Raw genomic sequence first — 461,373 nt, 5'->3', positions numbered from 1 at the left:
AAATCCCGATTATTGCGCTAACAGCCACCGCCACGCCAAAAGTACAGCAAGACATTATCAAAAACCTGCAAATGACGGATGCAACCTTGTTCAAGTCGTCGTTTAACAGGCCTAACCTTTTTTATGAAATCCGTCCTAAGCGCGACGTAATCAAGGAAATGATCCGCTACATCAAGTACAATACCGGTAAATCGGGCATTATTTACTGCCTGAGCCGCAAAAAGGTAGAGGAAGTAGCGGAAAGCTTGAATCTTAACGGCATCAAAGCCTTGCCTTACCACGCTGGTTTAGAGCCCAAAGTGCGTGCCGAAACCCAGGACAAGTTCCTGATGGAGGATGTAGAAGTGATTGTGGCTACCATTGCCTTTGGTATGGGGATCGATAAGCCTGATGTGCGTTTTGTGATCCACCATGATATTCCGAAAAGCATGGAAGGCTACTACCAGGAAACAGGTAGGGCCGGTCGTGATGGAGGAGAAGGCGTTTGTATTGCCTTTTATGCGCAAAAAGACGTTGATAAGCTGGCCAAGTTTATGAAAGACAAGCCGGTATCTGAACGCGAAATTGGTACCCAGATACTCAAAGAAGTAATCGATTATGCCGAATCGGGCGTTTGCCGCCGTAAGCAGATCCTGCATTACTTTGGCGAAAACTTTAACGAAACCGGTTGTAACTGCATGTGCGACAACTGCAAGAAGCCCAAACAACAATTCGAAGCCGAAACGCATTTGCTTACCTTGTTGAAACTGATCGAGAGCACCGGACAGAAATTTGACGATGCGCATTTGCTCAATATCTTTATGGGCAACGAAACGGCCCAAACCATTGCATACGAGCAAAACAAGCTGCCCGAATTTGGACAGGGCAAAGAAGATGGCGAACTGTTGTGGAAATCGCTGATCAGGCAAGCCGTACTGAACAATTTTGTAGCCAAGGATATTGACAACTACGGATTGTTGCACCTTACTAAAATAGGCAAGGATTTTATAGAAAACCCGTATAGCCTCAAATTTATCCTCAACGAGCAGTTGGATAATGCAAGCGAAGACGATGAAGAGGAGGTAAAACAAGGGACGGGTGCATTGGATACGCAGCTGCTGGGCTTGCTGAAAGACCTGCGCAAGAAAATTGCCAAGCAGAAAAACGTACCGCCTTTTGTGGTGTTCCAAGATCCGTCGCTGGAAGAAATGTGTACGCATTATCCGATTGCCATGGATGAGCTGAAACAGATTTCGGGAGTAGGCAATGGCAAGGCACTCAAATTTGGCGCACCTTTTATCGAGCTCATTAAAAAATATGTGGACGATAATGATATCGAAAGACCGATTGACTTAGTCATTAAAACCCAAGCCAATAAATCGGCACTTAAAGTTTCGATTATCCAAAATATTGACCGTCAGATTGGCTTGGAGGATATTGCCCGCTCGAAAGGCCTCACTTATTTTGATATTTTAAAGGAGGTTGAAGCCATCGTGAATTCGGGAACCAAACTAAATCTTTCCTACTTTGTTGATGAAATCATTGATGAAGACAGGCAAGACGAGGTATTTGATTATTTTCGTGCGGCCGATAACGATTCGATTGACGATGCCCTGAGCGATCTGGGCGAAAATGATTATACCCGTGAAGAGATACAACTGATGCGTATCAAATTCATGTCAGAACTAGGAAACTAAATAGGAGACTTGAGACGCTAGATATGAGATTTGAGACACAGATTTGAGATGGAAATCATGCTCATATCTCACATCTCAATACTCATATCTCACATCTCAATACTCATATCTCACATCTCAATACTCAACTTAATGTTGCAAATAGAAAAACTCAAACACCAAGATTCAAACAACTTCTTTTTAATGGCTGGCCCTTGTGCTATCGAAGGCGAAGAAATTGCCCTGCGCATTGCAGAGAAGATCGTAACCCTAACCGATAAGCTGAATATCCCCTATATTTTTAAAGGTTCGTACCGTAAGGCTAACCGGAGCAAAGGCAGTTCCTTTACCGGTATTGGCGATGAAAAAGCCTTGAAGATTTTGGAAAAAGTAGGCAAGACTTTCGATGTGCCTACCGTAACCGATATCCACGAGAGCGGAGAGGCTGCTATGGCTGCCGCTTATGTTGATGTACTGCAAATTCCCGCTTTTTTGTGCAGGCAAACCGATTTGCTGATTGCAGCAGCGCAAACCGGCAAAGTAGTGAACGTAAAAAAAGGCCAATTCCTTTCGGCGGGTTCGATGAAGTTTGCTGTAGAGAAAATCAACGATTCGGGCAATAACCGAGTGATCTTAACCGATCGTGGCAATACTTTTGGCTATCAAGACCTGATTGTAGATTATCGTGGCTTGCCCGAAATGCAAGGTTTTGGCGTACCGGTGGTCATGGATTGTACGCACTCTTTGCAGCAACCTAACCAAAGCAGTGGCGTAACCGGTGGCAAGCCTGAGCTGATTACCACCATTGCCAAGGCGGCTATTGCTGTAGGTGCTGATGGTTTGTTCATCGAAACGCATCCTGATCCGGCCAATGCCAAATCTGATGGCGCAAATATGCTCAATTTGGCATTGCTAGAAGATTTACTGGTGAAACTGGTTAGAATTAGGCAAGCGGTTATTTAAAGTGCTTGGCAATCCGGTATTCCTAACGATCGAATGCCAATCATTGGTTTGAGCCAATGATGCTTTCGATAGAGGACCGATCCAAAATCGTAAATCTAAACTCATTAAATCCTATGGTAATCGCCACGCCAGTTTTTAATGGCTTTTTTGATTTCGGTGGGCGAAAGCTGTTCGGCTAATGTTTGGTCAACCAAGGTTGCAAATTCTTCGTCGCTGGCAAAACGCAAAGCCAGAATTTGTCCCATTCTCAAGGTCGCTGGAAGCATTTTTCCCGTGAGGATGTAATAGCGCAGCCGTTCGTCGGCCCTGGCCGCGCGGTCTTGTACACGAAGCGAAAAGAAACGGGCAAAAAGTCCAATGATGCCGATGAGCAAAAAGGCCAGTACAATTAATCCATGGGTGAGGTCTGGCGTTTTTACAAAGGCGTACACTGAAAATCCCAATCCGGTAAAGATTAAGGGAACCGTAAAGAAATGGTAAGGCGGACTGAACCTTTTGTGGTTGTTGAAATTTTGTGGCATGGCTAGTTTTTGGTTATTCTAAATTCTGTTCGGCGGTTTTGTTGTCTACCTTCGTCGGTGCTGTTGTCAAAACGAGGCTTTGTTTCGCCGTAGCCTTTAAACGTGAGGCGCTTGGTGGCAATTCCGTTTTTAACCAGAAAATCGTAAACGGCCTTTGCGCGGTTTTCCGATAGTTTCTCGTTCATTTTGGCGTCACCCACATTATCGGTATGGCCTTGTATTTCTATGGCCACGTTTTCGTTGTTTTTGAGCAATTCCACTAGGAGATGCAATTCAACCATCGAAGCGGGCAGGAGTTCGTATTTGTTGGTATCGAAAAAGATATTGTGCAGGGTTACTTCGCCGCCCACCTTGATTTTATCCATTAAAATTTCCACTTCGTAAGGCTTATTGGCATTAGCAGCCTTCAGTTCGAAATGTTGCGAGTAGAACAGATAGCCGTTTGCCTCTACATTAAAAGAATAATCGCTTCCAATAGGCATCACCGCTAAAAAGTCGCCGGTTTCGCTCGATGTAAAATCGTTGAACATCGTATTATTGGTCTTCAAATCGATAACCATTACATTGGCTTCGAGCAATTGTTTGGTTTCCCTGTCTTTGACCACTCCCTTGACGTAGGTAACCGGCAAAGGCTTGTACTTTTCGGGCATTTGAAAATGATAAATATCCAAGTCGCCGAAGCCTCCGTTGGCTATGTTCGAAGAGAAAAGGCCTTCTGTGCCATCGGCAGTAACAATAAGCCCAATCTCTTCGTTGAAGGTATTGATCGGGTAGCCTAAATTGATAGGCTTAGCAAACTCGCCCTGGTTGTTCATCCGGCTGTAAAAAATGTCTTTGTTGCCCAAGCCGGGCCAGCCGTCGGAAGAAAAGTAAAGCGTTTTGCCATCGGCGTGCATAAAAGGTGTATTCTCGTCGTAAGGCGTATTGATATTGGGACCCAGGTTAATCGGCTCGGTCCATTGCCCTTCGTCGGTAAGCGTACTTTTCCAGATATCGTAGCCACCCAAGCCCCCCGGTCTGTTGCTTACAAAATAAAGCGTGCTCCCGTCAGGACTGATGGAAGGCTGCGATTCCCAATATTCCGAATTGATCACTTTGCCCAGGTTAATGGCCTTTCCCCAATCGTTGCCTTCTTTTCTCGACACATAGATGTCGCATCGGCCCATGCCATCGGGGCGGTTGCAACCGGTAAAAAACAGGTATTTGCCATCTGGAGAGATCGATTGCGCCCCTTCGTTATAGTTTGGCGTATTGATGTTGTTGCTCAGGGGCTGTGCCTTTTGCCATTCGTTGTTTTTTTTGGTTGAGACATAAAAATCTTCATTGCCATCCACCACCCGGGTAAAGATAATGGTCTGTCCATCGGCGGTTAATGCCGGAAAATAATCGCGGTTGGCACTGTTGATGTAAAAGCCCATGTTAATGGGTTCGTACTTTTCGGGGGTTTTGAGGGTTGCGACGGCAAAATCACAATCAATAATATATTTAGTGGCCTTTTTAACCAGGTCTTGGTCAGCGCCGGTATATTGCTGCTTATAGCTTTCAAAATGTTTTTTGGCATTGGCATAATCTCCGGTCAGAAGCTCACTTTCGCCCAGCACATAATAAACCCTTGCTTCAACGGTAGGTGCCGATGCTACTGCTTTGGCATAGTTTGCCTTAGCTTTTTCATGGTCTTTCATCCTGCGGTACACATCGCCCAACTGGATGTAGGCCAGCTGAAATTTGGGATCGGCTTTTACGGCTTCTTCCAAATATTTGATGCCCTCGTCGTAGATGTTTTGCCTGAGGTATTGCTGGGCATCGTCAAAACTATTTTGGGCCTTTTTTACGGCAGAATTTTGGGCTTTTGTTGCCAAAGCCATCAAACAGCATAAAAACAAGATCAGGTATTTATTCATTAGCCCATTGCCACTTGGTAATAGACTAATGTAAATAAAATCTCGAATTAATTAAGGAATGTTGAGGAATTTGTGCGTTTGCAGGGAGATTTCCCACTTCGGATTGGCCATTACATAGTCAACAATCAAAGGTGTCATTTCTTTGGCTTTCGACCATTCGGGTTGCAAATACAGCTTGCAATTTGGCGAAACGGTAGCCGCGTATTTTTCGGCCCAATCGAAATCGCTTTTGTTGAATACGATCACCTTAAGCTCGTTGGCAAAAGGAGTGATGTCTGGTCGCGGTGCCTTGAATTTTTTGGGCGAAAGGCAGATCCAGTCCCAAGACCCCGAAAGCGGATAGGCGCCGGAAGTTTCAATGAAAGTCAGTATACCTTGTTCCTGCAGTTTTTTGGTGAGGTAATCCAAGTTATAGATCAAGGGCTCGCCGCCGGTTACTACCACGGCTTTTCCGGGATAGGTTACGGCTTTGGCCACGATATCGTCGGCAGCAGTCAAGGCGTGCAGTTCGGCATCCCAGCTTTCCTTCACGTCGCACCAATGGCAACCCACGTCGCAACCGCCCAAACGGATAAAATAAGCCGCTTTTCCCGTATTAAATCCCTCGCCCTGTATGGTATAGAATTCTTCCATGAGTGGAAGCAATGTGCCGTCTTCTGGTATTTGATGTGCCATAAATTTCGGCAAATTTACTAAATTTATGTGCTTTATGCGAATAGGTGTATCTTGCTAAAGCAATATTTAACCGATGATGAAAATTAAATCCCTCCTTGTTTTAGTTGTTTTCTGCCTGTTTTTAAGCTCTTGCTTTGATGTTGAAGAAACCTATAACCTCAATGCAGATGGCTCTTATGCTGTTAATTATAACCTGGATATGGGGCAGTTGTTTAAAATGGTAGCGGCGATGACACCCGATTCTGTAAAGCAGAGTAAGGCATATAAAGAATCTAAAGATACTTTGGTTAACCTGGGCAGTATGCCTGATAGTTTAAAGAAACGATTTAGCCCAGCAGAGCTTAACCTGATGAAACAAAGCGATGTGCACATGCAACTGAATTTGAGCGAAGGCGTATTCAAGCTTGATTTTATGAACAAGGGAAAGTCTGCCGAAGAGCTCAGCTATTTCATGAGCAATTTTGGAGAATTGTTTCAAAAGGGCAAGATTGGCGACATCATGAAGCCGAAAGGCCTGCCTGCAGAGGCCGGTGAAGAACCTGATATGCCCTTTAAGAACAAAGAGTACGATTATGTGATTACGCCCAATACTTTTGGCCGAATGATCAAACTTGATGTTTTGGCCGCCAAGAAAGATAAAGACAAGCAGGCTTTCGAATTGATGAAAGGGATGAATATGAAAATGACCAGTACTGTTGTGGTTAACCTGCCGCGACCCGCTAAAAGTACGGGAAATCCGAATGCAGTACTGTCGGCCGATAAAAAGCAGTTTACCTTGAAATTGGATATGCTCGAAGCTTTAGATAAGCCAGAATTACTGAATTTTAAAATCGAATACTAGCATGGAATGGTTCAAGGTAGATTTTGAGTTGCCCGACCATGATATTGTGGAGCAGGTTAAGGTAAACGGCAAAAAACTATGCCTGATTAAGTATGAACAAAAAATCTATGTTATACAAAATACCTGTCCGCATGCAGGTGGTATTTTAAGTGGTGGCTGGTGCAAGGAAGGAAATATTGTTTGTCCCATTCACCGCTACGCGTATAGTTTAACCACGGGCAGGGGCGCACCCGGCCAAGGCGATTATATTAACATTTACCCTACCGAACAGCGGGAAGATGGCTTGTACGTTGGCCTGAAAGAGAGCTGGTGGAAGCGGATTTTTTAGTTACCCGGTTAATAGTCGGCAGTTCATGGTTTGGCGTGAAGTTTCATGTTGATGTACAAATCCTGTTGAGATCGGCAATCAAAATGACGGTTTTGTTGGTGAAGAACACCAACAAATGCTTTAAGCAGGTTGATCAATCAATGCTTGCCCAATAAACGGCCAACCATGGTCCATTGACTATAAACCATAAGCTATTAGCTATATATTTCTTTCTTCGCAGAAGCCAAGGTGTTTTTAAGCAAACCTACAATTGTCATTAAGCCAACGCCACCTGGTACCGGAGTAATCCATGAGGCTTTGGGCGCTACGTTTTCGAAATCTACATCGCCGTAAAGTTTGTAGCCCGATTTGGTGCTTGCAGAAGTTTCGCGGTTAATGCCCACGTCGATAACAATGGCACCAGGTTTTACCATATCAGCAGTTACAAAGTTCTTTTTGCCAATGGCAGCCACAATAATATCGCCCTGCAGTACCATTTCTTTAAGGTTCTGGGTTTTGCTGTGGGTGAGGGTTACGGTGCAGTTGCCTGGGTTGGCATTGCGCGCCATCAAAATACTCATCGGACTGCCCACAATATTGCTTCGGCCCACCACCACGCAATGTTTGCCAGTGGTATCGATATGATAAGCCTGTAGCATCAATAAAATGCCATAAGGCGTAGCCGGTATAAAGCATGGCAAATTGCGCATCATCCGTCCCAAATTAATCGGGTGGAAGCCATCTACATCTTTGCGATGGTCGATAGCCTCGGTTACTTTCTCCGGATCGATATGCTTTGGCAGGGGTAGCTGTACAATCAGCCCATCTACACCTGCATCTTGGTTGATTTCCTGTATTTTTTGCAAAAGCTCGGCTTCGGTAACGGTATCTTCATACCTGACCAACGACGATTGAAAACCTACCTTTTCGCAGTTTTTCATTTTGCTGGCTACATAGGTTTCGCTGCCGCCATCATGGCCAACCAAAATGGCTACCAAATGGGGCTTACGTCCGCTTTGTGCTAAAAATGAAGCTGCTTCTTCAGCTATTTCGGCCTTGATTTTTTCTGAGGCAAATTTTCCGTCGAGTAGTTGCATATAGTGAGATATGAGATTGGAGATGTGAGATATGAGATATGAGATTTGCCCTGGGAATGCCTGGGACTCAAATCTAGATTCTCAAATCTCACATCTAGTTTAGTCTAATTTTAACACCGCCATAAACGCCGTTTGCGGGATTTCTACGTTGCCCACCTGGCGCATGCGTTTTTTACCTTTTTTCTGTTTTTCCAAGAGCTTGCGTTTACGCGAGATATCGCCACCATAACATTTGGCCGTTACGTCTTTACGGAGTGCGCTCAATGTTTCGCGGGCAATAACTTTGGCACCAATCGATGCTTGGATCTTGATTTCGAATTGTTGGCGTGGGATCAGCTCCTTTAGTTTCTCGCAGATCTTTTTGCCAAAATCGTAGGCATTGCTGCGGTGTATCAGCGACGACAAGGCATCCACAGGTTCGTCGTTCAACAGCATGTCTAGCCTCACCAGGTCAGATTTTCGGTAGCCCACCTGATGGTAATCGAAAGAGGCATAGCCTTTGGAAATGGTTTTCAGCTTGTCGTAAAAATCGAATACGATTTCGCCCATCGGCATTTCAAAAACCAGTTCTACGCGGTCTGAGGTAAGGTAGGATTGGTTAACGATAACCCCTCTTTTCTGTATACAGAGCGACATCACCGGTCCCACAAATTCGGCCTTGGTAATAATGTTGGCCTTGATAAAAGGTTCTTCTACCGAATCAAGCTTGCTTGGGTCGGGCAAATCCGATGGGTTGTTGACCACAATTTCGGCGCCTTTTGTGGTGTATGCAATGTACGATACGTTGGGAACCGTGGTAATTACCGTCATGTCGAACTCGCGTTCTAAACGTTCTTGGATAATTTCCATGTGCAACATGCCCAAGAAACCGCAACGGAAGCCAAAGCCCAAAGCCGCTGAGCTTTCTGCTTCGAAAACGATAGAAGCATCGTTTAGCTGCAGCTTGTGCATGGCTTCTCTCAGTTCTTCGAAATCTTCGGTGTCGACAGGGTAGATGCCTGCAAATACCATCGGCTTTACCTCTTCAAAACCTTGAATGGCATCTGCCGAACCATTTTCTACGGTAGTAATGGTATCGCCCACTTTTACTTCGCGAGCCTCTTTAATGCCCGAAATGATATAGCCTACATCGCCGGTCTTTACGCTGTTGCGTGGCGACATGTCTAGTTTTAAAATACCCACTTCGTCGGCAATGTATTGTTTGCCAGTGTTGATGAACTTTACCTTATCGCCTTTTTTGATTTCGCCGTTTACCACTTTGTAGTAGGCAATAATGCCCCTAAACGAGTTAAATACGCTATCGAAAATCAAGGCTTGCAAAGGGCCGTTTGCATCGCCTACAGGTGCAGGCACACGGTCAACAATGGCTTGCAGGATATCTGGAATGCCCATTCCGGTTTTACCCGAGGCCGGGATGATTTCTTCGCGTTTGCAACCAATCAAATCAATAATCTGGTCTTTAACTTCTTCCGGCATCGCACCTGGAAGATCCATTTTGTTCAAGATCGGAATAATCTCCAGGTCGTGTTCTAAAGCCAAATAAAGGTTGGAAATGGTTTGGGCCTGGATGCCTTGAGAAGCGTCTACAATAAGCAAAGCACCTTCGCAGGCGGCAATGGAGCGCGAAACCTCATACGAAAAGTCAACGTGGCCAGGTGTGTCAATCAGGTTGAAAATATACTCCTCACCATTCACTTTATAGTTCATTTGAATAGCGTGGCTTTTGATGGTAATGCCACGCTCGCGTTCCAAATCCATGTTGTCTAGCAACTGCGCTTGTGCCTCGCGCTGGCTAATGGTATTCGTATATTCTAATAAACGGTCGGCTAAAGTGCTCTTTCCGTGGTCAATATGTGCAATTATGCAGAAATTACGTATGTGCTTCATTTTGTGCAAAGATAGTTTTTAAATGCGGAAAGACCAAAGGCTGAAAGTGCAAAGGTGGAAGGTAAATAGTCGGCTGGAAAATGGGGCAAGACATTAAAGGTAAAAGGCTGAAGCTAATATTGTTTCAGATGCAACTATTTTTTGAATACTTTCGTCTTTGCTTAAAAGATGTTGATGAGAAATCCCTTGATTCTTGTATTGATGTTGTTGGCTACCCGTTTAGCTGCTCAAGATTGTAATTGTACCGTTAATTTCAATTATACGGTAGCCAAGGTAAGCAAAAACTATGCAGGTTATAACGATAAAGTCAATCCGTTGAATCGAAAAGAATTTAACCGCTTTACGCAGCAATTAGCCGAAAAGGCAAAAGCAACCAATAATATCGATACTTGTTATGTACTATTGCGTACATGGACCAATTATTTTAAGGATCAGCATTTGAGGGTACAGCTGGATTGGCGCTACCGCGAAAAATATCCGGAGAAACTCGGACAGTTAAACAAGCGGTTTGCCAAGTTTAAGGTATTGCCACCGCCGGCCGCAGATACGCTGGCAAATCAAACCAATATCAAGCCATTAAGTAGCCAAACCTTGCTCATCAGTTTGCCCTCTTTCGATTATTCCGAAAAAAAGAACGTTGACAGCTTGATGAAAAAATACGAAGCCGAACTGCTGACAACCCCCAATTGGATCATCGATATGAGAGGGAATATGGGAGGCAGCGATTTTACCTACAGTCCGTTTTTGCCTTATCTCTACACCAATCCCATAGCTACATGGGTCTCTGAGTATTGGGCTACAGCAGATAATATCGCTATTTACGAACAAGAACTTACCAATAAAAACCTCAATAAAGATGCCGCTGGCTACATGGCCAATATCGTTTCTTTAATGAAGAAAAACATCGGTAAATTTGTAAACCCCGCCGGCAGCGATACAGCATTGATTACGTTAGCCAAGGTTTACGATTATCCCAAAAAAGTAGCCTTGCTAATTGACCGTAATTCGGCAAGCTCGGCCGAATCATTCTTGTTGATGGCTAAACAAAGCAAAAAAGCAACTGTTTATGGCGAAAATTCTTATGGAATGCTAGATTATGCCAATTATCAGTATTTCGATATTCCCTGCGATGCCTACAATTTAACTATACCGATATCGCGTTCAAAACGCCTGCCTAAAAATCCGATAGACAATATTGGCATTGCACCCGATGTAAGCATTGATAATGCCGAAAAAAACAAAATCAAGATGATACAAGGTCGATTGGAAAGCGCAAATAAATAAAGAGCCAAGGTTTTAAAGGCAACGGTATGGAGGTGGAAGCTGTGATTTCGATTCTGGCAGGATTGCAAATCCTGGGTGATGAGGGTCGGGAATTCAATTCCCGACCAGCCTAATTATTTATTTCGGTTTCCGAACAACATTGCACCTGCTGGCATTCTTCGCCAACAGGTTAAGCTTTACTTGACGGTTAATGTGGGGCGCAACGACAGCTCATCAGAGCTATTATTTTACCGTAACTTCATCAAAAAACGTGTGGGCCAAGCCACCGGCGCCTTCGTGCCAGCTTGGCAATGTGCCATAATTTTTGGCTATAATTTTAAGGTATCGGCAATCGCTGTTTACCTTGGTGCCAATTTCCTTGATTTGGATATTGTAGTCTTTGGCTTCAGCTGGTGCTTTTACAGAACCAATCGATTTAAAGTTCATGTCGTCGCCAGCAATCAAAAATTCGGTTGTTGGGGGGAAGATGATCCAGGCCTGCGTATCCTGCAGGGCGCCCACACTTACCGAATTGACGTGTTGGCTTTTGCCCAGGTCTAAAATTACCTCAAAATCCTTGCCCCAAACGCCCTGCCAACGGTTGCCGATGCGCCAGTTAATGGCTCCTCTCACGCCATCTATCAGGGCATCATTGCCACCACCGGTAAAGCTCTTGTTGATTTCGCTGTTCACCTTGATGCTGTAGTTGTTGTTGATTCTTTTGTAAACGGACGTACTTACGTAACTGGTTTGATAGCCTTTTTGATAGGCAATGGCCTTGATGGTGATATCATTGCTGATTTCGAAGGGTGCTGTATATTTTTTCGAGGTCGAATTTGGCGTCATTCCATCTGTGGTGTAATAAATACTTGCACCAGCTAAGGCATCGCTTAAGGTAACGGTCGCTTTGTTTTTGAAGGTTTCTTGCGGACCTTCGATAATCGGGTTGGGAACAATCAAAGTACCCCCAATTTTCATAACAGGCTTTTTAAGGCTGTTCAGGTAACTCATGTCTGGCTGTGCGCTCAACTTAAAATTAATGATAGCCCCATTGGCCAGGTTGGCAAAATCAAGGTAAAGCTGCTGGTGGGCCTTGCCATTCACCGTCATGCCCTTGATGTAGTAATTGTTTTCGTCGCGGTTTGGGGCGTTGATTATGATTTTTTTGCCGTTTCCGAGGCTGATGCTCATCTTTTTGAACCAAGGTGTGCCGATGATGTACATGTTGTTGCCTGGCGAAACAGGGTAGAAGCCCATGGCGCTCATCACGAGCCAAGCACTCATTTGGCCACAATCTTCGTTGCCCGAAAGACCATCGGGTTGATCGTGGTACTGTTCGTTCATGATTTTGTTCACGTAATACTGCGTTTTTTCGGGATGCGAAGTAAAGTTGAACAAATAGGCCATGTGGTGGCTCGGTTCGTTGCCATGTGCGTATTGACCAATCAATCCGGTAATATCGCTTTGGTCTCTGCCGGTAAGGCCTTGCTTAGTGGTAAAAAGCTCGTCGAGTTTTGCCTGGTAGGCTTTTTCGCCGCCCATCATTTGCAGGTGTCCATTTACATCCTGCTGGGTGCTAAAGCTGTAATGCCACGAATTGCCTTCAGTATAGTTGTTGTTAACCTCGGTTGGATTAAAAGGCTTCCACCAACCGCCATTATTGCGTGCCCTGATGTGGCCGGTTGAAGGATCATAAACGTTTTTCCAGTTTTGCGCCCTCATCATATAGGTTTGGTAATCGGCAGTTGCACCAATCATTTTGGCAAACTGGGCAATGCACCAGTCATCGTAAGCGTATTCTACGGTTTTCGAAGCGCTTTCGTGTTCCATATCGGCTAAAACAGCACCGTTCTTGGCATAAACGTCAATGCCAAACTGCTTACGGTTTACGGCATGTTTCATCGCTTGTAGCGCCAATTTGGTATCGAAGCCACGAATGCCTTTGGCGTAAGCATCAGTAATAACCGGAATGGCATGGTTGCCAATCATACAATAGGTTTCATCATTTGCTAATGGCCAAATGGGCAGTAAGCCACCCTGCTGATGCATGGCCAAAAAAGTTTTGATGAAATCCAAGGTTCGTTTGCGGTCAATTAAAGTCAGCAACGGATTTTCGGTGCGATAGGTGTCCCACAACGAAAAAACCGTATAATATTCGAAGCCATTGGCCGTGTGTATTTTATTGTCTAACCCCCGGTAACGGTTATCGGCATCCATATATAGATTTGGATTAAGCAGGCTATGGTAAAGTGCCGTATAAAAAGTAGTTAAATTTTTAGTTTGGTTGCTTTCTACCTCAATTTTAGCCAGTTCCTTGTTCCAATCCTGCTGTGCTTTTTGCAGGGTTTTTTCGAAATTGAAGCCGTCGGTAGCGGTGTTGAGGTTTTTTAGCGCGCCTGTTTCATCTACCGCCGAAATGGCGATATTGGCCAATACCGCTTCTTGGGCACTGGTTTCGAACTGGATATATAATTTGATATTGGTGCCTCTTGCTTTCTTCAAATTAGGCTGTAGCTCGTCGTTAACGGCGATGCCATACGCTTTAAAGGGCTTGTTGTAGCGTACGTGGAAATACAATTCCTGCGCCTTGGCCCAGGCGCTCGACTTGCGGTAGCCCCTGATTTCCCTGTCGTTGACGATTTCTACCCAACTATCCAATACCTTATCCCGGTGTTTTAGATCGATAATGATATTCGATTCGCTGGATTTGGGATAGGTGAATTTGTACAGTCCGGTTCTGCGGGTGGCGGTTATTTCGGCCTTAACCTGGTATTTGTCTAAAAAAGTAGTATAATAACCCGGACTGGCTTTCTCGTTTTTCTTTTGATAAGGAGAAGCATATTGGGTATTGAGCAACTGTGGCTTGCCAACAGTTGGCATAAGCAGAAAGTCGCAGTAGTCTTCTACGCCGGTGCCGCTCAAGTGGGTTTGCGAGAAGCCGTAGACCACCGAATCGCTGTAATGATAGCCCGAACAGCCATCCCATCCCTCCAAACGGGTATCTGGACCAGGTTGGATCATGCCAAATGGCAGGGCAGGACCAGGGTAAGTATGTCCATGGCCACCCGTACCAATAAATGGATTTACATATTGGTTGTAGTTCTTTTTGCTTTGGGCAAAGCCGGTAGCGCTAAGCAATACAAAAGCAAAGAATAGCTTCGAGAATTTCATCAATTTATTTTTCAGGTTTAGGTTCGGTTTTTTTCATGCGCGAGAAAGGGTAGCCATTGCAGCCCTTTTTAGGGTTCTGCCTGTCTACATACGCAGTTTGTTCGGCTTGTTCATCGGTTGCCGCGTCATAAACGGTTAGGCAAAATCCCCAGTGCCAAGGTTCCATGCCGTTAAAGATCATGTAGTCGATGCGGGTATACTTATTGCCATCGGTTTTGTTTTTGGCATCGTTTCGGGCTACCAAATATTGTTTTTCTGGGTTCCATTTGATGATGTGATACTTGATATTGGGGTGTTGTATCCATAAAGTATCGTTAATGGTATAGCTGATGCCATAATCGTCGGCAAAAGTGCCCAGGGCAAAAACAGGCGCCTTAGTTTCCTTGTTTTGGCCAAAAGCCAGCAAGGGATATAAGAGGATAAACGTAAGGATATATTTCATCTGATTTTGTATCGGTTTAATTTGCGCTATAAAAAGATAAGGACAACGAGCGAAGATAGAAAAATGCTCATGAACTTGATTGTAAAGCCTCAACAAGCGCTTTTACTTTTTCAGGAGCGCTTTGCTCATACTGGTATTCGTCGTCAATACTGCCCATTTTTGTAGACTCGTTACGATACTGCATTTGGCTGTTCACTTTCGCCCTTGCCGAAGAATGAAAGTTGTGTGCACCGGTTTCTTTACGTAGCTGCTGAATATTTTCGGCATTTACACCTGCGCCAGGCATAATTTCGATCTTGCCCTTGGCTTGTTTAACCAATTGTGCAATTTGTTGGGCGCCCAGTGCTGCGCTTGGGCAGCCGCCAGAGGTAAGCACGCGTACAATGCCCAGTTCGATCAGGTCTTCAAGCGCTTTGGCCAAATCGTTGCTCATGTCGAAAGCACGATGAAAGGCCACCGGCATAGGGGAGGCTAACGCAATCAGTTCGGCACAGCGTTTTTTATCTATGCTACCATTTGCAGTTAAAATACCAATCACTACACCGTCGCAATGTAATTCCTTGCACAGTTGAATGTCGGCTTTCATCAGTTCGAACTCGTCGTCGCTGTAAAGAAAATCTCCGCCACGTGGCCGGATGATGGGCCAGATTTCGATGTTGGGGAGCGATTTGGAAAATTTGATCTGTGCATAGCTTGGCGTTGTGCCACCCTCGGCCATGTTTTCGCACAATTCTACCCGGTGGGCGCCACCAATGGCAGCGGCTTTTGCCGAGGCGAACGAATTGGCGCAGATTTCAAGCTTGGGTAAATTGTTATTCGTCATCGCTTACTGGGTTTAATACACTCCAGCCGTTCGCCGTGTTGGCTACGTTTATTTTTTGGACAGATTTGCCCCCATCGGCATACCAACATACTTCGGTAATGATCCAATGCTGTTCTGTAACTTTTTCTCTAGCCGGAAAAGCACAGGTTATGCCGTTAAAATTCGGAAAACCGTATTCGTTTATGCTGTTGATAAAGGAAGCTTCCAATACATCGGCTAAACCCTTGGTGGTCTCTTCGTTGGGTTCGATGCTCATTTTGGCCATCATCACTTTTGCCTCGGCTGTAAAATCCTTACAGGCCAATACGGCCCCCAGATCTTCCTTTCTATAGGCTTCTTCTATCGCCAAAATGGCGCCCTCTGGGGTGTCGAAGTTTGGTTTAAAGTGATCAACGCCCTCGTCTATATACAGGCCGATACTTTGGTCGAAGTTTGGTTTGTCGCTATCCTGTATATTGTTTCTGATGGCCCTGATGGTGTAGCCGCCAATCAAACGGCCATGTTCAACAATCATCCAATCGGAGATATGCTCACGATCGATACCAATTTTCTGGTTCATTTTTACCGTTTTTACTTCAACAGGTTCGTTGCTCACGGTGCCGAAAAGATGGCCTTCCTCATCAAAATGCGGGTCGGTAAGCCAAATGTGTTCTAAGTTGTCGCCGTCTATGATTTTTACCTTTACCGAAAAATAAGATTGATGAGGCTGTGGATTTTGGAGGCATGTGGCAAAATACCAAAGCGTAAGCTTGGCTTTTTCTATGGCCCAATTCATGCCTTCGTCTTCATGGGCTACCCGTACCATATCTGGTTCACCCTGTCGTTCTACTACGTTCTTTTTTCCGAAAATTTTGGAGAATAAACCCATTTGTAGGTGCTTAATGGTTAGTAATAGCTTTTTCCTTTGATAACCAGGTCTTGTTGCTTCGCGTCGCAGACGGCATACGTAAAGCCTTTTTGAATGGCATAAGCACCATACTCGCCCTTTTTGTTCATGGCCAAAAAGCCCACTTGAATATTTTTGGCAGTTTCTGGTTTCTTTTTAATGATACGCATAACGGCTTCTTTGCAGGCCTCTTCTGGCGAGTAGCCTTGGCGCATCAGCTCAACCACCAAAAACGAGCCTACATTCCTGACCACTTCTTCGCCAACACCGGTTGAAGTAGCGCCGCCAATTTCGTTATCTATGTACAGGCCGGCACCAATAATCGGACTGTCGCCCACACGCCCGTGCAGCTTGTAGGCCATGCCGCTGGTGGTACAGGCACCAGAGAGATTGCCCTTGGCATCGATCGCAATCATGCCAATGGTATCGTGGTTGTATTGGTTTCCCGGTAGTTTTTGTGGCGAAGCCTTATCGTAAAGTTTGTTTTCGATGTTCATTACCGGCTCGTATTTGGCCTGTTTTAGCCATTCTTTCCAGGCTTTTTCACTAGCGGGTGTTAAAAGGTTTTCTTTTTTAAATCCCTGTTCCAAGGCAAATTGCAGGGCGCCGTCGCCGGCCAGCATTACGTGTGGGGTTTTTTCCATTACCTTGCGGGCTACCGAAATAGGGTGCACGATGTGTTCAAGCGCCAGTACCGCACCGCAGTTTCCGGCTTCGTCCATAATGCAGGCATCCAAAGTTACTTTACCATCGCGGTCTGGCAGGCCGCCATAGCCAACCGATTGATTGCTTTCGTCGGCCTCGGGCACCCAAACTCCCTGTTCAACTGCATCCAAAGCCCTTCCATTGGTGCTTAATACCTTCCAGGCGGCCGCATTGGCCGCTACGCCAAAGTCCCAGGTCGAAATGACAATGGGTTTATGGGCTGGGGCAACTGCCGATGGAACAACATTAGCCATGCTTTTTTTGTCGATGGCCAAAAGCGCAGTAGAAAAGGCACTGGCTTTGATAAACTTTCTCCGGTTAAACATATTTGGTTGGTAGGTATTTGGTTAAGGTATAAGGGTAAAATTATCCGAATCTTTTAAGAAAGGGAATTGCCTGCGTATTTTTTCCAGATCGGGATAGTTGATGCTGAAGGTGTATAGATCTTCGTCTTCGGGCTTATAGTAAACGGTATTGCCATAAGGATCGATGCACATCGAGTGGCCGCTGTGGTAAATCTGGTTGCCATCGTGGCCTACGCGGTTTACGCCGATAACATAGCTTTGGTTTTCGATGGCACGGGCATGGATGAGCGTACGCCAGTGCGAAGACCTTTTGTCGGGCCAACTCGCCACCAGCAGCAGAATGTCATATTCGGCATTTTTGTTGCGCAGCCAAACCGGAAAACGGAGGTCGTAGCAAACGGCCAAACGGATTTTCCATCCTTTTAGCTCCACAATGAGCGATTTTTGGCCGGCGGTATAGTTTTCGTCTTCATCGCCCATGCCAAAAAGATGGTGCTTGTCGTAATATTGGAACTCGCCATTGGGCAGCATCCATATCATCCGGTTGTAGTACTTGCCGTCTTCTTTGATAATGAGACTGCCCGTAACCACGCAATCGTAGTTTGCGGCGGTTTTGGCTAGCCATTGCATGGTTTTGCCGTCCATTTCTTCGGCCATTTCTTCGGCCTTCATGGTAAAACCCGTGCTGAACATTTCTGGAAGCACAATGAGGTCGGTTTTTTCACGTACACCGCCCGACAGACGCAACGAAATATTCTGGAGGTTCTTGTCAATATTTTCCCAAAAGAGATAGGCCTGGAAGACCGTAACTTTTAGGTTTGGGATGTTTAAATATTGTGGACTTTCCATTTTTATAATTTTTTGAGGGATGAAAATTATATTTTTATTAGTCTTTCAACGGCTTTTTCCAAGGTATCTTGTTCTTTGGCAAAGCAAAACCGCAATACCTTATTGTCGGTTCCCTTGGTGTAAAATGCAGAAACCGGAACGCTGGCCACACCAAAATCCTTAATTAACCTGATGGCCATGTCAGTGTCTTTTTCTTCGCTGATCTCGGCAAAGCTTACACACTGGAAATAAGCACCCTTACAAGGTAGCAATTTAAATCTAGTCTCATTTAATAGCTTGCGGAAGAAATCTCTTTTTTGCTGAAAAAACTGAGGCAGTTCCGTGTAAACATTTTCGCTTTTGAGGTAGTTGCCAATGGCGACCTGCATTGGGGTGTTTACGCTGAATACGTTGAACTGATGTACTTTTCTAAATTCGTTCATTAATTTAGCTGGAGCTAGACAATAACCTAATTTCCAGCCTGTAGTGTGTAGTAGTTTGCCAAAAGAGGCTACCACAAAACTCCTTTCCCTCAATTCGGGGTAAAGGGCTACGCTTTGGTGCTGCGCTCCGTCAAAAACGAGATGTTCGTACACTTCGTCGCTCAAAATCATCACATCGGTGTTCTTGGTCAGTTTGATCAGCGCTTCGATATCGGCTTTGCTTAAGATGCTTCCGGTTGGGTTTTGCGGACTGTTCAGGATAATCATTTTGGTGTTGGCCGTAAACAGTTTTTTGACCATTTCCCAATCTATTTTGTAATCGGGTGCATGCAGCTCGAAAGGCTTCACTAAACCGCCAAAGAGCTTTACGGTGGGCGAATAGCAATCGTAGGCCGGTTCGAAGATAATTACTTCGTCGCCAGGATTGATAACGGCAGCCAGTGCGGTAAAAATAGCCTGGGTGCCGCCGGCTGTTATAGTAATCTCGGTATCGGGATTGTAGTTTGCCTGGTAAAAGTTTGCAGTTTTTTCGGCAATCAGCTCCCGCAAGCTCATTAAGCCTGGCATAGGAGCATATTGGTTGTGACCGTTTTTCATGGCATCGGCCACTAATTTGATCAATTTTGGATCGGCTGGGTAATCTGGAAAACCTTGCGAGAGGTTTATGGCATTGTGTTCTTGGGCCAGTTTAGACATCACCGAAAAAATAGTGGTGCCTACTGTAGGTAGTTTAGAATTTATAAGCATCATGTACAACGAAAATAGCAATAATCTCTTTCAATATAGCCATTAACGTTAAAAAGATGGGCAAATTATGCATTGCTGGCCGTGTTTGGCCTGATTTGGCTGCTGCCCAGAAAGAGGCAACACAAGGCAATTAGCGCTGCCATGGTCATGACCGCAGGCATGGGCCATACAGCATCGGCGGCAAATACGCTGATCAAGGCAGAGGCCAGTGCGCCCAAACCCATTTGCAGGGCACCCATTAAGGCCGAAGCGCTGCCTGCATTTTTGCTGAAAGGCGCCAAGGCCAATGCCGATGCATTTGGATTGATAAAACCGAGGCAGGCCAGAAATAAGGCAATAAACGAAACAGTCGTGTATAAATTAAGCAAGTTGTGGAGTGCGGCCACCAAAAATAAGATGCTGACGATGGCTTGTGCAAGCAAAGCCCAGTTCACAATCCGTTTGCTGGTAAACCATCGGAGTATGTAACTGTTTACTTGACTAAAACCAATAAAAAATGCTGATAGCAAGGCAAATATCCATCCATATCCTGTTTCGCTAACTTGATAGATATCCATGAATACGATGGGTGAAGAAGATACATAGGCAAACAAGCCGCTAAAGGTGATGGCACTGACCAGGGCATAGGTATAAAATGAAGGCTCCTTGATAACAACAAGGAAATTACTGAGGATTGGCTTGGGTTTTAACGAATAGCTGGGATCTGGTTTGTAGCTTTCTGGAAGTTTCCAAATGGACAATACCAGCATAAGCAAGGCCATGAAACTTAAAAATACAAATACCGAAGGCCAGCCCATGGCGGCAATGAAATAGCCACCGGCGGTAGGCGCCAGCATTGGCGAGGCCGCGATAACCAGCATGAGCGAAGCAAAAACTTTAGGGCTTTCTTCTACGGTAAATAAATCCCGCACCATAGCTACAGCAGCCACTGCTGTGGCGCAACTGCCAATGGCCTGTACAAAACGCAAAACAATCAGCTGGTCTATCGAAGTTACAAACAAACAGCCCAAAGAAGCGGCAATGTATAGCGCAAGTCCAAAATAAAGCGGTTTTTTACGCCCAAATTTATCCAACAACGGACCGTACAGCAACTGTCCGGCCGAAATACCGATAAAAAAGCTGGAAAGCGACAGCGATACATTGGCTACATCGGTATGCAAGTCCTTGGCTATGGCTTTAAAGCCCGGCAAATACATGTCGATAGAAAAGGGACCTAGCGCAGCCAGCAAACCCAAAATGAAAATAAGCAGGAATTTTGATCTAGCCATAGGGTGATTTTAAGCGGAGGCAAAGATGGACATTAGAAAAACAAGAGGCGTCTAAATCTTGTCAAAATTAAAGTTTGGTTTAGCGGAAGATATGGGCTAATTGCTGATAAACCATGAACGTACAAGGGATGACGCTTAGCGCAACACAAATAGATCAAGTTAAATTGTGACAATGCAAGCGGCGCCAAAATTTCGTTTATCTCAAAATAATTGTATTTTAGCATTCATGACTTTTAAAACCAAAGAAAGCCGTTTGCTCCTCGTTCTGGGGGCGTTTTTTGTGGCTAATGCCATTTTATCAGAGTTTATTGGAGTAAAGATTTTTTCGGTAGAAGGCACATTGGGCATCAAGAAATTCGATATCAATTTATTTGGCGTTCCCAATCTCTCCTTCAACATGTCGGCTGGAGTTTTAACCTGGCCCATCATCTTTATCATGACCGATATCATCAACGAATATTTCGGGGTGAAACAGGTACGCTTTCTTTCTATACTTACATGCATACTCATTGCCTTTGCCTTTTTTGTAGCTTGGGCCTCTATGCAGCTCAGCCCGTCTGATTTTTGGATCAACCAGGATGTAAATGGCCACAACCTGAACATGGTTGATGCCTTCGACAATATCTTTGGGCAGGGCATGTGGATTATTGTAGGGTCGCTCATTGCCTTTTTGATTGGACAGATGGCTGATGTGATCATCTTTCACCGCATTAAAAAGGTTACCGGCGAGCGAGCTTTGTGGCTTCGCGCTACCGGCTCTACGGTGGTTTCGCAGCTGATTGATAGTTTTGTGGTTATTTTTATTGCTTTTTACCTGAACCCTAAATACCATTGGAGCTGGCAGATGGTAGCCGCCATTGGTTTGGTAGGGTATATTTACAAATTTATCGTGGCCTTGCTCATGACGCCCATCCTGTACCTGGTACATGGCATTATTGATGGCTATTTAGGCAAGGATTTAGCCCATCGGATGATCAAGATGGCCGGCAGGGGCTGATATGGAAAACAACAATACCCGGTTGGCACTAACGTTTATACGTAACACGGTAATGGCTTTTCCGGGTGTTACCGAACAGCTTTGTTTTGAAACGCCGGCTTTCTATGTAAACAAATATATTTTTGCTAGGCTTAAAGAAGATGGCATTAATTTGGTGATACATACCGTTGAAAGAGAAAAATGGATCGAAAAAGATCCACAAACCTTTTTTGTGACAGCACACTACGTCAGGTATAAATACATGCTAGTAGATTTGGAAAGGGTAGACCCGAACCACCTTAAAGCCTTATTGCTAAGTGCTTGGAAGAACAGGGCGCCCAAGAGATTGTTGAATGAATTATAATAAGATGTACTTCTACCTCCTATACATTGGCGTAGCCAAAAAAGAATTCACCGAAACTGATTTTGAGGAATTATTGGAACAAGCCAGATCCAGAAACGCTTTTTTAGATATTACCGGCAAGCTGCTGCATTGCGAGGGCACCTTTATACAATTGCTCGAAGGAAGCGAAGCCGCAGTTAAAGAAGTTTATGCCTCTATTATTAAAGACGAGCGCTTGATAGCCATTAAAACGATTGCAACCGGACATGCCAAAGAACGGTATTACAGCAATTGGAGCATGGATTTTAAGGAAGTGAACCTTGCCGAAATCAACAAGTTGGAAAACTGTGCCCATGAAGACGTGGCTGCCTATATTAAAACGGCTTCTGCCGTAAAGCTGCTCAAGCTGTTGGCCAAGGCATAAAATGTGCTATTTTTTGTCAACATTTGCTTGTTCGGGCTAAATGAGCTAAATTCTGTTTTAAATTGAGCAACCATGAAAGTTGATTATATCGCTTTGTCTGTACCGGTCTTTTTTCTGCTGATTGGCATTGAGTTGGGCTATTCATTTTATAAAAAACTGGGCTATTACCGGCTTAACGACTCGATTGCCAACCTGAGCCAGGGCATAGGGCAGCAGGTTACGGGGCTTTTCATGAAAACGGCACTGTTTTTTGGCTACAAATATATTTTTGAGCATTGGCGGCTATTCGACCTGCCCAATACCATTTGGGTCTGGATTATACTTTTTATCGGTGTCGATTTCTTTTATTATTGGTTTCATCGCATGAGCCATCAGGTTAATGCACTGTGGGCTGCACATATTGTGCATCACCAGTCTGAAGAATACAATCTTACCGTAGCCTTGCGCCAATCGTGGTTCCAAGGCTGGTTTTCGTGGGTGTTTTATTTGCCCTTGGCCTTCATTGGGTTTGATCCGCTCATGTTCTTAACCCTGAGTGCCTTTAATACGCTCTATCAGTTCTGGATCCACACCAGAGCCATTAAAAACATGGGTTTTCTGGAGCATATCATCAATACGCCTTCGCACCATCGGGTGCACCATGGCTCCAACCCCAAGTATATTGACAAAAACCATGCGGGTTCGCTCATCATTTGGGATAAAATATTCGGCACCTTTCAACAAGAAGAAGAAGAGGTTTATTATGGTATTACCAAGCCATTGGCCAGTTGGAACCCTATTTGGGCCAATGTACATTATTGGGCAGAGCTGATTGATACTGCGCGTAAAACCGATCGGCTTGCAGATAAAATAAGGGTTTTTATCAAGCCTCCGGGCTGGTTTCCGCTTGCTTTGGGCGGTTTTAAGCCAGCTCCCGAAATAGACGTGGCCCACTATAAAAAGTACGATGCCTATTATAGCAAGGCTTTGGTAGGCTATGTCTTGTTTCAGTTTGTGGTAGCTTTGGCCGTTGGCTCGATGTTACTGTTTTTATATCCGAAAATGACCGGAGAAGCTGTTGTAGCCGCTGCTGTTTTTACCATTTTGACGCTCTTAAGTTGTGGCGCGCTGCTGGAAGGCAGGGCCTGGCTCAAGTATTTCGAATTTATTCGTCTCATAGTAAGCCTCCTTGGGCTCTACTTATTTAAGGATATGGCTATATTTAATACTTTAGCTATTGTTTTTACGCTGGTTCAGGCAGGTTCGTTCATCTGGTTCTGCTTTATACAAAACAAAATCATATATGCTCAAGAAACATCTTCAATTTAATTTTGCCTTCATCCTCATCTTCATTGTCCAGCTTTTGGTAGAATCTGACCCGATTACTTCCAAATTGGTTTTGCTTGATTTTCATTATGCTGTAAAGCCGCTCATTACCATTTCGTTGCTGCTGTTTCTGGTTTACCACACCCAGCTTAAGGGCCGTTTTGTCAAGCGTGTATTTGGCGGTTTGTTGTTTGGCTTGTTCGGCGATTGCTTTTTGATGTTCCAAATCGCTCATCCTTCATTTTTTTTGTTGGGCTTGGCTTCTTTCCTCGTTGGGCATCTGTTATACATTACGGCATTTTACCTCGATTATATTTGGAATTCGCGCATTCAAAAGGGCTATACGCGTTGGGCGCTGGTTATTTTTGGCGTATTCTGCATTGTATTTTATATTTATTTGCGCCCTTATTTGGCCGACATGAAAATACCGGTAATGGTTTATGCCTTTGTGATTTCGCTGATGGGCATTATGGCCGCCAATCGCAAAGGGAGGGTAAATACCTTGAGTTTCAAGCTGGTGATGTGGGGTGCCGTACTGTTTATCCTTTCTGACGCGATATTGGCCTATAATCGCTTTGTGCATCCTTTCGAAACTTCTGGCCTCTGGATAATGTCGACCTACATGCTGGCGCAATACCTTATTACGATGGGCACCGTAGAGCGAAAGATGAAGAAGAAATCGGCGATGTAATGTTTAAAATCAGTGTTTTTCCCGGTCCAGAATAGTGAAAATCTGTACCAGGCGTTCTCCCTTTTCATCAACCAACGTAAGCGTATGTTTGCCCGGAGCAGGATTTAAGGCTATTTGGTGGAAAGATTGGGTGGTGCCGATGTAGTTCTCGTCGATATGCCAATAGATTTTTGTTTTTGGATTACGGTGGGCCACATTGAAGATAACCTTGCCCCGTGTGCCATCCAGCTCTACCGGGATATAGACCACTGCATTGTTCTTGGGATAAATCATATCCATCGGCAATTGATTGCTCGGTTCGTCGCAACCTGGTTTAAAGGGGGGCAAAGGCTTGTAATCGCTGTTTTTGATCTTGTAGTAATACTCCATGGCCGGAGGCAATACAAACCATTTTGCATGTTGCATTTGTGCGGGGCTTTCGCATTTGTCGGTTACACGGTAAGTACCGGTTGCATCGAGGTGAACAAGTTGGTGGTAAGGGCATATCCTGGTTTTTTCTCCAGCAAAAGGCACCATGTCGCTTATTTTTTCGGGACAGTTTTCGCCTGCCTTAAAGCCGCTTTGTTTGCATACCGCAATTTTCTTGAGCTTGGTTTTTGGGGTTTGAAACCAGTTAGCGTTGGGCAAGAGCCGAAAAATATCGAAAAGGACGGGGGCTGCTGCTTCAATACCCATTAAGCCAGGCCTGCCTTCGCCATCGGCATTGCCTACCCATACACAAACCACATAATCTGGAGTTAAGCCAATGGCCCAAGCATCCCGAAAGCCAAAGCTGGTCCCGGTTTTCCAGGCTATCCGTTGCGATGACGAGAACTGTTCCCACAAACCTTCGTCGCCAGGACGCATCACTTCTTCCATGGCATTAAAAGTGGCCCAAATGGCTCCATGGTCTAGTACCGAATTTGGTTCCAGTTCCCCTTTATCGATGGTTTGCTCCTTGTTTTTAACATAAGAAGGGGCATCATAATCATGAGGATTATACCGGCCTTGGTATTCGTTAAAGTGGTTGAGCGTACGGGCCATGCCCATATAACTTCTGGCCAAATCCCACAAGGTTACTTCGCTGCCCCCTAAAATAAGCGATAAACCATAATGATCGGCAGGTTTGTTGAGTGTGCTAAAATGCAGTTTTTTGAGTTGGTCGTAAAAGCGCTCGTACTTATACTGCTGCAACATTTTTACCGCCGGAATATTGAGCGATCTGCTTAGGGCCTTGTCGGCCGCAATGGCGCCATCGTAGCCCAAATCGTAATTTTGAGGCGTGTAGCCTGCAATTTGCGTAGGAATGTCGGCTACCAGCGAATGAGGTAGTAGCAAGCCATCGCTCAGCATGCTGGCATAAAGCAGGGGCTTGAGCGTACTCCCCGGACTTCGAGGTGCCTTGATCATATCCACATGGCTTTCGAGCTCCTTGTTTTCGGGCTGGTAGTTGTTGCCCACATAGCTCATTACCTTGGCATTTTTTACATCGAGCACCAAGGCTGCTATGTTATTGATCCCGTTGGCTTTGTATCTGTTGTTGTATCTTTTAAGTAATTCGTTTACTTTAAGTTGTAAATCGTAATTTAAAGTTGAACTTAATTTGGTAGAAGGCAATTTTAAAGTTCTTCTTTCCGCTTTAAAACGGTTAAGCAGGTGTGGCGCATACTGAGGTAAAGACAGTGGTTGCGTTGGGATGGGTTCTGCTTTGGAAAGATTGGCCGTAGCCCGATCTATGTAATTCAAGGTTACCAATTTATCCAGTAAATCGTTTCTTTTTTTGATGAGCTTATGGGCGTTCTTGCCGGGGCGTACCAGCGATGGGCTGTTGGGCAGCACGGCTAAGGTAGCCATTTCGCCCCACGAGAGGTCTCTTGCTTTTCGGCCATAATATCGCCAGCTGGCGGCTTCCAAGCCAACCACATTGCTGCCAAAAGGGGCATTGGCGGCGTAGAGTCCTAAGATCTCTTTTTTAGAATGGCCAAGTTCCAAACGCATGGCCAAATACATCTCGATCAGCTTTTGCCAAATGCTACGGTTTTGTTTGCGCGATAAGCGGATGACTTGCATGCTAATGGTGCTGCCACCACTGACTACGCTGCCCGATTGCAGGTTTTGTTTCATGGCACGACCCATAGCCACCGGATCTACACCAAAATGCATTAAAAAGCGCTGATCTTCGAATGCGGTTAGGCATTTGGCAAATTTATCAGGCACCGAATCGGCCACTGGAAAGCGCCATTGCCCATCGCTTGCAATCGATGCACTGAGCAATTCGCCGTTACTGGCCTCTACTACATAAGAGGTAGGGCTTCTGAACAATTGTTTGGGCCAAGCCAACAGGAAAACCAGTATACCTAAAAGGCAAATGCCATCGCTAATTAGAAATGCTTTGGGTATTCTGATCATTTTTTATTCGCAAAGGGGTAACATTTTGTGGTAATGCTTGATGTATATCAAAATCAAGGTTATGGAAAAAATTGTTACTTTTTTAAGGTTTGCAGCGGGGTTTGTTCGTTTTTTGATGATTAATATTTGGCCGAGGCTCTAGGTGTTAGTTTGCAGTTATAAGTCAATAGTCCATAGTCAATTTAGCTATGACCATGGACCATCGACTAGAAACTATTTGATAACCTGCACCCATTTGCCGGCCACTGTAGCACTGATGTTGTTGTTGTACATTGCTTCGCATTGTACGGCCGACAGGTAGTATTTGCCCAAATATGAAGCATTGAGCAATACTTTATAGGTGAGGGTTTCATTTTCTCGGAGGTTAAAATAAGTGAATACGCGATCATCCCTAATGTCTCGATAGGTATATGGCGACGAAGCCAGCATACTTTCGTTGTCGTTTAAACGGGTATTGATAATTTCCCATCCTGAAGGGAAAATCTGCGTCAGCGCCATTTGTTCGTAATAACCCATTTTTCCAGGGTTTTTGATGGTTACTTCGGCATAAAAATCGGTTCCCTGCTTCAACACACTTGGATCGAGGATTTGGCCTCTCAAGGTTTTGTAGCTTACTGACAAGCCCAGGGCATCGGGATTGTTTGGCAGGAAGCTGTTTTGGCCTGCGGCAGGTTGTCCTTGCAACACCAAACGCACAAACAATACGTTGCTGCCGGTGTTGGTAATGCTCACCTTGTTGTTTTTAAAGCCCAACTGACTACTGTTCAGGTATTGTTCGCTGTTTACATTTCCGTTTTGGCCATCGATTACATAATTGTATTGCAACCTGTTTGCACTGCTATTTTGGCCACAGAATTTGGCAATGGCTAATAAGCTATAGGCCGTGGTTTGCGTGCTGTACCAGGTATCTCTGCCCAAACGAGCCGCAACGCTTTGCAGCAATTGGCCGGCTTTTGCTTTTTGGCCCATCAGGGTCAGTGTTTCCATAATCATGGCCTCATCCCTCAATTCAGAGCCGTAAGTGCCACCCAGTTGGTTATAAGGCTCCACAGTTAAAGCTAAACCTTTAACCATGGCATTGGCAGCCGCACTTTGGCCTGCCAATTGATAAGCCGCTGCCAATCGCCATTTAGCGCTTACCGATAGGTATTCAAAAGCCCTTAACCGGTTCATGGCGGCCATTTCTGGTTTTTTAGCCAAGGCCAGCACGTATAAGCGGTAGGCTTGGCTTAAATCGCCACCATAAAAGTTGTTGCTATTAGGTACCCAGTTATTGGCTTTGCTTTTTTGGTAGCGGATCAGTTCGTCGAGCAGACCAACCGGTAGGGTATAGCCTGCGTTCTGGGCTTCTACCAAGAAATGTCCGGCATAATTGGTTCCCCATTCATCAGCCGATCCTTCGCCCGGCCAATAGCTTAAGCCACCTTCTGTGGTTTGGAAACCTTTTAAACGGTTAATGCCTGATTTGATATTTCGTTCAACCTCGGCTTTTTTCTGATTGCTCAATGGCGTAAGCTTATCGAGCATTAATTGTGGGAAAATACCTGAGGTGGTCTGTTCTACGCAACCATGCGGATATTGGATCAAATAACCCAGGCGTTTGTTCAGGTTGATCGGCGGAATTGAAGATACTTCAACCGTTCCAGAATTGGTGCCTGCCATGCCGATTGGACTATATGCGGTTTTCCAGGTTTGTTTAGGCTGCAGGGTAGCTGCTATGACATTGCTTACATAAGGATTTGGATTGCGTACATCCATTTCTACGTCGTAAACGGTCTTTTCGGCACCGCTTTGTGCTACGATTTTCACTTTAGCCACGCCAACGGCATCAGGAGCAGTTACCTGAAAATAAGCCATTTGCTCGCCGGCCTGTTTAAAGCTTAGCTGCTGTGTTTTAGCGCCATTAACCAACAGTTGCCCGCTCTGCAATGCAACACTTACGTTTTTGAGGTTATTGTTGGTGGCAAAAATGTTTACCGGCAAAGTAAAGCTTTCGCCCGGACCAATTACTCTTGGCAGCGTGGCCAATACCATTAACGGTTTTTTCACCTCAACGCTTTTCTCTGCATAGCCATAAGCACCTTCTTGGGCCGCAACAACCATGGCCCTAACGGCACCAATGTATTGGGGAAGGGTAAATTTATGGGTTTTGCTTTCGCCTTTGCCGAGTTTGTACGGCCCCATAAATTTAACGACAGGTTTAAAACGGTTGGCTTTTGCAGGATTGAGGTTCCTGTTTACGCTGCCGTCGCCACCAATGCTCAAAATGCGTTCAAGATTACCTCCCCAGGCACCCAATACCTGATCAAACAAATCCCATGTTTTAACGCCCAAACCTTCTCTGGCGTAAAAAATGCTATGTGGATCTGGCGTTTTAAAACGGGTAAGGTCTAGCAGGCCTTCATCAACCAAGGCAATGGTATAGGTCATTGCTTTTCCTTTTTCTTCGGCAACGGTAATGCTGCTTTCTACTTCTGGTTTTAGGGTAGCCGGCATTTTGATGACCGGTTTCAATATGGTTTCCGGATCTTCAATGCTTAACGGAATGGCACCGTACATCCTGATCGGCAAATCGTTTAAGGTTTGCGCATGGGGCTGCAAAAGGGTTACGTTGGCAAATACGTTGGGCGCCATGTTCTTTTCGGCCTTGAACTTGAATTGGGTTTGGCCCTTTTGGGTGTCAATCCAATAGGTTTTAAGCACACGGCTGCCATTTTCTATTGAAATCAAGGCTCGTCCATTTTCTCCGGTAGGGATGGTGAGTACCACCTCTTCGCCTACATTAAATTTTTCTTTGTTGGCCGTAAACGAAAGCATAGAGGCTTCGGTAGGGTTGTTGGCCTGCTCGCGTTGTGCCCAGCCCGGCCAATCTATATACACAGATTTGCCGGTGGTATGGCCTCCAAAGCCATCGCGTACCAAAATGAGGTAACGGCCCCATTCGGGCTCATTAATGCGCAGGGTCCAAGAGCCTTTGCCATTATAAAGCATAACCGATTGCTTTTGAACCAGTTTGTTGTATTGGTTTTGCGTAAAATTGGCATAACTTTCCTGATTGTCTTGTTCCCACCACCAGCGCCATTGCACTTTGTACAGTTCTACTTCAACGGTTTTGCTGCCGGTCATTAAACGGCCATTGCGGTCAACATTTACCAGTTCTATTTTATGGTCTTGCCCCGTTACCAGCATGCCACTCAGGCGATCGCCTTTTGGTGTTTTTACGCCTAAATAATTGTCGTAAACATGGTAAGGGATGCTGAAATTGTCGATGCTGAAATTACCGCCCGGCTCAAATACCTTGGTGGTGAAATTAGCCCTTAACATACCTGGAGCAGTATTATTTTCGCTTAAATTGGTATTAACGGTGGCCATGCCATTGGCATTTAGGGTGCCTTCGAAAATGGTTTTTACCTGCGACTGGAAGTTGATGGTGGGATTGTCAAAGCTGTAATCGTCAAAACCCTTAAACTTGGTCTGCATGGTATTCAGGTTTACATCTACCTTGGCTTTGAGGTTTTGTGCCGGGGTACCAAAAAGCCATTTGGCCGAAAGGGTAGTGGCCGATGAGGCGCCATTGCCCAAATAGGTTTTCCCGGCTAAATCGAAGTTGATTTTTAAGCGGTTAGGCATAATGGTTTCGATCTTGATGGTTTTAGAGAACGAAGCGCCACCCACCTTCACCTTGGCCAGCCAATTGCCTGTTGGCGCCGTACTTTCGGTCGCGGTTTTAAAAGTATAAAAACCGTTTAGTGCCTGAGCGCTTACCATTTTTTTGGACAGCTGGCCTTTCGGATTATAAAACTCGAAAGTAACCGGATAATTTTCGGGCAGTTTTTTCAGTTTGTCTTCCAAGATAAAGGATAGGTAAAGACTGTCGCCCGGACGCCAAACACCCCGTTCTCCGTAAATAAAGCCCTTGATGCCTTCCTGCACCACATCGCCACCCACATCGAAGCGGCTCAAAGGCAGCGAGTTGCCGTCATCCAGCTTTAAGTAGCCTCTTTCTTTGCCGTTCTTGGCAATCAAGAGGAAAGGCTTACGTTTAAGGTCGAAGGTAGCCCAACCGTCTCCATCGGTTTTTACCGTGGTCAATACCTGTCTTTGGTAATCCAATAATTCTATATCGACACCACTTAAAGGCTTTGCGGTAAGCAGATCGGTTGCCACCACCAGCATGCTGTTGTCGTTGCCACGCTTGGCAATCAGCCCAATATTCGAGGCCAAGAGGTTTCTGCTGGCCCAGCGTTCGTTGGTATAATAAGAAGGCGTGCAGGGATTGTTGCGATCGTCCCAACGGTAGTGATTGGGATAGTAGCTGTTGTAGCGCTCCCAAAATTCGTCGTCTTCATCTATTTTTTCTCCATAGCTGCCATAGTCTTCGTCGCCTTCGTCACCATCGGCAACCTTGGTTTCGTCAGCTTTGCAGTCGTAAACGTTGTAAGCCTGTCTAAAGCCAATGGTTACGCGGTACATGGCACCCGGCTCGGTTCTGATGAGCTTGTCGAGGTCGAGCGTAAAACGTGTTTTTTTGTGCAGGTTAATGGCCTTGTCTTCGTCTAAGCGAATAGTTTTTTGGACTACCGGTTTGGCCACCCGACGGAGCTCATTGCCTTCTTTGTAATTGTTTACCTGGAAAAACTGCGGAATGTTGTCTTCATAGATCTTGATAATGGTTACATCAACCGCCTTCAGGTTAACAGCTTCGAAAGGCAATACCAGCTTGCCCGAATTAGGCAGTATGGTTCCGGTACCTGCTATGGTAACCGAAGGCTGCTTGTTTTCGAAGATGATATTGGCCGTTTTGGCACTTTGCAATGTTTTGCCTTCAATATTGGTGATACCCGTATTAACTGTAACGTTGTAATTTCCCTGCAGTTCATCGGGTGCATAAACTTTGATCTGACTGCCGTCTATCGTAAAACGAAGGTCTTGCAGGGCTCCCAAAGTAATCAATCCGTTAAGATCCTGACCCACGTTTACCGGTTCGGCACATTGAATCAAGGCATAATCTTCCGAACCCTGAATGGCTTTGATATCGAGTACCTTGAAAACGTTTTTGGCAGGCACCATGATTTTTGCTTCGCCTTTGTTATCTGATGCGCCAATGGCATCGCCATTCCATTTGAGTAGGAGTGCCAGTTCGCTGCTTCCTTTTTTAATGCTGTCGATGGTAAAGGTAGATTGGTGCTTTTCTGGGTTATGTTGCCATTTTACTTTGAGTTTTTGCGCAAAATCAATACTTAGGGCCTGTTCAATGCGCTGTTGTTCTTCTACATCGGCGGTATTTACCTCGCCGCTCAGTTTCATGTAGGCCAAAGAGGTATTGTTTTGCGATACCAAGCCATTTTGGCTCAGGCTAAGTCCCGGTTTGATCACCTTAAAGTCGAAGTCGAAATCTTCGAGGCCCTTTTCTGTGGTGGTAATTTTATCGAGGTGTAAGGTGGCCTCGTATTTTTGATCGGGCTTGAGCGCTTCGCTAGGTCTGAATTCGATGGTTTGGGCATCAATCCAATAGGTTTTTCCCTTAATGCTTGGCGAAAAATCGACCAATTCGCGTTCGTCGGGCTTGCCCAGGTCGGTCAGGTTCTTAACGGCGCTGGCCAAGTGCACGCGGATAAAGCTCTTTTTAGAAATCGTACCCGAAGTATAAGATTCGATGTACTTGGCATAAGCCTGGTTGTCCTGATGCTTTTTCTTTTTAAAGATCAAAAAGGCTGCCGCGGCCGCAATGGCCACCAGCAGGCCGATAAGGATATACTTTTTTGAAGCTGAAGCGATGGGTTTTCCGGTATTTTCCATACATAAATTGTGGGTGATGCATGAAAATTAGCGAAAAAGCTTTGTAGAGAAGAATTTATTTATCAACGATTCTCCAGTTTTCAGTCCTGACTACAAAAGGATAAAAATAGCTGTCCTTTCCAGGAAGAATAACGAAGCAATCTTTGCAGGAGAAAGGGCTCCTTTGCGCGGCACGACAAACCTTCTAATTTATCAATAAATTACTTGATCATTACTCCGGGTTTGTTCAATAGGGGAATACGGATGAGGTTGTTATCGATGATGCTTTCGGGAAGGAAGATGAACTTTTTATCAAAAATGTCTTTTCCGATATAATAGCTGAGCCAGTATTCGTTGGTTAAGCCAAACACGGCCGGATCAATAGCTTCAACCGCGGCATACGACTGCGGGGCCAAATCGCCTATAAAATGCCTTAGCAACGATGTTTTGACTTGCTTGCCGTCTTTCTCGCCATAACCTTTGGAGGTAATGAGCACGTTGGTAATGGGTTCTTTTTTGAAATTGACCAAATACACGTTCCAGTTTTTTACCTCTGGCGTTTCGCTCATCAGCACCACGGCGATGGCTACATCTTCAACAATATTTTCTGGCAGGTCTTTTTTCAATGTGCTAATGTCTTAAGATTGGAAAGGTCTTATGTTTATTTCTAACCTGTAAACCGTAAACTTTTACTTCTTCTTCGCTGCCGCTTTCTTTTTGGCTGGTGCTTTTTTCTTTTTGGGTTCAAAAGCATCGGGTACTTGAGCAACGATCAGTTTTTTAACGTCATCCAAAGAGATAGCAGCCAATTCTTCGGCAGTGTATTTTTGCTTGGTGGCCGGATTGTTCCCCAGTTTCAGCATTTCCTTGCCAAAACGGATAAATGGTCCCCAGCGACCGTTTTCGATGGCTATTTTCTCTTCTATCCATTGCTGGATAAAACGGTTGTTCTCTTTTTCTATCTTTTTGCTAATCAGTTCTTCGATGTCGCGCTGCGAAAGGTTTTCAAAATTATAGGCGCGCGGTACATTGATAAACAGGTCGTTCCATTTAATAAATGGCCCGAAACGGCCTGTGCCCTTGGTTACCGGCATATTTTGGTATTGGGCAACCGGTGCATCGGCAGTCATTTTTTCCTGTATAATTTCAATAGCCCTGTCCATATCAACGCTTAATGGATCTTCGTTTTTAGGGATCGAAATAAAGGCATCGCCCCATTTTACGTAAGGACCAAATCGGCCTACACCCACCGAAACTTCCTTGCCTTGGTAATCGTCAAGCTGGAACGGCAGTTTAAATTGGTCTAAAGCTTCTTCAAGCGTAACGGTTCCTACCGACTGCGACTTTAACAGGCTGGCATAGCGTGGCTTGTCGTTTTCGTCGTCGGTTAAGTCGCCAATTTGTACCAGAGGTCCATAACGGCCCACTTTGGCATATACGTTTTTACCCGAAACCGGATCAACGCCCAATAAACGTTCGCCATTGGCACGGTCGGCCGTTTCTAGGGTGGTTTCTACTTCGGTGTGGAAAGGCTGGTAAAAAGAATGCAACATTTTGGTCCATTCTTGCAAGCCTTGCGCAATCTCGTCAAACTGCTTTTCTACTTTGGCCGTAAAGTTAAAATCGACAATTCCCTTAAAATGTTCTACCAGGAAGTCGTTTACTACTTCGCCGATATCGGTAGGGAAGAGCTTGGCCTTTTCGGCTCCGGTAACTTCGGTTTTGGTTTGCTTGCTGATGTGGCCATCGGCCAATACCATACTTACGAAATTGCGTTTTTTGCCATCGCGGTCTTCTTTTACCACATAGCCACGGTTTTGGATGGTCGAAATGGTTGGGGCATAGGTAGAAGGTCGGCCAATGCCTAATTCTTCCAGTTTTTTAACCAAACTGGCTTCTGTATACCTGGCTGGAGGCCTTGAAAAACGCTCAACGGCAGCCATTTCCTTGAGCAATAGCATTTGGCCTTTTGTTAAGGGTGGCAACAAGTTGTTGTCGTCGTTATCATCTTCCTCTTCGTCGGTTGATTCGAGGTATACTTTTAAGAATCCATCAAATTTCAATACTTCGCCCTCGGCAATCAGTTCTTCTTTTCGGGTATTGATATGGATATTGGCTGTTGTTTTTTCGAATATGGCTTCGCTCATCTGCGAGGCGATGGCACGTTTCCAAATCAGTTCGTACAAACGTTTTTCGGCATTGTCGCTCCCGGCAGTATGCTGGTTAAAGTAAGTAGGACGGATGGCCTCGTGCGCTTCTTGGGCGCCGGCTGTTTTGGTTTTGTAAACCCTTGGCTGGTGGTATTGCTGGCCATAAGCCGATTTGATTTCGGCGGCAGCGGCAGCGATGGCGGTTTCAGAAAGGTTAACCGAATCGGTACGCATATAAGTGATTTTACCGCTTTCGTAAAGTTTCTGTGCAATTTGCATGGTTCTGGCCACCGAATAGCCCAGCTTTCTGGAAGCTTCCTGTTGTAGGGTAGAAGTGGTAAATGGCGCCGCCGGATTTCTTTTGGCAGGTCTTACCTCCAAGTTGCTTACCGAGAAGTTGGCACTTGCGCAATCCTGCAGGAATTTTTCGGCATCTGCTGCCTTTTCAAAACGTTGTGGCAATTCTGCCTTTACAATTTCGCGACCTTTACCGGTGCTCAATTGGGCCGTAATTTTAAAAGCAGCCGTGGCATTGAATTGGTTAACTTCGCGTTCGCGGTCTACAATTAAGCGTACCGCCACCGATTGTACCCGGCCGGCCGACAAAGCTGGTTTTACTTTTTTCCATAATACCGGCGAAAGCTCAAAGCCTACCAAACGATCTAGCACACGGCGTGCCTGCTGGGCATGCACCAGGTTATAATCAATGGTTCGCGGGGTTTCTATGGCCTTTAAAATGGCAGGTTTGGTAATCTCATGGAAAACGATACGTTTGGTATTGGCTTCTTTCAAGCCTAATGTTTCGAATAAATGCCAGGAAATGGCTTCTCCTTCGCGGTCTTCATCGGACGCGAGCCATACCATTTCGGCCTCCTTAGCTAGTTTTTTGAGTTCGGTAACCACCTGCTTTTTATCGGCAGGTACCTCGTAGGTCTGCGAAAAGTCATTGCTGATGTCTATTCCCATATCGCCTTTTACGAGGTCACGGATATGGCCGTAACTAGATTTCACTAAAAAATCTTTTCCTAAATACCCTTCTATGGTTTTAGCTTTTGCAGGTGACTCGACGATCAGTAAATTTTTTGCCATTCAGAACGCTTTTGCTGCAAATAAAACTATAAATTAAGCTAAATTCAAAATTGGCACCGTATTTATTTTAAAATTAACAAGGCCATGCAAATGGCTAACTCCCTCTTTTTGATGAGGTATGGACGGTTTTAGACAGGTTATTTCAGGGCTAAAAAAAATAATTTTATTTACTTCCTGATGGCGTATAGTGTACGGCATATTGCATATGGCGTTTTGGCTGATTAGGCTTTTACCGGTTAAGACCACGTTATTTGTTTATTCTTAGATTTTCTGAGGCGCACAAGCGGTTTTTTAAAACCATGAAGGCCTTAAGGGCATGAAGATGTTGTTATTTGCCCTAAAGATTATCTGGTTTAAGCCGCTGTAAATTTTCTTGACGTTTCGATTATTCAAGCCAACCAATTTGTTCTTATCTTCGTATATACTCAAAAAAATAAAACCATGATCAATACCTTATTACTCCTCATCAGTTTATGGGTTGCACCAAAGCCGCCTCAAACCATCTACGACTTTTCTTTCAAAACATTAGATGGTAAAACCGTTAAGCTTTCAAAATTTAAAGGCAAGAAGATTTTAATTGTAAATACAGCTTCCAAGTGCGGTTATACCCCACAGTACGAAGACCTTGAAAAACTACATCAAGAATATGGCAAGGATGTAGTGCTGATTGGCTTTCCGGCAGGTAATTTTGGTGGACAGGAATTAGACAACAATGCGGCCATTAAAGAATTCTGTACCGGAACTTACAAAACCACTTTCCTGCTGGCCGAAAAGAGCAGCGTAAAAGGCAACGACATTACACCTTTGTTCAAATATTTGACTACACAGGAAAATCCAGATTTTACGGGAGATATCAAATGGAATTTTGAGAAATTCCTGATCAATGAAAAAGGCCAATTAGTGCATCGCTACCGTTCGGCGGTAAAGCCTTTGGATCCTGCAATTACCAAAAACCTGTAAGCAGGTAAAAGAGCAGATGGAAAACGTAAGATGGATTGGTTTCTGCCTTACGTTTTCCATTTTTTATGCTTTAATTTTTCTCGAGGATAAATCTCCAAAAAGCCGCACTCAAAATAGCGCCCAAAATAGGTGCGGCAATAAACAGCCACAATTGGCTAATGGCTTGTCCGCCAACCAAAACACCCGGGCCAATGCTACGGGCAGGATTTACCGATACACCCGTAATCGGAATGCCTACAATGTGGATAAGTACCAAGCTGAGCCCAATGGCCAAACCCGCAAAGCCTCCGTTGATGTTTTTGGTAGATGTAGCACCAAATATCACCAAGAGGAAAATGAAGGTGAATACGGTTTCGGCAATAAAGCCCGATACCAGGTTGTAGTGCTGTGGAGAGAGTTCGGCATATCCATTCTGGCCGAGCCCGGCAGCGAGCGAATACTCTGCTTTGCCCGAGGCGATAAAGAACAGGATACTTGCACCGGCAATGGCACCAAGCACCTGGGCAATAATGTAATAGATGGCTTCTGATGCCTTCATACGGCCTGCTACCACCATGCCGATAGAAATAGCCGGATTGATGTGGCAACCGGAAATGTGTCCAATGGCATAAGCCATCGCCACCACCGAAAGTCCAAAGGCAAAGGAGATACCCAACAGACCTACGCCAGTTGTTCCATTAGCCCCCGCAATAACCGCACTCCCGCAACCCATTAACACTAAAACCAAGGTGCCGACAAATTCGGCGCCAAATTTTGAGAATTTACTTGTTTCCATATAATTGTAGTTTAATTTAAATGCGAAAAAATTATATAGGGACGACTAATATTAAATTAAATATATATAAATAATTTGCTACTTGCATCCAAAAGAAAGTTAATTTAAAAGCCTTAGTTTTGATGATGAATTTGTATCCCGTACTCTTTATAGCGCTGGTACTGTTATTGGCCTTTTATTTTATTCTTCGCCGGAAGAAAACAACACCGGTTCCTTTGTCCGCTTCCGATCTCGGGTTGCTCGATATGCATGTTGTCTATTATCGGCACCTTGACCAGGCAAAGAAAAAACTATTTGTTCAAAAAATAGCCGATTTCTTGGCTTCGGTAAAAATAGAAGGTGTTGGGGTAGAAGTTGAACCTTTAGACCGCCTTTTGGTGGCTAGTAGTGCCGTAATCCCGATTTTTGGTTTCGACAATTGGGCCTATGGCAACTTGGGCAGCGTAGTGCTTTACCCTGATACCTTTAACGAAGACTTTGCTTTTGAAGGTGGGAAACGCAATATTTTGGGCATGGTGGGCACAGGCTATATGAACGGACAGATGATCTTATCCAAAAGCGCCCTACGACTCGGATTTTCGGCCAGCGCGGGCAAATCGAATACCGGTATCCACGAATTTGTGCACCTGCTGGATAAATCTGATGGCGCTACCGATGGCATTCCACAAAATTTGATGGCACATGAATACACCATTCCCTGGCTTAAAATGATGCATGAAGAAATCGGTCGAATCAATAAAGACCAATCGGATATTGATCCTTATGCCATGACCAACGAGGCCGAGTTTTTTGCCGTAGCTTCAGAATATTTTTTCGAACAGCCAGAAATACTTAAAGAGCAGCATCCTGGTCTGTATGAACAATTGAGCCGGATATTTGCACAACATCCGGCTGGTTAAGGTTTAAAGGTCTGCTAAATAGATAGGTCCAAAGATGGCCTGCTGGTTGCCTGAACTATCTGAATACCTGATTTTTAAACCGGTTACTTTGTACGTTCCCGTAGTTGGCGTATTGGGAGTTAAGCTGCTATATAAGAAGGCAGTCACCGTAACGCTCGGATCGCTGGAAGTGATGTCGACGATTTCGTTGGTTACGTTGTCAATGTGAAAAACAAAATCGCCATAGTACCTGATGTCGATCGATCTTTTTTGGACAGGAACCGAAACAGTGGCAAAACTGTAATGGGTGGCGAAGCTGGTAGCTGTGCACAACAGCAAGAATAAGACTAATTTTTTCATGTTTTTAGATTTAGGTTAACCGAAATAGTTCTCCACTAAAATTAACTTAAAAATTAGTTAAATCTTCCGATGTAAAAAAATAGAGCATCATGCCGGTTAAAAAAAGCCACAAATCTTTCCATTTGTGGCTTTTCGTATTTCGAAGGGGTAGGTTAGATCAAAAATCCGCCACCCAATAAATCGTTGCCTTCGTAAAAAACGGCCGATTGGCCAGGCGCTATAGCCGACACCGAATGGTCGAACACCACACGCATTTTATCCTTTTCCTGAACAATGGTGCTCAGCATGCCGGCATCTTTATAGCGGATTTTGGTCACCACGTTTGCTAAAGGCTCTTGAATGCTTTCGTATTTGATCAGGTTTACATTTCTGACCAAAGCCTCTCTGCGTTCCAATTCTTCAGCACGGCCCAGTACTACGGTATTGCTTTCGGGCAGGATCTGCGTTACGAACATCGGCTCGCCAAAAGCAACGCCCAAACCTTTACGCTGACCAATGGTATAGAAAGGATAGCCTTTGTGCTGACCAATGACCATGCCTTGGCTATTGATGAAATTACCGCCGGCCACGCGTTCTTCCAAATCTTCCACCTTGTGTTTTAAGAAGGCTCGGTAATCGTTATCGGGTACAAAACAAATCTCGTAGCTTTCGCTTTTCTTAGCCAGCTCTTCTTGGCCCATATCCATTGCCATCTGGCGGATTTCTGCTTTAGAGAAACTACCCAATGGGAATTTGGTGCGCGCCAGGTTCTCTTGCGAAACGCCCCAAAGCACATAAGATTGGTCCTTGTTTTCGTCTTTCCCCTTTGAAATGACGTATCTTCCACTATCTTGCTGACGGATATTGGCATAGTGGCCGGTTGCGATAAACTCGCAGTCCAATTTGTTGGCGCGTTTTAAAAGGGCCTCCCATTTGATATGGGTATTGCACAATACGCAAGGATTTGGCGTACGGCCGGCCAAATACTCGTCCACAAAGTTGTCGATCACAAAATCGCCAAATTCGTCACGGATATCCAAAATATAATGCGGAAAGCCATAATTTACAGCCAAAGTACGGGCATCGTTAATGCTATCCAGGCTGCAACAACCGGTTTCCTTGCTGGTGCCGCCCGATGTTGCATAATCCCAGGTCTTCATGGTCAGGCCAATTACCTCATAACCCTGTTCGTGCAACATCACTGCTGCTACCGAACTGTCGACACCGCCACTCATGGCCACCAAAATTCTACCGTGTTTGCTCATTGCTGTAAATAAAGTGCAAAAATACAGGTTTTTAGTTAATTATGGGAAATGGGCGGTCTTAACAATGTCAAAAGACTAGAATTTGGCCTGGCTCGACTCCCGTACCTGCAGCTTGGTAGGCAGGAGAATAGTTTCGAAAGGCTGGGCCTTGTTGTCGGCAATAAGCGATAGCAGCTGCTGTGCGGCTAAACGGCCAATTTCAAAAGAAGGCTGGTGGATGGTGCTTAGCGAGGGGTTAAGCACTTCGGCCAAGTCGGTATTGCTAAAACCGATCAGGGCCATATCGTCTGGAATTCGAAGCCCTAACTGATGCAAATGGGCCAGGCATTTGGTGCTTAAAAGGTCGGTAGCTGTAAAAATAGCCTCAGGCACTTGTTTCAAGGCCATTAATTCTTGTAGGGCAGTAGCCAGTTCCTCGTCTAAAGTGGCTGCATTGGTGGTATCGCAAAATTTGACCCAGTCGGGGTTAAAGGCAATGCCGAAATCTTCAAGCGCTTTTTGATAGCCTTTAAATCTTTCGGTTGCTACGCTCAGTTGCGTATTCCAATTGAGATGGGCGATGGCGCGATAACCATTATGAATAAGGTGCACTGTGGCTTCGTAGGCACCTTTAAAATTATCGACAGCTACTTTGTGGGTTTCGATGTGGCTGCTTAAACGGTCGAAAAGCACTACAGGCAAACCGGCTTGCTGCAGGTTGGTCAGGTGGCTAAAATCGGTAGTTTGGTAAGAAGGGGAGATGAGCAATCCGTCGATGCCGCCAGCGTAGAGCAGGCTTACGTTGGCCTTTTCCTGTTCGTACAGCTCCTTGCTTTGCATGATAATAATCTGGTAATCCCTTTCCGAACAATAGTGGTCTATGCCATCCAGCATCTGGGCCATAAAACTATTGTCTATCGAACATACGATAACGCCAATAGAACGACTTTTGCCTTCCCGGAGGCTTCGTGCCATCCGGTTTGGCACATAATGGTGCTCTTTGGCATAGGCCAAAACCTTCTGCTTGGTTTCATCGCCAATCTGGTAGCTGTCTGTTAGCGCCCGCGAAACGGTAGAAACAGATAGATTTAAGGCTTTGGCAATATCGCTTAAGGTAATATTATTGTTCATTTTCAATCGACTCGTTAGCAGATTTCAGGGCTAAAGATACAGAATTTTGCCGTTTTTAAAGCGAATAGGCATTTTGGTCGCTATGTTTTTACTAAAACCATTTAGTTGTAAGCAGAGATAGTTTTTTGAGGTTGATGAAAAATTAATACCTTAGGCTTTCTAATCATTGCTACACGACTTAAACAAATGAAAAAAACACTGCTCTGTTGTCTTGTATTGTCTGCCATGGCAGCGCAGGCGCAACAAAATCTGGTTAAATATGTAAAGCCGCTTATTGGTACCGAAAAAATGGGACATACCTATCCGGGTGCCACCGTTCCTTTTGGCGCGGTGCAGCTGAGTCCCGAAACCGATACCATTCCTTACGAGATGAACGGCAAATACAATGGCGATGTGTACAAGTATTGCGCCGGCTACAAGTACGAAGATAAAACCATTGTTGGGTTTAGCCATACCCATTTTAGTGGTACAGGACATTCAGACCTGGGCGATTTTCTGATCATGCCTACGCAAGGCAAGCTGCAGCTGAACCCCGGTACAGCCAGCAATCCGAAGGGAGGCTATCGCTCGGCATTTTCTCATGCCAACGAAGTTGCCGAAGCCGGTTATTACAAAGTAAAACTAGACGACGATAATATATTGGCCGAAATGACCACCACCAACCGTGTGGGCATGCACCAGTATACTTTCCCCAAATCAGACCAAAGCCATATCATTTTAGACTTGATGGCTGGCATCTATAATTACGACGACAAAACGGTCTGGACCTACGTAAGGGTAGTAAACGATACCTTGGTTACCGGTTACCGTCAAACTTATGGCTGGGCACGTACCCGTACGGTTTATTTTGCCATGAGCTTTTCTAAGCCGTTTAAAAACTACGGCCAAAAGAATTATGACGCACGCCAGGCTTACAGAGGCTTTTGGGGCAAATTCGATCAAAACAAGAATTTCCCTGAAATAGCGAGTAAAAAAGTAAGAATGTTCTTCGATTTTGATACCCAGGAAGGAGAAAAAATCAAAATCAAGTTTGCCTTATCGCCGGTAAGCCAAGAAAATGCCCTGCAAAACATGCGCGCAGAAATTACGGGCTGGGATTTTGACAAGGTAAAGGCCCAGGCTCAGGCTACCTGGAACAAAGAATTGGCTAAGATCAACATTTCGGCTTCCGAAGATGACAAAACCAATTTCTATACAGCTATGTACCACGCTTTCATCAATCCAACTACCTATACCGACATAAACGGACAATATAAAGGTTTGGATCAGGATGTGCATACGGCCAAAGGCTTTACCAACTACACCACATTCTCGCTTTGGGATACCTACCGTGCCTTGCATCCTTTCTTTAATATTGTACAGCCAACGCGTAATAACGACATGGTGAAGTCGATGCTGGCCCATTACGACCAAAGCAGCCTGCATATGTTGCCTATTTGGTCGCACTACGCCAACGATAATTGGTGCATGAGCGGCTACCATAGCGTTTCGGTTATTGCCGATGCCGTAGTGAAAGGCATATTTAATGGCGATGCCAACAAAGCGCTGGATGCCTGCGTAACTACCGCCAAACACCGCAATTATGAAGGAATTGGCTATTACATGGATTTAGGCTATATTCCGGCCGAACGCAGCGGCGTGTCGGTTTCGAATACCTTGGAATATGCTTATGACGACTGGGCGATTGCCCAAATGGCCAAAAAGCTGAACCGTATGGATGTTTATGATGAATTTATCAAGCGCTCGGCCAACTGGAAGAACAATTTTGATAAAACTACCGGCTTTATGCGTCCGAAATTGGCCGATGGCACCTTTAAAAAAGATTTCGATGTGTTGAGCACACATGGCCAGGGCTTTATTGAAGGCAATAGCTGGAACTACAGCTTCTTTGTACCTCAGGATCCTGCCGGTTTAATAGAAATGATGGGAGGCAAGAAGAAATTTGCGGCGAGGTTAGATACGTTGTTTACCATGCACCTGCCCGACGAATTTTTTGCCGATACCGAAGATATTACCCGCGAAGGCATTATTGGCGGCTATGTACATGGCAACGAACCGGCGCACCATGTGGCTTACCTTTACAATTGGGCCGACCAGCCTTATAAAACACAGGCTCAGGTACGCCACATCCTAAAAATGCAATACAAACCAACACCCGACGGTTTGGGTGGCAACGACGACTGTGGCCAGATGAGTGCCTGGTACATGTTTTCTTCGCTGGGCTTTTATCCGGTTTCGCCAGGTGGCGATGAGTATGCCCTGGGTTCGCCTGCGGTCAACAACGCTACACTGACTTTAGAAAACGGCAAAACCTTTACGGTAGAAGCCATTAACCAAAGCGATAAGAACGTGTATGTACAAAAAGTGTTGCTGAACGGAAAAGAACTGGCAAAGCCTTTTATCAAGCATAGCGATATTGCCAATGGTGGCAAATTGACATTTTACATGAGTGCCAAGCCTAAAAAATCATAATCGAAATCAAATGATAGATTTAAAGCCACTGGACATAAACCAGTGGCTTTTTCGTGAAACAGCCAGTCGGGATGTGCCAACTCTATCTAGATAGCACTTGTTTTAAATCCAACTCATCAAAACGGATTGCAATCCAGAGTTAACTTGGTCGCGAAAACATTTCCCGACCAACAAGTAACAGTTGCATTGTTGCCATTTTATGGCCCTTGTCAGCCAAGCAGATAGCGCCGAAAAGCCCAAATGGGGAAAACTTTTCTGAAGTCGGTTCTAATATTTTTTAGATATTTAAACTCCGAAAACTGAATATTTGAAAGATGAAGATCGTAATTGCCGAGAAGCCTTCCGTTGGTCGTGAGTTAGCAAAAGTGTTTGGTGCAACCACCAGAAAAGATGGTTATATCGAAGGCAAGGGCTACTCTTTTACCTGGGCTTTTGGACATTTGCTTCAACTGGCCCCGCCTCAGGATTACGGCTTTATCGGCTGGCGCAAACAACATTTGCCCATGTTGCCGACCAAATTCAAGCTGGCTATCCGCAAAATCAAAACCAAAGATGGCTTTGTGGAAGACCCAGGCGTAAGAAAACAGCTCGACATCATCAAAAAACTGTTCGACGAGGCTTCCGAAATTATTGTGGCAACGGATGCCGGGCGCGAAGGAGAACTCATTTTTCGCTATATCTATTACTTTCTCAAATGTAAAAAGCCCTTTAAAAGGCTATGGATATCATCGCAAACCGACGAAGCCATTAAGGATGGTTTCAGGAACCTAAAACCAGGCACTGATTACGATACCTTGTTCAATTCGGCACATTGTCGTTCCGAATCAGATTGGCTGGTGGGCATGAATGCAACCCAGGCCCTGAGCATTTCGGCCGGAAACAAAAGCGTACTTTCTTTAGGCAGGGTACAAACGCCAACTTTGGCTATGGTTTGTGCCCGATACCTGGAGAACAAGAATTTTGTGCCGCAAACCTATTTTCAAATTGGTATTCAACTGGATAAAGATGGACAGCTGTTCAAGGCTATTTCTGTTGCCAATTACAAAACTCAGGAAGAAGCGCAAGCCATATTCGACAAGGTAGAAGATGTGGCCTCGGGCATTGCACAAGGTGGAAACATTACGGCCGTAGAAGCCAAGCCAAGAAAAGAACCGCCACCGCTTTTGCACGATTTGAGCAGCTTACAGCAGGAAGCCAATAAAAAGCACGGGTTTACGGCCGATCAAACCTTAAACCTGTTGCAGAACCTTTACGAGAGCAAGTTGGTTTCTTATCCGCGTACAGGAAGCCGTTACATAGGCGACGATATTTTTGCCACCGTACCGGCTTTGATCAATAACCTGGCGGTACATCCTGAATTTGGCAGGTCCGCTACGTTTTTGCAGACTGCTACCTTGAACAAACGAAGCGTGAATGCCAAGAAAGTAACCGACCACCATGCCATTTTGCCAACGGGCATACAACCCCAGCACCTGAGCAAAGACCATCAGGCTATTTATGATTTGGTAGTAGGCCGTATGTTGGAAGCCTTCCATCAGGAATGCGTAAAGGAAGTGACCAAAATCACCATCGAATCAGGAACTACTTTTCAGGCCAATGGTACGGTAATCCGCTCTGCCGGTTGGCGTTCGGTGTTTAACGAGGTAGAAGACGATAAAAAGGACGAAGACAATCCGGCATTGCCGAAAGTAAAAAAAGGAGAGTTGCTGCCTATCGTAAACAAGGCATTGCTGGAGAAGCAAACCAAGCCCAAGCCCCTATACAACGAAGCTTCTTTGCTAAAGGCGTTAGAAACTTCGGGCAAGGAAATTGAAGATGAAGAACTGCGTTATGCCATGAAAGACAGCGGCTTGGGTACGCCAGCAACGCGGGCGGCCATTATCGAAACCCTGCTTACCAGAGAATACATCAGTCGCGAAAAACGAAACCTGGTGCCCACTCCCAAAGGATTGGCAGTTTACGAAATCGTTAAAGACAAGAAGATCGCGCAAGCCGAGCTTACCGGTCAGTGGGAAAAACGTTTGGAAGAAATCAGGGCAGGGGCATCGGTAACCGAATTCAAGGCCGAAATAGCCGAGTACACCAAAAACATTACGCAAGAATTATTGGTGGCAGGTGCCAGCCTTTCGGCACAACTGGCCGAAGCACCGGCAACAGTTTAGTTGCCGCAGTCATTTTGGCGAATAGCCGGAGTTTGTTAACTTGCTTTCAAATGAACCGCAAATACTTCCTTTCTTCTATTATTCCGGCTTCGTTGCTCCTGCATTCCTTCAAAAGCAGCGCAACTGTGCTTTCCGAAACAGCAGCAGCCAAAAAGCTAAAAATCCCCCCATACCTGGTTGCAGGCGATACCATTGGCATTACCTGTCCGGCTGGCTACATTACCCAGGCCGAAATAGAACCTGCAGTTACCCAAATGAAAAGCTGGGGCTTTAATATCGCAATAGGCAAAACCATAGGTGCCCGTGATTTTACTTTTGGAGGCACCGATCAGGAACGTTTGGCCGATTTGCAGGAAATGTTGGATAATCCGCAGGTCAAAGCTATCATGTGCGCCCGTGGAGGCTATGGTGCGGTGCGTATTGTAGATCAGCTCAATTTCAGTGCTTATCGTTCCTCACCAAAATGGCTCATCGGTTTTAGCGACATTACGGTGTTGCATTGCCATATCAACAGCAATTACAGAGTGGCCAGTATCCATTCTAAAATGTGCAATAGTTTTCCTGCCGATTGGACCAAAGCCGAACCCATCCAGATTGACACCATCAATTCGATTGAAAAAGCGTTAAAAGGTGAAAAAATGAAATATACAGCTCTCTACAATAACAATAATAGGATGGGGAGTGCACAAGGTGAGCTGATTGGAGGCAATCTGCGTTGCATCGAAAACCTGGCTGGAAGCATTTCTGAAATCGAAACCGACGGAAAAATATTGTTTGTAGAAGATACCGGCGAATACTTGTACAGTATAGACCGTATGTTTTACAACCTGAAACGCAGTGGCAAGCTAGCCAGGTTAAGAGGCCTTATCGTAGGAGGTTTTAAGGTAAAGCCCGACGACGAAGGAGAGGCCTTTGGCAAAACCTTAACCGATATTGTGCTCGAAAAGGTAAAAGAATACGATTATCCCATCAGTTTTGATTTCCCGGTAGGGCACCAGCGGGCCAATTTTGCACTAAAATGTGGCGTACAGCACTGGTTGGATGTAAGAGCCAGTGGCACCAGGCTGGAAGAAATCTAGGCAGGCCTAAAAATACAGCATGCTTGAATTTCTTGCCGTTTGGGTTTCCCAGGTGCCGTACAAAAGCTAAACTGGGGAAAATAGAAACCGCTTAACAGGCCGTAATATAATAAACAGGCGTTTCTTCAAACCTCGAAGCCACTACAATCTCGGTACCGTTGGCATGTTGCTGAAAAAGCTCCTGTACCAATTGCGGACAGTTGTTGTCTTTGCTCAAATGCGAAAGAAGGAGATGGCTCATAAAGGCCGGTCGGTAATTGAGAAACAGGTCAAGCGCTTTTTGGTTAGACAAGTGTCCGTTTCCACCCCTGATACGGTTTTTCAAAAAATAGGGGTACCTGCCCTTATCCAGCAGTTCGTCATCGTAGTTCGCCTCTAAAAACGCGGCGTGGCATTGCTTAAAATGATGAATAACGTGTTCGCAATGGTCGCCAATATCGGTAAAAACCCCAACGGTAACCCCATTGCAACTTACCACAAAACTATGTGGTTCTGCCGCATCGTGTTTCTTGGGGAAAGCCGTAACAGCCAAACTTCCAAAGGTTATGGGTGCATATGTTCCAAAAGACGTAACCAGTTCTGAGGGCAGTTGTTGCCTGCCGCTAATCAGGGTACGTTGGGTAATGTACACCGGTAGCTTGTATTTTTTGGCCAGTACGGGCAGGCCACGGATATGGTCGCTGTGTTCGTGCGAAATAAAGATGGCCTTTACCTTTTCCATGCTCAGGTTAAGGCGTTGCAGGCGGCTTTCTGTTTCCTTGCAGCTCAGGCCAGCATCCACAAGTACAGCTTCCTGATCGTTACCGATATAAAAGCAGTTTCCGTTGCTTCCGGTGTTCAATGAACTAATAAACAAGGCCATGTTTGCAAAAATACAGGAAAAATCGAGTTTAGATTTGCAATTTTATAAACATTCCAACAACCGCAAAACAACTGCTGGCCAATACTGTTTTAGTTAAAACAAATTCAAGATGGAAGAGAAACGCAACAACGCTACGTCGCAACGACCGGCCGGAGCCCGTACCCTCGATGCAGGAATCATTCCCATAAACCTGCCCAAGTACATTGGCTTGATCAAAACAGAAGAAGCCTACACCAAAAACAAGAAAAATGCCATTACGGTATTCAAGTCAGACCAGGTTACCATTACCCTTATTGCCCTGCAACAGGATGAAACCATCAGGCCAGGAAGCGAAGAGGGAGAAGCCGTCATGAGTTTGCAGGTGATAGATGGTCAACTGGCTTTCGAAAGCATGGGTACCGATGTTAAGCTGCAAACCGGCGAACTGCTTACCTTGCACCAGCAATTGTCGTTTAAGGCAAGGGCCACAAACGACTGTATATGCCTTTTAACTATGGTTAAATAGCCTTTTTGATATTTTTTTTAAATTTTTCCAAAATCGGCATAAAGTGCTAAAGGGTTGCCAATCAGTAGTTTTGCTTTAAAAAGTGCCCTGCAGTGGCCGTAAGCGCCATATTATAAAGCCAAAGCATGCTTGTTTCTTTAGTTTAAATGATATATTTGAAACCAAATTAAAATTATTACAATGGAAAAATTCTCAAAAGTTAAAGAAGTAATTGCTGCTATCGAAGCAGACGCAGAAAAATTTTATAACGCAGGAAATGCAGCAGCTGGTACTCGTGTACGTAAAGCAATGCAAGACCTAAAAGTATTGGCTCAAGAGATCCGTACTGAAGTAACTGAGAAAAAAAACGCAGCTAAATAAGCCTCAGTGCACAAATTCTATAAAAGACCCTGCCTTTGCAGGGTCTTTTTTTTGCGTCGCCTATAGAGACGATTTTGCTTGTTTCAACAAATTCGTATTTTAGTTGTTGCCAAAATGCAACGTCATGATTTCCGTAGAAGTAAGCTATACCGTAAAACCAGAATTCGTAGCGCGAAACAAACAAAATATCAGTTTGTTCCTGGCCGATTTTAGAGCATTGACCCATCTCAATTTTCTCTACCAGGTGTATATCAAAGAAGATGGCGTTACGTTTTTCCACCTATCTATGTACGAAAACGAAGAAGTGCAGCAGCAAATTCTTCAAGTACCCTCGTTTTTAAATTTTCAGAAAGAACGCGATGAGAGCGAGCTCGAAAAAGCACCCCGTTTTGATCAGCTGAGCCTGATCGGATCATCTTTGAGGCTGATTTAACCGAACAAATTTGGGAGCTATGACTTAACCAAGGCCGAATATTCAAATCTTTTAGCGTTTTGATGACAAACTTAACCTTTGTTGAACCTTATGTTTGTTGAGTATTGACCATTATTCAAGAACCGCAGCATGAAAGCAATTGTATTAACCCAGCCCGGTGGCGTAGAAAACCTTCAGTTAACCACAGTCGAAAAACCAAAAGTGGCCAGAGATGGCGTGCTGATCAGGGTAAAAGCCATCAGCATTAACCCAGTAGATTGGAAAACACGGAAGGGCACTGGAGTTTATGGCCGCTTAAAAGAGTTGAACCCATTGATTATTGGTTGGGATGTAAGTGGTGTAGTAGAAAGTGTAGGCGAGGATGTGGTGGCATTTAAGCCTGGCGACGAAGTTTTCGGGATGATCAATTTCCCAGGCCATGGCCAAGCCTATGCCGAATATGTAGCCGCACCAGCCCATCATTTGGCGCTAAAGCCGGCAAATATTAGTCATGAAGAGGCCGCCGCCGCTACTTTGGCCGCTTTAACTGCCTGGCAGGTATTGGTTACCTATGGCAATGTACAGGCTGGCCAAAAAGTATTGATCCATGCAGCCGCTGGTGGTGTTGGCCATTATGGCGTACAGATAGCCAAATATCTGGGCGCCAATGTTATTGGTACCTCTTCCGCAGCCAAAAAATCAATGGTAATGGATTTGGGTGCCGATGAGCATATCGATTATACAACCCAAAAATTTGAAGAGCTGGTTCAAGATGCCGATCTGGTTTTCGATACTGTAGGTGGCGAAAACTTTGTGAGGTCTTTAGATGCTGTTAAGCCTCATGGATGGGTTATCTCCATTCCATCGGGCATGTCGGGCGATATCGAAGCACAGGCCAAAGCCAAAGGCGTCAATGCAAGGGCAATGCTGGTAGAAAGCAATGGAAAAGACATGCAGATCCTGGCCGGACTATTGGCCAACGGAAAAATGAAATCGCTGATCAATTCGGTTTATCCTTTCGAGCAGATGGGAGCGGCCCATACCGAACTGGAACAGGGAAAAGCCACCGGAAAGATTATTGTTAAGTTATAATAGCCATTTTCAGTTCAGGAGCTGCCAAACCACTTAACCGCCTTATGCGAGTGAACGCCATGTTTTCATTTTTTAACTTGTGATTGCGTATATTCGGGTTGGCTATTAAACTTGCCTATGAAAATTAGTCAGCCCATTCCCAACCCCAAAATTGCCGACTATGTAGAACGTATTTTGGTGATGGAGGATTTTCAGGTCGTCAATCCGTTTGTGCTGCCACTTTATGCCAATGGCTCGCCAACCCTGCTGTTTCAAACGGCAAAGGGACAGATTAAAAATAGCAGCAACAACCTAACCCTGTTTGGACAAACCGTTTTTCCCGAAAACCTGCTGATTAAAGACGATTTTACGCTGATTGCCTATTTTTTCAAGCCTTTTGCCTTGTATGCCTTGTTTGGAGTCTCGGCGCAGGAACTCACCGACAATCCGATCGACCTAAACCTGTTGTCTCCAGCAAAAGCATACGGGTTTGAAGAACGTTTGCTCAATGCCCAATCTGTAGCAGCTAGGATGGCTTTATTGGACGATTATGTATACAACCTCATCATCAAAACCAAGGTCGATTGCGAGTTGATCAAATATGCAACCTTATCCATTGCCGGCAATTCGGCTAAGGATGCGCTTGTAAAGGTTCAAAAGGAATTGTACGTTACCGAACGTACTTTTCAGCGTCTATTCGAACGTAATATCGGGTTGCCACCTAATCTTTTCAGGCGTATCTGCCAGTTCAATGCCGCTTTTCAGCAACTCAACAACCGCAACTTTAACAAACTAACCGATGTGGCCCTAGGCAATGGTTACGCTGATCAGAGCCATTTTATCAGAAGCTTTAAGGAATTTACGCACATTACGCCAAAAGCATACCTGAACTTCGGGAGTGAGGATTAAAGCAAGATTGTCGGGTTTGTTCTATTTTTGCATGGTTTCGCTGCCTTTCTTTGTGGTAGAAATTTAAAACTCAAAACAATGAAAAATCAAATTTACCCTTGCCTTTGGTTTGATGGTCAGGCCCAGGCAGCTGCCAAATTCTACTGTACTGTTTTTAAGGATTCGAAAATTACCGCCGATAACCAAATGGTGGTTACCTTCGAATTGAACGGCAAGCGCTTTATGGGCCTCAATGGCGGTCCTCAGTTTAAATTCAATGAAGCGGTTTCCTTTGTTATCGATTGTGAAACACAGGATGAAATTGATTATTATTGGCAAAAGCTCACAGCAGATGGCGGAAGCGAAGGCCAATGTGGCTGGCTTAAAGACAAATTTGGTGTGTCTTGGCAAGTAGTGCCTACCATTTTGCCCAAATTGCTGAGCGATCCAGCAAAGGCGCAAAACGTATTGCAGGCCTACATGAAAATGAAAAAGTTTGATATCGAGGCCTTGCAAAATGCCTAATACAAAAAGCCCGGCCTATTTAAGGCCGGGCTTTTTGATAGGTTTGTAAAGAAGCCATTAATTTTTTCTGATTAAGGAATCTTTCAGCCATTAAACCATACTACTTTGTATTAGGCTGAGCGTGTTTCTTGTAAATGGCATCGAAGTCCAGCTCTACAGCTTTCAGCTCGTATATAGCTGGAATAACTATCTTGCCATTGCGGTCTATAAATCCATAAGTATCGCTGATTGACTTGACCATTGCTAGGTTTGCATTGTATTTTCCAAATTTTTGAATCTTGGCATATATTGCAGGAACTACAGCTTTTCCCTTACGGTCAATAAAACCATAAGTGCCACTAACCGTTTTGACCAAGGCCCAATCCTTATTGTATTGATTGTAGGCGTATATTTTCTGGTAGCTGCTTTGCGCGAAAGCCATCAAAGTGATGAGCAAAAATGAAAAAAGAAGGGTTAATCGTTTCATTATTTTTTGATTTGAATCAATTGACATTTGGTCTAGTCAACGTTGATAAAATTAAGCAAATAATACTTTTATATCGGCTATTTTTGATAAAAACGATATAAGATAATTTTTTAACTATTGAATGATGAAAAAGGTAATTTTGGATTTAGCTGTAACTTTGGATGGATTTATTGAAGGGCCGAATGGGGAAATAGACTGGTGTATCATGGACGATGATATGGACTTTGAAGGCTTCCTTTCGGGCATAGATACCATCTTTTATGGAAGGGTGAGCTACGAGGCCTGGGGTAATTTTAATCCGGAGGCCGATGCCAGCAAGGCTGAACAAAAACTGTGGCAAGATGTGCATTCAAAGCAAAAGTTTGTCTTCTCAAAAAAGGCCTCTAACGATGGAAAAGCAACCATTGTCCATACAGATATTGCTGGTAAAGTGGCCGAAATCAAGGCCCAGGGCGGAAAAGATATTTGGCTGTATGGCGGTGCGCAATTAATCAAAACATTCATAGATTTAAAGCTGGTAGATGTTTATCGGATCGCTGTGCATCCCATAGCTTTGGGTGATGGCAAACCTTTGTTCGAAGACCTGAAAGAAAGGGTAAAGCTGAAACTGATCAAAACCAATGTTTTTAGGTCTGGAGTGGTACAGCTTATTTACGAACCTATTTAATTTTAAAGGTTTTATAATCAGTTTGTTATGTAGGTGTTTTGTTTGGCTCGGCAAGTTATGCTTACAGCCAATATTTCGGGCTAATGATAAAATTTTATTTTTTATCCCCCCCCCTGATTTTAAATACGAATGTCAATAATTGTTTATTTATATATCAAGATTAAACATCATGACAGAGTTGCTTACAGTTTTAACCATTGCCACTTTGGCCACCATTAGTCCGGGGCCAGATTTTGTAGTTGTAACCCGCAATAGTTTATTGCATAGCCACAGCGTGGGCATGTACACAGCCACAGGCATTGCTTTGGCCGTATTGATCCATGTGGCCTATACCATTTTAGGAATTGGCTATCTCATTTCGCAGTCTGTTTTGCTTTTTACCATCCTCAAAACCATTGGTGCCTTATACCTGATCTATATCGGCATCAAAATGAGCTGGACAAAGAGAAAAGCAATTGCTCCAGGTGGCGAAAAAGCAGTTGTTCAGTCTTTATCGCCTGCAAAAGCGCTGCGCCAAGGTTTTATCTGTAATGTAACCAACCCTAAAACAACTATTTTTATTGTGAGTATTTTTGTCCAATTGGTTAGCCCTGCAACGCCTTTATGGCAGCAGCTGCTTTATGGGTTGGCCATTGCGTTTATCCACTTGATTTGGTTTGGCATCCTGGCCTTTGGTTTTGCCAGCATGGCTAAATATCCACGGTTCGACAAGCTAAAATCAGGTTTCGAAAAAGTGGCAGGCGTGGTTATGATAGGCTTGGGACTTAAATTGCTGTTATCTGGCAATCGCTAACAAACAATTGGATGCCTGATCGGAACGTTAAAAAAATATCGCTAGAAATGTTCTAAAAGCTTACTTTTACTTCAAGGCTTGGCAGCCAACAGCAATTTTAGATGGCCTGCCTAGCTCTTGTTAAAAGAACAGGCCTTTTTTAGGCTAAAAAGATATGGAAAGAACCAATGCTAGGCTTCAGGAACTGATTGAACTTTATTTGCAGCAAACCATTACTGAAGCAGACAAAATCGAGTTATGGGACTATATCGACGATCCGGTATTTGAAGCAGAAATAAAGCATTCGCTTTCCGAAGCGTTCTACCAAGTAGCACCTGTCGAGCTTACGGCCCTGCAACAACAACAGGCGCTTAACCATATCTTTCAGCCTGAGTCTGTAGCGAGCCGACAGATACAAAGACAACCCCAGCTTAAACGCCTGTGGACAAGAATTGGAATAGTTGCAACCATAGCCATGGTATTAGGGCTCGGCCTTTATTTCTACCAAAAGAAAACCGCACTTTCGTTGGCCGACCAAGTAGCACGCAGCGGCATAAATACTGGTGGATACAAGGCATTTCTAACGCTGGCCAACAACAAACGTATTGCGCTAAGTGAAAGCCAAACCGGAATTATGCTGCAAGAAAACAAACTGTTGTACAGTAACGGAACATCACTTTCAGGTATCAATCCCGCCGATTTGGGGCAGGAATATACATTGAGTACCCCTAAGGGCGGTACTTATCAGCTCGTTTTGCCCGATGGCACAAAGGTTTGGCTCAATGCTTCTTCTTCCATCAGGTTCCCTGCAACGTTTAATGGAGATAGGAGGGTAGAATTTAGCGGAGAGGGCTATTTTGAGGTAGCTAAAGCTGAAAAACATAGCTTCGTGGTCAACAGCCGTTCGCAAAGCGTAGAAGTACTGGGTACGCATTTCAACATCCAAAACTACCAGGACGAAACAATGGCAAAAACTACGCTGCTAGAGGGAAAAGTAAAGGTGGCATTGGCCTATAATGGCCAGTCTTTAACCAGGTTGCTCAAGCCAGGCGAACAGGCGGCCATAGCGGGAAACCAGCTAAAGGTATATAGCGTGGATGTTGAAGATGTAGTGGCCTGGAGAGACGGCTATTTTAACTTTAACAACGAAACTATTGCCCAAATTATGGCCAAGTTGGCCAAATGGTACGATGTAAAAATAGATTTTGTAGATCCGCCGTCGGAGGAAACATTTACCGGTCAGATTTCAAGGACAAAAAAATTGGATGAAGTACTGACTATCCTTGCTAAAGCCAAGCCAATCAAGTTCGAAATCAAAGGCAGAACAATCCAGGTAAGCCGTTAATTTCTAATCAGCCGTATTTTTTCCATTTATGGTTGGCAACCCAAAAAAATCGGTTATCTTGTAACTGGAATATGTGGGTTAATCCAGGCAATTCTTATTAACGGTAAATTAGTTTTTTGTCTTATATGAAGCAACAAAAAATACTGTTAATCATCCTATTTACATTATTATTCAAGGTTTGCTATGCCCAAAAAGTTACGCTTAATGAGCGCAATTTGGCATTGGAAAAAGTACTTCGTAAAATGCGCCAGCAAACTGGCGTAGGCTTTCTTTTTACCGAAAATGCGTTAAAAACGGCCGTTCCGGTTACCATTGAAGTGAAAGACCGCGATTTAAGGGAAACCCTCAACCTGATTTTCGAAAATCAGCCACTTCAATATGAATTTGAGAACAACTCGATTGTGGTTTCGGTAAAGCAAAAAAGTCTGTTAGGCAAAATCGTTGCCTATTTTAAAGGAATAGACGTCAAGGGCCGTGTGCTCGATGAAGAAGGCAAGCCCTTGGAAGGAGCGACAATTAGCCTGTTGCCTGCCGGAACAGAAAAGGAAAGCAAGCTACGCAAGGTACTGACTACGACACTTGCCGATGGCAGTTTTCAAATAAAGGGCCTGGCCGACAGTACATCGCTGTACATTACTTATGTAGGCTACGAGCCATTGACGGTGAGGGTTGCCGAAAACCTGGCCGACTTAAAGCTGGTCCTTTCCGGCAATTTAAAAGAAGTGGAGGTCAATACGGGCTATCAAACGCTTACACGCGAGAGAAGTGCCGGCTCGTTTGCTACCCCAAACTTGGAGCTGATGGCTGCACGTACATCTTCCATGAATGTGTTGCAAAGGCTCGATGGCTTGGTAGCAGGTATGGTCGTCAATAATTCGCCAGCGGCCAACAAAGAGGGCAATACCATTTTGGTTCGTGGCTTATCAACGCTTAACGCCAACCGGTCGCCATTGATTGTGGTTGATGGTCTGGCCATGGATATTGGCAATATTTCGGCTATCAATCCGCAAGACGTAGCGAACATTACGGTGCTTAAGGATGCTACGGCCGCATCGATTTGGGGCTCGCGAGCGGCCAATGGGGTTATTGTAATCACCACCAAGAAAGGAGATGCCGGCAAAACCAAGGTCAGTTATAATTTCTTTGTGAATTTTCAGGGCAGGCCACAATACGATTATTTTCCGGTACTCAGCAGTACGCAGTACATACAGGCTTCGAGAGAAACCTTCGACCCGGTGTATTGGCCCTACAGCAATGCCACGGTGTATCGCCAACCCACCGTAACTATTGGCATTTCGCCCGATAGGCAGATTCTCTATGATATGAACAGGGGAGTGCTCAGTGCAGCGCAGGGCAATGCCAAGTTGGATAGCCTTTCCAGAATCAGCAATGTAGCCCAAATGGGTGATGTTTGGTATCGTCCAGCCATCTTAATGAACCACAGCCTCGCTGTTGCAGGGGGCACCGAAAGGCACACATTTTACAACTCCCTTGCCTACACCAATACCCAAAGCTATACACCCGGCGAAAGCAACCAGGCTTTTAAAATCAATACCCGGCAGGATTTCGGGATTGGCAAGCGTTTAAAGCTTTACCTGATAGCCGACCTTAATTATCAGTTAGCCGCTACCGCCAATTTTAAGGCTGTCGACAATCGTTTTCTGCCCTATCAGCTGTTTCAAGATGCCAACGGCAATGCCCTTGCTATGCCTTATCTCGGCTATTTGAGCGAAGCGCAACGGCCATCGATTGAAAGCCAGAGCAAGCTTGGCCTCAATTATAATCCCTTGCAGGATGCGCAAAGCGGCTTTAGCAAAGGCAACGATTTTAAGGGAAGGTTTAATGCCGGCCTAGACATGGAGCTTATTAAAGGGCTGCATTTCGAAGGTCTTTACGGCTATATTAAAGGTATAGGAAATTACAGGAGATACCTTGATCAAAGCAATTACCAGCAAAGGATAAATACGGTTAATTTTGCAGTAGCAAACAGTGACGGTTCGGTTAGCTATAACTTGCCTAATTTTGGTGGCCAATACACCAGTAGCCGCATTGATTTGCAGAACTGGGTGATTAGGAACCAATTGAATTATAGCCACGGTTGGAATAAGGAACAGCACCAGCTAACTGTTTTGCTGGGCAACGAATTGCAGGAGCAGCTTACCTTGAATACCACAAGTACTGTTTTGGGCTATAACCCGAGCCTGCAGACTTATGCCATGGTCGATTACCAGACCCTAAGTTCTACTGGCGTGAAAAATCCTATATTGAGCAAAGGCTTAAGCGGATCTGTTTTAGATCCTAACATGTATTTCTCAGAATTTGAAAGCGTGCCGCGTACCAGGTACTTTTCCTATTATGCCAATGCAGGTTATGTTTTTAAAGGCAAATATATTGTAAATGCCAGCTGGCGAAACGACCAAAGCAATTTGTTTGGGTCAGACCGTACTGCGCAACAAAGACCTGTATGGAGTGCCGGCCTGAAATGGAACATCGGCGCCGAATCTTGGCTAGCGACCCACAATTGGATCAGTACTTTGTTGCTCAGGGCCACCTATGGCATTACTGGAAATGCGCCTAAGCCAGGCTATTCGTCTTCAAAAGATGTATTTGCAACAAAGGTGTTGAGCAATGCGCCAGGTGGACAGGCGCTGGTTTTATCTACCTTGGGCAACCCCAAACTTACTTGGGAACGTACAGCAAACTACAACTTGGGGATTGATTTTGGCTTGCTGCAACACCGTATTTCAGGAACGTTTGATTACTATGTCAAAAAAACAAGCGGTATGTTAGGCAGGATGCCAATAAACCCAATTGTGGGCGCCGACGCCATCAATGGCAATATAGGCCGAATGAACAACAGGGGCATAGAGCTTACGCTCAATGCAACCCATATCATAGGAAGGGATTTTGCTTGGCATAGCAGCTTGGTTATATCCTACAACAAGAATAAGGTACTGAATGCTGGCGCTTTGCTTATCCCGATTACTACGGGTACGCAACAAGTAAGTTCATTATATACCATTGGCCAATCGGCCTCTGCCATCTATGGCTACAACTATGCCGGATTGGATCAGCTTGGCGATCCGCTGGTTAGGTTGGCCAATGGCGCACTAACCAAGAGAAATATAGATGTATTGCCGGAAGATGTTTTGTATATGGGCAGCATACAGCCGATTTGGAATGGTGGCTTGGCCAACATGTTCAGGTACAGGAATTTTTCGCTCAATCTTAACTTGGCCTACAACTTTGGCGATGTCATGTACAGGGACATGAACCAAGTATTTACTGGAGCGGGTTTTATTTCGCAGCAAAACCTCCAAGCTGGCAACCTCCATGCAGAATTTGCCAATCGCTGGAAACAGCCTGGCGACGAGTCCTTTACCAATATTCCGGCTTTTATTGCCAATAGCAACCTCTCTTCAAGCCGGCGCTTTACCGATTTTTATACCAGAGGCAACCTAAATGTAGTGAGCGCGGCTTATGTAAAGCTAAGAGAGCTTGCCTTATCCTATCAGGTACCCGAAAGAATAGTTAGAAAAATGAAAATAGGCGGATTGAATCTGAAGGCCCAATTGTCCAACGTAATGCTCTGGAAAGCCAATAAATACGGAATAGATCCCGAATTTCAGGATGCAAGGCTCGCGTCCTCGAGTCAAATGCCCTCCAATCAGAATACCATCGCTTTTGGCGTTTCACTAAATCTCTAACCATGGACATGAACTGCTTAAAATACCATAAAATAATTTGCTTGCTGTGTTGTGGCCTGTTGTTTGCCGCCTGTAAGAAAAAGTTCTTGGATATTGATCCGAAGGGCTATCTTATTGCCCAAAAAACGGCAGATTACGACCTTATCCTCAATGATGTAGGTACATTATCAGAAATTACCAGCGTTTCTACTGTATCGATGTCCGACGAAGTTGCAGCCTCAGCTTCATATTTCGAATCGGATACCAGGCTAACCCATCAAAATGCCTTTAAATGGGCAGATGATATTTATCCTGCCGATGCAATCAGGTCAGAGTTTACTATGTTTAGCCAACAGCTCTACCTCTACAACAAAGTAATCAACGAAGTGCTCGATTCTGAAGGGGGGGATTTGACGCAGCAGAAAATGCTGAGAGCCGAAGCGCTTGCTGGCAGGGCTTATGTGTATTGGATGCTGGTTAATTTATATGGCAAGCCCTATCAGTCTGAAACCGCTGCTTCGGATTTGGGTGTGCCTTTGCTCACAATAGCCGATGCTACCCAAACCAAATTTACACGGGCGACCGTACAGCAGGCCTATGACCAGATTTTGGCCGATTTGAACGAAGCCCTTCCAGACCTTCCCGTTAAGATTACAAACAGGGTAAGAATGACCAGGGCAGCAGGTGAGGCCCTATTGGGAAAGGTCTATGTGTTTATGGGCAAATTTGACCTGGCATTACCATTGTTGGATAAAGCAATCACAGGGCTGCAGCAAACAAGTATTGACCTGGGACTCTACGATTTTAACAAGGAACTGCTTGCAGGAGGAATCTGGTACCCCATCAATTCCTTTACAGGACCGCCTAGGACAGACGCGTTTAAAGACAAGGAAATACTTTATTTGAAGCGGGCTACCAATCAGTACTATTACCTGCTATCGGCTTTGGTCTTAAATCCGCAAACAATTTCCTTGTTCAGCCCGAACGACCAACGCCTTAAGTTTTTTAGTCCCTATCCGCTGGCAGCTACTAAGCCTTATCCCCTGGGCATGAGGCGCGCTTATGGCAAGGGCTATAGCAATATGGGCATTGGGGTGGCAGATATATACTTATTACGGGCCGAATGCAGGTCGCGCATGGGCGATACAGGTACGGCAGCAACAGAGCTATTGGCCTTTAGAAAAAACAGAATGCCAGCTTCGGAAGCGCTTATCCCATTTTCGGCAACAAGCAACAAGGTAGCGCTAACCAAATTTATCCTGGAAGAACGCATTCGCGAGTTTGCAGTGGATGGACAGCGTTGGTTCGATATGCGCAGGCTGGTTGCCGATCCCGAATATGCGACTACGGTGGGCAAATCCCATCTGGTTTACGATGACAACGGCAGGGTAGTAGCAAGCTATGTGCTAAAGCCCGAAAGGTTTACGCTGAGGCTGCCCTTATATATTTTGGCAGCCAATCCAGCTATGCCCCAAAACCCTTAGGGATTAACTCATATTTGGAGCGCGGCATTGAAAAGGATGGAATAAAAAATAAGCTTCGTTTCTGGTTAATCTTAGGTATGCCTGATCTTTTTATTAACTTTAGCCGTAAGCTCCCTATATAAGACTTAAACATGCTTTTTATAAAGAAATCCAACAAATGGCGGTCGAACAGCTGTTAAATGAAAGAGAAATATTGCTTCAAATAGCTGATGGGAGCCAAGCGGCTTTTGCGCAGCTGTTTAAGCATTATCACAGATACGTGTTTGCATTTGCCAAGAAAATTACGCATTCTCAAGAACTGGCTGGAGAAATTGTGCAGGACATCTTTTTAAAGCTATGGCTAAAAAGAGAGACCCTTGGGACAATTGAAAATTTTGGCGCTTACCTGAACCGTACCGTACGCAATACTTCCTTTAATGTTTTGAGGCAACTGGCACATCATGCGAAACTCAACCTAAAGCTCAGCCTGGCCCAAACAGAGCTTGAAGAAAGCACCAACAAGGAACTCGACTATAGAGAAACCAAGCGCTTGCTTAGCGATGCCCTCGATACGCTGTCGGCACAGCAAAGAACGGTTTATCGTCTTTGCCACCAGGAAGGCCTAAAATATGCCGAAGCAGCCGAGAAAATGAATATATCTCCTCAAACGGTTCACGAATACATGAAGCTGGCTTTAAAAAAAATACGGTTTCATTTCAAAAAGAACGGCGCCGGCTATCAGATCCTTATAGCCGTGTTGTTTAAATTCTCCTTATTACTGGTATTGGCTGGTTATCTGTTTGGTAGCTAGTTTTTTTATTATTTTTTTATTGTATCCCCCATCGGGATCGTATTGCAGTGTCATACTACTTAAGGCAGCGTAATGTTACGTACAAATGCACAATCCGTTATGGATTGTGGCACCTGTAACCAAGTAAAACTTTGGGTGGGATAAAATGCCGGCTGGCAATGCTTAAGCAGGGCAACGTTCGGACATTTTGCATGGTTATGCCTTAATTATAGCATTGTGAAATGAATGTATTATTGGCAGATCAGCACCAAACCATCCGTGTAGGATTAAGGTCATTATTATATAACATGTGGCCAAGTGCAAGTATAAAGGAGGCCACAGGTATAGACGAAGTAGTAGCACTTATCAGCAGTGGAGGTTTTAACCTGGCCATTATCGACATTTCCTTGCCAGGAGGCGAAAAATTGGAAGAACTGATTGGTTTTTTGGCGCTTGAAACTTCCATCGTGGTTTTTTCTGACAATGAAGCAGACGTTAACCGTATACAGAAGATGCTTTTGGCTGGAGCTGTTCAGTTCCTGCCCCCAAGAACATCACTTCTTGAAATCAGAAACCGTTTGGAAATGCTTTTTATTTAGAATAAACACTTCAATAGCTTGAGTAACGTAAAGTAATTAATGCTTAACACAAGTCCCTGTTCAGAGTTGTGTTCATAAGCCAGGTCGTATTGCCTTAAATCTGATGCTCTCTTTTTGTTAATTTAAGTAGGGTACGGGAAGCTAGCCTCCCGTACCCATTTTTTAGCAGTAACCCGTAGCCTTGCTTTGGTTTCGCCGTAATGGATTTACGGAATGCAGGCGCCTGCTGGCAGATTGCTGGATTCTATAAAGCTGAAAATAAAATAAAGTTAACTATATAGTTGACTTTATTTTTGTATGTTTGCCTTTCAGAAAAACAGCAAATGGAAGCAGATATTATCAAAGACATGGGCTACAAGGCCCTCGACAGCCGGTTGAAAAGAATAAGCGATCGCATGTCGCACGACGTTAGGCGGTTTTACAAAGAGCTCGGTATCGATATTGAACCCAATTGGTACCTGATATTTATGCTTTTGCAGGAAATGGGAGAGGTTCCGATTACGGCTATTGCCGAACCTCTGGGCTATACCCATCCATCGGTGGCCATTATCGTTAAAAAGATGGCCGATAAAGGCTATTTGCAACTGAAAAAAGACAGTATCGACAAACGGAAACAAATGGTTTCCCTTTCAGCTAAAGCCTTGAATATGATGCCCCAATTGTTGAAGATTTGGGACAGCTGCGAAAGAGCCATCCTCAAAATGCTCAATAACGATTTGGCCATCCTCGGTTATCTCGATGGTATAGACCTGGCATTAAAAACCAGCTCTTTTCAGCAAAGGTTTAAGCAGGAATACCTTAATTCGACTATTTAATGAAAACATTTGTTTTAATGAACCTCTTGCTGTTTGCCGGTCTGATGGCCGGTGCAGTAGAAACCAAGGTAATGGTAAGGGCAAAAGGCAGGGATGCCAAATTTATTGGGAGTTCGCTCGGTGGTGCTTATGTGATCATCAGAAACAAGGTTAACCAACAGATTTTGGCCGAAGGAAAAACAAGCGGAAGCACCGGAAATACCGACTTGATTATGAAAGTACCGAAAACAAGGGGCCTTTCTATCGCCGATGCGCAAACTGCTGGTTTCCTGGCCAAAATAGATATTGATGAACCAACTTTTGTAAGCATAGAAGTAATTTCGCCCTTTAACCAAAAACAGGCCCAGGCCAAAGTGAGCACCGAATTATGGCTGCTTCCCGGAAAAGACATATTGGGCGATGGCATTGTGCTCGAAATCCCAGGCTTCATCATTGATATCTTAAAGCCGCGTACCCATCAGTACATCGCCTTAAATTCGGTTAAAGATCGGCCTTTTCAGTTTCAGGCCAACGTGGTGATGATGTGTGGTTGTGTAGTAGAAAAAGGAGGGGTATGGAATTCGGAAGAGATGGAAGTAAGAGGCATTCTTAAAAAAGACGGAAAATACTTAGGGGAGGTTAAGCTGTCACTGGTTTCAACCAACCTTTTCGAAGGCGATGTAAAACTGACGGTAGCCGGAAATTACGAACTGATTCTGTATGCCTACCATGAAAAATCAGGAAATACGGGTATTGATAAGGTAAACTATGTGGTTTATGAATAAGGCAACTGGGTGGCGCTGCAGACTTCAAGGCTTATTTTTCTTGGGTTGTTTGGTTCTTTTGATGTCTTGCATGGTTGCAAAAACACCTGATCCCAATATTGCGCAAAATAACCCGGCAACAGATTCGGTTGAGGTGATTATAGGCCAGGAAGTGGCCAAACTGATGAAGCAACCTGGCTACACTGCGGTTTCCGGGGTAATCTATTTCAAGGGTAAAGCATATCATTTCCATTTTGGCCAGTTGCAAAATGGCAAGAAGCCAAACAATCATACGCTGTATGAAATAGGTTCCATTACAAAAACCTATACGGGCCTGTTGCTTGCACAAGCGGTTAACGACCACAAAATCGGCCTCGACGACGATGTAAGGACTTATCTTGATGGCCAATATCCAAACCTGGTTTTAAGTGGCGGACGGCCAATTACCTTTCGTCATTTGATAACCCATACTTCGGGACTCCCATTGCACAACAATTGTTACGATGGCATGGCCACGGTAGCCGAACAGATAGACTGTTTTAAGAACCTAACGGAAAGCGATTTTTTTGTGGCGCTTAAAAACGTAAAGCTGGTAGACAATTCGGGCATGAACTATCATTATTCAGGCGTAGGTACCCAATTGGTCGGCTATATTTTGGAGCATGTATACCAATTGTCGTTTCAGGAATTGTTCCAAAACTATATTTTCTCGCGTTCTGGAGAAAAAGAGACCTTCTCCGAAGTGGCCTACGCTAAAAATGCCAACCTGTCTATTGGTAAAGACAGCGTGGGTAGGCCAATGCCCCTAATCAATGGCTTTTATAAATATTCGGGTGGCATGAAATCTTCCACAAACGCCATGCTTGCCTATATGAAAATGTATTTGGAAAGCAACGACAAGGCGGTTATGCAGAGCATGGAACGCTTGGCGGGTACGGCACAATACGGAAGGGCCTATGCCTGGAACACCTACCATTACGATAAGGCCATGAAAATGCTCTACCATAATGGGGGCAGCTTCGGACATTCTTCATGGATAGCGCTCTATCCCAATCAGAAAGTTGGGATATTCATCGTAACCAATGTGGTAACGGCCGATTCGCAAGGCAAGCTAAACGAATTGTCGAACAGCATAATTGATCGGATTGGGATTGCAGGTCGTTAGCCCTTAGTTCAAAAAAAGGCAAATCAGTGTCTTCAATGACCTTTTACTCGGTATAACTTTCTGTAGCGCGTGGTTCGCATAAATTTCTCAACGATTGCTCTTGGTCAAATCTGTTCACAGTGCAGCTACATCCATTGGTTCCTGTCTGGTTGTTTAGCTATTGATGGGCGCTGACGACATAAATTCTTATGGCAAGGAATATCTGGTTTCTCCAGAGAATCAATTGCTTATCCTGACCTTGTATTTTTTAGGTGCTATTTTTCAGAAAATCAAGGATGGGAGTGCATCAAATGAAAAAAGCCACTCTTTTGGAGTAGCTTTAAGCGAACCGGATGGTTTTTTTATGTGATCCCGCTGGGACTCGAACCCAGGACCACTACATTAAAAGTGTAATGCTCTACCAACTGAGCTACGGAATCATTCCTTTTGTTTAAGGAGGGGCAAATATAGAAATTAAAACAAAACCCTCCAACTATTTTTCATAAAAATACGAAATCAGTTGATTGTGAGCACAATAATCTACGGATTGCTTAGGGTTTTCTTGGCTAAAATATAGCCCTGTGCATCATAAATCACCAATAAAGCTTCGGCTTTAGGTTCAATGGGCAATTTTACCTTTTCGCTTTTCTCCAGTAATCGGGTAAAATAGGGAATGTGTCCATAAAAATCCGTTGCTGTTTTTTGCTCTTTGGCATAAAATAGGGCTACCTGTATAGGAACTCCGAATGTGTTTTGGTAGGCAATGCCGTGCGGTTCAACAGGTCTTTGCTGGTTGTTAAGTAGGTAGAAATCAACGGCTCCGTATTTCTTGTTGTCGGTTAAATCGCTTTGGCTGAGCAAAGTGTAGGTTGAAGGACTATATTTTCGGTAAAGGTTAAGGTGCGTTTGGCTAATGGTAAGCGGATCGATATGGTATTTTTCCTTGAAAACGGTGGCCATCCACTTTTTGCCCCAGGCAGTGGGTTTTTCTAATAAATGGTCTATTCCCACCAATACCAAGACCTTGGCTTTGGGGTCGATGGCCAAAGTGCGCCTGTACAGCTGGTCGGCTTGGCCAATTTCGCGGTCCATTTTATCGTCGGTATTCTCATAGGCCACCAGCTTGAAACCAAGTTTTATCGCTTCGCGCAACAGATTGCCATAATTTTGCTCGCGCGTATAAAATCCGGTATTTAAGGTCGGGAATGCACCCTGATTATTCAATAGGCTGTCGTTGGGAGCTTCCAAGGCTTCGAGCGCCAAATAGGTATAGCCAAGTGATTTTAACCGGGGAAGCAGTTCGGTAACCAATAAACGGTGCTGTGGGTAGTAATGGTTTTCGTTGATCATGAGTACCTGCGCCTGTTGCGCTTCGGCAAGCATACGGTCGATGGCCTCGTTGTTAGGCACACCGTGTGCTTTTATGTTGTTCACAACCGTGTCGTTGGGCTTAAAATTAGATTCCTGCAGGCCAATTAAATAATCGTATTGCTGATTGGGCAACAAAAAAGAAGCATAGGTGAGCTGCAGCTGCAGTTCGAGGCTATTGCCCTGTTTTTGAGGTATTGGAAACTGCTCTATTTCGCTTAACGTTTTGTAGAACTGGTTCTGGTTCATCGATGACGAAACGATATCCATCGCCGAACCGGTGCCTAATTTGTAGTCTGCTCCCGATTTTAACGATTTGACCATTGCTTTTAGATCAGCTTCCATGGGTTTAACTGCTCTTGTACTGTCGGTTCTAGCCATGAAATGAAGCTGGTAACCGTTAAGCAGGGTATCTATTATTTTGTAGTTGCCTGGCTGTACAGGTTCTTTAGCTGGGCCAACAGATACTGCAAGCTGATAAGGAGGTGTTGAGGTTGTGCCCAGCAGTAGTATTTCGTTAGTGGTTTTGAATCGGCTTTGCTGCCAAGCAACTCTAAACGATTTTTTATCGGTGCTGTACTTGATATCGGCAGGCGAGGTGAGGTGCAGTTGCAGGCTATCGTTTAGGATATGAGTGTTGAAACTGCGTTGATAGCGGTTGTAGGCATAGTTTTTCTGCAGCTTGGGCGAGCAGGAAAAGAGGAGTAGAGATAAAATAAAGCCGATAATTGAGACTTTATGTTTTAGCAAATAAGGCATAGACATGATCCAAGTAATTAAACTACGAATTTAGTTGATTTTGACCGCAAATGGAAATCAACTTAACTGTAAGGCTATGGCCAGTATTTCAAGCGCTATTTTCGACAGATTATTGGCGTCGGTATTGCAAAAAACAATCAGCACCTGCTTGCTTTCGGGTAATTGCAGATAGGTGGCATTATAACCCATAATATTTCCGTTGCGTTCGATGGCTTTAGTTTTTTTGTCGCCGATGCTAAGCGTTTTAAGATAGCCTCCAGGCGTAACTTCTTCGCTGGTTGCACTTCGACCTGTTTTAAGGCCTGGCTGATAAAGCCGGGCAAGCGAGGCGGGGCTCAGTACTTGGCCAGCTGCCAAAGCTTGGTTGAGTTTCAGCAATTCGACGGGCGTAGTGAAAATAGCTCCTGCTCCAGCATAGTTCTCTAAAAAAAGCGGAGCTTTTGCCGAAAATTAAACTGCTATGTTGGGGTGCGGGAGATTTGATGATAATCCTTTGTGGCAAGACCAATCGTTATCTCCATCAGCTCAAGCTATAAGGAAAGGGCAGAAGGTATATTTCAAAAGAAACAACTGTAAGGTTTTTGTTATCATGGCGTTGTAATATCACACCTGAAAATATTTAATATGTGTTGCTTTGCTTAAATTTGATTTTTACAAAGGAGCAAAATGGATTCGTTAGAAGATTTTTATCAGCAGATTGGCCGTGGCACCAATAACGATTTGAGGGGCCTGCTGCCAGAAGGCATTAACAAGGAAATTGGGCATTTTAATGTATTTGATACCAATGAGCTCTTTAAAAAACGGCAGCAAAAAGCCTTTATGCCCTACAACCGGAGAGATTATTATAAAATCAGTTTGATTAATGGTCGCAACAAAGCTGAATATGCCGATAAGGTTATTGATATAGCGCAAAATGCATTGTTGTTTGCCACGCCTAAAATTCCGTACCATTGGTTGCCACAGGATGATAACCAGGCAGGACATTTTTGCATTTTTACAGCCGATTTTTTGGCCCCAGGCAAAAGCGGCGTACAGCTTGACGAGCTTCCCATCTTTAAGGCAGGTGGTTATCCTGTGTTTGAAGTAAGCAATGAAAGTGCTTTGGAAATCAGGAGTATATTTGAAAAAATGCATAAAGAGCTGTCGTCGACGTATGCTTTCAAATACGACCTCTTGCGCAACTATGTCATCGAGCTTATCCATTATGGCCAAAAACTGCAGCCTGCTACGGCACTCTATCCGGCACATAGCGCTTCGGCTAGGGTTTCATCGCTTTTTGTAGAATTGTTGGAGCGTCAGTTTCCCATCGAATCTCCTCAACAAACCCTCAAGTTGCGTACCCCTAAAGATTATGCCGATCGCCTGGCGATCCATGTTAACCACCTTAATAAAGTACTTAAAGAGCACACGGGCCAAACCACTTCAGAACTGATTGGCAAGCGCTTGGTACAAGAGGCCAAAATACTGCTCAAACAAACCGAATGGAACGTATCTGAAATTTCTTACAGCTTAGGATTTGAAGAAGTTGCCCACTTTTCTAATTTCTTTAAAAAACAAACAGCAATGTCGCCCTTGAAGTTCAGGTCTTGATAGAGATTTGAATTTTGCAAATAATAGATTGATGTTTGCAAACACTCCTATATGGTCTGCTGTTAACTTTGGAGTATTAAATCAATAGCGAATAATGGAACAAAACAAAATTGCACTGGTAACCGGCGGCAGCCGTGGACTGGGAAAAGATATGGTGCTTAACCTCGCCAAAAATGGTATCGACATTATATTAACCTACAACAGCAAACGGGAAGAGGCTGAGGCTGTAGTGAAGCAGATTGAAGCATTGGGCCAAAAAGCAGTAGCCATACAGCTGAATGTCGGCAATTCTAAAGCTTTTAACGATTTTTTTGCCCAAGTTGGCGTAAAGCTGAAAGCGCAATTTGGTACCGAAAAATTCGACTTTCTGGTAAACAACGCAGGCATTGGCGCCGACCAGTCGTTTGCCGAAACAACCGAGGAAGTTTTCGACGAGCTGATGAACATCCACTTTAAAGGTGTTTTCTTTTTAAGCCAAAAGGCCCTGCCACTACTTAACGATGGTGGCCGTATCATCAATATTTCTAGCGGATTGGCCCGTTTCAGTTTTCCAGGCAAAGCGGCCTATGGCTCGATGAAAGGTGCAATCGAAACTTTGAGCAGGTACATGGCCAAAGAATTGGGTAGCCGTGGCATTGCCGTCAATGTGGTGGCGCCTGGTGCCATTGCAACCGATTTTGGCGGTGGCGTAGTAAGAGATAATGCCGAAGTTAATAAAGGCGTAGCCAGTGTTACTGCCTTGGGCAGGGTAGGGCAACCCGAAGATATTGGTGGTGTAGTTGCTTTTCTCTGCACCGAAGCAGGCCGATGGATTAATGGCCAACGCATTGAAGTGTCGGGCGGCATGATGCTGTAGATTTTTTTGATCAATACCGAAGCCTCCAACTTACTTGGAGGCTTTTCTTTTTGTGCCAATAGTGTATAAATAGCCTTTCGTTTTTCTTATTTTTGGTTATCACAACCACTTGATCCCAAAATATGTCGTATTGCACAGCCATAGAAACCATGACCGCCGAGAGAAAGGCGCTCCACAAAAACTACCACGATAACCACTATGGTTTTCCCATACACAACGACAACGAGCTGTTTGGCCGTTTGGTGCTCGAAATCAACCAGGCAGGCCTGAGCTGGGAAACCATCCTAAAAAAAGAAGAAGGTTTTAAGAAGGCATACAGCAATTTCGACATCAAAAAAGTAGCAGCTTATACAGCGGCAGATCGCGAAAGGCTGTTGGCCGATCCGGCAATTATACGCAATCGGCTCAAGGTAAATGCGGCCATCGAGAATGCCAAAACCATACTGGGCCTGCAGCAGGAATTTGGTTCTTTCGAAAAATGGATCGAACATCACCACCCTAAAAGCAAAGAGGAGTGGGTAAAACTATTTAAAAAGACCTTTAAGTTTACCGGCGGTGAAATTGTGAACGAATTTTTGATGAGCATCGGCTACCTGCCCGGCGCACACGACGAGCATTGCAAAATACAGCGCGAAATACTGAAGCATAAACCCATGTGGTTGCAATCAGCCTCCATTTGATAACTGGAATTACATACCAATCTAAAAAGCCCGATGCTTCGCTGGCGCATTGGATAGAAAGTTTTTGGCTGTTGGCCAATATTACGGACGAGGAAAAAACAATAAGCATTTTGCCTGACGGCAGAATTGACCTTTTCTTTTCCAAAACCGCTACAGAACCTTTCCATGTGGTACTCTTGGGGTTGGAAAATAGCATGTCAAGTACGATAATCGCGCCTCGAACCCTCACTTTTGCCGTAAGTTTTAAATTACTGGGTGCCGAATACGTGCTCAAGCAATCTGTAGCCCCCTTGCTCAATGGGGGCATGCACTTGCCCAACGATTTTTGGGAGATGGAAGTCGCCGATCTTGACAACTTTGACGCCTGTTGCAATAAGGTTTCCCAAAAAATAAAGACGCTGCTTAGCCAAGAATCCGATCCGAGAAAATTGGCCCTGTTTAACCTGATTTACGACAATAATGGCGATTTGCCCGTTAATGAAATGGCTAGCAAAGTGCATTGGACCAGCAGGCAGATTAATCGTTATTTTAACCAATGGTTCGGACTTTCCCTAAAAGCCTATTGCAATATTTTAAGGTTTAGGGCTTCTTTTGCCCAGATCAAAGCCGGAAAGTTTTTCCCCGAGCTGAACTTTGCCGATCAGGCGCATTTTATACGAACCGTAAAAAAATATGCCGGCGTGGCACCTAAGGCACTCAACAAAAATAAAAACGACCGATTTATTCAATTTTCTACCTTGCCAAAGAAATAGTTTTGCCTAACTAATTTCAATGACAATGTTAGAAACACCAAAAAATATAGCCATTATTGGCGGCGGACCAGGTGGTTTAACCTTAGCCCGATTATTGCAAATACAGGGCGCCAAAGTAAAAGTATACGAAAGAGACGCCAATAAAGAGGTACGTGTACAAGGTGCCACCTTAGATCTGCACGAAGAATCGGGATTAAAAGCATTGGCAGAAGCAGGACTGATGGATGCTTTTAAAGACAATTACAGGCCAGGGGCTGGCAAGATGCGCATTGTAGATCATAAAGGCACGATATTGCACGACGATGCAACAGATGAAAGAGAAGAAACCCGACCAGAAATTGATCGTGGCCCGCTGCGAAAAATCCTGTTGGATTCACTGCAACCCGAAACCGTGGTTTGGGATAGCCATTTTAAATCGCTCGTACCGAATGGAAACGGTTGGGCCATCACATTCATGAATGGCACATCGGCTATTGCCGATCTTGTAATTGCGGCCGACGGTGCCCACTCTAAAATCAGGCCGTTCATTACGCCAATCAAAGCATTTTACTCTGGAGTTACCATGGTAGAAGGAGTAGTGTATCATTCGGCCATCCAAGTGCCCAGTCTGCATCAATTACTCAACGGTGGAAAGGTTTTTGCACTCGAAGGAGGCAAAACTTTAATCGTTAGTTCAAAAGGCGATGGCAGCCTCGTGTTTTATACAGGCTGTAAAACCGACGAGCATTGGTGCAAGAAAATAGATTTTTCGGATAAGACCCAAGTATTGCATTGGTTTAAAAGCACTTTTGAAGGTTGGAGCGAAGCTTGGTTGGCGCTGTTTGACAAGGCCAGCCTACCTTTTATAGCCAGACCACAATACTGTATGCCCTTGGATCAAACCTGGGAAGCTTTGCCCAATTTAACTATGCTTGGCGACGCGGCCCATGTAATGCCTCCATTTGCAGGCGAAGGGGTAAACATGGCCATGCTGGATGCTTTGAAGCTGAGCGAGTGTTTGGCCAAATACCCAAGCGCAGCCGAAGCTATTGCGCATTACGAAAAAGAAATGCGCCAAAGGGCAAGTGCAACAGCCAGAGACACCTTAGATCAAACCGAATTGATGCATACAGCCGATGGCTTGAAAAACATGCTCGAAATGTTTGCAGGACATTAAGGCTTTTTACTGCCCGCATTTTTGTTTTTGGTTAGCTTGGCATGTACTACATCAAACCCTTGGCAGTTTACACCAGCGTCTGGACTTACATCTGTAATAAGCAATATGGCATACCTTGCCGTTGGCTTAAAAACTAACCTATTTGGCTTTAGGCGAGGTTTCTTGTTTTTTTCAGGATGGCCAAAGACCGCTCGTCGAAAGTACTTTCCTGTAAAGGCATCAACACCCTTTCGAACAGTTCCATCAAGTCGGGGGTATGATTGGCTATTTTTTGGGTTTGTATGTTAAAATGAATAAATTTTGTCCAAAGCAGGGCCTTGAGTTCGGTTTCGTCCTCGTTCCACATTTTCAGCTCCACTAATAAAATCTTATCGGTGTATTGGATCAGTTGCGATTCGATGACTACGGTTTCCATCGTAAATGCTGGCTTGATGTAGCTGATTTGATTAGAAAGGACAACCCAGCTTACCCCGCTGCTCTTTAAGAATTTAAACACATCAAGTCCATAGCTTTCGGCTATCTGATCTTCGCGGGCATTGATAAAATAATCGAGGTATTTCGAATTGTTCAAGTGGTTGAAAGGGTCGCAGTCTTGAAACCTGATTTTTCTTTGGGTTTTTAATATCTTTTCCATGTTGGAGGTTTTTAGGCTACATACCAATCGGTATGTGCGGGGTTAAAAAATTTTAGTCCTTTATTCTGTCAATTATTTCGTGGTCAATAAAATCCATAGCCTTGTCGATATAGCTTTCGTCGTTATGGGTAAAGGCGAGGAGCGAGCTGCCTTCAATCATGGACAGGATAACCTTGGCATAGTCCACGGTGTTGACATCCTGTTTCAGTTCCCGGCTTCGTTTTCCTTCTTCCATAATCAACATAAGGCCATCCAGCATCCTTTTCGAGAGATTTTCGGCATGTTTAAATAGGAGCGGATTGATATATTTGGTGTCGACACCAACTCGCAACATCGGGCAGCCGCCCATATCCTTAACCAGTTTATAATAGCCACGCTGATAAGCCGTAATGGCATGCAGTTGATGAATGGCGCCCTGAGTAGCGCCAATTAGCCTAAAAAGTGGATAAATAGCCGTTCTTACATTCAATTCGAAAGCCTTTTGGGCCAGTTCTTCCTTATTGGCAAAATTGCAGTAAATAGCACCTTTGGTCAATCCAGTTGCCTGGGTAATATCGGCCAAACTGGTGCCTATATAGCCCTGCTTGTTAAAAATGGGGGCAACTTTTGCCAATATAAATTCGCTGGTGTTCATGTTTTTGCCATTAAGCATAAGGCTTCGGCAATAAAGATAGCAATTACATACCAATCGGTATGTGAAAATTTAAAATAAAACAACAACGCTTTTGTAGGCGCCTTTTTATTTTAAAATGAGGCAGTTTATTGAAACTAAGCTTCGTGGCTAGGTCCGGGTTCGCTATCGTCCGTCTCTTGGATAAACTCGGTTGGTGTTTTTCCAAACTCCCTTTTAAACTCGTTGCTGAAATATTTCCTGTCGCTAAAACCCACAGCATAGGCAATTTCCTTAATGTTGAGCTCTCCCTGTTTTAAAAGTTGGGCTGCCCGCTTTAAACGCATCGCTTTTATGAATTCGTTTACGGAAACTCCGGTTACCGCGCGTATTTTCTTGTAAAGTACGGCCTGACTGATACCTATGATGGTACTGAGTTTGGGAATAGAAAAATCACTATCTCCAATATTTTCTTCCAAAATATGGATCAGTTTTTTCAAGAAAACCTGGTCTAAACCAATAGGTTCGGGTATTTGTGGACTGAGGGAAAGCAGCTGTGCATACTTTTTCTGAAGCAATGTTCTTGAGGCAATCAGGTTCCTTACATTGAGCCTGAGCAGGTTTACATCAAACGGTTTGGTGATATAGGCATCTGCACCGGTTTCGAGACCGTTTATTTGGTGGATATAAGCGGCCCTGGCCGTAAGCAATATAACAGGGATGTGGCTGGTCCGGTCGTCGGTTTTAAGCTTGTGGCAAAGCTCAAATCCATCCATGCCAGGCATCATTACATCGCTGATGACAAGATCGGGTAGTTTCTGGCTGCAGATTTGCCAGGCTTCCAAACCAGAAGAAGCCTCGAGAATCTGATAGTCTTGCTGAAAGAGGTGAATAATAAACTTCCTGATTTCAATATTGTCGTCGGCAATGAGCAGCTTCTTGCCTTTTTTCGAAGTCACCTCTTCTGTAGCGTGCAAATGGGCTTCTTGTTGCGGATAATAGGTGTGGTTTTCTGAACCTGCCTGATGCTGCAAGAGTTCGGCCGCGTTAAAATGCGCTGTTCCCTTGAGCAGGTCAAAGCCGAAGCAGGTTTTTTTGTCGCCAGCCTGTTCAAGGCTTAACACTTTGATTTGGCCATGGTGAAGCTCAACAATGCTTTTTGAAAAGGCCAATCCAATGCCGGTTCCGATGTTATTTGGTTCGTCGGCCTGGTAAAAATTGGTAAAAATATTCGCCTGGTCTGTTGCCGATATGCCTTTGCCGGTATCGGTTACCGAAATATTGACCTTATTTGGCTCGTTAACGATTTCGAGTACAATTTTACCTCCATCCTTTGTAAATTTAAAGGCATTGGAGAGGAGGTTGAAGAGCACCTTTTCTATCTGTGCCTTATCGAAGTAAATGCTTATTTCGGTCTCTTGGCATTTAAAAATATAGTCAATGTTCCTGCTCTCGGCCATATTCTTGAAAGCCAGATAAATTTCGTTGCAAAAGCTTACCATGTTTTCGGGGCCGACATGAAGCCTCATTTTGCCAGCTTCTGCCTTCCTGAAATCCAATAGTTCGGTTACCAAACGCATCAGCCTATCTGTATTGTTTTTGACCACGAGCAGCTGTTTGTTCAATCCGTAATCGCTTTGGGTTTCGTTGAGCAGCTTGTCTAAGGGGCCGAGAATGAGCGTAAGCGGGGTTCTGATTTCGTGCGAGATATTGGTGAAGAAATTAAGCCTCGACTGGCCGGTTTCTTTTTCCTTTGCCAAGAGGGCTCTAATGAAAAGGTATCTTAATACAATAAAAACAACTGCACAGATGACAATCAGGTAAAACAAATAGGCCCACCAGGTTTTGTAAAATGGCGGGCGCACTTCGATAAGCAGCCTCGACACCTCCGTACTCCAAATTCCGTCGTTATTGCATCCTTTGGCCAACAGCACATAATTGCCCGGCGAGAGGTTGGTATAGGTAGCGGTAGGCGTTTCTACATAGTTCCAGTTTTTTTCAAAGCCTTCGAGCTTATAGGCGTATCGGTTTTTTTCAGGCTTGATGAAATTGAGGATGGCAAAGTCGATGGAGAATACATTTTGCCTCGATTCGAAGGTAATCGATGGTGCTATGCTGATGTTTTGGGGCAACAGTTTGTTTTCGGAATCTATTTCAACCGGCTTATTGAACAATTTGAGTCCCGTGAAAATTACTTTGGGCGCAGCTTTGTTTTCCTTGATCTGGCCGGGGAAAAAGCTGATTAAACCGCTGAGGGTACCAAAATAAAATTCTCCCCTGCTATCTTTTAACGAAGAATGGTAGTTGAATTCGTTTGATGGAAGACCGTCTTTGACATTATAGATCCTAAATGAGTTTTCTTTTGGGTTATACTTGGCCAAGCCATTATCCGTGCTGATCCACAGGTTATCCTGGTCGTCTTCTAACAGGCCAACGATATTGTTGCTCGGCAAGCCTCCAGTCTGACTAAAATGAAGGTAACTATTGCCTTTGGCATCGACTTTATAAATACCGTTGCGGATTGTTCCTATCCAAAAGTTGCCCTTCCTGTCTTCCAAAATACAACTGGCGCCACTACCGGCAAAAACCTCTTGGTTATTTATCTTTTTGGGTATAAAAGCCCGACTGTTGCGGGTTAACTGATACAGATCGTTAGTGGTGGCCAGCCAAATAGAATTGCGCGAATCTTCATAGATGAACGCAATGGGATCTGTGTTTCCATTTACTTGATTACGCCCAAATTTGCCTGTTGCAGGGTCAAAAATGTTTAGCCCGCCGTTGGTGCCTACCCAAAACCTTCCTTTGCTGTCTTCAAATAAAGAGGTAATTTCATCTGAGCTAATCGACGTGCTGTCGCCTTTTTTGCTTTTATACCTCGTAAAGCTTTCGCTGGCAGGATTGAACAGGTTAAGTCCGCCTAAATGTGTGCCCACCCATATACGGCCTTTCTTATCCTTTAAAATGGCTTTTATTAAATTTGAACCAACGCTGTTGGGGTTGTTGGGGCTAAAGAGATAATGGCGATAAGTGTTGGTTTGCCGGTCGAAATAATTGACGCCTTCGCCTTCGGTTCCAATCCATAGGTTATTTTGGCTGTCTTCGGTAATGGCACTGATTACCCTGCCGCTTAGGCCTTTGTTGTTGGGTTTGCTGCTGTAAATCCTGAATGGCGTATGGTTAGGGTAAACCATGTTTACACCTCCAAAATAAGTGCCTATCCAAATAATGCCCTGTTTGTCTTGAAATATGTCGTAAACAGAGTTTTGGCTCAAGCTGGCCATATCGCCAGGCGTATTTTGTAAGATGGCCAATTTTTGCGTTGCAGGATCGTATACGTTGATGCCGTGCAGGGTGCCTATCCAAAGCTTGCCCTGGGCATCGATAATGATTTTTCTGATGTTGTTGCTTACAATGCCCACCTGGTTTTTATCGGAATAGGAGAGCGTAGTGAATTTTTCGGAAAGCAGGTTTAGTTTGCTCAATCCTGTTTGCTTGGTGCCTATCCAAAGGTTGTTCTCGCGGTCTTCGACCAAAGTAGTTACCCTGTTGTCGACCGCCTGGTTCATTTTGCCGTTGAAATCAGGATATTGCTTAAATGTGGCTTTGTTGTTGTTAATGGTGATACACAGGAGGCCAGAATTTGTTCCTACCCAAATCCTTCCCCAATGGTCTTCGGCTATGGCCCAAACCTTAAGGGCTGGGTTGGTTAAGAATCTTTTGAAGGAACGGTCTTTTTCCGAATCCAAAAGATTTAACCCATCTGATGCGCCGATCCAAATGCGTTTTTTGCTGTCCTGAAACAGGCAGTTCACTTTGTCGCTGCTTAAACTAGCCTGGTTTTTCGGATCATGCAAAATCCATTCAAAGTCATCGCCTTGTTCGTTGTAGATGCTCACGCCACGAGAACTGCCTACCCAAATGTTGCCGCTTTTTGTGGTGAGAATAGACGCCAGAAAATAGGATGAACTTAAGCTGCCAGGTTTGTCTTTTTCGTTAATGTAGGTCTTGATGGTTCTTGAATCATATTTATTAAGGCCAAACCTGGTTCCGAACCACAAAAATCCCTTGCCATCTTGGCCAATAGAAAGGACAGAACTTTGCGAAAGTCCGCTTTCCAGATTCAGCTGTTTAAAGGCAATATTGTTCTGGGCAAAGAGTGCCGGCGAATACAGTAGTAGTACAAAAAAAAGTATCGAGCACTTAGTCATCATCTTGGGTAGATACACACCGATTAAGGTAGATAAAAACTAAGTTACAATTTTTGTTAAAGTGATTCACGAGACTATTAAATTATTAGTGAATAGAATTTTTACCCCATTTAGATAGGATTTTCACCCTATCGAATTTCAATGAACCTATAGTTTTGGATAATGTGGCAATCGGATTTACCGGGATGCTTTAAAAACTATTTACTGTTTTCATAGAAAAGAAAGGAGAGCGAGCAAGAAACCAATCCACAACAAGCGCCACCTAAAGGCAGGTGGAACCATGCTATTAAGCTTCTAACCAATAAACTTAACCTAGAGTATGAGAAACATCTATCTATTTTATGCAATCTTACTGTTGCTGTTTAACCTTCCGGCAACAAGTTACGGGCAGTCTGTCCAGTTTGAAGGTATTGTGTCCGACCAAAGCGGACAAGCCTTAGAAGGCGTAACCATTACGGTTGATGGAACCGATTTTACAACCGATCGTTTAGGTCATTTTCAACTGAGCACTACCTTGGGTGCTGCCGTTCGTTTTTCGCTCGACGGCTATCAGGTCAAAACCGTATCGGCATCTAAAGAAAACCTCAAAGAAATTAAGCTTGAACAAATTGCAGGCAAAACCGTTAACCTGTTGTACCAAAAAGTGTCGAAAAGCAGGTTGCTCCAGTCGGTTGCCGAAGTGGGGAACGAAGACCTGGTTAAGGCGCCTGTAAACAATGTGCGCAATGCCATTGCTGGTCGTTTGGCAGGCCTCAAGGTAAACAATGGAAGTGGCAATCCGATATTCGACGGGGCTTCGTTGACACTGAGAGGGCAAACGCCAGGCATTATGGTGGATGGCGTTTTTCGCGATTACCTTTCTATGGCGCCTGAAGAAATCGAATCGATAACCGTATTGAAAGACGGTTTGTCTACGGCTTTGTTAGGCCAGCGCGGTTCGAATGGTGTGGTTTCTATCAAAACCAGAAGTGGCCAGCCCGGAAGGCTCCAAATTTCGTTAAAAGCACAAACCGGAGTACAAAAACCTTTACAGATTCAGCGTCCGTTAGGCGCCGCGCAATGGGCAACGCTTTTTAACGAGGCCATGGTAAACGACGGAGGTTCGCGTGTATACAGCGATGCCGATATACAGGCCTATCAAAATGGCACTGATCCGCTAGGACACCCTAATGTAGATTGGTTCAATACTATACTAGAACCTAAATCGTGGTACTCGAGGTACAACCTGTACGCCTCTGGTGCCTCTAAAACTGCAAAATACTTCACTTCGGTCGACTTGCTCTCTAACGATGGCTTATTCAAAACCGATGACAAGAATCCATATAATACCAATACCAACTTCAATCGTGTTTCTATCCGTTCAAATATCGAAGCAAGTTTAACCAAAACTTTGTCGCTAAACGTAGGCGTTTACGGCAGGATACAGGGTGGCAACGAACCAGGTACATCGTCAGATAACATTTTCAATGCCTTGTACAGCACGCCAAACAATGCCTATCCGGTTTTTGTGAGGGGCGATAGTTTGGGTACTTCATCCGATTATCAAAGCAATATTTGGGGACTTTCTACCAGATCGGGTTATACCCAACGCTACAACAGGGATTTGTCTTTTGATGTGGCACTTAAGAAGACTTTAGATGCCGTATTGCCGGGTTTATGGGTACGTGTGGCCGGAACCTACAATACAAGTTTATCTGAAGTAACCAACAGGAACAAAACCTATGCTTCTTTTCAACGATTGGTGAACAGCAGCACCAGTGCGGTTACTTACCAGCAATACAGCGCCAATGGCCAATTGGGCAACCCTAGTGGCATCAGCCAAAGCATTTCCAGAAACGTTTACCTTGATGTGCGCGCCGGTTACAGCAAGGATTGGGCAACCGACCATTCGTTGGATGTATTGCTGATTGGCAATACGCAAAACGTGGTAAGCGCTTATGCAAACCTTCCCGCTATTTATAACGTAGTGGGTACACAGGCCAGCTACGCCTATAAAAACCGTTATTTGGCTGAGGTTGCCCTAAGCTATAGTGGCTTTAACGGTTATGCGCCAGGCAAGAGATGGGGATTTTTTCCTTCCATAGGCTTGGGTTGGGTTATTTCTGACGAGCCTTTTATGGCGGGAACAAAAAACTGGCTGAGCAACTTGAAATTAAGAACAACTTATGGCCGTAATGGCAATATTAATGTCGGTTATTTTGCTTATGGACAATACTACGGAGGTGGAAACAGCTATGTCATCGGCAGTGGAGCTACCAGTGTTTCGGGAGTAACCATGGGCGCTTTGGCTAATCCCGATATTACTTGGGAAAAAGCCGATAAAATTAATGTAGGCATGGACTTGGGCTTATTCCATGACAAGTTTACATTAGGCGTAGATTACTACAACAACCGCTTTTTTGATCTTGCCCAGGTTAGAGGCAAAAACACGGGCTTGTTAGGTACGGCGTATCCAAACGAAAACATTGGACGCGAGCGCTATACAGGTACAGAGTTTGAGCTTACCTATAACGGAAAAAGCGGAGAATTCAACTATTTTGTTTCAGGAAACTTTACGGCAAGACGAAGCAAGTCGCTTTACTTTGATGAGGTTAATCAGCCTTACAGCTACATGAACAGAACCGGCCAACAGGTAGGACAGGCCTTTGGCTATATTGCCCAGGGATTATTCTCATCTGATGCCGAAGCGGCGGCCTCGCCAAGTACAGAGGGCTATGTGGCCAAAGGCGGCGACATCAAGTATGCCGACCTTAATGGCGATGGCGTGATCAACTATTTAGATGTGGCGCCAATTACGCCAAACAAGCCTATTTTGATCTACGGTGTTTCCTTTGGTTTCTCATGGAAAGGTTTAGACCTGTCTGTTCTGGTTGAAGGCAATGCCAACCGCTATGCAAACATTGGAGGCAACCGCACTTTTGCCTTTACCAACAATGGCAAGGGGCAGGCCTGGCCAATCGACCTGGAAAGATGGACACCGCAAACAGCTGCTACGGCAACCTTCCCTAGGCTGTCTATCGCCAACGCGGCGCATAATCAGGCTACTTCGTCTTTCTGGTACCGCTCGGCCAGCTATGTTCGATTAAAAAATGCGGAAGTCGGCTATACCTTGCCGCTCAAATGGTCAACAAAACTAAAATTGAGCAATGTACGGTTCTTTGTAAACGGACAAAACCTGTTGACCGCAACGCCACTTGACTATTTGGACCCTGAGGGTTTAACCAATCAATATCCGTTGCAACGAGTAATGAACATGGGTGTTAACGTGAAGTTTTAAAATTATGAAAACGAAATATCTAAATATTTTGGTATTGGCAGGATGTGTTTTTACCATAGCCAGTTGCCAAAAGAACCTGATCGAAAAAGAGCCCTTGCAGAATCTGAAGGAAGACATCGTGTTTGATACCACCGATTCTATCGGCTACTATACAGAGCAGTTCTTGAACAATATCTATACTTATGTGCCTAACGGCTACAACAGAATCGACAACAACTACCTTGATGCCGGATCTGACGATGCCATTGCCTCTGGCCTGAATACCAGTATTGAAAGTTTTACCCGCTCAATGCTGACCGCCAACAACAATCCGGACGATGCTTTTAGTAAAAACTATACGGGCATTAGGCTGGCCAATATCATGCTGGCCAATATCGACAAGATTAACCTGATCAGTTCCAATGCAGCCAATAAGGGCTATTGGAAAGCTGAAGCAAGGTTTTTAAGGACGTTGTTTTACTTTGAGCTGGTAAAGCGTTTTGGTGGCGTTCCTTTAATTGGAGATAGGGTATTCAGTTTTACCGACGATTTGAACCTGCCTCGCAACAGTTATGACGAGTGCGTAAACTACATCGTATCCGAATGCGATGCCGTCATGCCACAGTTGCGAAAAGATCCTATTGACAATACCAATTTGGGCAGGGCAACCCAGGGTGCCGCTATGGCCCTGAAAGCAAGAATGTTGCTTTATGCGGCCAGTCCTTTGTATAATACCCAAAACGATCTGACCAAATGGACCAAGGCCGCCGATGCCGCCAAAGCAATTATGGATATCTCAAGTGGCAAGTTCGCCTTGGAGGGAACCTATGCCAATGCCTTCCTGTCGCGTACCAGTCGTGAAGTCATTTTTGCTTTTCAGGCAGCCAACAGCAATACCGTCGAATATTCAAATTCTCCGGTGGGTTATTTGGCCAACAATACAGTTAGCCAAGGCCGAACAAGTCCTACCCAAGAATTGGTTGATGCTTTTGAAATGGCTAATGGTAAAGCCATTACCGACGCTACTTCTGGCTACAACGAAAACAATCCTTATGTAAATCGCGACCCGCGCTTTTACCAAACCATTTTTCATAATGGTATGACCTGGCTGGGCAGAGGTGTTGAAGCCTTTGATGGAGGCCGCGATAGACCAGGAGGCGTATCTACACAAACCCGTACAGGCTATTATGCCCGCAAGTTTATGGGCAGCAACACCAGCGGAACAACTTACGCATCGGTAACCCATAACTTCCCGATTTTCAGGTATGCAGAAGTATTGCTCAACTATGCCGAAGCCAAGAATGAAGCCTCCGGCCCTGATGCAACCGTATATGCAGCTGTACAAGCTATTAGGCAACGTGCCGGACTTAACCCTTTTGCCTTGGCAGCGGGTTTAACCCAGGCGCAGATGCGGGATGTGATCCGCCACGAGCGCCGAGTAGAGATGGCTTTTGAAGAGCAACGCTTTTGGGATATCCGTCGCTGGAAAATAGCCGAACAGGTAATGAACAGGCCACTAACAGGCATACGCATCACCAAAAATACAAGCACAGGTGTATTGAGCTATGCTCGTGTACCTGTAATTACAGCTGTGTTCACGGTACCCAAGATGTATCTATACCCAATCCCTTATTCGGAAATGGTAAAGAACAACAGACTTCAACAAAATCCAGGTTGGTAACATTTAGCTTAGAAAACTATGAAAATATCTATATATAGTCTATTAATAGGCCTCTTCATGTTGCCTGTTATCCTTGCCCAAGCGCAACAAATTTCGGGAAACGTCTCTGACGACAAAGGACCGTTGGTTGGTGTAAGCGTTTATGAAAAAAACCTTTCCACAAATGGTACCTCTACCGATAATAATGGCCATTTCATATTAACCTTAAAACAAGAAAAGGTTTTGGTGTTCAAGCTGGTTGGCTATTTAACCAAAGAGGTGAGCATTACACCAAACCAAAAAACCATCAATATTACCATGGCCGAAGACACCAAAGGCTTGGAAGAAATCGTAGTATTGGGATATGGTACACAAAAAAAACTGACCAATACCGGTTCGGTAAGCAGCATTACCAATAAGGATCTGAAGCAAAACCCTACCACCAACCTGCAAAACTCCCTGCAAGGACGTTTGCCTGGCTTTTTCGCCGTACAGCGTAGTGGCCAGCCAGGGTTAGATGCTTCACAATTCTTTATCAGAGGCGTGTCTTCTTACGTAGGGGTAACGGCGGCCAACGGTACAACAAGTAGCGTAGCCGGAACAACCTCGCTTGGAAGTTCGAATAATGCGCTGATTATTGTCGATGACATCGAATACAACATGAGCGACGTACAGCGCCTCGATCCGAATGAAATTGAAAGCATTTCAATCTTGAAAGATGCCGCCACAACAGCCATTTACGGGTTAAGGGGCGCGAATGGTGTTTTGGTCATTACCACAAAACGTGGTCAAACCGGCAAGCCATCTATCAACTTAAGGCAGGAGTTCGCTTTACAAACCTGGTCTTACAGACCCAAATTCTTAAGGTCGTACGAAAATGCTTCGTTGTTAACAGAGGCCGAAAAGAACTCGGGAATGACTACAACCACATTTACGCCACAGGATTTGGAACTTTTCCGCACCGGAGCCGATCCTTACGGACACCCTGATGTAGATTGGTGGGGTACGCTGACCAGGAAATCGGCGCCACAATACCGTACCAACATCGACATCTCGGGAGGTAGCAATACCGTAAAATATTTCATTTCGGGCGGTTACATTTCTCAGGACGGTATGTTCAAGAACTTTGGACAGGAATCAGGATACAACAGTGCCTTTTGGTACAACCGTTACAATTTCCGCTCAAACCTGGACATTCAGGCCAATAAAAACCTGTCGTTCAGGGTTGATGTGAACGGTCGTTTTGGTACCACCAACAGACCTTTGAACAGGGGAACGATTTACGACGGCCTTTTAATGACAGAGCTGTTTATCTTGGCGCCCTATGCTTATCCCATTTACAACCCTAACGGTACTTATGGCGAAAATAAGGCCACCAATTCATCGCAAAACATCGTCGCCAAATTAGCCACCAACGGTTATAGCCGCGATTATGCCAACGATTTGAATGCCGTATTTGGAGCTACGCAAAAATTAGACTTTTTAACCAAGGGGCTTTCGGCAAAAGCCAATATTTCTTATGCCAGTAGCCAAAGCAACAACCGTACGTTAAGCCGTTCTAGTTTCCCTTCTTACTATTATAATTCGGCCGATGGTTCGTATCGTTTGGCTACGGCAAACTTGTACAGGCTGCCACCTCCTTCGCTTTCTACTTCTACAGGCTTAGCCTTAAAGGTGTTGCAAATCCAGGGAATATTGAACTACGATAACACGTTTAAAGACCATCGTGCCTATGGAACGGTTTTGATCGACCAAAAATCTGATGTTGGCCGTGATGGAACAAATTTGCCTTGGGTGTATAGAAGATATACCGGTCGTTTTGGCTACAACTACAAGCAAAAATATTTGGTGGAGTTTATTGGCGGCTACAATGGTTCTGACAGGTTCCAAACCTCAAAACGTTATGGCTTCTTCCCGGCTGCCTCGGTTGCCTGGAATATTGCCGAAGAAAAATTCTTTCAAAAAGCACTGCCTTTTGTTGATGTCTTCAAGCTTCGCGCATCAAGAGGTTTAACGGGTAATGATGGGGTAGCCGGCAACTTCGGTTATGTTTATCAGCAAACTTATACCACAGGCAATGGTACGCAGTTTGGACAAACTCCGGGAACTAACTTTAACGGTGTTACCGAAGGACGTTTGGCCAACTTGGACGTGACTTGGGAAAAAGACCTGCAAACCAACTTTGGGGTAGACCTGAATATGTTTAAGAACAAGCTGAATATCGTAGCCGACCGTTTTTATGGAAAACGCTATGACATCCTGACCAATAGATCAAGTATCTCAGGAATTTTCGGGGCAAGCCTGCCGCCTGTAAACTTGGGTATAGTTGAACGTAACGGATGGGATGGGGAAATAACCTATAAAAACCAGTTAAAGGATTTTGGCTATAGTGTAAACCTGACCTACAGTTTCTCTAAGAACAAAATCATCGAAAAAGACGAAGCACAGCCTAGATATCCATGGTTGGCCGAAACAGGTCATTCTATTGGTCAGAACTTTGGCTATTTGTTTAATGGCTTTTACAGTGCAGCCGATATCGCCGATCCGAACGTAGCCAAGCCCAGTATTACCCCGAGACCGGGCGACTTGAAATATCTCGATATCAATGGCGACAAGGTAATTGATGCGTACGATAGGAGAGCAATTGGTTCGCCTAGCTTGCCATCAAATGTAATTGGCTTGAATTTGAACTTTAACTACAAGGGCTTTGGTCTGGCTTTAGCCTTCCAGGGATCGTACAATTTCTCGATTGCATTAAACTCTGAAGGTCTTGGCTTTAGCAACTACCAGCCACTGCAACTGTTAAGGTGGACACCAGAAACAGCCGCCACGGCGCAATATCCGGCATTGGGCGGTACCAGCATCAACGACGCCAGAACGTTTTTCTCCGATTTCTGGTTGCTCGAAGCCTGGTATGTTCGTTTGAGAACCGCCGAGTTTTCTTACCAATTGCCTGATTCGTGGATAAAACCAGTTGGATTAAAGGGGGTTCGGGTATACACCAACGGCAATATGCTGTTTACCAAAACCAATGTAAACAAGAAGTACCAGGTAGACCCAGAGTCGATAGGGGGAGCCAATACCGGTTATCCTGCCCAACGTACTTTCAATTTAGGCGTAAATGTTACTTTTTAAGAAATTTGATATGAAAAGCAAAGTAATTTTATTTGTTGTAGCAATCGGTGCTCTGATTGTTGCGCAGGGCTGTAAAAAAGGAAGCGATTTCCTCGACCCTCAGGTTTCGAACGACCTTAATGGAGATGCTGTATTTAAAGACAGCACGTACACTTCCATGTTCCTTAACCGGATCTATTACGATATCGGATTTACTTTCCAGATGAGCGATGGCTACCAGGGCTTGTCGAGATTTGCCGCCGGAGGCCACATGGTGGTTGGCGGCGAGGCTTCGCCCTATCGCTATAACGGACTTCAAAACACTGCGCCACTGATGGCGGTCGGAAATTTGTCGCCTGAAACATCGGTAGCCGGAATTTCTGAAATGTGGACCGTGCCATGGGCCAACATCAGACGATGCAATTTATTGATGCAACGCATTAACGAAACCCCTGTTTCGGCCCAAACCAAATCATACTGGATTGCGCAAGCTCGGTTTTTACGAGCCTGGTACTACTTTTTGCTGGTAAGAAGCTATGCAGGTGTGCCTTTGATCGGCGATAAGGTGTTTGACATTGAAGACAAGATAGAAGTGCCGCGAAGCAGCTATAGCGATTGCGTAAAGTATATTGTTGCAGAGCTGGATGCGGCGGCCGCGGCTTTGCCAAGCTTCGAAACGCAAATTGCGCAAGATTATGGCAGAGCCACCAAAGGCGCAGCCTTAGCCGTAAAAGCCAGAACCCTTTTGTATGCGGCAAGTCCTTTGTTTAACGGTGGTTCCATTGCCACCGACGCTACGCTAAAAGCCATCACTTCGTATCCAACTTACGACAAAGAAAGATGGAATACGGCAATGCAGGCCATGAAAGCAGTGATGGATTTGGGAAGCTATGGCCTTTATGTAGACAATACCACCAGAAATGGTTACGGCTATTACAAAGTTTTCCAGAAACGCTACAACAACGAGTACATCCTGGCCAAGATGGAAGGTAACAACACCACTTTAGAAAGCTGGTTGCGTGTACCTTCGTTGGGCGATGGCTACCGTGCTGTGCCAATTTTGCAGATGGTAAATTCTTATGGCATGAGCAATGGTTTGCCTATCGACGACCCGGCTTCGGGTTATGACGCGAACAATCCTTACCTCAACCGCGATCCGCGCTTTTACAACAGTATCTTGTTTAATGGTGCCGATTGGTTCAATACCAGCAATGCAAAGATCAAAATAGCCAGCTATGCAAACTCTGGAACGGCAGATGCCTACACCAACTCATCGGTTAATTCGAGCTACTTTATCAGAAAAATGCTGAACGAAGATGGAACGGGTGCTACCGAGCGTTGCTGGCCATTGTTGCGTTATGCCGAAATTTTATTGGGCTATGCCGAAGCCAAAAACGAATACAGCGGTGCAACCACAGAAGTTTACGATGCACTTAAACAATTGCGTATCCGTGCGGGTGTAAGTGCAGGTGTTTCGGGCAACTACGGCCTCAAAGCCGGCATGACCCAAGAAGAAATGCGCAAAGTAATCCAAAACGAATACAAGGTAGAACTTGCCTTCGAAGAACATAGGATGTGGGACGTACGTCGCTGGAAAACGGCTATGCAGGAGTTAAATTTTACTCCGATTGGAACTACCGTAACCAAAAACGCCAACAACACCTATACCTATGGCACCAGGAATGTGTATACACCATACCTTTTTACCGAAAAATTCTACTTGTTTCCGATCATGAGTTTAGAAATTGGAAGGAGTACTGCGCTGGTTCAAAATCCGGGTTGGTAATTTTGAACGCTTATTTTTTTGGTTAGTTAGGTTAAGGCCATCTCCCTTTGTTCCATTGGGAGATGCCTTTTCATCACTTTAAAGCCTTTAATCAAGCAGGCGTTGGCTTAAAGGAATACAACAAAACAAAAGGTTATCCCAATATTTAAGAACAAGAGAAATAATTTATTGAACTATAAAGAAACATGAAGAGACTACTGATAGCCTTTGCTTTTTTAGCTGCGTTTTCTAAAAGTAATGCCCAAGAGGCCCAAAAGCCTTGGGCGCAGCTGATCAAAGAAGAATTTGAATTTGCAGGCAAACAATACAAGGTTTTAGCCAAAAACATAGCTGAAGGTAAAACGCCACAATCCTTTAAAGACGGCAAGCCCGTCAATTATGATATCAAATGGTGGTGCAGCGGTTTTTATTCGGGCAGTTTGTGGAATATTTACGAGCAAACCCGCGATGAAAGCATTAAGCAGGAGGCAGAAAACGCACTGAAAGTTATTGAGCCTAACCAAACATTTACCGGAAACCACGATTTGGGCTTTATGATGTATTGCAGCTTCGGCAATGCCTACCGGTTAACCAATAAGCCCGAATACAAGTCGATTATCCTGCGTTCGGCCGAATCATTGTCTACCCGCTACCGGCCAAGTATTAAGTCTATACAATCGTGGAACAAGAGCAAATATTGGAACTGTCCAGTAATCATAGATAACATGATGAACCTGGAGATGCTCACTTGGGCAACCGAAAATGGAGGAGACAAAAAATACAAAGAGATAGCCATTACGCACGCCAATACGACCTTGGCCAATCACTTTCGTCCAGATTTTAGTTCCTATCATGTTGTAGACTATGATTTGGAAACCGGAAAAGTGAAGAAAAAGGCCACTTGGCAAGGTGCTGCCGATTGTTCTTCATGGTCGCGCGGACAAAGCTGGGCCCTGTATGGCTATACTTTGATGTATCGCTTTACCAAAGACCAAAAATACCTGAAGCAGGCTAAGGGAATTGCCCATTTTATTTTAAATCATCCAAACCTGCCTGCCGATAAAATTCCGTTTTGGGATTTCGATGCGCAAGGCATTCCGTTTGCCAAACGCGATGCTTCTGCAGGAGCGATCATCGCCTCGGCCTTGCTCGAATTAGGCCAATATACTGCCAAAGAAGAAAAAAAGGAGTTTATACAAGCTGCCGAAACCATGTTGCATACCCTTGCCAGTCCCGACTATAGGGCCAAGCTTGGCGAAAATGGAGGCTTTTTGCTGATGCACAGCACGGGCGCCTATCCGATGAACAGCGAAATAGATGTGCCGCTTATTTATGCCGACTATTATTATTTGGAAGCATTGGCAAGATATAAAAAATGGTACCTGTAATCAGCAATGCGATGAAAGTTAAATTCCTATCCACATTTGTGCTCGTTTGTGTCGCACTCGCGGTAGCCGCTCAAAAAACAAAAGAAGCCACAGGTGCACAAGACCGGATTTTTTGGGCCAACACGCTCTACAAGATTTCTTATCCGGTAATCCACAACTTGGCCAATGGCACGCTGAAAAAAAACATGCCCATTGAAACACCCGAAAATCATGACGGCAACCGTGAAAAGGTAACTTACTTAGAAGCCCTGGGCCGTACCATGGCCGGTGTAGCGCCCTGGCTTGCCTTGCCAGACGACGATACCGAAGAAGGCAAAATGCGCAAACAGTTGCGCACAGAACTGCTAAAGGCTTTGGCCAATTCGGTCGATCCAGCCAATCCCGACTATATCAATTACCGTGTCGAATATCAGCCTATTGTAGATGCTGCTTATGTAGCCCATGCTTTTTTGCGTGCGCCAAAAGCACTTTGGGAGCCTCTGGACGAAACAACCAAAAAGCGCTTTGTTACAGAGTTTAAATCTTTGCGCGACCGGAGTGGGGCCTACAACAACTGGTTGCTGTTTGCGGGCCTTACAGAGGGCTTTTTAATGAGCATAGGCGAACAGTACGACCCGGCCCGCATCCAGTTTTCGCTCAACAAAATGAAAGAATGGTATGTTGGCGACGGTTGGTACAGCGATGGTTCAAAATTTAGCATGGATTACTATAATTCTTATGTCATCCATCCCATGCTGGTCGATTTGTTGGGCATCATGGTTAAAAAGGGAAGGGCATCGCAAACCGACTATGATTCTGCCTTGAAACGCATGATCCGTTATGCCGAATACTTGGAACGTGTTATTGCACCCGATGGTACCTATCCGGCTTACGGCCGCTCAATTACCTATAGAACGGCCGCTTTTCAGGTACTGGCCCAGGTAGCGCTCATGGAAAAACTGCCTCAATGGATCCAGCCTACACAAGTACGTGCCGCGCTAACCAAGGTCATGCACAACATGTACGATGGCCACCAGAATTTTGATCAAAATGGCTGGCTGCTGTTGGGCTTTAACGGACATCAACCCATGATTGCCGATACCTATACTTCCACCGGAAGCCTCTACATGGCTACTTTGGGTTTTCTTGCCCTTGGTTTGCCGGCCGACAATGCTTTCTGGACAGGCCCGCCTGCGCCATGGACCTCGGTTAAAGCTTGGGGCGGTGCCGCACTAAAAAAAGATTATAAAGTAGAATATTAAACCGATGGACTTCCGTCAAATGTAACGGGTATAATGCAACAAATGCACACACCTATTTTAAGCCAGTATGGAGGTGCCGGTGGTACCAACCAAACCAGGTGGCTTTTGAAATAACCGACCATCAAATTAATAAGCTCTCCAGTTCTTTCGCATGGTCGAAAGGACTTTTTTTATGGCCAAAACTTTTCTCTATTTGCTTAGCGACCCGAGATGCTTGTAAGTGTTGATCAGCAAGCCGGTAGGCGTGGCTTTCGAATCAACAAAGGCAAGTTCGCGGGCATCGATGCCATCGGCGAGTAAACGTTTGCCATGGCCAAGCAGAACCGGGTAGGTGATGAGGATAACCTCGTCGGCCAGTCCTTGGTCAAGCAGCACAGAGGTTAAGGTAGAACTTCCCACCACGATCAGATCTGGGCCATCCATCAGTTTGAGTTCTCGAATCGACTCTATAACATCATCGCCTAAACCCAGTACCGGTCCCCATTTCAAGCTCTCGGGCCTGTGGGTAGCAATGTGTTTGGTGGCCGCATTTATGGCATTGGCCATAGGGAAATCTCCGGCATTGGGCCAAAAACTGCTAAATATATCATAGGTTTTGCGGCCAAGCAACAGGTCGAAGTTTGGGCCGTAGGCTTCAAAAAGCAGGGCTGCCCCGTCAGGACTTCGGTAGGCCGTGGTCCATGCGCCATAGGTATAGTCTCCATCGTGTTCTATCACGCCATCAAGCGAGATGTGCTCGAAAATTCTGATTTTTCTCATGGTGTTTAAATTAGGTTGTTTTATCAATACAAAGCTATGGGCGAATAGTTGTACAGGTGTTGTGCAATCACGACAATAAAGGGTGCTTTTTCTACCATTTGTATAGAAAAGGTACACCAGTTGCAAAATCAGGATTTTTGGGGCAGGTTAAGCGAACACCTCAAAAGAAAGCCCTACAAGGTTTGATAGTTGTTACCCTAACAAATTTAAGAATCTAAAAAGGAAGAGTTTTAAGCCCATTAGGCTATGTTTCTCAAATCGAGTAGCCTATACGGTTTTCTTTATTTAAAAATATCGGGCTCAAAATCAGGCTTCATGGATGTCCTTTTTTCTTAATTGTTTGATTTCTTGCTGCAGTAGCTTTACACGGTCAAGCAGGTGCGTAATTGCCTCAAGACCTTCCATGTTGATTTCCAGCTCATAATGAAGATGTACAAATCTTTCAAAATCGCCAAGGTGCTCAAAATCGATTTCATAGCCTTTTTTCGACTTGGCCAAGGTGATCAAGCCGTGGTCATGTAGGGCATATACAAATTTTGTTTCGACCTCGTAATATACGCATAGCTGATCGACGGATATTTTTTTACTCGTAGCCATAATTAACTGATGTGGCGTTCTGCTGCCAATTGATTAAACAATTCTTTCTCTTTTTCCGATAGGTTTTGGGGTATCTCAAGCTCATAGGTTACATACAGATCGCCATAGCTACCCTCTTTTTTATACACCGGCATGCCTTTTCCCTTTAGGCGAACCTTGGTGCCGTTCTGCGTTTCGGGAGCGATTTTCAGCTTGACCGTGCCATCGATGGTATGAATGGTTTGTTGGCCGCCCAGCATTGCCTTATAGAGCGCCAATGGCTGCTTAACATACAGGTCGTTTCCTTTGCGTACAAAACTGGTGTTGTTGTGGATGTTGAAAGTAATATAGAGATCGCCCTTTGGCCCTCCATTTGTACCCACGCCGCCATAGCCTGCAATTTTGATTTCCTGCCCATCTTCAATTCCGGCAGGTACGGTAATCCGTATGTTTTTGCCGTCTACCGTAAATGTTTGTTGCTGGGTTTTGAAAACATCGCTTAGGTTGAGCTGAACAGCAGCCCTGTAGTCCTGCCCCCTGAACTGTGTTTTGCGCCCTGTTCCACGGTTGCCGAACATGGAGGCGAAAAAATCAGAGTAATCGCCATCATCGCCTTCAAACGAATAATGCTGGCCACCCTGGCCGAAGGGATTTCCCTGGCCATGGCTTTGCGATTGTTGTTGACGGCGCGTTTCTTCATATTGCTCGCCGTGTTTCCAATTGGCGCCGTATTGGTCGTATTTTTTTCGTTTTTCCGGGTCGCTCAGTACCTCGTTGGCCTCATTAAGCTGCTGAAAAAGCTTTTCGGCTTCCGCATTATCCGGATTTAAGTCCGGATGATGCTTCCTGGCCAGCTTGCGGTAGGCCTTTTTGATATCATCGGCAGTTGCATTTTTATCTACGCCCAGGATTTTGTAGTAATCAACGTATTCCATTCTCTGAATATAATTACTTATCTATTTATATACTAATTTATGCACTAATCTAATCAATACTGCAACAGAAAGGAAACAAAAAGAGTATCGTAACCTTGACGACACGGCAAGAAAAGGCAATTACGCTGTGATGGATATGCTGGATTTTAAGGATGGTGGGATAAGCGAACTCCAACGCACACTACTGTTGCCGCTAACATTTTCTGCAAATAGAGACTAGCCTTTGGGTTTCAATATGATTTATAACTATGTTAACAATTGCTTTTGCTTAATTTTGACCTGATGCCAAGATTAAATCGGCTAATCATTATCTTTATACAGAATTCCTTTAGATCCCTATTTCATTCACGGCCAATCTGGAGATCCATATTGATATATTGAAAAATAAATTCAACTGGAGCTGCAGCAGGGAGAATTCAAAGATGAAGATGGGCCTAATGCTGAGCAATAAAACCAACAAATCACTTAACCAAACCGGAAGCACAAGAACATGAAGTATCTCTTTTTTTTATTTTTATTCCTTTCGATAAACGCTAGCGCACAGGATATTGAGGTTTTGCTGATAGGTGTTTCTCATGATTATAGCAAATACCCTAAACAAGATTTTTCCAGCATCCACAATAAAATCAGAAAGTTTAAGCCCGATGCCTTTTTTGGCGAGTTTTTGAGTAAAGAAGACGAGCGCCTGGTGATGGATTATTGGTGTAAGCAGCCAAATATCAATCGGCTAAAAATGCTGAGGAGCAATAGACCGATACAAGAAGAGCTATTGCCGCGTACCATAGACAGTTTAAAGAAACGATCGTTGCAACAGCCCAATGATTATCGCGTAAAAGCCGAGCTGGCCCATGCTTATTACCTTGATCAGGATGTGGCAAATGGACACTATCAATTTTGGCAAGTTCACCATTTCCTGCAGCAGCAGCCCAATGCCGAGCTCGAAAGCTACGTCGACAAGCTGCTTAGCCCTCGGTTAGATACCACTGGACGTAGCATGAGAAGGCTTAAAACTTCCGAATATGCGTATATCGCCTTTCCCATGATGCAGGAGTTGGGCATCAAAGAACTGCTTGCTATGGATAGCCAGGAATACGATCTGAATTGGCAAGCCTCTTGGGAAGCATTCGACGCTAAATTCGCTTTGTTTAGGAAAGACCTTACCGATTCCCTTAAAAATCAGTTAAAATCGGCTTTGACCGCCATTAATAATGGCTTTAAAAAATACGATCAGATAGAAATGACTTCCAATAGGGTAACAGAATGGCTGAATACCGATGAGGCCTCCGAAATTTCGGCCTCGGGAGATTTTTACTTGCCCGTTATGTATCAAATGAAGGGTTTTCCTAAAGAAGAAATGTTGTCAAAAATACATTGGTGGATTAGGAGAAACGAGGGTATGTGCCATAATGTGGTAGCCAGGGCCAAAAAGGCGGGAGCTAAAAGGGTAGTGGTCATTGCGGGAGCCAACCATAGAAAATACATGCAGGACATTTTCAAGACCATGCCCAATGTAAGGGTAAAGAACATTGATCAGTTCAAATAGGCCGTACCCAAGTTTTAAGGGTGGGCTTTTGCAAACACACTTACGTTTCGTAAACCGGTATATAAAAAGGCTCCTGATTTTTAACCAGAAGCCTTTTTGTCTTATAATATAAAGCTCTTGATAATATCGCTGTAAACCCTGTCTGCTGCAGCGCCGATACCGGCCACCCTAAATTCGTATTCAGCACCGCTGCTAAGGCCGTTAAGCGTGAGTTTGCTTTTGGTTCCAACTTTTATGGTCCAAGTCTCTGTGCCAACCATTTTGTATTCGTACAGGTAGCTGTTGGCCCCGTGTATAGAATCCAGGCTTAGGTCTATCGTGCCCTTGTTATGGGGCTCGAGCGTAAAATTCTCTGGCTTGGGCAAAATGCCTATGGGCAAGTTGTTTTTTGCCAAGCTAAAACCAGAGCTCAGCAATGTTACCTCGTCGCCCTTGGCATGCGATTCAACGCGCAGGGCAATATCTCTCAATTGCTCTTCCAATGTTTTGCGCGCCTGATGCATGGCGGCAACATCGGCCATGCTGCGCGATTCGGCCTTGCTTAATGCAAGGGCGTAATTGAGCACATTTTCTTTTAGTTTGGCAAGGTCGCTTGCAAAGGTTTCGAAATTATTGTTGCCTATCATGCTGTCTAAAATAAACTGCGCTTTGGTTAGCAGTTCTTTATTGCGAAATCGGTTAAAACCGATAATGAGTTTTGCTTTTTTCATGGTAGTTCTTTTTTGTTCGATGTAGTTGGCCTCAAAAGCTGTTTACATCAAAAAAATTGTAATTAATGCGGGTTAATTGTTAGTCTACATGGTTCAATTGCTGGTTGGCTATTTTAAATTGCAGGTCTGCAAACTGTAATTGCTGATAAGCAATGCTGTTTATCAAAACTGCCTATCACTTTTTATCATCCACAATTGGCCAACTGTAATTGCCTTTGGCTTTTTGGAGATTAACAAAAGCGTTTTTGTTATTCATTCTTGTTTAAATGCTTATTGCAATTGGCCATTTTGGGCAAACAATAGGGGGCAAGCGGCACCTTTGCTCGGGCAGGGGCTTAAATGGGAGGGTTGCTGATGCGCTAACACAGAAAACTGGCATAACCAATGGTTTTAGATCATAGGCTTATGTTATGCTTTTGGCTACCGGTTCCGAAAATTTTTAGGTTTTGGGGATGCCCGAACAGGTACGTACTTGCTGTACTCAATTTAGGAATAAAACAAAACCTTGTCAAGTAATTTATTGGTTTAATTGGTTGATTATAAGTTAATTAAAAAGTAAAGAAACGATAATAATTTAACAACAACGGTGGGTGAAAAACTTGCAATAACAATGTTTAATGCGTATTTTTATTATGCGAACACCAACTGGGAGCAATCCAAGTTAATTACCTATATTTACGATATCCAGGCGAGCAGTTGAAAGTACTGTATTCTTACCGGTTTACCGGTTGGTGTTCGCAGCGACCTGGTCTTTTAAAAGTTTTTCAAGATGCGAACACCGAAAAACCAATTAGCCAAGGCAGAGCTACAGTTTAGCTACAGGCCATTGCCCAACCCCGTAAAAATTGAAAACAGCAAAGTGGCCGAACGCTTTTTGCGCAGTATATGGAACAAAGACTTGCTTACCGTACAAGAACAGTTTTATGTGCTGTACCTTAATACAGCCAACGAGGCAATCTGTTGGCGCTGCCTGCATACGGGTGCCATTAACGGCTCTTTGGTTGATGTAAGGCTGATATTTGGTTTGGCTTTTGGTTGTTTGGCCAACAGCCTCATTATAGCGCACAACCACCCCAGCGGGCAGGTGATGCCCTCTAAGGCCGATTATAAATTAACAGACGAGATTGTACAGGCGGGCAAGCTGTTAAAGGTTGCCGTGGTAGATCATTTTATATTGGGCAATGATAGCAGCTACTCTTTTATGGAGAATGGGTATGTGTTTTAAATTTTATGGAGGCCATCAATCAGAGCCTAACTAAACCACTAGGTTTTAGGGTCTTTCTATTTTGAAAAAAAACTTAATTTTGAATAATAAAATTAACGCTATGAGATTAAAACTTTTAACATCGATTATTTTTCTATTTTCAATCATTTCATTTGTCCAAGGCCAAACAACTCATCTGACTTTTAAAGGTGTTCAGATTAACGGGACACTTGAACAATATGTTGTTAAAATGAAGGAAAATGGCTTCAAACATTTGGAAACAGATAATGGCACGGCAACTTTAAATGGAGATTTTGCAGGCTATAAAGATTGTACTGTTGGTGTTTCTACGCTTAAACAAAAGGATTTAGTATATAAAATATCTGTCGTATTTCCAGAAAAAGAAACATGGTCAACACTTTCGGGAAATTACTTTGATCTGAAAGAAATGCTCACCGAAAAATACGGTAAACCAGTAACTGAAGAAGAAAAATTTAATACCAGATCTAATTCTGAACCAAGGGACGATCAATCAAAAATGTACGAAGTCAGGTTTGACAGATGTAAATATTATTCCATTTTTGAGCTACAAACAGGAACAATCGAATTATCTATCGATCACGAAAGTATAAGGAAATGTTTTGTTAAGCTTATATATTCAGATAAAACCAACAGTAGCATAATAAAAGCCAAAGCTAAGGATGACTTATAATTTATTGAAAATATTTGTTTTGCAATTTTAATCTTGTTAAACAAAAGCAAATTTAGTTGTAAAGTTATTTAGGAAGCTGGTGGATACCTATTGGTGATTTAGAAATATTTTATACAAGATAGCTTACAGAACTAGCTGGAATATTAGGATTAAAAGCCCCAAGTTTGTGAGGCTTTTTTAATCCATTGGTCGAAATTCCAAACACTTTTATTGAGGATTGTAAGAAAATTTATCTTAAGAGAATAGAAGTTAATCGAACACTCAATCAACCGCAAAGTTACCAATTTAAGCTGCCTTTCTAGTTTAGTTTAAAGAACAATGCAATAAACATAAAGGAAATTATTTTAATTGAATTTTAAGGACTGTTTGACTTAAGATTTCTTTTTGATACTTAATGTCGATATCTGTGCTTTTAATGCTTTTAAATAATTCATATATGTCTTTAAATCTTGGATGATGAAGCAAAAATAATTCCCTAGTATAATTTATTAGCGCCAAATTATAATAATAAGCACTATTTATTTTTTTTGCATTTTCTAATGCCAATTCATATAGTTTCATTCCTTCATCAATATTTTTTAGTCTTAAACTATAAAGACCAAGTGTAGCTTGGATCATTATCTTCTCTTCATCCTCTAAACTATTCAATAAATCTCTATCGAGAACTTTTAGATATTTCTCAACTTCTTCTAAGTCATTCTTTAAGCATAATGAATAAATAATGTTATTTATAAAATTTATATCTTTTCTATCGAACCTTAGTCCTACAGAACTCAATATTATAGAAGCATTATGATCTTCTATGAGAGCAGCTATATATGACCCGAACATCAAAGGTCTTTTAGAATACGGGAAGTCTAGATACCAATTGATGCAACTATGAAACGCTTGAACGAATTCACCTTTTTGGAAATTTTCATATGCAGAAGCTTCAAACGGATTTTTAACTGTTTCAAAAAGTTTTGGTCTAAATATAAATCTAATATCCTTTTTACTAATCCATTCAAATTGCGCTAGGCTATTGTCATTAGGTTGTATTACTGATAAATCCAGAAAAGGCTTAGACTTTTTAAATGATCCGCTTTCAAATTCTAATGTGCCTAAAGAACTAGCTAATTCTGTTAGATCAAAATTTGAAAAATTCTTCCCATTTATAATCGCTATGCCATTCTTAATAAACGGAGAATATCTCCCAATCAACTTAGAAGAAGCAATATGAGCAGATATTAGCCATGGGTCTGTTTTTGTAGTTTGTGATTTTCTTAAGTAATATATCGCTTTTTCCTCTTGACAGCTATGAATGTAGAATCTAGTCGAAGATCTAAGTATAAAACGATTATCAGGAGCTAAATTTAATGCAATAGCAACACACTTTTCTGCTTTATCTAATTGATTCTTTATAGTATAAAGCCTAGCCAATTCCATCCAATAAATAGCATTTTCACTATAACTTTTTGTAAGGTTTTTAGTTTTAGCTATTATTTTATTGAACAAATCTACATTGGTTATTGAATTAAATTCATCAATATTGCTTATGTTCTTTTCTAAAATTGTATTTATATTTTCAGAATTAGGATTAACTTCGATCTTGATTTTTTCAATTAAGGATAGTAGAGACTTGGATGCTTCTTGCTGATTTCCTTCTATAAAGGAAATGGCAGCCGCCAATTCTTTGCTTTGCAATTCGTTTGAAACGAAAGAATTACTAATCAAGTCTGCTGCGATCCCAATCGTCTTATTATTTTTCCAATCAAATTTTATTGCACTATTGTCAGTTTTTGTATCTCTAGGAATATTGTTAAATCCTAACTCACCAATCAAAGCTGTTCTTTTGAAATCCCTCCAGTTTGGGACTAAAAGTCTGTTTTTTATCTCATAAATATTAGACATTTTTATAAATCTTTAATAATACCCTTCTTTTAATAAGATCTAGTTTTGAAACTGCTCTCTTAAAACTAAATTGATTCCCTCTTTCAATAAGATTTTTTCTATGTCCTCTTTCTTCAGGAATTGGATAACAACAATACTCAATCAATTCAATTAAGTCCGTAGAAAACTCATTATTGCCTAAAACCGATTTAATTTCAATTATGGATTTTGTATAAGCATCAATAAGATAATCCTTTACATCTTCAAATTTCCCTTCGAAAACATTCCATCGAAAACGAATATCAAGATGTTTAAAAAGCAATGCCGTCATATTAATGCCTAAAAAGTAGTAAGTTATTAAGCTGCCAAACAAATACATATCTGTTGAGCTTACTCTCATATTCCAATCGTGCTGAATATACCCATATAAAAACTCGGGTGGGGCATAATTCATTTGACCAGTAAAAGAAAAACCATCGTCATGAGGAGCCTTAATACTAGCACATAATGACCGACCTAAATCTCCTATTTTAGAAGTAGTAGATTTTTTGTACATAAGTACGTTCGAAGGTTTAAGATCTTGATGGCTAATTTCAACTTTATGTAGCTGTTCTAAACCAATCGCAATATCATGGAGAGATTTTATTTTCCAAGCTAAATCAGAATTTGATGAAAACTTGATATTAGACCTAATATCACCTTCAGCAATCTCAAAAATCAAAAAAGGAACATTAGGTATTGAAAAATCATTTAGAAAAAGTTCACCTTCATCTATGATCATTGATACTTTTGTAAGTCGCTTCTCCCTACACATAAAAAGAAGATTTTTTTCAAATTCGAATGCGTTGGTTTGCTCCTGAAGAATTTTAACAATACTCTGGTTAGGAAACATCTGAAAAAAAGCATTAAAATTTAGCGCTTTTAAAAAAGCAATTTCTTTTCCATCAGAAACTTTGTAACATACACTGAAAAAACCACCCGTACCTCCATCTTTCGGTTCGATTTTTTCAATAACATTCCATTTTTCCTTTATTTTCACCCCTAATAAATTATGGGCAGCTATATCTGCTTGACTCATTTTATAAAATTATCTTTTAACACCTTAGCACTATTTTTTGGAAATAGTTTTAGAACTCTAATTTATCCTATTTTATAATGTCAAAAGAATTTTTATGATTTATTGTTTAATACTCGTTGTAAAATAGCTAAGTGTTTTTTTCGTTATTGAACAGAAAAATTCACCGAACGAACTAAGAAGACTGTTGGAAGGTTTTGGTGGATAGTTTAGTAGCAGGATACTGAATTCTTGCTAGAACAAAAAAGCCTCACATTTCTGTAAGGCTTTCTGTGATCCCGCTGGAATTTGTGGCTTGAATAAGATGTATGGCAATTCTTCAAACTAGGGTACTATAAGCAAGCTAAAGCCCCAATTTTTCTAACAATAACTGCCTGTAGTTTTCTCCAATCGGAATTTCTTCTAAAGCCAGGCTAAGCACGTTTCCCTTTAAGGCCTTGATTTTCGATAGGTTTACCAAATAAGACCGATGGGTACGTTGAAACTTGTTTGGAGGGAGCATATCCTCAAGCATTTTAAGGTGCATGGACACAAAATATTGTGTTTTTTCTTTACAAAAGATCCAACAAAAATCTTTTTCTGCCTTAATAAATTCTATATCGGCATGTTCTATGCGTACCAGTTTAGCATGCTGCCTAACAAAGATATGGCTGGGTGCCTCTTGTGCCAACCGAGGTGCAACAAGCGTTCTGCGGTCTATTGCCTTTTGTACAGCCTGGTAAAATCGTTCAAAAACGATGGGCTTTAGCAGATAGTCTACCGAGTTGAGTTCAAAGCCTTCCAGCGCAAAATTGGCATGGGCCGTAGTAAAAATAACAAGAGGCGGTTTGCGCAACGACCGCAAGAATTCTGTTCCGGTAATGGTTGGCATTTGTATATCCAAAAAAACAAGATCTATAGGGCTTTCGTGAAGCGCGTTGTACGCCTCTGTGGCATTCTTGCATTTTTTTACAAGCACCACTTCGGGTATGCGCTCTATATAGCTTTCTAGCAGGTTTCTCGCAATTGGCTCGTCGTCAACGATAAGGCTGTTGAGTTTGATCATAGCTGGATGGTTAAGTTAACAGCATACACATCGTTTAAGACCGATGCTTCGTACCAATAATTGTCCTTATAGTAGAGCTCTAGCCGTTTCTTAAGGTTATTGATGCCAATGCCACCTGATGAGGTAGTGCGGCCCTGGTCATCTCTTGTACAGTTCTCTATGGTAAACCTGAGCTTTCCATGCAAGAGGTCAAGAAAGATGTCTATATAAGACTGTGCCGAATCATGGTTGTATTTAAATGCATTTTCAATCAATGGCATCAGCAAAAGAGGGGCAATGTAGTAATCGTCATGGTCTATATTGCATCTAAAATTTACTTTGGTTTCGTTCAGTCTTACCTTTTCAAGTTCTATGTAATCGTTCATCAATTTCAGTTCTCGCGCTATCGGCATCAGGTCTTCGTTGCTATCATATAGCGTATAGCGCAGCAGTTCGGAAAGCCTCGATACCAATCCGGCCGATTTTTCCTTTTCGCCACTGAGGATTAGGCCGTAGATATTGTTCATGGCGTTAAAAAGAAAATGAGGGTTTAACTGTGCCTTTAAAAAACTGAACTCGAGTTGTAGGTTCTCTTTAGCCAGCTCTAGTGCGCGGATGTTGTTTCTAAAGGCCATAATGCCCATCTTAATGCTAAACGGAATGCAAAGTGCAAACAACAAAAAGATAGGAGTGCCCAGGCTCAAAATTCTTGTTAATGCTACATTGATCAGTCCGCGGGCTAGATAAGTCGCATATTCTCGACTGAGCAGGTTATCGCAGGTCTTACAAGCACCTATGATAGATAGCTCTAGAAAGGCATCAAGAACAGTATAGCAGAACACTGCTACTGCCATAAGTACAAAGCACAGTAAATATCGTTTTTTCAGCAAGGTTTTGGGCAGGATCACATAAACGGCCAAATAGTAAAACATGGCCAAAACCATGGTGCTGGCCAATGCCAGCAATAGGTGTGTGGCTGTTGGCAACGAATTGTACACATTAAACGAAATATGAATAAGGTACAACTTGGCCCCAAAAAGAAGCGCCCAAAAGAGCAGATGCAGGCTTATCCTGATTTCGATTTTTGAATAGATCTTTTCGATGAACTTGGCGGTCTGCATGCTATAAATATCAGCTTTTCTGTGCTGTACCGCAAATGATAACGACGGGCAGGCCAAATATGGCGACGAAAGCCTGTAACCAAGCAACTAACACCTCTGGCATGCTGATTATTTTCCTTGTTGCCCCAAAAGACGGTTTTATATGGCTTTTCTGCCGCTGTGCCGATTAAAGTTGCAGGCCCGAAACCAAAAGGCCTATTTGCAGAAAATTAATGTAATGAAAACACTCTGGTTAGCACCTTCGTGGGCGAAGGTTTTATTTTATTTTCTTGTTTTGTGGGTAGCCACGGCAGTTGCAGGTACAATTCCTAGGCTCAACGATTTTCTGTTTTTCTTCCTCATTGCCCTGTTCATGAGCTGGGCATTGCTTAAGCTTGATGAGCGGACACTTTCTTCTATTGGCTTTTGGCCAAAAGACAAGAAATCGGTGCGAGATTTTTTTCAAGGCCTGGGCATAGGTGTAGTGATGTTGCTCATAACTTTTGTCCTAACGCTTTGTCTTACCAAAGATAATTGGAGCATACGCAAGCACATCGATCCCATTTTTATCATGGTTACCTTTTTGGTATGTCTGTGGTCGGCATTTGTGCAAGAATTTGTTTTTAGGGGCTATCCGTTCCAAACACTACTAAGAAACTACAGGCCATGGATTGCACAATTGCTAATTGCAGTGCCCTTTGGGCTGATGCACGTAAGTTCTGGCATGCAAACAAAAGAAGTTGTTATGGTCATGCTTTCTACCGGAATGGGCTCTATTTTGTTTGGCTTGGCATTTCTAAAATCAAGGAACCTGATGTTTCCTATTGGCATTCATCTGGGCTGGAACTATGCACAAGAGCTTATTCCTCGAACGGCTGGAGCCAAGAATAGTGCATTGGTAATTATCCAAGAAAGCAATACTGATTATAACATGTTCAATATATCATTGCCGTATTTTTTTGTTGTAATAAGTGCAATAATTTTAATCTGGAAGTTTAAGCAAGCTAGCATAATAGATCCAGCCAGTTAAGGATATTTTAAATGTTTCAACCCATTGGCCAATGGTAAATGCCTAAAACAAAAAAGGAGACAATCTTTTGATCGTCTCCTTTTTGTGATCCCGCTGGGACTCGAACCCAGGACCACTACATTAAAAGTGTAATGCTCTACCAACTGAGCTACGGAATCTACTTTATCAATCAGCTTGTCGCTTTGTTTTAAAGTGCTGCAAATATAGGGTTATGATTAATTTCCTGCAAGACTTTTTTTTGTTAAGGCCGTACTTTACTGATTTATAAGGAAATTAATTGTAAAGCTGAGGTTAACCAAAGGTAAATTTGCGGTTTAGGCATCGCCCTGCACAAAGTTCTTTTGATATTGCAGCGGACTTTTTCCGGTAATGAGCTTAAAATACTGATGGAAGCTTACAAAATTGTTGAAGCCGCTTTCAAAGCAGATTTCCTTGATGTTCAGCTGTCCGTCCATTAAAAGCTTACAGGCGTGGCTTACCCTGATTTCGTTGATGAACCTCGAATAGGGTTTCTTGCTGCGCGACTTGAAGTACTTGCAAAAAGAGTTGGGACTGATTTTGGCAATGCCGGCAATGGTTTCTAAGCTTATCCTTTCTTTGAAATTAGAAATGGTGTACTCGTAAATGGCATGCATGCGGTCTTTTTCCGATTCCTGAAAGTGATACCGAAAGCCTACCGAAACCAGAGTCTTGATTTGTTTGCAATCGGCAATGGACAGCAAGGCCTCCATTAAACTAATGACCTTCCGGCTACCTTTGGCCGCTACGGTTTGGCAAATGAGCGAGGCAATCTGTTTTTTTTCCTTGCCGGTTACCTGTATGCCCAATTGGGCTTGTTGCAACAATTTTTTAATGTCTTTGAGCTCGGGCAGATCCAGAAAAGAACTTCCCCAGAAATCTTCGTTAAAATGGATTACGCTTACGTCTACGCCATTTTCTTCGCCTGTGGCATCAAACCGCCAATAATGGGGCACGTTGCTGCCTACCAATAGCACGTCGCCCGACGAAAAGGACTGGATGCTGTCGCCGATAAACTGCATGCCCTTGCCCTTGGCAAAATAGATCAGCTCAATTTCCGGATGGTAATGCCAGTGGCTGTTGGTATCGGCCACGGTATCTTTCCGCGCACTAAAAGAGTGGATCAGATCAGTAGTAACTTTTAATAACTGGGGCTTCATTTATTAAGCAAATTGGCAATATTAAACTAAAAATAAGATATAAATGATAAAATTCCTTAATATTTAGACAATATTTTTAAATGAACTCCACTGTGCATTGTCTTTATTTGTAAATACCTTAGGGCTTTGGCTCGATGGCAACAACCTAACCAAATAATACTAAACTATGAACAAAGCAACCGGCAACAAATACCTTTTTGCCCTCATATTGGTTACAAGCCTGTTTTTTTTCTGGGGCTTTGTGCACAACCTCGACCCGGTTTTAATCCCGCACCTCAAGAAAGCATTTACGCTTACCGATTTAGAAACTTCTTTAGTAGACTTCTCCGTGTTTATCGCCTATTTTGTGATGGCTTTGCCTGCAGGTTTTGTGATGAGGAAATGGGGCTATAAAACCGGCATTGTTCTTGGGCTTACCTTTTTTGCATTGGGTTCCTTTTTGTTTTTGCCGGCTGCCGACACCATGCAATATCCTTTTTTTCTTGGCGCCTTATTTATTATTGCCTGTGGATTAACCTTTTTGGAAACGGCAGCCAATCCTTATGTTACCATTTTGGGTGATCCGGAAACCGCCACGCAACGCCTGAATTTTTCGCAATCTTTTAATGGCCTGGCCGCTACATTGGCCCCGATTGTTGGCGGAGCAATCATATTAACAGATGAAATCAGTCCCAAAGCATTGGCCGCTATGACCCCTACGGCTAGGCATGCTTATTTGGTAGAAGATGCGGCTACCGTAAAAGGCCCTTATCTGGTATTGGGGATTGTGATTGTTTTGGTGGCTATTTTATTTCTCTTTACCAAATTGCCGGATATTAAAAACGAAGATGAAAACGAGAACTCAAAAATTGCCCATGCCTGGGTGCATCCTCATCTCAGATGGGCCGTTATAGCCCAATTCTTTTATGTTGGCGCACAGGTTTGTGTATTGAGTTTCTTTATTCGTTTCAGTACCGTGTCGGCTTCAATTACCCAACAAGAGGCGAAATGGTATGCAGGCGCGGCAGGTTTGGCTTTTCTGGTTGGCCGCTTTGCCGGAACTTATTTCATGGGCTTTATCAAACCCAACCGTTTATTGGCTTTTTATGCTGTGATGAGCATGTTGCTTACCTTGCTTGCTATTTTTGGCTCAGGCATGATTACAGTCTATGCCCTGATAGGCGTTGCCTTCTTCATGTCGATCATGTTTCCAACCATTTTCTCTTTAGGAATCGCCGGTTTGGGCAAAGACACTAAAATAGCTTCTTCGTTAATTGTAATGTCAATTGTTGGTGGCGCATTATTGCCATTGGCCTTAGGTTATATATCTGATCAAACCGGTCATATCCAATATGGCTATTTGGTTCCATTGATCTGTTTCTTCGTTGTATTCGTATTCGGATGGAAGAAATGGAGCCCGAAAGAAAATTAAGAATGAAACACAAAGTTTTAAAAATAAACAAGAAAGACAATGTATTGGTGGCATTAAGCGACCTTGCTGCAGGCGAATTGATCGAGTTTGAAGGGGTTACCTACAAGCTTCAGGAAAACATACCGGCTAAGCATAAGTTTTTTATGCATAATATGCAACAAGGCGATGAAGTGCTCATGTATGGCGTTTTAGTTGGTAAAACGCAATATGAAGTGCCTCAGGTAAGCAGAATGACCACAGACAATACCAAACACGCTACTGAACCCTATATCTACAGAAAAACAAACTATCAATGGCATCAGCCTAACATTGATAAATATGCAAATCGCACATTTCAAGGCTATCATCGCAGTAACGGAACAGTAGGTACGGCCAACTATTGGCTCTTTGTGCCTACTGTTTTTTGCGAGAACAGAAACCTCGACATGATCAGGGAAGCATTGCACAATGAGCTAGGCTATGCAGTTGGTGGTAAATACAAGAACTATGCGCACGATTTGATCAGTGCGTATCAAAATGGAGAAGATTTAGATGCGGTATTGTCGGTTCCCAACCCGCAACAACGCCGTTTGTTTAAAAATGTTGATGGCATCAAGTTCCTGAACCACAATGGAGGCTGTGGAGGTACCCGTCAAGACAGTCGCACCTTGAGCCAGCTTTTGGCCGCCTATGCCGATCATCCTAACGTAGCCGGAGTAACCGTATTGAGCCTGGGTTGCCAGCATTTGCAGGTAAACGACTTTAAAAATGATCTTTTGCAAAGAAATCCTTCATTCGATAAGCCCCTGTTGGTTTTTGAGCAGCAAAAAGCGCAGAGCGAAGAAGAACTCATTAAAGATGCCATTAAGCAAACCCTGAAAGGACTAATCCAGATCAATACAATAGAACGTAAACCCGCGCCCTTAAGCCAGCTTTGCGTAGGCGTAAAATGTGGAGGCAGCGACGGTTTTAGCGGTATTTCTGCCAACCCGGCCGTAGGCCATTGCGCCGATTTGCTGGTGGCCTTGGGTGCCAAGGTACTCTTGGCCGAATTTCCGGAACTATGCGGGGCCGAACAAGAAATGATCGATCGCTGCGAAACCGAAGAATCGGCACGTAAATTTATGCGCCTGATGAGCGAATACGACGAATTGGCCCACCAGGTGGGTTCTGGCTTTTACATGAACCCTTCGCCAGGCAACATTAAAGACGGCCTCATTACCGATGCCATTAAATCGGTAGGCGCGGCACGAAAGGCCGGAAGTGCCAGTATTGTTGATGTATTGGACTATACAGAGCCGGCCACCAAACCAGGATTAAGTTTGGTTTGTACGCCTGGTAACGACGTAGAAGCCACTACCGGCAAGGCTGCCGCAGGAGCCACCCTGATTTTGTTTACCACCGGTCTGGGTACGCCAACCGGCAATCCGGTTTGCCCAACCATTAAAGTGGCTACCAATTCAGGATTGGCCAAACGGATGGGCGATATCATCGATATTGATGCAGGGCCAATTATTACCGGCGACAAGTCTATAGCCGAAATGGGCGAAGACATTTTGGAATACTGCATTAAAGTGGCCAGTGGACAGGAAATTCCAAAAGCCGTACAACTGAACCAAGATGATTTTATTCCTTGGAAAAGAGGAGTGAGTTTATAACTTTAACCTAATAACGATGTTTTCATTCGAACATAAAAAAGCAATAGTTACCGGAGGTGGAAGCGGTATTGGCAAAGCCATAGCCATGGCATTGGCTAAAAACGGTGCAACGGTCCATATTTTAGAAATGGATGTGGCCGGTGCCAGCCAAACGGTTGATGAAATTAAGGCGCTAGGCTTTAAAGCCGAGGCACACGCCTGCAATGTGGCCGACCAAGCTGCAGTCAATGCTATTTTCGAACAGATAGGCCATATCCATGTTTTGGTCAACAATGCGGGCATTGCCCATATTGGCAGAGCTGATAACACTGCCGAAGACGATTTCGACCGCGTGATGAACGTCAATGTAAAAGGCGTTTACAATTGCATCAAGGCCGCTATTCCAGCTTTGCGCCAAAGCGGGGGCGGGGTTATCCTCAATATGGCTTCTATAGCCGCTTTGGTAGGACTGGCCGATCGTTTTGTTTACAGCACGGCCAAAGGTGCCGTAAAAGCCATGACCATGAGCGTGGCCAAAGATTACCTGAAAGAGAATATACGCTGTATTTCTATCTCGCCGGCGCGCGTGCATACGCCATTTGTAGATGGTTTCTTGGAAAAAAACTATGCCGATAACAAGGCCGAAATGTTTGACAAGCTCTCCAAATCACAACCGATAGGCCGTATGGCCAAACCTGAAGAGATTGGATATTTAGCCTTATATTTATGTAGCGACGAAGCTTCGTTCATTACCGGGGTAGATTATCCGATAGATGGCGGATTTACCACTTTAAACAACTAGCTATGAAAAGAACCCTTATTTTTTGCCTGTTGACATTGTTTATGCTCGGTTCAAAGGCCCAGTATGTGCCCACCAAAGAAAACCTGGAAGCCCGAAAAGCTTTCGAGGCCATGCGTTTTGGCTTGTTTATCCATTGGGGGCCCTTTAGCATTCCCGGTAGCGGCGAGTGGGTGATGAACAACCGCAACATCAAGGTAAAGGATTACACCCGTTTAAAGGACTTTTTCAACCCAATGGCATTCGATGCCAAGGAATATGTAAGCTTGGCCAAAAGAGCGGGCATGAAATATATTACCCTCATAACCCGTCACCATGATGGCTTTAGCATGTGGGATACCAAGTATTCGGATTTCAATATCATGAATACACCCTACAAAAAAGACATTGTTAAAATGTTGGCCGACGAATGCCATAAACAAGGCATCAAGCTTTTCTTGTACTATTCGCTGTTAGACTGGCGCCGGGAAGATTATCCGCACGAAACAGGCAAAACCGGACAAAAGACCGGCCGGATGGGCAAAAAGGGAGACTATGCTTCTTACCTGCAGTTCATGAAAAACCAGCTGACTGAATTGCTGACCAACTATGGCAAAATCGCCGGGATTTGGTTCGATGGGCATTGGGATCAAACTGCTCCAGAAGGAGAGAAAGACAGGTCGTCGAGAATTGACTGGAAATACGACGAAATTTATGGCCTCATCCACAAGTTGCAGCCATGGGCATTGATTGGCAACAACCACCACTTAAGTCCGTTTCCGGGCGAAGATTTTCAGATGTTCGAAAAAGACCTGCCAGGCGAAAACAAAGCCGGGTTGAGCTTTCAGGAGCCTTCAGACCAATTGCCGGTAGAAACCTGCGAAACCATGAACGATTCGTGGGGCTTTAACCTTACCGATAGCAAATACAAATCAGAACAACAGGTGGTACATCTTTTGGTAGGCGCAGCAGGCAGGAATGCAAACCTGCTCCTTAACGTAGGCCCGATGCCAAACGGCAAAATACAGGAAGAATTTGTAGATACCCTCGAGGCAACAGGTAAATGGATGGCCAAATATGGCGAAACCATTTATGGCACCACGGGCAATGTCATCAAACCTCAGAAATGGGGACTGGCTACCCGAAAAGGCAAAACGATATACATCCATGTGTTAAACGATAGTGGCAGCGACCAAATCGTCATTCCCGATTTTGACAAAAAACTAAAAAGCGCCACTTTTTTTGAGGGTGGTCAAAAAGTAGCCTATAAACTGGAATCCGATGGCCTGCATTTGCAGGTTAAGAAAGATCCGGCAGCAATAGACACGATTATCAAACTAGAACTAGAATAGCATAAGCATGAAACTGATCAGATTTGGAGAAATTGGAGAAGAAAAACCAGGCGTAATCCTAAATGGCGAATATTTCGACGTATCATCTATCGTAACCGATTACGACGAAATCTTTTTTGCAAAAAACGGTATTGAGAAATTGGAAAATGCCTTAAAAGATGCCGAACTTAAAAAAATAGATTCCCAGGTCCGTTTGGGATCGCCGGTGGCCAGACCCTCTAAATTACTTTGCGTGGGACTCAATTATTTAGACCATGCGCACGAAACCAATGCACCAATTCCGAAAGAACCAATTTTGTTCTTCAAATCTACTACAGCCATTGTTGGCCCTTATGATGATTTGGTGATTCCTAAAAACAGTGTAAAAACCGATTGGGAAGTAGAGTTGGCTATTGTAATCGGTAAAAAAGCATCATATGTAAGCGAAGCCGAAGCCGAAGACTACATTGCCGGTTATTGCCTCCACAATGATTATAGTGAAAGAGAGTTTCAGCTAGAGCGCAATGGGCAATGGGCCAAAGGCAAAGGCTGCGATACTTTTGCGCCACTAGGCCCATTTATGGCTACCAAGGATGAAATTGCCGATGTGCACCAGCTTCGCCTATGGCTGACCGTAAATGGCAAGACCCTGCAAGACGGAAATACTTCGAACCTGATTTTCAATGTGCCGTTTTTAATATCTTACATCAGCCAATTTATGACCTTGCTGCCTGGCGATGTCATTACTACCGGAACGCCGGCAGGTGTAGGATTGGGCCAAAAGCCAGAACCTTGGTATCTTAAGCCTGGCGACGTGGTGGAACTGGGAATTGATGGCTTGGGGTCAAGCAAACAAACCGCCAAAGCCTACGGAGCATAAATTAGAGCAGGATTGAAATAGGGTATTCCCTTCAGCATTCCATCCATCATTCAAAATTAAATAAGATGAAAAGATACGCTTTAGCCTTGGATTTGATCAACGACAAGGAACTGATTCAAGCTTACGAACGCTACCATCAAGCCGTTTGGCCCGAAATTATAGCCAGCATTAAAGATTCAGGCATTACGAATATGGATATTTATCGTATTGAAAATAGGCTATTTATGATTATGGAAGTGAATGATAGCTTTAGCTTTGAGGCCAAGGGGAAAGCCGATGCCGAAAATGCCAAGGTTCAAGAATGGGAAACGCTGATGTGGAAATACCAACAGGCTTTGCCTTTTGCCAAACCTGGCGAGAAATGGTTGTTGATGGATAAGATTTTCAGTTTGTAATGATCGATTCGCACGTTCATTTTTGGCAGTTCGATCCCGTTAAAGATGCATGGATCAATGAGGAAATGGCTGTTTTGCAGCGTAATTTTTCTCCTGCAGATTATGATGCCCTGCAAGCCGAAAATGGCATCAATGGCTGCGTTGCCGTACAGGCCGATCAAAGCGAACAGGAAACGGCTTTTTTGGTTGATTTGGCCAGGCATAACCCTGTGATCAAAGGTGTAGTTGGCTGGATTGACCTCCAATCGAAGGTAATTGAAGAAAAGCTTTCATTTTATGCAAAAGAACCGCTGATTAAAGGCTGGCGACATATTGTACAGGCTGAAAACGAGGGCTTCTTGTTGCAAAACGAGTTTATAAGAGGGGTAAAGGCATTAAAAAAGCATGACTATACTTACGATATCTTGGTTAAGCATAGCCAATTGCCTGAGGTTATCCAATTTATAGAGCAGCTTGGCGAACAGGCCTTGATTATCGACCACTGTGCCAAACCCGACCTCAGCAGCGGAGACATCAGCGCCTGGGCCACCCATATGAAAACCATTGCCCAAGCCCCTCACATATACGTCAAGCTCTCTGGCTTGCTAACCGAAGGCGACTGGTTTAATCCGGATAAGCAATTAATTTTTAGATGTTTAGATGTGGTTTTCGAAAGCTTTGGTACAGAAAGGTTAGTCTTTGGTAGCGATTGGCCAGTGGTGTTGCTCAGCAACAACTACAGTTACTGGTTGCAAATGGTTAGCGAATATATGCAACAGTTTAGCAAACAGGAACAGCAATTGGTTTTCGGCGATAATGCCACTAAATTTTACAAATTAAACTGAACAAATGGATTTAAATCTTCGCAATAAAGTAATCGTAGTATCTGGCGGAGCCAAAGGAATTGGAGCAGCCATCTCTTCAATTTTGGCCGAAGAAGGTGCAACAGCAGTAATTATAGGACGAAATGAAGAAGACAACGCCAAACTTGTTCAGGAGATAACAGGCAAGGGACACAAGGCAAGCCATATTACTGCTGAATTAACGCAGCCTGAAGAATGTAAACGTGCCATTACATGGATACTGGAGCAATTTGGAGGGATAGATGGCTTGGTAAACAATGCCGGGGTTAATGATGGCATCGGGCTGGAAAATGGCAATTACGAAGCATTTATGGCTTCCTTGCATAAAAACCTGGTTCATTATTACCTTTTGGCACATCATGCCTTGCCGGCTCTCAAACAAAGCAAGGGCGTTATCGTTAATATTGGCAGCAAAACGGGTGAGACCGGACAGGGAGGTACTTCGGCCTATGCCGCTGCCAACGGAGGCAGAAACGCACTTACCCGAGAATGGGCGGTAGAGCTTTTGCCTTATGGAATTCGCGTAAATGCAGTTATCGTGGCCGAAGCTTGGACACCGTTGTATGAAACCTGGATCAACACCTTCGAAAATAAAGAAGAAAAGCTCAAAAGCATTACCCAAAAAATTCCACTCGAACAACGCATGACCAAAACAGAAGAAATCGCTAATATGGTAGCCTTTCTGTTGTCAGACAAATCAAGCCATACCACTGGTCAGCTGATCCATGTAGATGGCGGTTACGTGCATTTGGATCGAGCTTTATAGTTAACAACCTTATTAACACAAAAGACCTGCGATTTGCAGGCCTTTTGTGTTAATTGTGATCCTAAACCCGTTTCAGGGTTTTTTCCTTAAGTCAAACATGACATTGGAGTTAGCCTTAAATGCTAATCTAGCTTATCCTGCTTCTTGATGCCAATATTATAAAGGACAAAGCCCATAAACAAAAAGAACAGTACGCCTAAGATTTCGTAGCCACCTTGTCCGAACCAGTTTACAAAAGTCGGTTCTACGTTTACCTTGCTCAAATTATCGCGCACGGCTGGAATAACCATCAAAATGGCAACGATTACGCCAGCTATGGCGCCACCTGCCACCAAACCGGTTGCAAACAGGTTGCCAGGAGCAATTTCTTCTTCTTCGGCAGTTTTTGCCTTTTGTTTTTCGCGCCAGTTTACAATGCCCTTAATGGCACCGCCGGCAAAAATAGGCAGGGTAGTAGACAATGGCAGGTAAGCACCTACGGCGAACGAAAGTGCATTGATGCTGCACAACTCGATAGTAATGGCAATGAATACACCCACTAAAACATATTGCCAATCGAGGTTAAACGATAGCATACCTTTAATCAGGGTAGCCATTAGGGTAGCTTGTGGCGCCGCATAGGTTTCGGTACCAATAGCATGATGGATGCCTTGTTTCAGCATTTCGGCAGTAGGCGTGTCGAGTATGCGAACGGTTACACCAATCACAATCGAAGAAACAATAGCACCGATAAACAGGGCAATCTGCTGATATTTTGGTGTAGCACCAATCAAATAACCCGTTTTCAAATCCTGCGAAGTTGCTCCGGCATTGGCTGCTGCAATACAGATCATACCCCCCACAACCAAAGCCATAGGCTCATAAATTTTGCCTGTCCAGCCTACGGCAATGAACACCAAACAAGTACCCATAATCGTAGCAATCGTCATGCCCGAAATTGGATTGTTGCTCGAACCGATCAAACCCACAATCCGGCTCGATACCGTTACAAAGAAGGCCCCAAACACAATAACCAAAACACCAATCAATAATTTGTTAACGATGCTGTCGCCAGGAATTTGAGGCAGAATAGCCATCAGCAAAATCAAGACTAAACTACCGATACCCACCAGTTTGATGGATAAATCGCGATCGGTACGCTTAACTTCATGACCGGATTTCCCTTCTTTAATTGATCCTAAACTTTCCCTGAAAGAAGAAATGATCGTAGGTATAGTCTTTAGCAAAGTGATGAAACCGCCTGCCGCCACAGCTCCGGCACCGATTTGTTTTACAAAGGCCTGGTAAATGGCACGTGGATAATCGGCAAAGTTATGTGTAACCGGATCCCAGCCACCCATGCCGCCAGCTTTATTCAAATCGGCCAGCAAACCCAGCTTGACCAGCTGTTTGGCTGCTGTTAAAGGGTCGATCAAAGTGGATAATAGCGGAATTAAGGCTAACCAAGCCAATACGCCGCCAGCCACCAATACGCCGGCAATTTTTGGTCCGATGATGTAGCCCACACCCATATATTCTGGTGTAATCTCGCCACTTATTTGTGCCGATGGTAAAAATTTATTGGCCTGCTTTGAAGCCCAGGTTGGCGCTTCGGCCACCACGTGAAATACTTTTTGTAATAACGCATAAACTAATGAAAAACCCAGCCCCCAGAATGCGGTACGGGCAAAGCTGCCACCTTTTTCGCCGGCCTGTAAAACCGAGGCACAGGCAGTACCTTCCGGATAAGGCAAATTATCATGTTCTTTGACAATGAGCGATCTCCGCAGGGGAATCATCATCAAGGTTCCTAAAATACCGCCCAATATGGCCAAAATCAGAATGGTCATGTAATTGAAAAAGGCTTCGCCAGAACTTTGGCCACCAACTCCGGTACTTAAAAACAAAAAACCCGGTAGGGTAAAAACAACGCCCGCCGCAATCGACTCGCCGGCAGAGCCCGTAGTTTGGATAATGTTGTTCTCTAAAATGGTGGTCTTGAAGAATCTTTTGCCCAAGGTAATGGCCAAAACGGCAATGGGTATAGAGGCTGAAACGGTTAGTCCGGCTTTTAAAGCCAGGTAAACAGTAGCTGCGCCAAAAATTATTCCGGCAATACAGCCCAGCAAAATCGACTTGATGGTAAACTCTGCCACTTTGCTTTCTGCTGGCACAAAAGGCTTAAATTCTTCTTTGCTCATTTTGATTAAGGTTTAAGGATTAAAGTTAATTTTTTTTGATGAGTTGGCAAGCCTGAAAAGAAGCCAATATTTTTAGATATTTGCGCCATGAAACCACCATGATTTCAATATAACATTGGAATGAACAAGTCATGGTGGCTTCATCACCACTGAAAACAACTTAAGACAGATGAAAAACAAAGCGATTTTTTTGGACCGCGACGGCGTGCTTAACCACGAAATTTATGATTACATCTGCAGGATGGAAGATTTCAAGGTATTGGAATATCAAATTCCGCCACTGAAGCGCTTTTATGATGAGGGCTACTTGCTGATTATCATCACCAACCAGGGTGGAATTGCGCTTAATCGCTATACGGAAGAAACCTTGGCCCAAATGCATGAGGTTTTGTTCGATGCCTTCGAAGCTCAGGGCGCTAAAATTACCAAGGCTTACCATTGTCCGCATCACCCAACCGTATCGGCACCATGCAATTGCAGAAAACCGTTATCGGGTATGTTGCTCGAAGCGATTGCTGCTTTTGATATCGACCCGGCTTTGTCGGTCATGATTGGCGACAAGCCCCGCGACGTGGAAGCGGCCGAAGGAGCAGGAGTGAAGGGCATGCTGATCCAACCCGACCAGCAAATTGACTACGATAAAGTGAAAGCTGTTTTAGCTGGCCAGCTTAATTAGTTTGCGAAAGGATCTGGAGCTTTTTTAGCCGTGTATAGTTTTTTCAGATGTAGAAAGGCTTTTCTCATGCGTTCCTGATTTAGCGGATCAACATTTAGGTAGGGTATTTTCATGTACCAGTCTGTAGTCTCTTTAAAGCTGCCATTGCTACGTTTTTTAACGATAATGGTATTACCCTCCGTTTGTACGGCAATATAATTGACAGGGTCTTCCTTTAAACCAAGGTAATGGGAAAAACCCTTGATGTGGGTTGGATTAAAAATATATTGGATTTCTTCTATCGATCCGCTATCATAGGTTAACGTTAAGTTTGCTGCTATTTTGTTTTTATCTTCTGCAAGATATCCAAATTCTAAATTGCTAAATTTTAACCTCGATGGATTGTAATACGTGAATTTGAGCTGGTCGCATTCTTTCATCTTTTCACTGATGTAATTGAGCGTTTGGTCTATATTGAGACTGCTTTGCGCCAAAGATGCAGTAGATAGTAGTACTAAAAATGCAAGAAGTCGAAATTTCATAGTTTCTATGTTGACAAATTTAATTTACAAAAGGGTCTGGACCTTTTTTAGCTTTATAGAGATCTTTCAATAGTAGAAATGCCTTGATTAACCTTTCGGCATTTAATTTGTCTGTTTTTAAGTAAGGAAATGTAACGCTATTAGTGGTTATTTCGGTGAGTTTGCTCCCTTTTTGCCTGTAAATTACAGTTTGTCCAATAAAATTTAAAATGAGCATGCCTACAGCCTCCGTATTTGCGTCGCTTCCTATAGTAATTTCCGAAATATGGGTAGGGTCAAAAATATATTGAAGTTCGTCTTTGGTATTGTCGCTAAAAGCCCTGCTAAAGCTTAGTGACACCTTATTTTTATTTGTGGCATATGTGCTAAATTTCAATCCGCTTAAAATGTAAGTATACTGTGCATTGTAGGTCCTTTTTAAATCAGAGGTTTCTTTTAACTTATTATCTATATAGTTTATGGTCTCGCTTAGGCTAAGCTGTCCAAAACTTTTGAAAGCAAAAAACGGTAAAATTAAAAAGGTGAGGAATGTTATTTTCATCTTCCAGTATTAATAAGCTAAAGTATAAAATCTAATGCAGTATAAAATACCCAATTCAGGGTATTTTACAATTATGCGTACGGAATAACCGCAAAGTGCACAAAATATTAATGAACAATAAGCTTACATATACTTATTATGTCAAAAAAAACGAGGTGTTTATGTGGTTAAAACAAAAAAGCCCTCCCGGAAATCGGGAAGGCTTATATTTTATGAATGAGATGCCGGATCTTATTTTCCGCTAGCCTTGGCATGATCTGCCAAGAAAGTAGCCAAGCCCGAATCTGTTAATGGGTGTTTCAACAATGCGGTAATTGCAGCTAAAGGAGCTGTAATCACATCGGCACCTAATTTGGCACAATTTACAATGTGCAACGGTCCGCGGATAGAAGCCGCCAAGATTTGGGTAGGGTAGCCATAGTTGTCAAAAATCAACCTGATGTCTTCGATCAATTGCAGGCCATCGGTAGAAATATCATCTAAACGGCCCAAGAATGGAGAAACATACGTTGCACCGGCTTTAGCCGCCAATAAGGCCTGGCCTGGAGAGAAAATCAAGGTACAGTTGGTTCTGATGCCTTTGCCCGAAAAATATTTAATGGCTTTGATACCGTCTTTGATCATCGGTACCTTCACTACGATTTTTGGGTTCAGGGCAGCTAAAGCTTCGCCTTCCTTTACAATGCCTTCAAAATCGGTTGCAATAACTTCGGCGCTTACATTGTCGTCAACAATGTCGCAAATGGTTTTATAGTGCGCAATGACGTTGGCATCGCCAGAAATGCCTTCCTTGGCCATTAAGCTAGGGTTGGTGGTTACACCGTCTAAAATGCCTAAATCCTGTGCTTCTTTAATCTGGTCTAAATTGGCGGTATCGATAAAAAATTTCATAGTACCTGAATCCTGAATAGGAAAAATTTATGATGAGAAGAACCCTGATTTGTGTCGCCCCTTCAGGGGGTTAGGGGTAAAAAAAAGGGCAAGCAACTTTTATCGCACCGCTACAACCTTCTACCCTTGCTTTGTTCCCAACCTGGGGGAGTTCAAAGGGAGCTGATCGTAAAAGACTTGCCCGGCACAAAGGTAGTAAATACAGTCGTTTTTCAAAAAGGAAATGCGTTTATTTTTAAGAAAACAGGTATCTGATTGATTAGTAGTAATTTGAATTTAACGATTTTTTGAAGTCGCTGCCAAAATGTTGTATAGCTACGTATTGCAATTTTATTATGCATAAATATTAAATATGTTATTGCAAATTTGATAAATGAAAACGATTTCGTTAATCAATTTGATAATTAAAACACTATAAATTGAATAATATATATGTAATTCCTAAAAATATTGCTGATAATTTAATTTGATGTTGGTTTTTGCTATCTTAGTGTTTCGTATACACTAACTAAAACCAGATGAAAAACTTGAATGAACCACAAGGATTGTATCGTGAAAGCTTTGAGCACGATGCCTGCGGCATAGGCTTCGTTGCCCACGTGAAAGGGCGTAAATCTCATCAGATTATTTCGGATGCGATTACCATTCTTGAAAACCTAGACCACAGGGGTGCTTGCGGCGCCGAACCCAATACGGGCGACGGTGCCGGAATCATGATTCAAGTTCCGCACGAATTCCTTTTCGACGAATGTTTAAAAACCGGCTTCAGCCTGCCGGCCTATGGCGATTACGGCGTAGGGATGCTCTTTTTGCCCAAAGAAATCAGGGCCCGCGAAGAATGCAGGGAAATCATTTACCGCACCGCCGAAAAACTGGGTCTCGAAGTGCTCGGCTTTAGAAAAGTACAGGTAGACACCACCGATATCGGCAACATGGCCCTTTCGGTCGAACCCGAAATTGAACAGGTGTTTGTAGCGCGGCCATACCAAATTGCAGAGGGTGCCGATTTCGAACGCAAGCTGTTTGTGCTCAAAACCTATTTAACCAAAACCATTTACAGTACCGTAGCGGGCAGCAAGCAGGATTTCTATATCGCCTCTTTCTCATCGCGTACCATTATCTATAAAGGTCAGCTTACCTCCTTACAGGTTCGCACGTATTTTACCGAGTTGAGCGATAAGCGCATGGTATCGGCTTTTGGCCTGGTGCATTCGCGCTTTGCCACCAATACTTTCCCATCGTGGCGCTTGGCCCAGCCGTTCAGGTTCATTGCCCACAACGGCGAAATCAATACCTTGCAAGGCAATCTGAACTGGTTCAGGTCGAGCGTAAAATCGTTTACCTCGCCATACTTTACACCAGAAGAACTGAACATGATTTTGCCGGTTATCGACGAAACCCAGTCGGATTCGGGCTGTTTAGACAATGTGGTAGAGCTTTTGTTGCATGCAGGCCGTTCGTTGCCACACGTGTTGATGATGCTCATTCCGGAAGCTTGGGATGGCAACGAAGACATGGATCCGATTAAAAAGGCTTTCTACCAGTTCCATGCTTCATTGATGGAGCCCTGGGATGGTCCGGCAGCTATTGCCTTTACCGATGGCAACCTGATTGGCGCTACTTTAGACCGTAACGGCCTACGTCCATCGCGCTATGCCTTAACCAACGACGACCGTGTCATTATGGCTTCTGAGTCTGGAGCTTTAGCCATCGATCAAAGCACCATCATCGAAAAGGGACGTTTAACGCCGGGCAAGATGTTCGTGGTGGATATGCAGCAAGGCCGCATCATCAGCGACGAAGAAATCAAGAAACAGGTATGTGGCCGCAGACCTTATGCCGATTGGATTAACCAATACCAAATCAAATTAGAGGAATTGCCTGAGCCAAGACTCATGTTTACCAATCTATCGCAGGATTCGATTTTCAAGTACCAACAGGTTTTTGGCTATACCCGCGAAGACATCGATCTGCTGCTCAAACCTATGGCTATTGAAGGCAAAGAGGCAATTGGCTCGATGGGTACCGATACGCCTTTGGCCATCTTATCAAAACAGCCTCAGCATCTTTCTTCATATTTCAAGCAGTTGTTTGCTCAAGTAACCAATCCGCCAATAGATCCGATCCGCGAAAAAGTAGTGATGAGCTTGGCCGGGTTTATGGGCAACAATGGCAACTTATTGGAAGAAAACCAAATGCAGTGCCATTGTGTAGGCATCAAGCACCCGATTTTGACCAACTTGGAACTCGAAAAACTCAGGAGTATCGATACCGGATTGTTCCAATCCAAAACCCTCCAAACCTATTTCAGGGCTAACGACAAGCCAGGGTCTATGGCCAAAGCCTTAGATCGCTTGTGCCGTTATGCAGTTGATGCCGTAGAAGATGGCTTCCAGGTAATCGTGCTTTCCGATCGTGCCATTGATTCGGAGCATGCGGCTATTCCATCGTTATTGGCAGTTTCGGCAGTGCACCATCATCTCATCAGAAAAGGCTACCGTGGTGCCGTAGGCATTGTGGTAGAGGCTGGCGACGTTTGGGAAGTTCATCATTTTGCTACCCTGATTGGTTTTGGCGCAACGGCGGTAAATCCGTATCTGGCGTTGGAAACCATCAGCCATTTTGATCAAGAAAGCGGCCTGAAGCCAGAAAAACTGATTTCGAATTATATCTATGCCGTAAATAATGGTCTATTGAAGATTTTCTCTAAAATGGGAATATCAACCTTGCAGTCGTATCACGGTGCACAGATTTTTGAAATATTGGGCATCAACGAGCAAGTCGTGAACACGCATTTTACAGGTGCTGTATCGCGTATTGGCGGTTTAGGTCTGGATGAAATTGCTTACGAGACATTAATCAAACACCGCCGCAGCTTTGGGCCGCAAACCCAAGCCGCAAATTTGCTTTCGGCAGGCGGTACCTACAAATGGAGAAGAAGGGGCGAAAAACACTTGTTCAATCCTGAAACGATCCACTTGTTACAGAACTCGACCCGTAGAAAAGACTACGAAACCTTTAAGAAATACTCCAAACTCATTAACGACCAAACGGCACAGGCTTATACCATCCGTGGTTTGCTGGAATTCAATTACAACCGCTCGTCTGTCCCGTTGGATGAAGTAGAACCAGTAGAATCGATTTTAAAGCGTTTTGCCACAGGAGCGATGTCGTTCGGATCGATTTCCCACGAGGCACATTCAACTTTGGCCATTGCCATGAACCGGATTGGCGGCAAGAGCAATACCGGCGAAGGTGGCGAGGACGAAATTCGTTACCAACGGCTAGAAAACGGCGATTCGATGCGATCGGCCATCAAACAGATTGCTTCCGCACGTTTCGGCGTAACCAGTTATTACTTAACCAATGCCGACGAATTGCAGATTAAAATGGCGCAAGGTGCCAAACCTGGCGAAGGCGGTCAGTTGCCTGGGCATAAAGTAGACGACTGGATTGCAAAAGTTCGTCACGCTACACCTGGGGTAGGTTTGATTTCGCCACCGCCACATCACGATATTTATTCGATTGAAGATTTGGCCCAGCTGATTTTCGACCTGAAAAATGCCAACCGCGCAGCGAGGATCAATGTTAAATTGGTTTCAAAAGCGGGTGTAGGCACCATTGCCGCCGGTGTGGCCAAAGCACATGCCGATGTAATTTTGGTGTCTGGCTACGATGGCGGTACCGGCGCGTCGCCTCTAACCTCTATCCAGCACGCGGGTTTGCCTTGGGAGCTTGGCTTGGCCGAAGCCCACCAAACCTTGGTTAAAAACCGCTTGAGAAGCAGGGTCGTATTACAAACCGATGGCCAGTTGAAGACCGGTCGCGATATCGCCATAGCCGCTTTATTGGGCGCTGAAGAATGGGGTGTAGCTACCGCGGCCTTGGTTACCTCGGGCTGTATCATGATGCGCAAATGCCACTTGAATACTTGTCCGGTAGGCGTGGCCACACAAGATCCGGATTTGAGGAAATTATTTACCGGCGATCCAGACCATGTAGTCAATTTATTCTATTTTCTGGCCGAAGAACTGCGCGAAATCATGGCCGAATTGGGTTTTAGAACGGTAAACGAAATGATTGGTCAGTCTGATGCCTTACGCATGAGGCCAATTGACAACGCCGATTGGAAGCTGAAATATGTAAACCTGGCGCCAATCCTGTATCAAGAGCCAAATCACGGCGGACCTTTGTACCAAACCGAGCTTCAAGACCATGGCTTAGACCATGTATTGGATCATCAACTGATCGAAAAGGCACAGCCTGCCATCTTGAACAACGAACCTGTATTTGCCAATTTTGAGGTTAAAAATACCGATAGGGCTATTGGTACCATGCTTTCGAACGAGATTTCGAAAGTGCATCAAAGCGCTGGACTGGCTCCTGATACCATCAACTTTAAATGTGTGGGTTCTGCCGGACAAAGCTTCGGTGCATTCGCCACTAAGGGCTTAACCTTATTTTTAGAAGGCGAGGGTAACGACTACGTAGGCAAGGGTTTATCGGGTGCCAAATTGGTCATCTATCCATTTGGCAACATCAACTATGTGCCGGAGCAGAACATCATTATCGGCAACGTTGCCTTGTATGGCGCAACTTCGGGCGAACTGTATGTGCGTGGGAAAGCGGGCGAGCGTTTTGCGGTTCGCAACTCGGGCGCTACGGCAGTGGTAGAGGGCGTAGGTGATCATGGTTGCGAGTACATGACCGGTGGCGAGGTGTTGGTTATTGGAGATACCGGCAGCAATTTTGCCGCGGGTATGAGCGGGGGCATTGCCTGGATTTACGATACCGCCGGAACTTTCGCCAAGAAATGCAATCCCGAAATGGTCGACTTAGATCCATTGCAAGCGGAGGATGAAGAAAGAATCATCACTTTACTTAAAAATCATATCCGATTAACTAACAGTAGAGTTGCCGAATTTATATTAAGTGATTGGGAAGCGCAGTCGGCACATTTTGTCAAGGTATTTCCTAAAGAGTACAAAGCAGTTTTATTACAACGTCAACAAGTTAAAATCAACTAACCATGGGAAAAGTGACAGGATTTCTTGAATTCGAAAGAGTTTCGCCTTCAAGACAGGAACCGGAGGCACGTATCAAACATTACGATGAGTTTTTGCATGCTTTGCCACCCGAACAGTTGAACAAGCAGGCCGCGCGTTGCATGGATTGTGGAGTGCCTTTTTGCCAATCGGGTTGTCCGTTGGGCAATGTAATACCAGAGTTTAACGATGCCGTTTACCGTGGCGATTGGCTGAATGCGACTGAGATTTTGCTCAGCACCAACAATTTCCCTGAATTTACAGGCAGGATTTGTCCGGCACCTTGCGAAAGCGCTTGCGTATTGGGCATCAATAAACCACCGGTAGCTATCGAGGAAATTGAAAAGCATATTATTGAAATTGCTTTCGAGAAAGGCTACATCAAAGCCAATGCCCCATTAATCAGGACCGGAAAACGCGTAGCTGTTATCGGTTCAGGTCCGGCCGGCTTAGCCGCTGCTGCACAGCTCAATAAGGTTGGACACGAAGTAGTGGTTTTTGAGCGCGATGATGTACCTGGTGGCTTGCTTCGCTATGGTATCCCTGATTTCAAGTTGCAAAAAGATGTAGTAGAAAGAAGGATCAAGTTGATGGAAGAAGAAGGCATTAGCTTTAAATGCAACGCCAATGTAGGCGAAAACGTAGAACTGAGTACGTTATTGAGAGATTACCAGGCCCTTGTATTGGCTGGTGGCTCTACCATTCCGCGCGATTTGAATTTGCCCGGCAGGGAATTAGAGGGCATTCATTTCGCCATGGATTTTCTCAAACAGCAAAACAAGCGCGTTGGTGGTCGTGAAGTGAACGAAAAGCCACTAATGGCAACTGGAAAAAACGTAATTGTAATTGGTGGTGGCGATACAGGTTCAGATTGTATCGGTACTTCTAACCGTCATGGGGCCAAATCGGTAACCCAATTCGAGATCATGCCTATGCCACCGCAAAGCAGAACCGAACACATGCCTTGGCCACAATATCCCATGCTGTTAAAGGTTACTTCTTCGCATGAGGAGGGGGCCAGCAGGAATTGGGCGGTAAACACCAAAAAGTTCATTGCCGACGAGCAAGGCAGGCTCAAAGCATTGAGCGTAGTGGAAGTAGAGTGGGAGATCGATGCGCTGGGCCGAGCAGTAAGCTTTAAGGAAATTGCGGGTACCGAAAAAGAATATCCATGCGAACTGGTTTTATTGGCCATGGGCTTTTTGCATCCCCAAAAACAGGGCCTGCTCGAAAAACTGGGTGTAGAACTCGATGCCAGGGGCAATGTAAAAGCCGTAGAAGGGCAATACCAAACCAATATTCCGAAGGTTTTTGCTGCAGGCGATATGCGTAGAGGCCAATCTTTAGTGGTTTGGGCCATTTCTGAAGGTCGTGAAACCGCCCGCAAGGTCGACGAATACCTGATGGGGTACAGCAAACTGCCCTCGAAAGATGCGATTGCCTACGCCTAATCAAGAATAGTTTTTCCCAAATTATAATTTTGACCACAGCCAACAGTTTTACTGTAGCTGTGGTTTTTGTTTTTGAAATAGCTTTGGATTGGATTTTATGGAATTTGCGGTTTTAAGTCATCATTTTATTAAACTCAAAAATGCATCTGAAAAAACTACTTTTCTTATTGTTGCTATGCTATTCCCATAGCTTGCTGGGCCAAACCAATTGGCACCAAATAGAAATCGCATTAAGCAAGCAGCGAGATGAACAGCAAATATCCAGCGATGAATATTATGCAAGACTTAAAAGCGAAGCTGGAATTCTTAATGAACTGAATCTGTGGATAAAATCCGAAGATACGGTTGCTACGAAATCTGATACGAGAAAACTTAGCCTTTATTTTCCTGAAAAATTCCAAATTGTCATGCCCAATGGTAATAAGTATGCTCAGGTCTACCTGCAAAACAACACTTCCGATCCACTCAATATCGCCAGGATAGACGCTACCATTGATAAGGTTAGGGAATATTTTTTCATCAACAAAAAATGGGTGCCTTTTAGAAAAAACGGAACATCCACTTGCGGAAATAGCTATTTTGAGAGTAAACTGGCACCTAACAGGCAATTAACCATGTATTTGGATAATGAAGCATTAACAAAGGGCAAAAATAAAATCAAGTATAAGATTCGGATCAATTTGGGTGATCAGGTCATTGAGTCAAATGTGATTACCCTGCATTTGTACGATAGCCAACTTAAACGCATTACAGAAAGCACCTTAAAAACGAAGTAAGTCGCGGTTTTAGTCCTGTTAAACCTTTAGATTGCTTCTAAATAAGTGCTGTCCATTTTAAACCAAAGTTCTTATTCCGATATTAGGTAATTATCCTTAAACGCTATTCCCTTATGTCAAAAGCAGCTGAGAGCCAAACCGGCGATAGCCGACGCGATTTCTTGAAGAAAACTTCTTTAGCCGCGGCCCTGTCCTTAACGCCAATCACCATTCTTAAGGCCGCCGACCAGAAAGTTGACGAACATTTTGCCGAGCTTTTTGAAAAAATACCTTTAAACTTAAAAGTGAACAATAAAGCTTATAACCTCAAGGTCGAACCCAGGGTTACTTTATTAGACCTGTTGAGAGAACAATTGCACCTCACTGGCACCAAAAAAGGTTGCGACCATGGCCAATGTGGTGCCTGCACCGTACACGTGGATGGGCAAAGGATAAATTCGTGCCTCAGTTTGGCAGTAATGAACGAAGGCAAAACCGTAACCACTATCGAAGGCTTGGCTAATGGCGATGAGCTGCATCCCATGCAGGCTGCTTTTATTAAGCACGATGGCTTTCAATGCGGCTATTGTACACCCGGACAAATCATGAGCGCAGTAGCCTGTGTACGTGAAGGCCATGCCAATTCTAAAGATGAAATCAGAGAGTACATGAGTGGCAACATCTGCCGCTGTGGCGCTTATCCGAATATTGTAGATGCCATACAAGAAGTAAAAGAGAAAGGAGTTAAGGTATGATCAACTTCCAATACCTTCGAACTTCGGTAGTTAAAACGGCTCTGAGCCTGATCAATAAGGATTCGAAAGCTGTTTTTATTGCTGGTGGCACCAACTTGGTCGATTTGATGAAAAGGGGCGTAACGGCGCCCGAAAAGCTCATCGATATTAATCATTTGCCCCTCAAACAAATCAGTTTCACTAATAATTTATTACAAATAGGCGCCTTAACCAGCAATACAGCCTTGGCCGAAGCGCCCATTGTAAAGGAAAAATTCCCTTTGCTAAGTATGGCTCTACAGGCAGGTGCTTCCGCGCAATTGCGCAATGTAGCTACGGTTGGTGGCAATATGATGCAACGTACCCGTTGTGGTTATTTTTATGATACCACTATGCCCTGCAATAAGCGCGAACCTGGAAGCGGTTGTGGTGCCATAGGAGGCTATAATAGAATGCATGCCATCTTTGGCACTTCAGAGCATTGCATCGCTGTACACCCCAGCGATATGTGCGTTGGCTTGGTAGCCTTAGATGCGCAAGTAGTTTTGGCAAGTACAAAAGGAGAGCGAAAAATAAAGTTTGCCGATTTTCACAAACTCGCAGGTAATACCCCAGAAAAAGACAACAACCTCCAAAAAGGAGAGTTAATTCTACGCGTAGAAATCCCTGCCAATAATTTCAACAAGAATTTCCACTACCTCAAAGTGCGCGATCGCTCTTCCTATGCCTTTGCACTGGTTTCTGTAGCCGCCGCATTAGAGATAAAAAACGGCCTTATTAATGAAGCCCGCTTGGCCATGGGCGGTGTAGCGCACAAACCTTGGCGCTTGGCAACAGCAGAAAACTTTCTCAAAGGCAAAGCTGCCAACAAAGCCAATTTCGAACAGGCATCCAAAATAGCCATGGATGGTGCGAAGAGCTTTGGAGAAAACGATTTTAAGCTCACTTTGGCCCCAAATACAATTGTAGAAGCATTAACCTTAGCCCTAGCCAAAGCCTAACATGGAAGATTTATTTTTTATTGACGAAAACGATCGCGTTGACGGCATCGAAAAGGTAACTGGAAAAGCCAAGTACTTTGCCGAATATCAATTGCCTGGCCTGGTTTATGGCGTTTTGGTTACAAGCACCATCACCAAGGGTAAAATTATAGGCATTGAGGCCAAGGCAGCCAACAATGCGCCCGGCGTTTTAGCGGTTTTATCCCATTTGAATAAACCTTCGGTGCCTGCCTATGAGCAAGAGGGTGGTTCGCCGATGAAGATTTTTTATACCGATCAGATCTTTTTCAATGGTCAGCCTATAGCACTTGTCGTTGCCGATACTTTCGAAAGAGCAACCTATGCCGCTTCATTGGTAAAGGTAAGCTATGAAAAAACGCCTTTCAATACCGATTTTGAAGGAAGTATTAAAGACACCAAAGCCAAGAAGTTGCAAGGCCAGGCACCGTATAAACGGGGCGTAGAAAACGCCTACAAAACTGCTGAAGTACAGGTAGAGGCGGTTTATACTTTGCCTGTAGAAACTCATAACCCCATGGAGCTGCACGGCATTATCGCCGATTGGGGCGTTAACGACAAAGTAACGGTTTATTCCAAAACGCAGGGCGTAAAATCCACGCAGAATACCATTGCCGGCACTTTTAAAATTCCTGTAGAAAACGTACAAGTCAACTCCCAATTTGTAGGTGGAGGTTTTGGCATGGCACTCAGAACCTGGCCTTTGGAAATTGCGGCCGTGATGGCTTCCAAGCAACTGAAAAAGCCTGTAAAACTGGTAATTACCCGCGATCAGATGTTTACTATGGTAGGCAACAGACCCGCTTCTTACCAGAAAATAGGCTTAGGCGCCAACAAAGACGGCAAAATTACCGGCATCACCCATACCGCTTTTGGCCAAGGTGCCACTTATGAGAACTTTACCGAAGGCGTGGTGAACATGACCAAGTTCATGTATGCTTCAGAAAATGTAAATACCAATTATTATGTAGTGCCACTCGATATGGGCGTTCCCATTTGGATGCGGGGTCCGGGCGAAGCTACGGGTGCTTTCGCCTTAGAAAGTGCCATTGATGAAATGGCGTATGCCTTGGACATGGATCCCTTGGATTTCAGGACAAAAAACGATCCCGAAACAGACCCTGCCCAAAATAGGCCATTTTCGAGTAAATATGTAAAGGAGGCTTATAAATTAGGCGCAGCCAAAATTGGCTGGGGCAACCGAAAAAACAAACCGGCAAGCCTAAACGATGGCCCATGGCAAATAGGCTATGGCGTTAGCGTAGGCGTATTTAATGCCTCCAGGGGGCGTGCAAGCGTAAAGGGCATATTGAAAGCCGATGGAACCTTGGTGCTGCAAAGTGCTACCAGCGATATTGGTCCGGGTACCGGAACCGGCATGACTTTAATAGCCAGCAGGCTGATGAGCCTTCCGGTAGATAAAATTACTTTCGAGCTGGGCGATTCGTCGTTGCCACCTGCACCCAGCCAAGGCGGTTCGGCTACGCTTTCTACAGTTGGTGCCGCGGTAAATGACGTATGCGTTTCCTTAAAATCAACGATAGCCGAATTGGCGGCTAATTCAGGCATGGCTGCCACTTCAAACTTTGTAGATGTGCTCAAAAAGAACAATCTGCCAATGATTGAAGTCACCAAGCAATCGCAGGGAAGCCCTGAGGCCAAAAACTACTCGATGTATTCTTTCTCTATCCACTTTGTGCAGGTCAAAGTACATCAGGCTACCGGTGTGGTTAAAGTGAGCAAGATCGTTTCGGTTGGCGATTCGGGTAAAATCGTAAGCCCTAAAACAGCCCGAAGCCAAATGGTGGGCGGTGCCGTTGGAGGTATAGGGATGGCTTTAACCGAAGAAGCCATTTTAGATAATCGTTACGGGCGTTACGTAAACAACAACTTTGCCGATTACCATGTGCCGGTAAATGCCGATGTGCCGGATATTGACGTGATTTTCATCGACAAACCCGACCCAATCATCAACCCGATGGGGGCAAAAGGCATGGGCGAAATTGCCTTGATCGGCTTTTCGGCCGCGGTAGCCAATGCCGTGTTCAATGCCACTGGTAAGAGGATCAGAAGCTTGCCCATAACACCTGACAAAATTCTTGCTAGCTAATTCGTTTCCTTAGGAGGGTAGCCTCATCCAAGTTTATCGGAAGGGTTGGAGTGGAAGAAAAGAAAATCCAAAAAAAAATCCCGCTAGAAATACCTAGCGGGATTTTATTATTTCAGACTATCTGTGCTTAGTACAAAGTGAACTCAACACGACGGTTGGCTTGACGGCCAGCCGCAGTCTTGTTGGTGGCAATAGGTTGGTCAGGACCATAACCGGTAGCTTCGATACGTGAAGCATTGGCACCTTGACCTACCAAGTAAGCTTTAACCGCTTCTGCTCTGTCTTTAGACAAACGCAAGTTTAGTGCTCTTGAACCGGTATTGTCGGTGTGACCAGCTAGTTTCAAGCTGAAATCTTTACTCATTAACAAAGCGGCAACATCGTTTAAGCTTGCATATGATTTTTGACGGATGGTAGATTTACCCAAATCAAATTCCAAGTTTTTAATCGCCTCGGCAACTACTTTACGGTCGGCTTCGGTTACTACAACTTTGGTTTCTTTAATGATTTGAGGTTTTGGAGTGGCCAATGGACAACCAGAACCATCAACAACAGTACCTGCAGGAGTACCTGGGCATTTATCGAATTTGTTGGCTACGCCATCGCCGTCATCATCGCCCATATCTTTCGCATATTGCTCTCTGTCTCTTTGTGCATTTTGCTCGGCAGTAGACAAAGCTCTTCTCAACTCATCGCTTTCTTCTTTGCTTTGAATGCGTACGCTAGCCAAAGAGCTGTAGTTTTGCAATTGTGGTTTCTCTTTTTTACCCAATGCAAATTCTAAACCGGCGTGGGCATAAGTAAATTTATCGTTTCTTAAACCATTGCTTCCATCGAATTTACCTGATTTTACAAAGTTTACATCATAGCCTAAGTCAAGGTTGATACCTTTGGCTACGCCCACTTTGAAACCGATTCCGGTTGGAATAAACCAGTTTTCCATGTAGCTCTGGTTGTTTTGTACGGCGCCATTGTAGTAATCTGCACCCGACGACATGTAACCAGCACCAGCTTTAACATAAGGGATCAACACAGCATTTTCATCATTGATGTTGATGTTGGCAATGTTATAAACCGCTGTTAAGGCTCCAGACCACTGGATATGCGTTTTGAAGCCAGAGTTGGCAATGTAGGTCGGGTCGCCATTGGCATCAACGCCAAGTTGGCTTCTTAAGCCCTGTACCTTACCAGCCAAGAACTCGGCTTGAATACCTAACGAAGGCAAAATTTGTTTTTTGATGTAACCACCATAACCAATATTTTCTTTTGCAGTTTGGAAATCACGGAATTTTCCATCAAATAGTGTTCTTGGTGTCAATACACCACCATGAACTCCAACAGACCAAGTACGGAAACTTTGGGTGGAGAAGCGATCTGCCGTTGGTGTTTGTGCAAATGCCTGGGTAGATAAGCCAAGCGCTGCAACTAGCATTGTCGATTTGATAATTTTTGTGTTCATGTTTTTCTGTTTTTGTATGTGTTCTTAAAAGTAACTCAACAAGTTTGTTACATCCACTACAGAGAAAAAACCCTGCCAAAAAGCTACAGAACGACATCAACTCGCATGGGTTCAACAAGTTAGGTGGCTTGGTTTGAAATGACTTGCAAACCGCGTTTAGCGTAAAAAAAGATAAATATTGTATACTTTACTAGACAAAGTTAGTTTTTAGCACTGGGATTCTTCAAGCCGATTTCTAGTTTTTCCAAGGCTTTTTCTATGCGCTCGAGCCTGGTTTTTTCCTGCTTGGCCGTTAATATCCAAAGCACGTATTCTTTTTGGTTGGAATAGGAGAGCTGCTCATAAAAAGCCAAGGCTTTCGTGCTTTTTTCCAGTGCATTTTGAAGATCGGCAGGAAGCTTCACCTTTTTATTGGCTACGTCAATGTATTCGCCAAAGGCATTGCCTGTAATTTCCTGATTACCAACACCCGATTTCCTTTGGGCATCGGCAGGTTTGATCCTTAAGGCCGTCCAGGTTTCATTAACAGCGGCCGAAGCGCAGGGGGCCAGGTTAAATACCTTTAAATCATCCCACGATTGCATCAGGTTTAAATCGGTAGCCAAGCCTGATTTGGCTTTGGGATACAAAATCCAGCAGATGGTTTTAGCGCCAATCGCAGCTGCATTTGCCTTTAAAGAATCCATCAGGGCGGTTTTGGTTTGTGCAAAGATCAAGATAGCGTCAAAATCGGCTTGCGGGGCAAAAGATATTTCGATAGCGGCAGGTATAGGATCGAAAATGGCACCGGCATTAGCCGGAGCATTGATAATACTGAGCTTAAATCCTGCTTTTACCTGCAGTTTTTTGAAAAGTGCGTCTTCCATGAGCTACAATCTGAGTTTGGCAAAAAAATCCCAAAGCACTATGCCGGCAGAAATCACAATATTAAAAGAGTGCTTTGTGCCAAATTGTGGTATTTCTATGCAAGAATCAATGTTTTTCATAGCTTCGTCACTTACGCCATTGACTTCGTTTCCAAAAATCAGCGCATATTTTTTATTCACATCAGGTTTAAAAACATTGAGCATGGTGCTGTTCTCCGCCTGTTCAATGGCTATAATTTCATAACCATGGGCCTTTAAGCTGCCAATGGCCGTTAAGGTATCTGCAAAATGGATCCAATCGACAGAATCGGTGGCGCCCAAGGCCGTTTTTTCGATTTCGCGATGCGGAGGTTGTGCCGTAATGCCACATAATACTACCTTTTCGATGGCAAAGCCATCTGCCGTTCTGAATACCGAGCCTACGTTGTGCATGCTCCGCACATTATCCAATACTACTACTACAGGCAGTTTTTCCTGTTCCTTGAATTCCTGTACGCCTACACGGTTCAATTCGTCGAGTTTCAGTTTTCGCATGTACAAACTTAGAAAAACCTAGTTGTTTTGAAGAGAATCTACAGGGAATTAATTAACCGGAACAGCCAGGGTTTTTACGCCATCGCCAATGGCATGCACATAAATTGCAGCCGGATAGCCAATTTTAGTGACGTAATCTTCGGTTAAGTGTTTTGCGAAATCCTCTTCATAACCTTTTTTAAGCAAAGCAATGGCACAGCCGCCAAATCCGGCACCGGTCATGCGTGCGCCAATCACATGCTCGTAGGTTTTGCAAAAATCAACCACGGCATCCAATTCTTTTCCGGTAACTTCATACAGCTCTTTTAGCGATTGGTGCGAAGCATACATCAGGCGGCCAAACTCTTCAAGTTCGCCTGCATTGAGCGCCTTGGCCGCCGAGTGCACACGATCATTTTCCCTGACCACGTGGGTTGCTCTTTTCAATACGGTATCATTCGCAATCAGGTGGCTATGCAAGGCAAATTTTTCGGCATTGAGTTCACACAGGTAATTGATGTTGATTTCTTGCTGCAGTGCCTTCAAAGCTTCCTGGCATTCGGCAACGCGCTCGTTGTATTTCGATTCAGAAAGTTCGCGGGTTTTATTGGTGTTGATGATGGCTAAAATATAGTCGCCAAGCTGACAATCTACTACTTTGTATTTTAAGGTATCGCAATTCAGCACCAAAGCCTTGTCGGCTTCGCCAAAGGCAATGGCAAACTGGTCCATAATACCAGAATTAACGCCTATAAATTCGTTTTCTACTTTTTTGGAAAGCTTAACCAGTTCGAGTTTATCATGGCCCAATTGGTAATAATCGTTCAGGGCATAGGCGGTAAGTACCTCGATAGAAGCCGACGACGAAAGGCCAGAGCCGATAGGGATATTGCCATAATAAAGCAGATCGAGGCCTGTAGTCAGCTTCCAATCCTGATCTTGAAGCTCGTTAATAATTCCTAAAGGATAATTGTACCATTCTCCGCCCGTTTTTTCATAGCTGTTTTGCAGGGGAAAGCTGCTTTCGTCTTTAAAGTTTACGCTTTTAAAACGGATCATGCCCTCGTTGTTTGGTGCCAGGAGCAACCAGGTTCCGGCCGTAATGGCACAAGGCATCACCAGGCCTCCGTTATAGTCGATATGTTCGCCAATTAAGTTCACCCGGCCCGGGGCAAAATACGCAGCAGCTGGATCTTGTTGATAATGTTGGTTAAATACTTCGGTTAATTGGTTTTTCATGTTTTAGTTCTTGGTAGAGTTATATTTTAAATTGTATTTTAGCTGAGCACCTAAGATACAACTTATGAAAATAAAGCAAATACACACGGGTAAAATTATTGATGAAAAAGAAGTGATTGCAGTTGAACTGTACAATGACAAAGGCACCCTCGTAAGCATCTATAATTATGGCACCATCATCAGCAAATTTATAGTACAGAACGCCAAAGGCGAAATGCAGGATATTGTGTTGGGCTTTGACCATTTTGACCAGTACGTAAGTGACGAATATTTGGCAAACTACCCTTATTTGGGAGCAATTATCGGGCGTTATGCCAATCGCATCAAAAACGGAAAATTCAATATTGATGGTGTCGATTACCAATTGGCCAAAACCAATGGCGAAGATTGCCTGCATGGTGGCTTCAAGGGCTTCGACAAAAAGGTATGGGATATTGTTTCTACGAGCGAAGAACCGAATGCCAGCGTTACATTCCAGTATTTCAGCTTAGATGGCGAAGAGAATTTTCCCGGCGATTTGGCCGTTCAGCTTACTTTCGAATTGACCAACAACAACGAACTGATCTTGACCTACCAGGCCGATACAGACGAAGCTACACCGATTAACCTGACCCACCATAGCTATTTCAACTTGTCGCCCACTTTAGGGCAAGTTACGGGGCACCTGCACCAAATGAATGCCTCCAACTATTTGGAACAAGACAGCAACTATGTAGTAACCGGCAAATTGATACCGGTTGAGGGCACTTATCACGATTTTAGAAAAGGCAAAATCATAGGGCAGAACTGGAATGCCGAAGAAGGCTATGACCAGACTTATGTGTTGGATAAAACCTATGGCGAACTGACATTAGCCAGCAAAACCAGCGAAGCCAACAGCGGACTTACCTTAAGCATTTATACCACCGAACCTGTAGCACATTTGTATACAGCCAAATACCTTAATGTAAAAAACGGAAAAGGAAATCAGGATTATAAGGAGTTTGATGCTTTTTGCGTGGAAACACAGCACCACCCAAATGGCATTAACCTGCCACAGTTTCCTTCAACCTTGCTGAGGCCGGATGAAGTTTATAGCCAAGTTACCATTTATAAAGTTGGTACTTAAATCAAACCATTCGCGTTTTTTGTTGTTGCCTAACTGTACTGGCCTTCATGCCGTAATGTATTAACCCCAATTTAACCTCAACCTTTATAAAGATGTTTACCTTAGATGCCATTGAGCAGGCAGCCAGCAAAGTGGCTACCGGCGCCGACTTCCCTCAGTTTGCAAAAGCCCTCAAAGCAATGGGCGTACGGAGAAACGATGTTTATGTAATGAATGGCATGGCTATTTATTTTGGCGAAGGAGAGGAGAGCATTGAAAGTGGCCCAGCTTATGAAAACCTGCTGATTGAAGAAGAGTCAGACAAAGAAGCCTTACAGCAAGCTCTGAAAACACATCAGCAAGGCCAAAGCGATTACCAGACCTTCTGCAGGCAAGCTGCTTCAGCCGGTGTAGAAAAGTGGATTATCGACCTGAACGTTGGTACGGTAACGTATTTAGATACGAGTGGCAAGGAACTGGTTACCGAAGAAATCGCACTTTAAGTAAGTGTTTAAAAATATTTATTGTTTTGTAACAGCAATGTTATTTAAGTTATATATTTGTTAAAATAATGAACAATTATTAACACACCAAATATAACCTATTGTGACGAAATCGCTGATGCAAAGCAATTTGCGCTTAAAGGCAAGTTTATGCAATTTATTCAACAACCGGAACTTTATATTTGCCATCTGGGTAGCATTGGCGTTGGCCGTATCAATCAAACAAGCATTTCAGCCTACCAACAACAACTACCTGATTTTTAAATATGTTTACCTGCATGCGGTAGAAAGATTACCATTATACGATTTCTATTTTAATCAGTACCAGGATTCGAACCATTACGGACCTTTTTTCAGCTTGGTTATTGCTCCTTTTGCACAATTGCCCGACTATTTGGGCATGTTGCTTTGGCAATTGGCCAATATTGGCTTTTTGTTTTTCGCCATTTCGCAATTGCCCATAGGCAAAAACAAGGTGAATTTGGTTTTTTGGATCATTACCCACGAGCTCTTGACAGCCATGTTCGGCCTGCAGTTCAATATTTCCATTACGGCCATTATTGTGCTGGCTTATGTATTTATTGTTCAGGGCAAGAATTTTTGGGCGGCTTTTGTGATTATGCTGGGCACTTTCGTAAAGCTTTACGGCATTGTGGGCTTAGCCTTCTTCTTTTTTGCCAAACAAAAACCCAAATTTATATTGTACTGTATCTTTTGGGCCATAGTGATGTTTGTAGCGCCTATGCTGTTTTTTTCGCCGGCTTACATTCTGCAATGCTACCACGACTGGTTCGTTTCGCTGAGCGAAAAACAACACCTCAACGCCTCGCTCAATTCTATGCAGGATATTTCGGTAATGGGTATGGCTCGTCGGATCAGCGGCCATGCCAGCTTGCCCAACTTGCCTTTTATCTTAGGGGGGCTTTTCCTCTTTGGCCTGCCTTATCTGCGCATCAAATATTATAAAAATGAAGTATTTAGGCTCCTGATTTTAGCCTCTACACTCATTTTTGCGGTCATCTTCAGCAATTCTTCAGAATCGCCTACCTATATTGTAGCCTTTACCGGAGTTGCGGTTTGGTTTGTAATACAAGAAAGGCCACTCAAACCGATTGTTATTATTCTATTCATATTTGCCTTTGTATTAACCAGTTTATCACCATCCGATTTGTTTCCAAGGTACCTGAAAGAGACTTACGTAAAGCCGTATTCTCTAAAGGCGTTGCCTTGCATACTCATCTGGCTGGCTATCATCTACCAACTGATAGTAGAGAAATTTAAGTTAAAACCCATACAACACACACATGAATAAACTTGTTTCAATCGTTATCCCGGCCCACAATGAGGAAGAGAACATCATCGTTATTGTAGACAGGATAGAGAAAGTATTCGACACCTTGCCCTACAGATTCGAAATCCTGGTAGTAGACGACGGGGGTACGGATAAGACACTGGAAGTGATCGAAAACCTGGCTAAGGCAAAAGACAATTTCTTTTACGTCGAGTTTTCGAGAAATTTTGGACATCAGCCCGCATTAAAGGCTGGTTTGGACTATGCCAATGGCGACTGCGTAATTTCGTTGGATGCAGATCTGCAACACCCGCCGGAATTGTTCAGGCAAATGCTCCAAAAGTGGGAAGAAGGCTACGACGTTGTATACACCCGCCGAAAGGAAGACAAGACACTGCCGTTTAAGAAGCGTAAAACCTCTTATTATTTCTACAGGCTGCTCAATTCGCTTTCCGACATTGAAATTGAGCCTGGTACGGCCGATTTTAGGCTGTTAGACAAAAAGGCCGTCAAAATTTTCAGGGATTTTAAAGAGAATGATTTGTTTATCAGGGGATTGGTCAAATGGTTAGGATTTAGACAATGTCCGATAGATTATATTCCGGAAGCCCGTTTTGCCGGAGCCAGCAAATACAACGTCAGCAAAATGCGTAAGCTGGCTATACAAGGCGTTACCTCGCTCAGCACCAAGCCTTTGCATACAGCCGCCTATCTGGGATTCTTTTTCTCGCTCATGTCGGTACTTTACGTTCCGTATGTTCTTTATGCATTTTACGTGGGCAAACCAGTTAGTGGCTGGGCATCGCTCATCATGACTGTTGCCTTTTTTGGCGGATTGCAGCTCATCATCCTGGGTATTATCGGCATTTACATTGGCAAAATGTTTATGCAGACCAAAAACAGGCCGAATTACATTATCCGTTCAACTAATATAGAAGGGATACTCTAGTGTTTTTGATCAGTTTTGACATCGAAGAGTTCGATATGGCTTTCGAATATGGAAAATCCATAGCTTTCGAAGCGCAAATCAGTATTTCGGTTGAGGGCTCGCACCAAATCCTCGATCTTTTAAAGAAGCATCAGGTAACGGCTACTTTCTTCTCAACGGCCGTATTTGCTCTACATGCACCCGAAATTATCGAACGTATTAAAAGGGAGGGCCATGAATTGGCCTCCCATAGTTATTACCATTCTAAGTTTGCCACTGAAGACCTGGCCTTGGCCAAACAGCAATTGGAAGAACTCTCGGGCTTGCCTATAGCAGGCTTCCGGATGCCCAGGATGATGCCGGTTGACGAGCAGGAAATTGCCAAAGCGGGCTATTTGTACAACAGTTCCATCAATCCCACTTATTTGCCGGGAAGGTACAATAACTTGGGTGTTTCGAGGACTTATTTTGAGAAAGAAGGTGTATGGCAGCTGCCGGCATCAGTTAGCCCGATGTTTCGTATTCCGCTGTTTTGGTTGTCTTTTCATAATTTCCCGCTTTGGCTATACAAGCATTTGTTGCGCAGGGCCTATCAGAAAGATGGTTATGTAAACATCTACTTTCATCCATGGGAATTTACGTCGTTAAACGATAAGCAGAAATTTGGATTTCCTGGCTATGTAAGTAAAAATTCAGGTGCGCAAATGATTGCAAGAATGGATAAATTATTGGCCTGGGTAAACAAAAAAGGTTATAAAAGTAGTACCATAGCCGATTTCGTCAAGAAAATCAAGCCTCTTTCCTGACCGTTTTGAACGAAAAATAGGTTTGGCAAAAATAGCTGAGCAAAGAAAGCACCACGATGATGATTGCCTGTGATGGCGTTGCCCAAAACCCGAAGTAACCTACCAATAAGTGCAACAGGAAATAATCGAGAAAGATATTGGTTACCGTGAGGCTGGCATAGCGTACAAACTGTACGTGTCCCAATAGGTTGGAGGATTGAAACACTACATATTTATTGAGGCAAAAACCTATTGGAAAGCTAATGGAAAGAGCCAGCAGATAGGCTGCGATGTACCTCGATATGGCAAAGCCCAGTACATAGATCACTTTACCTGTAAAGAGAAAATTGTAGCTGACCGAGAAAACCAGCAGGTTGAGCAGGGCATTGCTGCCACCACAAAAGGCATATCTGAACGTTTGAATCCCAATCAGCCTCCTGAATGGCGGATAAAAGAAGTCGATAAAGCTTAAAATAAAGTCTCTGACCCGTTGCATTTAGGCTAGTCTTTCTAAAACGGTTTTAATGGCTTTCTCTACGATTTTTTCGGGCTGGCTGCTAAACTCAAACTTTACGCGACTAGCCAGAATGGCATTGACCGACAATGCCTGATGTCCGAGTGTTTTGGCCAAGGCATAAATACCTGCTGTTTCCATTTCGAGGTTGGTGATGCGGTGTTTGCCCTGTGCAAAGCTGTTGAGCTGACTGATGAAATCGGGCACTGCATTTTTGGCCCTGACCTGCCTGCCTTGGGGCGCATAAAAGCCTGGAGCGGTAATGGTAATGCCCTGTACCATGTCTTTTCCAATGGTTTGCAGCAGGGTGTCGTTGGCTGCAGTGAGGTAAGGATGAATGCTTCTGATATGCGAAAAATGCGTTTTGATACTTTCCAATAAGCTGTGTTCTTCGCCTGATACCTGATGGATGTAATAATTCATCAAAGCATCGAAACCCAAACCGTATGACGAGGCCAGTATGGTGCCCATTGGGATATCGGGCTGGATAGCTCCAGAAGTACCGATCCGGATAATATCCAGTGATTTTAATTCATCTTTAATGGTTCTGGTTGCAAAATCGATATTAACCAGGGCATCCAATTCGTTAAAAACAATATCGATATTATCGGTTCCGATGCCTGTAGAGATTACCGTTATGCGTTTTTTGCCAATATAACCTGTATGGGTAATAAATTCTCTTTTGCCTTTTTTAAGCTCTATCGAATCAAAATGCTTGCTGATTTCGGGTACACGGTCCAAATCGCCAACGGTAATTACCGTATCGGCAATATCTTCGGGCAATAAATTCAAATGATAAATGCTGCCGTCTGGATTAATGATCAAATCGGCCTCTGATAGTTTTTGCATGTGTTCAATTGTTTATATCGTTCGATTGCAGTATTGCTTGATTTGCGCATGGCTGGTGCTTCGCTTCGCCATCATAAACAATATAGCAATTTAACCATAATTTGAAATATTAAATCGTATAGAGATATTTTACTTTTAATCCGTTTACCTTTTCCAGCTTGCCCAGTACCAAATTAAGGTTGGTTTTTCGCACTTCGAAGCGCAATACGCATTTCAGGTCGAAGTTTTGCGCCAATAGTTGCAGTTCTTCTTCTTTCATGATGCGCATCACCGGATTCATTTCGAGGTAGTCGAATTCGGCTTCGTAAATGTCGTTTACGGTTTGGGTAACGATCTCACTGGCCTGCAAGGCTTCAACCGAGGCCGATTTGTAGGCATTGATCAGGCCAGGAACACCCAATAAAGTGCCCCCAAAATAGCGGACTACTACCATGAGGATATTGGTTACATCGGCCGAAAGCAACGAATTGAGGATCGGACGGCCTGCTGTACCCGAAGGTTCGCCATCATCGTTTAGCTTAAATACATTACGGTCTTGGCCCAAACGAAAAGCCCAACAAAAATGCCTGGCCTTGGCATGCTCGGCCCTTAACTTGCTTAACACGGGCTTCAGCTCGGCTTCGTTTTTAAAAGGGTAGGCATAGGCGATGAATTTGCTGCCTTTGTCGCGAAAAATTCCTTCGGCGGGGCCCTTTATGGTTTGGTAGGTATCATCAAACAGCATGCAGCTTGGATAAAGTAATCAGAATAATAGCGGCCAATGCTAAAACCAGTCCCAGGTAATTGAGCTTGGTTAATCTTTCCTTAAACAATACAATGCCAATAAAGCTTCCGGCTATAATGACACCCATATTCATGGTAGCAAAAACTGTAGATGGGTTTGCCGACATGGCTTGGTGGGCTTTCAGGTAGAAAAGGATATTGCCAAAATTGAAAAAGCCAAGCACACAGCCGCAAACAAAGTTGACCAGTTGCAGCTTGGTCTTTTTAATCGATGCCAAATACAGGATATAAGCCAAAGACAATACAAAGCAGATGCAGAATATCACAAAAAGCGAAGTGGTAAAGGGCATTACCGTAATTTGGCTTACCAGTTTCAGCAACACGTCTATTACGCCAAAACCCACAAAAACGAGCAACAGGTATAGCCATGATTTTTTTGACGAAACACCTTCAGATTTACGGTACATGGTAAAGACAATAGCCACAAAGCCGAAAATAAGGCCCACGTATTTCAAGCGGTCAAAACTATCGTTGAATAGGAAATAAGCTGCGCAGAGCGAAATAAACAGCGACAAACGCTGGGCAATATCGGTACGGGCCAAGCCGGCCTGCCTAACGGCAATACCTTGAAACAAAAAAATGGAAGGCAGCAAAATACCCAAGGCCGGGAATATCCACGAAATGTGGGCCAAGCTCACATCGCCCAAATTCGGCTTGAAAAATACAGCACTGAGCACAATGGCAAATAAGTAGTTCCAGGTTACGGCCTGCATGACATTAATTTCGTAACGTTTAGCCATTTTGAGCAATACGCCCACGGTAACACTGCAAATAATGCTTAGCGCTAAATAAATCATGTTTTATGAAGGTGTATAAATTTTAAGTACGTCGGTTCCCATAGCTGTTTCCGAAACCAGTGTTCCGGCAATAGCAGGTGCTAATATACCATTTGGCCACGTGGTTTGCGAAGTAAATATTCTGGCTTCGTCCCAAAGATTGGCTGCGATGAACTGGTTTAAGATCTGTGCGCCGCCTTCAACAATGACCGATTGGATATCCATCAGGTAAAGCTGGAAAGCTATTTTTTGTGCCAAATAAAACGACATATCTTCCATTTGTACAAAATGGACATTGTTTTGCACATCAGTTTTTACCTCGTTAAAAATAATGGTTTTGGAGGCCTCGTCATAAAGATGGTGCGAATTTGGCACCTCCAGGTTTCTATCGATGAGGATACGCACCGGATTTTTGCCAGATACATTTCTGGCCGTTAAACGTGGGTTATCGTTCAGCGCAGTTTGCTTGCCCACCAAAATGGCATCTTCTTCGGTACGCCATACATGGTTTAGCTGGTTGGCCAATGGCCCCGAGATCCAGGCTTGTCCGCCATTTTCTAGGGCGAAATAGCCATTGGCAGTCTGGGCCCATTTGAGGATGATAAACGGGCGCTGTGCTTTTATCCTGGTCAAAAAACGACGGTTCAGCTGCTTACATTGCGCCTCTAAAACACCGGTTTGTACCTGTACACCACCAGCTTTTAGCTTTTCGATTCCCTTGCCGTTCACCCCTGCAAAAGGATCGGCACTGCCAATCACTACTTTTTTGAGCTGATGCTTAACCAAAAGGTCGGCACAGGGTGGCGTTTTGCCAAAATGCGCACAAGGCTCGAGGCTGACATAGGCCGTAGCATTTTTGAGCAGGAGCGGAGCCGAATCGGCGTGGCGCTTAAATACGTCGTTAATGGCATTAACTTCGGCATGGGCTTCGCCAAATTTCTGGTGATAGCCTTCGCCAATAATTTGGTTTTGATGAACAATCACACAGCCCACCATAGGATTAGGACTAACCTGTCCCATACCCATAACAGCCAATTCCAAGCAACGCTGCATGTAAAATTCGTCGTTCATCACTGCAAAAATAGTCGATTGGCCGACAAATCAGTCATTGTTGCCTAATTTATTCTGATTGTATTTTGTAATAACGTTTAGCTATTTTTGCCCGAATGAAGCTTAAAGAACTGGCAATCAAATTTAATTCGGAACTAAGTGCCTTGTACGATGACGCGGAAAGCCAGGCTCTTTTCCTGATGGCTTTAGCGCAATTACTGCACATCAAACACCATGCTTACCTGCTTAGGAAGGAAGAAACATTAACTACCAGCGATTTGGCAAAGTTTGAAGGCTTGTTAGCCGAATTGGTTACTGGCAAGCCCATTCAATACATTTTTGGCGAGGCCCATTTCTTTGGGCTTTCTTTTAAAGTAAATCCTGAAGTGCTTATTCCGAGGCCGGAAACCGAAGAGTTGGTAGATTGGATTATTCAAACCGTCCATAATTCGCCGTTGGCCATTAGCCATAAACGCCTGCTCGATATTGGAACCGGAAGTGGCTGCATCGCCATAGCTTTGAAAAAGCATTTGCCTCAATTTGATGTTACGGGATTGGACATGGCGGCATCAAGCTTGGCTATAGCACAGGAAAATGCAGAATTGAACAGGGTTGAAGTGGAGTTTAAGTGGCAAGACATTCTCCAAATGCAGCATACCAAACTGCAGGAGCCTTATGCCATTATTGTAAGCAATCCGCCTTACATTACCCAAACCGAAAAAGAAGGCATGCATCAAAACGTGCTGGCCAATGAGCCGCATCGCGCACTGTTTGTGAGCAACGAAAAACCATTGGTTTTTTACGAAGCCATCGCCAATTTTGCCTTATTGAATTTAGGGCAGGGAGGGTTGCTGTTTTTCGAGATCAATGAGCATTTAGGTCAAGAAACAGTTGATTTACTAAATCATAAAGGATTTAAAAACATTGAATTAAGAAAAGATATGCAAGGCAAGGATCGAATGATTTGCAGCAGGCTTTAGCTTTTTAATTTACGATCTCGGATGAAACTGCGTGATGACGGTTTTCAGGTAATCGCGGTCTAAGTGGGTATAGATTTCGGTGGTGGTAATGCTGGCATGGCCCAACATTTCTTGTACAGCTCTTAAATCGGCGCCCCCTTCAATTAAATGCGTAGCAAAAGAATGTCTCAGGGTATGCGGACTGATATTTTTACGGATATTGGCCGCCACTGCCAGCGATTTGAGCAACTTGAATACAGAAATCCGCGATAAGCTGCTACCCGAACGGTTCAGGAATACAAAATCCTCATTTCCCTTTTTGATATCCAAATGAACACGGCATTCGTTAATGTAAATTTCCAATAACTTTAAGGCTGTTGACCCAATAGGAACCAAGCGCTCTTTGTCGCCTTTTCCAAGCACCTTGATAAACTCCGTCTGCGGAAAGATATTCGAAATTCGCAATGAAGTTAACTCACTCACTCTTAACCCACAACCATATAGGAGTTCAATAATCGCTTTGCTTCGTATCCCCTCAGGTTTGGAGGCATCTATGCAATCGATCAACTTATTGATTTCGTGTATATTGAGCGTATCGGGCAGCTTTCTGCTCAGTTTGGGAGCCTCTATCAGTACCGAGGGGTCTTCGACGATGATTTCTTCCTGCATTAGATAGCCAAAAAAAGACTTGATGCCCGATATCACCCTGGCCTGGGTAGTGGCTTGCATGCCTAAATCGTTAAGCCAGGTGATAAAGTTCCTCAAATCATCCAGCTGCACTTCTTTTAACAGCAATTCTCGACCAATGGCATCGTAATATTGGCAAAGCTTCTGGATGTCGCCCTGATAGGCTTCTATAGAATTTGCAGCAAGCGAACGCTCTAACCTTAAATAATCGTTAAAACCTTTGAGATAGGGCTGTATGCTCATTCAGATTATGGAGTTTTTTTTATAACATTGCAATGTTACATAATATTAGGCATGAAGATACAAATTATTAATGGCCCCAACCTTAACCTGCTGGGCCTGCGCGAACCAGGAATTTATGGCAGCCAGTCGTTTGACGAATATTTGGAACAGTTGCGCGAGCAATACAGCATCATCGAGATTGCCTATTACCAAAGCAATGTGGAGGGGGAACTGATCAACAAACTGCACGAAGTTGGCTTTTCTTACGATGGCATTATCATTAACGGTGGGGCCTATACCCACACTTCGGTAGCCATTGCCGACGCCATTGCCGGTATTAAAACACCAGTTGTAGAGGTTCATATTTCCAATATCTATGCCCGCGAAGAGTTTCGACATGTTTCTTTAACCGGCAAAAACTGTAAGGGTGTGTTAACCGGTTTTGGTTTAGATGGCTACCGCTTGGCGTTAGAAAGCTTTTTAAAATAACTGCTGATGAAAAAATATTTAATGCTTTTGCTTTTAGGCCTGTCGCTTAAAGGCTTCACACAAGCTCCAAGTCACACAACGAGCAACCGAATTGACCAAAATACGATAGTTAAAGATGGTTCAGGGACAATTTTGCCTTATAAAATCTGGCAAAAACTTGTGCAGAGCGGAGAATACTCATTAAGGCCTGCTAAAAGTGGCAGCCAGGAATATATAGTGTACCAAATGACTGAAGATGAAAAGGCCAAAGCCTTGGAGCGTCGCAAAGCAATGGCCACCAGTATGGGCAAGCCCAGGGCCAGCGATAGCTTTAAGGAAGGGGAGAAATTCAGAGGCGAAAAAATAACTGATATAAACGGCAACAAATTCGATCTGAGAAAGATAGAAGGCAAAATTTATGTCATTAATTTTTGGTTCATCAACTGTCCGCCCTGCAAACAGGAAATACCCGAACTGAACGAATTGGTGAAGCAATACCAAGACAATAAAGACATTGTTTTTTTGGCGATTGCCCTCGATGATAAATACAGTTTGAAACAATTCCTAAAAACTTCGCCTTTCAATTATAACGTAGTTGACGACGGTAGGTACTATGCCACCAAATACGGTGTAACCGCTTATCCAACCCACGTGATTATAGGCAAAGACGGTCTTGTTAAGTTCAGTACCGTCGGTTTGGCGCCCAATACCATACATTGGATCGAAAAAACCATTAAAGAACAGCTTTAAAGTGATGAGTTCTTTAAGTTGAGTTCGCTAAATTTTCTCACTTTGTGCACAAAATAAGCCCAAACGATACTGCCCTTGTAAACCCCTTGGTGCTGTTTCAGGCCTAATTGCCTAGCACCCCTCTTGCGTGCCGTTTGGCCGAGTTGCCTAAAGAAATGAAAATGCGCCTTGCTAATGGCCAGGGTAAATTTGGGCTTTCCCTTCAAGAGAAACTGTAGCCAAGCAGCTAAATCGTACCATAAACGTATAAAAATACGTCGGTAGGCTTCGGCTTTGGGCAGGTTCTTCTGCATGATCATGAGATTGTTCCTGAAATTGAGATAGGTTTTGAAAGGATTGTTGGCGCTGAGCGTACCGCCTCCCAAATGGTAAACCTCGGCATCGGCACAGCACATTACCTTGTAGCCCAGGTTTTTCAGTCGCCAGCAAAGGTCTATTTCTTCCATGTGGGCAAAGAGGTCTACATCCAGGCCACCCACTTCGTTCCATACCGATTTTTTGATAAAAAAGGCGGCGCCACTGGCCCAAAAAACTTCAAGATTTTCATCATATTGGCCATGATCTGTTTCTACTTGGTCAAAAATACGACCCCGGCAAAACGGAAATACATGGGCGTCTACAAAGCCACCTGCCGCACCGGCATATTCGAACTGATCTTTTTGCGTGGCCCATTTGATTTTTGGCTGTGCAGCGCCAATGGTTTGGTCGCTTTGCATGAGGTCTATTACGGGTTTGATCCAGTTTTGAGGTACTTCAACATCCGAATTGAGCAGCACATAGTAATCGGCATTTACACGCGAAAGGATACGATTGTAGCCACCGGCAAAGCCATGGTTCTGCTCGTTGGTGAGCACGGAAACCTGTGGATAATGCTCGCGCACAAAAGCCACCGAATCATCGGTAGAGGCATTGTCGCCAACAATAAGCTGTAAATTGGGGTATTCGGTCTGAACCACACTGGGCAAAAAACGTTCTAAAAGCGCTCGGCCATTCCAGTTAAGAATCACCACAGCTACACTTGGTTCCATATGCTTCAATCTTCTTATTTTGTCTCCAAAAGAACAGGCCGTATGCAAAAAGCCTTTTATAATTGTAAATTTGGGGATTCTAGAATGCAAACATAAATTATCAGATGCAAAGTTCAGCTATATTTCCGCTATTTTATCTTCCCCCGGTTGGTTATTTTTCTGCCTTAAAAGCGCATGATTTCAATTTTGTGCTCGAAAAACAAGAACATTTCCCAAAGCAGACCTATCGCAACAGAGCCAGTATCGCATCGCCTGATGGTACTTTAGATCTTATTATTCCGGTTGTTAAAGGCGCAAAGGTACATACTGCCTTAAAGGACGTAAAAATAAGTTACGATACGCGCTGGCAACGCCTGCACTGGCTCAGTTTGCAAAACTGTTACCGCAGTTCGGCTTATTTCGAGTTTTATGAAGATGGCTTACGTCCATTTTACGAGCGCAAATTTGATTTTTTGTACGATTATAATCTTGAGCTGCTGCAGTGGCTGTGCAAACAACTGAAAATAGAGGCGGCCATTACCGAAAGCCAAAGCTATGAAAAGAAGTGGCCTGGGTTCATCGACTACAGGAACCGGATGTCTAAAAAAGAGGTGCCTCTGCAGGAAACAAAAAGCTATTTTCAGGTGTTTAGCGACAGGAACGAATTTATGCCTAACTTGAGCATGGTAGACCTGTTGTTTAGTCAGGGGCCACAAAGCAAGACCTATTTTTAGCCAATGGGAAGAAATACAAAACACAAGTCGCGCAAAAAACGCCATTACGCCTTGCCAACTCCAGGTTCGAGTCCGGGTTTGATTTACATAGATGAGAATTCGCTTAAGCCTAAAATCTTGCTTTATACCTATAACCAACAAACCTACAAGGTAGAAGAGCTGTACAGCCTCAACGGCATAAAGGCACGTACCGATAACAAGGATTTCAATTTTTGGATCGAGGTGAAAGGTTTCAATTCGGTTGAGCTTTTCGAAACCTTGGCCAAGGAGCTGAACATTAACAAACTGATTTTAGAGGATATTACGCGTACCTACCAAAGGCCGAAATTTGAAGAGTATGACGATTATATTTTTTCGATCAGTCGGATGCTTTGTTTGGATACCGAAGGCGCATTGGAAAATGAACAGGTTTCTTTTATCTTGACCAAAAATGCACTTTTCACTTTCCAAGACCGCTACGAGGATTGCTTAGACCCGGTGCGCAAACGCCTCGAGCTGGGCAAAGGAAATATCAGGATAGGAGGTAGCAGCTACTTGATGTATGCGCTGATGGACATGATTGTTGACAATTACTTTTCGGTACTCGGCGTATGGAACGAGGAACTGGATGCGATTGAAGACCGTTTGCTCGACAAGCCCGACAAAACCATCATGTACGATACGCAGCTTATCAAGCGTAACCTCATTACCTTGCGGCGCGTGGTCTGGCCAGAACGTGATAAAATGAACGATATTTTGCGTACCGACAGCCAGTATATAGACGAGCAGATCAAAATGTATTTCCGCGATGCCTACGATCATTGCATCCAGATTATAGACATGGTTGAATCGATGAAGGAGATTGCGGCGAGTAACATCGACATGTACCTTTCCATCATCAGCAACCGCATGAATGAAATTATGAAGGTGTTGACGATCATTTCGTCCATCTTTATTCCATTAACCTTCATTGCAGGTATCTATGGCATGAACTTTTCTCGTGAAGATCCGGTTACAGGCAAGGTGATGCCTTTAAACATGCCTGAGCTTTATTCGGCACACGGCTATGTGTGGGCACTGGTGGTTATGATAGTGATTGCCATTTTGCAAATCATCTATTTCTGGCGAAAGGGTTGGTTCAAGTAATAAATAGTGGATTTACCACTCTTAACTACCACCTAAGAATCCACAGGGCACCTAAGTTTAACGTTACTATTCCCGGGCGGACTAAGGTGCCTAAGCGATAAAAAGCATGGCCATATAATAAGCTACCTTTGACTAACCACCTAAGAACGCTAAGAGCGCCTGAGTATTAACCTTACTATTTTTAGGCGAAATAAGGTGTCTTGGGCGGTAAAAAATGGCTATTTAATAAATTATAAAGTAACTTAAGATTAAGTCGTACCATTCTTAAATGGTAAAACAAGCTTGATAAGTAAAATTACAGCAATAGATCAATGCGCTTTAAAAGCATGCTAAATGCCCCTTGTCTGCTTTGCAGAAACAAATTATTGCCTATCTTTAAACCCTAGTATGCAATCATTTGAATTGGACAAAACCGACGTTTCCAAGCTCAAGCAGGCTATAGGTGGTGATAACGAGCTGCTTAAGGCTACGCTTGCAGAATACCACGCGTCTGAAATTGCCATTCTATTTGAAAGCATCAGCAAAGAAGACCGCCAAAGGATCATCAATTTGCTCGATGTAGAAACCGCTTCGGAGGTTATTGCAGAAATGCACGAAGAGTCGCACCCCGAGGAGCTTTTGCTACAGCTGCATCCCGAAAAAAGGATCGAAATTGTAGAGGAGCTTGATTACGACGATGCTACCGACATTATTTCGCAGCTCGAAGAGCACGAACAAAAGGAAATTCTCGAAGACCTAAGCGAGCACGATGCTTCGAGCATCAGGACCTTATTGAGCTACGACGAAGAAACCGCGGGTGGTTTGATGAACACCCAGGTTATTCGCATTAACCTCAACCTGACCAAAAAAGACGCGATTGACGAAATTATCCGCCAAAGCGAAGAAATGGAAGAGTTTTATACCGTAAACGTGGTAGACGATGAAAATACCTTTAAGGGCGTAGTTTCGCTAAAAGACATCATCAAGGCCAAGGGCAATGCCAAGATTACCGAAATGGTCAATGCAGATGCCGTTTATGTAAAAGCAGAAACTGACCAGGAGGAGGTAGCGAGGCTGATTTCACAGTATAACCTAACCAGCATTCCCGTAGTAGACGATCACATGAAGCTTTTGGGTCGAGTAACCTTCGACGATGTAATCGATGTTTTGGAAGATGAGAATACCGAAGACATCTTGAAGATTTCGGGTGTATCTGAAGATGAGGAACTGAGCGGTAACTGGATCGAGGCCGTAAAATCGCGTCTGCCTTGGCTCATCATCAATTTGGGTACCGCCTTTTTGGCATCGGCGGTAATCAGGCATTTTGATCCTACCATCGACCTCATTCCGCTTTTATCGGCCTACATGACCATTATTGCCGGTATGGGCGGCAATGCCGCTACACAGGCGCTTGCAGTAACCGTAAGGCGTATTTCGCTCTACGATCTGACCGACAACCAAGCCTATCGTGCTGTTTTAAAAGAATTTACCGTTGGTTTGATCAATGGAGCAGTCAACGGATTGATTGTATTGGTTTTTGCCTATTTCTTTGATCACAGCTTGATGCTGGGCGTTGTGATTTTCTTGGCCATGACAGGAAATATGATCATTGCCGGAATCACCGGCTCGGGCATTCCCTTAATTTTAAAACGCATTGGAATCGATCCAGCCATTGCCTCTTCAATAATTATTACGACTTTTACCGATGTTTTCGGATTTTTACTTTTATTAGGATTAGCAAGCAAATTATTACTCTAAATATTACCTATATATGCAAGGATTAAGACACGATTGGACGAAAGAAGAAATAGCTGAAATTTATCATAAACCTTTTTTAGACCTGGTTTTCGAAGCGGCCAGCGTCCACCGTCAGAATAAAGACTACTCGGAAGTGCAAATCAGCTCGCTGATCTCTATCAAAACCGGAGGTTGTGCCGAAGACTGCTCTTATTGCCCACAGGCAGCCAGATACAACACAGGTGTGGATGTACATGCCCTGATGAAACTTACGGATGTGGTAACGGCCGCGGTTAAGGCCAAAGAAGGGGGCGCCTCGCGTTTATGTATGGGCGCAGCCTGGCGCGAAGTAAGGGACAACCGCGATTTCGACCGTGTAATAGAAATGGTGAAAGCCGTAAACGACATGGACATGGAGGTTTGCTGTACCTTGGGCATGCTTACCGAAAGTCAGGCTCAACGCTTGGCCGACGCAGGTTTATATGCCTACAACCATAATTTAGACACCTCGGAAGAGGATTATAAACGCATCATCTCTACCAGAACTTACGATGATCGTTTAAACACCATTAAAAACGTACGCAAAGCCAAATTAACGGTATGCAGCGGTGGTATTATTGGTTTAGGCGAAACTACCGAAGACCGTATTGCCATGTTGCAAACTTTGGCCAATATGGAAAAACATCCAGAATCGGTGCCGGTTAACGCTTTGGTACCCGTAAAAGGAACCCCATTAGAAGATCAGCCGCGCGTACCAATCTGGGATATGGTGAGGATGATTGCCACCGCACGCATCGTGATGCCAAAATCGGTTGTTCGCCTTTCGGCTGGAAGGAACGAGATGAGTATTTTAGAACAGGCTTTCTGTTTTATGGCTGGCGCCAATTCAATTTTTGCCGGCGATAAATTGTTAACTACGCCAAATCCTGCTTTTAACGAAGATATGGCCATGTTCGAATTGTTAGGATTAAAAACCAGAGAGGCCTTTAAAAACGGCCGACCAGACAATACCCAGAAAAAAGAAGTGTTTGCTTAGTTCTTAACTTTTCAATCGAGAACAAAAAGCCAGTTTAACTACTGGCTTTTTTGATGAATAGGGGTTGAATATTTGATTACAGTAAAGCTAGTGCTTATTGCCCTTAATTCCCTAATAGTTCAACAGTGCTTTTAACACGAAGGCGTTTAGGTACATTAAGCTATAACGGGTTCTTTTTTTCTTAATTCCTTAATGGTTCAGCCAAAGCTTTCAACATGGAGCACTTAGTCCCATTAAAATAGAACTACCTTACTTAATTCCCTAATAGTTCAACAATGCTTGTAACATGAAGGCATTTAGATTCATTAAGCTATAACGGGTTCTTATCTTTCTTAATTCCTTAATGGTTCAGCCAAAGCTTTTAACATCAAGGCATTCAATTCTATTAATATAAAATGTGGTTCTTAATTTTCTTAATGTTTAAGAAATAAAGCAGTCATTTGACTGGCATAGAAGTATTTAGCCCCAAGCAATTTTTATGTTACTAATCTTGCCGATTTTAGTTAATATTGTGTTAACTAAATCAGCCCGATGGACAATAAATTAGCGCATCACCTGTTATGGGAACGGTTACGTTCTGGCGATAAAGATGCCTTTTTTGACTTGTACAAAGCACTGTATTATCCATTGGTCAATTTCGGCATTCGTGTATGTGCCGATGCGGATATGGCGGGCGAAGCCACGGATATGGTTTTTACCACCATTTGGGAAAAGCACGCTTCCCTAAGTCGCGTAGACAATATAGAGGCCTATTTGCGTACTTTTTTAAAACGCAAATTGCTGCGCATCATGGAACGCAAGCGTAAAATTAACGATGCCTTATTCAATGCTGGCGAAGATGGCGATTGGATGGAAATGAGCTATGAAGAGTTTATCGTAAAGGTGCAGACCGACGAACTTATCAAGCACCAGTTGAAAAATGCATTGGCCAAACTTACTTTCAGGCAAAAACAACTGATCCATCTTAAATTTTTTGATGGCCTGAGCTACGAAGACATTGCCACCCAAAGCAACCAGACCGTTAAAACAGCCTATAATACCATTTATGATGCGCTTAAAATCCTGCGAAAAGAGCTAAAAGCGTAGAGAAAGACCTGCGAATTTTCCTCATGTTAAAAAAAAGTTAAATTTCTCTTAGGAAAAAACACCACTTTTCGGCACTGTTATATAAACGACGATAACAATGATCGATAGAAGTCAATTCAATGCAGAAGATTTTCTTGTAGACAGCACTTTTCAGCAATATTGTGCCGGAACAGACAAGCTTTGCATCGAATATTGGGAAAAATACACCAAAGCCCACCCGGCCCAAGCCCAAACCATTGCCGAAGCCAAGAGGCTTTATGTTATTCTGAGCGGTAACAAACGTGCGATGAATCAACAAGTAGAGGCTTTGGAAACTCAAATTAACCCAGAAATTAAACCAGTTAAGCTCAGGAAATTGCTTTGGCTCAAGGTAGCAGCTGCCATTGTGCTGATTGCTGGCGGCAGCTATTTTTACCTTAGGCCAAGCTCAGGTTCCCTAAACAAGCAAACCGCAACGGCCAGGATTTTCACCACCTGCAGTGGCGAACGTAAAAAAATTACCTTGCCCGATGGTTCTACCGTGTTGCTCAATGCCAAAAGTTCTTTGTCTATTGGTGCCGAGTTTAACCAGAAATACCGTGAAGTGGTCTTGAAAGGCGAAGCGTATTTTGATGTGATACACAACAAAAACAAGCCTTTTAAAGTGTATACCACCGATTTCAACATCAACGTGTTGGGTACAGCCTTCAATGTCAAAGCTTACCCCGACGAAATCAGCTCTGAAGCTACGCTTATCCGTGGCCTCATCACGATGGAAGCCTTAAATGGGCAGGGTGGCATCATTACTTTAAAGCCGAGCCAAAAAGTAACCGTTTACAGAACCCTTCCTGCAAAAGAAAAAGCAAAGGTGCTGAAACCGATGGCGCCACACCCCGAAATTACCATCAATCATTATACGTTGATTAAAGACAGCACCATTGTTGAAACCGCCTGGACCCAAAACCGCATCGAAATTTACGATCAGGATTTTGACCAAATCAAGGCTGTGCTCGAAAAATGGTACAATATCGAAATCAGGTTTAAGAGCCCAGAAGTAGAAAAATACCGCTTTACGGCAACATTTAGTCACGAAACATTGAACCAAGCCCTAGAGGCTTTACAAAAAGTAGAATATTTTAAATATGAAATCAAGGGAAACCAGGTAATCATTTCCAAATAGAATAAAAAAAGGACGGTGTTGGCGCACCGCCCTTATGAATTCTTTTTGATTAAATCGATGGCAGTTTATGCGGAAACAGATCGCTGCCAAAAACTTATGCAACCAAAAAAAACAAAAATATGATTATTTATTACTTACCGCAAGAGCGTTCCCGCTATAAAGCGCTCCTTAAATTCATTATGCTAATGAAATTAACCTGTATAGTGGTTTTCATTACTTGCCTTAATGTTTCTGCATCGGTTTTTTCGCAAGAGAAAATAACGCTCGATGTAAAGAAGACAAAGCTGGCCAAGGTATTACAGATCATCGAACAGCAGAGCAACTACCATTTTGTGTACAGCTCGTCTTACGTGCCTGTGAACAGGATGATCAGCATTACCGTAACCAATACGCCTGTAACCGATGTATTGGCCACGGTTTTAGGCAAAACGAATTTAAAATATTCCATCTCGGCAGGTGGCTTGGTCATCATTAGCCGAAACAAGGACATCCCCATAACCGGAACCGTAAAAGATGCCAATGGCGGCGCGTTGCCAGGGGCATCGGTAAGGGTAAAAGGAACCACTACGGGGGTTTCTACCGATGTGAATGGCAAATTTGCACTGAATGTTCCCGAAAATGCCACCTTGGTTGTTTCGTATGCCGGTTTCCAATCAAAGGAAATCGTGCTGGGCACACAAACCAACATCGACGTGGTATTGGCAGAAGATACCAAGCAATTGGCCGAAGTGGTAGTAACTGCATTGGGCATTAAAAGAGAGCGTAGGGCCTTGGGCTATTCGGTAACCCAAATTGGTGGCGAAACCTTAACCCAAGCCCGAGAAAACAACGTGGCCAATTCGCTGGTAGGCAAAGTGGCTGGTTTAGACATCAGTTCTAGTACCGGTGGCGCGGGTTCGGCCACCAGCGTAACCATTAGGGGCGTTTCCAGCCTAAACCAAACCAGTCAGCCTTTGTACGTAATTAACGGTGTACCGATGGAAAACAAGCCGGTTGGGATCAACAATCTTAATCCTTCGGGCAACAACGGTACGCAATACGACAATTCTCCCGATTTAGGCGATGCGATTGGAAACTTAAACCCCGACGACATCGAAAGTATTTCGGTATTGAAAGGGGCCGCCGCCTCTGCGCTATATGGCTACAGGGCCAAGGCAGGGGTAATCTTGATCACCACCAAAAGTGGCAAGGGCAATAACATCGAGTTTAACAGCAATTACGTTGCCGAACAGGTGATGGATCGCACCAACTGGCAATATGTATATGGACAAGGTGCCAATGGCGTAAAACCTTCCACTCAACTAGATGCCGGTACTACCGGCGGTTCGAGCTGGGGCGCCAGGCTCGATGGCAGCAGTGTGATCCAGTTTGATGGGGTAAGCCGACCTTACGTTGCCCAAAAAGATAACGTGAGCAATTTTTATCGCACGGGAGGCAGTTTTACCAATACCTTGGCTTTCAACAAGTCGTTTACTGGAGGCGTAATGCGTATTTCGGCCAGTAACCTCAACAATAATTCTGTAGTGCCTAATTCAGGCTTGAACAGGCAGAGTTTTAACTTGGCCGGAACAGTTGATGCCATTAAAAACCTGACGATTGACGCACGCTTCAACTATATTCTCGAACAAGCCAAAAACAGGCCCATGGTTTCTGACGGAGCTGGCAATGCCAACTACAATGCTACTTTTTTGCCCACAAGTGTTGATATCAACAACTTAAAGCCCGGCAAAAAGCCCGATGGCAACGAACTTTCTTACAACACCAGCAACAATTATGCAACCAACCCCTGGTTTGCCGCCTACGAGTTCATCCATAACACCAAAAGAGAACGTTTATTGAGCTCTTTTAATGCCAGATACACTTTTGACAACGGATTGTTCCTGCAAGGCCGGGTAGGTCGCGATGCTTATAACGACCAGTATACTGCGGTTACGCCTTCAGGTACGGCTTATAACCCTTTGGGAGGCATGACCGAGCAACAAACCAAATTTGCCGACGTGAATGCCGACGCCTTGATAGGCAAAAGCTTTAAGGTAAACGATTTCTCGATTACGCCAAACGTAGGCGCCAGCTTTAGGCGTACCAAAATTACGCAAACCACCAATCAGGGTGGGGAATTTGCCATATTTGGTGTTTACAAACTCACCAATACCAAAACCAAGGCGCTCAACTATACCCAAAGCGACCAGGAAGTACAATCAGTTTACGGCACCTTGGAGCTGGCTTACAAAGATATCCTGTATCTAACCGGAAGTGGCCGTAGCGACTGGTTCTCTACTTTGGCTACGCCCGGAAAAGACAATAAGCTGAGCGTATTCTATCCATCGGTAAGCGGTTCGTTTGTATTTACCGAGCTTTGGAAACCATCGTTTTTAAGCTTCGGTAAAATAAGGGCTGGCTATGCTATTGTTGGCCAGGCCACAGACCCTTTCCAAACTCAGCTTTACTACAATTTGCGCAGCGAAACCATCAATGGTAAACCAATTGGCAATATTGTAAATCCTTACATTCCGAATTCAAGCTTAAAGGCTTCTAAGGCCAACGAATTGGAAATAGGTACCGAAATGCGTTTCTTGAACGACCGTTTGAACCTCGATGTTACCTGGTACAACAAAAAATCCAAAGATGAAATCATCAATGTAACCACATCAACGGTTACAGGTTATAGCGGTGCGGTTCTAAACTCTGGCGAATTGAGGAACAGGGGTATTGAAGCATTGGTATCGGGTGTAGTTTTAAAGAACAAGGATTTCAGCTGGACTTCCACTTTAAACGGCTCGTATAACGACAACAAAGTACTTACCTTAGCTCCTGGAACTGTATCGCAGCCTATTGCTACTTCGAGAACCGGGGTGGGTTTCTTGCAAAACCTGGCTGGCAAAGCCGCTGCCCAAGTAATGGCCTACGACTTTAAGTACGATGCCAGTGGCAATATTGTTAAAGACGTAAACGGTGCACCAGAAAGGGGCGACCTTAAGGCTTACGGTTCTGCCTTTAACAAATACACCGCAGGCTGGAACAACGAATTCGCGTATAAAAGATTTAACCTTTTGTTTTTAATAGATGGCAAATGGGGTGGCAAAATATTCTCGGCCACCGATTACTATGGCTATGTTTTTGGCTTGCATCAGGCTACACTCGAAAACCGGGATGCCTTGGGCGTAAACGCGGCTACTTATTATAGTACCTATGCCAACAACGTTTCTAAACAGTTTGTACAGGACGCCAGTTTCATCAAGTTTAGGCAACTGATGATCGGCTATAGCTTTCCAGCCAAAATGTTCAACAATAAAATTAAAGGCTTAAACCTAAGTTTTGTAGGGCGTAACCTGTTTATCTTGATGAAGAGAACAGACAATATCGATCCCGAATCGAGTTATAATGCCACTTTCCCAGGCTTGGAATTGGGCGGGGTACCGCCGGTGCGCACCTATGGCCTAAATTTAAGTGTTAAGTTATAATCCTTTAAAAAAATTGAAAATGAAAACGATCAGAAAATCATATCTAGTACTTTCAGTGTTTGGATTAGCCTTAACCGCAAGCTGTACCAAAGACTTTCAAGAAATCAATACCGACCCTGTTTCGGTTGGACAAGATAAATACGACCCTAACTACCTACTGTCTACCGCCCAATTAACTTATACCGGAAGCACCGATTTTGCCTACGAAACCTGGAGGGGCAACCTCATCTATGCCTCAACCATGATGCAGGGCTTTTCATCGGTAATCAGCTATTGGGCAGGCGACAAGTACATGCTCAACGAAGGCTACACCGCGGCCTATTGGGAAAAAGCCTATCCAGACCAGGTTAAATACATTGTGGATCTAGTCGAATCGACCAAAACAAAGCCTCAGTACAATAATGTTTACCAAGTGGGTAGGATTTGGAAAGCGCTTATTTTCGAGAGGCTAACCGATTTGTATGGCGATATCCCTTATTTCGATGCCGGACGCGGCTATTATAACGGTAACCTTTACCCCAAATACGATAGTCAGCAGGCTATTTATGCCGACCTGTTAAAGGAGTTGGACGAGGCCAGCTCGGCACTAACTACCGGTGGAGGTGCCGTCAGTGGCGATTTGATTTATGGTGGCGATATCAACAAATGGAAACGTTTTGGCTACAGCCTGATGCTGCGCATGGCGATGCGATTGAGCAAAGCCGATGCAACAATGGCCCAAAACTACATCAACAAAGCCATTGGCAAAACCATGACCAGCAACGACGATAACGCCTTTGTACACCATGATGCCTCTGGTGGACGTGTAACCAAAAACAGAAATAGCCAAGTCTTGCTGGGGGATGGCGGTCAGGAAAACTTTTACGTAAGGTGGAGCAATACCTTCGTTAATTACCTAAAAAGCAATGCCGATCCTCGATTAGGCAAAGTAGCAGTAACCAAGCTGTATCTTACCGATGGCGACAAAAGCATTAAAGGTCAAAACCCAGCCTACGATGCCACGCCAGCCAATCAAAAGGGAATGCCAAACGGCAAAGACCTGAGTGGCATTGCCGGTAGGGATGTACGTCAAGATCCTTCGTTTACCGCTTTTATCGACTATTCTTCTCCACATCCAGGCATGATTAAGGAAGATGGCAATACCTTTATCTTAACTTATGCCGAAACCGAACTGATGTGGGCCGAAGCGGCGCAACGCTACGGCATCAATGGTCCGGCAGCCACACATTACAATGCAGGCGTAACCGCCGCCATCACTTTCTTGTCGCAGTACGATGCGGCCATGGCCGTAAGCGCTGGCGATGCAGCTGCTTATTTAGCAGCACATCCTTATGTAGCAGCCAACGGGCTCGAAATGATTGCCACGCAATATTGGGCGCATACCATTACCATGCTCGATTTTTACGAAACCTGGTCTAACTGGCGCAGAACCGGTTTCCCAGCCCTTGTACCAATTGTTTACCCAAATACCAATACTGGTGGCTCCATTCCACGCCGTTTTCCTTATCCTTTATCAGAGGGCGTATCTAATGCGGCCAATTACCGTAGCGCCTCTGCGGCTGTTCCAGGTGGCGATAAGCTGGTGGGGAAAGTTTGGTGGGACAAATAACTTTAGCTCATCATCCCTAAATAAAAAGGCCGGTTGCAATTGCTCCGGCCTTTTTTATGGCCTAAAGGCGCATACTTACTTTTAGGTATTTTGCACATTCGATTTCGCAGGTGCTTTTGCATTAGCTAATTTGGTTCATTATTAATCAATTGACGCGCAGTTATGGAAATCCTAAAACGTCTTTCGCCTACCTTTTTAAGGTTAATTGCCTTCGTATTTGTCCTAACGCTCTGTGTGGCCGTGCAGCCTGGTGCTGCACAGCAGGCCACCAAAAAAAAGCCCGCTAAAACTACAGGTACAAAAAGCAAAACCAGCAAGATAAAGACAGTCGCAAAACCTGCACCGGCTAAACCCATGGAGACAGAAGAGGAAGAAGAACCCATGCCCGAACCAGAACCTCCGGTGGTGGCCAGGCCGCCTAGCTATGTAGACTATGAGCAGAAAGAGCGTTTTGTTACGATTGCCAAAGCCTTACCTGTGGCCGAACAAGTAGAATACCTCGACCTAAGCAAGCAACTGCTGAAGGTACTGCCTCCAGAAATCAAAAAATTTCAAAACGTAGTCCTGATTAATCTTAAACACAATCCTTTAAAGAAGTTCCCTGTCGAACTGTTAGAGCTCCCATCGCTTAAATACCTGCTATTAGACAGTACAGGTTTATCCAGTATCAAGCTCAGCGATGAAGAAATGGCCAAAGCCAAACAGTCGAATATCACTTTTATTTCGCTCAACGGCAATAAATTTGGCAGGTTTCCGGTACAATTGCTACAATTGGCCAAGCTGAACGAATTGAGTTTAGCGAATAACCAGATTTCGAGTTGCGCTTTCGAAAAAGGCTACGACCCAAGTACAAATGCACTGGAAATCATTTCGCTTCAAGACAACAGGCTGAGCGAAATGCCACTTAGCCTAGGCCAATTGCCGGCATTAACCAAGTTAAACCTGGCAGGAAACGACATCCGGTCGCTCGAGAAGCTGAGCGGCTATAAAAACCTCAAAAGCCTCAGGTTGAACGATAACCCCATTAAGGAGATGCCAGCTTCTTTTTACAATCTTTCTCAATTGGAAGAGCTCAACCTCGACCAAACCAAAATTACCGCTTTACCCGATTCTATCGGACGTTTAGCCAAGCTTCGCGCCCTGACCATTCCGGCAACTTTCCTCAAATTTCCTAAAGACTTTGGTGAGCTTAAGCTCTTGTACGAACTGTACCTCACTTACCAGAAGCCCATTAGCATGAGCAATGCCGAAGCCAATACCAAAAGGCTAACCGAATTTCCAACGGCAGTATTGCAATGCCAGCGGTTAAAAACACTTGTTATTGCTGGATTAGAACTCAATCAAATCCCTACAGAAATAGCGCAGCTTAAGCGTTTGGAAACCATCGACTTTAGCAACAGCAACCTTACAGCCTTACCTTCGTCGCTCTTTACCTTGCCCAGTCTCAAAACGCTGAACCTCAGTGGCAACAAGATAAAAGACATTCGCATTACCGCTGGTCAGCTTACGTCGGTAACCATGCTCAACCTGCAGAATTCGCCGGTTAACGGGCAATCGCTGATCAACTTGCGCAGGAACCTGCCGCAGGCAAAAATGAATTATTTTGATGTCGATTTTGGCCTCAATTTTACCAGTTTCCCCTTGCCCTATAAATCGAGGGCGCAGTTTAGAAACCTGTATGCGGCCTGCGACAAAAACGATCCGAATGCCTTTTTCGAATTGGGTCGTTTCTTTGAAGTAAACCAAGACTATGGCCTGGCAGAGAAATCCTATAGGGCAGTTGCCGATAATCCAGCGTTTACGGGGACTGGAAAAGCAATGACTTGTTTGCTTAAAATAGCCGAAATATACGACGATATTAAAAACGAAAAAAACTATGTTTCGCCTTATAAACGCAAACTATACGCCAATTATACCGATTACTCAACAACGGCTGCACAAAATAAGGCCCATACCATTTATGTACAGATCAGCGATACAGAGGCTAAAGACGCCATAGCCAAACAGGCACAGAAAAAGGCCAGGGCACGCCTGAACATGATCTGCAACGAAATGGCCGATAACCTCCAAAAGATTTACGAATACAACAATAGCGAAATCGAACGGCTGATAGGAGGGTCTGGCAATATGCAAAACGTATCGGCATTGGGCAGCAAACTCATGAACGATAGTGCCGTGCAAGGCAGTCAAACAGGCACTTTGCTTGGTGCTGCTACCAATATTTTTGGCAAGGTATCCTCAAGCGTAAAAGACGATAAAGCCGATCGGCTCAAAGCTGACAACCAGCGTTTAAAAAATGAAATTGCCAACCTGAGGTCTACTGCCACCAAATACATGTCGCTATGAGAAAATTGCTTTTGATGAGTTTATTATGGCCTATGTTTGCCCTGGCGCAAGAGGTAGATAGGGCAAGTTACCAAAAGCGGTTTGACGATTGCAATGCCGAAAAAGCAAGTTTAACCCAAAAGCTCATGGCCATGAGGCAGGATAAGAAAACCTCTTTAGAAGAGTTTCGCCAAGGCCTTTTTTGTAGCGATTGCAAGCGCAGCAAAACGGAAGTTGAAAAACAAGACCGCATCGATTTTCAAAGCCATATTGCGGCCGGAGCCAAAAGCGGCAGGAGGGTAGTGGCCGCAACGGCAGAGCAGATAGCTAAAAAAGAGCAGGAATATAACAATAAAATCAGTCAGCTCGAAAATAGCGTGGATGGCAAAAGGTTAGATTGCGAGCGCATAAATGCCCAATACCTGAGCGCTACCAAACAAGCCCAACAAAAGCAGCAGGATTTAGCGGAAGCCGACCAGAAAAAGCAGCAGCAAATGGCTACCGTCAATGCCAATGCTGCCGCAAACGAAAAACAAAAGCAACAAGCCTTGGCTCAGCAACAGGCATTAGCCGAATTGGAACGTCAACGCCTGCTGCAACAGCAAAAAGACAACCTGCTGGCCGCCAACCAGACACAGCTCAATAATGAAATGGCTGATAACAATGCCAATACCCAATCAAAGCTAGACCAGCACCGCGCCAACAATACCCTTGATGATGTACCCCAAGACAACTACAAGAGTGATGCAAGAGAAGTAGTGAGAAATACCAACAGCAGAACTTTGGCCGAGGCTGCTTTTGAAAAGGTCCAGCCGTCGCCCTATCTCAAAAATGGCTTGGAAAGTTTTACCAATTACATTAAAGAAAGGGGTAAGCGGCTGAAAGAGAAATGGGTAGATTACGAAGTAGCCAACGTGGCTACCATTTTTGGCATCACACCTTCAAAAGATGAAGAAGAAGCGGCATTGAGCAGGGAGTTTAACGGACTAAAGGATGACCTCAATCCCAAGAACTTTAAAGACAGGATCATTGGCAAAATCGAAGAGAAATCCAGACAGTTCGCCACGAAATACCTGCAGGATTTCGTAGACAAAGACCCTGTACTTAAAAAGTACACCAGCATATTCGAACAATCGAGGGCTGAAGTCAAAAAGTACGACGCCATTACCCTAACCGAATACCATAAGGAGATCAGGGGACACGTTGGAAAGTTATTTGACGCCTTTGACGACAGCGATACCAGCGAGATAGAGGCGATAGATAAAGAGTTTTGGCAAACTTTGCCTAAGAAAACCTTTGGTTTGCTGCGTCACTATGTAATGCAGAAAAAAAGTCCGGTTGAAGACATTAAAATTATCGTAAATGGCAACAATTAAATGGGGCAACATTTGTTTGCTTCTGGTCTTCCTGCTCGGCTTTAAGGTAAAGGCCCAAAATATAGATGTAAAAGAACTGATCAACATCAACAAGCCCTTTGAGCAGAGCCTGTTTCCCAAAGTTAGCCATGCCATCCATAATTTTGCGGTTATCGATCCCGGCCTGTCGGTTGTGCCAATTGCGGGAGGCATTTACATTGCGGGCTGGAAAAAATGGTTTTTGGCCCCATCGGCTAAGAGCATTATTCATGCCATCGATTACCTGCCCAATGATACTTCGGTATACCTGATCGCCGAAAAAGAGGGGAAGAAAATGTTGTTGCAACTAAATGGGGCCGCAACAAACAATACTCCGGTATTATTGGCATATCTACCTGGTGGCAGCTACAATATCAGATGCGTAAATAAGAACCTGATGTATATCATGGGCAGGCAAGACAAGCTTTGGAAGGTTTGGAAGTACAACGGCAAGGAATTGCAGCTCTTCTTCGAAAGCGAAATAGCCATTAACGATATGGCCACCACCACAACAGCTGTAGTCATGGCCATTGGCCACACGGTGGTTTATTATGGGCCTAAAGTATCAAGAGAAGTAATTAAGCTCGATCTCAAAATAGACGGCATAGCCATAGCTGCCGATGGAACCCTGTTTGTTTCTACAGAAAAAGGCATTCTTCATTACCTTTCGCCAGAATACATTAGCGATGCCGATATTGTAACCAGTTACATTCATGGCAAATTGAGGGTCTTTAAAAATACCCTGTACGTATTATGGCGCGAGCAGAACCAGGTCTTGGAATTAGGGCTTTAAACTATACTGCGGTAACCCTTGTTTCGATATTGCCTCTGGTTGCTTTCGAATAAGGGCATGCCCGATGCGCCTTGTCTGCCAGTTGCTGTGCTTCTTCATGGCTGATGCCTGGCACATGAACATCTAAATCGGCAGAGAGCACAAAAGCATTGCCGTCTTTGTTAAAGGAAACATGCACATTGACATGGGCTTCGCTTACATCAATGCCATCATGGGCCGCCACACTCCCTAAAGCCCCTAAATAACAGGCACCCCAGGCCGCCGCAAAAAGTTGTTCTGGATTGCTTGCCCCACCTTGACCACCCATTTCTTTGGGCTTCCTTAAATCAAAATCTAAAATGCCATCACTCGATTTAATGTGGCCATCTCTACCGCCTATAGCCGTAACAGATGCCGTATATAATTTTTCCATATCATTTCGTATTAATCCCTTAATTAACAAAATGGATATGAACTTGTTTGAAAATGAATGTTTGCTGCTAGATTTTGATCTTTTCGCTCAACTTAAAAATATCGTAGGCTACCTTCTGAATCAAATCAAACTGTTCTTCAATAATCATCGTCTGATTTTCGCCGGGCGGGCCTTCTTCGTGCTTACGCCTGATTAGTGGTACGTTGCTGGGCTCTTCCTTATGGATTTTGAGATTGGTTGCCGAATGATTGAGCAGGTAAACCGTATTATCTATCATGGGCCTCAGTTCTTCAAAATTAAGGTGCACAAAAGCATGTTCCTTTTTGTACAGCGATAAGGTAGCCGTATACGATGACAGCAAATGGTTAAGTACGGTAAACTGATGCAGTTCCTGGATGTACAGTTGCTTGCTTTTGGGTTCCGAAAACATCCGCTGAAACAACGACGACAAATTTGAAGAACTTACATAAACCCCTTTTCGGGCCAATTTGTAGTTGGTCAGGTTAGGACTTTCCTCGAAATAAAGAAGCGTAACCTGCTCGAAATATTTGGTGTTGGCCGCTATAATTTCAATCATCGCTTCCTTTAGCTTCTCGTGTTCCCAGTTGGGGAATAAAGAGTAGCTGGCCAAAAGTGCAATTCCAGAACCAATCAGTGTGTCATAAATTCGTTCCCTGGCAATAGATAAGCTACCCATGCCTAAGAAATCGAAAAGCACGAGAATGTAAGGGGTCATGAACAGCACGCTCACCACATAGTTTTTGCGCTGAAAGCTGTAAGACCCGATCATGCAGATCAGCAAAATCACAAAAAGCGTATGCTTATCGTGAATATACACCAAAATGCCCATCCCGATAAAAGCGCCTACCACGGTTCCGATTAAACGCTGGTAGTTTCTTTCCTTGGTTAAGCTAAAGCCAGGTTTCGAAATCACCAGTATGGTCAATAAAATCCAGTAGCTATGGGCAAAATCGAGACTTTTGGCCACCACAAATCCAATCAGCATAACAATGGCCACACGCAGCGAGTGCCTAAAGGTTGATGAGCTGAAGGTGAGGTTGTCCAGCAAAAGCTTGGCATCAAAGCTTTGGCGCGTTACAAATTTTTCTACGTCTATTTCGCGCTTGGTCAGTTTTTTCTTCTCGCTTTTGTTGAAATAACTGTTGATGGTTTTAACGCGGCCCACAATATTTTCGATGTTGACTTCAATATTTTTCAAGGCAATCAAGCCCAAAGTATTGTATTTCTGCTCGCTATTGCTTTCCATTTCGGTAATTGCGGCCTTCAGCTTAGCCACATCTTCTACCAGACGATGGGCGAGGGAAGGCGTACCGCCGCTTTTAAGCGCAAAGGCAATCTCGTCTAACGAAACCGCGATTTTATTGATTACCCTTTCGTACCTGGGCAAAATGTCGGCCGAATCGAACTGCTCGTGCAACTGCTTGTAATTGTAGTAGGTAGACATGACCTGCTCAAACAGGTCGACCATATCTACAAAAACCAAGAGGAGAAACCTGCCTTCCGGTGTCGATTCCCTTACAAATTCGCGGGTTTTAAAAAGTACTTCGCGAACTTCTTCCTGTTTTTCGTGCACATCAACCTGTAGCTGGAGCAATTCGGCATAGTTCTTCTCGTAATTGGTGTTCTGGTGATAGAATTTGGCCTTTGCCCTTAGAAATTCGGCCACTTCCAGAATCGAATCGCTCAAAGTTTGCTGTACAAGTCGATAGGGGCGTATGCGGTACATAAAATAACTGAGCAATGTGTACCAAATACTTCCGGCAAAGACCAACATGGCATAAAAAATTACCTGTTGCCAAGGCCTCACGTCGTCTATGCTCAATACCATGATCAGCAAAACCGAGGTACCCACAGAAGCTGCCCTGGCGCCGTACAAAAAAAACATGGAAAAGATAAAGCTGCAAATAACCAGCAAAGTACCCGTAAAATAAACGCTCTTGTTGGTTAAGCCCACCACAATAGAAATCACAAACAAGAGTAGCGTGGTAACCAGCATGGCATTGCGGCGATGCACAATGGGCCCGGGAGAGTCAACTACGCTAATGCACAAAGCCCCCAGCGATAAGGTCATGCCATATTGCAGCATCCCGAACTGTGCCAAAACAAGCGAGGGACAGAGCACTCCAAAAGTGATACGCAAACCGTCGGCGAAATAAGTACTGAGTAAAAAATCCTGTATGTTTCTAACGGGTTGCTGGAGCATGATACAAATTTACAGATTTGGCCTTAAAGGCTCGGTCTTTTTGGTATATAAAATTCCAAGAGTTGGCGCGCTTCGACTAAAAATAAGCAGAATTCCGATTCAAAAAAATACGTTTTGAGCAAGATTTTGTGAAAAACACAGGAAATCAGATTGTTAATAACAATGTGCTGATTTGCAACAATAAAGCAAATAAGGCATGGAAATGCATTTTTTTAGTTAAATCCAATGTTAACAAACTCATTTATAAAGGTTTATAACTTGTTAAGAAAATAAATCGTTTTTTCTTGACAAACATTGCTGTTCCTGCTAACTTAGACAATATCAATTACGAAGTACTTTGACAGTTTGATAGGATAATCCAAAACAGAAATGAAGTCGAAAGGCTAAAATTTCTGGGAGTATTCAAAAAGCAAAGCAAATCTGACAGAACGTCGAAAGACTAAAGTCGGTTTATAATAAATAAAGTCTCACGACGGCATTTTTATAAAGAATGAAGCCACTCAGAAATCAGATCATTTGAAAGAACAGATGGATTTGGAGAGAGCTCAGGTCGCAAGACCCATATTGATTTGAACAGCTCGTATCAAACATTATTGCAGACTGTGGCATTTTACGGAGTAAAGCAGGCTGACAACAATTTGAAAACGGACGATTGGTTTCGCAAGGAAGCAAACGGTAACGAACAAGGTCAAGTATGGTATTGATGCCTTACTGTTAACTACGGTTAACTTTAAGGTTAAAACGGAGATCTAAATCGAAAGAGGCAGGTCTCCGTTTTGCTTTTTGGGAGATTTCAGAACAGAATACCATAAGGCATGTACGAATAAAAAATCTATTTTTTTTGCTGATAAAGCTTAAATTTACGTTATGTCCACGAAGAGCAAACCAGATTCCAGTCCGTCAAAAAAAATATTTGTACTCGACACTTCGGTTATTTTATACGATCACGATGCAGTCAACAATTTCCAAGAACACGATGTAGCCGTTCCTGTATTGGTTTTAGAAGAGCTCGATAATTTTAAAAGCGGCAACGACACGCGCAATTTCGAAGCCAGGAACTTCATCAGAATCATCGATCAAGCCTCAAAAAAACACCTGATCAATGAATGGTTCTCTTTGCGCAAAAACAGTTTGGGCAAATTCAAGGTGGTACTGAATGAAAGTCCCAAAAGTATGGATGCCGAAAAACTCTTTGGCGAAGGCAAATTCGATCACCGCATTCTAAATACCGCATTAGCCCTGCAAGAAGAGAATCCAGGGCAAAAGGTCATTCTCGTTTCTAAAGACATTTGCCTCAGGCTAAAGGCCAAATCGCTTAACCTGCATGCTGAAGACTACGAAACCGGCAAAATCAAAAATGCCGATGAGCTGTACAGTGGTAAAACCGAATTGAAAGATGTTCCGCTCGAACTCCTCGACGATATTAAAAAAAACACGATTGTGGAAGCATCCGGTTTGGAGCTGCCTTATAAGGATTCCAATCATTTCTACAGTTTAAAAAACAAGAAAAGAACCCTCATTGCAGCTTATAGTGCAGTTACCAAAACCCTCCGTTTGGTAAATCAGGAACCGGTTTTCAATATTTCTCCGCGCAATGCCGAACAAGCCTTTGCCATTGATGCCCTGCTTAATCCCGACATTAAGCTGGTTACCATACAAGGCAATGCAGGTACCGGAAAAACCCTGCTGGCCCTGGCTAGTGCTTTGGAGCAACGGAAGGATTTCAGGCAGATTTACATTACCAGACCCATTGTGCCGCTCAGTAATAAGGACATTGGTTTTTTGCCGGGCGACGTGAAAGCCAAGGTAGATCCGTACATGGCCCCGATATGGGATAACCTCAAATTTATCAAGGAGCAGTTTAATGGCGACGACAAGATGCTGGCCAAGATCGACGAGCTGATCCGTACCGAAAAAATAGAGATTGCGCCCTTGGCCTTTATCCGTGGACGAACCATTACCAAGATATTTTTTATTATTGACGAGGCTCAGAACCTTACCCCGCACGAAATCAAAACCATTATTTCGCGGGCCGGAGAACATACCAAAATCGTTTTTACGGGAGATATCTATCAAATTGACACGCCTTACCTCGATTCGGAAAGCAACGGACTTTCTTACCTCATCGAAAACGCCAAAAAGCACCCGCTCTACGCACACATTACCCTGCAAAAAGGAGAAAGGAGCGAACTGGCCAACCTGGCCAACGAACTGCTCTAATGGTGTTTTCTGAGCGTAGCAACAATGATGCACAAGGCCACCAAGGTCAGTAGCGCACTAAAAATGAAAGGAGCACCGGGAAAATAAATACCATGATTGTTTCCTATGAAATACGCAAAAATATAAGCCATTGAAAATGGGCCAATGATAGCACCTGCGCTTTGCATGCTGGTCAGGATACCTTGGATTTCGCCTTGGGCATTATCAGGTACCTGATTGGAAATGATAGTTTGCATAGCTGGATTTCCAATACCCGCTAAACAATAAGGAAGAATAAAAATCATCATCATTAAGCCGTTGGGCGCAAAAGCAAAGCAGGAAAAACCAATAATATAGAGCGACATCCCTAAAATGATGGCTTTTTTATTGCCAATTTTAGGAATGACAATCCTAATCAGGCCACCTTGCACAATGGCAACGGCAATACCAACCACGGTTAAAGAGTACCCAATCATGGCTTCATTCCACTTGAATTTCTCAATAACATAATAGCCCCAATTAGATTGCACGGAATGACTGGCAATATAAAGCAATAGCAAGGCAAAAACCAGCCCTATAATGGTTGGGTATTTAGAAACGCTAACCAAAGAGCCAACCGGGTTAGCCCTTTTCCAGGAAAATTCGCGCCTTTTTTCCTTCGCCAAAGATTCTGGCAAGATGAAATAGCCATACAGCCAGTTTAAAAGTGCCAAGCCAGCGGCCACCATAAAGGGAACACGAAGCCCAAAATGGCTACATAAACCGCCAATCATGGGGCCAATGATGAATCCAATGCCAAAGGCTACACCAACCATTCCAAAATTCTGTGCTTTCTTTTCTGGCGTACTGATATCGGCAATATAAGCCATGGCCGTCGTAAAACTTGCCCCCGTAATTCCGGCAATAATACGGCCCACAAACAGCCAGGCTATAGTTGGGGCAAACGACAACAAGATATAATCAATGCCTAAGCCCAATAAAGAGATGAGCAAAATTGGTCGCCGGCCAAATTTATCACTCAAGCCTCCTACAATAGGCGAAAAAACAAACTGTGCAACTGCATAAGCCACCAATAACAAGCCCCCATATTCTGAAGCTACGGCTAATGATTTTCCTGAAAGTTGCCTAACCAAATTGGGCATTACAGGAATAATGATGCCAAAGCCGATACAATCGATTAAAATGGTAATGAATATAAAGCCAAGGGTTGATTTTTTAGTTGTCATGCCGTAAAAATAGTTGATTTGGGTTTATCAGGCTCAAAATAGTTCTGGAATTTGTTCAACAAGCTTAAAACCGGCTTTCAGTTTTCCGATCCTAAACTCATTAACCACTTCATGAGCCAATCGCGTAGGTTCTGGAATTCGGTACTTGCCAACACATTGTTTCATGATCAAAAGGCTTTTGGGCAAGCTTAGTCCATAACCTGGGGAAATGTATACGGGCTTGCTGTTTGCTTTGGTGCGTAAGGCATAACCCAGCAAAGTTGACTGTTCGTGCATTTCGCTAAAAGAATATTTAAGGCCGTTGGGTTCTTTGTATTTGCCATATAGCGAATTTTTGGCACAACCAATGGTAGCCTGATGGGTTAAAACACCAAAATGTGAAGCAATTCCCATCCTCCTGGGATGCAATATGCCTTGTCCATCCAGTACCACCACATCGGGCTTAAGGCGCAGTTGCTCCCAAGCTTTTAGCAAAGTAGGTACTTCCCTAAAACCCAAAAAACCGGGTATGTAAGGAAAATCGCTAATTCCGGTGGCTAGCGAATAGGCCTTCAAAGTCATCTGGGGATAGCTCAATACCACAATGGCTGCATAAAACAGGTTACTGTCTTTATTGTACGAAATATCTGCTCCGGCAATGGTATGGATAGGCTGATGGTCTGGGATTTCAAATCGGAGATCCTTTCTCATTTCCTTTTGCAGGGCAATGGCTTCGGGTACGGTTAATTGATTGTAATCGATCATCAGAATAAGGCTAATTGGGTTGATGTTGGTGGTTTGGCCTTCCCAAAAACCGTTCGGCCACCATATTTCCACGAATCGGCTCTTTCTTTCGCAAGCAATTCGTCGAAATTTCCATTGGGCACAAAATCGTCTTCCACGCCTGCAGCTATTTTAGACAGGGCTTTGATGGCCTGCGATTGCTCCGAACGGCCCAGTTTTGATTTGTAGATGGCATTTTGCAAAGTGGCAAGGGTTTCATCATACACCTTGGTAGGAACAGGGAAGGGGTGGCCATCTTTGCCGCCATGTGCAAAAGAGAACCGGGCAGGATCTTTAAACCTAGCCGGACTGCCATGGATCACTTCGCTTACCAAAGCCAGCGATTGCAACGTTCGAGGACCTAAACCCTCTAAAAGCAACAATTCTTCGAAATTGGCAACGTTTTTTTCCTGTGCCAGCCATAAAACTGCTCCCAAGCGTTTCATATCTATGTTTTCGGCACGCACATCGTGATGATTCGGCATCACCAATCTTTTAACCTGTTCAATTTCGGCAAGCATTTTAACCGGCGATTCGGAAGCGATATCCATAATGGATTGTTTTAGCGGCTGGGCCTGCTTGTCGGTCAGGTTGAGGATAGCCCCACGATTTTCGCCATACACAAAGGTGTGTGGCTCTTCTGTAAACGACTGTAGGGAAGGGGCATGCCAATGGTATCGCCGGGCTGTGGCACTGGCATTGCTCATGCCTTGCTGGATAACTGTCCAATTGCCTTCATTGCTGACCACAAAATGATGCTGATAGAGCTGAAAACCATCTTGAACGGCAGTATTATCAACCTTTGCGCTTAACTTGCTCGACCGAACCAACGAATTGCCGTCCAATCCATTCGATTCGGCGTATTTTAGCAACTGGCTAGGAGCTAATTTAGATTGATTGCCCTTGCCGCCACAAATATACAGGCCAAATTCTTTAGCATTGGGATTGATGCTGCGCTTGAGGGCACCCATTACCGAGGTAGTGATACCCGATGAATGCCAATCCATCCCCATAACGGCACCCAAGCTTTGGAACCAAAAAGGATCGCTCAACCGGCTCAATAATTCGTTTTTTCCCTTATGGGCTAAGATTTCTTCTACAATGGCACGACCCAGTTTTGCCATGCGCTCTGCCAGCCATAGGGGAACAAATCCATGGTGCAAAGGTAAATCTGCTGTGCCTGCCTTTTTCATAACACTAACAAATTTAGTATTTCATTTTTGGATTTTAAAATAAAAAACTAAAAATATTAGCTTTTATAATTCTTGTAAAATAGCCAATAGATCACGTACCCTTTCTTCGGCAACGGGTAGTTCTGTTTTGTCGTTGAGCAGCATGGTATAGCCAACGTTTCGTACTATTTTTTTGATAAACAGCACATTGACCATTACACTTCGGTGTACCCTTAAAAAGTTTTTGGTTCCCTCGAGTAGCTGCTCAAAATGCTTTAAATTCTTGCTGACCAAATGATGGGTTCCATCTTTGATGGAGATGTGTGTATAACTTCCTTCGGCCTTAAAGAAACAGATATCTTCAACATCTACGATTTCAAATCCGCTGGCCACGGGCAACACCATCTTTTTTTGCGCGCTGTTTAAAAGATTATGCTTCAATGCAGGCAACAACGCTTTGGTGGTATGATGGGCTACAGAAGACAGCTTTTCAATGGCGGCTCTCAGCTTGTGTTCCTGCAAGGGTTTCATCAAATAATCGATAGCACACATTTCGAAGGCTTTAAGCGCATATTCGTTAAAAGCCGTGGTAAAGATGATTTCGAAGTCGATTTCTTTTGGATCAAAAAACTCCAACAACTGAATACCACTGTACACCGGCAGTTCTATATCAAGAAAAACCACATCTGGTTTATGCATCCTGATACTCCGTACGCCCGACGGCAGGTCTACACATTTGTCTGCCACCTGCACCAAAGGTTCTATATCGTTCAACATACTTTCCAGCAACTTGGCTGCATGGTATTCATCTTCTATAATAATTGCTTTATACATGATTTTGAGCGATTTAATCTAAAGAATTAGGGATGAGCAATACAACTTTGGTTCCCAGCGGCGAACCGTCGCCGGCTTTTTTATCGATGATTTCGAGGGCAATTTTTTGTGCCTCCAGGTGCAGATTAATAATATCGATTCTTTTCTTATTGGCATCGTTGGCAAATGACCGGTGACCATTGCGTTTGCTGTTGAGCCATTTGCTCTGCTCGCGACCAATGCCGTTGTCGTCTATAATGATTTCAAGCGTATCCTCGATTTGGTTGGGTACGTTTATTTCAATCAGCAGTTGCTTTGTGTTGTTGCTGTGCATAAGTCCATGTTTAATGGCATTTTCTACAAAGGGTTGGATCAGCATGGGAGGGATATAGAAATTTTCGGGATCAATGGCAGGCGATACCCTTAAAACAATATTGAGCTCTTCGCCAAACCTTGTTTTTTCGATATCGAGATACAAGTTGAGCAGGGCCAGTTCTTCGGCCAGCGATATGGTAGCTTTGTTGCTGTTGTCTAATATTTTTCTGGTCAGGTCGCTAAACTTGCCTAAGTACTCGCCAGCCAATTTTTTATTGTCCGAATAGATGTAGCTCTGGATGGTATTTAAGGCATTAAAGATAAAATGCGGATTCATTTGCGAAATAAGCGTAGCCACGGTGTTCTGGTTCATGTTTTTTTTGTACTCGGCCTCTTGCAGCTGCTTGTTCATTTTCTCGTTGTGCAAATCGTTATTCAGGCGTACCTGTGCTAACCTGTACCTGTAAAGGAAATAAAAGGCAATGAGGCAGAAGATAATCAGCGTGAGAAAAAAATAGAGCCATTGCTGCTTTACTTTTAAATGGTCTAACACCCTTTGCTGGTCGAGGAACTGAATTTTACTGGCCTGCAATTTATTCAGTGTATTTAAAGAATCCTTTTCTTGATTGTATTCGAAATCCATTTGATGCAGCGCAATGCTTTTGTTCATTTCCGCATTGTAAACACTGTCTTTAAAATCCGAATAATCCTCATAGGTAGCTAAGGCGGCATAAGGCTGGCCCAATAATTTCTGTACCTTAACCAAACCATGCTGCGCAATGGTCAGCGCGTCCCATTGCTTGGCTAGGAGTGAAATGGAAATGGATTTCCGAAAAGCGGCTTCCGAGTGGCGCAACTGGCTTTTCAGTACCGTATCTTGAACATACTTTGTGTCTGGTTTTATTTTTACAGACACCAGGTTGAGGTAAATTTGACCGATGTTGTTCTGGCATTCGGCTGCATAATCCTTGCCCATGTTGCCCGGCAGCTGATCGAACAAGCGGAAAGCCTCCTGGTTATAGAGTAGCGCATTTTTCGAATCGTTTTTCCTGCCATAGATTTTGGCTATGTTGAGCAGCGTGCGGGGAATATCATCTTTGGCCGGATTGGTTGCGGCGATCTGTCTAAAAATCGACAAGGCATCGGTAGCCAATTGCAGCGCCCGGTTGTAATGGCCTGTTTCCATTTCGATAATTCCCATCAGGCTTTCGTAGGCCGCCACATCTCTTTGGCGGTGGAGCTTTTTGGCCAGGTCTACCGATTTTTGCAGGTAATTTAAGGCCTCCGAATAATTTCCCTGAATCTGGTAAGCGCTGGAAATATTGGCTTGATAGCCCAAAATCTTTTCCTGATCATTGATTTCGCGTGCAATAGCTACTGCTTTTTGATAATAGCCCAGGGCTTTATTCGGATCAAAACGCAAATAGATATCGGCTATGTTGTGGATATTACGTGCCATCTGTGCCTTGTCTTTAAGCCTCGTATTGATCTTTAGGGCCTTGAGGTAGTAATCTTGCGCCTTTAAAAAATTGCGCTTGGCCCAATAATTGGCGCCTAATGCATTGTAAGCCAATGCTTCGCCTTTGCCAAAACCGATGCGCCTGGCCAGTTGCAGGCATTTTTCGCCATAAGCAATGCCTTGCCTTGGATTAATAGGAAAATAAGCAAATGAAATGTGGCTCAAGGCAATAACCTTGTCGCTATCGTTGGTCAGTAAAGGAAGCTTTCGCTGCAGCGAATCTATCCGTTGCTGTCCCTGTTTTTGCGCATAGGCAAAAGCCGACATACACAATCCGACAAGCAGCAGGCACCAATATTTGGCAGGAGGGGGCATCACATCTTAAAAATAGGAAAAAAATAAAAGGATGCCTTAAATTTCACAAAGCGAAAAGCAGGTTTGGCAAAGCTATAGGGCAAACAGGCAAATTGGCTTTCAAATCCTGCAGCCAAAACTGCTAAATTCAATGCAAACCCAAACAAAATCGACCCCAAATGGAAACCTTAACCACGCTTGTCCCGAACAACGATTGGCAGCTTGCCTTGGTGAATGGCCAAAAGGCCGTTATCAGTTTGGAGATTGCTATCGAGGATTTGGCAATTTATCGGAAGCTGACCAATGTACTGACCAAACAGCTGGATTTTCTGGGCTCGAACAAAGCAAGTTTCGAGCAGCTAACCCGTCGCGAAAAACAGGTCTTGCACCATATTTTGCAAGGCTACAGCAACGAAGCCATTGCCGATATGCTTTGTGTATCGTGCTATACCATTAAAACGCACCGGAAAAACATCAATGAGAAGCTTAATTGTAAAACGATGGTCGAGTTATTGCCTTATTTATTATTCTTTTAATGGCTGATTAGTTATTTTTAGGGGATGGCTCATCCTATTTCCCCGCTTATTTTAGAACAATGGCTCAAAGCCTGGTGTTTATCGAGAAAACTGCCTTTACCGGTTCCATTCAAATCGGGTTTTAAGGTAAACGTAGGTTACGAAAAGCAGAAGACACGCTATGTATTTTCGCAACTTAACGAAGATTTCCTCAAGCTGGCTAATCATATCGATGAGCCCTGGGTATTTCTTAAAGTGTGCGCGCCGCCAACGGCATTGCATGGTAAAATACCTGAAAAATGGGTTATACAGCCCCAAGGGTATATGATGTCGTGCCTTGAGCCCATGAAAATGCCCAATACGGAATTGCCGGAAGGCTTTCGATTAAAATTTGACTATTCAGGTGCAGTTTCGACCCTAAGAATTATCGCTCTAAATGGGGATTTGGCAGCCTCAGGCCATCTTGTACTCGTTGATGACTTGGCTGTTTACGACCGGATAAAAACTGAAACAGCGTACAGAAGGAGGGGGCTAGCCGGCTTGTTGATGAAAGAACTTGAACAAATTGCCTTATCGAAAGGTATTTTCAAGAATTTCTTGGTAGCCACCGAAGAAGGCAGATCCTTATACCAGTTTTTAGGTTGGGAACTGAATAGCTTTTATACCTCAATCGTTATTGAAATTAGCCGTTTTACATGTAAAAAACGTTAAAGCGGTGGCCATCCGGATCGGCAAAAACAAAGCCGTAATAACCATCACCAAACTCTTCTGGCTTGGTGATCAGTTTTCCGCCCGCATTTTCTACTTCTTTGGCCCAATCGTCTGTTTGTGCTTTGCTTGACGCAGAAATCGTGAATATAATTTCATTTGCCTGTTGTGGATCAGCGAACTTGCTCTTGGTATTTTTTTCGAGGATATCCTTCAGGAAAAAATGAATAATAAAATTGTTCTCGGCAAATATGAAGCTTGTTAATTCGCTATTCGAGCCATTGGGCTTAAAACCCAGTGTGCTATAAAATGCCGTGGTCCGCTCGAGATCGCTTACGGCCAAATTGGCCCAAATCATTTTTGGTTTCATCATTTTTTGGTTAAGGGTAAATCATTAAGATTGCCGGTTAATATAACCTTTTTACAAAGCTATTGTTTAGCAAAATAATAACGACGGTATAAAAAAGACGATTGACAGGTGTATTTGAGACAAAAAGCAGCTCTGTCGCGTGGCGTAAGGAGCTTTTCTTCGTTGATAGCCGATCGGCTTAAGGAAATTAGGCACGTTACCATGCTGATTGGCTAAATATTATAGTGTAATTTATTGTCCTATAATTTATATTATGTTAACTAGCATCTTCTAGTTTAAGGGCTTGGTTAAGCCCTATTTTGTACTACCGCATAATTTCCCAATATGGGTACACTGTGCGAACCAGCGTGCTACTAAGTTAGAAAATAAAATTGCCAATAACAAAATAAAAGTTATCAACTTTTTAACAGCTACCTAAAATCAGATATCGGCTTTAAAGCTCCGTAAAAACTACCAGTAACAACCGGCTCAACACCCTTGTTTATTTTGAACTCCTTTTCAAAAGATAAGCTACTACCTTTCTTAAGATAAAACAGCTTTCCATCAGCCGTAAGCAACTTGCTTTCAGTACCAGTTAAATAAACCTTATCGTCAGTATTCCTAACGGTAACACTAGCAAAAAAAGGATTTACACCATTTTTTGGAGCTTGATAAAAAGCATCATCTACAGACTTATTGGAAGCCTTTACAACAATCAAGTAAATATCCTTTTTACCATCCTCTTTGATCTTACTTAAAGTATAACTCAAAGAAATACCGTCTTGCTCCGTAAGGGGTTTATGTTGGCCAAAAACGGCAAACGGAATAAAAAAAGAAAAAGCCAAAGCAAATAATTTTAATGTTTTCATTTTAATGTGAGGTTAAATTTATTCCCAAATATATACCTATATTCCTGATAATCTATAGGCGGAGCAGGAATTGTGTGATTATTATTATACATATTAATACCAAGCTTATTAAGGTCAGCTTTAAGCCTAAAAAACGAACTTTTAGGCAAATACCTCTTTAAACTCTCAACGTCTACGTATTGGCTCAACATAGCAGGTATAAGCAATCTATTCACCTCTTTTTGCGACTTTTGAGAACGCTTAGCTAAAAACTGGTTCTTTTGCTCGACGTTCTTATTATGCTCTTTAATCTTCGCCAAAACGTCATAAGGCGTCATAGGGATATTAAGCTGGTAATCCTTAACCTTTCTCCAAAACCTTTTATACATAAGGTCAAACAGATGAAAATTAAAGCTAGCCCTAAGATATTGAACATAAACATTCAAGTCCCTTTTTGGAACGTCCCATTCCGTTTTTAAAAAAAACTTAACAGTACGGTCTTTAAAAAAATCAATTACATCGCCACCTACCCTACTATCGTACCTAACCATCTGGTTAAAAACATCGCGATAAATGCTTTTGTCGTCACCATCCTGAGAGAATATGGCTTGTTTAAGAATGTAATTCATGTAGCTACCCCTAAAGGTCATTTCGTACCTTAAAATCCTGTCAGCCTCATATTGAAGCTTTTTAACCGATGCAATTTTGTACTGCTTTTTTGACAGGTCAACTTTCTGCTGTGGGGTAAGATTAAGAACATGCAAATTATCCTGATTTTTTTTCAGTATCTCTTTTCGGTCGTTCTGTTCAAATTCTGTACCCTTATGATAAATCTTAAATGAATACCGACGAGTAATATAAAACAAAGATGTTTCATAAGTACGGTAGTTGTTCTTAGAACTACGAGCATATTTAACCAAAAGCTCTTTTTGACAATTAAGATAAGTCAAAGCCTGTTGCTTATCAACAAAGAATTGATTATAACAAAAGTCAAGCCTTACAATCTCCAAATCATCTAAACAAGGAACAGCAGTTAAATAGCCGAAAAACTTTTTAAAAAAACTCATCAAAAGGTTATATACAGCCACAGAACTTTGGTCGTAATAAGGGATATATTGCAGAATATTAGTACCCCATTCAAACTTAGGGATAGACACATTAAAGTCTATCCTGTCGGCAACTTCGTTGAGTACATAAGATACGCTATAGTGGCTAGAGGGGATATTAAAGCTATCACGCCTAACAAAAGGCAAAATGTTATCGCTATCGTGAAAAAGATTAACCCTAATCGTACTCCCTTGAATACTCTCCAAAGTACTTTGAGATATCTCGGCAGTTGTTTGCCCTGTTTTTCCCGTTGTTGCAAATTGATTTCTAATTGTGGCATTTCTTGAAAGATTATGAATGCGAAAATGAATAGTATCTAACATAAATTAAGAACTTGGACAATTTTTACCTGGAGAACATTGTCCTAACCCAGGACAAGAACATTATTTCTTCAGCTTATCAATACAAGCAGTCTTTTCATCAAATCTACTACGCCAAGACGTACCTGTATTAGTACAAGCATAAACATTCATGCAATTATTAGCTATACCAACAATAGCCAAGTGCTCCCAATACCGTTTTTTACCACAAACAACGCACTTATGACGTGACTTTTTCATTTTTTAAGTTTTAATAAGTTAATAGGAATTTTTCTTAAAGGCATACCCTTTTCAATAACATCTACACAGCGATTATCAAAAAGGTTATACTGAAACACAGGGCGTTCAGTACGTTTTTTTTTTTCGGATTTTTCATTGCTTAGGCTGTTTAATACATCTTTCGCGGTTTTTACACCGCCAAACAAAAAAATCAGGATTAGATATTGAATACTGCTTAACCATGTATTTTTCGTTCAGCAAACCCAAACAGAAAAAACATTGATGTTTAACAGCCATCACCTACGTTCCAGCTTATTAGGAAAAAAATGAACTATCGGCCTCTTAACCGCACGGCAATAAATAAAAAAGCCTATAAGAGAAAAAAGAGCAACCAAAACAGAAAGCACAAGCATTCGACATAAATAGCCGATGCTAGAAATAAATTTGTCCATAACAGAAGTTATTTAAATTGAAAATGCCATATAAGACACTTAAAAGAAAAAGTAATGACATAGTCCAACAAAGAAAATAAGTGCTTTAAAAAGGCTTAAAACAGGCTATTTCGAAAAGAAAAGTTTATAAAGAAAAGCAAAACCCAAAACCAAAGGAATTACGAGGACGGCAGTAGATTTTCCACCGCCCTCATCTACTTTTTTACCACAGCAGGATTAAAATTTTTAGAAATTTGAAAGTGCATCCAATCAAAATTCTTTTCTCTGCCAAGGCTCTCAAAACCGTGCCTATAAAAAATATCAATCATCTGCTTATATTCAGGCCTAGCAAACCTAGCGGTTTTAGAACTTTCATGATACAGGTTTCTTACGGGGTCTAGGTCAATAGCCAAACCCCAAGAATGCAGACTTAAGGTAGAACCATTAGTTTGCTTCCTATAACTAAAACAACCACCATACCTATCTATGCCTAACTCATGTATCTTACTTAAACCATAAGTTTTAAGGATATCACTCAAAACAGCACTCAAAGGCTCAACAATAGACTGATGACAAGTAATATAATCGGTTTTTACACCGTTTTTTTCCCAAACAGGATATAAAGGGAAAGGGCTTTTAAATGTCTTCAAATAGCCCTTTCCAGTTTCATTAGGAGTACCATAAATACTCAACGCTTCAAACGATGTTAGCATATTAAACCTTATCTATATGAAACAATTTCCCAGTAACAGCCAATAATTGGTCTACCCTACGGGCTTTTTTATTGTAAGAATTAGACGGCATAGAAGCAATCAAACGCCCTATAAAATCAGTATCATAACCTAAATTCACGTACCTAAAAATATTCTTAAGTGTAGAGTTATTTGGATTATACTGATAAACCGTAGAAACCAAGGCATCATATAAATTTTGTGATATAGGGATTTTAATAACAGAATTTAAAATCTTGGTTTTCTCCGTTACGTCCCTAACCAATAAAGCATCTGCCTGCGATTGAGTAATCCTAACATTCGGCCTATTTAACTGCGGGTCACGGTCGCAAAGATGCCCCCAACCAATAGTATAATAATCTTCACCAGCAAGTTTATAGCTTACAAGCTTGCATTTCTCCCTATTCTTAATAGCTTGAATAGCATTATTAGACGGCTTCATAATTAAGGTTCAGGAAGATTAACCACCATCAAATCGCCAGTAGTACCAGGCATAAGGGTTGACATTTGTATAACAATAGACTGCCCATGTTCGGCACTCTTGTTTTCAATACCGCCAACCTTTAGTTCATAACCAATAAGCAAAGCGGTATTAGCGGTTAGATTTGTAATAACAAAAAAATCATTATTTGTATATGCAACAGCTTCCGACCCGCTTTCATTAAAATTCATGACTACGTCATGAGAATTACCGTGAATAATGCGCATTTCTGCAAAAGGCTCAAACTGCTCATTTTTATAATTTAAAGTCCAATTGAAAATGGGCAAAGGAGGCGCTTTATAACCGTTAAAATTGATATAGGTCTGACAAACAGATAGAGCAGAACTGCTCCTTACCTCTATCTCATCAAACTTACCAATAAGCTCAAAATCTCTCGATGCGACCGAGTTGCCAACCATAGCAACAACGTTTTTGTATACGGGTAAACCACCCAAAAACAAAATAACTTCAACAATCGCATTTTGGCCGTTACTTTCCTGAAAATGGAAACTAAAATTATGCCTACCGTAGCATTCGTCCAATTCATCCGAAAAAACAGTAGAATAAGACCTAGAATATCTATGAGGAGATGAAAAAGAATATAAATCGAAAGCTTCTAAACCAATAAAAGGTTTACCAACTTTATCAATCAATTCCTGCATCTTCGAGCCATCACCATTGGATTTCTGAAAAGCTATTGACATTTAAACAAACTTTAAAAAAAGTAAAGACGGCAAACAAGTTTGTTTGCTTATAAGTTGATATCTACATCTGCCTAACTCGGCAAACATATAAGTGTAATTTTGAACAAGCATACTAATAACGCCTTGTATTTAATTTTTTAACATAATTAGGCCAACAAACGTGCGTTTTGCCACTGTAAGCCCGAATTTCAATAAGGCCACTATTTCTCATAATCCTTACAATACTACCAGTACCGCAAAAACCGTCATCGCAAAAAGATACCTTACTACCGACGCGAAGCTTTTCTTTATAAGCTTTTTTGGTATTACTACCAAAGCGCTTCCTATATGACCACGGCATTATATCAAATCGATTTTAAAACCAACAAAAGTGAAATAGAAATCATACTTAGCAGACTGCTGTGTGATCTCCAAGTTGTCAAAAAGCTCCAAACTAGATGAACTCTCATTGATAATATTTTCGAGTTCAACAATTCTAGTTATATACTTTTCGTAAGGGGTATGATTGAAATAAGACCTATATCTAATCTCAATCTTTTCAGATGCTAAAGGACTAGAATTAGGATTTATAGAAATCTGTAACCTGCCAAAAAAAAGTGAGTTAGTAAGACCGTAATCCAACTTCAAACCCTCACCATGATTGTTACTGCCAACAGAAAACGCATAAGGCTTAATGCTTTTTATTTTCTTTTGAGCATGATGGGCGCTCAAAAACTCTCTCACAAACTCCAAACTATCTATGTTAACCCTATCGTACGCGTTAACATTCTGTCTTTTTTCAAACCAATCCATACTACTTAATCATTTTAAAAAGTTTATCGAGATACGGGGATAGTTCTTTGTCAAACTCTGACCCCATCTCATCGCGGAGATGCACAAGCAAATCACCCTTTAAAACAGGAAAACCAAACGCATGCAATTCCCTAATACCATAATAAGAGTAAATAGCGCCCAGTTGATTAGGGCCAAAATCCTTAGCATATAAAATAGAACGGATAGCACCTTTGTCAGTGCCAACCTTATCCATAGCCTTATATAGCTGGTCTGCCTTACTAGCGTTAAGAGCAGTCATTTGCGACTTTACCCCAGCAGACCTCTCGATTGCAACAACAGTGTTTTTAAAATTATCACCTTGAGCAGTGTTAACCTCTGGAATAATCGCAGTAATAGATTGTATCAGACGCCATATAGGTTTAAAAAGAAGAACTACAAATGCCAAAAGAATAAACGGAAAGTATTTTTCAATTTCTTTCATAAAGTTATTTTACATAAAAATCGATTATACCGTGCTTTCTAAGTTTAACGCGTACTTTATCCCCGCTGGAATTTAGAGCTCTTAAAAGGGCTGTATTAGCGTTATCAGACCCAACGTAATTCCTAAGCGTTCTAGATGTAACGAAAAAACGACGTCTGCGGTAAAAAAGACTATAATTTGAATAAGGCTGAAAGACAATCCTAAAATGCCTATCAAAAGTATTTAAAAAATATGCCATTGATTTAAACATAAAAACGCCCCTATTACTATAGGGGCGTTTGTTAAAAAGAAAATATAAGATTTATTACCTACGGTCGTCCTCACCGAAATCGTCAGGGTCAACAGGTGGTGGAGGATTTAAGTAGTTTTGAATTTTAGGCTGAACCCAAACAAACAAAGCGCCAATAAGATACCTAACCCACCATTTCTCGGCAAATCTGATAATCTTGTGCTCAAGCTTCTCAACAGGAGGAGTAGCCAACTGCTTCGTAAGGTTTTCTTTTTCAGCATCTGTTTTAGCCAAATCAAACGCCAAATTCAATTCGGCATTTTTCTTATTCACAGCGTCTATTTCTTCGGCTTCATCCAAAACACGCATGTAATTTTCTGATGCCTTACTTTGCAAATCAACTGATGAACGTTCAGACATAGGCGCATACTTATCCGCCAACTGGTGTAGAGCTTCGTATAATCTCACGGTATTAAATTTAAAAGTTAAAATTATTTTTGTTTAAGGAGCACAAGCGCCCCAAGACCAAGCATACCAAACAAAAGCATATTGTTTTGGTCGCTATTGTTACCTACTTTCACCCTCCCCTGCTTCCAATCTAAATCAACGTCGATTGGACTACTAGCACGCCTGCCAACAATCTCAACCTGCTTTAAAGTGGTTGGATCAGAGCCATTAGGAAACACCTGCGATTTTTCAGGAAAACCGCCCTGCGCTAAAACACCCTCTACGGTCGGAGGGTCGGGCGACTTTGGGGGCGGGACAATACCCGCCCCAATAGAACCATTATAGGCACCTGTTGACATACCCGCAATCTGCGCGTTTGTCTTGCCATCAGTACTGCCAGCGGGTATCAAATTTCCTCCATTACCCAAAGAGCCACCAACAACAGGAATAGCCTTAACTGCACCCCTTAGGAGATTTCCGAAAATTGAACCGCCCGGCTGTTTACCAAACAATCTCTTTAAAAAACTCATTTCTAAAATCTTTGGATTATATAAAGAAAAAGTTAAATAAACCGTTCCTTAAAGAACTACAAAGTAACAGGGAGACTATTAAGCTTTTCGGTTGCATGTTTTTGCTCCATTCTCAAGGAACGCTCAATAATCTCTAAAGAAGTTTCGTATTTACGATACAAAACGAAATTTTTGCTTGCATTTACTTTAGAACCATCAAAAGAGATATCCAAGGTAGCACCATCAATTTCTTCGCCATTTAAAACAAAAAACGACTGCGGACTAGCAGGAACATAACTATCGATGGTAACACCGTCGGCACGGTTAAAGCCCTTGTTATATGGCTGTCTGCCAAATAAACGAACGTTGCGAGTAATAAGGTCAGGCAAATTAAACTGCTGATCCCAATAGTTCGAAGAAATACGGATATTTTGAAGAATTTGTAACGTTTCATCGCTATCCTCAAAATTCAAAACAGCAACATCTGTTACGTTGTCACCTAAATTCCAGCTGTCCGTAGTAGTACCCGCTTGAATAGTTTCCGTGTAAAGCTGATAGATACCAGTTTCCTTACCGATAGATGTACATGGCTTGATATCTACATAACAAACCGAAGTATCTAAAACCCCCTCTTTAAAAGAGTTACGGCCTACGGTACACTCAATAAAAACCTCGTCAGTACCTTTTAAGTTAAGATGACCGCCGAGGTCAATAAACAAAGTTCTAATGTTTTGATGTTTAGCGCCAACAGCAGGCCTAACGTAGTCAGTACCCAACTGCCAATTCTTACCACCACCCATGTGAGAATGAAAACCACCTAATAAACCTAAGTTCGTATTGAACAAACTATAGGTTTTACCCTCTCTTTTAAGGGTCGCGAGAACATTAACCTGCGAAGCATCAAAATCAAGACCTGTGCCGTACTGTGTCTTTTTAATAAGAACATTTTCGGCTAAAGCCTTAAGCATAACGGTCAGATAAAAACCGTTAATAGTAGTGTTGATTACACTCTGATTACGAGTTTCATCTATTCTAATTACCATTTCAAAAAATGATTTACTGCAATAAAGATGAATAGAAAAGAAAACAAAGAATTAAACAAGTATTGCGAACGGAAAACTACTTTTTAAGCTTTTCCTCAATCTTGTTATAAAAATCCTGAAGACCAGCAGGCAACTTATCCTTAAAGAAATAACCCGCAACGCCAGCAATAAGGGCGTACATTAACCAATTTGTTTTTCTACCGAACATCTTAATTTTTCTTTAGAAATTTATCGTAAACGAGATAACCACCTACAGCTAACAAAGCGGTTTTTAAAGTGGTGGCAGTTTTTTTGTTTTTGCTAGCATAGCGCCTCGCTCTGCTAAGCTGTTTTTTCACCTTAAAGGAAACACCTCTAAAGCGACTAAAACGACGTCTAAAACGCATGGTTCATAAACTAATTTTAGTAGAGTAAAGAACAATAGAAAAGTAAAGTTTAATTAATAAAAGTAAAGTTTAATTAATAATAGTCCCGTTGGTGAGATACTTTGGTATATGTTATAGACTTATACCATTTCGAACAAGGGTTTAAAGTTAAAGTCTTATTTGATGAATGGTGAGGCGTTAATAACTAACCTGATTAATCAAGCACTCTAGCACGGAAGTCATTCCTAAGCCTAGATACAGGCACACTAACAAACTCAACATAAAACGACAAAAAGTCGTCCAAATCCTGTTCGTTAAGATCATTCATGTAACCTACAAATTCCTCCTTAGTCATAATGAGTTGAACATTCTGACCGAGAATACTAGTAGCGCTAATACTAACGCTTAATTTGCCTTTTAAGCTCCGTTTCTTGCACATAGCCAAGTCTGTTAGATAGTTTGTACCAATTACCGTTCATGCCCTCTAAGGGCTTTTCAATGACATAATTATTGCCATTATAGAGAACATTGTCCCCTACTCTGAATTTAAATTTGTTAGGTAGCATTTGACTTCACTTTGCTGTTACCAAAATCCTTATCAATAAGGTTACGGATGTACTCATCAGGCGTAACCCCATCATAAGTAGCATTAAGATTAAGAGATAAATAAGTGTCGGCATCCATATATACACGGACAATTTTTGGGTCTTTAAAGACCGTACGTTTTAAACGTAACTGACCAATAGAGGTAACTTTTTTACCGCTGGTTTGTTCTGCCATAAGATTTTTTGATGCGCCTAATCCTACGCCTAGTGCGCCATGATTTAAAGCCCTCTACAACAATCAAGGAAAGAATTGAAGTAATACCACTAATGATAAGTTTCTTTTCGTCCCCATCGAGCTGTACAACGCTCAAAACCGTGGTACTACTAAGCACAGACACGGAAAAGTTTCCGAGTAAAGACATAGTGAGAAAATTTATTAATTTATTGAAGAAAGGTGAGGCGTTAATCTACGAACCTATAAAGGATTTCGTAACCCAACAGGAGTACAATAGCTACACAATGATCTAAAACGCTTTTCAGAAGAAAGAACGTCAACAGAGTTAAACTCAACTAAAGTCCAGCTATTAACCGAACAATAGGTAACACCATCAGGCTGATTACACAGCATTTTGAAAATACTACGTCCACCTACAATAGAAAAATATGCGCCTACAGGCACTTGATATAACAACATAAGAAAAAGTAATAAAAGATTAATTGAAAGGAAATTGACAACTAACACAAACTTTATCCTCTCTAGAGTTAAGATAACCGCAAATTGTACAATGAGTAACATAAAACCTAGCCGAAATCAACCTAAAGGCACTAGCTTCGTTGATTATAGTGGGTTTATCACGCTGTATACATTTAAGGCAGGTATATTCACCATTAAGAGAAGTCAAAGGACGTGTTCTAAATAAAGTTGCCTTTGCTTGCGGAATACCGCAAATAAAACAGGCAAGCGCCATAGTCAAAAACGTGTATTTTTTGTAAATGAACCTAACTGTACTTTAGTTTTTGGATCATAATAGTTACAGTACCTGAAATCAGGGAAATTAACTAGCAAGAACCTGCGAAAAGTAATTAGGCTTTTTACATTCCTGTATTTGACGAATTTTGCGGGGCCTACCTTTGCGATGCAATTGAACAATCTCATTTCCAGACTTGTATTGCATTGTATTTTTAAAATTGGGTGTCTCGGCCTTTGGAGTTACTAAATATCTGACAATATTTATAGCCTTCATATAATTGCGATATTTCTGTTCCTGTCTCAACTTCATACGTTGAGAAACAGCCAAAACAGTACTAGGCTTTGGTAAGGTAGCTTCTAGACAGTCCAAATAAGTTAATAGACGTTGGGTACGCGCCTTACATAGGCTCGTGCGAGCGTGTATCTTAATCATAAGAAAAATTTTTAAGTGAATTTTAAAGAGAATTATTTGATAGAAATTCCATAAAAAAAGGCCGATGAGCGACCAGTTTAAATGAAAATACCTGCAGATAAATACCTGCAGGTAAAACAAAAGCACAAGAATGTGCTGAATTTATAATTCATTTTCGGGGGAAATCTGTTTTTATAATTTCGTAATCCCCTATCTATCAAAGAATTAGCACAGTAAAAATAGAAGTATTGCTATTTACATTATGTTAACTAATAATTCCAACAATACTTGCTTCTTCTATTTTGACCATCTCGGCCACTTAAAATTCGTTGAGTTTTCTTTTGAGTTCCTGTACCTTATCTAACCTGTCTTTACGGGTATAGATTTCAATGAGCAATTGTACGGTATTCTTATCGTTCGGGTTGATTTCGTGCGCGCGCAACAAAGTAAATTCGGCGCGGTTCACATAAGAATTGAATTTTTGCTTGTTTTTTTCCTTCAGTCCGGCATTGGCATTGTTAACGTAAACCAGGGCCAACTGATACAAAGCATCAAAATAATTCTGGTCAACTTCCAATGCTTTTTTATAAGTGGCTTCGGCGCCCGTGCTGTTGTTCAGTTGCGATTGTTGCAAATAGCCATATAAAAACAGCAACAGCTTGTTCCTTTTTTCCGTGGCTATAGAACCTTCGATGATTTTGGCTGCCTGCGTATATTTTTCGTTGTCCAACAACAAGTTGATGTAATCGTTGGTCAGAAACGGATGGTAAGGATTAAGCTTTAGGCCGTCTTCCAACATCCTGATAGCCATTTCGCTTTCAAATTTGGAGGCATAAATGCTGGCCATTTGTTGAAAAACAATCGGATTTTTGATGCCATTGTCTTTAGCCCTCTTAAAATACGTCAGCGCCTCATCGTACGATTGGATGTTTTGGGCGCACAATGCCACATTTACCGCAATGGCCGTATCTGTAGGCAGGTAATCGCTTACCTGTTTGAGCAAGCCAAAAGCCGTCATGAAATCGTTCTGCTGGAAAGCCTTGTTGCCTTCAGCCTGCTTTTTGATCATGATGTTATAATGCGCCGCCTTGATCAAGGTAGAATTGGCCTGGTATTTATCAAGTTCTTTGGCTTTTTCCAGAGCCTCTGTGGCCAGTCCGTAATATTTGTCGGCATTGGCTTCGTTGTCGTCAATCAGGGCCACATAAGAGCTCAGGTACGCTTTGATCGACCATGTTTCGGGCCAGTTCTTGGTTTTTTTATCATTCTGGGCTGCTTCTACCGCCTTAATCCCCTCTCCTATAACAGCCAGCTGCTTTTTGGCGTCTTCCTTGTTGGCGATACTGACCTGCAGCTTGCCTACGCTGTTCTGTGCCACCTGGATCTGCGATTTTTGGGCAAAGCTCTGATTAATATGGGCTAAACAAACGAAAACAAGGGCAAATATAAATTTATGATTCATGCTTCACAGAGGGTATTGGTCAACAAAAATAACAAAAAAGAGGGATAAAAAAATTTATCCCTCTTTCCTTTAGGCTTTAAGCTATTCCTAGTTTGCCGGAATGGCATCCAATCTTTTCTTGATGGCTTCCCAATTAGCTGTATCGTTTTTGAAAGCATAGATTTGCTTCAAGGTTTCCAAAGCCGGTACATATTTCGGATTAATATCCAGCGCTTTTTTGTAAAATGGGATCGATTGGTCGATCAAGGCTACAATTTTAGCCGAAAGCGCATCATATTCTTTCGTTTTTTTGGCATCAAGCTTATTTCTTGTTTCCTGAACGGCCAAAGCTTGTTTATAATAGGTATCGCCCATCAGGTAATGGTAAACTTCTTTGCTGGGATCTTTGGCAATCAGCTTGGCCAACGATTCCTGAGATTTTACGATATCGCCTTTGGCAATGTACAAATCCGTTTCTGCACCAATAAAGTTGGCTTCGTTAGGGAATTTGGCCAAAGCTTCTTGAATGGTAGCCAAAGCCGCTGTGGTATCTTTCAGCTTATCGGTTTGCAGGTTAATGATCTGGATGTAGAAATCCTTAGACTCGGGTACATTTAAACTTACAACTTTCTTGAAATTATCTACGGCTTCCTGATATTTGCCAGTTAAATTGGCTGTTACCCCAACATTGATGTACATGGCGGTATCCTTTGGATTAGCGGCCAGCAACTCTTTAAAGATAGTCATGGCACCAGCATAGTCTTTATTGTTGTAGGCTCTAACCCCCCTGTTTCTTTTGGCATTGATAAGGTTGATCTCAGCTGTAGCAATATTGTCTTTTTCGCTGCCTTTGGTATCTAAAGTCTTGGCTTTGCCGATAGCTTCTTCGGCAATTTTTTGTTTGCTCAAGGCATTGTTTACGTCAACAGTATCCAACCTCGAAATCTCCGAAGAAAGCAGGGCCCTGTAAGACCAGGCTTCAGGCATCACCTTAGATTTTTCGTTGGCAATGGCCAGATCGGTATGGGCGAGGCCTTTGTTAAGCGCATCCATAGATTTGGCATAGCCTTGGGAGCTGATCATTGTTACGTACAAGTTCCACGATTTTTGCGACTCGTTTACTTCACTCTTTTGCGCATTTGCAAGCGTAGCAACACCTACAAGCAATGTACTTAAAAGCAATTTTTTCATTATTCTTTAGTTTTTTTCGAAATTATATTAATTATCCGCTGTTTCGCCTTCGGCAGCAGTATTGTTATTATTCTCTGGATTTTCGTCGGCCCCTGTTGCAGAGTCGGTTACATTTCCTTCTGTTTCCTCCTCTTCGTCTTCATGCTGGATCTTGGCTACCGAAGCAATCTCGTCGTTACCTTTTAAAGTAATCAAACGAACCCCTTGCGTAGCCCTTCCCATTACCCTCAGCTCGCTTACCACAATCCTGATTACGATACCTGATTTGTTGATAATCATCAAATCGTCGGCATCGGTTACGTTCTTAATAGCTACCAGCGAGCCGGTTTTATCGGTAATATTAATGGTTTTAACCCCTTTACCGCCCCTGTTGGTTACGCGGTAATCGTCAATATCGGTACGTTTGCCGTAGCCTTTTTCCGACACCACCAAAACAGTAGCTTCTTTATCGTCTACAGCAATCATGCCAACTACTTCATCTTGATCATGCGCTAAGGTTACGCCCCTTACGCCCGTAGCGGTTCTGCCCATTGGCCTCACGGTGCTTTCATTGAAGCGGATGGCCCTTCCCGAACGCAATGCCATTACGATTTCGCTACTTCCGGTAGTCAAGCTGGCCTCTAGCAATTGGTCGCCTTCATTAATGTTGATGGCATTGATACCGTTAACCCGCGGCCTTGAATAAGCCTCTAGCGATGTTTTCTTGATGGTACCTTTTTTGGTACACATGATGATGAAGTTATTCTCTAGGTACTCTTGGTCTTTCAGGTTAACTACCTTGATGTAAGCCTTAACTTTTTCTTCTTTCGGAATATTGATGATGTTTTGTAAGGCCCTGCCTTTACTGGTTCTGCTTCCTTCTGGGATTTCGTAAACCCTGAGCCAGAAACAGCGTCCGGCTTCGGTAAAGAACAGCATATAGTTATGGTTAGAGGCAATCAGCAGGTGTTCGATAAAGTCTTCGTTTCTCGAATCGCTGCCTTTTGAGCCCTTGCCACCCCGGCTTTGCGTACGGTATTCTGTAGCAGGCGTACGTTTGATATAGCCTTCGTGCGAGATGGTAATCACTACTTCTTCGTCTTCGATAAAGTCTTCCATGCTCATGTCTTCGGCAGAATGAACGATGGTGGTACGGCGCTCATCGCCATATTTGTCGGCCATTTCGGCCAATTCATCTTTGATGATCTGCATACGCAAACCTTCGTCAGCCAAAATAGATTTCAAATATTCGATGGTTTTCATCAATTCGGCATATTCTTCTTTGATCTTGTCGCGCTCCAGTCCGGTTAACCTACGCAAGGTCATGTCGAGGATGGCACGTGCCTGAATATCGCTCAGGCCGAATTTTTCCATCAAGCCTACCCTCGCCTCTTCTGGCGTGCTCGATGCACGAATCAGTTTGATAACCTCTTCAATATGATCGAGGGCGATTAACAAGCCTTCTAAAATATGGGCACGTTTTTCGGCCTCAGCCAACTCGAACTTGGTTCTGCGGATCACTACATCGTGGCGGTGGTCTACAAAGTGACGGATGATATCTTTAAGGTTAAGCAACTGCGGACGGCCGTTAACTAGCGCAATGTTGTTTACGCTGAACGAGGTCTGCAAAGCGGTTTGCTTAAACAGGTTATTCAATACGATGCTTGCATTGGCATCGCGCTTGATTTCGTAAACGATACGGATACCGTCTTTATTCGATTCGTCTTTGATGTTCGAAATACCCTCGATTTTCTTCTCGCCAATAAGTTCGGCGGTACGCTCAATCATTTGGGCTTTGTTTACCTGGTAAGGTATTTCGGTTACCACAATGCTTTCGCGGTCACGGTTGCTCTCTATCTCGGCTTTTGCACGCATCACGATACGGCCCCTGCCGGTTTCGAAGGCTTCTTGAACGCCGTTATAGCCGTATATGATTGCTCCCGTTGGGAAATCAGGGCCTTTGATATGCTTCATCAACTCGGCAATGGTAATTTCATTGTTGTCGATGTAAGCCACCGTGGCATTGATACTTTCGGTAAGGTTGTGCGGCGCCATGTTGGTTGCCATACCTACGGCAATACCAGACGAGCCGTTAATCAATAAGTTGGGAACTTTAGAAGGAAGAACGGTTGGTTCTTGTTCGGTATCGTCAAAGTTGAACTGAAAATCGATGGTATCTTTGTTGATATCCGCTACCATTTCTTCGGCAAGCTTGCTGAATCTCGCTTCGGTGTAACGCATCGCTGCCGGCGAATCGCCGTCAACCGAACCGTAGTTTCCTTGTCCGTCTACCATCAGGTAGCGCAGGCTCCACTCTTGTGCCATACGCACCATGGTCATGTAAACCGACGAATCGCCATGCGGGTGGTACTTACCCAGTACCTCACCTACGATACGTGCAGATTTTTTATATGGTTTTCCGGCACCTAAACCCAAACCCAGCATCCCGTACAGCACACGGCGGTGTACCGGCTTTAAACCGTCGCGTACATCGGGCAGGGCCCTGCTTACGATAACGGACATCGAATAGTCGATGTAGGCAGATTTCATCTGCTCGTCTATGTTAATCGGGACTATCTTGTCGTTCTCTTGATTTTCTAAATCTTCTGCCATAAATAATAATGTTCGTTAAAAACGAAATTTAAATTAGGTATTGTTATAACCTTGCGAATTTAACAAAATAAGCGCCAACCTGTGCACTGATGTGGAAAAGTTTTACACATGGGGATAATCGACTTTATCCTGTTATTTTGACAAGGCAATGGCCTAAAAACGACTGTTGCATTCTTCATGTGGCTGCTCCTTTTCTGGAATTCAATACCGAAAATGTGGATATTGCCGCAAGGACCAGCATTGTTGCCCGGCTGACTTTGAAGTAGACTTACAAAGTTTTCGAAACCTAGGAGGCGTGCTTTTTGATCCTAGGCCTTCAATACCGGATTATCGACAATGGGCAGCTTGGCAAACTGCATGACTTCGATGCTGGGCACGCCAAAATCCATCAATACCCTACCCAAAATAAGATAGCAGCCCTTGCCCCTGAACGGGTAAACCGGCGTACGGTTGGCAAAATGCGCAGTATCGAAAAAATCACCTTCGCTATCGATGAAAGTGCCAAACCACATTTTCGAATTTTGCGAGGTATGCACTGTTTTTTCGCATACGTAATTGCCCAGCATTTTTACGACCCGCCCTTCGTGGCGGTCGAGGTCTTTGGCCAGCACATCGCCACGGTAACTGGTTTTGAGCAGGTCGAACATGCTGACGCTGAGCGGAAAACCCAACAATTCCAATTCCTGATAGGCGTCTTCTACCCAATCGGTAGCCAGCGCAGGCAAAACGTAAGGCTTAACGGGCAGGCGAAATAATTCATGGCCTGCCACCGGCTTATTCGAATTGCCCAAATGGTTGTGTACTTCCCAAAGCAGTTCTTTTTTGCTTTTGCCGGTAAAACGCAAGGCTCCTATCCGGACCAAAATCAAGGCCTGCTCTAAAGTAAGGCTGGTGCGTTTAATCAGGTCTTCCAAATCGGCATAGTTGCCGTTGATTTTCCGCTCTCTCGGGATGAGCTCGATGAGCCTGTTTTCCAGTCCCTGAACACCAATAAAACCCAGATAGACCTGGTCTTTTTCAATGTTTACTTCGGCATCGCTATGGTTTACGCAAGGCAGGTTCACCTGCGCTCCTGTTTGCTTTAAGGCATGTACATACACCCAGCGTTGGTAAAAACCTCCATAATTGTTGAGCACGGCCACCATAAACTCCATGGGATAATAGGTTTTGAGAAACAGGCTCTGGTAGCTTTCTACGGCAAAACTGGCCGAATGGGCCTTAGAGAAACTAAATCCGGCGAAACTCGAGATCTGCCGCCATACCTCGGCCGTTACGGCCTCTTCTCTGCCCATGTCCCTGGCTTTGCTAAAAAAACGCTGGGCCAGCCGGTCGAATTCGACCTTTGCACGGTATTTACCACTCATGCCGCGGCGTAAAATATCGGCATCGGCCAAGTCTAAACCTGCATAGCCGCAACAAACCTTGATAACGTCTTCCTGGTACACCATAATGCCAAAAGTGTCGCCCAGCTGCTCTTCCATTACCGGGTGCAGATATTTTACTTTATCGGGTGCATGATAGCTTTGGATGTACATTTTCATCATGCCCGAACTAGCCACGCCAGGCCTGATGATAGAACTGGCCGCTACCAGGGTGAGGTAGTTGTCGCAACCCAGTTTTTTGAGCAGTTGGCGCATGGCTGGCGACTCGACATAAAAACAACCGATCGGCGTGCCCGCCTTAAGCTGTGCATTGAGGTTGGGATCTTCTTTAAAGGCCTTAAAATCGTGTATATCGATCTGTTTTTGTCGGTTTTGGGCAATAAGCTTTACGGCTTCCCTGATGTGGCCAATGCCGCGCTGGCTCAGGATGTCGTACTTGTCGAGCCCGATGGCCTCTGCTTCGTACATATCCCATTGTACAGTGGGCATGCCTTTGGGCGGCAAATCTAAAGCGGTATAATAGGTTAGCGGTTCTTCGCTGATCAGTATACCACCGGCATGGATAGAACGCTGATTGGGCATGTCGTTCATAAACGTGCCAACAGCCATGATTTTTTTGAAAACGGGATTGTTCCTGTTGGCTATTTCTTTGCTGGGGTCGACAAAATCGTCAATTTCGCTTTTGGGCAGGCCCATCACCTTGCCTACTTCCCTGATAACGGCCCTGGTTTTAAAACTGCTCATGGTACCTAGCAAGGCCGTATGGTTGCGCCCGTATTTTTCGAAAAGGTAGTTTTGGATATCTTCGCGTTCGTCCCAGCTGAAATCGATGTCGAAATCGGGTGGCGAGCTTCGCTTGTAGTTCAGAAAGCGCTCAAAATACAGGCCCAGCGCAATGGGGTCAACATCGGTTATCTTGAGGCAATAGGCCACGATGCTGTTGGCACCAGAACCTCGGCCCACATGGTAATAGCCTCTTTCCATGCCATATCGTACCACATCCCAGGTTATCAGAAAATAGGCGCAGAAATCAAGGTCGGCAATTACTTTTAATTCCGACTGTATGCGCCTTAAGGCTTCCTTGCTGTCGGCCCCATACCTATACTTGAGCCCTTTCATGGCCAGTTGGGTCAGCAGTTTCAGGTCTTCTTCGGCACTGCTGGTAAAGTATTTTTTGTTCTTTTTGCCAAAAGTGTATTCGTCGGTACTGCAGCTGTCCAGCAGTTTTTGGGTATTGTCTACGATGAAATCGCAACATGCGAATTTGGCACGCAGTTCGCGCTCGTCTACAAAAAACTCGTCGGGCTTACAGGTGTCTTTTTCGGTGAGCTTGCCCAGCACCGTATTCAGCCCGATTGCCCTCAGGTATTGATGCAGCCGGTATTCTATCTTGTCTTTTACCGTAACCGGATGAAAAACCACCAATTGATGCTGCAAATGGCTCAAAGGCTTTCCGGCCATGCTGTTCAGTTCGCTGGCCCTGATGCCTATAAATTCGTTTTCGGCTAATTTGCTGCGCCTGCCATAGGGAAAGACAAGGTAAACATGCTGGAACTTTGGCGGCTCGAAAGGCAAGGGAGTTTGCCTGAGGTTATGGAGGGTCAAAAAATCGTTCAATTCCTTCATGCCTTCCCTGTTTCGAGCAATACCGATGTAAAGCAGCTGTTCGTCGCGCCTAAATTCGATGCCCACAATGGGCTTAAATTGATAAGGAGGCCAGTATACGCCATGCCGGTCTTCAAAGCCTGCGCCGTGTTTCCTGCAAGTGCGAATAAATTCCATGCAGCCGGTAGAGTTGTTGATATCGGTAAGCACCAGCTGCCGGATGCGCTTAGCCCTTGCTTCCATCAGCAGGCTTTCGATGTGCATGGTGCCATACCTGAGGCTATATTGCGAGTGGACATTGAGAAACATCAGCGCCTATTTATCTGGAAAAACAGTGGCCAAACGAACGGCATCCGTACCATACAGGTTGCGGATTTTATCCATGCGCTGGTATAGGTTGTACATTTTTTCTGAAGGGCCGTACAGCGAAATTTGTTCGTAGCCACCTACCAGATGCGACAGCTTAACCCCTACCAAACGCAGCAACATGCGTTTTTGGTAAACCTTGTCGAAAAGTTCCTTGGCTTTGGCAATCAATAACGAATCGAGCGAGGTATAAGGAATTTTGGCCTGTTGCGTAACCGTTTCGAAGTTGGCATAGCGGATGGTTACCGTAACACAGGCCGTTAGCTTGTGCTGCTGGCGCAGTTCGAAGGCCAGCTTGGTTACCATATCGGTGAGCAGCACTTTGATGCCCGCTACGTCCATGCTGTCGCTATCGAAAGTGGTCTGCTTGCCGATGGATTTTTGTTCGCGGTAAGGCACTACGGGCGAAAGGTCGATGCCGTTGGCCTTTTGCCAGAGGCTGAGCCCGTTTTGGCCCAGGATTTTGAACATCAAATCGGGCGGAATTTGAGTGAGCGTATGGATTTTGCGCACGCCCATTTCGCTCAGCTTGATAAAAGTAGAATCGCCAAGCCCGGGAATTTTTTTGATGGAGAGCGGATTGAGGAAAGGCTGTACTTCTGGTTTGCTGATTTCCATTTCGCCATTGGGCTTGCACTCGTTGGTCACGATTTTCGATACCGTTTTGTTGATGGAAAGTCCGAATGAAATGGGCAAGCCGATTTGATCGTGTATGGATTTGCGCAGCTCCTGGGCAAATTTCATGCAGCCAAAAAAGCGGTCCATGCCTGTCATGTCGATGTAATGCTCGTCGATGCTGGCCTTTTCTAAAACGGGTACCCTTTCTTGGAGCAGCTCTGTAATCTGGTGCGAGTAATTGCTGTAATCGTCCATACTGCCTTTAACGAAAATGGCATGCGGACAAAGCTGGCGGGCCATACGCATGGGCATAGCCGAGTGTACGCCAAATTTACGGGCCTCGTAGCTGCAGGAAGAGACCACTCCCCTGTCGGAAAGCCCGCCAATAATCACGGCCTTTCCCGCCAGCCTGTTGTCTTTTTTAATCTCTACCGAGACAAAAAAGGCATCCTGGTCCATATGAATAATATGTTTATCGGCCAACTGCATAAATCAAGACAAATATAATACTAATATAATTAGTATTATTCATCTTAATTTAATTTTAGCTAAAATATTTAGTTTTAAAATAAGGGTTTGACCTGATTATAAAATTTTTAAATCGCTGGCTGCGCCACTACCCAAGAATTCGGCTAAACTTGCCGACGGCAATGCAGCAAAGCTATACCCAGTCGATGCCTTTTTTAAGCAGGTTTTTGGTCTGTTCTTCTTCGCTACCAGCTAAAATTTGTGGATTGTAATTCCATTTGGCAGTTGGCGGCAGGCTCATCAGGATGCTTTCGATACGGCCATTGGTTTCGAGGCCAAATTTGGTGCCGGCATCATAAACCAAGTTAAATTCGGCATAACGGCTACGGCGCAGGTATTGCCATTCTTTCTGATGGTCGTTATATGCTTTATCGCGGTTGCGATCGATCAGTTCGCTATATACAGGAATGAAGGTATTGCCCACGGCCAAAGAAAAATCAAGCAGCTGCTTAAAATCCAGGGAGGTGTTTTCGGGTTTGAGCCTATCGTAAAAGATACCGCCTACGCCACGGGTTTCTTCACGGTGCTTAATGAAAAAATAATCGTCGGCATGCGCCTTGAATTTAGGATAAAAAGAGGAGTCAAACTCATCGCAGGTCTGTTTAAGGCGATGGTGGAAAAACCGGGCATCGGTTGGAATGATGTAATGCGGCGTAAGATCGATGCCCCCGCCAAACCAGCGGGTCTGCTCGTCCATTTCGAAATACCGGATGTTCATGTGGATGATCGGTACGAAAGGATTTTCGGGATGCATCACAATAGAAACACCGGTAGCAAAAAAATCGTCGTTTGCAACCTTGAATGCTTTTTTGACAGCTTCGGGCAATTTGCCATGTACGGCAGAGAAATTTACGCCGCCTTTTTCGATGACGTTGCCGCCCTGCATGACACGGGTCCTGCCGCCACCTCCACCCTCACGTTGCCAAAGCTCTTCTTCGAACTTTGCCCTGCCATCGGCCTGAACCAAACCCTCGCAAATACTATCCTGAATTTGCTGATATGCTGCTGCTACTTCGTCCCTAAACATGGTTGATTAATTTGTGGTAAAGTTACGGCTAATTCGAGCCAATCGGCCGCAAATATAGAGAAAGTACATTGTTTTGACAGACGCACCTACTCAAAGGATTATGACAAGTTTTTTATTTAAAAAGCCACAGCTTGACAGATTACAAGCTGTGGCTTCAATTCAATATTAAGGGAATCAAACCTCTACATAATCGAGGTCTTTGTGAAAGGTTTCCTTCAGCATACTCAATGCGATAAGGGCTATAACCAAGCAAACGCCTCCAACAATCATGGCGCTTTCGAGGATGCCTAAATGGCTTTTCAGAAACAGGAACGACGAGGTAACCAATACCACCGAGCCTCTTACAAAATTAGGTACTGTAGTGGTAACGGTGGCTCTGAGGTTGGTTCCAAACTGCTCTGAGGCAATGGTTACAAATGTAGCCCAATAACCAGAGGCAAAACCCAAGAAAAGACTGAGCCAAATAAATGTTTTTGGTGTGAGCCCTTCGGCTCTCAAATAAACCGCAACGGCAACGGCCGTTAAGGCAAGAAAGATAAACATTACCTTTTTTCGCGATTTAAGCATCTGACATAAGAAACCTGCCACAATATCGCCTATGGCTATGCCTATATAACAATACATTACGCCTTCGCCAGCATTTAAAACGCCACTGGCATTTAGGGCTTTGCCAAATTCTGGCGAAAAGGTAATCAAGACGCCTACTACATACCACAAAGGCAAACCGATTAATATGCAGCACAAGTATTTTCTAAATCGGCCGGCATGGTTAAACAGCATCCACATATTTCCCCGCTGCACATTGGCCTCCTTGGTTTCCTTAAACATGCCCGATTCTGCCAGGCCAACGCGCAACAGCAACAGGGCCAAACCCATGCCGCCGCCAATATAGTAGCTATGCTGCCAAGAAAAGATATCGCTGATGAGCTTGGCCGCTACAGCGCCAAACAAACCTACCCCAGCCACAATCATGGTTCCATAGCCTCTATTCTTTTTGTCCATGCTTTCGGTAACCAAGGTGATGCCTGCACCGAGCTCGCCGGCAAGGCCTACGCCCGCAATAAAACGGATAATGGTATAGGCAGTAACCGAAGTGACCATGCCATTGGCGATATTAGCTAGAGAATAAAGGATAATAGAGCCAAACAACACGCTTAAACGACCTTTTTTATCGCCTAAAACACCCCATAAAATACCGCCCAGCAACATACCGAACATTTGGGCATTGATAATAGAGGTTCCTACATTCAGCATATCGGCACTGGCCACGCCCAAATCGGTAAGGCTTTTTACCCTGACTACCGAAAAGAGAATAAGGTCATATATATCAACAAAATAGCCCAGTGCGGCTACGATAATAAGCAATACTAAATTTTTGTTTTTGGCAACTTCGTTCATACAGTTTAGTTTGGAGCGATTAAACTACAAAAAAAACTGAAAACAAGACTTGCGAAGTTGCTAAAACTTCGCAAGTCTGCATGCCTAATTTTCGAGCACGAGAAAATCAACGCTTCTGTTTGCCTTTTCCAAGCCAAGTCCCATGTCCTTCAAAATGTCGTTCAGCGTTTCGGGTTTTTCAGGTTGGAACGAGAATTTGAGGTCGAATTTTTCGTTGTTGCCGGTTTCGTTCAGCACCAAGAGCTTATAAACGCCAAAGGTTTCCAAATAATCGGCAAAATCGTCCATATTGATGCCTTGCTGGTCTATTTGGCCATGCATCGCAAAATAGGTTCTGTTGCCCGAGGTATTGCGCCTGATTTGGTTGAATTTGGCAGGGTCGACGATCTTCAGCACATAAACTTCTTTATCCTGCTTTTGTATCGATGCCTTGATGCCAAACTTCTTGGCCAATGCAGCCTTCAGGCTCGGAAACAATTGTTCTTTTTGGGGCACGATGATGTCGAGGCAGTAGCGCTGCTTCTCTTTGTTGTCAACCTTGTTAATGGTTCTTCCATAGCCGAAACTGCCAAACGCTTCTTGGTACATATTGCCTACGCCCACATTGATAAAGGTAAGCCTCCTGCCCGCAAAGGCGGGCTGATCCATAAAATTCATCCGCATACCCGGACCACCTTTGATTTCGGGCTGTATCACCAACCTGCTTTTAACGGTGTCTTCGGCAAAAAAATAGGTCTTGATGTAGTCGGCCGTCAAATTGTCTTTTTTCTCCGGCAGGTGCACCTGTTGGTTGGCCAACAGGCTATCGATTACTTTTTCGGTAATGCTTTCTGGGTTAGTGCCCGCAATCAGCTTCCCATCGGGCGAAATGAGCACACTATGGGGAATGAGGCGATGCGGAAATAGATCGGCCAACTTTCCGGCCGTATCAATGGCATACCATAGTTTTGAGGGCCTTGCCTTCATAAACTGCTTGGTGCGTTCGGCAGTTTCCTGCGTTACATTGATTACCTGCAGCTTGTTTTTGTATTTATCCTGCAGTTGTTGCAAATGAGGCATGGCTTCTATACAGGCCCCGCACCAGGTAGCCCAAAATTCTATCCATACCAACCTGCCTTTCAATTGTTGCAGGTCAGCGGTTTTAACCGGTGCATTTAAAACCGTCGTTAATTTAAAATTGGGCACCAGCTCATTGTTTTTAACTTGGCCATAAGCAACATTGAGCAGTAAAAGGGTCATTAGGATTAACTTTTTCATGTATTTAAAGGTTTGTGTGATTAATTGATCTCCCACAAAAATGGCATCAAAACAAAGGCTGACAGGTTAAGTGTAGTTAAGTAAAGTTAATTAGTGTTAACTGATGCAGAGATTAACTGAAAGGAGTACTATGTTTGCAATATGCAGAAAAAGATAACCTGGGTTTTGGTTCTGATGAGCTTTTGTGTGCTGGGCATTACCGGCCTGCAGCTGTATTGGAACTACCAGAACTATCAGGCTACCGTAACTCGCTTCAAGAAAGACAGCAACGAGGCGCTGACAAAAGCCGTAGACGATGAAATAAACCTCAGGCATCAATTGATCAAATCGGCCGTAAAAAAATGGCTCAGCGATACCGCCTTCATCACTATTACCTGCGACATCAATAACCGAGACAGCAATACGGTTTTCCATATGCGCGATACACATCCCTATGAAAAAGGAAATAGACCGGTAAGTATAGGCATTACCAATTTTAAGGAAAAGGTGCGCAAAATTACTCCCCAGGCCAAAAGCATTTTCATTAATCATTTTACAGACAATACGCTTGGTGGCGATCTGCGCAAAGGCATCATCTATTTTTATACCCAGCGCCTGGGCGACAGCCTCTCGCACATTTATAATGCTACCAAAGCCAATACAAGCAGCCTTGCTGCCCTATTTAAAAAAGAACTGGCTAAAAAGGATATCTATACGCCATTTAGGCTCAATGCCGAAAAGAAAGACCGGAAAATATTCATTACCCAAGAAGTGAATACCGCCCTACGCAGGCCCTATGAAAAAGAAATGGTTTGGGCCAGCTTGGAAAATCCGAATATCTACTACCTCAGAGAGATGAAGTGGCTGATGATCAGCTCCCTGTTGCTGATTGGCATTACCATTTTCTGCTTTTACTACACCGTTAAAACCCTGCTTAGCCAAAGCAAGCTGGTAGCCATGAAAAATCAGTTCATCAGCAACATGACCCACGAAATCCATACGCCCCTGTCGTCGATACAGATTACCGCCGAAGCCATGCAACAGTTTGACCAGGACATGGCAACGCGTAACAAATACCTCGATATTATCCTTTACCAGACCAAGAAGCTCACCCATTTAACCAAAGAGATATTGGGCAGTGCCAAATTGGAGCAAATTGCCTTCCCAACAAATGAAACAATAGAGCTAAGGGAACTGCTGGCGGAGGTTATCAATTCGACAGCTTTACCTACAAACGCCCACATCCAGTTGGAGGCTAGTACGGCATTGACAATTAAAGGTAATCAGTTGCATTTGTTCAGGGCATTGAGCAACGTAGTTGAAAACGCCATCAAGTATAACACTTCCTCAAACCCTTTAATTACAATTCGCTATCTTATTAAGGATAAATACATTAATATTTTAATTGGAGATAACGGCCCTGGTATTGCCGACGAATTTAAAGCCAAAATATTCGAACAGTTTTTTCGCGTCCCAACAGGCAATGTACATGATATTAAAGGCTATGGCCTGGGCCTCAATTATGTGCAAAAGGTTATTGTGCAGCACCATGGCCAAATCAAGGTAATTGATAACCAACCCCATGGCAGTATCTTTGTCATTCAACTCCCTAGCTAATGGCAAACAAAAGACTATTGTTGGTAGAAGACGAACCTTTCCTGGCCAAGGTCATTGCCGATAGCCTCGAACAGAAGGGATATGTGGTGAGCCATGCGCCAGATGGAAAAAAAGGCTATAATATCTTTCAGAACGGTATATTCGACTTGCTGATCTTAGATGTGATGTTGCCTCATACCGATGGTTTTACCCTGGCCAAGCAGGTAAGGCAAAGCAACGAAAACATCCCTATCTTGTTTCTGACTGCCAAAACCACTACTGCCGACGTCATTGAAGGCTACCAAAGCGGCGGCAACGACTACCTTAAGAAACCTTTCAGCTTGGAAGAGCTCTTTCTCCGCATAGATGAGCTGCTGAAAAGAACATTACGGGAAGACAAGGCTATTGCCGAATCGATCGTTATTGGCGATTATTTATTTAACCACCCCAAGCAGGAGCTTTCTTTGAGAGGCAATGCCATACAGCTTTCGCACCGGGAAGCAGAATTGCTATGGCTCCTCTACAAAAACAAAAACCGCTTAACCGAACGGAAAATGGCCCTATTGTCATTGTGGGGCGACGATAGTTTTTTCAATACGCGTACCATGGACGTCTTCATCACGCGTTTGCGCAAGCATCTGCAGGATGATGAAAGCGTGCAGATCATCAACGTGCGTGGCATGGGCTATAAGCTGATTTGTTAGGTCAGGAATTACAATTTAACAAATGCACCTTTAATCGTGATGCACTTTAAGCTTATCCAGCAGTTCGGGCGAGATGTTTTCTGCATAAGCGCCATAAGCATCAATCAATACGCCTTTCAAATTGCCTACAGCTGAAGAAATGGCATATACCACCGAACTGTCGGCCGGATCGGTCATGCCCTCAAAACGGTAGAATTCTTCTATTTCGAACTCTTCGGGCATCAGTTTGAGGTCTAGAGACTTGCATTCGATGCCGTCGTTGGTCAGGTTAAAATCGTATTCGTAGCCGCGTTGCTCGAGGTCTGCCAAGGCAGCGCTCATGGTGTCGTAAATATGCATAGCCTAATTTACTATTTTTTGACTTAAAACGAGCCATCAATTTGCAACTAAATTCCGTTATAAAACTTTCAAAGCTCAATAGTATTTCAGATATTTAACCATCATGATAGTTTCAGAGAGAACCCTTAAATGGGCCTTGTGCTTATATCCACCACTATTGTTTCAGCGAATTTGGGTCAGAAGGTTCCATCCGGGCTTTAGGGGCGTCGACGTAAAGATCAGCAACAGCTTTTTGAACAGAAACTACAATGGTTCTATTTTTGGCGGTTCCATTTATGCGGCAACAGATCCTTTTTATGCCATCCTTTTCGACCAGCTGATGCAACGCAGCGGGTTTAAGGTACGCGTTTGGCTCAAGAGCGCTTCCATCCAATACCTGAAGCCGGGGTTAACCAGCCTTTACTTTACCCTGGTGGTTACCGACGAGATGATAGCAGAGGCCAAAACAGCGCTCAACACTACCGGAAAGTTCGTCAAATCGTACCCGATGGAACTTTACAATAAACAGGGCGAACTTTGTGCCACCGTACAAAACGAAGTATACCTGCGCACCAAATTTCCTGGCGAAAAACAAAAAGTGGCCATTTAACAGTTAAAGCTTAGCGTATGAATATCAAAAGACTGATCCTGGAAGGCGAAAACGTAAGCTTGGATTTTAAAAAGACCATTAGCAGTGTCGAAAAAATTGCCAAGACCCTGGTTGCCTTTGCCAACAACAAAGGCGGCAAGCTGCTGATCGGCGTTACCGACGATGGTGCCATCAAAGGCGTCAAGTCTGAGGAAGAAGAAAAATATATGATCAACAAGGCTGCCCACCAGTTCTGTAAACCTGCCATAGAACCTAAATTCGAAGAGGTTTACCTTGACGACAAGGTGGTTTTGGTGGTCGACATCCCGCAAAGCGACTCGAAACCCCATTATGCCATGGACGAAAACAAAAAATGGTGGGTTTATTTCAGGATAAAAGACAAAAGCATTTTGGCCAGCAAGATTATTGTGGATGTATTGAAGCAGGGCAACCAGGAAACAGGCCAGCTTATTGCCTATTCGGAGCACGAAAAGAAACTGCTCGAATACCTGGAAGAACATGGACGCATTACCCTGAAAGAATACAGCAAACTGACCCGAAGCGCCTACAAAAAGGCACAGAAAATTATTGTAAGCCTCATTTTAACCGGCGTTATCCTGCCACATACTTCAGAAAAAGAAGAATATTTTACCGTAGCCGAGCTCAAATAATTAACACAAAACGAGTCGATTTGTGGTATAAAAACCTCATTTTTGCAACGCTATGCTACAAGCCCTCTACACTAAATATAAGCCTTACTACAAAGAAAACCTCATCTTAGCTGGTCCGATTGTGGTTTCGCAGATTGGCCACATGCTGGTGCACATGGCCGACAGCATTATTGTGGGCCAGTTTGCCGGAACGGTGCAGTTGGCCGCCGTTTCTTTGGTCAATAGTTTGTTTACGCTGATCTTGGTTTTGGGCTTGGGTATTTCTTATGGTTTAACGCCTTTGATTGCGAAGGAAAATGGCGCACAAAACCACAAAGAATGTGGCCGATTGCTTTCTAACAGCCTGCTGATCAACATTTTTACCGGAATAATCTTATATAGCCTGCTCCATTTTGGCACGTTGGCCGCCATCGATCATTTGGGCCAATCGCCTGAAGTAGTCAAATATGCCAAACCTTACTTGGGCCTGCTGTCTATTTCGATCATTCCGCTGATGGTTTTTCAAACTTTTAAGCAATTTGCCGAAGGATTGGGCTTTACCAAACAAGCCATGTTCATCTCCATATTCGGCAACCTGCTGAATATTGTTTTGGGTATTATATTGGTAAAAGGCTTATTTGGCATTGCGCCTATGGGTGTAAAAGGCGTAGGGATCAGCACGCTGGTTGACCGTTGTTTGATGGCCTTGGTGATGTGCTATTATGTACTGACTTCTAAAAACTTCAAGAAATACCTTCAAAAATTCAAGTGGACTTTTATGGACAAGGTAAGAAGCGGGCAGATCATCAAAATTGGTGCGCCGGTTTCTATGCAGTATGTATTCGAAATCAGTGCATTTAGTGGCGCGGCCATCCTGATTGGTACATTTGGCGCCGCACCACAGGCCGCCCACCAGATTGCTATTAATTTGGCCGCCTTTACCTATATGGTTGCCAGTGGCACCGCATCGGCGGCTACTATTAAAACCGGTAATTACCTGGGCAAGAAAGATCTGGTTAACCTGCGCATTTCGGCGGTAGCCAGCTACCATGTGGTCTTGGCTTTTATGAGCTGTACGGCTCTCCTCTTTATTTTGGCCAGCGGCATATTGCCTTACATTTATACCAATGACATAGCCGTGGTCGAAATTGCGGCGCAGCTTTTAATCATTGCCGGATTTTTCCAGTTGTTTGACGGTACACAGGTAGTTGGCTTGGGGGTTTTGCGTGGCATTGGCGATGTCAATATTCCAACCTTGGTCACTTTTCTTTCTTATTGGGTTATTGGCATACCGGTAGGCTACTTCTTGGGCATGCACCTTGGCATGGGTGTAAAAGGCATTTGGTATGGCCTGACCCTTGGCTTGTTAACAGCCTCTATCCTATTGTTTTTCAGGTTTCAGCACCGCACCAAGCTCTTGGCCAATTCGTAAAGAAGCAGTTTAGCTTTGGTGTAACAATCTAAACTACAATTAAGAATTATTCTAAATAACTTGTCGGCTGTTCAGATTTTTCACATCTTTGCGCCAAATTAGAATTAGTCTTAATTGAAACTACTTTATACCTTACTTTTATCGTGTAGCCTGTTTAGTGCATTTGGCCAGCCAAGCACCACTATTTCGGGCAAAGTAACCGCTTCCTCAGGTCAAGCGCTTGAAGCTGTTAATATTAAAATTATTGAGCTCAACCAATATTTAACGAGCAATAAAGATGGCGCATTCAAAGTACAGCTTAGCCACATTGGCAATGCTGTGCTTACTTTTGAGTTTTCTTACATCGGCTACCAAAAACTGACCAGCCAGATTAAGCTCACGGCAAATGGTTTCGACTTTGGCATTTTAGTTATGCAGGAACTCAACCTGAGCCTGGCTACCATCGACATCAATGCCAAAAGAAATTACGAAGGTTCATCCAACTCATCGCTGATCATCAGCAGAGACATTATTGAACGTACGCCAGCATTGAGCCTTTCAGACCTGCTGAACCAAATTCCGAACAGAAAGGTCACGCCTCCATCTTTGCAAAATGTACAGAACCTTACCTTGCGTTCTACCTTTGCGCCGACCACCAACAACAGAGGCGCCTTTGAAATGAACAATGCCTTTGGCGTGGCCATTATTGTTGATGGCAATGCCATTAGCAACAACATGAACATGCAGAGCTTTAATCCTGGTATGCTGGGGGTCAGCAATTCCTACCTGTCAAGCGGCAATTCGTATGGCTTAAGCGGTACGAGCACAACGTCGTACTCCGGCGACTTTGCCTTTGGTGGGACGGATTTGCGGCAGATACCTGCCGACAACATCGAAAGCATAGAAGTGATTTCGGGTGTTGCGCCCGCCAAATATGGCGATTTGAGCGATGGGGCGCTGATTGTTGAACGCCAAGCGGGCAAGGCGCCGGCTTACCTGCGCATGCAGCTGCGCGACAATGCCACTTCTTATGGGTATTCGCAGGGCTTTAAGCTCTCGCCCAAAGCGGGGGCATTGAATGTAGGCCTCAACTACGTAAATTCTTTTGCCGATAACCGCGACAAAATCAAGGCTTACCGCAGAATCAATGCTTCTACCATATATACCAATACTTTTGGCAAGGAAAAACGCCTTAAAAATACCTTGAGCATTGATTATGGCCAAAATCTTGATGGCATTAAGCGCGATCCAGACGATATCAGCAAAACCGTAACCAAATTTAACAGCTGGAACTTCAGTACAGCCAATCGTAGTTTTTACCGCTTGAATACCAATTTCCTGAAGAGTGTTTCACTTAACCTGCGCTATGCCGAGGGCCATCAGGTCAGCTATAAAGAACAGTACAGAAATGAGCCATACGCCATTATTTCTGACGCCACCACCACCGGTATACACGAAGGAAGTTATGTACCGGGCATTTATACGGCTCAATCGCTAATAGATGGCCGGCCAGTCAACGCTTCGGCCAAACTGGATTTCAATGCTGATTTTAAACTCGGAAATACCACGCATTTCCTGGGTTTTGGCATCAGCTATGATTACGGCGCCAACAAGGGCTTGGGCCAGGTTTTAGATCCTAGCAGGCCCCGCGCACAGACGGCCGTTGCTCCTACTTCGCTCACTTCTAACCGTTCTGAGCGTTATTACGATTTTGCTTTGGCCATACCGCAACAAAACGTTGGTCTTTACCTAGAGGACGTCTTTAAACTGAACCTCTTTAAAAGGGAACTTAATGTACGTGGCGGTTTGCGGTACGATATTCAAAATGCCCTGCCGTCCTTCTCGCCTAGGATCAATACCAATTATTCGTTGAGCGATAACCTGAGCATCGGCTTGGCTTACGGCTTGGCATTTAAATCGCCTTCGTTGGCGCAAAGATATCCCGGACCAGTGTATAATGAAATACCACTGGTAAACGCTTACAACGGCAAAGCAGCCGAAAGCACTTACCTGGTTTACGTCAACCGCTATAATCCTACGGCCAGCAACATCAAATCATCGAAAAGCCAGACTTTCGAATTTACGTCTCAGCTCAAGATGAAAGACTACCGTATCTCGTTGGCCGTATTCAGCAAACAATCGAGAGATGGCATCAGCACGGTTGCGCAACGTGAATATGTTACCCTGCCGTCTTACACGGTAACGCCGGTACCCAACCAAAAGCCGATCATTACGCAAACGGGTACCAAAAACTACAGCTTCACCTATTCTACGTTCAACAACGACCTGAGGTCGGACAATGATGGCATTGAACTGATTGCCAACACGCCGCAAATCACTGCATTAGCCACCAGCTTTAACCTTAGCGCGGGTATTTTCAGAACGAAATACCGCACCAACAGTCCAAGGCAGTCGAGCTTTACCGACGAAGGCACTGCTAGGCCCGATTATGCCATTATCGGTGTCTATGAACCTGCCAACCGTACTTCGTATTTGAGCAATGCCTCGTTGAGTTCGTCTACACATATCCCTAAAATCAGTTTGATAGTAAGCTTTATTGCCGATTTTTCTTTGCTTCAAAAAACCGTGCAATCGCCAACAGCTGGCATCCCGCTGGGCTATCTTACCCGCGATGGTAGATACATTACGGTAACCGATCCAGATCCGAACAACTTGGATTATGGCCATTTGATCAAGCCTTCGTCGGAAATCAACGAAAACAATGTGCCTAAAATCATTCCCAATTTCCATTTGAGCCTGGCCAAAGAGATCAGGAAACGTTTCAGGTTTGCCTTCAATGTGTACAACGTATTCAACTATCAGCCCTATTATATTTCGACAACCAATACTTATACCTTCCCCAACAGTGCTCCAACTTTTGGAGCCGAGATTTCGTTAAAACTTTAATTTTTTTAATCGCAGCAACATGAAAAAATACCTTTACCTGTTTTTGGCCAGCTTAGCGCTAACGGCTTGCAAAAAAAATAACACGACAGAGATACAGCCCATCGACGTAAATGTAAATGTATCTTACAACCTTGAAACCAGTACCTATAAGTTGCCTTTAAACGTGGTAAAAGTTAAGGTAACCAACGTAAGCACCAAAACCGTTCGTGAGTTTAATGTTTCTGAAAAAGGAACTTTGCTGATTTCACAGTTATCGCCAGGGGCCTACGATATTGATGCTTCGGCAACGATTTCGGCCGCAGATTATACCGCTATTACGGCTATTCCGGTAGACAGGGCCGTAACTTTTAATGCTTCGCTTAAAAACAAACAGATTGCGGTAGGCTTTAACGAAACGCTTTCGCTTAACCTAAGGGCTGGTTTTACCGGCGATTGGGTCATCAAGCAAGTATACTTTGCAGGTTCAGACCGTGTTAACGGCGCCTTGTACAGGGATCAATTTATAGAGTTTTACAACAACAGCGACAAGGTATTGTATGCTGATAGCCTTTATTTTGCCGAAACCGTTGGCCTGATTACCAAATCGACTGCCAATTCTTATAATCTATTGGCTTCAACCGGCCAATTAGACTGGTCTAAATCGGTGAACATGCCAGCCAATATCGACGCTAATAACGATTACATCTACGCCCGCGCATTTTTGATGATTCCCGGAACCGGCAAGCAATATCCTGTACAGCCCGGCAAAAGCATTGTAGTGGCGCAAACCGCCATTAACCACAAGGCGCCATTTACGGGTACCGATGGCAAGCAGGTTACGGTAATCAATCCGGCATTGACCATTGATTTGAGTGGCGCCGATTTTGAAGCCTATTATGCGCCCTTATTGGCCAAACCCTTGGCATCTGATATCGACAACCCAAATGTACCGAACCTTACCGTGCTTTCGTATTTCGGAACTGATATGATTTTCGATAATCCGGGCAGGTATTCTTATGCCTTGATCAAAGCTGATGGTACCCAAAGCCCTAAAGATTGGCCCATGTACAACTATCCCACCAAGGCCGCCCCTTCTTCAACAGCCACCAAATACTATCAAATTCCGAACAAATACGTGATCGATGCCGTTGAAGTTCAACCGGTAGAGGCCGATGACCGTATTCCTAAAAAATACAACTCGGCTCTTGATGCTGGCTTTACCTACGTACCACTAGGTTCTTATACTTCGCAGTCGATCATCAGAAAAACCGAAAAAACAGTAAACGGACGTATTGTCTTGAAAGACACCAACAACAGTACCGAAGATTTCACTTTCCTCAACGTAGCCACCCCAAGAGGTTTTAAATAACATAACCATAGCCAGCTTTAAGCGACTGGCGATTTAATGTTGCAATGTACCAAAGCAAATATTGTTTTCTATTCCTGCTCCTTTTGCCTTTTGCCACGTTTGCACAAGGCAGAAAGGATTCGATAGGTCTGGCCAATGCCAATCTTTCGCAATTTGTTTATGCCGATTCGATACAGCTGGCTAAAATGCGTTTTGCGCAGGCCAGCAGCTACTACCTGATCGACTTGATGCCCAACAGGGTGAGCCGTGCCGGTGTGGCCTACAGTTTTGAGCGAGGCCATTTTATACCGGCGCAAGGCGCAACTACCATTAACAGTGGTGGTTTTGCTACCGAAGGAACAGCCAAAATAGGCACTGTTAAATTGTTTGGAAGCTTAAACTACCAAAAGATTTTCGAAGACAGCACGCGCTATGCCCATCAAACCCGAAGCAATACCACTACGCCGTATTATTTCGGATCGCCGGGCTATGTGCATTATGAACGGACCATTTATGCTTTTAATGCCATGGCCAGCAAAAGCATTTGGCAAGACAAGTTGACTTTTTCGTTCGAGACCAATTACAAAGTCGGCGACCACTTCTCTACCAACGACCCCAGAGGTTCGGTTGGTGAGTACCAATTCAATTTAAAGGGCATTTTGGGCTATCGCTTTTCGAAGACCTTTAAAGCCGGGCTTGGTTATGGACATGGCTACGGTCGCGAAAGCATCAACATAGGCTATAAAAATCCAAGGTATTATGAAAGTTCGGCTTTCCCCGTGTATTACAATCATTTGGTAAACGGATATCGGGAATGGGACGACGCCTTGAAAAACAGAACCTATGATGATAAAATGGTAAGAAACGGAGCCGATCTGTTTATGGACTTACATACAAATACTTTAGGTGATTTTTACCTGAACGGAAGCTTCCTTAAAGAAAATCAGCACTATTTTTACAGCAACAGCAGCGGTTTTACAGACTACACCAGCTATGGCCTGGAAACTACGAAAGTTAATCTTTTATGGCTCAACAAATCAAATCGCCTTGGCTATGGAGCTACCGTTAACTTTCAAAGCCAAACCGGAAAGGATTTTAACCTCACTTACCAGGCCAATAATTACATCTATAACGGCAACGATGTAACGGCAAAGCTGTTTGTCAACAAATATGCGGAAGCGAATACCCATAGCTTTTATTTGGCTGCCCAGCAGTACAGCGAAGAGAGAACCGATGGCATCAGTGGCAACAATGTATACTACAACAACCTGCTCCTGTCTTTAGGTTACGGATTGAATCATAGCAATACCAACCATACCTATTTTGCCATTAACTTAACGGGTTCTTACAACCTGCCTTTGGCCAGCGCGTTTAAGGTAGTGCAGCAGCCAGGTTACTTTACCCAAAACGTCATCAATCGCGATTATATTTTCAATACCGCTACATCGCTTGGTGGCCAACTTAAAATGGCCTATGGATTTCCAATTTTCAGAACCATGAGATCGGCCATTGCCATTAATACCTTCTACCTCAGAAAACTAGAAGAACAAACAATCGAAAGCGCTTATTCGAGTTTGCCGGGGAAGGATCGTTTTGCCACAAATATGAGCTTAAATCTATATTTTTGATGCCATGAAGAAGATTTTGTTTGGATTAAGTGTTACGTTTGCTTTTTTGTTGTTCCTGTCGTTCAGGTCGACCGAGTTTAGGACGGGCGATGATATTCCTGTCGATTCGCTCAGAAAAATCTATGCTAAACCGCCGAGCCAATGGCCAAAGCCAACCATTGATTCTGGTGTAAAATATACCGAATTGGGCATCTTGCCCCCTTCGCCAATCAATCTCAAAAACGATTCGATTAAAAAGATCGTCGATTTGGGCAGGATGCTGTTCTTTGACCCGCGCCTTTCCGAATCGAATCAGATCTCGTGCTCGAGCTGCCACGTACCCGACCTGAACTGGGCCGATGGACGAGAAGTGTCTATTGGCCACGACCATGCACCTAATACTCGCAATGCGCCATCGCTGGAAAATGTTTGGTTTTACAAGCGCTTGTTTTGGGACGGCCGCGCCAATAGCCTGGAAGAACAGGCCGAAAGCCCGCTTACCTCTAAAATAGAAATGCACCAGGACATGAAGGTACTGCCTAAAAAGCTGAAGCAGATTAAAGGCTACAGAACCCTGTTTACGGCCGCATTTGGTGATGATAAGATCAATACCGAACGTATTTTTAAAAGCCTGGCCGATTTTCAACGAACCATTGTCAGCAGGAAATCTGATTTTGACAGGTTTTTAGAAGGCAACAAAAATAGCCTTACCGATCAGCAATTGGTGGGTTTGCATCTTTTCAGAACCAAGGCACGCTGCGTGAACTGCCACAATGGACCTTTGTTTACCGATAACGATTTCCACAACGTGGGCCTCACCTATTATGGACGCAAATACGAGGACTTGGGCTTGTACAACGTAACCAAAAAGCCCGAAGATGTTGGTAAATTCAAAACGCCAAGCCTGCGCAATGTAATGCGTACAGGACCCTGGTTCCATAATGGCCTCTTTGGCGATATGGATGGCATTTTGAACATGTACAATGTGGGCATGCCGGTGCAGCGAGTAAAGCCGGAGCAAGAAAACGACCCGCTATTGCCTAAAAACGACAAGCTGTTGCGTGGCTTAAGGCTCAGCAAGGGCGAAAGAGATGCCGTGGTTGCTTTTCTGCAGGCAATTACTACAAGCCCTTGGAAAGACAGGCAACCTGAACTGCCCAAATAATTCTGAATTTTAATTTGTTGGCAAATACAAGAATTACACTATATTTAGTCGCAAATTTTAATAAGCTACCTCAATGAAAAAGCGTGTGCTGGTTATAGAAAACGACAGAGATATTCTTGAATTGATCTCTTTGGTATTAGAAGAAGCGGGTTATGAGTCCAGCTTGCATACCACCGAACGAAACATATTCGAACACATTACTGCATTTGGACCCGATGCCATTTTGCTGGATATTGTAAAACCTACCTTAGAAGGCACCGAACTTTGCCGACAGATTAAAGAGGCCGAACAAACCAGTCATATACCGGTTATAGTGCTCTCTACGCACCCACAAATACAAAAAGTGAAAGAAGTTTGTGCAGACGAGGTTGTACCAAAGCCTTTCGATATAGACGGTTTACTAGAAATATTGGAAGAACAGCTAACAAGCAACAACTAGGCTAAACCTGTTGGTCGCGGTGCTTTTCTGGCTTTACTTCTCGTTCGTTAAGCTCCTGTTCTAAATCCTTTTGGTCTTTTCTATTGCGTTTCACAATAAAATAAACAAAAGCCAGTACAGCAACAATAACGATCGCAATAACTACAACGTTGATTTTCATATTAACTTGTACAGGATGAATGAACCCTTATTAATTATTAAGTAAAAATAAGGCGGAATTGTTTACTTAAAGTTAAGCAAAGGTTATGTTAGCTACAGGTCGAATAAGGAAGTTTGGTAGCCGGTTGCATTGTTTTTGGTTCTGGCCTCACCAAAATTTGAAAAGCCGATACCAATTAGCCTCACTTTCTTGCCAGCGAAATCAACTTGTTCCAAAAGGCTTTTGGCAATTTCCAGCACCTGTTCCAATTCTAAAATAGGTGTAGCAAGAGAAGTACTTCGGGTAATTTGCTTAAAATCGCCAAATTTGATTTTCAGGGTCAGCGTACGGCCAAATACCTGATGGTTTTGCAGCCTTTTGTAAGCCGACCTGGCAATCTTGTCCAGCCATTCGCTAAGTTCTTCGCCTTTATCCAGATCGTATGAGAAGGTATCTTCGGCACTGATCGATTTGATGTCCTGATGTGGCTGTACCGGCCTGTTGTCAATGCCCCTCACAATATGATAAAAGAACTTGCCGGTTTTGCCAAACAGCTGTACCATACGCTGCTCACCCAGTTGCTTGAGGTCTAGTCCGGTATGCAAGCCTTGGCGCTTCATTTTCTCGGCAGTGACCTTGCCCACGCCAAAAAACTTCTCGACGGGCAGGCGCTCTACAAACTTTTCGATTTTGGACGGCCCGATAAAAGTTAAGCCATCGGGCTTGTTCATATCCGATGCGATTTTGGCTATAAACTTGTTGATGGATACACCAGCCGATGCGGTGAGTTGCAGTTCATCTTTAATGGCCTGCCTAATTTCCTGGGCAATGGCAATGGCCGAACCGATTCCCAATTTATCTTCCGTAACATCTAAATACGCCTCGTCCAACGAAAGCGGCTCAATCAGATCGGTGTAACGCCTGAATATTTCCCTTATTTTTTGCGAAGCCTCTTTGTAAGCAGCGAAGCGCGGGTAAACGAAAATGGCATGTGGACAGAGCTGCTGGGCTTTACGGCTGGTCATGGCTGATTTAACGCCGAACTTTCGTGCTTCATAACTAGCGGTAGCCACCACGCCCCTACCTTCAGGCGGACCGCCAACCACCAGTGCCTTGCCCCTATATTTCGGAAAATCGCGCTGCTCAACCGATGCATAGAATGCGTCCATATCAATATGGATGATTTTTCTGAGCAATTTGTCATCTTCTGATTTCATGTCAAGGCAAAATAAAAGAAGCATAAGCCCGGTCTTTCCAAAATTTGTAGCCCTTATCTTCAAATTTGGTACCCGCCAAAACCAATTGGATAAACCCGTTCTTCTCTACCAAAACAGTATGAAAAATCTTGGCTGCCGGATTTTTGATCAGTATAAATGCCGTAGTTCCCTGTCTATTCCTAAAACTGATCCGGTCTTCAAATTCCTGTTTTTGCAACTGGCCAGCAACAACAAGGTCTTTGGCCAACAGCTGGCTCCGGTACCAGGTTCCGCCGGTTGGCGATACCAAGGGTTTGCCGTTGTATGTCACCACGCTATCGTTGTAGGTTATTACCTGTAGCGATTTGTTTGGCAACTTTAGCCAGTTGGCCAATTTGGACTGATGTTTGTCGGTTTCGTAGCCATAGGTGGCGTCTAAAAAGCCTATTCGCGCCAGGTTTGCCGGCAACAATTGCTGGGCATTGATATAACCGAAAATGAAGCTTCCGCCCCCACTATGGCTTGTTAAAATTAATTGAGGATGATATTGGGCATAGTGGCTCTCAATCAGTTTTACGAAATTGGCTATGCGTTCGTCGCTGTTGGCAAATTTTCTGCGCCAAGCTGGCCAGGCCTTCAGCGAATTTTCCGCATAAACCACAATGTAATTGGTTTGAGGATCTGCTTTCCGGATAAAAGCTGTCTGCGCCCCTATATGTTGGATATCAAAATGCCAATCGTCGCCAGGGGCTAATTGCTTACCAAAGCTTTGGGCCGTGGTATTACCGTTGGGCAAGGCAAAAATAATGAGCTTGGTGGGTAGCGCAGTTTTTAGCTGGTCAGGCTCATCGAAAGTAAGGGTGATGCCACTGTCTATCTCGAGCTTTTTAAACGAATCAAACTTCGCTTTAAAGGTTTGCTGTGCCTTTAGTTTCGCATTGAAAAGCAACAGGAAAAAGAGAAACAGGTACCGCATAGCTACAAAGCTACAATAATCCTGGGCTATTTTTTCTTGGCCCGGCCTAAATTTACCACGGCTCCTACACTGAACACCGAATTGCCTGCATTTAGGAATTTGCGGTTTTTTAAGCCAAAATTGCTGCCACTGGTGTACTGCAGCTGCACCTCGTCGCTCAAAATCATGCGGGTAAAAAATACAGGCTCTAGAAAAACATTGTCTTCATTGGGTTGCTTTACGCCGTTGCGAAAAAAATCGTTGGTTTTCACAAAGCTCATGCGCAGGGCTGTGCCATAATTGAGCGCAAAATTTACACCGAACAGGCGTAATTTGTCTTTTTTCTTAGAGCTGTAATTAACTTGGATAAATTGTTTATCGTATTTAGAATCGTACAGGTCTGTGCTTAGCAAAATCTTCTGCTCATCGAACTCTCTAAACAGCCTATGACTTTTGCCGCTGCCCACACCGGCATAAATTTCGAGAATGCGGTTATTGTCTGGTCCAAAAGTATCAAAATAGCCCGCCCCAAATTCGATCATTTTGTGCTTGATGTCCTTTTTGGTGGCTTCGTTGTTCAGGTAGGCGCCATTGGCCAATACGGCAAAATGGTTGCTAATGGCATAGGCCGAGTTGAAGTTGGCATTGCCTTTTAGCGAAATATGGGCTCCAGCAGCAATTTCACCTTGCGTAGTCAGCATGGGCGTATTGGGTACGCTTGGCATATAGATGGAAGAACAGCTGCTCAGCGCGAGCATGGCAAAGGCTAAGATAAGGTAGAAGTATTTCGTCATTTGTCTTTTTTAACAGCAAACGGCAAACAAATATTGTGCTAAAAGAGGCAATTTGTAAATAAAAACGTTTTTTAATGGCCTGACCAAAGGCAACGGCTTTCGACTTCTAATTTTCAAAGGCCAGCTTCATCAGTTCCATCATTCGCTTAAACTCGGGGTGTACGCCTGCTTTCAACTCGATTTGCTGACCAGTTACCGGATGTGCAAAAGCCAGTTGACTGGCATGCAGCAACATCGTGGTCATTGCAAACTGCTCCTTAAAAAATCGGTTCTGTTTGTTGCAACCATGTGTTCGATCGCCAATAATGGGATGGAAAATATGGGCAAAATGCTTGCGTAGCTGATGCATGCGGCCTGTTTTTGGTGTAGCCTCTACCAAAGAGTACCTGGAAGTGGCGTGTTTGCCAAAAGCCACGTCAATTTCGGCGCGTTGCAGGGTTACAAAGGAAGTAAAAGCATCTTGCATCGTGCCGTTTTCTTTGGCCAACGGATAGTCGATGTCTAACTGATCGGGTGCATAGCCTCGTAAAATGGCCAGGTATTTTTTGCTCACCTCGCCTTCCATAAACTGCTTGTGCATGGCAATTTCAACTTCTTTTTCGAAGGCAAACAGCAATAGCCCACTGGTTTTCCTATCCAAACGGTGCACCGGGCTTACTTGTTGGCCAATCTGATCCCTTAACAGCTGCAGGGCAAATTCGGTCGCATCGTTCGCTATTTTAGAGCGATGCACCAATAAGCCATGTGGCTTATTAATGGCTATTAAATGTTCATCCTGATACACAATTTCTAACATTCCGCGAAGATAAGGATTAAACAAACAAATCGGCGGCCAGCCGAAAGGTATTGCAATGGGCATCTACAATCACCTTAATATCTTCCAAATAACCTCCGCCCATGCTTACCTGTACCGGCACCTGGTATTTAAGGCAAGCCTCAAAAACCAGCTGGTCGCGTTCTTTGCAGGCTTTTTTGCTTAAAGCCAGTTTTCCCAATTTGTCGCTGGCCAATACATCAACCCCAGCTAGGTAAAAAACAAAATCGGGTTGTTGCCTACTAAATACTTCGGCCAGTGCTGTTTTGAGCTTGTACAGAAACTCTTCGTCGCCAGTGCCGTCGGCTAAGGCAATATCCAAATCGGACTGTTCCTTTCTAAAAGGGAAATTCTTGTCGCCGTGCATAGAAAAAGTAAATACCTGGGGTTCTGTGGCAAAGATCTGTGCGGTGCCATTGCCTTGGTGAACATCTAAATCGATGATTAAGATACGCTTAGCCAAACCTTTATTTAGCAAATAATTAGCTGCAATGGCTTGGTCGTTCAGCAAACAGAAACCTTCGCCCCAGTTGCTCCCTGCATGATGCGTTCCGCCAGCTACATTAAAGGCAATTCCATACTGTTGGGCAAAGCTAGCGCCATCTATGGTTCCTTGTGCAATCCTGATTTCGCGTTCTACCAATTGGGCGGTCAAGGGAAAACCAATGCGACGTTGCTCTTTTAAAGGCAAAGTCAACCCTTTGAGCTGCTGCCAATAAACGCGATCGTGCGTAGCCAGGATTATTTCCTCGGCCAGGGGCTCTGGCGCAAAAAGGTTGTCCTCCCTAATCGTGCCTTCGTGTAGCAACTGTTCGGGGATCAGCTCGTACTTGAGCATCGGAAACCGATGTCCGGCTGGCAGCGGATGCGCATAAAGACGGTGATAAGCTATTTTGAGCATCAATAACGCAATTATTGAACGAATAAATTAGTAGGCATTGAGCTAGAGAATGATTAAACAAGGTCCAAATAAGCAATAGTGGGCATGCCGAAATGCTCCATATTTAGCCTAATATCTCTTCTACGTGCTTTTCAATGTTGCTGCAAATCTGATCTACCGGCAAATCATTGGCATCCACACCAAAAGGGTTTTCTATTTCTTCGGCAATCAACTCTAAACTGGCCAATACATACAAGATGAAAGGCACAATGGGCACCACAAAATAACCCAAGCTAAACACCCAACCAAAGGGCAAGGTAATGACATAGATGAAAATGAATTTTTTGATAAAAGCACTGTAAGAAAAAGGAATCGGCGTATTCCTGATGCGCTCACAACCACCGCAGATATCGGTAAACTGCGTAGCATCGGCATTGAGGGTAATCAGCTGCTCTTGCGAAATCTTGTGGGCAGCCTGCAAGCCATAAAGCCTACCGACGATGCTCGCAGCCACCTGGTTCGGAATGTGCTTACCCCCGTCAATTTCGATTAGGAAACTGTCTTTGCCAAAGTACTGCTTTTCACGCAGGTGCTCTTTCAGGGCAAAGGCATATTTTGGAATGGCATATTTGAAAAAGGAATTTTCTTCCTTGTCGAGGTTAAGCGACTTGATTTTAATGGCAAAATTGCGGCTTACGTTGGTCAGCGCACCCAAAAGCTTCCTTCCATCCCACCATCTATCGTAAGAAGTATTGGTTCGGAATACCAGTAACATCGAAATCACGAAACCTAAGAGGTTATGCATCATGCCCACGTTTTTGATATAGGTGGTTTCGGCCAGTTTCAGGTAATTGAGCTCTACAAAAGCAATGAGGCCAGAAAATACGGCCACGCCAAGCATCAATGGCCAAAGCTTGCGAAAAGTATCGGCTTTATGGATATGGAAGATAAAGTGCGACCACTCTTTGGGATTATAGTTAATCATTTAATTGCTGGCTAACGGTCAATAATAGTTCTCCTGTTCTGTATACATCTTCAAAGCTGTTGTACAAAGGCACCGGACTTAAACGGATTACGTTGGGTTCGCGCCAATCGCCAAGTACGTGATGAGCTACCAACTGATCGAATACCAGCTTACCGTTGGCTTTGGCAATGATGGAAACCTGAGCGCCTCTATCGGCTTCGGTTGCGGGGGTTATGATGTGATACTGCTCCTCTCCTAATTTCTTATTTACCTCATTAATAACATAAAATAAATAAGCAGTTAAAGTTTTACTTTTATTTCTTAAAGGTTCGATAAAGCCTGCCTTTTCAAACAGTTGCAACGAAGCATGGTAGAGCGCCATAGGCATTACCTGGGTACAGCTTACCTGCCAACCATCGGCACCAGCCTCGGGCACAAAGCCTTTTTCCATTTTAAAGCGCTGTGCTTCCTGGTAGCCCCACCAACCAGCAAAACGGTGCAATGAAGTATCGGAAAAGTGTTTTTCATGCACAAAAATACCACTGATGCCTCCAGGACCAGAATTTTGATATTTATAAGAACACCAGCAGGCAAAATCGATGTCCCAATCGTGCAGTTCTAAGGGTACGTTTCCAGCCGCATGGGCCAAATCGAAACCTACGGTAGCCCCAACGGCATGTCCAGCTTTTGTTATGGCAGGCATATCATACCATTGTCCGGTAAAATAATTAACGCCGCCAAACAGCACCAAAGCAATTTCGTCGCCATTGGCTTTTATTTCCTGTAAAATGGCTTCGGTTTCTAAAGTATAAGCTCCTGCTTGGGGCTTAACCTCAATAATGGCTTCCTTAGGATCGTAACCATGGAAACGAACCTGACTTTCGATGGCATACTGGTCTGACGGAAAAGCCCCGGCTTCCATGATGATCTTGAACCTTTTACCTTGAGGGCGATAGAAACTGACCATCAGCAAGTGCAGATTAACTGTTAAGGTATTCATCGGACAAACCTCTGCAACTTTTGCACCCACCATGGGCGCCATTAGCTTTTTCAGTTCCTTATGGTAAAACATCCATGGGGTTTCGCCATCAAACCAACCCTCTACAGCCAGGTTTTTCCAATTGTCTAATTGCACTTGCATTACTTCTTGTGCTACTTTAGGTTGTAATCCTAAAGAATTACCACACAAGTAGATAAATTCTTTTCCGTTGTGTTGAGGAAAAAGAAATTGACTGCGCATTTCCCTTAGTGGGTCGGCTCGGTCTAGCTGTTGGGCGAAAGACAGATTGTTCTCGAAATTCATGTGCCAATATTAATAAAAAAAAGCCTAACCTCTCGGCTAGACTTGATATTTTGCTTCAAATTCAGATTGCTTGACTTGACTTCCGAGCCCTTCAAATTTGATCCTTTTGTAGTTCGTATTGACCTGCTCATGTAACTCATAGCTGTTTTTGTAGCCATAGCCATAAAGGTTGATGTAGGTCGGAACGCCAGTCTTCTTCGTCTATTTGCTCATTTTAACTTTTTCTGGAGATTGGTCGTCACTGCCATGGCCAATCGGCATGCTATAAAAGACTCAACGAGGGTCTTTTTCCTGATCTTGGTGATGATGCATAAAAACACAAAATGAAATCGACTTCGCCCTTACAACTTAAGCATTGGGCTTGCTCACGTATTTGTTGCCCTTGATATAGAAGCGCCAAGGCAACAAGGCATGGTCTTCGGCATAATCAACACCGATACGTGGCGAGGCAACAATTTGTTCAGGGCTAAAAATGAAGCCATTGTCTTCTATCCAGATTTCTTCGCCCAGCAAGTCTTTGGCATTTAGCGCCTTATTGATGGCTAAAGCTTGAGCCAAAGCACCTGGTCCGGCGGTTAGTCGAGGTGCGAGGCTAGTCATTTTTCGGCGTTCGAGCATAGTTTCTAGCCCAACGGTAGGCATTAAGCCACGGATTAGCACCGCATGGGGCGTATTTTTTGGAGCGGTAACCACATTAAACAGATGATGTATGCCATAGCAAAGGTACACATAGGAAATACCTCCTGCTTCGTACATGGTTGAGGTGCGGGGCGTAAAACGGCCACCATAAGCATGCGAAGCCTTATCGGCGATTCCGTTATAAGCCTCGGTTTCTACAATGGTACCTCCAGTTAATTTACCATCAACCAGGGTAAACAGCTGTTTGCCCAACAGTTGCATGGCCAAATCGGTTACATGGTCTTGCTGATAAAAGGAATAAGGCAGTTTAGGCATCTAGCAGTTTCACAATTTGCTCCAGGTACTTCGCATCCACTTCGTCAAAATGAGCCAAGTATTCACTGTCAACATCCAATACGCCTATAATGTTTTGCTGTTGGTAAAGTGGTAGCACGATTTCTGATTTAGAGGCCGAAGCGCAGGCAATATGACCCGGAAACTGATCTACATCAGGAACAACCAGGGTTTTAGCCTGGGCCCAAGAAGCACCGCAAACGCCCTTGTCTTTTTTAATGCGCGTACAAGCTACCGGACCTTGAAAGGGGCCCAATACCAATTCGTCGCCTTTAACCAAGTAAAAGCCTACCCAAAACCAGCCAAACTGCTCTTTTAAAGCTGCGCAAACATTGGCTAAATTGGCAATCAGGTCGGTTTCGCCAAAAAGCAAGGCTTCAATTTGCGGGATAAGCGATTCGTATTGTTCTGCTTTGGTTCCGGTACGGGTAATGGTTAAATCTTCTGCCATGGGTCTTTTACATTGAATAGCAAAACTAACAAATCATCAGGTTCATTTTGTTTTGCGTACCAACAAATAACGTTTGAGTGACAGAACTTGATCAACGCTTAACGGCGAGCAGGTCTTTCTTGCCGACGTAAAAATAAATGAGGCCTCCGGCAATGGGCAGCAACATGACAATATTGGTCCAAATCCATTTTTTTCGGCCACGATCTAATGGAAATTTAGCGATATCGAGGATAGCCCAAATATCAATGGCTACCACCACGAGCGCCAAAACGGCGCAAAAGAAAATGCCAGACAGATTTGCCATCGTGTATATTTTTCCCTAAAATAAGCAATATTAAGCATTTATTCAAGTACTGGCTGACAAGTATCAACATGGCAAGACTATTCAACAATGCCTCGTTAGGTTAAACAAATTGATTAGCTTTGGCCTGTACTACCCTAACACGAAGTGAAATGAATAAAAAATCCTTATTAATTACTTTACTGCTCTGCACTGCCATAGGCCAATTCGCCTATCGTGCACCCGAAGAGGGCATGTTTCCCCTGAGCGAAATCCATAAAGTTGACCTGAAAAAAGCAGGCCTTAAAATAGACCAGAACGAAGTGTACAATCCGAACGGGATCAGTTTGGTAGATGCCTTGGTTAACGTGGGCGGCTGTACCGGTTCCTTTGTATCGAACGAGGGACTGATCATCACCAACCACCATTGCGCCTTTAGCGCCGTGCAGTTGGCCAGCACGCCTGAGCACGACTACCTGAACAATGGTTTTGTGGCCAAATCCCATGAAGAAGAAATTGAGGCAAAAGGGTTAACCTGCCGTATTACTGATAGTTATGAAGATGTTTCGGATAAGGTTTTAGGCGCGGTTGCCAACATCAGCGATCCGGCCACCCGCTTGCAGCTCATCAATAACGCCATGAAGAATTTGGCTTTAGAGGCCGAGAAAAAAGATCCTGGCATCAAAGCCGAAGTGTCCGAAATGTTTATTGGCAAAAGTTATGTGCTGTTTAAATACAAAACCATTCAAGACGTCCGCCTAGTTTATGTGCCCGACCGTCGCATAGGTGAGTTTGGTGGCGAAACCGACAACTGGGTTTGGCCGCGCCATACCGGCGACTACTCTTTTATGCGCGCTTATGTGGCCAAAGATGGTTCGCCGGCCAAATACTCGAAAGATAACGTGCCTTACACCCCTAAAAAGTTTCTGAAGGTAAATGCCAAAGGAACCAACGAAGAAGATTTTGTGTTTATTTTGGGCTATCCGGGTAAAACTTTCCGCCACCGTCCGGCGCAGTTTATCAATTACCAGCAACAGTTTTTATTGCCTTATGTATCGCAATTGTACGATTTCCAAAACAGCACGATGGAAAGCGTAGGCAAAAAAGACAAAGCCACCGAACTTAAACTGGCCACCCGCATCAAAAGAAACGCCAACGTAATGAAAAACTACAGAGGCAAGCTTAAAGGCATCAAAGGCATCGACTTGGTGGCTCAGAAAAAGCAGGAAGACGCGGCTTTGGCTGCTTTCATCAACTCAAATGTTGAAGTGAAGGCCCAATACGGCAATTTGATGAACGATATAGACCAGCTTTACCAGCAGATCAATGGCGATGCCAACAGAGACCTTTGGCTGGGCCAGATCTACACCTCTACCAGCTTGCTCAATGTAGCCAAGCAGCTCAACGCATTTAAAAGTGATTTAGAGGCACAGCCAAACGCCCAGAAGGAAAACTACTTCAACAGCAATATTACCAAGCTTAAACAGTCATTAAATACCGTTTACGAAGCTTATGATATTGATGTAGACCGTAGAATACTAAAGAAAATGATGATGGATGCCTCAGCTTTCTCTGCTAACCAAAGGGTAAGTGCGGTAGATAAAATTACCAACCGTGGCGCCAACAACGAAACCATGGTCAACGATTTCATTAACGATGCCTTTGGACTGAGCAGGTTGAAAGACCAGAACTACGTATTCAACAATATCCTTAAATCGGCCAAGTCTGTTAACGATTACAACGACGGCATTTTATTGTTCGAAAAAGGCATTACCGAACAAATCGCTGCGCTTAAACCAGAAAAAGACCGTAGAGACGGCGTACTGAACAAGCTGATGGGCGATTATGTAAATGTAAAAGAAAAGTTTATGAAGAAAGACTTCATACCTGATGCCAACAGCACGCTAAGGCTTACCTATGGCCATGTGCGTGGCTACTCGCCCGCCGATGCCAGCTATATGGCACCCTACACTACCATTAAAGGTATTTTAGAAAAAGGAGCTACCGGAAATCCTGAATTCAATTACCCGCAACAGATCAGGTCGCTTTGGGAAGCCAAGGATTTTGGACCGTTTGTCAAAAAAGAACTGAACGATGTTCCAGTCGCCTTCCTTTACAACATGGATACTACCGGAGGCAATTCGGGTTCTCCGATCATGAATGCTTATGGCGAGTTGATTGGGGTAAATTTTGACCGGGCCTACGAAGCCACCATCAATGATTATGCCTGGAACGAAAGCTATAGCCGTTCTATCGGCGTAGACATCAGGTATGTACTTTGGGTAGCACAAAAAATTGACCATGCCGATTTCCTGCTCAAGGAAATGGGTGTTAAACTTTAAACAAAAACAGGCAACAATGGCGAGGCAAGTGCTTCGCCGTTTTGCTATAAAAAACACAGTACATGAGAATAGTTGCCGAATTGCCACATCCGAATTTTAAGATTACTTTGTTTAGCATGAACCAGAAATACATTGTCAAATTTGAACAGGGACAGCTGGAACAAAGCTACAAATTAGCCGAGCTCGACCTGATGGGAGGAGGAGCAAACGAAGTTTTCCAAATGCTTGACGAAGAGTTTTTAAATACGGTTACAGCGCGTTTCAAAACCATGAGGAGCGATTTTAACGCCGCTTACCAAAGACAGCAGTAATGATTTAATTGAAAACTGTAATATGCTGTATAATAGTGATTTTAATTTAAAATCAGAATATTATTCTTTATTTTAAATGCTTTAGTTCTACCTTAACAATCCACATTAAAACAATTAATTTATTTAAATAAATACAACTTATTGATAATTAATCATTTAAAAAATAAAACAAAACATTATTCTGAGTGTTATTTTAACCAAATAAATGCAAAGTTTGCCCAAAGACAACCAACTTTGGGCATTTTTGTTTTGAGGCCATAAGGCGCCATCATTACTTGGCCCAGCGAAACAAAATACCATTTTTGCTGTTGTACTTAAACACTAAAAACTGTCTAATGAAAAAATACATCATGGCAGTTGCTTGGGGTTTATCAACCTTGATGGCAACTTCACTAAAAGCGCAAAATTCTCCTACCCGACCGGATAAACTTTACAGCATGAGCGGCATCGGCTTCTCTTTTCCGGTAGGTGAAAGTGCAGACTATTTAAAGCCAAAATTTTCTACGTCGCTTGGCTTGAATTTAGGGCTCGGCAACAAAGGTCTTTTTCTTTATCCCAAGGTAAGCCTGCATGCTTACGGTTACCAAGAACTAAGCCCGGATGAGGGCTACAGCTATTCCTTGAAAAAAGCAAGAACTACTACCTACCTGCTCAACTTGGCGCTGGGGTATCGCCATATCGATGGTAAATTCGCCTGGTATGGTTTTGCCGGTGCAGGTGGCGGGATTATCCTTACGCCACGTATCACCATCGACCAAAGCAATCATTCGGCTACGCTCGACAATAAAAGCAACGGCATGGGGATGGTAGAAGCCGGATTGGGCACAGAGTACAACATTGGCGGGGCCTCTCTATTTATTGAAGCCAGCTATATGCAGGGTTTCAGTAAAATACAGAACCGCAGTTTTAGCGCCGTACCGCTTACCGTAGGCATCAAGCCTAACCTGAGCAAGCTGTTCAACAAGAAAAACAAATAGGCCTTGCTAATCGGCGGGAATGAGATCGATATACCAATACCCCGTAGGCAGATCTTCTTGGTTAAATTTAGGGAAAGCCTTGAAAATCTTTTCGCCGAGGGTAAAATTAATCGGCTTTTCGAAAATGGGGCCATCAAACACAAAAGTGTGAAATTCTCCGTTTTCGCCACATGGATCAACGTAATTGGGCAAATCATCCAAAAACTTGTGGTCTATTATCCGCCCGCAAAAGTCATGCAAGCCATCTTCGGCTCCTACTACAATGGTTTTATACCCTAATTCTATAAAATCGCGCACCAATTCCAAGCTATCGCCCTTCCATAGCGGAAAAACGGCCGACATGCCCAACTGCTCCAACTGGTTTTCCCGGTAAACCTTCAAATCCTCCAAAAATATATCTCCAAATATGGCATGGGTAATGCCTTCTTCTTTAAGCCTGCTCAATTGTCTTCCCATTAGCTGCTCATAAATTTCCATGTTGGGCATTTCGGGTAATCTTACTTGTAGCAGGTTAAGCTTTAGGCTTTCCACCTGCCTGACCAAAAGCTCCTCCCTGACACCGTGCATGGCAATACGATTAAACGAATCGTTTAGGGTGGTGAGCAAATGGCTGATTTCGAATTCTTTTTGTTGCAATACATAGTGAAGGGCCAGCGTACTGTCTTTCCCTCCGCTCCAGTTAAATACGGCTTTTTTGCGATTAGACATGTTGTTTTAATAAATCGGCAGCCACTTTTAAGCCTAGAGTAGCAGATTTTTCAATTTTGATCAAATTGTGATAGCGCTCTACCGATGGGATTTTAGGATCGATAATATATTTAGGTACATGTTTGGGTATATAGTCAATTAATCCGGCAGCCGGATATACGGCCAGCGAACTGCCTACCAGCATAAACAGGTCAGCAGTTGCACAAATGTTGGCCGCGGTTTCGATCATTGGCACAGCTTCGCCAAACCAAACTACGTGTGGCCTTAGCTGCGAACCCAGTTCGCACAGTTGGCCCATCTTAATTTCGTCGCCAATTATGGGATAAACAAGCGCAGGATTTTGATCGGATTGTGCCAGGGTAATGAGTCCGTGCAAATGGACAATCTGGCTGGAGCCTGCCCTTTCGTGCAGGTCGTCAATGTTTTGAGTAATGATATGGACGTCGAAATGGGTTTCGAGTTTGGCCAGTTCCAGGTGTGCCTCATTGGGCATGGCGGCGCGTACCTGCCTGCGGCGTTCGTTGTAAAACTGTTGCACCAACACCGGATTCCAATCCCAAGCTTCTGGAGTAGCCACCTCCCTAACGTTATAGCCTTCCCACAGTCCGTCAGAATCCCTGAAGGTTTTAAGGCCGCTTTCTGCACTGATACCTGCTCCCGTTAAAACTACTAGTCTTTTTTTCATCACTGTTTTTTCATGGCGATGAAATTGCACATTGTTGCAAACGGAAATCATCGGCATTACCTTAATTTACAGGTATTTGCCCATGGCAGTTTCATCGGTTTATACGCTTATCATTCAAAAGCCGGCGAGGGTTGCTAGTCATATTGGCGGCTTTGGATCTGCTAATTTAAACAAAAAGCCCTTTTGCACGATGGTACAAAAGGGCTTTCTTCGAATATTTTATTTGTTAAGAGTGTGCAATGTCTCTTTTTAGGCTCAAAACAGGATATTTTGCTTTTAAGCTTTCGAATACACCGAACATCAAAGCCGTATAGGCCAAAGTGCCATAAAGGAAGTTGAGCTCGAAAGGAATAGCAGCTACCAGACAGGCCCAAAAACCGGCCAAGGTTTGCGGATAAAACGTAGAACCTAACCAAACACCAAAGTCGGAAACGATCCAGTGTATAAAAACCACAGCCAAACTAGCGGCAAAAAGGTTTTGGATGTTGACTTTTTTAATCAAAATCCTGCCTACCATAACCATCAGCGCAAAGGCAATATAGGTATAGTACCAGCCCTGGTAAAAGCCATAGTCTTTGCCCATTACGAGTGCAAGTCCGATATCGCTCAATAACAAAATGAGCATTGGCAAGGCAAAAGCATTAAACGTATTTTTGAAATAAGCTCCACCAAATAAGGCTACCGCGCCAAATGCAGAGAAATTGGCAATGACTTTGAAATCAGGAGAAAGTGGCGCAATTACCCTCAATCCAATGATGACAACCATAAACAATAGCAATACTAGCGTTCTCGAGTTAAACTTGTTTTCCATTATTCTTTATTTTACTCACAAAACTAGTTTATTTCTGGATAATATAAAAGAGTTAAGTTTAAAGCTTACTGATGGAACACCGTTAGCGAAGGAAAATGATACCCTTCATAAGGAATAGTTTGCTTCAGCTTTCCATTGGTGTCATAAAAAAAGAGGTTATTAATGGCAAAATTGGCACCAAAACCCGATTGTACGGTTTGAATAACCAGCTGGTTCTGCCTGCCATCAAAACCGATGCCCTTTCCATAAAATATTTGCTGTGCCGGATTGGTAATGAATGGCGCATCAACCGACGATTTATTACCAGCTACATATCGGTAAACTTCGCTGCCACCACTAAAACTGGCATTTTTCAATACATAAACCGCATTTTCTTTAGTAGATGCCACTATAGAGCCTGAATGCCAGGCACCCCAAGCCGCATAAGTGGTAAATTTGAGGTCGACGCTATCTTTGGCCAGGGTTTGCGGGTCAATCTCGTAAAGGTATTTGCCACCGGTGTACCATACTTTTCCATTTGGCGTTTGGGCAAAGCCCATGGTTACGCCTTTTACCTTTTGGTTTAGGCTATAATCGTTGGCGTTAAAAATCAGCATGCCATTGGTGGCGCTGTGCATAAAAATATATCGACCAGCCTTGAACATATCGCCAATCTGGCCATCGGCTCCAACCAGTTTGCTGTAGGCGCTCATGGTTTTGAGGTTTACCATGTATACGCCCGAAGAACTGCTCAAGAGCCCCGTATTTTGCTCGATGCCTAAAAAAGCCCGCCAATCATTGCCCCCTTTGGCTGCGATGCGTCCCTTTTCCTTAAAAGTAAAGGCATCAACCACCACCATAGGTCCGCCAACTTTGCTAACCAGGTACATATTGTTGTTGAAAATCGTCCCAAACTGCAAGGTAGAACTTGTGGGATTTAAATCTTTGGTAGGGTTTTCGCGTTTAAAAATGCTATCGGTAATCTTTTTCATGGCGTAGTCGTAAAAACTGATTTCGCCGGTACCGTGTCCAAACCAGCCTTCATTTACCATAAAAAAGCCATTTTCGTATTTGCCCTGAGCCGCTGGAGCGGGTTGGTCAACTTGATCTTTTTTACAGGAGAACAGTAAAAGCGTAGCAAAAGCTACCGATAATAATGATTTGGATGGTGCAAGTGTAAATGGTTTCATTGGTGTTGATATTATTGTTAACATATTGCATTTCAAGGCTCCGTTGCCACTAAACAGCACAAGAGCCTAGAGAGCGTATTGCTTATTTGATGTTTAAATCGGTAGCGCCTTTGATTTCTGTAGATATTTCTCCCAAAAGGGCATTGCCTTTTTCGTTCTGACCGGTATATACCTTTACAAAATCGATGGTTTTTAAATCTATTTTTTTGCCGGTTTTATCTACGGCCCACGAAATATCGAAACCATTGTAGCGATTGTTCTGGTAATCGTCGCCGATAGACCAGCTGTCGGTATAGCCCCATGCAAAAGCCGAATTGACAAAGATGCTGCCATATTTGCCCCAGGTAGACCTCAGCAAGGTGCCTTTAAAAGTAAGCGTCTCTTGATTTGGCGCAAATTCAGGGTAGTAATTGTGTTTATGAAAGGTATTGATATCTACCGAACCGCTGTTGCCTTGGTTGTCTGTCCAGGTTACATTGGCATAGGCCTTCGGATTTTTGTAGGTAATTTCGTAGTTCTTGATCGTAGCGGGATCGTTGTATTCGCTTCCGGCCAGTTCATACCATTCGTCGTCTGGCAGGCCATTGCCATTCTTATCTTGGCTCACCATTACAATTCCCGGTTCGGCCCAAGGCGTTGTACCTCCTATCGGGTTGCCATAAATGGCCAAATCGTAACCCGTTTGGTTGTTTACCGAGTGGTCGAAGCCAAAAACGATATAACCACCAAAGGCACCCAGTGTCAACAAGTTATTGGTATTGCCAACCAGTTTTTGGGCCTGTTCCAACGAACCTACGGCCGCTTCGTTAATGAACTGTCCGGGCGCCGGCAAGTATTCGAAAACCTTGCTGATGTATTTGCTGCTGGTTGGCGTTGCAGCAACCACAGGAACCGGTACGGTAATCTTGTAGGTGTAGCTAAAGCTGCCGGCTTCGTTGCTGGCCTTATACACCAAGGTATAGGTGCCCGCCAAGGTTGGCGTAAAATTGTAGGTATAATCGGTGCCTACCACTTTTCCGTCAAGCGTCCACTGGTTACTAAAGGTTTCGCCATTGAGCGTGGTTACTTTAAACGCATATTTTTCTGCCAGTTTAACCGATATCTCTGGATAAACATTGCCTAAAATAGGTACTGGCGGTTTGGCAACATCGTTCTTTTTACAGGACGAAAGCACTGAAACAAATAAGGTAGCGAGCAGTAGATAGTTAAGAATTCTCATTTTTTTAAGGGTTAGCCTTGTTTTATAATTCATGGTTTATTTTTGCTGTTGTTGGAATAGACGGATGTCAATAGCACCGGCAATTTCCGTCGATATTTCGCCGAGGTAGCGCGAACGCGGATTGCTGGTTATCGGATGATAGGGATTGCCGTTGCAGTTTTGTGCGGTATACACCTTTACAAAATCGATCTGCATCAATGCCACTTTTTTGCCGTTGCGGTCAACTGCCCAATCAATGTCGAAAGCATTATAGCCCCTGCCCAAAAGGTTTTGCAAGCTCAAATACTCCGGCGATCCACTGTCGGCATAACCAAAAGAAAACGGCAAATTGGTGATGAGGCCACCTTCGAGCAAGGTGTTTTTGAGCAGGGTACCTTCAAAAGAAAGTTGCGTTTCGTTGGCCCAATTTGGATAATAAGCTTGATTGTGGTACGAATTTCTGAGCACAAAGCCTTCGTTGCCCAGGTTATCCGTCCATCGGATATCATCGGCAAGCGCACTTGGTTTGTAATAGGTGATTTTGTAGTTTCTTCGCGTTTCAGGCGCGTTGTATTCACTGCCTGCCAATTCGTACCATTCGCCATCGTCGGGCAAGCCATTCTTATTTAGGTCTTGCATAACACAAACAATACCCGGTTCAGACCATTCGCCTCCTCCGCCAATCAAAGGATTGCCAAAAATGCCCAAATCGTTGCCGGTTTCGTTTTTTATCGGATGGTCGAAACCAAAGACCACATAACCCCCAAAAGCGCCAAGCGACAGCAAGCCGTTATCGCTGGCACCAATCAACGCATTGGCTTTGGCCAAAGTGCCATAGCTCGGGTCGTTAATAAATTGTCCAGGTGCCGGCTTGTATTCGTATATTTTACTGATGTAGGCACGCTGCTTTATGGGTGCTGGCCTTTCTTCCTCGCTGTTTTTTTTACAGGCAAGCACGAAGAGCAACAGCAGCAATACCGAACTTTTAACAGCGCGTTTTAATGAATAAGCCCTCATCTTATTTGTAGCTATAATTAAACACGGCATGTTGCGGCAATGCGGCCGTAGCGAAACTGTATTGCAGCTTGCCGTCTTTACCAAAAATGTAAGCCCTACCGGCTGAAGAATTGTAGTTCATGGCATCGGCAACGGCTACCGACTGGTCGAAACCATTTACGGTAAGGCCATAAGGCGTGGTTATTTTTGTTCCATCACTAATCAGGCTGTTGCCCAATTTGCCCGTTGCCAAGTTGATGGCTTTAACCGTTGGATTGGTATACACATCCTGGCTTACCCAGGCTTGATCTTTCACAATATTAATAGCACCCAAATCATAAGATTCGGTTTGTACCACGGCATCGGTTGTGCTGTTGATGCGTACCAAGGACGGATTGTTGAAGATGATGTAATCGTTCCAGGTGATCACATACAGGTCGCCATTGCCAGCAGTGGCAATTCTCACCGGGTTATTGCCTACCTCAATATCCTTAACCTTGGTAAAAGAAGCCAGATCGATAACCGTAACCTTGGTTTTTAAGCCGTTTGAATAAAAAGGATGGGATGAATTGGTTACGTATAATTTTCCATTGGCTACCGTTAGTTCTTCGAGGCCTTCGGCTTTGTTGGAGCCGTTCATGAGTTGCAACTCGCCATCAACAGCCAAAGATGTTGTATCAATGCGGCTGATTTTGCCATCATATCTCGATACATAGGCCTTGTTTTTATAAAAGGTCACAAACCTTGGCATGTAACCATCGTTGGCACTGTTAAACGAAATCCTTTTCAGCGATTTGCAGGTGGCAATATCGATAATGTCGACAAACGACTTGGCTTCGCCTTGGTTACCGGCTACTACGCAGTACATTTTGCTGCCGTAAGCTTTCAAATCGTTGGCCGTTTCGCCCAAATCGGTTTTGTTTACCTTTTTGTACATGTCTTTTTCCACGGTATTGGTAGCAATATCGTAGTAAGAAATGGCACTGTTATTCATGCCCCAAAGGCCTTCGCAAAGCATATAAATACCTTTAGTGCCTGCTATTTCGGGAACTTTGGGAATCGGTGCCGGCGTACGGTCCTTTTTACAGGAGCTGATTAATAGTATACCCCATAAAAAGGCTAATACTATGGTTTTAAACGGTTTGTTGTCAATAGTTTTCATATCTAATTTAATTAATAAACAAAAGCAATGTGTGCAGGGATATCGCCGGTGGCAACAGACCATTTTAATTTGCCTAGGGCATTGTAGCAATGCAATTTGCCGGGAGTTACATAGTCTTTGGCATCGGTTACGTATACATCTTTGCTCACCGGATTTACCGCAATGCCATAAGGTATTCTGATGTTTTTTTCGGTGCCGTCGGTTATAAATTTCTGGTCGAGCAGCGTTTCGTTCTTCACATCGATCAGGTGATAGCTAATGGTGTTCTTGCCCTGGATATAGTTCCATTCGGTGCTGTACAGATAGGCCAAATCGCCGTCAATGGCCAAGTTGCTGGCCGCAACATCGAATACTTTTTTGACCTGATCGGTATGGGTATCGACCACGTACAAACGCGATGGGATAGTATAATAATCGCCTCTCGAGGTTACATAGAGGTCGCCATAACGATCGGCTTTTAGGCGATGCAGGTTAATGGCCACTTCAATGCGCTTGATTTCCTTGAAAGTGGTTAAATCAATAACCGAAACCGTGCTTTCGTAGTTTGGCGGACTATAACCTCCCGAGTTGGCAATGTAGAGCTTGTTGCCTACAATGGCCATTTCTTCGGGTTGCCTCCCTACTTCTACCGTCCGGTTGATGGTTAGTTTTGCCGTATCTATTTCGGCTACCATGCCATTGGGCGCCTTGGGGTCGCCAACCTTGCCCAAATAGGCGCTCACATAGGCCCTGCCCTGATTAAAGGTTACATAACGGCAGTTCGCGAGGTTGATTTGGCCTATACGTTTGCCCGTTTTTACCTGCAACACTTCCACTTTGTTAGAAATATTGACCACTACATACAATTTATCGCCGTAAATGCCAATATCGTTGCCCACATCGCCCAAGCCTTTGGTGGCTTCGGGGTTTACCTGGTTGTACAAATTTCGGGTATAGATGCCATTCACCAAATCGAGGTAATCTAACGAAGCCTTGTTCATGTTCATGTTGCCCTCGTTAACCAAATAAAACCCCTTTACGGCCGAGTTAGGCTCGGGCTCTACCCTGCTGATTTCGGCGGGCAATGGCTTAGGATCTTTTCGGCAAGCCACCAAGCACAGTACAAAAAGAACAATTAAAAGTTGATGAATCTTGCTTTTGCTCATAGCTTAAAGTTTAGGGTTAAACGGTAATTCCTTCCGGGCATCGGAAAGTTTGGAATAACATCATAATACTGGTTGAGCAGGTTATTTACTTCTGCATTGAGGTTAAAGCTGGCCCGTTTGAGCTTAAACCCATAGCCCAAAGCCAGGTCGTGTGTATACCAAGGCTCCATATAATTGTAAATGATATTGGCTTTTTGGTTATAGCGATAACCGGTATAAATGAAACTGTAATTGGCTCGCCAGTTGCGGTAGTCGATTTTGGCCAGGAAAGAGCCGCTGTGCTTAGGGATGTAAGGAATCTGTTGCCCATAGTTTTCGTCAGAGGGGTCGGTTATATCCATAGCCTGCTGCAAGGTGTAGTTGATGGCTGTGCCAAGGGCGAGTTCTTTTCCAAACTTCCAACCGGTTTTGAGGTTCAGCTCTGCACCTTTGATATCCACCCTGCCCAAATTGTACATAATCCAGCGGATCAGATTAGCTCCTGGTTGCGCAATAATCTTGTCCTTAACCTGGTTGTAGTAAAAATCGGCCTGGACCTCTACAAAAGCGAGCTGCTGTTTTTTAAAGGAGTTCTGATAGGTAAAGCCCAAATCGTATTGCTGGGCAAACTCGGGTTTGAGCAAGGTGTTGCCAATAAAAGTATAATAGAGATCGTTGAAGGTGGGCATCCTAAAAATATCCTTGTAAAAACCCCTCAGCCTGAAATTAGATTCTTCAAAAATCATCCACGAAAACAACACTGCTGGGCTAAAAACCTGCTTGTTTCCGGCCGAACTGTAGGCGTTTACCTCGTCGTTTACCGTGCTGCTCAACAAGTTGGCTTGTACTTCGAACCTCGACAGTTTGACCGAGGAGCTGAGCACGTTTAAGAAGGTGTTTCGGCGCGGATAGGCAAACCGGTAAAGATTGGCCTTGAGGTCTTGGTACTGATAATCGGAAGCGAAAGACACCTGCCACCTATCGGTTAACCTGTAATTGGCCGATACAGCAACATAAGCCTCCCTTTCGTGAAAACGATTGTCGAGAAAACCGTTAAGGCTGATGTATTCCGGATCGAGAAAACGTGTATAATCGTAAGCGAGCTTGGTGTTGATCAGCACAGCAAGGCGCTCTCCAAATTTTTGTGTCAAGTTGCCTTGCACAAAGATATTCCTGTCCCAAATACGTTGGTCGTAATCGAATTTGTTCGCTACTATAGCACCCGGCAAACCTCTGTCTGACAAGAAGGAATAAACCTGTGCGTGCCATTTGCCTTGTTTGTTCAATTGGCCAAACCAAGCCGTTTCGAGCCTGAACCGGTTAACATCGCCATTGTTTCGTACCGCCGTGGTGTCGTAAACACCATTGGTATACCTGAACTTATATTTTCCGTTGGCTTTGATGTATTCGCTGCTTACACTGGCCGAAAGATGCCTGCTGATTTGATGCTGGTACACAAATGCCGGGTTGAGGAGACCAAAATCGCCGGTTTTAAAATTAGCTGTGAGGTTGTATTTTTTATCATCAAAAGCAGGAATGCGGGTTTTGAGGTAGATGGCACTGGCCGAAGCATAACTTTTGGCCGGTTGCAGCTGCTCGTCGCTCTGGCCGCTAACCAGGGCTATCTCTTCCAGGTTATCGAGCGAGTATTTGCCTAAGTCTACCTGGCCGTTCTGTGCATTGCCCAACTGAATGCCGTCATAAAAAACAGCAGTATGGTTGCTGCCCATGCTCCGTACATTAATGGTTTTAAGTCCGCCAATGCCACCATAGTCTTTGAGCTGCACACCCGAAAAGTACCTGATGGCATCGGCAACCGACAAACTGTTGATTCGTTGGAGGTCTGGGCCGGTTAAAATCTGTAGCGGAGCCGGCGACAGGCTTTGTCGGCTTACACGGTATTCGTTTATTTTTACTTCTTGCAATTGGTTTACCTTGCCCAAGGTATCAGTGTTTTGGGCAAAGGCAACGCCTTCGAATGCGCAGAGCATTCCCACTACGGCGACACCAATAAAAGCAACATAGCCTTCAAAAAAGGCCAATTTCTTTTTTGTCATTTTTGTTGTGAGTTAAACCCACAGCAAACAGAAATGAAGGAGCATGTATCAACAAGCATTTACTCCTAGCTTCAATCCCCGAAAGCTATGAAATCATAATGCTAAAGGCAGGTCTTCTGACTTGCTCCCGGTTTTCGGCCTTCCCCTTTCTGGATTGAAAAAGTGGCCAAGATTTGAAAACCGTTACAGAGCTTACAGCTGCGGGACAGTTACGGATTTACACCGTATTCCCTTTTAATCCCAATCCGAAAATCGGGAACCAAAAGCGATGCAAATATAGCCAAAACAGGCAGGAATGCAAAAAAATGTAGAAAGAAGCGCTACGAAGCCCTTGTTGATCTTCTTCTCCGACCAGGAAGAAATACCCCTCTTTTATCATAAGCTGTAGCCAACTATCGCTTTACAGCTTCGTCAATTTTGCAATTGGTTCTAAAACCCTATCTTTAAACTTAAAAATAAGCCAATGCGTAGCCTATCATCCCTTTTTTTATTATTGATCATCAGCATCCAAGCCATGGCCCAACAAACCGACACCCTGTTCTTGGCAAAGCTCATGCAAAGCAAGCCTGAACTCTTTTCAGGTGTATTAAACCATCCCAACAAAAACGAAGTACAGGTAATCTATACCCAGGTTAACCGCGACCAGCATAACAAGCCAAGTTTTAAGACTTTCAGTTACAACTACAATCCGCAACGGTATTTTTATCCGGCCAGTACCGTTAAGCTGGCAGCCGTGGTTTTTGCGCTCGAAAAGGTAAACACCCTGAAAAGCAAAGGGATGAATGCCGATTTGACCATGTTAACCGACAGTAACTTTAAAGGGCAAACCAAAGTACTGAAAGACGAAAGCGCCCCCAACGGAAAGCCCTCTATAACGCATTACGTCAAAAAAATTCTCCTCACCAGTGATAACGACGCTTTTAATCGTTTGTTCGAATTTATTGGCAGGGCCGAAATCAATGCTAAACTTAGCAAATACGGCATGAACCACAGCCGGATCTTAAACAGGCTGGCTATTGGCGACGGTGGCGAACAGGCCAGACATACCAACCCTATCGATTTTTACAAGGATGGAAAACTGGTTTACCATCAGGATGCCCAATACGATGATAAAGATTATCCCCTCATCTTAACCAACCTGCTGGTGGGCAAAGGTTATATCGACAGCAACGAACAGCTGGTCAATGAACCCTATAGTTTTGCCAACAAAAACGTATTTACAGTTGGCGACCAGCAACTGTTGCTGAAACGCCTGATGATGCCCGAAGCATTTCCGGCCAGGGAAAGGTTTAACCTCACGCCGGCCGACTACCAGCTCATTTATACCTACATGAGCAAGCTGCCCACAGAAAGTGATTACCCCAAATACGACCCGAACTCGTTTTGGCCTACTTATGCCAAGATGCTATATTATGGACGGGAGAAAAACGTCGAACTTGATCCAAACATCAGGATTTTCAATAAGTACGGCGATAGCTACGGCTACATTATCGACAATTCGTACTTCGTAGATTTCAAGAACAAGATTGAGTTTTTCTTGACGGCAGTTGTCCAATCAAACGAAGATGGTATTTACAACGACAGCAAATACGAGTACGAAACCGTGTGCTACCCTTTTATGAAAAACCTGGGCCGAACCATTTATGAGTACGAACTGAACCGTAGCAAAAAGCACCTGCCCAACCTCAGCCGTTATAAAATGGACTATGGCAACAAATAACACTATGATATCTTATTTTGTATAATAACCTGTGATTTAGTATATTAGAGTTAACTAACCAATTAATCAACCAAATTTTAAATCGCAAAAGTTATGATCGGAAAAACTTTATCTAGAAATGAGATGAAACAGGTTACGGGTGGCCTTTTTTCATGCGAAGCTTGTTTTAGCACTTGTCTTTACGACCCTTATGGACCAGGTGCAGGCTGTCCTCCGGGAGGCAATTGTATTTTGAAGGAATGCCCCTCTGTGGAACCGTTCTGCCCTAATTATGAAGAATACAGGTATTATTCGCGATGTGATTGGGAAGCATAGTTAACGCTAAAGATTGAACAGGATAAGGCCCGATGGCCTAAACCCTGCTCTTCATTCGTAATCAATTTAACTAAAAAACGCCACGTAATTAATTTACGTGGCGTTTTTAATTGATCTGCTTTGGCCAGAGCCTAGCCTAACGGTACTGCTATTTTATTTAAAATTAAAACTTACACCGGCATTCATGTTAAAGCCCATGGTGCTATAGCCAATAATTTCGGTGTATTTCTCGTCGGTTAGGTTTTTCAGATCGGCAAAAATCTTGATGCGTTTTTTGGCCAAGGCATATTCTGCATAGAAATCCAATAATCGGTATGAACCCAACATCTTGTTTACCGAAGGATAAGAACTAAAGTCGCTGTCTACACGCTGACCGGTAAACTTATAATTGGCGCTCAAATACAGCTCTTTGGTAGCTTGTACGCCAGCGTTGACACCATAAGTATTTTTAGGTCTGCGCAACAAGAAATCGGTTACCGTATTGCCCGAAGTCTGTTTGCCTTCCACATAGGCATAATAACCTTTTACGGTAAACTTGCTAAAGGTAACGCCAGGCTCAATTTCAAAACCCCTATCCTTTTGCTTGTCTTGATTAATATAGCCAGTAGCACCATAATTAATGGCATCAGTCATATCGCGCTTAAAGGCCACTGCACGCAGGCTTATTTTTTCCTTTAAGAAATTAAAGCTGGCACCCGCTTCATAGTTTGTTGCTTTTTCGGGCTTGAGGTTCAGGTTGGCACCATATTGGCCAAAAAGCATATCCAAGGTTGGTGCCCTGAAGGCCGACGAAACCGTTCCGAATAATTTCACTTCCTTTATGATGTTCAAGCTAGGCGTAACCGCATAGGTATAGTTTTCGCCGTATTTGTTGTGTTTGTTGTAACGGCCGCCTACTTCTAGGTTAAAAATGCTCAAATCATGCAAAAACAAAGAGCCATAAGTGCTGAACAGATTGGTGTTGGGTCTTTTCAATACATTACCATAATAAGTAACATCGGTTGATCTGTTATCTAAACCCACCAATAGGTTTACCTTTTCGCCTAAATTTTGGTTATAGAACAAATCCACCAAGTTCATACGGCCTTGATATTGGCCCGGAAAGCTGCTTTTATACACACGGCCGGTATTCTCGTAGCTGTAGTTCAAGGTAATTTTGCCTTTATCCAACTGATATTGTGCATTTAAACCACCATTAAAGTGCTTAACTGTTGAAGTGTTGTTGGCATCGGCAAAAGGTCCGGCATCGTAATTAAATTTGCCGTAAAAATAACGCAGGAATGGATTAATGCTCAAACGCTTGTCTAACTGTAAAGAGAAGTTGGCGTTCAAGGCATCTTGCTTTACGCCATCTTTGTCAAACACCTGCGTATTGCCTTCCGGATTGGCAGCTTCAGAAATACCATCGGTTTTGAAGTGGCTGTAGCTTACATTATAGGTAAAAGCATCTACCTTGCTGCTCAAGCCAATCGTTCCCTTATAAGAGTTGTAGCTTCCGGCGCTGGCAACGCCATAGACATTATTGCCTTTGGTACCTGTTTTTTTGGTAATGATGTTGATTACCCCTGCCACGGCATCAGAACCATACAAAGTAGACTGTCCACCTCTTAAAATTTCGATATGGTCTATCTGATCAATAGCAAACATGCGCAGGTCAAATGCGCCACCGGTACCCGACGGATCGGTTACCGGAATACCATCTACCAAAATTACGGCATAAGCACTTCCGGCACCCCTAAAAAATACGCTTTTGTCCTTACCATAGTTGCTGCCGGCACCAACCACGTTAATTCCCGCCTGCTGGTTCAGTAATTCGGCCAGGTTTCTGCCCGCGCTTCGCTCCAGTTCTTCTCTGGTAATAACGCTAACCACCTTACCCGTTTGTGCCTGTTTTTGATTGTTTTTGGTAGCAGCTATAACTACTTCGTTTAACGACTGTACCTCTTGGGCTTTTGTTTGGCCGCCCATTAGCACCAATTGCGCAAGTCCCAGACCTGCTGCAATGCATTTGGTTGTTTTGTTCAATGTAGTGAGTTTTTTGTACACACAGCTACAGAATCAACGAAAGAAATGAGGTATAAAATAAATTAGTCCCATTCCTAGCTCCAATCCCCGAAAGCTATGAATTATTTACTCGTAGGCAGGTCTTCTGACTTGCTCCCGGTTTTCGGCCTTCCCATTTCCAATTGAAAAAGTGGCCAAGATTTGAAAACCATTATGGAGCTTACAGCTGCGGGACAGTTACGGATTTACACCGTATTCCCTTTTAATCCCAATCCGAAGACCAGGAACCTAAAAGCGATGCAAAGGTAAGTTATTTCTGATTGATTAAAAAAAGACGGCAGTTTATTTTGAATAGGGCTGCTCATTAAAATTCAGGTTACGCGAAGAATGCTCACCTATTGATTTACCCGAGAAGCGTTTCAGGTTCTTATTCTTCGTCTAACAGTTGCTGCTTTAACACTTGCAACTGATCGGCTTCTTCTTTGGGCAATACAGGATATTTGAGATTCAATTTCTCCAGTGTTTCGGCAATTACCTGACTGATAACCAATCGGGTATACCATTTTTTGTCGGCAGGCACCACAAACCAGGGCGCATTGGCCGTAGAGGTTTCCTGGATAGCTTCTTCGTAAGCCTCCATGTATTGCTTCCACAGCGCCCTTTCTTTTAAATCGCCTGCGGCAAACTTCCAGTTTTTGGCTGGATCTTCAATGCGATCCAGAAAACGCTGTTTTTGTTCTTCCTTTGATACGTTCAAAAAAAACTTCAAAATGACAGTTCCATTATCGGTCAGCTGTTTTTCAAAATTGCGGATGTTTTCGTACCTGTTTTTCCAAAACTTGGCATCCATTTGCTTTATGTTGGTATAACCTGGGATGTTTTCGCTTAACACATATTCGGGATGTACCTTGCATACCAACACGTTTTCGTAGTGCGAACGGTTGTGTATGCCTATTTTTCCTTTTTCTGGCAATGCCTTATAATGTCGCCATAAAAAATCGTGACGGTATTCTTCGCTGCTCGGCGTTTTAAAACTGTATACCTGGCAGCCTTGGGGATTGAGACCAGACATCACATGTTCAATGGCGCTATCCTTACCCGCGGCATCCATGGCCTGAAAAATAATCAAAACCGATTGTTGGCCAGAGGCATACAGTTTTTCTTGGTAGTTGCTCAATTGCAACTTGGCTTTTTCCAGCTCTAGTTTCCCTTTTTCCTTATCCAGATCGCCGTGGTAACTGGTACCAAAATCCTTAAGCTTGAATTTCTTTTGGGTAGAGGCCTGGTATTTTTTGATGTCGATTTTCATAAGTATTGCATTTTAGCTTTAAATATAAAGCAAAATTTATTCTTCTTCGTTTTCATGAAAATCTTTTGAAGAACTGCCCGTTCCACTATCGCTATCGTTTGGATGTTTGGCAGACTTTTTAGAACTGCCGGTAAATGCGTCGTCGCTCAACGAATCATAGCCTTGGGTACCTGTGTTGTCTAAACCATCCCTAGGTGCAACTGTTGCTGGTGATATTTCTTTCTTTTTAGACATGATTATCTTTATCAGAAAAACAAAAGCAACCTGCAAAAGTTTGTTTTTTGAGGCTAGTTCTTCGATTGGGGTCTTTTCCAGCCTAAAAACGCCGCTGTTTTTTCATAGTATTCCTCTATGGGTTCGAGGCCAACGGACTTTCTCCTGGCATTAACATGTTCTGGATCGGCCAAGTCTGGCGGATAGACGATTTTGTTATTGGCATCAAACAAACCAGTTTGTGGAGAAAAAGTAAGCTGTGTACCATATAATTGCTTTCCTCCGCTATTGCGCTGCACGCGGTCGTATAAATAGGCGTAATTCCTTCTTAAAGCTTGACCTTTCTTAGAAATTTTGTCTAAAACGGGAAGTACCTGCTGCTGGAAGGCAAGGTCTTTATCGGCATGCTGGATCAGCACAAAAAAGTTGTTCGAAGTTTCTTTACCAATCATCTTGAAGGTAGGATAACCATATTTGGCATACATATCCTTTACGATTTGTATGTTGCGCACAAAGGTCTCATTTTTTAATGCTTCCTGTTTTTTGATACTGTCTGCAGGAGCACTTTGCTCGAACAGCTCTTTAAGTTTAAGTTGCACCGATTGGTCTACCTTATAAAGGCTATCAATGGTTTTGGCCAGACGTGGATTAGTTTGTGCGGATGCTTTAAAACCTATCAAGGCAACAACAATTACATATAGCTTTCTCATGTTCCAAAATTAGCAACTGGTTTGACTGTAAAATTGTACGGATGTAAACTAGATGTACAGCCAGAGGTTTTCTTGTTTGGTCATTGCTTTTTCAAAAAATGCCTTTGGCGAAAGCGAAGTAAGCTCCTTCACATCCCTTATAAAATGAGACTGATCATAGAAGAAATTGCCCAACGCCAACTCGGTTAAGTTTTTAGCCGCTGCACTGGCTGCTACTGCGTTTCTAAAGCGTTGGATCTTGCGGAAATCGGTTGGTGTTTTGGCCAATTGCCTTAAAAAAAGCCTGTTTATGTACTGTCTTGAGATCTTGAGATCTGTTGCAATAGCCGAAATGCTCTTGCCCTGCTCAAGTTCATCAAGCATTTGCAAAAGCAATTGATCGATTTCGAATGCTTTTTTCGATAGCCAATATTGCTCCAATAATTTGATCTGCCCGCTCCTATCCGAACTATCCAATATCTTGCCCATGACCTCCTCAAAATCGGCAAAAGGCATAAAATTGCCAAAGTTGGTTGTTTGGTGATAATTGGCCGATGAAACAAAAGCATGTAACCCTAACGGCTTAAAATAGATGGTGAGTTCATTAACAGGCCCCTGGTATTTAATCCGCAAGGGTGCAGTATAGTTGCAGGTTAAGTTGGATTGAAAATTTGTCAGGTTTGTTGGTGTGCAATCTGCATAACCATCGGCCACCGTTACTTGCGAACCAACGAGTACAGACAAAATGAAGAAATTATTCGGAAATGTGTAATAGCTCAGTTTTTCGCCTCTTTCGGTTCCATACAAGAAATAATACCCTTCAATAAAATCAAAAAGCGCAGGGTCTGTTGGACGATAGAAATCGAGTTTCATAGGAATTAAGAAGCTATTGCTACAAATAAAAGGATATTTTCGTCAAAGTGTTTCACCCAAATTACCAAATCAATAGAAACTGCATGTTTTTTTGATCAGCTTATTTAAGGAACCTAAAATTCAGTCCGCCTCCTTAATCGAAAAAAACAAGCAATAATATATTTTTCGCTAAAACAGCTGGCATTAAAAATCTGGCACGCCCTTTGTTAAAAGTAATGCGAGAGCGTTAATTTAGAAATGGGGCCAAAGTCATCCTTGACTAAGGCCTCATTCTTTATAAGGACTTTCTTTAGGCATATTCAAACAAGGCCCTCACCCAACCTTCCAGCTCCATCCAGCCATTAATTATTGTAAATCAACGCGGTAATTAAACCTGGCTCGCCCCTGTTAAGTCAAAAAACTTTATTTGAATTTAATTGAGTAACTTTAAGCAGTTAAATGCGTTATTTGTACCAGTACTTTTAACACAATTTAACAGATAATATTTTACGTTTTTTTCATCTTTATCCCATGTTTAAAGAAATAAAAAATAAATACATTCGCTATATCACGATTTTTATCTTCTTTGCCATTTTATTCTTCTGCGCATTACAGCTCAACTTTTTATGGCTGTTTGGCTATTCTCCCACTTATACCGATATCAAAAAGCCTGCCCAGCGCGTAGGTTCTGAGCTTTATACGGCCGATGGCGTGCTGATTGGGCGCTACTTTAAAGAGAACAGAACGCCGGTAAAATTCAACGAAATATCGCCCAGCGTCATCCATGCCTTGGTAGCCACCGAAGATGTACGCTTTTACAAACACAACGGCATCGACATCCAGGCATTAGGACGCGCCGTAGTAGGCATGGGCAAAGATGGCGGCGCCAGTACCATTACCCAACAGCTGGCCAAGAACCTTTACCGCATCCGCTACAACAAATCGCAGGGTTTATTGGGCCGGCTTCCTTTGGCCAGAACCTTAATTCCGAAACTCAAGGAATGGATGACGGCCATTAAGCTAGAATCAAACTATAGCAAAAACGATATCATTACCATGTATCTCAATACGGTGTCGTTTGGCAACAATACTTACGGCATCAAAACCGCTTCGAGAATTTATTTCAACAAGCAGGCCAATGAGCTTGATGTGCCCGAAGCAGCTGTTTTGGTGGGCATGCTAAAGGCTACAACTTCTTACAACCCGATCAAAAACCCTGAAAAATCGTTCGAAAGAAGAAATGTAGTGCTTTCGCAGATGAACAAATACAACTATTTGAGCAAGGCCGATCTCGAAAAATACAAAGCCGTACCCTTAAAAATAGAACAAGGCAACGTTGACGATGGCAGCGATGGCGATTCTTACCTGAGGGCTGCCGTAGACAAATACCTCGAAAAGTGGTGCAACGACAACAATTACGACCTTTATGAAGACGGTCTTAAAATCTATACCACTATCGATTCGAAATTGCAAGGCTATGCCGAAGAAGCCGTAAAAGACGAAATGCGTATCTTGCAAAGAAGGTTTTACAGCGTTTGGGGCAATGAAGATCCTTGGGAAGATTCAGAACGCAAAAAAGTAGACTATCCCGAAAGGGCCAAAAGAAACCTGCCCATCTATGCCCTGCTGCAGAAAAAATACAACAACAATACCGACTCGATAGACGCTTATTTTAACAAAAAGAAAAAGATGAAAATCTTTTCCTACAAAGGCGATCGCGATACTTTGTTTTCTACCATGGATTCGATCCGCTACTACGGAAAAATCATGAACACCGGCATGATGACCATGGAGCCTAAAACCGGCAAAATCAAAGTTTGGATTGGAGGCATAGACCATAAATTTTTCAAATACGACCATGTTAACCAAGCCAAAAGACAGGCTGGCTCTACCTTTAAGCCTTTTGCCTATTTGGCAGCCTTGGAAAGCGGCATGAGCCCTTGCGACAAATTTACCGACAAGCCAGTTAAAATAGCCTATCAAGACAAAGGCAAAACCGAATATTGGGAACCTAAAAATGCCGATTGGAATAATACTTACCAAGAAATGTCGCTGCGTTGGGCCATGGCCAAGTCGGTTAATACCGTGACCGCCCAGGTAACCGAAAAAGTGGGCTGGGACAATGTGGTTAAATGGGCACACGAATGTGGCATCGAAAGTCATTTGCAATCGGTACCCTCGGTAAGTCTGGGGCCAAATGATGTTTCCGTGTTCGAAATGGTAAAGGCCTATGGCACCTTTTTAAACGAAGGCGTAAAAACCGACCCGATTTTGGTAGAACGCATTACCGACCAAGAAAACAATATTATTGAAGAATTTACAGCCAAAACCAAGCGCGTACTGAGCGAAGAAATAGCCTGGCTCATGTTGTACATGTTTAGAGGCGGCATGGATGAACCTGGAGGTACCTCAAGGGCCTTGTGGGAATGGGATCTTTGGAAAAAGAACAACCAGATCGGCGGTAAAACCGGTACTTCTTCAGATTATGTAGATGCCTGGTATATGGGCATTACCAAAGACCTTGTTACTGGTATCTGGGTGGGTTGCGACGAACGTACGGCCCACTTCAAAAACGGCGAGCAAGGCGAAGGCTCGCGTACCGCATTGCCTATTTTTGGCAAATTCATGGAAAAGGTTTACCACGATCCGAACAGCGGCTATACCTACGGGCCATTCCCTAAAGCCAAGGTGCCGATCACCAGAAACATCGACTGCCCTACTCCGGTACAGCAAACCGATACCACAGCTACAGACAGCACGCAAACAGATTCTCTGGCTATAGCTACGCCTATCATAGAAGAACAACAACCTGTACAGCCAAAAGCAGAACCCGAATCGCAAAAAGTAGATGAAAAAAAGACTACCGAACCACAGCCTAAACAACAACAAACACCGCCAGCTACCGCCCCGCTAACGAGGAAGGAAGAGCGCGAATTGAAAAGAAAACAACGCCAAGAAGAAAAAGAGAGAAAGAAAAACGGAGGCGACAACTAAGCCGAGCAAACCGCACTTCCTCAATTTTCGTAACTGAATATAATATAAGCTTATGTCCTAAAAACTATAACATATGAATAGAAATGCTACTTTTCGAAAAAGATCATGGCTCGTCTTATTGCTTATGCTTGTATCTGCCATTTCGGTGCAGGCCCAGTACTTTGGACAAAACCGGGTAAGATACAAAAATGCCGATTTCAAAGTGCTGCAGACCCCCCACTTTGAAATCTATTATTACATTAAGAATGAAAAGCTGCTCAAGAAGTTCGCACAAGATGCAGAAACCTGGTACAAGATGCACCAAGAGGTTTTTCGCGATACCTTCTTGAAGAAAAACCCAATCATTCTTTACAACAACCATCCAGACTTCCAGCAAACAACCGCGTTAAATGGCGACATCAGCGTAGGTACTGGCGGGGTAACCGAGGCCTTAAAAAACCGCGTGATTATGCCCGTTTTGGAACTGAACAGCCAAACCAGACACGTTTTAGGACACGAGTTGGTGCACGCTTTTCAATACCATGTGCTGCTGGAAAAAGATTCGATCAGCTTAGAAAATATTGGCAATACGCCCTTGTGGATGGTAGAAGGTATGGCCGAATACCTTTCGGTAGGCAAAAAAGACGCTTTTACCTCGATGTGGATGCGCGATGCCTTGCTCAACCGTGACATTCCCTCGCTCAAAGACCTCACCAACTCGAACAAATACTTTCCTTACCGTTACGGCCAGGCTTTCTGGACCTTTGTAGGTTCGCTTTACGGCGATACCACCATTGTGCCCTTATTTAAAAATACAGCCAGGTTTGGTTACGAGAATGGCATCAAATACACTTTCGGCTACGACGACAGAACCTTGTCGGGTTTATGGAAAAATGCCATCGAACAACATTATCGCCCTTTGCTAAAGGCGGATAGCTCGCAGATTAAGATTTCAGGGGCCAAAATCATCGACAATAAAAATGCGGGCAACATGAACGTAGCCCCGGCGATTAGTCCGGACGGCAAATATTTGGCTTTCCTTTCAGAAAAAGACCTGTTTGGGATCGACTTGTTTTTAGCCGATGCAAAAACAGGCCGGATCATCAGGAAGCTGAGCAGCCAAATCTCCAATTCGCATATCGACGATTTCAACTTTATCGAATCGGCCGGAGCTTGGTCGCCAGACGGCAAACAGTTCGCCTTCAGTATTTTCAGCAAAGGTAGAAACCAGCTGCTTATTGTAAATGTTGATAATGGAAGTACCGTTTTGCAAACCGGCATGGGCGAGGTAGAACAATTTGGCAACCTCACTTGGTCGCCTGATGGCAAGGAAATTGCCTTTTCGGGTATGGTTGAAGGACAAAGCGATATCTTTTCATACAATTTGGCGACCAAAGCGGTTACCCAAATCACCAACGACGAGTATTCCGACTACGCACCTAACTTTTCGCCAGATGGCAAAAAGATCATCTTCTCTTCAGACCGTGCTGCCATTATGGGTGGCAACATCAATGCGGTTAATCCCATCAACATGACTATTTACGATATTGCCAGCAAAACGCTGACCAATATCCCGGTTTTTCCGGGCGCCAACAACTTGAACGCTCAGTTTTCTGGCGACAGTAAACGTGTTTTCTTCCTCTCAAACCGCGATGGTTTCAGGAACCTCTACGAATACACCTTGGATAACGGCACCGTAAAACAGTTAACCGATTATTTTACCGGCATCAGCGGCATTACGGAGTTCTCCCCTGCCATTACCGTTTCTAGAAACGACGATATCATTTACAGTTATTATCGCTACCAACGCTATACTTTGTACAATTCGCCATTGAGCAACTTCAAGGCTAAAAGCGTAAATCCGCAGGAAGTTAATTTCGATGCGGCCATTTTGCCACCTATGGAAAATTCTGGCGTAAACATCATTAACTCTAACTTGAGCAATTTTGAGCGTTTTGAAAAAACCGTTCCCGATTCACTAAAAACCATTCCTTACAGACCTAAATTCAGGCTAGATTACCTGGCCAACAGCGGTGTTGGCGTGTCGACGAGCAGATTTGGAACAGGTGTACAAGGCGGTATCATCGGGATGTTCAGCGATATTTTAGGCCGAAACCAAATCATTGCCAATATTTCTGTCAATGGCGAAATCTACGACTTTGGTGGCCTGGTTGGCTATATCAACCAAAAAAGCAGGATCAACTGGGGCGTTGCGCTTTCGCACGTGCCATACATTACGGGTTTCAGAACCTATGGCGCCTACAATCCGGCCACGGGTGGCGATCCCATAGACACCATCAGTACCAATATTCTACGTACGTTCGAAGACAAGGCCGAGCTTTTCGCCTCTTATCCGTTTAACAAGGTACATCGTTTCGAAGCAGGCGGTGCTTTCTCGCGCTACAGCTACCGCTTGGATCGCTTTAACGAATACTATCAGGATGTAAACGGTTATGCCGCTTACTATTTGGGTTCAGACCGCAAAAAGGTATCTACCTCAGAAGCATCTAATTCATTGGGCGTGCCATTAAAGCCGTTCTCGGTATTCCAGGTTAACGCATCGTTTATTGGCGATAATTCCATATTCGGGGTAACAGCGCCATTGGATGGCTTCAGGTACAGGATTGGTGCCGAACAGTATTTTGGTGACTACAAGTTCAGCGCAGTTACTGTTGACGTGAGAAAGTATTTCAGGGTGAAACCTATTACCATTGCGGTAAGATCATACAACTACCTGCGTTTGGGCAAGGATGGCGAAAACCTCTATCCGCTTTATGCCGGATACAATTACCTGATTAGGGGTTACGAGGCCAGCTCTTTCTATAACATCAGAAACCAGAGCCTAGGCAGTTTCGATATCGACCAGCTATCGGGAAGCAAGCTGGCGGTATTCAATTTCGAGCTTCGCTTACCATTTACCGGGCCGAAAAAACTGGCTCAGATTCCTTCAAAATTCTTGTTCACCGATTTGAACCTTTTCTTTGATGCAGGCTTGGCTTGGAACGAAGACAGTAAAGTAGCTTTTAAGAGTCAACCGACCTACAAAACCGTTCCCGTAACCGATTCTCAAGGCAATCCCATCTTAGACAGCAACGGCAAACAGGTAACCACCCAAATTGCCAACGAAAGAGTGCCAGCCATGAGCGTGGGCGTATCTGTAAGGGTAAACGTATTTGGCTATTTTGTATTGGAGCCTTACTATGCGTTTCCTTTCCAACGCAAGGAAGTGAAAAACGGCGTGTTTGGTGTAACCTTTGCCCCGGGTTGGTAAACAACAAGCTTTATTGACAGTTTGCCGTTAGCATACGGTGTACATAACATAAAAAGCGTCCTGATATTCGGGACGCTTTTTTTATTGAAACGATTAACTAATTATGGGCTACTGTGATGTAGGAAGGAATTAAATAAACTATCCATCCCCTACATTTATGCTTTTCCGCTCAGCCAGAACACCTGCCATGGGCGATACCAAACATCATTACGACATTAAAGGCAGGGCCACCTGGGTGTTGATCCTTGGTTGGGAAAGGATATGCTCAAAATCCAAACCGATGGTCAGATCAATCCAATCAGGATTGCAAGAGCGTACCATGCGTTCTTTTTGCATACGGGTAAAGCGGCTTACCAGCTTAAAACGGTTTAAGGCCTGGGCTTCGGTTTTAAATTCTTCGAAATAAACCAAACGGGTTAGCTGCTGGCCGCTATCAAAAAATAAATTAGGCATCTGCTTATAGAAATCAAGTGTTTTGATCAGGTCTGCACTCATTCCTACATGTAAACTTGTACGATTTCTGTCGGTTACGATATAAACAAACTTTTGCATGATAACGGCTTTTAAAAGGTTAAAAACTAAATTAATTAGATAATTTATTGTACTTTCAATAAATATTACTAACTTTATTGGCACAATAATACTAACAATTTTAGTAAAAACAAATTTATTTTAAAATTATTTTTTATGTCAAACATTTCATCAAACCTCAAATACCTTAGAAAGAAAAAAGGCCATACACAGCAACAATTTGCTGATTTAATGGAAATTAAGCGATCATTGATTGGCGCTTACGAAGAAGACAGGGCTGAACCGAAATACGACTTACTAAAAAAAATAGCAGAATACTTTGACCTCACCATTGATGAATTTATCAATGAAACCATCAATGACAACTGGAAACCAAAGCCTAAAAGCCAAGGTTCTAATTTGAGGATATTGAGTATTTCTGTCGACCAAAACGACAACGAAAACATAGAATTGGTCCCGGTTAAGGCCAGCGCAGGCTACCTTAACGGCTTCTCCGATCCGCAATACATTCAAGACCTGCCTAAATTCCAATTGCCATTGCCTGCTTTGAGACAGGGTACTTTTAGGGCTTTTGAAATCATGGGCGATTCGATGTTGCCTATCCAGCCGGGAAGCATAATCATTGGCGAGTACATGGATAACTGGAACGATGTAAAAACCGGCGAAACCTATATCGTCATCAGCAAAAACGAAGGCGTGGTTTACAAAAGAGCCGGTAACCGGTTTAAGGAAAACAAGGAACTGAAACTGGTATCAGATAATAAGGTATACGATGCCTATGCTTTACCCGCCGAAGACATTTTGGAAATCTGGAAAGCCAAAGCCTATATTTCTACGGCATTGCCAGAGCCTACGCCAGAACCAACCATCGAAACCTTATCGAGCATGATGGCCCAAATGCAAAAATCGATTTCTCAGCTGAACAAAAATTAACAAATTTTAACAAGTCGTTATTTAAACTCTCTCCCATTTTTTGCATCTATGCTATAAAACACCAATTAATTTAAAAACAGATGAAAAAGATAATTTACACAGTAGCCTTGGTTGTAATGGGAGTTACCGCCAGCTACGCACAGCAAGCTGGAAAACCAAAATTAAGCGCAGAGCAGCGTGCCGAAAAGGCAGCCGTTGCCATGCAACAAAAACTGTCGCTTACCGACGATCAGAAACAAAAAATACAGCAGATCGAATTAGACCGCATTAAAAAGAACGACGAATGGCGCGGCCAGGACAGAAGTGTTATGAAAGACAAAATGGAAGAGCGCAAAGCTTTTGCAAAAGCCAATAAAGATAAAATTGACGCGGTTTTAACTGCCGACCAGAAAAAAATCCTGGAGAATTCTCGCCACGAAATGAGAGACAAGCTAAAAGACAGAAAAGGTAAAAGAGGTGGTCGCCCGGACGACAAAACCCCTCCGCCACCTCCAGCTTCAAATAATTAATTCATTTTTTAAAAAGGTGCTGCATATATTTATTTATGCAGCACCTTTTTTATTTAGATTTCGCCAGCAAATCGGGGTAATCCGAAATAATGCCATCTACCTCCAAAGCCCTGAGCTTTTTCATATCGTCGATGGTGTTTGCCGTCCATGGAATAACCTTAACCCCAGCCTCGTGGGCTTTCTTCACCATATCTTCGGTTACAGTGTGCCATTCCGGACTCAAAATAAAAGGCTTAAAGCCCAAATCGGCTATATTCTCTTCAAACGTTTTTTTATTGGCAATCAGAAACGAGGTTTTAACTTCCGGATATTTCTCGTGAATCAGTTGAATGGTTCGCTTATCGAACGACTGGATTACGACATAAGGCGTAATTTTCTTCTTTTCAATCACATCCATCAGCAATTTCACAAAAACCGATGGCTCGGGATTGGTTAGCCCATCTCCCGCCGGACTGCATTTGGTTTCGATATTGTAGAAGAACTGCTTGCGCTTGTTTTTCTTGATATCGGCCTGAACCGCATCGATCAAATCGCTGAGCAAAGGTATATGGGTTTTGACTTTTTCTTGTTGCGGAAAGCCTGCCAAAGGTTTTGTACCCAGATCAAACGATTTCAGGGTTTGGTAATCCATTTGAAAAACCGGATATTTCTTGGCATCACTTGCCGGGATTTCCTGGCCATCAGGCGTAAGCATAAAGCTTGGGCTCAGGTAATCGTCGTGCGTTACCACAACCTGCTTGTCTTTGGTAATGTGCGTATCCATTTCTAAAGTGGTAATGCCATCGATTTTCATGGCATTGAGCATAGCCAAAATGGTGTTTTCGGGCCATAGGCCTCGCCCACCACGATGCGCTTCGGCACTAAAGGCCGGAAATTTAACGGTTTGGGCACTCACTTGCGAAGAATAGCTTAAAGCAGCGATTAAGCCTAAAGATAGTGTTTTTGCAATTTTCATTTGTTCTGGGTTCAATAAACAATGAGCCATTAAAATTAATGGCTCATTAATGCTTTAAATTTCGGTAAACGCTACTAGCAAAAGATTAACAAATCCTAAACTTTGCAATTAGTTGAAGAGATAGCTGCTTTAACATTGAGGCGAAACAGCTTCTTTATTACCTATTGGTTTCAATGCCATTTTTAACATTGAGGCATTAAGTTCCATGAAGATAAAATGCGACCTTAATTCTCTTCATTTCTTAATGGTTAAACATTAAGGTATTTAAGTTCATTAAGACAAAGCAAGTTCTTATTTCCTATTTTTTTAGCAGTTAAACCCTAATCTTTATGGGATAATCACATAGTCTGGGCTCGACAACAGGCACAGGTTGTAGGTTCTCGAGTAGTTGTTGCCTTCATTATTCCCATAAGATCCAGAGAAAAGCACATCGCTGGCCAACAAATCATAGCCTGGCTGGATTACATATACACCATCTGTGTGAACACCCGGAGGCAAAAACGGAGAGGTTGTTCCAGGTGCCAAACCAACCAATACGGTAATGGCATAAGTAGGCTCCAAGCGCTCGGTCATGTTGGCATCTTTGTAAAAACGGATCATGTAGCTGCCACGTGTTTCGGTGCTCCAATTATCTCCATTGTTCTCTTCTACGGTATAATCATCTTCAATTTCAAGATGGGCATAAACTTGTGCACGGCCCACCAGGCTACACAAAACAATACTGAATAATAAAATAACTTTTTTCATTTTTTTGATGATTTAATTTAACTTTTACTAAAGATAAAATAGAATTATTAGCTATATATTAACTGATTATGAATTAAATTACTTCGGCAACATACTGCTCGCCGAAGCGGTCGGTAGCCACCACTTTTACCTTTTTAACCGATGGGGCAAAATGCGCCAAGAACAGATGATCGGTGTTGCTTGGTTCGGCAAATGTTCTGCCTGCAGGTAATTTGTCTCCTTGATAAAGCTGCATCGCCATGGGATCAACACCTTTTTGCTGCTCCATTTGCCCCATGGCCTTACCATCCAGAAAGTACTCTACCTTCCACTCGGGATCCCAATTCCAAACATTGGCAATCAGGCGTTTTTGGTTAGTCAGTTCATCAACATAAATGCGAACCTGTTCCTTTTTATCTAAACCCGTACCTTGGTAGTGCCATTTGAGCTGGGTTCCCTCTACCTGATAAACCCCATAGCCTCTTGGCGCACCATCGCCACAAATCGGCCCCGTCCACCAAGCACCGCAAACCGTACCGTGGTTATGCTCAAAAATACCATCGGTAATTACGTTGCGGTTATAGTGTGTATGGCCCGACATGATATGTACATTAGTGTATCCTTTAAGCAGGGCATAAAAATCCTGGTTGTTTTTAACTGCATTATGTACCGGAATATGCAACGAAATAATCAACAAGGCATCTTTAGCGACATGTTTTAGGTCTTTCGCCATCCAATCCAACTGGGCTTGGGTAATAAAACCATCATATTCTCTTTCCTTGCCTAAGTAGCGAACATCGTCCAATACAATGTAGTGCGCCTTGCCCCTGTTAAAAGAGTAATAGGTGGGTCCGTAGTATTCGCTGAAGGTTTTGTCTGAGGTTTCGTCGCCACCCTGGCGATAATCCATATCATGGTTGCCCAAGGCCTGAAAAAAGGGAATGCCCATCTGTGCTACAGCCGCATCGTAATCTGGAAACAAGGCAAGGTCATCCCAAACCAGATCGCCAACACCAATGCCATGCACCAATGGTGTGTTCATGGCTTTGATGGTTTTGATGGTATCTGGTACCGATGTGCTCATCATTTGGGCTACGTCTTTTTTATTTTTCACCTGCGAATCGGCCCAGATAATGAAATTATGTTTGTTATCGTCTTGTTTAAGTTTTTCGAGTTCGAAATTGTACTCGGTTTTGTTGCCCAGCACATGATAATGCCTCGAAATATGTTTTTCGATAATAAACTCATAACCTGCTGGTACGCTGAGCCAAACAAACTTGGCTTTTTCGTTAGGTTCTAAGGCATAGTTTCCGCTTTTATCGGTTACTACTACGCTAAAGCCGTCTGATACGATTACACCGGCAATGCTTTTTTGGTTTTTATCGGTAATACGCCCCGTAATTTTGCTCTTTCTTTTGGTGGCGGCGAGTGAATAACCTTTTAAGCTGATTAAAAAAGCCGTGGTAAACAGCCCTGCTTGCTGTAAAAATGATCTTCTATTCATGTTAGGAATGTGCAATAACTTATTGATGAGGCATCCCGGTTATATACCGGGATGCCATTTAGGTTTTTATTTTAACTCCGTTGCATTGGTGGTCTCAATCTCGCTGATGGCAGAACTACTGCTCAGCTTGATATGGACATGCGACCTGGCTTTTACCCATTTGCCCAAAGTAGTATCGAAAACGCCACCCAAGGCAAACCAATAACCCTGACCAGAGCCATCAGCAGCGCCCGCATTAGGTTGATAGGTAAATTTTTGTGTGTTTGATCCAGAAAGGAAAAAAGGCTGCGCCTTGTTGGTATTATGGTCAACCACATCGTAAACATCGGTATTGCCGATGCGGTAGCCCACTTGATTTGCCGAGTCGTACAGGCTGCCACCATTGTGTACAAAAACCACATCAATCGGTACAGTAGTCTTATCAACAGCAATACCACGGAAAACAGCTATACCAAAAGCATTGCCACTATTGGCCAATAAATTGGTGGTCGAGCTTCCCCTGGTGGTATTCGACGAATTGAAAAACGGACTATTGGTGTTGTAAGCTGCCGACCTGATCCATTTTGAAGCAGCAATAGAAGTTGACCCAGCACCATTAATTAATTTGTTAGAAGCACCTACGTAAAAAAACTCGCCTTTTGATACCGTGCCAGCGGTCAGCTCTAGCTTATAGGTTTTGCCACTTCCAGTCGCCCAACCTTCTGCAGGATAGCCAACCGGAAGTGTGGCACCTGCATTGTTGTTGGTGACGATGGTGAATTTAGTATCCGCAAAATTGATATCCTTAGTGGCCCTGCACTGAATATATTCGGCATTGGTATCGCTGCCTTGAGGGTCGTTAATGAAACCTGTGATGATGAATTCTGGAACATCGGGTGTTGAACTTAACACGAAGGCATCAGCAAGCGTACGGATATAAAACCTTGGCTGCAACTTGCCATCTTGTATGCCGTTTAAAACAATACCTCTGTAATCGGCAGAATACGGCGGAGTAGTATTTGCAAAAACCGCATTGTTCTGGGTAAAAAGTATAATATCTCCCGTACCATCATTCAATGTCTTGCTACCCGCAAATACTGCTGATGGGGCCAAGCTCGGATTATAGGTTCCTTTCCAGATATTCAAAAAGGTGCTTTCGTATTTATCTGGCTGACTATTAATAAGGTTAATGAACCCCCTGTTGATAATCAGTTTTCGGCCAGAGGAGATTTTGGTTACATTGGCACCAGAAATGCCGGTAACTTCCAGTATGCCATCTACTCTTTTCAAAACACCACCCTCTATTTTAACATGTACCGAATCGCCGGGAACATATTTGGCAGCATCGGCACCGATGTTGATGGCGATACCACGTAGCGAATCGATGCCATTGCCGGTTGCCCTTAGGTTTTGCACCACCAAAAGTCCGGCCGGCAAGTTATTGCCCGAGTGATCTGAAATGACCTGGCCTTTTAAAGAGGTGGCCGCCCGCATGTTCTCTTTGGTTAAGGTCACATCGGCACCGCGGTATAACTTGCGCAAATCGAAATTAGAGATGAAGTCGCTCGGCGTACTTATAATATAATCGCTATCTCTTTTGCAACCCATCCAAATGGCAACACAAGCCGTGAGGAGGAAGCAATTTATCAATATCTTTTTCATAAAAATCTTGTCTATTATTCAAAAATTAAGGCTTTTGCCACCAAACACGGGTACTGATTTCGTCGGGCCCTTGTGCAGCAACGGCATTTTTATAGCTGGTTGGATTGGCCGATTGGCTGATGAGCGGATAGCTCATCCTGGCAGGCATTACCCCTCCGTTGGCCAGTCCGCTTCCTTTTGGCAAAATGGGATGGCCTGTACGGCGGTATTCGTACCATTGCTGGAAATCGACCAGGAACATGGCATAATATTTTTGGCGGTGGATCATTTCCAGCTTGCTGTTGCCATTGATATCGGTATTATCCAACGGCAAATAATCCAACCATTCAATATCAGCTGTTCTGATGTAATCTAAAAAGACCTGATCTGTTGCTTTTGACATGTAGTTAGGCAGCCAATAATTGATGCCATCAACGATACCTTTGTTGTAATAGGATTCGGCGTTGCCATTGATCCAGCCCCTTACGGCGGATTCGGCCAAAATAAAATCAACCTCTGCACAGTTCATGATGATACCAGTGTAAGGGTCTGTTTGCAAAGTAATGCCTGCATTTTGTGCATCCGAATAAAAATAAGCCTGTTTAGGCATACCCGTTCCGGGCGCATAGCCACTCGGCACGCCCACATAGCCTCCGGTTGCACTTTGGGCTATACCCCAACGATTTGTACCACCCTTGCCCAAGGCTCCATTCAATCGCGGATCATTCCAGGCCGCCAACTTGTCGATAAAAAAGCTCGTTATGGCCGTACCCCTAAAATCGACAGCCCTCACCCCAATCATGTACGGCGACGAATACACCGCTGTACTGCTGTTGGTGCCATTCCACAAAATTTTGGCGGTATGGTCATTGTTTTCCATAATCGGATATTTGGCTGGGTTGGTATCGATCATTTCCTTGATTTTTGCAATCGCCTGTGCCGAAACTTCCGATTTGCCCGAAACGCGCAACAGCAACCTCAGGTACAGGGAATTCCCTAACCTTCTCCATTTATTTACATCACCTTTGTATACCGGATCGCCAGTTGGAATAATAGCATTACCGGCCTCTAGCAGCGTATTGGCTTCTTCCAGTTTTTTGAACAAGTCGAGATAAATATCCTTCTGCTTATCGAATGCCGGTTCATAAACTCCTTCCTTGCCTTTGTTGGCATCAAAATAAGGTACATCGCCATAAGTATCGGTAAGCAGCTGGTAAACCCAAGCCTGGGTAATCAGCGAAATGCCCTGATAAGACTTGTTCAAGGTAGCAGGCTGGCTGGCTATGGTATAAATGTCTTTCAGGTTGGTTAACTCGGGGTACCAAACATTCCAGGTATAATCAGACCACGAACGTCTGTAGTCGTACCTAAAAACCTGAGCTTCTGCATCGCTGAGCGCTACGGTAACCTGCATCAATTCGTTGTTAAACGAACGGTTACGCGACATATTGGCGTACAAAACATTGACCAATGCGGGTGCCAACAACTGGTTTGCCGTTGTAGTGCCCTTGCCGATCGGATCGGTATTGATGGCTTCAAAATTTTTATCGCATGACGAAAGGCTGATGCCAAATGCCAACAACAAGCTATAACTGATTTTATTTTTAATTCTTTTCATTTCTTTTTTCCATTAAAGACCAACTACTAAACGTGCCCCAAAAGTGCGGGTAGAAGGCAACTGACCCGTTTCGAAACCTTGTGTAATATCTGATCCGGCCAGGGTTCCGAACTCCGGATCGAATGCAGGCCATGGCGACCAGATGAACAGGTTACGGCCATATACGCCGATGGTCACTTTATTCAGCCCTAAACTACTTACCAATCTTTTGCTCAATGCGTAGGTGATGTTGGCCTCCCTGAACTTCAGGTAGTCTGTTCTGAAAACACTTCCTTCCGCTTGGTCTGATCCGTAAAGCGAGGTATAGTAATTTTCGAAGTTGGTAGCAATCACATCGTTCTTACGGAAGGTACCATCTGCATTTTGAACCACGCCGGGTCCGATAACACCATTGTAGCGACCGGGCAAGGTGACCTTGAGTTTACCCAAAGCGGCCATCCTCGAAAAGGTAAGCGAGTGGCCCACTGCCCCTAGTTGCGCATCAAACAGGACATTGGTGCTAAACGAACCATAGCTAATGCCTGTACCAAAACTGAACCTGAATTTGGGGATAGTGTTTCCGAGATACATAAGATCAGTCGTATTGATTTTGGCATTGCCGGTAACAGCATCATAAATAATCTGGCCATCGGGCGAACGCATAAAGCCCCTGCCGTACAAATCGCCCATGCTGCCACCTACGTTAGCCACAACCTGGGCACCACCCAAGGCACCCGAACGTAGGATAACCGAACTGTCGGCCAGCTCCTTGATTTTGTTGCGGTTGGCAGAGAACGTACCATTCAATGTCCACTTGAAGTTTCTGCGTTGCAACACGGTGCCGTTTGCCGAAAGCTCGATACCTTTGTTATCAACCCTGCCGGCATTAAAAATGGCAATGCTGTAACCGGTAGCGCGGTCTACCTGGCGACTCAAGATCTGGTTTTTGGTATTGCCCATGTAGGCAGCAAAATCCAGGTTAAGCCTATTGTTAAACAACCTCAACTCGGCGCCAACCTCAATCGTAGTTGTTTTAAGCGGTTTTAGATTTGGGTTTGGCAATATGCTTGGATTGGTCATGGCGCTATCCGGATAAATGCCGTTGGCGGCCAAAGCATAATTGTAGGCCGTTCGATACGGGGTTGTACCCCCACTGCCTACAATAGAAACCGATGCCCTTAGTTTGGCAAAATTGATGGCTTTTGGCATCTTCCATAAATCTGATGGCACAAAAGACAAGCTGGCCGAAGGATAGAAAAACCCAACGTTATCGGTACGGGTTGGTGTGGCCAATACGCTGCTCCAATCTTTACGACCGGTTAAGTCTAGATATAGGTAGTTTTTATAGCTTACCGACATGGTTCCATAAAAACTGTTGATCCTGTATCTTGCCGTATCTGGAACAGAAATCAAAGGATTGGCATTATTATCCAATCTGTAAACGCCAGGCACAACCAATCCGTCGGCCCGAAGTTCGGCTTTTTTGTATTCGTTTCTCAATTGGCTGCCACCTGCACTCACCGAAAAATTAACCGAACGGCTAACCTGTTTCTGGTATTTGAGCATAAAATCGGCGCTGGCCTCGTACGAATTGATATTTTGCTCCCTGTATGAGCCTTGCGCAAATTTGTTGCCGGCCGCATCATACGGACGCTTGGTTTCGCGTACATCCTTAATCATATCCAAGGTAGCCCTTACCATTAAGCTCAATGCTTTGGTAAAGTTATAAGTGGCCTGTACGTTTCCGGTTAAGCCGTTACGTCGTTGAGCATTGATGTATTGCTCCGATATGGCATAAGGGCTTTCCGGATTGGTAGTGGTAATGTTTACAAACTGCAGGAGTTCTTTCCCCGGCACCCAATAATCTCTGTACCAGTCAACATTGACGTTGGGCTGGGCAAACATGAACCAATACATCAACGATTGGTTGCCATAACCCGTAGCCGGCAAATTGTCGCTATGCCTGTTGTTGTAGGCTGCCTTTACCGACAGGTTAAAGTTTTTGGTGATTTTCGAATTGGCCGATAAAGACACTGAAGTACGCTCCAAGCCTGTGTTAGGCACAATCCATTCGTTATTGCCATGGCTTGCCGAAAAACGAAGCCCTACTTTTTTAACGGTACCATCAATGCTTATCGAGTTGGAAGTTTCGTAACCTGTTCTAAAAAAGGCATCAATCGGATTTTGATAGGCAACCCACGGCGTTCTGGTCGTTCCGCGCGTTTTCGTAGCCGGATCGTATTGATAATAATAGGCGCCTGGGGTAAAAGGCGCACCCCAGGTAGCACTGGTTGCATTTGTACTGGCGCCATCTTCGGTAGCACCATAAGAGAAATAAGGCACGCCATATTGACCTTGACCAAATTCGGTCTGCACATCAGGCCCACGGTTTACCTGTTCCCACGAAGTATTGGAAGTAAAGGTAATTCCGATTTTCTTTCTTTTGGCGTTGGCCGATTTGGTTGTGATAATTACTGCACCATTGGCACCACGCTGACCGTACAAAGCCGCTGCTCCCGGTCCTTTCAATATGGTTACGCTTTCGATATCATCGGGATTCAAATCGTTAAGGGCACTTCCAAAATCGGGAGGCATAATGTCTCCAGAAGTACCGTAAACACCACCAGACGAAGCTGCCGTACGCCTAGAGCTGCTGCTGGCCACTACCCCATCAATAACAATGAGCGCTTCATTATCGCCTGTCAAATTGTTTTCGCCCCTTAAAATGATCTTGTTCGATCCGGCAGGACCGCTGTTACGTACCAAATTCAGTCCCGCTACCTTACCCGACAAAGCGTCGGTCCAGTTGCTGGAGATGGCATCGGTTAGCTGGGTGCTGTCTATTTTGGTAACGGCATAACCCAATGAGCGTTCCTCGCGTTTGATACCCAGTGCCGTCACCACTACTTCATCCAAAGCCGTACTTGATGCTTTAAGTACCACATTGAGCGTAACCGTTTGGTTAGCCACAACTTTAACCTGCTGGTGTCTTGCGCTTTCGAACGAGATATACCTTACTTCAACCGTATAAACATTAGGTTCGAGGTTGAGGCTAAAAGTACCATCGTTGGCACTTTGGATAGTCCTGTTGACTTCAACAATATGGATAACCGCTGCCGGGATGGGACTGCCACTATCGTCGGTTACCCTGCCCGCTAATTTACCTGTAGTGGTTGCCCTCTTCACAATCAGGATATTTTTATCGCCCGCTACCTTAAAAGTAACCGGAAGATCTTTCAAAATCAGGTTTAAGGCTTCGGCAACCGTACGTTCCTTTTGGGCAATCTGCACCTTTAGCTGGTCGTTAAACTGGCTGTTGTTATAGCTGATGCTCATGCCGCTCAGTTTTTCGAGTTGCTCAAATGCCTGTTTAATCGTGATGTCGTTTGCACTGAACCTGATTTTCTTATCGGTTTGTGCATACACTTGGGCAGGCAGCAGCTGCACCAAGAGCAATATCATGCAAATTAATGTCTTTATTGCACGTTGATGGGCATTTCTTACCCACCGGAAATTAATTTTCATATATTTATTCAATTTTTTACTTATAAATGCGTTGTCAGCGTGTTTTAGGAAGCCAGAGCCGTTATCAGCGAACTCTGGTTTTTTTGTGTAATCGTCAATTTTTTATGCCATAGTTTTTTCGTGCTTTAATAAATAGTGATGTTGTTTTGTTTAATATCGTAATGGGTGCCTGCAAGTTTCGAAAGCACCTCCATAACCTGCTTGATGCCACATTTGTCGAATTTTGCCGTTAGTTTCAGCTGGGCTGTTTGAGGCTGTTTGAAGCTGATCTTTACATCGTAAGCCCGCTCTATCGAGGCTGCAATATCCTGCATTGACATGTTGTAAAAAACCAGCTTATATTGTTTCCAGCCACTTACCGCTGTGGCATTGATGCTTTGTTTCACTATTTTTTCGGTAGTGGCATCAATCAGCAGCTGTTCGTTAGGCAACAGGAAATTGATTATATCTTTTTTATTTGCCCTTTGCAGCACTACGCCAACCTTTCCGGTTTCTACGGTAACCTCTACGGCTTTGGCCGGAAATGCCTTGATGTTGAACGAGGTACCCAACACGGTAGTCGATACTTTGCCGGTTCTGACAACGAATGGCCTTCTTGCTTCGTGCACCACATCAAAAAAGGCTTCGCCCTCTAATTTTACTTCTCTTTTATCGGCACTAAAATGGGCATTGTAGCTCATGCGGCTACCGGCATTGAGGTAAACTACCGAGCCATCGGGCATGGTAATCGAACGTTGCTCGCCGTTTGGATTGCTGATAACCTTTACAATGGTCTGTTGCCCTGTCTTGGCCCGGTCTGATTTAAACAGCAGCAATCCGGTGCCACAAACCATCACTACCATGGCCGCCATAGCATAGCGATGCCACCCGCCTAGTTTTTTTATTTTAGGCTTTGGCTCCTCGTTTGCCAAGCTTTGCAAGATGTGATTAGCAACAAGCGCCCAGCTCTTGGTTTGGCTGGTAGGTTGCTGTCCATACCTTTCTGCAGCTTCAAAAATCCTCAGTACCTCGCGGAATTTACGCTGATTAGACTCATTGCGCTCAACCCAATACTTGAGCTGTTGCAGTTCTTCACTATTGATCGATTTGTTAAAATAATGTGCTATTAACTGATAGTAGTATTCTTCCATTAAAATCCGTGTTCTATAGCTAAGACAGGAATCTGGAAGTTCAATACGTAGTTAAAAAAGTTAAGTTTATATTAAGAAAAAGTTAACCAGCAAGAAACTGCATTAAAGTTGATTTGGCGAGGTCTTTACCATGTGTTGCAGGGTTTTGATAGCCTGGTACAAAGTGGTTTCGACCGTACGTACCGAAATGCCGAGAATAGCAGCAATGTTATTTTTGTCTAAATCGTCTAGCCGGCTCATCAGCAGCACTTCTCGTTGGCGTTCGGGCAAAAGCCAGATCAGCTGCATCATTTCATGATAAGCTTCTTTGCTCGAAATGATATCGAACGGGTTCGGTCCGGTATGTGGCAACTCGACAGCGGACTCGTAATCTTCGCAATAGTCGATTTTGTTTTTAGGCCTTTGGGCATGATTAATGGCCATATTTTTAGCTGCGATAAACAAATAGGCTTTCACCGATCTGATTTCTTGCGTAGAGCGGTTGTCCCACAACTTGATAAAAAGATCGGCAATAAGCTCTTCGGCCCTGCTGTAATCTTTTAAATGGATGGCAATGAACCTGCAAAGCGACTGGTAATATCGGTTGAACAAGCACTCTAGCGCCAAGCCGTCATTGAGCTTAATTAAACCGATCAGATCTTCATCATTTAGCACCCTGTAATTAAGTTCCATTTCATGGGCTAAGCTATAAAGCTATTGTTATCCATTTGTTAATTTATATTTAACTTAAAAACAAGAACAGCAAAAGCCTTTAATTCAAAGCTTAATTATGGGATGGCCAATGTTAACATTAGCAAAAGCCTTATTGGTTGTTGTATTTATTGATTACATTTATCCTGATGCGCAAACCAGACTATTACCTTTTTGCCACCCAAATTGATTGGGACATCATCATTATTGGTGGTGGGGCAACCGGATTGGGCATTGCCGTTGATGCAGCCAATCGGGGCCTCCGAACCTTATTGGTTGAACAGGCCGATTTTGCCAAAGGCACGTCGAGCAGAAGCACCAAACTAGTACATGGTGGCGTAAGGTATTTGGCGCAAGGCGATATCGGATTGGTAAAACATGCCTTAAGAGAACGTGGCTTATTGGCCAAAAATGCAGCGCACCTGGTCCATAAAGAAGAATTCATCATTCCCTGTTATTCCTGGTGGTCGATACTTAAATATGGCATTGGCCTTACGCTATACGATTGGCTGGCCGGCAAACTGAGCTTTGGCAAATCGCGCTACAGACCCCAAAAAGAAATAAGCGCATTAATGCCCGGCATTAAAAGCAAAGGACTGAAGGGCGGCATCAGTTATTTCGATGGCAAATTCGACGATGCCCGTCTGGCCATTAACCTCATGCAAACTGCACAAGAACAAGGTGCCATGCTCATCAATTACATGCAGGTTACCCGGCTCCTCAAAAATGGCGATACCGTTTGTGGCGTTGAAGTAAAAGATGCGCTGTCTGATGGTCGCTATAATTTCGGCGCAAAATGCGTAATCAATGCTACCGGTATCTTTGTCGATGACATTTTAAAACTCAACAACCCAAATGCGGCTCAAATGGTACGTCCGAGCCAAGGCGTACACCTGGTGCTTAAAAGGGAGTTCTTAAACAGCAGCTATGCTTTAATGATACCCAAAACCAGCGACAAAAGGGTACTTTTTGCCGTACCTTGGCATGAACATCTATTGGTTGGCACCACCGACACCCCCATTGAAGAACATAGCCTCGAACCTAGGGCCTTACAACAGGAAATAGATTTTATTTTGAACAATGCGAGTGCCTATTTTGAGAACGAGCCTACCACCAGCGATATCCTGAGCGTATTTTCTGGCCTTAGACCCCTGGCTGCCCCAGCTAAAGCGGGGAAAAATAGCACCAAAGAAATTAGTCGCGACCATAAATTAGTAGTTTCTGCCAAAGGCTTGCTCACTATTACTGGTGGCAAATGGACTACTTACCGCAAAATGGCCGAAGACACCGTAAACCTGGCCATCGGCGAAATGGGCCTTGCCCCTCGCCCCTGCGCTACCCAGCATTTGCCCATACACGGCAATAGCCAGGCCACAGGCAACGATTATCTCAATACCTACGGCACAGACCGCAAGCATATCGAAGATTTGTGCCTGCAAAGACCAGCGCTGTTGGTACTTTTGCATCCAAGTTTCCCCTATATGGCAGCAGAAGTAATCTGGGCGGTACGGAGCGAAATGGCATTGACGGTAGAAGATGTGCTGAGCAGAAGATTGAGGGTGCTATTTATCGATGCCAAGGCCGCTATTGAAATGAGTACGCTAGTAGCTGGACTGATGGCTGCTGAATTAGGCCTCGATAAAAAATGGGAAGCAGACCAAATCGAAAAATTTAATAAATTAGCTAATGGCTATGTTTATCAAGGTCAATAAATACTTGACGAACTAAAACCTTAACCAAATATATACTTATGGGCAACTATGTGTTAGCGCTCGACCAAGGAACAACGAGTTCGAGAGCCATTGTATTTAACCGCAGTGGCGAAATCGTATCTATTGCGCAAAAAGAATTCAAGCAGATTTATCCCGAAGCTGGATGGGTTGAACACGATCCGCTCGAGATATGGTCTACCCAATTGGCCGTTGCGGCCGAAGCCATCGTCAAAGCCGGATTAACGGCCAAAGACATTGATGCCATCGGCATCACCAACCAGAGGGAAACTACCGTGGTTTGGGACCGGGCAACCGGCCAGCCGATATACAATGCCATTGTTTGGCAAGACAGGCGCACTTCGGCCTATTGCGACGAAATCAAAAGCAAAGGCTTGGCCAAATCCTTACAAGATAAAACCGGACTGATTATCGACTCCTACTTTTCGGCTACCAAAGCCCGATGGATTTTACAAAACGTACCAGGGGCAACAGCAAAAGCAGCCAAGGGAGAATTGGCCTTTGGCACCATAGATACTTGGTTAATATGGAAGCTAACCAACGGAGCAACCCACGTAACCGACGTAAGTAATGCCTCTCGAACGCTGCTTTACAACATCCACACCTTAACATGGGACGAGGAGTTGCTTGAGCTTTTTGGCATTCCAAGCTCCATGCTGCCCGAAGTAAAGTCATCAAGCGAAATATATGGCGAAACCGCCGGACAAATACTGGCAGCCAAAATACCGATTGCGGGCATAGCCGGCGACCAGCAAGCCGCTTTGTTCGGACAGATGTGCATTGAGCCAGGCATGGTCAAGAACACCTACGGTACCGGATGCTTTATGCTGATGAACATCGGAAAAACACCAAAAATATCGACCAATAATTTGTTAACCACTATTGCCTGGAAACTGAATGGCGAAGTTTATTATGCCTTAGAAGGCAGTATTTTTATTGCTGGCGCTGTTGTACAATGGTTAAGGGATGAGCTGGGCTTCATTTCCAAATCGGCGGATGTAGAAAAACTGGCCGCCAAGGTAAAAGATACGCAGGGCGTATACATCGTGCCTGCTTTTGCGGGTTTGGGAGCTCCTCATTGGGATCAACATGCACGCGGCACCATAACCGGACTAACCAGGGGTACCAATAAATCGCATATAGCCAGGGCGGCTTTAGAAAGCATCGCCTATCAAACCATGGATGTACTCAAGGCCATGGAAAGCGATGCGGGTGTCGGCATTGCCGAATTAAGGGTTGACGGCGGCGCTACGGCCAACAATCTCCTAATGCAGTTTCAGGCTGATGTACTGGACTGCAAGGTCATTAGGCCCAAAATTACCGAAGTAACGGCCATTGGGGCTGCCTACCTGGCTGGCTTGGCCACCGGATTTTGGGAAAGTGTAGCACAAATCAAATCGCAGTGGCAGATAGACCAGACCTTTACCGCTACCGAAGGGCTTGACAACACCGCAAAAATCAAAGGCTGGAACCGCGCCATCAAAGCGGCCAAAATTAACGCTATCGAAAACGACTAAAAACATAAACAAATGTCACCATATCTTGCAGAATTTATAGGAACCGCCATCATGATCCTTTTGGGAAACGGCGTAGTGGCCAATGTGGTCCTTAAAGGCACCAAGGGCAACAGCAGTGGCTGGATCGTTATTACCACCGCCTGGGCGTTGGCCGTTTTTGTAGCCGTGGTAGTTGCCGCGCCATACAGCGGCGCACACCTCAACCCCATCGTAACCTTGGGCGCGGCCATTGCTCACAAATTCGCCTGGAATTTGGTTCCGTATTATGTATTGTCGCAAATTGCAGGAGCCATGCTGGGTTCGTTTTTGGTGTGGCTGATGTACAAAGACCATTTTGATGCTACCGACGATCCAGGCTTAAAGGCCGCTCCCTTTGCCACGGCACCAGCCATCAGAAACAACATGTCGAACCTTCTTTCTGAGGTAATCGGAACTTTCGTGTTGATTTTTGTGATTTTTTATTTTACCGATCCAAGCTTTGGCAAGCCTGAACTCACCACCATCGGTATGGGATCTATGGGCGCTATTCCGGTTGCTTTTCTGGTTTGGGTAATCGGTTTATCTTTGGGAGGCACAACTGGTTATGCCATTAACCCGGCCCGCGATTTAGGTCCGCGCCTTATTCATAGCCTCATCCCCATGAAAGGCAAAGGCAGCAGCGATTGGAGCTACGCTTGGGTACCGATTATAGGTCCGGCTATCGGTTCTACCCTGGCAGCCTTACTTTATTTGGCATTAAAAGCATAGAAATACGGCACATTGCTTATTTTTGAAACCAATGAGCAAAGCCCATTCATTTTTGGAACAACGGTTAAAAGAACGAAGCGAAAAGGGGCTATGGCGTTCGCTAAAGCACGAAAATTCGCTGGTAGACTTTTCTTCTAACGATTATTTGGGTTTTGCGCACTCGGCAGCCTTGCATCAATACATCAATGCAGAAACCAAACGCATTGCGCCAGGCCTAAACGGTTCTGGAGGTTCACGCCTGTTAAGTGGCAATTATGCCTACACCGAAGCAACAGAAAGCTGGATCGCCAGTTTCCATCAGGCCGAGGCCGGATTGATTTTCAATTCGGGTTACGATGCCAATATAGGCTTGCTGTCTGCTATTCCACAGCGTGGCGATACCATTATAACCGACGAACTTATTCATGCCAGCTTAATCGATGGATCGAGACTGAGCTTGGCCAACCGTTTTAAGTTTGGGCACAACAACATCAACGAACTCGAACAAAAGCTAAAACAGGCTACAGGAAACATCTATGTCGTGGTAGAAAGCATCTATTCGATGGATGGCGATGCAGCACCACTAAAAGACATGAGCGAGCTCTGCCAAAAATATGGAGCCAACTTGATTGTCGACGAAGCGCATGCTACCGGCATATTCGGGCCAAGCGGAGAAGGATTGGTGGTGCAGCTAGGCCTGCAAAATGCTGTTTTTGCTCGGATTGTTACTTTTGGCAAAGCCATTGGCATGCACGGCGCTATCATTTTAGGATCGGCAGTGTTGCGCAATTACCTTATTAATTTTGCCCGCTCTTTCATTTATACCACCGCTATGCCTTTGCACAATATCATCGCCATATGCTGTGCCTACGAGTGGCTGACGAAGGAAAAATATACTGAACAAATACATCAAAGAATAGATTCATATAACCTATTAATCAACAAGTTAAATATCAAACATATTCAAAGTACAAGTGCCATTCAAACCCTCCTTTTCAATAACAATAGCGAAGCTAAAAATGCAGCTTTGCAACTGCAGGAAAAAGGATTTGATGTGAGGCCTATCTTAAGTCCAACGGTACCCGCAGGCCAAGAAAGGCTCAGGATTTGTTTACATACCTATAATACGGAAGCTGAAATTACCGCTTTGGTTCAGCAGCTTAAAGAACTGATTTAAAATGTCGAATAAATATTTTATAACCGGAATTGGAACCGGAATTGGAAAAACCATTACCAGCGCAGTAATTACCGAGAAACTACAAGCCGATTACTGGAAACCCATCCAGTCGGGCGATTTGGAGCAAAGCGACAGTCTGGCCATTCAAAGCCTGATCAGCAACCACCAAACCGTTATCCATCCCGAAACCTATCGGCTTACCCAGCCCCTTTCGCCACATTTGTCGGCAAAGTTGGATGGTATTGCCCTCGAGCTCGACAAAATCGTACTTCCTGCTACCGAAAATACATTAATTGTAGAAGGCGCCGGTGGCTTAATGGTACCGTTAAACGACAAGCACCTGATTGTAGACCTGATTAAACACCTTGAGTTGGAAGTGATTTTGGTATCGCAAAACTATCTGGGTAGCATTAATCATACCTTGCTCAGCATCAACATCTTAAAGCAGTACCAGATTCCGGTAAAAGGCCTTGTATTTAATGGCGTAACTAACCCAGAAAGCGAAACCTACATTTTAACCTATAGCCAGCTTCCTTGCCTGGGGCATATTCCCTTGCTACAGAATCCCGACAAAACGACCATTGCAAAGGCTGGCGAAGGCTTAACCCTATAACAGGTTTCTTACCTGCCCAGCGCGTAGGCCGAAAAAGGGATATAGCCTTCCTTGTTCTCGAACTTTGCATCAGGAACTACAAGTTGCAAACGGTGTTCGCCTTTCGGCAACTTATCGAGCTTGATTTTGCGCAAAGGAATAACAGCACCAGGGCACCAGTTAGAAAATTTCTGCCACTGCTCATCGGTTTTAGGTGTTTTACCATAAATCCCATTCGATTGTGTATTGTATTGCCTGTAAGGCTCACAGGTGTTTTCGCCAGGGATATACTTCAGTTGCAACACATTATCTACATAAATGTAATGTACTCTCCTGTTGTATTCTTCTCCATTTTTATTCGCGCCGTGATTGGAAGAAATGATAAAAAACTCTACGTCTTTGAGGTTTTTCTCGGTTTTAAAAGTATAGGTCCGGGTGGTTTTGCCTAAGCTATCCGTGGCTTTGTAATTATTAAGCGAATCGCTGTAGGCAATCGGGATCAGCTGATAAGCCGTTTTTGATTTCTCCCTGCCAGCTTTGATGTCAAAATAAAGATTGCCTATAAACACATCATTTCTGCCTTCGCATCCCTTCACCTGCTTCTGCGCTGCATAAGGCACGCCGAAAACATTCATCTGGATATAAAAATCGTATTGGTTTGCAAGAGACTTATTGCCAACTATCTTGCCAATAGCAGAGGCATCCCATAAATAAGGCCTAACATTAGGTTGTTTGTTCATGTCCATAAACGGCGTAATGTAGCGACCAATTTCTATACGTTTGGCTACAGCCGGATAGTTTTTGCCTTTTTCGATCAATAGCAAGGCTACATTGGCAATGCGGTCGTAATTGTCGCAGGCGGCTTTCAGGTCTACCTGCATTTTAACCCCTCCATTTGTCAACAAGGCTATCTCCTTGTCGTTGAGCTTTCTGGTGTAGGAAGTATTGCTGCGATAGATGCCCTCTTCCACTTTTAAAGGAACCAATTGCGCATAGCCGTCGTAATACACGATGTTATCGAATACGGTCAGTCTTAAGCTATCGCGTTCGACTGCCTTTAACGAGTTGGCTGAGATCAGGCAGAGTGCCAGGAAGGTAAAAAAATAATTTTTCATAGTGCACGAATATAAAACAAAAAAAGCCCCGATAAAACCGGGGCTCTCTTTTTTCGATATCGAAATATCTTATTTTACTGCATCAATGATAGCTTTGAAAGCATCTTTGTGGTTCATGGCTAAGTCAGCTAAAACTTTACGGTTCAAACCGATGTTTTTAGCGGCCAATTTACCAATCAATTGAGAGTAAGATACACCGTGCTCACGAGCTCCAGCGTTGATACGTTGGATCCATAGGCTACGGAATTCTCTTTTCTTAACTTTACGGTCGCGGTAAGCATATTGCAAACCTTTTTCTACCGTGTTTTTGGCAATGGTGAATACCTTGCTTCTTGATCCCCAATAGCCTTTGGCCATATTAAGGACTTTTTTTCTTCTGCGTCTAGACGCTACTGCGTTTACCGAACGTGGCATAATGTGTTGTTTTTGATAAGCGGTGTTGCGTTTTGCCTATTGGCGCAGCAATCTTACAACCGACGTACCTGGTTAAAAATTTAATTACTTACCGATACAAAGCATACGTTTAACGTTGCCCATATCAGCGTCATTTACCATACTAGTATGGCCTAAGTTACGCTTACGTTTCGTGCTCATTTTGGTTAAAATGTGGCTTTTGTAGGCGTTCTTTCTTGCGATTTTACCGGTTCCAGTAAGCGAGAAACGCTTTTTGGCACTGGAATTGGTCTTCATTTTTGGCATAACCCTGTTTTAATTTATATAATTTATTACTTCTTTGCTACTTTAGGCGCTAATGTTAAAAACATACGCTTTCCTTCTAATTTAGGCAACAATTCTACCTTACCCACTTCTTCTAAAGCCTGTGCGAACTTCAACAATAAAATCTCGCCTTGTTCTTTGTAAACAATGGCCCTGCCTTTAAAGTGTACGTAAGCCCTTACTTTTTCGCCATTTTCTAAAAAGCCGATGGCGTGCTTTAGCTTAAATTGAAAATCGTGGTCGTTGGTATTCGGTCCGAAACGAATTTCTTTAATAACGGTTTGTTTGGCATTGGCCTTGATTTCCTTCTGTTTTTTCTTTTGCTCGTAAATGAACTTGCTATAGTCGATGATACGACAAACAGGAGGAACTGCATTAGGAGAAATCTCTACCAAATCAAGCTCTAGCTCATCGGCTAATGCTAATGCTTTTGACAGGGGATAAATCCCTGGCTCCACATTATCTCCAGCCAGCCTAACTTCTTGAGCCCTAATGTGCTCATTGATATTGTGTTCTGCTTCTTTTTTCTTAAAAGGAGGACGTGGTCCCCTATTAAATCCTGGTCTACCTAATGCCAAATGTCTGTTCTTTAAACTGTTATTTCTTTAATTATTAATGCGCTAAATTCTGCCAAAGTCATTTCGCCCAAATCTCCCTCGCCGTGCTTGCGTACCGAAACCTTTCCTTCCGCCAGCTCTTTTTCGCCGATTATCAGCATATAAGGCAACTTTTTAACTTCAGCATCTCTGATTTTCCTTCCGATTTTCTCGTCTCGAAAGTCTATCAGCCCGCGAATATCGGAATTATTTAATTCATCTGAAACTTTTTTTGCATATTCTTCATACTTTTCTGAGATCGGAAGAATAATATATTGTTCAGGAGAAAGCCATAACGGGAAGTTTCCGGCGCAGTGCTCGATGAGTACGGCTACGAAACGTTCGAGTGAACCAAATGGCGCACGGTGGATCATAACCGGACGGTGTTTCATGTTGTCGCTGCCAGTATATTCCAGCTCGAAACGCTCTGGCAAATTGTAATCAACCTGGATCGTACCCAATTGCCATTTACGGCCAAGGGCGTCCTTCACCATGAAATCGAGTTTGGGGCCATAGAAAGCGGCTTCGCCCAATTCTACTACGGTTGGCAGGCCTTTTTCTGCAGCGGCTTCTACAATCGCCGCCTCGGCTAATTTCCAATTCTCGTCAGAGCCGATGTATTTGGTTTTGTTCTCTGGATCGCGTAGCGAAATCTGCGCAACATAATCGCTAAAGCCTAATGATTTGAATACGTGCAGCACCAAATCGATTACCTTCATAAACTCTTCCTTTACCTGATCTGGCCTGCAGAACAAGTGTGCATCGTCTTGGGTAAAGCCACGTACACGGGTCAAGCCATGCAACTCGCCGCTTTGCTCGTAACGATATACGGTACCGAACTCGGCAAAACGAACCGGAAGGTCTTTGTACGAGCGAGGCTTGAATTTATAGAGTTCGCAATGGTGCGGACAATTCATAGGTTTTAAGAAGAACTCCTCTCCTTCTTGTGGCGTTTTAATCGGCTGGAAACTGTCTTTGCCATATTTCTCATAGTGGCCAGAAGTTACATAAAGGTTTTTATGGCCAATATGCGGTGTTACCACTTGTTCGTAACCATGTTTAGCCTGGGCTTTGGCCAAGAAATTAACCAATCGCTCGCGCAAGGCAGTGCCTTTAGGCAGCCACATGGGCAAACCCATGCCTACTTTTTCAGAAAAAGTAAACAATTCGAGTTCTTTGCCCAACTTGCGGTGGTCTCTTTTCTTCGCTTCTTCAATCATATGAAGATAGTCGGTCAGCTCGCTGGCCTTTGGAAAAGTTACGCCATAAATACGGGTCAGCTGTTTTTTGTTTTCGTCGCCACGCCAGTAAGCGCCGGCCACATTCATCAGTTTAACCGCTTTGATAAAACCAGTATTCGGGATATGTGGTCCACGGCATAAATCGGTAAAATGGCCTTGGGTATAGAAAGTGATTTTTCCGTCTTCCAGGCCATCGATCAAGTCGAGCTTGTACTCGTCGCCTTTTTCGGTAAAGTATTCAATCGCATTGGCTTTGCTCACGCTCTTTCTTTCAAAAACCTCTTTTTGCTTGGCTAATTCGAGCATTTTAGCTTCAATTTCCTTGAAATCGTCTGAAGAAAAGTCGCGGTCGCCAAAATCTACATCGTAATAAAAACCGGTTTCTATAGCCGGGCCGATACCAAATTTGGTTCCCGGATAAAGCGCTTCCAAGGCTTCGGCCATCAAGTGAGCCGATGAGTGCCAAAAAGTAGATTTGCCGGCAGTATCGTTCCAGGTGAGCAATTTCACGCTAGAATCGATTTCGATGGGTCTCGAGGAGTCCCAAACTTCTCCGTTCACTTCTGCAGCTAAAACGTTTCTGGCGAGGCCTTCTGAAATAGATAAGGCGATTTGATGGGCAGTTGTACCCTGCTCATACTGACGGACAGAGCCGTCAGGTAAAGTAATGTTAATCATCTACAACTATGATTTAAAAGTTAAAAAAATTGTTCTATCAATCACTTACTACGTGATTTTCATCTCAACTGCAAAAATAGGAAAATTACTTGGTTATCTGAAATAAATTCGGTTGTAGCCCTATCGTTCAGCCCGCTGGATGCCGCTATGGCTTTGGGCATTGACCATTCTTTTCTTGAAATAATTGCGCAACGGCTCGTCTATATAAACCATAATCAAGTAGGCAATTACGATTAAAAGAACCACCGAAACCGGAATTACCACCGACAATAGCGACATGCTGGGCTTTACTGTCGCCACGTAGGTTAAAAATATCCATACAAAAGGGTAATGCGTCATGTAAAGCGGGTAGGAAATCTCTCCAGAAAACCTGCAGATTTTTTTGAAGCGATCGGCCAAAGTTGCTCCGGCGCCCAACGACACCAGCAACGGAAAGTACAAAAGCACGATAACAGGCTCTACTACCCAATTGTACTTGTCGGAATAAGGGAACAGGAAACTGAGCACCAGCATCAAGCCGATGCTTACAAAGCCCAATTTGTTTTTGATTATCCAGTTGCACCTGTAAATGAGCATCCCCATTAAAAAGGAAAAGAAAACCCTGGCACCGCCATCGGCAAAATTTGGTCCGCCCCAACCTCCGGCTATATTTCCCGATTTGCTGGCTACGTAACAGATTACCACCGCTGCCAAAACCGTAAGTACCATCAATGATTTGTTCTTTAGCCTATACAGCACAAAAATATAGAGGATATTGGCAATATATTCCCAAAAAAGCGACCAAGCTGGTGCATTGAGGTTAAACAAGTTGAAATAGCGCTCCTTCACAATCGGATAAGGAATGAGAAAAACAGAAGCTAAAAACAATAATAGAGTTTTGCCCAATCCATAAACGCCAAACAAATCGCTAAAAGGATCGAAAAGAAAGGTCAGCAAGCCCAATATCGAACCTATAACAACCAAAGGATGCAAACGGATGAGCCTCAGTTTAAAAAATTGCTTAAAGCCCAGTTGTTCGGCCCGGTTGTCATAGGCATAGGCGATAACGAAGCCGGAAAGGCAGAAGAAGAAATCGACAGCGAGATAGCCGTGGCCGATAAAATTCTGGCTGTAATCGGTAATGGCAATCTCCATAAAGTGAAAAATCACCACTGCTACGGCGGCTATTCCCCTTAGGCCGTCTAAAATCTGAAAATGTTGTTTTGTTTTTAAGAGTTCGGGCGGGTTGTTTAAGCTAGTCATTAGGTTTCATGGGTAAATGTGCACCCAATAATAACCATTTGTCCCCTAGCTTCAAAAAAAAGAGGCATTAGCAAGCTTTTTTGCACGTAAAATAATTGATGGGTTCCCTAAAACAAAAAAGCCTCCAGAAAAATCCGGAGGCTCAAAACTATTTATATAGGAAGTAAAGTCTAGTTAATTACGATGTTTCTAACTTGCCCAGCTGGTGCCGCGCCGCCTTGACGGCCTTGACCACCGCTAAACCTTTTCATCATGGCTTCCATTTTTGCCTTATACTGTTCGGCAGTAATCGGCAATGCTTTTTTAGGAGCCGTAACATCCTTATTGCTTACGCCTCTGTATTCAATGCTTTTGGCCAAGGTGCTGTTGCCTTTATTTTCGATGGCTAGTACCGCACCTTCTGTCCATAAATTAGGGTTTGGCGAGAAATTAAAACCAAGCTCGTTGGTATACCATAGAGCGGTTTCGTCAACAATGTCTCTTTCTACGTCGAGCACTTTAGCTTTACGGATTGTTTTTACGATAACCTTGTTGCAGTTGAAGCCCAAAATCTTTTTGGTTTCGTCGCTTTTAACGATTTCCTGCGTTGGAGGAACCGGCAAAAACTGTACGGCGCTACTGCTAGCTGTACCATTGGCATTATTGTTTTGCCTGTTGCCCATGTTAAAGTTTTGGTTGCCCAAAGCTACAGTTAGTTTGCTAGGCATGGCGTAGGTTGTATCCTGCAAATCGAAAACTTCGGTCAGTTTTTGATCGGCAAAAGTGTAATAGTATTCTCTTGCGCCACCGGCGCCACCAAAACGCATCATCATACGGCCCATGCCACCACCGCCTCCGCCACCGTTGCTGTCTTCGGTATCTTCAACAGGCATATAGCTGGCATTGGTTGCCGTAAACAGCAGTTCGAAATTGGTTTTTACTGCTTTGGGCATACGCGCCTTCATTTCCTCACTTAATTGGATGCCATTGGCCGAAGCCATAGCCGCAGGATCTAAAGTGGTTTCAAACTGTATCGCACCAGATTTTTTTTGTGCCTGAGCTGTTAAAGCAAGGGTAAACAAGCCAACAAAGGCAATCAGAATCTTTTTCATTTAATATATTTTTTGCTCTTATTTATACTACAAATTTATCGTTGTTTTTAGACAAATAGTGTTAAAAAAAGTTAATTTCTTTAAAACATCTCTGTTACAAGTCCGAAGCCTAAAGACCAAAGGATTTGAGAATCTATCGCTGCGAAAGACGCAGCGCAGTATCGGACAGCACAATTAAACTAATAATCCAGCCAGCCATTGGCCAGTACATCGGCAATGTGCATCGTTTTTAGTGAAATGTTGTTTTTCTGGATATAGCCATCCAAGTGCATCAGGCACGACAGGTCGGTAGAAATGATGTAGTCGGCTTCCATTTCGAGCGCATTGTTTACCTTTTGCTCGGCCATAGCCGATGAAATGGCATCGAACTTAACAGCAAAGGTACCGCCAAAGCCACAGCACATGTCGGTATCTTTCATTTCGAGCATTTCGAGGCCATGGACTTTAGCCAAAAGCTGTCTTGGTTCTGCTTTGATCTTGCACTCGCGCAGGCCGCTGCACGAATCGTGGTAAACGGCCCTGCCTTCCAGTTCGGCTCCAAAATAATCGCGTTTAAGCACATTAATCAGAAAATCAGACAGCTCGAAAATATTCGACTGCATGTTGCGGCATTTGTTGTGCACCATGGTATTGGTAAACAAGTCGTTAAAGCCGTTCTTAACCATGCCTACACAGGAGGCCGATGGCGCCACGATGTAATTGGTTTCGGAAAAATCGTTCAAAAACTTATTGCCGATTTCTTTGGCCTGCTCCCAATAGCCGGCATTATAGGCGGGTTGGCCACAGCAGGTCTGTTTGGTATTGTAGGATACTTCACAGCCGGCTTTTTCTAATATTTTAACAGTATTAAAGGCAGTTTCGGGATATAATTGATCAACAAAACACGGTATAAATAGCTCTATCTTCATTTAGGTAGTTGATGTGACAAATTCCCTACTCAACTGCAGCTACAGATTTCGGTTCTACTCTTTTTAAGGAAAGCAAAAATAGCAATCCTAAAATAAAAAATACGGTTAAAGCGATAACAGAATTTCTCATGCTGCCGCTTGCCTCTTCAATATAGCCAAAACTGAACATGCCGAATACCAAGGCCACCTTTTCGGTTACATCGTAAAAACTGAAAAAAGAAGTATGATCAGGGCTCTCTTGGGGCAGGAATTTAGAGTAGGTAGAACGCGAGAGCGATTGTATGCCACCCATGATCAATCCAATAACCGCTGCCAATGCGTAGAACTGGATTTCGGTATGGATAAAATAGGCCGCTATGCACGAGCCGATCCAGATAACTACCACGCCAATCAATACATTGACGTTGCCAAATTTTCTAGTAGAGAGATACGACATGAGCATGGCACCCGGAATGGCAACCAATTGCAGGATCAAGATGGTGGCAATGAGCTTTGAGGTGGGCAGGTGGAGTTCTTTTTCGCCAAAAATGGTGGCTACCAGCATTACGGTCTGCACGCCCATCGAATAAAAAAAGAATGAAAACAAAAAGCGCTTTAAATAGGCCATCTGTTTTACCTGACCCCATACTTTTTTCAATTCTTTAAAGCCACTGGTCATTACATTCTGTTTCTCTGCTTTAAAATTCGGGCTTCCCTTTGGCAATTTGCTAAATGGAATCTGTGCAAAGAGCATCCACCAGATTCCCACCATTAAAAACGACAGCCGTGCCGGAATAGAAGCATCAACGATACCAAACCAGCCCGGCTTGAAAACAAAAACGAAACAAATAACCTGTAAAATGATACTGCCGATATAGCCATAGGTAAAACCTTTGGCACTTACGCTGTCCTGCTGGTCAACCGACGCAATTTCTGGCAAATAGGAATTGTAAAACACCAAACTGCCCCAAAAGCCAATGGCCGCCAGCACAAACATGATTACGCTAAAATTGAGCGTATTGACACCGGTTTCCTTGTTGATTTCGAAGAAGAACAAGCCGCAACAAGCCAAGCCTCCCAAGTAGGTAAACAGCTGCATAAATATTTTCTTGTTGCCCCGGGTATCGGCGATAGAAGAAAGAATTGGCGAAAGGATCGCGATGACCAGAAAGGCAAAAGCCATGGCATAGCTGTACAGGGCAGAGTTTACAAACCGTTTTCCGAAAAATGTGACATAATCTATCGTGTCGTTATTTTTATCGGAAGTGATCACCGTGTAATAGGCCGGGAAAATGGTAGAGGTAATGACCAAGTTATAAGCAGAGTTGGCCCAATCGAAAAAGGCCCAAGAGCGGATAACTTTCTTATCGTTTTTTGCTTGCATAATTAGCGCTAAAAGTAATAAAAAATATTATTTGTTCATCAGGTCAATGCTTCGTTAGCCATAAGTTGACCCAACTGTAAACACCTCACAGGTAATACTTCCTGCCATCGCCCTTAATTTTGCCGGCATCGAGCAGTTCCCTGATGCGATCTATGCGCGCTGTGGGCGTCCCCGTTTTTACTTCCTGCACCAACTCGTCGAGGCTGTACGATTCGACCTGCAACAGCGTAACAATTTCAAAATCAATCTGGTCGTTCAGTTGCGCCGCTTCTTCGCGTTTCCTTTCGGCCAGGCAGATGTCGCAAAACCCACATTTTTCGGCATTGGTCTCGCCAAAGTAATGCAACAGTTGCTGGCTTCGGCAGGTTTGGGTAATAGCATAGGCCAGCACCGCATTAATTTGCTCCATTTGCAGCTGCTGGCGTTGCTTAATATACTTTACATCAACCGTTAGGTGGTACTGATCGGCCCTTGGCAAAATAAATTGCAGCTGTGGCTGGTCTGTTTGCGGCAGATACGATATAATTTCTAATTGTTGCAGGCGCTCCAAGTGCTTCACTACATCGTTGAAAGATATTTTTAAACGGTTAGACAAATCCGATTCCTTAATCTTCACATAGTTATCGAATGCACCGCCGTACGAACGCTGGATGGTTTTGATAAAAGAATCGTAACCCGAATTTTCGATCTGGAAACGATAAACGTCTTCATGGCTTGCCGTAAACATCAAACGCGACTGCAGGTATACGTTTTCGGAAACAGCAATATAGCCGTCGTGCTCCAAAAATTTTAATGCCGCCAAGGTATTGATCACATTGAGGCTGAATTTACGGCAAAAATCGGCCACGTCGAAGCCAAAGCTCAGCCCCTCGCCTGCCCCAAATGCCAACTGGTAATAGCTGCCCAAATAATGGTAAACTTTTTTGATTTCTGCTACCGTTGGGTAAGATTCGGCATATTTGGCCTTTAACATCAGCTGGTCTGATTGATTGGCCAGCAACACGGCATAGGCTCTTTGCTCATCGCGACCAGCCCGGCCAGCTTCCTGATAGTAAGCTTCCAAACTATCGGGCAGATCTAAATGCACCACAAAACGCACATTGGCCTTATCTACCCCCATCCCAAAAGCATTGGTAGCTACCATCACCCTGATTTGGCCCTTTTTCCAATCATCCTGTTTTTTAAAGCGCAGGTCTCTTTCTACACCTGCATGGTAAAAATCGGCTGTTACGCCATTACGTTGCAAAAAAAGGGCAACTTCGGTGGTTTCCCTGCGGTTGCGCACATAAACCAAGCCCGAACCTTTTACATTCTTTATAATCTCCAACAGTTTTTTATGCTTGTCGTCAACATCAAAAACCACATAACTCAGGTTGCTGCGTGCAAAACTCTTCACAAAAACCTGCGGATTTTTTAATTCCAGTTTTTGTACAATGTCTTCCCTTACCAAAGGCGTTGCAGTGGCGGTAAGTGCCAGTATGGGCTTATCAGGATGGATTTCGCGCAACTTAGCCAATTGCATGTAGGAAGGCCTAAAATCGTAGCCCCATTGCGAAATACAATGTGCCTCGTCTATGGCAATCAGGTTTACGTTCATGTAGGCAATACGGTCGCGTACAATTTGCGACAGCAGGCGTTCGGGCGAGAGATAGAGGAATTTAATCGGTCCGAAAATGCAGTTGTCCAGCAGCATATCGATTTCGCGTTTGCCCATGCCTGCATAAATGGCAATGGCCTGGATGCCTTTGGCCTTGAGGTTTTCTACCTGGTCTTTCATCAGGGCCACCAAAGGCGAAACCACAATGCATATTCCCTCCATAGCCATGGCCGGCACCTGAAAGCATATAGATTTGCCCCCACCCGTTGGCAACAGGGCCAAGGTATCTTGCTGGCTTAAAACTGATTGGATGATTTCGTATTGGAGTGGACGAAAGGCATCAAAACCCCAATATTTCTTTAATATCTCCGCTTCTATCATAAAAAGGTGTTTTCAAAACTATAAAAACGGACTGATATTATTAAATTGCGCGTTCAATTATTAGCAATCTGATCCGATGAGAAAATCCTTACTCTTTTTAAGCTGCCTTTTCGCTACAACTTCATTAATAGCACAAGATAAGAAAGAAACGGCCAAATGGGACGTAGAAAAATACAAGGGACAAACCAAAAGCTTCAGTATCAATACCAACGAAGGCACCTGGATGAACCTGGATGTAAGTCCTGATGGCAAAGAAATCGTTTTCGACCTCTTAGGCGATATCTACACCATTCCCATTACCGGTGGTCCCGCTAAGTTGTTGAGCGGTGGCATTGCCTGGGATGTACAGCCAAGGTTCAGTCCTAACGGCAAATACATTTCGTATACCAGCGATAAAAGCGGTGGCGATAACATTTGGATCATGGATCGTGATGGCAGCAACAAAAAGCAGCTAACCAAAGAAACATTCAGGTTGCTGAACAACGCCACTTGGATGCCTAATAGCGAATACCTCATTGCCCGCAAGCATTTTACCGGAACACGCTCCCTAGGAGCTGGCGAAATGTGGATGTACAGCATTTATGGTGGCGACGGCATTCAGCTCACCAAAAGAAAAAACGACCAGCAGGATGCCGGCGAGCCTAATGTTTCGCCCGATGGTCGCTATCTTTATTTTAGCGAAGATGTATCGCCCGGACCAAATTTTGAATACAGCAAAGACCCTAATGGCTTGATTTATGCCATTAGGCAGCTGGACATGAGCACGGGCAAGCTCAGCAACCTCATTGCCGAACAGGGAGGCTCGGCACGTCCGCAGATCTCGCCCGATGGCAAACTGATGGCCTATGTAAAACGGGTTCGACTGAAGTCGGTGCTTTATATCCAAAACATCAAAACTGGCGAAGAATGGCCTTTATATGAAGACTTAACGCACGACCAGCAGGAAACCTGGGCTATTTTTGGCGTTTACCCCAACTTTGCCTGGACCCCAGATGCAAAACGCCTTGTTTTTTATGCCAAAGGAAAAATCAAACAGATAGACCTGAGCAATTTATACGTAAGCGATATTCCGTTTGAGGTAAACAGCAACCAAACCGTACAAGAATCACTGCACTTCGAAAACCAGGTTTTTTCGCCAGAATTTACCTCAAAAATGATCCGGCAGCTCACTACTTCGCCCGATGGCAAAATGGTGGTATTCAATGCGGCTGGCTATCTGTATAAAAAAGAACTGCCAAATGGTGCACCAGAACGACTAACCAACGGCATCGACTTCGAATTTGAACCGGAATTTAGCCCCGACGGCAAGTTTGTGATTTATACCACCTGGAGCGACGAATTTAAGGGCGCCATTAAGCGTACCGACCTCAAAACAGGCAAAACCGTTTCTCTAACCGACGAGAAAGGCTATTATTACTCGCCATCTTACGCCAACAAAGGCGACAAAATTGTTTTTAGAAAAGGCGTGGGCAATGAAACCCTGGGGCTTACTTATGGCAAGAACACCGGGATTTTTATCATGTCGGCCAATGGCGGACCCAAGACCCTGATCAGCGAAAACGGCATCAAACCCATGTTCAGCAGCGACGATAGCCGGATTTATTTTCAAGGTTACGAGGCCGGCAAAAAAGCCTTCAAAAGCATGGATTTGAATGGTGGCAATGAAAGAACACATTACACCTCGCAATATGCAACGCAGTTTGCACCAAGTCCGGATGGCAAATGGATGGCCTTTACAGAGCTTTTCAATGCCTACATTACGCCAATGGTGACTACCGGGTCGGCTTTAGACCTATCGGCTAGCAACAAAACCATTCCTTTAACCCGCGTAACCAAAGATGCAGGCACTTACCTGCATTGGAGTGCCGATAGCAAAAAGCTTTTTTGGACATTAGGCGAACAATATTACAGCCGTGAAATCAAGAATGCTTTCACTTTTGTAGAAGGCGCACCGCAAACACTGCCAGCGCTCGATACCGTCGGAATTTCAATTGGATTAAGGTTGAAAACCGACATACCAACGGGAAGTTTGGCTTTAAAAGGTGCTCGTATCATTACCATGAAAGGCGACGAAGTGATTGAAGAAGGCACCATCCTGCTCGAAAACAACAAAATTGTAGCCATTGGCAAAATGGCCGATGTAAATGTGCCAGCCAATGCCAAAGTGGTTGATGTAACAGGCAAAACCATTATGCCAGGAATGATCGATGTGCATGCCCACCTGCGCACCAGTCCCGATGGTATTAGTCCGCAACAAGACTGGTCTTACTTGGCCAACCTCGCCTTTGGCGTAACCACCTCGCACGACCCATCAAGCAATACTGAAATGGTTTTTAGCCAAAGCGAAATGCTAAAAGCCGGCCGCATGATTGGTCCGCGCCTATACTCTACAGGCTCGATCCTGTATGGTGCCGAAGGCGATTTCAAAGTAGTGATCAACAGTTTGGACGATGCCTTGGCGCACCTGAGAAGGCTGAAGGCCGTTGGCGCTTTTTCGGTAAAATCGTACAACCAGCCCAGAAGAGAGCAACGTCAGCAGATTTTAGAAGCCGCGCGCCAGTTAAAAATGGAAGTGGTACCCGAGGGCGGTTCTACGTTCTTTACCAATATGAACATGATTGGCGATGGCCATACCGGTATAGAACACAGTATTCCGGTAGCTCCGGTTTATAAAGACGTAGTTTCGTTTTGGAACAATACCAACGTAGCCTACACCCCTACGCTCATTGTAGCTTATGGTGGCCAATGGGGCGAAAACTATTGGTACGACAGAACCAATGTTTGGGAAAACGAAAGACTGCTTAATTTTACACCACGTGCCATTATCGATGCCCGCTCGAGAAGAAGGACCACATCAGAATACGGAGATTACGGACATATTGAAGTATCGAAAGCGGTGAAACAAATTGCTGATGGCGGCACCAAGGTTAACCTGGGGGCACATGGCCAAATCCAAGGCTTGGGTGCACATTGGGAACTGTGGATGCTGGTACAGGGAGGCATGAGCCCATTGCAGGCTATTCGCTGCGCTACACTAAACGGCGCTTCCTATTTAGGCATGAACAAGGAAATAGGTTCGTTGGAAGTAGGCAAACTGGCCGATTTGATCGTGATGGATTCCAATCCGTTAGACGACATCAGGAACTCTGAAAAAATAAAATACGTGATGGTTAACGGCCGTTTGTACGACAGCATGACCATGAACGAAACCGGAAGCAGGGAAAAAGTACGCTCCAAACTATGGTTCGAACTGGATAAAGGCGTAGCGTTTTCTATTCCTTACAAAGCGTCTGACACCTGGACTTTTACCGTACCGCACTGCGATTAATGTTCTAATCTAAGATGTGGGCATGCTTTCTCTGGAGCAGTTTAAATACAGCCACAAGATCAACAGATTAGAAACAATCGTTGATCTTGTGGCTGTTTATATCTTGCACTGAATGAAAAAAGTTACTGAAATTATACTTAGCACTTCGATCAATGCTCCTCTACAGGTAGTATTCGATTGCGCGCGAAGCGTTGACATCCATCAATTATCTACGGCAAAAACCAATGAAAAGGCAGTTGCAGGAAGAACAGGTGGCTTATGCGAGCTTGGCGACGAGGTAACTTGGCGCGCAAAACATTTCGGCATCTATCAAACCCTAAGCTCTAAAATAACCCAATTTAATGCCCCTTTCCACTTCCAGGATTGCATGCTAAAAGGCGCTTTTACCTACATGAAGCATGACCATTTTTTTGAAGAGAAAGATGGTGTATGCGTTATGAAAGATGTATTTTGCTATGGTGTGCCTTATGGGGTTTTAGGGAAAATATTTAATAATCTGGTGCTCAAAAAATACATGATTGATTTGTTGGAAACCAGAAATCGAGTGATTAAGGAGTTTGCTGAGTTCAATTAAAAATATAGCCAGAACCTATTAAACCTTAAACAGCAAGACAAAAACTTCCTTAAATATTTTGTGCAATCACAAAGCCACTGGCCCAGGCCCACTGAAAGTTATAGCCTCCCAGCCAACCGGTTACGTCTACGCATTCGCCACCAAAATAAAGGCCTGGTATTTTTTTGCACTCGAGCGTTTTAGAAGAAAGTTCATTGGTATCAATCCCACCACGCATCACCTCGGCCTTGTCATAGCCTTTATCGCCGGCGGGTTTTACCTTAAACTGGTGAATGGTTTGTTTGATGCTTTCCATTTCCCCCTTGCTCAAATCGGCCACCGGCTTGCCCAAAGGCAGGAACTTGCCTAGAGCATCGGTAAATTTCTTGGCATAAAAACGGTTCAGCAAAGTAGAAAGCAAGGTTTTACCATTGCTTTTCCGCTCCTCTTCAATCAAGTCCAATATATCTTCGCGAGGCAACAAATCGATATTGAGGCTTTCGCCTCGTCGCCAGTAGCTCGAAATCTGCAGAATAGCCGGCCCGCTTAATCCCCAATGTGTAAACAAGATGTTTTCTTCGAAGGCCATCCGGTCGTTGCTGACTTCGCAAAACACCGAATTACCCGAAAGTTGCGCATACCAATCCTCGTCCTTGCCGGTAATGGTTAAGGGTACCAATGCCGGTGCGGTTTCGATGATGGCCAGTCCGTTGTTTTTGGCAAAACGCAGGGCAAAATCAGTAGCACCCATTTTCGGGATAGGCAATCCCCCACTGGCCATTACCACTTTAGGAGCTGTACAGCTTTTGAGCTGATCGCCATTGACATAGCTCACTTTAAATCCATCAACGGTTTGTTCAATGGATTTAACCTCGGCATTGCACCTGATTTCCTGTTCCATGGCTGCGCAAAGCGATGTAAAAACCGCTACAACATCCTTGGCTTTTTTGCCATCGGGAAAAAGCTGGCCCAAAGTTTTTTCCTGACCAACAATACCATAGGTTTCGAAAAAACCAATGGTATCTTCTACCGTCCATTGGCTAAATGCCGATTTGAGAAAATGCGGATTGGCTGTAATAAACTGGTTTTCGGTAGTCCACTGGTTGGTAAAATTGCATCTTCCCCCACCCGAAATCAGTATTTTGGCGCCTGGCTGACTATTTTTTTCGAGCAATAACACTTTCTTGCCCAGAAAACCAGCCTGTACCGCACACATCAAGCCGCAGGCACCGGCGCCAATAATTATCGCATCTGCATCCATCAATTGGTTAATATTGTTATTTTTGTGCAAAATAAGCATAAATTTACATTTCGATAATGGCAAAACAGATAAGCGAGCTGAAATTAGGAATATTGGGCGGCGGGCAGTTAGGTAGAATGCTGATACAAGAAGCTATCAATTACAATTTGGCAACCTTGGTTTTAGACCCAGATGCCGATGCTCCCTGCAAAAACATAGCAAACAAGTTTGAATGTGGCTCTATTACCGACTTCGACACCGTTTACAATTTTGGCAAGAAAGCCGATGTCATCACCATTGAAATCGAAAAGGTAAACATCGATGCGCTTGAACAGCTCGAGAAAGAAGGCAAACTGGTTTATCCGCAATCACGGGTTATCCGTTTGATCCAGGACAAAGGCGTACAAAAGCAGTTTTTTAAGGAAAACGACATCCCTACCGCTCCTTTTCAGCTGGTTAATTCGCGGGAGGAAATGAGCAACAGCAACTTTAGCTTTCCTTACATTTTGAAGCAGCGCAGAGACGGTTACGACGGCAAGGGGGTGATGAAAATCAACAGCCAAGCCGACTTGGAAAATGCTTTTGAAGCACCGTCATTGATTGAAGAACTGGTAGATTTTGACAAGGAAATTGCGGTAATCGTGGCCAGAAATGCCAACGGCGATATGAAAACCTTTCCCCTGGTAGAAATGGAATTTAATGCCGAAGCCAATTTGGTCGAATTTCTGATTTCGCCATCCACTTATCCAGAAAATATTCTGGAAAAAGCAGAGAAAATTGCCATCAATATTGCATCGGCTCTCAATATTACAGGGATATTGGCAGTAGAGATGTTTGTAACCAAAGATGGCGAAATTTTGGTCAACGAATTGGCACCAAGGCCGCACAACAGCGGGCACCAAACCATAGAAGGCAATTATGTTTCGCAGTTTGAGCAACACTTAAGGGCTATCTTTAATCTGCCTTTAGGCGATACCCGCTCCATCAGCAATGCGGTTATGATTAACTTATTGGGCGAAAAGGGCCACGAAGGCGTAGCCAAATACGATGGCTTGGAGAAAATTATGGCCATAGATGGCGTATATGTACATCTATATGGCAAAAAATACACCAAGCCATTCCGTAAAATGGGCCATGTTACCGTCATAGACCAAAACCGCGAACATGCCATTGAAAAGGCAAGATACGTACAGCAAACGTTAAAAGTAGTGTCGTAAAGCGTACACACTTTGATCCAAACGCAAAACAATAAGAAAATTAAAGTATAAAGGAAAAACAGAACAAACATGAACACAGTAAAAGTAGGGATTATCATGGGCAGCAAATCGGACCTGCCTGTCATGCAAGACGCCGCCGACATCTGCAAGCACTTTGGGGTTGATTTCGAAATTACCGTGGTTTCTGCACACCGCACGCCTGATCGCATGTTTACCTATGCCAAAGAAGCCGCGCAAAGAGGCCTCAAGGTTATTATCGCCGGTGCCGGCGGCGCAGCCCATCTGCCTGGCATGGTAGCTTCTATTACCACACTTCCAGTAATTGGCGTACCCGTAAAATCATCAAATTCTATTGATGGCTGGGATTCAATCCTTTCTATCCTGCAGATGCCCAACGGCATACCTGTAGCAACGGTTGCCTTAAATGCTGCCAAAAATGCTGGATTGCTTGCTGTTCAAATCCTATCCACTGCCGACGAAACTTTAGCACAACAGATGCAGGCCTACAAGGATGATCTGCGCAAAAAGGTAGAAGAAAGCGCCGAATCTATGGAGAAATATTAATCGATATCAATAATATCTCCTGGCTTACAATCCAACACCCTGCAAATTGCCTCCAAAGTATCGAATCTAACTCCCTTTGCCTTTCCGGTTTTTAAGATGGAGAGGTTTACAATGGTTAGGCCTACTTTTTCCGACAGCTCGGTTAAGGACATTTTTCTTTTGGCCAACATCACGTCAAGATTAATAATTATAGGCATGATCGATAATTAGACAAATGATTCGTTTTCTTTTTTCATGTCGACTCCAATTTTAAAAACCCAGGAAAAAGCCATCAGTGCCAAACCAATAATGGTTTCGCTCGTCAGCAAATTCTCGCCGTTGCTCAATGTATAGTTAGAATCGTTGAGGTGCAACGCGTTAATGCAATTCAAGAAAAACTCCTGACTAATCCATCGCGAAATGGGCAGGCTTATTAAAATCAAACTCGATGCCATGATGGCCCAGGCATTTTGTTGGGTAAATACTTCATCTTTTCTAAATGACCTGAACAGCCTTTGGGCAAAAAAGATGGCCACGCCTATCAGTAACCAATACGCAAAAATCGACACCTGAAATAAAATGGAAGGAAAAGAAAATAACTCGGCATAGCTCACAAATCTCAGGTGTACAAGCCCCCTATTCGTGTTTTGGACAACAACCTGATCGTTGAACCACGATTTCAGGTAATCTTCAGAATCGGTTTCTTTATGTTTGCTTTCGAGCTTGACCTGATAAACCTTGTAGCTCTTGACGGCACGACTGGATTTTGGCGATGAATTAAAAAGCTGCACGATAAAAAATACAATATAGAGAATCAGCGCAAAAGTGGCCAAGCCATCCAAGGCTTGTATGACTTTATTTTCAGAAAGTTTCATATTAACATTTAAATACGAAACAAATATAAAAATAGATTAAAACAAAACAACTATTATTTATCGTTTTATTTTAAATAATTAAAACTATAGAATAAATTTAGTTTAAACTTGGATCACTTGGAAAATTGCTGATGTGGGCATATTTAGGCCCGAGGTTGATGATCACTTCGCGCCAAAGTTCTTCTTCATTATGTGCAAAAACCACATCGCGATGGTATTTTTCAGAAACAATCCAGGTATTTTGTTCAATTTCTTCGTCCAACTGCAAAGGCGACCAGCCCGAATACCCCAAAAAGAATTTCACTTCGTGCGGCTGTATGCTGTTGCTGTTGACCAGTATCTTGAGTGTTTCGAAATTCCCTCCCCAATATATGCCTTTCGCAATTTCTTCCCCGCTGGCCATTTTGTCGTAGCACCGGTGTATAAAATGGATGGTATCTACCTCAACAGGTCCACCGATAAATACCGGATAATCGGCCTCCCACAAATCTGGCACCAGGTCTTTTAAAATCAGGTTGCTTGGCTGGTTCAGGATAAAGCCCAGAGTTCCCTCCTCTCCGTGGTCGGCCAGCAATACCACCGAGCGCTTAAAGTTGGGGTCGTTCAAAAAAGGTTCAGAAATCAACAGTTTTCCTGCCGAAGGTGCTGTTTTGCTTAACATTTGGTCAATTTAAGAAACCATTATCATTTTACCAAAATCCTGTAAAAACCATGATCTTCGTCACATATTATCTTCCGATGCAAAAATTGAACAAACTAAAGGCTATTTTTGTGCTATGGAGCTTACAAAAGAAATGTTGCAAAACCTGAGGCAGGATTACCGCACTGCCCAGCTGAATGAGAGCGACGCCAGCAAAAACCCGATCAAGCAATTCGAAAAATGGTTTAGCGATGCCCTGGAGGCACAGCTTTACGAACCCAATGTCATGACTTTGGCTACAGCCGACAAAAACGGCAAACCTAATGCGAGGATTGTACTTTTAAAGGGGTTTGACCACAATGGCTTTAACTTTTATACCAATTACCTGAGCCAAAAAGGCAAAGAGCTGAAGAAAAACCCTTATGCCTGCCTGGTTTTCTTTTGGCCCGAACTGGAGCGTCAGGTGCGTATTGAGGGCAAGGTAGAGAAATTGGATAAGGAAAATTCTGAGCAATATTTTCACTCGCGCCCGCAAGGCAGCCAAATTGGCGCCATTGCCTCGCCCCAAAGCCAGGTGATTGCCAACCGGGAAATACTCGAATCAAAAGTTGAGGAACTAACGGCCATGTACGAAGATAAAACCATACCCAAACCGGCACATTGGGGCGGCTATGTAGTAAAGCCAACGGCCATTGAATTTTGGCAAGGCCGTTCGAGCCGTCTGCACGACAGGCTGAAATATGAACTGATTGATGGCAAGTGGCAACTCAGCCGATTGGCACCCTAAGCGATAAGCACAACAAAAATCCCCCGGAAATTTTCGGGGGATTTTTGTTGATTAGGATTTTGACTTGCTGATTTCGAAATAGTACTCGAATAGCTTGAGTATATCGCTATCTTCTTTGAGATTAAGCTTATTGGTCTTGATGTAAGCCGTAAGCTCGGCATTCTTGTCGCCAATGGCAGCCAGAATTGACTTTTCGTTCTTGCTTACCTGTACCGGCAAATTATCGGCCTTTACTACATAATAAACGTCTCTATCCACTATTTTCTTGGTCGTGGTGGCCGAGTTAAATTCCTTATTTTCCAAAATGGTTTTGAAGGTCTTCTTAATAAACTTAACATTGCCATCAGACAATATTTCATAAAAAGATTTTTCGGTATTTTTTCCTGTTGGTTTAAATCCTAACCTGAACAATTTGTCGTTCGCATTGTCAATTCCTTTAAAGCCCAATTTAAACTCCAATACAGGTTCAGTCAGCTCCAAGGCCTCGCCCTTTGAATTCAGGAACAGCAATTGATCCTGAACCTGATCGTATTTAAGGTCTGCCCCATTGACGATTCTACCGTCTTTAAACCTGATGATGCCTTTTGTCCAGGCATCCATATAATAAGGCGAGCCGGTTACTTCGGTATAGGCCATTGCCCTCAATACTTCGCCTTTAAGGTCGGTAAGGTTTACCTGTTGGGCTTTCAGCGTAGCTGAACCTAGCAGGCCAGAAGCTAACAAAGCGATCCAAAATTTATTGCCGATCAATTTTTTCATGGTTGATATTAAACTTAAAGATATTAAAAAACCCCTAACATAACGTTAAGGGCTTTCATTAATTAACTAAATACCTTTCAATATGCTATTGGGTAATTGTTAAGGTATAGGTTTTATAGTTCTGGCTTACGCCGATTTGGCTATTGCCGGTTAGCGTTAAAACCACTGTTCTTGTGCCAGTTGCGATATTGGCAGGAATTGCAGTGATCACGATATTGGCCGAACTAGAATTTGCCGGAATGGTAACTTTGCCAGCGGTACCGCTAAGCGTGTAATCGGTTCCTTGTACGCCGGTACCTGAAATCGTATAGTTGATTTCTGTGGCCGCGGCTTGCTGATGACCCACCAATTGTACTACTGCGGTAGCGGTGCCTGGCGTGGCAACCGTTCCCTTTTTAACAGAAGCGGTAAGCGGCACAAATTCTACCACATCAGGTCCTTCATAAATGTTGTCCCTGTTTTTCATACAAGACGTGAAAGACACACTGATTAATGCGATGAGCAATATATATATTTTTGTTTTCATAATCTTATTGTTAGTATCCGAAGTTTTGTGTGATTTTAGGGTTATTTTGCACTTCAGTAAGCGGAATTCTGGCCAACAACCTAAAATCTGTTGCAGCGATTGTAGAGTTTGGAGTTGAATTTGCCGGAAGCGTAGTTGTTGATTTATTTACAGCAGATCCTGTTCTCAACAAATCAAACCATCTTTGGCCTTCGTAAGCTAGCTCTACACGTCTTTCCTTCAAAATCGCATCAAGCGTTACCGGGATACTAGCTAAACCAGCTCTCAGTCTGATTTTATCCAAATCTGCTTGTGGCGTAGCACCAATAGCTGTTCCGTTTCTGAAGTTGGCTTCAGCACGGGTCAAGTAGAGCTCGCTTACACGCAACAACTTGATGTTGTCAATCTGGGGGCCTTTGGCAGCAGGGTATTTTTGGTTCCATAAAATAGTTTCAGAACCCTTAACCAATTGTACCAACAAATCTTTTCTCACATCTCCTGTAGCGTAGTCGGCCACCAAGTTGGCTTGAGGAGCGGCATCGCCGTAACCAGCGCCTGCAGTAGTAATTGGATTAGATCTGGTGTAGATAGAGCTCAATCCGTCAGAACCTAAGCTTTCGGTTACTTCAAAGTTCAATTCAAACAATGATTCTGGAGAGCTGGCCGAAGTCCAGATGGTTTTATAAGCATCGGATTTCTGAGTTGGAGTTGCGGCAGCGCCAGCATCAACAAATGTACCCACACCTGCACCCAAGGCCGATGTAGCAAAAGTAGCAGCATCTTGCCAATCGCCGTTAAACAAAGCTACGCGAGCTCTCAATGCATAAGCGGCGGCCAAGTTAGCTCTTTTCGGAGCAGCTGTATTGTCTAGCAAAGTAATGGCCGCATCCAAGTCTTTCTTCACTTGGGTATACACTTCGTCTACTGTATTTCGGCTAGGATAAATAATATCTGTTGGATAGTTCTCAACGAAGCTCAACACAATAGGAACGCCTAAGTTGCGTCCAGAAACGATTTGCTTAGGATTATAGCCGTATGATTTTACCAAATCGAAATAAACCAACGCACGGATAAATAAAGCTTCACCGGTAAGTTGTTTCTTTCTCAATGCAGTTAATCCGTTAGCAAGATCCGCATATTTGATGGCACCGTTAGCACGGTTGATGATGCTATAGCCCAAAGACCACAGGTCGATGGTCGAACCAATGGTATTGTTTGATTCGTTAACAAAGCGGTTTGAGTTAGAGTTTACAATACGCATATTGTCAGACAATACCTCCGGAACCACAAAGAAGTTTCTTCCATAATAGTTCACGCTCTGCAGCGATTCGTAGCAGCTGTTTACCAATCCCTCTACACCCGCCGCCTCTTTTAAGGCTACTTCGGCAGATATCGAGTTTTTCGGCTCTGTTTGTAAGGTTTTTTCACATGAGGTTATAGCAAGAGATGCTACAAGCGCCATTGATATGATATGTATTTTTTTCATTTTAATAAAATTAGAAGCCAACATTAATTCCAAACGTAAAGTTTTTAAACTGTGGATATTGACCAAAGTCGCCACTCGCATTTACAAACTCAGGGTCAACTCCTTGGTATTTGGTAATGGTCCAAAGGTTAATTCCTTGTGCGTACACTTTAACCGAACGCAATTTTACCGCACTTAGCCAAGATTTCGGCAAGTCATACCCTACGCTCACAGATTTTAGCCTGATGTAAGATCCATCTTCGTAAAAACGATCAGAAATCGCATAAGACGAACTATGGTTAATACCACTGATGTTCAATACGGTACCACCAAAAAATGGTTTTGGAATACCAGTAAATTGACCAGGGGTTGTCCAACGTTGTAAATTTGAAGCGTATTGATTTCTGTCAACTGTAGAACCCGATCTTTCGAAGAAAGTTTTATCCTGGTTCAACACCAAGTTGCCATAACTGAATTGGAAGAAAGTACTTAACGAGATGCCTTTATAAGTAAAGGTATTGGTTAAACCACCGGTATATTTAGGATTTAAATCGCCGATATATGTTCTGTCGGTTGAAGCATTCTGCGTATAGGTAATGTTGCCATTGCCATCATACCACATTGCACGGCCATCGGCAGGGTTAACACCAGCTGACCTATAAGTATATACAGAGTTGATTGGACGGCCAACCGCAATGGCAAAGCTACCGCCTAGCAAAGTTTGTCCATCAATCAGGTTTAAAATCTTGTTTCTGTTTAAAGCGATGTTGGCATCGGTTCTCCAAGTAAAATCCTTGGTTTTGATGTTCATGGTCGAAAGCTCAAACTCGAAACCCCTGTTTCTCATTTTACCCACGTTTTGGTTGATCGATCCGAAACCAGAAGTCAAAGGAAGCGGCTGTGCCAACAATAGATTAGAGTTGATTCTGTTATAGTAACCGATTGTTCCACTTACACGGTCTTTAAACAAGCTGAATTCCATCGCTACGTCTAAAGTTGTGGCTTTTTCCCAAGCCAAGTCAACGTTAGCCAAGTTTGAAGGAGCTAAACCTGCAGCCAAAGCTGTACCAGAAATATAGTCGCCAGATTTTGAGTAAAGCGCTCTTGAGTCGAAGTTACCGATAGCCTGGTTACCAGTAGTACCATAACTGGCCCTCAATTTCAAGTCAGAAACAAAGCTTACGCCTTTCATGAAATCTTCTTGAGAAATCCTATAAGATACTGCACCTGCAGGGAACCAACCAAAACGGTTGTTTGCACCGAACCTAGATGAACCATCATACCTTACCGTACCCGATAAATAGTATTTGCTCTCGTAGTTATAATCAGCTTTCAAGAAGTAACCAGCTGTACGGAAAGTGGTATAGGTACCACCAGTTGTAATTGGCGTACTACCTGAAGAAACCTGTGTAAATTGGTATGAAGGGAAACCTTGCGACTCGGCAGTTGTAGTGGTATACACCTCGCTACGGTAGTTGAAACCCAAGATAGCGTTAAGGTTATGTTTGCCACCAAACGAATTGTTGTAATTCAAGGTTTGGTCGGTTTGGAAGTTCACGTTACGTGTATTGGCTGCCAAGGCATCGCCATTGGTCGATCTTCCATCGCCAAATCTTGGATCCCAGAAACGGTTTTCAGCAATATCAATATAATCAACACCCCAGCTGCTTCTGAATACCAAAGCATCGGTAAAGTGATAGCGGCCGGCACCGTTACCTGTAAACTGGTTACTTGTAGCTTTTTGTTGGTTAAATTTCACAAGCTGAACTACGTTATAACCATCATAGGCACCTGGCAAAATAGTATTGTAGCTTCCATCAGGATTATAAATCGGGTTGTTTGGCGATTGCAACTGCGCAGTTCTGCTAACATTGGCAAAGGCGCCAGCACTTGAAGTCGTGTTTTGGCTAATGGTACTCAAGTTCAGGCTGGTAGAAAAATCTATTTTCTTAGAAGCTTCGTGGTCTAAGTTAACCCTGACGTTTCCACGAGAGAAATCTGTACCAATTACCTGGCCTTTTTGGCTGTTATAGCCACCACCAACATAGAATCTGGTTTTCTCATTACCGCCTCTAGCCGTTACTTCATAATTTTGTGTTAAGCCTTTTTGAGATACGGCACCAACCCAATCATAAGTCGGTACATTGTCAATCGATCCAAACGGCGTAACATAAGTATTATAAAAGTTAGTGTATTGCGTAGAAGTTGCGCCATAACGGTTAGCATAAGCTTCTAACGAAAGTTGGATCCATTGCGGACTGGTCAATAATTTAGGCTTGCTGATCAAATCGTTATATCCCACATAAGTGTTGAAGCCAAATTGCGTTTTTCCAGCCTTACCTCTTTTAGTGGTGATGATTACTACGCCAGAAGCACCAGAAGCCCCATAAATGGCCGCAGAAGAGGCGTCTTTCAATACGGTTAACGATTCAATATCGTCAGGATTTAATGCACTTAAAGCGTTGGCACTGGTGGTAGCTCTTGTTAAATCGCCAGCGTTTACCTGAACACCATCAATTACATACAATGGGCTGTTACCAGCGTTGATAGAACCGATACCCCTGATCCTCACGTTGATGGCTGCTCCAGGAATACCACTTGACGAACTTACCTGAACACCAGCAAGTCTGCCTTGCATAGCTCTGTCCACACTTTGTACAGGCATATTTTCGATGTCTTTGCCCGAAATGGTACTGGTTGAACCAGTGATGTCTTTTTTGGCTTGTCTTAAACCAAAGCCCGTTACCACAACTTCTTCCAAATTAGTATTCGATGCTAATTTAACATTGATTACCGCTCTTGTTCCGATAGTTTCGGTAATGGTACCCATACCCACAAACGAGAATTCGATGGTTTTGGCTGTTGCCGGAGCCACAATCGAATAGGTACCGTCTGAGTTGGTTTGGGTTGCAATGGCTGTACCTGTAATCCTTACAGAAGCCGATGGAATTGGCAGACCGTCGTCTGCTCCAGTAACTTTTCCTGTAATTGTTCTGCTTCCTTGAGCGAGCACGGTGCCTATGGTGAGTAGGCTGAGAACAATTAAACTTAGTAGAGTTCTTTTCATTTAAGTTAATTTAGGTTAAATAATATGTTAATTATAACGAAAATACGAAAATGTAACATTTATGCAACATTTGGTATTTTTTTTATTTTTTTTAGTTATCAACTTAATAGGTGAAAATCACCTATTTTAGCTAAACTTGTCATTAATTTGGGTCTTTTAGCCTCATTTTTAAGCTTTAATCAAATATGTACATGAAAAATATCGCAGTAATCGGTTCAGGAACAATGGGTAATGGAATTGCCCACACATTTGCGCAGTTTGGCTACCAAGTAAACCTCATCGACATCAATATCGATGCCTTGGGAAGAGCAATAGCCACAATTACCAAAAATTTAGAGCGACAAGTTGCAAAAGGGGCTATTACCGAAGAGCTCAAAGCACAAACGCTGTCAAATATCACTACCCATACCAATTTGCAAGGCGGCGTGGAAGATGTTGACCTGATTGTAGAAGCGGCCACCGAGAACATTGAGCTTAAACTTAAAATATTTAAGGATCTGGATCAATTTGCCAAACCAGAGGCTATATTGGCCAGTAACACCTCTTCTATTTCCATTACCCAGATTGCCGCCGTAACCAACCGTGGCGATAAGGTAATTGGTATGCACTTTATGAACCCGGTACCCGTTATGAAGCTGGTTGAAGTGATCAGAGGCTACGCTACGAGCAACGAAACCACCCAATCGGTGATGGAGCTTTCGCAAAAACTAGACAAGATGCCCGTAGAGGTAAATGATTATCCAGGCTTTGTAGCCAACAGGATTTTAATGCCGATGATTAACGAGGCCATCTATACCTTATATGAAGGCGTAGCTGGCGTACAAGAAATAGACACCGTGATGAAACTGGGCATGGCCCATCCCATGGGCCCGTTACAGCTGGCTGATTTTATCGGACTTGATGTATGCCTGGCCATCCTTAATGTATTGCACCAGGGCTTTGGCAATCCGAAATACGCACCCTGTCCGTTGCTTGTAAATATGGTAACCGCCGGAAAAAAGGGCATCAAGTCTGGAGAAGGTTTTTACGACTACAGCAATGGTCCTAAAGAGGCCAAAGTAGCTTCAAAATTTGCTTAAAACGAACAATTAGATTTCATTATCCTTAACCGTTTAACTAATAAATAGATTATTTTCTAAGATTGTTAGTGCTAAATAATAACCGTATTTTTGGGCATCATTCCGATGCCCATTCTTATATTTAAGCAATGAACGAAAATCTTGATCCATCAGCCGATAACTTAAGTCCTACAGAACGCGATATCGAAAAAGTATTGCGCCCGCAGGAATTCCACGATTTTACCGGACAGGAAAAGATATTGGAAAACCTCAGGATTTTTGTGAAGGCCGCCAAGTTGCGGGGCGAAGCTTTAGACCATGTATTGTTGCATGGACCACCGGGATTGGGAAAAACTACCTTATCGTATATCATCGCCAATGAAATGGGGGTCAACATTAAAGTCACCTCCGGGCCGGTTTTAGACAAACCAGGCGATTTGGCTGGCCTGCTCACCAATCTGGAAACCGGCGACATTCTTTTTATCGACGAAATTCACCGCCTAAGCCCTTTGGTAGAAGAATACCTTTATTCGGCCATGGAAGATTTCAAAATTGATATTATGCTTGAAAGCGGACCCAATGCCCGTTCGGTACAGATTGGCCTCAATCCTTTTACCTTGGTAGGCGCCACTACGCGTTCGGGCTTGCTTACCGCACCTCTGCGGGCAAGATTTGGCATCAACTCCCGGCTTACTTATTACGACGCAAAAGTACTGACAACCATTGTATTGCGTTCATCAGAAATACTTAAAACCCCTATTACCGACGAGGGCGCTTATGAAATTGCCCGCCGAAGCAGAGGTACGCCACGTATTGCCAATGCCCTGTTGCGCCGCACCAGGGATTTTGCCCAGATTAAAGGCAATGGCAGCATCGATACCGAAATTGCCCGTTATGCTTTAACCGCTTTAAATGTAGACGAGCATGGCCTAGACGAAATGGACAATAAAATACTATTGGCCATTATCGATAAGTTTAAGGGCGGACCGGTAGGGTTAAAAACCATTGCTACAGCAGTTGGCGAAGACGATGGCACCATTGAAGAAGTTTACGAACCATTCCTCATCCAAGAGGGTTATCTCATGCGCACTACCCGTGGACGTGAAGTAACCGAAGCGGCCTATAAACACCTGAACCGGATAAAGCTGGGACAAACAGGAAAGCTGTTTTAACCCAGAGATAAGCATAGAGCATCGATCGGCTTTAAGACCTGTTCAGCTGCAACTATCCTTTATTTGGTTACATTATTCCTAAAAAAAACAAACCAAATGACCAGCAAGATGAGCACCACAATGGGGATGATCCATTTCATAGCTTGCCCAGCGCCCTTATTATCGGGTTCGTTTACCGTTGGTGCAGGTCCTGGATTTTGTTTATGCGCCTCATAATTGGTTTCTACAGGAGGAGCGGGTTTATTTGGATCTTCGATATGGTTGGGCGTACTATTTTCCATGGCATTGAGAATTTAATGAATTAGCCTTATCTTATTAACCTACTAACAACCGAAAGCTTTAAAAGGTTTTTAGGCCAAAAGCCTATCTTTGCAACTCATGTTCAACAAAGCCGCCAAATACAGCCAATTGATCAAGGCCGAAGCACTTAGGCTGGGCTTTATGGCTTGTGGCATTTCAAAAGCCGATTTTTTGGAAGAAGAGGCACCAAGGCTGGAAGCATGGCTCAGCAACAATCGACAAGGGGAAATGGCCTATATGGAAAACCATTTCGACAAGCGTCTCGACCCCCGTTTATTGGTTGAAGGGGCTAAATCGGTAGTTTCATTGACGCTCAATTACTTTACGCCGGCCAAACAGTTAGACAGCGAGGCTCCGAAAATATCCAAATATGCCTACGGCACCGATTACCATGCCGTCATCAAAGAAAAACTGAAAGAACTTTTGGCCTTTATTAACGATGAAATTGGAGAAGTGGGTGGCCGTTGCTTTGTAGATTCTGCCCCGGTAATGGATAAGGCCTGGGCGCAGAAAGCCGGATTGGGCTGGCGGGGCAAAAATACTAACCTCATCAGCAAAGACGCTGGTTCTTTTTTCTTTCTGGCCGAATTGATTATTGATCTGGAACTGGAATACGACTTGCCTTTTGCAGCCGACCATTGCGGTTCTTGCACCCGTTGCATCGATGCCTGCCCTACCGATGCCATTGTAGCCCCTTATACTGTTGACGGCAGCAAATGTATTTCTTACCTGACCATCGAACTCAAAAACGAAATTCCTGCCGAATTTAAAGGCAAAATGGAAAATTGGATGTTCGGTTGCGATATCTGTCAGGATGTATGTCCGTGGAACCGCTTTGCCACCCCGCACCATGAACCTGCCTTTGAACCGGCCCAAGAACTGCTTCAACTGAAAAAAAGCGAGCTTGTAGACCTAACCGATGAAGTATTTAAACAGGTTTTTAAAGGCTCGGCGGTTAAAAGGACCAAATTTAGCGGCCTGAAACGCAACATTGATTTTTTAAAGCCAATCTAAACCAAATGAAAAATATAACCTGCTTACTGACGAGTATATTGCTCGCTATTGTGGTACAAGCCCAGGAATTAAAATTAAAGCCGAGAAGAACCAACGCAATTGGAGGAACAGCGTTTGCAAACTGCATTTCCGACAGCACCTTAAGCTTAGCAGCTCGCGAAGAAATCATCTTCAGGGAAATCAAAAGCGGTAACGTGCCCAACTTCTTCAGAAAGTTCCAAAAAATCGTATCAAAAGCCAGCATAAATAACAAGGATTATGAACTGGTGTTTTTTGTGCTGTCCGACTACCTGGCTATAGGCAACGACAACGATTATTTTTATATGCCGATGACCCCCATTTTGGCCCAAAAAGTAGCCAATCTGTTGCATTGTAGCTTACCGACACGAAAAATAACAAACCTGATCGATCAAAACGCAACCATCAAGTTAACACCACAGCCTATTCCACCCAGCAAGGCCATGACCACATTGCCTGTATTTATTGCCCATAACGAATTGATAAAACAACAAATGCAACCTTACGCAATCCAGCACACCAATGGCGCACTTACGGTGGGCAACAAGAAGGACATTGTAATCAGCAATAAAATTTACGGCGAAACAACGCCACGGGTCGTTATTTATGGCTGGCATCAGCCTGATGGGAAACCCATTCAACCTTTGTACAACAAGCACACCAATACCTGGGCCGACTACAGCCATGGTGTTCGGCTGGTGCAAAATAAAATGTGGCTTAACGGCAAAAAGACCAAGCTGGCTAAAATCCTAGCCGATCCTTTGTTAAGCCAACTGCTAAGCGACGAAGGTGCTATTGAAAAGCCGTACTATCCGATTTTCAACAAATATTAATCTTTAAGCCATTTCTCAAGCAGCGCTAGGGCATCCGTATTCTTCGGCTCCTCTTTTAATACCAGCTGTACGTAGTAAATGCTTTTATTTTTGTCTTTCAATATGGCATAGGCTTTGGCTAGGAGCAGATTTATCCTACGGTAAGGCACATTAATAATATCAACCATGTTTTTTCGGTCGTTAGCAAAGCTGAGCAGGTAATTCAAGCCTTGTTCAACATTGATATTGTTTTCTACGGCAAACTTCCCCAAATCGTATTTAAAGCTTACATCGCGGATATAGGGATCTTTTAACGCCTTTTCTAGCAATTCCCAACCCTGAGCCGGTTTATCTTTGTTGAAATTTAAAGCCATATCGCGGTAACAGGTTACTAATGCCTGATGTCCGCTTTTGATATGGATTTCAGCAGAGTTGATTTTATCAAGGGCCTTTTGGTAATAGGTATAAGCAAGCTGGGCAAGTCCGTTGATGTTTAGCATATAGCCAAAATTACGATAGTCTATTCCCTTGCATCTTTCGTTTTCAAAATGTTTGATCACGGCAAGTAAACTGCTGGTATCTTTCTGTTGGGTAGCTGCCATCAATAAACCATTATAATTTTTAAAAGCTGGCTCTAAGCTTATCCCGTAATAGTTTTTCAACCGTGCTTCGGCTTGTTGCAGCTGCTGATAAACCGTTAATTTATCGTCTCCATCCCATATTTCCTGATATGGTTTATACAAAAATTCCAAGGCATTAGGCAAAGCATAGGCAAACAAGGTATTGTGGTCTGCATTAGCAAAATGACGGTATTTAAATTTAAAACTTATCGTATCCAGTCTTTTGGCCTTCTGCGCTATTTCTTCGGCATAAGCTATCCGCCGCGCCATGTCATCTTCGCCGCTAGCCACATAATATATACGTTTGTTTTTGCTATAAAAACGTTGGTTGCCCTCGCTGATTTCGAAACCAGGCTGGCCCTCGCCTATTTTTTCGGGCGCTATTAAAATGTAGGCATTAAAGAGCGTAGGGTCATTCAAAAATAAATAATTGGCATAACTCGCTGCATAAGATTGGCCGATATAACTGGTATAAGCCGATGCGCCATACTTTTTTCTGATTGCCGGAAAAATCTCTTCCCTCAAGCCCAAAACCAGATTCTTGCCCGCTTCAGTTAGCGCCCCGGTTTCATAATTATAGCCAATCTGGTCCATATTTACCATGATATTCACGACAATGGTGTTGGGTATCTTTTGCAGGTGATTGGCGTAATAGTTTACGGTTGCCGCCAATACCTGGTCGTTGGCCGCTCCATAATTATACATCACCATCAGCGGGTATTTTTGTTGTGCATTCCAATTATCAGGTAGCCATACTTTATAGGCAATACTATCTTTTAAACGGGCAACATACCGAATTTCCTTGTGCGCTTGCTGTGCATAAACATGACCAAAAAAAACTATAAACAAACCAAGTGTTGCGAATTTCCTCCAATTTTCCATATCATTTAAATGGTTCAAAAGTAGAGAACCGATGCGTTCGGAAATTGTACAATTGGGACATTTTACCTAGCCCATCAACTTCCAGAATATATCTTCGGAACCAATAATTTTTCCATCCTTAAAAAACTGGGAAGGCGTAAGTCCAGTTAATTGCTTGCAAGCTTTAATAAAGTGCGACTGGTCTGTATAATGCGCCTGATGCGATAGCGAGGTATAACTTTGTTGGCCTTCTTTTCGGAGCTTATAGTCCATAAGCTGTCTAAAACGTACAATGGAGCGATATTTTTGTGGGCTTGTTCCCAAATATTGTTTAAACAAACGATTCAACTGTTTTCGGCTGATGCCTAATTTCCTTTCGGCTATTTCATCAATAAGCAGATCATTATCTGGCAGATGAAAATGCTGCAATGCCTCGCTTACATAATCGTTCTCAACGAGGCTAAAATTGGCCAGCAACAAGCGGTCTAACTGGTCGGTGAGTTGTTCGGATGTTTGTTGTTCGAACAGCGACCCTACTTCGTGCAGCTTAAACAGCTGAAAATCTGGCGAGATTAACTTATTTGCCAAATCAATGCCTCTGGTAAACTGATTAATACCCAAAGGCTCGAAAACAATGGCTATTTTGTGAATGGGGCCTTTTTGGCTTACCTTTAAGGGTACTTCTCTTAATGGCGTAAATATCTGTAAAGGTGGCGCCTGTTCGTGATACTCGACAACAGAATGCTGGGGATGGTTGCCATCAAGCGTGGCTAAGTGGCATTTGTAAAGCGAAACCGTAGTATTGTAATGCGGATAGCAGATATATTCGTTAAAATACGATTCTTTGTCAGCGATATCCAGGTAATAATAACTTACATATTTCCTTAATAGTCCACGCTTAGGTTTAAAGGTTTTAAAAATCCTCATCAACTCATAAGACGTTAGAATTCAAATAATGTTGCATCAAAAAGAGGGCACAATGAATTGATCACTCGCCCTCTTTCAGGCCTAAGGCCTAGTTATTTCACTTCAAAAGTATTATCGCTTTTGTTTTTGTCGGGTACGTGGCTGCTGCCCAATACCACTTTGCTTACTTGCTTGCCGGTTTTAAGCGAGCTGATAAAAGTTGGTTGGCCACTTTCCCAAACGCCAATGGTATGGTGTACTTTTTCGGTACTGCCATCGGTGTAGTTAATGGTCAAATCGATTGGCAAAGGCTTCATGCTTTTGTTTTCGATTTCAATGGCATAGCCTCCGTCTGTTTTGTTCACTGCTTTAATGGCCATATCGGTTACGCCTTCCTCAAAAAACCACCGTTTCCAAAACCAATCCATGTTTTTGCCAGCACCTGTGTTCATACTGTAAAAAAAGTCGTAAGGCATAGGATGCTTGCCATTCCATTGTGCAATATAGTGATGCAGGGCCTTGGTAAACAGGTCGTCGCCAAGATAATCCTTGATAAACAAATAGCCCAAACCAGGCTTAGGGTAAGAATTGGTAAAAGAGCCATTGCCTTTCAGCTCGGTAGTTAAAGTCATGATCGGGGTATCGTCTTTGGTACCAGAACTAAAGCCTGTTGGGGCAATGCCATATTCGTCAACAATGCTCGGGTCTATCATGGGCGAAATGAGCCACTCGCCGATGGTGGCCCAACCTTCATCCATCCAACCATATTTGGTTTCGTTAATGCCAATGTAAAAAGGAAACATGGTATGGAAAATTTCATGGTCGGTCAAGGTAATGGCATCTACCCTATTGTCAACCGGATTATCGTTCACCATCATCGGGTATTCCATTTGGTCGAGGCCATCAAAAACAGTTTCGTGACTGTAAGGAAACGGCCATTTCGGAAAAACATAGCTCATGGCATGCACCGTTTTGCGGGCGAAATCAATTACTTCATAGTAATCTTTATGCTTCGAATTAAATACCGCATCAACGCGGGTACGACGTCCGGTTTTTGGATCAACAACCAAGCTAGACGACTTCCATAAATAGTGATTGCTGGTGGCAAAGGCAAAATCGACTACGTTTTTAGCCTCAAACTTAAAAGTGTTGAAGGCATTTGGGGCCGTAACCTTGTTTTGAGCAAGGGTGATGCTGTCAATTACATCAATTACCTCATCGCTTTTGTTGGCCAATTGGTATTTTTTATAAACTTCCTTGCTAAATACCTCGTTGCCGTTCAGCAAATCGCCGGTAGCCCAAACGCCATAATTTTGGGGCACGGTAATGGCTGCCTTAAAATTGCAGAAATCATTATAAAACTCTTCAGCACCGCTGTAAGGGGTTTTGTTCCAGCCGTCTATGTCATCGTAAACGGCAATGCGCGGAAAAGAATAGGCTATAAAATGCGCTCCATCATCAACCTGGCCAGTACGCATGTGCGAGCCTTTGTTCAGGATGTAATGGTAATCGATCTTAAACTTCATGGTTTTTCCCGGAGCCAAAGCAGGCACCGCAGTATGCATATTGGTCCCCTCGACGATAAGGCTGGTTAGCTCCTTAGGTTCGTTGTTCAGCAATACCCGACTAATCTGTACGCCATCGCCCAAATCGCGCTCGTTGATTTTGGCTTTTCGAGGTGCTCCTTTTTGATAAAGATTGGGATATAGCTTAAACCAGATTTCCTGCAGCACATCGGGGCTATTATTGGTATAATTGATTTCAATCGTTCCTTTTACCTCGCGGGTGCTGGGATTAAAATCGATCTTCAAATCATAATCAGCTGTATTTTGCCAGTATTTTTTGCCCGGAGCCCCACTTTTGTCGCGGGTACCCTTTTGATAGGCTTGTTCAAATACTTGGGCAATAGGCAATTGGGCCTGTGTGAACAGAAACCCGAAGACCAGCAAAAAGGTGAGTTTTATCGATTTCATCTTGACTATTTAAAAGCTAAAGCATTAAGAATGGTTTATTTGCCAAACTTCATTTTAAGCTGTTCCAGCATATCGTTGGTAACCGGGGCAGCGGGTTTGTTTTCTTTTGGAGGCCTAGGCGCCTGATTTTGGGGCTTTGGGGCTTGGTTTTGCTGCCTGGCCTGTTTCTGTTCTTCTTTCTTTTTGCTCCACCTGTTCCAGATTTCGTCGAGCTTTTTCTTGGTATACAAAGGAAAGTCGCCCTGTTTCATCCAGGCATAATAGCTAGGCTCTACATCAAAAACCTGTTCAACGGTTTTGCCCTTGTGCTTGCCAAAATTAATGGTCTCTTCGCCATTTTCGTTGTAAATCATTCTTCCGGCAAAATCAACAGGCTTGTTGATATTGGTGAAAAGGTGCAAGGCTTCTACATTGTTCTGTACCGGCTTCGATTTATGGCCTTGCTTATCTTCAAACTCCTGGTCTTTGTATTTATCCAGTTGCGCCAACAGCACTTCGTAGGTAGCTTTGATGTCGGCTTCGGCAGAATGCGCATTGATAATATCCTTATTGCAATAAAATTTGTAGGCGGCCTTTAGCGTACGCTGTTCCATCTGGTGGAAAATGTTTTGTACGTCGACAAACTTCCTGTTGCTCATGTCAAAATCGACCCCAACTCTCAAAAACTCTTCAACCAGCATCGGAATATCGAACTTGTTCGAATTATAGCCCGCCAAATCGGCATCGCCAATAAATTCGGCTATTTCTTTGGCCAACTGGTCAAAAGTCGGTTCGTTCTGAATGTCTTCGTCGTAAATACCGTGTATAAGCGACGAGGCCAAAGGAATAGGCATGCCCGGATGAACACGTTTGGTCAGTATTTGTTCGCTTCCGTCTGGCATGGCCTTTAAAATGGCAATTTCTACAATTCTATCGGCGCCAACATTAACTCCAGTAGCTTCAAGGTCGAAAAAGGCCAATGGACGTTTTAGGTTTAATTTCATTTAATAAATGGTCTTGAGTTTTGAGATATGGAAAGTGGGATTAGTGTTTCTATTTTCAAAAATGCTAAAAAGGTTTGTTAGTTCTGTTAATTCTGCAAAATTTTAGTTGTAATTTATTTCTTAATCTAAACGACTAGATTTAAATTGCCGGATAATTGCAACCTAACGCCTTATGAAGAAAATCCTTATCGGAATTACCCTTTGTTTTTTATCCCTCCACTCCTTTTCACAGAATTTTGAATTTGGTTCAGTTACCCATGCCGATTTCGATTTTGACAGAAACACCATCGACAGCAATGCCAATGCGGTTGTACTGAAAGAATATGGAACTACCTCTTTTTATTTGGATGATGCCACCGGCAGGCTGGTGCTGATTTTCGACTACCACACCCGGATTAAAATCAACAACAAAGAAGGCTTTAAACAGGCCAATATCGTGATCCCCATCCATAAAAACGACAGGGACGAAGAACTGATCCTCGACCTCAACGCCTCTACCTTTAACCGTAGCCAAAACGGTTTTGTACAAAGCCAGATGGATAAAAAAGCCATGTTTACCGAAAACAGAAGCAAGTACATTTCACTGGTTAAGTTTACCCTGCCCAACATCAAGGAAGGTTCGATTATAGAATATAGCTACCGCTTGCAAACGCCTTTCCTGTTCAATTACAGGACATGGGAATTTCAATCGGATATTCCAAAGGTATACAGCGAATACGCCGCTTTTATACCCGGCAACTACAACTACAACGTTTCGCTGAGGGGATTTTACAAACTGAGCGACCAGAAATCGGAAATCAGCAAAGAATGCCTCCGTTTGAGCGGTACACCGGTAGATTGTTCTAAAATGACCTATATCATGAAGAATATACCCGCCTTTGTGGAAGAAGATTACATGACCGCACCCAGCAATTTCAGGTCGGCCATTTATTTTGAACTTGCAGACGTGATTGCCATGAGCGGCGCCAAGCAGAGCTTAACCAAAACCTGGCGCGATGTAGACTACGAACTGACCAACGACAAGAATTTCGGCTCGCAGATGAAGCGCAAGGATGTTTTTAAAGACCTCATCCCAACCCTAACCAAAGATGCTCCAGACGAGCTGAGCAAGGCACAAGCCATTTACAATTACATCAAAAAGCAGATCAAGTGGAACAACTACTATGGCAAATACAGCGAAGGCAATATCAAAGCGGTGCTCGAAAACCGGTCGGGAAATGTGGCCGACATCAACTTCAGCCTGATTGCTGCCCTTAGTGCGGCCAATCTGGATGCCGAAGCGGTCATTCTCTCTACCCGTGAAAACGGAACGGTAAACAAACTGTTTCCGGTAATTTCCGATTTTAACTATGTAGTGGCGAAGGTAAATATAAACGGTACAAGCTACCTTTTGGATGCTTCAGAACCCTTGTTGCCTTTCGGCTTATTGCCTTTGCGGTGCATTAACGATCAAGGCAGGGTAATCAACCTTAAAAAACCATCTTATTGGATAGACCTCAAGGCCTCGCAAAAAAGCGTATCCAATTATGTGCTGATCGGCAAGTTGGAAGCCGATGGCAAAATCAAGGGTACCATTACCACCACCTCCTATGGCTACGATGCCTTTAACAAACGTAAGGAAATCAAGCGCTACAATTCTATTGACGAGTATGTAGAAAAACTCGACGAATCGATGCCTAAGCTCAGCATCGGCAAACATCAGGTTTTAGCGGTAGATAGCGTAGAAAAACCTTTGGTAGAAATTTACGAGGTAGAATTTGCCGCGCACAACGGTACCAGCAACAACCAGCTGTACATCAACCCTTTCTTCATCAACAAGATTTCAAAAAACCCTTTCAACCTTAACGAAAGGACCTATCCGGTAGACCTTGGTTCGGCCTCTGATCAAAAAATAAGTGTAATGATCAGCTTGCCGGGCAAATACGAAATGCTGGAAAAACCCAAAGATATAGCCATTGCGCTGCCGGCAAGTGGCGGACGTTATATTATACAGAGCGATATGGTTGACGACAAGCTGACAGTTAACCAGATCCTTCAATTTAATAAGGCCATTTACAGTCCCGATGAATACCTTTACCTGAAGGAGTTTTACAGCAAGATCATCCAAAACCAAAAAACCGACGTACTTTTAAAAAAGGCCGATTAAAATGAAGCTGCTATCTTTTACCCTGCTGCTGGCACTTGTGGCGCCATGTGTTTTTGCGCAAGACAATTACGACGCCGACCTTATCCCTTCGAACCTCCGGAGCAGGGCAAACGCAATCGTCAGGAATTCGGTAGTTACAGTTGATATGCGTGCTACCGACAATGTGAGCTATACCGTAAGCAAAGCGATTACCGTACTGAACAAAAACGGCGAAAACAGTGCCAGGCTGGTTTTGTTCTACGATAAAAACACCAGTATCAAGAGCATCAAAGGCGAGGTTTACAACGAAGTTGGCAAGCTCAGCTCCAAGTTTTCGCAAAGCGATTTCAGGGACGAAAGCGCCATCAGCGATTTTTCGCTGTTTGAAGACAGCCGTGTAAAGCACTACTTGCCCTTGATGAATAGCTATCCCTATACCATTGTTTACAATTACGAAATCCGCTACAAGCAAAACCTCATCATTCCTGATTGGGTACCACAAACGGCCAATGATGTAGCTGTTGAAAAAAGCAGCTATGTTTTAATCAGCAAGGTTGGCGACGAGTTTAGGGTGAAAAGCCAGAATATTGGCATGCAACCGGAAGAACAGCTTGTTAAAGACCAAAAAACCACCACTTGGAAGGTAAGCAACCTGCTGGCTTCAAAACCAGAGCCCTACAGCCCCTTTCGCGAGACTTACCAAACAGTGGTAAAGATTGCCCCAAAAAACTTCAGCTACTACAACGTTAAAGGAGATTATACGAATTGGCAGGAATTGGGCAAATGGCAATACGACAACCTGTTAAAAGGCAGAAACATATTGCCCGAAGCTACCGTGCAAATGATAAAGGAATTGGTGAAGGGCGAAACCAACGACAAGGATAAAGCCAAAAAAATATACCAGTACCTGCAAAACAAAACACGCTATATTAGTGTACAGATAGGTATTGGTGGTTTTCAACCTACCAAAGCGGCCGATGTTGACCGTCTAGGCTACGGCGATTGCAAGGCCTTGGTCAATTATATGCAGAGCCTGTTGAATGTGGCCGGCATCGAATCTTACTATTGCGTAGTTGAGGCCGGAACGGAGAAAAAAAGCCTCGACCCCGGCTTTGCCAGCATGAATCAAGGCAACCATATCATTTTGTGTATGCCTCTAAAGGGCGATACTACTTGGCTGGAATGTACTTCGCAAAAAATCCCTTTCGGTTACCTGGGCGATTTTACAGACGACAGGTATGTGCTGGCCTGTACGCCCGAGGGAGGCAAACTACTCCGTACGCCAAAACTTAGTGCCAGCCAAAACCTGCAAGTCAGAGTGGCACAATTAACGCTAAGCAAGGATGGAAATGTAACCGGCCATGTCAAAACCGTTTTCTCCGGTGCGCAATACGAGAATCACGAGGCCATGGTAGGCAAACCCTTAAGCGAGCAACAAAAACTTTTAAAAGAAGTATACGATATCGACAACATCGATTTTAACCAGATCAGCTACCTGCAAAACAAACAGCTCAAGCCCGAAGCTACCGAAGACATAGACATCAGCATCAGAAATTATGCTGCGCTGAATAACGACAAGATCTTTCTCAAACCCAATGCCTTCAACGTTAAGAGCAACGTCAGCGAATCGAAGAACCGTACCCTGCCTCTGTACCTCAACCGTGGCTATACCGATATAGACACCATCAGCTATCAACTGCCAGAGCATGTAATTCCGCTCATTGCACCTGACGAAAAAGAATTCAAGTCTGCCTTTGGCTCCTATTCCTCAAAAACCAAAATAGAAGGAAATAAATTAATCTATACCAGAAAATTTGTATTGAACGAAGGTACTTTTGCACCGGCACTTTACGCCGACTTTGCCAAATTTATTGCCGATGTAAATACCAGCGACCACCTTAAGCTTTACTTGAACTTCAAAAAGTAAGCCGGTGCATTTTCCTTAGGCTTTAGCCAGTGTACCGATTTACAATCTCCTATCGTGGCTTGTTGGCGAAGAACACTAGTCAAGTGCCAATAAAGTTTAGCTTAACTTAAAAAAATGATGCCCAACGCTATGCCTACAGCCATAATCAGGTACATGAGCAGCTCTGTGGTGGCAAAGCGTTTGTATTTGGTCCAGAAAGAACCTTCATCTTGAGGTGTAGCCATAAAAAATCCCGAATTTGATTTCGGCCTAAAATTATTGTTTTAAGTGGAAAGATTAAGCATGAAGTCTAAAGTTACTGGTTTATTGTCAATTCGCCATCGGCTACAGACCAGCAACCTGCGCTATTCAGAAGCGCTTTCCCTTTTCCATTTAATGCTGCAACCAATGGCTTTGGTATAAGTTACCGTAGGCTTTTTGCCTTGCAACAGTAGATTAACCGCATTCTGCACATAATTGTCGCGCTGCGCATTTGTTTCTTCCTGATCATTGTCTATGGCACCGATATAAGCTACTTCGTTGCCATTTGCTGTTTTTTGCAACACAAAAACGTGCGGTGTTTTAAGGGCACCATATTTTTTGGTATACACATGGTTCGGATCTTCCAGGTAAGCATAGCTGATTTTTTTCTCTTTGGCGCGTTCCTGCATCTTTTCGTAGCTATCGCCCGGAGAAGCTGCCGGATCATTGGTGTTGATGGCAATTACCGGATAGCCTTTGGCGGCATACAGCTTGTTCAGCGCCTCTACCCTGTCTTGGTAGGCTTTGGCCACCGGACAGGTATTGCAAGTAAACACTACGATATAGCCCTTGGCATCTTTATAGTTGGCCAACGATACGTTTTTGCCATCTACATTTCTCAAATTAAAATCTGAAGCTAAGCTCCCAACCTGGTAACCAGTTTGCGCGTTTGTCGTAATACCCAGCATGACGAAACAAACAAATAGAATTCTTTTCATTTTTGGTTATTTTAAGCTTTCTAAGGTTTTGGTTAGTTCTTGATAGGTAAATTCCTTTTCGTAAAACGTTCTGATCTGTCGTTTGGTGTTGATAAACAAAGTGGCAGGTATCGCGCCCGACCATTTGGGGTCGACCTTTGCTATAAACTGTTGCTGATCGGGTTCGTTGATTACATATACTTCCGATTTGATCTTGTTCTTTTGGACAAACGGAACCACTTCTTTTTGCAGCTTCGATTTAAAATCAAGGCTCACCAGTAATACCTTGAGGGGCTGGTTTTGGTGCTGCTGTTGAAGTTTTTCAAAATTCGGCAGTTCTTCTACACAAGGTCCACACCACGTTGCCCAAAAATTAACCACATAGGTGGTATCTTTTCCCTGAGCCATCCGTTGCTCCAACTCATTTAAAGATAGTAATTTAACCTGACCATGAGCTGCCGCAATTGCAAAAAAGAAAATAATGGCCAATAAGTACCTCATCGGTTCTTGGATAAAAGATTTTAACAACAGGACAAATGTCGCAGACCGAAATTTGACTTATAGCAATTTATTCAGCTCTTGCTCTACATATTTGTTTTTTGGCGTAGCTTTCGGATCCTCGTTATCGTCAATACGGCCAATGTACTTGATCAAGAAGCCATTGGGTTTCTTTTGCAGGACTACCGCCGTTGGTGTTTGCCTGATGCCCAGCATGAAGGTATATTTAAACTTGTCGTCTGACAAATAAGGAAAAGTAAAGCCCTTTTTATCCGACATCTTCTTCATTTCGGGCATCGCATCTAGCGGATATTTAATCGGATCGTCGCCATAAGGCCCAATTGCTACAACCGGATAGCCTTTCGATTTATATTTTTTATCAAGTGCTATTACCCTATCTTCATACATGATGCAATGGTCGCAGGTTGGGGTCATAAATACAAGCACGAAGCCTTTGGGCTGTTTTTGTGCCTTGAGGTCGTACACGGTGCCTTTAGTGCTCAACAGGGCCAAGTTTGGCAGGATATCGCCAGCTTTTAAAGGATTTTGTGCCTTTAGGCTTACACTGGCTACCAGTAATAAACAGAGAGAGAAAATTGTTTTACGCATAGAGTTTTTATTTTAAGGTTCCTGTTTTTACAATCGCATTCTGATAAACAGGCAAATTCAGGTCGTCAACCACTACCCCTCTTGTGGTAGAAGCATGTACAAAAAAGTCATTATTTAAATAAACGCCAACATGGTCTACTTCATTGCCGCCAAAAGAGAAAAATACCAAATCTCCTTCTTCCAAGTTTCCGATGCTCTTTTTCCTTACGGCTTCAGCCTGATCGCGCGAACGCCTGGGCAAAGTTAAGCCATAAATATTTTTTTCGAGCAAAAGAGCGAAACCCGAGCAATCAATTCCGTTTTTATCTAAACCACCCAAGCGGTATTTCACCCCTGTCCAATCGGCAATAAAGCGGTAAAGCTCCCTGCTTTTGAGCTGTGCCATCGCATCTGCTACTTTCGATGCCTTCATATCGGGCCTTGCCGTATACTTTCGGGTGCCACAAGATGCCAATGTTAGCGCCAGCAACAAACCCAAACCAAGTTGTACAGGCAGACGTGGATTCAGAAATCGAATGCGTTGCAGATTGACGTTTATGGCTTTGATCATAAATTACGATTTGGTGAATGCCCACAAGATAACTCAATTCAATCTGATAAAATGTCAACAGTTTTCCACTTTTCAACTATTTGTTGGGTGGTTAGTTATTAGTTGGCTAGCACCATGGTAGTTGTCATATTGGTAATTAGTCGTAAGTCGACAACTTTCAAATTTTCACTTTTCACTTTCAACTTTCAACTTCAAACCCACTAATTCTTAATCAAGCGCTGTATCTCGTCTAATTTAAGCAAAGCTTCTACCGGTGTCAAGGTATTCACGTCGAGGTTGTTTAGCGAATCACGGATTTTGATCAATACCGGATCATCAACCGCAAACATCTGCAATTGATAAGCCTGGTTCTGCACTTTTTTAATACTGTCTTTAATGCTTTGCCCCTCGGTACGGTCAATTTCCAGGCGTTTCAGGATTTCGTTGGCCCGGCTGATCAGCTTAGAAGGCATGCCCGCCAATTTGGCTACATGTATACCAAAACTGTGTTCGCTGCCACCAGGCACTAGCTTGCGTAAGAAAATGATTTTGCTGCCCACTTCCTTAATGGCTACATTAAAGTTCTTGATGCGAGCCATGGTGTTTTCGAGCTCGTTAAGCTCGTGGTAGTGCGTGGCAAAAAGCGTTTTCGGTCTCGCCGTTGGGTGTTCGTGCAAGAATTCGGCAATGGCCCAGGCAATAGAAATTCCGTCGTAAGTACTCGTGCCACGGCCAATTTCATCCAATAAAATCAAACTCCGGTCAGAAATATTGTTCAGGATGCTGGCCGTTTCGTTCATCTCTACCATGAAAGTACTTTCGCCCGAAGAGAGGTTGTCGGAAGCTCCCACACGGGTAAATATTTTGTCGGTAAGCCCCAAATTGGCCGATTTGGCCGGCACAAAGCAACCCATCTGCGCCATGAGCACAATTAATGCGGTTTGGCGTAAAATAGCCGATTTACCCGACATGTTGGGACCAGTAATGATGATAATCTGCTGGCCTTCATTATCCAAAAACACATCATTGGTAATGTATTCGTCGCCAGTTGGCAATTGCTTTTCGATAACCGGATGCCGCCCGCCTTTAATATCGAGTTCTTTTTTTTGATTAAGCTCTGGCTTTACATAATGGTTTTTGATGGCCAATTGTGCAAAGCAAAGCAATACATCCAGTTGCGCTGTTAAAAAAGCATTCAGCTGGATAGGCTTGATGTAATGCGCCACTTGAAACATCAGCTCGTTGTACAGCCTGACTTCGATGGCCTGTATTTTTTCTTCGGCACCTAAAATCTGCTCTTCATACTCCTTCAGTTCTGGGGTAATGTAGCGCTCGGCATTAACCAAGGTCTGTTTACGGATCCAGCTTTCGGGTACTTTGTCTTTGTGGGTATGGGTAACTTCGAGGTAATAACCAAATACGTTGTTAAAAGATATTTTAAGCGACGGAATGCCCGTACTGGCCGCTTCTCTTTTCTGGATTTCGACCAGATACTCTTTGCCTCCGTAGGCAATTTTACGCAAACGGTCCAGCTCTTCGTCAATGCCATCGGCTATGACATTGCCTTTAATCAGCAAGGCCGGAGGATCGGGTTGCAGTTCTCTTTCCAGTCGTTCTTTAATGCTTAAACAAGGATTAAGTTGCGAGGCCAAGGCTGTGAGAAACGGGTTTTCAGTCTTTTCGGCCAGTTGTTTGACCTCTTCAATATGCCCCAATGCCCTTTTCAGTTGCAACAGTTCGCGCGGCCCCGCCTTTTGCAGGCCTACTTTCGAAATCAGGCGTTCTAAATCGCCGATTGGTTTGATGTGGCCCAGAAACTCTTCGAGCAAGGTTTCATGCTTTACCAAATAATCGACCATGCCCAAGCGCTCCTGAATAGGCTTCAGTTCTTTTAAAGGCATGACAATCCATTTGTGCAACAGGCGCGCACCCATGGGCGTACAAGTTTGATCAAGCACATTGAACAAGGTAACGCCATTATCGTTGGCCGTGCTTACCAATTCCAGGTTGCGGATGGTAAAACGGTCGAGCCACATGTAGCGGTCTTCTTCAATCCTCGAAATGGAAGTGATATGCTGCAGGTTACGGTGTTCGGTTTCGCCCAGGTAATACAGCACCACTCCTGCTGCAATTACACCAGCCTGCAACTTGTCGACCCCAAAACCTTTGAGCGAGTTAACCTCAAAATGTTTGGTTAGGGTTTCGTTGGCATAATCGGCTGTAAAAGCCCAATCGTCTAAGCCGAAAGTATAGAATTTATCGCCAAAGAGATTGAAAAAATCCTGGCGCTTATGTTTTTGAAAAACCACTTCCGTAGGCCTAAAGCTCTGCAAAAGCTTGTCGATGTATTCGGAACTGCCTTGGGCGATTAGAAATTCGCCGGTAGAGATATCGCAAAAGGCCACGCCCATGGTTTGCTTGTCGAAGAAAACAGCAGCGAGGTAATTGTTGGCTTTTTGGCTCAGGATGTTGTCGTTGTAAGCTACTCCGGGTGTAACCAATTCGGTAACCCCGCGCTTTACGATAGTTTTGGTCATTTTGGGATCTTCGAGCTGATCGCAAATCGCCACCCTTTGTCCAGCTCTCACCAATTTAGACAGGTAATTTTCGAGCGAATGATGTGGAAATCCGGCAAGTTCCAAGGCCCCGTTTGGCCCGGTTCCCCTTTTGGTGAGCACGATGCCCAAAATCTGGGCAGTTTTAACGGCATCTTCGCCAAATGTTTCGTAAAAATCTCCTACTCTGAATAACAATAGCGCACCAGGATATTTAGCCTTGATGGTATTGTACTGTTGCATTAATGGGGTTTCTTTCGCTGTTGCCTTCGCCAAAATTGTTCTGAATTTATAAACCGTAAATATACTATCTTGTGGCGTAGCGATAAAACGTTTGTGGAGAAAATATGTGAAATGTTAAGAGGTAACCGATTGTCAAAACCCAAAGCCGATGCCTTTGTTTGTAATTCATAACCAATACCTAAAAGGATGGAAACTAAAGTGATTGTACAGGAATTTTTAGTTGTACTTAATGCCGATAATTTTGCCAAAACAAGCACCTATTTAAATAACCCGAGGTTTGTTGAGACCATGGACACCCGATACGCACCGGAAAACAGTCACATCAAAACCTTTAAAACAAGGTTTGATCCTCGCCAACTCTTAGCTCATTCATAATGAATATAGCTATTTTAATCAACCAAATCTTAAATCGCCAATAATTAGGCTATCTTTGCAGAAATTAAAGCTAATGGCAATATTACATAGAAAAGAAGAAAAAATACAGGTCGTGTTGGGCAGATTGCCTAAAAAATATACCCACGAAGAGTTTATAGCCATGTTTATCAAACTCTATTCTAAAGACTGGGGCAAAATAAAATCGGCCTACATTAAACAATCGCAAGACAAAGAACCCGGAACCCTAGTAAGGATGCCAAAGCCGGATCTTTATTTGAAGCAAATATTAGAAATCTACCTGCAGGGACCAGTTGTTAAAGCAGTTCCTGTAAAAGAAGAATTGTCTGTAGCAGCTGCGCCTCAAAAAGCTAAGCCCACCAAAAAGGAAGCAACTGAGGAAGAGCCGGTTGCAAAAGCCAAACCTGTTGCCAAAGCTAAGAAAGAAACAGCAGCCAAGGAACCTAAAATTGCCGTTAAAAAGACAAAAGCTGTTGCAGAACAGGCGGATACCGAAACATTAGCGCCTGCAAAAACCAAAAAAACAACCACTAAAAAGGATGTTGAAATTACGCCGGAAGCCACTCCAAATAAGGCAATCAAGACTAAAAAAGAAGCCACTATCGCAGCTGAGCCTATAAAAACGTCAAAAAAAGTGGTTAAAAAAGAGGATTCCGCTACCGGAACACCTACTGAAAATAAAGTTACATTACCAAAAAAAGCAGTTGCTAAAGCTAAAAAATAGATTTTTTATTTTGAGCTTTTGCTCTTGTTGATGAAGCAAAATCAGCAAGAGCAAAAATCTCTTAATGCTGGATGTTGCGCAACTAGGGAGGCTTTCAGATTTGAGCTATAACACACAGTATTTTAACCTCTTAGATCTGATTTGGAGAGCAAGGCCTTATATTTAGCTTGCTTTGTTCCAGCAAATTCCTAAACAGCTCATCTGTTTCTTTATTCCTTACACTTACGTGAACATTTCCATATTGGCAAATAGACAAAATCAAATGCTGTTCTTTGTCTATAAAATGAACATACTGTAAAATTCCATTGGTTCTGCTCAACCAAGCAAGGTGCTTCCAAAAGCAAAATGCTTCTGCAAGGCTAAGCTCTAAGCCACCATCAAATTTCTTTTTAATCTTTAGTGCTTTTAGATATTTAAAAGCTTTTTTAACAGGTTTTACAAAATCAATATGCTCTCTAAATCTCCATGTAATGGCTTCGTCTCCAAGAAAAATCAAAGAATCAATTTCAAGCTTTTCAAATAGCTTTCTTAATGCTTTGGCTACCAACTTGGCGCGATGTTTAAATGATTTGGCCTTCAGGGTTAATTCAAAAAAAGAGAAGCATTCCGGATAAAAATACTCTTCCTCATCTATTAACTTATTGTATTTTCTTAGCGGAAAAACGGGGTATATCTTGATGCACTCAGCTCTTTCTATCAGTTTGACCATCGTGGCTACAGCTGTTGTATATACCCCAAAAACAGCTCCATGGCTTGTCTTTTCTCTGGAGTTAGGTCGAAATCAAGTTTATGGAAAAGGTAATCGTCGAGGTCGAAATTAGGAATTGGGGCCAATTGTTGCAACAGTTCTTTTCGGTGTGCCAAACCTTGTTTTAAAGCTTCATCAAATTCGGTTATAAATGCTTGCGGAATGGTTTTATTGGCTATCCAAGCCGCATACAAAAAAGGCAAGCCGGTAAATTTCATCCACTCCTCGCCCATATCGTAGGCATAGGCAAAATCGTCTTTGCGGCCAAATGTACGGTCGCCAATCAGCACCATGGCATCGGTTTTCGCCTCCTGATCGGTTACAAAATCTACTTCAACTTTAAAATGGAACTTGAGCAAAACCTTGGCCAAATTGTTGGAGGTACGCGATTGCGGATCGAGCTTCAGGGTTTTGATTTCCTGCACGGGAACGTCGGCAAAAATAAATACCGAATTTACCGCACCAACCGAACCTATGCAATAAGAGCCGATGATATGGGCATGGGGTACCTGCGGAAAAGCCGCTACAGGTATCAAGCCTATATCTACTTGGTTAGTAATCAGTTTTTGTGCACAATCTGAAGGAATATCTAAGCTTAAATCAATCTGGTTCTTCACTTCAGATCTTTCAATTCCGTCAATAAAAGGTTTGGTATTGGTATAGGAAACTGCAGAAATCTTAATCTTGTTCAAAATATATCGTTTATTCTTTCTAGTTCGTCGTTGCAAAATGCCAATGGCTTAAACAGCCGACAAATTCTTTAAATGGTCAATATTATTAAAATCGATGATGGTGAAGTGGCCGTTTTCGTAACCTACCTTATAAAGCACGGTGTTCTGGTGCGGAAAATCTGCCATTTCAGATAAAGGCTTATGGCTTAAATAACATAGCAACAAGCGCATGGCTCTGCCGTGCATGCAAACCAGCACCGTCTTCTCATCGGCTTGGCTTACCATAACCTCAACGGCATCCTTTAAGCGTGCCAGTACTTCGTTCGGACTTTCGCCCCCCTCAAACTTGGCATCGTAGTCGCCGTTTTGCCAAGCTTCTACCAATTGCATAAAAGCACGGCGCGCCTCTTCGGTATTCGGCTGACCTTCCCATAAACCCCAAGCCAGCTCGTCTAAACCTTCCAATTGTTGCCATGGCAGGCCTAAATCTATAAAGCCTTGTACAGTTTGATGGGTACGTTTTAAGCTGGAAGTGTAGATTTTAGCAAAGGGAACCGTTTGATAGTGATCAAAAAATGCCTGTCCCTGCTTTCTTCCAGTATCATTCAGATCGCTGTCTACGCCACGCCCCTGTACAATGCCCAGGCGGTTCAATTCGGTTTCGCCATGTCTGATGATATAGAGTTCTTTCATTGAAGGGGATTAAAAGTTGGAGGGTTTTAAGGTTAAAAGTTAGCGGTTAGTTTATCACCGGTAGTTTGTAGTATTGAGGCTTCGCCTCTTCTTCAAATACAACTTCAGTATAATCGGTTACTACATTGTACAAGGTATCTCTTTCTATGGGCTTACGGCCTACATGCTTAATCAGGTCTACCAGTTCTTTGGTACTCATAGCCGGGTTTTGCTCTTCGGCGCCAGCCATCGAATAAATTTTGGTGGTATCGTCTAAGGTGCCATCAATGTCATCCACGCCAAAATTGAGCGACAGCTGGGCAGTTTCCCTGCTAATCATTGCCCAATAGGCCTTGATATGATCGAAATTGTCCATATAAATACGGGCAATCGCATAGTTTCTCAAATCTTCAACCACCGAAACTTCGGCTACATGGCTCATTTGATTATGTTGATTCCTGAACTTTAATGGAATAAAAGTTTGGAAGCCTCCGGTTTTATCTTGCAACTGGCGCAAACGCTCCATATGGTCAACCCGATGCGCAAACTTTTCGATATGTCCGTAAAGCATGGTGGCATTTGAGCGCATGCCCAATTTGTGCCATTCTTCGTGTATGGCTAGCCATTGGTCGGCCGTGCACTTATCTTTGGCAATCTGCTCGCGGATTTCGGGATGGAAAATCTCTGCACCGCCTCCTGGAATTGATTCCAATCCGGCATCTTTCATCAATTTCATGCCTGTGGCATAATCGATTTTAGCTTTCTTGAAAATATAGTGGTACTCAACAGGTGTTAAGGCTTTTACATGCAAGGCCGGACGGTGCTTTTTTATGGCAGTAAACAAGGCCGAATAAAAAGCGACATCGTACTGTGGCAAAACGCCCCCAACAATATGTACTTCGGTAACGGGCTCATTGTCGTACTTCCTCACTACGTCCATCATTTCTTCCATGGTTAGCGCCCACCCTTCTTCCTTTTGCTTGATCAGTCTCGAGTAAGAACAGAATTTACAATCGTAAACGCACAGATTAGTAGGTTCCAAGTGAAAATTGCGATTGAAATAAGTCAAGTCGCCATGTTTTTTTTCGCGAATATAATTGGCCAAAATACCCAAATAACCAAGCTCTGCATGCTCATACAGGTATACGCCTTCATCAAAAGTAATTCGTTCGCCGGCTTTTACCTTTTTAGCTATGGCGAGTAGAGGTGCCGAAAGAGTTGGATTGTGGAGAAGAATATCTAAAGCTTGCACTGCCATCCTTTATTAATGTTTAGGCAAAAGTACAACAATGACCTAATTGAACATCATTTTCTTGTAAAAATGGCTTATTTAGAAACGATATCCGATAGTGGGTTGACAGTTGGCGGTTTTGAATAGCGATTTTGCTTCAGATTTAGCTCTTTCAGTCCTGACCGAAATCGAGGTTTTGAACAAGTAGCAATCACCGACAAGCATTATTCATTTGGTTACCCGCTCAGACTTGTACTCAAGTCGTGCCTAAAACAGCTTGTACGCCGATGGAATACCCATCAACAAAAAGAGCCATAATCAATCGACTATGGCTCTTTATCTTTTAAGCTTTGCCTATTTGGCCGCTTTCGAAAAGTTCATTACGATATAGGCGGTTTTGTTGCCGTATTCGATTGGCGATTTGATGGTCATGTTCACATCATCGGCAGCGGCCAGCATTAAGCGATAGCCTTCGGTTACGTTTTTAGCTTTATCGCCTTCATAAAGTTTTTTAAACTGAAAAGTTCCATCTGCCGCATTTACTGACCAGAAAATAGTCTGTGTTTTGGCTGCACAAGTGGCACTTGATGGCAAACTGTAGCTTCCATTGCCACTATTGGTCAGGTTCCAAGTACTGCCAATAAAACATTTATAAGAGCTTTCGCCCAAGAACGATTTCACCGCGATATCAGGAATACCGTCAAAAGTAATGTTATTGAGCACCCAATTTCCGGTTACACCGCTTCTCTTTACGGCTGGTGCGCCTGATGTTGTTTTCGGAGAACAGCTTTGTAAAACTATTATTGAACTACAAATTAAAGCCGCTATTAAAAATATTCTTTTCATATACTTGTTTTTTAATATGCTAATTACACAAATCTTGCCAAAATCTACAACTTTTAAGATTAAAATTTAGCTTTGCTTTAAATCCCTAGTAATTAAGCCTGAAAAATGAAACCAGAAACTGCGGCCATACATGCTCTTCATTTAACCCAAAGCTCTACGGGCGACGTCACCATGCCAATAAGCCTCTCTACTACTTTTTTAAGGGGCGAAGATGGCGGCTACCCTGGCGGACATATGTATAGCAGAGTGAGCAATCCAAACCGATCGGCCCTGGAAAGTGTAATAACCGCACTCGAATTTGGCGAAGACAGCTGCGCGTTTTCTTCGGGAAATACTGCCGGAATGGCTGTATTTCAGGCACTGGAACCCGGTAGCCACATTATTGCCCCCGACGATATGTACTGGGGTTTTAAGAAACAGCTGCAAAGCATTTTTGCGGCTACCCTTACTTTCGATTTTATTGACCTGACCGATCATTCGGCCGTAGCCAACCATATTAAACCCAATACAGCGCTAATTTGGGCCGAAACGCCATCCAACCCGCTTTTAAAAATTACGGACATTGAGGCGCTGGCGGCGATTTGCAAAAAACACCAACTCATTTTTGCCTGCGACAGTACCTTTGCTTCGCCCAGCTTGCAAAACCCTATCAAGTTGGGAGCCGCTATTGTGATGCACTCTACCACCAAGTACATTGGGGGCCACAGCGATGTACTGGGCGGTTGCTTAACTACGGCGCGTAAAGACGAATTTTGGGAGAAAATCAAAAATATTCAGCAGATTGGTGGCGCAGTACCCTCTCCTTTCGATTGCTTTTTGCTGTTGCGCAGCCTCAAAACATTGGCCTACCGCATGAAAGGACATTGCGAAAATGCCGAAAAATTGGCGCAACACTTAGCGCAACATCCTAAAATAGCAGGAGTTTATTATCCAGGCTTAGCTTCGCACCCGCAACACGAGATCGCCAAAAAACAGATGAGTGGTTTTGGTGGCATGCTTTCTATTTTGGTTAATGGCGATGCCACGGCAGCCAGAACAGTAGTAAACAAGGTAAGCCTATTTGCACAAGCAACCAGTCTGGGCGGCGTAGAAAGCCTTATTGAGCACCGTGCATCAGTTGAAGGTCCCGATACCAAAACGCCACAAAATTTAATTCGGATTTCGGTTGGCTTAGAGCATATCGATGATTTGATTGCCGACCTAGACCAAGCACTGGCATTTGTATAGCAATAGTTTATGGGACATGGACCACCTACCATCCACTATTAGTCCATAACCATTTACAGCAAATAACTCAAAATCAATAACTTAAAAATAAATCGAAATTTTATTTTGCAGGTTTTCAGATTTTCACATATCTTTGGAACATTATTCGGCGAAAGCTGAATTTCCAAGTCAATATCTTTTAAAGATTTGATTTATAAAGAAGTGGCGAGAGACAGGCTCTTTGACCCACTGGCAACCCTCCCTAACGGAGAAGGTGCCAATTCCTGACCGGGCAACATGGTGTTGTTTGGAAATATAAATTGAAGAAAATGAAAAAGTTCAATTCATCGTCGCTCCTTAGCGAAAATTCAGGTTCAAAACCCAAACAGTCGGTTTCATTTTTAAATGTAAATCAGTTTTGCTGTAACGCACAGTTGATGTGTTGTATGTGCTGTCGCATATACTAAGCACAAAATTCTTCCCCTTTGTATGTTCAATTTGGAAGGCCCTAAAAAATTAGGGTACGCTAACGGCTAATGCTGGATTTAAGCCAAAAATAGCCACTCGCCTACTTCAGGCAAACGTAATCAACTTATCGTTTCAGGCATTTACAATTTAAACTTAGAAATCATGTCAACATCCTATAAATTCGAAACCCTACAGCTGCACGCTGGACAAGAAATAGACCCTACAACTGGCTCAAGAGCCGTACCTATCTATCAAACCACTTCTTATGGCTTTAAAAATTCTGAACATGGCGCCAACCTCTTTGCGCTAAAAGAATTCGGCAACATTTACACCCGTTTAATGAATCCTACCACCGATGTATTCGAAAAAAGGATTGCCGCATTAGAGGGTGGAGTTGCCGCCTTGGCCGTAGGTTCTGGACAAGCTGCCCAATTTATTGCCTTGAACAACATTTTGCAGGCAGGCGATAATTTTGTAGCCTCGAGCCACTTATATGGCGGTACTTACAACCAATTCAAGGTAGCCTTTAAGCGTTTGGGCATCGAAACCCGTTTTGCCAACGGCGATGATCCTGCCGACTTCGCAAGCAAGATTGATGGCAATACCAAAGCTATTTATGTAGAAACCATTGGCAATCCTTCGTTTAGCATTCCCGATTTTGAGAAAATAGCGGCCATTGCCAAACAATACGACCTGCCACTAATTGTAGACAACACATTTGGTGCAGCCGGCTATCTGTTTAAACCATTGGAACATGGGGCACATGTGGTGGTACAATCGGCCACCAAATGGATTGGCGGACATGGCACCAGCATCGGCGGCGTAATTGTTGACGGTGGCAACTACAATTGGGGCAACGGCAAATTCTTTCAATTTATCGAACCAGCCGAAGGGTACCATGGCTTGATTTTCGACGATGTTTTCGGACAAGACGGCCCGTTTGGCAACATCCAGTTCATTATCCGTGCCCGTGTTGAAGGCCTGCGGGATTTTGGTCCGGCATTGGCACCTTTCAATTCTTTCTTGTTGCTCCAAGGATTGGAAACCCTGTCATTGCGTGTACAACGCCATGTAGAAAATGCGCTGGCTTTGGCAACTTGGCTCGAAAACCATCCGGCAGTAGCTAAGGTAAACTATCCTGGCCTGGAAAGCAGTCCTTACCATGCCAATGCCAAAAAATACCTGCGCAACGGATTTGGGGCTGTGCTTTCATTCGAACTGAACGGCGATAAGGAACAGGCCATTGCCTTCGTCGACAGCTTAAAATTGGTAAGCCATTTGGCCAATGTGGGCGACGCCAAAACATTGATCATCCAGCCATCGGCCACTACGCATCAGCAACTCAGCATCGACGAACAAATTGCAGCCGGCGTTACGCCAAACCTGTTGCGCGTTTCTGTAGGCATTGAGCATATCGACGATATCATCGCCGATTTTGAACAAGCTTTTTCAGTTGTCAGTTCTCAATTGCCAGTTAACAGTTTGCTAGTTTAACCCTTCAACTTTCCAACATCCAAACCCTACATATACCACCAACAGAAAATGAGTACTACAGCCACTTATAAATACCCTAAGCTCTTTAAGTTAGAAAGCGGCAAAAAACTACGCAATGTAGAAATCGCCTATCAGACTTATGGAAAACTGAATGCCAACAAAGACAATGTAATTTGGGCTTGCCACGCCTTAACTGCCAATGCTGACGTGTTGGATTGGTGGGACGGCCTGTTCGGCAACAGCGCCTTGTTTAACCCAAATGAGCACTTTATTGTATGTGCCAATATTTTGGGTTCGCACTATGGCACTACCAATCCACTGAGCATTAATCCAGTAACTGGACAGCCTTATTACCTTTCTTTTCCTGAATTTACCATCAGGGATCTGGCAGGCTTGCATCAACTATTGGCCAACCATTTAGGGATCAACAGCATTAAGGTATTGATTGGCGGATCTTTGGGCGGACAACAAGCATTAGAATGGTCGATTGCCAAAACCATAAATGTAGAAAACCTGATTTTGGTGGCTACCAATGCGGTGCATTCGCCCTGGGGCATCGCCTTTAACGAAAGTCAGCGTTTGGCCATCAGTACCGACAGGACTTTTTACGCCAATCAGCCCGATGGTGGACTGAAAGGCCTAAAAGCGGCGCGCAGTATCGCCTTGCTTTCTTATCGTACCTACGAAGCTTATGCCGCTACACAATTGGAAAGCGTAAACGACAAAATCGGCAACTACAGGGCATCGTCTTACCAAAACTACCAGGGCGAGAAACTATGCAAGCGCTTTAATGCCTACAGCTATTGGTATTTGAGCAAAGCGATGGACAGCCATAATGTGGGTCGTGGCAAGAAAAGTATTGTAGCAGCATTGGCCGAAGTTGAAGCAAATACCTTGGTTATTGGTATCGATAACGATATCCTCTTCCCCATCGGCGAGCAAAAATTCTTGGCCGAACATATTACCGATGCGCAATTCAGCAGTATCAACTGTGCCTATGGCCACGATGGCTTTTTGATAGAGACAGACAAACTGACCAACATTATCGGAAATTTTTTAAAGGAAAGCAGCGACAAGAAGATCATCAAGTTGCATCAAACGGCCTAGAGAAAACCATCATGTATATAGTCAATGGCCCAAGCCCAATGCGACTAACGAACAAGTGACTGATAAAATTTACTAAAGAATTAACATAACATAAAAATGAGCAAGAAACTTAAAATAGGATTATTTGGATTTGGTGTGGTTGGACAGGGCCTTCATGATATTATCCGCGGACAGAACCTCAATTTAGAGGTGGTAAAAATAGCCATCAAAAACCCGGAAAAGAAACGAAGCCTGGATGCACATCTTTTCACCACTTCGCACGATGAAATCCTGGACAATCCGGAAATCAATACTATTGTAGAGCTGATTGACGATGCTGATGCCGCTTTCCAGATTGCCAAAAAAGCGTTGAGCAATGGGAAACACGTGGTATCGGCCAACAAAAAAATGATTGCGATCCATTTGGAAGAACTGGTGAAACTACAGGCCGAACATGGCACCTCGCTACTGTACGAAGGAGCGGTATGTGGCAGTATTCCGATTATCCGTAACCTGGAAGAGTACTACGACAATGAATTACTGCATGGAATCAGTGGTATCTTCAATGGCTCATCAAACTACATCCTTTCTAAAATATTCAATGAAGGACTAAGCTACGGTACTGCGCTGCAACAGGCACAGGATTTGGGTTTTGCCGAAACCGACCCCATTTTGGACGTTGGTGGCTACGACCCTAAGTTTAAACTGACCATAGCCACAGCACATGCCTATGGCTTGTTTATCAATCCGGATCATATTTTAAATGTAGGCATCCAAAATATTTCAGATGCCGATATCCAATATGCAAGAGAGAAAAACTTTAAGATCAAATTGGTGCCTACGGCGCGCAAAATCAGCACCAAGCAAATCGTAACCTTTGTATTGCCCAAATTTGTAAAGGCCGACGATTTCTTGTTCAACGTAGAAAACGAATACAATGGCGTAACTGTGCAGGCCGCTTTTGCCGATAAGCAGTTTTTCTTTGGTAAAGGTGCCGGTGGCCACCCAACCGGTGCGGCTGTGCTTTCTGATATTGCTGCTTTGCGCTACGACTACCGCTACGAGTATAAAAAATACCACCAACAAAACGGCCTCGTCCATACCGACAAAGTAAGCATTGAAGTTTACCTGCGTTACGTACATGAGTACACCGTAGAAAAGCTCCAGGTAGAGAATATCTCCGAACGTTTTGCCCGCAACGACTACAAATACGTAATTGGCAGCATCAGCTTGAAAAGCCTGATCGAAAACCGTGAGTTGTTGCTAAACAAAGACGTATTTATTGCCCAAACCGGCAAACTCACCTACAGCCAACAAGACATCAAGGCCATTGCCGAAGAAGGATTACTTGTAAATTAAAAAAAACCGACTTTCGAAGTCTTAAAGAATCGAAAGTCTATTCTCAACATATTTTTTGTTTTGTCTCTATGCAAAAAGGCCCGAAATATTCGGGCCTTTTGCTTTATCGTACAATTATTTTAAGAAATCTCTCGATTGATATCCCAGTTCTCGAGATAATCGGCTACGCGACGGACAAACGAGCCACCCAACGCCCCATCTACCACCCTATGGTCGTAAGAAAGCGAAAGGAACATCATGTGGCGAATGGCAATTACATCGCCAAACTCCGTTTCTAAAACAGCCGGCTTCTTTTTAATGGCGCCAACGGCTAAGATGGCTACCTGTGGCTGGTTGATAATCGGGGTGCCCATTACATTGCCAAAAGAACCCACATTGGTTAAAGTGAACGTGCCGTTTTGGGTTTCGTCAGGTTTCAGTTTAGAGGCACGTGCCCTCGAAGCCAAATCGTTAACGGCTTTGGTCAAGCCAACCAAGTTCAGCTGATCTGCATTCTTGATAACCGGTACAATGAGGTTGCCGCTAGGCAAAGCCGCGGCCATACCAATATTGATATCGCGTTTTTTGATGATTTGGGTTCCGTTTACCGTTACATTGATCATCGGAAAATCCTTAATCGCCTTGGTAACAGCTTCCACAAAAATTGGCGTAAAGGTAATTTTTTCGTTCTCCCTTTGTTCGAAGGTCTTTTTCACCCTATCGCGCCATTTCACCAAATTGGTTACGTCGGCTTCAACAAAAGAAGTCACATGTGGCGAAGTTTGCTTGCTCATCACCATGTGATCGGCAATCAGCTTGCGCATTCTGTCCATTTCAATAATTTCATCGCCACCACTTAAGCTTGGCGCTGGTGCAACCGTTGCTTGTGGCTTGGCTGGCGTGGCAACAGGCTGATTGGTTTGTGCAGGTTGCGCGGCTGCAACTGGCGCACCGCCATTTTTTTGTTGCACATAATTGAGCAGGTCATCCTTGGTTACGCGACCATCGGCCCCGCTTCCTTTGAGCTGATCAAGCTCTGCCACAGAAATATTTTCCTGCGCCGCTATATTTTTGACCAACGGCGAATAAAAACGCCCCGAGTCTTTAAAATCTTGTGAAGTATTCGATGTAGTGGGTGTACTTGGCAATTGGCTGATGCCTGGAATATTGGCTTCGGCAACAGCTGGAGCTTCTTGCGCGACCGGCGTTTCCTGAGCCGATGTGCTTGGCTGGCCACCCTCAGTTTCGATAATGGCAATTACCGCTCCTACTTGAACTACATCATCAGCAGCAAACAACTGCTTTACCAGCTTTCCTGCAACTGGCGACGGCACTTCCGAGTCTACTTTGTCGGTAGCAATTTCCAATATGGTATCGTCCAGCTGAATGGTATCTCCCGGCTGTTTCGTCCATTTGATAATGGTCGCTTCTGCAACACTCTCTCCCATTTTTGGTAACAATAATTCGTATTGTGCCATAGTAATTACTTGTGTTTATAATTGGTATACGGGCGCAAAAGTACGCTTTTTTAGCGATTTAATTCAAATCTTGTTTCAAGAGATTTAGCAGCATGGTTAAAGCGGCCATTGCCGAGCGTTCGATATTCTGAATCCTTTTGTTGCCAAAAGTGAACAGTTTAGCTTCTACTTTATGCTTACTGGCCACAGCAATCCATACCGTTCCGACAGGTTTCCCGGGCAAGCCGCCACCCGGACCGGCAATACCACTTACCGCAATGGCGTAATCGGTTTTAAAATGCGAAATGGCTCCTTGGGCCATCTCCTTTACAGTCTGCTCGCTTACTGCGCCAAAGGTGGTCAATGTTTCATGTTTTACGCCCAGAATAGATTCTTTCAAATCGTACGAATAAGCTACTGCACCGCCTGCAAATACGGCCGAAGAACCTGCGTGCTGCGTAATCAGATGCGAAATATAGCCTCCGGTACAACTTTCGGCGGTAGAGAGCGTAAGCCCTTTGGCTTCCATTTGGTCGAGAATTGCTTTTTCGAGGGCAATATCCTGATCAATCACTACATGTTTGGCAATCCGCGTCATGATTTGCTGCGCAAAATGCCCAATCTCTTTTTCCAAGGCCGCCTCATCGGTACCTTTACCGCTTAGCCTCAACCTTACCTGACCAAGCTTTGGCAGGTAGGCCAATTTGATATAGCCGGGCAATTGTTCTTCAATATCTTCGATTTGCTGCGCCAAAAACGATTCGCCCAAACCAGCGGTTAAAATGGTCTTATGGATGATTGACGAAAGATTAAAAGTTTTTTTGATGCGCGGCAGGATTTCTTCTTCCATCAAATACATCATTTCGAAAGGAACACCAGGCATAGACACAATTATTTTTCCATTCACCTCAAACCACATGCATGGAGCCGTTCCGTTTTTGTTCTGGATCACCGTACAACCATCTGGAACATCGGCCTGTTTGATGTTGGCCTCGATCATTGGCCTATTGAGACGCGCAAAAATATCGGTTACATGGGCCAAAGTAGCTTCGTCCCTGCGCAAAGGCATATTGAAATAATTGGACAAAGTCAATTTGGTTACATCGTCTTTGGTTGGCCCCAAGCCGCCGGTCATCAAAATCAGGTCTGCACGTTGCTGCGCTTCGTCTAAAGCCTGTTTAATATGCTCGGCTTGGTCTGAAACCGAAGTAATCTGCTTAACGCTTACGCCAATCTTGTTCAGTTCTTGGCCCATCCATGCAGAATTGGTGTCTACAACCTGACCAATCAGGATTTCGTCGCCAATGGTAATGATTTCTGCTAGCATCTTTCTATGTATTTAGTATTTGGTATAGTAGCCTTTGCGTTTGCTCAGTTTCAGGTCTTGCAGGATAGAAGCTTTTACTTTGATATCGATCGAATAGCTCTGGTAGCTGCCGAATGGTATCCAGCTGGCACTCAAATCCCAGCAATGCAGGTCGCGGTAAATGGCAAACGAAGTATAAGAGAGGTTTTTGGCCTTAAAGTCGTAACCAGAATTGAACTGTATTTTCCACTTTGGCGTTAAATTAAAATCGCCGTTAAAGTTTAGCGTATTACTGATATTTCGGGTCTCCTTTTGACCGAATGGATTGTTATAGTTGAAGCTATACGAAAAAGCAAAATTCCAAGGAATATTAAAATCGACAAATGCATTCGGATCTCGACTAATAGCAGCCAGCTCTTCAATCTGTTCTGGCGTACGACCCGTTTGTGTGGTCTGGTTTTTCAGGTTGTCCATGTTTTTGTTCCGAGCTTTGAGGGCATCTGGATTCAAGCTATAATCGAAAGAAAATGTGAAATTGGTTAAACGAGGCAATTTTCCCTCACTCCACACAAACTTGTCGATCTCTCTGTAAGAACGACTAGTCACCTGGTTCGCACCCGTTCCAGAAACGGTGGTAACTTCCTGCACCACATAAGGACTAAACACCCCGCTAAAGTTAAAGCCAAGTTTATCGGTAAACTGCGAACGGCCGCTAAAGTTAATCGGTGCCAGCTTCATACTATCCTGCACAAAATTGTATGAACTCGAAAAGGTTAATCCTTGGATAATTGGGATCTTTTTCTCTCCGGTGCCTGTAGTATCTTTGGCCGATGCCACTTTTAACTCTACGTTATTATCTACCGAAAAGCCCAAACTGGCCTGTCTACCAGCAGATGGCCCGCCAAAAATACCCTGTTCAAAAACCGAATATTTTAAAGGCTTGCCCTTACTGTCTAGCTTATATTGCCCGGTTGGCACACTTAGTCCTGGCCTAAGGTCGTTGGTATAAATCTCCTGATACTTATAATAATTGCTATTGGCCGAAAAATCGGGCTTGTAAGAAAAACTGATATTCGGCGTAACCACGTGCCTGATGGCTTTGATCTTGCCGAGGTGCTTGAAATCCTTCCGGCCATAAAATTTGGTCGACATGCCCAAACTCAGGGAATATTCGCCTGCCCGCCTAAAGCCGTTCACCGTATCAACCGCAATGCTGTCTACACCTGGCGATTGGATATAGCGATTCCGTATGGTCTGAAAATACCATCGCTCGTTGTAATTGGCATTTGCACTAAAATTGAGGTATTTGAGCACATTGAAAGGCAAGCTGATCGGAATGCTATGCTGCATACCGTTTTTGAAACGCTTTAATCCGTCTTTGTCAAAAAGCAGGTTTTCTTTCGTATTTACGGTATTGCTGGCCTGCAAACTATAGCCTACGCTCAACTTCTGATACCATTTTGGTGTACCAGAGCTGTTTTTCATATCGAAAGGGTTAATGGTCGACATGTTTAAGCTCACCTGAGGCAAAGTTAAACTAATGGTTTTATTCTGTGTTTCTTGCGAGTGGGTTAAGGCCGCGGTTAAGTTAAACAAGCCATCGCCAAACACTTTGCCATAAGAAATACTCGAACTCATGGTGTTCTGCGCAATCTGGTTGATGTCGTAAGTACCATTGGCCGCCGTGGTCCTAAAAAAGTTGCCCGTACCCGCATTTACCGAGGCGCTAAAAGTGGTTCCCGGCCTGGCATTGGCATTTTGCGCATGCGTCCAACCAATATGGAAGTTCTTTTGCGGCGTATATTCCGGCGTACCTTCCAAACCGTTTCGGGTACTGGAATAAGAAAGGTTAAAATTACCATTGTACTTGTAGCGCTTGATGTAATTGGTCGCCAGGCTAAGATCGTAAGAACCATTGGTAAAGATGTTTCCCATCAATTTAGCATCCCAATAATCGTTCAGTGCCAGGTAATAGCCCCCATTGGTCAACGAAAAACCTTTGGTAGCATCTTCCCCTGGCGTAGGCAAAATAATCCCCGACGATTTTTTGTTGGGCTTCGGAAAAAAGCCAAAAGGAATGGCTATAGGTAAAGGTACGCCTTCAAATTCCATATAAACCGGCCCCGTAATAATTTGGGTTTCGGTAGCAATCCCCTTGGTAATGTGTATGCCGTAATGCGGATGCGGCAAATTACAGGTACTATAGATGGTTCCCTTTACATGGAACTCGTTATCGGGTTGCACCTTGGTTTTGCCCCCTGAGAAAAACCCGCCCTGCTGTTCGGTATATACGCCATGCACAATACCCTGGTGTTCCTTGGTGTTATAGGTCAGCGAATCGGCAATAGACGAACCATCTTTGCCCATTTTAAAAATCGGCCTGCCCACATACTTGCCTTTGTCGGTTTTAACGCCACTGGCAAAAATGGTATTGTCTTTCGAATTGAAGCGGATGTAATCGGCATCCAGCTCAAAATCTTCGTAGATTACCCTTGCTTTTCCATATAGATGGATAATGCCGTTCTTGCGATCTGTGCGAATAGAATCCTGCGAATAATATTCCAGCTTATCGTCTAAACTGCTTTTGGTCATCTTTTTTTTGACCTTTGTCGTATCTTTTTTGGAACTGTCGGTTTGCTTAACTACTTGCTGAAAAGCAAATCTAGACAAAGCCATAGCTTTATTCCCCGCAACTGAAAATAAAAGAGTAGCCGTTATGAAAATGATATTCCGTAAAAGTTTCAAATTTGTGCGTGAATGTTATTTTTGCAATAATGTTTATCCCAAAACGTTCAAAATTAATGAAAAATATACCAATGGTTAGGTCAAATCCGATTTTGATGATATTTATTTCTGCCATCCTACTGTTAGGCATTGATAACCAATCATTTGCACAAGAATACAAAATAAAAACAATCGTCATAGATGCGGGGCATGGTGGCCGAGACGGCAATACACGCGGACTTTACTCTGCAGAAAAAGACGTGGCCTTAAAAACGGCATTGCGCCTTGGAAAGCTGATCGAAGACAATTTAAAGGACGTAAAAGTAGTTTACACCCGTACAACCGATGTTTTTATTCCTTTATATGAACGTATCGGCTTGGCCAATACCGTTAAGGCCGATCTGTTCATCTCGATCCACTGCAACGACATGCCGGTTTACACCACCCGTTACATTAGCGGCTATACCCGCAAAAAAGGCAAAAAGATACCGATATATAAATACAGAAGTGCCAAAAGTACCTCTACCAGAGGTACGGAAACCTTTGTTTCGGGTACAGGCAGGATCAACGAGCAGGACGATGCCATTAAAAGAGAAAATGCCGCTATCTTTTTAGAGGACAACTATAAGGAAAACTACGAAGGCTTTAACCCCGACGATCCCGAAAGTGCCATTATCCTCTCGCTGATGAAAAATACTTTCAGGACACAGAGCCTTAAACTGGCCAAATTTGTACAAGACGAATATGTAAAAGTAGGTAGGATTAACAGGGGCGTTCAAGAAAAAAGCCTGGCTGTGTTGGCCCGTGCAGGTATGCCGGCCATCCTTACCGAGATCGGCTTTATTAGCAATCCTGCGGAAGAAGACTACATGAACTCTGAAGCCGGACAAATAGAAATTACCGAATGTCTTTTAAAAGCCATACAAGCTTATAAAGCAAGTGTAGAAATCTAATTCACATTATTTATTGTAAATTTGCACCAAACAAAATTAAATGAAGCTGAAGAAGTACCTGCCTATTCTGACGATATGTTGCTGTTTGACCCTTCAAAGTATCGCTCAAGGGTACAAAATGAAGACGATAGTAATTGATGCAGGCCACGGTGGCTTCAGGTCGGGCGCCGCGGGCTCCTACTCGCTCGAAAAAAACGTAACCTTGCAGGTAGCCCTCAAACTAGGCAAAAAATTGGAAGAAACCTTTCCGCACATCAAAATTGTACAAACACGCAAAACGGATGTTGATGTAGACTGGTACAGAAGGGCCGAAATTGCCAACGATTTGAAAGCCGATCTTTTCATTTCCATCCACTGCAACTCTATGCCCGACGACAGAGTGCTGGTTGGTAAAGACAAAAAAGGCAAGCCCATTTATAAATATGTTAAAAACAAAACCACCAAAGGTACCGAAACCTTTGTAGGCGCCTACCGACGCATTAACGAAATGGATGCCGGCATTAGGGAAAACGAGGAAATTTTAAAGGACAAAGACTACAAGAAAAAAGGTGCTTACGATCCGACAGACCCCGAAGAATTAATTATGCTATCTTTGTACAAATCGTTGTACAGGACAAAAAGCCTCGACCTGGCCCAGAAGATACAAAAAAACTATACCGAAGTAAACAAAAGGGGCAACAGAGGTGTTAAAGAGCAAGGATTATTGATTTTGCAAAGGGCAGCGATGCCTTCTGTACTAACCGAAATCGGCTTTATTTCTAATCCTGACGAAGAAGATTACATCAACTCCGCCAGCGGGCAGGAAGAGATTGTAAATGCAATAGTTGATGCCATTAAGCAATATAAAAAAGAAGTTGAGAACTAAATAAAACCAAACTACGTGAAAATCAAAAACGAAACTAAAGTAGGCGTTCTGGCCGCATTTGCCATAGCCTTATTGATTATCGGCTACAACTTTTTAAAGGGAAATTCCATCTTTTCGAGCGAAACCGTACTTTATGCCAAATACACACATGTAGATGGCTTAACTGTATCTAAACCAGTATTGATCAATGGTTTTCAAATCGGTCGGGTTGATGCATTGGAGCTAAAGCCAGACGGAGGCATTGTGGCGACGCTTAAGATCAAATCGCAGTACGAAATCCCCAAAAACACAATCGCCCGCTTAGAAAGCACCGATTTACTGGGTGGAAAAGCCATTGTAATGGTTTTGGGCGACAGCAAGGAATATGCTGAAGATGGTTTTGTGTTAAACGGAAACGTTGAAAAAGGTTTGATGGAAGCCGTGCAGCCGGTACAGAAAAAAGCTGAGCTGATCATCACCAAAATGGATTCGATTTTAACCAGTGTAAACTCGATCTTAAACCCGAACTTCCAGAAAAATGTGGACCGCAGTTTCAATAGCATTGCCTCTACCCTAACTTCGTTGGAAGCAACTTCCAAAAAAGTGGATGCCTTGGTAGGTTCTGAAAGCTCGAAGCTTTCTAATATCCTTTCTAACGTAGAAGCCATTACGGTTAACTTTAAAAACAATGGCGCTAAAATAGACGCCATTTTAGCCAACCTGAATACCGTTACAGACAAAGCCGCCGCACTTAACTTTAAACAGACCATTGACAATGCCAATAAAGCCGTAGGCGATTTGCAGGGCATGGTTAGTGAAATCAAAAACGGAAAGGGTACTTTGGGACAATTGATTAACGATACCAAAATGTACGACAACCTGACCAATGCAGCCAAAAACCTTGATGCATTGATGATCGACCTTAAAGCCAACCCTAAACGCTATGTACACTTCTCTGTATTTGGTGGCGGTGGCAAAAAAGACGATAAATAGACAGTTTCGTCAAATAATATGATTGAAAGCTGGGATTATATCCCGGCTTTTTTTGTTGGCTTTCAAAAATTTGATCGGGTAAATTTGAGAAATAAAATACACATATGTAGAAATATATACCCGTATTTCTACATATCAATTCACTGTATTTTAAACAGCAAAACCAGTCGACACCTGTTAATATATGTTCTAACAGCTATTTAGTAAATTACTTGAAATTAGGCGTCAAAGGCATGTTTATTGTCGTAAGAGGAGTATTCTTTTTGAACAAAACAGAAGCATGGCTTCTCTTAGATAAACAAATCCTTAATAAATTATCCCTCTTGTGTGCTCAACAAGGGGGATTGCTCTTTTTAGGGGCGGAGGTAAAAGACTAAAGGCTGAAGCTTTATACTTCATGGCCAAAAGACTATAAGCCCTCTTCAAACTTAAATCTCGTAAGTAGTTCCTTCTACGGCCAGTTGTGTAGCAGGGAAAACACTTTTGGCTTCGTCTAAAAGCTCAACCAATGTTTTATAGCGAGAGGAGAAATGGCCAATCAGCAATTTCTTGGCATTTACGGTCTGGGCCACTTCTGCCGCCTGTAGCGCCGTAGTATGGTGTGTTTCTTTGGCTCTTTCGAGCATATCATGCAAAAAGGTAGCCTCGTGGTATAAGGTATCGCAATTTCTGATGCTATCAAAATAGGCGGCATCGAACAGCGTATCTGAGCAATAGGCATAGGATTTAGGCGCTGCAGAATCGGTCGTATAATCGGCGTTCAGCAGCACTTCTCCTCCTGGCAAGGTTAGATCAGCCCCTCTTTTAAGCAAAGGATAACATTCTAAAGGCACATTTTTGGCCTCGAGCTTATCTACCAGCAATTTCCTGAGCCGTTTTTTCTCCGTAAACTTAAAACCTGTACAGGGAATGCGGTGGTTGAGGATAATGGTTTCTACCACTACATCACGGTTTTCGAAAATCACGGCAGGCTGTTCAGGATCGATGGCAAAATACACCAATTCGTAGCGCAACGTTGTATCCGAATGCTTAAACTGCAACGCCAGGATCTCTTGAATGGCTTTGGGGGCGAAGATGTACAAAGGCTTAATCCGACCGTTGAGATGCATGCTAGACAATAAGCCAATCAGGCCGAAATAGTGGTCGCCATGCAAGTGGCTGATGAAGATATAATCTATTTTAGAGGCTTTGAGGCCAAACTTAATGAGCTGTTGCTGCGTACCTTCGCCACAGTCTATCAGGTAAAACTTTTCGTTGCAGTTTAATAATTGGGCAGTGGGATTTCTATTGTATACCGGAGTAGCAGAGCTGCTGCCCAAAATGGTTACCTCAAATTTCATTCAGCCCCTATCCTTTATCTACGCTGCCACGGAGCTCTTTTTCAATCTCCTCCATAAAAATAAGGTCGGTTGCCTCATCCAGTTTGTTCACAAAAACCACCGATTGGTGGAGGTTAGACATCTTGATGATCTTGGCAATACTTTCGTTTACGCCGCACACCACAAAAACGCCACCAGCACTTTTGCAAAGTCTGTCGCCTACCAGCAAACTGCTCAGGTCTTGCGAGTCGATGCATTCTTTCACTTCAGACAAATCAAGCACAATGTTGCGGTAGCCTTCTGTATTTAACAAAATGAATTCCGACTTTAAGGCCGGGGTATTATCATTGGTGAACTTAGGTTCGTCCAATTTTAAAACCACATATTTTTCGTGCTTATCAGTTGAGAATTTCATATTTCTTAGTTTTTTATCCTAAACGAAATCAGCGATTATTTAGACAACAGGTCGTTAATTGCGTTTTGGGTGTTCTTTTCTATTCTGTTTAAAATGTCGGCCGAAGGATTTTTAACAAATTTTTCGCCGGTAATCTGCTCATATAATTCGATGTAGCGCTCTGAAATCGAGTCTACAATTTCGGGGGTCATGGTTGGCACTACTTGTCCGTCTTTGCCCTGAAAGTTGTTTTCGATCAGCCATTTGCGGACAAACTCTTTCGACAATTGCTTTTGAGGTTCTTTGTTTGCCTGTCTTTCTGCATAACCCGCTGCATAAAAATAGCGTGAAGAATCAGGCGTATGAATCTCGTCGATCAGATAAATGGCATCCCCTACCTTACCAAACTCATATTTGGTATCGACCAATATCAAGCCTCTTTGAGCGGCCATTTCGGTACCGCGTGCATAAAGCGCATGGGTGTAGGCTTCGAGTTTTTCATAATCTGGTAACGAAACAATGCCTTTGGCCAGGATATCTTCTTTGGAAATATCTTCGTCGTGGCCAACAGCCGCCTTGGTAGTTGGGGTAATGATGGGCTGTGGCAATTTGTCGTTTTCGTTCAATCCATCAGGCAATGCCACCCCACAAACCGTTCTCTTGCCAGCACTGTATTCGCGCCAGGCGTGACCAGCCAAATAGCCTCTAATCACCATTTCAACCTTAAACGGCTCGCAAATACGGCCAATGGTTACCATTTCGTCTGGCGTGGCCAACACCCAATTGGGAACAATATCTTGTGTGGCGGCCAAAAACTTGGCGGCGATCTGGTTCAGCACCTGGCCTTTGAAAGGAATGGCTTCGGGCAAAACGACATCGAATGCCGAAATCCTGTCGGTCACGACCATCGCCATTAATTCATCGTTGATGGTATACACATCGCGCACCTTGCCTTTATAAAAATTGCTTTGTTGCGGAAAATTAAAATTGGTTTCTTTAATTGCTCTCATTAGCCTATAAAAATACGATTTTAAACCAAAACCACTAGCGTTTAGCTCGCCTCACAACGTAATTTTATTACAATTTGTCTAGAACCGCTTCAAAATCAACCACTAAAATGTGTCCTACGACCTGTTCCTTTACAAATACCGTCATGTGGTCATTCATCTTATGCAGCTGCAGCCTTCCCTTAAACAAGGTTGCATCGGGTTCGGCAAGGAATTTTTTCAATGTTTTGCCATTCGTTTGGTGGCAAACGGCTTCTTCATTACCTGCTAAAACAACCAGTCTCAGGTTTTTGCCATCCTCAGATTCGATGGCCAATTTGAAGGGTTCGTTTAACTCGAATTGCATTTGAATGATTTTAAGACCAACAAAGTTTGATTTTTAGTCTGCAGTTCGCCATCGGTTTTTTTAGCAAATCCGACACGAGACCATATACTACTGAATATCCCCGTAGGCTTTTAAAATGGCTTTCACTAATTTATGGCGCACCACATCTTCGCCGCTTAGGTAAATAATGTCAATGCCTTTAATCTCATTCAGAATGCGTAAGGCATTATGCAAGCCCGATTGCGATTTTTTAGGCAAATCGACCTGGGTAATATCGCCAGTAACAATAAATTTTGCTGTTGGGCCCATACGGGTCAGGAACATTTTCAGCTGTAGGTCGGTAGCGTTTTGTGCCTCATCGAGTATCACAAAGCAGTTATCGAGGGTACGGCCACGCATAAATGCCAAAGGTGCGACTTCGATGGTTCTGTTCTCCAGGTAAAGTTTTAGTTTCTCTGGCGCAATCATATCGTCCAGCGCATCGTACAGCGGACGCAAATAGGGATCTACCTTCTCCTTCAGGTCGCCTGGCAAAAAACCCAGGCTTTCTCCTGCCTCAACGGCCGGACGTGTTAAAATAATCCGCTTGATTTCCTTGTTTTTCAACGCCCTAACAGCTAAGGCAACAGCGGTATAGGTTTTACCGGTACCTGCAGGACCGATGGCAAACAGCACATCGTTTTTGCCGATACTATCAACCATTTTACGCTGATTGGCTGTGCGAGCCTTAACCAATAATCCATGATTGCCATAAACGATTACTTCGCCGCTACTTACTGGCGCAACGGTTGGTGCTTCATCGGTTTTGGCTACTGTTTTTTTGGCACCCAATATCGATTCGACATCGTTGTGCGAAAGTGTTCTGTATTGATCGAGATGGGCAACGAGTTGTTCGAACTTTTGCTCAAAGGCTTTTAGCTCAGCCTCATCCCCCAACGCTTTGACGTCGTTTCCTCTTGCAACGATCTTCAATTTGGGGAAAGCCGCCTTCATCAGCTCGTAGTGTTCGTTGTTAGCGCCCCAAAATTGTACCTGATCGGTTGTTTCTAATGTTAGCTTCAGTTCGTTCAAAATATTGTATTTTTTATTTAGAAGTGTCTATTTTGATTTTAATTTTTGAATATTTGTAGGCGATTTGCCCCTACGCAAGAATAAGAATAAATATTGAATTTTTAATGGCGATTATCACATTAACAACCGACTTAGGCTCCAAGGATTTTTACCAGGCCGCTCTCAAAGGGGGCATCCTGAGCATCCTGCCTACAGCCAATATTGTTGATATTACCCACGAAGTTCCTTCATTTAACATTTCTTACGCGGCCTTTGTACTCAAAAATTCCTATCCCTACTTCCCCAAGAACACGGTACACCTGATCGGTATCGATTCGGTATACAACGAAAAAACCAAATATGTTGCGCTGCGCTACAGAGACCACTTTTTTGTAGGTGCCGACAACGGCATTTTCTCTTTGCTGTTTGACGAAAAGCCCGACGAAATTGTGGAGCTGAACATTATGCAGGATTTGAAATACCTGCACTTTCCGTTGGTTGATATTTTTGTAAAAGCCGCCATCCATTTGGCCAAGGGGGGCAAACTGAAAGATATTGGCATACCGGCCAACGACATTGAGCAACGCATGTTGCTGCATCCGGTAATTGAGCGCGATATTATCAGGGGAAGCGTGATCTACATCGACACTTTTTGCAATGTAATTACCAATATTACCAAAGACCTGTTTACCAAAATACAGCGCAACCGCGATTTTACGCTCTATTTTAGAAAAAGTGAAACCATTACCCAGTTGAGCTGGCATTACAACGAGGTGCCCGAGGGCGAAAAACTATGCTTGTTTGGGATTAGCAACCATTTGGAAATTGCCATCAATAAAGGCAAGGCCAGCGGTCTTTTGGGTTTACACCTGAGTGATATTGTACGCGTTGAATTCCATCCTTAAAATTGATTACCCTATGTTAGTTCGCGTGGTAAAAATGCATTTTGAGCCCGGTTTTATCGATGATTTCAAAACCTTGTTCTCAGGCGTAAAATCGAAAATCAAGGCCTCCGAGGGTTGCGAAGAGGTAAAGCTGTTGCAGCACGAGAGCGAACCTTCTATATTTTTTACCATCAGCTATTGGCAAAGTGCCTACCATCTGGAAAAATACCGCAACTCCGACCTTTTTAAAGAGACCTGGGCCAAGGTAAAGCCTAATTTTGCGCACAAGGCAGAAGCCTGGAGCTTAAACGAATTCTAAACAATGTAGTGAATTGTGTTGTTGTTATGGATAATTAACCTATTCCTGCTAAATACGATGATCAAAAAAACAATTCTCCTCTCGTGGCTTTCTTTATTGTTCAGCTTTTATTGCTTTGCGCAAGATACGAGCGCCTATCAGATCCAAAGGCTAAAAATTAACGGCTTGTTGGCCGAAAGAAGCGCTAAATTTGGCCAGTACGAGGAAAGCCTTAATGCACGCACAGGCATATTTGGTTTTCAAACCAAAAACGACATCAGGAATTCGAATGAGATTTTAAGACAAATTGCCATTAACGACAATAACATTTTTCAAGAGCTTAAGGTATTACTTGATTACAAGGATGTACAAATGCAACAGGTACAAACTACGGCCAATACTACTTCTGAACGCATACTCAATTATCGGAAAAGTATTAAAACCCTGCAGGATCAAAACGAAGCGCTAGGCAAACAGCTCAAAAAAGCAGAAAGCTCAAAAGGTATAGCCTACTTGATGATGGGCATAGCTTTGCTGGGTTGCGGGGTGTTCGGCTTTTTATGGAAACAAAAAGATGTGAAGCGTTATGAAGAAGCAAATCTTTAAGCTCTTGGTAAAACTCAACAAACTGGTATTGCCTAGCTATTACAAAAAAGACCCCATGAAGCTAAGTATTTTTCAGAAAGCAATATTAGGATTTAGGTATTGGGTTTTGACAAACTCGTTGGAATAGCAGGTAGTATTGGATGGTGCACATTGCGATGTGGATGGCCACAGATGAATAGATTTCTAATGTATTGTGTAATGCGTATTAGGATGGCGCAAGGCGTCTACCCGCGCGAGAACAAAACTCAATTGCCTTAATTTCTTAATGGTTGCAAAAAACAGAAAAGCCACAGATGAACGGATTTCCAATGCTTGGTCCAAGGCGTATTGCAATGAGTTTATCTGTTAATCTGTAGCTATAACATCTTATTACAATGCGCGGCACACGTCGACGAAATCGGTACCGTTGAATTCGGGAATGCAAACGGCATCGCAACAACATGGTATTTCTGAACAGGATATGGTGCCACCGGCCAATATGCAACGCTGTGTTCCATCGTCTGGTACGCAAGGTCCAGTTCCCCCCGTTATTTTTTTCATTTCGGTACGCGATAGTGCCTTAGCTACAAATTGTGTTTTCATACTATTTAGTTTTAGGGTTGATTAGAAAAGAACAGGCTAAATTGCCCTGCAAACATTGACGAAACCATCGCCATCAAATTCTGAACTGCAATAGAAATCGCAACAACAAGGGATTTCCAAACAAGAAGTAGTTGCACCACCTAACAGGCACTCCCTGTCGCGGTCGTTTTGAGGGATACAATCACCATCGATTCCACCACCACCGGCTATTTTTTTCATTTCGGCACGCGTTAGTGCCTTGGTTGCAAATTGTGTTTTCATACAAATCTGTTTTTTTGCTTTCGGTTATCTTTTTTTCAAGATAAGACTAAACAAACTGACTTGCAAGCAATTAACCAGTAAACTTTAGTTCTATTTTTTTACAAAAACTAACCCTTAAAATGATGAGACAGCAATCCGACGAGAAATTTGGGCTCTACCCAGGTTGATTTTGGAGGCATTACCTTATCGGCATCAGCCACATTGATGAGTTGCGCTAGGGCCGTCGGCACCAATACAAAAGCTACGGCATTTGTGCCATTGTTCACCTGTTTTTCGAGTTCGCTTAAAGGGGTTTTTCCGCCCTCGAAAGTAATTCTGGCATCTGTTCTGGGATCGTTGATATGTAAAATAGGCAACAAAATGTGATCTTGCAACACGCTCACATCCAAGCAGCCTACCGGATCGTCACTGTAAAGATGGGACTTTGCCTTTAGCTTGTACCAACCAGATTTCAGGCACATGCCAAACTCGTGCAAAATAGTAGGCTTAAACGGCATCGGCATTTTTTCTACCTCAAAAGCTGCCGCCAAAGCGCACAAGAACGCTTCTTCTGTTAAACCGGCCAGATCTCTAACCAAACGGTTATATTCCAGTACTTTGACCTCTTGGGTGTCCATATACACCGTGGAGAAGTAATTGAACTCGGCTGCTTCGTCATTTGCATGGCGAGCTCTTTTATGAAGTCCCATTTTGGCCATCGAAGCGGCCCTGTGGTGTCCATCGGCAATATAAACCACGGGTATTTGGGCAAAAGCATCAACCAATACGGTCAAATCATTCGGTTCATTAATTGTCCACACCCGATGTTCGGTAGCATCGGCAAAACAAAAATCGATTGCCGGCTTTTGGGCCAAGTATTTTTCCATTATGCTTTTCACCTGCGCATTGGGATGGTAGGTGATCAGCACCGGATTGGCGTCCAAATCTGTCTGCTGCAGGTATTCGGCCAACAGTTTTTCCCTTCTTTCTACCGTATGCTCATGCTTTTTGATATGCCCTTCCAGGTAATCGTTGATATGGGTAAGCGTCCAGATTCCTGTTTGCAACAAGCCATCGTGTTTTACCTGATAGATGTAAATAGCTGGCAGTTCTTCGGTAACCAATACTTGCTGCTCGATAAAATCGTCGAGGTTCTCGTTGATCTTTTTGAATACCAGTTCCTGTCGCGAACCGCGCAGATAGGGATTGTCTAGTTCGGGATTGATCAGATGCAGGAAGCTGATCGGATTTTCTGAGGCAATTAGCCTGGCCTGGCCCGTGCTGTAGTGTTCAAGCGGGCGCGTAACTACTTTAGCCAATAAGGCAGCGGCGGGTTTTAAGGCACAAAAAGGCTTGATCCTAGGCATCAGGATTTATAAATGGTTTAAGACGAAGATAGCTTTGCTTATTGTCTTTTTCAAGATTATTTTCTCAAAATCGGCTAATATAGGGTCAAAAAAAAATCTCCGACCAATAGCCGGAGATTTTCTATATTCAATAATCGAATACTTATTTATTAAAATGTTCAATGATCAAATTGGCTAGTTCTGTGCCGATACGCTCTTGGGCTTCGTTGGTAGAAGCGCCAATGTGCGGGGTTAAAGAAATCTTTGGATGGCTTAAGATAGCTTGCGAAGGATTTGGCTCGTTATCAAACACATCCAGGCCAGCAAAAGCAACTTTTCCTGAATCTAAGGCCTGCATAAGGGCCTGCTCATCAATAGTACCACCACGGGAACAGTTAACCACGCCTACGCCGGGCTTCATGGTCTCAAACTCTGCGGCGCCCAAAATAGGCTGGTCGGCAAATGGTGTATGCAGCGAAATAAAATCGCTGTTGGCAATTACTTCTGCCAAACTTACGGTCTGTACCGGAATATCGACCTTAATACCTCCCTGAAAATTTAACGAGATGCTGCCGCTATAGGGATGAAGATCGTAAGCCAATACATTCATGCCCAAGCCCAGTGCCAAGCTTGCCGTTTCTCTGCCTATGCGGCCAAAACCAATAATCCCTAAGGTTTTACCTCTCAATTCGGTTCCTTTGGCGTATGCTTTTTTCAAATCGTTGAATTTGGCATGACCTTCTATCGGCATTTTACGGTTCGAATCGTACAGGAAACGAATTCCTGTAAATAAATGCGAAAAAACCAATTCGGCTACCGATAGCGACGAGGCCGCTGGCGTATTGACCACGGCTACGCCTTTGCTACGGGCATATTCTACATCAATGTTATCCATACCCACACCGCCCCTACCAATGAGCTTGATATTCGGACAGGCATCAATCAGTTCTTTTCTCACTTTGGTGGCACTGCGTACAGTAATGCCGTCGTAATTTAGCAAAGCTTGCGCCAGCTGGTCCTGTGGAATGGTTTGGGTATCGACCGTGATACCGGCATCTTCTAGTAATTTCTTTCCAATTGGATCTATGCCATCATTGGCGAGTATCTTGATCATAACTTATTTGGCGTGTTTTTCTTCAAAAGTTTGCATTAAATCGATAAGTGCGTGAACGCTGGTAATTGGCAAGGCATTGTACATAGAAGCCCTGAAGCCTCCTACGCTCCTATGGCCTTTTAAGCCTTCGAAGCCGTTTTCATCGGCAAATTTCAGGAATGGTTTTTCCAACTCGGGGTTTTCCATCACAAAACAAACGTTCATTCGCGAGCGGTCTTCTACTGCACAGGTTCCCTTAAACAAGGAGTTCCTGTCAATTTCGGCATACAGTGCCTGTGCTTTGGCTTTGTTCTCTTTTTCGATTTCGGCTACGCCGCCTTTAGATTTTAGCCAATTCAAGTTCAACATGGCCACATAAATGGAGAATACCGGTGGGGTATTGTACATGGAGCCATTGTCTATATGTTGCTTATAGTCTAACATAGAAGGAATAGCCCTGCCGGTTTTGCCCAAAATTTCGTCTTTTACAATGACAATGGTCAAACCTGCCGGACCAATATTTTTCTGCGCACCTGCATAAATGAGGTCGAATTTAGACACGTCCACTACACGGCTCATGATATCTGACGACATGTCGCAAACCATTGGCACCTTGGTATCGGGAAAATCGAACATTTCTGTACCATAAATGGTATTGTTGGAAGTGCAATGAAAATAAGCACTATCGGCCGGAATGGTATAATCTTTAGGGATGAAGGTAAAATTAGCCTCTTTAGATGAAGCTACTACGTTGGCCTGTCCAAAATACTTTACTTCCTTGATGGCTTTGTTGGCCCAAACACCGGTTTCTAAATAAGCCGCTGTTTTGCCTTCGGGCAACAAGTTCATTGGCACCATGGCAAACTGCATGCTAGCCCCTCCCTGTAAAAACAAAACGGAGTAGCCCGAGGGTACATTCAAAAGCTCTTTTACCAATTTGCTGGCTTCCTCAATCACCGATTCGAATTCGGGGCTGCGATGAGAAATTTCCAAAATTGATAGTCCGTCTTTAAAATCTACAACTGCTCTAGAAGCTTGTTTAAATACTTCCTGAGGTAAAATGCAGGGACCTGCTCCAAAATTGTGTCTCATTTTTATTTGATTTTTAGTTAGTGTAAATTTAACACTTTCTATCCTAATTATTGACGGTTTTTGAACTTTAGGATCAATTTAAAATTGAACTGTCGGCCGGTTAAGTAATTAGGTACAGCATAGTGCACATTGTCGACGTCTTTTAGCCACAAATACGATACCGTGTTATTGACATTGAGCAAATTAAAAACTTCAAAATAAGCGATAAACGAACTAAAGTACCTATCCAGTAGTTTAGGCTTCCGTAGTGCGGCATCGTCTAAAAAATCCTTAGAAAATCCAATATCAACCCGCTTATAGGCAGGGATTTGGAAATCGTCTGAGTAGTGGTCGCTTTGAGGCGAACCAATTGGCAAACGCGATCCGTACAACAGGTTCAAATGTACCTTATAGGTTGGACTTTTCAGCAGCCTATCCTGAAAAAATATGGAAAAATTAACCCGCTGATCGGTTGGGCGTTTCAAATAGCCCGGATAGAGGGTCACCAATTGCCCGGAGGCATCTTTCTTGGTATACGAATCGCCAATAATGTCCTGGTCGGCTTTCATCAGCGATAGCCTGAAATACGAAACAAGGTCTTTTACAAACTCCCCGCCTACGCTAAAATCAGCTCCATAAGTGTGCCCCTTGGCCACCTGGTCTGACAGATATTTGATCCTTACATTGTCAATTACGTAGGGAATTAATCGGTCTGCATATTTAAAATAGGCTTCGGCGCTAAATTTGAGGCGCGTGCCGAGGCCATCGAAGGCATAATCAAAGCTGGCCGAGGTGTTGTAAGAACGCTGTGCCTTTTGGTCGAGAAACAAAGTTCCATCATAAGCCCTGATGCTGCGATAGGTTGGCGCCTGCTGGTAAACGCCTGCCGTAAAGCGGATAATTTTATTGTTGCTTGGCGGCCGATAAGCCAAGAGCAAACGCGGGCTTAGCAAAAACTGAGAATTTAAGCTGTTATAATTGCCACGCACACCGATTTGCAGGTCGGTATTTTTGGTCAGGCTATAGCTATCTTGGATAAATGCGGTATAATTAAAGATATCGACCTTGTTTTTGACGCTGATGGCCTGATCTACATAGAATTTTTTCGAATCGTAAGGCAAAATGTAACCGGCCGAATCCGTTAAATGATATTCGTTCAGTTCGTCTCTAAAATTGTTGTATTCGAACCTGGCGCCCCAGGAGAAAAGATGGTTGTTAAAATTCTGTTCCAATTTAACTTCCGAACTATAGGCCTGTGAATTGAGGCTGTTGCGGGCATAGTTAAGGTAGGTACCAATGCCCCTATTGGCCCTTACCGTGGTAAATCCACCCGAATTGAAGCCTGGCTCCAGCTCGTCGAAAATGTAGCGGCCTTCAATATCGAAACGCTCCCTTTCTTTAGTATTGAAATAGCTGTTGATCCATTTGATGACCAAATTGGGCTGTGGGCTGAGCGTTGCCGTAACAGCCCCGCCAGAGGTACGGTAACTGTCTATCTCCTGACCATTATAGGCAATATTTAAGCGCAACTGGGTATCGAGGGTACCAAATTGGGTTTCGCGGTCTTCGGGCACCAATTTGAACTGCCCCACATTAAAATTACCCAAGGCGCTTAAGCTGAAGCGGTCAGAAAAACTGTACTGATACAACACCTGGGCATCGCCAAAATTGGGATTGTAACTGCCCTTGTTGTCTTGCTGATTGAGTACGTTGCTGTTGTTTTTGTAGCGAAGGCCTACCAATAGATAACTTTTAGGCTGTACATATTTTGCGGTGAGTGAAGTGCCCAAAAGGCCTGTGGTGAGCAACAGCTGATTGCTGTCTGGCCTATCGTACCTTACATCGAGCACCGACGACAGCTTATCGCCGTAGCGGGCCTCAAAGCCTCCGGCCGAAAATTTGGCGCGGGTTACCAAATCGCTATTGATGAAACTGAGTCCCTCCTGTTGTCCATTCCTGATCAAAACAGGTCTATTTATTTCTACATCGTTTACGTAAAGTAGGTTTTCGTCGAAACTGCCCCCCCTTACGCTGTATTGCGAGCTGAGTTCGTTATTGGTTGAAACGCCGGGCAATGTTTTTAAAATGGCTTCGAAATTGCCAGAAACCGAGGGCAAAGCAGGCAAATCGGCAATATTGATGGTACTGGTGTTGGTCAGTTGGTTTTGCCTATTGGTTACCGTTACCTGTTCCAGCTCATTGATATTGGGAATGAGGGTAATATTCCTGATTAATCGCCCTGCTACCTTTTCGTTAATCTTAAGCAGCACCGGCTTGTAGCCTAACAGGTTGTATTTAATGGTAAAAGAAGTGGTTTTAGCATAAATGGTGTAAGTACCATCAGCAGCCGTCAGGGTAGATTCCTGCTGCCCAAGTATAGAAACCGTAACTTGTTGCAGCGGATCGCTTTTGGCATCGCCCACCATGCCCGTAACCCTTACCATTGGCTGCGCATTAACCAAAGCACAGCTCAACAATAAGACCAAAATAGACAGGTAGGTTTTGAGCATTGGCGACGGGATTTAGCTATGTTGCGTGCCTACTTCAACCTGTTTCAGATCGGCAATCATCCGAACAGGATCTGGCGCTGCAAAAATGGCATTGCCAGCTACAAAGGCATTGGCACCGGCCTCGATTAGGCTGCCGATGTTCGAGATGCCTACCCCTCCGTCAACTTCTATGATCAGCTCCGGACGGATCTGATTGGCCATTTGCTTCAGTTCTCTCACTTTATTTAGGGTATGGGGAATGAATTGCTGTCCACCAAAGCCAGGATTTACCGACATGACCAAAACCAGGTCGAGATCAACTAAAATATCTTTGAGCAAATTTACCGGCGTATGCGGATTAATGGCTACGCCAGCTTTGCAACCTGTGGCCTTGATCTGTTGCACTACCCGATGCAGGTGCACGCAGGCCTCGTAATGAACCGTAATGATATTGGCACCGGCATTGGCAAACTCCTGTACATACCTTTCGGGATTAACAATCATCAAATGCACATCGAAAGGCTTTTTTGCATATTTTTTGGCCGCGGTAATTACCGGAAAGCCAAAAGAAATATTCGGCACAAAAACGCCGTCCATCACATCTACGTGGAACCAATCAGCCTCGCTGTTGTTGATCATTTCAATATCGCGCTGCAGGTTGGCAAAATCGGCCGAAAGTAAGGATGGGGCGATGAGGTGTTTCATGGGTCAGTATCTATATTTTTTCGTTTTTATGCAATACCTGCAAGTTACAAAATCATTTCAAACAAAGTAAATTCCAACAAAAAACCCTTTCAGCAAAAACTGAAAGGGTTGTATGATTTGTCGCCATCCCGCAATTGCTTCGGCCTAACGAATATGGCAGCTTAAGCTTGTGGCGCTGCAGCTTCTGGCTTTGGAGGCCTTGGCAACAATACTTTGCGGGAAAGTTTCATTTTGCCTTGTTTATCTACATCCAATAGCTTCACTTCCACGATATCGCCTTCTTTGAAAACGCCGTCCATGGTTTCTAAACGGGTCCAGTCGATTTCAGAGATGTGCAACAAGCCGTCTTTTCCTGGCATAATCTCAACGAAAGCACCAAAAGGCATGATCGATTTTACTTTACCCGTATAGATTTCGCCGATTTCCGGCTTGGCTGCGATGGCACGGATACGCGCAACAGCCGCATCGATCGACGCTTTATTATCTGCAAATACCTCAACGATACCTTTGTTGTCAACCTCTTCGATAGAGATGCTTGCACCGGTTTCGCGTTGCATTTCCTGGATAATTTTACCGCCTGGTCCGATAACCGCACCAATAAATTCTTTATCGATGGTTAACGAAACGATACGAGGTGCATGTGGCTTGTAATCGGCAGCAGGCTCGCTAATGGTTTTCTTCATCTCATTCAAGATGTGCAAACGACCCTCTTTAGCCTGGTTCAATGCCTTGGTTAAAACTTCGTATGATAAGCCATGGATTTTCAAGTCCATTTGACAGGCAACGATACCATTTTCGGTACCGGTTACTTTAAAGTCCATATCGCCCAAGTGATCTTCATCGCCTAGGATATCAGAAAGAATAGCATATTTACCCGATTTGCTGTCGGTAATCAAGCCCATAGCGATACCAGAAACTGGCGCCTTGATTTTAATACCTGCATCCATCAAAGCCAAAGTTCCTGCACAAACGGTAGCCATTGACGACGAACCGTTAGATTCCAAAATATCAGAAACGATACGGATGGTATATGGATTAGCTTCGCCAGTTGGCAATACTTTTTTCAATGAACGCATAGCCAAGTTACCGTGGCCAACCTCACGACGGCCAACACCCCTGTTTGGTCTTACCTCTCCGGTTGAGAAACCAGGGAAGTTATAGTGTAACAAGAATTTATTGTAGCCATTGATGAAAGCACCGTCGATCATTTGCTCGTCGTCTTTGCTGCCCAAGGTAACCGAAGTTAATGATTGGGTTTCGCCACGGGTAAATACCGCCGAACCGTGCGCTGCAGGCAAATAGCCAACTTCGCTCCAAATTGGACGGATCTGCGTAGTGGTACGGCCATCCAAACGGATGCCTTCGTCTAATAACAAGTTACGTACGGCATCGTACTGTACATCATGGTAGTATTTTTTGATCAAAGCTTTGGTCAAATCAGGGGTATCTTCCGACTGATTTTCAAGCATATCGTTAATTACAGCCGTGAAAGCCTCTGAACGGGCCTCTTTGGTACTTGCCGATTTAGCGATTTCATATACTTGCGAATAAGCTTCTGCATATACTTTTTCGCGCAATTCGGCATCGTGATCTTCGTGGCTGTACAAACGTTTCATGGTTTTGCCAGCTTCTTCCTGCAGTTCTAATTGAACCTTGCATTGAACACGGATAGCCTCGTGTGCAAATTTGATGGCTTCAACCATTTCTTCTTCCTGGATTTCGTCGGCTTCACCCTCAACCATCACGATATCGTGGTGTGAACCGGCAACAACGAACTCTAAAGTAGCGCGTTCCAGATCGCTTAAGTAAGGGTTGATTACTAATTTTCCATCGATTTTAGCTACACGAACTTCCGAAATCGGTCCGTTAAATGGAATATCGGAAACCGCTAAAGCCGCCGAAGCCGCTAAACCTGCCAAACAGTCTGGCATAATGTTTTTGTCGGCAGAAATCAGAGAGATCATCACCTGCGTATCCGCATGATAATCTTCTGGAAACATCGGACGTAAGGCCCTGTCTACCAAACGAGAGATCAAAACCTCATAATCAGATAATTTAGCCTCGCGACGCAAGAAACCACCTGGAATACGGCCGGTTGCCGCATATTTTTCTTGATAATCAACCGATAATGGCAAAAAGTCGGTACCTGGTTTGGCGCCAACTGTTGATACTACTGTTGCCAGCAACATGGTATCTCCCATTTTTACAACTACAGAACCATCGGCTTGTTTGGCCAGTTTGCCTGTTTCGATTTCTACAATTCTTCCATCGCCCAAATCGAACGATTTTTTTATTACATTCATTTACAAATTGTTGTGATGTGCTTTTTCCTCTTTGAAACACATCTTGTTTATATTTATTTTTCTGGTTGTTAAAAGCAAAAAAAGCCACTCTTAACGAATGGCTTTTAATGATAAAAGCTTATTTAATGATATCCCTAAGCTCAAGAGCTTTGATGATAGCACGATAGCGCTCAATATCTTTTTTGTATAGGTAAGCCAAAATTCCGCGACGTTTACCTACCAATTTTTGAAGCGATAACTGAGTAGAGAAATCTTTACGATTTTTCTTTAAGTGCTCTGTTAAATGCGCAATACGGTAAGTAAACAATGCTACCTGACCTTCTGCAGAACCCGTGTTGGTTTCTGTTTCGCCGTGTTTTTTGAAAATTTCGGCCTTTACCTCTTTACTTAAATACATTCTTGAATGATACTAAAGTGTTTATAAATTAATTAATTGTGGCGCAAAGATAATGTATTTTTATGGATTAGCAAAGCAAAAACATTTTAGTAAAAACTGCAATACTGCACTGAAAGCTAACGGGTTAAGACCGTTGCTGCTTTTGGCCTGCTTTGCCGGCATGTTTTTCTTGTTTAACTCAAACAGACTTACGCATGCTGACTGACGAACGCGTTCAACCTTTAGAGTCCTTCTGCTCGACTCTGAAGGTTGTTTTTGAAAATGCAACCACCTAAGACGTTTAAAAGCGCCTAAGTTCTGTATCCTTCAACAAAAACTAAATGCCCTTATTGCCTTAATGGTGAAAACTTTGCTGACTAATCTTTACTCCATTCCGCTACGTTCGAATGAGTTTTTTGAAAATATAACCACCTAAGACACCCAAGAGCACCTAAGTTCCAATCGCCGGAAAACAAAATTGCAGCCCCATCAAAAGAAATCGAAACATATTCGATAGCTCAACGGTTTATGTTGGCAAAAACCATACTCATGGAAAATCTATTCATTTTAGCACTTCCTGTGGCCTGTATCGCCTGGACCTTCACCAAAGAAGAGGTTTTTAAAGAATTGCGTGAATTTTGCGTTGCCCACTCCAAAGGATGCAAGCACCTGTACCAGCGCAAATTTTTCTATCTTTTTACCTGCGAATATTGCTTTAGCCATTATGTAACGCTATTCATCCTGCTCATTACCCAGTACAAGTTGATTTACCCCGACTGGCGAGGCTATGTTATTTCGGGCTTTTCACTGGTATGGATAGCCAATGTATACATGAGCATTTACAACTTGATTAGAATTGACCTGAAAAAACAAAAAATCATCACAAAGAAAGAGGAAAGCGAATTGCCTCCAGCTGAAGAAAATCAAGGCTGATGAAGGCCAGCCAATGCACGCCCATCTTTATTAAATCCAATAAAATGGTATATTTACGTCCAAGCAAATGCAAAAAATGGCACAAGATTTAAAAGACGGCGACAACTGCAAGGTAACCGCAGGAACGCACAAGGATAAAACCGGAACAGTAAGCGATATCAACACCAGCAAGACCGGACACCTCACCATAACCGTAACCCAACCAAATGGCGTAAGGTTTAAAACTCTTGCCAAAAACGTAGTTGTTTTAACTGGCAAATAACCTAAACTAAAGCAGTTCGAGCAGGTCTTTCTTGCTCATCGACTTCAAAAAAGAGCTTTCAGCCTTGATGAGGTTGTTGGCCAAGTCTTTTTTGGTTTCCTGCATAAGCATGATTTTTTCTTCAATGGTATCGGGACAGATGAGGCGTACCGCCATTACATTCTGATGTTGGCCAATGCGGTAAGCTCTATCGATAGCTTGGGTTTCTACTGCAGGGTTCCACCAGGGATCGATCAAATAAACATAGCCTGCTTGGGTAAGGTTTAGGCCTACGCCTCCGGCTTTCAGACTGATGAGAAATACCCTCACTTCATCGTCCTCCTGAAACGAGTTTACCACAGCCTCTCGGTTCTTGGTTTCGCCGGTAAGATAGGCAAATGTAAGATGACGCTGTTCCAGTTCGGCTTTCACGAGTGCTAACATGCCTACAAACTGCGAAAACACCAAGATCTTATGGTACGGCGATTTGCTAACGATCTGTTCCAACAACACGTCCATTTTGGCCGAGGCATCGCCATAGTACTTTTCCTTGCTCAGCATGGCGGGCGAATTACAGATCTGTCGCAGTTTGGTGATGCCCTGCAACACGTGCATGCTGCTTTTTTGCAACTCATCTTCTGAAGTGCCCATCAAATAATCCCTGATTTCTGTCCGGCAGCTTTCATAGATTTCGCGTTGCTGCTTGCCCATTTCACAGTAAATAACCATTTCAGTCTTATCGGGGAGTTCTTGGGCCACCTGTTCTTTGGTCCGCCTCAGCACAAAGGGCTTGATGCGGCTTTGCAGTTCCAAAGCCCGCTTCTTCTCCTTAAACTGATCAATCGGGATCGAATACAGCCTTTTAAACTGCTCCCTGCTCCCCAATAAACCCGGACAGGCAAAAGAAAGCTGGCCATACAAATCGAAAGTGTTGTTTTCGATGGGCGTGCCTGTCATCACGATCTTGTTGCGCGACCTCAACAAACGGACGGCTTTGTAGCGTTGCGAATCTGGATTTTTAATGGCCTGCGATTCGTCGAGGATGATATAATTAAAGAAATAATCCTTTAGCCAGCTTACATCGGCCAATAGAGTGCCGTAAGAAGTGAGGATAATCTGATGCAATTTGAAATCGGCAACTAATTTAGAGCGGTCGGCGCCATAAATGGTCAGTACTTTTAACGTTGGCGCAAATTTCTTGATTTCCTGTTGCCAATTGAACACCAGGGAAGCAGGTACAACGACCAAGTTGGTATTTTGAGCTGTTCTTTCTTGTTGAGCCAAGATAAAAGCCAGCACCTGAAGTGTTTTGCCCAGACCCATATCGTCGGCTAAGCAAGCTCCAAAATTAAATCCGTCGAGAAAATTAAGCCAGTTCAGTCCTTCACGCTGGTATTCGCGTAAGTTGGCTTGCAATGCTTGGGGCACTTCAACACTTTCAATGGCATCGAAAGCAGCCAATTTAGTGCGATACAGTTTTATCCGCTCCCGGCTTTCCAAGTCTAATTGTTCGGCCTCATACAAGGCTTCGACCAAGCTAAAATTAATATGCGAGGTTCTCAGCACTTCTCCTACCGCTTCACCGGCACCAAAATATCCTTCCAGCTTTTGCAGCCATTCGTCGGGTATAATGCCATGCGTGCCATCGTCCAATACCACGAATTTGCTCTTGTTCCTGATCGATTTATGCAAATGCTTAAGCGATACGGTTTGCTGGTTGAATTTCACTTTGACGGCAGTTTCGAACCAATCGATACCGCTGATGACATTAATCGCAATCTCGGCTTGATACTGACTGAGCTTGTTTTCTTTCAGCTCGTTAAATCCCAAAATAACAATACCCATGCTTCGCCAAGCCTCAAATGCCTCGAGAAACCAGGCAGGTTCCAAGAAATGCTTGCGGTGCATGTAAAAGCAATCGGCATGCCTTTGTTCGGCAAACTCGGCCACCTGCTCCATCAAATAAGGATGCGATTTGGCAATGGTGGTGATGAACTGGAGTTCTTTTTCCTTATCCCGATCAAGGGTAAACAATTTGCCCCTCTTGTCTTTGCATTGAATTTGCTTTTGCGAAATAACGGGTATTTCCAGGTTGCCATATTTCATGACGGGCGTAAGCAGCACAAAATCTTCCGATTCCGACAAATACACCAGCTGCTCGTTGTCTAGATCAAAACCCTGTTCTACGCGTTGCTTTTCGGTAGCTGGCTTGAGATAGGCATAATTAATCTTGACCTTCTCTTCCAGTACCGACAATATTTTTTCCCGAAATTCTTCGTAAGCTTCGCGTTCAAGCACCAAATTGTTTCGATGCTGCTTAAAAAAATCGATAATATTCAGAAAATTGGGATTGCCAACCAAATGCAGCTGTTGGTCCAATTTCACAAAATAACGGTAATGCAATTCGATGGCTTGCATGGAATAAGTCTTACCCGCTACATGCAGCCTGCCCGAAATGGCAAAAGTATCTCCCCTTTCATCAATGTCGAGCTCCAAACCGGGCTTGAGCAAAGAGAACTTTGCCGGCACAATCGAGGTGGCCGTAATGGTAGAGGATTTTTTCTCGTCGTGCAGATAGCAATCGATCTTTAACGGATTGGCTACCACTGCCTTTAGGGCTTCAATATCTGATTCCGTTTTGCCATCGTCGTAATTGTTTTTGAAACGCGACAGACCGGCCAAAAACTTAATTTCCTCTTGTTTTTCGGCCTTCCAGATCCTATCCATCGGGTCGATAAAGTGCAAAGGATTTTTGAGTTTGCCATTCTTCGCCTTTTCGGCAACAATGAGATCAATAACCAAGTGCCTGTAAAAACGATGCCGGCTAAACACCAAGGCCATTTCCCTCTCATCGGGCAAAGGCGGATGCTTAGGCTTGCCCTGCAGCACGGGTATCAGTTTATCGTAGTCGACATGAATTGGATTAAAGCCTTCTTTTTCCATCGGGCGCTAAAGATAAAACAATATGTACGATTAAGCATGACACATTCAAAGAATTGGGTAAAAACTTACTAACATATTTAGCATCACCCTATAAAACACTACTTAATTTAGTTAAATTTGCAACATGAGCCATCATGAGTTGCCCAATGCCCTAGCAGATCAGGTATTTGAGTTTATCGAATACACCAATCAGTCTATTTTCCTGACGGGAAAAGCGGGAACGGGAAAAACAACCCTACTTAAGCGCATCAAGAACAACAGCACCAAAAAAATGGTGGTGGTTGCCCCTACCGGCGTGGCCGCCATGAATGCCAAAGGCACAACCATCAATTCCTTTTTCCAATTGCCTCCGGGTTCTTTTTTTCCGGGCGACATCAATCTGCAAAACCTACAGGCGGGCATCAGTTCCATCCAGTCGACCGTTAGCAGCCTCAGCTACAGCAAAGACAAGCTCAAACTGTTTAACGAACTGGAGCTTCTGGTTATCGACGAGGTTTCGATGGTGCGTTGCGACGTATTGGATGTGGTTGATGCGGTATTGCGCTCGGTTAGGAAAAACAACCTGCCTTTTGGCGGCCTGCAGCTGCTGCTCATTGGCGATTTGTACCAGCTTCCGCCCGTAAGCAAGCAGGAAGAATGGGCCTTTTTAAGCAAAGCCTATCCATCGCCCTACTTTTTCGATTCCTTGGTTATCCGCAGGCATCCTGTGCTGCAGCTGGAGCTGACCACGGTTTTTAGGCAGACAGAAGAGACTTTTATAAAGATTTTAAATGACATCCGAAACAACCAGATTGACGAGGAAGGATTAAACCTGCTCAACGAGCGCTACGACCCTACATTTAAAGATGAGGGCGATTTAAATCCGATCATCATCACCTCGCATAATGCGGAAGCGAATTTAATCAACAAGGAAAAGCTTAACGAATTGCCTGGCGAAATCTACACCGCAAATGCCACCATAGATGGAGAAATCAAAGATTTGGGTATCCAAGCCGAAACGGAGCTGCAGCTCAAAGTTGGCGCACAGGTGATGTTCATTAAAAACGATACCGGCGAAAACCGGCGGTTTTATAATGGCAAAATCGGCAAGATCAAATCGATTGACCAAGGCGAAATCTATGTGGCTTTTCCCGATGAGGAACCACTTTTATTGGAAAAAAGTGCTTGGCAATCGTTCGAGTACAAAATAGGCGACGATGATGTGATTGCACAGCAACAGGTGGGCGAATTTTCGCAATACCCTATTAAACTGGCTTGGGCAGTAACTATCCACAAAAGTCAGGGACTAACCTTCGACCATGCGGTGATCGATGCCGGAAAATCGTTTGTTGCCGGCCAGGTGTATGTGGCCTTAAGCCGGGTTAGGACGCTCAATGGACTGGTTTTGAAGTCAAAGATCAATAAGGATAGCTTAAGGTCGAACAAGGAAGTACTGGCTTATCTGCACCCCGTACAAACCGAGGCCTTAACCGAGCTCATTGGCAAAGCCAAAGAACGGTTCATCCTGCAAATGGTTTTGGATCGTTTCTCTTTCCGGAATATTGCTCATGAGCTCGACTTGTTGCATCAAGATGCAGCCATTGGCCAAGCCAACATTCCCCTACTCAAGGCACAACTACTGGAACTTCAAACAACACTGCATAGTTTAATTCAACTTTTAGACAAGTTTGTGGCTCAGGTAAGGCAAATTCATGAGCAAAACGGGTTTGAAGGTCAACAAGCCATCCAATCAAGGATCGAATCGGCCAAAGATTATTTCACCAAGGAACTGACGATCAAGCTGCTCAATCCGGCACTTAAAATGATCAGGGTGAAACCGAAAAACAAAATCCAGCAACAGGTGCAGCACCAATTCCAAAAGTTGAGGCAACAGATAGAAAACAAAATCACACTGATGCACATTGGCGCAGGCTTGCTCCAAGAACCATTAAAAGCTGCTGCTTATACCGACTGGATTGCAAAGCACAGGAAACAGCAGGCTGTAGCGCAAGATTCGTCAACAGCCAAGCAGGTGGTGAGTTTGGAGTTGTTTTAGGAGACTAGGTTAGCTATGGCCAATTAAGCATTTGTTTAAGCTGCCCTCAACAAATCAAAAGCAAGCGGTATTCGCCTTCGTTTTCCTGAGGGGCGCGATGCACACAGGGCAATACCTGTTGCTCAGGATGATCGACCGCCAATTTCCATAGATGGCCCAGGCCTAGATTTAAAGGTGTAGCATGAGGTTTAGGACGATAATGCAAATCGAAAAAATATTCTTTCAGAAAGCTTTCAAATCCCCCATCCGGACCATCAAATAAATCCTGTAGCTTTTGCCGGATTTCTGGAATTAAAATTTGCTGTTCAACCTGATCATTCGGCAAAATATCACTTGCCGCGCCATAATAAGTACATAAAAAGGTGTCGGTAGCTACAGGCGAACGATCTACGTGGTAAGAATACACGTCGGTGGAGATGAAATCAAAGGCTTCATCCCGCTCGTAACTTTTGAGCAGATTGAGTACTGGCGACAGGCCTAAAGCTCCCAAAAACTTTAGATCTTCTAATATGGTTATCCTGGCCATGGCTCCCTCTGCAGATAAGGTCAAGGACAAAAGCTCTTCTACAGTAATCTCCGTTACGTTTTCTTTCAATTGAAGCTTGGAGGCCACTTCCTTAAAATCTCCAGTCAAATCCCTAGGCCAGCATATGGCGTTTATGGAACCTCGAAACTCCATATCAATCAATGCCTCGAACGAGGAAACTACTCCCACCTGACTGCTATTGGCAAATTTGCTGTTCACGCTTTTAAATCCAGTTGCCAAAGCTATTAAAAAGAATGATCAGGGCGAAACCCAAAAAAAGCGTAGCAAATAACTAGCCGAAATGCTCTCGAATGGAAATAACGGCAATAGGCGTTGCATTTGCCAATACACGAAATAAAAAAATCATGGGGTAACATTTTTCAAAACGGGTTGATATCATGGTGAAAACAATCATTATTCACCTTAAAGAAAACAGTTATGAAAAAGTTTATTCAAATCACTGGTATTTTAACAATTGCAGTAGTTACTTTTTTTTCTTGTAAAAAAGAAAAAACAGAGCAAAAAGAAGAAGAACGATTTTCGGTAGCGATGAAAGTTGTTACTGCTCAAACAACCGAAAATGCTGTAATTATAGGCACCAAAGCAGAGCTTAAAGCTGCACTTGCAGCAAAAGAAGGCCCCGTATACCTTAAAAAAATCGCGAAGACCAATAACTTGTTTATTCCTATCGTTGGCGAAGGATCAGGTCCTTCAAATCCAATGCTGCCATGCAACCAAGAGATAGATGCCTACGTTAACGCACATCAAGCCGAGTGGCAGCAACAAGCAAACCAAACCTGCACAACCGTAATGGTATGTGTAACCTGTCCAAATGCCGGTGGCGGTTTATATGTGATGTATATTATCAAGCCAACCTCGCCACGATGCGCCATTGCATTGCCATTTGAACAACAGTTTAAATTAGCTGCATTTAATTTTGGCAACGACCAATTAGAAAGCGAAGCCGTAGCTTCTTTCATCAAAAACAACTAGAAGATATTCTTAATGGTCTTCTGCATCCAAAAGGCACAAGTATTGCTTGTGCCTTTTGCTTTATGGTACAGCGTTATCAATATCCGTTATGCATTGCGCAAATTTTAAATCAAAAAGTCCAGTGCTTACTGAACCTTTTTACAGTTTCATTCGGCAAGAGCATAAATATTTCATTACAAAGGAATTGAGCAATTAAAGGAAAAGAACAATCAGAAATCAATTCAAATCTTATATCTTGCGTCTATATTGACGCCAAATGAACCCTAAGAACCACAACGCCGAAGTGCGAATCAACTCTCACCCCATTAATGGCAGGCTTTATTCCTCAGACATTTGACAGCTTTGGCTTTTAAGAAAACCAATGCATTATAAATGCAACAATGATTTAGTCTATTTAACAAACTCCTCCTATTACTTAATCCAAAACAATGAAAAAACTCTCTAGCCTATTTTTGCTCTTAGCTTCCAGTTTTGTTATCCAAGCGCAAACCACTATCACCAGCAAGAATTTCTCTACTGTTGCCAAATTCCAGAATGTTACAAGCAACAAAGAAGAAAAGTACAACCTAGCACTTGCCAAAAACTCTTCGACAGGCACATATGCACTTTTGGTAGAACATACCATTTCCGATTTTAGTAAAAACTTAATGGATACCGCAGGGATTTCCATTAAGCTAGAGGTATATAAGGAAATTAAACGTGGCGCAAAAACCTGGGCGGAAACCGACATGGTTTCGTTACTGCCAACAGCAACCCAGCCTACCACAAACAGTAAGGGAAGAGTATATGCATTTAACCTACCAGACATCCTATTAAACGACATTAAAAACCAAAAGATTTGGCAGTTTACTTTGGTCAACGAAAACCCGAAAAGCGAATATCACGCTGTTTCCGAAAAGCAAATTGGTTTTACCGACCAGGGAAAGAATTTCTTCCTCACAAATAGTGCTTTGTTAGTTACGAAAAGCAAGCAGGGTTCATTTGCTGATATGACTGCCTATAAAACAAAACTAATTCCGCTCTATTCTTTGTTCAGAAAAGATATCTCCACCGTAGATAAGGTTTTAGGAAAACCGATCGAAACCATTACCCAAAATAATTTTTTTAAAAACACCTATGTAACCGCAGAAGGAAAATACGTAATCCGATTTAAAGAAAATTTAACAGATGAGATCGAACTATTCCCCACGAAAAAGTTCAAATACATTGGTCCACTTTTCTTAATCGACAAATTTCCATTCGAATTGACCAACTGTAACTGTGGCGAATACACAAGCAAGGAAACCAGTGGCAGCGGCAAATACATTTCGGACGGACTGATCAACACTTTTAGAGATAAGACTCAACATAAGATCGAATTTTCGAAAAAAGACCGTTACCTGGAAAAGGTAATCGTAAGGATTTATTAATGGCTTGGCTGCTTGGCATAAGCTAAAAAATCTTAAAGGTCAAAAAAGCCCATTACGAAAGTGCTGGGCTTTTATATTGTTGAGCAGGAATGCCCTGAGCATTTAAGTCGCTTTTCATTGCGCCCGTCCGAAGCGCAAAACAACTAAATAGCCATGATCAATTTACGTATCCATTTATCAGTTAAGCATGATCCTAATATTTGAAAATTTAATCCAACATCTTTCTTAATGCCCCAAGATCAAAGTTCTTTTCCCAATTACTGAACAGTCTTGATGAATAGCTATAATCTTTCGTGATTTCATACCGAAACTGTACTTCTATCAGCACAGGTTTTGCAAATTGCCCGTTATTGGCTATAAAATAGGCCGGATTTAAAACATACAGTGCCGATGTTTTTTCTCCTTCTGCATCATAAAACTTGCCCAGTGCAGCGAGCCTGTCGTTGGCATCTTTTAGCCAATTGTTGTTATCAACCACAGCCGGTTTTTGTAGCCATTCCGGTTTTTGTTTTGTAAGCAGTTCATTCACTTTTGCCTTTTTGGCTTCATAGATCTTGGGGTAAGCCAGTTTATCCGCTTCCAAAGCGGCCAGTGTTCTTTTTGCAGACTCAGCGGTGTTATTTCCTATACTTTTAATTTTTGCTGCATTGGCATATTCAAAATTGGCTTTTTCTATTTCAAAATATTCCAGCATATCTTGCAAATATTGCTTACGGCTAACGGGGATCAGTAAAGGCACGCCGGACTTCGTGATAAAATAGCGGCGATCTATCCATTGGTAAGAATTAGGCCCGTGATTATCATACCTGCCACCCATTTCCCAGTGTTCTACATAGTCATTGCCATTGTTGAGTTTCAGAAAATCGCCATGAAAATTTTTATAGTCATCAGAACGGCTACCGAGCAACAGGGCTTCTGAAATATATTGCGATACACGGCTGGGATTGTTGTTTTTTTCTTTATCGAAATTGGGTCCTGCTTTTGCTTCTACGGGGATGTCGTAAACCGGATTGCCATATTTCATATAAAACTCTCCTGTACCACCGGCTTTGGCTCCGGTTGGAATATACGGATTGATATTGACCCGAAATACACTTCTGTATTCATCTACTATTTTGGTGACCCGCTCGGTTACGTGACAAACAAACTGATAGAAACCTAACTGGTAGCCGTACCCTGCGTAGGCATATTTACCATACTTTTGATTATCCAAGCCGGAAAAACTTACCCTGGCAACACATCCTGTCAGTTTAAAATTATTGCGGCTGGCTTCCTCTAGTTTTTCAACTGCGATGAGGTTTTTCATCATTGCAGTCTTTTCGGCAGGTGAACCTTTTAATGCAAATCCATATTTTGTATTGTTATGGTCGGTATAAATACCGGGCATATTGTCAACATCCGCACGTGAACCACAGGGTGTTAGTGGGTCGGCTATTTTTTTTATTCCCTGCGAAAAACAGGCCATGCTTTCCAAGAGCATTATTGAAGCAATCAAAATATGTTTCATGATTTATCGGTTTTTTGAAAATTATTTAAAGATACCCGTACCATTAAATGAACTTGCACCGGTATTTAAGCTCATCCTTCCTTCCCTGCTAGCACTCGCGCCAGCAGGCCCACACCTGCTGCTGCTTCTACGCCTCCCGCCATTACCACTTTTCTGTCAATTTCAATATCTGCACTTACGCTTGCCTGTAATGGCCCCAGTTTACCGCCGGCACTTACTTTAGGCCCAATACTAACGGTGCAATTTTTAAAGGAATCACCAAAACCTGCATGGTACAGATCCTGGTTCAGCGTCCCGTTGATCACACCTGCATTAACAGTGGTAGTTAAGCCACTGCAGGTAAGCGTCATGGTAATCAGCAACAAGGTCAGTTGCAATTATTTTCAATCTTCGGCGGCAATGGCTTGAAATATCCATCAAGATATATCCATAGCACACAGGTCTTTTTATTGAACAACACACTGCTGCCCGGTATTTCTATATGCATGTTGCCATACTGGGGATGCCATTGGCCAACGTAATTGATAAAACGCAGGTCGAGCAAAACCTTGTCTAACTTCCACGCATCTGTAAGTGGGAAAGGTCCGCCATAACTACTGTAAAAAATTTCTAGGACGAGGCCATTTTTTTTATAGAGCGCCAATGTATTCCTGGCCTCGGTGTATTTTGGCGCCCTTGGCACATCAACTGTCCACCATTCCCATTTCTTGAGTTCATCGGTATAATTATCCAACCATAAACCTCCAAACTGGTAGGTTTGATCAATTCTTGGAAATATCTTGATGGTTAATGGTGCGCCTTTATCTTTATTATCATTGCCGGTACCTAATGACACCTTAGCTACCTGTAGGTAATATTTACTATCATCGGCAGTAATGTAAGATGTAGCTGTCGGTGCTGCTGTAGGAGGCGGGGCACTTTTTTGAGCAACCGTCCATTTACCCAGCCTCGTAGAGGTATCATATCCATAAGTACAGATCAACTTTTTTGTGGCCGCATCAAATGTACCAGCAAATGTAATCGTACTGCTGGTACTGCCGTTTGTTTCCACATATTTGCCACTGACCGCATTGCCAGAAACGCTATAGGTGCCACGGTATTTAACCGTATTTGTTGCCTTGTTTTTTAACAAAAATTCATTGCTGGCGGTTAGTTCAAACTGTATGTCGTTAGGATAATAACCCTGCATATTGGTTTGTACGCCTTCCCAAACCCCAACGAAAGGATTCTGTGCCTTTACAGCCAGGCAAGCTAGCCAAAAGGATATCGTAATTAATAGTTTTTTCATTTGTTCAGAACTTTGTTTTGTTAAACGCATTAAAGAAAATATGCTATGGTTTGACCTCCAGTTTTATAGCTCCGGTTACCGTTCCAGGGGTATAACCAGCTGGTTGATTCGGAATTGCCGCTACTTGAAGCGTATAAGTGCCCGTAAGCGTTTTGTCACTACGATTAAAGCTGAGGCTACAGGTCATCGTAACGTTTGTATCCTTCTTTAAAAGGATAGTTACCTGGTTTCCGTTTACGGTGTAGGTACCCGTTTGCAATGAAGTTTTCGCTTCGGGCGTAGTGAGGTTACAACTCACCGTACCATTGCTAAGCAATTTAAAGGAAGGATCGGTAACTGAATGGCCTACATTCGACGTAACCCACCACCGTATAAGGCTCCAAGTATGCGTTGTTAAATAAGCAATTACCGGATCGGGTTTGCCCGGTAATTGAATCGGCTTGCCTCCAGGAACTGCTATGGGCTGCTGGGGCAGCTGCGGCAACTTTGTATCGATAACATTTTTTAGAGGTGGCACCTTTGGTGGGGCTTCCTGTGCATGGGCAACAACAATGCTTACTGCCAAGCTTAGTAAAAGAATAATTTTTTTCATGGGAATATCATTTTGTTTTTCATGTTCTTCCACATTTAAGGGTTCGGAACAAATGTTTTGTTTAATCTCCAAAACAGATTATTGTTGATGATGAAGCCAGCATTGTCTGCATTGGTAGGGTTTGCATCCAATACAGGGGTAAATGCCACTTGCAATCTTTTTCCGCTTTGGGTGGTCAAGATCAATGAATAGTTTACGATTTCGTATGTTCCCTTTCCAATGGCATACCCATCACCAAAAGTGATATTACTGAATTCGATGCCTTCATTGATGTAAGTGCCGTCTTTTTTGAAAAAGATGATGGGTCGTTTGTTAGGGTTGATTTGTCGCGATATGACATCTGTCTTGCCATTGTAATACGACAACTCTGGTGAATAGGCTCCTTCAAAACGCAAACCGTCTACGGGTTTTACCTTTTTGTAAATACTGCTTTTTGAATTGGGATACCTGCTCCTGGTAATAGCATCTATTTTGTACAATTCCATTTTGCCATATTTGTCATTTTCAAGACTTAGCCTATTTCCCTGATCCGTAAAATTGCCCCAGCTTCCAGTTTCATTGCTGTTCTGTGGCGTTACTCCATTCAGTCCCTGTGGAGGCATATAAGTAAGATACTTGCCATCAGGCGATAGTACAACTGTGTTTAATTTTGTTGTTATAGACGTGTTTGTTTGAAGGCTAGGGCAATTACATTCCCAAACTTCGTATTTGATGTTGCCTGATGATGATGGGGCTTTATTCGTTTTATTGGAGCCATTGGATGATGACTGACCACCTTTTGCAGCTATTTCCTTAACCACATCTACAGAGGCAATAAAGTTTTCGATATCAGATTTGTATCTATCCGCATTGGAAAGAATGCAAATGCTCTGCATGCTGTTTTCTCCACTAAAAGTAATGAGCATAGCCAATGTAGCTATTCCCTTATCTTCATATTTTGCAGTACCCATTAAAAACTGCCAACCTTTTAAAACAGCTGCCGGTTGCTTGTTTGCAGCACCAGCAACCTTGAAGGGTTTTTGCACCTGGTTGCTCCAGGCATTGTCAAAATCCTGCTGTATACCACCCTGTCCTGGTATCGGACTGTAAATAAAGATATTGCAATATGCTCCTGTACTTTTATCTTCCTTATAATAGGTAAGCACATTGTTGTTCCTTACTAATTCGTAGCCTGCTGGAACAGTATAACCGACCACGCCAAAACTGCTTTTTTGTGCAAAAGATGCACACGCTGCTAAAAACAAAAAGAAGAAAGATAATAATTTGTTCATTGGTTTATTTTTAATTGCCCCCTATTTACCGCACAATAATTGCATTACCCGACGAATTGAGTGTCGCATTGCCTAAATTAACGGGCACCCCATTTTTCCAATATTTGGCTATGTTATAGGTTCCATTGTTCTCCCACCCCGATACGTACACATCATTCCCAAAAACCGCAATGCCCGTAGCACCAGAGGACACCGTAGCTAGTTTTACTGGCACCCCGTTTTTCCAGTATTTAGCAAAGGATGGCCCTCCGCCATAATAATCCTCCTGTTCATACCCTGCCACGTATACGTCGTTTCCCGTTACGAAAACAGCAGTTGCCACGCCTACCGAAGCAGTACCTGCAGTTAGTGTTGCAGCGGTTCCGTTTTTCCAAACGGTTGCCATAGCCAACCCACTTGTCGGGTTGTTTTGGTTGCCTGCTACATACTTGTCGCTTCCGCTTACGAAAACAGCATTGGCAAAGTCATGCTTATCGTTGTTGGGTATGGTATTGGCTGGTATTGCGCCATTTGTGAATTCCCAGGGCGAAAACCTCCCCTGCGAGTTGCGATAGCTCCCAACGGCATACACACTGTTATCATTTGTATAAATCCCTGTGCAGGAGCCATTACCGGTAACGATTTGTCCAACAATGGGATCATTAACGCTTATGGTTGTGCCCGTACCGTTTTTCCAGTACCTGGGCAGGTCAAATCCGTTGATGATTTCCCAGCCACCAACATACACGTCATTGCCGTTTACGGAAATGCCATTGGCCGCAGATTCGTTGGTGCCAAGTGTGTTTTTAGTGCCGTTTTTCCAATAATTGGCCAATTGCAAGTTATTGATTCTCTCTTTTCCTGCAACATACACATCATTGCCACGTATGAAGATGGAATTCAGTGCCGACTCTTCTGTGCTCAGCGTAATAGCGGTGCTGTTTTTCCAATAGGTAGCCAAAGCGCGGCTGCTATTATTCTGCGAACCGGCCACAAACACATCGGGCACATAAACAATATTACCACCACTTGCAGTCTGGGTGCCTGTTTTTATTTTTATTTCTCCGCTAACAGCTCCTACTGCAGGAACAATTACCTTTAGCTGTGTAGCGGTGGCCGATTGCACTGTAGCTGCTACACCATTAATCGTAACGGCATTATTGGCAGCCACAGTAGAAAAGTTGCGGCCAGTAATGGTAAGCGTGTCGCCATAGTGCAACGTAGTGCCAGATGCCCCCTCTATTTTAAGGGTAGTGTCTTTTGGTGTTGGATCAGGAACGGGCGTGCTAATGTTTTTTTTGCACGAAGACGATGCAAACAGGAACAGCGCTAATGCCATACCTGTTGCCATCCTAAAGATGTTGTATCCTATTGCTTTCATATCGGTTCAGATTTTTCACTTTAAAAATATTACGATATAAAATTAGCTTGGCCTAGAGGCTGTGGCAATCATTAAAAAAGATGATTTTTATGAGTTTTCGTCATGCTTAAACCGTAAGCATTGAAAATGGGGTGTTTATATCTATTTTTAACCAAAGAGGACATAAGTATCCTGCCTTATTGAAGATTGATCATCAAATTTTGAAGCTTCAAGACAAGGTGTTTAAAAAAATTCGCCCATAAAATGACCAGAGTAGCTCTAAAGAATTAATACATTCGTATTATAAAAATAAGCATGTCATTTAACTGGTTTGATGTCATCGTTCTTTTTGGTATGATGCAGGGAATAATTTCCTGTATGGTGCTGATTTTTCAAAAAGCAAACGAACTTCATAAAACACTACTCATTGCAATTATTCTGGTGTTATGCATCTTAAGTTTTAAAATAGAGATTCACACCTTACACTTATGGGATAAACCTTTTCTGCGTTATTTTCCGCTTGGAATAGACCTACTCATCCAACCGATCCTATTTTTGTATGTCTATTCGCTGACTAAACCTAATTTTGAATTCAAAGCTAAATTGTTATTCCACTTACTGCCACCTGCATTGTTCTTTATCCATTCGATCATGGTTTATTTAGCGGTGCTCCCTATTGATGATCTTCAGCAAAAGGATATGGTTGCTACACGATGGTACTTCAATCAGGTTAAAGTTGTTGAGGATATACTGTCTGTGGGGAGTGCTTTTATTTATGGCTACCTCTGCTTTATTTACATTAAAAAATATCAACACTGGGTCCATCAATTTACTTCCGACACCCGTTACCCCACATTAAACTGGCTTCGAAACCTATTAGTAGTAACAGCATTTCTAGGCTTTAGTCTTTTTGTCAACGTCCTGGTCGATAACGCCCATCCAACCCGGACAGCATTTTTCAGGTGGCAATTCTTTTATTTATACCTAACTTTTCTAATCTACTATTTGGGGATAAAAGCCCTTACACTTAAAACTGAAATTATTACAATAAAACAATTGATAGTTGAGCAGCCGATAGAAAAACAAGCGAAATATGAAAACACAGACCTTGAAGCTGCCAAAACGATAATTCTAAGTGTGCTGGCTGAAAAAAAGATTTTTCTGGACAGTGAGCTTACTTTGCCAAAAATGTCTCAGCAGCTTGCGGTAAGCCCCGGCTTGGCATCAGCAACCATCAATCAGCTATTGGGCAAAACCTTTAGATCATTGGTCAATGAATACCGTATAAAAGAGGTAAAAATCAGACTACAAGATCCGGCTTATAAACACCTATCTCTTTTGGGTATTGCTTTTGAATGCGGTTTCAACTCTGAAGCCAGTTTCTACCGCATCTTTAAAGCTGAAGTCGGTTGCTCGCCCAAAGAGTATCTCCTCAAAAACCGGATTCAAAAATAATATTTACTCTCAAAACTGATTTTGAGAAGTTATAACGTTCCATTTATCATTCATTTGTTTAAAATCAATAACATGAAAATGGGCATAAAAATTTTATTAGGCATTAGCACATTCACTGCAGCGTCTTACTTGGTCTTTGGAACATCCTTTCAATTAACTATGAACAGGACATCTCCAACAAACGATAGTATCCTTATTAAAACCAAATGGAAACAAATGGGAGGTTTCGAAAAATACACACCCGATCATTTAAGGTTGGGCTGTTGGAGCACAGCTCTTGCACAGATTATGAACTATCACCAGCTCAAGCCTTTTGGAAAAGTATCTTATATTTCTAGAAACGGCTATGTAATCAACGAAAACATTGATAGCGCTAGTGTTGACTTTAAAAAGATGGTCAGGTTAATTGATAGTAGCACAACGAAATCTGCCCTTGATGCTACTGCACGCTATAACTACTATGCTGCACTAGCGGTTCGCAAGGACTTTGGTACCGATCGGTACATGAATAAACTTGCGCCCTCTTCTCTGTTCGAACAGCATTATAAGGTGAAAACTTCTAGATATATCTCGTGGAAGCATACATTCCCATATAGTTTCGGTAAGCTAAAAAAGGTCATTAGCCATGAACTAGACCTTAAAAGGCCGTTAATGCTTCATTTTTCAGACCTTAAAGGCTTCGGACACACGGTTGTAATCGATGCGTACAGAATAAAAAATGACAAACTAATCGTGCACCTTAACCAAGGTCAGGGAGGTCCGCAAGATGGGTGGTATAATTTTGACTCCTCTATTTTACAGCCCAACGATGATAAGCTGAGAGTGCTTTATACATTCAAGCCTGACAAACCTTAAAATCATTACCAGTAGCCAATCACCGTAATATTAATTTCAAATTTGAAAACAGCAGAAATTGTTTTCAAATAATCACGTAATCCCCTATAATTTTAAAAGCCAACAGAAGGACTACTTTGAACAACGCTAAGATAACATTGAAGACCTATTTAATATTAAAAAAACCGGACTTTGAGTTGTTCAAAGTCCGGTTATACACCCAGAAGAGTCTGATTCGAACCAATTATTGGAAGATTTAAGGCTTAGTGCATCATTTGAGCAATTTGATCGTAACCCAGTAGGATAGTTTTCGAACCACAAATTGTAGTTGGCAATTTTTTATCCCTAACTTCAAATCATATAAGCAAACTCATACTGCTTCTTCCAAAGGTTGCACTTCATGGTGGCCTTCAAAGACATTGGTCGATTTAAAAAGTTTGGAAACAATTTGATTATGGTTTTCTCGCAACTGATAAATCATTACTCCATACATCACAGCTAAAGATAAATGGTTTCTTTTGTTTTTATAGGTCCATCGCAATAAATCACGGTAATATCTAGCATCTTTATCAAACACCGCTAATTTGACAATTGCTTTTGCAGCGTAGTATAATTGCGATACTGTGTATTTTTCTTTTACCTTAACGCCGCCATCTTTTGGAAATTCATGGATTTCCAAAAACCTTTTTACCCTTTTATACGAATGTTCAGCAGGGTAAACATTCGAAATCACCTCTAAAAACCCATCTTTTAAACGCTCCGCTCCCATCATCGGGATGATATTGGTTTCGCCTTCAGAGAATGTAAAATGGCGGGAAAGTCTATTTTCACGTTTCATTCTATCAAATAGCGCTGTGCCTGGTGGTGCTTTCAACACATTCACGATGGGAATAGGGATTGCGGCCTCGTAGATAAAATCGATTACGCTTTGAAAACTCGACTCTTTATCCGTATCAAAGCCTACGATAAACCCTCCCAAAACAGTAAATCCCGATTGATGCAGCTTATGAATATTGTCTAGCAGGTCGCGTTTCAGATTTTGATTTTTAAGCGAAGCTTTTAAGCTATCTGCCTCAGGGGTCTCAATCCCAATAAATATGTTTCTGAATTTGGCCTTCAGCAACAACTCCATCATTTCATCATCATCAGCTAAGTTGATGGTAAGTTGCGTCATGAAATATAAATTAGGCTTCGTTTCTTTATGCCACTCGATTAAGGCTGGAAGCAACTCAGATTTTAATATCTTTCTATTGCCAATAAGGTTATCATCGGCAAACAACACCGATTGGGTTTCTCCGGATTTACGTATCAACTCTAATTCGGCGATAATTTGTGCTGCAGATTTAGTACGAGGTTTGCGTCCGTACAAAGCTGTTACGTCACAAAAATCGCATAAGTAAGGGCAACCACGTGAAAATTGAACAATAGAAAACAGGTAGTCCTTCATGTTAATGAGTTCCATTTGTGGCAATGGTGTGGTACTTACATCAGCGAACTCATTTGTTTTATAAATTGGCTTAGCCTGGCCAAATTTCAGATCTGCAATAAATAGCGGAAGTGTAATTTCGGCTTCGTTTAAAACAAAATGAGCAATACCCTCAAAACGCTCATGCTCGTGCGTAAAAAGCGGTCCTCCAGCCACTATCGTTGCATTTTTCCTTTTACATTGCGCTATAATTTTCCTGACTGACTCTTCCTGTACATTCATAGCCGAAAGAAAAACCATATCTGCCCATTCAATGTCTTTATCGCTTAATGGCTTTACATTCAGATCTACAAGTTTTCGTTCCCAGTCTTGTGGTAGCATGGCGGCTACTGTTAATAGGCCAAGGGGTGGATAGGCCGCTTTTTTGCCCGTTAACGAAGCGAAATGCTTGAAGGCATAAAATGAATCATACATTTCAGGGTACACCAGTAAAATTTTCATTATTTGTAGTTTTTAAATCAATCTTATGGGCAGGACGCGAATTCCTAATATCAAAATTTTGTTTCTAAGTTAATATCTAGCAACGATAACTCATAGTTATTTTGAACATAATTCTGATTTGGAATAACCGCCCAACGAACTTAATTACAGAGAATAAACTGATATAAATACTTGGAAACACTTACCATTTGTCAGATAAAAATGGGATTGGACTCATCAAACCGCAATTGCGTGAAAAATGATAGTAAGAAAAAAGGCTTCCTACATTAGTAAGAAACCTTTGTTAGTACCCCGAGAAGGATCCAGTTCGAACCACTTGTTAGAAGATTTAAGGGTTATAGCTGCGTTTGAACGGTTTGAGTGCGACCCAATAGAATAGTTTTCGAACCAATGAAATTTTTTATGGAATCAAGGTGCATAATTCATCCCGTTAACATATTGTTTATATTGCCAATAATATCAAACTCAATTTAATATATGTTAAAAAAACTACAGCTTTCAAAAATCAGAATAGGAACGATTTCAATAATACTTTTGAATTTATTTCAAATCACTTGTAATGGGCAAACCAATAAACAATTTGTAATTAAAAAATTCATAGATTCAAACAGGGTGTTATCCATGATTAAAGATGTTAAAGTTGATAAGGACAACATTTTTGAAGATAGTGTTTATATAGTTTCAAAAAGCTGTAGTGGTGAATGGGGTGGCACAATTAAGTTTAAGAATAAACAAACGGGAATTGAATATTCAGCAGCATCCACTTGTCCAGTTGTTGTAAACAAATTGAATAACAAATACTACATTACAAATACATTGGCACATATGGGTGGATTTTCGGAAATTCTTGAGATTAGCCATCCAGACTCATTGGAAATTTTTAAGTTGCCTAAACCACGCTCTAAAAAAGGAAAGACTGTAATTAGGTATGTTGGAGATGATGAATCAAAAACTACAAAAGGAACAAGAAAATTGCTTGACAGTATTGGTATTTTAACTCTTGCTTCATTTCCTTATCAGGAGAAATTGTTTCACATTGTCACTAATTTTGAAAAAACATTTTTGGCAAAGATTGAGAATAACAAATTTGTAACAATAGATGTAATATCTGACAAAGACATTCGCACTTATGACCCTGAAGTATTTAAAACTAAAGACAATCACTTCATTGTATTATTTAGTAATCAAGACGTGAAAGGATATTTTGATATTTTTGAAAACAAAATTCTGGTACTAACAAGTAAATGATAGATCTAATATTTTAAAAATAAAACAAAAAAAGCCAATATTTCTATTGGCTTTTCCTTTTACTTGACAATCCTGTTGACAAGCACTAACTCTATTTGTACCCCCAACAGGATTCGAACCTGTGACCTACGGTTTAGAAAACCGGTGCTCTATCCAGCTGAGCTATGGAGGCCTCTCAGCTTGTAGGCTGATGCTGCAAAGATAGACTTTCCAAACAAAAAGAACAATATAAATTTTTATTTCGCACCACAAGCCGTTAAACTTCTCGCAATCAAACCTTTAATCCATTCCTGGCCATATACCCACAACCTATTTGATAAGCACGTTTACTTTGGCAAGAACCCAATAATTGTCTAATATCGTCGGCTACAGTTATAGCTTTTGATTTCGGGCACCAACCACTTAACAATTTTTTAATTTAAAATTAAGTATATGTAAACTTTTGTTTAGTATTTATGCATTATTAACCCCAAAACATGACCGAAGGAAACATTATTGTATTTGAAGATGCCAGCTTGCCCCTGCAAAAGCAAAAGCATCCTATACCAGCACTTAAACCAGGCGAAATACTCGTTAAAAACCTCTACACGACCATTTGTGGCAGCGACTTGCATACTTTTTGCGGGTGGCGCAAAGAGCAAACTCCTACCGTTTTAGGCCATGAAATTGTAGGGCGCATTGTCGCTCTTGATAAAAACCATCTCCAAATTGATAATGCCGGAAAGCCCTTGGCTATAGGCGATTTGGTAACCTGGGCCGTGTTCTGTTCATCGCGGCAAACAGCTTGGCTCGTCAAGGGCATGCCCCAAAAAGCCGACAATTTATTCAAGTATGGCCATGCACAAGTCACCACAAATGATGCTTTTCATGGCGGTTTAAGCGATTATTGCATCCTGAAAGCCCATACCTGTCTTTTAAAAATTCCCGAGAGCATTCCATTGCCCATCGCTGCTACCCTTAACTGTGCCATAGCAACCGTTGCTGGTGCCACCAGACTGGCGGGCAATTTGTCCGGAAAAAACGTATTGATTACAGGTTTGGGGTTATTGGGTAACGTAACGGCAGCCCTATGCCAAACCCTTGGTGCCAAAAACATTATTGCGGTCGATATCGATAGCAAGCGTTTGGCCCAAGCCGAGGCATTTGGCACCAATTTCTGTTATTCTTCAACCGAACCCCAGCTATTGGCCAGCTTGCTTAAACATCAGATAGATACTGTATTCGATATGAGCGGCCACCCCGATGCCATTGAATTGGGCATTGCCAGTTTAGCCATTGGCGGAACCGCCGTATGGGCTGGTGCAGTTTTCAAGACCAGACCTATAGCTATCGACGCCGAGCAGGTTATCCGAAAGCTGATTACCATCAAAGGTTTGCACAATTATAATTTCGACGACCTGCAGTATGCCTTAAACTTTATAACAGCAAACCATCAGCGCTTTCCGTTTGATACTGTTGTAGCCAAAGAATTTTCCCTCGATCAAACGCAGGAAGCCTTTCAATATGCATTAGAGCACAAGCCATTAAGGGTAGGTATTCGCATCGGCGAAGCTTGAACCCCCTCAATCGTCTTCTTTTTCGCTTGGATTTGGTAGCTTTAATCCAACAATCCAATTATGAAAAATTTTATAGTCATTTTTAGGGAACCCGACGGCAGAACCCTGCAGCATAGCCAAGAAGAAGTGAACCTGCATCAGCAGCATTGGAAAAAATGGTTTGAAGAATGGGGCAAGGCAGGAAACCTCAAAGGCGGAAGCGGCCTTAGCCTGAATGGAAAACTCATCCATGGCTCAGATCGCGAAATCACCGACCAGATCCATCGTGCAGGAACAGAAATTGTGGGCGGCTTTTTACTATTGCAAGCCAACGACTTGGAACAAGCAACTGAAATAGCCAGCTCCTGCCCCATTTTCGAATTTGGCGGCTATGCCGAAGTGCGCGAAATGCAAAACTAAACAGCTTGCTTGCGGTTAAATAGCATCAAAAAACATTTCGTAACCATGAAGATTAACCTATCCCCATAAATAAAAACAAAAATACAAGGTTTAGTTAAAAATTCGTCTACCTTTGCATCATCTGATGATATGACGAATACTACAGTTTTAATCCATAGAAAATCGTTGGCCGATGAAGTGGCTGATGGCTTGCGCAAGCAATTGTCGCTAGGAATTTTCAAAGTAAACGAAAAACTTCCGATTGAACCAGAATTAATGAAAATGTTTGGTGTTGGCCGCTCTACCATTAGAGAAGCCATCAAACTATTGGTCAATTCGGGCCTGTTACGCGTACAGCAAGGCTTGGGTACTTTTGTAGAGCGTACCGTATCTACCCAAGAACCTATGGACCAAAGGCTTAAGCGTGCCGATAAGGTTGAGCTCGACGAAGTGAGGCAGCTGATCGAGATTAAAATTGCCGAAAAAGCAGCGCTTAACCGTTCTGAAGAAGACATCGAAAAAATACAGTCCTACCTCGAAATGCGCAAACAAACTGCCGATGAAGGCCATTTGGAAGAATGTATAGAGGCCGATATCCAGTTTCACCTGGCCATTGCCAATGCCTCTAAAAACGAGGTGCTGACCGATATTTACAAAACCGCATCAGCGCACCTCAAAAATTGGTTCCACGAAATTTACCAAGACACCCAAACTTTTCAAGACAGTTACCTTTTACACCAGCAATTGCTGAACAATATTATAGCAAAAGATCCGAAAGCAGCATGGAATACGGCTACCAGGATACTTAACCATATTTTTTAATTTAAACAAACACCCCGGCAAGTTTTAAAACTTTGCAAAGGTGTTCATCAAATGCAACAAATGAATACGCAGAATAAGAAGCAAGACGCACTCGACTACCACTCGCAAGGCCGTCCGGGCAAAATAGAAGTTGTTCCAACCAAACCCCACTCCTCTCAAAGAGATTTGACATTGGCCTATTCACCTGGCGTGGCTGAGCCTTGCTTGGAGATTGCCGCAGATGCCGACAAAGCTTATAGTTACACGGCCAAAGGCAATTTGGTGGCTGTAATTAGCAATGGTACGGCAGTTTTGGGCCTGGGCAATATCGGCGCGTTGGCCAGTAAGCCTGTCATGGAGGGCAAGGGATTGCTTTTTAAGATCTTCGCTGATATTGATGTATTCGATTTGGAACTAAACGCCGATTCGGTAGAAGATTTCATTAAAATGGTGAAGGGTGTTGAGCCTACTTTTGGCGGCATCAACCTCGAAGACATCAAGGCGCCAGAATGCTTTGAAATCGAGCGCAGACTCAAAGCCGAGCTGAATATCCCTGTAATGCACGACGACCAGCACGGTACGGCCATTATTTCGGGCGCAGCTTTGCTCAACGCCTGCGAATTGCAGAAGAAAAAGCTAAAAGACATCAAAGTAGTGGTAAGCGGTGCAGGCGCCGCCGCGGTATCTTGCGCCAAAATGTACCTGTCGTTGGGCGTAACACCCAAAAATTTGGTCATGTTCGACATCAACGGCCTAATCACTACCTCGAGGACCGACCTCGACGAGATCAGGATGGAGTTTGCCACCACCCGAAAAGACATCAACAACATTACCGACGCGCTAAAAGGTGCCGATGTATTGATCGGTCTTTCGGCCGGCGATGTGATCAAACCCGAAATGCTCATGGGCATGGCCAAAAACCCGATTGTATTTGCCATGGCCAATCCAAATCCAGAAATCGCCTATGATTTGGCCGTTAAAACCCGTAAAGATATTATCATGGCCACCGGAAGGTCTGATTATCCGAACCAGGTAAACAACGTATTGGGTTTCCCATATATTTTTAGGGGTGCCCTGGATGTGCGTGCCACCAGCATCAACGAAGAAATGAAGATTGCAGCCGTACGTGCCATTGCCAATTTAGCCAAAAAATCGGTTCCAGATGCGGTAAGCCAGGCTTACAACGCCCGCAACTTTAAATTTGGCAAGGAATACATCATCCCCAAACCGGTCGATTCGAGGCTGATTACCGAAGTTTCGATGGCGGTGGCCAAGGCAGCTATCGAAAGCGGGGTGGCCAGAAAGGCAATTGCCGATTGGAGCAAATATGAAGATGAGCTGAAAAAGAGACTGGGCATTGATGATACTATTATGCGCCAGGTAACGACCAATGCCAAGGCCAACCCGAAAAAAGTGGTGTTTGCAGAGGCCGACAACTACAAAATCTTAAAAGCCGCCCAAATTGTGAAGGAAGAAAAGATCGCCATCCCTATCCTATTGGGCAACAAGGAAGCCATACAGCGTATCATTTACGAAAATGTGCTCGATTTGGAAGGCGTTGAAATTATAGAACCGGTTTTGGAACAGGAAAGAATTAAGAAATATGCCGAAGCCTTGTACCAAAAAAGACAGCGCAGGGGCGTGACCTTGTTCGAAGCCAACAAATTGATGCGCGACAGGAATTACTTTGGCGCATCGATGGTTGAATTTGGCGAAGCCGATGCCATGATTTCGGGATTGACCAAAAACTATGCAACCACCGTAAAACCGGCTTTGCAGGTAATTGGGGTTGAGCCTGGCGTGAAGCGCGTGGCGGGCATGTATATGATGATTACCAAAAAAGGCCCGGTATTTTTTGGTGATACCACCGTTAACGTTGATCCAACACCCGAAGAATTGGTTGATATTACCTTATTGGTGAACAAATCGGTAAAACAGTTTAATGTTAAACCGAGAATCGCTTTGCTATCTTATTCAAACTTCGGTTCCAACTCGGGCGAAATTCCGGAGAAGGTAAGACAGGCCGTACGTTTGCTGCATAAAAACCATCCCGATGTAGTGGCCGATGGCGAAATGCAGGCCAACTTTGCCATGAACAACGAAATGCTGAAAGAGAACTTTCCTTTCAGTGCCCTAAGCGATGCACCAGCCAATACACTGATCTTCCCTACGCTAGAATCAGGCAATATGGCTTACAAGCTGCTGCAGGAACTGGGCGAGGCCGAAGCGGTTGGACCAATTTTATTAGGCCTAAACAAGCCGGTGCACATTGTACAGCTAGGCAGTTCGGTACGCGAAATCGTAAACATGGTTACGATTGCCGTAGTTGATGCACAGGCTAAGTCTAAACCCGTAACCACCAAAAAATAAAACCGCATTGGCCTTTCCTTATTGGAGAGGCCAATATTTAGTTCACAAATATTTTTTATTTCAAATCATCAGATGATATGATGTATATTTTTTACACTATTACCTTTCGTCCTTATGGAAACTAAAATCCCCCAAAACCCAAATGCTGCTGATGCCAAGGCGTTGGCACAGCAAACCATTTTTTCTATTCTGTTTACGGTTAGCCTTACCCATCTCATCAACGACATGTTGCAGGCCGTTGTGCCTGCGGTATACCCTATTTTAAAAGACGAGTTTCATTTAACTTTTGCCCAGGTGGGGCTAATTACCCTTACCTATCAGCTCACCGCATCTTTGTTGCAGCCTTTTGTGGGTTTGTATACCGATCGCAATCCGCGCCCTTATTCGCTGGTGATAGGCATGGGCTTTACTTTGATCGGCTTGGTTGCCGTGTCGTTTGCCTCGAGTTTTATACATGTACTGTTGGCCGTCAGCCTGATTGGTATCGGTTCGTCTATTTTCCATCCAGAATCATCGAGGGTAGCACATTTGGCTTCAGGTGGCAAAAAAGGCCTCGCCCAATCCATTTTCCAGTTGGGCGGCAATGCAGGCAGTGCCTTGGGGCCCTTGCTGGCTGCCATTATTGTAGTGCCTTATGGCCAGTTTAACATCATTTGGTTTTCGCTGATAGCCATTGTGGGCATGATGGTGCTTTCGGTGGTTTCTAAATGGTACAAAGTTCATTTGGTTAACCGCGCCGCTAAAAAAGCTAATTTCTCTGACGAAGTGGTGAGCAAATTCTCGAAGAAAAAAGTGATTTTCTCTTTGTTTATTTTATTGGTACTGGTTTTCTCTAAATACTTTTACATGGCCAGCATGACCAGCTACTACACCTTTTATTTGATGGACAAGTTCCATTTGAGCATTCAACAGTCGCAGGTTTATCTGTTTGCCTTTTTAGCGGCCGTAGCGGCCGGAACCTTGTTTGGCGGTCCGCTTGGCGACCGTTTTGGCCGTAAGTATATCATCTGGATTTCCATTCTGGGCGTAGCGCCCTTTACCTTGCTATTGCCTTATGTAGGCTTGTTCTGGACGGGTATTCTTTCTGTTATTATCGGTTTGATCCTTTCTTCCGCATTCTCGGCCATATTGGTTTATGCCACCGAACTTGTTCCGGGAAAAGTTGGCATGATTGCCGGGCTTTTCTTTGGTCTTGCTTTCGGCATGGGTGGTTTAGGCTCGGCCTTGCTGGGCAAATTGGCCGACCAAACCAGCATCGAATATGTATACAAAGTCTGCGCATTTTTGCCATTGATAGGCATCATCACTGGCTTTTTACCCAATATAGAACGTAAGAAATAGTCTTTAGCCAGCGCTTAGGCGCTCGGCTTTGCTGGTTGTTCTGCGGTACGAAAGGAAAAAGAACAACGGAAACACCAGCAGCGTTAATACGGTAGCGGTAATCAGTCCACCAATAACCACAATGGCCAAAGGCTTGGAAGTTTCCGATCCAATACCGGTTGACAGGGCGGCAGGCATCAGCCCAATGGCTGCCATCAGGGCTGTCATCACCACTGGCCTTACCCTCGAGCGTACGCCGTCTTTAATGGCTTGTTCGAGGGAAAGGCTATTTAATTCGCTCAACCGCAGCTTTTGTACGTTGCTTTTAAAAACCGAAATCAGGATCACACCGTTCTGTATGCAGATCCCAAACAGGGCGATAAAGCCTATGCCTGCAGAGATGCTGAAATTGGTACCGGTAAACAGCAAAGCGGCAATACCGCCAATGATGGCGAATGGCACGTTGAGCAATACAATACCGGCATCTTTGGCATTTCCAAATAGCATAAAGAGGATCAAAAAGATAACCAACAAGCTAACTGGAACCACTTCCTGCAGGCGTTTGGTAGCGCGTTGCTGGTTTTCAAAATCGCCAGCCCATTCCATTTCGTAGCCTTTGCCCAGTTTTACGACTTCATTTACTTTGTTTTGTGCCTCGCCGATGGTACTGCCCATATCGCGACCACGAACCGAGAACTTAACGGCACTGTAGCGGCGGTTATCGTCACGAAATATCAAACTCGGTCCCGTTAGACGTTGAATGGAAGCAATATTCTTTATCGGCACCTGCGAGCCTCTTATTGTCGGCACCATCAGGTTGCCAATGGCTTCGGCGCTACTCCGATAGGCTTCTTCATAACGCAGGCGCAACTGGAATTTCTTTTCGCCTTCGTAAATCTGCGAAATAGCCTTGCCTCCTATGGCCATCTCAATAATGGCATTGGCATCGGCAGTAGTTACCCCATACAAAGCCATTTTAGAGGCATCCAGATCGATGCGCAGTTCGGGTTGGCCCATGTTTCTGATCACCCCCAAATCTTCTACACCCGGCACATTTTTCATCACGGCAAATACCTCGTTGGCTTTTTGCTCGGTAATGGCCAGGCTATCGCCATAAATCTTCACCACCAAAGAGCCTTTTACACCCGATACGGCTTCTTCTACGTTATCCATAATAGGTTGCGAAAAATTGAGGTCGATGCCCGGAAATCTTTCCAATTCCTTTTGCATCTGATCGATGAGCTGTTCTTTGCTGATTTTGCTTTTCCACTCTTTTTTCGGATAGATATCTACGTGGAACTCAATGTTGTAAAATCCCGTAGCATCGGTACCGTCATTGGGCCTTCCGGTTTGCGACATCACCTGCCTGACTTCTGGAAATTTGCGAATGATTTTACGCATCTGGTTGGCAATATTTTTCGATTGATCGAGCGAAATGCTCAACGGACAGGTTGCCCTGATGTAAATCGCGCCTTCATCCAATTCGGGCAAAAACTCGGTGCCCAGAAACTTGAACGAAAACAAACCGGTTGCCACCACTGCCATAGCCGAAACCAGGGCAATTCTTTTGTTGCGGTACGACCACGAAAAAAGTTTCATTACACCATTGGTTAAGCCTTCTACAAAGCTGTTGTGCTTTTCCTTTACGTTTTTGCGCAGCAGCAAACTGCTGAGCAAAGGCACCAGGGTCAAGGTTAAAATCAAGGCACCCAACAGGGCGAAACCCAGCGTCCAGGCCAAAGGCGAGAACATTTTGCCTTCTACCTTTTGAAAGGCAAAAATTGGCAATAGCGCGGCGATGATAATGAGTTTGGAAAAGAAAACGGCCTTTCCCAATTCTCCACCAGTGTTTTTTATCGCACCTAACTTCGATAACTGGTTGAAACGAGGCATTCCTACTTTGTGCGCCTTTTGATCGAGCACCACAAAAATACCTTCTACCATTACCACCGCCCCATCTATAATAATACCAAAATCGATGGCACCCATAGATAGCAGGTTCGCGCTCATGCCTTTTAGGGTTAAACAAACAAATGCAAACAACAAGGCCAACGGAATAATTATGGCCACAATAAAAGTGGTTCGCCAATCGGCCATAAACAGAAAAACAATAACCGTTACGAAAATAATGCCCTCCAGCATGTTGTGCAACACGGTATGGGTGGCAAAACTGATCAGGTCGTTGCGGTTATAAAAAGTATTGATCTTTACATCTTCGGGCAGTACCTTTTCATTCAGGTATTCTATTTTTTCCTGAACCTTACGGATTACCTCGCTCGGATTCTCGCCCTTGCGCATAACCACAATGCCTTCTACCACGTCATTGAGCTGGTCGCGACCTACCTGACCCAATCTGGGCAGGCTCGATATTGCCACCGAAGCCACGTCTTTCACCAAAATGGGCGTTCCATCAATGTTGGTTACAATAATGTTGCGGATTTCTTCTTCGTTTTGCAACAAGCCGATACCACGCACTACATAAGCCTGGGCATTATCAACAATGACATCGCCACCCACGTTGATGTTGCTTTTTGAAGCCGCTTCGTAAACATCCAGGGGGCTAATATTGTAAGAAGCCAATTTTTCTGGGTTAACTTTGATTTCGAAGGTTTTCACTTCTCCTCCAAAGCTCACGATATCGCCTACGCCGGGCACGCCCAACAATTGGCGTTCTATAACCCAATCTTGCAAGGTTTTGAGTTCTTTTACGGTTTTAGAATGACTGGTTAAGGTATAGCGAAAAATCTCGCCGGTTGGTCCGGTTGGTGGCTGTACATCGGGATCGGCGCCTTCGGGCAGGGCCACATCGCGCAGGAGGTTGTTTACTTGCTGACGGGCAAAGGCATCGTCAACTCCATCGTCGAAAATTACTTTGACCACCGAGAGCCCAAATACTGTGGTAGACCTTACCGAAGTTTTCTTTTGCACAGGATTAAGCGCTACTTCAATGGGCATGGAAACGAATTTCTCCACCTCTTCGGCGCTTCGGCCCGGCCATTGCGTAATCACGGTGATTTGCGTGTTGGTTACATCGGGAAAGGCTTCTATCGGAATATGCTTAAAGGCCAATGCTCCCCAAATAATCAGCACCAAAGTGGCCAAAAAGATGAAAAACTTATTCTTGAGCGAAAAGGCAATGATACTTTTGATGATTTTAGACATGCGCTTTTGGTATTAATTATTGGTCAATGCCTGATACAAGAATAATTGCGAACTGGTTACCACTTCGTCGCCAAGGGCAAGACCTGTAACATAGGCTTTATCCTCAAAGCGGCTCATCACCTGAATAGCTTGTACGCTGAGTTTGTTGTTCTTTTTCACAACCACATAGTTTTTGCCGTTATCCATCACCATGGCCTGTGCCGGAATGGTCAATGCCTTTTGGGTTACCTTACGGTCTACTCTTACCTTAGCGAACATTTCGGGCTTAAATTCGTTGTTGGCGTTATTCATGCTGATGCGCACTTTCATGGTACGGGTACTAGCATCGAGCACATTGTAGATTTTGTCTATTTTGCCGGTATAGCTTTTTTCGGGATTGGCCAGCGTGCTTACCTTTACCTCGTCGCCCAAATGCACGCTATTCATATCCGCTTCGTATACATTGGCCATAATCCATACATCAGACAAGTCGGCAATGACAAAGAGATCTGCATTGTTGTCGGGGCGAATGGCCGAGTTGTTGGTGATGTTTTTTTCGATGACATAACCGCTAATTGGTGCCTTGATGAGGTACTGCGATTGGTTTCCTCCCGAAATAGAGGCTATTTGTTTGGCTTTTTGCAGATCGGCAATCGATTTATTGTAATTTACCTTGGCACCGAGGTAGTCTTGTTCGGTAGCCAGGTTGCCCTCGTATAACGATTTGGTAGTGGCCAGTGTTTTTTCGGCTAGTATGGCATTGGCTTCGGCATTGGCCAAATCGTTTGCAATGCCCGCCACTTCGGTACTGTTCAGCAGGGCGAGGACTTGCCCCTTGTGCACAAAATCGCCCAATTCTACTTTTAGCGACTGTACCTTGCCACTCACCAAGGCAAATACCTTGGCCTGATGCGCTTCGTTGGCCTGTACTTTGCCATTGAGCTTGATGATACCGTTTTCGTCTTCGAGCTTTACCGGTACGGTTTGTACGTTTTTGATCAAACTATCGGGCGACAGCTCGTCCGATTGAGGTGCTTCGGTAGGCTTGTCGGCACAGGCTGCAAAAAAGCTGCTTGCCAGCAGGGCCATCACATAGAATGGAAATTTCTTCATCTGTATCAATAATTGAAAATGGTTTTGCCCACGGCGAATTGCAAGGTTTCAATAGCCTGCATATGTTCGTTCTGCAACTGGTAAAACTGGACGAGGTTATCTTTATAGCTTTCGTAGAAATCGGTAAACTCCAATAGGCTCAGGTCTTTGCGCTGAAAACCATTGGCAACGGAAACGAGCAGTTTTTGAAGCTCCTGTACAAATCCAGGATCGAATGACTGGAGCATCTGGCTGGTATTGATGGCTTTGAGGTAAGCCGATTGCACCTCTTTGCGCAGGGTTTCGTTTTGCAGCTGCAACACTACTTTTGACTGGTCGATATTAAACTTCGCCGATTTGATATTTCCCTGGTTGCGGTTAAAGAACGGCAGGTCGATACCCACTGTAAAAAAGGTAGCATTGTCTACAAAACTCCCCCTTTTATCGAACTGTGCACCCAAGGTCACATCTGGAACAGCCAAGGCTTTTTGCAGGGCATAGTTTTGCTGACTGTAAACCAGGTTTTGCCGGGCTTCCTTCAAATCGTAGCGATTGGCGGTGGCAGTATCTAATAAACTGGCCAAAGAATAGCGTTTCAGTTCGTCGGCTATATGGAGTTGCTTAACCACAGGTATCAATGGAGCCCTGTTTTGCAAAAGCAACTGGAGTTCTGCATTGATTTCGTTCACCTGGTTTTGCAAAGAGGTTTGTTCGGCCTTCAAGGTGTACAGCAACGATTTGATGCGAACAGCATCTTTTAAGGTCACCATTCCCTTGGCCAACAATTCTTGGTGTGCGGTATTCAGCTTTTCGAGGTACGAAACCTGCAAGGCATAGCCATTGATAGCTTGCTGCAAAAAGTAGAGCTGGTAAAAATTGCTGCGCAAGGTAAATTGTAGCGTACGCAACAGATCGAAAAAACGGCTTTCTTCTAAAACCACATTGGTTTGTGCCATTTTAACCTGCTTGTTTCTCTTACCGGCCAAGTTAATCAGCTGGGTAACCTCTACTGTGTATTGCCCATAGGGACTGCCTATGTTAAAGGCTTTTTTGAGCTGTGGATTATAAATATTGCCTTCGAACTGGATGTTGGGGTTATTATACAGCCTAGCTTGGATCACCTGCGCCTTGGCCATATCGATATGGTAGCGTTGAGCCAAAAGCGAAAGGTTCTGTTGCAAAAAGATCTTTTCGGCTTCGGGCAAGGTTAAGCGCAAACTGTCTTGTGCCCAACAAAGCTGGTGCAATAGGCTTAAGGCTAAAATAATGGCTACTTTGAGGTAGTTTCTTCTCATCTTGTTTATCGCGTAAAATGCGAATGGCCCAAAATTAGATTCCCATCATTAGAGATTGGTTTTGGCTAGATTAGAAAATGATTAGAAGGGTATTGTGTAGAGCGTATTGCGCTAATTGTTCAATTGTATAACTGCTGACGAAAATCTATCGCTATACCCCGTACGCAATACGCTATACTCAGTACGTTATACTAATGGAAAACAAGCGTAACACAAGTGCCCTGTTCTAGTTCGGAAAGCAGTTGTGCTTCGATGCCATGTAATTGCAAAATCTGTTTGGTAATGTACAAACCGATACCCTGCCCTTTGATATGACGGGTTTGGTTGCTGCGATAGAACAGTTCGAAAACCGCTACTCTATCATTTAGGGGAATGCCGGGGCCGTTATCGCTAATAGACACTTGCAATTGTCCATTCATTATCGAAATCAGCACATTTACCTTTGGCGGTTCCGAAAATTTGATCGCATTGTCCAAGAGGTTCGATAAAGCGATGTAAAGCAGTTCCCTATTGGCTCTTATCGTCAAGAGCTGTTCTTGCAAAGGTGGTATTTGTACATCGACCGAAACCTGTGCATGTGGGTATTCGATGGCTTTTTTCTCTAATACGTTCCACAAAACTTCGTCAATGCGCACCTCGGTCATTTTTTGCTCGCCCGACATTTCTAAGCCAGAGAGGATCAGCAGGCTATCTAAAATAGACTTGAGGTGTACCGTATCGTTTTTGAGCGAAGCCAGCAAAGCCTCGTATTCTGCGGGGCTGCGGGGCTGATTAAGGGTTACTTCGATATCGCCCATCATGGCGGTTAATGGCGTTTTAAGTTCGTGTGAAGCATTTTTCAAGAAATTCTTCTGGGTTTGCACGCCGTTTTCTAAACGAGCCAAAAAATAGTTGAAGGTAATGATCAGTTCTTTGATTTCATCTTTGTGACCGCTTGGCACCTCTAAACGCGAATGGAGGTTATCAGTGGTCATTGAATTTACCTTTTTGATCAGCGTGGCGAAAGGCCTGAATGTTCTTTTGGCCAAAAAACCGGCCAACAGAAAATGGATGAGCGCACCAAGCAGGTAAAAGAAAACCAGCATTTTTTTCAAGGCATCTAATTGCGTATTTCCGGCATTATCTGTTCCGGAAACAACAATGATGAAATTGCCTTGGTTGTCTTTATAATACAAGCCTGCCAATTGCTTATCGCCTAGCTTAAAAGTAAGGCTGCCTTCGGCCACTATTTTGTCGAGCATTTCGGCAGAAAGCCTCAAATTAAGTTTATCGTCAATAAACAAGCTTTTATCGTCGGCATGATATACACGGATCGATTCGTTATAGATGCGCCTGTACTGAGCCTCGATGCTTCGGTATTTTTTGTCGTTTACTTCGTCTTTCTCAAAATAGAAATAAGCAGCTGTATTGGCGCGCTCGAGCAATTTTTTAAAGTAAAGTTCGCGTGTATGTTGTTTAAACAATAAAAAAGTGCCTAAAAACACCAATCCTAAGGCAAAGGCAAAAAGCAGGGTCGAAAGAATGATGAGCTTATTTCTTAAGGTCATGGCATTTTCAATTTAAACATATATCCAGTACCCTTGATGGTATGGATCAGCGGCTGTTCAAAATCCTTGTCTATTTTGTTGCGCAGGTAGTTGATGTACACATCTACCGAATTGGAGGTGGTATCGAAATTAATGTCCCATACGGCTTGTGCAATAGAAATGCGTGAAAGGGCCTTTTCACGGTTCTTCATCAGAAAAACCAGGAGTTTAAATTCGCGTGGCGACAAATTGAGCGCCTTGCCGTCGCGCTGGGCACTTTGTTCCTTTACATTGATTTCTACGCCGCCGTAGCGCTGAAAATCGACAATGCCATTGTTGAACTCGGTTCTTCTCAGCTGGGCGTTGATGCGCGCCAACAGCTCATCGAACAGAAAAGGCTTGGCCAAATAGTCATCGGCGCCGCTTTCCAAGCCGCGTACTTTTTCTTCGGGTGTATCCAAAGCGCTGAGGATAATAATCGGCGTGGTATTTTTGCGTTGCCTCAGCAGAGTACAAACCTCAAATCCACTGATATCGGGCAGCATGATGTCTAAAATGATGACATCGTACTTGTTTTCGCTGGCTTCGTCGATCGCTTCTCGCCCCTTGCCTACCGTTTTAACCTGGTATAGATTTTCTCTTAGCCCTTTTTCAATAAAGGAAGCCACACGTTGGTCATCTTCGGTAAGGAGTATTCTGTTCATCAAAAGCAAAGTTGTGATTTTATGTTTACGAAACCACGTTTTTATGGAAAATTTACCTGAAGGGTATTGAGTAGTTTGACTAGCGAAGGTAAACCACAGATTAACCAGATTTATGTTTTCATCAAGCCAAATCGCCAATTGAAAACTGCGAACTGCAAACCAAATCAGGCACTTCTCAGCAATGATTAGATATTAGCAACCTCAATACGCCTTACCAAAACCCGTTAATCTTTGGCTAGCAATGCAACAAAACTGTTGATTTAAAGTCAATCATACTTTAAAATTTCTTTGGATTTGTATTTTTTATACTTTTGCCTTTGTGAACAGGCTCTATTCATATCTCCTGATAATGGTCGTGACTTTTAACATCACGCCAGTGCATCAGTTGCTCAAAATACCTGCACTTTTCCATCATTTTCACTACCACAGCCAACAAAGTCCCGATATTTCTTTTATCGATTTTCTTTCCATGCATTATTGGGGTAGCGACCACAGCGACTCGGACGACGAGGAAGACATGAAGCTACCGTTTAAAAAGATGGCCAATCCTGCTGTACTTCCGTTTTGCATTCCGGCCAAGCCTTTGCTGGTTACAGCGGTTTTTTTATTCAAATACTCGCAAAACTATCCTTTGCCTAACGACAGCTTTATTCCCGACAACATCAATTCATCGCTGTTCAGACCTCCGCGTCCTGCTGCATGCTAAGCTTTCGGCCAAAGGCCGATTAATTATCTGTATGCAAACAACGCTTTCTGCGTCTTAACAACTTAATTTTATGATGAACAAAATCATCAGCTTTTCTGTAAAGAACAAGCTGGTTATAGGGCTATTCGTATTTGCCCTATTGCTATGGGGTATTTTCGAACTGAGAAAACTCCCTATCGACGCTGTACCTGACATCACCGACAACCAGGTACAAGTACTGACCGTATCCCCTTCTTTGGGTGCTCCAGACATTGAACGATTAATTACTTTCCCGATAGAACAATCGTGCAGCAACATCCCGGGCCTTAAACAAATCAGAAGTTTTTCGAGATTTGGCCTCTCGCTGGTTACCATTGTTTTTAATGATGATACCGACCTCTATTGGGCCAGGCAACAAGTAACCGAACGACTGCAACAAGTACAACGCGACTTGCCTTCGGGCATTGGTTCGCCCGAATTGGCGCCCGTGAGTACCGGCCTAGGCGAAATTTACCAGTATGTAGTGAGGCCCAAAGCCGGTTATGAGCATAAATATGATGCCATGCAACTTCGGACCATTCAAGACTGGATTGTACGTCGGCAATTGATGGGTACCAAAGGTGTAGCCGAAGTTTCGAGCTTTGGCGGCAAGCTCAAACAATATGAAATTGCCGTTAATCCTAGCTACCTCAAAGCCAACAACATTACCATTGCCGATATTTTTGCCGCCCTTGAAAAAAACAATCAAAATACAGGTGGTGCCTACATTGAGAAAGGGCCTACGGTACTCTATATCAGAAGCGAAGGCTTAACCGCCAGTTTGGAAGATATTGGCAAAATTGTAGTCAAAACGCTCGACAATGGCCTGCCTGTGTTGGTAAGAGACGTAGCCAAGGTGCAACTCGGCTCGGCCATCCGCTATGGAGCCATGACCTATAACGACAAAGGCGAAGTGGCTGGCGCCGTAGTAATGATGCTCAAAGGCGAAAACAGCTCGGTAGTGGTGGAACGTGTGAAGAAAAAAATTGCCGAAATACAGAAAGACCTGCCCGAAGGCGTAGTGGTAGAGCCCTTTTTAGACCGTACCAAGATGGTAAACAGCGCCATCGAAACAGTAGAAACCAACCTACTGGAAGGTGCATTGATCGTGGTTTTTGTATTGGTGTTCTTTTTGGGCAACCTGCGTGCTGGGCTCATCGTATCATCGGTTATTCCCTTGGCCATGCTGTTTGCCATCATCCTCATGAACATGTTTGGTGTGGGTGGCAACCTGATGAGTTTGGGCGCTATCGATTTCGGGTTGATTGTTGATGGTTCGGTAATCGTGGTAGAGGCCGTGCTGCACCGTTTCTCGCATTCGCACCAATTTAGAAAACTCAGTTCCATCTCGCAGGAGGAAATGGACAAAGAGGTTTCCAAATCGACCGGTAGCATCATCAATTCTGCGGTATTCAGTCAAATTATCATCCTGATAGTTTACTTGCCCATTCTTTCATTAGAAGGCATAGAAGGCAAAATGTTTAGACCCATGGCACTCACTATTGCCTTTGCCATCCTAGGTGCTTTCATCTTGTCCATTACCTATGTACCGATGATGAATGCGCTTTTCCTAAGCAAAAAACTAAACCATAAAGCTACTTTGGCCGACAAGGTAACCATTTGGTTAGAAAGAAGATACATGCCCTTACTCAAGCGATTGATGAAATTTCCAAAAACCATGATCTTAACTACTTTGGCCTTGTTTGCCGTTGCCGTTATGGTACTAGGACGCTTGGGCGGCGAATTTATCCCGCAGATTGAAGAAGGCGATTTTGCCGTCGAAACGCGCTTGTTGACCGGCAGTAACCTGAATAATACCATTAAATATACCCAACAAGCTTCTGGCATTTTGCTGAAGAAGTTTCCAGAAGTAGAAAAAGTGGTGACCAAAATAGGCAGCGCCGAAATACCAACCGACCCGATGCCTTTTGAGGCTGGCGATATGATGGTAATCCTCAAACCCAAAAAAGAATGGACCTCTGCCACTTCTTTCCCCGAACTTTCCGAAAAAATGACCAAAGAACTCTCGGCCGTTCCGGGTATTACGGTGGGCTTTCAGTTTCCGGTACAGATGCGCTTTAACGAGCTGATGACCGGAGCCCGTCAGGATGTTGTGTGCAAGATCTTTGGCGAAGATTTAGACAGTCTTTCTGTTTATGCACATCGCTTAAACGAGATTATCCAAACCGTACCGGGTGCCATCAACATTTATGAAGAAACGGTTACGGGCATGCCTCAAATCGTGATCAAATTTAACCGCGATGCCTTGGCCAAATACGGACTGAATGTAGAAGACATCAACAATACGGTCAATACCGCTTTTGCCGGAAAGAGCGCCGGACAGGTATACGAAGGCGAAAAACGTTTTGATTTGGTGGTGAGGCTTAACGAAGAAGCCAAAAAGAACATCGACGACATCAGAAACCTCATGATATCGACCAGAAACGGCTATCAGATTCCGATTTCGGAAGTGGCCGAAATTACCGAAGTGGAAGGCGTAAACCAAATCCAGCGCGAAAACACCAAAAGACGTATCGTCATCGGCTTCAACGTTACCGGGCGCGATGTGCAGACCATTGTAGCCGAACTGCAGCAAAAAGCCGAGAAACAACACAAATTGCCCGCCGGCTATAGCCTGGTTTATGGCGGCTCTTTCGAAAACATGAATGCCGCCAAAGACCGTTTGGCCATTGTGGTACCCGTAGCCCTGCTCATGATTTTCTTGCTGCTGTATTTTGCCTTTAACTCGGTAAAACAGGGCTTGTTGATTTATACGGCCATCCCGCTCTCGGCCATGGGTGGCATTTTTGCGCTTTGGGTGCGCGATATGCCTTTCAGCATTTCAGCTGGTGTAGGTTTTATTGCGCTTTTTGGGGTAGCAGTATTGAACGGCATTTTGTTGGTTTCAGAATTTAACCGCCTTAAAAAGGAAGGCTGGACCGATTTGCGGCGAATTGTGGTGCACGCTACCAAAACCAAGCTGCGTGCCGTCCTGATGACAGCACTGGTACCTTCGCTGGGCTTTATTCCGATGGCCATCAGCACCGGAGCAGGAGGCGCTGTACAAAAACCTTTGGCCACCGTTGTAATCGGCGGCTTGATCATTTCAACCCTGCTTACGCTCTTTGTATTGCCCGTTTTATATATTCTTTTTGAGAAAGGCTTCAAATATTTTAAACCAAAACCGGTTGTGGCTATTTTATTTGGCGTGTTTCTGCTGAACAACAGCGCCAAAGCCCAAGAACGAGTAGGCCTTAACGATTTGCTGCAAAAGGCTTCGGCCAATTACCCAACCATGAATGCCGCCCGATTGAACGAAAGCTACCTCAACGCTTTAATTCCAACAGCGGTAGATATTCCCAAAACAGATTTGGCTTACGAGGCAGGTCATTTAAATGGCAGCTTTAACGACAACAGGTTTACGGTTTCGCAAAGTTTTCAATTCCCGACCGTTTACAGCAGACAGAAAGATGTCAACCGCTCTATGCTTAACGTTGGGCGAGCACAAACGGCCATCCAGTTGCTCGATTTGCAGACCGAGATCAAAAACCTGTATTTTAATCTTTTGGTAATCGACCAGAAAAAAACGGTACTTCTCAAAGCTGATAGCATTTATGCACGCTTTGCCGAAAAGGCCGAAAACCGTTACCGCTTGGGCGAAACCGATATTATTGAAAAAACCACAGCCGCCAACCAAAGGCTACAGATTGCTGCCCAGCTCAAGGTGTTGCTGGCCGACCAAACCAGCTTGCAAAAAAGAATGCAAATGCTGGTACAAAGCAAAGAAACCGTAGCCTTGGATGCTAAGGTACTCATCTATCCTATTGATTCGCGCTTATTGTTAGCACCATCTATTGCCCAGAACCCATCTATTTTATGGCAGCAGGAAATGGTAAAGCAAAGCCAGCTGAATCAAAAGCTCGAAAAAAGCAAATTATTGCCTTCGCTTAACTTGGGCTATGCCAATGCCTCGTTTATGGGCTTGCAAAACACGCCAGGTGGTCAGGAGGTATTTTACAATCGTTCGTATCGTTTCCAATCGTTTAGTGCGGGTATTGCCATTCCCCTGTTTTTTAGCGCACAAAATGCCAAAGCTAAAGCCATGGGTATTTATGTACAGCAGCAACAGAAAGAACTCGAAGCTTTGCAACTCAACTACAATGCCGAGCTGGAAAAGGCTTTGGCCAAAGCAAAGGCTTATCAGGAAACTTTAGTGAGCTATCATCAGCAACTGTTGCCCAATGCTGCTAAAATCGAAAAATCGGCTAGTGCCAAGCTCGATGCAGGCGACATCAACTACCTGGATTGGACCATTTTGATTAACCAAACCATTGAGATCAAAAGCCAATACTACCAGTTGATCAATCACTTAAACGAAACACTTATAGAAATTGAACGCCTTAACGGCATCATCATCAAATAACAATATGAAAAATACAATCGCCTTGATTTTTGCAGGTTTGTTCTTTGCTTCTTGTGGCAGCAAACCCGCACCAGCCGAAGTTAAAAAGACAGCCGTTACGCCCACAGAAGAAACCATTGTCCTTAGCGATGCCCAACGGAAAAACGCAGAACTAACCCTTGGCCAAATGGAAGCACGCCCGGTTGAATCGACCCTCAACGTGAACGGCAGCATCGAACTGCCACCAGAAAACCTTCATACCATCAGCTTTCCCCTGGGCGGATTTATCAAAAGCAGCCGATTGGTTAACGGCTCGGCCGTACAAAAAGGAACCATTTTGGCCACTATAGAAGATGTATCCTTTATCCAGATGCAACAAGACTACCTCACAGCCAAATCTAAACTGGCATTTGCAACAGCCGACTATAACCGACAAAAAGAGCTGAACGCTACACAATCGAACAGCCAAAAGGTGTTGCAACAGGCCAAATCCGATTTCGAAACCCAACGCATATTGGTCAATTCGTTAGCCGAAAAACTGAAACTGATTGGCATAACGCCCTCCAAGCTTACCGAAGATAACATGTCGAGAACGGTTAATATCTACTCGCCCATTAACGGATTTGTGGCCAAGGTAAATGTTAATCCGGGCAAGTACGTTGGACCTACCGATGTGTTGTTCGAGATCATCAATCCAGCCGAAACCCATCTTTCGCTTAACATTTTTGAAAACGATGCCAAAAACTTGGCCAAGGGACAAAAAGTAACGTTCAATACCGTTGGCGATCCGAACCAAAAGTTAGAGGCAGAAGTGATGCTGATTACCCAAAATCTCGATGAAAACAGAACGGTTGAAGTACATTGTCACCTGCGTGGAAATCATCAAAAGCTAATTCCCGGCACATTTGTCAATGCGCAAATCAAGCTGAAAAGCCATTCGAGCAATACTTTGCCCGATGGCGCCATTGTGGATTGGCAAGGCAAAAAATATGTTTTTGTAGAAACAGGCACCAATAAGTTTACCGCCAAAGAAGTGCAAACCGGCTATATGGCCGATGGCTATACCGAAATCAAAACGCCGGTTGCAGGCAAATTGGTAACGAGCAATGCCTATACCCTACTTACGGCGATGAAAAACAAAGCTGAAGAAGAATAAAACGAAAAACCCCGATCAAATGGTCGGGGTTTTATTTTAAGAGATAAAACAAGTATTGTAGGCTTGTTGCATGGATTCTTTCGCAATTTCGAGATCATTTGCGCTGGTACGCCAGTTTACAAAGGCTGCACGCATGCAACGCTGTCCTGCATATACCGTTGGCGTGAGGTAAACCTTACCGAGCTTGTTGAGCGTATCTAAATACAAATCGACCTGTTCTTTTCTGTGTTTAAGCGTAAAGCAAACGGTATTGAGCTTTACTGGGGCCAAGAGTTCGAAATTTTCACTTTTAGCAATAAAACCACCAAACTGTTGTGCCAATTGGATCGAATTTTCAACGATGTTTTTAAACCCTTCCCTGCCATAGGCGATTAAACTGAACCAAGCCGGCAAGGCACGCAAACGCCTCGAATTTTCGGGCACATTGCTGGCAAAGGAAAAATTGGTGGCCGGATTGCCCAAGTAGGGCGCATTGGAATTTTGAAAGGTCTGGATCTGCAGATTCTGATGTTCATGGCGCACAAAAGCTACGGCACTGTCGTAAGGCACATTCATCCACTTGTGGCCATCGATCGTAATGCTGTCAGCCGTTTCCCAGCCTTGCAACAAAGAGGCATATTTTGGTGTGCAAGCCGCAAAGCCGCCAAAAGCCGCATCAATGTGCAACCAGAATTTATATTGCCTTTTAAGCTCAGCTATAGCTTGTAAATCGTCAAAATCTGAAGTATTTACTGTGCCGGCGCTGGCGCTTAAAATAATTGGCGAATCCTGGTACATGGCCAACAGACTTTCCAAATCGTCCAAATCGATCGATTCGGTATGGGGCTTGCTTTTAACCTGCACCAGTTGGTTCCGGCCAAAACCCAGCATGGCCAACGATTTGAGTACCGAAGAATGCGGATTAGCACTCAACACCTTAATCCCCGGCAACATGCCATCGGACGCGATGTTATGCTGCAGCTGTTCGCCCGCCCATTGCCTAGCCACAGCCAAACCTGTGAAATTAGACAAGGTAGCTCCGCTCACAAAACTGCCGTTAAAACTTTCGGGCAAGCTAAACAAACGACACATCAGCTTTATGGTTTCATGCTCGATGTGGGCAGAAATATCGCCATTCAACGTTACGCTTTGCGGGTTTTGATCGAAAACACTGCACAACCAGTCGCCAATAAGTGCAGCGGGCGTAGTTCCACCCGTTACAAAGCCCCAGTACCTGGGCCCGCTCGAAGCTGTAATAAGGTGCAGGTAATGGGCCTTAAACAATTGCAGGGCATCTAAGGCCCCACCGCCTTCGGGTAAATCCTTGCTAGCTTTCACTTCATCAGCCTGGTGACTAGTGGATAGCGTTTCCAATTGAGCCAAAAAGTCTATGCCTGTTAATTTAGCCTGTTCTAATATTTCTTCTAAGTAATGGAGGTCTTCTTGGAGTCTGTTCATCATTTTTATTTCAATAAGTTTGGGCTGTGTTTGATGAAAAACAAATGTGACCATCCCACAACCTTTTCTGCCCTCCTGCCGGGCAATGGCACTCTATTTTTTCGAGTTCGTTTATTTCTTTTTATCGGTTCTCAAGAATGCTTCGCAATTTGAGTGACTAAAATGGAGGAAAAGTCGCCGACGGCGCCCTTTACTTTAAAGCTTGCGGTATGGCTACTGCAGTTATGCCACAAAGGCCAAGTTCGGTTTAAAGTAGATCTAACGGCTCCTGCTCGGAGCTGAAAATGGCGCATAAATCTCTTGATGTAAGCAAAATTCACTTCATCATAAAATTAATTGCATCATCGTATCAATGCGCACAAATTCCAATTTATCTACTGGAACCTGTACAAAGCCTAGTTTTTTGTAAATATGGATAGCATCCTGCAGCTTGGAATTGGTGTATAAAATTACTTTGGTTGCACCCAATTGTTTGGCTTTGAGCAGAGCCGCATTACAGAGCACGTACCCCAAACCAAAGCCTCTCGCCGTTTTGGCTACCGTCATTTTGGCCAGCTCATAAACGCCAGGCGACGTAAATTTCAGGGCAACCGTACCTACGATCTCTTGGCCTCTTTTGGCAAACAGGATATGGCCTCCGTCATTTAAAATGGCTTCTTCTGGGTTTTCTAACATCCATTGGTCTGCTTCTTCTACTACAAAATATTCTCGGAGCCAATCGATATTCAGCTGTTCATAATAGGGTTGCAAGGCGGTTTCGTATTCGATAATTTCAGTATTCATAGCTCTAGTGGATTTAATAATCCAAAATTCAGGAAAGAAAACAGATAAAAACAGATGCAGATTTTATATTTTTGAGCATAACAGATTTTGATATGCATACGGCATCCCCAACAACCAACGATTTCCTTTACCAGCAATTGGCAGGAAAAATAGCACAGAACATTTTGGATGGCGTACTCAAAACCGGCGATAAACTGCCATCGGTACGCACTTTGAGCAAAGACCACGGCATTAGCCTGAGTACGGCATTTAAAACTTATGTAGAGCTCGAAAACAAAGGATTGATCGAAGCCAGGCCCAAATCGGGTTACTATGTTCGTTTTACCGATCGCAAAGGAAGGTTGGTAAGTACGGCGCCTCATAGCGAAAAAGAACCTTTTGATGTTAATGTAGACGAAATGTTGGCCATGGTTTACGGCAGCATCAATAAAACGGGAGTTTCGCAACTGTCGATGGCCGCACCAGCCCTTTCTTTGTTGCCCGAGAGCAAGCTCAACAAAACCATGGCCGAAGCCATCCGCGAAAACGCTTTCAGTTGCATCAACTATGAGGATATTCAAGGCAATTTGCGTTTACGCCAACAGGTGGCCAAAAATGCGCTCACCTGGGGAGGCACGTTTACGGCCGATGAAATCGTGAGCACGCAGGGCTGTATGGAAGCACTCGTTTTTTGCCTGAAGGCCGTAGCCGAACCCGGCGATACGATTGCCATTGAAAGCCCGACCTATTTTGGAATTTTCAACGTGATGCAAAGCCAGGGGCTAAAAGTACTCGAAATACCAACTGATCCGCAAACCGGGATCAGCATCGAATATTTAGCCCAGGCCATTGAAAAAGTAAACATTAAAGCCTGCCTGTTTACGCCCAACTTTACCAATCCCTTGGGCTGTGTCATGCCCGACCAGCGCAAGCAACAATTGGTAGCGCTATTGGCCAACAAAGAAATCCCTCTGATTGAAGATGATATTTATGGCGACTTGTTTTTTGGCAAGTCGAGGCCCAGAACCTGCAAAAGCTACGACAAAAACGGCTTGGTACTGCTCTGCTCATCGGTTTCCAAATCGCTGGCACCAGGCTATCGCGTGGGCTGGTGCATCCCCGGCAAGTTTAAAGACAAGGTACTCAACATCAAATTGATGCACACCATATCTTCGGCTACGCCTACGCAGGCAGCCATAGGCTTGTTTTTTGAAACCGGAAGGTTCGACTTGCACATGCGCAACCTGCGAAAAGCCCTGCACACGCAATGTCTGCGCTACCTGCAAGCTATATTCGACTACTTTCCGGAAGAAGTAAAAGTAAACCAGCCGGCTGGTGGCTATGTGCTTTGGGTGGAACTGCCCAAGGACGTAAATGCCTTCGAAATTTTCAGGACGGCCTTAAAACAGCAGATTGGCATTTATCCGGGACAGGTATTCAGCACCGACGGACGTTTTACCAATTACATCCGCATTAGTTTTGGCCATCCGTTTAGTGCCAAGATAGCGCATTCCATACAGGTTTTAGGGGAGTTGATCCGTTCCAGTATGGGAGTTCCGAATTGATGGTTCAGGATTAAAAATCCAGCTATTGAATCTAATAACAGCAATTCGTTGCTATAAAAAATCCAAAGTCTAGAGTCGACTTGATTCTAGGCTTGGGAATTTTTCCTGTAAACTGTCTTCTAATAATTACCCGTAATCCCCATTTCGAGGCCACGTAGTTCGGCCAAGCCCCGTAAACGACCGATGGCCGAATAACCCGGATTGGTTACTTTATTCAAATCATCCAGCATTTGATGTCCATGATCTGGCCTAAATGGCATCGGTTCTTCCCTTTTGGCGTTTTCTGCCGTAACGGCTTTCATCACCTCGTACATGTTAACGTCGCCGCCCAAGTGGTCGGCCTCATAAAAATTGCCTTCCTCATCTTTGGTTACGTTACGCAAGTGCAAGAAATACACGCGTTCTTTCACGGCTTCAAAAATATCGACCAATTGGTTGTCCATTCCGGCACCCAACGAACCCGTACAGTAACAGATACCGTTAAAAGGCTGATCAACGCTTCTCAAAATGTTAACCAGGTCTTCTTTGGTGCTCGCAATGCGTGGCAATCCCAAAATCGGGTATGGCGGATCATCGGGATGGATGGTCATTTTAATGCCGGTTTCGGTGCAAGTAGCTGCAATCCCCGCTAAGAACCAGGCCAAATTGGCTTTTAAACCTTCCCTGCCAATATTTTGGTATTCATCGATGCTAGCCCGCAAGGTTTCCAATTCGATTTCTTTTTCGTTCGGAATACCCATTAGTACGTTGATGCGCAGTTCGGCCAATTCGGCTTCGCTTAAGCTATCCAACCTGGCTTTGGCCTTGGTTAAGATGTTAGCCGGATAAGCTGCTTCGGCGTTTGGGCGTTTTAAAATGTAAATGTCGAATACGGCTAAATCGGTCCAGTTGAAATACAAGGCCTTAGAGCCGTCGGTCATCTCCAGGTCCAATTGCGTACGGGTCCAATCCAATACCGGCATAAAATTGTAGCACACGGTTTTGATGCCACAGGCAGCCAGGTTTCTGAGTGAAGTATTGTAGTTTTCGAGGTATTTCTCGGCGCCTGGCCTACGGGTTTTAATGGCTTCGTGCACCGGAACGCTTTCTACCACTGCCCAATGCAAACCAGCGGCTTCAATAATAGCTTTTCTTTCTCTGATGTCTTCCAATGGCCAAACTTCGCCATGTGGAATATGGTGCAAGGCGGTAACAATTCCTGTTGCACCTGCCTGTTTCACATCCTGCAAGCTCACCGGGTCGTTCGGTCCATACCAGCGCCAAGTTTGCAGTAATTTATGTTGGTTTGTACTCATCTATTTAAATGTATAGCCAATAATACTGAATTAAAAAATCGACCAATAACAATTGGCCGAAAATAGTTACGGAAACGTTAGCGTAAATTTGGTTCGTTGGCTCGTTGATTGATTTATTAGCTGGTTGGCTGATTACACTTGCGCATGATTTGTCATTCCGAGTGCAACAAGGAATCTATCTCGAGAATAGATACTTCGCTTGCTCAGCATGACAAATCTCAACGTTAAGGAGAATTAAATACTATTTCAGCTCAAAGTTGTTCTCCAGCTTAATGTTATCAGACGAACCGCCGATCATTACTTTGAAATCGCCGGGTTCGGTTGTCCAGCCTTGTTTTTCCTTGAAGAATGCCAATTTCTCTGGCGTTAAAGTGAAAGTCAGCTGCTTGCTTTCGCCTGGGCTCAATTTCACTTTAACAAAATCCTTCAATTCCTTAACCGGCCGGGCTAAGGAAGCAAACTTGTCTTGGATATACAACTGCGCCACTTCTTCGCCTGCTGTTTTACCGGTATTGGTTAAGGTAAAGGTTAATTGCAAGGTCTCTCCTTTTTGAATGGCTGGTTTCGACAGTTTCAAATTGCTGTACGCAAAAGTGGTATAGCTCAAGCCATAGCCAAAGGCGAAACGTGGATCGTTTGGCGAATCGATATAGGCCGATTTGTATCGGATATCGGTTGGTTTGGTTACCGGGCGACCTGTGTTCAAGTGGTTATAGAAAATCGGGATTTGCCCTACATTTCTTGGAAAGCTGATCGGCAATTTACCCGAAGGGTTGAAATCGCCCACCAATACATCGGCGATGGCGTTACCCCCTTGGTCGCCCAAAAACCAGGCATAAACCACGGCATCGGCTTTATCGGCAATGCTGTTGAAAATCAACGGACGACCAGCCATCAATACCACAATTACCGGTTTGCCAGTGGCTTTTACGGCGTTGAACAACTCTTCCTGGCGACCAGGCAAACCAATATCGGTGCGCGATTTGGATTCGCCACTCATGTCTCCTGATTCGCCCAAAACCATCACCACTACATCGGCGTTCTTAGCCGTGCTAACAGCTGCATCAAACCCTGCAGTACTAGTTTGGTCTATCGAGGTTCCTTCGGCATAAGTAAATTTGGCATGGCCCAATTTGCTTTTCAATCCTTCGTAAACGCTTACAATATTAGCTGTGTCGGCATAAACGGTCCAGCTGCCAGCCTGGTCCTTTTTGGCATGTACCAATGGTCCGATCAGGGCCACGTTTTTCACGTCTTTTTGCAAAGGCAAGGTATTCGCTTCGTTTTTCAACAACACAATCGATTTTTGAGCCGCCATCCTGGCTACTTCCTTGTATTTAGGATCGTTCATTACCTTGGCTTCACGTTTTTCGTCAGAGAATTTGTAAGGGTTATCAAACAAGCCCAATTCGAACTTTTTATACAGTATTCTTCTAACGGCATCGTCAACCCATTTGATGTCTACCTTGCCACTTTTCACCAGTTTCTCCAGTTCTTTTTTGTAGGCTTCGCTTTCCATGTCCATATCGCTGCCTGCGGTGATGGCTTTTTCGGCTGCTTCGCTAAGGTTTTTGGCAAATCCCCAAGGCATCATTTCCCCAATCGAGCCCCAGTCGCTTACCACAAAACCTTTGTAGCCCCATTGGCCTTTCAAAATATCGCGTTGCAAATAAGCATTTCCGGTGGCAGGAACGCCATTTATGGTGTTAAACGAGTTCATAAAAGTGGCTACTTTGGCATCGGCTGCTGCTTTAAACGGAGGCAGGTAGACCTCGTTCAGCAGTTGCTCGCTCATGTCAACGGGGTTGTAATCCCTGCCGGCCATTCCGGCGCCGTAGGCTGCAAAATGTTTGGCACAGGCCATAATGGCATCAACGCCACCGAGTTTTTCGCCCTGAAAGCCTAAAACACGTGCCCTGGCAATGGCAGCACCCAAGTAGGTATCTTCGCCAGCACCTTCCATTACGCGCCCCCAGCGCGGATCTCGCGCAATATCAACCATGGGCGCAAAAGTCCAGTGGATACCCGAAGCGGCGGCTTCCTCGGCAGCTACGTGTGCCGTAGCCCTGATGGCCTCCATATCCCATGATGCCGATTCGGCCAAAGGGATCGGAAACACGGTTTTGTAGCCGTGGATGACATCTAAACTAAACAGCAAAGGAATTTTTAAACGCGACTGCAAGGCAACGGCCTGGATTTCGCGGGTATCTTTTACCCCTTTTACGTTGAGCATAGAGCCCACCATGCCCGTTTTAATATCGTTGAGCAGGTAATTTTTTCTGTCGCTCGATGGGCCGGTTACTTCCCTGCCCGAGTATTGATTTAATTGGCCTACCTTTTCGGTTAAGGTCATGAGTTTCATTAAAGAATCAACCCTTTGGTCGATGGTTTTGCGCTGCTGCGCCTGGGTTAGCGGCATAAGCCCGAAAATACAGAGTACGGAAAGGCTAAAAAATTTATTCATTTGTTTGGTCATTAAGCAAACCTCATCGGTTTGTTGTTTAAAAATTAGGGATTAGGTATTTTAACAATAAAAGCACGAGCATTATGCTCGCGCCAATTTTGCTAAAATAGTGGTAAATCTGTTTTCTTTCAAATGAAGTGCCCCATCATTACCACTACAAGCATAAATTTTTATCAAGGCAAGAGTCCATCCCTCAAATTCCAAAAAGCCTGCTTCTTGGCATACGAAGTATCGAAAATTGTGGCTGCGGCATTCACGCCCCAAGCCGAATCGGCATCGCCGATGTTCCAAAGCGTAATGCCCCAGCGCTGCCCTACCGGAACAATTTCCTGATAAGCCTTGGCGATGTTGTAATACAAAGATTTCTGCAGATTTTGGCGGTTGGTTAAATCGCCTGCAGGTACGCTGGTTTCGCTTGGCCCTAAAAGGGAAATATCCAGCTCGGCAATATGTACATACAAACCGGTTTCTTTCATCTTTTGGATGGCAGCCTTGATATTGCTCAAAGGCGTATTGTACCTCACGTGCATTTGTAACCCCACCCCATTGATGATCGGATCGCCTCCCTCGGTCATTGTTTTCAGCTGCATCACCTTGTTGTAGATGGCGTTGAGCTTGGCGGTACTGTACTCATGGCCATAATCGTTGTAAAACAATTTCAGTTTCCAGTTTTGGTTGGCCCTGGCTGCCAAACGCGCATACCTGAAAGCTTTTTCGATGTAGATTTCGCCCATGTAGCGCTTCCAAATGCTGCCAATGTCATTGCCCGATGCGTCTAAGTTAAGGTTCCCCCTTAAGGTGCCGTCATCGTAAAAGGCTTCGTTTACGACGTCCCAAGAAGTGAGCAAGGGCAAAGCCGGACTACCTGCTTTGTAATTGTTGCTGTAAAAGGCTACCGTTTTATCGATATGTCTTTTCATGATGGCGTTCAGCGTATCGGCCCGTGCCGCAACCGGCGTATTGGTTTCGACGTCTTTTACCCAATTGGGCAAGGCGCGATGCCAAACCAAGGCGTGTCCGTGGATGCGCTTTTCGCCAAAATCCTTGGCCAGGTTAAGAACTTTCTCGTTCTTTTCTTCAATCCCATTGCCTAAAATACCGAAATCCCAAGTATACTTGGCTGGATTCAAGCTGTTCATTTTCATGTCGTTTTCTGCCGTAATGCTGTTGTAATGCAGTTTCGCCAAGTTTGTGTAGGTGGTGTTGCCAAACTTGTTCGAATTGATGGCCGCCCCAACAATGATATCGGGATTAACTTCTTGCAGCACGTCGCTTACGGTTACTGCGTTGCCGGCCATGGTTGTGTTGGGCTTGGCAAGCACGGGTTCGGTTAGCGGTGCTTTTTCTTTGGTACATGCACTGAGCGATACGCCCAATAGCATGGTGTAAACGGTTACTTTGTTCATGTTATATTTGGTTTTGATTAAGTAACGTTTGTTGCTGTGCAAACCGGGATTTGTACGGCAAAATTCATTGGTTCTTCGCAAGCGTCCTACTTCACACCATCCAAAATACCTTGGTAGGCCGCTTTTCTTTGGTAGTTGCGGTCGAAAGGCAGGGGCCAATCGGGTCTGTTGTACTCCACAGGGATCCAGCTGTCGCCATCGGTTACATTCCAAATGGTAATGCCGAACTGCTGCGCCTTTGGAATAGCGTAGTACATTTTTACGATAGACTTATACTTCGCTGCCTGCTGGTCTGCCAAGCTGGCAGTGTAGGTTAGCGACTGGTTATTATCGGGATTTAGCGCGATATCCAGCTCCGAAATATGCACCTTTAAGCCGGTTGCAACAGCTGAAGTAATAGCTGCACTGATATTTGCATCCGTCTGATTATAACGTGTATGCATCTGCAATCCTAAACCATCAATAGGGATGCCTCTGGTCTTGAGGCTCGTCACCAAATTTAATATGGCAGTGCGCTTGGCTGTGCTGTATTCGTGGCCATAATCGTTGTAAAAGAGCAGTGCATCAGGATCGGCTTGACGCGCGTATTGAAAAGCACGGGCAATATAATCCGTCCCTAGTTTTTGCACCCAAATGCTGTTGCGGTAAGTTCCATCGTCTTCAAAGGCTTCGTTCACTACATCCCAAGAAGCTACCTTGCCTTTGAAGTGGCCAACCACGGTTTGGATGTGCGTTTTCAAGAGGTTTTCCCAAGCCTGTGTATCGCCCTGAAAATTGGTTACCCAAGTTGGCAACGACTTGTACCAGTTTAACGTATGGCCATGGATGCGTTTGCCGTTGGCCTGCGCCAAAGCCACGATCTCATCGGCATCTGTCCAGTTGTAGGTGTTCTCTGCCGGGTGAAGCGTGCCGAATTTCATGGCATTCTCGGCGGTGACACTGCTAAATTCCTTCACCACCAATGCTTTGTAGGAAGCATTGCTTCGCAATAACGATGCGTTAACCGCCGCGCCAAAGGGAAACGGCATGTCCTTTAAGGTAACCGAATTGCTTGGTGGCGTCGTTACCGGATCGGGCATCAAGGTGGTGTGGTCCATATTGGCACAGCCCAGCAAACTGGCAAGGACTAATGCGGCGAATAGTTTTTTGGTCATATTTGGTTTTTTGGTTGGCTATTTCTTCCGGTCGAAGAAATCGGCCAATGGGTACATTTGAAAATTCAGTTCTTTCATTTTAGCGACTAAAGGCTTGTACAATTGATAGTTATTGTCGACAATGCCTTTGTTGGCGTTGGTATTGGAAGGTTCTGCGCCTTTTTGTGTAGGATCGTTGTCCATGTACTTAAACCAGTGCCAGCCTACGCAGTTCTTCGATTCAATTAAACCTAAAACGAAGTTCTGGTAAAAGAAGCCCCTATCCTGCTGGGTTTTAACTATCCAACCGGCACCTGCGGTGTTGCCCAGGCCCGAATCGTCGGCTTTAACATACCACTCGGTGATTAAAAAAGGCTTGCCCGACCAATTGGCCCAGTCTCTCATTTGAGGCTGTTCTGGCGTCCAGGCGTTGTAATAGTTCATGGAAATGGCATCTACATATTTGCCGGCGGCTTTCCATAGCTCGGCCAATTTGCCTTGCGCACCATGGAATCTGCAACCCAGGTACATGTGGTTGGGGTCGTATTTTTTGATGGCTTTTGAGACCATGGCGAAATAGCGATCAGCCACCAGCTGCAGAAACTCCAAGCGGTTGGCATCGGTGAGCTGATCGGCTTTGATGCCTTTCTCGTCGATCCATTTTTTGGCTGCCAAATAACCCGGATCTTCCTGGTTCTTTAAGGTCAGGTAGCCGTCCAGGTTTTTGATTCCCAAAGGCATTTCGTTGTCAGAGAAGTAGCCAAACAAGTTGGGATCATTCTTGTTTTCGGCCAGTTTTTTGGCATGCTGGTCGCAAAATGCCTCGAAAGCCGGATCAAACACAAAAATCACATTGTTTGGATAGGCTTTATGGCCCGGCACCTGATAGGTCCCTCCCCTTTTATCGCCGTAGGCACTCATGAAATCGAGGTTGACGGTGTAAGCCAAAGGCTTGGTCTTTTGCAACGGAGACTGCACAATTAATTTGGTGTTTGACCAGGCGCCACTGCCATTAAAACCGTTTTCGTGCAAGAGGTTTTGGGTTTTGTTCATCCACTGGCTTTCGTTGCCGAATTCTTTGGCCAAGGCCGCTTTGTTGCGATCAGAAGTACCCATGCTTACAGCATTTACCGCATTGTGGAAGAACAGGTGTCCGGCAGGATCAACAGCCCACCAGCGACCATCTATCTTTTGTACGTGATAAAAGCCTGTAGCCTTAGCCTTGCGGTCTAAGCGGCCACCGTACACATCGGTTTTTACACTTTGAGCTTTAAATCCGCTCAAGCTGGCTAAAGTTCTTGTAGCAAATGGTTTATATGGCGTAAAAGAAGCATTATCCTTCGAGTTGTTCAGCACCTTTCTGGTTTCTACCTGCAACTTAAAATCGAGACTGTCTTGCGCCATAGCCTTGGCCGAGATAGCCAGCAGGGCGATAACGATCACAAGGTAAGCAGTGAGGCGGTCGGCGTTGAGTACAGCGCGTAGTGCATATAGCGTATAGCGTTTTAAGGTTGAGGGCTGAAGGCTGAAGGTAGCAGGTGTTTGCCATACTGCGTATCGCGTATTGCGTATTGCGATTGGCGTTTTAGCAGCATCCGAACTTGGTATGTTTTGTGTCTTTGTGGTTAAACTCATCTTATTGGTATTTTAACTGCATTTGATCGTAAAATGACTTCAGGATATAGAATGCCTTTTTCTTCTTTCCGGTTTCTGAAATGAGGCCTTTGCGGTTCCAGAAATTTTGGTAAACAGGGTGTTGCCTTCTTGGCGACCTGAAATCAGCCAATATCCATGGGGTCATTCCTCTTAGGCCATCTATTTTGCCCAGCAAAGCGACTTGGTTGCGGTAAAGGGCTTCCTGGTATTCCTCGCTCCAACGGGTATCTTCGTCGGCATGGAAACCCGCCAAGGCATCGCCACCAAACTCGGTAATTACCACGGGCTTGTTGTATTTGATGTTGAAGTTGTAGCGTAGGATTTCTTTTGGCGTGCCACCCCAATACCAGCCCGCATATTCGTTAAAGCTTACCAAATCGATCTTCTCGCCCAGCGGGTCATTCAAAATAATGGTATTGCCTTCGCGGTGCACCTCCAAGGCGGCGGCTACCAAACGGGTATCGTCTAACGAACGGGCGGTAGTAGCCAGGTTGCCCATAAACTGATGTCGAGGTTCACTTAAAGGGGTTTCGTTGCCTATAGACCAGACAATTACACTGGCGCGATTTTTATCCCTCACGATCAAATCGGTGAGTTGCTGCTTGGCATTGGCATAGGTAGCGGGATTGGTCCACGATATGGTCCAATACACCGGTACTTCGGCCCATACCAGCAAACCCATTTCATCGGCCAAACGGATCATTTCTTCGTTATGCGGATAGTGGGCCAAGCGCACGTAGTTGCAGTTGAGTTCTTTGGCCCATTGCAGCATCATGTGCATATCGCCTTCGCCACGCAACCTACCCGCCAATAAAGGATTTTCATCGTGCAGGGAAATGCCACGCAGGAAAATAGACTTGCCGTTGAGCAATACATTGTTGCCATTGGTTTCGATACGCCTGAAACCGATTTTATCGCTGATTTTTTCTACGGCCGTGCTGAGCTCTACCTGATAAAGCTTCGGGTTCTCGGGCGACCATAAGGTTAAATTTTTGTAGGGAATCTTTACTTCGGCCCTGCCCTGTGCATCGGTAACAACTACGGCGCTAATCTTCAACTCGGCGATATTTACCGTTACTTTTTGGCCAGGGGTACTGTCAGATAGCTGCACATAACCTGCCAATACATTTTCTTTCGCCTTTGGCAACTGAATTTTATAGTCGGCTACGTATGTTTTAGGCAATTCGGCCAAAAACACGTCGCGGGTAATGCCTCCGTAGTTCCACCAATCGGTGTTGATGGTCGGAATTTCGTCGGGCTTACGGGTATTATCCACTTTCAGCACAATAGAATTGGTACCATCTTTCAATTTGCCGGTCACTTCGAACTGGAAAGGTGTAAATCCACCCTTATGGATGCCTAGTTTCTTGCCGTTTAAATAAACATGGGCCTCATAGTTTACCGCTGCGAAATACACAAAATAGCGTTTGTCGCTTGCCGGTTTGGCGTCGAATTTTCTCCTTAGCCAAACCGAACCCTCGTACAGCTCTAGTTTTTCGGCCTGCGAATTCCAGTCGCCAGGGATGTTCATGGCCGGAGAATGATCGAAATCGTACTCCAACAGCTCCGATTTGTCTTTCGGCAAGCGGTCGTCGTAAAAGCCTCCAGTACCAGAAGCCGACTGATCAAATGGTTCATGTCGGTAATCATAAAACCCATTTTCATAAGGATCTATGATGTAGTTCCATTTGCCGTTGAGGCTTTGCAGCTTTCTGGCCTGGATATTTTGTATCAAATTTTGAGCGTGGCTTTGGCTTGAACAAAAGAGGATTGCGATAAATAGTGCCCAGTAATTTAGTTTTAACATGTTTTTGGTTTTAGTTTTTATTAATAACCTTGATTTTGGCCCAAGGCAGGCGCTCTGTTTAAGTTGCTTTGCGAAATAGGATACAGGTAGTTTTTAGCTGAGAACACCCGGTTTTCGACCGTAAAGCGCTCGTAGCTGAAAGTGCCGTTCGTGGCGTTTCTGGTGATCCTCATACCGGTAACGGGCTTGTTGAAAAACTCTTCGCCTTTGTTCCATCTGCGCACATCGAAAAAGCGATGGCCTTCGAAACACAGCTCTACCCTACGCTCGTTTTGGATGCGTAGGCGCATGGCTTCCTTGGTGGCTGGCACATAGCCGTTGCCCGCTGCGTTAGTGCTTTGTAGCGCAGGCAAGGCCACTCCAGTGCGTTGTCTCACCATGTTGATGTAGGTGTATACTGCGGGAACCGGGCCTTGTGCTTCGTTTAAGGCTTCGGCGTAGTTGAGCAATACCTCCGCGTAGCGGAAAATAACCCATGGCCTTCTTGACAATGTATTAGACTGTTGGTTCCAGGTAACGGCATCATTAAAGAACTTGCGCATGTAATACCCCGTTTTGGTGGCGTTCACATTGGCGCCAATACCGTCTTTGCCACCAATGTAGGTATCAACGGTTTTCGGGCTTTTATACACCACGCCGTTGCAGAAAATGGTAAAGGCCAAGCGGTTATCGCGGTTGGTATAGGGCGCATTGGCATTGTAACCTGAAGCAGCATCGGTAATTGGCCTACCGGTAGTGCGCATTTCGAAGGCATCGACCAGCTCTTGGGTGGGATTGGTACGACCCAGAGCGCCATCATAGCTGATCGGGGCATTGTTTTGCTCAATATCGTTGCGATTTGGCGTTTGGGTTTCGAAAATCACTTCGTTGTTGTAGGGATTGGCGCCAAACAAGAAAGGATTACGGTAATCGCTTAACAAAGAGTGCACGTTTTTATCGATCAAAGCTTTAGCGGCATCGGCGGCTTTTTGCCATTTGGTTAAATCGTTGGTGGGATTGTACTGCGGACTGGCGGCATACAGGAATAGCCTTGCTTTTAGAGCCATCGCCGCGGTTTGCGTAGCCCGGCCTCTTTGTGCCGACGACCAGGTTTGTGTCCACAAGGGCAAGCGTGCGATAGCCGAATCGCAGTCTAAAGCGATTTGATCTACACATTCCTGAAAGGTATTTCTCGGCAGGTTGAGGTTTTCGTTTCTATCGAACACTTTGGTGGCCAACACAATACGGCCGTAACGCGCTAACAATTCGAAATGGAAATAAGCCCTCAAGAAAAAGGCTTGTCCTTTTAGGCGGTTGATTTGCGCCTGCAAGGTCTGATCGGCCGCGGTTGGCGAGGTCAGTTCGGAAGGTTGCGAAGTGATGCCGCTGGTTTGCACGTTGGCCATAAACAGGTTCACGATGCGCAGGCCTTCGTACAAGCTGCCGTACATGTCATCCACGGTTCTTACCGGGCTCCAGGTGCCGTTGTTAAAGGTATTGATGCTCGAGTTGAGGTTGGAATTGACCGCCTCGTCGCTTCCCGAAGCCTGCATGGCTCCATTGCCGTCTAAATTAAAGCGGTCGGGTACCGCGAAATAAGCGTTGTTCAAGATGCCACGGGCATAGTTGTCGTTGGCCCAGGTTTCTTGCGAAGTGATCGGGCCTTCGGCCAGCGAACCGTCCTGCAAAAAGTCTTTACAGCCCGCAAACAAGGCGGTACCGATCAATAAGGCGGCTGCAATTTTTAATGTCTTCATACTTTATGTTTTAAAGTCGATTTAAAATTTAACGTTTAGGCCCAGTGCATAAGAGCGCAAATAAGGGTAAGAGTTGATGTAGCCCGATTCTGGAATCTCAGGATCGATCGGCAAATCGCCCAGCTTATCGAAAGTGAGCAAGTTGAAGCCGCTGACATAGAACCTGATCGACTGCAGCTTGATCTTCTTCACGAAAGAAGAGTTTAAGGTGTAGCCGATTTCGGCATGCTTGAGCCTTAAGTAATCGCCAGAACGGATCCAGTAGTCGGATACCTGGGTATTGTTGCCCCTATCGGCCAAGGCCAAGCGCGGGTATTTTGCGGTGGCAGCGGTTTCAGGCGTCCAACGGTCAACGCTAAACTGGTTGATGTAGCCCGTGTTAGACGAACCTTGGTTCACCAAAGAACTGATTTGGATGCTTCGTCCATGCGTACCTTGAAACAACACCGACAAATCGAAGCCTTTGTAGCTTACCGAAGCCCCAAAACCGTAATAATCGGTAGGAACGTTGCTGTAGTCCATCTGTACAAAATCGAAATTATCGATCACGCCATCGCCATTGATGTCTTTGTAGCGGATATCGCCGGGCTTAACCGTTCCCGAAAAGCGCTGTACCGGTGCCGCGTCGATTTCTGCCTGGTTTTGGAACAAGCCCTGCGAAATGAGGAACCTGCGGTTAAAATCACTTCCATTTACCACTCCACTGATGGGGAAGCCGATTTCCCTTTGGTAGGCTGGCAAGCCCGGTTCCTGGTTTAAACGGATGATGTTGCTTTTTACATGGGTATAGTTGCCATACACGTTCAAATTGAAGTCACCCAGCTTTTTGTTGAAGTTCAACGAGGTTTCGAAACCTTTGTATTCGGCTTCGCCATCGTTAACCTGACCGCTGCTTTGGCCGATAATGGCTGGCAATAAGGAATTGGTCAGTAATTTGGTCCTGTTTTCGTGGAAGTAATCGGCTGACACAGAAATCATTTGCTTGAAAAGCTTAAAGTCAACACCTACATCGGCTTTTTTGGCTCTTTCCCAAGTCAAATCAGGGTTGGCCAGTTCGGCTTCGGTGGTATTGACACTTGCCGTATAGCCTGTACCAAACAAATAGCCGGTACCGCCACGGTTGTAATAGGTGTTGAACATGAACCTCCTGCTGGTGCTGATGGCATCGTTGCCTACTAAACCATAAGAAGCTCTAACTTTTAGATAATCCAAAAACTTGGCGTTTTTAAGGAACGATTCGTCAGAAGCGATCCATCCGGCCGAAACTGCAGGGAAGAAACCGCTTCTCTTGCCCGGCATGAAGGTTTCTGAAGCCGCCAAGGTTCCAATCAGGTCCACAAAATAGCGTTGCTTAAAGCCGTAGGAAATACGGTTTGACCATTGTTCTCTCCTATCCAAAAGCGATCCCGGGGTAGCTACTACGCCACGCATCACGCGTGATGAAACATTGAAGGCATGGTTGCCAAAAGTACGGTCGTAATCCAATCCGCCCCAAAACTCGTTGCGCCTTACGTTGCCGTTAAAATCAGAAGCGGCGTAATCCAAAATGGCTTTGGTACCAAAACGGGCATAACTGGCCGTGGTTGGATTATATTCGTAAACCTCGTAGTTCTGTGTAAAACCTGAAGTGTACAAACTGGTTACATCGTATGAATAGAAGGCATTTAACGATAGGCCTTTGGTGATGAAATTTAATTGTTGCTTGGCGCTTACATTGGCTAAGAGGGTCCGGGTTAAATCGGTAATGTTGCCTCTCGATTCCAACATGGCCTTTGGATTGCTCCTGAACAAGGAGGTACCGCCATAGCTGCCATCGGCATTTAGAATAGGAAACGCGTTTGATGGCGTGCCGAAAATGGTCGACAAGAAGTTGCCATTGCCATCGCGCGGGTAGCGGATGCTTGCCGAACGTCCGCCTACATCAAGGCTGACGTCTAAAGTCTTGTTCACGTGAATATCCAGATTTGTACGGAAGTTGATGCGCTGAAAATTGGTATTGGCATCGTAGCTGGGGTTGCTGGCGCCTTTGTACAATCCTGATTGATCATAAAAGCTGAACATGGTGAAGTACCTGGCGAAAGCATTGCCGCCACTTACCGTACCTACGTAACGCTGCACAGGCGAAGCATTTTTCATAAATTCTTTCACCAAATTGTTGTTGGGATAGAGCTGTGGGTTTGAATTATCGCGGTAAGCCTGCAATACCGAAGCGCTGTACAAAGGCGCAATGCCACTGTTGGCCTGTGCTTCGTTGTAAAGCGTGGCATAGCTGTACGAATCCAGCGGGCGGGTTATATTTACCGGGGTTTGCAAGCCGCCCTGTGCATCGAAAGTTACTTTGGTACTGGTGGCGCTGCCTCTTTTGGTACGCACATAGATGACGCCATTGCTGCCGCTCATGCCATACCAGGCCAAAGAAGCGGCGTCTTTCAATACGCTGATGCTTTCGATTTCCAACAGATCCATGTCAACGAAATCGCGCTCTACGCCATCCACCAATACCAATGGTGCCTGACCATTGTTGTACGACGAACGGCCGCGAACCAAAAAGCTGGCATCGTCTGTACCCGGTCTGGTGCCCGTTTGCTGAATGTACAATCCCGCCAAACGGCCCGAAAGTGTGTTGTTTAACGTAGACAAAGGCAACTGGGGCAATTCGCTTACGTTTACGGTGCTGATGGTAGCACTCACCTGGCGTTTTTTTCTGACACCAAAAGGAATAAATACGTCGTCGTTGTTATCGGCTTCGATTAAGGCTGGCGTAAGCGTAATGGTTGCTTTGCTTACCTCGCTGGCCGATTTGCTGACGATGAGGTAGCCCGGCATCTGGAAGATGATCTGGTCGTTGGTACTGGCTTCAAACGAGAAGGTACCATCGGCAGCCGTCAAATTGCCGCTCTTTTTTTCTTGAATGAGAATGCTTACCCCTGCTATAGGTGCATTTTTATCATCAACCACCTTGCCCGACACGGTAATGGTCTGGTTAGGGGTTTGCGCCCACAGCTGTCCTATCCCTAAGGTTAAAATCAACAGGAGGCAACTTATATAGCTGAATTTTGTGAAGTTCATATCGGTTAATTTTGATCGTTAATGTTAATTTTTACCATCCCGGATTTTGAATAAGAATGTTGTTGCTCTTATTGATCTCTGTGCGAGGGATAGGATAACGATGCATGTGGTCTAAGAAAACCTTCTGAAACGTATTGGGCAGCAATACTTTGTTATAGGTGAAAGTTCCGTTGGCATTTTTGAGGATGTTCATGCCATAAACAGGCTGTGCCACGATTTCCGGACCAGCTTTCCAGCGCATGATGTCGTACCAGCGGTGGTCTTCGAAAGCCAGCTCAACGGCCCTTTCGTTGCGGATGCGCGCACGCATCTGCTCTTGGGTTAGGCCTGCAGGCAAATCGGGCATATCTACCCTTTCGGCAACAGGTACCGAAGCCACGCCACGACCCCTGCTCCTGATTTGGTTAATGGCCGCATAAACGCTGGCATCAGGACCGACAGCTTCGTTTTGCGCTTCGGCGTAGTTGAGCAATACTTCGGCATAGCGGAAATACACAAAGTTCAACAAAGCCGTTCCGGCCACGTTTCTGATGTAAGGCTCTGGCCAATATTTGCGGCAATAGTATCTGGTAGCCGTATAAATCGGGTTGGTTGCGTTCCAGTCGCGGCTGTAGGTAATGACTTTCTGTCCACTTGAATTGGTGGTTTCGGTGTACCACATTTCGAGCTTGCGACCTTGCCAGGTTTGGTCGTTGTACAATACGTTGAAGCCCAAACGTGGATCGCGGTTGGCATAAGGTGCCTGCGGATTGTAGCCCGAAGTTGGATCGGTAATGGCCTTTCCGTTTTTCATTTCGTACAAATCCACGTGGTTTTGGGTAGGATTCATCGAACCCGAAATGGCGCCCGATCCCGGCGACTGTGCAAAATCGACGATCTTATTCTCAGAGTTGGCTCTTGGCCCCCTGATTTTGATCATGATGTATTCTGGCGATTCGGCTACGTTCAAAATATCGCTGTAGGTATTCTGCAAGGTATATTTGTTCATATCCATCACCGATTTTGCGGCGGCGGCCGCCGCTGCCCATTTGCTCAAATCATTGCTTTCGTTGTTCAGCTTGCTGGCGGCATACAATAAAGCCCTTGCCCTTAAGGCTTTGGCAGCGCCTATGGTGGCACGGCCGTAGTTGGCATTGTCATAATCCTCCGGCAGGTTGGCTTCTGCATTGTCTAAATCGGCCAAAATCAGGTTTAGGCATTGCTGATAGGTATTCCTCGGAATATCTAAGTTCTCGTTAACGCCGTAGGCACGTTCGATTAAAGGCACACCGCCAAAGCGTTTGATCAGTTCGAAGTACAAAAATGCCCTGATAAAGTGCATTTCGCCTTCTATCCTTTTAGGCGATTGTACAGCCGTCCAAGGCACGTTTGGCAATTTGGCGAGCATCACGTTGGTGACCCTGATGCCTGCGTAGGCTCTGGCCCATATATCGCGGATATCGTTAATGGCGGCCACACGATCTGAATGGTCGTGGAACAAGCCTTGGTTCAAATACCTGATCGAGCTGTTCGACGTACCCGAAACGGCTTCGTCTGAGGCTTGTGAGCTGGCACCGCGGTGCGTATCAAAACGCACATAATCGTCAACCAGATAGGTATAGGCCTTGTCGGCAAACTGTGCCGACAAAATAGGATCGGCAAATACCGCCTCTTCCGATAGCGCCACACCCGGCGTACGTTCTAAAAAGTCTTTTTTACAGGCCGAAAGCAACGACACTGCCACCAAGACAAATACGGTTAATGTATATTTTAATATTTTCATGTCTGTAAGCTTATAGTGAAAGGTTAAGGCCGATATTGTAAACCTTTGAGGAAGGATAAAGCGATTGCTTGCTGAAATTGGTCACCGATGTATTGATGTTCTCCGGATCGTAATACATCTTAAACTTGGTCCAGGTATACAGGTTTTGACCATTCAAGAACAACCTCAACCCGTTTAACCGCAAAGCTTTTACCCAACGATCGGGTACCGTCCACGAGAACTCGGCATTACGGATTTTAAGGTAAGCTGCATTTTGCAAGGTAAAGTCGTTGAGGCTGTAGTTTGGAGAAGTTACGCCTCTCGAATGCAGCGCTGGCCATGTAGCCGTAGCTGCCGTAGCTGGTGTCCACCTATCCAACATGAACTCGTACATCTGCGAGCCGTTGTTGTTTTCAGCCAAAATCAAATCGGAACTTACGTTGGCTACGCCTTGGAACAAGATCGACAACGAGAAGCCTTTCCACGATACGCGAGGCGAGAAGCTGTAAATGTATTCGGGGTTTCTTGAGTAGCCGATGGCCGTTCTGTCGTCGTTGTTGATTACGCCATCGCCATTGATGTCAACAAATTTCAAATCGCCGGGCACTACGGCACCCAATTGGTTAACCGGCCAGGCATTGATATCGGCCTGCGAATTATAGAAACCTGCGGTTTTGAAGCCAAAGTACTGGCCTACCCTTTTGCCTTGCTGCTTTTGGTACTCGGGCGCATACAAAGGTTCATCTCTATTGACGATTCTGTTGCGCGAGAAACTCATTTGCGCGTTCAGGCCTACCGATACGTTGCCCATTTTGCGCTCGTAATCAAGTTCCACTTCATAACCCTTGTTATAAACCTCGCCGATATTTAGGCGTGGATAAGTTAAGCCAAACATGGTAAAGCCCGAGCCTCTTTGTGTTAAGATGTCTTTTCGGGTTTCATCAAACAAATCGACGTTGAATTTTAACGCGCTGTTGAACAGCCTGCTCTCAAAGCCGATGTTTCTTTTGATTCCGGTTTCCCAAGTTACCAGCGGATTTCCCGGCAGGCCATTCAATACATCGACCGTGCTGTAGTTTACCAACGAAGTTGGCAAGCCAAACTGGATACCGCCACTGGTTACTGCATAATCGGTTAGGTAAAGAAAACGCGAGTCGAGTTGGTCATTACCCACTTTACCATAACTGCCCCTTATTTTCAGGAAATTGATGACCTTGTTGTCTTTCAGGAAATTTTCGCGGTGCAGGTTCCATCCGGCCGAAACCGCTGGAAAGAAACCGTAGCGAAGTCCAGGCGCAAAGTTTTCCGATCCGTTATAGGCAGAAGTAAATTCGGCATAATATCTTTCGTCGTAGTTATAGCCTAACCTGTTGACCAAGCCTTGCGCAGCCCTTGGTGGCGATGTTCTGGCTGTACCGCCTTCCACATTCACCAGCCTGCGAGTAAACAAGGCCAAAGCCGTAACGTTGTGCTTGTTAAAGCTGCGCTGGTAATTGAAGCCCGATTGCAATTCGAAAACGATATTGCCGCCGCTGAACGAATTTAAGGTGCCCAAAGGCTCGTCGCGGGGCTTATCGGCCTCTAAAGTAATTACACCCGTTCTTCTGTCGTATTTGTAAGCCGCCCAATTGGCGTTACGCTCGGTATTGCTGGTGAAGTAAGAATCGTAGGCAAAAGTGGTTTTAAACGAGAGGCCTTTGGTGAGCCAATCCATTTTGTAATTGACGTTAAAGGTACTTTCAATGGTATTGTTATCGTCGTTACGGGTACCATAGCGCGAAATTACCGCCAGCGGGTTCCAAACGTTGGTGCCTACGGCCGAATTTTGGGCAATACGTCCATCGGGCAAGGTTACCGGAAAGGCAAAATTTGGCGTTTGCAAGGCCCTCGAAATCATCCCTTCGAAGTTGTTGTAAGGGAAGCCATCAGAGCGCAAACCCGCTGGCGTATAAATTCTTTCCAACCGGCCACCCAACCTGATGCCCACGGTCAAATCCTTGCTTAAATTAATGTCTAAGTTAGACCTGAAATTGTAGCGGTTAAAGTTGGGGGTAGTATTGATGCCAAAAGGCGAATAGAACTTTTTGAAAATTCCGTCTTGGTACAAGTAACCCGCCGATACATAATATTTAATGACCTTGGTACCGCCGCTTACGTTCACGTTGTGCTGGGTTTGGCCATAGTAATCCTTGGTCAAGTAATCCAGCCAGTTCACATCTGGATAGCCCAGCGGATCGGAATGGTCCTTGAATTTCTGCAATTCGTCCTGCCCCCAGGTTTCGGTTAAGCCATCGTTTCGGTTGGCTTCGTTAATCAGGAAGGCATTGTCGTACGAATTGAGCGTTTTTGGCAAACCAGTAAAGCTTTGCAGGCTGTAGTTGCCGCTATAGCTCACCCTTGGCCTGCCCTCCTTGCCGCCTTTGGTGGTGACCACAATAACACCGTTGGCACCGCGGATACCATAAACAGCCGTTGAGGCCGCATCTTTTAAGATACTGATGTTTTCGATTTCGTTGGGGTCGATATTGCCAAACTCTGGTCGTTCAACGCCGTCAACAATAATGATAGCGCCAGAGCTGTTGTAGGTAGAAATACCGCGGATATTGATATTGGCCGCATCGCGTCCCGGCTGCCCGCCCTGTTGTACGGCGGTTAAGCCCGTTACCTTGCCCACCAAGCTGTTGGTAACGTTAGAGGTTGGCGATTTTAAAATCTCCTTGCTGTCTAAAGTAACTACCGCACTGGTAATGTCAGATCGCTTTTGCGTGCCATAGGCCACTACCACTACCTCTTCTAAATCGGTTTTGGCTTCGGCCAGACTCACGTTTTGCGTAGCGCCCGTTACGGTAATCTCCTGCTGGGTAAAACCGATGTAGGCAAAAATCAAGGTCACCGGTCCGGCAGGCGCGCTGATGCTGTACTTGCCATCGCCGTTGGTAATTGCCACGGTTTGGCTTCCTTTTATTTTTACCGATACTCCTGGAATAGGCAGCCCTTGGCCCTTATCGGTTACGGTACCTGTAATGGTTCTGTTTTGGGCATAGGTACGCTGTGCAAAAAAGCAACAGGCCATAGCTATTAATAGCACATAGCCTATTTGCCTTGCCTTGTGCGGGGCAATTTGCAAATACCTACTTTTTAATTCGTAGAATAGTTTCATTCAATTTGGATTAATTATTTGGTTAATTTATTGTTGGTGCATCGCAAAAACCCTTGCCATCGCTGTCTTAGGCCTGGGTTAAATCGTTTGGATTTTGGAAGGCTGAAAATATGGTTTCCTGATGATTTATGCGAAATGCTGTACACTTGGCTTGAGATAGCCTACAAAGATTCGTCCCTGGTTCATAACGTTTGATATTTGGTTTGAACAAATATGTAGACAAGCCCCAGCAAACAGGGGGTAAATTCTTCCCTAATTAGGGGTAAAATTGGGCTAGAGGGTGTTGGAAACTGGAAGGCTGCAAGGTTGGAAGGCAGGAAGGTTGTGGCTGATGCAGAGTTGCTGGAAGGTTTAAGGTTGAAATGTTGCAAAGTTTGAAGGTTTTAAAGTTGTAGCTAATGCAACGTTATAAGTTTTTTAAGCACAAGCCTTGTTACTTCGCCATGCGGCCTCCAAAGCTTTGGAAGCAAAGACAAAATGGAGCTTTGCAGCAACTTTCATGCTGAACAGCACAAGCAAGGGCGCAGCAGTGTTGCAGCAACGTTAATGAAGCACTTAGCCTACACACGGCTTGGCCTTGCGCCATCGAGCGGAGGTTTAGGATTTGCCACAAAGGTTTGAAGCCTTGATTCTTTGGCACTTTCTCATCAAGGAGAAAGGACCTGCCCCGCCGGCAAGGAGGCGAAAAACCACCCCACCTTTCAGGCACCCCTCCAAGGGAGGGGAATAAAACTATTGGCAAGCATGCCAGCAAGGAAAGCCTAAGTCTTGGCGTGCATCGCAATGTATTCTGATGGCGAGCAGTTATACTGCTTCTTAAACTCCTTGCTAAAGTACTTCCTATCGCTAAAGCCTACCGAAAAGGCAATCTCGGCAATGCTTAGCTGATTGTTCTCCAATAGCATCGCCGCTTTTTTGAGGCGAATAGACTTGATCAAATCGGCTACCGACAAATTGGTAAGCGCCTGTATTTTTTTGTACAAAACGGTTTTGCTCATGCCTACCTCCTGCACAATTTTGGCAACGTCGAATTCGGGATCGTCGAGGTGCTGTTCGATGATGGCCATCAGTTTGCTGATAAACTTTTCATCGGGCGATACGATTTCAAGGGGTTGCGGATTGAGCAACACCTCACGCATCATCCGCTGCCGGCCCGCCTCTTTTGTAGCTAGAATATTCTTGATGTTGAGCGCCAATACCTGAATGCTAAACGGCTTCGTAATGTAGGCATCGGCACCTTTTTCCAGCCCGTTAACCTGGTGAATATACGCTGCCCTAGCAGTGAGCAACATCACCGGAATATGGTTGATCCTTTCATCGCTTTTTACGCGCCTGCAGAGCTCCAAACCGTCCATTTCGGGCATCATTACATCGCTGATGATCAGATCGGGCATGTTTTCCAAGGCTGAAGCCAAGCCATCGGCACCATTGGCGGCCTGCAAAACCTTATATTGGTCGTGAAACGATTCTTTGATAAAACTTCTCAGCTCCTGGTTATCTTCAATCACCAAAAGGGTATATTTTATAGCTTGTACTGCCGGCGTTTCGGCAGTTAAAATGGTATTGGCCTGCGATTGCAAATAATAATGTACCGGATTGTCGCTGTTCATATATTCTGGAAGCAACAAACTTTGGTCTAAATGTGCCGAACCCAAAGGTAACATAACCGTAAATATGGTTTCGGTATTGCTGCTGACTTCAATTGTACCTTTATGTAGTTCCACAATGCTTTTCGACAAGGCTAAACCAATGCCATAACCGTTATTCGAAACTTCGGCGTTGTATACCTGAAAGAACTTGTTAAATAGCTTATCAATGTTTTTCGGCGAAATGCCCTTGCCGTTATCAGTAACCGAAATACTTACCGAATCGGTCATACGCTTAATGCTGAAGCCGATCTTGCCCCCTTCTGGTGTAAACTTAAAGGCATTTGAAAGGAGATTGAACAGCACCTTCTCGAAATGGTCTTTGTCAAAATACACCATGATTTCGTTCTCCGCACAGACAAATTCGTACGCAATACGCTTGTCTTCGGCAAGGTTTTGAAACGATAGGTAGATTTCCTCGGCAAACTTCACCAAATTGCAGTTGGAAAAGGCGAGCTTCATGTGTCCGCTTTCGGCCTTCCTAAAATCCATCAGTTCGGTTACCAAGCGCATCAGCCGGTTGGCATTGTGTTGTACCTGCAATAATTGCTTGTAAAATACGGTATGTGCCCCCGAACTGAGCACCATTTTCTCCAACGGACCCAAGATCAGCGTTAAAGGGGTACGGATTTCGTGCGAAATATTGGTAAAGAAATCGATCTTCATTTGGTGCAATTCTTCCTGGCGTTCGTTTTGCAACTGCTCTAAATACAATTCGCGCTTTAAATTAGCGCGGTTTTTCAAGAAACTGTAAATGGTTCGGCCTATCAAAAACAAGATTACCGCATAAATCAAAATGGCCCACCAGGTTTGGTACCAAGGCGGCAATACTTTGATCTTGATCGTTCTTTCAAAATTGCTCCAAATGCCGTCGTTGTTGGCGGCCTTTACCTTCAGCACATAATTGCCTGGAGCCAGATTGGCAAAATTCACCACCCGTTGTTTACCAATGGGTTGCCACTCGTCGCCCGCTGGCAAACCTTCGAGCTTATAGGCATATTGGTTGTTTTCGGAATTGATGAAATTTAAAGCCGAAAATTCGATGCTCAGGTTGCTTTGATCATAAGGCACCGTAATAGACGAGGCCTGCGTAATGGATTGGCTCAAAGGCGAATTTTTCGGACTAACGGCAACCTCTTTGTTGTTGACCAAGAGGTTGGTCAACGCAACTTTGGGCCGGTAATTGTTCTTGATGATGCGGTCTGGATAAAAAATAGACAGTCCATTGATACCACCAAACACGATTTCGCCGGTTTTAAGCCTTACGCCCGCTTGTGTAGAAAACTGACTGCTGATCAGTCCATCGTTTGAGGTATAGCTTGTAATGCTTAGATTTTCCTTGGTAAAGGGCAATTTTTGGTTCTTGAAAACGAGCTTGTAGAGCCCTAAATCGGTGCTGATCCAAATGTTTTTCAGTTCGTCTTCCAAAATGGCATGGATCACGTCGTCGCCGAGGCCCAAATCCTTGCTGATGGCGTAAAAACGATCGTGCTTTTGGTCGAAATAGTTCAGTCCGCCACCTTCCGTACCTGCCCACAGCTGTTTTTTTGAATCGATAAATAGCGTGGTGATGTTGCTGTTACTGATCTGGTAGGGTTTACTGTTCTTGATTTTGCGGTAGAGCTTGGTCATTTTGCCTAGCTTGACATCATAATAATTTAGGCCGTTCTGCGTACCTACCCAAATGTTGTGCTGTTCGTCTTCCAACAAAGCCGTCACAAAATTATCGCTGATGGATTGCCCACCTTTGATGCCCACATGGGTGTCTTTTCTGAGCAGTATGGGCGACTGGCCGTCTTGCAGTACATAGCGCAAACCACCACCGTTAGTGCCGATCCAAGCCCCATTGTTATAGGGCAAAATAGAGAGGATCAGGTTTTCGCTCAGCTTGCCGTCGCGTACCGGAAACTCGTAATATTTAAATTGCTTGGTGCTTTTGTTAAAAAGGCTCAATCCATCCAAAGAACCGATCCATAAATTGCCTTTCTTGTCGTCGGCCATCGATTTGACGCCGTTGCTGGGCCGGGCATTGTTTTTGGCCCCAATGGGATAGTACGAACTGGTTCTGGCTTTCCTGTCGATATGGTTTAAGCCACCACCCGAAGTACCTACCCATAGCGAGCCGTCGTTGTCTTCCACTATACCATTCACTAAAATATGGTTCAAGCCGAGCTTATCGCCAATGCGCTCGCCAATGTTCTGAAAATTCGAATTGCCTGCGTAATAGAAATTGATCACCCCCGAGAAAGTGCCAATCCAAACACAGGCATTTTTGTCTTTCATGAGCGACCATATCGCGTCGTCGTTCAAACTGTTGTCGTTCAGCGGATCATGTCTATAATTAACGAACTTGTTGCTTTGCAGGTTAAGCGTACTCAAGCCGTTGCGGGTGGCAAACCAGATGTTGTTTTTATCGTACACCAAAATATCCTTGATCCAGTCTGACGAAATGCTGTTGGGATTGCCGGAAGAAAGGTATTTCTGCACTGCATCTGCCTGCGGACTGTATTTGAACACCCCCGAAACTTCGGTACCAAACCATAAATTACCGTCAAAATCCTGCCTGATAACCAAAATGCGGGATTTAGGCATCTCGTTCAGTCCAGCAAATACGGCAGGTAATGGAAGCGTTTTTCCGGTAGCGGGATCAAACTTTCTCAATCCTGCTTTGGTACCCGCCCAAATCTGGTTGTTACGGTCGATAAAAAGCGAGAAAATAGCACTGTTCCTGAATTCTGGATCATTCGGATCATGGGCAAGGTCTTCGAGCTTCAGGGTTTTGCGGTTCAGTTTTTTAAGGCCACCGAAAGTTCCGATCCACAAATTCTTTTGATGATCCTGTACGATGGAAGAAATATAGTTACGCCCGCCTTTTACCTCGCGTACATCGATAGCCGTAAAATTGTCGTCGTTGCGGTTGTACAGGTTTACGCCGTTGGCCGTGCCTATCCACAGGTTTTTGTCTACATCCTTAAAAAGAATGTTTACCCGATTGTTGCTCAAACTTTTCGACTGTTTTGGGTCGAAGATATAGGTTTTGAATTTATAGCCGTCGTAGCGGGTCAGGCCTTTGAGGTTGCCGAACCAGATAAAACCATCATCGTCTTGCAAAAAGCTCGATATTGGACTTTGAACCAAACCTTCCTTGTAAGAAAAATGCTTGAATTTGATGGGTAGCGATTGGGCATTTGCCAAAACAAGCGCTATGGCCCAAAGCAGCGCCAAAGAAAATATGTACCTGAAAGCCCTCAAAATTTCGTGTTGGAACACTAAATATATCCATTCTTTTTCCAAAATCAAAAAAAGAGGCCCTTTCAATCGTGCTGAAAGGGCCTACGGCAGTAAGAAAATAGGTTTACTTGTATTGGTACCCTTTGCTTCTCCACAAAGCTTCTAGGTAATAATAATCGGCATAATTGATCGGCACATCGATTTCGCTTTTGGCCGGCAAGTGTCCGGTGCTGTGCTCGAGGATAAATCCATAATTTTTGCCAATTGGCGAGCGGTAGCTATTGGTTAAGCTAGTCAGTATCTTATCGGCCAGTTCTTTGTATTTGTCGGCTTTACTGTAATTGGCTAATTCGTAGAATGCCGAAGCGGTAATGGCAGCAGCCGAAGCATCTCTAGGCGCATTTGGGATATTTGGCGCATTGTAATCCCAGTAAGGCACCAAATCCTTGTTTTGGGTTGGGTTGTTCAAAATAAACTTGGCAATAGCTTCAGCCTGTTTCAAATAAACCGGGTTTTTGGTATAGCGATAGCACAAAGTATAACCGTACAAGCCCCAAGCCTGCCCCCTAGCCCATGCCGATTCGTTGCTGTAGCCTTGTGCCGTCAGCTTGTTGCGTACGTTGCCGGTCAAGGTATCGTAATCAATCACGTGCCAAGAGCTAAAATCAGAGCGAAAATGATTTTTCATGGTGGTATTGGCATGCGAAACGGCAATTTTGTAGAAAGAAGAATCACCAGTGAATTTTGTCGCTTCAAACAACAGCTCCAAATTCATCATGTTATCGATAATTACAGGGTATTTCCACTTGTCGCCATTGTGGTCCCACGATTTGATCACACCGGCCTTGGCATTGAAACGCGTAGAAAGCGATTTAGCGGCTTGGATAATTACCTCACGGTAAGCCGGATCGCCGGTTAAGCGGTAGCCGTTGCCAAAGGGACAGAAAACCATAAAGCCCAAATCGTGCGTACCCTTGTTAAACTGTTCTTTTTTGACATCCTCTGTATATTTTTTAGCCAGTTCGAGCCATTTTTTGTCTTTGGTGTATTGATAGAAATACCACAGTTCGGCCGGAAAGAAACCACTGGTCCAATCTCTCGAAACTACCATTTTAAATTGTCCGTTTTCTACGGTTCGCGGCGAAACCTGCGCCGGTTTTATTTTTCTGGCCGAATCTACGTTCCTGATCAGTACATCAGTTTGTTTGGCTGCATCTGCAAAAGCCTTGGCTACGTTAACTTTCTGCGCTTGTACTGCCCCGCAAACCGGGATCAACAAGGCGAATAGACTAGTTTTCAACTTCATAATTTATCGTTTTTTGTTTTCCTCTACTTGTTTTGCATATAATGAAACAGGTTGCAACCCTGCTCCGCCTTGGCCATCCCATGCTGTGGCCGGACGGCCTTTTAACCTACCCTCGTAGGGCTTGGCCGTTAAACCAATCACATAGTTTTTGCCACTTACATAGGGATCTTGAATGGCTGCTTTGGAGGCCTTGCAATTCCAAAACACCTGATTTACCCCTGCCCAGCCATGGCCGGTACCCCAATTGCCACGGTCTTGGCTGTTGATTTCGCCGTCGCTCACCACGTTATCGTACAAAGTGCCCATGGCCCAGCGGTGGTGCGGACCGATATCGGCCTTGGCCTTTTCGGAAACGCAGCTGTAGAATACATTTGGGCCACACACTTTAGCACCGGTTACATAATCGTGCCGGCCTTCGGAAGCGAAGCAGTTCATCACCAAATTCAATTGGCCGTCGTTGTTGAACGAATACCTTCTACCTCCTTCTATTTTCGATTTTGGTGCCAGGCATTTGCTGTCTTTTACGGTAATTTGCTTGCTTTCGCCACCCAGGTTTACGCACGAATAGCCAAAATAGCGACTGGTTACGGCACTTACCCAACTGTTTTCGATACGGTTAAACGAAATGGCATCCCAACCATGGTCTTCGTCGGTATCGTTGGCATATTCTGATTCGAGCCACATATTTTCGATGCCTACTTCTGCAATACGGCCAGCAAAACTGTATTTGTAGATTTCGCCACCGCCATATTGTTCTTCCATGGCCATCACAATGGGATTATCGATAAAAATGGTATTACCTTTGATGGCAGTAATCCTGCGCTCGAAATTGAAGTTGTAATCGCTCGGCTTCCATTGTACCGTGTTGGCTTGGGCTTCGATCTGATCCATTTTTAAGTCGGAAATCCATTTTTGGGTACCCGGCCGGTACACCATGATGGCATCTCCCACTTTAAAACCCGAAGCATCGGCCACCTGAAAGCTTTTAGCTCCCAACGGCACATATTTATCGGCAATTTTCACCCTCGAATTAGGTATTTCTACTGCTTTTCCCGTGCCAGAGGCGATAATGGTTTTCCGTTGTCCTTTGCCTGTAGCAATCAGCTTGGTCGCTTCTCCTTCTCCACGCAAAACAATGCCTCCTACCGAAATACGCAGGCTTTCAGGAATTTTGTATTCACCCTTTTTCAATAGAATAGCGCCACGGATGCCTCTTGCATCGGCAGGTTTGCGGGCCAATTCGTCAATCGCATCCTGAATGCGCTGCTGGTCGTTTTCACCAGTTGCCGAAAGCGTAGCAACCACGGCCACGTTAGGGATGGCTTTTTCGTTTTGGTGATAGCCTACCCTGCTGAAATCGGGAATGATGTTGCCCTGTTCGTCTGGGATGTATTGCAATTTGCCTCCTTGTATTTTAACGTATTTGGATTGCCAGGCTTGCTGAGCCGAGGCGGTGAAAGCCCAAAAAAACAGCCCCATACATAAGCCAATTTTCCTGCTATGGATTAAAAATCCATAATCAGGTGCGGCCGGGATGACACATCCCAACCAACGAGAAAACAAGCATAAAAAACCAGATTTTTCAGGTGTGGATACTCCGCCTGCCGGCAGGATGGCATATCCCGATTGACGGACTTCTTTAAATAACTTCATCTTATAACCAAATTAAAGGATGCCTAATTGGCAAATTCCGGATTACCTCTTCTACCGTTGGCTTTAAATCCAGCCTTTTCCAAGTATTGAACCATGCCTGGTTTTTGTATTGGTTGGCACCAAAAACCAAAAACGGCTGTGCCACCGGCCAGTTTTCCCAAAACATGACATCAGGTTTTAGGGTCCATTTGCTTTTATCGGCTACGAAAGGATAGAGAAATTCTATTCCTTTTCTGATCGATTTGCCATCGGCAGTTTCAAATGCCCATAGGTTGTCTTTCGGGGTAGATAAAATCTGGCAAACCATGACCATGGCATCTAAATTAAATATCGAATAGCCATAGGCCTTGGTACGTTCCAATTCTAAAGGGAAACTGCCATTAACTGCCATTTGGTTGGGCAACAATACCGTTTTATAACGGCTACGCAACGAATCGAGCATGGCCTGGTCGTTGCACAATTTGGCAAACGAAGCCACTTGCATGGCCCAGCAGGTACTATGGTTATTTTTCGAGTTTTTTTCGGCCTTTCCATTTTTGCTGGTGTTGAGCCAAAGGATATAATCGGCAAACCATTTTTTGATGGCAGCGGTTGTGGATGCATCAAATGCTTTGGCTTTTTCGAGCACCAGCATGCCTTGGGCTACTTCCATCAAATGAATGGTATCGATAATGCCCCAGCTGCGTCCGGTAGAAGATCCTTTTACCGCCTGCGCAAAAGACAGGTTAGGGTTCATTAGCGTTTCCTGATCTACAAACCAGGCTTTTAGGTGTTTGAGGGCCTGTTGAGCATATTTCTCGTCACCAGTAATTTTATAGGCCGAGGCCAAAGCGCCAATGATGGTGCTGAAACGGATCATGGCCTTGCGATGGGCTACAAAATTATTCGGGTTAGTTTCGCCGTCGCGGTTAATGTATGGCCCGTCCGGATTTTTCGGATTTGGCCAAAAGTAATCGGCTTCCGAAAAGAAATCGTGTTTGCCACCCGCACTTCTTGGCGAGCTTTCGGCAGTCACCGTCACGGGCTGTTGTTGCATAGCCCAAGCCGCTTCTTTGCGTACCTGTTCTTTTAACACAGCGGCTACCTGTTGTGCTATGGAGGTTTTTTGGGCAAAAGTATTGATGGCCATCGCCACCAATACCACAAACAATAGGGATGATGTTCTCATTAGTTTAAGTTCAAAAATACGGTAGGCATGCCTTTCGACTGCACACTTACCACGCTTTTACCCTGATTGGTTTTTACCTTAATGATGGCTCGGCCATTGTACAGCTGCACTTTAGATGAACCTGTAGATGTACCTTGATCCTTAATCAGTTCGCCGTCGCCAACCAAGCCAAAAGCCACTTGATTTACAGCATCTAAACACAGTACTTTTTGGGCATCGAACAATTTGGCTTCCAAAGTAACTACGCCGTCTTTTTCGTCTATTTTCTCCAAAGTCAATTGTGCTGGCTTGCCCCATTTATCGGTTTGGTATTCTTGCACAATTTCGTCGGTTACCGTTGTTTTGCCTTTTTTAGCCACAACCTTGAAGGTATATTTGCCTTTGCTCATTGGCACCTGCCAACGTAAGCCAGCCGCCGGAAAGTCCTGGCTGTTTCTTTTCTTCACGCCAAAGCTCTTGCCGTTTACAAAAAGTTCGGCTTCGTCGCAATTGGAGTAAACTTTCACCATCTTCTCCTCGCCTTCGGTACCCCAACGTATCGGCCAAGTATGGCCATAAAGATGTACCATTGGCGTAGTTGTCCAGTAGGATTGGAAAATATAAAAGGCTTCTTTCTTGGTAAAATCGCGTTCAATTACTCCTTTTTGGTTCACATAAGGAACCGGATTTTCGGGCCTGATCGGCGTAGAGAAATCCTTAAACGGCCAATAAGCCGTACCGCTGAGCCAAGGCATGGTTTCCTGCTCTTTCAAGTGCCAGTCGATGAGGTTGGCTATATAGCTTTCGCTCCAATCGCCGTCTTTGCTTACGCGCGCTGCGCCACCATATAGCGATGCGTCGCCTGCGCGCTCGTCGGCACCACCGCCTTTTTTGATTTTGCTCAAGGCATTATCCGGGTTTTCCGAATGCCTGCGGGCATGGCTGTCGCCACCCCACTCTACATGCAAAAAGCGGTCAGATTTGTTAAACTCGTCTAACGAAACCTGTTTGTACTCGGTGTAATCGCCACGGTACCAGCCTGCCCATATAGACGGCGAATACACATCCACAATATCGCGACAAAAATCGCAACGGCGGATGGCGGTATTTCTTGAAGGATCTAATTTGTGCGACAAATCGTTCAATTCCTTCATAAATGCCCTGATTTTTTGTTGGTCAAACTCGCTGAAATCGCCTGGCCAGTCGTTTTCGTTGCCCAAGCCCCAAATGATGATCGACGGGTGGTTGTAATGCTGCTCAATCATGTTGGTCAGCATTCTTTTGGCTTGTTGCTGATAAACCGGACCGCCCAAGCCGCCTCGGCACCAAGGAATTTCTTCCCAAACCAAAATACCCAGACTGTCGCACAGGTTCAACACGATTCGCGATTGCTGGTAATGCCCCAAACGAATAAAGTTAACGCCCATTTCTTTCATGAGCTTCATTTCGGTCGCGATCATGTCTTCGGTCATGGCGGCTCCTACACCCGCATGATCTTCGTGTCTGTGGGTACCGCGCAACAACAGGCGCTTACCGTTGAGCATAAAAGGTCCTTTCTTGACAAACTCAAAATTGCGGAAGCCCACTTTTTCGGTCATCACCGAGGTTTCGCCATTGGCTGTAATACTTAATTTGATTTCATATTGCTGTGGCAGATCTGGCGACCACAATTTTGGCGATTTGAGGGAAGTTTCCCAGAGCAGTTCGTCGCCTTGAAATGTGGGCAAGGCCTTGCTCCAATCGCCCACAACTTTGCCATTCGGATCGATTACGCTGATTTTAAACGTGGCCTCTTTTAGCATATCTGGGTTCAGTAATCTTGCTTTTACGGTCAATTTACCCAATGTTCCTTTGGCATCAACCATGGCATGGGCAAACAGTTTATCGACGCTGAGCTGTGGCGTATAAACGAGATTGAGGTAGCGGTAAAGGCCGCCATACACATTAAAATCAGACAGATTAGAAGGTATCATTTCCAAATCGCGCGAATTGTCGCAACGGATAATAACAGGCACCTTGCCCTTAAACTGCCCCTTAAACAAAGGCGATTGCTTGAATTTTGCTACCGCATCGGTAATATCTGCCGTCCATTCGTCATAGCCACCCACATGTTCGGCCACCTTGGTGGTATAAATATAGACTTGCGTTTTCTGCCCGGCGCCTTCAAAATGCAATAAAGTCCTGCCTTTGGCATAAGGATTGGCTACCTCAATATGGGTACGGTACCAACCCGGGCCTTGGTAGTAATTTACATCGGGATCAACGGCATCGGTTGCGTTGAAACAGTGTGGCAGGCTTACTTTTTGCCAATAAGGCATTTCTTCGGGGTTGCCGGCCTTTACTGGCCTCACGGCTTCCCAAACGCCTCCCAAGTCTTCTTTTACAAATTCCCAGTTGTTGTTGAGACGTTTGGAAGTTTGCGCCTGAAGCAACAAACTTATTCCCAAGAGGTTAATTATGAGTAAGGCAGCTGATTTTTTGAACATATTTTAGTTGAAACTTTTGGTAATCTGATCTAACAAGTAGTTTTTGCGGTCTGAGCTGTACTCCCAAAACATGACGCCACCCAGTTTATTTTTGAGCACGTACTCGCATTTATGGGCCACCGACCATTCGTTATCGTAGGTAATGTACTGCTTGGTTTCGGCATTGAACAGGTATGGCGCTTTGGCATCCTCGTCTTTATATTCGACAAAGCCCTTTTTGTTGATAAGGCTGTCTTTCATAAAAGTATAGCCCCTGCCATAGCTGTTGCCCGAATCTAAAATGGTATCGCCCAGGCCTTTTTGCGCCGTTGGGCTCAACTTGAAGTTACGGCCATAAAAGGCAATACCCATCACGATTTTTGATGCTGGAACACCAGCAGCTAGGTAAGCTTTGATAGCCTTATCGGCCGAGTTTTCCGCAGGCGAGGTTTTCGAATCGTATAGATTGGTGTGATGACCGGCCTGTTTCCACGAGTAATAATCGTAGGTCATGAGGTTGATGTAATCCAGGTATTTAGCGGCCTTGCCCATTTCGGTATTGTTCAGAAACGATGGAAAGCCGCCCGTAGCCGTAGTCAGCAGTTTCTTTTTGCCGGTTTCTTTTTCCAATACATCCAGTTCTTTCCTAATCGCTTCAAACATCAAGGTAAAATTTTGTTTGTCTTCCGGCCGGTACACATTGCCTTGCTCGCCTGGCATGCCTGGGTATTCCCAGTCGATGTCTACCCCATCCAATCTATATTTGCGAATAATGTCGACTGCACTTGTGGCAAAACCTTTGCGAAGCGAATCGGTCAATACCGCGTTAGAGAAATTCTCGCTCCACGACCAGCCCCCGATCGAAATCAGGATTTTCAGGGCTGGATTTTTCTGCTTCAGTGTATTTAAACGGGCAAAATTGGTGGTATCTGTTTTGAGGTTTTGCAGAAAAGCTTTGTTGTCTTTTACGTTCACAAAAGCATAATTGATGTGCGTGAGCTTCTCTGCCGCAATTTGGCTCGGATCTACCAAACCATTGAAACCGGTTACGTAGCCAATTACCACTGGCTTTGGTTTCCTTTCGGGCATTTTCATGGCTACCAACAAGGCTATGCCAATTAAAACGAAGAAAAGCTGATTGATTCTGTTGTTGATTACTGCTACCATGGTTAAATTTTTAAACGGATGTGTTTCTTTTCTAAAAAAGCTACGATACGGATAACTAAAAATGCGACAAAAAAAGACCTGATGATACCGCCTATGCCATTATTAAAATAATCGGGGTAATTGAAATCGATGAGGCTGAGCAAGGCATAAAGCAGGTATGGGATTAAATAACAAGTTAAGGTACTGGTTCCAGCCGGCTTAATAAAGCGGAACCAGTTCTTTTTGTCTTTTACATCGACCAGCCAAATAAGCAGTTCGAACATGAGCCAGGTGATGCCCATACAAATGAATACCCAAGCCGGAGTTGAATAGATTTTGGAAATGCCTCCTGCGTGTGGCCTGATGATTAAACCAAAGGCGATACAGGTTAGGCCGGCCAAAGCAAAAAGCAACCACAGCACATTGCTTTTTTCACGGCTTGCCAACCGCGAATACAGGGTTGAAGCCAAAGCTCCACCAAGCATCAGTGTAATGGACGAAGCATCGCCAATCATCCATAAGTCGACATGCATCAAATCCATGTGGCTGGTTACGTTGATGAGTGCAAAGGCGATAAATACTGGCAATAGCACCAACAGTTTGCCTCGGGTAGCCACATAGGCAACGGCAGCAAACAGGTAGGCCCAGCCAATAATACCCAATATGCCCCACCACGAAGGTTCCATCCCGCTAGGATGTTCATTACTGCCACCTTTATACAGGCAAGCCATTATGGCTACCGTAACAATACCCAATGCCGTGAGACCATATTTCCAGCCTTTGGCCAGTTTAGCTGGGTAATCGAGCCAAATAAGAAAGAAACCAACGGTAAGGATAATCATATAAACCGGATAGCTTAGCAGCGCTACATGGCCATTGTAATTTTCCATGTTCACGTGAAAAAAGCCCATGATGATCAAGGCGGCAGCTCTCAATATAATGTGGAAGAGAATGGCGATATACGAATCGCCTTTTTTGAGGCGTGCTTTGATGGCAAAAGGCAACGAAAGGCCTACGATAAACAAAAATGCAGGAAAAATAAGATCAGAAAAACCCATGCCATCGTAATCGGCAGCGGTGTGCTCAATCCATTTCGGAATACGGCCTACCCCTGCCACATCGTTCACAAAAATCATCAGGAACATGGTCATGGCCCTTAAAACATCGATAGAAAGAATGCGCTGTGGCAGTGGTTTCATGTTTGCTTATTTTGAGTTGTCCGAAAAACGGCGTTACCCTTGAAAATTAATCAATTCTTCTCACCTGCAAGGCATTGAGCACAGGTTTTCCCTTTACGCTTTTAAATGTGATGCGGATGCCCTTATTGTCGGCAACAATACAATCGAATTTTTTTTGAACGCTATTGGCTATACCATAGGTAGAGGCCAGGTTCAGGTTTGCGATAACCTGTTTACCATTTAAATAGACGTCGAAAATACGTTGCTCGGGCACTTCCTTATTGGCCGATTTACTAGCCTCGATAAGGCTATCCAGGTTATACGGCAATACCGATTGGATGCCATTGCCCATCAGCTCGGCAAAGTGTAGCACCACTTCGTATTTCCCTTTGGGCACGTCCAGCTGATAGCCGTCTAAACCCACTAATTGGGTTTGGTAAACCGGATCATTAAAGGTACCACGGATATTTTTGTCGCTGCCATAAGCTTGGCGACCGCTATTTTTGATTTTGAAAGGCTCGCCACCCAAACTGCCCCATGAGCCTGCTTTGTAGGCTTGGCTTGGCAACCAGATTTCTTTTTGCTGGAAATCGATAAACTGACGTGGACTGCCCAAGCAGATATTGATGGCCTTAAAAGCTAAATTCTGTTGCGCAAAAATATCAGGTTGCAGCACAAAATGGATCGAAGTTCTATCTTCTAGCTTTTTACCTTGATGCGTAGCGACAGCCCTGATTTCGTTGATTCCATTTTTAAAAGGCACTTCCCAATTGCTCAACCTGTCTTTAACGGCTTGGCGGCCCATGCTTTTGCCATTTACAAAGAGTGTTACGCTGTCGGTATTACTGATTACTTGCAAGGGCTGTACCAAAATAGTGCCATTGGCAGGGGCAACCCCGCCCCTGATGGTCCACGAACCATCGCCAATTTTAAGGAAAGGTTGTTCGCTAAAATGTGCTTTGTACAGGTAATAGGTATTTTTAGGCTGTCTATCTAACGTCAGTAGGCCTTTATTGTTGATGTGGGGCATGGTTTCGTCGCGGGTTTCCGAGCTGAAATCGGCCAGGTTCCAAGCCGCAGCACCAGCCACAAAAGGTCTGCCCATGATGGCATTGATGTAAATTTGGTGGTAAAGCATACCATATTCCAAGCTCTTGTCGAACCTAATGGGCGCAAAGGCATGGATGCGCGGATCTACATCGGCGCCATACTCGGTAATGATCATGGGCTTATCGGGTATTTGTTGGTGGATTTTATCCAAGTTCGGCCCAAAATCCTCCGATTTGCCCCCGTACCAGCCTTGGTATAAATTCCAACCTACAATCATCGGTATTTTAACCAAGCCGGCCTTGGTATAGCCGTTTACATCACCGTGGTTAGACATCATGGTATAGCGCGTAGGATCGGTTGCGCGTGTAAGGTCTTCTAATTGTTGCGCCAAAACGGCAATATTATCGAGATACTGCTGCTTTCTTGGCTGATCGTTATTGAATTTCATGCGCAACAAAACTTCGTTCATGTAAGCCCAGATAATGATGCTGGGATGATTGTAGTTTTGTTTGATCATTTCTACCTGCATGCTTTTGCAGTTGCGCGTAAAGGCTTCGGTTTCGGTAATTTCGTTTACAATCGGAATCTCGACCGAAGTTAAAATCCCCAAACGGTCGCAGGCATCAAGCACGGCCTGATCTTGTGGATAGTGGGCAACGCGCAGAAAATTGCCCCCCATGCTTTTGAGCAGTTCTACATCTTTAACCTGCAAGCTCGATGGTACGGCATTGCCCATGCCTGCAAAATCCTGGTGGCGACTAGCGCCTATTAATTTAACGGCTTTCCCGTTGAGCGAGAAACCTGTGTTGGCATCAAAACTAAAAAACCGGAGGCCTACGTTGGTCGTTACCTCGTCTGTAGGCCGACCTGTTTTGGCATCAACGATACTGATAATGGCTTTGTAGAGATACGGGTTTTCCGGCGACCACAAATTAGGATTTTTCACCGAAAGAACTGGCAATGCAAACGAAAGGGTTTGTTTGGCATTGGCGACCACGGCAATTTGGGTAGCCGCAATTTTCTTTCCGCTGGCATCAATCAAGGTGGCCAGCAGGTTTAAATTCTTTTGAACGGCAGTGGCATTACTAAGGCTTCCATTGATGATAACTTCGGCTCCATGGGCCGATACCTTATCGGCATGCACATAAACGCCTTTGGTGGCATACTGATCGTCTTGAAAATGTACGGCATCGGTAATCACGAGCGACACATTGCGGTACAAACCACCAAAAAAAGTAAAATCGGCAGTCAACGGCGCAATATTTTCATTGTAGGCATTGTCTACTTTTACCGCAATTTCGTCTGTTCCGTTAAATTTGAGATTGGCTAAGGGAACTGTAAAGGCAGTATAACCGCCAAGGTGGCTGCCTATTTTTTTGCCGTTGAGGTAAACAGCGGTTTCTTGGTTGGCGCCTTCAAAATAAAGTGCCAATTTTTTGTTCTTCCATTCGGGTTTGAGGCTCAGTTTTTTCCTGTACCAGCCTATGCCACGGTAATAGCCTGGCTCATCGTCCATGACATCAAAGGCATTCCAGGTGTGGGGCACGCTTACGGTTGTCCATTTCAGGTTGCCCCAATTGGCCGCTGTAGCTTGTCGGCTCGGGTCTTTGGCAAATGACCAGTTGGCATTCAGGCTAACGTATGGCCTGGTTTCTTTTTTGCTGGATTGGGCTTGGACAAAAACAGGAAGGCAACTTGCCAGCAAAAGGACTAAACAGTAAATTCTCGAACGGGTAGATTGAAGCATTATTGCAAATAAATATAGTTAGCGTTCCGGCCTATTGCTAGGCCAGAACGCTAAGGGGCTATTAATAACCTGGGTTTTGTATCAGGGCTGGAACCCTGTTCAATTCAGTTTGATCTAAAGGGAAGAAATAGTTGGCTTCTTTAAAGACACGATTTGGGTTGTTGGTAATCGGCACTTTTGCATAAGTGTAGGTAGATCCGGTTTTGGTAATCTGCATACCCATCATGGTAAAGTTGAATTTCTCCATGGCTAATTTCCAACGGCGCACGTCGAAGAATCGCATCCCTTCGTAGGCTAATTCTACCTGGCGCTCGTTTTGGATTACTTCGCGCATTTCGGCTTGGCTCATGCCAGCTTTGAGGCCATACAAGCCATCGGTACCTGCTAAAATTCCTGCTCTTTTTCTCAGCAGTTTCAACTGGTCGTAAGCCGGGGTAATGTTGCCCGCTTCGTTGCTGGCCTCGGCATAGTTCAGCATTACTTCGGCGTAACGGATCAAGCCCCAAACGCGTTGCAGGGTTGGTCCGCCGTTATTGGCCGTACCATCGTCCATCATTTTGCGCCAGTAGTAGCCAGTGGCATAAGTTAAGCCGGCTTCGCCCGATTTGGTAGACCATCCATCTTGCGTATTGATGTAGGTGCTTACCGGTTGTTTGTTGCCCGTGGCATTGTTGAACCACAGCATTTGGTTCCAGATTACGGTATAGCCCAAACGCGGATCGCGGTTTACATATGGGTTAGCGGCATCGTAGCCTGTTGGATTGGTAGGCGATTTGATATCGGTGGTAATCGGCTTGCCATTGATGGTTCCAAAAGCATCCACCAAATTCTGCGATGGCATAGCCTGTGGCGTAGTTACCCCTCTCGAAACCGGCAATAACGCGCCCTCTAAGGTTTTCGAACCAGCAGTCATGCCATTGAGCAGGAATTCAGGATTTTTGCGCATGGTAAATACCTTGCCAAAGCCCAAGCCCGGAGTAGAATTGTCTTCGTAAAGGCCATAACCTTCGGCAGTTGCCGCATCCAATGCTTCTTTGGCCGCCGCAGCCGCCTTTACCCAACGGTTGGCATCATAAGCCGCATAACCTACCACTTTCTTTTGTGCTTCGGTTTTACCAATATTGCCCCCGTTAAACAAAGGACTCGCCGCAAACAATAAAACCCTCGATTTGAGCGCCTTGCAAGAAATACTGGTAATCCTGCCATAATTTTGAGCGTTGTAGTTGGCCGGCAAATCGTTAGTAATGGCATCAAGTTCAGAAACAATGTAATTCACGCATTCTTCGTAAGAGTTGCGCGGATTGTCGATGATGTCGTTTGGTCCAAACAACCTATCGCCAATGAGGGCTACACCTCCAAAATGCTTGATTAAAATGGAGTAGTACCAAGCCCTTAAAAAGCGGGCTTCGGCCTTGGTCTGCTTTTTCATTGCAGCCGAAAAGGGCGATTTGTCTACGTTCGACAGGAAAATATTGACCCTTCTGATGTTGGCATACGGTTTATTGTAAGCCACGATGTAAGGATTTTGGTTGGTGCCACTCGAAACTACTGATGCCAAACTGCCACTATAAATCACCACGAAAGGCTGGGTTACGCCAAATAAACGGTGATTGCCCTCATCGCAGGCTTCTGCAGTACCTGCGGTAATGCTGCTGCCATTTGGCGAATTGTAATACCTCGAGCTGAAATCGAAGAAGATATCAGAGTAGATGCCAAACAGGAAATTGCTTGTTTTGGCGCTATCGGCGAAGGTGGTTTCTTCGTTCAAATCAGTATTGAGTTGAGGGTCGAGAATATCGACCTTCTTGCATGAATAGATCATGACACCAGCCACAACCATCAATAATGCTATCACTATCTTTTTCATATTCATTAAAATGAAACTTGTAATCCTAAATTGTATACTTTGGTTTGCGGGTAAAAGCCTGCGCCATCAGTTCCAGAAGTATTCTCTGGATCGGTATTGTAGATGTTTTTCTCTTTAAGCGACCAAGTAAGCAGGTTATAGCCGTTTACGTAGATCCTTGCACCCTGCAAACCGATTTTGTTGATGAAGGTTTTAGGAAACGAATATCCAAATTCGGCGGTTTTGATCCTCAAATAATCGCTGGCTTTGAACCAGTAATCAGACGGATTGGCCGCAGGGTCGTTCAGGTTGGTACCGGCCAGGCTCAAACGCGGGAAGCTCGGATTGGCACTGTTTTCAGGCGTCCAGGCTTGTTCATGGATTTCCCTAAAGTTGTTCAATCCTGGTCTGATGGCCTCGGCTGCCGATCTTCTGGCAAAATTCAGGGCACTCTGGGCGGTTACTGTAAAGCTGAAGTTTTTATAGTTGAAGCCTACAGTTAAACCCATAATGGTATTAGGCAGGTTTGGATATTTTAACACAATCCTGTCGTCAACGTTTACAATGCCATCGCCATTGGTATCTTGGTATTTCAAATCGCCGGCTCTGGTGGTACCCACAGTTGGTTTAGGCACTGACGGGTCGTCAATTTCGGCCTGGGTATAGTAGCCCAAGAAATGATAACCCAAAATACTGCCCATGGCCTTGCCGGTTAAAGCCTGGTAATCGTAAGCTGGCTTTGGCTCGTCCATAAACAAGATTTTGTTTTTGGCCACCGAAATGTTGCCGCTAATGTTGAACTCCAATTTGTTGATACGGCCCAAATAAGTTACCTGTGCCTCCAAGCCTCTGTTGCTTACCCTGTTGATATTAGAAGGCGGCAAGTTGGAGATACCAGAAATGTTAGAAAGGGTTCTTGAAGTGAGGATATCATAGCGATAGCGGTCAAACCAATCGGCCACGATTTTCAGCTTGCCCTTGAACATGTTGATATCGACCCCAATATTGGCCTGTTCCTCTTTTTCCCAAGTTGGATATTGGGCCAAGGCTCCTTCCCTAATGCCGGTTATACCCGTGTGGTTTTCGCCAATCGAATAACTTCCATCATTCACATAGGTTGGGATATACGAATAGGCAAAGTTGCCGATATCATCATTTCCGGTTCTACCAAACGAGCCTCTGATTTTAAACAAATCAATGAATTTGATATTGTTTTTGAAGAAAGGCTCTTCGGCCACGTTCCAACCTAACGATATGGCCGGGAACAGGGCATATTGCTTATCGGAGATAAACGAACTTGAACCATTGTAGCCCGCGTTAAATTCGATGAGGTAACGCATTTTGTAATCGTAACCAACCCTGAAGGTGAAGCCTTTGAAGCCCCTTGGCTCGTCGGCATTGCTCACGTTATTTTGTTGGTTGTACAAAGCGAGTGCATAAGCATGGTGGCTGCCAAAAGTACGGTCGTAGTTTAAAGAGCCTTGCCAGTTTAAGCGTTTGTAGCTTGCATTGTTCGAATAAGCTAAAGTTGGCAGTCCGATCCTGTAAAAATTGGTATTGTAAATGGTATAAACTCCATTTGAAGGATTGTAATTGTAAGAAGGGAAATCGTTGGCCGTACCCCTGGTTAAGTTCCGGCTGAAGCCATAAGTACCATTAAAGCCTACTACGCCCTTGGCCGATAAGCCTTTGGTAACGAAATCCAATTTTTGGGTAGCCCTAAAGTTTGCGGTAATATCGTTGGTAAACTGCCTGTTGTAGCCATAATAGGTTAAACGGCCCACTACGTTGTTGTTGGTGTAACTGCTGTTGATGCCGTAAGAACCATCCGGATTGTAAATGGCATAGGCATACGGTGGCAACTGGTTGGCGTCGCTCAACTCGAAAAAGATGTTGTTTCGGGTGTTCCTGCCACCGTTTGTGGGGCTGTTTCTTTCGTTAAAGGTACCCGAAAGGTCAAGGCTCAGCGTGGTGGTTTTGGTCGGTTGCAAATCTAAATTCGACCTGAAATTGTAGCGCTTGTAGTAATAGTTGCTGTTCATGCCCGATGGCCCCGAAAAGTCCTTGATCAAACCGTTTTGGTATAAATAGCCCGCCGACAAATAGTACTTGGCTTTTTCTATACCACCTTGGATGTTGATGTTGTTCCGCGATTGTACACTGTATTTCCTCAGCAATTCGTCGGTCCAATTTACATTAGGGTGTCCATAGGGATCTTGGCCATTCTGAAACAAATCTAAATCGGTTTGAGTGTATCTGGCAGGCTGACCGTCGTTGGTTAAAGCTTGGTTAACCAATAAGGCCGAGCGGTACGAGTCTAAATACTCGGGCATATACGTTGGTGTTTGCACGCTGTTTTCGGTTCTCACCGTAATTTGTGCCTTGCCTTCCTTGCCGCGTTTGGTGGTGATTACCACAACACCATTAGCCCCTCTGATACCGTAAACAGCCGTAGTTGCCGCATCTTTCAAGATGGTAAAGGTTTCGATCTGATCAGGGTCGATTTCGGAAATGCTGCCGTAATACTCTAAATCGTCGACAACAATCAATGGTGCACCGTTACCATTGGTGGTACTCAAACCACGGATCAGCAAGGCGGCGCCATCGCTACCAGGCTGACCAGAACGTTGTTGGGTAGTGATTCCCGGTACGCGGCCAATCAAGGTGTTTTGTAAACTGGCCGATGGCGTTTGCCTGATATCGTCGCCAGAAATCGAGCTGGTTGAACCCGTATTGGTAATTTTCTTTTGGGTACCAAAAGCCACTACCACTACCTCTTCCAGGCCTTTGGCATCGGTAACCAGGGTTACTGTGATGTTGCTTTGGGTTCCTACCGCTACTTCCTTGGTCAAATAACCTACGTATTTGAAAACCAAAATTTTGCTGGCTGTTTTTAAGTTGAGTTTAAATTTTCCGTTTTCATCAGTCTGCGTTCCGTTAGAAGGCAGATCTTTCTCGTAAACGGACACCCCGATCAGGGTTTCTACATTATCCTTTACCGTACCGGTAACGGCTTGCTGCTGGGCCCAAGCAAAGCCACAGCACAACAGTAAGCCTATCGTTAATAAATATCTTTTCATTTTAAATGGAATTAATTACCAACCCGTATTCTGAATTAGGTTTGTGTTTTTGGTGAGCTCGCTATAAGGAATTGGATAGAAATACATTTTCGGATTAGCAAAAGTGATCTTGCCTGCCACTGCTTTCTGATAAGTCAAAGCCGAAGTTGCCGGATCTCTGGTGATGATCATTCCATTTAAATTTGTATTCAAAGCCGTTTCGGCAGTTTTCCATCTTCTCAAATCCCAAAAACGCTGTTCTTCAAAAGCCATTTCTATACGGCGCTCATTGCGGATGGCGTCGCGCATTTCGGCCTGGGTCATACCCGAACTCTTTAGGCCATACAGATAACCTGGCGTAGTTCCCGCGGTAATTCCTGCCCTTTTTCTGATGTCCTGCAATACTTTGTACACACTGGCATCGGGCGAGGCCAAGTACTCGTTTTGCGCTTCGGCATAGTTCAGCATCACCTCCGCATAACGGAAAATAGGGAAATTGTGCGGCTGGGCACTGTAAAGCGTAGCCGTAGCAAAATTGCCCAGGTGCTTGCGCAAATAGTAGCTGGTTTTGGTTTGGGTGGTGTTTTTATTCGGCTTATCCAAGCCACCTTCATAGGTCTGCAAAGGCCTGCTTAACCAAGCTACGCCATTGTACAACACGGTGCTGGCCAAACGCGGATCGCGGTTAGCATAAGGATTTGCGGCATCGTAGCCTGTGGTATTGGTTGGCGATTTAACATCGGTTGCAATTGGCAAACCTTTAATGGTGCCAAAGGCATCAACCAAATCCTGTGTCGGACTGGTGCGGCCATTGGCACTGGCCAAAGCATAGCCTATCGGGCCATTGTTGGTTTCCAAATCGCTGCTGTTGTTTCTTAAATAACCTAAAATAACCTCATCGTTTTTCCTAACAATAAATACGTTGTTGTAGGCAACGCCATCGATTTTGAATTTGCCCGTGGCGATGAGGTCTTGGGCGGCCTGCGCCGCTTTATTCCAGCGCTCTTTATCAAAAGAGGCATAGCCTTGATACAATTTTTGTTCGGCAGAGCCACCAATATTGCCACCATTATACAAAGGACTGGCAGCATACAGCAAGGTTCTGGCTTTAAGTGCCAAGACCACACCATTCGAAATACGGCCATAATCGCTGGCTGCCAATGGATCTGGCTTTACCGCATTTTTGATGGCATCGCATTCTGAAACGATGTAATTGATACAATCTTCGAACGAGCTGCGTTTAAAGTTTTCTGGGGTTTCTGCATCTAATACCACATCGCCCACCAAAGGCACGCCACCATAACGTTTCACCAGCTCGAAATAGAACATGGCACGTAAAAAGCGGGCTTCGGCTTTCCAGAAAGGAATTTTTGCCGGAACCGGAACTACATCAATGTTGGCCAGGAAAATGTTTACTTTCCTGATGCCCGCATAGTTTTTGCCCCACTGGTCGTCTGGATTGCTCAATGCGGTTAATGACGAGGTGGTGAAACGCTCAATGCTGCCACCTACCTGCGAAGGCATGGCATCGTCTGTCGCGGCATCCAACAGATCGCCGCCTATTCGGTTATAACCGTTAGGAAGGATGGAATAAATATTGTTCAAGAACTGCTCGGCATAAAACCCGTTCTTGTCGGTCGGATCAAAAGCATAGTTTTCGGTAATCCTTTCCAGCGGTCCGTCTTCTATTTTGCTGCAACCTACCAATGAAATTGCGGTCAAGGCTGCGATCAATAATTTCTTCATGTTCATAAGTTTAGAATTTAACACTGATACCTGCCACCAACATCTTTTGGATCGGATAGCTGTTGAAATAATCTTCCGGATCGAGGTTTTTTAAACCCGTGATGGTAAACAAATTGGTTCCGTTTACGAATAATCTTGCGCCCGACATTTTCGCCTTTTTCACCAGCGAAACCGGGAAATTATAACCAATCTCTACACTTTTTAAGCGTAAGAAATCGCCATTGCGCAACCAGTATGAAGAGTTGAGTTCATTGTTTGGATTGCTGCCTACGCTTAGCCTTGGATAGCTGGCAGTGGCAGCCGTAGCTGGTGTCCAGCGGTCTAAATTATGTTCGTAGGCTTGGCCTCTTGTGCCTTGAAATGCCCAATATGAGTTTCCCCTCAAGAAAATATCATTGTTAGCCACACCTTGCAGCAAGGCAGAGAAATCGAAACCTTTCCAGCTCGCTCCCAAGTTTAAGCCAAAGTTTAGGGCCGCTTTGCCCCTGCCGATGGCAACCTGGTCGTTTTCGTCGATTACATGATCGCCATTTTGGTCAACATATTTGATGTCGCCTGGTATAATGGCCAAATTAGCCGGTTTTGCACTGCTGTTGATTTCGGCTGTCGACTGGAACAAACCGCTAGCTACATAACCGAACGATTGGCCCACAGGCAATCCGGTACGAACCTGATAGGCAAACTGACGAGTAGGTTCGTCTTGGTAAAGCACCTTGCTTTTTACGGTTGAAAACATCGGCGATACAAAGTAGTTGAACTCGCCTACTTTGTCTTTAAAGGTTAGTTGTAATTCGACTCCCGAATAACGTTGCTTGCCGATATTGCGTTGTCCATAAGGCGCACCGGTAATAGACGTATTGTGGCCAATTACCTGCAACAAGTCATAAAACTCATTGTTATAATAGTCTGCCGCCAAGCTTAAACGGTTGCCGAATACCGAAGCATCCAGTCCTGCGTTAAACTTCCTTGCTTTTTCGAAAGTTAAATTCAGGTTAGCTAGGGTTCCCTGCTCAATGCCCGAAACCGTACCGCCTGTATTTTGACCGAAGTTATAACCCGTACCACTGTTGTAAAACTGTCGGTAGCTATAATAGTCGTTGGCGTTGAAATTACCCGTACGGCCAAAACTGGTTCTCAACTTTAAATTGTTGATCCATTTTTGATCTTTCATAAAGTCTTCATTGCTCATTACCCAACCCAAGCCAATGGCAGGAAAAAGGCCATAACCATTGCCTGAAGGGTATCTTTCCTTAACGCCATTATAGGCAAAGGCTATTTCGGCGAGGTATTTTTCGTCGTAGTTATAAGTTGCTTTTCCAGAAACGCCATTGACGTTGTAACCCAAATCGGCACCGGCCATTCGATAATCGTTACTGGCCAGCAACAAGGCATTGAGGTTATGCTTGCCAAAGCTTTTGGTATAACCGAACTCTCCCTGCAAATAAAATACACGATTTTGCGTATTGGTGGTCAAGCTGTTAGATTGTTGACCGGTTGTACCATATTGGGTATAAATAACGTTGCCTAATACATCGGTGCTTTGTTGAAAAGTTACCAAAGGCTTGCTCCTCACCGTAGTTTGGTCTAAATAAGTGTTAATGGCGCCGGTAGCCTTGAAATAAAGGCCCGGTGTTAATTTTTGCAAATCAGCTTTAACACCTAGATCAACCCTAAAATCGCGGGTATAGCCAACTTGGTAACCAGAGCGTAGGCTTTGGCCATATACGTTGTTTTGCTGAAAATCCTGGCTGGCACCCAAGGTTCCATTGGAATTGAAAACCGGATAAGCATTGGCAGGTGTTTGGATGATGCTGTTCCACAAAGTGCTTGTACCAACGCCCGGTTCGTTACCGGTTTGCAAACGGCCAAACAAGTTCAGGTTGGTCGTAATGTATTTGCTCAGGTCCAACTGTACATTGGAGCGAAAAATATAGCGTTTGTAATCTGAATTGGTGCCGTTAATGTTTTCGTCGGATTGCTTAAACAGGCCTTGCTGATCTAAATAATCCAGGCTTACAAAATACTTGGCTGCCTGCTTGCCACCCGAAATATCGACATTGTATCTGCTGTATGGCGTTTCGTTTCTCAAGATCTGGTCTTGCCAATTGACGTTGGGATGGTAAATTGGATCGGTACCATCGCGATAAGCATTCAGGTCAGCTTGCGTATAAGCCAAAGCCTTGCCATCGTTGGCCAGGGCCTCGTTAAATAAAGTGGCATAATTAAAGGCGTCTAAAGTTCTCGGCAGCTGCGTTGGCTTCGAAATGCCGTACATAGCCTTAAAACCAATTCTCTGCGGACCTTCAGAACCTTTTTTGGTGGTAATCAACACGACCCCGTTCGATCCCCTGATACCCATCATCGCAGTAGCCAAAGCATCTTTCAAAATGGTAACCGATTCGATTTGTTCGGGATTGATCGAGGTAAAAGACTGCGGGATACCATCTAGGATAACCAATGGTGTTTGACCTCTCAGGTTTAGGGAAATACCATCGTTGCCTGGTTCGCCACTTGATTGATAGGTAGTTAAACCAGCCAATCTGCCGGTAAACGTACCGTTAATTGGCGATGAAATGGTTTTGGTCAAATCGTTGGTTCGCAACTCGGCCACCGCTTCTATGTTGGTGGCTTTCTTTTGCTTGGTATAAAGTACATTAAAGCTGTCTGATGGCGAATTGTCTATAGCCATTTTCAGGTTAACTTGCTTTTGCCCGGCAAATGCAATTTCTTGGGTAACAAAACCATCAACGCTAAAAACGAGAACATCTCCTTTATCGGCGTTGATCAGGTACCTGCCATCAAGATCGGTAAGCACCGTAGTATTGGGCTTGCCCTTCAGGCGAACTGCCACATCAACCAAGGGCTTATCGGCCAAATCGGTAACGCGACCGCTTACTTCTTCACTTCGCTGACCAAGGGTTGAAGGTTTGTTAGTGGTTATGCGATGCAAGGCATTTGCAAAAGCACTGGTTTGCAACAAAAAACACCAGAGCAGTGTTATTGAAATTTGTTGCAAAATTCTTTTGAGTAGAATTTTCCTCATACAGTTATAATTTGGTTGGTTGGTTAATTAGCCAGAATAATTTTCTGTGCCGTAAATATAGATTAATATAGTTCAAACTTGCAAGCAAATAAAATCTATAATTAATTGATATATAAGTAGTTATAATAATTTTGATACGCTTTAAGCGCAAGCCTAAAATTAAATAACTAACTGAATAGCTGTAGTTTAACAGCAATGTAAAAAATTAGAACAATACGCTTTGTCCGCATCAGGATTTCTTAATCTTTTTACAATTTCTATCTTCAAAAGCCAGTCTATTTTATCAAAAAAAGCGATTTTCAGCTTTGATGGGGATTTTGTGCTTGATTTTCGGAGTTGGGTTGCTGTTCATGCCATTCAAGTTTGTTTTTAGTATCAATTTAAATTAAGGAAACTATAGAAAGGGTAGTTTGGTTTTGGGTTTAAAAACCAACAATACGAGCCAAAAACGCATTTCAAACGTTTGAAATTATTCCAGATTTTGCTTAACTATGCAACGTAGACCGGAAATGACGATGAGCAATACCCCTATTACCTTAAAGCTGCTTGCAGAAAAACTGAAAATGTCAGTATCTACGGTATCGAAAGCGCTCAACAATTACCCTACCATTAACGAGCACACCAAAAAACATGTACAGGAAATGGCTAGGGAGCTACATTACATGCCCAATACATCGGCTATTAACCTGAAAGAAAGAAAATCAAGGACTATTGGCGTGATATTGCCCAACTTGCTCGACCATTTCTTTACGCGCAGCATTTATGGCATCGAACAGTTTGCCACCCTAAATGGCTACCACATCATCATCAAGCAAACGAATGATGAGCTGGAAGAAGAAATACAATCGGCCACCATGCTTTTGAAAAGACGGGTTGACGGCCTCATTGTAGCCATTTCGAAAAACACGCAGGATTTTTCGCATTTTAACCAGTTCGAAAGCCTCGGGATCCCCATTGTGTACTACACGCGCAACCCAAGTTTCAACCACAACTGCCACAAGGTATTAGGCAATACCTTTAAAGGTTGTTACGAAGCTACCGACCTGCTGATTAAACGAGGCCATCGAAAAATTGCTTATTTGGGTGGACCAAAAATGATCAGCTTTACGCACGACCGCTTTAACGGCTACATTAACGCACTGAAGGACAACAACATTGCTTTTGACGCAAACCTGGTAGCCTATACCGATTTTGACAAGGAAAATACCATTGCTGCTATTCAAAAACTATTTGCCAACGGCCATCAAGCTCCTACTGCCTTGGTTGCCTTTAAAGAGCTGATTCTTTTCGATGCCATGAAGTACCTGAGGAGCATCGATTATCCGCAGGTTAAGCAAATAGAATGCATCGGCTTTGGCAATAATTCTTTTATCAGTTATTTAGACCTTCCACCTATTGCTTCGGTAGAAGAAAACCCCGAATTGGTTGGCAAAAATGCCACTAGCCTGCTCCTTAAGCTCATCGATAAGGAAATGGACATCAAAAACTATCAGAAAGTAATGGTCGACTGTAAATTGGTTGTTCATTAAAAAGCATAAAAAAAGAGCAAGTCTATCGACTGCTCTTTTACTGCTCAATAAATGTACGGAAGGAACGGCTAAAATATTATTCGATTTTATCTTTGGCCGGAACGTTCTTCTCGTAGCCACTGTAACCTTTGTTTTGGTTAATGCGGCCTTCGGTATTGAAGTTCTGCGCCGAAATAGGTACCGGCCATAAAACGTGGTAAGGAGCTATGCTAAACTTCACGCCTTGCAAGGTTGGTACATGGTTTCTGTAAAAATCGTTTTTCTCGATGATGCGATCGTAAAAGAAGTTATCATCGGAGAAATTGTTTAAGTTGTAAGTTTTGCCATTGTAGGCCGGTTTTCCGGTTTGGGCAAAAATATAAGCGATACGGGTAAGCTCGGTTTTGCGTGGTTCCTCCCAGTACAATTCCCTGGCACGCTCGTCTAAAATAGTACCAATGGTTACTTTGCTGGCATCGGTTAGCAACTGTGCATTGGCACGGCTCCTTACCACATTGAGATCCTGCATAGCCAGATTCAAATCGCCTTTCCAATAGTAGGCTTCGGCACGCAGCAAATAGGTTTCGGCCAAACGGAATACATACCAGTCGGTATTGGTACCGCGAGGCGGATTCCAATAAGGATCAACCGCCAAGGCATTGGTAGAGTTGATGAACACTTTGTAGTGTGGCCAGCCAAACCAGTGACGAATGGTATCTAGCGCTCCATTTTGAAAGCGTTGGGCCACATTTGAAGCATTATAAGGTTGCAATGGCTGACCATACAGCGCTTTATCGGCAGGATTTGATGATGTTTTTAGCGCCGGGTTATTGTAAACCAGGTCGGTCATATCCATCCACATGCCTTTGGCGTGGCGATAGTCGGTATTATCGTTCCAAATGTATTGGGTACTGTAAGGCGTACCTCTGTACCTGCCAATACCACGGCCATACATCCTGGTCAAGGGAATTTCGGCAGTGGCCGCATCCACCATTGCCGTTGCGCCCGATGGCGTTTTTACGTTGGCAAAATGCCAAGCCGGTACGGTGTTACGCATCAGTTGCGAACCCAAAGCCGTAGCACCCTGACCTTGAAAAACGTCCCTGTCTAACACTAAAAACAAGGCTTCTTTATTGGTAGTCAAGGCTTTGTTATCCATACGATGCAGGTCCCAAACCACATTTTTAGAAACATCCGTTGCCGTGCTGCCAAAGCGGGTAGTCATTAAGGCATATTTGCCACCATTAATAACGTTATTGGCCGAAGCAATGGCATCGTCAAACTTGCCTAGGGCCAGGTTTACCTTGGTCAGCAAATGGCTTACCGCGCCTTTGGTTACCTCGCCACGATTTACATTGTCGCTTACCCAGGTTTGGGCAAATTCGAGGTCCGACTTCATCTTACCCAGGATTACTTCCCTTTTGGTAGAATAAAAATCGGTACGAGGTGCATCCAAATCTTTTAACAACAAAGGCACATCGCCAAACTGGTGTACCAAGCGGTAATAGAAATAAGCCCTGTAAAAGTAAGCCGAGCCTAAAATGGTATTTCTTTCTGCTTCTGAAGCATATTTAGGCACATCGATATTGGTAATTACGGTATTAGCCTGTCTAACGCCAATGTAATAATTGGTCCAATACCAACCTATTTTATTAAAATCGTCGCTGTTCAGGTTGGCATCGGGTGTGATACGGCTTACCAGATCCTGTGCTGGCGTACTTTTATCTGTCGTACCTTCTACGGCTACTTCCGAGAAAATGGACTCGGTCAACATCGGAGCCGAGTCGCCGAAATATTCTCTTCTTACCATTAAAGCAACCCCATTCAATGCCGATTTCATGGCATCGGCTGTATTTAAGCTCGATGGCGAGAAAGAAGACAGCAAATCTGAATCGAGGAAAGTTTTTTTACAGCCTACGCCTGCCAACAACAAGGTTGTTAAACAAACTGCGGTTATTTTTTTATGTATTTTTTTCATCTCTTTCAACTATTATAAGGAAACATTTAAACCTAAAGTGTAATAACGTGGGGTTGGGCCATTGTTTTCCGGATCCCAGAAGTTCCAGTCTTTGGCCCATACAGCAGCGTTATTTACGTTAGCATAGATTTTGGCACTTTTTACCTTGATTTTGCCTAATAAATCTTTTGGCAAACTGTATGCTAAGGCCACCGAGTTGAGCCGGATAAAGGAGTTGTCGCGGTATACGTTAAAGCTGGTACCACTTGTGCCAGAGTTTAGGCGGGCATAATCGTTAAGCGGATTGCCTGGTGTCCAGTAAGGCACAACGTAAGAATTCTGACGGGCAAAGCCTACCGAACCTGGCTGGTTTTTCGCCGTGTTGTATTGTTTCAGCTGCCCCCAGTTTGACAGCAATTGGAACGACACGTCGAAGTTTTTGAAGATGTTGAACTCATTGCGCATGGCAAAAATATAGCGTGGCGTGGTGTAGCCAAAAAACTGCTTATCGTTATTGTCGTACACATAGTTCCCATCTACGTCCTGCAATTTGAAATCGCCTGGCTTAATGGCAGCCTTGGTGTATTTGGCGGCTTCGGTCATTTCGTTTTCTTGCCATACGCCCAAAATTTTGTAATCCCAAACTACGTTGATATCTCTCCCGATGAACCAACCGTTTCCAATATCATCGGCAGGGAAAGCCAATTGTACGATCTTGTTTCTGGAGAAAGACATGGTAAAACTGGTATTCCATTTAAAGTTTTCGGTATTCATGTTCCTGCTGTTGAGGCTGATATCCATACCATGGTTCTTGATCTTGGCCAAGTTCGAATACACATAACCATAACCGGTTACATCCGGAACATTCTGCCTAACCAACAGGTTGCTGGTGGTTTTATCGTACAAATCAATCGACCCACTGATCCTGTCTTTTAAAACCGAGAAGTCCAAGCCGACGTTAAAGGCTTTGGTTTCTTCCCATTTCAAGTTTGAATTGGCCATACGCGTACCGTTGGCTACGGTATTGGTAGAGGAAGCTATCCCGCTGCCATTCGTCGAAATGTATTTATCGCCAGCTAAAATGGCCAATGCCGCATAAGGATCGACGGTGCCGTTATCAATATTGCGCAAATCGCGGTTACCGTTGATACCATAAGAAAGACGCAGTTTACCGTAATTTAGCCAGTTGATGTTTTTCATGAACGACTCTTCGGTAAAGGTCCAAGCCACTGCCGCAGCTGGGAAAGTTGCCTTTTTAAAATTCACGCCGAATACCGAATAGCCATCTCTTCTAAGCGACAACGTAAGGTTATACCGGTTCATCAAACTATAGTTTAACCTGGCCATCAGGGCATTGCCGGTATATACTTTATCTTCGCTGCTTACCGTTGGCGTAGTTCCGGCTCCAATGTTATGATAGCCCAAAACATCACTTGGCGTAAAACCTTGATTGCCCGCCTGTGTCCACCAGGTTTGGTATTTCTCGGCATTGGCCAAGAGGGTTACATCAAAATTGTGGATTTTAGCAAAGGTTTTGTTCCATTTCAACAAGTTATCGACCTGCCAATTGTAGCGGGTTTCCTGGGCTCGGGTTGCCGAGCCTCCAGGCGTTAACACGTTAGGATTTTGCGAAGAAGCATGATTAAACGTACGGTACATATCGATACCAGGACTAAAATTCAACTGGTAAGTAATGCCGAACGGCAAGTTTACCTTGCCAAACAAACTGGCAAACAAGGTATTTTGCCTATTCATGCGGCTGTTGTAAGTCATATCCAAGAAAGGGTTTCTGGCATTTAAGCCAGTATCATCCGTTGGAATGCGACGCAAACTGCCGTCGGGATTGTACATATCGCCATAAGGAGAAAGATTGATCAACTGGCTCCAATCGGCTTCGATGGCGCTTTCATCCCTATCGGCATACTGCACATTGGCACCAACCGTTAAGAACTTGGCCACTTGGCTCTCTAAATTCAGACGTGTTCTTACTGTGCTGTATTCGCCATTTTCAATCAGGTTCTGGTTTTTTTGGTAACCCAATGACATGTAGTAGCTAATTTCTTCCTTGCTGCCACTCATGCTGATGGTGTGGTCTTGACGAAAGCCTGTCCTGAAAATTTCATCGTACCAATTAACGGTTTTGCCAGCCAGGTAATTGGCTTTTTCGTTGGCCACCAAGCCCAACCTGTTTAGCCAAAGATCAACCGGATCGGTAGTGGTCTGCCCGTTTAGCCATTGGGTCATGGTTACGCCTGCGGGCAAATTTCTAGGGTCGTTGTACAAATAAGCAGGCGTTGTGGCACCGCTTCGCATCACGTCGGCTCTCCAGTCTAAAAAGCCCTGACCGGTATAAGGCCTCATGTTTTGAGCCAATTCGGCAAAGCCCACATTGGTGTTAAAGTTAATGCTTGGCTTTGATCCTTTGCCTTTTTTGGTAGTGATGGCCACTACGCCCGTGGCCGCCTTGGCTCCATAAACGGCCAACGAACTGGCATCTTTCAACACGTCGACCGTTTCGATATCGTTGGGATTAATATCCGCCAGCTGACCGTTATAAATAATCCCATCTAATACGATTAAAGGCGAACTGCTGGCCGTTAAGGTTGATTTGCCACGAACCAATAAATCGCCGCCGCCTTTGGCACTGGTGTTCAAACTAACGCTTAAGCCCGCAATATTGCCCTTTAAGATGTCGGCCACGCTTTGCGGATTTTCATTTTCCAATTGTGTAGCCTTTACGCTCGAAATGGCACCGGTAACGTCTTTTCTGCTGGCGGTACCGTAGCCGATTACCACCACTTCAGAAAGGCCTTTGGCATCTTCTTCCTCCAAGCTTACCGTAATATTGGTTTTTCCGGCCAACTCTACTTCCTTGGTTTTATAACCGATACTGGTAAATACAAGTATGGCATTCGGGTTGTCTGTTTTAAGTACGAAACGACCATCGGCATCAGTTACTACCGAGAGTTGCGTTCCTTTAACCTTGACACCAACACCCGGCATGGCTACCCCACCGGCGTCTTTTACCGTGCCCGTTACGTCTACACGAGACCTGGCTTTGCCCCCCAATAGTTTGCCTGATTCGATCGTGCTGGAAACAGCAGATGCATTTGTTTGCAGAAATAAACACCAGAGCAGTGTTATGGAAATTTTCTGCAAAATTCTTTTGAATAGAATTTTACTCATACAGTTAAAATTTGGTTTGTTGATTAGCTCCAAAAATTTGGTTGAGTAAATATAGCGCAATAGCGCTTACAAATGCAAGCGAAAAATAAACATAAATATCTGATATATAGTTAGTTACAAAAATTTTGATACGCTTTAGGCGCAAACTGCAAAAAAGCTAATCAGCTGATTTTTTGCGCAATACGCCAATTGCAAAAAAGAAGAGCAATACGCTTTGCCCGCATTAAAAAAAATGCAAAAAATTAACTTAAAGTTATTAACAGTTGTGAGCACATGGTGTAAAATTGACAATAAGTTAGGCTTGCTTGTCGAGCACGAGTTTGCTCCAGCCAGATTTGCCTACGCCTTTCAAGTCTTTTTTACGCTCTTCCATCACTTTTTTAACTTTGGCTGCATAGGTCCAGCAGGTGCTTTGCCTAATGCCAAGCTTTTCGGAAAGTTTATGCGAAGAAATAGCGCCTTTGTGGTTGTACATGAGATAGACCAGGTAAAAGGCCTTATTGATAGGTATACGGTTGTTTTCGAAAATGGTTTGGTGCAGTACCGACTCTTCGTAGGCGCATTTGGTACAGCGCCTGTTGAAAGGCACCTTGCCATTGCAGTAGCTGCTGTTGCCACATTTGATGCATTTATAGCCATGCTCCCATTTCATATCGGCCAAAAACTTGTAACACGAATCACGATCGGGGTATTTTTGGCTAAACTCGTCGAAATCAAGTTCGGTAGCATTTACCCGGGCATCGGTTACTTTTTCGATATTGGTTTTTAACGTAATGTTGTCTTTTTCTAAAAGGATGTTCATCCTCGATATTTCTTCAGCCTGCTGCTCGAGCAAGGTATTTTTAGAAAGCAGTTCTTCGTTCTGGTGCTTGATGGTGATATTTTTCTGCAACAGTTCTTCCGATTGCTTTTGCACTTCTTTGGTGCGTTCGGCCACCTTAACTTCAAGTTCACGGTTAATGCTGTCTTTCAAATCGGCATTGACCTGCATTTGTTTGATGATCTGCTTACGGGCATTCTCCTTTTTCTTTTTAAGCAGGCGTACCTGATCGCCAATGGCAAAAGACAGCAGCACCATTTCGAGCAAAAAGCCAAATGTAAGGCTATAATAGCCTAAGGCACCAGGAATATGGCGCGCCCAACCTAGAATATGGATCACTTTGATGACAAAGCCTAGGAACAAGAAAAAATAACCCAATACAAAGAAACGGGCCGGCCTGTACTGCTTTTTCCACCAGATGTAAATCCCGGTATAAAAACCTACCGATAAGGGAATAAACTCCAAAAACTTATACTTGAACCAGTCGTTGTTATAGAACAGGCAAACCAGAAAGAAGGCCAGCCGGGCAATAAGCAATACGTTGATGAGCTGGTTTAGCCTTGGCGCCTTTACCTTGACGTGCAGCAGCTCTTTAGTAAAGATAAGGCCAAAAGAACTGATGAAATACAGGGCTACACCATAGGCATATTCGTTCCATACCGGGTGTTTTGGCCATAGGTACTGAAAAGCGATACCATCGGTAGACATTTCGTACAAACCCACGCTCAGGATATACAAAATATAAAACAGGTACTGCCTTCGCCTTACAGCGATGAACATCAAAAGGTTATGGAAACTGAAAATAACGATCATGCCGTAAAAAAAGCCGTAGGTAAAATATTCGGTTAACCCATATTGGATAAAACGCTCTACAGTTCTGAAAACAATGATAACGTTGACCTGGTCTTTTGATTTAACCTTGAAATAATAGTAGTATTCGCCTTTTTTGGTGGTATTGACCAGAAATTCGAAATTCTTGTGCCTGTACAGCCGGTTGGTAAAGTTGAGATCGGCACCAGCCTTGCTTTGACTGTAAACGCCCTTATCGTCGGGCATGTAAGCCTCGATATGGTCGGTAATCTGATCAAAAAATTCGATTACCGTAGGGCGGTTCAAGTCTCGGGTAAAATTTACCTTCACCCGGTACCAATAGCTTGCCGAACGGTTATAGTTTTTGGGATAGTAATTGATGTTTTTTTGAAAGCGGTGGTGAAATGCCGGGCTGCTGATTTCATTAAAGGTTAGCTTGTTGCTCGCGTCTTCAAAGCAAACTATTTCGTCGGATTTGAAAATATGTTCGGGTACGGTATCGTTGATGATGATGGTTTTTTGCGCATACAGCTGCTCAAAGCCCAATACCAGTATACATAAAACGGAAAGTTGAAATAGTCTTTTTAACATGTGAGCCAATACACCGAGTTACGCTTATTAAAATCTATATTACTTAGTAAAAAGTTGTGGTTTGATTTCTATTTTAGGAGCTTAAATATATTAACAAATAATTAATATTTACCAGTAGTCGAAGCAATTCGGCCCCTACTTTACAAATTAGCCGTTTCTTTATGAAAAGATTCCCGATTTATTTCTTGCTCCTGTTTAGCCAATTGGCCATGGCTACTACCTATAAGGCCAGTTCAGCACAGGAATTCAAAAACATCCTGCCTAAATTAAAGCCTGGCGACGAGCTGCTGATTGCCAATGGCAACTACAGCAACTGGGCGGTCGACATCAGCACCACCGGCACAGCACAACGTCCGATTATAATCAGGGCTACCACCGAAGGCCAGGTTGTTTTTGCTGGAGACGTGAATCAAACCCTGTTTAAATTGACGGGAGCTTATACGATACTAAGCGGCATTAGCTTTAAAGACTGTCAATTGCTCAAAGGCGAAGGAAGCAATGGTGTTTTAGTCGAACTCAAAAACTCAAGTAACTGCCAGGTTCGCTCCTGCTCCTTTGAGTATAACCGCGCAAAGGCGCAATTCATGCCACTGGTCATCATTTCTGGAAACGGAAGCGCCAACAGTATCGAAAACTGCAGCTTTATTTCGAACATCGATAATCAGGAGGTACAGGTAAAAATCACCAAAGAAAGCTGTCCTTTATTGTCGCGTATTGAAAACAACCTTTTTCGCGATAAGGCTAAGGTAAGCTGGAAAAACGGAAACGGTGGCGAATGTATACAGATTGGGCAAGATCCGGTGTTATTGGGCACCAAAGAAGCCAAATCAAGGGTAACCAACAACCATTTTATCCGCTGCAACGGCGAAAGCGAAGTGATCAGCAACAAAAGCAGCGGTAACAGTTACCTTAAAAACCATTTTGAAAATAATGACGGTGAACTGGTGATGCGTGGCGGGCACGACTGCCTAATTGCCGACAATGTTTTTGAAGGTGGCACTGGGGGTATCAGGGTTAATGGTACCGGCCATATCATCGCCAACAATAAAATAAAAGACATTAAAATCGCCATCAGACTCATGTATGGCATGGCCAAAGGCAAAGATGAAATCGGGTTTTACATTGCGGCCAGCAACTGCACGATTAAAGACAACCAAATTATCGATGCGAACACAGGTATTTTGATAGGCGACAGCAAAAATGTTGATTGGACCGGCAAATTCGACACCCAACGATACCCTTCAGCAGTGGTGCAAAATGTGGCTCCCTTTGATAATCAACTTTCGGGCAACAGTTTTGTACGAACCCGGAACGAAGTGATAAATAACCTCTAACAGACACGAACAACAAATTGGGCAAAAAAAAGCCGGCTCAAAGTCCGGCATGATATTTTTAGCAAATGAATTTTGGCTTAAGCCGTGAAATGGTAAAGGAACAATACCTCGCCGGTAAATGCGGGTTTGGCCTGGTCTTTAATTTCTAAATTAATTTCGATGCTTACCTTGGTAATTCCCCTCAGGTTGGCTATCGTTTTTAACTTGGCCCTTAAACGCACTTGGCTATCAACCACTACGGCCTGGCCAAATTTGAGGCTTTCGATGCCATAATTGATTTCCATTTTGAGGTTACGGATTTCGGCAATTTGTTTCCATAAAAAAGGAACCAGCGAGAGCGTAAGGTAGCCGTGGGCGATAGTGGCTTTGAAAGGGCTTTCTGTAGCGGCCTTTTCGGTGTCGATATGGATCCACTGGTGGTCTAACGTAGCATCGGCAAATTTGTTGATCTGCTCCTGATCGATGGTATGCCAGCCAGAAACACCCAGCTCTTGCCCCAAATAGGCTTCAAATTCATTGTAATTACTTATTTTTATCATAATAGGTAGCTTATTTTAGCAAGCCTTTTAAATCGGCCGGCGAATAATTGATAGATTTTAGGGTTTTATGGTCGCCATCGCGATAAACCAGGAATTTGGAATCGATTTCCTTATAATAGGCATCCACATTACTGTTGTTCTTGTAGTGGGCTATAGTTTGGTTGGCCTCTTCAACCGTGTTGCAGGCCTTGCTCATGTTAGAACGGTGTACCTCATCAAAAAGCGCTTTAAACTGGCTGCCTAAGCCAAATTCTAATACCGCACCAGCCAATACATACTGCAAATCGCAAAGCGCATCGGCAACTTCCACCATATTACCTTCATTTACTGCATCTTGCAGCTCTTTCAGTTCTTCCGCAATAAGGTCAATCCTCAACTGGCATCTTTCCTTGGCAGGAATGGCAGCCTGCTCCAAAATGGGATGCTTAAAGGTTTTATGAAATTCGGCAACTTGGCTCAATGCATTTAAATCTTCCATCTTTTTCTTGATTTGAAGTGCTAAAGTTGCATAATTTATAGTGCTACGCAAATTTTCTTATCAACAACCTCGCTATATTGTTGATACCTGGCCATGTTATCTGCAGTTTGCGGTTTTCAGTTAACAGCTTCATTCAAAAAGCCATATTAAACAATCTTCGGCAAGATTTCTCAGATGGCAAATGCATAAAACATGTGGCATTTATCCTGGAGTTATGGCGCTTTATCGCTCACGCACCTAAAACCCAAATTATTTGAACCACTGTTAATTTCGCCCTTACCACGGCTACCGGCGCGGTAACGAATGCAATATTGGTCGCTGCAGAGAAAAGAACCGCCTCGTTGTACCCTTTTCACCGTTCCGGGTTCGTCGGGATCGTAGCTATCGGCTGGCCCTTTAGGATTAACGGATGGGCTTTGGGCATAATAATCGGGCCTGTAAAAATCGCTGCACCACTCCCATACATTGCCATCCATATCGTACAAACCAAAAGCATTTGGCGGAAAGGATTTTACAGGCGCTATGCCTTTAAATCCATCTTCTAAACTGTTATTTTGAGGAAATTCGCCCTGAAAAATATTGGCTACCCATTTGCCTCCGGGTTTTAGCTCATTACCCCAATAGTATTTTTGTCCGGTTTGGCCTGCCCTTGCCGCATACTCCCACTCGGCTTCGGTAGGCAATCGCTTACCTGCCCATTTGGCGTAGGCTTCGGCATCGGTATAGCTCACATGTACCACAGGTTCATTGGCTTGGTTTTGGCTTGCTGGTCCAAAAGGATGCTGCCAATTGGCTCCTGCCATATAAGTCCACCAAGCCAAAGGTTGATCCAGCGGCACGGCATGATCGGGGGGTGTAAATACGGCTGAGCCGGGCACTAATGCCTTGGGGTCTACGCCAGGAAAATCTTTGGGATCTAGCGTACGCTCGGCAACGGTCTGGTAGCCTGTAGCCTTTACAAAACGCTCAAATTCGGCATTGGTTACTTCATGTTCGTCCATCCAAAAGCCGTTTACCTTTACCCGATGGATGGGTTGCGCATCTGCAAAACTGGGATCGCCTGTACCCATGGCAAATTCGCCGCCTTTGATCCAAACCATCTTGGTTAAACTCTTTTCTTTTGGGCTATGATGGCTGTTTTGGGCAGGTTTAGAAGTACAGCTTGCCAAAACAGAAAGGCAAATAAAGCTGTAAAGAATGGATTTTGTTTTCATGGCATGCCTAATATACACACTCTGCTTCGATTTGGCATGATGCAAGCAGAAATTTGCACAACTATCCCATTTCCAATTCTAAACAGATGATTAGGCCAACCCAATTTTGGTATTTACCTGATGTTCAAAATACCCTTCCCTAGGGCGCATGCCCCTACCCAAGAAAAGCCCCATTTTCATACCCATGCTCTCTAACATGCCACTAGGGGATTGAACGGCTGTTGCTTCATAACCTCTCGCCTCGTGTGGGATCATCAAACTATTGGTGGCGGCCGCACCGTAAGCTGCATTTTCGGTATTAATGACACCTCCCCGTAAGTTAGGTATAATGTGAAGTCTTTCTAAAGGCATCCAATGCGAAATCAAATTGTAAACAGATCCGAATTCCGATCCTGGCGTTTCCATTTTAGTTCCCGGTGCCAACATCGTACCCGGATTCAAAGAATAACCGTGAAAAAGACGGGAAATACCACTTACCAAGCTACCAATCGCTCCGCCAATGTTATAGGCAAAAATCAATCCCCGGTTAATGAGGCTTCTTCCCAGCCTACGCTTCATGCCTTCTACCACACCTGCTACCAATAAATTGGAGAAAGGACCTGACATCAGCATCGAAAAGGCCAAATCGCCTATGGCATCGGCCAGAGAGCCTCTAGACAGCACCGTTAAAAAAATATTGGCTACCCACACCGGAACACCAAAAGTTGAGACAATAAAAGGACTTAACGATGCCCCCAATAAGTTAAGCACTTCTGGATGGTGCTGCATAAACCGCACTATTTCTTCAATCTTAGAAAGCATTCCGCTATTTCCAGTCATCGATAACAACAACGAAAATCCATCATAAAGCAGGCCTTTAGAAAATAAGTCGATCACTTCAAGCACCCAACCTGCAAAATATTGCGAAGTACGCCTTGCATCGGTAAAAAATGGATCGGTAACCAACCGGTTATAGTGCAACTGAATGGTAAGCGAGCTATCAAGCCCAGCAGCAGAACCAGTACCATGGTAGCTGTTCCTTTCAAATGGCAAAATCAAGCCACTTGGCCTAGGCATGGCAGTTTTGAATTGTGCGATACCTAAAGAGCTCAAAATGGAATATCTACTGAACGAGGCTTTGTTGCCCATCGTGTCTGCTTCGCTTTCCAATGCCTGGCTGTCGTTAATGTTTACACCATTATGCAACTGCAAGGTTGGTTTTACCCGGCCCTGCTTTTGCTGCACCACGTGCCAAGCTTCGTGGGGCAAGTGCTTTTCCTGTCCCGGGGCCAAGTGGATGTTTGAGCCCTGCGCATAGGCATGGGCGTTGAGTTGGGCAGGCTTGGAAGAATTATAGTGCACCTTAACATCATCCAGACTATGGCCCGAAAGATTTTCGACACCTAGTTTAAGCCGGTCTGGCAAACCGTTTTTATTGGCCTTTCTTTGCACTGGACGATGGTCAGCCAAATAACCTTGCCTATTTTCTACATTGCTTTCGATCCTATTGTTTTTGAGCTCAAACGCAGATTTGTCTTGACTTGGCAGGCTAGCGACAGCTGCTGTAGCCGGTATAGGCATTTTAGTCAAAGTTTGGTTTGTAGCTGGCATAGCAATTAAATAGCGCTATTTAACAAGGTGTTTTTGTATTTTACTCAAGCTTTTCATCCACAACGACATCTGTGTAGGCGTTTTTACCCAAGCAGGTGGCTGAAGTCCACCAGCAGTCATTACCTCGCCTACGTTGCTAGAGCAGCTATTGCTTAAAAGCCGATATTGCCGTTCTTCCCTGGTGAGTTGGTTTACGCGTGTAAGTGCCATTGCACTATTGTGCATTGGTACGTTAACCGAAGCCATACGGCCACGTACAGGATCAAAATCTTCATAATGACCAAGCGTAGCTCCAGCATCATCTATATTTAAGGGGCGGGCTACGGTAGTTAACAATTGCTGGGTGTTTAAGCCCCCGTTTAGCTGCTGATCCATTGCAATGCCATTTACGGAGGCAACCGAATGGCTAAAAAGGTGCCCCTTATTAACTAGGCCTACCCCCATGCTGGTCCGTTGGCCTTTTCCCTGTTGCAAAACATCAATATTATGATGGCCACCTATAAAAGGTCCTCCAAACATCTTTTTATAAGCCAAGTATCCGGCTGCACCTGTTAACGCTCCTGCCAATAACGGCGCTCCGGCAACCATGCCTCCAACCGCAGTTGCACCACCTGCCAAAGTAGATAGGCCGGCACCGCTTAATGCCGAACCCACAGCCGACGCCCCACCTGCCAGCAATGCCGAACCGCCAAGCCATGAGCCCAACGCTCCTGCACCGGCCGCTATCCCGGTACCCAGCATGGTACCAGCTTTTCCTAATAGGCTAAACTGTATACTGGAACCATCTGAATTTACAGGTGCATTGGTTTTTAACCGTTGCCTGCCTGAAGAACGGTTATCTTTAAGCTGAAATGCAGCTTTATTTACCGAAGCAGCCGTTACCATACGGCGTTCTTGGCTTTCTTTCTGATAAGAATAACTAAACATCTTTTTCAATTTTAAGTATTATAAGTATTAACTATTGTTTTAACCTGAGAGTGCCTTGGCACCCATTCTGTCGGCTTCTTGCTCTAAAACGTCATCATCGTTGATATTGATTTTTGATTTGAGTTGCTTGGTAGGCTTTACTCGGCCCTGCTTTTGCTGCACTACATGCCAAGCCTCATGGGGCAAATGCTTTTCCTGACCTGGTGCCAAGTGTATGTTCGAACCCTGTGCATAGGCATGGGCATTGAGCTGGGCAGGCTGGGCAGAATTATAATGTACTTTTACATCGTCCATGCTGTGGCCCGAAAGATTTTCGATACCTGTTTTGAGCTGATCGGGTAAACCGGTTTGATTAGATTTCCTTTGCAGCGGACGCTTATCCTCCAACCTGAACCCAGAGCCATTTCGAGCAGTTGATCCGGCGCGCTGCACGGTGGTATTTTCCTTTGCTATTGAACTATATTCAGCCATAATAATTATTGTTTAACTATTTTTTTGTTCCTTTTCCTTCCGCATCATTATCCTTTTGAGTAGCTTCCTCTAAGTTCCTACCTCTCAATGCAGGCCCTTTTGCAGGTCTCAATACCCAGCGCCTTCCCAATAAGAGAATTGGCATAGACTGCAACATCATTCCTAGAAAGTGCATCACTGCAGGTGCATAAGAGCTTCCTCCGGCTAAAAAGTAAGGAACAGAACCTAGTTGAAACTTTAAATACAATGACAATAATTTGGTTCGTTTTTCATTGGCCATGGCTGCTCTTCCTAAGGCTTCTAATGCATTGATCATATAAATCGCGGCTTCCATTGGCAATTTGTTTCCAGCTTTGGCTTGGCTTGCGTTCTGAAAGATCAATTGATGGCACCACCTAGGCACAATACCTTGGTTCAACATGCGATGCAATTGAATATCAAAGTAAATTCTAGCCTGATCTGTTGGCGTTATGACGACAATATACGGCCCAAAAAAGTAATGGGTGATGTAGCCTCTTAAGCCGGCAAACATTTCGCTGGTAAAACTGCCGGGCTTGAAAATAAAATTGATTATTTTTTTAGGCTTATGCACCACTGGTGGCTCATAAGGTACTATATCATTTTGTGGGGGCTGAAAAGGCACTACGGCATGAGCATTAGGGTTAACAATTTGCTGTACCTCATTTGGAGGAATAGGCACCGGCTCATTTGTATTCATGGGTGCGTGGGCCCCGCCACCTTGGGCATGGTGATGAAATCCTCTAAAAAGAGCAGTTCCAGTGCGACGGATGTTGCCGCCCAATACCGTCCGCAGCATGCGCTGTACCACACCCTTGCTATTGGTGCTTTTAACAGCTTTGGCCTGCATGGGCTGCCTATTGTCTTGCAGGTATTTGCCATTGTTGTTTACTCCAACTGGCCTGTAATGATGCTCGGATCCGTTTTTTTTATTTGAATAGCTATACATAATGGCTTATGGTTTAGTTAGATGTAGTTGCCAAAAGATTCAAAGTTTTGTTCTCTTTTTTAAATTCGCGCTTCAAGCCGGTAAGCAGTTCGTGTTGGCTTACCTCGAAACTGTTGCGTCTAATGGCCGACAAGGCACAGTAGCGTAAAATATTGATGATGGCGCCTCCGGCAATTTCATATTCTTCGGCCAGGTGCTGCAGGTCTATTTCGGGCGACAAGGTAAACTTGCCCGAGAAAGCATTGCTCCAAAGCTGTTGGCGCTCGTGCGGCGATGGCATGCCGAAATAAATGGTAGATTGAAACCTACGCGAAAATGCTTCGTCCATATTGCCTTTTAAATTGGAAGCCAAGATAACCACACCCGGAAAATCTTCAATTTGCTGCAGCAAGTAGGCGGTTTGCTGATTGGCATGCCGGTCGTTAGACGAAGTGGCCGTAGTACGCTTGCCAAAAAGTGCATCGGCTTCGTCAAAAAACAGAATCCATTTCTTTTCGCGGGCTACATCAAAAATGCGCGACAGGTTTTTCTCGGTTTCGCCGATGTATTTGGAAACAATCATTGAAAGGTCTACCCGGTAAACATCGCGTTGCGTGGCCTTGCCCAACAAGGTTGCCGTTAAGGTTTTGCCCGTACCCGGTGGGCCATAAAACAAAGCCCGATAACCTGGTTTAATCTTTTTGTCGAAGCCCCAATCGCTCATCAACAACTCGCCATGAGATAGCCAAGTGGTAATTTCGGCCAGTTGTTCACGTACCAAGTCGTCTAATACCACATCGTCCCAATCCATGGGTGTCGTAATTTTTTTGGCGGGGAAAACACTGCTGTGCTCTGGCCCGCTTTTTTGGCCTGTATAAAAATAATTGAGCCAGCTTTCGTTAAGACTTAAAATACCGTTGAGCTTGGGGATATGGTCGTCGGTAGTGCCTAGAGTCACGATCTGCTCTTTCATTAAGCTGTTTTCCTTTTGAAAAAGCCTGCTTACGATTTGCCGATTTGCAGGATCAAGAGCGGTTAGCAAGAAACAAATGGTTTGGCCCGTAGGTAAAAACCCACTGTGATTTAGGGCAATTACACCTCCAAATTCGGTATATCCACGATCAGTACGGGCATTTTTGCCAAAAAACACATCCAATATTTCTGGCTTGATATGGGGCGCCATAGCCAGGGCAATGGTAAGGCGCTGGTAAATATCCAGCTCTAGTTCATTAACCATGTTGGCGTAAGGCGTATCTGATTCGGACCAATCGGGAACGGGAATATCATACCAATTGTTTTCATGGCCTTCCTGCATCAAATAGCTGCAGATTACCTGTTCAATGACCTGGTCAAGCCAATGAAGTTCTATTAAAACCGTAGTTGCATTTTCAAGATGTTCCATAGTTTATAAATAACCTTTCAATATCGTCGGTATTGGCATCTGCCCAAGCGAAATAGTCTAGGGCGTTGTTGGCGTTGAGCTGGTTTTGTGGCATCATGTCTAACAGACTGGCATGGGCATGAGCTGGCACATGTACCCGTGTCGACGCCGCTTGGACATACCTTTCATAATTGTAAAATTGCAAGGCCCATTGCTGCTTATGGCTCTTTTCCCTAATCAGATCGCAGATAAAAACCTCTTGCACGGAATCGCGCACTACCAGTTTTTTGGCCTTGAAAAAGCACGGGCTGCCGCTTTGGTCGTGATGATTACAGGCAATATCCCTAGCTAGTATAGTTTTTGAGGAGGGATCGCCAAAGAGATCGACCAGGTTTTCGTTTTCCTTGCTGGTGGCTATTTCAAGTTCGCCCTTTTCGGCATCGGAAATGGCCAGGCTCCATGAGGATGCACTCGCACTTTCAGTAACTACATAAACCTCCCTAAACGAATAATAGGTATGGGTAAGTTTGATGATGAGCTGTTTTTCCAGCTGGGTCCAATTGGCTATTCGGACCGATTCGGGTGCGATGCACTTAAAGATATAGCTTCCTTGGCCATCAAATGTCAGGATTTGCCTGCTGTATTCAAATTCTCCGTCCAATGCGGCGTTACCTTTGCTACGCGCGGCATAGGGCTTGCTTACCCCATCAGAAAAGTTCCAAGCTACCGGACTAAGCTTGGCGCCAATCGAAAACTCTACATCGTCTTCGTGAATGAGCCTATTCCTGAAGATATTGCCCAACAACACCATCTCCCCATTCACGATCTGAAAAAAATCGCCGGGATAAATGCTTTCTTCCAATGGCCTAACCGGAATAAAGCCGCCGGTAACCTTATAGAATTTTCTAAAAAAATCTTTATAAAAATCAAGCATGATGCCTTGTTTTAAATGGCCGCTCTTGTAAAATAGAGCGGCCATATCCATTTATGCCGAAAGAATTGCAGCCGTACCTGCGGCCAAACTCAACTGCAGCGACTTGAGCCTGATTTGTGCCTTGGCCAAATCGGCTTTGGCTTTGTTAAGCTGGTGATTGGTTTCGGTACTGGCCTTTGAAGCGTTGTCGAAAGCCACTACTGCCGTTTCGTAAGCGGTATTGATCAAATCTTTCAAGCAATCTTCGGATGCCTCGGTCTCTTTTTCTTTTTGGTCTACGGTTAATACTTCGTACAAACTAACGGCCTGGAGATATTCTAGAGACGAGGCGGCTTCGGCCTCTGCATTGGCGGTTTCTGCCGCCAAAGTAGATTTGAGGGCTACCAATGCCAAACCTACGGCATTGTTGGCATCTGTACCAGCATCGGCCAACAGTTGCAGCACATCGTCGTTGATATAAGGAATAAGACTTTTTGCCCTGAGTACCATCCCTCGCAATTTATCGATAACCGTTGCCGAATAAATCAGCTTGTCGATAACCGATTTGATCTCTGCAGAAAGTGCTATGGTTTTTTGGTCGGCATCGGCAATTTCGTCTAAGGCAATCTTCGAATTTTCCTTTAAACTCAAGGCATTCTGCAAAATCTGGTTGAGCAGGGTCTTATTGCTCAAGGTCTGCGCTTTACTGGCGCTCGCACTGTTTAAAAAACCCTGAAACTGGATTGATTTATCGTTAAGCGAGTTGACTACGGCCTGTAGTTGCTCTACATCGTGCTCGGCATCGTTTACCTGATTGCTCAATGCGTCTAGCTCGGCTTTGCTTCTTTCGTTAATGCCATACTTCTCGGTGGCATTTAATGCTATGGAATTGATGATCATTTGGTTTTGGTTTTAGGAGTATAAGTGAAAGGATTAGTAGTTTCAAAAGCAGAAAGGGCATTCGTAAATTGGCCGTTTTGATCCTCCATATTGGCATACGCCAATACCACCGGAATATACGAGTAGCCATTTACCAAGGGATTGCCAAAATTGTCTGTGGTATTTTCATGGATCTCCATTTTGCCCTTAACCAATGCCGTTGCGCCATCGCCCTTCTCTTTTTTGTCTTTCGCATCCACTGTTTTAGTAGGTATGACCTGACTGTAATTGGCGCTGGTTATCTGTTCTGCTATCATGAGGTTAAAAAAGAAGCCAGGTTGCTCCTGTATTTTTTCTTCCATAGAACGTTGCAGCCTGTTTTGATTGACCTTGTTGTTTCTCAATTCCTTTTCTGCTTCTTCAATCTGCTTGAGCATGGCATCGATTTGTACCTGCAAGTCGGCATTCTTGGCCGATAAACTCTCGAGATTTTCCTTGTTTTTATCTTTTTTGGCCACGGCTAGCTGCGCATCGTTCGTTTCTTTTTCTTCTCGAAGGCCATCAATGCCGTTATTTAGCGATACGATTTGCTTTTGCAGGTCGGCAATGGCCGGGGCATACACTGCGCTCATTTTTTCCTGCAGCTCTACCTCTTTTTCGATATTGCGCAAACCGCTCTCGGTAAGCATATTTTTATTGCCTTTTAAACAGTTAGGCAAAAACATGCAACGGTACTCAACATTATAGGATGCCCGTTCCAAGAGTTCGAAGGTTAAGACATTGTCTACACAGGTTACTTCTTTCGGTGCCATGAGCTTATTGCTCAGCATAAAAGCAACCGAAGGTGCAGAAAGAATATCGCTATAGCTATTGATTGTCTTTTTATACTCGTCAGTAAGCATAACGAGCACAAAAGCCACGTATTTAGTGCCCACTTCTATCGAATTGCCATCTATATCCCTTAAAGATGCGGTATAAAAAACCTGTTCCATCGGCTTATCGTCCGATTTGTTCTCTACCCTATGATAGCATTTTTTGGTTGGATCGGCAGTAAGCAGCAGGGTTTCGGCAGCCGTAATAGAAAAAGTGGCCTGGCTGCTTTCCTTAACCAGCATGATAAAGTAATCTTCAACCACCGAACTGCTTTTGGGCTTGTTGCCCAACATCGTTGCCGTCTGATCAAACGGAGGCTGATACGGATTAAACCTAACCACATAAGAGCAGTTGTCTTTTTTGTCGTCGTCAAAATCGTTGCTGTTTAAGGCAATCGATACCAAATTGAGGTTCAGCACCTTGTTATTAAGGTTATAGGCCCTTTTGGTGGCAAAATAATCGACGTTGATAAATTCCAAATCGCCTTCGGCTTGTTTTTCTACCACATTGGCGGCAGCTAAGGCTTCGTTGCAATCGGCCAGCGACTTGGCGGTTGCCTCAAAATCGGAAGTAGTTACGGCCAACATCGCCGCAATCGAATCGTCGGTCAATTTGGCTTGGTCGGCTACCTCGTCGGCACTTACTGCCGCGGTTAAGGTAGAGACTTCCCTGCCCAATTGCGAAAGCTTTTTGGCATCGTAAGCCGTATCGATCATCAAATCGTAGGCAATTCGGCTCTGTTTGTAGATTTCGCTTCCGTAATCTGAAGAGGTCAGCATCGTTAAAATGCCACCTACATTTTTGGAAAGCTTGACCACTGCATTAGACAATACCTGGATATTGGCTGCGCTGGTTGCGGCATTGGTAATGGCCTGCGCCGTAAACTTTTTCTGCTGGTTGGCTGCACTCAGCACATTGAAAGAAACATTTCTGTCGTTTACGGCCTGTTGCTTTACTTTCTGCTGAAACAAATAAACATCGCCAGCTTCTTTGAGCTTGCTTTCGGCGGTTATCCGACCTGCTTCTTTATAGTAAAGCGTAAACATTGCCGCATTTAAGCTCGATTTGGCACTTTTTTGCTTCTGGTCAAGCTCTCGCAAGGAGCTTACCACCGTTGCATAAAGATTTTCATTGTAAGAATTCATATCTGTTATTTTAATTTTTAACGTTCTGTTTTTTAGCATTTGGGGTAGACCAATCGGTTAGCCGCTATCTGCTCTGATCAATGGCAATATTCTTTTCATCGCTTATATCTTTTTAGTAGGGCCAGTTTACATGGAGTGGCTTTTCCATCCATGGGAATTTGATGATGGAGAATGACAGTTCAAGCTGCTGGATCAAGATATCATAGGGCTGTTTTTCTACCACCAGTTCCCATTTGTTTTCTTTTTCGTAAAGCAGTCCTTTTCGCATCAGCCAATTGCCCCTGAACCCGTCTACAGAACTGCTTCCAATGGCTTCCCAATGACCAATAACCGAGCTAATTAAGCCCTGCATCAGTTCTTCTTCCTTGGGTTGTATGGTTATTTCCTTGAGAATGGGTTCCGCAATTGGCAAAGCACAGAGTATTTTGTTCAGGCTCAGGTAGCTTTCGTCGGTAGATTTGCTTCCTGTAACCAAGTATTGCAGGTAGTGAACGGCACGGCCTTTAATATGGGCTATTTCAGCTGGGGCAAGTTCAGTATCCCCTTTGGCAGGAATATGGATGTTGACGTATTTGAAAAGCATGGGCACATAACTGCTTAACAAAACCAGGCCCGCATTATTGATTTCCAATCCGATCTGAACGGCATCTTCTATTTTAATGGCCGACTTGTTGTGAACCAGTCCGGCAACCAGAACCCTCGCTACCGTTTGATTATTGTTTTTTAAACGATCGATAACCGGCCTTAAAGACAGTTGCAAAGCCAAAGGCAGGTTGATACTGGCCTGTTCGAGCCCAGCCAAGAACGACTTTTCGGAATAGCCATGTTTTTTAAGCTCCCATAACAACTCGTTCCAAATTTGAAGTGTAGCAATTGTCTTCCAATGGTTGTTTTTCCAGGCTTTCAGTACTTTTCCCAGCAAAAGTTGCTGTACCAGCGAAGCTTTGATGCCTTGGAAAGTTATTTTGCCCAACGTGCCGTGCAGTTGCCCCAATACATGAAGCAAAGATTGCTGGTTGGGATTTAACCGGCCAATGGCGCCCGCCAGCTTTGAAAAGTTGAGCGTTTGGCCCAGCCATAGCAGTTGTGCTTCGTTAAGTTCGGTGGTTTTTAGGCAATGTAAAAACTTGAGCGGGTGAGCCACAATAAGCTTGTCTAACAAATCGCCTGCTTTTAATGGCGTTGTAGCCATGTACCAAATCGGAATTTGCTGCTGCGCCAACAGCTCTTCCATTAAGCTTGCTGCCCATTCGGCCGTTGGTTCATCGCCAGGCAGTTTTTTTTCGCTTTCCGTTGGTCTGTCTGCCAACAGCAACTTAAAGCTGGGATGTTGCTGCAGGATTTCTCTGAGCATTTTATTTTGCAGGAATCCCTGTTTTTCAAAACCGATATAAAGCGCAGCAAGGTCGGTATAGCCATGTTGCCCCAATATGACCAGCAATTCGTTAAACAGTTCGCTCATTGTTGTTGAGGATATGTTGCCCGCTTGAGCAGCTTTTAGGCTCAAAATCCAGGTTTTGAGCATCCAATTTGTACTGATGGCTTCTGGCACGTTTGCTTGTCCCCAATCGTACAGCAGGCGTATGGCCTCCTGTATGGTAGCCAAATTTCCAGTAGCGTGGTACTGAAGAAACACATTAAATTCGCGCCAAGAAACCGAAGCTTTTAATAGCAATGCCGCCAATTGTTCAGGCCCAAATCTGCTGAGCAAAGCCAGTAATCTTCCGCTATCGCAGGCCATGGCACAACCGAACAGCAACTTTAAAGCAAGTGATTCTTTTTTGTAATCAGTTGTGACCTGTTGCTTGGCCAGACAAGTTTCGAGCAACTTAAAAAAATCGTTTGCAGGAATAGAAAGGTTAGGCTTAACGCTGATACTGGCCGTAGAACTGCTTGCCTTGCTCATCCATTCTTGGTTGGTTGGACGGATATTGGCCTTTTCCGAAAAATGATAGCCGAATGCCTTTAACAGCATTTTTTGAAATACCGACCGGTTACCCTGGTGCTTTTCATAGGCCAAGGCACATTTCCAAAAGAGCAAAACCAGCAACTGGCTCTCTTTAACCGACAGGCTGCGTTTAAGGGTTTTGCCGAGCCAGGCCCTGCTTTCTGCCATAAAGTGTGTTAAGAGCATAGCACCGTCTTTCAATACGATATTCAGTATGGCATGGGTTAAAGGCTGTATTGATTTGCCAAGCTCTGCAACTTGTGGATCTGTATCATGATCAAGTATGATTTTGGCCAACAAAGCGGGCTGTGGGCTTTTTTGTTGCAACAGCGATCTGATAGCCAGCATCGGGCTTTGTTGATGGAATTTGGCGTAGGGTTCAATCAACCGTTGCACCGCCGCCGCCGATACCTGCCGATCGAGCGCCTTCGTACCGAATAATGCCTTCAGAAACGAAGCAAATTCTTTTTGATGCGAAACGGAAAGCTGCGAACAGCCAAACTGCAGCATGAATGCAAGTATTTGCTCGTGGCTAGAAGTTGGATAAAGCAAGTAATGATAGAGGAATGCATAAGCCAATTTTTCTTCCAAGGCCAAGCTTAAGGCGCCATACTGCCCATTGTTCTTGAGCAGAGCCATGCCTTGCCACAAGGCCGCATAAACTGCAACCTGCTTTTGATCGGCGACTTGAATCAAGGCTATCCTGGCCGAAGCCGTTAAAAGCTTAGGTAAAATACCCTTTAAAGCCACTTTGTCTTTCGTTTGCGCCAAAGTTGCCAAAGCTTGCCCAGGATTGAGCCTGATGTGCTTTTGCAGGATTTCAATAAAATTATCCGAGTGGCTTTCGTGTTTGATCCGCCCCATCGCATAACGCAACTGCGCTTCGAAATCGGCATTGGCTAAGCCTGTTTCGGCAGCTAAAATCCGTTGCCGGTAAAGCTCTTCCACTTTATTGTAGAACGGCAAATTCGTACTGGTTTTGATCTGACTGGTTAATTTTGCCGTTAATAGCCTTCCTAAAAGATTGGCTTCTTCTACCTGGAATGCCTTGCTCATGGCCGTAAAGCAATAACTCAGGAAATGAGGCGTACTATAGGCTTGCTGCCTTGTCGACAATAAAAATTCCAAACCCATTTGCCTCAAAAACTGCACATTGGCTTTGCTATGGATTTGCGGCATGAAATGAGCCAAAAAGTCGATGGTCTCTAACAAATCGGATGTATTATGGATAAAGAGCGAATAAACACCCGCCATCGCCACATCGTCTAAAGCAGCCACCAACGTGGCGGTTTTCAATTTGCGTTTCAATGCCTGTGTCAGGATTGATTTGGCGTTTCCACCATTTTGCGCGGCTAAACCAATCAGCAAATCGTTAAACTGTTTGCGATGCTTTTCGGTATGGCAAACGGAGATGTTGTCGAGGTAAAATTTCAGCTTTTCCAAAGCCGTATGTGGCGATGTTTTCTGTACGGTTTCTGACGAATGCCGATAGTGGCTGGATGCTTCCTTTAAAACCAGCATAAAATCTGAACGGATAGCCATTTGAGCAGTAATTTTGTTGGCGGCTGCACCTAAAAGCCCAAACAAACGCTGGCGATCCATGTTGTAATGATCGGCCATTTGATTAACGCTGCTTACCATAAAGGCCACTTTGTTAAAAGTAGTTCCTCTGTCTACCAACAAGAAATTAAGCACCCAAAGCCATATGTTCCGATGAAATTCGTTGCTTTCGGCTTTTACCAGGGTTTCGCTGTGCTGCAATTCTTCCAGTTCGGTGCCGAAATCAAAAATCTCTTGGTGATAATTGGGTTCCAAGCCTTTGATCAGGCCAACCATATGTTCTTCGTTAAATTGCCAAGCCATTCTTTTGCGTACCTGTAAACTGGCCTTGCCCAAGGTTTTTAACCGTTCGATAAGTGCCGTATGATTGTGTGTAAACTGTAGTGCCAACAATTGGTTGATGTCGGCTTTGGCCAACCGCTTGTTCCATGACATCACACCTTGCTGCAAGAAGGTGGTAATCAGCTCTAAATCGGCCGTGGTTTCATCGGTAAAAGTGATATGCAGCTTGGTGGCCTGCTGCTGCAAGAGCCTATCGCGCAACTGCTCTTTCAGCTGGCTTAGCAACCTGACCGAAAGGGTGGCCTCCAATTCGTCAAGGCTGATCTGCCCCAGGTTAAGTTGCAGCGAATCGAGTTGCCAATATTGGTCTGGCGGACAGATTTCATCAAACAAGCTTGCCAGTTCGCGCGACATAATGTTGTTGCTCCAATTACTCAATCGGTTTTGCAGCATTACACTATTTTCCCTTTGGTTAAAAGTAGTATCCCAGTTGAGGCGAGCAATGATATGTTGAGTTGATGTCGTCATTTTCCGGTTATTGAATAAGCGCTATCAGGTTAAGCAGTTTTTCGGTTTTCTCTCTCCTGCCCGCTGCTTTTTCGTGGGCAGGATTATGGTTCATTTCATTGTGCCAATGCACAAATTCGGGAATGAGCACTTCCATGAGCTTCTCATTGATAAAATGACAATGGAAGGCCACGTGCAAAGGCAATTCAAGTGTTAAAAAAAGTTCCAGTTTTTGTTTAAATGCAATGGTATTAAACGCTGGAATAAAAGCAGGAAAGAAAACATGGATGCTGTTTTCAAAAATATCAAAGCCTGCAGGCGTTTTTAAGCCTCCACCGGCCACCGTGAGCTGCAGGCTATACTTGCCATTGGCTGCATATTTAAATTCCATTTCAGACTGTACTGCACCCACAGGCTCCAAGCGGTAGGCATGTCCGTCCAAGGCCAGCGTTTGATGACTAAAACCATTTGCCCAAATTTCAGCTGTTGCAAGAATCAATGCTTCGTTCAGCC

Annotated in this window: 369 protein-coding genes, 3 tRNA genes, 1 other RNA gene and 3 riboswitches (2 of these 376 running past the window's edge); of the genes, 149 read left to right on the top strand and 224 right to left on the bottom strand. The window is 44.0% G+C overall.

From position 1 onward, the window contains the following. Both recQ and kdsA read left to right on the top strand, forming a co-directional pair. Positions 1 to 1,676 carry the 3' portion of a DNA helicase RecQ gene (gene recQ / locus AC6H1S_RS09655; protein ID WP_199140345.1) on the top strand. Its footprint begins 514 nt before the window's first position, so only the last 1,676 of its 2,190 coding nucleotides appear in the window; the start codon falls outside the window, past its left edge; it ends in the stop codon at positions 1,674 to 1,676. Between the two features lie 132 nt (positions 1,677 to 1,808). Further along, on the top strand, positions 1,809 to 2,618 hold the full coding sequence (kdsA, locus tag AC6H1S_RS09650; RefSeq protein ID WP_497563452.1) for a 3-deoxy-8-phosphooctulonate synthase: 810 nt from the start codon (positions 1,809 to 1,811) through the stop codon (positions 2,616 to 2,618). A 104-nt stretch (positions 2,619 to 2,722) separates the two neighbouring features. Here the strand turns inward: kdsA and AC6H1S_RS09645 are convergent, their stop codons facing one another. Genes AC6H1S_RS09645 through AC6H1S_RS09635 form a run of 3 tightly spaced genes read right to left on the bottom strand, consistent with a single transcriptional unit; the run spans position 2,723 to position 5,715 of the window. Further along, entirely contained in the window at positions 2,723 to 3,139 is a 417-nt protein-coding gene (locus AC6H1S_RS09645) for a DUF6526 family protein (RefSeq protein ID WP_199140316.1), read from the bottom strand. A gap of 2 nt (positions 3,140 to 3,141) precedes the next feature. After that, on the bottom strand, positions 3,142 to 5,040 hold the full coding sequence (locus tag AC6H1S_RS09640; RefSeq protein ID WP_497563451.1) for an OmpA family protein: 1,899 nt from the start codon (positions 5,038 to 5,040) through the stop codon (positions 3,142 to 3,144). A 51-nt stretch (positions 5,041 to 5,091) separates the two neighbouring features. Next, positions 5,092 to 5,715: a 7-carboxy-7-deazaguanine synthase QueE gene (locus AC6H1S_RS09635; protein WP_199140312.1), complete on the bottom strand. Its 624-nt coding sequence runs from the start codon at positions 5,713 to 5,715 to the stop codon at positions 5,092 to 5,094. Between the two features lie 73 nt (positions 5,716 to 5,788). On the opposite strand from AC6H1S_RS09635, the gene AC6H1S_RS09630 reads away from it, so the two are divergent. Together AC6H1S_RS09630 and AC6H1S_RS09625 are read left to right on the top strand one after the other, a co-directional pair. After that, entirely contained in the window at positions 5,789 to 6,556 is a 768-nt protein-coding gene (locus tag AC6H1S_RS09630; RefSeq protein ID WP_497563450.1) for a hypothetical protein, read from the top strand. A gap of 1 nt (position 6,557) precedes the next feature. Continuing rightward, on the top strand, positions 6,558 to 6,884 hold the full coding sequence (locus AC6H1S_RS09625) for a Rieske (2Fe-2S) protein (protein WP_199140308.1): 327 nt from the start codon (positions 6,558 to 6,560) through the stop codon (positions 6,882 to 6,884). Positions 6,885 to 7,078: 194 nt separating this feature from the next. Here AC6H1S_RS09625 and AC6H1S_RS09620 read toward each other — a convergent pair whose 3' ends face one another. Beyond that, on the bottom strand, positions 7,079 to 7,960 hold the full coding sequence (locus AC6H1S_RS09620; protein WP_199140306.1) for a bifunctional 5,10-methylenetetrahydrofolate dehydrogenase/5,10-methenyltetrahydrofolate cyclohydrolase: 882 nt from the start codon (positions 7,958 to 7,960) through the stop codon (positions 7,079 to 7,081). Between the two features lie 99 nt (positions 7,961 to 8,059). After that, positions 8,060 to 9,847 (bottom strand): translation elongation factor 4, encoded by a 1,788-nt coding sequence (lepA, locus tag AC6H1S_RS09615; protein WP_199140304.1) that lies wholly within the window; start codon positions 9,845 to 9,847, stop codon positions 8,060 to 8,062. Between the two features lie 174 nt (positions 9,848 to 10,021). On the opposite strand from lepA, the gene AC6H1S_RS09610 reads away from it, so the two are divergent. Beyond that, positions 10,022 to 11,131, top strand: a complete 1,110-nt coding sequence (locus AC6H1S_RS09610) for a S41 family peptidase (protein ID WP_497563449.1) — start codon at positions 10,022 to 10,024, stop codon at positions 11,129 to 11,131. Positions 11,132 to 11,353: 222 nt separating this feature from the next. On the opposite strand, the gene AC6H1S_RS09605 is transcribed toward AC6H1S_RS09610, so the two are convergent. The 8 genes from AC6H1S_RS09605 to AC6H1S_RS09570 all read right to left on the bottom strand — a co-directional run bounded on the left by AC6H1S_RS09605 (position 11,354) and on the right by AC6H1S_RS09570 (position 20,728). Beyond that, a complete protein-coding gene (locus AC6H1S_RS09605) occupies positions 11,354 to 14,281 on the bottom strand; it encodes a GH92 family glycosyl hydrolase (RefSeq protein WP_497563448.1) in 2,928 nt (975 codons plus the stop codon). Between the two features lie 4 nt (positions 14,282 to 14,285). Then, positions 14,286 to 14,723 carry a hypothetical protein gene (locus tag AC6H1S_RS09600; RefSeq protein ID WP_497563447.1) on the bottom strand — a complete coding sequence of 146 codons (438 nt, stop codon included), beginning with the start codon at positions 14,721 to 14,723 and terminating at the stop codon, positions 14,286 to 14,288. Positions 14,724 to 14,790: 67 nt separating this feature from the next. After that, complete coding sequence (locus tag AC6H1S_RS09595) at positions 14,791 to 15,546, bottom strand: copper homeostasis protein CutC (protein ID WP_497563446.1); 756 nt, start codon at positions 15,544 to 15,546, stop codon at positions 14,791 to 14,793. Next, entirely contained in the window at positions 15,536 to 16,414 is an 879-nt protein-coding gene (locus AC6H1S_RS09590; RefSeq protein WP_497563445.1) for a YegJ family protein, read from the bottom strand. Before AC6H1S_RS09590 ends, AC6H1S_RS09595 begins: the two co-directional genes overlap by 11 nt. A gap of 17 nt (positions 16,415 to 16,431) precedes the next feature. Beyond that, positions 16,432 to 17,463, bottom strand: coding sequence for a glycosylasparaginase (locus AC6H1S_RS09585; RefSeq protein WP_497563444.1), 1,032 nt, complete (start codon positions 17,461 to 17,463; stop codon positions 16,432 to 16,434). 21 nt (positions 17,464 to 17,484) lie between these two features. Further along, a complete protein-coding gene (locus tag AC6H1S_RS09580) occupies positions 17,485 to 18,291 on the bottom strand; it encodes a nitrilase family protein (RefSeq protein ID WP_497563443.1) in 807 nt (268 codons plus the stop codon). A 26-nt stretch (positions 18,292 to 18,317) separates the two neighbouring features. Continuing rightward, positions 18,318 to 19,463 (bottom strand): methionine aminotransferase, encoded by a 1,146-nt coding sequence (locus AC6H1S_RS09575; RefSeq protein WP_497563442.1) that lies wholly within the window; start codon positions 19,461 to 19,463, stop codon positions 18,318 to 18,320. Positions 19,464 to 19,525: 62 nt separating this feature from the next. Then, entirely contained in the window at positions 19,526 to 20,728 is a 1,203-nt protein-coding gene (locus AC6H1S_RS09570; RefSeq protein ID WP_497563441.1) for a multidrug effflux MFS transporter, read from the bottom strand. 226 nt (positions 20,729 to 20,954) lie between these two features. On the opposite strand from AC6H1S_RS09570, the gene AC6H1S_RS09565 reads away from it, so the two are divergent. From AC6H1S_RS09565 to AC6H1S_RS09545, 5 genes are all read left to right on the top strand, one after another. After that, positions 20,955 to 21,725: a queuosine precursor transporter gene (locus AC6H1S_RS09565; RefSeq protein WP_199140284.1), complete on the top strand. Its 771-nt coding sequence runs from the start codon at positions 20,955 to 20,957 to the stop codon at positions 21,723 to 21,725. A gap of 1 nt (position 21,726) precedes the next feature. Then, positions 21,727 to 22,068, top strand: a complete 342-nt coding sequence (locus tag AC6H1S_RS09560; protein ID WP_497563440.1) for an MmcQ/YjbR family DNA-binding protein — start codon at positions 21,727 to 21,729, stop codon at positions 22,066 to 22,068. Further along, entirely contained in the window at positions 22,058 to 22,471 is a 414-nt protein-coding gene (locus tag AC6H1S_RS09555) for a BLUF domain-containing protein (RefSeq protein ID WP_497563439.1), read from the top strand. Before AC6H1S_RS09560 ends, AC6H1S_RS09555 begins: the two co-directional genes overlap by 11 nt. Positions 22,472 to 22,543: 72 nt before the next feature. Further along, positions 22,544 to 23,779, top strand: coding sequence for a sterol desaturase family protein (locus tag AC6H1S_RS09550; RefSeq protein WP_497563438.1), 1,236 nt, complete (start codon positions 22,544 to 22,546; stop codon positions 23,777 to 23,779). Next, positions 23,754 to 24,467: a lysoplasmalogenase gene (locus AC6H1S_RS09545; RefSeq protein ID WP_497563437.1), complete on the top strand. Its 714-nt coding sequence runs from the start codon at positions 23,754 to 23,756 to the stop codon at positions 24,465 to 24,467. The genes AC6H1S_RS09550 and AC6H1S_RS09545 overlap by 26 nt, the downstream gene beginning before the upstream one ends. Positions 24,468 to 24,476: 9 nt before the next feature. On the opposite strand, the gene pbpC is transcribed toward AC6H1S_RS09545, so the two are convergent. The 4 genes from pbpC to topA form a co-directional block, all read right to left on the bottom strand. Next, positions 24,477 to 26,855, bottom strand: coding sequence for a penicillin-binding protein 1C (gene pbpC, locus AC6H1S_RS09540; protein WP_497563436.1), 2,379 nt, complete (start codon positions 26,853 to 26,855; stop codon positions 24,477 to 24,479). A gap of 213 nt (positions 26,856 to 27,068) precedes the next feature. Continuing rightward, the gene (locus AC6H1S_RS09535) at positions 27,069 to 32,654 is read right to left on the bottom strand and encodes an alpha-2-macroglobulin family protein (RefSeq protein WP_497563435.1); all 5,586 of its coding nucleotides are present in this window, start codon (positions 32,652 to 32,654) and stop codon (positions 27,069 to 27,071) included. A 200-nt stretch (positions 32,655 to 32,854) separates the two neighbouring features. After that, on the bottom strand, positions 32,855 to 33,259 hold the full coding sequence (locus tag AC6H1S_RS09530; protein ID WP_497563434.1) for a hypothetical protein: 405 nt from the start codon (positions 33,257 to 33,259) through the stop codon (positions 32,855 to 32,857). Between the two features lie 63 nt (positions 33,260 to 33,322). Continuing rightward, entirely contained in the window at positions 33,323 to 35,872 is a 2,550-nt protein-coding gene (gene topA / locus AC6H1S_RS09525; RefSeq protein ID WP_497563433.1) for a type I DNA topoisomerase, read from the bottom strand. Positions 35,873 to 36,313: 441 nt separating this feature from the next. On the opposite strand from topA, the gene AC6H1S_RS09520 reads away from it, so the two are divergent. Continuing rightward, positions 36,314 to 36,832 (top strand): glutathione peroxidase, encoded by a 519-nt coding sequence (locus tag AC6H1S_RS09520; RefSeq protein ID WP_199140770.1) that lies wholly within the window; start codon positions 36,314 to 36,316, stop codon positions 36,830 to 36,832. Positions 36,833 to 36,902: 70 nt separating this feature from the next. Here the strand turns inward: AC6H1S_RS09520 and aqpZ are convergent, their stop codons facing one another. Continuing rightward, a complete protein-coding gene (gene aqpZ, locus AC6H1S_RS09515; RefSeq protein ID WP_497563432.1) occupies positions 36,903 to 37,607 on the bottom strand; it encodes an aquaporin Z in 705 nt (234 codons plus the stop codon). Between the two features lie 122 nt (positions 37,608 to 37,729). On the opposite strand from aqpZ, the gene AC6H1S_RS09510 reads away from it, so the two are divergent. Beyond that, entirely contained in the window at positions 37,730 to 38,506 is a 777-nt protein-coding gene (locus AC6H1S_RS09510; protein WP_497563431.1) for a M90 family metallopeptidase, read from the top strand. A gap of 3 nt (positions 38,507 to 38,509) precedes the next feature. On the opposite strand, the gene AC6H1S_RS09505 is transcribed toward AC6H1S_RS09510, so the two are convergent. The 3 genes from AC6H1S_RS09505 to AC6H1S_RS09495 form a co-directional block, all read right to left on the bottom strand. Continuing rightward, entirely contained in the window at positions 38,510 to 38,845 is a 336-nt protein-coding gene (locus tag AC6H1S_RS09505; protein ID WP_199140773.1) for a hypothetical protein, read from the bottom strand. A gap of 152 nt (positions 38,846 to 38,997) precedes the next feature. Continuing rightward, a complete protein-coding gene (gene mnmA, locus AC6H1S_RS09500; protein ID WP_199140774.1) occupies positions 38,998 to 40,089 on the bottom strand; it encodes a tRNA 2-thiouridine(34) synthase MnmA in 1,092 nt (363 codons plus the stop codon). A gap of 75 nt (positions 40,090 to 40,164) precedes the next feature. Continuing rightward, a complete protein-coding gene (locus AC6H1S_RS09495) occupies positions 40,165 to 41,199 on the bottom strand; it encodes a LacI family DNA-binding transcriptional regulator (RefSeq protein WP_199140775.1) in 1,035 nt (344 codons plus the stop codon). A gap of 186 nt (positions 41,200 to 41,385) precedes the next feature. Here AC6H1S_RS09495 and AC6H1S_RS09490 point away from each other — a divergent pair, with 186 nt between their 5' ends. From AC6H1S_RS09490 to AC6H1S_RS09480, 3 genes are all read left to right on the top strand, one after another. Further along, positions 41,386 to 43,671, top strand: coding sequence for a GH92 family glycosyl hydrolase (locus AC6H1S_RS09490; RefSeq protein ID WP_497563430.1), 2,286 nt, complete (start codon positions 41,386 to 41,388; stop codon positions 43,669 to 43,671). A gap of 314 nt (positions 43,672 to 43,985) precedes the next feature. Next, on the top strand, positions 43,986 to 45,833 hold the full coding sequence (locus tag AC6H1S_RS09485) for a DNA topoisomerase 3 (RefSeq protein WP_497563429.1): 1,848 nt from the start codon (positions 43,986 to 43,988) through the stop codon (positions 45,831 to 45,833). A 218-nt stretch (positions 45,834 to 46,051) separates the two neighbouring features. Next, positions 46,052 to 46,912, top strand: a complete 861-nt coding sequence (locus AC6H1S_RS09480) for a S66 peptidase family protein (RefSeq protein ID WP_497566025.1) — start codon at positions 46,052 to 46,054, stop codon at positions 46,910 to 46,912. A gap of 91 nt (positions 46,913 to 47,003) precedes the next feature. Here the strand turns inward: AC6H1S_RS09480 and AC6H1S_RS09475 are convergent, their stop codons facing one another. Next, complete coding sequence (locus AC6H1S_RS09475; protein ID WP_497563428.1) at positions 47,004 to 47,774, bottom strand: MBL fold metallo-hydrolase; 771 nt, start codon at positions 47,772 to 47,774, stop codon at positions 47,004 to 47,006. A gap of 109 nt (positions 47,775 to 47,883) precedes the next feature. On the opposite strand from AC6H1S_RS09475, the gene AC6H1S_RS09470 reads away from it, so the two are divergent. From AC6H1S_RS09470 to AC6H1S_RS09445, 6 genes are all read left to right on the top strand, one after another. Beyond that, complete coding sequence (locus AC6H1S_RS09470) at positions 47,884 to 48,279, top strand: cupin domain-containing protein (RefSeq protein ID WP_497563427.1); 396 nt, start codon at positions 47,884 to 47,886, stop codon at positions 48,277 to 48,279. A gap of 180 nt (positions 48,280 to 48,459) precedes the next feature. Further along, the gene (locus AC6H1S_RS09465; RefSeq protein ID WP_199140781.1) at positions 48,460 to 48,639 is read left to right on the top strand and encodes a BF3379 family histone-like protein; all 180 of its coding nucleotides are present in this window, start codon (positions 48,460 to 48,462) and stop codon (positions 48,637 to 48,639) included. Between the two features lie 124 nt (positions 48,640 to 48,763). Then, positions 48,764 to 49,072, top strand: a complete 309-nt coding sequence (locus tag AC6H1S_RS09460) for a hypothetical protein (RefSeq protein WP_199140782.1) — start codon at positions 48,764 to 48,766, stop codon at positions 49,070 to 49,072. A gap of 129 nt (positions 49,073 to 49,201) precedes the next feature. Continuing rightward, entirely contained in the window at positions 49,202 to 50,143 is a 942-nt protein-coding gene (locus tag AC6H1S_RS09455) for an NADP-dependent oxidoreductase (protein ID WP_497563426.1), read from the top strand. A gap of 117 nt (positions 50,144 to 50,260) precedes the next feature. Beyond that, positions 50,261 to 51,031: a helix-turn-helix domain-containing protein gene (locus tag AC6H1S_RS09450; RefSeq protein WP_497563425.1), complete on the top strand. Its 771-nt coding sequence runs from the start codon at positions 50,261 to 50,263 to the stop codon at positions 51,029 to 51,031. 78 nt (positions 51,032 to 51,109) lie between these two features. After that, on the top strand, positions 51,110 to 51,535 hold the full coding sequence (locus tag AC6H1S_RS09445; RefSeq protein WP_497563424.1) for a VOC family protein: 426 nt from the start codon (positions 51,110 to 51,112) through the stop codon (positions 51,533 to 51,535). Between the two features lie 100 nt (positions 51,536 to 51,635). Here AC6H1S_RS09445 and AC6H1S_RS09440 read toward each other — a convergent pair whose 3' ends face one another. Next, a complete protein-coding gene (locus tag AC6H1S_RS09440) occupies positions 51,636 to 52,001 on the bottom strand; it encodes a WG repeat-containing protein (RefSeq protein ID WP_497563423.1) in 366 nt (121 codons plus the stop codon). 121 nt (positions 52,002 to 52,122) lie between these two features. Between AC6H1S_RS09440 and AC6H1S_RS09435 the strand changes: the two genes are divergently transcribed. The 11 genes from AC6H1S_RS09435 (at position 52,123) to AC6H1S_RS09385 (ending at position 64,395) form a co-directional block, all read left to right on the top strand. Beyond that, a complete protein-coding gene (locus AC6H1S_RS09435) occupies positions 52,123 to 52,668 on the top strand; it encodes a dihydrofolate reductase family protein (RefSeq protein WP_497563422.1) in 546 nt (181 codons plus the stop codon). Positions 52,669 to 52,837: 169 nt separating this feature from the next. After that, entirely contained in the window at positions 52,838 to 53,461 is a 624-nt protein-coding gene (locus AC6H1S_RS09430; protein WP_497563421.1) for a LysE family translocator, read from the top strand. A 154-nt stretch (positions 53,462 to 53,615) separates the two neighbouring features. After that, positions 53,616 to 54,785, top strand: a complete 1,170-nt coding sequence (locus tag AC6H1S_RS09425) for a FecR family protein (protein WP_497563420.1) — start codon at positions 53,616 to 53,618, stop codon at positions 54,783 to 54,785. A 125-nt stretch (positions 54,786 to 54,910) separates the two neighbouring features. Beyond that, positions 54,911 to 58,492 (top strand): SusC/RagA family TonB-linked outer membrane protein, encoded by a 3,582-nt coding sequence (locus AC6H1S_RS09420; protein WP_497563419.1) that lies wholly within the window; start codon positions 54,911 to 54,913, stop codon positions 58,490 to 58,492. A gap of 8 nt (positions 58,493 to 58,500) precedes the next feature. Continuing rightward, positions 58,501 to 59,955: a RagB/SusD family nutrient uptake outer membrane protein gene (locus tag AC6H1S_RS09415; protein WP_497563418.1), complete on the top strand. Its 1,455-nt coding sequence runs from the start codon at positions 58,501 to 58,503 to the stop codon at positions 59,953 to 59,955. Between the two features lie 157 nt (positions 59,956 to 60,112). Beyond that, a complete protein-coding gene (locus AC6H1S_RS09410) occupies positions 60,113 to 60,745 on the top strand; it encodes an RNA polymerase sigma-70 factor (RefSeq protein ID WP_199141681.1) in 633 nt (210 codons plus the stop codon). A 221-nt stretch (positions 60,746 to 60,966) separates the two neighbouring features. Further along, positions 60,967 to 61,323: a response regulator gene (locus tag AC6H1S_RS09405; protein WP_199141680.1), complete on the top strand. Its 357-nt coding sequence runs from the start codon at positions 60,967 to 60,969 to the stop codon at positions 61,321 to 61,323. A 323-nt stretch (positions 61,324 to 61,646) separates the two neighbouring features. After that, positions 61,647 to 62,138 (top strand): MarR family winged helix-turn-helix transcriptional regulator, encoded by a 492-nt coding sequence (locus tag AC6H1S_RS09400; RefSeq protein ID WP_199141679.1) that lies wholly within the window; start codon positions 61,647 to 61,649, stop codon positions 62,136 to 62,138. Next, the gene (locus tag AC6H1S_RS09395) at positions 62,138 to 62,902 is read left to right on the top strand and encodes a hypothetical protein (RefSeq protein ID WP_497563417.1); all 765 of its coding nucleotides are present in this window, start codon (positions 62,138 to 62,140) and stop codon (positions 62,900 to 62,902) included. Before AC6H1S_RS09400 ends, AC6H1S_RS09395 begins: the two co-directional genes overlap by 1 nt. Positions 62,903 to 62,972: 70 nt before the next feature. Continuing rightward, the gene (locus AC6H1S_RS09390) at positions 62,973 to 64,046 is read left to right on the top strand and encodes a serine hydrolase domain-containing protein (protein WP_497563416.1); all 1,074 of its coding nucleotides are present in this window, start codon (positions 62,973 to 62,975) and stop codon (positions 64,044 to 64,046) included. Between the two features lie 163 nt (positions 64,047 to 64,209). After that, positions 64,210 to 64,395, top strand: coding sequence for a hypothetical protein (locus AC6H1S_RS09385; protein ID WP_497563415.1), 186 nt, complete (start codon positions 64,210 to 64,212; stop codon positions 64,393 to 64,395). Here AC6H1S_RS09385 and AC6H1S_RS09380 read toward each other — a convergent pair. From AC6H1S_RS09380 to AC6H1S_RS09370, 3 genes are all read right to left on the bottom strand, one after another. Further along, positions 64,393 to 64,465: transfer RNA gene (locus AC6H1S_RS09380), tRNA-Lys, on the bottom strand. The two genes, AC6H1S_RS09385 and AC6H1S_RS09380, sit on opposite strands and share 3 nt — an antisense overlap. A gap of 100 nt (positions 64,466 to 64,565) precedes the next feature. Then, a complete protein-coding gene (locus tag AC6H1S_RS09375) occupies positions 64,566 to 66,158 on the bottom strand; it encodes a hypothetical protein (protein ID WP_497563414.1) in 1,593 nt (530 codons plus the stop codon). Between the two features lie 51 nt (positions 66,159 to 66,209). Beyond that, positions 66,210 to 66,530: a hypothetical protein gene (locus AC6H1S_RS09370; protein ID WP_497563413.1), complete on the bottom strand. Its 321-nt coding sequence runs from the start codon at positions 66,528 to 66,530 to the stop codon at positions 66,210 to 66,212. Between the two features lie 288 nt (positions 66,531 to 66,818). Here AC6H1S_RS09370 and AC6H1S_RS09365 point away from each other — a divergent pair, with 288 nt between their 5' ends. From AC6H1S_RS09365 to AC6H1S_RS09345, 5 genes are all read left to right on the top strand, one after another. Continuing rightward, positions 66,819 to 67,742, top strand: coding sequence for a helix-turn-helix domain-containing protein (locus AC6H1S_RS09365; protein ID WP_497563412.1), 924 nt, complete (start codon positions 66,819 to 66,821; stop codon positions 67,740 to 67,742). Positions 67,743 to 67,836: 94 nt separating this feature from the next. Further along, entirely contained in the window at positions 67,837 to 68,598 is a 762-nt protein-coding gene (locus AC6H1S_RS09360; RefSeq protein ID WP_497563411.1) for an SDR family NAD(P)-dependent oxidoreductase, read from the top strand. Positions 68,599 to 68,720: 122 nt separating this feature from the next. After that, entirely contained in the window at positions 68,721 to 69,278 is a 558-nt protein-coding gene (locus AC6H1S_RS09355; RefSeq protein ID WP_497563410.1) for a DNA-3-methyladenine glycosylase I, read from the top strand. Next, positions 69,275 to 70,030 carry a DUF6597 domain-containing transcriptional factor gene (locus tag AC6H1S_RS09350; protein WP_497563409.1) on the top strand — a complete coding sequence of 252 codons (756 nt, stop codon included), beginning with the start codon at positions 69,275 to 69,277 and terminating at the stop codon, positions 70,028 to 70,030. Before AC6H1S_RS09355 ends, AC6H1S_RS09350 begins: the two co-directional genes overlap by 4 nt. Positions 70,031 to 70,055: 25 nt before the next feature. Next, positions 70,056 to 71,186 carry an FAD-dependent oxidoreductase gene (locus AC6H1S_RS09345; protein WP_497563408.1) on the top strand — a complete coding sequence of 377 codons (1,131 nt, stop codon included), beginning with the start codon at positions 70,056 to 70,058 and terminating at the stop codon, positions 71,184 to 71,186. A gap of 148 nt (positions 71,187 to 71,334) precedes the next feature. Here AC6H1S_RS09345 and AC6H1S_RS09340 read toward each other — a convergent pair whose 3' ends face one another. The 3 genes from AC6H1S_RS09340 to AC6H1S_RS09330 form a co-directional block, all read right to left on the bottom strand. Beyond that, on the bottom strand, positions 71,335 to 71,820 hold the full coding sequence (locus AC6H1S_RS09340; protein WP_497563407.1) for an acyl-CoA thioesterase: 486 nt from the start codon (positions 71,818 to 71,820) through the stop codon (positions 71,335 to 71,337). Between the two features lie 52 nt (positions 71,821 to 71,872). Further along, positions 71,873 to 72,454 (bottom strand): TetR family transcriptional regulator, encoded by a 582-nt coding sequence (locus tag AC6H1S_RS09335; RefSeq protein WP_497563406.1) that lies wholly within the window; start codon positions 72,452 to 72,454, stop codon positions 71,873 to 71,875. 134 nt (positions 72,455 to 72,588) lie between these two features. Further along, the gene (locus tag AC6H1S_RS09330; protein ID WP_497566010.1) at positions 72,589 to 76,641 is read right to left on the bottom strand and encodes a hybrid sensor histidine kinase/response regulator transcription factor; all 4,053 of its coding nucleotides are present in this window, start codon (positions 76,639 to 76,641) and stop codon (positions 72,589 to 72,591) included. A gap of 316 nt (positions 76,642 to 76,957) precedes the next feature. Here AC6H1S_RS09330 and AC6H1S_RS09325 point away from each other — a divergent pair, with 316 nt between their 5' ends. The 6 genes from AC6H1S_RS09325 to AC6H1S_RS09300 all read left to right on the top strand — a co-directional run bounded on the left by AC6H1S_RS09325 (position 76,958) and on the right by AC6H1S_RS09300 (position 89,062). Beyond that, complete coding sequence (locus tag AC6H1S_RS09325; protein ID WP_497566009.1) at positions 76,958 to 79,915, top strand: SusC/RagA family TonB-linked outer membrane protein; 2,958 nt, start codon at positions 76,958 to 76,960, stop codon at positions 79,913 to 79,915. A gap of 4 nt (positions 79,916 to 79,919) precedes the next feature. Continuing rightward, positions 79,920 to 81,575 carry a RagB/SusD family nutrient uptake outer membrane protein gene (locus AC6H1S_RS09320; RefSeq protein WP_497566008.1) on the top strand — a complete coding sequence of 552 codons (1,656 nt, stop codon included), beginning with the start codon at positions 79,920 to 79,922 and terminating at the stop codon, positions 81,573 to 81,575. A gap of 18 nt (positions 81,576 to 81,593) precedes the next feature. Next, the gene (locus tag AC6H1S_RS09315) at positions 81,594 to 84,689 is read left to right on the top strand and encodes a SusC/RagA family TonB-linked outer membrane protein (RefSeq protein ID WP_497566007.1); all 3,096 of its coding nucleotides are present in this window, start codon (positions 81,594 to 81,596) and stop codon (positions 84,687 to 84,689) included. A 10-nt stretch (positions 84,690 to 84,699) separates the two neighbouring features. Then, positions 84,700 to 86,454 carry a RagB/SusD family nutrient uptake outer membrane protein gene (locus tag AC6H1S_RS09310; protein WP_497566006.1) on the top strand — a complete coding sequence of 585 codons (1,755 nt, stop codon included), beginning with the start codon at positions 84,700 to 84,702 and terminating at the stop codon, positions 86,452 to 86,454. Between the two features lie 185 nt (positions 86,455 to 86,639). After that, on the top strand, positions 86,640 to 87,821 hold the full coding sequence (locus AC6H1S_RS09305; RefSeq protein WP_497566005.1) for a glycoside hydrolase family 88 protein: 1,182 nt from the start codon (positions 86,640 to 86,642) through the stop codon (positions 87,819 to 87,821). Continuing rightward, positions 87,809 to 89,062, top strand: coding sequence for a DUF2264 domain-containing protein (locus AC6H1S_RS09300; RefSeq protein WP_497566004.1), 1,254 nt, complete (start codon positions 87,809 to 87,811; stop codon positions 89,060 to 89,062). The genes AC6H1S_RS09305 and AC6H1S_RS09300 overlap by 13 nt, the downstream gene beginning before the upstream one ends. 189 nt (positions 89,063 to 89,251) lie before the next feature. Here the strand turns inward: AC6H1S_RS09300 and AC6H1S_RS09295 are convergent, their stop codons facing one another. The 3 genes from AC6H1S_RS09295 to AC6H1S_RS09285 form a co-directional block, all read right to left on the bottom strand. Beyond that, a complete protein-coding gene (locus AC6H1S_RS09295; protein WP_199140535.1) occupies positions 89,252 to 89,821 on the bottom strand; it encodes a dihydrofolate reductase family protein in 570 nt (189 codons plus the stop codon). A 306-nt stretch (positions 89,822 to 90,127) separates the two neighbouring features. Further along, positions 90,128 to 90,418, bottom strand: coding sequence for a chaperone modulator CbpM (locus AC6H1S_RS09290; RefSeq protein WP_199140534.1), 291 nt, complete (start codon positions 90,416 to 90,418; stop codon positions 90,128 to 90,130). Positions 90,419 to 90,420: 2 nt separating this feature from the next. Next, entirely contained in the window at positions 90,421 to 91,332 is a 912-nt protein-coding gene (locus tag AC6H1S_RS09285) for a DnaJ C-terminal domain-containing protein (RefSeq protein WP_497566003.1), read from the bottom strand. 490 nt (positions 91,333 to 91,822) lie between these two features. On the opposite strand from AC6H1S_RS09285, the gene AC6H1S_RS09280 reads away from it, so the two are divergent. Continuing rightward, positions 91,823 to 92,875, top strand: a complete 1,053-nt coding sequence (locus tag AC6H1S_RS09280; protein ID WP_497566002.1) for a DUF5694 domain-containing protein — start codon at positions 91,823 to 91,825, stop codon at positions 92,873 to 92,875. A gap of 101 nt (positions 92,876 to 92,976) precedes the next feature. On the opposite strand, the gene AC6H1S_RS09275 is transcribed toward AC6H1S_RS09280, so the two are convergent. Beyond that, the gene (locus AC6H1S_RS09275; RefSeq protein WP_497566001.1) at positions 92,977 to 93,585 is read right to left on the bottom strand and encodes a fibronectin type III domain-containing protein; all 609 of its coding nucleotides are present in this window, start codon (positions 93,583 to 93,585) and stop codon (positions 92,977 to 92,979) included. Between the two features lie 769 nt (positions 93,586 to 94,354). Here AC6H1S_RS09275 and AC6H1S_RS09270 point away from each other — a divergent pair. Both AC6H1S_RS09270 and AC6H1S_RS09265 read left to right on the top strand, forming a co-directional pair. After that, on the top strand, positions 94,355 to 94,810 hold the full coding sequence (locus AC6H1S_RS09270) for a JAB domain-containing protein (RefSeq protein ID WP_497566000.1): 456 nt from the start codon (positions 94,355 to 94,357) through the stop codon (positions 94,808 to 94,810). Positions 94,811 to 94,910: 100 nt separating this feature from the next. Then, positions 94,911 to 95,501 (top strand): hypothetical protein, encoded by a 591-nt coding sequence (locus AC6H1S_RS09265; RefSeq protein ID WP_497565999.1) that lies wholly within the window; start codon positions 94,911 to 94,913, stop codon positions 95,499 to 95,501. Between the two features lie 339 nt (positions 95,502 to 95,840). Here the strand turns inward: AC6H1S_RS09265 and AC6H1S_RS09260 are convergent, their stop codons facing one another. The 4 genes from AC6H1S_RS09260 to AC6H1S_RS09245 form a co-directional block, all read right to left on the bottom strand. Continuing rightward, positions 95,841 to 97,391, bottom strand: coding sequence for a tetratricopeptide repeat protein (locus AC6H1S_RS09260; protein WP_497565998.1), 1,551 nt, complete (start codon positions 97,389 to 97,391; stop codon positions 95,841 to 95,843). Continuing rightward, positions 97,384 to 98,448 (bottom strand): protein kinase domain-containing protein, encoded by a 1,065-nt coding sequence (locus tag AC6H1S_RS09255; protein ID WP_497565997.1) that lies wholly within the window; start codon positions 98,446 to 98,448, stop codon positions 97,384 to 97,386. Before AC6H1S_RS09255 ends, AC6H1S_RS09260 begins: the two co-directional genes overlap by 8 nt. 340 nt (positions 98,449 to 98,788) lie before the next feature. Next, a complete protein-coding gene (locus AC6H1S_RS09250) occupies positions 98,789 to 99,490 on the bottom strand; it encodes a LytR/AlgR family response regulator transcription factor (protein WP_497565996.1) in 702 nt (233 codons plus the stop codon). After that, complete coding sequence (locus tag AC6H1S_RS09245) at positions 99,487 to 100,590, bottom strand: sensor histidine kinase (RefSeq protein ID WP_497565995.1); 1,104 nt, start codon at positions 100,588 to 100,590, stop codon at positions 99,487 to 99,489. The genes AC6H1S_RS09250 and AC6H1S_RS09245 overlap by 4 nt, the downstream gene beginning before the upstream one ends. A 217-nt stretch (positions 100,591 to 100,807) precedes the next feature. On the opposite strand from AC6H1S_RS09245, the gene AC6H1S_RS09240 reads away from it, so the two are divergent. Next, positions 100,808 to 101,599: a CPBP family intramembrane glutamic endopeptidase gene (locus AC6H1S_RS09240; RefSeq protein WP_497565994.1), complete on the top strand. Its 792-nt coding sequence runs from the start codon at positions 100,808 to 100,810 to the stop codon at positions 101,597 to 101,599. Between the two features lie 85 nt (positions 101,600 to 101,684). Here AC6H1S_RS09240 and AC6H1S_RS09235 read toward each other — a convergent pair. Both AC6H1S_RS09235 and AC6H1S_RS09230 read right to left on the bottom strand, forming a co-directional pair. Beyond that, positions 101,685 to 101,757, bottom strand: a tRNA-Lys gene (locus AC6H1S_RS09235). 156 nt (positions 101,758 to 101,913) lie between these two features. Further along, complete coding sequence (locus tag AC6H1S_RS09230; RefSeq protein WP_497565993.1) at positions 101,914 to 102,777, bottom strand: AraC family transcriptional regulator; 864 nt, start codon at positions 102,775 to 102,777, stop codon at positions 101,914 to 101,916. A gap of 166 nt (positions 102,778 to 102,943) precedes the next feature. On the opposite strand from AC6H1S_RS09230, the gene fucP reads away from it, so the two are divergent. The 8 genes from fucP (at position 102,944) to AC6H1S_RS09190 (ending at position 110,796) form a co-directional block, all read left to right on the top strand. Next, positions 102,944 to 104,188: an L-fucose:H+ symporter permease gene (gene fucP, locus AC6H1S_RS09225; RefSeq protein ID WP_199141576.1), complete on the top strand. Its 1,245-nt coding sequence runs from the start codon at positions 102,944 to 102,946 to the stop codon at positions 104,186 to 104,188. A 2-nt stretch (positions 104,189 to 104,190) separates the two neighbouring features. After that, positions 104,191 to 105,825 carry a UxaA family hydrolase gene (locus AC6H1S_RS09220; RefSeq protein ID WP_497565992.1) on the top strand — a complete coding sequence of 545 codons (1,635 nt, stop codon included), beginning with the start codon at positions 104,191 to 104,193 and terminating at the stop codon, positions 105,823 to 105,825. A 16-nt stretch (positions 105,826 to 105,841) separates the two neighbouring features. Continuing rightward, the gene (locus AC6H1S_RS09215) at positions 105,842 to 106,606 is read left to right on the top strand and encodes an SDR family NAD(P)-dependent oxidoreductase (protein WP_199141578.1); all 765 of its coding nucleotides are present in this window, start codon (positions 105,842 to 105,844) and stop codon (positions 106,604 to 106,606) included. A gap of 2 nt (positions 106,607 to 106,608) precedes the next feature. Continuing rightward, positions 106,609 to 107,934, top strand: a complete 1,326-nt coding sequence (locus AC6H1S_RS09210; protein WP_497565991.1) for an alpha-L-fucosidase — start codon at positions 106,609 to 106,611, stop codon at positions 107,932 to 107,934. A gap of 7 nt (positions 107,935 to 107,941) precedes the next feature. Further along, positions 107,942 to 108,793: a fumarylacetoacetate hydrolase family protein gene (locus AC6H1S_RS09205; protein WP_497565990.1), complete on the top strand. Its 852-nt coding sequence runs from the start codon at positions 107,942 to 107,944 to the stop codon at positions 108,791 to 108,793. A 65-nt stretch (positions 108,794 to 108,858) separates the two neighbouring features. Continuing rightward, positions 108,859 to 109,188 carry an L-rhamnose mutarotase gene (locus AC6H1S_RS09200; RefSeq protein ID WP_199141581.1) on the top strand — a complete coding sequence of 110 codons (330 nt, stop codon included), beginning with the start codon at positions 108,859 to 108,861 and terminating at the stop codon, positions 109,186 to 109,188. Continuing rightward, positions 109,188 to 110,012 carry an amidohydrolase family protein gene (locus tag AC6H1S_RS09195; protein ID WP_497565989.1) on the top strand — a complete coding sequence of 275 codons (825 nt, stop codon included), beginning with the start codon at positions 109,188 to 109,190 and terminating at the stop codon, positions 110,010 to 110,012. Before AC6H1S_RS09200 ends, AC6H1S_RS09195 begins: the two co-directional genes overlap by 1 nt. Positions 110,013 to 110,016: 4 nt before the next feature. Further along, complete coding sequence (locus tag AC6H1S_RS09190) at positions 110,017 to 110,796, top strand: L-fucose dehydrogenase (RefSeq protein ID WP_199141583.1); 780 nt, start codon at positions 110,017 to 110,019, stop codon at positions 110,794 to 110,796. 122 nt (positions 110,797 to 110,918) lie between these two features. Here AC6H1S_RS09190 and AC6H1S_RS09185 read toward each other — a convergent pair whose 3' ends face one another. Further along, a complete protein-coding gene (locus tag AC6H1S_RS09185; protein WP_497565988.1) occupies positions 110,919 to 112,976 on the bottom strand; it encodes an OPT family oligopeptide transporter in 2,058 nt (685 codons plus the stop codon). Positions 112,977 to 113,145: 169 nt separating this feature from the next. On the opposite strand from AC6H1S_RS09185, the gene AC6H1S_RS09180 reads away from it, so the two are divergent. Beyond that, positions 113,146 to 113,652 (top strand): D-glycero-alpha-D-manno-heptose-1,7-bisphosphate 7-phosphatase, encoded by a 507-nt coding sequence (locus AC6H1S_RS09180; protein ID WP_497565987.1) that lies wholly within the window; start codon positions 113,146 to 113,148, stop codon positions 113,650 to 113,652. Here the strand turns inward: AC6H1S_RS09180 and AC6H1S_RS09175 are convergent. The 4 genes from AC6H1S_RS09175 to ffs form a co-directional block, all read right to left on the bottom strand. Beyond that, on the bottom strand, positions 113,649 to 114,173 hold the full coding sequence (locus AC6H1S_RS09175) for a hypothetical protein (protein ID WP_497565986.1): 525 nt from the start codon (positions 114,171 to 114,173) through the stop codon (positions 113,649 to 113,651). The genes AC6H1S_RS09180 and AC6H1S_RS09175 overlap by 4 nt on opposite strands. 19 nt (positions 114,174 to 114,192) lie before the next feature. Further along, positions 114,193 to 114,714 carry a hypothetical protein gene (locus AC6H1S_RS09170; RefSeq protein ID WP_497565985.1) on the bottom strand — a complete coding sequence of 174 codons (522 nt, stop codon included), beginning with the start codon at positions 114,712 to 114,714 and terminating at the stop codon, positions 114,193 to 114,195. Positions 114,715 to 114,945: 231 nt separating this feature from the next. Continuing rightward, complete coding sequence (fsa, locus tag AC6H1S_RS09165) at positions 114,946 to 115,605, bottom strand: fructose-6-phosphate aldolase (protein ID WP_497565984.1); 660 nt, start codon at positions 115,603 to 115,605, stop codon at positions 114,946 to 114,948. Positions 115,606 to 115,688: 83 nt separating this feature from the next. After that, positions 115,689 to 115,788, bottom strand: an RNA gene (gene ffs / locus AC6H1S_RS09160) — signal recognition particle sRNA small type. Between the two features lie 335 nt (positions 115,789 to 116,123). On the opposite strand from ffs, the gene gltB reads away from it, so the two are divergent. From gltB to AC6H1S_RS09130, 6 genes are all read left to right on the top strand, one after another. Continuing rightward, on the top strand, positions 116,124 to 120,632 hold the full coding sequence (gene gltB, locus AC6H1S_RS09155) for a glutamate synthase large subunit (protein ID WP_497565983.1): 4,509 nt from the start codon (positions 116,124 to 116,126) through the stop codon (positions 120,630 to 120,632). Positions 120,633 to 120,634: 2 nt separating this feature from the next. After that, the gene (locus tag AC6H1S_RS09150) at positions 120,635 to 122,101 is read left to right on the top strand and encodes a glutamate synthase subunit beta (protein ID WP_497565982.1); all 1,467 of its coding nucleotides are present in this window, start codon (positions 120,635 to 120,637) and stop codon (positions 122,099 to 122,101) included. 140 nt (positions 122,102 to 122,241) lie between these two features. Continuing rightward, positions 122,242 to 122,877 carry a hypothetical protein gene (locus AC6H1S_RS09145; RefSeq protein ID WP_497565981.1) on the top strand — a complete coding sequence of 212 codons (636 nt, stop codon included), beginning with the start codon at positions 122,242 to 122,244 and terminating at the stop codon, positions 122,875 to 122,877. A 113-nt stretch (positions 122,878 to 122,990) separates the two neighbouring features. Then, positions 122,991 to 123,611: a (2Fe-2S)-binding protein gene (locus AC6H1S_RS09140; protein WP_497565980.1), complete on the top strand. Its 621-nt coding sequence runs from the start codon at positions 122,991 to 122,993 to the stop codon at positions 123,609 to 123,611. Then, positions 123,608 to 124,591 carry an FAD binding domain-containing protein gene (locus tag AC6H1S_RS09135; protein ID WP_199139569.1) on the top strand — a complete coding sequence of 328 codons (984 nt, stop codon included), beginning with the start codon at positions 123,608 to 123,610 and terminating at the stop codon, positions 124,589 to 124,591. Before AC6H1S_RS09140 ends, AC6H1S_RS09135 begins: the two co-directional genes overlap by 4 nt. Before the next feature lies 1 nt (position 124,592). Continuing rightward, the gene (locus AC6H1S_RS09130; RefSeq protein ID WP_497565979.1) at positions 124,593 to 126,719 is read left to right on the top strand and encodes a xanthine dehydrogenase family protein molybdopterin-binding subunit; all 2,127 of its coding nucleotides are present in this window, start codon (positions 124,593 to 124,595) and stop codon (positions 126,717 to 126,719) included. Between the two features lie 127 nt (positions 126,720 to 126,846). Here AC6H1S_RS09130 and AC6H1S_RS09125 read toward each other — a convergent pair whose 3' ends face one another. From AC6H1S_RS09125 to AC6H1S_RS09110, 4 genes are all read right to left on the bottom strand, one after another. Then, positions 126,847 to 128,178 carry an OmpA family protein gene (locus tag AC6H1S_RS09125; protein ID WP_199139573.1) on the bottom strand — a complete coding sequence of 444 codons (1,332 nt, stop codon included), beginning with the start codon at positions 128,176 to 128,178 and terminating at the stop codon, positions 126,847 to 126,849. A gap of 200 nt (positions 128,179 to 128,378) precedes the next feature. Then, the gene (locus tag AC6H1S_RS09120; protein ID WP_497565978.1) at positions 128,379 to 129,044 is read right to left on the bottom strand and encodes a YdeI/OmpD-associated family protein; all 666 of its coding nucleotides are present in this window, start codon (positions 129,042 to 129,044) and stop codon (positions 128,379 to 128,381) included. 3 nt (positions 129,045 to 129,047) lie between these two features. Continuing rightward, positions 129,048 to 129,578 (bottom strand): RNA methyltransferase, encoded by a 531-nt coding sequence (locus AC6H1S_RS09115; protein WP_497565977.1) that lies wholly within the window; start codon positions 129,576 to 129,578, stop codon positions 129,048 to 129,050. 48 nt (positions 129,579 to 129,626) lie between these two features. Further along, positions 129,627 to 130,796 carry a galactokinase gene (locus AC6H1S_RS09110; RefSeq protein WP_497565976.1) on the bottom strand — a complete coding sequence of 390 codons (1,170 nt, stop codon included), beginning with the start codon at positions 130,794 to 130,796 and terminating at the stop codon, positions 129,627 to 129,629. A 64-nt stretch (positions 130,797 to 130,860) separates the two neighbouring features. Here AC6H1S_RS09110 and AC6H1S_RS09105 point away from each other — a divergent pair, with 64 nt between their 5' ends. The 5 genes from AC6H1S_RS09105 to AC6H1S_RS09085 all read left to right on the top strand — a co-directional run bounded on the left by AC6H1S_RS09105 (position 130,861) and on the right by AC6H1S_RS09085 (position 135,411). Beyond that, on the top strand, positions 130,861 to 131,904 hold the full coding sequence (locus tag AC6H1S_RS09105) for an aldose epimerase family protein (protein WP_497565975.1): 1,044 nt from the start codon (positions 130,861 to 130,863) through the stop codon (positions 131,902 to 131,904). 92 nt (positions 131,905 to 131,996) lie between these two features. Continuing rightward, positions 131,997 to 132,386 carry a DUF1398 domain-containing protein gene (locus AC6H1S_RS09100; protein ID WP_199139582.1) on the top strand — a complete coding sequence of 130 codons (390 nt, stop codon included), beginning with the start codon at positions 131,997 to 131,999 and terminating at the stop codon, positions 132,384 to 132,386. 103 nt (positions 132,387 to 132,489) lie between these two features. Next, entirely contained in the window at positions 132,490 to 133,698 is a 1,209-nt protein-coding gene (locus AC6H1S_RS09095; protein WP_497565974.1) for a glycosyltransferase family 87 protein, read from the top strand. Beyond that, positions 133,691 to 134,626: a glycosyltransferase family 2 protein gene (locus AC6H1S_RS09090; protein WP_497565973.1), complete on the top strand. Its 936-nt coding sequence runs from the start codon at positions 133,691 to 133,693 to the stop codon at positions 134,624 to 134,626. The genes AC6H1S_RS09095 and AC6H1S_RS09090 overlap by 8 nt, the downstream gene beginning before the upstream one ends. Beyond that, a complete protein-coding gene (locus AC6H1S_RS09085; RefSeq protein ID WP_497565972.1) occupies positions 134,626 to 135,411 on the top strand; it encodes a polysaccharide deacetylase family protein in 786 nt (261 codons plus the stop codon). Before AC6H1S_RS09090 ends, AC6H1S_RS09085 begins: the two co-directional genes overlap by 1 nt. Here AC6H1S_RS09085 and AC6H1S_RS09080 read toward each other — a convergent pair. From AC6H1S_RS09080 to ribD, 5 genes are all read right to left on the bottom strand, one after another. Then, positions 135,395 to 135,886, bottom strand: a complete 492-nt coding sequence (locus AC6H1S_RS09080; RefSeq protein WP_497565971.1) for a GtrA family protein — start codon at positions 135,884 to 135,886, stop codon at positions 135,395 to 135,397. The genes AC6H1S_RS09085 and AC6H1S_RS09080 overlap by 17 nt on opposite strands. Continuing rightward, positions 135,887 to 136,753 (bottom strand): nucleoside phosphorylase, encoded by an 867-nt coding sequence (locus tag AC6H1S_RS09075; protein ID WP_497565970.1) that lies wholly within the window; start codon positions 136,751 to 136,753, stop codon positions 135,887 to 135,889. A 109-nt stretch (positions 136,754 to 136,862) separates the two neighbouring features. Beyond that, positions 136,863 to 137,477, bottom strand: coding sequence for an IMPACT family protein (locus AC6H1S_RS09070; RefSeq protein ID WP_199139595.1), 615 nt, complete (start codon positions 137,475 to 137,477; stop codon positions 136,863 to 136,865). Beyond that, positions 137,467 to 138,333: an EamA family transporter gene (locus AC6H1S_RS09065; protein WP_497565969.1), complete on the bottom strand. Its 867-nt coding sequence runs from the start codon at positions 138,331 to 138,333 to the stop codon at positions 137,467 to 137,469. The genes AC6H1S_RS09070 and AC6H1S_RS09065 overlap by 11 nt, the downstream gene beginning before the upstream one ends. A gap of 3 nt (positions 138,334 to 138,336) precedes the next feature. After that, positions 138,337 to 139,383 (bottom strand): bifunctional diaminohydroxyphosphoribosylaminopyrimidine deaminase/5-amino-6-(5-phosphoribosylamino)uracil reductase RibD, encoded by a 1,047-nt coding sequence (gene ribD / locus AC6H1S_RS09060; RefSeq protein WP_497565968.1) that lies wholly within the window; start codon positions 139,381 to 139,383, stop codon positions 138,337 to 138,339. Between the two features lie 95 nt (positions 139,384 to 139,478). On the opposite strand from ribD, the gene prmC reads away from it, so the two are divergent. Then, complete coding sequence (prmC, locus tag AC6H1S_RS09055) at positions 139,479 to 140,342, top strand: peptide chain release factor N(5)-glutamine methyltransferase (RefSeq protein WP_497565967.1); 864 nt, start codon at positions 139,479 to 139,481, stop codon at positions 140,340 to 140,342. 9 nt (positions 140,343 to 140,351) lie between these two features. Here the strand turns inward: prmC and xerD are convergent, their stop codons facing one another. After that, entirely contained in the window at positions 140,352 to 141,251 is a 900-nt protein-coding gene (gene xerD, locus AC6H1S_RS09050) for a site-specific tyrosine recombinase XerD (RefSeq protein WP_497565966.1), read from the bottom strand. Positions 141,252 to 141,302: 51 nt separating this feature from the next. On the opposite strand from xerD, the gene aroQ reads away from it, so the two are divergent. Both aroQ and AC6H1S_RS09040 read left to right on the top strand, forming a co-directional pair. Then, complete coding sequence (gene aroQ, locus AC6H1S_RS09045) at positions 141,303 to 141,719, top strand: type II 3-dehydroquinate dehydratase (RefSeq protein WP_199139605.1); 417 nt, start codon at positions 141,303 to 141,305, stop codon at positions 141,717 to 141,719. A gap of 6 nt (positions 141,720 to 141,725) precedes the next feature. Beyond that, positions 141,726 to 142,448 carry a TlpA family protein disulfide reductase gene (locus tag AC6H1S_RS09040; protein ID WP_497565965.1) on the top strand — a complete coding sequence of 241 codons (723 nt, stop codon included), beginning with the start codon at positions 141,726 to 141,728 and terminating at the stop codon, positions 142,446 to 142,448. Here AC6H1S_RS09040 and AC6H1S_RS09035 read toward each other — a convergent pair. Beyond that, a complete protein-coding gene (locus AC6H1S_RS09035; protein WP_497565964.1) occupies positions 142,445 to 143,476 on the bottom strand; it encodes a glycosyltransferase family 2 protein in 1,032 nt (343 codons plus the stop codon). The genes AC6H1S_RS09040 and AC6H1S_RS09035 overlap by 4 nt on opposite strands. 104 nt (positions 143,477 to 143,580) lie before the next feature. Here AC6H1S_RS09035 and AC6H1S_RS09030 point away from each other — a divergent pair, with 104 nt between their 5' ends. From AC6H1S_RS09030 to AC6H1S_RS08980, 11 genes are all read left to right on the top strand, one after another. Continuing rightward, positions 143,581 to 144,189 carry a WbqC family protein gene (locus tag AC6H1S_RS09030; protein WP_497565963.1) on the top strand — a complete coding sequence of 203 codons (609 nt, stop codon included), beginning with the start codon at positions 143,581 to 143,583 and terminating at the stop codon, positions 144,187 to 144,189. Positions 144,190 to 144,192: 3 nt separating this feature from the next. Continuing rightward, positions 144,193 to 145,314, top strand: a complete 1,122-nt coding sequence (gene corA, locus AC6H1S_RS09025) for a magnesium/cobalt transporter CorA (RefSeq protein ID WP_497565962.1) — start codon at positions 144,193 to 144,195, stop codon at positions 145,312 to 145,314. Between the two features lie 387 nt (positions 145,315 to 145,701). Next, the gene (gene mgtE, locus AC6H1S_RS09020) at positions 145,702 to 147,051 is read left to right on the top strand and encodes a magnesium transporter (RefSeq protein WP_199139615.1); all 1,350 of its coding nucleotides are present in this window, start codon (positions 145,702 to 145,704) and stop codon (positions 147,049 to 147,051) included. Positions 147,052 to 147,064: 13 nt separating this feature from the next. Then, on the top strand, positions 147,065 to 148,066 hold the full coding sequence (gene bioB, locus AC6H1S_RS09015; RefSeq protein ID WP_199139618.1) for a biotin synthase BioB: 1,002 nt from the start codon (positions 147,065 to 147,067) through the stop codon (positions 148,064 to 148,066). A 531-nt stretch (positions 148,067 to 148,597) separates the two neighbouring features. Further along, complete coding sequence (locus AC6H1S_RS09010; protein WP_199139620.1) at positions 148,598 to 149,152, top strand: RNA polymerase sigma factor; 555 nt, start codon at positions 148,598 to 148,600, stop codon at positions 149,150 to 149,152. A 97-nt stretch (positions 149,153 to 149,249) separates the two neighbouring features. Continuing rightward, complete coding sequence (locus AC6H1S_RS09005) at positions 149,250 to 150,311, top strand: FecR family protein (protein WP_497565961.1); 1,062 nt, start codon at positions 149,250 to 149,252, stop codon at positions 150,309 to 150,311. Positions 150,312 to 150,496: 185 nt separating this feature from the next. Beyond that, the gene (locus AC6H1S_RS09000) at positions 150,497 to 153,772 is read left to right on the top strand and encodes a SusC/RagA family TonB-linked outer membrane protein (protein WP_497565960.1); all 3,276 of its coding nucleotides are present in this window, start codon (positions 150,497 to 150,499) and stop codon (positions 153,770 to 153,772) included. A 19-nt stretch (positions 153,773 to 153,791) separates the two neighbouring features. Beyond that, complete coding sequence (locus AC6H1S_RS08995) at positions 153,792 to 155,381, top strand: SusD/RagB family nutrient-binding outer membrane lipoprotein (protein WP_497565959.1); 1,590 nt, start codon at positions 153,792 to 153,794, stop codon at positions 155,379 to 155,381. Positions 155,382 to 155,543: 162 nt separating this feature from the next. Next, positions 155,544 to 157,727, top strand: a complete 2,184-nt coding sequence (locus AC6H1S_RS08990; RefSeq protein ID WP_497565958.1) for a leucine-rich repeat domain-containing protein — start codon at positions 155,544 to 155,546, stop codon at positions 157,725 to 157,727. Then, positions 157,724 to 159,082: a hypothetical protein gene (locus tag AC6H1S_RS08985; protein ID WP_497565957.1), complete on the top strand. Its 1,359-nt coding sequence runs from the start codon at positions 157,724 to 157,726 to the stop codon at positions 159,080 to 159,082. Before AC6H1S_RS08990 ends, AC6H1S_RS08985 begins: the two co-directional genes overlap by 4 nt. After that, the gene (locus tag AC6H1S_RS08980) at positions 159,069 to 159,893 is read left to right on the top strand and encodes a hypothetical protein (RefSeq protein ID WP_497565956.1); all 825 of its coding nucleotides are present in this window, start codon (positions 159,069 to 159,071) and stop codon (positions 159,891 to 159,893) included. Before AC6H1S_RS08985 ends, AC6H1S_RS08980 begins: the two co-directional genes overlap by 14 nt. 1 nt (position 159,894) lies before the next feature. Here AC6H1S_RS08980 and AC6H1S_RS08975 read toward each other — a convergent pair whose 3' ends face one another. Both AC6H1S_RS08975 and AC6H1S_RS08970 read right to left on the bottom strand, forming a co-directional pair. Continuing rightward, complete coding sequence (locus tag AC6H1S_RS08975) at positions 159,895 to 160,305, bottom strand: organic hydroperoxide resistance protein (protein ID WP_497565955.1); 411 nt, start codon at positions 160,303 to 160,305, stop codon at positions 159,895 to 159,897. A 67-nt stretch (positions 160,306 to 160,372) separates the two neighbouring features. Next, positions 160,373 to 162,529 carry an FUSC family protein gene (locus AC6H1S_RS08970; protein WP_497565954.1) on the bottom strand — a complete coding sequence of 719 codons (2,157 nt, stop codon included), beginning with the start codon at positions 162,527 to 162,529 and terminating at the stop codon, positions 160,373 to 160,375. A gap of 867 nt (positions 162,530 to 163,396) precedes the next feature. Here AC6H1S_RS08970 and AC6H1S_RS08965 point away from each other — a divergent pair. Further along, positions 163,397 to 164,749: a PhoH family protein gene (locus AC6H1S_RS08965; protein WP_497565953.1), complete on the top strand. Its 1,353-nt coding sequence runs from the start codon at positions 163,397 to 163,399 to the stop codon at positions 164,747 to 164,749. On the opposite strand, the gene AC6H1S_RS08960 is transcribed toward AC6H1S_RS08965, so the two are convergent. The 5 genes from AC6H1S_RS08960 to AC6H1S_RS08940 all read right to left on the bottom strand — a co-directional run bounded on the left by AC6H1S_RS08960 (position 164,746) and on the right by AC6H1S_RS08940 (position 170,802). Next, positions 164,746 to 165,954 carry a TCR/Tet family MFS transporter gene (locus tag AC6H1S_RS08960; protein WP_199138126.1) on the bottom strand — a complete coding sequence of 403 codons (1,209 nt, stop codon included), beginning with the start codon at positions 165,952 to 165,954 and terminating at the stop codon, positions 164,746 to 164,748. The two genes, AC6H1S_RS08965 and AC6H1S_RS08960, sit on opposite strands and share 4 nt — an antisense overlap. 33 nt (positions 165,955 to 165,987) lie before the next feature. Beyond that, entirely contained in the window at positions 165,988 to 166,698 is a 711-nt protein-coding gene (locus AC6H1S_RS08955; RefSeq protein ID WP_497565952.1) for an endonuclease V, read from the bottom strand. Beyond that, positions 166,698 to 167,909 (bottom strand): DUF763 domain-containing protein, encoded by a 1,212-nt coding sequence (locus tag AC6H1S_RS08950; protein WP_497565951.1) that lies wholly within the window; start codon positions 167,907 to 167,909, stop codon positions 166,698 to 166,700. The genes AC6H1S_RS08955 and AC6H1S_RS08950 overlap by 1 nt, the downstream gene beginning before the upstream one ends. Before the next feature lie 63 nt (positions 167,910 to 167,972). After that, the gene (locus AC6H1S_RS08945) at positions 167,973 to 168,722 is read right to left on the bottom strand and encodes a LytR/AlgR family response regulator transcription factor (RefSeq protein WP_497565950.1); all 750 of its coding nucleotides are present in this window, start codon (positions 168,720 to 168,722) and stop codon (positions 167,973 to 167,975) included. A 13-nt stretch (positions 168,723 to 168,735) separates the two neighbouring features. Beyond that, complete coding sequence (locus AC6H1S_RS08940) at positions 168,736 to 170,802, bottom strand: tetratricopeptide repeat-containing sensor histidine kinase (RefSeq protein ID WP_497565949.1); 2,067 nt, start codon at positions 170,800 to 170,802, stop codon at positions 168,736 to 168,738. Positions 170,803 to 171,008: 206 nt separating this feature from the next. On the opposite strand from AC6H1S_RS08940, the gene AC6H1S_RS08935 reads away from it, so the two are divergent. Both AC6H1S_RS08935 and AC6H1S_RS08930 read left to right on the top strand, forming a co-directional pair. Beyond that, entirely contained in the window at positions 171,009 to 171,365 is a 357-nt protein-coding gene (locus tag AC6H1S_RS08935; protein WP_199138118.1) for a response regulator transcription factor, read from the top strand. 24 nt (positions 171,366 to 171,389) lie between these two features. Next, the gene (locus tag AC6H1S_RS08930) at positions 171,390 to 172,055 is read left to right on the top strand and encodes a GNAT family N-acetyltransferase (protein ID WP_497565948.1); all 666 of its coding nucleotides are present in this window, start codon (positions 171,390 to 171,392) and stop codon (positions 172,053 to 172,055) included. Here the strand turns inward: AC6H1S_RS08930 and AC6H1S_RS08925 are convergent. The 21 genes from AC6H1S_RS08925 to AC6H1S_RS08825 all read right to left on the bottom strand — a co-directional run bounded on the left by AC6H1S_RS08925 (position 172,036) and on the right by AC6H1S_RS08825 (position 196,422). Then, positions 172,036 to 172,425: a VOC family protein gene (locus AC6H1S_RS08925; protein WP_497565947.1), complete on the bottom strand. Its 390-nt coding sequence runs from the start codon at positions 172,423 to 172,425 to the stop codon at positions 172,036 to 172,038. The genes AC6H1S_RS08930 and AC6H1S_RS08925 overlap by 20 nt on opposite strands. Positions 172,426 to 172,832: 407 nt before the next feature. Further along, positions 172,833 to 173,270 carry a hypothetical protein gene (locus AC6H1S_RS08920; RefSeq protein WP_497565946.1) on the bottom strand — a complete coding sequence of 146 codons (438 nt, stop codon included), beginning with the start codon at positions 173,268 to 173,270 and terminating at the stop codon, positions 172,833 to 172,835. Continuing rightward, on the bottom strand, positions 173,267 to 174,679 hold the full coding sequence (locus AC6H1S_RS08915; RefSeq protein ID WP_497565945.1) for a phage/plasmid replication domain-containing protein: 1,413 nt from the start codon (positions 174,677 to 174,679) through the stop codon (positions 173,267 to 173,269). The genes AC6H1S_RS08920 and AC6H1S_RS08915 overlap by 4 nt, the downstream gene beginning before the upstream one ends. Before the next feature lie 233 nt (positions 174,680 to 174,912). Further along, positions 174,913 to 175,101: a hypothetical protein gene (locus tag AC6H1S_RS08910; RefSeq protein ID WP_497565944.1), complete on the bottom strand. Its 189-nt coding sequence runs from the start codon at positions 175,099 to 175,101 to the stop codon at positions 174,913 to 174,915. Positions 175,102 to 175,541: 440 nt separating this feature from the next. Then, complete coding sequence (locus AC6H1S_RS08905) at positions 175,542 to 176,039, bottom strand: M15 family metallopeptidase (RefSeq protein WP_497565943.1); 498 nt, start codon at positions 176,037 to 176,039, stop codon at positions 175,542 to 175,544. A 1-nt stretch (position 176,040) separates the two neighbouring features. Then, complete coding sequence (locus tag AC6H1S_RS08900; protein ID WP_497565942.1) at positions 176,041 to 176,499, bottom strand: lysozyme; 459 nt, start codon at positions 176,497 to 176,499, stop codon at positions 176,041 to 176,043. A 2-nt stretch (positions 176,500 to 176,501) separates the two neighbouring features. Beyond that, positions 176,502 to 177,242: a hypothetical protein gene (locus AC6H1S_RS08895; RefSeq protein WP_497565941.1), complete on the bottom strand. Its 741-nt coding sequence runs from the start codon at positions 177,240 to 177,242 to the stop codon at positions 176,502 to 176,504. A 339-nt stretch (positions 177,243 to 177,581) separates the two neighbouring features. Beyond that, the gene (locus AC6H1S_RS08890; RefSeq protein WP_497565940.1) at positions 177,582 to 178,034 is read right to left on the bottom strand and encodes a hypothetical protein; all 453 of its coding nucleotides are present in this window, start codon (positions 178,032 to 178,034) and stop codon (positions 177,582 to 177,584) included. Position 178,035: 1 nt separating this feature from the next. Next, positions 178,036 to 178,497, bottom strand: coding sequence for a hypothetical protein (locus AC6H1S_RS08885; protein WP_497565939.1), 462 nt, complete (start codon positions 178,495 to 178,497; stop codon positions 178,036 to 178,038). Between the two features lie 304 nt (positions 178,498 to 178,801). Then, complete coding sequence (locus AC6H1S_RS08880; RefSeq protein ID WP_497565938.1) at positions 178,802 to 179,194, bottom strand: hypothetical protein; 393 nt, start codon at positions 179,192 to 179,194, stop codon at positions 178,802 to 178,804. A gap of 23 nt (positions 179,195 to 179,217) precedes the next feature. Continuing rightward, the gene (locus AC6H1S_RS08875) at positions 179,218 to 179,703 is read right to left on the bottom strand and encodes a hypothetical protein (RefSeq protein ID WP_497565937.1); all 486 of its coding nucleotides are present in this window, start codon (positions 179,701 to 179,703) and stop codon (positions 179,218 to 179,220) included. Between the two features lie 56 nt (positions 179,704 to 179,759). Continuing rightward, positions 179,760 to 180,725, bottom strand: a complete 966-nt coding sequence (locus tag AC6H1S_RS08870) for a hypothetical protein (protein ID WP_497565936.1) — start codon at positions 180,723 to 180,725, stop codon at positions 179,760 to 179,762. Between the two features lie 920 nt (positions 180,726 to 181,645). Next, positions 181,646 to 181,870, bottom strand: a complete 225-nt coding sequence (locus tag AC6H1S_RS08865; protein ID WP_497565935.1) for a hypothetical protein — start codon at positions 181,868 to 181,870, stop codon at positions 181,646 to 181,648. Between the two features lie 1,466 nt (positions 181,871 to 183,336). Beyond that, positions 183,337 to 184,479, bottom strand: a complete 1,143-nt coding sequence (locus AC6H1S_RS08860; RefSeq protein ID WP_497565934.1) for a tetratricopeptide repeat protein — start codon at positions 184,477 to 184,479, stop codon at positions 183,337 to 183,339. Positions 184,480 to 184,566: 87 nt separating this feature from the next. Beyond that, positions 184,567 to 185,649, bottom strand: coding sequence for a tetratricopeptide repeat protein (locus AC6H1S_RS08855; RefSeq protein ID WP_199138110.1), 1,083 nt, complete (start codon positions 185,647 to 185,649; stop codon positions 184,567 to 184,569). A gap of 27 nt (positions 185,650 to 185,676) precedes the next feature. Then, positions 185,677 to 188,241: a DNA gyrase subunit A gene (gene gyrA / locus AC6H1S_RS08850; RefSeq protein WP_199138108.1), complete on the bottom strand. Its 2,565-nt coding sequence runs from the start codon at positions 188,239 to 188,241 to the stop codon at positions 185,677 to 185,679. A gap of 308 nt (positions 188,242 to 188,549) precedes the next feature. After that, positions 188,550 to 191,537, bottom strand: a complete 2,988-nt coding sequence (gene dnaE, locus AC6H1S_RS08845) for a DNA polymerase III subunit alpha (protein WP_497565933.1) — start codon at positions 191,535 to 191,537, stop codon at positions 188,550 to 188,552. Between the two features lie 6 nt (positions 191,538 to 191,543). Next, the gene (gene dinB, locus AC6H1S_RS08840; RefSeq protein WP_497565932.1) at positions 191,544 to 192,701 is read right to left on the bottom strand and encodes a DNA polymerase IV; all 1,158 of its coding nucleotides are present in this window, start codon (positions 192,699 to 192,701) and stop codon (positions 191,544 to 191,546) included. Between the two features lie 172 nt (positions 192,702 to 192,873). Continuing rightward, complete coding sequence (gene hemF, locus AC6H1S_RS08835; RefSeq protein ID WP_497565931.1) at positions 192,874 to 193,767, bottom strand: oxygen-dependent coproporphyrinogen oxidase; 894 nt, start codon at positions 193,765 to 193,767, stop codon at positions 192,874 to 192,876. Between the two features lie 174 nt (positions 193,768 to 193,941). Then, positions 193,942 to 195,165 (bottom strand): MFS transporter, encoded by a 1,224-nt coding sequence (locus tag AC6H1S_RS08830; RefSeq protein WP_497565930.1) that lies wholly within the window; start codon positions 195,163 to 195,165, stop codon positions 193,942 to 193,944. A gap of 84 nt (positions 195,166 to 195,249) precedes the next feature. Beyond that, positions 195,250 to 196,422 (bottom strand): redoxin family protein, encoded by a 1,173-nt coding sequence (locus AC6H1S_RS08825; RefSeq protein ID WP_497565929.1) that lies wholly within the window; start codon positions 196,420 to 196,422, stop codon positions 195,250 to 195,252. Between the two features lie 141 nt (positions 196,423 to 196,563). Here AC6H1S_RS08825 and AC6H1S_RS08820 point away from each other — a divergent pair, with 141 nt between their 5' ends. Beyond that, on the top strand, positions 196,564 to 198,018 hold the full coding sequence (locus tag AC6H1S_RS08820) for a sensor histidine kinase (protein ID WP_497565928.1): 1,455 nt from the start codon (positions 196,564 to 196,566) through the stop codon (positions 198,016 to 198,018). Continuing rightward, entirely contained in the window at positions 198,018 to 198,701 is a 684-nt protein-coding gene (locus AC6H1S_RS08815) for a response regulator transcription factor (protein WP_497565927.1), read from the top strand. The genes AC6H1S_RS08820 and AC6H1S_RS08815 overlap by 1 nt, the downstream gene beginning before the upstream one ends. Before the next feature lie 30 nt (positions 198,702 to 198,731). Here AC6H1S_RS08815 and AC6H1S_RS08810 read toward each other — a convergent pair whose 3' ends face one another. After that, positions 198,732 to 199,040 (bottom strand): phosphoribosylpyrophosphate synthetase, encoded by a 309-nt coding sequence (locus AC6H1S_RS08810; RefSeq protein ID WP_199138093.1) that lies wholly within the window; start codon positions 199,038 to 199,040, stop codon positions 198,732 to 198,734. A gap of 103 nt (positions 199,041 to 199,143) precedes the next feature. On the opposite strand from AC6H1S_RS08810, the gene AC6H1S_RS08805 reads away from it, so the two are divergent. From AC6H1S_RS08805 to AC6H1S_RS08770, 8 genes are all read left to right on the top strand, one after another. Further along, entirely contained in the window at positions 199,144 to 199,629 is a 486-nt protein-coding gene (locus tag AC6H1S_RS08805) for a DUF4442 domain-containing protein (protein ID WP_199138091.1), read from the top strand. 17 nt (positions 199,630 to 199,646) lie between these two features. Continuing rightward, positions 199,647 to 200,279 (top strand): AlbA family DNA-binding domain-containing protein, encoded by a 633-nt coding sequence (locus AC6H1S_RS08800; RefSeq protein ID WP_199138089.1) that lies wholly within the window; start codon positions 199,647 to 199,649, stop codon positions 200,277 to 200,279. 52 nt (positions 200,280 to 200,331) lie between these two features. Beyond that, positions 200,332 to 201,690, top strand: coding sequence for an MATE family efflux transporter (locus tag AC6H1S_RS08795; protein WP_497565926.1), 1,359 nt, complete (start codon positions 200,332 to 200,334; stop codon positions 201,688 to 201,690). 114 nt (positions 201,691 to 201,804) lie between these two features. Further along, positions 201,805 to 204,576, top strand: a complete 2,772-nt coding sequence (locus AC6H1S_RS08790; RefSeq protein WP_497565925.1) for a TonB-dependent receptor domain-containing protein — start codon at positions 201,805 to 201,807, stop codon at positions 204,574 to 204,576. 19 nt (positions 204,577 to 204,595) lie between these two features. After that, the gene (locus AC6H1S_RS08785; protein WP_497565924.1) at positions 204,596 to 205,924 is read left to right on the top strand and encodes a DUF4876 domain-containing protein; all 1,329 of its coding nucleotides are present in this window, start codon (positions 204,596 to 204,598) and stop codon (positions 205,922 to 205,924) included. A 44-nt stretch (positions 205,925 to 205,968) separates the two neighbouring features. Continuing rightward, positions 205,969 to 207,531 (top strand): DUF6850 family outer membrane beta-barrel protein, encoded by a 1,563-nt coding sequence (locus AC6H1S_RS08780; RefSeq protein ID WP_497565923.1) that lies wholly within the window; start codon positions 205,969 to 205,971, stop codon positions 207,529 to 207,531. 4 nt (positions 207,532 to 207,535) lie between these two features. Further along, positions 207,536 to 208,675: a cytochrome-c peroxidase gene (locus tag AC6H1S_RS08775; RefSeq protein WP_497565922.1), complete on the top strand. Its 1,140-nt coding sequence runs from the start codon at positions 207,536 to 207,538 to the stop codon at positions 208,673 to 208,675. A gap of 73 nt (positions 208,676 to 208,748) precedes the next feature. Further along, positions 208,749 to 209,114 (top strand): response regulator, encoded by a 366-nt coding sequence (locus tag AC6H1S_RS08770; RefSeq protein ID WP_199138083.1) that lies wholly within the window; start codon positions 208,749 to 208,751, stop codon positions 209,112 to 209,114. A gap of 1 nt (position 209,115) precedes the next feature. Here the strand turns inward: AC6H1S_RS08770 and AC6H1S_RS08765 are convergent, their stop codons facing one another. From AC6H1S_RS08765 to AC6H1S_RS08715, 11 genes are all read right to left on the bottom strand, one after another. Continuing rightward, entirely contained in the window at positions 209,116 to 209,274 is a 159-nt protein-coding gene (locus tag AC6H1S_RS08765) for a hypothetical protein (RefSeq protein WP_199138081.1), read from the bottom strand. Positions 209,275 to 209,366: 92 nt separating this feature from the next. Further along, positions 209,367 to 210,470: a DNA polymerase IV gene (gene dinB / locus AC6H1S_RS08760; RefSeq protein ID WP_497565921.1), complete on the bottom strand. Its 1,104-nt coding sequence runs from the start codon at positions 210,468 to 210,470 to the stop codon at positions 209,367 to 209,369. A 1-nt stretch (position 210,471) separates the two neighbouring features. Beyond that, entirely contained in the window at positions 210,472 to 211,425 is a 954-nt protein-coding gene (locus tag AC6H1S_RS08755; RefSeq protein ID WP_497565920.1) for a hypothetical protein, read from the bottom strand. 26 nt (positions 211,426 to 211,451) lie between these two features. Continuing rightward, positions 211,452 to 212,198: a hypothetical protein gene (locus tag AC6H1S_RS08750; RefSeq protein WP_199138069.1), complete on the bottom strand. Its 747-nt coding sequence runs from the start codon at positions 212,196 to 212,198 to the stop codon at positions 211,452 to 211,454. Positions 212,199 to 212,304: 106 nt separating this feature from the next. Further along, complete coding sequence (locus AC6H1S_RS08745; RefSeq protein ID WP_199138067.1) at positions 212,305 to 212,994, bottom strand: pseudouridine synthase; 690 nt, start codon at positions 212,992 to 212,994, stop codon at positions 212,305 to 212,307. 16 nt (positions 212,995 to 213,010) lie between these two features. Next, a complete protein-coding gene (locus tag AC6H1S_RS08740) occupies positions 213,011 to 213,913 on the bottom strand; it encodes a histone deacetylase family protein (protein WP_497565919.1) in 903 nt (300 codons plus the stop codon). Between the two features lie 103 nt (positions 213,914 to 214,016). Next, positions 214,017 to 214,877 carry a bestrophin family protein gene (locus AC6H1S_RS08735; protein WP_497565918.1) on the bottom strand — a complete coding sequence of 287 codons (861 nt, stop codon included), beginning with the start codon at positions 214,875 to 214,877 and terminating at the stop codon, positions 214,017 to 214,019. Continuing rightward, positions 214,870 to 216,159, bottom strand: coding sequence for a kynureninase (gene kynU / locus AC6H1S_RS08730; protein WP_497565917.1), 1,290 nt, complete (start codon positions 216,157 to 216,159; stop codon positions 214,870 to 214,872). The genes AC6H1S_RS08735 and kynU overlap by 8 nt, the downstream gene beginning before the upstream one ends. A gap of 348 nt (positions 216,160 to 216,507) precedes the next feature. Next, on the bottom strand, positions 216,508 to 217,113 hold the full coding sequence (locus tag AC6H1S_RS08725; RefSeq protein ID WP_497565916.1) for a DNA-3-methyladenine glycosylase: 606 nt from the start codon (positions 217,111 to 217,113) through the stop codon (positions 216,508 to 216,510). Next, on the bottom strand, positions 217,106 to 217,582 hold the full coding sequence (locus AC6H1S_RS08720) for a GAF domain-containing protein (RefSeq protein ID WP_199138057.1): 477 nt from the start codon (positions 217,580 to 217,582) through the stop codon (positions 217,106 to 217,108). The genes AC6H1S_RS08725 and AC6H1S_RS08720 overlap by 8 nt, the downstream gene beginning before the upstream one ends. A gap of 91 nt (positions 217,583 to 217,673) precedes the next feature. After that, positions 217,674 to 217,886 (bottom strand): PLDc N-terminal domain-containing protein, encoded by a 213-nt coding sequence (locus tag AC6H1S_RS08715; protein ID WP_497565915.1) that lies wholly within the window; start codon positions 217,884 to 217,886, stop codon positions 217,674 to 217,676. 149 nt (positions 217,887 to 218,035) lie between these two features. Here AC6H1S_RS08715 and AC6H1S_RS08710 point away from each other — a divergent pair, with 149 nt between their 5' ends. From AC6H1S_RS08710 to AC6H1S_RS08700, 3 genes are all read left to right on the top strand, one after another. Then, positions 218,036 to 220,204 carry a S46 family peptidase gene (locus tag AC6H1S_RS08710; RefSeq protein WP_497565914.1) on the top strand — a complete coding sequence of 723 codons (2,169 nt, stop codon included), beginning with the start codon at positions 218,036 to 218,038 and terminating at the stop codon, positions 220,202 to 220,204. Between the two features lie 62 nt (positions 220,205 to 220,266). Beyond that, positions 220,267 to 220,515, top strand: a complete 249-nt coding sequence (locus AC6H1S_RS08705) for a hypothetical protein (RefSeq protein WP_199138050.1) — start codon at positions 220,267 to 220,269, stop codon at positions 220,513 to 220,515. Between the two features lie 335 nt (positions 220,516 to 220,850). Then, a complete protein-coding gene (locus tag AC6H1S_RS08700) occupies positions 220,851 to 221,492 on the top strand; it encodes a hypothetical protein (RefSeq protein ID WP_199138048.1) in 642 nt (213 codons plus the stop codon). Between the two features lie 6 nt (positions 221,493 to 221,498). Here the strand turns inward: AC6H1S_RS08700 and AC6H1S_RS08695 are convergent, their stop codons facing one another. The 9 genes from AC6H1S_RS08695 to AC6H1S_RS08655 form a co-directional block, all read right to left on the bottom strand. Then, positions 221,499 to 222,200, bottom strand: a complete 702-nt coding sequence (locus AC6H1S_RS08695; RefSeq protein ID WP_199138046.1) for a Dph6-related ATP pyrophosphatase — start codon at positions 222,198 to 222,200, stop codon at positions 221,499 to 221,501. Beyond that, on the bottom strand, positions 222,193 to 222,885 hold the full coding sequence (locus AC6H1S_RS08690; RefSeq protein ID WP_497565913.1) for an SIR2 family NAD-dependent protein deacylase: 693 nt from the start codon (positions 222,883 to 222,885) through the stop codon (positions 222,193 to 222,195). Before AC6H1S_RS08690 ends, AC6H1S_RS08695 begins: the two co-directional genes overlap by 8 nt. A gap of 226 nt (positions 222,886 to 223,111) precedes the next feature. Beyond that, positions 223,112 to 223,696: a DUF6580 family putative transport protein gene (locus tag AC6H1S_RS08685; protein ID WP_199138042.1), complete on the bottom strand. Its 585-nt coding sequence runs from the start codon at positions 223,694 to 223,696 to the stop codon at positions 223,112 to 223,114. 65 nt (positions 223,697 to 223,761) lie between these two features. Beyond that, positions 223,762 to 224,865 (bottom strand): DUF5074 domain-containing protein, encoded by a 1,104-nt coding sequence (locus AC6H1S_RS08680; protein WP_497565912.1) that lies wholly within the window; start codon positions 224,863 to 224,865, stop codon positions 223,762 to 223,764. A gap of 82 nt (positions 224,866 to 224,947) precedes the next feature. Further along, on the bottom strand, positions 224,948 to 226,084 hold the full coding sequence (locus tag AC6H1S_RS08675) for a PKD domain-containing protein (protein ID WP_497565911.1): 1,137 nt from the start codon (positions 226,082 to 226,084) through the stop codon (positions 224,948 to 224,950). Positions 226,085 to 226,120: 36 nt separating this feature from the next. Next, positions 226,121 to 227,080: a PKD domain-containing protein gene (locus AC6H1S_RS08670; RefSeq protein WP_497565910.1), complete on the bottom strand. Its 960-nt coding sequence runs from the start codon at positions 227,078 to 227,080 to the stop codon at positions 226,121 to 226,123. Between the two features lies 1 nt (position 227,081). Then, positions 227,082 to 228,221, bottom strand: a complete 1,140-nt coding sequence (locus AC6H1S_RS08665; protein ID WP_497565909.1) for a YncE family protein — start codon at positions 228,219 to 228,221, stop codon at positions 227,082 to 227,084. Positions 228,222 to 228,232: 11 nt separating this feature from the next. Beyond that, positions 228,233 to 229,366 carry a YncE family protein gene (locus AC6H1S_RS08660; protein ID WP_497565908.1) on the bottom strand — a complete coding sequence of 378 codons (1,134 nt, stop codon included), beginning with the start codon at positions 229,364 to 229,366 and terminating at the stop codon, positions 228,233 to 228,235. Then, on the bottom strand, positions 229,363 to 231,402 hold the full coding sequence (locus AC6H1S_RS08655; protein ID WP_497565907.1) for a TonB-dependent receptor plug domain-containing protein: 2,040 nt from the start codon (positions 231,400 to 231,402) through the stop codon (positions 229,363 to 229,365). Before AC6H1S_RS08655 ends, AC6H1S_RS08660 begins: the two co-directional genes overlap by 4 nt. 89 nt (positions 231,403 to 231,491) lie before the next feature. Then, positions 231,492 to 231,681, bottom strand: a riboswitch (cobalamin riboswitch). A 184-nt stretch (positions 231,682 to 231,865) separates the two neighbouring features. Here AC6H1S_RS08655 and AC6H1S_RS08650 point away from each other — a divergent pair. Further along, positions 231,866 to 233,122 (top strand): serine hydrolase, encoded by a 1,257-nt coding sequence (locus AC6H1S_RS08650; RefSeq protein WP_497565906.1) that lies wholly within the window; start codon positions 231,866 to 231,868, stop codon positions 233,120 to 233,122. Positions 233,123 to 233,590: 468 nt separating this feature from the next. Here AC6H1S_RS08650 and AC6H1S_RS08645 read toward each other — a convergent pair whose 3' ends face one another. The 5 genes from AC6H1S_RS08645 to AC6H1S_RS08625 all read right to left on the bottom strand — a co-directional run bounded on the left by AC6H1S_RS08645 (position 233,591) and on the right by AC6H1S_RS08625 (position 238,525). Further along, on the bottom strand, positions 233,591 to 235,462 hold the full coding sequence (locus tag AC6H1S_RS08645; RefSeq protein ID WP_497565905.1) for a TonB-dependent receptor plug domain-containing protein: 1,872 nt from the start codon (positions 235,460 to 235,462) through the stop codon (positions 233,591 to 233,593). 97 nt (positions 235,463 to 235,559) lie between these two features. Further along, positions 235,560 to 235,748: riboswitch (cobalamin riboswitch) on the bottom strand. Positions 235,749 to 235,868: 120 nt separating this feature from the next. Beyond that, entirely contained in the window at positions 235,869 to 236,750 is an 882-nt protein-coding gene (locus tag AC6H1S_RS08640) for a polyphosphate kinase 2 family protein (protein WP_497565904.1), read from the bottom strand. A 36-nt stretch (positions 236,751 to 236,786) separates the two neighbouring features. Then, on the bottom strand, positions 236,787 to 236,984 hold the full coding sequence (locus AC6H1S_RS08635) for a hypothetical protein (protein WP_497565903.1): 198 nt from the start codon (positions 236,982 to 236,984) through the stop codon (positions 236,787 to 236,789). A gap of 53 nt (positions 236,985 to 237,037) precedes the next feature. Continuing rightward, positions 237,038 to 237,673, bottom strand: coding sequence for a DUF6624 domain-containing protein (locus tag AC6H1S_RS08630; RefSeq protein ID WP_497565902.1), 636 nt, complete (start codon positions 237,671 to 237,673; stop codon positions 237,038 to 237,040). Between the two features lie 48 nt (positions 237,674 to 237,721). Beyond that, entirely contained in the window at positions 237,722 to 238,525 is an 804-nt protein-coding gene (locus AC6H1S_RS08625; RefSeq protein WP_497565901.1) for a helix-turn-helix domain-containing protein, read from the bottom strand. A gap of 510 nt (positions 238,526 to 239,035) precedes the next feature. Here AC6H1S_RS08625 and AC6H1S_RS08620 point away from each other — a divergent pair. Further along, positions 239,036 to 241,498 (top strand): transglycosylase domain-containing protein, encoded by a 2,463-nt coding sequence (locus tag AC6H1S_RS08620; protein ID WP_497565900.1) that lies wholly within the window; start codon positions 239,036 to 239,038, stop codon positions 241,496 to 241,498. A gap of 124 nt (positions 241,499 to 241,622) precedes the next feature. Beyond that, positions 241,623 to 244,748 carry a tolB protein precursor gene (locus AC6H1S_RS08615; RefSeq protein ID WP_497565899.1) on the top strand — a complete coding sequence of 1,042 codons (3,126 nt, stop codon included), beginning with the start codon at positions 241,623 to 241,625 and terminating at the stop codon, positions 244,746 to 244,748. Positions 244,749 to 244,955: 207 nt separating this feature from the next. Here the strand turns inward: AC6H1S_RS08615 and AC6H1S_RS08610 are convergent, their stop codons facing one another. Continuing rightward, the gene (locus AC6H1S_RS08610) at positions 244,956 to 245,300 is read right to left on the bottom strand and encodes a GIY-YIG nuclease family protein (RefSeq protein ID WP_199140826.1); all 345 of its coding nucleotides are present in this window, start codon (positions 245,298 to 245,300) and stop codon (positions 244,956 to 244,958) included. A 135-nt stretch (positions 245,301 to 245,435) separates the two neighbouring features. Between AC6H1S_RS08610 and AC6H1S_RS08605 the strand changes: the two genes are divergently transcribed. Further along, positions 245,436 to 246,212 (top strand): XRE family transcriptional regulator, encoded by a 777-nt coding sequence (locus AC6H1S_RS08605; protein WP_199140825.1) that lies wholly within the window; start codon positions 245,436 to 245,438, stop codon positions 246,210 to 246,212. An 80-nt stretch (positions 246,213 to 246,292) separates the two neighbouring features. Continuing rightward, on the top strand, positions 246,293 to 246,721 hold the full coding sequence (locus AC6H1S_RS08600; protein ID WP_199140824.1) for a DUF4890 domain-containing protein: 429 nt from the start codon (positions 246,293 to 246,295) through the stop codon (positions 246,719 to 246,721). 49 nt (positions 246,722 to 246,770) lie between these two features. Here the strand turns inward: AC6H1S_RS08600 and AC6H1S_RS08595 are convergent, their stop codons facing one another. The 8 genes from AC6H1S_RS08595 to AC6H1S_RS08560 all read right to left on the bottom strand — a co-directional run bounded on the left by AC6H1S_RS08595 (position 246,771) and on the right by AC6H1S_RS08560 (position 258,450). Continuing rightward, positions 246,771 to 247,676: a glycerophosphodiester phosphodiesterase family protein gene (locus AC6H1S_RS08595; protein WP_497565898.1), complete on the bottom strand. Its 906-nt coding sequence runs from the start codon at positions 247,674 to 247,676 to the stop codon at positions 246,771 to 246,773. Positions 247,677 to 248,003: 327 nt separating this feature from the next. Next, positions 248,004 to 248,423, bottom strand: a complete 420-nt coding sequence (locus AC6H1S_RS08590; RefSeq protein WP_497565897.1) for a hypothetical protein — start codon at positions 248,421 to 248,423, stop codon at positions 248,004 to 248,006. 73 nt (positions 248,424 to 248,496) lie between these two features. Further along, positions 248,497 to 249,906 carry a calcineurin-like phosphoesterase C-terminal domain-containing protein gene (locus AC6H1S_RS08585; RefSeq protein ID WP_497565896.1) on the bottom strand — a complete coding sequence of 470 codons (1,410 nt, stop codon included), beginning with the start codon at positions 249,904 to 249,906 and terminating at the stop codon, positions 248,497 to 248,499. A 66-nt stretch (positions 249,907 to 249,972) separates the two neighbouring features. Beyond that, entirely contained in the window at positions 249,973 to 251,547 is a 1,575-nt protein-coding gene (locus AC6H1S_RS08580; protein WP_497565895.1) for a DUF5689 domain-containing protein, read from the bottom strand. 25 nt (positions 251,548 to 251,572) lie between these two features. After that, the gene (locus AC6H1S_RS08575) at positions 251,573 to 253,144 is read right to left on the bottom strand and encodes a SusD/RagB family nutrient-binding outer membrane lipoprotein (RefSeq protein WP_497565894.1); all 1,572 of its coding nucleotides are present in this window, start codon (positions 253,142 to 253,144) and stop codon (positions 251,573 to 251,575) included. 12 nt (positions 253,145 to 253,156) lie between these two features. Continuing rightward, the gene (locus AC6H1S_RS08570; RefSeq protein WP_497565893.1) at positions 253,157 to 256,585 is read right to left on the bottom strand and encodes a SusC/RagA family TonB-linked outer membrane protein; all 3,429 of its coding nucleotides are present in this window, start codon (positions 256,583 to 256,585) and stop codon (positions 253,157 to 253,159) included. Between the two features lie 188 nt (positions 256,586 to 256,773). Beyond that, positions 256,774 to 257,778, bottom strand: coding sequence for a FecR family protein (locus AC6H1S_RS08565; protein WP_497565892.1), 1,005 nt, complete (start codon positions 257,776 to 257,778; stop codon positions 256,774 to 256,776). A 102-nt stretch (positions 257,779 to 257,880) separates the two neighbouring features. Beyond that, a complete protein-coding gene (locus tag AC6H1S_RS08560) occupies positions 257,881 to 258,450 on the bottom strand; it encodes an RNA polymerase sigma factor (RefSeq protein ID WP_497565891.1) in 570 nt (189 codons plus the stop codon). 167 nt (positions 258,451 to 258,617) lie between these two features. On the opposite strand from AC6H1S_RS08560, the gene AC6H1S_RS08555 reads away from it, so the two are divergent. The 5 genes from AC6H1S_RS08555 to bioD are packed head-to-tail and all read left to right on the top strand — an operon-like array spanning position 258,618 to position 264,231. Then, entirely contained in the window at positions 258,618 to 260,180 is a 1,563-nt protein-coding gene (locus AC6H1S_RS08555) for a glycerol-3-phosphate dehydrogenase/oxidase (protein WP_497566024.1), read from the top strand. 38 nt (positions 260,181 to 260,218) lie between these two features. Continuing rightward, positions 260,219 to 261,715 carry a glycerol kinase GlpK gene (glpK, locus tag AC6H1S_RS08550; RefSeq protein ID WP_199140816.1) on the top strand — a complete coding sequence of 499 codons (1,497 nt, stop codon included), beginning with the start codon at positions 260,219 to 260,221 and terminating at the stop codon, positions 261,713 to 261,715. Positions 261,716 to 261,727: 12 nt separating this feature from the next. Beyond that, entirely contained in the window at positions 261,728 to 262,462 is a 735-nt protein-coding gene (locus AC6H1S_RS08545; RefSeq protein WP_497565890.1) for an MIP/aquaporin family protein, read from the top strand. Between the two features lie 31 nt (positions 262,463 to 262,493). Then, entirely contained in the window at positions 262,494 to 263,618 is a 1,125-nt protein-coding gene (locus AC6H1S_RS08540; protein WP_497565889.1) for an aminotransferase class I/II-fold pyridoxal phosphate-dependent enzyme, read from the top strand. A gap of 1 nt (position 263,619) precedes the next feature. Beyond that, positions 263,620 to 264,231 carry a dethiobiotin synthase gene (gene bioD, locus AC6H1S_RS08535; RefSeq protein WP_497565888.1) on the top strand — a complete coding sequence of 204 codons (612 nt, stop codon included), beginning with the start codon at positions 263,620 to 263,622 and terminating at the stop codon, positions 264,229 to 264,231. A gap of 8 nt (positions 264,232 to 264,239) precedes the next feature. Here bioD and AC6H1S_RS08530 read toward each other — a convergent pair whose 3' ends face one another. The 10 genes from AC6H1S_RS08530 to AC6H1S_RS08485 all read right to left on the bottom strand — a co-directional run bounded on the left by AC6H1S_RS08530 (position 264,240) and on the right by AC6H1S_RS08485 (position 275,139). Beyond that, positions 264,240 to 265,325, bottom strand: coding sequence for a peptide-N-glycosidase F-related protein (locus AC6H1S_RS08530; protein WP_497565887.1), 1,086 nt, complete (start codon positions 265,323 to 265,325; stop codon positions 264,240 to 264,242). Between the two features lie 69 nt (positions 265,326 to 265,394). Next, positions 265,395 to 265,739 carry a 50S ribosomal protein L20 gene (gene rplT / locus AC6H1S_RS08525; protein WP_330106755.1) on the bottom strand — a complete coding sequence of 115 codons (345 nt, stop codon included), beginning with the start codon at positions 265,737 to 265,739 and terminating at the stop codon, positions 265,395 to 265,397. Positions 265,740 to 265,823: 84 nt separating this feature from the next. After that, complete coding sequence (gene rpmI, locus AC6H1S_RS08520; protein ID WP_330106756.1) at positions 265,824 to 266,024, bottom strand: 50S ribosomal protein L35; 201 nt, start codon at positions 266,022 to 266,024, stop codon at positions 265,824 to 265,826. A 26-nt stretch (positions 266,025 to 266,050) separates the two neighbouring features. Further along, positions 266,051 to 266,620, bottom strand: a complete 570-nt coding sequence (infC, locus tag AC6H1S_RS08515; RefSeq protein ID WP_199141184.1) for a translation initiation factor IF-3 — start codon at positions 266,618 to 266,620, stop codon at positions 266,051 to 266,053. A gap of 11 nt (positions 266,621 to 266,631) precedes the next feature. Beyond that, complete coding sequence (thrS, locus tag AC6H1S_RS08510; RefSeq protein WP_497565886.1) at positions 266,632 to 268,557, bottom strand: threonine--tRNA ligase; 1,926 nt, start codon at positions 268,555 to 268,557, stop codon at positions 266,632 to 266,634. Between the two features lie 120 nt (positions 268,558 to 268,677). Then, the gene (locus tag AC6H1S_RS08505; protein WP_497565885.1) at positions 268,678 to 269,799 is read right to left on the bottom strand and encodes an acyltransferase family protein; all 1,122 of its coding nucleotides are present in this window, start codon (positions 269,797 to 269,799) and stop codon (positions 268,678 to 268,680) included. 170 nt (positions 269,800 to 269,969) lie between these two features. Further along, complete coding sequence (locus AC6H1S_RS08500) at positions 269,970 to 270,890, bottom strand: hypothetical protein (RefSeq protein WP_199141188.1); 921 nt, start codon at positions 270,888 to 270,890, stop codon at positions 269,970 to 269,972. Positions 270,891 to 271,069: 179 nt separating this feature from the next. Then, the gene (locus tag AC6H1S_RS08495; protein ID WP_497565884.1) at positions 271,070 to 271,798 is read right to left on the bottom strand and encodes a (Fe-S)-binding protein; all 729 of its coding nucleotides are present in this window, start codon (positions 271,796 to 271,798) and stop codon (positions 271,070 to 271,072) included. Positions 271,799 to 271,823: 25 nt separating this feature from the next. Further along, positions 271,824 to 273,161, bottom strand: a complete 1,338-nt coding sequence (locus AC6H1S_RS08490; protein WP_199141190.1) for an MFS transporter — start codon at positions 273,159 to 273,161, stop codon at positions 271,824 to 271,826. 85 nt (positions 273,162 to 273,246) lie between these two features. After that, entirely contained in the window at positions 273,247 to 275,139 is a 1,893-nt protein-coding gene (locus tag AC6H1S_RS08485; RefSeq protein ID WP_497565883.1) for a RecQ family ATP-dependent DNA helicase, read from the bottom strand. Between the two features lie 76 nt (positions 275,140 to 275,215). On the opposite strand from AC6H1S_RS08485, the gene AC6H1S_RS08480 reads away from it, so the two are divergent. Next, positions 275,216 to 278,467 carry an amidohydrolase family protein gene (locus tag AC6H1S_RS08480; protein ID WP_497565882.1) on the top strand — a complete coding sequence of 1,084 codons (3,252 nt, stop codon included), beginning with the start codon at positions 275,216 to 275,218 and terminating at the stop codon, positions 278,465 to 278,467. Between the two features lie 112 nt (positions 278,468 to 278,579). Next, on the top strand, positions 278,580 to 279,041 hold the full coding sequence (locus AC6H1S_RS08475; protein ID WP_497565881.1) for an SRPBCC family protein: 462 nt from the start codon (positions 278,580 to 278,582) through the stop codon (positions 279,039 to 279,041). Positions 279,042 to 279,090: 49 nt separating this feature from the next. Here AC6H1S_RS08475 and AC6H1S_RS08470 read toward each other — a convergent pair whose 3' ends face one another. Then, positions 279,091 to 280,320 carry a BaiN/RdsA family NAD(P)/FAD-dependent oxidoreductase gene (locus AC6H1S_RS08470; RefSeq protein ID WP_497565880.1) on the bottom strand — a complete coding sequence of 410 codons (1,230 nt, stop codon included), beginning with the start codon at positions 280,318 to 280,320 and terminating at the stop codon, positions 279,091 to 279,093. 17 nt (positions 280,321 to 280,337) lie between these two features. On the opposite strand from AC6H1S_RS08470, the gene AC6H1S_RS08465 reads away from it, so the two are divergent. Both AC6H1S_RS08465 and purE read left to right on the top strand, forming a co-directional pair. Further along, positions 280,338 to 281,477: a 5-(carboxyamino)imidazole ribonucleotide synthase gene (locus tag AC6H1S_RS08465; protein WP_199141194.1), complete on the top strand. Its 1,140-nt coding sequence runs from the start codon at positions 280,338 to 280,340 to the stop codon at positions 281,475 to 281,477. Between the two features lie 69 nt (positions 281,478 to 281,546). Continuing rightward, positions 281,547 to 282,041: a 5-(carboxyamino)imidazole ribonucleotide mutase gene (gene purE / locus AC6H1S_RS08460; RefSeq protein WP_497565879.1), complete on the top strand. Its 495-nt coding sequence runs from the start codon at positions 281,547 to 281,549 to the stop codon at positions 282,039 to 282,041. Here purE and AC6H1S_RS08455 read toward each other — a convergent pair. The 3 genes from AC6H1S_RS08455 to AC6H1S_RS08445 all read right to left on the bottom strand — a co-directional run bounded on the left by AC6H1S_RS08455 (position 282,038) and on the right by AC6H1S_RS08445 (position 283,556). Next, positions 282,038 to 282,238 (bottom strand): helix-turn-helix domain-containing protein, encoded by a 201-nt coding sequence (locus AC6H1S_RS08455; protein ID WP_199141196.1) that lies wholly within the window; start codon positions 282,236 to 282,238, stop codon positions 282,038 to 282,040. The genes purE and AC6H1S_RS08455 overlap by 4 nt on opposite strands. Before the next feature lie 9 nt (positions 282,239 to 282,247). After that, entirely contained in the window at positions 282,248 to 282,895 is a 648-nt protein-coding gene (locus AC6H1S_RS08450) for a DUF2975 domain-containing protein (protein WP_497565878.1), read from the bottom strand. Positions 282,896 to 282,992: 97 nt separating this feature from the next. Then, positions 282,993 to 283,556 (bottom strand): YqgE/AlgH family protein, encoded by a 564-nt coding sequence (locus AC6H1S_RS08445; RefSeq protein ID WP_199141198.1) that lies wholly within the window; start codon positions 283,554 to 283,556, stop codon positions 282,993 to 282,995. A 115-nt stretch (positions 283,557 to 283,671) separates the two neighbouring features. Between AC6H1S_RS08445 and pdxH the strand changes: the two genes are divergently transcribed. Continuing rightward, complete coding sequence (gene pdxH / locus AC6H1S_RS08440; RefSeq protein WP_199141199.1) at positions 283,672 to 284,322, top strand: pyridoxamine 5'-phosphate oxidase; 651 nt, start codon at positions 283,672 to 283,674, stop codon at positions 284,320 to 284,322. A gap of 51 nt (positions 284,323 to 284,373) precedes the next feature. Here pdxH and AC6H1S_RS08435 read toward each other — a convergent pair whose 3' ends face one another. The 4 genes from AC6H1S_RS08435 to AC6H1S_RS08420 all read right to left on the bottom strand — a co-directional run bounded on the left by AC6H1S_RS08435 (position 284,374) and on the right by AC6H1S_RS08420 (position 290,118). Further along, positions 284,374 to 285,081 (bottom strand): hypothetical protein, encoded by a 708-nt coding sequence (locus AC6H1S_RS08435; RefSeq protein WP_497565877.1) that lies wholly within the window; start codon positions 285,079 to 285,081, stop codon positions 284,374 to 284,376. Positions 285,082 to 285,166: 85 nt separating this feature from the next. Next, entirely contained in the window at positions 285,167 to 285,607 is a 441-nt protein-coding gene (locus AC6H1S_RS08430; protein ID WP_497565876.1) for a hypothetical protein, read from the bottom strand. A gap of 10 nt (positions 285,608 to 285,617) precedes the next feature. Next, on the bottom strand, positions 285,618 to 287,072 hold the full coding sequence (locus tag AC6H1S_RS08425; RefSeq protein ID WP_497565875.1) for a RagB/SusD family nutrient uptake outer membrane protein: 1,455 nt from the start codon (positions 287,070 to 287,072) through the stop codon (positions 285,618 to 285,620). Positions 287,073 to 287,082: 10 nt separating this feature from the next. Further along, positions 287,083 to 290,118, bottom strand: coding sequence for a SusC/RagA family TonB-linked outer membrane protein (locus AC6H1S_RS08420; RefSeq protein ID WP_497565874.1), 3,036 nt, complete (start codon positions 290,116 to 290,118; stop codon positions 287,083 to 287,085). A 191-nt stretch (positions 290,119 to 290,309) separates the two neighbouring features. Here AC6H1S_RS08420 and AC6H1S_RS08415 point away from each other — a divergent pair, with 191 nt between their 5' ends. Next, positions 290,310 to 291,197: a 3-hydroxyacyl-CoA dehydrogenase family protein gene (locus AC6H1S_RS08415; protein ID WP_497565873.1), complete on the top strand. Its 888-nt coding sequence runs from the start codon at positions 290,310 to 290,312 to the stop codon at positions 291,195 to 291,197. A gap of 128 nt (positions 291,198 to 291,325) precedes the next feature. Then, positions 291,326 to 292,348: a Holliday junction branch migration DNA helicase RuvB gene (gene ruvB / locus AC6H1S_RS08410; protein ID WP_330106777.1), complete on the top strand. Its 1,023-nt coding sequence runs from the start codon at positions 291,326 to 291,328 to the stop codon at positions 292,346 to 292,348. Positions 292,349 to 292,407: 59 nt separating this feature from the next. On the opposite strand, the gene AC6H1S_RS08405 is transcribed toward ruvB, so the two are convergent. Continuing rightward, positions 292,408 to 292,629, bottom strand: coding sequence for a hypothetical protein (locus AC6H1S_RS08405; RefSeq protein ID WP_497565872.1), 222 nt, complete (start codon positions 292,627 to 292,629; stop codon positions 292,408 to 292,410). A 97-nt stretch (positions 292,630 to 292,726) separates the two neighbouring features. Between AC6H1S_RS08405 and queG the strand changes: the two genes are divergently transcribed. Together queG and AC6H1S_RS08395 are read left to right on the top strand one after the other, a co-directional pair. Continuing rightward, positions 292,727 to 293,662 (top strand): tRNA epoxyqueuosine(34) reductase QueG, encoded by a 936-nt coding sequence (gene queG, locus AC6H1S_RS08400; protein ID WP_497565871.1) that lies wholly within the window; start codon positions 292,727 to 292,729, stop codon positions 293,660 to 293,662. 5 nt (positions 293,663 to 293,667) lie between these two features. Further along, positions 293,668 to 294,513: a hypothetical protein gene (locus AC6H1S_RS08395; protein WP_497565870.1), complete on the top strand. Its 846-nt coding sequence runs from the start codon at positions 293,668 to 293,670 to the stop codon at positions 294,511 to 294,513. Here AC6H1S_RS08395 and AC6H1S_RS08390 read toward each other — a convergent pair. The 4 genes from AC6H1S_RS08390 to AC6H1S_RS08375 all read right to left on the bottom strand — a co-directional run bounded on the left by AC6H1S_RS08390 (position 294,510) and on the right by AC6H1S_RS08375 (position 299,835). Further along, the gene (locus tag AC6H1S_RS08390; protein ID WP_497565869.1) at positions 294,510 to 295,994 is read right to left on the bottom strand and encodes an alpha/beta hydrolase-fold protein; all 1,485 of its coding nucleotides are present in this window, start codon (positions 295,992 to 295,994) and stop codon (positions 294,510 to 294,512) included. The two genes, AC6H1S_RS08395 and AC6H1S_RS08390, sit on opposite strands and share 4 nt — an antisense overlap. Before the next feature lie 66 nt (positions 295,995 to 296,060). After that, complete coding sequence (locus AC6H1S_RS08385; RefSeq protein WP_497565868.1) at positions 296,061 to 296,900, bottom strand: helix-turn-helix domain-containing protein; 840 nt, start codon at positions 296,898 to 296,900, stop codon at positions 296,061 to 296,063. 92 nt (positions 296,901 to 296,992) lie between these two features. Next, complete coding sequence (locus AC6H1S_RS08380) at positions 296,993 to 298,852, bottom strand: M1 family metallopeptidase (protein WP_497565867.1); 1,860 nt, start codon at positions 298,850 to 298,852, stop codon at positions 296,993 to 296,995. A 35-nt stretch (positions 298,853 to 298,887) separates the two neighbouring features. After that, complete coding sequence (locus tag AC6H1S_RS08375) at positions 298,888 to 299,835, bottom strand: exonuclease domain-containing protein (protein WP_497565866.1); 948 nt, start codon at positions 299,833 to 299,835, stop codon at positions 298,888 to 298,890. A gap of 172 nt (positions 299,836 to 300,007) precedes the next feature. On the opposite strand from AC6H1S_RS08375, the gene AC6H1S_RS08370 reads away from it, so the two are divergent. Both AC6H1S_RS08370 and AC6H1S_RS08365 read left to right on the top strand, forming a co-directional pair. Next, complete coding sequence (locus tag AC6H1S_RS08370; RefSeq protein ID WP_497565865.1) at positions 300,008 to 301,981, top strand: transglutaminase family protein; 1,974 nt, start codon at positions 300,008 to 300,010, stop codon at positions 301,979 to 301,981. 1 nt (position 301,982) lies between these two features. Beyond that, entirely contained in the window at positions 301,983 to 303,887 is a 1,905-nt protein-coding gene (locus tag AC6H1S_RS08365; protein WP_497565864.1) for a DUF3858 domain-containing protein, read from the top strand. A gap of 101 nt (positions 303,888 to 303,988) precedes the next feature. On the opposite strand, the gene AC6H1S_RS08360 is transcribed toward AC6H1S_RS08365, so the two are convergent. The 6 genes from AC6H1S_RS08360 to mutS form a co-directional block, all read right to left on the bottom strand. After that, positions 303,989 to 304,111: a hypothetical protein gene (locus AC6H1S_RS08360; RefSeq protein ID WP_255530710.1), complete on the bottom strand. Its 123-nt coding sequence runs from the start codon at positions 304,109 to 304,111 to the stop codon at positions 303,989 to 303,991. A gap of 120 nt (positions 304,112 to 304,231) precedes the next feature. Beyond that, positions 304,232 to 304,846 carry a thioredoxin family protein gene (locus AC6H1S_RS08355; RefSeq protein ID WP_497565863.1) on the bottom strand — a complete coding sequence of 205 codons (615 nt, stop codon included), beginning with the start codon at positions 304,844 to 304,846 and terminating at the stop codon, positions 304,232 to 304,234. 6 nt (positions 304,847 to 304,852) lie between these two features. Then, complete coding sequence (locus AC6H1S_RS08350) at positions 304,853 to 305,326, bottom strand: TlpA disulfide reductase family protein (protein ID WP_497565862.1); 474 nt, start codon at positions 305,324 to 305,326, stop codon at positions 304,853 to 304,855. A 57-nt stretch (positions 305,327 to 305,383) separates the two neighbouring features. Next, entirely contained in the window at positions 305,384 to 305,932 is a 549-nt protein-coding gene (locus tag AC6H1S_RS08345) for a redoxin domain-containing protein (protein WP_199141894.1), read from the bottom strand. A 7-nt stretch (positions 305,933 to 305,939) separates the two neighbouring features. Beyond that, positions 305,940 to 306,482, bottom strand: a complete 543-nt coding sequence (locus AC6H1S_RS08340) for a C40 family peptidase (RefSeq protein WP_497565861.1) — start codon at positions 306,480 to 306,482, stop codon at positions 305,940 to 305,942. Positions 306,483 to 306,682: 200 nt separating this feature from the next. Continuing rightward, positions 306,683 to 309,292, bottom strand: coding sequence for a DNA mismatch repair protein MutS (mutS, locus tag AC6H1S_RS08335; RefSeq protein ID WP_497565860.1), 2,610 nt, complete (start codon positions 309,290 to 309,292; stop codon positions 306,683 to 306,685). Between the two features lie 397 nt (positions 309,293 to 309,689). Between mutS and AC6H1S_RS08330 the strand changes: the two genes are divergently transcribed. Continuing rightward, positions 309,690 to 310,376: a hypothetical protein gene (locus AC6H1S_RS08330; protein ID WP_497565859.1), complete on the top strand. Its 687-nt coding sequence runs from the start codon at positions 309,690 to 309,692 to the stop codon at positions 310,374 to 310,376. 130 nt (positions 310,377 to 310,506) lie between these two features. Here AC6H1S_RS08330 and AC6H1S_RS08325 read toward each other — a convergent pair whose 3' ends face one another. From AC6H1S_RS08325 to AC6H1S_RS08305, 5 genes are all read right to left on the bottom strand, one after another. Continuing rightward, a complete protein-coding gene (locus AC6H1S_RS08325; RefSeq protein WP_497565858.1) occupies positions 310,507 to 311,085 on the bottom strand; it encodes a hypothetical protein in 579 nt (192 codons plus the stop codon). A gap of 5 nt (positions 311,086 to 311,090) precedes the next feature. Continuing rightward, positions 311,091 to 311,816: a menaquinone biosynthetic enzyme MqnA/MqnD family protein gene (locus AC6H1S_RS08320; RefSeq protein WP_497565857.1), complete on the bottom strand. Its 726-nt coding sequence runs from the start codon at positions 311,814 to 311,816 to the stop codon at positions 311,091 to 311,093. Between the two features lie 48 nt (positions 311,817 to 311,864). Then, positions 311,865 to 312,488 carry a histidine phosphatase family protein gene (locus tag AC6H1S_RS08315; protein ID WP_497565856.1) on the bottom strand — a complete coding sequence of 208 codons (624 nt, stop codon included), beginning with the start codon at positions 312,486 to 312,488 and terminating at the stop codon, positions 311,865 to 311,867. Positions 312,489 to 312,534: 46 nt separating this feature from the next. Then, complete coding sequence (gene mqnE, locus AC6H1S_RS08310) at positions 312,535 to 313,725, bottom strand: aminofutalosine synthase MqnE (RefSeq protein ID WP_497565855.1); 1,191 nt, start codon at positions 313,723 to 313,725, stop codon at positions 312,535 to 312,537. 327 nt (positions 313,726 to 314,052) lie between these two features. Next, on the bottom strand, positions 314,053 to 314,544 hold the full coding sequence (locus tag AC6H1S_RS08305) for a lipocalin family protein (RefSeq protein WP_199141431.1): 492 nt from the start codon (positions 314,542 to 314,544) through the stop codon (positions 314,053 to 314,055). A 105-nt stretch (positions 314,545 to 314,649) separates the two neighbouring features. Between AC6H1S_RS08305 and AC6H1S_RS08300 the strand changes: the two genes are divergently transcribed. The 4 genes from AC6H1S_RS08300 (at position 314,650) to AC6H1S_RS08285 (ending at position 320,157) form a co-directional block, all read left to right on the top strand. Then, positions 314,650 to 315,771, top strand: a complete 1,122-nt coding sequence (locus AC6H1S_RS08300) for a trans-sulfuration enzyme family protein (RefSeq protein WP_497565854.1) — start codon at positions 314,650 to 314,652, stop codon at positions 315,769 to 315,771. 188 nt (positions 315,772 to 315,959) lie between these two features. Next, positions 315,960 to 316,072, top strand: a riboswitch (SAM riboswitch). A gap of 308 nt (positions 316,073 to 316,380) precedes the next feature. Then, positions 316,381 to 317,712, top strand: coding sequence for an O-acetylhomoserine aminocarboxypropyltransferase/cysteine synthase family protein (locus tag AC6H1S_RS08295; RefSeq protein WP_497565853.1), 1,332 nt, complete (start codon positions 316,381 to 316,383; stop codon positions 317,710 to 317,712). A gap of 48 nt (positions 317,713 to 317,760) precedes the next feature. After that, positions 317,761 to 318,819 (top strand): homoserine O-acetyltransferase family protein, encoded by a 1,059-nt coding sequence (locus tag AC6H1S_RS08290; protein WP_497565852.1) that lies wholly within the window; start codon positions 317,761 to 317,763, stop codon positions 318,817 to 318,819. Positions 318,820 to 318,915: 96 nt separating this feature from the next. Continuing rightward, positions 318,916 to 320,157, top strand: coding sequence for a homoserine dehydrogenase (locus AC6H1S_RS08285; protein WP_497565851.1), 1,242 nt, complete (start codon positions 318,916 to 318,918; stop codon positions 320,155 to 320,157). 119 nt (positions 320,158 to 320,276) lie between these two features. On the opposite strand, the gene AC6H1S_RS08280 is transcribed toward AC6H1S_RS08285, so the two are convergent. From AC6H1S_RS08280 to AC6H1S_RS08270, 3 genes are read right to left on the bottom strand one after another with little or no spacing between them, the layout of a single operon-like run. Next, positions 320,277 to 321,614 (bottom strand): dihydrolipoamide acetyltransferase family protein, encoded by a 1,338-nt coding sequence (locus tag AC6H1S_RS08280; protein ID WP_497565850.1) that lies wholly within the window; start codon positions 321,612 to 321,614, stop codon positions 320,277 to 320,279. Positions 321,615 to 321,672: 58 nt separating this feature from the next. Continuing rightward, the gene (locus AC6H1S_RS08275; RefSeq protein ID WP_497565849.1) at positions 321,673 to 322,920 is read right to left on the bottom strand and encodes a competence/damage-inducible protein A; all 1,248 of its coding nucleotides are present in this window, start codon (positions 322,918 to 322,920) and stop codon (positions 321,673 to 321,675) included. 12 nt (positions 322,921 to 322,932) lie between these two features. Beyond that, complete coding sequence (locus AC6H1S_RS08270) at positions 322,933 to 325,575, bottom strand: putative LPS assembly protein LptD (protein WP_497565848.1); 2,643 nt, start codon at positions 325,573 to 325,575, stop codon at positions 322,933 to 322,935. 125 nt (positions 325,576 to 325,700) lie between these two features. Here AC6H1S_RS08270 and AC6H1S_RS08265 point away from each other — a divergent pair, with 125 nt between their 5' ends. From AC6H1S_RS08265 to AC6H1S_RS08255, 3 genes are all read left to right on the top strand, one after another. Then, positions 325,701 to 326,576 (top strand): N-acetylmuramoyl-L-alanine amidase family protein, encoded by an 876-nt coding sequence (locus AC6H1S_RS08265; RefSeq protein WP_497565847.1) that lies wholly within the window; start codon positions 325,701 to 325,703, stop codon positions 326,574 to 326,576. Positions 326,577 to 326,694: 118 nt separating this feature from the next. Next, entirely contained in the window at positions 326,695 to 327,441 is a 747-nt protein-coding gene (locus tag AC6H1S_RS08260) for an N-acetylmuramoyl-L-alanine amidase family protein (RefSeq protein ID WP_233165981.1), read from the top strand. A gap of 15 nt (positions 327,442 to 327,456) precedes the next feature. Next, positions 327,457 to 328,413 carry an MlaD family protein gene (locus tag AC6H1S_RS08255; RefSeq protein ID WP_497565846.1) on the top strand — a complete coding sequence of 319 codons (957 nt, stop codon included), beginning with the start codon at positions 327,457 to 327,459 and terminating at the stop codon, positions 328,411 to 328,413. Positions 328,414 to 328,841: 428 nt separating this feature from the next. Here AC6H1S_RS08255 and AC6H1S_RS08250 read toward each other — a convergent pair whose 3' ends face one another. From AC6H1S_RS08250 to AC6H1S_RS08230, 5 genes are all read right to left on the bottom strand, one after another. Next, positions 328,842 to 329,753 carry a ribonuclease Z gene (locus AC6H1S_RS08250; protein WP_497565845.1) on the bottom strand — a complete coding sequence of 304 codons (912 nt, stop codon included), beginning with the start codon at positions 329,751 to 329,753 and terminating at the stop codon, positions 328,842 to 328,844. A gap of 7 nt (positions 329,754 to 329,760) precedes the next feature. Then, entirely contained in the window at positions 329,761 to 330,147 is a 387-nt protein-coding gene (locus tag AC6H1S_RS08245) for an STAS domain-containing protein (RefSeq protein ID WP_199141011.1), read from the bottom strand. Positions 330,148 to 330,182: 35 nt separating this feature from the next. After that, on the bottom strand, positions 330,183 to 331,136 hold the full coding sequence (locus tag AC6H1S_RS08240) for a phosphoribosylaminoimidazolesuccinocarboxamide synthase (protein ID WP_497565844.1): 954 nt from the start codon (positions 331,134 to 331,136) through the stop codon (positions 330,183 to 330,185). Between the two features lie 67 nt (positions 331,137 to 331,203). Then, positions 331,204 to 331,479, bottom strand: coding sequence for a hypothetical protein (locus AC6H1S_RS08235; protein ID WP_497565843.1), 276 nt, complete (start codon positions 331,477 to 331,479; stop codon positions 331,204 to 331,206). An 87-nt stretch (positions 331,480 to 331,566) separates the two neighbouring features. Continuing rightward, on the bottom strand, positions 331,567 to 332,529 hold the full coding sequence (locus AC6H1S_RS08230; protein ID WP_497565842.1) for a PhoH family protein: 963 nt from the start codon (positions 332,527 to 332,529) through the stop codon (positions 331,567 to 331,569). Between the two features lie 104 nt (positions 332,530 to 332,633). On the opposite strand from AC6H1S_RS08230, the gene AC6H1S_RS08225 reads away from it, so the two are divergent. From AC6H1S_RS08225 to AC6H1S_RS08210, 4 genes are read left to right on the top strand one after another with little or no spacing between them, the layout of a single operon-like run. Further along, positions 332,634 to 333,413 (top strand): SAM hydrolase/SAM-dependent halogenase family protein, encoded by a 780-nt coding sequence (locus AC6H1S_RS08225; RefSeq protein WP_199141015.1) that lies wholly within the window; start codon positions 332,634 to 332,636, stop codon positions 333,411 to 333,413. Positions 333,414 to 333,426: 13 nt separating this feature from the next. Continuing rightward, entirely contained in the window at positions 333,427 to 333,711 is a 285-nt protein-coding gene (locus AC6H1S_RS08220) for a putative quinol monooxygenase (RefSeq protein WP_199141016.1), read from the top strand. A gap of 57 nt (positions 333,712 to 333,768) precedes the next feature. Next, on the top strand, positions 333,769 to 334,296 hold the full coding sequence (locus AC6H1S_RS08215; RefSeq protein WP_497565841.1) for a hypothetical protein: 528 nt from the start codon (positions 333,769 to 333,771) through the stop codon (positions 334,294 to 334,296). Continuing rightward, positions 334,277 to 334,423 (top strand): hypothetical protein, encoded by a 147-nt coding sequence (locus AC6H1S_RS08210; protein ID WP_497565840.1) that lies wholly within the window; start codon positions 334,277 to 334,279, stop codon positions 334,421 to 334,423. The genes AC6H1S_RS08215 and AC6H1S_RS08210 overlap by 20 nt, the downstream gene beginning before the upstream one ends. 242 nt (positions 334,424 to 334,665) lie before the next feature. On the opposite strand, the gene AC6H1S_RS08205 is transcribed toward AC6H1S_RS08210, so the two are convergent. From AC6H1S_RS08205 to rpsO, 9 genes are all read right to left on the bottom strand, one after another. Next, positions 334,666 to 334,878: a hypothetical protein gene (locus AC6H1S_RS08205; protein WP_497565839.1), complete on the bottom strand. Its 213-nt coding sequence runs from the start codon at positions 334,876 to 334,878 to the stop codon at positions 334,666 to 334,668. 36 nt (positions 334,879 to 334,914) lie between these two features. Further along, a complete protein-coding gene (locus tag AC6H1S_RS08200; RefSeq protein ID WP_199141017.1) occupies positions 334,915 to 335,139 on the bottom strand; it encodes a hypothetical protein in 225 nt (74 codons plus the stop codon). A 107-nt stretch (positions 335,140 to 335,246) separates the two neighbouring features. Beyond that, positions 335,247 to 336,485: a DUF1015 domain-containing protein gene (locus AC6H1S_RS08195; protein ID WP_497565838.1), complete on the bottom strand. Its 1,239-nt coding sequence runs from the start codon at positions 336,483 to 336,485 to the stop codon at positions 335,247 to 335,249. Between the two features lie 142 nt (positions 336,486 to 336,627). Then, positions 336,628 to 337,578, bottom strand: coding sequence for a D-2-hydroxyacid dehydrogenase (locus tag AC6H1S_RS08190; protein ID WP_497565837.1), 951 nt, complete (start codon positions 337,576 to 337,578; stop codon positions 336,628 to 336,630). 3 nt (positions 337,579 to 337,581) lie between these two features. Next, entirely contained in the window at positions 337,582 to 338,649 is a 1,068-nt protein-coding gene (serC, locus tag AC6H1S_RS08185) for a 3-phosphoserine/phosphohydroxythreonine transaminase (protein WP_199141020.1), read from the bottom strand. A 47-nt stretch (positions 338,650 to 338,696) separates the two neighbouring features. Further along, positions 338,697 to 341,138 (bottom strand): TonB-dependent receptor, encoded by a 2,442-nt coding sequence (locus AC6H1S_RS08180; protein ID WP_497565836.1) that lies wholly within the window; start codon positions 341,136 to 341,138, stop codon positions 338,697 to 338,699. 12 nt (positions 341,139 to 341,150) lie between these two features. Beyond that, positions 341,151 to 341,822 (bottom strand): ribulose-phosphate 3-epimerase, encoded by a 672-nt coding sequence (gene rpe, locus AC6H1S_RS08175; RefSeq protein ID WP_497565835.1) that lies wholly within the window; start codon positions 341,820 to 341,822, stop codon positions 341,151 to 341,153. A 161-nt stretch (positions 341,823 to 341,983) separates the two neighbouring features. After that, positions 341,984 to 344,125 carry a polyribonucleotide nucleotidyltransferase gene (gene pnp / locus AC6H1S_RS08170; RefSeq protein ID WP_199141023.1) on the bottom strand — a complete coding sequence of 714 codons (2,142 nt, stop codon included), beginning with the start codon at positions 344,123 to 344,125 and terminating at the stop codon, positions 341,984 to 341,986. 118 nt (positions 344,126 to 344,243) lie between these two features. Then, positions 344,244 to 344,522: a 30S ribosomal protein S15 gene (rpsO, locus tag AC6H1S_RS08165; protein ID WP_199141024.1), complete on the bottom strand. Its 279-nt coding sequence runs from the start codon at positions 344,520 to 344,522 to the stop codon at positions 344,244 to 344,246. Positions 344,523 to 345,050: 528 nt separating this feature from the next. Between rpsO and AC6H1S_RS08160 the strand changes: the two genes are divergently transcribed. Continuing rightward, positions 345,051 to 345,434, top strand: coding sequence for a hypothetical protein (locus tag AC6H1S_RS08160; protein WP_497565834.1), 384 nt, complete (start codon positions 345,051 to 345,053; stop codon positions 345,432 to 345,434). Between the two features lie 76 nt (positions 345,435 to 345,510). Beyond that, positions 345,511 to 345,696 carry a KOW motif-containing protein gene (locus AC6H1S_RS08155; protein ID WP_497565833.1) on the top strand — a complete coding sequence of 62 codons (186 nt, stop codon included), beginning with the start codon at positions 345,511 to 345,513 and terminating at the stop codon, positions 345,694 to 345,696. 6 nt (positions 345,697 to 345,702) lie between these two features. Here AC6H1S_RS08155 and AC6H1S_RS08150 read toward each other — a convergent pair whose 3' ends face one another. Beyond that, a complete protein-coding gene (locus tag AC6H1S_RS08150) occupies positions 345,703 to 348,618 on the bottom strand; it encodes a DEAD/DEAH box helicase (RefSeq protein WP_497565832.1) in 2,916 nt (971 codons plus the stop codon). 124 nt (positions 348,619 to 348,742) lie between these two features. On the opposite strand from AC6H1S_RS08150, the gene AC6H1S_RS08145 reads away from it, so the two are divergent. Beyond that, positions 348,743 to 350,653: an ATP-dependent DNA helicase gene (locus AC6H1S_RS08145; protein ID WP_497565831.1), complete on the top strand. Its 1,911-nt coding sequence runs from the start codon at positions 348,743 to 348,745 to the stop codon at positions 350,651 to 350,653. Positions 350,654 to 350,699: 46 nt separating this feature from the next. Here AC6H1S_RS08145 and AC6H1S_RS08140 read toward each other — a convergent pair whose 3' ends face one another. Continuing rightward, complete coding sequence (locus AC6H1S_RS08140) at positions 350,700 to 351,398, bottom strand: DUF1826 domain-containing protein (RefSeq protein WP_497565830.1); 699 nt, start codon at positions 351,396 to 351,398, stop codon at positions 350,700 to 350,702. A gap of 219 nt (positions 351,399 to 351,617) precedes the next feature. Here AC6H1S_RS08140 and AC6H1S_RS08135 point away from each other — a divergent pair, with 219 nt between their 5' ends. Then, on the top strand, positions 351,618 to 352,172 hold the full coding sequence (locus AC6H1S_RS08135; RefSeq protein ID WP_199141030.1) for a hypothetical protein: 555 nt from the start codon (positions 351,618 to 351,620) through the stop codon (positions 352,170 to 352,172). A 428-nt stretch (positions 352,173 to 352,600) separates the two neighbouring features. Beyond that, entirely contained in the window at positions 352,601 to 353,581 is a 981-nt protein-coding gene (locus tag AC6H1S_RS08130) for a hypothetical protein (RefSeq protein ID WP_497565829.1), read from the top strand. 208 nt (positions 353,582 to 353,789) lie between these two features. Here the strand turns inward: AC6H1S_RS08130 and AC6H1S_RS08125 are convergent, their stop codons facing one another. From AC6H1S_RS08125 to AC6H1S_RS08100, 6 genes are all read right to left on the bottom strand, one after another. Continuing rightward, positions 353,790 to 355,088 (bottom strand): hypothetical protein, encoded by a 1,299-nt coding sequence (locus AC6H1S_RS08125; RefSeq protein ID WP_497565828.1) that lies wholly within the window; start codon positions 355,086 to 355,088, stop codon positions 353,790 to 353,792. Between the two features lie 71 nt (positions 355,089 to 355,159). After that, positions 355,160 to 355,465 (bottom strand): hypothetical protein, encoded by a 306-nt coding sequence (locus AC6H1S_RS08120; protein WP_497565827.1) that lies wholly within the window; start codon positions 355,463 to 355,465, stop codon positions 355,160 to 355,162. Continuing rightward, positions 355,456 to 356,376 (bottom strand): hypothetical protein, encoded by a 921-nt coding sequence (locus AC6H1S_RS08115; protein ID WP_497565826.1) that lies wholly within the window; start codon positions 356,374 to 356,376, stop codon positions 355,456 to 355,458. Before AC6H1S_RS08115 ends, AC6H1S_RS08120 begins: the two co-directional genes overlap by 10 nt. 43 nt (positions 356,377 to 356,419) lie before the next feature. Next, positions 356,420 to 356,968, bottom strand: coding sequence for a hypothetical protein (locus AC6H1S_RS08110; RefSeq protein WP_497565825.1), 549 nt, complete (start codon positions 356,966 to 356,968; stop codon positions 356,420 to 356,422). A 35-nt stretch (positions 356,969 to 357,003) separates the two neighbouring features. Further along, positions 357,004 to 358,239 (bottom strand): hypothetical protein, encoded by a 1,236-nt coding sequence (locus AC6H1S_RS08105; protein WP_497565824.1) that lies wholly within the window; start codon positions 358,237 to 358,239, stop codon positions 357,004 to 357,006. A gap of 25 nt (positions 358,240 to 358,264) precedes the next feature. Continuing rightward, entirely contained in the window at positions 358,265 to 359,599 is a 1,335-nt protein-coding gene (locus AC6H1S_RS08100) for an IPT/TIG domain-containing protein (RefSeq protein ID WP_497565823.1), read from the bottom strand. Positions 359,600 to 359,893: 294 nt separating this feature from the next. Here AC6H1S_RS08100 and AC6H1S_RS08095 point away from each other — a divergent pair, with 294 nt between their 5' ends. Next, positions 359,894 to 361,033, top strand: a complete 1,140-nt coding sequence (locus tag AC6H1S_RS08095) for a helix-turn-helix domain-containing protein (RefSeq protein ID WP_497565822.1) — start codon at positions 359,894 to 359,896, stop codon at positions 361,031 to 361,033. A 72-nt stretch (positions 361,034 to 361,105) separates the two neighbouring features. Further along, positions 361,106 to 361,888 carry a C10 family peptidase gene (locus AC6H1S_RS08090; protein WP_497565821.1) on the top strand — a complete coding sequence of 261 codons (783 nt, stop codon included), beginning with the start codon at positions 361,106 to 361,108 and terminating at the stop codon, positions 361,886 to 361,888. Positions 361,889 to 362,237: 349 nt separating this feature from the next. On the opposite strand, the gene AC6H1S_RS08085 is transcribed toward AC6H1S_RS08090, so the two are convergent. Further along, positions 362,238 to 363,794: a B12-binding domain-containing radical SAM protein gene (locus tag AC6H1S_RS08085; protein WP_497565820.1), complete on the bottom strand. Its 1,557-nt coding sequence runs from the start codon at positions 363,792 to 363,794 to the stop codon at positions 362,238 to 362,240. 477 nt (positions 363,795 to 364,271) lie between these two features. Here AC6H1S_RS08085 and AC6H1S_RS08080 point away from each other — a divergent pair, with 477 nt between their 5' ends. Next, positions 364,272 to 365,042: a hypothetical protein gene (locus AC6H1S_RS08080; RefSeq protein WP_497565819.1), complete on the top strand. Its 771-nt coding sequence runs from the start codon at positions 364,272 to 364,274 to the stop codon at positions 365,040 to 365,042. A gap of 98 nt (positions 365,043 to 365,140) precedes the next feature. Here AC6H1S_RS08080 and AC6H1S_RS08075 read toward each other — a convergent pair. After that, positions 365,141 to 365,214: transfer RNA gene (locus AC6H1S_RS08075), tRNA-Arg, on the bottom strand. Between the two features lie 304 nt (positions 365,215 to 365,518). Between AC6H1S_RS08075 and AC6H1S_RS08070 the strand changes: the two genes are divergently transcribed. From AC6H1S_RS08070 to AC6H1S_RS08050, 5 genes are all read left to right on the top strand, one after another. Next, a complete protein-coding gene (locus tag AC6H1S_RS08070) occupies positions 365,519 to 366,598 on the top strand; it encodes a zinc-binding dehydrogenase (protein ID WP_497565818.1) in 1,080 nt (359 codons plus the stop codon). 60 nt (positions 366,599 to 366,658) lie between these two features. Beyond that, positions 366,659 to 366,997, top strand: a complete 339-nt coding sequence (locus tag AC6H1S_RS08065; RefSeq protein WP_497565817.1) for a YciI family protein — start codon at positions 366,659 to 366,661, stop codon at positions 366,995 to 366,997. A 129-nt stretch (positions 366,998 to 367,126) separates the two neighbouring features. Continuing rightward, entirely contained in the window at positions 367,127 to 367,798 is a 672-nt protein-coding gene (locus tag AC6H1S_RS08060) for a FadR/GntR family transcriptional regulator (protein ID WP_497565816.1), read from the top strand. 60 nt (positions 367,799 to 367,858) lie between these two features. Next, the gene (locus AC6H1S_RS08055) at positions 367,859 to 370,147 is read left to right on the top strand and encodes an NADP-dependent malic enzyme (protein WP_497565815.1); all 2,289 of its coding nucleotides are present in this window, start codon (positions 367,859 to 367,861) and stop codon (positions 370,145 to 370,147) included. A 114-nt stretch (positions 370,148 to 370,261) separates the two neighbouring features. Next, positions 370,262 to 371,488 carry an MFS transporter gene (locus AC6H1S_RS08050; RefSeq protein ID WP_497565814.1) on the top strand — a complete coding sequence of 409 codons (1,227 nt, stop codon included), beginning with the start codon at positions 370,262 to 370,264 and terminating at the stop codon, positions 371,486 to 371,488. A gap of 3 nt (positions 371,489 to 371,491) precedes the next feature. On the opposite strand, the gene AC6H1S_RS08045 is transcribed toward AC6H1S_RS08050, so the two are convergent. The 5 genes from AC6H1S_RS08045 to AC6H1S_RS08025 form a co-directional block, all read right to left on the bottom strand. Then, a complete protein-coding gene (locus tag AC6H1S_RS08045; protein WP_497565813.1) occupies positions 371,492 to 374,629 on the bottom strand; it encodes an efflux RND transporter permease subunit in 3,138 nt (1,045 codons plus the stop codon). Between the two features lie 12 nt (positions 374,630 to 374,641). Continuing rightward, on the bottom strand, positions 374,642 to 375,721 hold the full coding sequence (locus AC6H1S_RS08040; protein WP_497565812.1) for an efflux RND transporter periplasmic adaptor subunit: 1,080 nt from the start codon (positions 375,719 to 375,721) through the stop codon (positions 374,642 to 374,644). 5 nt (positions 375,722 to 375,726) lie between these two features. Beyond that, a complete protein-coding gene (locus AC6H1S_RS08035; RefSeq protein WP_497565811.1) occupies positions 375,727 to 376,995 on the bottom strand; it encodes a TolC family protein in 1,269 nt (422 codons plus the stop codon). 191 nt (positions 376,996 to 377,186) lie between these two features. Beyond that, positions 377,187 to 378,542 (bottom strand): ATP-binding protein, encoded by a 1,356-nt coding sequence (locus tag AC6H1S_RS08030; RefSeq protein ID WP_497565810.1) that lies wholly within the window; start codon positions 378,540 to 378,542, stop codon positions 377,187 to 377,189. Then, positions 378,539 to 379,225, bottom strand: a complete 687-nt coding sequence (locus tag AC6H1S_RS08025) for a response regulator transcription factor (RefSeq protein WP_497565809.1) — start codon at positions 379,223 to 379,225, stop codon at positions 378,539 to 378,541. The genes AC6H1S_RS08030 and AC6H1S_RS08025 overlap by 4 nt, the downstream gene beginning before the upstream one ends. A gap of 349 nt (positions 379,226 to 379,574) precedes the next feature. Between AC6H1S_RS08025 and AC6H1S_RS08020 the strand changes: the two genes are divergently transcribed. From AC6H1S_RS08020 to AC6H1S_RS08010, 3 genes are all read left to right on the top strand, one after another. Then, positions 379,575 to 379,931, top strand: coding sequence for a hypothetical protein (locus tag AC6H1S_RS08020; protein ID WP_497565808.1), 357 nt, complete (start codon positions 379,575 to 379,577; stop codon positions 379,929 to 379,931). A gap of 70 nt (positions 379,932 to 380,001) precedes the next feature. After that, a complete protein-coding gene (locus AC6H1S_RS08015) occupies positions 380,002 to 384,372 on the top strand; it encodes a CusA/CzcA family heavy metal efflux RND transporter (RefSeq protein ID WP_497565807.1) in 4,371 nt (1,456 codons plus the stop codon). Between the two features lie 4 nt (positions 384,373 to 384,376). Continuing rightward, the gene (locus tag AC6H1S_RS08010) at positions 384,377 to 385,507 is read left to right on the top strand and encodes an efflux RND transporter periplasmic adaptor subunit (RefSeq protein ID WP_497565806.1); all 1,131 of its coding nucleotides are present in this window, start codon (positions 384,377 to 384,379) and stop codon (positions 385,505 to 385,507) included. 36 nt (positions 385,508 to 385,543) lie between these two features. On the opposite strand, the gene AC6H1S_RS08005 is transcribed toward AC6H1S_RS08010, so the two are convergent. Then, on the bottom strand, positions 385,544 to 386,947 hold the full coding sequence (locus AC6H1S_RS08005; protein ID WP_497565805.1) for a pyridoxal phosphate-dependent decarboxylase family protein: 1,404 nt from the start codon (positions 386,945 to 386,947) through the stop codon (positions 385,544 to 385,546). A 321-nt stretch (positions 386,948 to 387,268) separates the two neighbouring features. Then, entirely contained in the window at positions 387,269 to 387,727 is a 459-nt protein-coding gene (locus AC6H1S_RS08000; protein WP_497565804.1) for a GNAT family N-acetyltransferase, read from the bottom strand. 92 nt (positions 387,728 to 387,819) lie between these two features. Between AC6H1S_RS08000 and AC6H1S_RS07995 the strand changes: the two genes are divergently transcribed. Then, complete coding sequence (locus tag AC6H1S_RS07995; protein ID WP_497565803.1) at positions 387,820 to 389,271, top strand: aminotransferase-like domain-containing protein; 1,452 nt, start codon at positions 387,820 to 387,822, stop codon at positions 389,269 to 389,271. 119 nt (positions 389,272 to 389,390) lie between these two features. Here AC6H1S_RS07995 and uxuA read toward each other — a convergent pair whose 3' ends face one another. The 22 genes from uxuA to AC6H1S_RS07885 form a co-directional block, all read right to left on the bottom strand. Further along, positions 389,391 to 390,566, bottom strand: a complete 1,176-nt coding sequence (uxuA, locus tag AC6H1S_RS07990; protein ID WP_497565802.1) for a mannonate dehydratase — start codon at positions 390,564 to 390,566, stop codon at positions 389,391 to 389,393. 241 nt (positions 390,567 to 390,807) lie between these two features. After that, positions 390,808 to 393,030, bottom strand: coding sequence for a beta-glucosidase BglX (gene bglX, locus AC6H1S_RS07985; RefSeq protein WP_497565801.1), 2,223 nt, complete (start codon positions 393,028 to 393,030; stop codon positions 390,808 to 390,810). A gap of 173 nt (positions 393,031 to 393,203) precedes the next feature. Continuing rightward, positions 393,204 to 394,436 (bottom strand): endo-1,4-beta-xylanase, encoded by a 1,233-nt coding sequence (locus tag AC6H1S_RS07980; protein ID WP_497565800.1) that lies wholly within the window; start codon positions 394,434 to 394,436, stop codon positions 393,204 to 393,206. An 86-nt stretch (positions 394,437 to 394,522) separates the two neighbouring features. Next, complete coding sequence (locus AC6H1S_RS07975; RefSeq protein WP_497565799.1) at positions 394,523 to 395,590, bottom strand: endo-1,4-beta-xylanase; 1,068 nt, start codon at positions 395,588 to 395,590, stop codon at positions 394,523 to 394,525. A gap of 18 nt (positions 395,591 to 395,608) precedes the next feature. After that, the gene (locus AC6H1S_RS07970; protein ID WP_497565798.1) at positions 395,609 to 397,204 is read right to left on the bottom strand and encodes a hypothetical protein; all 1,596 of its coding nucleotides are present in this window, start codon (positions 397,202 to 397,204) and stop codon (positions 395,609 to 395,611) included. Between the two features lies 1 nt (position 397,205). After that, positions 397,206 to 398,960 (bottom strand): glycoside hydrolase family 2 protein, encoded by a 1,755-nt coding sequence (locus AC6H1S_RS07965; protein ID WP_497565797.1) that lies wholly within the window; start codon positions 398,958 to 398,960, stop codon positions 397,206 to 397,208. Between the two features lie 92 nt (positions 398,961 to 399,052). After that, on the bottom strand, positions 399,053 to 400,768 hold the full coding sequence (locus AC6H1S_RS07960; RefSeq protein ID WP_497565796.1) for a RagB/SusD family nutrient uptake outer membrane protein: 1,716 nt from the start codon (positions 400,766 to 400,768) through the stop codon (positions 399,053 to 399,055). Between the two features lie 21 nt (positions 400,769 to 400,789). After that, on the bottom strand, positions 400,790 to 403,837 hold the full coding sequence (locus AC6H1S_RS07955; RefSeq protein ID WP_497565795.1) for a SusC/RagA family TonB-linked outer membrane protein: 3,048 nt from the start codon (positions 403,835 to 403,837) through the stop codon (positions 400,790 to 400,792). A 31-nt stretch (positions 403,838 to 403,868) separates the two neighbouring features. Continuing rightward, positions 403,869 to 405,599, bottom strand: a complete 1,731-nt coding sequence (locus AC6H1S_RS07950; RefSeq protein WP_497565794.1) for a RagB/SusD family nutrient uptake outer membrane protein — start codon at positions 405,597 to 405,599, stop codon at positions 403,869 to 403,871. Positions 405,600 to 405,609: 10 nt separating this feature from the next. After that, a complete protein-coding gene (locus tag AC6H1S_RS07945; RefSeq protein WP_497565793.1) occupies positions 405,610 to 408,738 on the bottom strand; it encodes a SusC/RagA family TonB-linked outer membrane protein in 3,129 nt (1,042 codons plus the stop codon). A 761-nt stretch (positions 408,739 to 409,499) separates the two neighbouring features. Then, positions 409,500 to 413,654, bottom strand: a complete 4,155-nt coding sequence (locus AC6H1S_RS07940) for a hybrid sensor histidine kinase/response regulator transcription factor (protein WP_497565792.1) — start codon at positions 413,652 to 413,654, stop codon at positions 409,500 to 409,502. 85 nt (positions 413,655 to 413,739) lie between these two features. Continuing rightward, the gene (locus AC6H1S_RS07935) at positions 413,740 to 414,921 is read right to left on the bottom strand and encodes a glycoside hydrolase family 88 protein (RefSeq protein WP_497565791.1); all 1,182 of its coding nucleotides are present in this window, start codon (positions 414,919 to 414,921) and stop codon (positions 413,740 to 413,742) included. Positions 414,922 to 414,924: 3 nt separating this feature from the next. Beyond that, a complete protein-coding gene (locus AC6H1S_RS07930) occupies positions 414,925 to 416,574 on the bottom strand; it encodes a hypothetical protein (protein ID WP_497565790.1) in 1,650 nt (549 codons plus the stop codon). Position 416,575: 1 nt separating this feature from the next. Continuing rightward, complete coding sequence (locus AC6H1S_RS07925; protein ID WP_497565789.1) at positions 416,576 to 417,742, bottom strand: alginate lyase family protein; 1,167 nt, start codon at positions 417,740 to 417,742, stop codon at positions 416,576 to 416,578. Continuing rightward, entirely contained in the window at positions 417,742 to 420,207 is a 2,466-nt protein-coding gene (locus AC6H1S_RS07920; RefSeq protein WP_497565788.1) for a glycoside hydrolase family 2 TIM barrel-domain containing protein, read from the bottom strand. The genes AC6H1S_RS07925 and AC6H1S_RS07920 overlap by 1 nt, the downstream gene beginning before the upstream one ends. Positions 420,208 to 420,210: 3 nt before the next feature. Next, positions 420,211 to 421,353, bottom strand: coding sequence for a glycoside hydrolase family 18 protein (locus AC6H1S_RS07915; RefSeq protein ID WP_233165715.1), 1,143 nt, complete (start codon positions 421,351 to 421,353; stop codon positions 420,211 to 420,213). Positions 421,354 to 421,355: 2 nt separating this feature from the next. After that, positions 421,356 to 422,531 carry a DUF5009 domain-containing protein gene (locus AC6H1S_RS07910; protein WP_497565787.1) on the bottom strand — a complete coding sequence of 392 codons (1,176 nt, stop codon included), beginning with the start codon at positions 422,529 to 422,531 and terminating at the stop codon, positions 421,356 to 421,358. 46 nt (positions 422,532 to 422,577) lie between these two features. Then, entirely contained in the window at positions 422,578 to 425,307 is a 2,730-nt protein-coding gene (locus AC6H1S_RS07905; RefSeq protein WP_497565786.1) for a glycoside hydrolase family 2 TIM barrel-domain containing protein, read from the bottom strand. Positions 425,308 to 425,368: 61 nt separating this feature from the next. Next, on the bottom strand, positions 425,369 to 427,174 hold the full coding sequence (locus AC6H1S_RS07900; RefSeq protein WP_199138016.1) for a RagB/SusD family nutrient uptake outer membrane protein: 1,806 nt from the start codon (positions 427,172 to 427,174) through the stop codon (positions 425,369 to 425,371). Positions 427,175 to 427,179: 5 nt separating this feature from the next. Next, a complete protein-coding gene (locus AC6H1S_RS07895; protein WP_497565785.1) occupies positions 427,180 to 430,233 on the bottom strand; it encodes a SusC/RagA family TonB-linked outer membrane protein in 3,054 nt (1,017 codons plus the stop codon). 15 nt (positions 430,234 to 430,248) lie between these two features. Further along, positions 430,249 to 431,958, bottom strand: a complete 1,710-nt coding sequence (locus AC6H1S_RS07890; protein WP_199139807.1) for a RagB/SusD family nutrient uptake outer membrane protein — start codon at positions 431,956 to 431,958, stop codon at positions 430,249 to 430,251. 10 nt (positions 431,959 to 431,968) lie between these two features. After that, positions 431,969 to 435,001, bottom strand: a complete 3,033-nt coding sequence (locus AC6H1S_RS07885) for a SusC/RagA family TonB-linked outer membrane protein (RefSeq protein WP_199139809.1) — start codon at positions 434,999 to 435,001, stop codon at positions 431,969 to 431,971. Between the two features lie 491 nt (positions 435,002 to 435,492). Here AC6H1S_RS07885 and AC6H1S_RS07880 point away from each other — a divergent pair, with 491 nt between their 5' ends. After that, positions 435,493 to 436,530 (top strand): LacI family DNA-binding transcriptional regulator, encoded by a 1,038-nt coding sequence (locus tag AC6H1S_RS07880; protein WP_497565784.1) that lies wholly within the window; start codon positions 435,493 to 435,495, stop codon positions 436,528 to 436,530. A gap of 76 nt (positions 436,531 to 436,606) precedes the next feature. Here AC6H1S_RS07880 and AC6H1S_RS07875 read toward each other — a convergent pair whose 3' ends face one another. The 3 genes from AC6H1S_RS07875 to AC6H1S_RS07865 all read right to left on the bottom strand — a co-directional run bounded on the left by AC6H1S_RS07875 (position 436,607) and on the right by AC6H1S_RS07865 (position 443,873). Continuing rightward, positions 436,607 to 438,487 (bottom strand): RagB/SusD family nutrient uptake outer membrane protein, encoded by a 1,881-nt coding sequence (locus AC6H1S_RS07875; RefSeq protein ID WP_497565783.1) that lies wholly within the window; start codon positions 438,485 to 438,487, stop codon positions 436,607 to 436,609. A gap of 12 nt (positions 438,488 to 438,499) precedes the next feature. Continuing rightward, positions 438,500 to 441,652 carry a SusC/RagA family TonB-linked outer membrane protein gene (locus AC6H1S_RS07870; protein ID WP_497565782.1) on the bottom strand — a complete coding sequence of 1,051 codons (3,153 nt, stop codon included), beginning with the start codon at positions 441,650 to 441,652 and terminating at the stop codon, positions 438,500 to 438,502. Between the two features lie 295 nt (positions 441,653 to 441,947). Beyond that, complete coding sequence (locus AC6H1S_RS07865) at positions 441,948 to 443,873, bottom strand: 7TM diverse intracellular signaling domain-containing protein (protein WP_497565781.1); 1,926 nt, start codon at positions 443,871 to 443,873, stop codon at positions 441,948 to 441,950. Between the two features lie 161 nt (positions 443,874 to 444,034). On the opposite strand from AC6H1S_RS07865, the gene AC6H1S_RS07860 reads away from it, so the two are divergent. After that, positions 444,035 to 445,207, top strand: coding sequence for a chondroitinase-B domain-containing protein (locus AC6H1S_RS07860; protein WP_497565780.1), 1,173 nt, complete (start codon positions 444,035 to 444,037; stop codon positions 445,205 to 445,207). 77 nt (positions 445,208 to 445,284) lie between these two features. On the opposite strand, the gene AC6H1S_RS07855 is transcribed toward AC6H1S_RS07860, so the two are convergent. The 13 genes from AC6H1S_RS07855 to AC6H1S_RS07795 form a co-directional block, all read right to left on the bottom strand. Beyond that, positions 445,285 to 445,746: a MaoC family dehydratase gene (locus AC6H1S_RS07855; RefSeq protein ID WP_199139816.1), complete on the bottom strand. Its 462-nt coding sequence runs from the start codon at positions 445,744 to 445,746 to the stop codon at positions 445,285 to 445,287. A 10-nt stretch (positions 445,747 to 445,756) separates the two neighbouring features. After that, positions 445,757 to 446,224 carry a pyrophosphohydrolase domain-containing protein gene (locus AC6H1S_RS07850; RefSeq protein ID WP_199139817.1) on the bottom strand — a complete coding sequence of 156 codons (468 nt, stop codon included), beginning with the start codon at positions 446,222 to 446,224 and terminating at the stop codon, positions 445,757 to 445,759. 212 nt (positions 446,225 to 446,436) lie between these two features. Continuing rightward, positions 446,437 to 447,438 (bottom strand): formylglycine-generating enzyme family protein, encoded by a 1,002-nt coding sequence (locus tag AC6H1S_RS07845; RefSeq protein WP_497565779.1) that lies wholly within the window; start codon positions 447,436 to 447,438, stop codon positions 446,437 to 446,439. Positions 447,439 to 447,528: 90 nt separating this feature from the next. Continuing rightward, positions 447,529 to 448,998: an eCIS core domain-containing protein gene (locus tag AC6H1S_RS07840; RefSeq protein ID WP_497565778.1), complete on the bottom strand. Its 1,470-nt coding sequence runs from the start codon at positions 448,996 to 448,998 to the stop codon at positions 447,529 to 447,531. 45 nt (positions 448,999 to 449,043) lie between these two features. Further along, positions 449,044 to 449,955 (bottom strand): hypothetical protein, encoded by a 912-nt coding sequence (locus tag AC6H1S_RS07835; RefSeq protein WP_497565777.1) that lies wholly within the window; start codon positions 449,953 to 449,955, stop codon positions 449,044 to 449,046. Between the two features lie 39 nt (positions 449,956 to 449,994). Beyond that, positions 449,995 to 450,426, bottom strand: coding sequence for an eCIS core domain-containing protein (locus AC6H1S_RS07830; protein ID WP_497565776.1), 432 nt, complete (start codon positions 450,424 to 450,426; stop codon positions 449,995 to 449,997). 16 nt (positions 450,427 to 450,442) lie between these two features. After that, a complete protein-coding gene (locus AC6H1S_RS07825) occupies positions 450,443 to 451,393 on the bottom strand; it encodes a hypothetical protein (RefSeq protein WP_497565775.1) in 951 nt (316 codons plus the stop codon). 13 nt (positions 451,394 to 451,406) lie between these two features. Continuing rightward, positions 451,407 to 452,774: an ATP-binding protein gene (locus tag AC6H1S_RS07820; RefSeq protein ID WP_497565774.1), complete on the bottom strand. Its 1,368-nt coding sequence runs from the start codon at positions 452,772 to 452,774 to the stop codon at positions 451,407 to 451,409. Continuing rightward, positions 452,761 to 453,687, bottom strand: coding sequence for a hypothetical protein (locus tag AC6H1S_RS07815; protein WP_497565773.1), 927 nt, complete (start codon positions 453,685 to 453,687; stop codon positions 452,761 to 452,763). The genes AC6H1S_RS07820 and AC6H1S_RS07815 overlap by 14 nt, the downstream gene beginning before the upstream one ends. A gap of 51 nt (positions 453,688 to 453,738) precedes the next feature. Beyond that, positions 453,739 to 454,566 (bottom strand): coiled-coil domain-containing protein, encoded by an 828-nt coding sequence (locus AC6H1S_RS07810; protein ID WP_199139828.1) that lies wholly within the window; start codon positions 454,564 to 454,566, stop codon positions 453,739 to 453,741. Then, a complete protein-coding gene (locus AC6H1S_RS07805) occupies positions 454,563 to 456,563 on the bottom strand; it encodes a hypothetical protein (protein WP_497565772.1) in 2,001 nt (666 codons plus the stop codon). Before AC6H1S_RS07805 ends, AC6H1S_RS07810 begins: the two co-directional genes overlap by 4 nt. A gap of 112 nt (positions 456,564 to 456,675) precedes the next feature. Beyond that, a complete protein-coding gene (locus AC6H1S_RS07800) occupies positions 456,676 to 460,881 on the bottom strand; it encodes a contractile injection system tape measure protein (RefSeq protein WP_497565771.1) in 4,206 nt (1,401 codons plus the stop codon). A 7-nt stretch (positions 460,882 to 460,888) separates the two neighbouring features. Next, positions 460,889 to 461,373 carry the 3' portion of a baseplate wedge protein gene (locus AC6H1S_RS07795; protein WP_497565770.1) on the bottom strand. The gene runs 2,152 nt beyond the window's last position, so only the last 485 of its 2,637 coding nucleotides appear in the window; its start codon lies off the right edge, out of view; the stop codon is at positions 460,889 to 460,891.

The sequence above is a fragment of the Pedobacter sp. TM02 genome (genome assembly GCF_059705275.1).
This window is presented reverse-complemented; position numbering and strand designations above follow the sequence as displayed.

Bases quoted from the DNA above. Each gene is read 5' to 3' on its own strand.
- kdsA (WP_497563452.1), top strand. From the start codon at position 1,809: ATGTTGCAAATAGAAAAACTCAAACACCAAGATTCAAACAACTTCTTT.
- AC6H1S_RS09645 (WP_199140316.1), bottom strand. From the start codon at position 3,139: ATGCCACAAAATTTCAACAACCACAAAAGGTTCAGTCCGCCTTACCAT.
- AC6H1S_RS09640 (WP_497563451.1), bottom strand. From the start codon at position 5,040: ATGAATAAATACCTGATCTTGTTTTTATGCTGTTTGATGGCTTTGGCA.
- AC6H1S_RS09635 (WP_199140312.1), bottom strand. From the start codon at position 5,715: ATGGCACATCAAATACCAGAAGACGGCACATTGCTTCCACTCATGGAA.
- AC6H1S_RS09630 (WP_497563450.1), top strand. From the start codon at position 5,789: ATGATGAAAATTAAATCCCTCCTTGTTTTAGTTGTTTTCTGCCTGTTT.
- AC6H1S_RS09625 (WP_199140308.1), top strand. From the start codon at position 6,558: ATGGAATGGTTCAAGGTAGATTTTGAGTTGCCCGACCATGATATTGTG.
- AC6H1S_RS09620 (WP_199140306.1), bottom strand. From the start codon at position 7,960: ATGCAACTACTCGACGGAAAATTTGCCTCAGAAAAAATCAAGGCCGAA.
- lepA (WP_199140304.1), bottom strand. From the start codon at position 9,847: ATGAAGCACATACGTAATTTCTGCATAATTGCACATATTGACCACGGA.
- AC6H1S_RS09610 (WP_497563449.1), top strand. From the start codon at position 10,022: ATGAGAAATCCCTTGATTCTTGTATTGATGTTGTTGGCTACCCGTTTA.
- AC6H1S_RS09605 (WP_497563448.1), bottom strand. From the start codon at position 14,281: ATGAAATTCTCGAAGCTATTCTTTGCTTTTGTATTGCTTAGCGCTACC.
- AC6H1S_RS09600 (WP_497563447.1), bottom strand. From the start codon at position 14,723: ATGAAATATATCCTTACGTTTATCCTCTTATATCCCTTGCTGGCTTTT.
- AC6H1S_RS09595 (WP_497563446.1), bottom strand. From the start codon at position 15,546: ATGACGAATAACAATTTACCCAAGCTTGAAATCTGCGCCAATTCGTTC.
- AC6H1S_RS09590 (WP_497563445.1), bottom strand. From the start codon at position 16,414: ATGGGTTTATTCTCCAAAATTTTCGGAAAAAAGAACGTAGTAGAACGA.
- AC6H1S_RS09585 (WP_497563444.1), bottom strand. From the start codon at position 17,463: ATGTTTAACCGGAGAAAGTTTATCAAAGCCAGTGCCTTTTCTACTGCG.
- AC6H1S_RS09580 (WP_497563443.1), bottom strand. From the start codon at position 18,291: ATGGAAAGTCCACAATATTTAAACATCCCAAACCTAAAAGTTACGGTC.
- AC6H1S_RS09575 (WP_497563442.1), bottom strand. From the start codon at position 19,463: ATGATGCTTATAAATTCTAAACTACCTACAGTAGGCACCACTATTTTT.
- AC6H1S_RS09570 (WP_497563441.1), bottom strand. From the start codon at position 20,728: ATGGCTAGATCAAAATTCCTGCTTATTTTCATTTTGGGTTTGCTGGCT.
- AC6H1S_RS09565 (WP_199140284.1), top strand. From the start codon at position 20,955: ATGACTTTTAAAACCAAAGAAAGCCGTTTGCTCCTCGTTCTGGGGGCG.
- AC6H1S_RS09560 (WP_497563440.1), top strand. From the start codon at position 21,727: ATGGAAAACAACAATACCCGGTTGGCACTAACGTTTATACGTAACACG.
- AC6H1S_RS09555 (WP_497563439.1), top strand. From the start codon at position 22,058: ATGAATTATAATAAGATGTACTTCTACCTCCTATACATTGGCGTAGCC.
- AC6H1S_RS09550 (WP_497563438.1), top strand. From the start codon at position 22,544: ATGAAAGTTGATTATATCGCTTTGTCTGTACCGGTCTTTTTTCTGCTG.
- AC6H1S_RS09545 (WP_497563437.1), top strand. From the start codon at position 23,754: ATGCTCAAGAAACATCTTCAATTTAATTTTGCCTTCATCCTCATCTTC.
- pbpC (WP_497563436.1), bottom strand. From the start codon at position 26,855: ATGATCAGAATACCCAAAGCATTTCTAATTAGCGATGGCATTTGCCTT.
- AC6H1S_RS09535 (WP_497563435.1), bottom strand. From the start codon at position 32,654: ATGGAAAATACCGGAAAACCCATCGCTTCAGCTTCAAAAAAGTATATC.
- topA (WP_497563433.1), bottom strand. From the start codon at position 35,872: ATGGCAAAAAATTTACTGATCGTCGAGTCACCTGCAAAAGCTAAAACC.
- AC6H1S_RS09520 (WP_199140770.1), top strand. From the start codon at position 36,314: ATGATCAATACCTTATTACTCCTCATCAGTTTATGGGTTGCACCAAAG.
- aqpZ (WP_497563432.1), bottom strand. From the start codon at position 37,607: ATGGAAACAAGTAAATTCTCAAAATTTGGCGCCGAATTTGTCGGCACC.
- AC6H1S_RS09510 (WP_497563431.1), top strand. From the start codon at position 37,730: ATGATGAATTTGTATCCCGTACTCTTTATAGCGCTGGTACTGTTATTG.
- AC6H1S_RS09505 (WP_199140773.1), bottom strand. From the start codon at position 38,845: ATGAAAAAATTAGTCTTATTCTTGCTGTTGTGCACAGCTACCAGCTTC.
- mnmA (WP_199140774.1), bottom strand. From the start codon at position 40,089: ATGAGCAAACACGGTAGAATTTTGGTGGCCATGAGTGGCGGTGTCGAC.
- AC6H1S_RS09495 (WP_199140775.1), bottom strand. From the start codon at position 41,199: ATGAACAATAATATTACCTTAAGCGATATTGCCAAAGCCTTAAATCTA.
- AC6H1S_RS09490 (WP_497563430.1), top strand. From the start codon at position 41,386: ATGAAAAAAACACTGCTCTGTTGTCTTGTATTGTCTGCCATGGCAGCG.
- AC6H1S_RS09485 (WP_497563429.1), top strand. From the start codon at position 43,986: ATGAAGATCGTAATTGCCGAGAAGCCTTCCGTTGGTCGTGAGTTAGCA.
- AC6H1S_RS09475 (WP_497563428.1), bottom strand. From the start codon at position 47,774: ATGGCCTTGTTTATTAGTTCATTGAACACCGGAAGCAACGGAAACTGC.
- AC6H1S_RS09470 (WP_497563427.1), top strand. From the start codon at position 47,884: ATGGAAGAGAAACGCAACAACGCTACGTCGCAACGACCGGCCGGAGCC.
- AC6H1S_RS09465 (WP_199140781.1), top strand. From the start codon at position 48,460: ATGGAAAAATTCTCAAAAGTTAAAGAAGTAATTGCTGCTATCGAAGCA.
- AC6H1S_RS09460 (WP_199140782.1), top strand. From the start codon at position 48,764: ATGATTTCCGTAGAAGTAAGCTATACCGTAAAACCAGAATTCGTAGCG.
- AC6H1S_RS09455 (WP_497563426.1), top strand. From the start codon at position 49,202: ATGAAAGCAATTGTATTAACCCAGCCCGGTGGCGTAGAAAACCTTCAG.
- AC6H1S_RS09450 (WP_497563425.1), top strand. From the start codon at position 50,261: ATGAAAATTAGTCAGCCCATTCCCAACCCCAAAATTGCCGACTATGTA.
- AC6H1S_RS09445 (WP_497563424.1), top strand. From the start codon at position 51,110: ATGAAAAATCAAATTTACCCTTGCCTTTGGTTTGATGGTCAGGCCCAG.
- AC6H1S_RS09440 (WP_497563423.1), bottom strand. From the start codon at position 52,001: ATGAAACGATTAACCCTTCTTTTTTCATTTTTGCTCATCACTTTGATG.
- AC6H1S_RS09435 (WP_497563422.1), top strand. From the start codon at position 52,123: ATGATGAAAAAGGTAATTTTGGATTTAGCTGTAACTTTGGATGGATTT.
- AC6H1S_RS09430 (WP_497563421.1), top strand. From the start codon at position 52,838: ATGACAGAGTTGCTTACAGTTTTAACCATTGCCACTTTGGCCACCATT.
- AC6H1S_RS09425 (WP_497563420.1), top strand. From the start codon at position 53,616: ATGGAAAGAACCAATGCTAGGCTTCAGGAACTGATTGAACTTTATTTG.
- AC6H1S_RS09420 (WP_497563419.1), top strand. From the start codon at position 54,911: ATGAAGCAACAAAAAATACTGTTAATCATCCTATTTACATTATTATTC.
- AC6H1S_RS09415 (WP_497563418.1), top strand. From the start codon at position 58,501: ATGAACTGCTTAAAATACCATAAAATAATTTGCTTGCTGTGTTGTGGC.
- AC6H1S_RS09410 (WP_199141681.1), top strand. From the start codon at position 60,113: ATGGCGGTCGAACAGCTGTTAAATGAAAGAGAAATATTGCTTCAAATA.
- AC6H1S_RS09405 (WP_199141680.1), top strand. From the start codon at position 60,967: ATGAATGTATTATTGGCAGATCAGCACCAAACCATCCGTGTAGGATTA.
- AC6H1S_RS09400 (WP_199141679.1), top strand. From the start codon at position 61,647: ATGGAAGCAGATATTATCAAAGACATGGGCTACAAGGCCCTCGACAGC.
- AC6H1S_RS09395 (WP_497563417.1), top strand. From the start codon at position 62,138: ATGAAAACATTTGTTTTAATGAACCTCTTGCTGTTTGCCGGTCTGATG.
- AC6H1S_RS09390 (WP_497563416.1), top strand. From the start codon at position 62,973: ATGGTTGCAAAAACACCTGATCCCAATATTGCGCAAAATAACCCGGCA.
- AC6H1S_RS09385 (WP_497563415.1), top strand. From the start codon at position 64,210: ATGGGCGCTGACGACATAAATTCTTATGGCAAGGAATATCTGGTTTCT.
- AC6H1S_RS09375 (WP_497563414.1), bottom strand. From the start codon at position 66,158: ATGTCTATGCCTTATTTGCTAAAACATAAAGTCTCAATTATCGGCTTT.
- AC6H1S_RS09365 (WP_497563412.1), top strand. From the start codon at position 66,819: ATGGATTCGTTAGAAGATTTTTATCAGCAGATTGGCCGTGGCACCAAT.
- AC6H1S_RS09360 (WP_497563411.1), top strand. From the start codon at position 67,837: ATGGAACAAAACAAAATTGCACTGGTAACCGGCGGCAGCCGTGGACTG.
- AC6H1S_RS09355 (WP_497563410.1), top strand. From the start codon at position 68,721: ATGTCGTATTGCACAGCCATAGAAACCATGACCGCCGAGAGAAAGGCG.
- AC6H1S_RS09345 (WP_497563408.1), top strand. From the start codon at position 70,056: ATGTTAGAAACACCAAAAAATATAGCCATTATTGGCGGCGGACCAGGT.
- AC6H1S_RS09340 (WP_497563407.1), bottom strand. From the start codon at position 71,820: ATGGAAAAGATATTAAAAACCCAAAGAAAAATCAGGTTTCAAGACTGC.
- AC6H1S_RS09335 (WP_497563406.1), bottom strand. From the start codon at position 72,454: ATGAACACCAGCGAATTTATATTGGCAAAAGTTGCCCCCATTTTTAAC.
- AC6H1S_RS09330 (WP_497566010.1), bottom strand. From the start codon at position 76,641: ATGATGACTAAGTGCTCGATACTTTTTTTTGTACTACTACTGTATTCG.
- AC6H1S_RS09325 (WP_497566009.1), top strand. From the start codon at position 76,958: ATGAGAAACATCTATCTATTTTATGCAATCTTACTGTTGCTGTTTAAC.
- AC6H1S_RS09320 (WP_497566008.1), top strand. From the start codon at position 79,920: ATGAAAACGAAATATCTAAATATTTTGGTATTGGCAGGATGTGTTTTT.
- AC6H1S_RS09315 (WP_497566007.1), top strand. From the start codon at position 81,594: ATGAAAATATCTATATATAGTCTATTAATAGGCCTCTTCATGTTGCCT.
- AC6H1S_RS09310 (WP_497566006.1), top strand. From the start codon at position 84,700: ATGAAAAGCAAAGTAATTTTATTTGTTGTAGCAATCGGTGCTCTGATT.
- AC6H1S_RS09305 (WP_497566005.1), top strand. From the start codon at position 86,640: ATGAAGAGACTACTGATAGCCTTTGCTTTTTTAGCTGCGTTTTCTAAA.
- AC6H1S_RS09300 (WP_497566004.1), top strand. From the start codon at position 87,809: ATGGTACCTGTAATCAGCAATGCGATGAAAGTTAAATTCCTATCCACA.
- AC6H1S_RS09295 (WP_199140535.1), bottom strand. From the start codon at position 89,821: ATGAGAAAAATCAGAATTTTCGAGCACATCTCGCTTGATGGCGTGATA.
- AC6H1S_RS09290 (WP_199140534.1), bottom strand. From the start codon at position 90,418: ATGGCTACGAGTAAAAAAATATCCGTCGATCAGCTATGCGTATATTAC.
- AC6H1S_RS09285 (WP_497566003.1), bottom strand. From the start codon at position 91,332: ATGGAATACGTTGATTACTACAAAATCCTGGGCGTAGATAAAAATGCA.
- AC6H1S_RS09280 (WP_497566002.1), top strand. From the start codon at position 91,823: ATGAAGTATCTCTTTTTTTTATTTTTATTCCTTTCGATAAACGCTAGC.
- AC6H1S_RS09275 (WP_497566001.1), bottom strand. From the start codon at position 93,585: ATGAAAAAAGCAAAACTCATTATCGGTTTTAACCGATTTCGCAATAAA.
- AC6H1S_RS09270 (WP_497566000.1), top strand. From the start codon at position 94,355: ATGCGAACACCGAAAAACCAATTAGCCAAGGCAGAGCTACAGTTTAGC.
- AC6H1S_RS09265 (WP_497565999.1), top strand. From the start codon at position 94,911: ATGAGATTAAAACTTTTAACATCGATTATTTTTCTATTTTCAATCATT.
- AC6H1S_RS09260 (WP_497565998.1), bottom strand. From the start codon at position 97,391: ATGTCTAATATTTATGAGATAAAAAACAGACTTTTAGTCCCAAACTGG.
- AC6H1S_RS09255 (WP_497565997.1), bottom strand. From the start codon at position 98,448: ATGAGTCAAGCAGATATAGCTGCCCATAATTTATTAGGGGTGAAAATA.
- AC6H1S_RS09250 (WP_497565996.1), bottom strand. From the start codon at position 99,490: ATGATCAAACTCAACAGCCTTATCGTTGACGACGAGCCAATTGCGAGA.
- AC6H1S_RS09245 (WP_497565995.1), bottom strand. From the start codon at position 100,590: ATGCAGACCGCCAAGTTCATCGAAAAGATCTATTCAAAAATCGAAATC.
- AC6H1S_RS09240 (WP_497565994.1), top strand. From the start codon at position 100,808: ATGAAAACACTCTGGTTAGCACCTTCGTGGGCGAAGGTTTTATTTTAT.
- AC6H1S_RS09230 (WP_497565993.1), bottom strand. From the start codon at position 102,777: ATGAAGCCCCAGTTATTAAAAGTTACTACTGATCTGATCCACTCTTTT.
- fucP (WP_199141576.1), top strand. From the start codon at position 102,944: ATGAACAAAGCAACCGGCAACAAATACCTTTTTGCCCTCATATTGGTT.
- AC6H1S_RS09220 (WP_497565992.1), top strand. From the start codon at position 104,191: ATGAAACACAAAGTTTTAAAAATAAACAAGAAAGACAATGTATTGGTG.
- AC6H1S_RS09215 (WP_199141578.1), top strand. From the start codon at position 105,842: ATGTTTTCATTCGAACATAAAAAAGCAATAGTTACCGGAGGTGGAAGC.
- AC6H1S_RS09210 (WP_497565991.1), top strand. From the start codon at position 106,609: ATGAAAAGAACCCTTATTTTTTGCCTGTTGACATTGTTTATGCTCGGT.
- AC6H1S_RS09205 (WP_497565990.1), top strand. From the start codon at position 107,942: ATGAAACTGATCAGATTTGGAGAAATTGGAGAAGAAAAACCAGGCGTA.
- AC6H1S_RS09200 (WP_199141581.1), top strand. From the start codon at position 108,859: ATGAAAAGATACGCTTTAGCCTTGGATTTGATCAACGACAAGGAACTG.
- AC6H1S_RS09195 (WP_497565989.1), top strand. From the start codon at position 109,188: ATGATCGATTCGCACGTTCATTTTTGGCAGTTCGATCCCGTTAAAGAT.
- AC6H1S_RS09190 (WP_199141583.1), top strand. From the start codon at position 110,017: ATGGATTTAAATCTTCGCAATAAAGTAATCGTAGTATCTGGCGGAGCC.
- AC6H1S_RS09185 (WP_497565988.1), bottom strand. From the start codon at position 112,976: ATGAGCAAAGAAGAATTTAAGCCTTTTGTGCCAGCAGAAAGCAAAGTG.
- AC6H1S_RS09180 (WP_497565987.1), top strand. From the start codon at position 113,146: ATGAAAAACAAAGCGATTTTTTTGGACCGCGACGGCGTGCTTAACCAC.
- AC6H1S_RS09175 (WP_497565986.1), bottom strand. From the start codon at position 114,173: ATGAAATTTCGACTTCTTGCATTTTTAGTACTACTATCTACTGCATCT.
- AC6H1S_RS09170 (WP_497565985.1), bottom strand. From the start codon at position 114,714: ATGAAAATAACATTCCTCACCTTTTTAATTTTACCGTTTTTTGCTTTC.
- fsa (WP_497565984.1), bottom strand. From the start codon at position 115,605: ATGAAATTTTTTATCGATACCGCCAATTTAGACCAGATTAAAGAAGCA.
- gltB (WP_497565983.1), top strand. From the start codon at position 116,124: ATGAAAAACTTGAATGAACCACAAGGATTGTATCGTGAAAGCTTTGAG.
- AC6H1S_RS09150 (WP_497565982.1), top strand. From the start codon at position 120,635: ATGGGAAAAGTGACAGGATTTCTTGAATTCGAAAGAGTTTCGCCTTCA.
- AC6H1S_RS09145 (WP_497565981.1), top strand. From the start codon at position 122,242: ATGCATCTGAAAAAACTACTTTTCTTATTGTTGCTATGCTATTCCCAT.
- AC6H1S_RS09140 (WP_497565980.1), top strand. From the start codon at position 122,991: ATGTCAAAAGCAGCTGAGAGCCAAACCGGCGATAGCCGACGCGATTTC.
- AC6H1S_RS09135 (WP_199139569.1), top strand. From the start codon at position 123,608: ATGATCAACTTCCAATACCTTCGAACTTCGGTAGTTAAAACGGCTCTG.
- AC6H1S_RS09130 (WP_497565979.1), top strand. From the start codon at position 124,593: ATGGAAGATTTATTTTTTATTGACGAAAACGATCGCGTTGACGGCATC.
- AC6H1S_RS09125 (WP_199139573.1), bottom strand. From the start codon at position 128,178: ATGAACACAAAAATTATCAAATCGACAATGCTAGTTGCAGCGCTTGGC.
- AC6H1S_RS09120 (WP_497565978.1), bottom strand. From the start codon at position 129,044: ATGGAAGACGCACTTTTCAAAAAACTGCAGGTAAAAGCAGGATTTAAG.
- AC6H1S_RS09115 (WP_497565977.1), bottom strand. From the start codon at position 129,578: ATGCGAAAACTGAAACTCGACGAATTGAACCGTGTAGGCGTACAGGAA.
- AC6H1S_RS09110 (WP_497565976.1), bottom strand. From the start codon at position 130,796: ATGAAAAACCAATTAACCGAAGTATTTAACCAACATTATCAACAAGAT.
- AC6H1S_RS09105 (WP_497565975.1), top strand. From the start codon at position 130,861: ATGAAAATAAAGCAAATACACACGGGTAAAATTATTGATGAAAAAGAA.
- AC6H1S_RS09100 (WP_199139582.1), top strand. From the start codon at position 131,997: ATGTTTACCTTAGATGCCATTGAGCAGGCAGCCAGCAAAGTGGCTACC.
- AC6H1S_RS09090 (WP_497565973.1), top strand. From the start codon at position 133,691: ATGAATAAACTTGTTTCAATCGTTATCCCGGCCCACAATGAGGAAGAG.
- AC6H1S_RS09080 (WP_497565971.1), bottom strand. From the start codon at position 135,886: ATGCAACGGGTCAGAGACTTTATTTTAAGCTTTATCGACTTCTTTTAT.
- AC6H1S_RS09075 (WP_497565970.1), bottom strand. From the start codon at position 136,753: ATGCAAAAACTATCAGAGGCCGATTTGATCATTAATCCAGACGGCAGC.
- AC6H1S_RS09070 (WP_199139595.1), bottom strand. From the start codon at position 137,477: ATGCTGTTTGATGATACCTACCAAACCATAAAGGGCCCCGCCGAAGGA.
- AC6H1S_RS09065 (WP_497565969.1), bottom strand. From the start codon at position 138,333: ATGATTTATTTAGCGCTAAGCATTATTTGCAGTGTTACCGTGGGCGTA.
- ribD (WP_497565968.1), bottom strand. From the start codon at position 139,383: ATGAACGACGAATTTTACATGCAGCGTTGCTTGGAATTGGCTGTTATG.
- prmC (WP_497565967.1), top strand. From the start codon at position 139,479: ATGAAGCTTAAAGAACTGGCAATCAAATTTAATTCGGAACTAAGTGCC.
- xerD (WP_497565966.1), bottom strand. From the start codon at position 141,251: ATGAGCATACAGCCCTATCTCAAAGGTTTTAACGATTATTTAAGGTTA.
- aroQ (WP_199139605.1), top strand. From the start codon at position 141,303: ATGAAGATACAAATTATTAATGGCCCCAACCTTAACCTGCTGGGCCTG.
- AC6H1S_RS09040 (WP_497565965.1), top strand. From the start codon at position 141,726: ATGAAAAAATATTTAATGCTTTTGCTTTTAGGCCTGTCGCTTAAAGGC.
- AC6H1S_RS09035 (WP_497565964.1), bottom strand. From the start codon at position 143,476: ATGGAACCAAGTGTAGCTGTGGTGATTCTTAACTGGAATGGCCGAGCG.
- AC6H1S_RS09030 (WP_497565963.1), top strand. From the start codon at position 143,581: ATGCAAAGTTCAGCTATATTTCCGCTATTTTATCTTCCCCCGGTTGGT.
- corA (WP_497565962.1), top strand. From the start codon at position 144,193: ATGGGAAGAAATACAAAACACAAGTCGCGCAAAAAACGCCATTACGCC.
- mgtE (WP_199139615.1), top strand. From the start codon at position 145,702: ATGCAATCATTTGAATTGGACAAAACCGACGTTTCCAAGCTCAAGCAG.
- bioB (WP_199139618.1), top strand. From the start codon at position 147,065: ATGCAAGGATTAAGACACGATTGGACGAAAGAAGAAATAGCTGAAATT.
- AC6H1S_RS09010 (WP_199139620.1), top strand. From the start codon at position 148,598: ATGGACAATAAATTAGCGCATCACCTGTTATGGGAACGGTTACGTTCT.
- AC6H1S_RS09005 (WP_497565961.1), top strand. From the start codon at position 149,250: ATGATCGATAGAAGTCAATTCAATGCAGAAGATTTTCTTGTAGACAGC.
- AC6H1S_RS09000 (WP_497565960.1), top strand. From the start codon at position 150,497: ATGAAATTAACCTGTATAGTGGTTTTCATTACTTGCCTTAATGTTTCT.
- AC6H1S_RS08995 (WP_497565959.1), top strand. From the start codon at position 153,792: ATGAAAACGATCAGAAAATCATATCTAGTACTTTCAGTGTTTGGATTA.
- AC6H1S_RS08990 (WP_497565958.1), top strand. From the start codon at position 155,544: ATGGAAATCCTAAAACGTCTTTCGCCTACCTTTTTAAGGTTAATTGCC.
- AC6H1S_RS08985 (WP_497565957.1), top strand. From the start codon at position 157,724: ATGAGAAAATTGCTTTTGATGAGTTTATTATGGCCTATGTTTGCCCTG.
- AC6H1S_RS08980 (WP_497565956.1), top strand. From the start codon at position 159,069: ATGGCAACAATTAAATGGGGCAACATTTGTTTGCTTCTGGTCTTCCTG.
- AC6H1S_RS08975 (WP_497565955.1), bottom strand. From the start codon at position 160,305: ATGGAAAAATTATATACGGCATCTGTTACGGCTATAGGCGGTAGAGAT.
- AC6H1S_RS08970 (WP_497565954.1), bottom strand. From the start codon at position 162,529: ATGCTCCAGCAACCCGTTAGAAACATACAGGATTTTTTACTCAGTACT.
- AC6H1S_RS08965 (WP_497565953.1), top strand. From the start codon at position 163,397: ATGTCCACGAAGAGCAAACCAGATTCCAGTCCGTCAAAAAAAATATTT.
- AC6H1S_RS08960 (WP_199138126.1), bottom strand. From the start codon at position 165,954: ATGACAACTAAAAAATCAACCCTTGGCTTTATATTCATTACCATTTTA.
- AC6H1S_RS08955 (WP_497565952.1), bottom strand. From the start codon at position 166,698: ATGATCGATTACAATCAATTAACCGTACCCGAAGCCATTGCCCTGCAA.
- AC6H1S_RS08950 (WP_497565951.1), bottom strand. From the start codon at position 167,909: ATGAAAAAGGCAGGCACAGCAGATTTACCTTTGCACCATGGATTTGTT.
- AC6H1S_RS08945 (WP_497565950.1), bottom strand. From the start codon at position 168,722: ATGTATAAAGCAATTATTATAGAAGATGAATACCATGCAGCCAAGTTG.
- AC6H1S_RS08940 (WP_497565949.1), bottom strand. From the start codon at position 170,802: ATGTCGGCTTTTGCCTATGCGCAAAAACAGGGACAGCAACGGATAGAT.
- AC6H1S_RS08935 (WP_199138118.1), top strand. From the start codon at position 171,009: ATGGAAACCTTAACCACGCTTGTCCCGAACAACGATTGGCAGCTTGCC.
- AC6H1S_RS08930 (WP_497565948.1), top strand. From the start codon at position 171,390: ATGGCTCATCCTATTTCCCCGCTTATTTTAGAACAATGGCTCAAAGCC.
- AC6H1S_RS08925 (WP_497565947.1), bottom strand. From the start codon at position 172,425: ATGATGAAACCAAAAATGATTTGGGCCAATTTGGCCGTAAGCGATCTC.
- AC6H1S_RS08920 (WP_497565946.1), bottom strand. From the start codon at position 173,270: ATGAAAACATTAAAATTATTTGCTTTGGCTTTTTCTTTTTTTATTCCG.
- AC6H1S_RS08915 (WP_497565945.1), bottom strand. From the start codon at position 174,679: ATGTTAGATACTATTCATTTTCGCATTCATAATCTTTCAAGAAATGCC.
- AC6H1S_RS08905 (WP_497565943.1), bottom strand. From the start codon at position 176,039: ATGCTAACATCGTTTGAAGCGTTGAGTATTTATGGTACTCCTAATGAA.
- AC6H1S_RS08900 (WP_497565942.1), bottom strand. From the start codon at position 176,499: ATGAAGCCGTCTAATAATGCTATTCAAGCTATTAAGAATAGGGAGAAA.
- AC6H1S_RS08895 (WP_497565941.1), bottom strand. From the start codon at position 177,242: ATGTCAATAGCTTTTCAGAAATCCAATGGTGATGGCTCGAAGATGCAG.
- AC6H1S_RS08890 (WP_497565940.1), bottom strand. From the start codon at position 178,034: ATGGATTGGTTTGAAAAAAGACAGAATGTTAACGCGTACGATAGGGTT.
- AC6H1S_RS08885 (WP_497565939.1), bottom strand. From the start codon at position 178,497: ATGAAAGAAATTGAAAAATACTTTCCGTTTATTCTTTTGGCATTTGTA.
- AC6H1S_RS08875 (WP_497565937.1), bottom strand. From the start codon at position 179,703: ATGAGTTTTTTAAAGAGATTGTTTGGTAAACAGCCGGGCGGTTCAATT.
- AC6H1S_RS08870 (WP_497565936.1), bottom strand. From the start codon at position 180,725: ATGGTAATTAGAATAGATGAAACTCGTAATCAGAGTGTAATCAACACT.
- AC6H1S_RS08865 (WP_497565935.1), bottom strand. From the start codon at position 181,870: ATGGCAGAACAAACCAGCGGTAAAAAAGTTACCTCTATTGGTCAGTTA.
- AC6H1S_RS08860 (WP_497565934.1), bottom strand. From the start codon at position 184,479: ATGAATCATAAATTTATATTTGCCCTTGTTTTCGTTTGTTTAGCCCAT.
- AC6H1S_RS08855 (WP_199138110.1), bottom strand. From the start codon at position 185,649: ATGAAAAAATTGCTTTTAAGTACATTGCTTGTAGGTGTTGCTACGCTT.
- gyrA (WP_199138108.1), bottom strand. From the start codon at position 188,241: ATGGCAGAAGATTTAGAAAATCAAGAGAACGACAAGATAGTCCCGATT.
- dnaE (WP_497565933.1), bottom strand. From the start codon at position 191,537: ATGTTTCTCAATGTCCACTCGCAATATAGCCTCAGGTATGGCACCATG.
- dinB (WP_497565932.1), bottom strand. From the start codon at position 192,701: ATGCAGTTGGCCGATAAACATATTATTCATATGGACCAGGATGCCTTT.
- hemF (WP_497565931.1), bottom strand. From the start codon at position 193,767: ATGTTTAGGGACGAAGTAGCAGCAGCATATCAGCAAATTCAGGATAGT.
- AC6H1S_RS08830 (WP_497565930.1), bottom strand. From the start codon at position 195,165: ATGAACGAAGTTGCCAAAAACAAAAATTTAGTATTGCTTATTATCGTA.
- AC6H1S_RS08825 (WP_497565929.1), bottom strand. From the start codon at position 196,422: ATGAAAAAGTTAATCCTAATGACCCTTTTACTGCTCAATGTTGCTTAT.
- AC6H1S_RS08820 (WP_497565928.1), top strand. From the start codon at position 196,564: ATGCAGAAAAAGATAACCTGGGTTTTGGTTCTGATGAGCTTTTGTGTG.
- AC6H1S_RS08815 (WP_497565927.1), top strand. From the start codon at position 198,018: ATGGCAAACAAAAGACTATTGTTGGTAGAAGACGAACCTTTCCTGGCC.
- AC6H1S_RS08810 (WP_199138093.1), bottom strand. From the start codon at position 199,040: ATGCATATTTACGACACCATGAGCGCTGCCTTGGCAGACCTCGAGCAA.
- AC6H1S_RS08805 (WP_199138091.1), top strand. From the start codon at position 199,144: ATGATAGTTTCAGAGAGAACCCTTAAATGGGCCTTGTGCTTATATCCA.
- AC6H1S_RS08800 (WP_199138089.1), top strand. From the start codon at position 199,647: ATGAATATCAAAAGACTGATCCTGGAAGGCGAAAACGTAAGCTTGGAT.
- AC6H1S_RS08795 (WP_497565926.1), top strand. From the start codon at position 200,332: ATGCTACAAGCCCTCTACACTAAATATAAGCCTTACTACAAAGAAAAC.
- AC6H1S_RS08785 (WP_497565924.1), top strand. From the start codon at position 204,596: ATGAAAAAATACCTTTACCTGTTTTTGGCCAGCTTAGCGCTAACGGCT.
- AC6H1S_RS08780 (WP_497565923.1), top strand. From the start codon at position 205,969: ATGTACCAAAGCAAATATTGTTTTCTATTCCTGCTCCTTTTGCCTTTT.
- AC6H1S_RS08775 (WP_497565922.1), top strand. From the start codon at position 207,536: ATGAAGAAGATTTTGTTTGGATTAAGTGTTACGTTTGCTTTTTTGTTG.
- AC6H1S_RS08770 (WP_199138083.1), top strand. From the start codon at position 208,749: ATGAAAAAGCGTGTGCTGGTTATAGAAAACGACAGAGATATTCTTGAA.
- AC6H1S_RS08765 (WP_199138081.1), bottom strand. From the start codon at position 209,274: ATGAAAATCAACGTTGTAGTTATTGCGATCGTTATTGTTGCTGTACTG.
- dinB (WP_497565921.1), bottom strand. From the start codon at position 210,470: ATGAAATCAGAAGATGACAAATTGCTCAGAAAAATCATCCATATTGAT.
- AC6H1S_RS08755 (WP_497565920.1), bottom strand. From the start codon at position 211,425: ATGCGGTACCTGTTTCTCTTTTTCCTGTTGCTTTTCAATGCGAAACTA.
- AC6H1S_RS08750 (WP_199138069.1), bottom strand. From the start codon at position 212,198: ATGACGAAATACTTCTACCTTATCTTAGCCTTTGCCATGCTCGCGCTG.
- AC6H1S_RS08745 (WP_199138067.1), bottom strand. From the start codon at position 212,994: ATGTTAGAAATTGTGTATCAGGATGAACATTTAATAGCCATTAATAAG.
- AC6H1S_RS08740 (WP_497565919.1), bottom strand. From the start codon at position 213,913: ATGCTCAAAATAGCTTATCACCGTCTTTATGCGCATCCGCTGCCAGCC.
- AC6H1S_RS08735 (WP_497565918.1), bottom strand. From the start codon at position 214,877: ATGATTAACTATAATCCCAAAGAGTGGTCGCACTTTATCTTCCATATC.
- kynU (WP_497565917.1), bottom strand. From the start codon at position 216,159: ATGAATTTCGAGAACAATCTGTCTTTCGCCCAACAGCTAGACCGAGCC.
- AC6H1S_RS08725 (WP_497565916.1), bottom strand. From the start codon at position 217,113: ATGCCTAAACTGCCTTATTCCTTTTATCAGCAAGACCATGTAACCGAT.
- AC6H1S_RS08720 (WP_199138057.1), bottom strand. From the start codon at position 217,582: ATGGCAGAAGATTTAACCATTACCCGTACCGGAACCAAAGCAGAACAA.
- AC6H1S_RS08715 (WP_497565915.1), bottom strand. From the start codon at position 217,886: ATGGCAAATCTGTCTGGCATTTTCTTTTGCGCCGTTTTGGCGCTCGTG.
- AC6H1S_RS08710 (WP_497565914.1), top strand. From the start codon at position 218,036: ATGAATAAAAAATCCTTATTAATTACTTTACTGCTCTGCACTGCCATA.
- AC6H1S_RS08705 (WP_199138050.1), top strand. From the start codon at position 220,267: ATGAGAATAGTTGCCGAATTGCCACATCCGAATTTTAAGATTACTTTG.
- AC6H1S_RS08700 (WP_199138048.1), top strand. From the start codon at position 220,851: ATGAAAAAATACATCATGGCAGTTGCTTGGGGTTTATCAACCTTGATG.
- AC6H1S_RS08695 (WP_199138046.1), bottom strand. From the start codon at position 222,200: ATGTCTAATCGCAAAAAAGCCGTATTTAACTGGAGCGGAGGGAAAGAC.
- AC6H1S_RS08690 (WP_497565913.1), bottom strand. From the start codon at position 222,885: ATGAAAAAAAGACTAGTAGTTTTAACGGGAGCAGGTATCAGTGCAGAA.
- AC6H1S_RS08685 (WP_199138042.1), bottom strand. From the start codon at position 223,696: ATGGAAAACAAGTTTAACTCGAGAACGCTAGTATTGCTATTGTTTATG.
- AC6H1S_RS08680 (WP_497565912.1), bottom strand. From the start codon at position 224,865: ATGAAACCATTTACACTTGCACCATCCAAATCATTATTATCGGTAGCT.
- AC6H1S_RS08675 (WP_497565911.1), bottom strand. From the start codon at position 226,084: ATGAGAATTCTTAACTATCTACTGCTCGCTACCTTATTTGTTTCAGTG.
- AC6H1S_RS08670 (WP_497565910.1), bottom strand. From the start codon at position 227,080: ATGAGGGCTTATTCATTAAAACGCGCTGTTAAAAGTTCGGTATTGCTG.
- AC6H1S_RS08665 (WP_497565909.1), bottom strand. From the start codon at position 228,221: ATGAAAACTATTGACAACAAACCGTTTAAAACCATAGTATTAGCCTTT.
- AC6H1S_RS08660 (WP_497565908.1), bottom strand. From the start codon at position 229,366: ATGAGCAAAAGCAAGATTCATCAACTTTTAATTGTTCTTTTTGTACTG.
- AC6H1S_RS08655 (WP_497565907.1), bottom strand. From the start codon at position 231,402: ATGACAAAAAAGAAATTGGCCTTTTTTGAAGGCTATGTTGCTTTTATT.
- AC6H1S_RS08650 (WP_497565906.1), top strand. From the start codon at position 231,866: ATGCGTAGCCTATCATCCCTTTTTTTATTATTGATCATCAGCATCCAA.
- AC6H1S_RS08640 (WP_497565904.1), bottom strand. From the start codon at position 236,750: ATGAAAATCGACATCAAAAAATACCAGGCCTCTACCCAAAAGAAATTC.
- AC6H1S_RS08635 (WP_497565903.1), bottom strand. From the start codon at position 236,984: ATGTCTAAAAAGAAAGAAATATCACCAGCAACAGTTGCACCTAGGGAT.
- AC6H1S_RS08630 (WP_497565902.1), bottom strand. From the start codon at position 237,673: ATGAGAAAGCTATATGTAATTGTTGTTGCCTTGATAGGTTTTAAAGCA.
- AC6H1S_RS08625 (WP_497565901.1), bottom strand. From the start codon at position 238,525: ATGAAACTCGATTTCTATCGTCCAACAGACCCTGCGCTTTTTGATTTT.
- AC6H1S_RS08620 (WP_497565900.1), top strand. From the start codon at position 239,036: ATGTTTAAAGAAATAAAAAATAAATACATTCGCTATATCACGATTTTT.
- AC6H1S_RS08615 (WP_497565899.1), top strand. From the start codon at position 241,623: ATGCTTGTATCTGCCATTTCGGTGCAGGCCCAGTACTTTGGACAAAAC.
- AC6H1S_RS08610 (WP_199140826.1), bottom strand. From the start codon at position 245,300: ATGCAAAAGTTTGTTTATATCGTAACCGACAGAAATCGTACAAGTTTA.
- AC6H1S_RS08605 (WP_199140825.1), top strand. From the start codon at position 245,436: ATGTCAAACATTTCATCAAACCTCAAATACCTTAGAAAGAAAAAAGGC.
- AC6H1S_RS08600 (WP_199140824.1), top strand. From the start codon at position 246,293: ATGAAAAAGATAATTTACACAGTAGCCTTGGTTGTAATGGGAGTTACC.
- AC6H1S_RS08595 (WP_497565898.1), bottom strand. From the start codon at position 247,676: ATGAAAATTGCAAAAACACTATCTTTAGGCTTAATCGCTGCTTTAAGC.
- AC6H1S_RS08590 (WP_497565897.1), bottom strand. From the start codon at position 248,423: ATGAAAAAAGTTATTTTATTATTCAGTATTGTTTTGTGTAGCCTGGTG.
- AC6H1S_RS08585 (WP_497565896.1), bottom strand. From the start codon at position 249,906: ATGAATAGAAGATCATTTTTACAGCAAGCAGGGCTGTTTACCACGGCT.
- AC6H1S_RS08580 (WP_497565895.1), bottom strand. From the start codon at position 251,547: ATGAAAAAGATATTGATAAATTGCTTCCTCCTCACGGCTTGTGTTGCC.
- AC6H1S_RS08575 (WP_497565894.1), bottom strand. From the start codon at position 253,144: ATGAAAAGAATTAAAAATAAAATCAGTTATAGCTTGTTGTTGGCATTT.
- AC6H1S_RS08570 (WP_497565893.1), bottom strand. From the start codon at position 256,585: ATGATATTGCTCTTGGTGCAGCTGCTGCCTGCCCAAGTGTATGCACAA.
- AC6H1S_RS08565 (WP_497565892.1), bottom strand. From the start codon at position 257,778: ATGGAAGAATACTACTATCAGTTAATAGCACATTATTTTAACAAATCG.
- AC6H1S_RS08560 (WP_497565891.1), bottom strand. From the start codon at position 258,450: ATGGAACTTAATTACAGGGTGCTAAATGATGAAGATCTGATCGGTTTA.
- AC6H1S_RS08555 (WP_497566024.1), top strand. From the start codon at position 258,618: ATGCGCAAACCAGACTATTACCTTTTTGCCACCCAAATTGATTGGGAC.
- glpK (WP_199140816.1), top strand. From the start codon at position 260,219: ATGGGCAACTATGTGTTAGCGCTCGACCAAGGAACAACGAGTTCGAGA.
- AC6H1S_RS08545 (WP_497565890.1), top strand. From the start codon at position 261,728: ATGTCACCATATCTTGCAGAATTTATAGGAACCGCCATCATGATCCTT.
- AC6H1S_RS08540 (WP_497565889.1), top strand. From the start codon at position 262,494: ATGAGCAAAGCCCATTCATTTTTGGAACAACGGTTAAAAGAACGAAGC.
- bioD (WP_497565888.1), top strand. From the start codon at position 263,620: ATGTCGAATAAATATTTTATAACCGGAATTGGAACCGGAATTGGAAAA.
- AC6H1S_RS08530 (WP_497565887.1), bottom strand. From the start codon at position 265,325: ATGAAAAATTATTTTTTTACCTTCCTGGCACTCTGCCTGATCTCAGCC.
- rplT (WP_330106755.1), bottom strand. From the start codon at position 265,739: ATGCCACGTTCGGTAAACGCAGTAGCGTCTAGACGCAGAAGAAAAAAA.
- rpmI (WP_330106756.1), bottom strand. From the start codon at position 266,024: ATGCCAAAAATGAAGACCAATTCCAGTGCCAAAAAGCGTTTCTCGCTT.
- thrS (WP_497565886.1), bottom strand. From the start codon at position 268,557: ATGATTAACATTACTTTACCTGACGGCTCTGTCCGTCAGTATGAGCAG.
- AC6H1S_RS08505 (WP_497565885.1), bottom strand. From the start codon at position 269,799: ATGACTAGCTTAAACAACCCGCCCGAACTCTTAAAAACAAAACAACAT.
- AC6H1S_RS08500 (WP_199141188.1), bottom strand. From the start codon at position 270,890: ATGAAAAAGATTCTGATTGCCTTTGTTGGCTTGTTTACCCTTGCTTTA.
- AC6H1S_RS08495 (WP_497565884.1), bottom strand. From the start codon at position 271,798: ATGAAGATAGAGCTATTTATACCGTGTTTTGTTGATCAATTATATCCC.
- AC6H1S_RS08490 (WP_199141190.1), bottom strand. From the start codon at position 273,161: ATGCAAGCAAAAAACGATAAGAAAGTTATCCGCTCTTGGGCCTTTTTC.
- AC6H1S_RS08485 (WP_497565883.1), bottom strand. From the start codon at position 275,139: ATGATAGAAGCGGAGATATTAAAGAAATATTGGGGTTTTGATGCCTTT.
- AC6H1S_RS08480 (WP_497565882.1), top strand. From the start codon at position 275,216: ATGAGAAAATCCTTACTCTTTTTAAGCTGCCTTTTCGCTACAACTTCA.
- AC6H1S_RS08475 (WP_497565881.1), top strand. From the start codon at position 278,580: ATGAAAAAAGTTACTGAAATTATACTTAGCACTTCGATCAATGCTCCT.
- AC6H1S_RS08470 (WP_497565880.1), bottom strand. From the start codon at position 280,320: ATGCTTATTTTGCACAAAAATAACAATATTAACCAATTGATGGATGCA.
- AC6H1S_RS08465 (WP_199141194.1), top strand. From the start codon at position 280,338: ATGGCAAAACAGATAAGCGAGCTGAAATTAGGAATATTGGGCGGCGGG.
- purE (WP_497565879.1), top strand. From the start codon at position 281,547: ATGAACACAGTAAAAGTAGGGATTATCATGGGCAGCAAATCGGACCTG.
- AC6H1S_RS08455 (WP_199141196.1), bottom strand. From the start codon at position 282,238: ATGCCTATAATTATTAATCTTGACGTGATGTTGGCCAAAAGAAAAATG.
- AC6H1S_RS08450 (WP_497565878.1), bottom strand. From the start codon at position 282,895: ATGAAACTTTCTGAAAATAAAGTCATACAAGCCTTGGATGGCTTGGCC.
- AC6H1S_RS08445 (WP_199141198.1), bottom strand. From the start codon at position 283,556: ATGTTAAGCAAAACAGCACCTTCGGCAGGAAAACTGTTGATTTCTGAA.
- pdxH (WP_199141199.1), top strand. From the start codon at position 283,672: ATGGAGCTTACAAAAGAAATGTTGCAAAACCTGAGGCAGGATTACCGC.
- AC6H1S_RS08435 (WP_497565877.1), bottom strand. From the start codon at position 285,081: ATGAAAAAATTGATCGGCAATAAATTTTGGATCGCTTTGTTAGCTTCT.
- AC6H1S_RS08430 (WP_497565876.1), bottom strand. From the start codon at position 285,607: ATGAAAACAAAAATATATATATTGCTCATCGCATTAATCAGTGTGTCT.
- AC6H1S_RS08425 (WP_497565875.1), bottom strand. From the start codon at position 287,072: ATGAAAAAAATACATATCATATCAATGGCGCTTGTAGCATCTCTTGCT.
- AC6H1S_RS08420 (WP_497565874.1), bottom strand. From the start codon at position 290,118: ATGAAAAGAACTCTACTAAGTTTAATTGTTCTCAGCCTACTCACCATA.
- AC6H1S_RS08415 (WP_497565873.1), top strand. From the start codon at position 290,310: ATGAAAAATATCGCAGTAATCGGTTCAGGAACAATGGGTAATGGAATT.
- ruvB (WP_330106777.1), top strand. From the start codon at position 291,326: ATGAACGAAAATCTTGATCCATCAGCCGATAACTTAAGTCCTACAGAA.
- AC6H1S_RS08405 (WP_497565872.1), bottom strand. From the start codon at position 292,629: ATGGAAAATAGTACGCCCAACCATATCGAAGATCCAAATAAACCCGCT.
- queG (WP_497565871.1), top strand. From the start codon at position 292,727: ATGTTCAACAAAGCCGCCAAATACAGCCAATTGATCAAGGCCGAAGCA.
- AC6H1S_RS08395 (WP_497565870.1), top strand. From the start codon at position 293,668: ATGAAAAATATAACCTGCTTACTGACGAGTATATTGCTCGCTATTGTG.
- AC6H1S_RS08390 (WP_497565869.1), bottom strand. From the start codon at position 295,994: ATGGAAAATTGGAGGAAATTCGCAACACTTGGTTTGTTTATAGTTTTT.
- AC6H1S_RS08385 (WP_497565868.1), bottom strand. From the start codon at position 296,900: ATGAGGATTTTTAAAACCTTTAAACCTAAGCGTGGACTATTAAGGAAA.
- AC6H1S_RS08380 (WP_497565867.1), bottom strand. From the start codon at position 298,852: ATGAAATCGATAAAACTCACCTTTTTGCTGGTCTTCGGGTTTCTGTTC.
- AC6H1S_RS08375 (WP_497565866.1), bottom strand. From the start codon at position 299,835: ATGAAATTAAACCTAAAACGTCCATTGGCCTTTTTCGACCTTGAAGCT.
- AC6H1S_RS08370 (WP_497565865.1), top strand. From the start codon at position 300,008: ATGAAGAAAATCCTTATCGGAATTACCCTTTGTTTTTTATCCCTCCAC.
- AC6H1S_RS08365 (WP_497565864.1), top strand. From the start codon at position 301,983: ATGAAGCTGCTATCTTTTACCCTGCTGCTGGCACTTGTGGCGCCATGT.
- AC6H1S_RS08360 (WP_255530710.1), bottom strand. From the start codon at position 304,111: ATGGCTACACCTCAAGATGAAGGTTCTTTCTGGACCAAATACAAACGC.
- AC6H1S_RS08355 (WP_497565863.1), bottom strand. From the start codon at position 304,846: ATGAAAAGAATTCTATTTGTTTGTTTCGTCATGCTGGGTATTACGACA.
- AC6H1S_RS08350 (WP_497565862.1), bottom strand. From the start codon at position 305,326: ATGAGGTACTTATTGGCCATTATTTTCTTTTTTGCAATTGCGGCAGCT.
- AC6H1S_RS08345 (WP_199141894.1), bottom strand. From the start codon at position 305,932: ATGCGTAAAACAATTTTCTCTCTCTGTTTATTACTGGTAGCCAGTGTA.
- AC6H1S_RS08340 (WP_497565861.1), bottom strand. From the start codon at position 306,482: ATGATCAAAGCCATAAACGTCAATCTGCAACGCATTCGATTTCTGAAT.
- AC6H1S_RS08325 (WP_497565858.1), bottom strand. From the start codon at position 311,085: ATGGTCAAACTGATAGAAAGAGCTGAGTGCATCAAGATATACCCCGTT.
- AC6H1S_RS08315 (WP_497565856.1), bottom strand. From the start codon at position 312,488: ATGAAAGAACTCTATATCATCAGACATGGCGAAACCGAATTGAACCGC.
- mqnE (WP_497565855.1), bottom strand. From the start codon at position 313,725: ATGGCAGTGCAAGCTTTAGATATTCTTCTCCACAATCCAACTCTTTCG.
- AC6H1S_RS08305 (WP_199141431.1), bottom strand. From the start codon at position 314,544: ATGAAAAGAATATTTTTAATAGCGGCTTTAATTTGTAGTTCAATAATA.
- AC6H1S_RS08300 (WP_497565854.1), top strand. From the start codon at position 314,650: ATGAAACCAGAAACTGCGGCCATACATGCTCTTCATTTAACCCAAAGC.
- AC6H1S_RS08295 (WP_497565853.1), top strand. From the start codon at position 316,381: ATGTCAACATCCTATAAATTCGAAACCCTACAGCTGCACGCTGGACAA.
- AC6H1S_RS08290 (WP_497565852.1), top strand. From the start codon at position 317,761: ATGAGTACTACAGCCACTTATAAATACCCTAAGCTCTTTAAGTTAGAA.
- AC6H1S_RS08285 (WP_497565851.1), top strand. From the start codon at position 318,916: ATGAGCAAGAAACTTAAAATAGGATTATTTGGATTTGGTGTGGTTGGA.
- AC6H1S_RS08280 (WP_497565850.1), bottom strand. From the start codon at position 321,614: ATGGCACAATACGAATTATTGTTACCAAAAATGGGAGAGAGTGTTGCA.
- AC6H1S_RS08275 (WP_497565849.1), bottom strand. From the start codon at position 322,920: ATGCTAGCAGAAATCATTACCATTGGCGACGAAATCCTGATTGGTCAG.
- AC6H1S_RS08270 (WP_497565848.1), bottom strand. From the start codon at position 325,575: ATGGCTTTGTCTAGATTTGCTTTTCAGCAAGTAGTTAAGCAAACCGAC.
- AC6H1S_RS08265 (WP_497565847.1), top strand. From the start codon at position 325,701: ATGAAAAATATACCAATGGTTAGGTCAAATCCGATTTTGATGATATTT.
- AC6H1S_RS08260 (WP_233165981.1), top strand. From the start codon at position 326,695: ATGAAGACGATAGTAATTGATGCAGGCCACGGTGGCTTCAGGTCGGGC.
- AC6H1S_RS08250 (WP_497565845.1), bottom strand. From the start codon at position 329,753: ATGAAATTTGAGGTAACCATTTTGGGCAGCAGCTCTGCTACTCCGGTA.
- AC6H1S_RS08245 (WP_199141011.1), bottom strand. From the start codon at position 330,147: ATGAAATTCTCAACTGATAAGCACGAAAAATATGTGGTTTTAAAATTG.
- AC6H1S_RS08240 (WP_497565844.1), bottom strand. From the start codon at position 331,136: ATGAGAGCAATTAAAGAAACCAATTTTAATTTTCCGCAACAAAGCAAT.
- AC6H1S_RS08235 (WP_497565843.1), bottom strand. From the start codon at position 331,479: ATGCAATTCGAGTTAAACGAACCCTTCAAATTGGCCATCGAATCTGAG.
- AC6H1S_RS08225 (WP_199141015.1), top strand. From the start codon at position 332,634: ATGGCGATTATCACATTAACAACCGACTTAGGCTCCAAGGATTTTTAC.
- AC6H1S_RS08220 (WP_199141016.1), top strand. From the start codon at position 333,427: ATGTTAGTTCGCGTGGTAAAAATGCATTTTGAGCCCGGTTTTATCGAT.
- AC6H1S_RS08215 (WP_497565841.1), top strand. From the start codon at position 333,769: ATGATCAAAAAAACAATTCTCCTCTCGTGGCTTTCTTTATTGTTCAGC.
- AC6H1S_RS08210 (WP_497565840.1), top strand. From the start codon at position 334,277: ATGAAGAAGCAAATCTTTAAGCTCTTGGTAAAACTCAACAAACTGGTA.
- AC6H1S_RS08205 (WP_497565839.1), bottom strand. From the start codon at position 334,878: ATGAAAACACAATTTGTAGCTAAGGCACTATCGCGTACCGAAATGAAA.
- AC6H1S_RS08200 (WP_199141017.1), bottom strand. From the start codon at position 335,139: ATGAAAACACAATTTGCAACCAAGGCACTAACGCGTGCCGAAATGAAA.
- AC6H1S_RS08195 (WP_497565838.1), bottom strand. From the start codon at position 336,485: ATGCCTAGGATCAAGCCTTTTTGTGCCTTAAAACCCGCCGCTGCCTTA.
- AC6H1S_RS08190 (WP_497565837.1), bottom strand. From the start codon at position 337,578: ATGATCAAGATACTCGCCAATGATGGCATAGATCCAATTGGAAAGAAA.
- serC (WP_199141020.1), bottom strand. From the start codon at position 338,649: ATGAGACACAATTTTGGAGCAGGTCCCTGCATTTTACCTCAGGAAGTA.
- AC6H1S_RS08180 (WP_497565836.1), bottom strand. From the start codon at position 341,138: ATGCTCAAAACCTACCTGTCTATTTTGGTCTTATTGTTGAGCTGTGCT.
- rpe (WP_497565835.1), bottom strand. From the start codon at position 341,822: ATGAAACACCTCATCGCCCCATCCTTACTTTCGGCCGATTTTGCCAAC.
- pnp (WP_199141023.1), bottom strand. From the start codon at position 344,125: ATGAATGTAATAAAAAAATCGTTCGATTTGGGCGATGGAAGAATTGTA.
- rpsO (WP_199141024.1), bottom strand. From the start codon at position 344,522: ATGTATTTAAGTAAAGAGGTAAAGGCCGAAATTTTCAAAAAACACGGC.
- AC6H1S_RS08160 (WP_497565834.1), top strand. From the start codon at position 345,051: ATGGAAAATCTATTCATTTTAGCACTTCCTGTGGCCTGTATCGCCTGG.
- AC6H1S_RS08155 (WP_497565833.1), top strand. From the start codon at position 345,511: ATGGCACAAGATTTAAAAGACGGCGACAACTGCAAGGTAACCGCAGGA.
- AC6H1S_RS08150 (WP_497565832.1), bottom strand. From the start codon at position 348,618: ATGGAAAAAGAAGGCTTTAATCCAATTCATGTCGACTACGATAAACTG.
- AC6H1S_RS08145 (WP_497565831.1), top strand. From the start codon at position 348,743: ATGAGCCATCATGAGTTGCCCAATGCCCTAGCAGATCAGGTATTTGAG.
- AC6H1S_RS08135 (WP_199141030.1), top strand. From the start codon at position 351,618: ATGAAAAAGTTTATTCAAATCACTGGTATTTTAACAATTGCAGTAGTT.
- AC6H1S_RS08130 (WP_497565829.1), top strand. From the start codon at position 352,601: ATGAAAAAACTCTCTAGCCTATTTTTGCTCTTAGCTTCCAGTTTTGTT.
- AC6H1S_RS08125 (WP_497565828.1), bottom strand. From the start codon at position 355,088: ATGAAACATATTTTGATTGCTTCAATAATGCTCTTGGAAAGCATGGCC.
- AC6H1S_RS08115 (WP_497565826.1), bottom strand. From the start codon at position 356,376: ATGAAAAAACTATTAATTACGATATCCTTTTGGCTAGCTTGCCTGGCT.
- AC6H1S_RS08110 (WP_497565825.1), bottom strand. From the start codon at position 356,968: ATGAAAAAAATTATTCTTTTACTAAGCTTGGCAGTAAGCATTGTTGTT.
- AC6H1S_RS08105 (WP_497565824.1), bottom strand. From the start codon at position 358,239: ATGAACAAATTATTATCTTTCTTCTTTTTGTTTTTAGCAGCGTGTGCA.
- AC6H1S_RS08100 (WP_497565823.1), bottom strand. From the start codon at position 359,599: ATGAAAGCAATAGGATACAACATCTTTAGGATGGCAACAGGTATGGCA.
- AC6H1S_RS08095 (WP_497565822.1), top strand. From the start codon at position 359,894: ATGTCATTTAACTGGTTTGATGTCATCGTTCTTTTTGGTATGATGCAG.
- AC6H1S_RS08090 (WP_497565821.1), top strand. From the start codon at position 361,106: ATGAAAATGGGCATAAAAATTTTATTAGGCATTAGCACATTCACTGCA.
- AC6H1S_RS08085 (WP_497565820.1), bottom strand. From the start codon at position 363,794: ATGAAAATTTTACTGGTGTACCCTGAAATGTATGATTCATTTTATGCC.
- AC6H1S_RS08080 (WP_497565819.1), top strand. From the start codon at position 364,272: ATGTTAAAAAAACTACAGCTTTCAAAAATCAGAATAGGAACGATTTCA.
- AC6H1S_RS08070 (WP_497565818.1), top strand. From the start codon at position 365,519: ATGACCGAAGGAAACATTATTGTATTTGAAGATGCCAGCTTGCCCCTG.
- AC6H1S_RS08065 (WP_497565817.1), top strand. From the start codon at position 366,659: ATGAAAAATTTTATAGTCATTTTTAGGGAACCCGACGGCAGAACCCTG.
- AC6H1S_RS08060 (WP_497565816.1), top strand. From the start codon at position 367,127: ATGACGAATACTACAGTTTTAATCCATAGAAAATCGTTGGCCGATGAA.
- AC6H1S_RS08055 (WP_497565815.1), top strand. From the start codon at position 367,859: ATGAATACGCAGAATAAGAAGCAAGACGCACTCGACTACCACTCGCAA.
- AC6H1S_RS08050 (WP_497565814.1), top strand. From the start codon at position 370,262: ATGGAAACTAAAATCCCCCAAAACCCAAATGCTGCTGATGCCAAGGCG.
- AC6H1S_RS08045 (WP_497565813.1), bottom strand. From the start codon at position 374,629: ATGTCTAAAATCATCAAAAGTATCATTGCCTTTTCGCTCAAGAATAAG.
- AC6H1S_RS08040 (WP_497565812.1), bottom strand. From the start codon at position 375,721: ATGAAGAAATTTCCATTCTATGTGATGGCCCTGCTGGCAAGCAGCTTT.
- AC6H1S_RS08035 (WP_497565811.1), bottom strand. From the start codon at position 376,995: ATGAGAAGAAACTACCTCAAAGTAGCCATTATTTTAGCCTTAAGCCTA.
- AC6H1S_RS08030 (WP_497565810.1), bottom strand. From the start codon at position 378,542: ATGACCTTAAGAAATAAGCTCATCATTCTTTCGACCCTGCTTTTTGCC.
- AC6H1S_RS08025 (WP_497565809.1), bottom strand. From the start codon at position 379,225: ATGAACAGAATACTCCTTACCGAAGATGACCAACGTGTGGCTTCCTTT.
- AC6H1S_RS08020 (WP_497565808.1), top strand. From the start codon at position 379,575: ATGGTCGTGACTTTTAACATCACGCCAGTGCATCAGTTGCTCAAAATA.
- AC6H1S_RS08015 (WP_497565807.1), top strand. From the start codon at position 380,002: ATGATGAACAAAATCATCAGCTTTTCTGTAAAGAACAAGCTGGTTATA.
- AC6H1S_RS08010 (WP_497565806.1), top strand. From the start codon at position 384,377: ATGAAAAATACAATCGCCTTGATTTTTGCAGGTTTGTTCTTTGCTTCT.
- AC6H1S_RS08005 (WP_497565805.1), bottom strand. From the start codon at position 386,947: ATGATGAACAGACTCCAAGAAGACCTCCATTACTTAGAAGAAATATTA.
- AC6H1S_RS08000 (WP_497565804.1), bottom strand. From the start codon at position 387,727: ATGAATACTGAAATTATCGAATACGAAACCGCCTTGCAACCCTATTAT.
- AC6H1S_RS07995 (WP_497565803.1), top strand. From the start codon at position 387,820: ATGCATACGGCATCCCCAACAACCAACGATTTCCTTTACCAGCAATTG.
- uxuA (WP_497565802.1), bottom strand. From the start codon at position 390,566: ATGAGTACAAACCAACATAAATTACTGCAAACTTGGCGCTGGTATGGA.
- bglX (WP_497565801.1), bottom strand. From the start codon at position 393,030: ATGAATAAATTTTTTAGCCTTTCCGTACTCTGTATTTTCGGGCTTATG.
- AC6H1S_RS07980 (WP_497565800.1), bottom strand. From the start codon at position 394,436: ATGAACAAAGTAACCGTTTACACCATGCTATTGGGCGTATCGCTCAGT.
- AC6H1S_RS07975 (WP_497565799.1), bottom strand. From the start codon at position 395,590: ATGACCAAAAAACTATTCGCCGCATTAGTCCTTGCCAGTTTGCTGGGC.
- AC6H1S_RS07970 (WP_497565798.1), bottom strand. From the start codon at position 397,204: ATGAGTTTAACCACAAAGACACAAAACATACCAAGTTCGGATGCTGCT.
- AC6H1S_RS07960 (WP_497565796.1), bottom strand. From the start codon at position 400,768: ATGAAGACATTAAAAATTGCAGCCGCCTTATTGATCGGTACCGCCTTG.
- AC6H1S_RS07955 (WP_497565795.1), bottom strand. From the start codon at position 403,837: ATGAACTTCACAAAATTCAGCTATATAAGTTGCCTCCTGTTGATTTTA.
- AC6H1S_RS07950 (WP_497565794.1), bottom strand. From the start codon at position 405,599: ATGAAAATATTAAAATATACATTAACCGTATTTGTCTTGGTGGCAGTG.
- AC6H1S_RS07945 (WP_497565793.1), bottom strand. From the start codon at position 408,738: ATGAAACTATTCTACGAATTAAAAAGTAGGTATTTGCAAATTGCCCCG.
- AC6H1S_RS07935 (WP_497565791.1), bottom strand. From the start codon at position 414,921: ATGAAGTTGAAAACTAGTCTATTCGCCTTGTTGATCCCGGTTTGCGGG.
- AC6H1S_RS07930 (WP_497565790.1), bottom strand. From the start codon at position 416,574: ATGAAGTTATTTAAAGAAGTCCGTCAATCGGGATATGCCATCCTGCCG.
- AC6H1S_RS07925 (WP_497565789.1), bottom strand. From the start codon at position 417,742: ATGAGAACATCATCCCTATTGTTTGTGGTATTGGTGGCGATGGCCATC.
- AC6H1S_RS07920 (WP_497565788.1), bottom strand. From the start codon at position 420,207: ATGTTCAAAAAATCAGCTGCCTTACTCATAATTAACCTCTTGGGAATA.
- AC6H1S_RS07915 (WP_233165715.1), bottom strand. From the start codon at position 421,353: ATGGTAGCAGTAATCAACAACAGAATCAATCAGCTTTTCTTCGTTTTA.
- AC6H1S_RS07910 (WP_497565787.1), bottom strand. From the start codon at position 422,531: ATGAAACCACTGCCACAGCGCATTCTTTCTATCGATGTTTTAAGGGCC.
- AC6H1S_RS07905 (WP_497565786.1), bottom strand. From the start codon at position 425,307: ATGCTTCAATCTACCCGTTCGAGAATTTACTGTTTAGTCCTTTTGCTG.
- AC6H1S_RS07900 (WP_199138016.1), bottom strand. From the start codon at position 427,174: ATGAAAAAGATAGTGATAGCATTATTGATGGTTGTGGCTGGTGTCATG.
- AC6H1S_RS07895 (WP_497565785.1), bottom strand. From the start codon at position 430,233: ATGAAAAGATATTTATTAACGATAGGCTTACTGTTGTGCTGTGGCTTT.
- AC6H1S_RS07890 (WP_199139807.1), bottom strand. From the start codon at position 431,958: ATGAAGAAATTATTGATCGCAGCCTTGACCGCAATTTCATTGGTAGGT.
- AC6H1S_RS07885 (WP_199139809.1), bottom strand. From the start codon at position 435,001: ATGAGGAAAATTCTACTCAAAAGAATTTTGCAACAAATTTCAATAACA.
- AC6H1S_RS07880 (WP_497565784.1), top strand. From the start codon at position 435,493: ATGCAACGTAGACCGGAAATGACGATGAGCAATACCCCTATTACCTTA.
- AC6H1S_RS07875 (WP_497565783.1), bottom strand. From the start codon at position 438,487: ATGAAAAAAATACATAAAAAAATAACCGCAGTTTGTTTAACAACCTTG.
- AC6H1S_RS07870 (WP_497565782.1), bottom strand. From the start codon at position 441,652: ATGAGTAAAATTCTATTCAAAAGAATTTTGCAGAAAATTTCCATAACA.
- AC6H1S_RS07865 (WP_497565781.1), bottom strand. From the start codon at position 443,873: ATGTTAAAAAGACTATTTCAACTTTCCGTTTTATGTATACTGGTATTG.
- AC6H1S_RS07860 (WP_497565780.1), top strand. From the start codon at position 444,035: ATGAAAAGATTCCCGATTTATTTCTTGCTCCTGTTTAGCCAATTGGCC.
- AC6H1S_RS07855 (WP_199139816.1), bottom strand. From the start codon at position 445,746: ATGATAAAAATAAGTAATTACAATGAATTTGAAGCCTATTTGGGGCAA.
- AC6H1S_RS07850 (WP_199139817.1), bottom strand. From the start codon at position 446,224: ATGGAAGATTTAAATGCATTGAGCCAAGTTGCCGAATTTCATAAAACC.
- AC6H1S_RS07845 (WP_497565779.1), bottom strand. From the start codon at position 447,438: ATGAAAACAAAATCCATTCTTTACAGCTTTATTTGCCTTTCTGTTTTG.
- AC6H1S_RS07840 (WP_497565778.1), bottom strand. From the start codon at position 448,998: ATGCCTATACCGGCTACAGCAGCTGTCGCTAGCCTGCCAAGTCAAGAC.
- AC6H1S_RS07835 (WP_497565777.1), bottom strand. From the start codon at position 449,955: ATGTTTAGTTATTCTTATCAGAAAGAAAGCCAAGAACGCCGTATGGTA.
- AC6H1S_RS07830 (WP_497565776.1), bottom strand. From the start codon at position 450,426: ATGGCTGAATATAGTTCAATAGCAAAGGAAAATACCACCGTGCAGCGC.
- AC6H1S_RS07825 (WP_497565775.1), bottom strand. From the start codon at position 451,393: ATGTATAGCTATTCAAATAAAAAAAACGGATCCGAGCATCATTACAGG.
- AC6H1S_RS07820 (WP_497565774.1), bottom strand. From the start codon at position 452,774: ATGGAACATCTTGAAAATGCAACTACGGTTTTAATAGAACTTCATTGG.
- AC6H1S_RS07815 (WP_497565773.1), bottom strand. From the start codon at position 453,687: ATGCTTGATTTTTATAAAGATTTTTTTAGAAAATTCTATAAGGTTACC.
- AC6H1S_RS07810 (WP_199139828.1), bottom strand. From the start codon at position 454,566: ATGATCATCAATTCCATAGCATTAAATGCCACCGAGAAGTATGGCATT.
- AC6H1S_RS07805 (WP_497565772.1), bottom strand. From the start codon at position 456,563: ATGAATTCTTACAATGAAAATCTTTATGCAACGGTGGTAAGCTCCTTG.
- AC6H1S_RS07800 (WP_497565771.1), bottom strand. From the start codon at position 460,881: ATGACGACATCAACTCAACATATCATTGCTCGCCTCAACTGGGATACT.